Source organism: Brevibacillus sp. FSL K6-6036 (assembly GCF_037964015.1).
Lineage (GTDB): Bacteria > Bacillota > Bacilli > Brevibacillales > Brevibacillaceae > Brevibacillus > Brevibacillus borstelensis.
Genome location: NZ_CP150173.1, coordinates 4,828,357 through 5,158,131, shown reverse-complemented (window position 1 = coordinate 5,158,131; position 329,775 = coordinate 4,828,357). Strand labels below are relative to the sequence as shown.

281 protein-coding genes, 4 pseudogenes and 4 riboswitches (1 of these 289 only partly in view) are annotated in these 329,775 nt (G+C 51.3%); of the genes and pseudogenes, 207 read left to right on the top strand and 78 right to left on the bottom strand.

What is annotated here, in order from left to right:
* Window positions 1-560 precede the first annotated feature (560 nt).
* From rpmH to NST37_RS24950, 17 genes and pseudogenes are all read left to right on the top strand, one after another.
* Window positions 561-695 (top strand): 50S ribosomal protein L34, encoded by a 135-nt coding sequence (rpmH, locus tag NST37_RS25030; protein ID WP_003388866.1) that lies wholly within the window; start codon window positions 561-563, stop codon window positions 693-695.
* Window positions 696-884: 189 nt separating this feature from the next.
* Window positions 885-1,694, top strand: a complete 810-nt coding sequence (locus NST37_RS25025) for a hypothetical protein (RefSeq protein ID WP_327956798.1) — start codon at window positions 885-887, stop codon at window positions 1,692-1,694.
* A 103-nt stretch (window positions 1,695-1,797) separates the two neighbouring features.
* The gene (gene rnpA / locus NST37_RS25020) at window positions 1,798-2,166 is read left to right on the top strand and encodes a ribonuclease P protein component (RefSeq protein WP_003388864.1); all 369 of its coding nucleotides are present in this window, start codon (window positions 1,798-1,800) and stop codon (window positions 2,164-2,166) included.
* A gap of 7 nt (window positions 2,167-2,173) precedes the next feature.
* Window positions 2,174-2,398 (top strand): membrane protein insertion efficiency factor YidD, encoded by a 225-nt coding sequence (gene yidD, locus NST37_RS25015; protein ID WP_003388863.1) that lies wholly within the window; start codon window positions 2,174-2,176, stop codon window positions 2,396-2,398.
* 54 nt (window positions 2,399-2,452) lie between these two features.
* On the top strand, window positions 2,453-3,211 hold the full coding sequence (yidC, locus tag NST37_RS25010; RefSeq protein ID WP_003388862.1) for a membrane protein insertase YidC: 759 nt from the start codon (window positions 2,453-2,455) through the stop codon (window positions 3,209-3,211).
* Window positions 3,208-3,837, top strand: a complete 630-nt coding sequence (jag, locus tag NST37_RS25005) for an RNA-binding cell elongation regulator Jag/EloR (RefSeq protein WP_003388860.1) — start codon at window positions 3,208-3,210, stop codon at window positions 3,835-3,837. Before yidC ends, jag begins: the two co-directional genes overlap by 4 nt.
* Window positions 3,838-4,310: 473 nt before the next feature.
* Complete coding sequence (gene mnmE / locus NST37_RS25000; protein WP_003388858.1) at window positions 4,311-5,687, top strand: tRNA uridine-5-carboxymethylaminomethyl(34) synthesis GTPase MnmE; 1,377 nt, start codon at window positions 4,311-4,313, stop codon at window positions 5,685-5,687.
* Between the two features lie 41 nt (window positions 5,688-5,728).
* Window positions 5,729-7,627 carry a tRNA uridine-5-carboxymethylaminomethyl(34) synthesis enzyme MnmG gene (mnmG, locus tag NST37_RS24995; RefSeq protein WP_003388856.1) on the top strand — a complete coding sequence of 633 codons (1,899 nt, stop codon included), beginning with the start codon at window positions 5,729-5,731 and terminating at the stop codon, window positions 7,625-7,627.
* 217 nt (window positions 7,628-7,844) lie between these two features.
* Window positions 7,845-8,561 carry a 16S rRNA (guanine(527)-N(7))-methyltransferase RsmG gene (gene rsmG, locus NST37_RS24990; protein ID WP_003388853.1) on the top strand — a complete coding sequence of 239 codons (717 nt, stop codon included), beginning with the start codon at window positions 7,845-7,847 and terminating at the stop codon, window positions 8,559-8,561.
* A 556-nt stretch (window positions 8,562-9,117) separates the two neighbouring features.
* Window positions 9,118-9,681, top strand: coding sequence for an MgtC/SapB family protein (locus tag NST37_RS24985; RefSeq protein WP_003388852.1), 564 nt, complete (start codon window positions 9,118-9,120; stop codon window positions 9,679-9,681).
* 1,056 nt (window positions 9,682-10,737) lie between these two features.
* A complete protein-coding gene (gene noc, locus NST37_RS24980) occupies window positions 10,738-11,589 on the top strand; it encodes a nucleoid occlusion protein (protein ID WP_003388850.1) in 852 nt (283 codons plus the stop codon).
* Between the two features lie 562 nt (window positions 11,590-12,151).
* Window positions 12,152-12,910 (top strand): AAA family ATPase, encoded by a 759-nt coding sequence (locus NST37_RS24975; RefSeq protein WP_003388847.1) that lies wholly within the window; start codon window positions 12,152-12,154, stop codon window positions 12,908-12,910.
* Window positions 12,907-13,749, top strand: coding sequence for a ParB/RepB/Spo0J family partition protein (locus NST37_RS24970; protein ID WP_339186058.1), 843 nt, complete (start codon window positions 12,907-12,909; stop codon window positions 13,747-13,749). Before NST37_RS24975 ends, NST37_RS24970 begins: the two co-directional genes overlap by 4 nt.
* A gap of 18 nt (window positions 13,750-13,767) precedes the next feature.
* Complete coding sequence (locus tag NST37_RS24965) at window positions 13,768-14,928, top strand: aminotransferase class V-fold PLP-dependent enzyme (protein ID WP_024983208.1); 1,161 nt, start codon at window positions 13,768-13,770, stop codon at window positions 14,926-14,928.
* Between the two features lie 20 nt (window positions 14,929-14,948).
* The gene (locus tag NST37_RS24960; RefSeq protein ID WP_003388844.1) at window positions 14,949-15,665 is read left to right on the top strand and encodes a DUF554 domain-containing protein; all 717 of its coding nucleotides are present in this window, start codon (window positions 14,949-14,951) and stop codon (window positions 15,663-15,665) included.
* A 163-nt stretch (window positions 15,666-15,828) separates the two neighbouring features.
* Window positions 15,829-16,035 carry a diacylglycerol kinase family protein gene (locus tag NST37_RS24955; protein WP_339186057.1) on the top strand — a complete coding sequence of 69 codons (207 nt, stop codon included), beginning with the start codon at window positions 15,829-15,831 and terminating at the stop codon, window positions 16,033-16,035.
* Window positions 16,029-16,727 (top strand): annotated as a pseudogene (locus NST37_RS24950) (diacylglycerol kinase family protein); the annotation flags it as partial. The gene NST37_RS24955 and the pseudogene NST37_RS24950, both read left to right, overlap by 7 nt.
* A gap of 164 nt (window positions 16,728-16,891) precedes the next feature.
* Here the strand turns inward: NST37_RS24950 and yyaC are convergent.
* Window positions 16,892-17,500: a spore protease YyaC gene (gene yyaC / locus NST37_RS24945; protein WP_339186056.1), complete on the bottom strand. Its 609-nt coding sequence runs from the start codon at window positions 17,498-17,500 to the stop codon at window positions 16,892-16,894.
* A gap of 377 nt (window positions 17,501-17,877) precedes the next feature.
* Here yyaC and NST37_RS24940 point away from each other — a divergent pair, with 377 nt between their 5' ends.
* The 3 genes from NST37_RS24940 (at window position 17,878) to NST37_RS24930 (ending at window position 19,355) form a co-directional block, all read left to right on the top strand.
* On the top strand, window positions 17,878-18,159 hold the full coding sequence (locus NST37_RS24940; RefSeq protein ID WP_003388840.1) for a DUF3343 domain-containing protein: 282 nt from the start codon (window positions 17,878-17,880) through the stop codon (window positions 18,157-18,159).
* Window positions 18,156-19,073, top strand: a complete 918-nt coding sequence (locus tag NST37_RS24935; RefSeq protein WP_003388839.1) for a mechanosensitive ion channel family protein — start codon at window positions 18,156-18,158, stop codon at window positions 19,071-19,073. Before NST37_RS24940 ends, NST37_RS24935 begins: the two co-directional genes overlap by 4 nt.
* A gap of 72 nt (window positions 19,074-19,145) precedes the next feature.
* Window positions 19,146-19,355 carry a DUF951 domain-containing protein gene (locus NST37_RS24930; protein ID WP_003388838.1) on the top strand — a complete coding sequence of 70 codons (210 nt, stop codon included), beginning with the start codon at window positions 19,146-19,148 and terminating at the stop codon, window positions 19,353-19,355.
* A 125-nt stretch (window positions 19,356-19,480) separates the two neighbouring features.
* On the opposite strand, the gene NST37_RS24925 is transcribed toward NST37_RS24930, so the two are convergent.
* Window positions 19,481-19,570 carry a YjcZ family sporulation protein gene (locus NST37_RS24925; protein ID WP_031932431.1) on the bottom strand — a complete coding sequence of 30 codons (90 nt, stop codon included), beginning with the start codon at window positions 19,568-19,570 and terminating at the stop codon, window positions 19,481-19,483.
* Window positions 19,571-19,920: 350 nt separating this feature from the next.
* On the opposite strand from NST37_RS24925, the gene pepF reads away from it, so the two are divergent.
* Window positions 19,921-21,831: an oligoendopeptidase F gene (gene pepF / locus NST37_RS24920; protein ID WP_003388837.1), complete on the top strand. Its 1,911-nt coding sequence runs from the start codon at window positions 19,921-19,923 to the stop codon at window positions 21,829-21,831.
* A 53-nt stretch (window positions 21,832-21,884) separates the two neighbouring features.
* On the opposite strand, the gene NST37_RS24915 is transcribed toward pepF, so the two are convergent.
* The gene (locus tag NST37_RS24915; RefSeq protein WP_024983209.1) at window positions 21,885-22,421 is read right to left on the bottom strand and encodes a GNAT family protein; all 537 of its coding nucleotides are present in this window, start codon (window positions 22,419-22,421) and stop codon (window positions 21,885-21,887) included.
* 387 nt (window positions 22,422-22,808) lie between these two features.
* On the opposite strand from NST37_RS24915, the gene ychF reads away from it, so the two are divergent.
* The 3 genes from ychF to ssb all read left to right on the top strand — a co-directional run bounded on the left by ychF (window position 22,809) and on the right by ssb (window position 24,824).
* A complete protein-coding gene (ychF, locus tag NST37_RS24910) occupies window positions 22,809-23,909 on the top strand; it encodes a redox-regulated ATPase YchF (RefSeq protein WP_003388835.1) in 1,101 nt (366 codons plus the stop codon).
* A gap of 139 nt (window positions 23,910-24,048) precedes the next feature.
* On the top strand, window positions 24,049-24,336 hold the full coding sequence (gene rpsF / locus NST37_RS24905; protein ID WP_003388833.1) for a 30S ribosomal protein S6: 288 nt from the start codon (window positions 24,049-24,051) through the stop codon (window positions 24,334-24,336).
* Between the two features lie 29 nt (window positions 24,337-24,365).
* Window positions 24,366-24,824 (top strand): single-stranded DNA-binding protein, encoded by a 459-nt coding sequence (gene ssb / locus NST37_RS24900; protein WP_003388831.1) that lies wholly within the window; start codon window positions 24,366-24,368, stop codon window positions 24,822-24,824.
* Between the two features lie 134 nt (window positions 24,825-24,958).
* Here the strand turns inward: ssb and NST37_RS24895 are convergent, their stop codons facing one another.
* Entirely contained in the window at window positions 24,959-26,464 is a 1,506-nt protein-coding gene (locus NST37_RS24895; RefSeq protein ID WP_203237022.1) for a transposase, read from the bottom strand.
* A 287-nt stretch (window positions 26,465-26,751) separates the two neighbouring features.
* Between NST37_RS24895 and NST37_RS24890 the strand changes: the two genes are divergently transcribed.
* From NST37_RS24890 to NST37_RS24865, 6 genes and pseudogenes are all read left to right on the top strand, one after another.
* Window positions 26,752-27,864, top strand: a complete 1,113-nt coding sequence (locus NST37_RS24890) for a tyrosine-type recombinase/integrase (protein ID WP_339186053.1) — start codon at window positions 26,752-26,754, stop codon at window positions 27,862-27,864.
* Window positions 27,861-29,246, top strand: coding sequence for a tyrosine-type recombinase/integrase (locus tag NST37_RS24885; protein WP_339186051.1), 1,386 nt, complete (start codon window positions 27,861-27,863; stop codon window positions 29,244-29,246). The genes NST37_RS24890 and NST37_RS24885 overlap by 4 nt, the downstream gene beginning before the upstream one ends.
* Before the next feature lie 2 nt (window positions 29,247-29,248).
* A complete protein-coding gene (locus NST37_RS24880) occupies window positions 29,249-30,886 on the top strand; it encodes a site-specific integrase (RefSeq protein ID WP_339186049.1) in 1,638 nt (545 codons plus the stop codon).
* The gene (locus NST37_RS24875; protein WP_339186047.1) at window positions 30,883-31,338 is read left to right on the top strand and encodes a hypothetical protein; all 456 of its coding nucleotides are present in this window, start codon (window positions 30,883-30,885) and stop codon (window positions 31,336-31,338) included. Before NST37_RS24880 ends, NST37_RS24875 begins: the two co-directional genes overlap by 4 nt.
* Window positions 31,339-31,380: 42 nt before the next feature.
* On the top strand, window positions 31,381-31,584 hold the full coding sequence (locus NST37_RS24870; RefSeq protein ID WP_339186045.1) for a hypothetical protein: 204 nt from the start codon (window positions 31,381-31,383) through the stop codon (window positions 31,582-31,584).
* Window positions 31,585-32,209: 625 nt separating this feature from the next.
* Window positions 32,210-32,498: pseudogene (locus NST37_RS24865) on the top strand (transposase); the annotation flags it as partial.
* On the opposite strand, the gene NST37_RS24860 reads toward NST37_RS24865, so the two are convergent.
* Window positions 32,476-33,589 (bottom strand): IS3 family transposase gene (locus NST37_RS24860; protein ID WP_339186043.1). Its coding sequence is split into 2 segments (ribosomal slippage): window positions 32,476-33,318 and window positions 33,320-33,589, totalling 1,113 coding nucleotides; the frame shifts between segments, so codons are not numbered across the junction. The pseudogene NST37_RS24865 and the gene NST37_RS24860 sit on opposite strands and share 23 nt — an antisense overlap.
* A gap of 57 nt (window positions 33,590-33,646) precedes the next feature.
* On the opposite strand from NST37_RS24860, the pseudogene NST37_RS24855 reads away from it, so the two are divergent.
* From NST37_RS24855 to NST37_RS24830, 6 genes and pseudogenes are all read left to right on the top strand, one after another.
* Window positions 33,647-33,901: pseudogene (locus tag NST37_RS24855) on the top strand (transposase); the annotation flags it as partial.
* A gap of 552 nt (window positions 33,902-34,453) precedes the next feature.
* On the top strand, window positions 34,454-36,013 hold the full coding sequence (locus NST37_RS24850) for a class I SAM-dependent DNA methyltransferase (RefSeq protein ID WP_339186041.1): 1,560 nt from the start codon (window positions 34,454-34,456) through the stop codon (window positions 36,011-36,013).
* Between the two features lies 1 nt (window position 36,014).
* Window positions 36,015-37,235, top strand: coding sequence for a restriction endonuclease subunit S (locus tag NST37_RS24845; RefSeq protein ID WP_339186039.1), 1,221 nt, complete (start codon window positions 36,015-36,017; stop codon window positions 37,233-37,235).
* Window positions 37,228-40,278, top strand: a complete 3,051-nt coding sequence (locus NST37_RS24840; RefSeq protein WP_339186037.1) for a type I restriction endonuclease subunit R — start codon at window positions 37,228-37,230, stop codon at window positions 40,276-40,278. Before NST37_RS24845 ends, NST37_RS24840 begins: the two co-directional genes overlap by 8 nt.
* A 117-nt stretch (window positions 40,279-40,395) precedes the next feature.
* Window positions 40,396-41,412: a hypothetical protein gene (locus NST37_RS24835; protein ID WP_339186036.1), complete on the top strand. Its 1,017-nt coding sequence runs from the start codon at window positions 40,396-40,398 to the stop codon at window positions 41,410-41,412.
* 49 nt (window positions 41,413-41,461) lie between these two features.
* Window positions 41,462-41,818, top strand: a complete 357-nt coding sequence (locus NST37_RS24830) for a hypothetical protein (protein WP_339186034.1) — start codon at window positions 41,462-41,464, stop codon at window positions 41,816-41,818.
* A 139-nt stretch (window positions 41,819-41,957) separates the two neighbouring features.
* On the opposite strand, the gene NST37_RS24825 is transcribed toward NST37_RS24830, so the two are convergent.
* On the bottom strand, window positions 41,958-43,172 hold the full coding sequence (locus NST37_RS24825) for an IS256 family transposase (protein ID WP_127607660.1): 1,215 nt from the start codon (window positions 43,170-43,172) through the stop codon (window positions 41,958-41,960).
* Window positions 43,173-43,748: 576 nt separating this feature from the next.
* Between NST37_RS24825 and NST37_RS24820 the strand changes: the two genes are divergently transcribed.
* The 5 genes from NST37_RS24820 to NST37_RS24800 all read left to right on the top strand — a co-directional run bounded on the left by NST37_RS24820 (window position 43,749) and on the right by NST37_RS24800 (window position 48,682).
* The gene (locus NST37_RS24820; RefSeq protein WP_339186032.1) at window positions 43,749-44,981 is read left to right on the top strand and encodes a nucleotidyltransferase; all 1,233 of its coding nucleotides are present in this window, start codon (window positions 43,749-43,751) and stop codon (window positions 44,979-44,981) included.
* 2 nt (window positions 44,982-44,983) lie between these two features.
* Window positions 44,984-45,649 carry a hypothetical protein gene (locus NST37_RS24815; protein ID WP_339186031.1) on the top strand — a complete coding sequence of 222 codons (666 nt, stop codon included), beginning with the start codon at window positions 44,984-44,986 and terminating at the stop codon, window positions 45,647-45,649.
* A 2-nt stretch (window positions 45,650-45,651) separates the two neighbouring features.
* Window positions 45,652-46,815 (top strand): SAVED domain-containing protein, encoded by a 1,164-nt coding sequence (locus NST37_RS24810; protein ID WP_339186029.1) that lies wholly within the window; start codon window positions 45,652-45,654, stop codon window positions 46,813-46,815.
* 328 nt (window positions 46,816-47,143) lie between these two features.
* On the top strand, window positions 47,144-47,908 hold the full coding sequence (locus NST37_RS24805) for a phospholipase D-like domain-containing protein (protein WP_339186027.1): 765 nt from the start codon (window positions 47,144-47,146) through the stop codon (window positions 47,906-47,908).
* A gap of 120 nt (window positions 47,909-48,028) precedes the next feature.
* Window positions 48,029-48,682: a hypothetical protein gene (locus NST37_RS24800; protein ID WP_339186025.1), complete on the top strand. Its 654-nt coding sequence runs from the start codon at window positions 48,029-48,031 to the stop codon at window positions 48,680-48,682.
* Window positions 48,683-48,820: 138 nt separating this feature from the next.
* On the opposite strand, the gene NST37_RS24795 is transcribed toward NST37_RS24800, so the two are convergent.
* Window positions 48,821-49,186, bottom strand: coding sequence for a helix-turn-helix transcriptional regulator (locus NST37_RS24795; RefSeq protein WP_339186023.1), 366 nt, complete (start codon window positions 49,184-49,186; stop codon window positions 48,821-48,823).
* 134 nt (window positions 49,187-49,320) lie between these two features.
* Here NST37_RS24795 and NST37_RS24790 point away from each other — a divergent pair, with 134 nt between their 5' ends.
* From NST37_RS24790 to NST37_RS24735, 12 genes are all read left to right on the top strand, one after another.
* The gene (locus NST37_RS24790; RefSeq protein ID WP_339186021.1) at window positions 49,321-49,734 is read left to right on the top strand and encodes a hypothetical protein; all 414 of its coding nucleotides are present in this window, start codon (window positions 49,321-49,323) and stop codon (window positions 49,732-49,734) included.
* The gene (locus tag NST37_RS24785; RefSeq protein WP_339186019.1) at window positions 49,715-50,224 is read left to right on the top strand and encodes a DUF6042 family protein; all 510 of its coding nucleotides are present in this window, start codon (window positions 49,715-49,717) and stop codon (window positions 50,222-50,224) included. Before NST37_RS24790 ends, NST37_RS24785 begins: the two co-directional genes overlap by 20 nt.
* 88 nt (window positions 50,225-50,312) lie before the next feature.
* Window positions 50,313-50,705, top strand: a complete 393-nt coding sequence (locus tag NST37_RS24780) for a hypothetical protein (protein ID WP_339186017.1) — start codon at window positions 50,313-50,315, stop codon at window positions 50,703-50,705.
* A 25-nt stretch (window positions 50,706-50,730) separates the two neighbouring features.
* Complete coding sequence (locus tag NST37_RS24775; RefSeq protein WP_339186015.1) at window positions 50,731-50,916, top strand: hypothetical protein; 186 nt, start codon at window positions 50,731-50,733, stop codon at window positions 50,914-50,916.
* Window positions 50,917-51,041: 125 nt separating this feature from the next.
* A complete protein-coding gene (csaA, locus tag NST37_RS24770) occupies window positions 51,042-51,371 on the top strand; it encodes a chaperone CsaA (RefSeq protein ID WP_339186014.1) in 330 nt (109 codons plus the stop codon).
* 441 nt (window positions 51,372-51,812) lie between these two features.
* Window positions 51,813-52,043 carry a 30S ribosomal protein S18 gene (gene rpsR / locus NST37_RS24765; protein ID WP_003388829.1) on the top strand — a complete coding sequence of 77 codons (231 nt, stop codon included), beginning with the start codon at window positions 51,813-51,815 and terminating at the stop codon, window positions 52,041-52,043.
* A gap of 106 nt (window positions 52,044-52,149) precedes the next feature.
* Entirely contained in the window at window positions 52,150-53,058 is a 909-nt protein-coding gene (locus tag NST37_RS24760; protein WP_003388828.1) for a DUF2232 domain-containing protein, read from the top strand.
* A 4-nt stretch (window positions 53,059-53,062) separates the two neighbouring features.
* Window positions 53,063-55,000, top strand: coding sequence for a DHH family phosphoesterase (locus NST37_RS24755; protein WP_003388827.1), 1,938 nt, complete (start codon window positions 53,063-53,065; stop codon window positions 54,998-55,000).
* A 30-nt stretch (window positions 55,001-55,030) separates the two neighbouring features.
* A complete protein-coding gene (gene rplI / locus NST37_RS24750; RefSeq protein ID WP_003388826.1) occupies window positions 55,031-55,474 on the top strand; it encodes a 50S ribosomal protein L9 in 444 nt (147 codons plus the stop codon).
* Between the two features lie 45 nt (window positions 55,475-55,519).
* A complete protein-coding gene (dnaB, locus tag NST37_RS24745) occupies window positions 55,520-56,869 on the top strand; it encodes a replicative DNA helicase (RefSeq protein WP_003388825.1) in 1,350 nt (449 codons plus the stop codon).
* A gap of 220 nt (window positions 56,870-57,089) precedes the next feature.
* Entirely contained in the window at window positions 57,090-58,376 is a 1,287-nt protein-coding gene (locus NST37_RS24740) for an adenylosuccinate synthase (protein ID WP_003388824.1), read from the top strand.
* A gap of 232 nt (window positions 58,377-58,608) precedes the next feature.
* Window positions 58,609-58,815: a hypothetical protein gene (locus tag NST37_RS24735; protein WP_031932433.1), complete on the top strand. Its 207-nt coding sequence runs from the start codon at window positions 58,609-58,611 to the stop codon at window positions 58,813-58,815.
* A gap of 96 nt (window positions 58,816-58,911) precedes the next feature.
* Here the strand turns inward: NST37_RS24735 and NST37_RS24730 are convergent, their stop codons facing one another.
* Entirely contained in the window at window positions 58,912-59,280 is a 369-nt protein-coding gene (locus tag NST37_RS24730) for a hypothetical protein (RefSeq protein WP_003388822.1), read from the bottom strand.
* Between the two features lie 270 nt (window positions 59,281-59,550).
* Here NST37_RS24730 and NST37_RS24725 point away from each other — a divergent pair, with 270 nt between their 5' ends.
* The 7 genes from NST37_RS24725 (at window position 59,551) to NST37_RS24695 (ending at window position 68,359) form a co-directional block, all read left to right on the top strand.
* Entirely contained in the window at window positions 59,551-61,047 is a 1,497-nt protein-coding gene (locus NST37_RS24725) for a M23 family metallopeptidase (RefSeq protein ID WP_003388821.1), read from the top strand.
* 229 nt (window positions 61,048-61,276) lie between these two features.
* Window positions 61,277-61,984 carry a response regulator YycF gene (gene yycF / locus NST37_RS24720; RefSeq protein WP_003388820.1) on the top strand — a complete coding sequence of 236 codons (708 nt, stop codon included), beginning with the start codon at window positions 61,277-61,279 and terminating at the stop codon, window positions 61,982-61,984.
* On the top strand, window positions 61,981-63,828 hold the full coding sequence (gene walK / locus NST37_RS24715; protein ID WP_174768867.1) for a cell wall metabolism sensor histidine kinase WalK: 1,848 nt from the start codon (window positions 61,981-61,983) through the stop codon (window positions 63,826-63,828). Before yycF ends, walK begins: the two co-directional genes overlap by 4 nt.
* Window positions 63,825-65,204: a two-component system activity regulator YycH gene (gene yycH / locus NST37_RS24710; RefSeq protein WP_003388817.1), complete on the top strand. Its 1,380-nt coding sequence runs from the start codon at window positions 63,825-63,827 to the stop codon at window positions 65,202-65,204. The genes walK and yycH overlap by 4 nt, the downstream gene beginning before the upstream one ends.
* Window positions 65,191-65,976 (top strand): two-component system regulatory protein YycI, encoded by a 786-nt coding sequence (gene yycI / locus NST37_RS24705; protein WP_024984460.1) that lies wholly within the window; start codon window positions 65,191-65,193, stop codon window positions 65,974-65,976. The genes yycH and yycI overlap by 14 nt, the downstream gene beginning before the upstream one ends.
* A 217-nt stretch (window positions 65,977-66,193) precedes the next feature.
* Window positions 66,194-66,982, top strand: coding sequence for an MBL fold metallo-hydrolase (locus tag NST37_RS24700; RefSeq protein ID WP_172920127.1), 789 nt, complete (start codon window positions 66,194-66,196; stop codon window positions 66,980-66,982).
* 156 nt (window positions 66,983-67,138) lie between these two features.
* A complete protein-coding gene (locus tag NST37_RS24695; protein ID WP_003388812.1) occupies window positions 67,139-68,359 on the top strand; it encodes a trypsin-like peptidase domain-containing protein in 1,221 nt (406 codons plus the stop codon).
* 91 nt (window positions 68,360-68,450) lie between these two features.
* On the opposite strand, the gene NST37_RS24690 is transcribed toward NST37_RS24695, so the two are convergent.
* Window positions 68,451-69,875: a methyl-accepting chemotaxis protein gene (locus NST37_RS24690; RefSeq protein WP_024984316.1), complete on the bottom strand. Its 1,425-nt coding sequence runs from the start codon at window positions 69,873-69,875 to the stop codon at window positions 68,451-68,453.
* Between the two features lie 226 nt (window positions 69,876-70,101).
* On the opposite strand from NST37_RS24690, the gene cls reads away from it, so the two are divergent.
* The 4 genes from cls (at window position 70,102) to NST37_RS24670 (ending at window position 74,833) form a co-directional block, all read left to right on the top strand.
* Complete coding sequence (cls, locus tag NST37_RS24685) at window positions 70,102-71,553, top strand: cardiolipin synthase (RefSeq protein ID WP_031932438.1); 1,452 nt, start codon at window positions 70,102-70,104, stop codon at window positions 71,551-71,553.
* A gap of 405 nt (window positions 71,554-71,958) precedes the next feature.
* Window positions 71,959-72,534 carry a sigma-70 family RNA polymerase sigma factor gene (locus NST37_RS24680; RefSeq protein WP_031932439.1) on the top strand — a complete coding sequence of 192 codons (576 nt, stop codon included), beginning with the start codon at window positions 71,959-71,961 and terminating at the stop codon, window positions 72,532-72,534.
* Entirely contained in the window at window positions 72,500-73,660 is a 1,161-nt protein-coding gene (locus tag NST37_RS24675; protein ID WP_339186010.1) for a DUF4179 domain-containing protein, read from the top strand. The genes NST37_RS24680 and NST37_RS24675 overlap by 35 nt, the downstream gene beginning before the upstream one ends.
* An 18-nt stretch (window positions 73,661-73,678) precedes the next feature.
* Window positions 73,679-74,833: a DUF4179 domain-containing protein gene (locus NST37_RS24670; RefSeq protein WP_339186008.1), complete on the top strand. Its 1,155-nt coding sequence runs from the start codon at window positions 73,679-73,681 to the stop codon at window positions 74,831-74,833.
* 67 nt (window positions 74,834-74,900) lie between these two features.
* Here the strand turns inward: NST37_RS24670 and NST37_RS24665 are convergent, their stop codons facing one another.
* Window positions 74,901-75,083, bottom strand: coding sequence for a small acid-soluble spore protein H (locus NST37_RS24665; protein ID WP_243015077.1), 183 nt, complete (start codon window positions 75,081-75,083; stop codon window positions 74,901-74,903).
* A gap of 229 nt (window positions 75,084-75,312) precedes the next feature.
* Between NST37_RS24665 and NST37_RS24660 the strand changes: the two genes are divergently transcribed.
* The 6 genes from NST37_RS24660 (at window position 75,313) to NST37_RS24635 (ending at window position 83,412) form a co-directional block, all read left to right on the top strand.
* Window positions 75,313-75,555 (top strand): CxxH/CxxC protein, encoded by a 243-nt coding sequence (locus tag NST37_RS24660; RefSeq protein WP_003388805.1) that lies wholly within the window; start codon window positions 75,313-75,315, stop codon window positions 75,553-75,555.
* A 4-nt stretch (window positions 75,556-75,559) separates the two neighbouring features.
* The gene (rlmH, locus tag NST37_RS24655) at window positions 75,560-76,039 is read left to right on the top strand and encodes a 23S rRNA (pseudouridine(1915)-N(3))-methyltransferase RlmH (protein ID WP_003388804.1); all 480 of its coding nucleotides are present in this window, start codon (window positions 75,560-75,562) and stop codon (window positions 76,037-76,039) included.
* Window positions 76,039-77,880 carry a DUF262 domain-containing protein gene (locus tag NST37_RS24650; protein WP_339186823.1) on the top strand — a complete coding sequence of 614 codons (1,842 nt, stop codon included), beginning with the start codon at window positions 76,039-76,041 and terminating at the stop codon, window positions 77,878-77,880. Before rlmH ends, NST37_RS24650 begins: the two co-directional genes overlap by 1 nt.
* A gap of 330 nt (window positions 77,881-78,210) precedes the next feature.
* The gene (locus NST37_RS24645; RefSeq protein ID WP_339186006.1) at window positions 78,211-79,461 is read left to right on the top strand and encodes a DNA methyltransferase; all 1,251 of its coding nucleotides are present in this window, start codon (window positions 78,211-78,213) and stop codon (window positions 79,459-79,461) included.
* Window positions 79,462-79,477: 16 nt separating this feature from the next.
* On the top strand, window positions 79,478-81,472 hold the full coding sequence (locus NST37_RS24640; protein WP_339186005.1) for an ATP-binding protein: 1,995 nt from the start codon (window positions 79,478-79,480) through the stop codon (window positions 81,470-81,472).
* Between the two features lie 725 nt (window positions 81,473-82,197).
* A complete protein-coding gene (locus NST37_RS24635) occupies window positions 82,198-83,412 on the top strand; it encodes an IS256 family transposase (protein ID WP_251247396.1) in 1,215 nt (404 codons plus the stop codon).
* A gap of 1,303 nt (window positions 83,413-84,715) precedes the next feature.
* Here NST37_RS24635 and NST37_RS24630 read toward each other — a convergent pair.
* Window positions 84,716-84,946: a helix-turn-helix transcriptional regulator gene (locus tag NST37_RS24630; RefSeq protein WP_339186004.1), complete on the bottom strand. Its 231-nt coding sequence runs from the start codon at window positions 84,944-84,946 to the stop codon at window positions 84,716-84,718.
* A 231-nt stretch (window positions 84,947-85,177) separates the two neighbouring features.
* On the opposite strand from NST37_RS24630, the gene NST37_RS24625 reads away from it, so the two are divergent.
* The 3 genes from NST37_RS24625 to NST37_RS24615 all read left to right on the top strand — a co-directional run bounded on the left by NST37_RS24625 (window position 85,178) and on the right by NST37_RS24615 (window position 87,685).
* The gene (locus tag NST37_RS24625) at window positions 85,178-86,446 is read left to right on the top strand and encodes a helix-turn-helix transcriptional regulator (RefSeq protein ID WP_339186002.1); all 1,269 of its coding nucleotides are present in this window, start codon (window positions 85,178-85,180) and stop codon (window positions 86,444-86,446) included.
* Window positions 86,447-86,833: 387 nt separating this feature from the next.
* Window positions 86,834-87,133, top strand: a complete 300-nt coding sequence (locus tag NST37_RS24620) for an aspartyl-phosphate phosphatase Spo0E family protein (RefSeq protein ID WP_003388790.1) — start codon at window positions 86,834-86,836, stop codon at window positions 87,131-87,133.
* Between the two features lie 156 nt (window positions 87,134-87,289).
* On the top strand, window positions 87,290-87,685 hold the full coding sequence (locus tag NST37_RS24615) for a hypothetical protein (protein WP_003388789.1): 396 nt from the start codon (window positions 87,290-87,292) through the stop codon (window positions 87,683-87,685).
* Between the two features lie 655 nt (window positions 87,686-88,340).
* On the opposite strand, the gene NST37_RS24610 is transcribed toward NST37_RS24615, so the two are convergent.
* Both NST37_RS24610 and NST37_RS24605 read right to left on the bottom strand, forming a co-directional pair.
* On the bottom strand, window positions 88,341-88,718 hold the full coding sequence (locus NST37_RS24610) for a hypothetical protein (protein WP_003388788.1): 378 nt from the start codon (window positions 88,716-88,718) through the stop codon (window positions 88,341-88,343).
* 326 nt (window positions 88,719-89,044) lie between these two features.
* A complete protein-coding gene (locus NST37_RS24605; RefSeq protein ID WP_251237886.1) occupies window positions 89,045-89,806 on the bottom strand; it encodes an NADPH-dependent oxidoreductase in 762 nt (253 codons plus the stop codon).
* A 159-nt stretch (window positions 89,807-89,965) separates the two neighbouring features.
* Between NST37_RS24605 and NST37_RS24600 the strand changes: the two genes are divergently transcribed.
* The 5 genes and pseudogenes from NST37_RS24600 to NST37_RS24580 form a co-directional block, all read left to right on the top strand.
* A complete protein-coding gene (locus NST37_RS24600) occupies window positions 89,966-90,493 on the top strand; it encodes a MarR family transcriptional regulator (RefSeq protein ID WP_024983656.1) in 528 nt (175 codons plus the stop codon).
* The gene (locus NST37_RS24595; RefSeq protein ID WP_081924337.1) at window positions 90,490-90,792 is read left to right on the top strand and encodes a VOC family protein; all 303 of its coding nucleotides are present in this window, start codon (window positions 90,490-90,492) and stop codon (window positions 90,790-90,792) included. The genes NST37_RS24600 and NST37_RS24595 overlap by 4 nt, the downstream gene beginning before the upstream one ends.
* A gap of 620 nt (window positions 90,793-91,412) precedes the next feature.
* Window positions 91,413-93,521 (top strand): TerD family protein, encoded by a 2,109-nt coding sequence (locus NST37_RS24590; RefSeq protein WP_339185999.1) that lies wholly within the window; start codon window positions 91,413-91,415, stop codon window positions 93,519-93,521.
* Between the two features lie 469 nt (window positions 93,522-93,990).
* Window positions 93,991-95,379 (top strand): amino acid permease, encoded by a 1,389-nt coding sequence (locus NST37_RS24585; protein WP_039070591.1) that lies wholly within the window; start codon window positions 93,991-93,993, stop codon window positions 95,377-95,379.
* 192 nt (window positions 95,380-95,571) lie between these two features.
* Window positions 95,572-95,688: pseudogene (locus tag NST37_RS24580) on the top strand (HTH domain-containing protein); the annotation flags it as partial.
* A gap of 81 nt (window positions 95,689-95,769) precedes the next feature.
* Here NST37_RS24580 and NST37_RS24575 read toward each other — a convergent pair.
* From NST37_RS24575 to NST37_RS24565, 3 genes are read right to left on the bottom strand one after another with little or no spacing between them, the layout of a single operon-like run.
* On the bottom strand, window positions 95,770-96,375 hold the full coding sequence (locus NST37_RS24575) for a response regulator transcription factor (protein WP_003388779.1): 606 nt from the start codon (window positions 96,373-96,375) through the stop codon (window positions 95,770-95,772).
* The gene (locus tag NST37_RS24570) at window positions 96,372-97,493 is read right to left on the bottom strand and encodes a sensor histidine kinase (RefSeq protein WP_003388778.1); all 1,122 of its coding nucleotides are present in this window, start codon (window positions 97,491-97,493) and stop codon (window positions 96,372-96,374) included. The genes NST37_RS24575 and NST37_RS24570 overlap by 4 nt, the downstream gene beginning before the upstream one ends.
* An 18-nt stretch (window positions 97,494-97,511) precedes the next feature.
* Entirely contained in the window at window positions 97,512-98,645 is a 1,134-nt protein-coding gene (locus NST37_RS24565; RefSeq protein WP_003388777.1) for a DUF418 domain-containing protein, read from the bottom strand.
* 471 nt (window positions 98,646-99,116) lie between these two features.
* Between NST37_RS24565 and NST37_RS24560 the strand changes: the two genes are divergently transcribed.
* The 4 genes from NST37_RS24560 to NST37_RS24545 all read left to right on the top strand — a co-directional run bounded on the left by NST37_RS24560 (window position 99,117) and on the right by NST37_RS24545 (window position 102,258).
* Window positions 99,117-99,395, top strand: a complete 279-nt coding sequence (locus NST37_RS24560; protein WP_152562218.1) for a hypothetical protein — start codon at window positions 99,117-99,119, stop codon at window positions 99,393-99,395.
* Window positions 99,396-99,535: 140 nt separating this feature from the next.
* Window positions 99,536-99,721: riboswitch (Lysine riboswitch) on the top strand.
* A 113-nt stretch (window positions 99,722-99,834) separates the two neighbouring features.
* Entirely contained in the window at window positions 99,835-100,671 is an 837-nt protein-coding gene (locus tag NST37_RS24555; protein WP_327970280.1) for a transporter substrate-binding domain-containing protein, read from the top strand.
* 85 nt (window positions 100,672-100,756) lie between these two features.
* A complete protein-coding gene (locus tag NST37_RS24550; protein WP_003388773.1) occupies window positions 100,757-101,497 on the top strand; it encodes an amino acid ABC transporter permease in 741 nt (246 codons plus the stop codon).
* Between the two features lie 20 nt (window positions 101,498-101,517).
* The gene (locus NST37_RS24545) at window positions 101,518-102,258 is read left to right on the top strand and encodes an amino acid ABC transporter ATP-binding protein (RefSeq protein ID WP_024983661.1); all 741 of its coding nucleotides are present in this window, start codon (window positions 101,518-101,520) and stop codon (window positions 102,256-102,258) included.
* A 254-nt stretch (window positions 102,259-102,512) separates the two neighbouring features.
* On the opposite strand, the gene NST37_RS24540 is transcribed toward NST37_RS24545, so the two are convergent.
* Complete coding sequence (locus tag NST37_RS24540; RefSeq protein ID WP_339185996.1) at window positions 102,513-103,508, bottom strand: DUF4367 domain-containing protein; 996 nt, start codon at window positions 103,506-103,508, stop codon at window positions 102,513-102,515.
* Between the two features lie 183 nt (window positions 103,509-103,691).
* Between NST37_RS24540 and NST37_RS24535 the strand changes: the two genes are divergently transcribed.
* The 3 genes from NST37_RS24535 to NST37_RS24525 are packed head-to-tail and all read left to right on the top strand — an operon-like array spanning window position 103,692 to window position 106,585.
* Window positions 103,692-104,249 (top strand): sigma-70 family RNA polymerase sigma factor, encoded by a 558-nt coding sequence (locus tag NST37_RS24535; protein ID WP_327926974.1) that lies wholly within the window; start codon window positions 103,692-103,694, stop codon window positions 104,247-104,249.
* Window positions 104,246-105,895, top strand: a complete 1,650-nt coding sequence (locus NST37_RS24530) for a DUF4179 domain-containing protein (RefSeq protein ID WP_339185994.1) — start codon at window positions 104,246-104,248, stop codon at window positions 105,893-105,895. The genes NST37_RS24535 and NST37_RS24530 overlap by 4 nt, the downstream gene beginning before the upstream one ends.
* A gap of 48 nt (window positions 105,896-105,943) precedes the next feature.
* A complete protein-coding gene (locus NST37_RS24525) occupies window positions 105,944-106,585 on the top strand; it encodes an SDR family oxidoreductase (RefSeq protein ID WP_339185992.1) in 642 nt (213 codons plus the stop codon).
* A gap of 162 nt (window positions 106,586-106,747) precedes the next feature.
* Here the strand turns inward: NST37_RS24525 and NST37_RS24520 are convergent, their stop codons facing one another.
* From NST37_RS24520 to NST37_RS24505, 4 genes are all read right to left on the bottom strand, one after another.
* Window positions 106,748-107,755, bottom strand: a complete 1,008-nt coding sequence (locus NST37_RS24520; protein WP_339185990.1) for an iron ABC transporter permease — start codon at window positions 107,753-107,755, stop codon at window positions 106,748-106,750.
* Window positions 107,752-108,762 (bottom strand): iron ABC transporter permease, encoded by a 1,011-nt coding sequence (locus tag NST37_RS24515; RefSeq protein ID WP_003388766.1) that lies wholly within the window; start codon window positions 108,760-108,762, stop codon window positions 107,752-107,754. Before NST37_RS24515 ends, NST37_RS24520 begins: the two co-directional genes overlap by 4 nt.
* A gap of 106 nt (window positions 108,763-108,868) precedes the next feature.
* Entirely contained in the window at window positions 108,869-109,792 is a 924-nt protein-coding gene (locus NST37_RS24510; RefSeq protein WP_003388765.1) for an iron-hydroxamate ABC transporter substrate-binding protein, read from the bottom strand.
* A gap of 4 nt (window positions 109,793-109,796) precedes the next feature.
* The gene (locus NST37_RS24505) at window positions 109,797-110,588 is read right to left on the bottom strand and encodes an ABC transporter ATP-binding protein (RefSeq protein ID WP_003388764.1); all 792 of its coding nucleotides are present in this window, start codon (window positions 110,586-110,588) and stop codon (window positions 109,797-109,799) included.
* A 190-nt stretch (window positions 110,589-110,778) separates the two neighbouring features.
* Between NST37_RS24505 and NST37_RS24500 the strand changes: the two genes are divergently transcribed.
* The gene (locus NST37_RS24500; protein WP_172920902.1) at window positions 110,779-111,831 is read left to right on the top strand and encodes an NAD(P)/FAD-dependent oxidoreductase; all 1,053 of its coding nucleotides are present in this window, start codon (window positions 110,779-110,781) and stop codon (window positions 111,829-111,831) included.
* A 196-nt stretch (window positions 111,832-112,027) separates the two neighbouring features.
* Here NST37_RS24500 and glpT read toward each other — a convergent pair whose 3' ends face one another.
* From glpT to NST37_RS24480, 4 genes are all read right to left on the bottom strand, one after another.
* The gene (gene glpT, locus NST37_RS24495; RefSeq protein WP_003388760.1) at window positions 112,028-113,392 is read right to left on the bottom strand and encodes a glycerol-3-phosphate transporter; all 1,365 of its coding nucleotides are present in this window, start codon (window positions 113,390-113,392) and stop codon (window positions 112,028-112,030) included.
* 291 nt (window positions 113,393-113,683) lie between these two features.
* The gene (locus NST37_RS24490) at window positions 113,684-116,809 is read right to left on the bottom strand and encodes an ATP-binding protein (protein ID WP_031932462.1); all 3,126 of its coding nucleotides are present in this window, start codon (window positions 116,807-116,809) and stop codon (window positions 113,684-113,686) included.
* A 358-nt stretch (window positions 116,810-117,167) separates the two neighbouring features.
* Window positions 117,168-117,854 carry a CidB/LrgB family autolysis modulator gene (locus tag NST37_RS24485; protein ID WP_031932463.1) on the bottom strand — a complete coding sequence of 229 codons (687 nt, stop codon included), beginning with the start codon at window positions 117,852-117,854 and terminating at the stop codon, window positions 117,168-117,170.
* Window positions 117,851-118,225, bottom strand: coding sequence for a CidA/LrgA family holin-like protein (locus NST37_RS24480; RefSeq protein ID WP_024983668.1), 375 nt, complete (start codon window positions 118,223-118,225; stop codon window positions 117,851-117,853). Before NST37_RS24480 ends, NST37_RS24485 begins: the two co-directional genes overlap by 4 nt.
* A gap of 109 nt (window positions 118,226-118,334) precedes the next feature.
* Between NST37_RS24480 and NST37_RS24475 the strand changes: the two genes are divergently transcribed.
* On the top strand, window positions 118,335-119,255 hold the full coding sequence (locus tag NST37_RS24475; RefSeq protein ID WP_003388756.1) for a LysR family transcriptional regulator: 921 nt from the start codon (window positions 118,335-118,337) through the stop codon (window positions 119,253-119,255).
* A 518-nt stretch (window positions 119,256-119,773) separates the two neighbouring features.
* Window positions 119,774-122,215, top strand: a complete 2,442-nt coding sequence (locus tag NST37_RS24470; protein ID WP_039070583.1) for an EAL domain-containing protein — start codon at window positions 119,774-119,776, stop codon at window positions 122,213-122,215.
* Window positions 122,216-122,362: 147 nt separating this feature from the next.
* Here the strand turns inward: NST37_RS24470 and lhgO are convergent, their stop codons facing one another.
* Window positions 122,363-123,559 carry an L-2-hydroxyglutarate oxidase gene (gene lhgO / locus NST37_RS24465; RefSeq protein WP_339185987.1) on the bottom strand — a complete coding sequence of 399 codons (1,197 nt, stop codon included), beginning with the start codon at window positions 123,557-123,559 and terminating at the stop codon, window positions 122,363-122,365.
* A 488-nt stretch (window positions 123,560-124,047) separates the two neighbouring features.
* Here lhgO and NST37_RS24460 point away from each other — a divergent pair, with 488 nt between their 5' ends.
* From NST37_RS24460 to NST37_RS24435, 6 genes are all read left to right on the top strand, one after another.
* A complete protein-coding gene (locus NST37_RS24460; protein ID WP_157211815.1) occupies window positions 124,048-124,698 on the top strand; it encodes an MBL fold metallo-hydrolase in 651 nt (216 codons plus the stop codon).
* A gap of 20 nt (window positions 124,699-124,718) precedes the next feature.
* Complete coding sequence (locus NST37_RS24455) at window positions 124,719-125,588, top strand: DUF6282 family protein (RefSeq protein WP_003388752.1); 870 nt, start codon at window positions 124,719-124,721, stop codon at window positions 125,586-125,588.
* 28 nt (window positions 125,589-125,616) lie between these two features.
* Window positions 125,617-126,876, top strand: coding sequence for an MFS transporter (locus NST37_RS24450; RefSeq protein ID WP_003388751.1), 1,260 nt, complete (start codon window positions 125,617-125,619; stop codon window positions 126,874-126,876).
* 259 nt (window positions 126,877-127,135) lie between these two features.
* Window positions 127,136-127,825 carry a FadR/GntR family transcriptional regulator gene (locus NST37_RS24445; RefSeq protein WP_003388750.1) on the top strand — a complete coding sequence of 230 codons (690 nt, stop codon included), beginning with the start codon at window positions 127,136-127,138 and terminating at the stop codon, window positions 127,823-127,825.
* Window positions 127,826-127,863: 38 nt separating this feature from the next.
* Window positions 127,864-129,258, top strand: coding sequence for an FAD-linked oxidase C-terminal domain-containing protein (locus NST37_RS24440; protein ID WP_035979411.1), 1,395 nt, complete (start codon window positions 127,864-127,866; stop codon window positions 129,256-129,258).
* Window positions 129,255-130,559, top strand: a complete 1,305-nt coding sequence (locus tag NST37_RS24435; protein ID WP_003388748.1) for a (Fe-S)-binding protein — start codon at window positions 129,255-129,257, stop codon at window positions 130,557-130,559. Before NST37_RS24440 ends, NST37_RS24435 begins: the two co-directional genes overlap by 4 nt.
* A 186-nt stretch (window positions 130,560-130,745) precedes the next feature.
* On the opposite strand, the gene NST37_RS24430 is transcribed toward NST37_RS24435, so the two are convergent.
* From NST37_RS24430 to NST37_RS24395, 8 genes are all read right to left on the bottom strand, one after another.
* A complete protein-coding gene (locus NST37_RS24430; protein WP_003388746.1) occupies window positions 130,746-131,510 on the bottom strand; it encodes a ParB N-terminal domain-containing protein in 765 nt (254 codons plus the stop codon).
* Between the two features lie 34 nt (window positions 131,511-131,544).
* A complete protein-coding gene (locus tag NST37_RS24425) occupies window positions 131,545-132,786 on the bottom strand; it encodes a type III PLP-dependent enzyme (RefSeq protein ID WP_339185985.1) in 1,242 nt (413 codons plus the stop codon).
* Window positions 132,783-134,621 carry an IucA/IucC family protein gene (locus NST37_RS24420; RefSeq protein WP_339185983.1) on the bottom strand — a complete coding sequence of 613 codons (1,839 nt, stop codon included), beginning with the start codon at window positions 134,619-134,621 and terminating at the stop codon, window positions 132,783-132,785. Before NST37_RS24420 ends, NST37_RS24425 begins: the two co-directional genes overlap by 4 nt.
* 61 nt (window positions 134,622-134,682) lie before the next feature.
* Window positions 134,683-136,503, bottom strand: coding sequence for an IucA/IucC family protein (locus NST37_RS24415; RefSeq protein ID WP_339185981.1), 1,821 nt, complete (start codon window positions 136,501-136,503; stop codon window positions 134,683-134,685).
* Window positions 136,504-136,564: 61 nt separating this feature from the next.
* Window positions 136,565-137,563 (bottom strand): 2,3-diaminopropionate biosynthesis protein SbnB, encoded by a 999-nt coding sequence (gene sbnB / locus NST37_RS24410; protein ID WP_031932471.1) that lies wholly within the window; start codon window positions 137,561-137,563, stop codon window positions 136,565-136,567.
* A gap of 93 nt (window positions 137,564-137,656) precedes the next feature.
* A complete protein-coding gene (gene sbnA / locus NST37_RS24405; protein WP_003388741.1) occupies window positions 137,657-138,631 on the bottom strand; it encodes a 2,3-diaminopropionate biosynthesis protein SbnA in 975 nt (324 codons plus the stop codon).
* A gap of 346 nt (window positions 138,632-138,977) precedes the next feature.
* On the bottom strand, window positions 138,978-139,991 hold the full coding sequence (locus tag NST37_RS24400) for an iron ABC transporter permease (protein WP_003388740.1): 1,014 nt from the start codon (window positions 139,989-139,991) through the stop codon (window positions 138,978-138,980).
* Window positions 139,988-140,950: an iron ABC transporter permease gene (locus tag NST37_RS24395; RefSeq protein ID WP_081607767.1), complete on the bottom strand. Its 963-nt coding sequence runs from the start codon at window positions 140,948-140,950 to the stop codon at window positions 139,988-139,990. Before NST37_RS24395 ends, NST37_RS24400 begins: the two co-directional genes overlap by 4 nt.
* A gap of 178 nt (window positions 140,951-141,128) precedes the next feature.
* On the opposite strand from NST37_RS24395, the gene NST37_RS24390 reads away from it, so the two are divergent.
* From NST37_RS24390 to kduD, 8 genes are all read left to right on the top strand, one after another.
* A complete protein-coding gene (locus NST37_RS24390; protein ID WP_039070768.1) occupies window positions 141,129-142,133 on the top strand; it encodes an iron-siderophore ABC transporter substrate-binding protein in 1,005 nt (334 codons plus the stop codon).
* Between the two features lie 207 nt (window positions 142,134-142,340).
* Window positions 142,341-144,662, top strand: a complete 2,322-nt coding sequence (locus NST37_RS24385; protein WP_339185979.1) for a M56 family metallopeptidase — start codon at window positions 142,341-142,343, stop codon at window positions 144,660-144,662.
* Between the two features lie 97 nt (window positions 144,663-144,759).
* Complete coding sequence (locus NST37_RS24380; protein WP_003388735.1) at window positions 144,760-145,149, top strand: BlaI/MecI/CopY family transcriptional regulator; 390 nt, start codon at window positions 144,760-144,762, stop codon at window positions 145,147-145,149.
* A gap of 249 nt (window positions 145,150-145,398) precedes the next feature.
* Window positions 145,399-146,226: an undecaprenyl-diphosphate phosphatase gene (locus NST37_RS24375; protein ID WP_024983682.1), complete on the top strand. Its 828-nt coding sequence runs from the start codon at window positions 145,399-145,401 to the stop codon at window positions 146,224-146,226.
* A gap of 198 nt (window positions 146,227-146,424) precedes the next feature.
* A complete protein-coding gene (locus tag NST37_RS24370; protein WP_003388733.1) occupies window positions 146,425-146,667 on the top strand; it encodes a helix-turn-helix transcriptional regulator in 243 nt (80 codons plus the stop codon).
* A 2-nt stretch (window positions 146,668-146,669) separates the two neighbouring features.
* Window positions 146,670-147,188 (top strand): peptide deformylase, encoded by a 519-nt coding sequence (gene def, locus NST37_RS24365; protein ID WP_227277648.1) that lies wholly within the window; start codon window positions 146,670-146,672, stop codon window positions 147,186-147,188.
* Window positions 147,189-147,236: 48 nt separating this feature from the next.
* Entirely contained in the window at window positions 147,237-147,944 is a 708-nt protein-coding gene (locus NST37_RS24360; RefSeq protein WP_024983684.1) for a sulfite exporter TauE/SafE family protein, read from the top strand.
* A gap of 31 nt (window positions 147,945-147,975) precedes the next feature.
* The gene (gene kduD, locus NST37_RS24355) at window positions 147,976-148,740 is read left to right on the top strand and encodes a 2-dehydro-3-deoxy-D-gluconate 5-dehydrogenase KduD (RefSeq protein ID WP_031932474.1); all 765 of its coding nucleotides are present in this window, start codon (window positions 147,976-147,978) and stop codon (window positions 148,738-148,740) included.
* A gap of 109 nt (window positions 148,741-148,849) precedes the next feature.
* Here the strand turns inward: kduD and NST37_RS24350 are convergent, their stop codons facing one another.
* Genes NST37_RS24350 through NST37_RS24330 form a run of 5 tightly spaced genes read right to left on the bottom strand, consistent with a single transcriptional unit; the run spans window position 148,850 to window position 156,437 of the window.
* Window positions 148,850-149,905 carry a glycosyl hydrolase family 18 protein gene (locus NST37_RS24350; protein ID WP_031932475.1) on the bottom strand — a complete coding sequence of 352 codons (1,056 nt, stop codon included), beginning with the start codon at window positions 149,903-149,905 and terminating at the stop codon, window positions 148,850-148,852.
* Window positions 149,906-149,944: 39 nt separating this feature from the next.
* Window positions 149,945-151,711, bottom strand: a complete 1,767-nt coding sequence (locus NST37_RS24345; RefSeq protein WP_031932476.1) for a polysaccharide deacetylase family protein — start codon at window positions 151,709-151,711, stop codon at window positions 149,945-149,947.
* Window positions 151,712-151,750: 39 nt separating this feature from the next.
* Entirely contained in the window at window positions 151,751-153,607 is a 1,857-nt protein-coding gene (locus tag NST37_RS24340) for a glycosyltransferase (RefSeq protein WP_003388727.1), read from the bottom strand.
* Between the two features lie 26 nt (window positions 153,608-153,633).
* The gene (locus tag NST37_RS24335; protein WP_039070766.1) at window positions 153,634-154,962 is read right to left on the bottom strand and encodes a nucleotide sugar dehydrogenase; all 1,329 of its coding nucleotides are present in this window, start codon (window positions 154,960-154,962) and stop codon (window positions 153,634-153,636) included.
* Between the two features lie 14 nt (window positions 154,963-154,976).
* Complete coding sequence (locus NST37_RS24330; protein WP_024983689.1) at window positions 154,977-156,437, bottom strand: polysaccharide deacetylase family protein; 1,461 nt, start codon at window positions 156,435-156,437, stop codon at window positions 154,977-154,979.
* A 492-nt stretch (window positions 156,438-156,929) separates the two neighbouring features.
* Between NST37_RS24330 and NST37_RS24325 the strand changes: the two genes are divergently transcribed.
* The 4 genes from NST37_RS24325 (at window position 156,930) to NST37_RS24310 (ending at window position 164,699) form a co-directional block, all read left to right on the top strand.
* Complete coding sequence (locus tag NST37_RS24325) at window positions 156,930-158,060, top strand: response regulator (protein WP_031932477.1); 1,131 nt, start codon at window positions 156,930-156,932, stop codon at window positions 158,058-158,060.
* Window positions 158,061-158,248: 188 nt separating this feature from the next.
* A complete protein-coding gene (locus NST37_RS24320; protein WP_003388720.1) occupies window positions 158,249-158,611 on the top strand; it encodes a response regulator in 363 nt (120 codons plus the stop codon).
* A gap of 259 nt (window positions 158,612-158,870) precedes the next feature.
* Window positions 158,871-159,473 carry a class D sortase gene (locus NST37_RS24315; RefSeq protein ID WP_339185975.1) on the top strand — a complete coding sequence of 201 codons (603 nt, stop codon included), beginning with the start codon at window positions 158,871-158,873 and terminating at the stop codon, window positions 159,471-159,473.
* Window positions 159,474-159,479: 6 nt separating this feature from the next.
* On the top strand, window positions 159,480-164,699 hold the full coding sequence (locus NST37_RS24310; RefSeq protein WP_339185973.1) for an SdrD B-like domain-containing protein: 5,220 nt from the start codon (window positions 159,480-159,482) through the stop codon (window positions 164,697-164,699).
* Window positions 164,700-164,810: 111 nt separating this feature from the next.
* Here NST37_RS24310 and NST37_RS24305 read toward each other — a convergent pair whose 3' ends face one another.
* Window positions 164,811-167,819: an ATP-binding protein gene (locus NST37_RS24305; protein ID WP_339185971.1), complete on the bottom strand. Its 3,009-nt coding sequence runs from the start codon at window positions 167,817-167,819 to the stop codon at window positions 164,811-164,813.
* Between the two features lie 294 nt (window positions 167,820-168,113).
* Here NST37_RS24305 and NST37_RS24300 point away from each other — a divergent pair, with 294 nt between their 5' ends.
* From NST37_RS24300 to NST37_RS24260, 9 genes are all read left to right on the top strand, one after another.
* Window positions 168,114-170,312, top strand: coding sequence for a DNA topoisomerase III (locus tag NST37_RS24300; RefSeq protein WP_039070763.1), 2,199 nt, complete (start codon window positions 168,114-168,116; stop codon window positions 170,310-170,312).
* Window positions 170,313-170,653: 341 nt separating this feature from the next.
* The gene (locus NST37_RS24295) at window positions 170,654-171,466 is read left to right on the top strand and encodes an HAD-IIA family hydrolase (protein ID WP_031932481.1); all 813 of its coding nucleotides are present in this window, start codon (window positions 170,654-170,656) and stop codon (window positions 171,464-171,466) included.
* A 114-nt stretch (window positions 171,467-171,580) separates the two neighbouring features.
* Entirely contained in the window at window positions 171,581-172,864 is a 1,284-nt protein-coding gene (locus tag NST37_RS24290) for an ABC transporter ATP-binding protein (RefSeq protein ID WP_339185969.1), read from the top strand.
* Window positions 172,865-172,891: 27 nt separating this feature from the next.
* A complete protein-coding gene (locus NST37_RS24285) occupies window positions 172,892-174,247 on the top strand; it encodes an ABC transporter substrate-binding protein (protein ID WP_003388712.1) in 1,356 nt (451 codons plus the stop codon).
* A 28-nt stretch (window positions 174,248-174,275) separates the two neighbouring features.
* Window positions 174,276-175,166, top strand: a complete 891-nt coding sequence (locus NST37_RS24280; RefSeq protein WP_024983036.1) for a sugar ABC transporter permease — start codon at window positions 174,276-174,278, stop codon at window positions 175,164-175,166.
* An 11-nt stretch (window positions 175,167-175,177) separates the two neighbouring features.
* Window positions 175,178-175,981: a carbohydrate ABC transporter permease gene (locus tag NST37_RS24275; RefSeq protein WP_024983035.1), complete on the top strand. Its 804-nt coding sequence runs from the start codon at window positions 175,178-175,180 to the stop codon at window positions 175,979-175,981.
* Window positions 175,982-175,996: 15 nt separating this feature from the next.
* Window positions 175,997-176,806, top strand: a complete 810-nt coding sequence (locus NST37_RS24270) for a sugar phosphate isomerase/epimerase family protein (protein ID WP_171506150.1) — start codon at window positions 175,997-175,999, stop codon at window positions 176,804-176,806.
* Window positions 176,807-176,849: 43 nt separating this feature from the next.
* On the top strand, window positions 176,850-177,404 hold the full coding sequence (locus NST37_RS24265) for a glycerol-3-phosphate responsive antiterminator (protein WP_024983034.1): 555 nt from the start codon (window positions 176,850-176,852) through the stop codon (window positions 177,402-177,404).
* 239 nt (window positions 177,405-177,643) lie between these two features.
* Window positions 177,644-178,387: an MBL fold metallo-hydrolase gene (locus NST37_RS24260; RefSeq protein WP_003388706.1), complete on the top strand. Its 744-nt coding sequence runs from the start codon at window positions 177,644-177,646 to the stop codon at window positions 178,385-178,387.
* A gap of 142 nt (window positions 178,388-178,529) precedes the next feature.
* Here the strand turns inward: NST37_RS24260 and NST37_RS24255 are convergent, their stop codons facing one another.
* From NST37_RS24255 to NST37_RS24240, 4 genes are read right to left on the bottom strand one after another with little or no spacing between them, the layout of a single operon-like run.
* Window positions 178,530-180,221 carry a hypothetical protein gene (locus NST37_RS24255; protein WP_339185967.1) on the bottom strand — a complete coding sequence of 564 codons (1,692 nt, stop codon included), beginning with the start codon at window positions 180,219-180,221 and terminating at the stop codon, window positions 178,530-178,532.
* 22 nt (window positions 180,222-180,243) lie between these two features.
* Window positions 180,244-180,723 (bottom strand): divergent PAP2 family protein, encoded by a 480-nt coding sequence (locus NST37_RS24250; RefSeq protein WP_003388704.1) that lies wholly within the window; start codon window positions 180,721-180,723, stop codon window positions 180,244-180,246.
* Between the two features lie 43 nt (window positions 180,724-180,766).
* A complete protein-coding gene (locus tag NST37_RS24245; protein ID WP_024983032.1) occupies window positions 180,767-181,123 on the bottom strand; it encodes an SMR family transporter in 357 nt (118 codons plus the stop codon).
* Window positions 181,124-181,148: 25 nt separating this feature from the next.
* A complete protein-coding gene (locus tag NST37_RS24240; protein WP_024983031.1) occupies window positions 181,149-182,063 on the bottom strand; it encodes a decaprenyl-phosphate phosphoribosyltransferase in 915 nt (304 codons plus the stop codon).
* A 324-nt stretch (window positions 182,064-182,387) separates the two neighbouring features.
* On the opposite strand from NST37_RS24240, the gene NST37_RS24235 reads away from it, so the two are divergent.
* From NST37_RS24235 to lpdA, 8 genes are all read left to right on the top strand, one after another.
* Window positions 182,388-183,413 (top strand): DctP family TRAP transporter solute-binding subunit, encoded by a 1,026-nt coding sequence (locus tag NST37_RS24235; protein WP_122958007.1) that lies wholly within the window; start codon window positions 182,388-182,390, stop codon window positions 183,411-183,413.
* 82 nt (window positions 183,414-183,495) lie between these two features.
* On the top strand, window positions 183,496-183,975 hold the full coding sequence (locus NST37_RS24230) for a TRAP transporter small permease (RefSeq protein WP_003388700.1): 480 nt from the start codon (window positions 183,496-183,498) through the stop codon (window positions 183,973-183,975).
* Entirely contained in the window at window positions 183,972-185,258 is a 1,287-nt protein-coding gene (locus NST37_RS24225; RefSeq protein WP_003388699.1) for a TRAP transporter large permease, read from the top strand. The genes NST37_RS24230 and NST37_RS24225 overlap by 4 nt, the downstream gene beginning before the upstream one ends.
* A 13-nt stretch (window positions 185,259-185,271) precedes the next feature.
* Complete coding sequence (locus NST37_RS24220) at window positions 185,272-186,729, top strand: PLP-dependent aminotransferase family protein (protein ID WP_031932487.1); 1,458 nt, start codon at window positions 185,272-185,274, stop codon at window positions 186,727-186,729.
* Between the two features lie 93 nt (window positions 186,730-186,822).
* Complete coding sequence (locus tag NST37_RS24215) at window positions 186,823-187,815, top strand: thiamine pyrophosphate-dependent dehydrogenase E1 component subunit alpha (RefSeq protein WP_238986212.1); 993 nt, start codon at window positions 186,823-186,825, stop codon at window positions 187,813-187,815.
* A complete protein-coding gene (locus NST37_RS24210) occupies window positions 187,808-188,785 on the top strand; it encodes an alpha-ketoacid dehydrogenase subunit beta (RefSeq protein ID WP_003388696.1) in 978 nt (325 codons plus the stop codon). Before NST37_RS24215 ends, NST37_RS24210 begins: the two co-directional genes overlap by 8 nt.
* A 26-nt stretch (window positions 188,786-188,811) precedes the next feature.
* Entirely contained in the window at window positions 188,812-190,179 is a 1,368-nt protein-coding gene (locus tag NST37_RS24205; RefSeq protein WP_003388693.1) for a dihydrolipoamide acetyltransferase family protein, read from the top strand.
* Between the two features lies 1 nt (window position 190,180).
* On the top strand, window positions 190,181-191,551 hold the full coding sequence (gene lpdA / locus NST37_RS24200; protein ID WP_327956212.1) for a dihydrolipoyl dehydrogenase: 1,371 nt from the start codon (window positions 190,181-190,183) through the stop codon (window positions 191,549-191,551).
* A gap of 124 nt (window positions 191,552-191,675) precedes the next feature.
* On the opposite strand, the gene NST37_RS24195 is transcribed toward lpdA, so the two are convergent.
* On the bottom strand, window positions 191,676-192,665 hold the full coding sequence (locus NST37_RS24195) for a bile acid:sodium symporter family protein (RefSeq protein ID WP_031932491.1): 990 nt from the start codon (window positions 192,663-192,665) through the stop codon (window positions 191,676-191,678).
* A gap of 15 nt (window positions 192,666-192,680) precedes the next feature.
* Window positions 192,681-193,451, bottom strand: a complete 771-nt coding sequence (locus tag NST37_RS24190) for an SDR family NAD(P)-dependent oxidoreductase (protein ID WP_003388690.1) — start codon at window positions 193,449-193,451, stop codon at window positions 192,681-192,683.
* Between the two features lie 198 nt (window positions 193,452-193,649).
* Here NST37_RS24190 and NST37_RS24185 point away from each other — a divergent pair, with 198 nt between their 5' ends.
* From NST37_RS24185 to NST37_RS24165, 5 genes are all read left to right on the top strand, one after another.
* Window positions 193,650-196,253, top strand: coding sequence for a TPM domain-containing protein (locus NST37_RS24185; RefSeq protein ID WP_339185965.1), 2,604 nt, complete (start codon window positions 193,650-193,652; stop codon window positions 196,251-196,253).
* Between the two features lie 133 nt (window positions 196,254-196,386).
* Window positions 196,387-196,974, top strand: coding sequence for a DinB family protein (locus tag NST37_RS24180; RefSeq protein ID WP_339186821.1), 588 nt, complete (start codon window positions 196,387-196,389; stop codon window positions 196,972-196,974).
* A gap of 84 nt (window positions 196,975-197,058) precedes the next feature.
* The gene (locus tag NST37_RS24175; RefSeq protein ID WP_003388687.1) at window positions 197,059-198,120 is read left to right on the top strand and encodes an ABC transporter substrate-binding protein; all 1,062 of its coding nucleotides are present in this window, start codon (window positions 197,059-197,061) and stop codon (window positions 198,118-198,120) included.
* Between the two features lie 4 nt (window positions 198,121-198,124).
* Window positions 198,125-198,898 carry an ABC transporter ATP-binding protein gene (locus NST37_RS24170; RefSeq protein WP_024983022.1) on the top strand — a complete coding sequence of 258 codons (774 nt, stop codon included), beginning with the start codon at window positions 198,125-198,127 and terminating at the stop codon, window positions 198,896-198,898.
* A gap of 5 nt (window positions 198,899-198,903) precedes the next feature.
* Entirely contained in the window at window positions 198,904-199,695 is a 792-nt protein-coding gene (locus tag NST37_RS24165; RefSeq protein ID WP_339185963.1) for an ABC transporter permease, read from the top strand.
* Between the two features lie 277 nt (window positions 199,696-199,972).
* Here NST37_RS24165 and NST37_RS24160 read toward each other — a convergent pair whose 3' ends face one another.
* From NST37_RS24160 to NST37_RS24140, 5 genes are all read right to left on the bottom strand, one after another.
* Window positions 199,973-200,803, bottom strand: a complete 831-nt coding sequence (locus NST37_RS24160) for an alpha/beta hydrolase (RefSeq protein WP_339186819.1) — start codon at window positions 200,801-200,803, stop codon at window positions 199,973-199,975.
* A 65-nt stretch (window positions 200,804-200,868) separates the two neighbouring features.
* Window positions 200,869-201,894, bottom strand: a complete 1,026-nt coding sequence (locus NST37_RS24155; protein WP_024983019.1) for an iron ABC transporter permease — start codon at window positions 201,892-201,894, stop codon at window positions 200,869-200,871.
* Entirely contained in the window at window positions 201,887-202,894 is a 1,008-nt protein-coding gene (locus NST37_RS24150; RefSeq protein WP_003388681.1) for an iron ABC transporter permease, read from the bottom strand. Before NST37_RS24150 ends, NST37_RS24155 begins: the two co-directional genes overlap by 8 nt.
* A 10-nt stretch (window positions 202,895-202,904) precedes the next feature.
* On the bottom strand, window positions 202,905-203,924 hold the full coding sequence (locus NST37_RS24145) for an ABC transporter substrate-binding protein (protein WP_003388680.1): 1,020 nt from the start codon (window positions 203,922-203,924) through the stop codon (window positions 202,905-202,907).
* Between the two features lie 85 nt (window positions 203,925-204,009).
* A complete protein-coding gene (locus tag NST37_RS24140; RefSeq protein WP_339185962.1) occupies window positions 204,010-205,635 on the bottom strand; it encodes an AraC family transcriptional regulator in 1,626 nt (541 codons plus the stop codon).
* A gap of 178 nt (window positions 205,636-205,813) precedes the next feature.
* Here NST37_RS24140 and NST37_RS24135 point away from each other — a divergent pair, with 178 nt between their 5' ends.
* Window positions 205,814-206,398, top strand: coding sequence for an RNA polymerase sigma factor (locus tag NST37_RS24135; protein ID WP_122958014.1), 585 nt, complete (start codon window positions 205,814-205,816; stop codon window positions 206,396-206,398).
* Window positions 206,373-207,290, top strand: a complete 918-nt coding sequence (locus NST37_RS24130; protein WP_003388676.1) for a hypothetical protein — start codon at window positions 206,373-206,375, stop codon at window positions 207,288-207,290. Before NST37_RS24135 ends, NST37_RS24130 begins: the two co-directional genes overlap by 26 nt.
* A gap of 229 nt (window positions 207,291-207,519) precedes the next feature.
* On the opposite strand, the gene NST37_RS24125 is transcribed toward NST37_RS24130, so the two are convergent.
* Window positions 207,520-207,999, bottom strand: a complete 480-nt coding sequence (locus NST37_RS24125) for a CarD family transcriptional regulator (RefSeq protein WP_003388675.1) — start codon at window positions 207,997-207,999, stop codon at window positions 207,520-207,522.
* Between the two features lie 188 nt (window positions 208,000-208,187).
* Here NST37_RS24125 and NST37_RS24120 point away from each other — a divergent pair, with 188 nt between their 5' ends.
* The 3 genes from NST37_RS24120 (at window position 208,188) to NST37_RS24110 (ending at window position 210,334) form a co-directional block, all read left to right on the top strand.
* Entirely contained in the window at window positions 208,188-208,799 is a 612-nt protein-coding gene (locus NST37_RS24120; protein WP_024983015.1) for a class I SAM-dependent methyltransferase, read from the top strand.
* 125 nt (window positions 208,800-208,924) lie between these two features.
* A complete protein-coding gene (locus NST37_RS24115; protein ID WP_024983014.1) occupies window positions 208,925-209,131 on the top strand; it encodes a YwbE family protein in 207 nt (68 codons plus the stop codon).
* A 216-nt stretch (window positions 209,132-209,347) separates the two neighbouring features.
* Window positions 209,348-210,334, top strand: coding sequence for a lipoate--protein ligase (locus NST37_RS24110; RefSeq protein ID WP_338463130.1), 987 nt, complete (start codon window positions 209,348-209,350; stop codon window positions 210,332-210,334).
* Between the two features lie 210 nt (window positions 210,335-210,544).
* Here NST37_RS24110 and NST37_RS24105 read toward each other — a convergent pair whose 3' ends face one another.
* Both NST37_RS24105 and NST37_RS24100 read right to left on the bottom strand, forming a co-directional pair.
* Complete coding sequence (locus tag NST37_RS24105) at window positions 210,545-211,123, bottom strand: DinB family protein (protein WP_122958018.1); 579 nt, start codon at window positions 211,121-211,123, stop codon at window positions 210,545-210,547.
* A 76-nt stretch (window positions 211,124-211,199) separates the two neighbouring features.
* A complete protein-coding gene (locus NST37_RS24100; protein WP_339185960.1) occupies window positions 211,200-212,144 on the bottom strand; it encodes a YafY family protein in 945 nt (314 codons plus the stop codon).
* Window positions 212,145-213,180: 1,036 nt separating this feature from the next.
* Between NST37_RS24100 and NST37_RS24095 the strand changes: the two genes are divergently transcribed.
* From NST37_RS24095 to NST37_RS24065, 7 genes are all read left to right on the top strand, one after another.
* Window positions 213,181-213,528, top strand: coding sequence for a hypothetical protein (locus NST37_RS24095; protein WP_003388668.1), 348 nt, complete (start codon window positions 213,181-213,183; stop codon window positions 213,526-213,528).
* A 412-nt stretch (window positions 213,529-213,940) separates the two neighbouring features.
* Window positions 213,941-215,023, top strand: a complete 1,083-nt coding sequence (locus NST37_RS24090; protein ID WP_003388667.1) for an ABC transporter substrate-binding protein — start codon at window positions 213,941-213,943, stop codon at window positions 215,021-215,023.
* A 106-nt stretch (window positions 215,024-215,129) separates the two neighbouring features.
* Window positions 215,130-216,062: a nucleoside hydrolase gene (locus NST37_RS24085; RefSeq protein WP_227278293.1), complete on the top strand. Its 933-nt coding sequence runs from the start codon at window positions 215,130-215,132 to the stop codon at window positions 216,060-216,062.
* 26 nt (window positions 216,063-216,088) lie between these two features.
* Window positions 216,089-216,910, top strand: a complete 822-nt coding sequence (locus tag NST37_RS24080; RefSeq protein WP_003388663.1) for an ABC transporter permease — start codon at window positions 216,089-216,091, stop codon at window positions 216,908-216,910.
* Between the two features lie 5 nt (window positions 216,911-216,915).
* Complete coding sequence (locus NST37_RS24075; RefSeq protein WP_003388662.1) at window positions 216,916-217,704, top strand: ABC transporter permease; 789 nt, start codon at window positions 216,916-216,918, stop codon at window positions 217,702-217,704.
* Window positions 217,705-217,719: 15 nt separating this feature from the next.
* Window positions 217,720-218,781: an ABC transporter ATP-binding protein gene (locus NST37_RS24070; RefSeq protein WP_024983008.1), complete on the top strand. Its 1,062-nt coding sequence runs from the start codon at window positions 217,720-217,722 to the stop codon at window positions 218,779-218,781.
* A 25-nt stretch (window positions 218,782-218,806) separates the two neighbouring features.
* Complete coding sequence (locus NST37_RS24065; RefSeq protein ID WP_003388660.1) at window positions 218,807-220,522, top strand: adenine deaminase C-terminal domain-containing protein; 1,716 nt, start codon at window positions 218,807-218,809, stop codon at window positions 220,520-220,522.
* A gap of 212 nt (window positions 220,523-220,734) precedes the next feature.
* Here NST37_RS24065 and NST37_RS24060 read toward each other — a convergent pair whose 3' ends face one another.
* A complete protein-coding gene (locus tag NST37_RS24060) occupies window positions 220,735-220,872 on the bottom strand; it encodes an aspartyl-phosphate phosphatase Spo0E family protein (protein WP_122958019.1) in 138 nt (45 codons plus the stop codon).
* 376 nt (window positions 220,873-221,248) lie between these two features.
* The gene (locus NST37_RS24055) at window positions 221,249-222,619 is read right to left on the bottom strand and encodes a helix-turn-helix transcriptional regulator (protein ID WP_003388658.1); all 1,371 of its coding nucleotides are present in this window, start codon (window positions 222,617-222,619) and stop codon (window positions 221,249-221,251) included.
* A gap of 454 nt (window positions 222,620-223,073) precedes the next feature.
* Here NST37_RS24055 and NST37_RS24050 point away from each other — a divergent pair, with 454 nt between their 5' ends.
* From NST37_RS24050 to recQ, 4 genes are all read left to right on the top strand, one after another.
* Window positions 223,074-224,765, top strand: a complete 1,692-nt coding sequence (locus NST37_RS24050) for a HAMP domain-containing methyl-accepting chemotaxis protein (protein WP_003388657.1) — start codon at window positions 223,074-223,076, stop codon at window positions 224,763-224,765.
* A gap of 157 nt (window positions 224,766-224,922) precedes the next feature.
* Window positions 224,923-226,275: an MATE family efflux transporter gene (locus tag NST37_RS24045; protein WP_339185958.1), complete on the top strand. Its 1,353-nt coding sequence runs from the start codon at window positions 224,923-224,925 to the stop codon at window positions 226,273-226,275.
* A gap of 205 nt (window positions 226,276-226,480) precedes the next feature.
* Window positions 226,481-227,161, top strand: a complete 681-nt coding sequence (locus NST37_RS24040) for an MgtC/SapB family protein (protein WP_003388655.1) — start codon at window positions 226,481-226,483, stop codon at window positions 227,159-227,161.
* A gap of 207 nt (window positions 227,162-227,368) precedes the next feature.
* Window positions 227,369-229,159, top strand: a complete 1,791-nt coding sequence (gene recQ, locus NST37_RS24035; RefSeq protein WP_024983003.1) for a DNA helicase RecQ — start codon at window positions 227,369-227,371, stop codon at window positions 229,157-229,159.
* 430 nt (window positions 229,160-229,589) lie between these two features.
* Here recQ and NST37_RS24030 read toward each other — a convergent pair whose 3' ends face one another.
* From NST37_RS24030 to NST37_RS24020, 3 genes are read right to left on the bottom strand one after another with little or no spacing between them, the layout of a single operon-like run.
* Entirely contained in the window at window positions 229,590-231,449 is a 1,860-nt protein-coding gene (locus tag NST37_RS24030) for an SH3 domain-containing protein (protein WP_339185957.1), read from the bottom strand.
* 14 nt (window positions 231,450-231,463) lie between these two features.
* The gene (locus tag NST37_RS24025; RefSeq protein WP_327985678.1) at window positions 231,464-232,405 is read right to left on the bottom strand and encodes a hypothetical protein; all 942 of its coding nucleotides are present in this window, start codon (window positions 232,403-232,405) and stop codon (window positions 231,464-231,466) included.
* On the bottom strand, window positions 232,347-232,550 hold the full coding sequence (locus tag NST37_RS24020) for a hypothetical protein (RefSeq protein ID WP_035991295.1): 204 nt from the start codon (window positions 232,548-232,550) through the stop codon (window positions 232,347-232,349). Before NST37_RS24020 ends, NST37_RS24025 begins: the two co-directional genes overlap by 59 nt.
* 210 nt (window positions 232,551-232,760) lie before the next feature.
* Here NST37_RS24020 and NST37_RS24015 point away from each other — a divergent pair, with 210 nt between their 5' ends.
* Genes NST37_RS24015 through NST37_RS23985 form a run of 7 tightly spaced genes read left to right on the top strand, consistent with a single transcriptional unit; the run spans window position 232,761 to window position 246,302 of the window.
* Window positions 232,761-234,545 (top strand): vWA domain-containing protein, encoded by a 1,785-nt coding sequence (locus tag NST37_RS24015; protein WP_339185954.1) that lies wholly within the window; start codon window positions 232,761-232,763, stop codon window positions 234,543-234,545.
* Between the two features lie 12 nt (window positions 234,546-234,557).
* Window positions 234,558-237,947: a tubulin-like doman-containing protein gene (locus NST37_RS24010; RefSeq protein ID WP_243015012.1), complete on the top strand. Its 3,390-nt coding sequence runs from the start codon at window positions 234,558-234,560 to the stop codon at window positions 237,945-237,947.
* 19 nt (window positions 237,948-237,966) lie between these two features.
* On the top strand, window positions 237,967-240,324 hold the full coding sequence (locus NST37_RS24005; RefSeq protein WP_327969830.1) for a hypothetical protein: 2,358 nt from the start codon (window positions 237,967-237,969) through the stop codon (window positions 240,322-240,324).
* Window positions 240,321-241,604 (top strand): vWA domain-containing protein, encoded by a 1,284-nt coding sequence (locus tag NST37_RS24000; protein WP_003388645.1) that lies wholly within the window; start codon window positions 240,321-240,323, stop codon window positions 241,602-241,604. Before NST37_RS24005 ends, NST37_RS24000 begins: the two co-directional genes overlap by 4 nt.
* A 22-nt stretch (window positions 241,605-241,626) precedes the next feature.
* Window positions 241,627-242,262, top strand: coding sequence for a hypothetical protein (locus tag NST37_RS23995; RefSeq protein ID WP_003388644.1), 636 nt, complete (start codon window positions 241,627-241,629; stop codon window positions 242,260-242,262).
* Window positions 242,263-242,274: 12 nt separating this feature from the next.
* Complete coding sequence (locus tag NST37_RS23990) at window positions 242,275-243,537, top strand: hypothetical protein (RefSeq protein ID WP_003388642.1); 1,263 nt, start codon at window positions 242,275-242,277, stop codon at window positions 243,535-243,537.
* 2 nt (window positions 243,538-243,539) lie between these two features.
* Entirely contained in the window at window positions 243,540-246,302 is a 2,763-nt protein-coding gene (locus NST37_RS23985) for a hypothetical protein (protein ID WP_339185952.1), read from the top strand.
* A 258-nt stretch (window positions 246,303-246,560) separates the two neighbouring features.
* Here the strand turns inward: NST37_RS23985 and lplT are convergent, their stop codons facing one another.
* The 5 genes from lplT to NST37_RS23960 form a co-directional block, all read right to left on the bottom strand.
* Entirely contained in the window at window positions 246,561-247,760 is a 1,200-nt protein-coding gene (lplT, locus tag NST37_RS23980) for a lysophospholipid transporter LplT (RefSeq protein ID WP_031932516.1), read from the bottom strand.
* Window positions 247,760-249,871: an AMP-binding protein gene (locus NST37_RS23975; protein WP_003388637.1), complete on the bottom strand. Its 2,112-nt coding sequence runs from the start codon at window positions 249,869-249,871 to the stop codon at window positions 247,760-247,762. Before NST37_RS23975 ends, lplT begins: the two co-directional genes overlap by 1 nt.
* Before the next feature lie 142 nt (window positions 249,872-250,013).
* A complete protein-coding gene (locus NST37_RS23970; protein WP_031932518.1) occupies window positions 250,014-250,655 on the bottom strand; it encodes a response regulator transcription factor in 642 nt (213 codons plus the stop codon).
* Window positions 250,656-250,685: 30 nt separating this feature from the next.
* A complete protein-coding gene (locus NST37_RS23965; protein ID WP_024984501.1) occupies window positions 250,686-252,059 on the bottom strand; it encodes a HAMP domain-containing sensor histidine kinase in 1,374 nt (457 codons plus the stop codon).
* Window positions 252,060-252,314: 255 nt separating this feature from the next.
* Window positions 252,315-252,863, bottom strand: coding sequence for a hypothetical protein (locus NST37_RS23960; RefSeq protein ID WP_003388634.1), 549 nt, complete (start codon window positions 252,861-252,863; stop codon window positions 252,315-252,317).
* A gap of 251 nt (window positions 252,864-253,114) precedes the next feature.
* Here NST37_RS23960 and proV point away from each other — a divergent pair, with 251 nt between their 5' ends.
* The 3 genes from proV to NST37_RS23945 are packed head-to-tail and all read left to right on the top strand — an operon-like array spanning window position 253,115 to window position 256,306.
* Window positions 253,115-254,515, top strand: coding sequence for a glycine betaine/L-proline ABC transporter ATP-binding protein ProV (proV, locus tag NST37_RS23955; RefSeq protein WP_031932519.1), 1,401 nt, complete (start codon window positions 253,115-253,117; stop codon window positions 254,513-254,515).
* 1 nt (window position 254,516) lies between these two features.
* Entirely contained in the window at window positions 254,517-255,356 is an 840-nt protein-coding gene (locus NST37_RS23950; RefSeq protein ID WP_024984499.1) for a proline/glycine betaine ABC transporter permease, read from the top strand.
* An 11-nt stretch (window positions 255,357-255,367) separates the two neighbouring features.
* Window positions 255,368-256,306: a glycine betaine ABC transporter substrate-binding protein gene (locus NST37_RS23945; RefSeq protein ID WP_003388631.1), complete on the top strand. Its 939-nt coding sequence runs from the start codon at window positions 255,368-255,370 to the stop codon at window positions 256,304-256,306.
* Between the two features lie 255 nt (window positions 256,307-256,561).
* On the opposite strand, the gene NST37_RS23940 is transcribed toward NST37_RS23945, so the two are convergent.
* The 4 genes from NST37_RS23940 to NST37_RS23925 all read right to left on the bottom strand — a co-directional run bounded on the left by NST37_RS23940 (window position 256,562) and on the right by NST37_RS23925 (window position 260,419).
* Window positions 256,562-258,742: a sensor histidine kinase gene (locus NST37_RS23940; protein ID WP_339185949.1), complete on the bottom strand. Its 2,181-nt coding sequence runs from the start codon at window positions 258,740-258,742 to the stop codon at window positions 256,562-256,564.
* Window positions 258,720-259,412, bottom strand: coding sequence for a response regulator transcription factor (locus NST37_RS23935; protein WP_122957994.1), 693 nt, complete (start codon window positions 259,410-259,412; stop codon window positions 258,720-258,722). Before NST37_RS23935 ends, NST37_RS23940 begins: the two co-directional genes overlap by 23 nt.
* 288 nt (window positions 259,413-259,700) lie before the next feature.
* Window positions 259,701-259,997, bottom strand: coding sequence for a YxcD family protein (locus NST37_RS23930; protein WP_003388627.1), 297 nt, complete (start codon window positions 259,995-259,997; stop codon window positions 259,701-259,703).
* Window positions 259,985-260,419, bottom strand: coding sequence for a hypothetical protein (locus tag NST37_RS23925; protein WP_003388625.1), 435 nt, complete (start codon window positions 260,417-260,419; stop codon window positions 259,985-259,987). The genes NST37_RS23930 and NST37_RS23925 overlap by 13 nt, the downstream gene beginning before the upstream one ends.
* 211 nt (window positions 260,420-260,630) lie before the next feature.
* Window positions 260,631-260,723: riboswitch (cyclic di-GMP riboswitch) on the top strand.
* Window positions 260,724-260,822: 99 nt separating this feature from the next.
* Here NST37_RS23925 and NST37_RS23920 point away from each other — a divergent pair.
* The 4 genes from NST37_RS23920 to NST37_RS23905 all read left to right on the top strand — a co-directional run bounded on the left by NST37_RS23920 (window position 260,823) and on the right by NST37_RS23905 (window position 265,830).
* Window positions 260,823-262,796: a methyl-accepting chemotaxis protein gene (locus NST37_RS23920; RefSeq protein ID WP_003388623.1), complete on the top strand. Its 1,974-nt coding sequence runs from the start codon at window positions 260,823-260,825 to the stop codon at window positions 262,794-262,796.
* Window positions 262,797-262,936: 140 nt separating this feature from the next.
* On the top strand, window positions 262,937-263,806 hold the full coding sequence (locus tag NST37_RS23915) for a transporter substrate-binding domain-containing protein (RefSeq protein WP_339185948.1): 870 nt from the start codon (window positions 262,937-262,939) through the stop codon (window positions 263,804-263,806).
* Window positions 263,807-264,009: 203 nt separating this feature from the next.
* Window positions 264,010-264,210 carry a cold-shock protein CspD gene (gene cspD / locus NST37_RS23910; protein ID WP_171505950.1) on the top strand — a complete coding sequence of 67 codons (201 nt, stop codon included), beginning with the start codon at window positions 264,010-264,012 and terminating at the stop codon, window positions 264,208-264,210.
* A 174-nt stretch (window positions 264,211-264,384) separates the two neighbouring features.
* The gene (locus NST37_RS23905) at window positions 264,385-265,830 is read left to right on the top strand and encodes a DEAD/DEAH box helicase (protein ID WP_338059233.1); all 1,446 of its coding nucleotides are present in this window, start codon (window positions 264,385-264,387) and stop codon (window positions 265,828-265,830) included.
* 104 nt (window positions 265,831-265,934) lie between these two features.
* On the opposite strand, the gene NST37_RS23900 is transcribed toward NST37_RS23905, so the two are convergent.
* Complete coding sequence (locus NST37_RS23900; RefSeq protein ID WP_031932523.1) at window positions 265,935-267,212, bottom strand: Glu/Leu/Phe/Val dehydrogenase; 1,278 nt, start codon at window positions 267,210-267,212, stop codon at window positions 265,935-265,937.
* A gap of 189 nt (window positions 267,213-267,401) precedes the next feature.
* On the opposite strand from NST37_RS23900, the gene NST37_RS23895 reads away from it, so the two are divergent.
* A complete protein-coding gene (locus NST37_RS23895; protein ID WP_003388614.1) occupies window positions 267,402-268,307 on the top strand; it encodes a LysR family transcriptional regulator in 906 nt (301 codons plus the stop codon).
* Here the strand turns inward: NST37_RS23895 and NST37_RS23890 are convergent.
* Both NST37_RS23890 and NST37_RS23885 read right to left on the bottom strand, forming a co-directional pair.
* A complete protein-coding gene (locus NST37_RS23890; protein WP_031932524.1) occupies window positions 268,279-269,505 on the bottom strand; it encodes an ABC transporter permease in 1,227 nt (408 codons plus the stop codon). The two genes, NST37_RS23895 and NST37_RS23890, sit on opposite strands and share 29 nt — an antisense overlap.
* Window positions 269,506-269,511: 6 nt before the next feature.
* On the bottom strand, window positions 269,512-270,210 hold the full coding sequence (locus NST37_RS23885) for an ABC transporter ATP-binding protein (RefSeq protein WP_003388609.1): 699 nt from the start codon (window positions 270,208-270,210) through the stop codon (window positions 269,512-269,514).
* A 111-nt stretch (window positions 270,211-270,321) separates the two neighbouring features.
* On the opposite strand from NST37_RS23885, the gene NST37_RS23880 reads away from it, so the two are divergent.
* Window positions 270,322-271,368 carry a Gfo/Idh/MocA family oxidoreductase gene (locus NST37_RS23880; protein WP_024984495.1) on the top strand — a complete coding sequence of 349 codons (1,047 nt, stop codon included), beginning with the start codon at window positions 270,322-270,324 and terminating at the stop codon, window positions 271,366-271,368.
* A gap of 97 nt (window positions 271,369-271,465) precedes the next feature.
* On the top strand, window positions 271,466-271,798 hold the full coding sequence (locus NST37_RS23875) for a PepSY domain-containing protein (protein WP_024984494.1): 333 nt from the start codon (window positions 271,466-271,468) through the stop codon (window positions 271,796-271,798).
* Between the two features lie 127 nt (window positions 271,799-271,925).
* On the opposite strand, the gene NST37_RS23870 is transcribed toward NST37_RS23875, so the two are convergent.
* Entirely contained in the window at window positions 271,926-272,993 is a 1,068-nt protein-coding gene (locus tag NST37_RS23870; RefSeq protein WP_039071561.1) for a putative sulfate exporter family transporter, read from the bottom strand.
* Window positions 272,994-273,200: 207 nt separating this feature from the next.
* Here NST37_RS23870 and NST37_RS23865 point away from each other — a divergent pair, with 207 nt between their 5' ends.
* From NST37_RS23865 to mdh, 16 genes are all read left to right on the top strand, one after another.
* Window positions 273,201-274,106, top strand: coding sequence for a LysR family transcriptional regulator (locus NST37_RS23865; protein WP_003388602.1), 906 nt, complete (start codon window positions 273,201-273,203; stop codon window positions 274,104-274,106).
* A gap of 331 nt (window positions 274,107-274,437) precedes the next feature.
* Window positions 274,438-275,088, top strand: a complete 651-nt coding sequence (gene eutL, locus NST37_RS23860; RefSeq protein ID WP_003388600.1) for an ethanolamine utilization microcompartment protein EutL — start codon at window positions 274,438-274,440, stop codon at window positions 275,086-275,088.
* 16 nt (window positions 275,089-275,104) lie between these two features.
* A complete protein-coding gene (locus tag NST37_RS23855) occupies window positions 275,105-275,623 on the top strand; it encodes a BMC domain-containing protein (protein ID WP_003388599.1) in 519 nt (172 codons plus the stop codon).
* The gene (locus NST37_RS23850) at window positions 275,620-277,113 is read left to right on the top strand and encodes an acetaldehyde dehydrogenase (acetylating) (protein WP_024984492.1); all 1,494 of its coding nucleotides are present in this window, start codon (window positions 275,620-275,622) and stop codon (window positions 277,111-277,113) included. The genes NST37_RS23855 and NST37_RS23850 overlap by 4 nt, the downstream gene beginning before the upstream one ends.
* A 62-nt stretch (window positions 277,114-277,175) precedes the next feature.
* The gene (gene eutM / locus NST37_RS23845) at window positions 277,176-277,463 is read left to right on the top strand and encodes an ethanolamine utilization microcompartment protein EutM (protein WP_003388597.1); all 288 of its coding nucleotides are present in this window, start codon (window positions 277,176-277,178) and stop codon (window positions 277,461-277,463) included.
* Between the two features lie 6 nt (window positions 277,464-277,469).
* The gene (pduL, locus tag NST37_RS23840) at window positions 277,470-278,249 is read left to right on the top strand and encodes a phosphate propanoyltransferase (RefSeq protein WP_003388596.1); all 780 of its coding nucleotides are present in this window, start codon (window positions 277,470-277,472) and stop codon (window positions 278,247-278,249) included.
* A gap of 6 nt (window positions 278,250-278,255) precedes the next feature.
* Window positions 278,256-279,074 carry a hypothetical protein gene (locus NST37_RS23835; protein ID WP_003388595.1) on the top strand — a complete coding sequence of 273 codons (819 nt, stop codon included), beginning with the start codon at window positions 278,256-278,258 and terminating at the stop codon, window positions 279,072-279,074.
* A 4-nt stretch (window positions 279,075-279,078) separates the two neighbouring features.
* On the top strand, window positions 279,079-279,366 hold the full coding sequence (locus tag NST37_RS23830) for a EutN/CcmL family microcompartment protein (protein WP_003388594.1): 288 nt from the start codon (window positions 279,079-279,081) through the stop codon (window positions 279,364-279,366).
* Between the two features lie 3 nt (window positions 279,367-279,369).
* The gene (locus tag NST37_RS23825; RefSeq protein ID WP_003388593.1) at window positions 279,370-279,711 is read left to right on the top strand and encodes a BMC domain-containing protein; all 342 of its coding nucleotides are present in this window, start codon (window positions 279,370-279,372) and stop codon (window positions 279,709-279,711) included.
* Window positions 279,708-280,151 carry a EutP/PduV family microcompartment system protein gene (locus NST37_RS23820; RefSeq protein WP_003388592.1) on the top strand — a complete coding sequence of 148 codons (444 nt, stop codon included), beginning with the start codon at window positions 279,708-279,710 and terminating at the stop codon, window positions 280,149-280,151. Before NST37_RS23825 ends, NST37_RS23820 begins: the two co-directional genes overlap by 4 nt.
* A gap of 87 nt (window positions 280,152-280,238) precedes the next feature.
* A complete protein-coding gene (locus tag NST37_RS23815; RefSeq protein ID WP_003388590.1) occupies window positions 280,239-281,702 on the top strand; it encodes a sensor histidine kinase in 1,464 nt (487 codons plus the stop codon).
* On the top strand, window positions 281,674-282,264 hold the full coding sequence (locus NST37_RS23810; protein WP_024984491.1) for a response regulator: 591 nt from the start codon (window positions 281,674-281,676) through the stop codon (window positions 282,262-282,264). The genes NST37_RS23815 and NST37_RS23810 overlap by 29 nt, the downstream gene beginning before the upstream one ends.
* A gap of 176 nt (window positions 282,265-282,440) precedes the next feature.
* Entirely contained in the window at window positions 282,441-283,913 is a 1,473-nt protein-coding gene (locus NST37_RS23805; RefSeq protein ID WP_003388587.1) for an ethanolamine ammonia-lyase reactivating factor EutA, read from the top strand.
* 2 nt (window positions 283,914-283,915) lie between these two features.
* Window positions 283,916-285,277: an ethanolamine ammonia-lyase subunit EutB gene (locus NST37_RS23800; protein ID WP_003388586.1), complete on the top strand. Its 1,362-nt coding sequence runs from the start codon at window positions 283,916-283,918 to the stop codon at window positions 285,275-285,277.
* 19 nt (window positions 285,278-285,296) lie between these two features.
* Complete coding sequence (gene eutC, locus NST37_RS23795; protein ID WP_311067950.1) at window positions 285,297-286,310, top strand: ethanolamine ammonia-lyase subunit EutC; 1,014 nt, start codon at window positions 285,297-285,299, stop codon at window positions 286,308-286,310.
* A 129-nt stretch (window positions 286,311-286,439) separates the two neighbouring features.
* Window positions 286,440-287,378: a malate dehydrogenase gene (gene mdh, locus NST37_RS23790; RefSeq protein WP_003388584.1), complete on the top strand. Its 939-nt coding sequence runs from the start codon at window positions 286,440-286,442 to the stop codon at window positions 287,376-287,378.
* Window positions 287,379-287,857: 479 nt separating this feature from the next.
* Here the strand turns inward: mdh and NST37_RS23785 are convergent, their stop codons facing one another.
* Window positions 287,858-289,150, bottom strand: coding sequence for a haloacid dehalogenase-like hydrolase (locus NST37_RS23785; RefSeq protein WP_122957985.1), 1,293 nt, complete (start codon window positions 289,148-289,150; stop codon window positions 287,858-287,860).
* A gap of 279 nt (window positions 289,151-289,429) precedes the next feature.
* Between NST37_RS23785 and NST37_RS23780 the strand changes: the two genes are divergently transcribed.
* From NST37_RS23780 to NST37_RS23745, 8 genes are all read left to right on the top strand, one after another.
* Window positions 289,430-290,983: a PucR family transcriptional regulator gene (locus NST37_RS23780; protein ID WP_243014108.1), complete on the top strand. Its 1,554-nt coding sequence runs from the start codon at window positions 289,430-289,432 to the stop codon at window positions 290,981-290,983.
* Window positions 290,984-291,286: 303 nt separating this feature from the next.
* Window positions 291,287-292,036: an IclR family transcriptional regulator gene (locus tag NST37_RS23775; RefSeq protein ID WP_003388580.1), complete on the top strand. Its 750-nt coding sequence runs from the start codon at window positions 291,287-291,289 to the stop codon at window positions 292,034-292,036.
* Between the two features lie 19 nt (window positions 292,037-292,055).
* On the top strand, window positions 292,056-293,669 hold the full coding sequence (locus NST37_RS23770; protein WP_339185945.1) for an OPT/YSL family transporter: 1,614 nt from the start codon (window positions 292,056-292,058) through the stop codon (window positions 293,667-293,669).
* A gap of 11 nt (window positions 293,670-293,680) precedes the next feature.
* Window positions 293,681-294,736, top strand: a complete 1,056-nt coding sequence (locus tag NST37_RS23765; RefSeq protein WP_024984486.1) for a DUF917 family protein — start codon at window positions 293,681-293,683, stop codon at window positions 294,734-294,736.
* A 39-nt stretch (window positions 294,737-294,775) separates the two neighbouring features.
* A complete protein-coding gene (locus NST37_RS23760) occupies window positions 294,776-295,708 on the top strand; it encodes a DUF1177 domain-containing protein (protein ID WP_031932535.1) in 933 nt (310 codons plus the stop codon).
* Between the two features lie 56 nt (window positions 295,709-295,764).
* Entirely contained in the window at window positions 295,765-296,442 is a 678-nt protein-coding gene (locus NST37_RS23755) for an AroM family protein (protein ID WP_031932536.1), read from the top strand.
* 16 nt (window positions 296,443-296,458) lie between these two features.
* Window positions 296,459-297,400 (top strand): aminopeptidase, encoded by a 942-nt coding sequence (locus NST37_RS23750; protein WP_024984484.1) that lies wholly within the window; start codon window positions 296,459-296,461, stop codon window positions 297,398-297,400.
* 643 nt (window positions 297,401-298,043) lie between these two features.
* Window positions 298,044-298,472 carry a hypothetical protein gene (locus NST37_RS23745; RefSeq protein WP_003388573.1) on the top strand — a complete coding sequence of 143 codons (429 nt, stop codon included), beginning with the start codon at window positions 298,044-298,046 and terminating at the stop codon, window positions 298,470-298,472.
* A gap of 174 nt (window positions 298,473-298,646) precedes the next feature.
* Here NST37_RS23745 and NST37_RS23740 read toward each other — a convergent pair whose 3' ends face one another.
* Window positions 298,647-299,621 (bottom strand): aromatic ring-hydroxylating dioxygenase subunit alpha, encoded by a 975-nt coding sequence (locus NST37_RS23740; RefSeq protein ID WP_003388572.1) that lies wholly within the window; start codon window positions 299,619-299,621, stop codon window positions 298,647-298,649.
* A 220-nt stretch (window positions 299,622-299,841) separates the two neighbouring features.
* On the opposite strand from NST37_RS23740, the gene NST37_RS23735 reads away from it, so the two are divergent.
* Window positions 299,842-301,188, top strand: coding sequence for a nucleobase:cation symporter-2 family protein (locus NST37_RS23735; protein WP_003388571.1), 1,347 nt, complete (start codon window positions 299,842-299,844; stop codon window positions 301,186-301,188).
* Between the two features lie 527 nt (window positions 301,189-301,715).
* On the opposite strand, the gene NST37_RS23730 is transcribed toward NST37_RS23735, so the two are convergent.
* The 3 genes from NST37_RS23730 to NST37_RS23720 all read right to left on the bottom strand — a co-directional run bounded on the left by NST37_RS23730 (window position 301,716) and on the right by NST37_RS23720 (window position 304,777).
* A complete protein-coding gene (locus NST37_RS23730) occupies window positions 301,716-302,099 on the bottom strand; it encodes an OsmC family protein (RefSeq protein ID WP_031932537.1) in 384 nt (127 codons plus the stop codon).
* A gap of 174 nt (window positions 302,100-302,273) precedes the next feature.
* Window positions 302,274-303,602, bottom strand: coding sequence for a D-arabinono-1,4-lactone oxidase (locus NST37_RS23725; protein WP_031932538.1), 1,329 nt, complete (start codon window positions 303,600-303,602; stop codon window positions 302,274-302,276).
* Window positions 303,590-304,777: an amino acid deaminase/aldolase gene (locus NST37_RS23720; RefSeq protein ID WP_003388567.1), complete on the bottom strand. Its 1,188-nt coding sequence runs from the start codon at window positions 304,775-304,777 to the stop codon at window positions 303,590-303,592. Before NST37_RS23720 ends, NST37_RS23725 begins: the two co-directional genes overlap by 13 nt.
* 195 nt (window positions 304,778-304,972) lie before the next feature.
* Between NST37_RS23720 and NST37_RS23715 the strand changes: the two genes are divergently transcribed.
* A complete protein-coding gene (locus NST37_RS23715) occupies window positions 304,973-306,400 on the top strand; it encodes an alanine/glycine:cation symporter family protein (RefSeq protein WP_339186817.1) in 1,428 nt (475 codons plus the stop codon).
* Window positions 306,401-306,475: 75 nt separating this feature from the next.
* On the opposite strand, the gene NST37_RS23710 is transcribed toward NST37_RS23715, so the two are convergent.
* Window positions 306,476-307,297, bottom strand: a complete 822-nt coding sequence (locus tag NST37_RS23710) for a DUF6492 family protein (protein ID WP_031932540.1) — start codon at window positions 307,295-307,297, stop codon at window positions 306,476-306,478.
* Between the two features lie 739 nt (window positions 307,298-308,036).
* Window positions 308,037-308,136, top strand: a riboswitch (purine riboswitch).
* Window positions 308,137-308,189: 53 nt separating this feature from the next.
* Here NST37_RS23710 and NST37_RS23705 point away from each other — a divergent pair.
* The 20 genes from NST37_RS23705 to NST37_RS23610 all read left to right on the top strand — a co-directional run.
* Window positions 308,190-309,629 carry an NAD(P)/FAD-dependent oxidoreductase gene (locus tag NST37_RS23705; RefSeq protein ID WP_024983705.1) on the top strand — a complete coding sequence of 480 codons (1,440 nt, stop codon included), beginning with the start codon at window positions 308,190-308,192 and terminating at the stop codon, window positions 309,627-309,629.
* A gap of 289 nt (window positions 309,630-309,918) precedes the next feature.
* Window positions 309,919-311,391 (top strand): methyl-accepting chemotaxis protein, encoded by a 1,473-nt coding sequence (locus NST37_RS23700; protein ID WP_003388562.1) that lies wholly within the window; start codon window positions 309,919-309,921, stop codon window positions 311,389-311,391.
* An 89-nt stretch (window positions 311,392-311,480) separates the two neighbouring features.
* Window positions 311,481-311,595: riboswitch (SAM riboswitch) on the top strand.
* A 203-nt stretch (window positions 311,596-311,798) separates the two neighbouring features.
* Complete coding sequence (locus NST37_RS23695; protein ID WP_003388561.1) at window positions 311,799-312,830, top strand: BMP family protein; 1,032 nt, start codon at window positions 311,799-311,801, stop codon at window positions 312,828-312,830.
* Between the two features lie 84 nt (window positions 312,831-312,914).
* Complete coding sequence (locus NST37_RS23690; RefSeq protein WP_003388560.1) at window positions 312,915-314,444, top strand: ABC transporter ATP-binding protein; 1,530 nt, start codon at window positions 312,915-312,917, stop codon at window positions 314,442-314,444.
* Entirely contained in the window at window positions 314,419-315,489 is a 1,071-nt protein-coding gene (locus NST37_RS23685; protein WP_339185941.1) for an ABC transporter permease, read from the top strand. Before NST37_RS23690 ends, NST37_RS23685 begins: the two co-directional genes overlap by 26 nt.
* On the top strand, window positions 315,476-316,393 hold the full coding sequence (locus NST37_RS23680) for an ABC transporter permease (protein WP_031932543.1): 918 nt from the start codon (window positions 315,476-315,478) through the stop codon (window positions 316,391-316,393). The genes NST37_RS23685 and NST37_RS23680 overlap by 14 nt, the downstream gene beginning before the upstream one ends.
* Before the next feature lie 58 nt (window positions 316,394-316,451).
* Entirely contained in the window at window positions 316,452-317,114 is a 663-nt protein-coding gene (locus tag NST37_RS23675) for a sulfite oxidase-like oxidoreductase (RefSeq protein ID WP_003388557.1), read from the top strand.
* A gap of 1 nt (window position 317,115) precedes the next feature.
* Window positions 317,116-317,838: a nucleoside phosphorylase gene (locus NST37_RS23670; RefSeq protein WP_024983709.1), complete on the top strand. Its 723-nt coding sequence runs from the start codon at window positions 317,116-317,118 to the stop codon at window positions 317,836-317,838.
* Window positions 317,839-318,679: 841 nt separating this feature from the next.
* On the top strand, window positions 318,680-319,282 hold the full coding sequence (locus NST37_RS23665; RefSeq protein ID WP_003388555.1) for a glycerol-3-phosphate responsive antiterminator: 603 nt from the start codon (window positions 318,680-318,682) through the stop codon (window positions 319,280-319,282).
* Complete coding sequence (locus NST37_RS23660; protein WP_031932544.1) at window positions 319,260-319,916, top strand: HAD-IA family hydrolase; 657 nt, start codon at window positions 319,260-319,262, stop codon at window positions 319,914-319,916. Before NST37_RS23665 ends, NST37_RS23660 begins: the two co-directional genes overlap by 23 nt.
* Window positions 319,917-319,919: 3 nt before the next feature.
* On the top strand, window positions 319,920-320,987 hold the full coding sequence (locus tag NST37_RS23655; RefSeq protein WP_003388553.1) for an ABC transporter ATP-binding protein: 1,068 nt from the start codon (window positions 319,920-319,922) through the stop codon (window positions 320,985-320,987).
* A complete protein-coding gene (locus tag NST37_RS23650) occupies window positions 320,987-321,940 on the top strand; it encodes a sugar ABC transporter permease (protein ID WP_003388551.1) in 954 nt (317 codons plus the stop codon). Before NST37_RS23655 ends, NST37_RS23650 begins: the two co-directional genes overlap by 1 nt.
* A 60-nt stretch (window positions 321,941-322,000) precedes the next feature.
* Entirely contained in the window at window positions 322,001-322,828 is an 828-nt protein-coding gene (locus NST37_RS23645) for a carbohydrate ABC transporter permease (RefSeq protein ID WP_003388550.1), read from the top strand.
* Window positions 322,829-323,023: 195 nt separating this feature from the next.
* Window positions 323,024-324,325, top strand: coding sequence for an ABC transporter substrate-binding protein (locus tag NST37_RS23640; RefSeq protein WP_051567360.1), 1,302 nt, complete (start codon window positions 323,024-323,026; stop codon window positions 324,323-324,325).
* 76 nt (window positions 324,326-324,401) lie between these two features.
* Window positions 324,402-325,121 carry a glycerophosphodiester phosphodiesterase family protein gene (locus NST37_RS23635; RefSeq protein ID WP_003388548.1) on the top strand — a complete coding sequence of 240 codons (720 nt, stop codon included), beginning with the start codon at window positions 324,402-324,404 and terminating at the stop codon, window positions 325,119-325,121.
* Between the two features lie 310 nt (window positions 325,122-325,431).
* Window positions 325,432-326,427 carry a beta-ketoacyl-ACP synthase III gene (locus NST37_RS23630; RefSeq protein ID WP_339186815.1) on the top strand — a complete coding sequence of 332 codons (996 nt, stop codon included), beginning with the start codon at window positions 325,432-325,434 and terminating at the stop codon, window positions 326,425-326,427.
* Window positions 326,417-327,694 (top strand): carbamoylphosphate synthase large subunit, encoded by a 1,278-nt coding sequence (locus NST37_RS23625; protein WP_339185938.1) that lies wholly within the window; start codon window positions 326,417-326,419, stop codon window positions 327,692-327,694. The genes NST37_RS23630 and NST37_RS23625 overlap by 11 nt, the downstream gene beginning before the upstream one ends.
* Entirely contained in the window at window positions 327,691-328,710 is a 1,020-nt protein-coding gene (locus tag NST37_RS23620; protein ID WP_003388544.1) for an SDR family NAD(P)-dependent oxidoreductase, read from the top strand. Before NST37_RS23625 ends, NST37_RS23620 begins: the two co-directional genes overlap by 4 nt.
* Window positions 328,685-329,533: an MBL fold metallo-hydrolase gene (locus tag NST37_RS23615; RefSeq protein ID WP_122957974.1), complete on the top strand. Its 849-nt coding sequence runs from the start codon at window positions 328,685-328,687 to the stop codon at window positions 329,531-329,533. The genes NST37_RS23620 and NST37_RS23615 overlap by 26 nt, the downstream gene beginning before the upstream one ends.
* Window positions 329,524-329,775: the 5' end (the start) of a F390 synthetase-related protein gene (locus NST37_RS23610; protein ID WP_003388540.1), read on the top strand. It continues 1,101 nt past the right edge of the window; 252 of the gene's 1,353 nt are visible here — the first part of the coding sequence; its start codon is at window positions 329,524-329,526; its stop codon lies beyond the right edge, outside the window. The genes NST37_RS23615 and NST37_RS23610 overlap by 10 nt, the downstream gene beginning before the upstream one ends.

Below are 329,775 nucleotides of genomic sequence, written 5' to 3'. Positions count from 1 at the left end.
CCAGAATCCCTCCTTTCGGGAACATATAGAGAAATGATAATAAGAGCCAACGATCAAAAGAAAACGTGTATGAAATCAGCTGTTAATGAAAGAATCGACTGTGGATAAAAAAAGTCGAAAAAAAGGGATTCCGCTCGGATAAGCGAAAAAAAGTAGACGTTATCCGCACCTTTGTGAATAAAATGATTCACAGATGAGGAAATCTGTCCACAAACTTATCCACACGCTGTGGAAAAGTAAAATGTTCGGCTGAAGTTATTCACGTTCCAAAACAAAAACATAATAACAGATAAAAGGCATGACAGCAATGGTTTTTTCATACTTATCCACAAACACAACTGATTGTATACTACACATATTCACACCCCAATATTTTGTGTACAAGCTGTAGATAATCTTGTCGAAAGATGGAAATGTGGATAATAGGATATCCACAGTCTTGGGAAATATCTCTTTGGGGATATTTACCGAGATCCCTGATTTCCAGCCTTTCTTGACTTTTTAGGCGAATCTCCTTATAATGCGTAGGTAATGGTTTTTGAGGACGGAGGTGTATAGAAATGAAACCATCGTTTAACCCAAATAATCGCAAACGTAAAAAGGACCACGGGTTCCGCAAGCGTATGAGCACGAAAAACGGCCGTAAAGTCTTGGCTGCCCGCCGTCGTAAAGGTAGAAAGGTACTTTCCGCATAGGCCACAACTTCAGTGGCCTTTTTTGCTGCATATCGGTCGGGAAAATCTCCTTGTGCGCAGGCTCCCTGGGGGGAGAGACATGTGCTTCTTTATCATTCAGATTTGTGAAACTTTCAGGCGTTGGAATCGTTTTATAGATCGATGCCCGGATTGTTTCGCAGAAAAAGAGGGTTTGATGAGGAGGCTAGCATGGAGCGCCAAGGGGATTTCACCGACTTTTTTCTTACATTGGCTGATGTATATCTGAAGCAAAACCCGTTTCCGGGAATGATCTGTGCGTATGCAGGGGCGTACCGGTACGTGTACGAAGCCCGTTGCGTTTATGATCCAGATGGCTGCTACCGGGCGTGGAAAGAAGAAGCGATTCGTTTCTTGGAGTCGGAGGAAGGAAAAAGCAAAATGCTGGTTCAAGCCCGCACGGTCGTGGACGAGAGGAAGCGATGGGCGGAGGAAGCGCTGCTTGGCGGACTTGCCAAGACAGCATGGCTGGCCGGTGTTTCGGCATGGCTGGATGCAGTCATCATGTACGCCTGGTTCGAGAAGCGTACGCTTGCAACGGGGAAGCTCGTCCCGGCGATGAGGGAGCTGGCGGCCTACGGTGAATTCGTTTCACTGTTTCCGGCCATGTACCGAGATGATCATGATCTGTGGGAGCGCTTTCATTCCGTCGCGGCTTATCGTCGCTACTTCAGGGAGGCAGGAGGGGACGAATTTGCTTGCTCCGAGCTGCAGGATCTGCTGATGGAGCGAAAACTCGAGCGCCTTGTCCGGCAACGAGACGAAGAATCGGCCCGCTGGCTTTTGCTGACCGAAGCAGCCTGGCTGTATCTGTCCTGTTCCGAAGAGGAGAGCCTTGATGAGCATGTCGCCGCACTGCCGCTGCCTTTGCAAGAAAAGCTGGGGAAAATCGGGTTTTCCGAAGCAAATGCAGACATGATCCGGCACGTCGGCAGGTTGTCCGATCAGGTTGTCGAAGCTGTTTTCCAAAGAAGGAATTGAAGAATAGATGCCGTTTTTGGGAAAAAAGTGGTCGAAACAAGGATATACTGGTAGATGCTGCATACGTTTTCTACTATAATTATGATGTTAGGGGTTGTTTACCTTGCATCGTTCCCATCGGCTCAGAAAGAATGAGCAATTTCAGGAAGTGTTTCAAAAAGGAAACTCAGCAGCCAACAAGCAGTTTGTTCTCTATTCTGCCAAACAGGAGGGACAAGCCGCTTTTCGCGCCGGGATTTCTGTCAGTAAAAAAATAGGTAACGCGGTTATCCGCAATCGGGTCAAACGGTTGATTCGCGAGGCGCTCTCCCGTTTGGAAAGCAAGATCCCATCCGGACTTGACTTGATCATTATCGCCCGTCCTGGTGTGGAAGCGATGTCATTGGATGCCATCGAGCAATCTTTGGTCCATGTCATGAAGCGGGCCAAGGTAATCAGGCAGGTACCGGTACAAAACCACAAAAGAGGGTGAGGCGGTCATGGGGCGCGTATTCATATGGCTGATACGAGGATACCAGTTGTTCATCTCGCCGTATAAGCCGCCATCCTGCCGTTTCGCTCCTACGTGTTCCCATTATGCGATAGAGGCTATTCGCCGTTTTGGGGCATGGAAAGGAAGCTGGCTGGCCATTCGCCGCATACTGAAGTGCCATCCCTTTCATCCGGGTGGATTCGATCCTGTACCCGAACGCCGCAATCATTAGCAGTTTTGATGAAATATAACCGATAACCGTTACAGGGAAAAGGAGGACCATCCCTTGAGCAGACGCATCCTCAGCATATCCATGCTGGCCCTGCTGGTTTTGATCCTGTCGGGCTGTAATCCTCAAGCGGCAGCACCTATTGGGCCGGACGCAGAAGGAATTTGGGACAAGTATTTTGTCTACCCGCTGTCCTGGCTGATCCAAGAGAGTGCCATGCTGCTCGGAGGCAGCTACGGCTTGGGAATTTTGGTAGCGACCATCATCATCCGGCTGATCGTGCTTCCGCTGATGGTGAAACAGATCAAAAGTTCCAAGAAGATGCAGGAGCTGCAGCCTGAGCTGCAGAAAATCCGCGAAAAACACAAGAACGATCCGCAAAAGGCCCAACAGGAAACGATGCTTTTGTTCCAGAAAAATCAAGTGAATCCATTGGCCGGTTGTTTGCCGCTGCTCGTGCAAATGCCGATCCTCATTGCGTTCTATCACGCGATTATCCGGACAGAAGATATCAAGACACATACGTTCCTGTGGATGTCCTTGGGCGAGAAGGACCCGTATTACATCTTGCCGATCATCGCCGGGATTACCACGTATTTGCAGTCCAAAATGATGGGTTCGGTCACTCAAGGCAACCCGCAAATGCAAATGATGCTGGTAATCATGCCGCTGATGATTCTGGCGATCGCCGTCACCTTGCCGTCCGCTCTGTCTCTCTACTGGGTATACGGCAACCTGTTTACCATTGTGCAAACATATTTCTTGTATCGCGATACCAATAAAGCGCCCCGTCCGAAGGAGGGAACCTCCAAGTGAAAAAGGTGGTAGCTACGGCTAAAACGATTGACGATGCTGTGCAAAAGGCCTTGGAAGAGCTGAGTGTGCCTCGTGAAAAAGTTAGCGTTCGCATCCTGGAAGAACCGAGCCGCGGTTTGTTCGGTCTGATCGGTTCCCGCGATGCCAAAGTGGAAGTAGAAGTTCAATTCGATCCGGTTGATCAAGGGCTTGCTTTCCTTCAGGACGTACTTGCCAACATGAACGTGGACGCCAGAGTAGAAATGCGCCGTGGAGAAGAAGGCATGCTGTTTGACATTCAAGGTGCCAACCTGGGAATTATCATTGGCCGCAGGGGACAGACGCTGGATTCGCTGCAGTATCTCGTAAACGTCGTAGCAAACCGCCATGCGGACAAGCATGTACGAATCGTACTCGATGCCGAAAACTACAGGCAGCGCCGCAAAGAAACACTGGAGCAGCTTGCCGAGCGCGTAAGCAGAAAGGCGCTGGCGATGAAACGAAGCGTCCGTCTGGAGCCAATGTCTGCAGCCGAACGAAAAGTCATCCATTCGTTTTTGCAAAAGCGTACGGATGTGGTAACGTACAGCGAGGGTGAAGAGCCCAACCGCTATATTGTCATCGCACCGAAAGAAGCCTCGTCGTAGGCTTCTTTTTTTGCCCATTTGCTCATAAAACGCCAGAGACCGGCGGAATGGAATGGACAGTCTACCGAGTAAAAGGCAATGGGAATAGGCGTCAACGCACAAAAGACATGGATCTATATCTGTCTCTATTCAGGGGACTATAGTCAGGAAGGGAGCACGCTTATCGTGCTTCCTTTTTCTTATCAACTGGTAGAGGTCAACCCGCCGGGTCGAGGCAACGAACAACAATGATAAAAGAATCGAATCATTGAAGAGCTAGTAAATGTGGATAACCAAAGTATAATGGGTTGGAGTCAAATCAAATCGAACATACTGTGGATAACGCTAAAAACAGGGCAATCAGTCGAGCTTGTGGATAAATTCCGGGAAAAGTGCATCAGGATTGTTTCTTTTCTTGGAATTTTTCTAGGTGTTCTGTTATGCTAATAAGTTAGTGGCTGACTCGTTTGTTTGGAAAGCTAGAGGTGAACAACATGAATTTTGATACGATCGCAGCAGTTGCGACTCCGATGGGAGAAGGTGGGGTCGCGATTATCCGGGTCAGTGGACCGGAGGCGATTGAAGTTGTGGATAAAATTTATCGAGGGAAAAAAACGCTGTCCACTGTGGATAGCCATACGATAAACTACGGACATTTGCGAAATCCACAGACAGGGGATTTGGTGGAAGAGGTGCTGGTGTCGGTCATGCGGGCGCCGCGTACGTTTACACGAGAAGATGTGGTAGAGGTCAACTGTCATGGTGGAATTGTTTCTGTAGAGCGGGTGCTCGAGCTGATTCTGGAAAACGGTGCAAGGCTGGCCGAGCCGGGCGAGTTTACGAAGCGTGCGTTTTTGAACGGACGCGTCGATCTGTCTCAGGCGGAGGCGGTCATCGATTTGATCCGGGCAAAGACGGACAGGGCGATGAAGGTAGCGTTGAACCAGGTGGAAGGTAAGCTGTCCAGACTGATTCGGAGCCTGCGACAAAATCTGATCGAAGCAATGGCCCATATTGAAGTTACGCTGGACTATCCGGAGCATGATGTAGAGGATGTTACCCAGAAGCTGCTTCGAGACAAGTGCCTGGAGGTAAAAGCGGAGATCGGCCGCTTGCTGCAGACGGCAAGACAGGGGAAAATTTTGCGGGAAGGGCTCTCCACAGCGATTATTGGGCGTCCTAACGTAGGGAAATCATCGCTGTTGAACAGCCTCGTTCAAGAGGAAAAAGCGATTGTCACAGACGTGGCGGGAACTACGAGGGATGTCATCGAGGAATTCGTAAATGTCCGTGGCGTGCCGCTTCGCTTGATCGATACTGCCGGGATCAGGGAAACAGAGGACATCGTCGAGAAAATCGGCGTGGAAAAATCTCGTCAGCTTTTGCAAAAAGCCGACCTCGTCCTGCTTGTACTCAATTATAATGAACAATTGACAGAGGATGACTATCGGATTTTTGAAGCCGCCAAAGGCTTTGAAGTGATCCTGATCATCAATAAATTCGATTTGCCACAGCGCATCGATCTGGAGGAGGTTAAGCGTCATTTCCCCAACCAGCCGTTAATCATGACGTCTGCCAAGGAGGAAACCGGCATTGACCTGTTGGAGAAGGCGATCGCCGATCTGTTTTTCTCCGGTCGCGTTCAGCAGGATGATCTGACCTATGTGAGCAATGCGAGACATATCCAGCTGCTGCGGCAAGCGGAGCAGGCCATTGATGATGCGGTAAACGGGATTGAAGACAGAATGCCTGTCGATATGGTCCAGATCGATATCAAGAAAGCCTGGGAATTGCTCGGTGAAGTGATCGGAGAGAGCGTAGGAGAGGATTTGATTGACCAGATTTTCTCTCAATTTTGTCTTGGCAAGTAAACAGCTTTAGAGAATTGACTCACCCAAGAGGAGGAGAATTCATGATCCCAACCTATGAAGCGGAATCGTATGACGTCATCGTCATTGGAGCAGGGCATGCCGGAAGCGAGGCGGCTCTGGCAACTGCGCGAATGGGGTGCAGCACGCTGCTGTTGACCATTAATCTCGATTCCGTTGCGTATATGCCCTGCAACCCGTCCGTCGGCGGTCCGGCGAAAGGACATGTAGTCCGGGAGATCGACGCCCTGGGCGGTGAGATGGGGAAAAATACAGACAAAACGCATATTCAAATGCGTTTGCTCAATACCGGTAAAGGACCGGCTGTACATGCTCTGCGAGCGCAAGCGGACAAAATTGCCTACCAGCACGAGATGAAAAAGACGATTGAAAACACGCCAAATCTGATTCTTCGCCAAGCGATGGTAGAAGAGCTGATCATTAATAACGGCGTCTGCGAAGGAGTTATTACCCAGACTGGGGCTCGTTACAAGGCAAAGGCTGTCGTTCTGACGACCGGGACTTATTTGCGCGGAAAAATCATTTTGGGTGATTTGCAGTACGAAAGCGGCCCGAATAACATGCGCCCCTCTGTCCGGCTCGCTTACCACTTGAAAGAGCTCGGCTTTGACATGGTGCGATTCAAGACGGGAACGCCGCCCCGCGTCCACAAGAGCAGCGTTGACTTTTCCAAAATGGAAATTCAGCCCGGGGACGATGTTCCGCGTGCGTTTTCCTATGAAACAACCGAGTTCATCATGGACCAGCTCCCTTGCTGGCTGACGTATACGAACGAAGAAACGCACCATCTGATTAACGACAACCTGCACCGCGCGCCGATGTATTCCGGCACGATTGAAGGGACAGGGCCGCGTTACTGTCCGTCCATTGAAGACAAGATCGTTCGCTTCAACGACAAGCCGCGCCATCAGATCTTCCTGGAACCGGAAGGCCGCAATACGGAAGAGATGTACGTTCAGGGCTTGTCTACCAGCTTGCCGGAGGAAGTGCAGGTTCAAATGCTGCGCTCTTTGTCTGGGATGGAGAACGTCCGCATGATGCGTCCGGGATATGCCATCGAGTACGATGCGATCATTCCGACACAGCTTTGGCCGACTTTAGAGACAAAGAAAATTGAAGGATTGTTTACAGCAGGCCAGATCAACGGCACCTCGGGGTATGAAGAGGCTGCCGCACAAGGCTTGATGGCGGGGATCAACGCTGCCCGCAAGATCCAGGGCAAGACTCCTGTCATCCTCGGCCGCGAGCAAGCGTATATCGGCGTTCTGATTGACGATCTGGTCACAAAAGGCACCAGTGAGCCTTATCGTCTGCTCACTTCCCGGGCGGAATACCGTCTGCTGTTGCGTCACGACAACGCAGATTTGCGTCTGACCGATATTGGCCATGAGATCGGCTTGATCAGCGAAGAGCGGTACCAGAAGTTCTGTGCAAAACGCGAGCTGATCGAAAAGGAGAAGGAGCGGATCACCAATACCCGTGTTCGCCCAGACATGGCGGAAGTGCAGGAAGTCCTGCGTCAGGCAGGTTCTCCGGAACTGACAGAGGTAATCGAGCTGGCGCAGCTTTTGCGTCGTCCAGAGATCACGTATCAGCATATCGCCCAAATGGCGCCGTCGCCGGAGCCTCTGCCGGAGGATGTGACAGAACAAGTTGAAATCCAGATCAAGTACGACGGCTATATCCGCAAGTCATTGCAGCAAGTCGAGCGGATGAAGAAGATGGAGGAGCGGCGCATACCGGAATCGCTCGACTATCACCAGATTTCCGGCATGTCCAAGGAATCTCGCGAAAACCTGAGCAAAATCCGACCGCTCAACATCGGCCAGGCTTCTCGTATCTCGGGCGTAAACCCGGCAGACATTTCCGTTCTGATGGTCTATCTGGAGCAATACAATCGTGCAGGGACGGCAGCGGAGTAAGCCGCAGGCTGGGTCTGATTTGGCCAGATTGGGCCTCATTTGGTCAATTTGGACCAGCTTGGATCAGATTGGATCCGTTTTGTTCAGTTTGAACCAGGCTGGACCAACTTGGAACAGCTTGAACCAGTCTGAACCAGTCTGAACCAGTCTGAACCAGTCAAAACGTGCTTAGCCGTATAAACCTGCGAGTAAGCCAGTGGGTAAGGGAGTATAGCGTATGAACAAGGAGCAATTTGCCGAAGCTTTGTCTGCCAGGGGAATCGAGCTTTCTGAACGCCAACGGGAGCAATTTGATGGATACTACCGTTTGTTGGTGGAATGGAATGAGAAGATGAACCTGACGGCGATCACCGAAGAAGAACAGGTGTACAACAAGCATTTTTACGATTCGATCACACCGGCTTTCTACTTTCCCTTTGATCAGGTAGAAAAGGTGGCAGATATCGGGGGAGGAGCGGGCTTTCCCAGCATTCCGCTGAAGATTGTCTTTCCCCACCTGCATATGACCATCATTGACTCCCTGAACAAGCGGATGAACTTTTTGCAGCATGTAGCGGACGAACTGGGATTGGAAAACCTCTACCCCGTACACGGAAGGGCCGAGGATCGGGGACAGGAGCCCCAGTACCGGCAGGCGTTCGACTTGGTCGTTGCCCGTGCGGTCGCCAGGTTAAACGTATTGTCCGAATACTGCCTTCCTTTTGCCCGTGTCGGAGGGCACTTCATCGCTTTGAAAGGAGCGGACATTTCCCCAGAGCTAAATGAAGCCAAAAAAGCGATCAAAACGCTCGGAGGCAAGACCAAGCAGGTAGAGACATTCCAGCTTATGGAGGATGCGGGAGAGAGGAACATTGTCATCATGGAAAAGGTAGAGAATACGCCAAAGGGATATCCGCGCAAAGCCGGGACCCCGGCAAAAAAACCTCTGATTTGATTGGTGACAGGGATACGCCATCTTGTAAGGGCTGATCCCGTTATATATGTACGTTCAAGGGCTGTGGCATTTTTGCCGCAGCTCTTTTTTGTATGGAAATGCTGGTCTTTTGTACGGAAATAGTGGCCTTTTGGGCAAATGTCTGATGCAGCCAACTGCAGAATGAATGTGGGCTGAACCGCCTCAGAGCACCGGAACGCGTGGTTCTTCAGGCGAAAGGCATCGTTCAAAAGGCCGTATGCCCAATTTTTTAAGTTGAACAAGTGATCCTTTAACAAAATGGAGGAAATACTGCAAGCAAATCGAATAAGCTGTCGCTTTGCAAACTGGGAGGTAAGCTCAGGTAAATCAAACGGCTGTCCGTTGGCAAAATGGAAGTAAGCCGCAGGCAAATCGAGCAAAACGTCCCCTTTGTAAACCGGAAGGAAAGCTGTGGGCAAACGCTTGTTTTATTCGGAGAACTGATAAATGGAGTCTTGTCTGCATACATGTAACTAAGGCAGGATTCGTAATGGAGCATACAGGAATGAAGGAATGTTGGAGAGGGGGAATAGGAATGAATACTGCCTTGACGACATTTTTTCCACCGGAATTGCCGACCATACTATTGCGACTGTTTCTGGCTTTTATTGCCGGTGCTGTAATGGGATTGGAGCGGGAGCGTTTTATGAAAGGGGTCAACAGGCAACGCGGGGCTGGCTTTCGGACGTATAGTCTGGTCTGTTTCGGCTCCTGCCTGTTCGGTTTGGCATCCATCTACGGATTTTCGTCAAGCGGAGTAAATAACGATCCGGGACGTGTAGCAGCCCAAGTGGTCACTGGAATGGGCTTTCTGGGAGCGGGGGCCATTATCAAGCTAAATGGAAATGTAAAAGGGCTGACAACGGCCGCCGGCATGTGGGTCGCTTCTGCGATTGGCTTGCTGTTCAGCGCTGGAATGTACATTACGGCTATCGTCGCTGCTTTTTTTGCTTACCTCACACTGGACTTTCATCGTCTGTTCCCGCATCTGTTTCTTTTTTCAAATGATGCGCATGACGCTGATGATGATGTTTTTTCGGAAGATGAACGAAGGCATAAAGGAGAGGATCGAGCCAGGCATCCGGATGAGGATAGTTGATATGCGATTTGTTTCACGTGAAACATAGGAACTCATTCTCTTGTGCTATTTTCGATTTAGCTGGAGAAATTGGAGCATGTAAAAAAGGCTAGGAGGCTGCTGATTCGGGGATACCGATATGGGAATGCAAGAGATAAGCCACAAAGGGAGAAAGGTGTTTCCGTACAAATGTACGTTGAAGGGGCTATGGTGTTATCATCATGGCCCATTTCTTTTTAAAAGGCCGATTTCGGGAGGATGACAGATGATTTTGTTAATGGCGGTGAATTTCCAAGTGCCGTTCCGTCTCTATCCAGAATGATGGAATAACCGACAGGTCTTGGGGAGACTACCTTTTTTGGTGGATGGAGATTTTCCTATGATACATCTATCATTAGTCTCTTTCTATTGTATCGTATGCGACTTTGCGACAAGTCTATAGCCAAGGCTTGGCTGAGAGACGGAAGGCAGGGGACAGAAGACAGAAGACAGAAGACAGAGACATTGATAGTAATAAAGACAGTGAAAGTGAAAGAGGTAGGGGCGGAGAATTGTAAGAATAAGAGACAGTCACAGAAATAGAAGCAGACACAGAGGCAGAGGCAAAGACAAAGACAAAGACAAAGACAAAGACAAAGACAAAGACAAAGACAAAGACAAAGACAAAGACAGTAACTCATAGACAGTAGCCATAGCTAAGCTATACCCAACTATAGCAGTAACAGGGCAGATTCCTACTTCTATAATTGACTGTGTCATATATTTTCTCCCAAACCAGTGGCCATTCCAAAACTCCCTATCAGCAACTTCTCGGTAAAAAATGATCGCCTAAAAAGGATCTCCGTACTGGTGACGTTACTTTCAACTGACTTCCAAATCCAACCATCCCCGCAATTGTGGCACTAGGGTGAAAGTAGCACATGTTTCACGTGAAACACGCTTTTCACAGCAGGAATTGGCCCTTTGATGCAGAAGTATTTCATTACGAATATAAACAGAAAAGTTGTCGCGATTTTTGCCATAGAAAGCTAATGAACGCAACGGCTGATGGAACGGTTGGAAGTGGGGGATTTTACCATGGCAGTAAAGGATTCGTTTTCTCGTATCTTCGGGTTGACGGACAAGACAGAAAATGAGGAGATCAGGCAAATACCGGTAGATGAGATTGTTCCCAATCCGTATCAGCCTCGTACGGTGTTTGACGATGAAAAGCTTGATGAGCTTTGCCAGACGATTCGGACGCACGGCTTAATTCAACCTATCGTTGTACGGATGAGAGATAACCGATACGAGTTGATAGCCGGTGAACGTCGCTGGCGTGCGACAAAGAAGCTGGGATTGGAACGAATACCTGCGATTGTTAAAGAGTTTAACGATACGCAAACAGCTTCGATCGCGCTGATCGAGAACCTGCAGCGGGAAGGATTAACGGCGATTGAAGAAGCGGTAGCTTACCAGAAGTTGATCGATTTGCATGATCTGACCCAGGAAAGCCTGGCACAGCGTTTGGGAAAAGGGCAATCCACGATTGCCAACAAGCTTCGTTTGCTTAACCTCCCTCAGGAAATTCAGGATGCGCTGTTGGCTCGACATGTGACGGAGAGGCATGCTCGCGCGTTAATCCCATTGAAGGACAGCGAGCTTCAGTTGAAAGTTCTGCAAGAGATTCTGGAGCGGGATTGGAACGTTAAGCAGACTGAGACGAGAGTGAAGCAGCTGTTGGAAGCATCGGAAAACCCGAAGCCGGAAAAAGAACCGAAACCAAAGTGGAAAGCTTTTTCCAGAGATACGCGGATTGCAATCAATACGGTGAGACAGTCGATCGATATGGTCATGCAAACGGGTCTTCCTGTAGAAACAGACGAGGAAGACCACGAGGAGTTTTACCAATTTACGATCCGCATTCCCAAACGCAGGGACGGCAAGTAACGATTGTTTTGATCCGGAATGACAAGACAATCAACCATTGGCATAGCAGCAAGCTGGAAAATGATTGATAGGAAGCAGGACCAAAAAAAGGAGCTATAGTGGGGAGCAGGGGCTGTAAAAAAGGAGAAGATGGTGGCACAGCAGGCCGCCTTTCTTTTTGGCCGAGCTTTCGCGGAAGCCTTCTTCAAGCGTCAGCCGAAGCTCGCAGGGAGTGTTTCTATCTGGCGGGACATTTGTCCAAGAGGTTTGCTGTCATGAGGAAAAATGCTCAATTCAAGAGAAGTAAGTGGGATGGATAGAGAAAAGAGGCGCTGGGAGAGGTGCCTTTTTTCCGCTTTAATCAACAGGCTGACTCACATGAAAAAACGTTTGTACAAACGATACGTTTCAAGCATCGTCTACCGCAGATGCAGTGTTTTTTGGCAACCTGCAGCCAGCCTGAGTCCCGATTGGATGACGATAGAAGCACTTTGGGAAATATTTCTCTTCCAAAAAACAGGGTATGTCAACAATAAATCTGGTAACATGTTTAGTAGATTGGTGTAAAAATGAGGTGGAGAAGTTGGGTAAAATCATTGCGGTAGCAAACCAGAAAGGTGGCGTAGGAAAGACAACCACATCTGTCAATCTGAGCGCATGTTTGGCCTCCCTGGGGAAAAAGGTACTGCTGGTGGATATAGACCCCCAGGGAAATGCTACAAGCGGAGTTGGCGTGAACAAAGCAGACGTGCGTTATTGCATCTACGACGTGCTGATTAACGACATCAGTCCTGTGGATGCTACTTTGCCTACTGAAATCGATGGTCTCAAGATCATTCCTGCTACCATTCAATTGGCCGGTGCGGAAATCGAGTTAGTCCCAACCATCTCGCGTGAGGTTCGCTTGAAAAAAGCACTGGAAGTTGTAAAAGATAAATACGACTATATTATTATTGATTGTCCGCCTTCATTGGGGATTTTAACGGTAAACTCTCTAACCGCATCCGACTCGGTACTGATCCCGATTCAATGTGAATACTATGCGTTGGAGGGCTTGAGCCAACTGCTCAATACGATTCGTCTGGTTCAAAAACATCTGAATTCTCAGTTGGCTATTGAAGGTGTCGTTTTGACCATGCTGGACGCACGGACCAATCTCGGATTGCAGGTCATCGAGGAAGTGAAAAAGTACTTTCAAGACAAGGTATACAAGACAATCATCCCTCGCAATGTACGGTTAAGTGAAGCTCCTTCGCATGGACAGGCCATTATTACGTACGATCCGCGTTCCAGAGGGGCGGAGGTATATACTGACTTGGCGAAGGAAGTGGTAGGTGTATGAGCAGAGGGCTTGGAAAAGGTCTGAATGCACTGATTACGTCCAACATGATTGAAGAAGAAGAGCATGTTTTGGAAATTCTTGTCGCAGATATTCGGCCCAATCCGTATCAGCCTCGAAAGGAGTTCGAATCGTCGGCGATCGAGGAATTGGCTCAATCGATCAAGGAGCATGGCATCATTCAGCCGCTAATCGTCAGAAAGAGCATAAAAGGATATGAATTGGTTGCAGGGGAAAGACGGCTTCGTGCAGCCAAATCACTAGGGCTGAAGAAGGTTGCGGCTGTTGTAAAGGATTACTCTGACCAGCAGTTGATGGAAATTGCGCTGATTGAAAACCTGCAGCGTGAAAATCTGAATCCGCTGGAAGAAGCGGAAGCCTATGAGAAATTGATCAGCCATCACTCTTATACGCAGGAGCAGCTGGCCAAAAAAATCGGCAAAAGCAGACCGCATGTCGCCAATATGCTTCGTTTGCTGCAGCTGCCCGAGCAAATCAGGAAGATGGTCTCGGCATCAGACTTAAGCATGGGACACGCGCGTGCTTTGCTTGGGGTAGAAAAGGAAGAGCTTCAGCTTCAACTCGCCAAAGAGGCAGTAAAGAAGGGGCTCAGCGTACGGCAACTGGAAGAGCTGGTGAAACAGGCAAATGTTTCACGTGAAACATCGAAAAAGAAGCCGCTGAAAAAGGAGCCCCAGCTCATTCAATTGGAAGAAAGATTAAGAAGCAGACTGGGTACCTCGGTAAAAATCAAAAAAGGGACCAAAAGAGGAAAAATCGAAATCGACTTTTACTCCCAAGAAGATTTGCAGAGGATCCTGGAAATATTGGAGCAGGAGTAAGATCACAAGGAGGAAGCCATGCGAGTGATTTACTTGGACAATGCTGCATCAACGTGGCCTAAACCGCCGGCAGTAAAGGAAAACATGGCAGAGGTAATCGAGCATTTTGCAGCCAATCCGGGACGGGGCGGTCATGCGTTGGCAATGAAAGCGAGCAAGGCTGTGTTCCGAACGCGGGTCGAGCTTTCACGGTTGTTTGGGATTCAAAACCCGAATGACCTCTTTTTTTATATGAACGCAACCCAAGCCCTAAATCAGGCGATCAAAGGGCTGCTGAAAGAGGGAGACCATGTCGTTTCCTCTTCAATCGAGCATAACTCGGTGCGGCGTCCATTGGAATATATGGCACGTACAAAAAAGGTCGAGATTACGTTTGTAGAACCGCGTGAAGATCAACTGTATTACACAGAAGACTTTGAACGGGCGATGAAGCCGAATACGAGACTGTTGGCAGTCAGTCACGCATCGAATCTGACCGGAGTTATTCTTCCGATTGCAGAGCTGGGAGAACTGGCAAAACGGCATCAGGCTTTGTTTCTCGTGGATGCTTCGCAGACGGCAGGCGTTTTGCCCATTCATGTAGGAGAGATGAAGATTGACATGCTTGCTTTCCCCGGGCACAAAGGACTGTATGGGCCGCAGGGAACTGGCGGACTGTACGTCCATCCTTCTGTCGATTTGGAACCGTTGATTCACGGCGGCACCGGGAGTCAGTCAGAGGCCATCGATCAACCGACGACCAGACCGGATCGCTATGAGAGCGGTACAGCGAATACAGTGGGACTGGCCGGATTGCAAGCAGGTGTATCGTTTGTCCTGGAAAAAGGGGTAGAGAACATCCATGCCCATGAATGGAAGCTGACAAAACAAACAATCAAAGGCTTGCGCCAAATAAAAGGCGTAGAAGTTTACGGACCGGGAGAAGAGGTCGAAAGAGTCGGTGTGATTTCGTTTAACATCGAGGGTGTCGATGCGTCAGAAGCATCGTTTATCCTCGATCAGCAGTACGGAATTGCGACTCGTGCAGGATATCATTGCACACCTCTGGGACATCGGACAGCCGGAACAGAGCAACGTGGAGCAGTGCGGGCCAGCTTTGGCGTATTTAACACTGAACAGGACGTGGAAGCACTGTTGAACGCGGTACGGGAAATCGCATCCGCCTTTCAGTCTTCATGATTCGCAGGGGAGTGGAGTAAGTGATTTTGTTGGGGACTCTGGTTAATGCGATTGCCATTATCGCAGGAGCGTTGTTGGGACGCTTGCTGTCAGGCATACCAGAATCAATTCGGAAAACCGTTATGCAAGGAATTGGGCTTGCGATTGTCTTGCTGGGAATCAAAATGAGTCTGGAAACACAAAATTTCTTGCTCGTTATCCTGAGTATCGTGATCGGTTCGATCCTGGGAGAACTCATTGGCATTGAGTCAGGCTTAAACAAGCTGGGACAGTGGCTGGAGAGCAAAATGGGGGGAAGGAGCCAGGGAAGCATTGCGACTGGCTTTGTCACTACGACACTGGTTTATTGCATTGGCGCCATGGCGGTGCTTGGGGCGATGGACAGCGGACTCAGAAACAACCACGAAATATTGTACACAAAGGCAATGCTGGACGGCTTCTCTGCGATTATTTTTTCATCGACGCTTGGAATTGGCGTTTTGTTCTCTGCAGTGCCCGTTTTCTTGTACCAGGGCGCGATTGCGCTTTTATCCACACAGATTTATAACTTTGTCAGTCAGGAAACACTCGATGCCATGCTGGTTGAAGTGACAGCCGTTGGGGGCTTGATGATCATCGCGATCGGCATCAATATTTTGGAGCTGAAAAAAATCAATGTAGCCAATATGCTGCCGGCTTTGGTTATTGCAGCAATAGGAGTGCCCATCGTACGTTGGTTGGCAGTGTGGTTTGGGTGAGGGGCAGAGAGAAAGAAATTCCTTAAAAGAAAAGGCGTGAAGCCAAAAGCAGACGGATTCCCTGAAAAAGGAGTCCGTTTTTATTAGAAGGATTTTGCTAGGCAAAGAAAAAGCAGCATGTAATAATACAGAAAAAACAGCACAGATCGCGGGGAGAGTGCAGATGCTCGGATTTATCGTAAATCCAGTGTCGGGAAATGGAAGAGGGCTGCTGGTGTGGAAGCGCCTTGAGAAGGAACTGGAGAGGCGCAGAGCCATTTTTCGAGTAAAAATGACAACAAAGCAGGGGGAAGCCAAAAAGTTGGCTGTCGAGCTGCTGCAAAAAGAGGAAGTAAGCAAAATTATTGCGGTCGGGGGGACGGCACAGTAAACGAAGTCATCAGCGGGATGAAAAAAGCCAACATTCCTTGCATATTTGGTCATATTCCGGCTGGCTCGGGAAACGATTTTGCCCGCGGACATTCGTTGCCGGGTGACCCGGTTGCCGCACTTGAACATATCTTGTCCGGCATGGAGGGCAAAGCGATTGACCTGTTCCGGGTAAACGGAGAAATCGCCGTAAACGCGGTAGGAGCCGGTTTCGACGGAGAGGTAGCCCGGGTAACCAATGAAGCTGCTTATAAAAACTGGTTGAATCGTTGGCGGCTTGGAAGGATGTCCTACATCATTTCTGTAATTCGGGTATTTTTGTCTTATCGGACGAGTCGGGTAAAGCTGACGGTTGACGGAAAAGAGACAAGATTGGAGAAGGTCTGGCTGGTGGCAGTGGCAAACATTCCGAATTACGGCGGGGGGATGCTGATTTGCCCGAAAGCTGTGCCTGATGACGGGATGGCAGAAGTATGTGTAGTGAGCAATGTATCAAAATGGTCACTGATTAGGGCCTTTCCGATGATTTTTAACGGTTCCCATGTACGCCACCCTGGCGTTCGGTTTTTCCGGGGAAAACAGATTGTGATAGAGGCGGATAGAGAATTGAAGGTGCACGTAGACGGAGAAGTATCGGCATCAACGCCGATTACGGTAGAAGTAGAGCCAAGAAGCCAGTTGATATGTGGATAGAGCTCCAAGTCACCCGTTCAATTTTATAAGCGCAAAAAGAAGAAAGACTTGGAAATCCCGCGGTACGGGAGGCAAGTCTTCTTTGATCGCCATGATTTCATTTCGGTTTGATCATAATTTTGCAAGCACCGTTAAAAGACGTGGCGGAGCTGTCGTTCTGTGCCTTACTCAGGAAAAGCGCTCACCCGCTGGGAGTCGCCCGACGAGTGAAGCAAGGAAGCTTTAAACAGACCGTCCGCAATGATTTCAGCCATCCGCATGACCACGTACAACCGGGTATTTTGCAGGACAAAGTATTCCATAAACCCGCCGACATTGACGATTCCTGTGATGTGAAAGGTCCCGACGGCAGGAAGCTCTTTTTTGACACCGGCACCGGGCTTGAGCGGGCCATCGATCACGTTGATATTTCCGACATTGCTGAATTGCCCGAGACAGGCATCGATGGCAATGATCAAGGAGTGCGGATGCTCCTGGCGGATTGCCTCCAGCTTCTCGCTCAGATTCATGGCATGCACGGGATCCTCCAGGGTACCGTAGACATGCAACGGAAGGGGCTTGTATGACAACAGCTTGCTGCCCACGAGGGGGCCGAGCGCGTCTCCGGTCGAACGGTCGGTACCTATACAAACAATGACAATCTCATCGCTGTACGTATGCGAATGAAATCGCTGGACAAGATGTTGAGCCAGTTGGTCGACAGCAGTCTCATTGCGATAATCCACTTTCAGCGGCGGAAGCAATTGTTCCTTGCAGTTATCAGAGAGATTCATGACTACCCCCAATCCTGGCCACGGCCGAAATCAAAAGAGTATTCACAGTATAGTACCGAGAGAGCTTTTTTATACCCGCAAATGCCAACGTTGGGCAGGTTTCGAACAGTTTGCCAACTATCGCGACTCTCATTAGCATGAACAATGGAAACAGAACGGATGATGCAGAGGGGAAGAGAACTGGCGCGAACAGGGCTGAACAAGTAAAATAAGGAGTAGCACATGCGGGCTCCACAGAGCTTTTTTGGCGCGGGCTTGGTAACCGAGGACAGAAGTCTCGCTTGCTCACTTTGCGATCAAAGTCTCGCAGCGGTACCCTATTGCCGATATCACATCGTGTTTTCCTGTCGGCCAAGCAAAAAGAGGGAGGGAAAGGCGTGGAGCAGGATACGGTCTTGATCGCATTTGATTCGACTCAGCAGGCTTTGCGGGCGGAAATGCTGCTGGAGTATGCCGATATCGACATTGATACCCGTCCGACCCCGAAAGAGATCACGGCCGGTTGTGCCCTTTCCATCGAATTTCCCGTGGACAATTACCAACAGGCCCGGGAAATTATTTCTGAGCAGCATGTTGAGATACGCGGCTACTTTCGCTTGTTTTCCGACTGCTACCATGAAATTGACGAATGCGGAAACAGGAAGGAGCAGGATAGATGAACGAAGAAATCGCAAAACAGGGAAGCTGGTTGGAATCGGTATATGAGAAAACCGTGGCCTATGTGACGGACCCGGAGATGTGGGTTCGGATCGGGCTGATCTTGTTGAAAATATTGCTGATTGTGGTTGTATCAAGGATTGTTGTGTCGATCGTCAATGCGGCGGTCAACAAAGTGTTTCAGCACCGGCAGGGAAGCAAGCTCCAGATGGAGCAGCGCCGTGTGGATACTTTGCGTGTACTGGTAAACAATGTTGTACGCTACGGGATTTACTTTTTGGCGATACTGCTTGTCCTTCAGCAGCTAGGAGTGGATCTGAGGCCAGTATTGGTCAGCGCGGGCGTGCTGGGGCTGGCGGTAGGCTTTGGTGCACAGAGCCTGGTGAGGGATGTCATTACCGGATTTTTCATTATTTTTGAAGACCAGTTTGCGGTCGGTGACGTGGTGACTATTAACAATATGACGGGAACCGTTCAGGAGATCGGATTGCGCATTACGCGGATTCGAAGCTGGACAGGCGAGGTGCATATTTTCCCCAACGGTACCATCAATCAGGTCACAAACTTTTCCCTGCAGAACACGTTGTCTGTGGTCGATGTGTCTGTCGCTTATGAGGAAGACCTGAATCGGGTGGAAGAAATCATCAAGGGGACATTGAAAAAGGCACAGGAGGAATTGGAAGACATCGTGGCCGAACCACAGTTTTTGGGCGTTCACGCATTGGGTCCGTCCGAGGTTACGATGCGGATTACCGCCGAATGCAAACCAAATACGCATCACGGCGTAAACCGGAAGCTGCGAGCGATGATTAGACAGGACCTGAGCAAGCAGGGAATAGAGATTCCTTATCCGCGTGTGGTGACCATGCCGGGGAGAGGATTTGAACAGGGGCAACAAAAGCAGTCGCAGTCGTAAAAAACAAGGAAAGAACAAGCGGGCGGCGAGGCAGCTGGAGCGGCAGATATAGAGAAACAAGGGGGCACCAACATGCAGAGAAAGCAATTTACATTGGGGGATGTGGTCCAGATGAAAAAGGCCCATCCCTGTGGCACGAACGCCTGGAAGGTAATCCGGATGGGGATGGACGTCCGGATCAAATGTACAGGATGTGAGCACAGTGTAATGATTCCGCGGCTGGAATTTGAGCGCAAGATGAAAAAAGTGCTGATCCACGCCGAAGGGACCCCGGAAGAGTAAAGAGAACCGAATAGCGAGACGAAAAGAGGATGCAGCCACTATACTGGGCGTGCATCCTTTTTCATCTAGTCGGTGATGAAAGGTAACCTTACACCCCTTCGACTGGCTGGATGGCAGAGGGATGGTTAGTCGCAATCACAACCAACGATAACAAGCAGGATAAAGAGAACCAGCACGAGCGCGAAATCGTCGAAGTTGCCGTTGAAGAGACCCACTAGCTGACACCTCCTACCATGGATTCAATACCTATGCTATGTCGCAGAGGCAAAAGCGGTATGGGCGTTTGTCACGGGTCTGGGTAAAAATAAGTTATGCACATGCTATCCACAGAAAATGTGGACAACTTGATGCTGAATTGGGCTAATCCAACAATCAACTGTGGATAATAGTTTGTTCGATGAAAAGTTATCCACAAAATTATTCACAAAACAGAAAATTCTTTGGATAAATCAACCCCTTTTCCGTAATATTTAAAAAATTTTTATTAATAAGAAGGGATTTTTGGAGATGGATATAATTAGACTATATAGCAAACGGTAGAAAAGAGAGTAAAGGGGCGATTTTGTTGAAAAAGCAAGCATTTATCACACTGACAGCGATGGCAATTGCGCTGTCAACCGTCAGCACACCGTTTATCCCTTACAGTACACAAGTGGTTGCGGCAGCAGAGAAAGCACCCGTCTACAAAGACCGCTCCGAAATACCGGACGCCTACAAGTGGAAGCTCGACCACATTTATGCGAATGTGAAGGATTGGGAAAATGATGTGAAGAAAGCGGAAGACCTCGCAAATGCCTTTACCAAGCATCAAGGCAAGCTGGGCCAGTCTGCCGATTCTTTGAAAAAGGCGCTCGACGACTACAGCGATCTCATGCGTGTCACTGAGAAGGCCTATGTATACGCCAATATGGCGCTGGATGTAAACTCCGCGAATGCCGATCTGCAAAAGCTGGCTGACCGCGCAGAAAAAATGTACACTCTGGTCTCGGAAAAGACAGCCTGGATGCAGCCGGAAATTGTCGCGATACCGGACGGCAAAATGAAGAACCTGCTTGAGGCAAAGGATCTTGCTGCTTACAAAATGATGTTGGAGGATATGATTCGTACAAAGCCGCACTCCTTGTCAAAAGAAATCGAAGAGCTGCTGGCCAAATCGTCGCCACTGGGCAGCTCGCCGACCAACATTTACGGCATGCTTTCCAAGGACGTCCGTTTTCCGAAAATCAAGGATGAAAACGGAAAAGAAGTGCAGCTGACGAGAGCCAATTTCGTTTCGTATCTGGAAAGCAAGGACCAGCGGGTGCGCAGGGATGCGTATCAGGCTTACTACAAGTCCTTGATCGATTTTCAGGACTCGTTCGCTCAGACGCTGGCAGCCAAGGTAAAGGCGGACAATTTTTACGCGGATGTCCGCAATTACGACTCGGCTCTGGAGGCGAGCCTGAATCCGAACAATATCCCGACCAAGGTGTACGATGAACTGATCGAGACTGTCAATGACAATTTGCCGCTTCTGCACCGCTATATTTCCTTGAAAAAGAAAATGCTTGGCGTTCCCGAATTGCACATGTACGACATCTATGTGCCGATCGTACCGTCCGACGACAAGTACATCCCGTATGAGGAAGGCAAGAAAATGGTCGTGGATGGCCTCAAAGCAATGGGGGACGAATACGTCAAAGTGCTGGCCGAGGGATTGGAGAGCGGCTGGGTGGATGTCTATTCCACAGATGACAAGCGGAACGGCGCGTATCAGTGGGGAACGTACGATACTCATCCTTACGTGCTGTTGAACTACCAGGGCACGCTCGACGATGTTTACACCATCGCTCATGAGATGGGGCATGCCATGCAGTCTTATTACACGAACAAAAACCAACCGTATATTACGTCCAACTATCCGACATTTACCGCGGAAGTCGCTTCCACGATGAATGAGACGCTTTTGTTCAAGAGCATGTACGCTCAGGCCAAAACGAAGGAAGAAAAAATGTATCTCTTGAATCACTATCTGGAAAACTTCCGTTCGACCCTGTTCCGACAAACGCAGTTTGCCGAATTCGAGCGGGCGATCCACGAGAAGGAGCAGGCGGGAGAGTCCCTCAACGCGGAAGCGATCAAGAAGATCTACCTGGACATCAACAAAAAGTACTATGGCAAGGATATGGTTTCTGACGAAGAAATCTCGATGGAGTGGGCACGCGTTTCTCATTTCTTCAATTACAAATACTACGTCTATCAATACGCGACCAGCTTTGCCGCATCACAGGCGCTGGCCAAGCAAGTGATGGACGAGGGAGAAACAGCCGTAGAGCGCATTCAGAAAAACTTCCTCGAAGCAGGCAACTCCGCGCCGCCGATCGAAGTGTTGAAAGCAGCGGGCGTAGATATGTCTACCTCTCAGCCGATCGAACAGGCTATGCAAATCTTTGAAGAGACATTGAACGAGCTGGAAAAACTGGTGAATGAGAAGTAGAGAGCGGGCAAAAGCAGGAAAGCAGGAGAGTAATCTCTCCTGCTTTTTTGTATTCACCCGTGCCATTCGCTCCTCAGCAGGGAGAACATGATGACATCAACGAGTTTTCCTTTCGACATTTCGTATTCCCGCAGTCGTCCTTCTTCCGTAAACTGCAGCCGCTTCAACAGCTTGATCGAAGAGACGTTCTCCGGTTCGACCTTGGCCTCGATCCGGTTCAAACCCAACTGTTCAAACCCAAAGCCGAGCATAGCGCGGATGGCCTCCGAGGCATAGCCGCTGCCCCAAAAGAAACGTCCGAGGTCATAGCCGATTTCCGCCCGTTTATTTTCGTGATCCAGGTAATTGAATCCGCAAGAGCCGATAATTTCAAATGGCTGCCGCAGCGTAATCGTCCACCTGCACGCTTTTCCTTCCTGACTGAGTTCTTGCAGAAGCGAAATCATCTGTTCCGCTTGCGCCACATCTGTAAAAGCTTCAATGTTCATGTGCTTTGTCACAGCAGGATCAGACCAAAACGAAAACAGCGCGGGAGCATCCGTCAGCTCCATTGGCTTCAATTCCAGGCGGTCGGTTGTTACCTTATTCATATTCATTGCGTGTCCTCCCATCTATTGATGCAACTAAATTGAAAAACTGCAGTCTCTACCTGGGCATAATTCAGTCCTTTCAAAAAGAGGGATGACAAGCAATTCCCATAATATCACAAATAAACCGCCAATGCCCTCTCGTAAATAAGGAGAAGGTGCAACTCGTTTGCGTACATGCCTTTCATTGCCGGAAAAATCAAGCGGGAGCACGAATTTTGGCGGAGCCGAGAAATTTTTGACAAGAGCTCTGTCTTTCGAAAAGATATAAATAATAGAAGAAAGAGGAAAGAAGAACGAGTTTCCACATGGATTCGATTGTAATCCGCGTCGCAAGTTTTTATACTAGAAAGGATGTGAATGAAAAAAGGTACAAGGAGTTGTATATAGATGGGTGCATCTTGTGGCATTGTAGGACTTCCCAACGTAGGCAAGTCGACTCTGTTTAACGCGATTACGCAGGCGGGCGCAGAATCGGCCAACTATCCGTTCTGTACCATCGATCCCAACGTGGGGATTGTCGAGGTGCCGGACCCGCGCCTGAACAAACTGACGGAGATCGTCGTTCCGAATAAAGTGGTTCCGACGGCGTTTGAGTTCGTGGATATTGCCGGTCTCGTAAAAGGAGCCAGCAAAGGAGAGGGCTTGGGCAACCAGTTTCTCGGACACATCCGGGAAGTGGACGCAATTGCTCACGTCGTTCGCTGCTTTGAGGATGAAAACATCACACACGTAGCGGGACGGGTAGATCCGTTAAGCGATATTGAAACGATTAATCTGGAGCTGATCTTTGCCGACCTGGACTCGGTAGAGCGCCGGATCGACCGGATTGGCCGCAAGGTAAAAGCGGGAGACAAGGAAGCCAAGCTGGAGCTTGACGTGCTGGAGCGGCTGAAGGCTGCGTTTGAAGCGGGACAGTCCGCGCGCAGCGTCGAGATCAGTGATGACGAATTCAAGCTGATCCGCGAGCTTCACCTGCTCACAATCAAGCCGGTACTTTACGTTTGCAACGTGGCCGAGGACGGGATTCACGATGCCGACAACAATCCTCATGTACAGGCTGTCCGCAAGCACGCTGCGGAAGAAGGCGCACAGGTAGTCGTCATCAGCGCCAAGGTCGAAGCCGAGATCGCCGAGCTGGAGGGCGAGGACAAGCAGATGTTTTTGGAAGAGCTGGGACTGCAGGAATCCGGTCTCGACCGCCTCATCCGGGCTGCGTATGAACTGCTTGGCCTGATCACTTACTTTACGGCTGGCGTGCAAGAGGTGCGTGCGTGGACCATCCGTCAGGGAACGAAGGCTCCCCAGGCTGCAGGCGTTATCCACACCGACTTTGAGCGCGGCTTTATCCGTGCCGAGGTGATCGCTTACGACGACCTGGTTGAGGCCGGATCTGTAGCAGCAGCGAGGGAAAAAGGAAAATACCGTCTGGAGGGCAAGGAATACCTCGTCAAAGACGGAGATGTCATGCATTTCCGGTTCAACGTATAGAACTCAACCTTGCTTCGAACTAGGCATTTTGCTATAATACGATAATGCGAGTATTTATGGAGTGCATGTTTCATGCGTTTCGCAGCACTCGCTCCTTGCCCGCTTGCGGGCCGCTAAGTCCATAAGGAGGTGAAAAGGTATGCGTCAATACGAAGTGATGTACGTATTGCGTCCAGACCTTGAAGAGGAGAAAATCAAAGCTAACGTTGCACGTTACAGCGAAGTTGTAACCAGCTTTGGCGGAGAAGTAACCAAGCTTCAAGAAATGGGCAAGCGTCGTCTTGCGTATGAGATTCAAAAGTTCCGTGAAGGTTACTACGTTTTGATGAACTTCAAAGCGAATGCTGACGCTGTTGCGGAAGCAGATCGTCTCATGAAAATCAACGACGACATTATCCGCTTCTTGTTCGTACGTGAAGAGAAGTAATTGTCGTCTCGGGCAGAGGGGGACCCAAGATGAATAAAGTCATTCTCATCGGCAACCTGACAAAAGATCCGGAGCTGCGCTATACGCCAAACGGCGTGGCCGTTACTACCTTTACCCTGGCGATCAACCGTCCGCGTACCAACCAGGCAGGCGAACGCGAAGCCGACTTTATTAACATCGTCGCATGGCAGAAGCTGGCTGACTTGTGCGCTACCTATCTGCGCAAAGGCAGACAAGCGGCTGTGGAGGGCCGTATTCAAACGCGCTCTTATGATAATAAAGAAGGAAAAAAGGTTTACGTAACGGAAGTCGTCGCTGAAAACGTCCAGTTCTTGGGCGGAAAAGGCGGAGAAGGCGGCGGTTACGATCCAGGCTTTGGCGGCATGAAGCCGTCGGGCGGTCAGAGAGATGAGATGGATGCGTTTGGGGATCCCTTTGCGAATACAGGCAAGCCGATCAACATCTCGGATGATGACTTGCCGTTCTGACAGGTGACATGACCAAATTGTTTTTTGAATACTGTTAAAGTCGCTTAAACCCTTGAGAAATCAAGGGTTCTTTTTATTTTTCTAGGATATAATTTTGTGCCAGTCATTTACAGAGGAAAAATAAATTACATGACCTATGCAGTTCGTGGTAAGACCTGGTAAAGTTCTGGTCTGGGTGTAACCCAAAGAAGCATTAAATAATGCTCTGGCCAAAACAATTCAATTAGTCTTGCAAATTGCCGCACTTGTATGTCACAATCAATAGAGATTCGCTGAATGCCCTTGTGGTTTTTCACGCGAACCTGACAACGAGTGTGGAAGAGGCCACGAACCATTTCGCCGTGGGTGTAGCCTTCATCACTCGTTTTTTCTTTGTTCAGTTCGAAAAGCGCAACGGCTAATAATGTCTCAGCGGCGAACAATAGCTCGAAATGAGCATGGTGATGCGCTTCGGATTGGGCATGGCACTTTTCAAAAGCCAGTTCCTGCTTGGCTGCACGAAAGAACACTTCGATCCGCCAGCGTTTTACGTAGGTCTGCAATGCTTGCTCCGGCGCATCAAAGCGGTTACTGATGAGCAAGTACGCGCCTCTGTAAGTGGCAGGGGACTCTTCCTCTTCTGTCTGGACGGGATTCGAATCGGGTTGTTCATCTTCCTTTAATCGCATGGCGACAACAGCGGCGATCGGTACAAATCGTTGTTTGGTCACTTGCTTTCCTTTTCGATTTATAGTGGTGTAAGGGCGCTTCATGTAAATACCCGGAATGGAAATGGAACTCAATCCGGATGTCGCTTGACGAGTCAAATCCTTGAACACTTCGCGGATGAGCATGACCGGAGTCAGCGGCACGAAGCGTTCTCGACGGGTACCGGGTTCAATGACTTTACGGAATAAAGCGGTGTTGCGCTTGGCCTTGGTTACCCAATCAAAGTTGTTTTCTTCTAGGAATACGAAAAATTTCTTGCACAGATACCACCGGTCCATCGCCACCCACAGTCGGCATGTGACGGATTCACGCAGCATCAAAAGCATCTGTCTGGCCAGATCCAGCTTCGTAAGACCCTCACCCTTCGTTTCCGGCTTATGCCACACGCGGTAAAACAACGGATATTCTAATCCGCTTTTTAGGACAGCTTGCAGGACCACAAGATTCATCGCCCATGCATATGTTTTTGTGGAATGGTCGTAGAGCCAGCTGAGAAACGGAAGTTGTTTGGCGTAGGGATGCGCACTATGCGTATCATCGAGATTGACCACATCCCCATCGGAGAGTCGGGTCAGGGTATCTTGCTGCAATCGCTCGACACGCTTTTTTCCAAAGGTCATCCAGGCAAAGCTAGTCGTGAAGAAGCGGCTCAACGTATACTGAGTGAGCTTCCAGGGCTGGAACATGACTTTCAGCAAGGCATCCTTGTCGGCTAACTGTGCCATTTGAACAACGGATGAACAATTGGAAACGAGACCGACGACATAAAGGAAGCAAAGGAGCCAAGACGGTGTTCCACTACGCTTCATCATGCCGGATTGGGAGAGCAGCAGAGAGAAGTCAAAACGATCCCACAAACTTTTTAGGACGGGGGCTCCCGCGCATTCACTATGATTGAGCTCAGTAAATCTCGGTTTTTGTAACGCTGACATTGGCAAACCACCTATAATCTAGAAGATATACCCTGCAAATAGAGGTATCCTTCGCGATTATGGGGGTGTTTCCAAAATGTCAAGTGGTTTTTCGTCCTAATTTCGAGAAATTAGTGACATTTGTGCAGCAAAAACCACCGTTTACCAGTTAATGACACGAACTGCATAGATCATAATAAATTATTGGAAGTGAGGTGTGACTGTGCCAAAAAAATTTTAAGAAAAAATGGGGGAATTGAAACGAAAACTGGAAAGTTGATGTACTTATCAATAGAGGTGATAACAAAGTGCCTTTAAAAGTTGAGAAGACTCAGAGTGATAATGGGGTAGAGAATTTCGTTATAGTTGATGAAAACTACAACATTATTGAAGAAGTGGTCTTGTTCTTAAATTGGCTTGAAAAGAAAGGTATGTCTGCCGGAACACTTGAAACATATTGCAATGACCTCAAGGAGTTTTTTAGCTGGTTGGAATTCAGAGAGATGAAGTTTTATGAAGTAAGGAAAAGGGACATGCTTTCTTGGCTGGATTACCTTGAAAATAACGTTGGAAAGAGGAAGCCAAAGTCGGCGAGAACAAAAAACAGATATTTAGCCACTATCGCATCGTTTTATCGTTACTATGAGGGATTAGGGGGATGGATTGAATCAAATCCATTAATAATCAAAGATAATATAAAACATAATCATTATTTAAATCATCCCGTAAGCAGGAAATCCCTTGACTTCTCCTTTTTCAGGGTGAAGGAGCCAAAGTTAAAGAATACAAGGCGATTAGCACGATCCCACATTGAGGCGTTGTATGAGGGAATTGAACAAGTGCAAAGTGAAGCTGATCTTGTTTTCAGGAATAAGCTTATATTTCGAATTCTGTATGAGACCGGATGTAGAATCGGGGAGTGTCTAGGATTACGGCTGAATGATTATGAATACCCCAAAGCCGGGAAAAATTATGGACTTCTGTGGTTTAGAACACATAGCCCGCTTTACCACAAGGATCACAAATTAAAAACATTAGAACGCCAAATACCGGTCAGTGCCGATTTAATATATAGCATTGACGAGTATGTATGTAATATAAGACCCGATTCTGGTCAATTTCAGACAATATTAGTGAATCATCGCCGACCGAATGAAGGTAAATATATGACTAGAGGTCCTGTGAATACATTTTTCAATGACTTATCACGATTAGTGGAGATTGAGTGTACTCCTCATTGGTTACGGCACACGCATGGCACTGAATTGAAGGAAGCAGGGTTTGACAATGTGTATATTCAGCATCGTCTTGGGCATAGCTCGATAAATTCAACAGCGAAATACATGCATCCTGATTTGGAAACACAAGGAATAGCGTATGAGAAATTCCAAAAACAAAGAAGGAGTGCTTTGTTACAATGAATGCCGCAAGTGTTAAATCGATAAACCCAAAAACTGATAAATGGGTATTATCAAAAAAATCTTCACTTGGAGACACAATGACATTTGATTTCACTTACTTGCCAAATCGCTGGTTTAAAAGGACGTTAAAAGAAATTACTATTGATAGTTTTACGCTAGGAAAGCCATCTTTTGAAACTTTAAATAGATATAATTATTCATTAAAACACTTCTTTAATTTCTATAAAGAGATGGATTTGAATCTAAAAACATTTGAGGAATTGACACACCAACATACACAGATGTTCGTTTTTTATCTTCAAAACCAAAAGATGTCCAACGCAACAAGGAACGTAATAATGGCCGCGTTAAAGTGGTTTGTCGAATACGGGCAATTTTTTGAATATGATGGGTTTCCAACAAAACAGGTTTTCGATGGCGAGGAGTATAAAGCATTAAAAACGGAGGATGTATTAAAAACTAGGTATATACCAGATACCGTAATGCGGCAAATTGAGAAAGCACTCCCTAAAGAAAAAAATACCCTCTTAAGGTGTTTAATTGAGATAGGTATTGATACAGGTGTACGTTTATCTGAAGCATTGGATTTAGAGGAAGGTTGCATTACAGAAGACTTTACAGGAAAACCAGTTCTTTACGTTAAATCTAAAAAGAATAATTCTGAGCGCTATATTCCTGTTTCAATTCGAGTAAAAAGAGCGGTAGAAACATTAACAGCAATCTCAATAAAAGCACGAGTAAGCTTAGGAACTAAATTGATTTCAACCCGTTGGATGCCAAATAGTAAGCGCTTTGATAGGTTAAATCAATATCAATTTAGAAGATGGCTTTCTACCTTTGTTAAAAAACATGATATTAGAGATACCGACGGCGAACTATACCCATTAACTTTTCACGCATTTCGACATACGTTAGGAACGGACATGCTCAATAGAGGAATGACAATATTCGAAATACAAGATTATCTTGGGCATGACTCCCTACACAGCACCGCGGGATATGCGAAGGTTCAGAATCCAAAAATTCAAAAGGAATATAAGAAGCTTGGGTTCGTCGGTGTAATTACAAAAGAGATCAATAAAGAAAGCTTAGGTAACGGAAGATATGATACTAAAACGTTAAAGGCATCAGCTCTTCCCGACGGCGTGTGCAGAAAACCGATAAATAACGAAGGAAGGGTATGTGCAAAATTCAATTTATGCATAATATGCCCTAAATTTATTACAACACCTCAACATCTCTCGATTCACAAGCAACATTTAGAACGACTTAGGGCCGATAAAGAGGCGTATATGGCCTCAGAGTTTATTGGGTCAGTAAATCATCTAGAAACCATCGAGTACGCCTTAGAAACGATTATAGAGCGGCTGGAGGCGTTGTGAGCATGGAAATGGATAAAGCAAAGGATCTTAAGCTTATAGATTTCGATGGCAGTAATAAGGAACAAAATTTTCGTTGTGGGAATAACTATTTTTCAGATAATGTTTGGGATTTTAACGGGTACGTGAGAATTGGGCATATGTCTGGTTCAAGGTTAAAGTTAAAATTCAACTTTGTTGAAAACAAGCCTAGAATGTTGCATGTGGTGAAATGGTTTATGGTTCATGAACTATTAACAGGTAAATTTCTTACAGCGAAACGAAGTTTAGATGGTGTAGTACGGTTTGTAAAATTTATTGAGGAAGCTGCGCCTGAAATTGAGGGTTTTTCCGAAATAACCTATGACTTGTTGAAATCATACTTTACGTATTTGCTGGATGCAAAAAGCGAAACAACGGGGAAGCCCTTAGGTGGTGTTGCAATAAAAAAGTGTGCATTTGCGATTAAAGAGATATTACTGAAGGGTAATGTAAAGGGTTGGGGAGTCCCTGAGGATGTTCGATATGTTCAAAATTTGTATGATGAAATGATTACCTTTAACAAAAGTATCAAAAGGGATAGCAAGAAAGCAGAAGAAATTGTGAAAGAAAAAATTGAAGATGAGGATCTGATTGACCGGATTGTAAAAGTTGCTATGGAGGATCTGGATAAGAGTGAAAATATACTTACGGCTTCGAGTGTTGTTCTTTCAACTCAATTGGGGCTGCGTATTAGTGAGCTCATCACTATTTATAGCGCCTCAATTAAGGAAATAGGTGGGGACACGATGCTGATATATTCAACTGGAAAGTTGAGCCCCGAACCAGTAGAGGTTTATAAACCAGCGAATCAATTAGTGGTGTATGCGATGGATAAAATCAAAGAATTTGCAGCGCCATTACAAAAGGAATCTGGGCTTCCATATTTGTTCCTGTCCAGAAATAGAAACAAAAAGGGATACCCTGTTGGATTGGCATCGCATGCAAATTGGAATAAGAATTACTTGCGCCCATGGATTAAACAACATAATATCCGAGATAAGAACGATGAATTAATTGACTTCACTAGCCATACATTCCGTCATGCATTTGCAAGCTACGCATTAAAGGGTGGAGCATCGATAGAGGTAATTAGCCAACTCATGAATCATAAATCAATTCGGGGAACAACTCATTATACTCATTTATTTAAAAAAGATGTTGAGAGTAAGTTTTCTTCCGTTCTCCATGAGAATGCTGTTATTACAGGGGTTAAAGCGTTAGAAATAAAAGAGAAACTAAAACAACACAATCCATTCAAAGGGAAAACTATAGATCAAGTGAATAAAATACGCAGAGCAATGAAAATCCAAGTGCTTTCTCACGGATTATGTCTGCACCACCCAATGCGAAACGAAGCTTGTGCAGGCGACGGTGTATGCCTTGGTTGCCAAAACTTTTTAACAACTCCTGAATTCCTAGAAGTTCATAAGGGACGACTGGAGAAGGTACAGAATGAATTATCTACGGCATCTAGTAATGGCCCTTATGAGGCGAAATTAAAAACAATTGAGAATTATTTGCTTGGAATTATACGAGATTTAGAATTACAAATGAACTATCAAGGGAATAACGATAATTCTGAATATGTTTCACAGGATGAATTGGGGGTTAGGATAGTATGACCCAAGCGAAGCTAAGTGAAAATCTAGAAAAAATCGAAAAAGCGATAGCGAACCTCCGTCGAGGGAAGAAGAAACTGACAATCTCGAATATAGCCGAAAAGTCAGGAGTGCCAAGAAGAACGATCTATAATAGGCCTGAACTAAAAGAACGTTGCGACCAGGCAATATTGATTCAGGAGGAATTGGAACAAGCGTCTAAGGAAGCAGCGGCTGGTACCGAACCAATAACTAAATTATACGGCAGCAAATTACTCCAATTTAGATATGAAAAAGTGAAGAACGAGCTAAAGGAGCAGAAAATTATTAATGCAAAGATTTTGGAAAACAATAGAAAACTGGTTATTGAAAAAGATGAAATGAAAGGAACGATCCAAAGGCTTCAAGAGGATAATGAACGGTTGAGGGAGCAATTGCGGCAAAATCAAAATAATAAGGTGAGGAAAATAAAATAATGCGGCCACGTAATTAAGAAAAACGAAGGGGAGGTGTCTGATTTGATAAGATGGCTAAACCAAAATGAAGGAGCCTTGCTCAAAATAGTAAGTGTTTTATTTTTAGGGTTTGGGACAGGACTGTTTCTCGTTAGCGAATATGTATGGGCGTTGGAAAGTGGGTTGATTGGAGTTTTGATTTATGGAATATATCGATTTGGATCTAAGCTAGAAAAACATTTAAACGATGATAACGATCTCAATTGAATTTAGGTTGGTGTATTCGTGAAGATTAAGTGGCTAAAATTACACCGATATATTGAAGATAACATTAAGGGCGGTCTTGCAGATTTGACGGAATTTGAATGCTTTAATGATGAATTCAATGGTTTTCAATACAGATCATACGTCTTGAAAGATGTTTTTGACGAAGGAGAGCCTGATTTAATAACTGTTATTTTAGGGATATACGATATTGAGTCTGAATTCGAGTATGAACCTTCCATATTTCAGATACCGAGCACTATAATAAACAGATTACATTGTTTTGTTAATCGGGGATACACTTAGGCTGATGCATAGGCATGTGATACGAATATTACAGATATTTGAGTAGACCCAAGTAGACCATTAAATAACAGGGTAAACTTCGGTAAACCGGAGTTTGTGTAAAGTTTACTCGGTAGACTACTTTGTAATGTTGGAGCATCCAAAGCATTATGAGATACCAACCAATTAGCATCGTAGATGCGCTTGGGGCAGAACATCAATTTCATATTGCCCACAGACGGTTTCGATTAGTCTGTTGGAATCGTCTTACAGCAGGTTTAATTCGAGGACGTAAAAAGTTTTGTGTAAATGGTTAAACTTCCCATTAAGGAGATGATCATTTATGCAAGACATGAAAGACAAGACGATCAAGGAATTGGCGAAAGATTGCCGAACGGTCGAAGATGTTCACGAGATGCTGAAGAATCTGTTTAAGGATACGATTCAGCAACTGTTTGAAGCGGAGATGGATGAACACTTAGGTTACAGCAAGCATAGTTCTGACGGTGACAACACGGGAAATAGCCGCAATGGTTACAGCAAGAAAATTTGGTAACACCGAACTGAACGTTCCGCGTGATCGAAACAGTGAGTTTGAGCCTCAAGTCGTTAAAAAGCACGAAACGAGTAACCCAACGACTGGTGCGGACGCTGGGTATGGTAAAAGCGTAGATAGGCCGTAATGGCTTTACGAAGCGCCCGAGGGTCTTCGTACTCGTTCAAATAGATCTCCTCGTATTTGAGCGAACGAAAGAAGCGTTCCGTACGGCTGTTGTCTCGCGCTCGGCCCTTACCATCCATAGACACTTTTACCTGGTGCTTCACCAATAAATCCAAGTAATTCGGATTCGTAAAATGACTGCCCTGATCGCTGTTTATGATCTCGGGCTGACAGCGCCCCAGCGCCCGTTTCAGGCACGTCAGGACGAAAGCCTTCTCCAATGTGCTGGAGAGCTCGTAATCGATGATTTTGCGGCTGTACCAGTCGATAATCACAAAGAGATACATAAAGCCTTTGCCCATCCGCAAATACGTAATATCAATTCCCCAGACCTGGTTCGGACGATCAATGGCCAAGCCGCGCAGAAGGTAGGGCCGAATATACTGGGCATGATATCGTTTGCTTAAGTTCGGTCCCGGATAGATCACTTCAATTCCCATCAGGCGCATCAGCCGCTGGATGCGTTTGCGGTTCACGGCCCATCCCTGTTCCCGCAATTTGCTTGTCATCCGCCGATAGCCGAAATACGGATGCTTCGTGTACAACTTGTCGATCTCATGCATCAGTTGTACGTTCTCCGGCGCTTCCTGCCGCACATCCCGCCGCCGATACACGTTCGTACGATGGATCCCCAGCAACTCTGCTTGGCGCTTGATGATGATCTCCCGGTTATCCCGTTCCACCATGGCTTGCCGATCTCTTGTCGATGTCTTAGAGACCAGATTTTTTTTTGAGCCAATTGACTTCTAGCGTCAGTTGGCCGACCAGTTTCTCCAGTTGCTCTTGCTTGTCCTCATAGTTCCTTTTGATCTTCTCGGCTTCCTTTGTTTCCCGGCCGAACACCATGGAGGCTCGCTCCAGAAACTCTGCCTTCCACCGGCTCAACATGACTGGGCTGAGTTCGTACTTCCCTGCGATCTCATTCACCGTCTGCTCTTCTCTCAGCACTTCCAGGACGACCTTCGTCTTAAACTCTGCGGTATATCGGTTTCGTTTCTCCATGGCTTCAGTATAACTTATTTATCGCCTCCCTGTGTCTCACCCTATGGGTTCATTGTATACTTCAGCTATCCGGCGGAAATACGCAGAATGATCTATACGACCAATATCATCGAGGGGTATCACCGCCAACTTCGAAAAGTAACGAAAACAAAAACGGCTTATCCATCGGATGATGCCTTGCGGAAGATTATCTATCTTGCCACGATAGACGCATCCAAAAAATGGACTATGCCGCTTCGAAGTTGGAAAGAATGTATATCGCAGCTTGCCATCCATTTCGGAGACCGGCTGCAGGTGGAACTATCTGCATAACGCCTACCATGCGAGCCAGGCTTGACTTGGAGCCTCTACGGGCATGATTCCTTGCGATCGGGCGATAACTCGTAAACTCGTATCGCCAAGGCAATTTAGCCTATCATGCCCGCCCCTCCATGTAAAGCCTTCCCGAGTTACTTTGGCTTTTTGGTTCAAATTCATTTACACAAAATAATTTACATACCCTTTAATTCCTCTTTATCTGCTTGAATCTGGTGAAGTCACCCCCTGCACCATATGATATTTCGCATTACTTGCTCTGGCCGTATACGGCCCTACACTTCATTTTCTTAATCCCACACTTCAACTAATTATCTGCAGACACAGCAAGACTGCCAGCTCTTTAATGTAGGGCGCACAAGCTGGTCGACCGATAAAAGCGACAACAAGTTTCCTTCTATGGTTCCTCCAAGTAGCAGGATTGATGTCGTATTTCGTAGAATTATTAATATAGGACTATATGCTCAAACATCTGTTCTATGACATCGTGTTGTCAGTGAAACGTTATTAAAATAAAGGCATTACTGCACATAGGAAAGGATAATTGATATGGCATCAGCAAAAGCAGATATAAACTTTGAAAAGGATCTTTTTGAAGCCGCGAACCGGATGCGTGCAACGGTCGCTCCAGCTGATTATAAGCATATTGTTCTACCGCTCATTTTCTTGCGCTACCTTTCTTTGCGCTACGACAAACGTCGCAAGGAATTGGAGAAGCAATTGAGTGACCCCAACAGCCCAATGTATTTCAGTGATGCGGAAATCGTTCGTGAAATTCTGGAAGACCGCGACCAATATATTGCTGAGCGCGTTTACGTGTTGCCTGAGGAAGCGCATTGGTCTTACATAGTGAAAAACGCCAAGCAGCCCAACATCAAAGAGATTCTTGATAACGCCATGAAACTGATTGAAACAGAGAACGAGGATTTGGTTGGCGTACTGCCGCGTATCTATCGGAGCACGAACCTTCCAGTTGAAAACCTTGCTTCGCTTATTGAAATTTTTTCGCGCGATTCATTCAGTTCGTCCAGTGACGATGCTGTGGATGTATTGGGACGCGTATTCGAATATTTTATCGGGAATTTTGCTTCGAGCGAAGGCAGCCGCGGTGGCCAGTTCTTTACGCCGAGTTCCATTGTTGAACTGTTAGTTACAATGCTAGAGCCAGAATCGGGCACCATTTTGGACCCTGCCTGTGGATCAGGTGGCATGTTTGTCCAATCCCAACGTTATGCCAAAAACAAATACGCACTCTCGTTTTATGGTCAGGAAAGTGTGGATCTTACCGTGCGATTAGGGAAAATGAACGTACTAATGCACGGTATTAACGCCGATATCCGGCTCGGAGATTCGCTCCTCAACGATCAGTATAAGGATCAGCAATTCGATTTTGTGATAGCAAATCCGCCTTTCAATCAAAAATTGTGGGGGGCCGAGAAGATCCTAAAGAACGATCCGAGGCTCATTACGGACTATGACAAGGCCGTAACGGACGGCAACGCGAACTACATGTGGATGCAGCACTTCCTTTATCACCTGAAAGATGGAGGGACGGCTGGTTTCGTCATGGCGAACGGAGCAATGACGACAAATAACTCTGGTGAAAAAGATGTCCGTCAAAAGTTGGTGGATGAGGGATATATCGATTGCATCGTACAGTTACCGGAGAAGTTATTCTTTACGACGGGTATTCCTTGTTGTTTATTTTTCTTGAGCAAAAATCGTAATGGAGAGAAAGGTTACCGGGAGCGAAAGAACGAGGTGTTGTTCATTGATGCTCGGAAGAAAGGTGTAATGGTAAGTCGGAAGCAGAAGGCGTTAACGGAGGAGGATGTTGCGGAGATTGCGGCGACTTACCATACATTCCGTAGAGTGGAAGGTAAATTTGATGGTATTGACGGCTTTTGTAAGGCGGCGACCGTAGAAGAGATTCAGCGTAACGACTACAGGTTGACGCCAGGGATTTATGTGGGGACAGGAGAGACAGAAACCGATGATTCGCCATTTGAGGAAAAAATGACGGAACTGATGGGGCGTTTGCAGGAGCAATTCGCTGAATCGAATAAGTTGCAAGAACGAATTATCAGGAATTTAGAGGGGTTGCTGTAGAATGTCGTTAACCCGATTCAATATTTTGGATCTAGCTGATGTAATAATGGGCCAAAGTCCTCCCGGTCAGGATTGTAACGAATTAGGTCTTGGGATTCCTTTACTTAATGGCCCTACAGAATTTGGTAATAAATATCCGAAGCCTGTCCAATTTACAACGAATCCGAAGAAAGTCGCAGAACCTGGGGATTTGCTGTTTTGCGTGAGAGGTTCAACTGTTGGTCGGATGAACTACGCAAATCAAAAAACTGCAATCGGGCGAGGTTTAGCAAGTTTTCGGAGTAAGTTCAGCTATAATCATACTCGCTTCATTGAGTATCTGATTTACAACTCCCTTGGCACAATATTGCAATCCGCAACAGGGTCAACGTTCCCAAACGTTTCTAAGGAGCAGATACATGGTTGGACATGGAATTTGCCTCCGATTGAACAGCAAAACAGAATTGTTGAAATACTTGGTTCCCTTGATGATAAAATTGAACTTAACCGCCGAACGAACGAAACGCTTGAACAGATGGCAATGGCTTTATATAAGCATTGGTTTGTGGATTTTGGTCCGTTCCAAGATAGACAATTTATTGAGTCGGGGGAAGGGACCATTCCAGAAGGCTGGAGTTTCAAACGTCTGGACGAGCTAGTCGCCATAAATGAACAAAGCGTTGGCAAAAATTATCCCTTCGATCAGATCGAATACATCGATATTTCTTCAGTTGCAACAGGTGTACTTGAAGGTACGACTACTTATATGCTTGATGAAGCACCTTCAAGGGCGAAGAGGTTGGTTTTCTCTGGGGACATTATTTGGTCAACCGTAAGGCCAAACAGAAAGTCTTACTTATATATTCATAGACCGGCAGAGAATACAGTCGTTTCTACGGGATTCGCTGTAATAACTCCAAAGACAGTACCTTCATCATTCCTGTATTGTCACGTTACGACAGATGAATTTGTTGACTATCTGGTAAGCAACGCGGAGGGAAGTGCATATCCAGCTGTTCGCCCAGATGTTTTTGCGAGAGCGATGGTTTGTGTTCCGACTGAAGATGTACTGGCTTCTTTCGATGAAAAAGTTGGTCCGTTAATTCTTCACATGCAAGAGAACATGATAGAAAATAAAGAACTTCAAAAAACACGAGATTATCTACTCCCCCGTCTTCTCTCCGGAGAAATCGAGGTGAAAACAGCCGAAGAACAAGTCGAGGAGGTGTTAGCCGGTGGCTAACGGACTGTACGAAACGGATTTTGAAGAAGCGACGATCGGCCGTCTACAGGCCATTGGCTACGAATATACCCATGCGATGAACCTGTTCAGTCGTATGTCGCTTAATGAGGTTGTGCTTCGGGACCGCCTTGAAGCATTTCTCAAGAAAACTTACCCCGGGATCCCGGCGCAGCATATCCCTGCGTTAGTTTCGCGTTTTGCTGATCCTGACGGGGTGACATTGCTTCAGCGCAACCAGAGGTTTCACGAGATGCTAGTGAAGGGCATTGACTTTTCCTACGAGGAGAAAGGCGAGCATGTGTTTCACCATGTATACCCGGTGAACTGGGACGAGCCGCTTACGAATAATTTTCTCGTCGTAAACCAACTTTCGATCGAAGGGAAGATGGCGCGGCGGCCAGACCTTATCATATACGTGAATGGGCTGCCGCTGGTGGTGTTCGAACTGAAAAGTCCGTATAGCGAGCAGGCAACGATCGAATATGCCTACAATCAAATCACGAACTACACCTATGACATCGCACAACTATTTAATTACAACGCATTTGCGGTCATCTCCGACGGCATCCTGACGCTCCATGGCATTCCCGGGGCACCGTATGAGTTTTATGCAGCTTGGAAATCCACCGACGGTAAGGAAGTCGACAACAACATCACGAACTCGATGCGGACGCTCATCCAGGGTATGTTCCCAAAGGAACGACTGCTCGATTATATCCGCAACTTCATCGTGTTTATGAAAGATGGTAACAAGGAAGCAATCAAGATTGGCGCTAAATATCACCAATATTTCGGCGTTCGGTTTGCTGTCGAACACGCTGTTCGCGCAACTCGACCGGAAGGAGACCGGAAGATTGGGGTCCTATGGCATGCCACTGGCTCGGGGAAATCGCTTTCTATGTTGTTTTTCTCTGGAATTCTGTCGCGGCATCCAGAGATGGATAACCCGACAATCGTCATCCAAGTGGATCGCTCGGATCTCGACGGTCAGTTGCACGAGACATTCGTTCAAGGGACGTCACTGGTCGGTAACGTTCATCATGCAGAGAATGCCAATGAATTGCGAGAACTTTTGCGCAACGAAGCCGGCCAAATTATATTTTCGACGATCGAGAAATTCCGTTTGAAAGATGGAGAAGGTGAGTTCCCAGTATGCTCAGAGCGTCGGAATATTATCGTCATTTCCGACGAAGCGCATCGTACCCAGTACAGTTTTGACGGCTTTGCCGGCAATCTTCGTCGTGCCTTGCCGAATGCTTCACACGTCGGATTTACTGGTACGCCGATAACATTTGCGGACCGTAATACGTTTGAATTGTTCGGGAACGTCATTCACATCTACGACATGCAGCAGGCCACGCTAGACGGTGCAACGCTTAGGATCTACTATGAATCCCGTCTCATACCGCTTGATCTCGAGAACGCAGGTCTTGACGAGGAATTTAAGCAAATTGTCAGCCAGGTTGGGGATGGAAAATGGGATGAACAGCGCGCTAAATGGGCGGCGCTAGAAAAGGTTGTCGGTACGTCCGAGAGATTGGAGACGCTCGCCAAGGATATTGTAGAGCACTTCCAAAAGGCGGCTTCCCCTGAGGCAAAGGGCATGATCGTTTGCATGAGCCGGGAAATATGCGTTCGGCTCTACGAGAAAATGCGTAAAATAGACGGCTGTCCGCCGATTGAAATTGTCATGACCGGTGACATCGACAAAGACCCGCCAAGTTGGCGCCAAAAGCAGCCAGGTAGTGAGTTCGCCCATATCAAATCCAAGGAAGAGCAGGAGAGCGTAAAAGCAAAGCTACGAGATCCGAATGACCCTCTCAAGTTCGTAATCGTACGGGATATGTGGCTCACGGGTACCGACATCCCGCCGCTAACCTATCTGTACGTCGATAAACCAATTAAGGGTCACGGCCTAATCCAGGCTATTGCACGCGTCAACCGCGTCTACCCCGGCAAAACAGGCGGCGTTGTTGTCGATTACATCGGTATCGCTGAAGCACTGAAAGAGGCGACACATCGCTATACGCAAGGTGGCGGTAAAGGAAAGCCAGCCGGGGATATCGAGGAAGAGGCAGTACCAATTTTCTTTGAAGCGCTTGAAGCGGTTCGTGCCTTCATCCCGTCAGGCATCGACATTACCGATTGGCGGGCAAAACCGAAGGTTGAGCGTGAGGATTGGATTGCGGACTTCGTAGGCTTTTTGATGGGGTCAGACGAGGACACTTACCTGAATGCGCAGGCCAAATTGGATAAAGCATATCAACTTGTGAAGCACTTGCCAGCTGTAATCCCCCACGCGAATGAGGTGCTGCTCTATGAGATTGCTGCAATTCAGATCAAGAAGTTTAAAATCGCTGGCGACCCGGATGACAAGCCTAAGAACATCGAGGAAGAACTGAAGAAATTGATCGACCGTAGCATAGGCGCTCGTAAAGAGGCCGTTGATTTGTTCGAGAAAGCTGGATTGGAGAAGCCGGACATCTCGATCCTAGACGAAGCATTCCTTGCCGATTTCGAGCAAAAACCGCACGTCGATCTGCGTCTGAAATTGCTTCAGAAGTTACTAGAGGAAGAAATCTTTTACTTGGTAAAGCAAAAAAATGCGCTCGGCAAAGAATTAAGCAAACTGCTGGAGAAGACGATAAACGATTACCATAATCGAGTTATTACGGCAACCGCAGTGGCCCAAATGATGGTCGAGGCAAAGAAGAAAATGGACGAAGAGCGCAAAAAGAAAGAGGCGCTGGGGCTGTCTGATGAGGAAATGGCCTTTTATTACATTATTGAGAATATGGGTAATGATGCCTTCTCCAATGAGTTTATTTCAGGTTTGATTCGTAAAGTGGTCGCAGCAATGAAAAAGGAATTCCAAATCGACTGGACGAATCCGCATCGTGCTGACGTCTTGGCAAAGGTCAGCAATGCCGTGAAAATGGTGCTTATTCGAGAGAAGATAAAAGGCGAGCAATTGCGGTTCCTAACGAATGCGATCATTGATCAGGCAAAAGAAAAATATAAAGATTGGCCAATAGAGGCATAGAGGGAAATACCTGGGGGTTCTTACCTTTAGGTTTTCTACGAGGGCAATAATGGTCGGCAAAGGGGCAGTTATAAAACTCTGCTCCTTTTATTTTTCCAAGAATCGGGGGTTTTAAGGATGACCGAGGAGCAATCTCTGGTGCTGTCTCGCAAGCAGATCTATAACGAGGTGTGGGAGTTGTCGCTTGCCGGTGTTGCTAGGAAATATAGCATATCGTACAGCCTTATATATAATCTTTGTAAAGAAGCTAACGTACCCATACCTCCTTCGGGGTATTGGACGAAGTTAAATTTCGGAAAGCCGGTATCGAAGCCACCTCTTCCAGACTCAACAATAAATGAAGTTGCTATTCCTCGTGCGAAAACGCCGCGGATAAGAGTACAGAAAATTGAAAACGGTATGTCAACCATTCCAGAAGCAAAAATTGAGGTCACGCAGCAGGATGAAAAAGTGGTAAACAATGCTAATACCAGTCCTGATGATGTCTTAGAAGCAGGATTAGATACTGACGCATTGTCACTATCCAAATCTAGTAAAAACGCAAAATATATCGACAATCAATCCAATTCTAAAGCCGCTCACAATAGTTTTTTAGATAAATTGGCATTCCTCGTCGAGGCTGAAAGGAACAAGGTTCTTGATATAGCGAATCGGATACAGATACCGCATGAAAAGGCCAGGCTACATCCTAAGATTGCTGCACATAAAAATGTTGTCATTGAATGGAACAAGAACGATAAAAAAGAATTGGGCGCTCAAAGAAGCCCTCAAAACTACAGTTCGTATAGGTTCCGTCCTCCATTTTTAGCAGGCGTGATTTCGAAAGAGACGCTTCCGCGTGTTTACCGAATCCTTGGGGCACTTATTCATGCTATAGAACGGTTGGGAGGCTCAGTGACGGATTCTCTCACTTTTATTGTTCGGAATGAGTCGGTATCTCTAGAAATATATGAAATGCAGGACAAAGTCGATCATGTTATTACGAAGTCAGAGGAAAATCAGCTCCGTAAATATGAGGAAGATAAGAAACGGTACTCTTGGGCTTCGAAACCGAATTTACGCAAATATGATTATGTCTTTAACGGCCAACTGTGCATCAACATAAATCAGAATCGAAATAAAAGGTTTTTGTGATACCAAATCTTCTATTCTGGAAAACCAATTAGGATATCTTCTGATCGAGATGTACGAAGCATCTGAAATAATACGAAAAGAGCGAGAAGCACGCGAAGAAGAGCGTCGTAGACGTGAAGAAGAAGAGAGATTGAGAGAAGAACGCCGAAAACGCCATATGATTGAAGTTGAGCGCACGGTTGCATTGACAAATATGGCTCAGGATTACGCGATGGCGTGCAAGATAAGAGAATATGTTTCAGCTTTGGAATTGTCCCGTAACTTGGCAGAGGAAGATATACAATGGATCGATTGGGCAAAGAAGAAAGCCGATTGGTATGATCCGATAATTGCTAGAGAAGATGAGATTCTTGGGAAACGCGAGCACCAGAAAGGAAAGGAAGAGTCTGTCAAGAATTTTGTGTAAACTCGGTTATGCCAAAGTTTGGTGCCGGACTTGACATGGAGCCTCCAGCGGGCATGACTTTTCGCGATTGGGCGATACTGGAAAGTCGGTATCGCGTGGCTAACCAGCCTATCATGCCCGCCTCTCCATGTAAAGTCCTTTAGCGGACATGTACGCGGTCAGGGAAGTGCACCGTGAGTTGCAGCAAGATTTGTCCCCAGTTTTGAACACGACCTGTCCACTTGCGAAGAACGTCCATTGTCGCAAGATACAGCATCTTGAGCAGCGATTCATCGTTCGGAAAAATACTTTTTCCTTTTGTGACTTTACGAAGCTGGCGGTGGTAGCTTTCAATCATATTCGTCGTGTAGATTAATTTACGCAGTTCTGGCGAGTATTTAAAAAACGTTGCGAGTTCATCCCAATTGTTTCGCCATGAACGTATGATCAGTGGATATTGCTTGCCCCAAACCGCCTCAAATTGTTCCAATTCCTGCAAAGCAGCTTCCTCCGTTGGAGCGGTATAAATCGGGCGTAGCGCGGCAGTAACCTTCTTCAAATCTTTGTAGGATACGTATTTGATTGAATTGCGGATTTGATGGATGATACACTTCTGAATCTCTGTCTGCGGGTAGCATGCGGCAATGGCATCGCTAAATCCTTTCAGATTATCGACGCAGATGATGAGAATGTCTTGGACGCCGCGATTCCTCAGATCGGTTAGAACACTCAGCCAGAACTTCGCGGACTCGTTCTCGCCAATCCAAATGCCTAGTACATCCTTGTAACCCTCTAAATCAATGCCTACGACCATGTAAGCGGCTTTGTTGATAATTTGCCCGTCCTGCTTCACTTTGAAGTGAATGGCGTCCATGAAGACGACGGAATAGACATTTTGTAAAGGGCGATTCTGCCATTCTTTGATAAGCGGCATAATTTTAGCCGTTACATTGGAAATGAGTGTTGGGGAGACGTCGATGCCGTACAACTGGTTTAGATGATCCTGGATATCTCTTGTGCTCATTCCTTTGGAGTACATGGATATGATCTGATCCTCGATGCCGGTGACCTGTGTCTGATGCTTCTTGACAACCATCGGTTCAAATTCGCCGAGTCGATCACGTGGGACTTCAATTTCGACCTCACCATACTCCGACGTTACTGTTTTCTTGCTATGTCCGTTGCGGCTATTGCGAGTCTCCTTATTCTTTATATCATGCTTGGCGTAGCCGAGTTCCGTTTCCAGTTCGGCTTCCAACATTTCCTGAAGTGTCTCCGCAAAGAGTTCCTTCAACGTTTTCTGTACGTCTTCGACGGTTTTCAAGTTATTGTCTTTGATGAATTGGCGCAGTTGATCTTTTGGTAGTAATTTCATGATGTGTTCTCCCTCAACCTTTCGTTAATCTCCATTGTAATAGATTTAGGTTTGAGAGTTTACACAAAATATTTTACAGTCCCGAAAGGAATTAAAAACCGGATATTCATGAAGGAATGGCGGTAAAGGTTGTTCTTCATTTAAAAGGTCACCTTAAGGTTACTTTGAAGTAAACCACAGTTCACCTTAGGGTCACCCAAAAGTCACCCTAAGTCCAACGGGAACAAATGATCGCAATTATGCTTGTATAGGAGTTTGGCGCTACTGTATAATAGAAATTGCTAGAACACCATTATTTTCTTATTGCTAGAATAAATAGTTAAGAGGTGATGACTATTAAAGGTAAGCATAACAAAAAACAAGCGTAAGTGGTGGCACACCTCGCTTGTTTTCCAGTACTGCGTTTCGTCTGAGAAGTGGCATTCTCAAAACTGGTGATGAAGAAGGTATCGAGTGTAAATTGATCATGTACTTTACACTCAACATATGTATAGTCAGACTATATTTATGTATTACGTCATGAATGACGGATATCCTTCTAAATTTCAAAAAAAATGAAAGAAGGATGAATATTTTATGACAATTGAACTTGAGTCAAAGGTTTCCGTATTGTTGGAAGGTATTGCTTCACGACTAGATATATCACCAACAAAGTATAAACAAGCTGTTGACAGATACACTGCTGTTAGCAATTGGATAGCAGAAGGCCAATTTGAAGGTGTAGAAGAAATACATTTCTACCCACAGGGTTCATTTCGTCTTGGGACAGTTGTTAGACCTATTCGAAATGGGCAAGATGCCGATTATGACATCGATTTGGTTAGTGAATTTCAGATCTTAAAAAACAAGACTACTCCAAAAACATTAAAAGAGGCAGTTGGTAACCGCATAGCTGAAAATGAAACTTATAAAAAAATGCTTGATGAAGAAGGACGGCGTTGTTGGACAATAAATTACGCTGAGCAAGACGGAATTGGATTCCATATTGACGTGTTACCGGCAACACCAGAAGATGTAAAAGTAAGAAACAACCTGGTTGATTCCAGGATCGCCGAAAAGGCTATTGCGATTACTCACAAAAATAAGGACAAAACTTATGAGTGGTATTCTAGTAATCCGAGTGGCTATGCTGATTGGTTTGAAAACATTAACCAACCCGTATTTAATTTAGTCAAAGCCACTCAACAACGTAGTCTTTTCGAGAACAACAGAGACATTTATGCAAGTATCGATGAGGTGCCGGAGGCATTAATCAAGACACCTTTACAACGAGCAATCCAGATCCTGAAGCGACATCGGGATGTTCGCTTCACAAACCACCCAATGGCAGATGACAAACCGATTTCGATGATTATAACGACTTTGGCAGCCAAACTGTACAATGGAGAACCGAATGTGTTCTTAACACTTCGCAATATTGTGAATCGGCTTGATGTTCTATCGGATCTACTGAAGCCGGAGTTTAGCAATAATAAAGTTCTTCAGGAACAATCGCTAATTACAAGGAATGCTGATGGAACATGGGTAATTGAAAACCCAGTAAATCCGGAGGAGAATTTCGCGGATAGATGGCATGAGAATAACAATCAGAAGGCAAGAGCTTTTTTCCAATGGACCAAATGGATTAAAGAAGACGTTATCGAAATAATTGGCTCAAATGATATAGGGAAAATCGTTAAATCATTCGAATCAACTTTTGGACAAGTCTCAATAACTACGGCAAAGGCTCTTGGTTTACCGACGAGTGCAGCAGTGATTTCAACGCCAATTATTCAAATTTCAAATCCGAATAAACCTTGGGGCCGGTAACAATGAACGGGGAAATTGTTTGGGATCATTTCAAAGAATTACAGGGTGAGTTTCCGAATGTAACTTTAGCATTTGAGAACGACAGGTTTTATGTTCGAGGAAAGATTCAATTTCGTGCTCAATATCAAGATCGTGAATTGGTTGACGAAGCATATATGATCGAGATCGAGCTACCGACGAATTATCCAAATGCCCCTCCAAATGCAAGAGAATTGGAGGGGAGGGTACCATACACGTTTCATACGTTTCCAGATGGTACTTTATGTCTGGGAGCGCCGCTAGCAGTTAAAATGACTTTTTCTAAAGATTCGACGTTATTGGGATTTGTCAAAACACTGTTAATTCCTTATCTCTATTCATTTTCTTATGCTGCAACTAACGAAGAACTACCTTATGGAGAACTAGACCATGGAGCTAAGGGGATTTTGAACTTTTACAAAGAATTGTTCCGAGTTGATTCAGAAGAGTGTTGCATAGATTTTCTCTACATTTTGGCTTCCCAAAAATATCGCGGCCATTTGTTATGCCCTTGTAATAGCGGAAATATCTTAAGGAAATGTCATGGACCAATGCTTCTAGAGCTTCAAAAATACCAGACGCAAAGAGAATTCGGTATCGAATTTATCGATTGCGTTGAGTTTATTAAGAAAAATAGGAGGAAGGTGTAAGATTGTCTGAAACAGTTGTACCAACGCATATACGTTGTATGCTCTGGGGTAAGGCAGCAGGTCGCTGTCAATATAGAGGGTGTAACGAGATTTTACATATTGATCCCAATACAAAGTCATTAATGAATCGCTCATACATAGCCCATATCGTTGCCGATAGTCCCGGGGGTCCGAGAGGAGACAAGGTACTCTCCCCCAAATTAGCAAAAGATATTTCGAATTTAATGTTACTTTGCGATACACATCATCGTTTAATTGATGTTAATGATGTGGCAGGACACCCAGTTGAGTTACTACAAGCTATGAAGCAAGAGCACGAACAAAGAATAGAACTGGTGACTCAAATACAGGAAGATAGACAAAGTCAAATTGTATTGTACGGGTCTAACATCGGCGACCATAGTTATCCAATATCTTATGAACGTGCTGTGGTTGCGTTATTACCAGAGAGGTATCCGGCTGACAGCCGAGCGATTGAATTGGGTTGGAAAAATAGTTTGTATAACGATCATGAAGAGGATTATTGGAAGATCGAAAATGAAAATCTCAAGAGGCAAGTTCAATCAAAGCTTATGCCACTATTAACTTCGGGTGCAAGAAGGCACATTTCGTTATTCGCACTTGCACCGCAGCCATTGTTGATTTCCTTAGGGACTATGCTTTCTGATATTTTTCCTGTTGATGTTTATCAACTGCAAAGAGAGCCCGTCCAAAAATGGGGATGGGATAATGAGTCTGACGATATTGAATTCCATATTCAATCCCCTGAGAAGATACACCGAACTGTCGCATTAAATATATCCCTTAGCGCAACGATAGAAAATAATAGAATAACAGAAGTACTTGGTGAGAATGTGTCAGTCTGGACACTCACAATTAAAAACCCAAATAATGATTTTATGAAAAGCAAAAGTCATCTTTCGGCATTTAGACAAACAATACGGAAATTAATGGACGGAATTAAGTCGGTTCATGGACAAGATAATCGATTGAATATCTTTCCTGCAATGGCAGTTTCAACTGCAGTTGAGTTAGGGCGAGTATGGATGCCAAAGGCAGATCTACCCTTAGTAATATATGACCAAAATAAGAAAACAAACAAATTCGAACTAGCGTTAGAAATTTATAAAAACAATGAAGTTGTTCTGCAAGGTAATGCTGTATAACCGGCAAGTTTGCTTTGGGAAATGTAGTAACTAAAACGCGTGCTTCTCGGGACAGCGGTTTGACTGCTGTCCCTTCGATTTTTCAGTGAAAAAAAGGTCAATCCGACTTATGTAACGAATTTGTAACAACAAAGAAATTGTCTTGGGTGAGTGAATGCTTACAGAAAATGATGTAGTCGCCGCTGTCTGTAACAAGCTCGGGGAAATGAAAATTGAACTTCAACAAGTCCTGCATACTTTAGAAAATGGTAAGATAGGCTGAAACTAAGTCGGGATAGTCAATAATTTATGGTATATTATGGGTATCGTCGATTGAGGGGGAACATGAATGAAAGAAGAACAATTTTTGAAAACAATGATAGAAACAATAAAGTATGACAAAAAGTATAAAAATAAAAGTGAGTTACTTGGCATATTAAGGTATTCTATGCTTACTTACGAAAGAACTGGTACTTATGGTCGTAAACATGATCATTTTCGTGAATATGTCTGTTTAAGAGTACCCATTCCAATGTTGGAAACGGCGAGATTCCTAGAAGATGATCTCGAAAGAGTTGCATCTGAAGTATATATGAAGCCGACGGATACTATGATCGACTATGAGTATGCAGGAGTCCAAATAAAGCCAAAACCTGTAGATCTTGAAGAAGATTTACACAAAGAACATGATGTGGTTTTTGACGAAATAAAAGAAGTAATCATTCAAGGTATCCGAGGTGCGAAATATACTATATGGATAGCGGTTGCTTGGTTTACGGATAGAGACATTTTCAAAGAATTGCTGTTAAGAAAACAAGCAGGGGTTAACATCCGTATTATCACATCAGCTGAAGACTCAAATAAATATTTACTTCCCGATTTAGAACGGAATTTTGAAGTAATGAAAGTAAAACTTTGGGGTAAGAATTTATCCAATCGAGTTCATGATAAATTTTGCATTATTGATTTTGAATATGTCATGCACGGTACCTATAATTGGAGCAATAATGCGATAAATAATAATGAAACTTGGGCCACTGCACTGGATAGAGATTTCGTAAGAAAATTTGCTGATGAATTTATGAGGTTGTTTGAAGAACATCATAACAAATAAGAAGGCACTGAATCTGTACGATGAGCACCAAAGCGGTGGTATGAGCTTCAAATCCAGTCTAAAACTGCAACTTCTCTGGATATTCGGTGAGAAAGTTTTTGTTTGGAGGGGATTCAATCAGTGGCCAAGCAGAATGATTTACTTAGTGAGAATGACACGAAGGAATTGTCAAAGCTGTTAAAGGGATTATTTGGTTCTGACGACCTGTTTACTGATTTCAAGAGGAAGTATAAACCTATCCCTTTGAAGAAAAAGGGCGATGTCGAATACGAAGTTCAGTGGCATACTACTGCTATTGAAAAGGATGGACATAAGATAGTTCATCTAGCTCAGAACCGGTTTGATGAGAGAGTTATGATTTATCAACTATTTTACAATGATGGTATGGACGATCAGAATGTTCATTTGCGTGTGAAGGTAATATCCAAATCTGGGGTAAGAGTCCCTGATTCAAACGTTCATCTACATGTTTTTACTGAAAGTAAGCATATGAAGATTGCTGACATTAAAATTGAAGGTGATCGGGTAAATCGGGGTTATGGTTCTATTTTAATGGAAGGTATTATGAAGCTCGTTGATCAAATGAGTATCCGTTTTATAACTGGCTGGATTTCCGCTGTGGATTGGGATCACATTGATAGATTAGAGCACTTCTATCGAAAGTTCGGTTTCGAATGTAATCTTGATCATGAATCTAAATATGGAACCATTTCATGGATAAACAGAGCCCTTGGTGTTACCCGCGAAGACCTAAATCAATTATTAGGGCGTTGATAACCGGTGGCGAGTATAAGGACGATCAAAAAGAATCAAAAAGCACTGCAATATTCTATATTGATCTAAAAGCAGCGAATTCCTACTTCCCAGGTGAAGAGGAATCGCTCTTTTTGTGTTAATGGGGATAAAGAATGGCTATTCAGACTTAGCGGCGGCATCTATTGATTTGAAAATCTCCGTTGTTATCTTATGGATCATCTTTACGTCTTCGCTTTTCTTACCTAATAGAAATTGGTAGTGGACCTCAAGGATAGTTCTGGTCTCAAACTCCTGGGAATCTGGATCGATTTCTCGAAAATCAAAAAGATCTCCTGGCTTTATGTTTAGAGCGTCCATGATTTTTTCCAATGAATCAATGGATAGATTTCTTTTTCCAAGTTCAACTTCGGTTAGATATGAGGTTTGTTGCCCTGTTATTTGGCTTAATTGAAGTAAGGTCAGATTTTTTTTATTACGTATGCTACGAATTTTTTCACCGATCAGTTTTTTTAAATCAGACATCGATTTACAACCTCCCTGCTTATCCTAAGGGTAAGTGTTTCAATCGAAAAAATACATAACAATATAAGTGATATATATTGTTATAATCACTTATAAGTGATATTATTTTGTTAATATAACCAGGGGTGAACAAAATGATTCCAAAAGTCAGATCAGTGGAGTCACTGATTCTCACGAATCAATCGTCTGAACAATTTACAGTTCGATTTCGGAAAATTATATTTCATAAAGACGCTCAATTCTTGATCCTTCAGCGGGCAGAAGAACACTACATCATGAAAATAAAAAGTTGCAATGGTACAGTTAAACTAATTGAATCAACTAAGGAAGAGTTCGATGAATTAGTAGGTTTTTTACGTGAGGGGTATGAAAAGTCTTCGTCAGCCCCTGACTTGGTAGAAGAATTCTGGGTTGTGGGGATAAGCTTCAATAGAGTTGAGAATAATAACGGTTGTTCTTCTGAATTTATAATTTCCGGCGAGAAGCCAATTGATATTCTCCCTTATATTGTCCAGACGGGTGCAGAACATGTATTCTTTTCAGAATGATGCTTTGAATTTTATAATGAATGGCAGGGTTACTGTAAGGGGGCTCTCGCAATTAGGGCTTATCCCAAAAGGGCAATGTGTGATTCCTAACCGGTTTTATGAGGGAGGCTGGGGGAGATGGCTTCCTATGCCGAATATTACGTTATTGCCCTACTTTAGTGTGGCTATAGCAAGCGGTTTTAACTGGGAAGAAACAGTCGCTTTAATGGAAAGAAGGGTAAAGGAGAATACGTTTATTAACCTAGATGATAATGGAGTAGATAGAAGGAATCATGAGGATGATGAAGTCCAGTCTTTATATGAGAGGGAGGCTGAAATCAAGCGAAAATTACAGGCCAATGGATTTCTGTATCCAAAATCGATACTTGATGTTATTGATCTCTACGTGGCTTTGGGACTGGCGTTCAAGACCGAGGATCAGCAGGGAAAATGGTGTCTAGACATGATTATACGTCCACTTCGTAATATCGATGAGGTACTAATCAATTAACTTCAGATGAAATGACCGGACTGTTTCCTGGGTGAGGACAGTCCATTTCTATATCTATAGGAAATCCAATGCAAAAAGGGGTGAAAACATGACATTATTGAATGATACAGAAAAAGTGCAGTTTTTGATTTCTTTATTTGACAATCACATAGAAAAACTTCCGACCGAGGGCACATTTAGAAACTACATCGAATCAATTCAATACTTCTTAAAAAGCGATGATTCAATCATTCAGAAAGCGGCAATTTCTAATTGCAATCTGTTCTTCGAAAATCTAGAGCACAGTATTTCCGAAATTGACTCTTTAATTAGCTATTTCGAGAGGTACTCGGAAGAACTCAAAGTCGAACTACAAGGTGATCTGCAAAATGAATTCTTGAAAGGGAAAATCAAAGGTATTAAGCATGCATTAGTGATCATCAGAATGATGAGACATGGCCGCAGTTACCAAGGAAAAGGAGTAAATATAATAATCGATTGATGCTACCCGGGGGAAGGATGATTAGATGAAAATAACTCATACCCAAGCAATTGGTTATTTAATCGCGGCAGTCAACAAAGTTCAATTCCCGGACGCAATGGATGCTGCATATCTCGTCCTGACATTTGAAGAGCTACTTAACGAACTAAGCAGTGAAGAAGCGGAAAGGATCTATGGGGAAGTGTGGCTAACAAAAAATCAAGAAAATTGAAGTGGTGATCAATTAGGGGAAGAATCGTAGTGCCATGCAGGATACTTGAAGAATATTAGTGGCTGAGATACCATGCAATTATTGGAGTGGAAAATTTAGTAATGCAGAAAGGTGGCTGTGTCGTTGTGGCAACTGTTGAGGATTTTTTAAAGTTAGATATTCGAGTAGGTACTGTTATTAAGGCAGAAGCTTTTCCAGAAGCACGAAAACCAGCAATAAAATTAGAAATTGATTTTGGTGAATTAGGTATTAAACGCTCTTCTGCCCAAATAACAAGAAGATACGAACCAAATAAACTTATTGGTAATCAAGTGGTCGCAATCGTAAATTTTCCTGTAAGGCGCATTGCTGGTTTTGAATCTGAGGTTTTGGTAATTGGCAGTGTTCCGGAGGAGGGCGATGTTGTATTATTAAAACCGGATCAACCGGTTAAAAATGGTACACCAGTTGCTTAGGGTACTAAGCACAATGGTGTTGCTAAGAAATCGGCAACTGACCTTAGGCAACCATAAAGGTTCCCTTACAGTTTAAAGTTTATTCATTGATGTTTGTTTTTCCTGATTATGAAACCACTCATTTTATATGAGTCCCAATTGTGTTAATCAACTTTGAGGGATTATTAAATGAAGGGACACAAAATTTTAGGCATAGGAGACACCTTAAAATCGAATCGCGGAAAAAGAATTTGATTTTCGCTTTGGATTGAGTTATATTATTACAAGCGACTTTAACAGGTGGCACAAAAAAATGTGCCAATCGAAAAATATAGAGAAAAATGCAGTTAAATCAAGGGAAACGGTATTTTGGCACAAGTGTCAGAGTGCAGAACTACCGTTTTGATTGAAGGACACTCGATCGTATAACGTTCACATTTCCTGATAAAAGGAGGGACTTTCATGGCACGTAAAGGACGTCCAAATAAACGCCGCAAGGTATGTTTCTTTAAGGTTAATAAAATCAAGCATATCGATTACAAAGATACCGATCTGCTGAAGAAATTTATCAGCGAGCGCGGCAAAATCCTGCCTCGTCGTGTAACTGGTACTTCTGCGAAGTATCAACGTGCTTTGACAGTAGCGATCAAACGCGCTCGTCAAGTAGCACTGCTGCCGTACACCACTGAATAATTGTTACAAGCAAAAAAAGGGGGACACAATCGCGTGGCCCTCTTTTTTCCATATTTTTTATTGGTCGTATTGCTTTTACTTTGAAGATACACGATGAGGTGTCGCCATGCCTTCAAAAACAAAACAATTGGCGGAAAACGCCCTTTTGCTGGGAATTGCACTAGTGCTGCTGTTTATCAGTACATACACAATTGCAGGGATGGTCACCAGCCTGCTTTTGCCGTTGCCGTTTGTCATCCTCGGGATGCGGCGGCCGATTTCATCCTCCATATGGATTGTCGCCGTGTTCACGTTTTTAGCTGGAGTGCTAACCGGGATATTCTCGGCTATGATGGCTTTGATGATCGCGCTCTGGGGAACAGTAATGGGTCACATGTACGCCAAAAGAGGGACAGCTATGTCCGCGATTGTCGCGGGAGCTGCAGTCGTTTTCCTCGGGTATGTGGCGATGCTCGCTCTCTCCACGTACGTCATCGGGATGGGCTTGAATGAAATGATTCAGGAGGCAACGAAGCTAAGGCCTGATTTCGTGCCCAAAGAGCAATTTGAACAGGGAATGCAGCTCATTAAAATGGTCATGCCGGCCTTTTTAGTCATGATGAGTTTTATACAAAGCGGGATTACGCACTGGATAGCCCGACTGGTGGGCAAACGGATGAGATTGTCGGTTCCGGCCTTGCCTCCTGCCAGAGAGTGGTCTTTTCCGCGTTCGATCCTCTACTACTATTTTATTTCCATGGTAAGTATTCTTTTGATGGGAGAAGAATTGCAGGGAACATTTTGGACAAGCGCCGTACTCAACGTAAAGGTGATCCTGGATGTGATCCTGACGTTGCAGGGCCTTGCTTTCTGTCTGTTTGCCATTCATTTGTACAACAGGAAGGGATTGGCCCCCGTGCTTATTGTCTCTCTATTTATTTTTCCCCCGCTAACCACTATACTTAGTTTATTAGGCATCTTTGATTTGGGTTTAGGCTTGCGAAAGAGACTGGAAACAAGAGTGAAGAGGGGCTGAGGAAATGCCCAAATTCCTGTTAAAGCGTTGGTACGGGCTACACATGGTCTTGGCTCTAAGCTTTAGCTTGTTGCTGTTGGGAATTTTGACGCTTCATCACTGGATGTACGGGGCGATCGGGATCATCTGCCTGATCGGGCTCGTGGTTTACGCGCTGCAGGCCGAAAAAGGCTTCCAGCGGGATCTTCGTCTGTACTTGGCTACGGTTACCCACCGGGTGAAGAAGGCGGGCGAAGGCGTCATCCAGGAAATGCCGATCGGGATTTTGTTGTTCAACGAAGAAAAGACCATCGAATGGGTAAATCCCTTTATGACCAATATGTCCGGTGATGAAATGTTGATCGGGAAAACACTGCCTGATGTATTCCCGCAGCTCGTTCTGAAACCGGACCAGAAACGGCTGGAGTTTGTTTACAACGAGCGGACCTATGAAGTGCTTGTCCGAGCAGAGGAGCGTCTGCTTTACTTTACGGACATCACGAATTTCAAAGAATTGACGCTTCGCTACCACCGTGAAAAGGCTGTGCTTGCCATCATCCACCTCGACAACCTGGACGAGGTCGGACAAGTGATGGACGATCAAAGCCGGACACTGCTTTCTACGAGTGTGGCAGGGGTCATTACCGAATGGGCAAACAGGCACGGCATCTATCTGCGCCGCATTTCCGCAGATAAATTCCTGGCGTTGATGGAGCGGGAGACGCTGGACAAACTGGAAGAAAGCCGCTTTGACATTCTGGATGTGGTCAGGGAGATGACTGCAGACAACAAGATACCGATCACGCTTAGCATCGGAGCCGGAGCTGCAGCCAATTCCTATATCGAGCTGGGACAAATGGCCCAATCGAGTTTGGACATTGCTTTGGGCCGCGGCGGAGACCAGGCAGCGGTCAAGATCGGAAACAAGCTGACGTTTTTCGGCGGCAAGTCCAATGCCGTGGAAAAGCGGACTCGTGTACGTGCCCGCGTGATCGCCCATGCGCTGCGCGATCTGATTCACGAAGCGGAGCACGTCATCGTCATGGGACACAAGCAGCCTGACATGGATTCGATCGGCGCCTCCCTGGGCGTACTGAAAGCCGTACAGCTTCATAAAAAAGACGCATATATCGTGATGGATGAAGGCAATTCGTCTGTGGAGCGTCTGATGAAGGAAATTTACGCGCATGAGGAACTGGCCGAGGCTTTCATAACACCGGAGCAAGCGATACGTCTGATTACCGGGCGGACGCTCTTGGTAATCGTCGACACGCATCGCCCGTCGCTGGTAATCGAGCCGCGCCTGCTCAGCGAAACAAGCCGGATTGTGGTGATTGACCACCACAGGCGCTCGGAAGAATTTATCGAGCCGGTGCTTTTGTATCTGGAGCCGTATGCTTCTTCTACAAGCGAGCTGGTTACAGAGCTTCTGCAATATCAAAGCGACCGTCTGAACATCGACAATCTGATCGCTACGGCCTTGTTGGCGGGGATTGTGGTCGATACGAAAAGCTTTGCTTTCCGCACAGGCTCGCGAACCTTTGAGGCAGCTTCGTTTCTTCGCCGGAATGGCGCGGATACTGCGGCTGTCCAGCGCTTGCTGAAAGAGGATTTGACGCAATATGTAAAACGTGCTCGGGTGATCATGAATACCGAGACCTATCGGGATAACATGGCGATTGCCGTGGGCGACCCCAGTGAGGAGTACACGCAGGTACAGGTGGCCCAGGCAGCCGAGCAGCTGTTGACGCTCTCGGGCATTCAGGCGTCCTTTGTCGTTGCCAGAAGAGCTGACGATACGGTGCTGATCAGTGCCCGCTCACTGGGCGACATCAATGTCCAGTCGATCATGGAACACATGGGCGGAGGCGGCCATTTGACCGCAGCAGCCAACCAGATCGAAGGAATTTCCTTAAAAGAGGCCGTCAGACGTCTGAAGGAAGCTATCGATGCAGTCGTCTAGAACAGCCGTCTAGAGGAGGAGGAAGCACAGATGAAAGTTATTTTTCTGAAAGACGTAAAGGGTCAAGGGAAAAAAGGCGAAGTCAAGGATTTGTCGGAAGGCTACGTACGCAACTTCCTGCTGCCGCGGGGATTGGTCAAGGAAGCCACCGAAGCCAATATGAAGACGCTGGACGCGCAGCAGCGCAGCGAAGCCAAGCGTAAAGAGCAGGAAAAGATTGAAGCTCAGCAGCTAGCTGAAAAGATGAACGAGATCACCGTAAAGGTATCGGGAAAAGCAGGGGAAGGCGGCCGCTTGTTCGGGGCTATTTCCAGCAAGCAGGTCGCGCAGGCTTTGGAAGACCAGTTCCAAATCAAACTGGACAAACGCAAGCTGGAAATGGAAGCGATCCGCGCACTGGGCGTTACCCAGGTGAAAGTGAAGCTGCATAATGAAGTGACGGCAACGCTCAAGGTTCATGTAGTGGAAGAATAATGAAGCAGTAATTCATGCTAATACGGGATAAGCGAGGGGTGTGACGTGAGCGACCTGTTTTTGGACCGTGTGCCGCCGCAAAACAACGAAGCGGAACAGTCAGTTCTGGGGGCCGTGTTCTTATCGAAGGAAGCTCTCATCACGGCAATTGAAATTCTTCGACCTGAAGATTTTTATAAAACCGCCCATCAGCGCATCTTTAAAACGATGCAGGACCTCTACGACAAGGGGGAGCCGGTCGACCTCGTAACGGTGACGGCAGAGCTGCAGGACCACAAGCTGCTGGATGAGGTGGGCGGCGTTCCCTATCTCACGGAGATTGCCAGCTCGGTTCCGACTGCGGCCAACATTGAGTATTACGCGAAGATCGTCGAGGAAAAGTCGCTCTTGCGGCGGTTGATCCTGACGGCGACGAAAATTGCCAATGAAGGGTACTCCCGTGAAGACGAGGTCGGGGAGATCATCGCGGATGCAGAGAAATACATCCTCGAAATTGCCCAGAACCGGAACAGCGGCGGCTTTACGCCGATCCGCGACGTACTGCTGGAGACGTATGAACGGATTGAGTTTCTCAGTCAGCGGCGCGGGGATGTGACGGGGATTCCTTCGGGATACCCGGATTTGGACAAGATGACAGCCGGCTTCCAACGAAGCGACCTGATTATCCTGGCAGCCCGTCCGTCTGTAGGGAAAACGGCCTTTGCCTTGAATGTAGCCCAGAACGTAGCTGCTCGCGCCGGCGAGACAGTGGCCATCTTCTCGCTGGAGATGGCCGCTTCTCAGTTGGTACAGCGGATGATTTGTGCGGAGGGCAATTTGGATGCCTCCCGCATGCGTTCGGGTTGGCTGGAAGAGGATGACTGGCAAAAGCTGACGATGGCCATCGGGACATTGGCGAAAGCGCCGATCTACATCGACGATACGCCGGGTGTGACGGTACAGGACATCAGGGCGAAATGCCGCCGTCTGCAAGCGGAGCGCGGTTTGGGCATGATCCTGATCGACTACCTGCAGTTGATTCACGGACGGGGAAAAGGCGACAACCGCCAACAGGAGGTATCGGAAATTTCCCGGACCTTGAAGGGGATCGCCAGGGAATTGAACGTGCCTGTAATCGCCTTGTCCCAGCTAAGCCGTTCGGTGGAGCAGCGTCAGGACAAGCGGCCGATGATGTCGGACATCCGTGAATCCGGTTCGATCGAGCAGGACGCCGATATTGTTGCGTTCCTTTATCGCGATGACTACTACGACAAAGAAACAGAGAACAAAAACGTCATCGAAATCATCATTGCCAAGCAGCGTAACGGCCCGACCGGGACGGTGGAGCTGGCATTTTTGAAGGAATACAACAAGTTTGTCAGCCTGGACAATCGCTATCGCGATGCAGCGGGGTAAATAGTAATAATAAAAATAAGTTCTACCTAGGTAAAAATCGCCTGTTTTTACGGAAAAGCCGGAACATACTCCGGCTTTTTTTCTATTATGAAAATACCGAACGTATAAACTTTCTAAATTGTTAACGTTCGTATTTTCATTGACAGCAACAAAATCGTTTAGTACACTTAGATTGTTTCAGGCCCAGTAAGGCAATGATGAAATCAGGAGGTGTTTTTCGATGTCAACTGTAGTTGTCGTCGGAACCCAATGGGGCGATGAAGGTAAAGGGAAAATTACCGATTATCTGGCGGAAAGCGCCGAAGTGGTGGCCAGATATCAGGGTGGCAACAATGCTGGACACACGATTATTTTTGGTGGCAACAAATACAAGCTGCACTTGATTCCATCCGGAATTTTTTATACAGATAAAACTTGCGTCATCGGCAACGGCATGGTTATCGATCCGAAAGCGCTGGTAGCGGAGCTGGATTACATTCACAGCTTTGGTTTCAAGACGCACAACTTGAAAATCAGCGATCGCGCGCATGTGATTCTGCCTTACCACATCAAGCTGGATGCTGTGGAAGAAGACAGCCGCGGCGCAAACAAGATCGGTACGACCCGCAAAGGGATCGGACCGGCTTATATGGACAAAGCTGCCCGTATCGGTATTCGCATTGCCGATCTGATGGACAAAGAAGAGTTCGCCCGCAAGCTTGAGCGCAACCTCGCTGAGAAAAATCTTCTGCTGGAGAAAATGTACAATACCAGCGGCTTTGAACTGAACGAAGTGCTGGAAGAATACCTGGGCTATGCCGAGATCATTCGCCCTTATGTCACCGATACGTCTGTCGTCTTGAACGATGCCATCGATCAGGGCAGCCGCGTGCTGTTTGAAGGCGCCCAAGGCGTTCTGCTGGACATCGATCAAGGTACGTATCCGTTCGTGACTTCTTCCAACCCGATTGCCGGTGGGGTCACTATCGGTTCCGGTGTAGGACCGACCAAGATCAACCAGGTTATCGGTGTGGCAAAATCGTACACCACTCGCGTAGGGGATGGTCCGTTCCTGACCGAATTGACTGATGCGACAGGCGATCATATCCGCGAAGTAGGATTTGAGTACGGTACGACGACAGGCCGTCCGCGCCGTGTCGGCTGGTTTGACAGCGTAGTTGTCCGCCATGCACGCCGTGTGAGCGGCATTACGGGACTGGCGATCACCAAGCTGGACACGCTGAGCGGCATTGACACGCTGCGCATTTGCACAGCCTACAAATACAACGGCGAAGTGATCGAGTCCTTCCCTGCGAATCTGAACCAGCTCGCCAAGTGCGAGCCGGTATACGAGGAGCTCCCAGGCTGGAAGGAAGACATCACTGGCGTTCGCAGCCTTCACGAGCTGCCTGAAAACGCACGTCACTACATCGAGCGCATCACGCAACTGACCGGCATTCCGCTCTCCATCTTCTCGGTTGGACCGGATCGCGAACAAACCGTGGTTGTTCGCGGTATCTACGGATAAACAATTGGCTCTATGCGAAAAAGCTGTCGAACCTGGTTCGGCAGCTTTTTTATTGAAAGTAGGAAGGATGCACCTCTCCCGGCGCACGTTGCGGCGCTGCATGGCAGTGGTCGAAAACGATCAGGAAGCAAAAATGGACGACAGGGCTTCTTCTTTTTTTTCAAGGACAGACACGAAATGCAGACTTCTGGGCATATGGTAAGGCATATCAAGGAAAAATGAGGTGGTCACGATGATGGGATTTGATCAGAAGGCGATGAAGCTTCTGGGCAAGAATGTTCAGGTTAAGATGTTTAACGGCGTCGTCATCAAAGGAACCATGACTCATTTTAACAACGGCTATCTTTGTTTTATTACCACGTACAAACAGCGGGACGACCAAAAAACGACGATTCGCCGTTTGGCGGTCAAAGACATCACGTCGATGGTAGAGGTGTAGATGTGTAACGGCATATAGCCACCTGTCCCGAAAGAGGGGAGGTGGCTCTGTTGTTGTGTTTGGTTTCCTTTGCTGCTGCCTGCAGGAAGCAATCGTTTAGATGGTGCCTCCGAACGATTCGATGATCTGTACGGCTTCATCGCCTCGTTCTTCCGGTACGACTGCTGTCAGTAGAATGTTTCCGATGTTTTCTACTCCGCGATCAGCCATCCCGCTGGCATCCGGACCTGCGGCTGCCAGGACGCTGGCATCCCGGCCATTCGGAAAGTCACCGGCCTGGGTCAGTGTGGCCAGGCTGGGGAAATCGCTTGTAATCGGATTTGTGATCTCTTCCAGTCCGTCGCCCGGGTATTGTCCAATATGGGCGATCTGAATGGTTTCAAAGCCTGCCTGACGAAGGGATTGTGCCGCTTTCTCTGCCGCTTCAATCGTTTTAAAACCAGCCAAAATGTTGCGTTCCTTCACTGCCTGCCGCTCCTCTCGTACCCTTTTGTTAATAACCGTCAAATATGGTGTACCTATTATGAGCAAGAAACCAAAAATCCATTCGACAGCATTTTACACTTGATGTTGTCGTTATTTTTGTGGTAAAGTCGACATAGTTGGTTTCTTTAGGCAATTTGGCAGATAATTGAAACTGAATATCCGGGTTATTAGACCTAGTACATATCGCAAAAAAATTCAAAATAGTTACGTTCATGAAGGAGATGTATCTGTTTTCAGGAGGGACAAGGTATGCAATGGGCCGAATGGATGGCCAAGCTGCAAAACAAGACGAAGCACATCGTCGAGAATAGCAGCCGAGCTACACAGCGGGCGGTCGAGAGAGCAAGCACGTTTGTCCGCACTCACAAAAAGCAAACGGCAACGATCACAGCAGGACTCGTACTCACAACAGCAATCGGGGCATCCGCCTACTTCTATTACAAGAGCAACATTATTTCGATTTATCATGTAGCAGTGAATGGACAGGAGATTGGTGTCGTCAACAATCCGGAGGTTGTCCATTCGTGGACAAAGGCCAAGCTGGACGAGGAAAAGGCAAAGCACGGCTTGAACCTGACGTTGTCCGACTATATCACATTTACTGAAGAAAAACTGTATAAGGGACACTACGATAACGAGGCAGCCATCAAAGCTCTGTCGGATATTGCCGACATCAAGGTAGAGGCTGTCAAATTGGTCGTTGACGGAAAAGTGGTCGGTTATGCCGAGAATGCAGAGGCAGCCGAGAAAGCGTTGGAATCTGTGAAGGAGAAGTTCTCCGGAATACCCGCGAACAACGTGAAGAAACAGGCGGTAGCAGCCGCATCCATAGACCAGCCGAAAGCTCCTCCTGCGGTGCAAGTGTCGATCAAGGAAGACGTGAAGCTGGAAAGCGATTCGGTAACCGCTGCTCAGGTTCTTCCGGTGGACAAGCTGGAGGAACTCTTAGCCAAGGGTACGTTCAAGCAAGTAACCCATACCGTAGTCGAGGGCGACTGCGTAGGCTGCATCGCCAAAAAGTACGGCATTACGTCGAAAGATATTTATGCCAATAACCCTGGCATAACGGAAAATACATTGCTGCAATTGGGACAAAAGATTAATGTAACGGCGCTTCGCCCGTTGGTGACTGTACAGGTGAAGGAAGAGGTCAGTCAAAAAGAAACCATTCCGTTTGCCACGCAGGTAAGGAATAACGACAAGCTGCCAAAAGGCGAAACAAAGGTTGTCCAGGAAGGAAAAGAGGGCAGCAAAACCGTCCGTTATCTCGTTGTGAAAGAAAATGGACAAGTTGTCGACAAAAGCATCCTGGATCAGCAAGTCATTGACCAGCCGCTGGTCAAAATCGTCGAGCGCGGAACCAAAGTCATTCCGTCTCGCGGGACAGGCCGTCTTTCGTGGCCGGCCAGAGGCTCTATCAGCAGCGGTTTTGGCATGCGCTGGGGCCGTTTGCACAAAGGAATCGACATTGCCGGTTCCGGATCTGTTCGTGCTGCCGACAACGGCCGCGTCGTACAAGCTGGATGGGATGGCGATTACGGAAATTCCATTTTGATCGACCATGGAAACGGCATGAAGACCCGTTATGGGCATCTTCGCTCCATCAGCGTCAAAGTAGGAGATGTCGTCTCCCAAGGAAAAGCAATTGGGGTCATGGGTTCTACCGGAGACTCTACCGGTGTCCACCTGCATTTTGAGGTTATACAAAATGGACGACTGCAAAACCCGGTTCGTTTCCTAAAATAAGCAGGAAAGTATAGGAAAATCAAAATAATGATTTTCTTTGATTCTTACAATAAAGGGTTCTCTCAAATGAGGGGGCCCTTTTCCTATTGGATCGAGGGAAGCGTCCAAGGCGGCTGTCTGATACAATAAGAGCATGTGACAGATGGCAGGAAACATTACCAAGCATCAGATGTGGAGGAAAACACGGACGTTTCGTGGAATCCATTACGTACAGAAGGGGGAGAGCGCTATGGCAAAACTCCTGGTTGTGGACGATGAAAAACCAATTGCCGATATCTTGAAGTTTACCTTTGAAAAGGAAGGGTACCAGGTAGTCTGCGCCTATGACGGAGAGGAAGCTCTTCTTCTCGTGCAGAATGAAAAACCGGACCTTATTTTATTGGATGTGATGCTTCCGGGCCGGGATGGCATGGATGTCTGCCGCTCCGTTCGGAAAAGCTGCGATGTGCCGATCATCATGCTGACGGCCAAGGATTCCGAGGTGGACAAGGTGCTCGGCCTGGAGCTGGGTGCGGATGATTACGTGACCAAGCCATTCAGCGCACGGGAGCTGGTGGCCAGAGTCAAAGCGCAGCTCCGCCGCCAGCAGCCCAAGAGCGAAGAGCAGGACAATCATCTGCTGCGGATTCATGAACTGGAGATCGATCTGAATTCCTATACCGTCGAGAAGATCGGGGAGCAGCTTGAGCTGACCCATCGGGAATTTGAGCTGCTTGTCTATCTGGCTCGCCACCAGGGACAGGTCATGACGAGGGAGCATCTGCTCCAATCCGTCTGGGGATTTGATTACTTCGGGGATGTGCGGACAGTCGATGTGACGATCCGCCGGTTGCGTGAAAAAATCGAAGACGATCCGAGCCAGCCGAAGTATATCATCACGAGGCGCGGACTTGGCTATACCATGCGTAATCCGGGAGCGGGAGGAACTCCCGGATGAGTCCGTTTCGCCTTTTTCGTCTGTTTCGCCTGTTCAAGACGGTCCAGTGGAAAATGGTCGTCATTTACATGCTCCTGATCCTGATGGCGATGCAGTTTATCGGGGCGTACTTTGCCCGGGAAGTGGAAAGCTACTACATCAATAACTTCTCGGAGACGTTGAATGCGCAGGCGAGCCTTTTGGCGACGCTTTCCCAAGGATACCTGCGGCCAAACGAAGGCAAGGAGCAAAGCCAGGATGAGGTCCGGCAGGGAATCGACAATCTGATCACCCATCTGGTGAAGCTGAACGGGGCCAATGTCCGCGTCATCGACTCGAACGGGACGGTTATCAGCACGACGGAAGACAAGCGTACGATCGGGCAGCGAAACACTCAGCCAGAGGTAACGATTGCGCTTTTGGGGACACGCAGCGAGTCGACCCGGATCGATCCGCGGACAGGCGATCGGGTCAAGGTGCTCGTGCTGCCGGTGAAAGGAGACAACATCGTCTACGGGGCAGTATACATGGCTGCTTCCATGGAGGCGACCTATACGACGATCCGCAAGATGAACGGGATTCTCGCTTCCGGGACGATGATCGCACTGCTTTTCACCGCAGCCTTGGGTGTCGTGCTGGCCCGGACGATTACGACGCCGGTGAAGGAAATGACTCGTCAGGCCCGGGCGGTTGCCGATGGAGATTTTAATAGAAATGTACGTGTGTATAGTGATGATGAAATTGGGCAGCTCGGGATGGCCTTCAACCATATGACTTTCAGGCTGCAAGAGGCGATCATGCAGCAGGAGGAAGAGCGGGAGAAGCTGGCCGGTATCCTGCGCAACATGTCTGATGGGGTAGTCGCCTCCAACCGCAACGGTCAGATCATTTTGATGAACCGGTCGGCGGAAGAGATGCTGCAGGTCACCATGGACGACTGCATGGCCAAAGGATTGACGCTGTACGATCTCTTGAAGCTGCCGCCGGAGGAAGAAATGCCGCTGTATTCGCAGGTGGAGCCGTTGATCATTGAAATGCTGCTGCCGAACCGCGAAGTCCTGATCCTTCGTGTGACATTTACACCGCTTCAGCATGACAGCGGGAAGCGGGGCGGCATTATTACGGTGCTGCAGGACGTGACGGAGCAGCAGCGGCTCGACCAGCAGCGCAAGGAGTTCGTCGCCAACGTATCGCATGAGCTGCGGACGCCGTTGACGACGATCAAAAGCTATGTGGAAGCGCTGTTGGACGGCGCAGTAGAGGAACCGGAGCTGTCCAACCGCTTTTTAAAGGTGACCATGTCAGAGACAGAGCGGATGATCCGTCTCGTAAACGACCTGCTTCAGTTGTCCCGTTTTGACTCGCAGGGCATTCACCTCCACTACAAAGAGGTAGACGCCGATCAGCTGCTTCGTTATGCGGCAGACCGCTTTTCCATGTTCGGGGAACAGCAGGGCGTCCAGCTAAAGCTGGAGGTGCCGGAAAATCTGCCTCCTATATACGTGGACAAGGATGCGATCAACCAGGTGCTGGACAATCTGCTGTCCAATGCAGTCAAGTATACGCCCGAGGGAGGCACGGTCGTCCTCATGGCACAGGTCAACCGGCACCAAAAGCGTCTCCACATCTCCATTTCCGATACCGGGATCGGGATTCCCAGCCGGGATTTAAAGCGCATCTTTGAACGCTTTTACCGGGTGGACAAGGCTCGTTCGCGCGGGCAAGGCGGAACCGGTCTCGGCCTCGCCATCGCCCGGGAATTGGTACAGGCTCACGGCGCGGAAATCGAGATCTCCAGCGAATTGAATGTGGGCACGACGGTCACCTTTTGGGTGCCATTTGCAAAAGGAGGGACGGCGGGATGATACGGTGGAAGGAGCCGGCCAAAACCTTGCTGCTCACCTTGCTGGTTCTGTCCAGCTTTCTGTTGACCGCGCTTTTGTGGACAAACCAGCCCCAATTTCAACTGATCGAGCCTGCTCAGTACAAGGAATCAAAGCCGGTACAGGAAAGGCAACTGGAGGACTTGATCGCACCGGAATCGGTCATCTTTCACTACGGGGAGGACCGGCATACAAAGGCGACAGCGACAGACGGCCAGTATCGCATCGTCAAAGAAGAGATGAAGAAATGGATCTTCCTCGATTTCGCGCCATTTTCCTTGCCGATTGAGAAGTGGGAGAAAATCTCCCGGGAGAAGCAAGGAATTGAAATACGCTTTCGCAACAGCGTCCCTCTTTCTGTCGTTGGACGGCTTGTGACATTTCGCGATGAGGTCAGCGACAAAGGAAAGGGAATCGACCGCCTGGTGCTTTATTACGAGGAAGAGGAAGACGTGGTCTATGCCTTGTTTATCCTCTCCGGCGAGGAAATGGTGCTTCGCAGCCGTACCTCGATCAGTCCAAAGGATTTGCGGCAGTCTTATCTGCCGACGGGCAACCTGATGCCGGAACAAATCATGAAGGTCGTCAAACCGAATCCTGTCCCCCCGATCATAGAGCAGGGGAGGGCGGCAGGGACGATTTACTATTTGCCGAAAAACCCGGTGAAAATGCAGGCCTTTCGCTTTACATTCCGGACGATCGACAACGATCAGCTACTGGATGCGTATTTTCTCGATCGGACACTGGTCCGCCAAATCGTGGAGCGGGACAAGACGATCATCTACACCGATGGCAGCCGCTCCATCCAGTTGCGTTCGGATCAGCAGGCCATTACGTTTACGGACCCGGCCATCCTGTCAGTCGCACCGGAGCTGACGGATGAGGAGAAGGTAAAGGCAGCCATTTCATTTATTAACAAACATTTGGGATGGACGGATGATTTTCATTTCGAGACAATCAGAAAAAGCTATAACGACAAAGATGTTGTTACCTTCCGCCAGTACGTCGGAGCGTATCCGCTCTACAGCAAGGAAGGCTATCCGATCGACACCATCCGGGTGACGATGGAGGCGGGCCAGGTAGTGACGATGGACCGCTCACTGATCGATCTGGACCGCTACATCCAGAACAAAGGGTGGACGGCGATGTCGGGACCGGAATTGTTTCAATACATCCGCGAAAAGGGATTGGCGAATACAGAGCAGATCAGAAACGCATATCTGTCGTATCAGACGGTTACACACGAGGATTATGTGGAGCTGATCCCGATCTGGGTAGTGGAAGTGAACAATTATCCCAACCTGTACATTCCTGCCCAATTGAATCAGGGAGGAGGGCCGGAGCATGGATTGGAGTAAAACGAAAACGATCTTGATCTGGGCCTTTCTCCTGCTGGACGTGTTTCTCGGCTATCAGGTATACGCGACGAGGGGCGGCTACTGGCAAAATCCCGAGGCGTCCCAGAGCGAAAAGTGGGAAATGGATGACTATCTCAGACAGCACAACGTCACACTTGACGCAGAGGTGCCATCGGACACGCCGGACATGACCTATCTCAATGCAGAGTATGTAGGGATCGGAGCGTTGGAGCTGCAGGGGATGGCAGGCATTGACGCTACCCTGGAAAAAATGGCCCTGGCGGCCAGACTGAAGCCGCCGATCGCCATAAATGGCCAGATCACCCCCAACGAGCTGTTGCGCCAAATCGGACCGCGCATGATGTATTCCGATCAGTACACGGCTGACCTGTACCAATCGAATCAGGGAAGACTTTTGTATTGGCAGGTGTACGATAAGGTGCCGATATTCATCGCGCCGCTCGAAGTCTACTTGGCCGATGGCTCGATTCTCGGGTATCGGCAAACCTATCTGAATATACGCAGCCAGGGTACGAGCCGCCCGATCATTTCTGCATATAAAGCGATCCGTTCGCTGGTGGAAAAACAGGTGATCCATCAGGGCGAGCGTATCGAAAATGTAACGCTGGGCTACTACGGTTCCTATGACGCGGAAATTCAGGGGCTGGCTCCGGTATGGCGGATCATTCACGATGGGAAGCAGCATTTTGTCAACGGATTTACAGGAGCCCAGGAACGCCCTTTGGTCACGAATTATTTCCCGGGGAAATAGGGATGGCGAAAGTAGCGGACAAGCAGGTGTTGGAAGACAGACCGAAAAGCCATCGTTAAAAGGGCAGCAGTTTCACAGCTATAGACAGCATGTTCGATATAGACAACATTTTGCAAGGGAAGCAGGTACACGGCCGCGGTGTGGGGAGATGGAAGGGACAAAACTGCTCCACTGCGGCTCCCTTGTGTGCGTGCAAGCGAGAGAAGAGGGATTTGTAGTGAGATTTAGTGTATTGGCGAGCGGGAGTACCGGCAATGCGATCTACGTGGCAACGGATCGCATCTCGGTGTTGATCGATGTGGGGATTACCGGCAAACAGGCAGAGGCGGCTCTGCGCGAGATCGGCGTGGACCCGACAGAGCTGAGCGCCATTTTGGTAACGCACGAGCACGTCGACCATATTAAAGGAATTGGCGTCATGGCCCGCAGGTACAATCTCCCAATTTATGCCAATCAAAAAACGTGGTCTGAATTGGATGGCCAGATCGGTACGATTCGGGAGGACCAGAAGCGGCTGTTTGAGGTAGGCGAGAAAAAAGAGCTGGAGGATTTGGGAATCGAGTCTTTTGGCATTTCTCACGACGCCGTCGAGCCGATGGGCTTTTGCTTTTACCACAATAACAAGAAGCTGAGTGTGGCGACCGACCTCGGCTACGTCAGCGACCGGATCAAGGAGACGATTCGCGGTGCGGATGCCTATGTGTTTGAATCCAATCACGATGTCGAATTGCTTCGCATGTCGCAGTATCCGTGGAGCATCAAGCGGCGTATTTTGAGCGACGTCGGCCATCTGTCGAACGAAGCGGCTGGCGAAGCGATGATTGACGTTTTAGGCGGACGGGCAGAGAGGGTATACCTCGCGCATCTGAGCAAAGAGAATAACATGATCGATCTGGCGCGTCTGACCGTAAAAGGGATTTTGGAGGAGAGCGGTCTCAAGGTCGGAGATGACGTCCATCTGCGGGAAACGTACCCGGACCGCCCGACCAAGCTGGAGTTTTTATAGACGGCACCCGTATGGATTTCCTGCCGCCAGTTCCACAACCTTTCCATAATTCTCACGCCATTTTGCCGAAAACAGGTCGTATACTGAAGGTGTGAAATGGTATACGCGATAGCAAAATCTGCAAAGCTAGGTAATAGAGAAAGGAGAGCGTGAACCATGGGTTTTTACGATGACATGGCACAAGTGGAACGGAAAAAGCGTTCGAATGGAATCGGGCGCTTGGTGATGACCTCCATTACTTCCGCGGTGATTGGAGGGATGGTAGTTCTCTTGATGCTGCCGTCTCTCTCCAAATCAGGATACATTTCCATGGTAGAGCCAGGTACGGCCAACGCTATGAGCAATCCGGCCGCCAATCTGTTCGCCCAGCCTGTATCGGTCGAGGTTACTTCGGCTACGGTGGATGCGGTGGAAAAAACGGAAGATGCGGTCGTGGGGATCATCAATACGCGCCGGGTCGTGAACTGGTTTAATGAAGAACAGGTTCAGCGCGGCGAGGGTTCTGGCGTCATCTTTGAAAACAAAAACGGCAAAGCGCACATTATTACCAATAATCACGTTATTTCCGGAGGAAGCAAGATCCAGGTAGCACTGCCAAACGGCGACACTGTCGACGCCAAAGTACTGGGAGCCGATCCGTTTACCGATCTGGCCGTTCTGGAAATCGACGGCAGCAAGGTGAAAAAGGTAGCCGAGCTGGGCGACTCCGGTACGCTGAAGGTAGGAGAGCCGGCGATCGCCATCGGCAACCCGCTCGGACTGGAATTTTCCCGTACGGTAACGCAAGGGATCATCAGCTCGCTGAATCGTTCGATGCCGGTGGATATCAACGAAGACGGCCAGGATGACTGGGAGCTGGACGTGCTGCAAACGGATGCGGCGATCAACCCGGGGAATAGCGGGGGCGCTCTGGTCAATATCAAGGGACAGGTAATCGGCATCAATACGATGAAAATCTCCAAGACAGGTGTGGAAGGGCTCGGCTTTGCCATTCCGATCAACGACGTGAAAAAAATCGTCGGCGACCTGATGCAGTATGGAGAGCTGAAACGGGCTTATCTGGGCATCGAGCCGTACAATTTGACCAGTGTGCCGCGCTACCACTGGAAAGAGACGCTGAACCTGCCAAACGATGTGAAAGCGGGCGTCGTGATCAGCAAACAGCCGGGCAGATTTTCGCCAGCGGGCAAGGCTGATCTGAGGCAATACGACGTCATCGTCAAGCTGGATGGCAAAGACATCGACAACGGCGCGCAATTGCGCAAATACTTGACGCTGAACAAAAAGCCGGGAGAAAAAATGGAAGTTACCTTCTACCGCGATGGATTTATGAAAACCACGACGGTGACACTGGAAAATCAACCTTCCAGCAATTAAAGCGGGAACACCGGTTATCCATACTGGCAAGAGCAAAAGCAAATGAAAGACGGAGGCACCCTTTGCGGGACCTCCGTTTTTTGTTTCGGCTTTAAATTTTGACAACAAGCTGATTGAGGTTTTCCGCCATTCTAGCCAGATCAACGACGGCATTGGAGGTTTCTTCGGTGCTTGCTGACGTTTCCTCGGTCACGGCCGCGATGTTTTGCGCGGCCTTGAGAACTTCCGAGGTCTGGGCGCTTTGCTCCTCGCAGCTCGCGGCTATTTCCGCAATCCGGGTCGACGTCTCTCTTACGTAGCTGACGATTTCATCAAAGGATTGATACGCTTGCGATACGAGGGCGCTGCCGTTGTTGACCGTATCGACTGTTTTTTGTGTGCTCGTCTGCATTTGGCCGATCAGTTCGATGATTTCTTTCGTGGCGATACTGCTTTGCTTAGCCAGTTTGCCTACTTCACTGGCTACGACGGCAAAGCCGCGGCCGTGCTCGCCGGCCCGTGCCGCCTCGATCGAAGCGTTAAGGGCCAGCAGGTTGGTTTGGTTGGCGATATCCTGGATCGAGCTGATGATGCTGTCGATCTTTTGGGAGTTCGCCAGCAGCTCGTCTACCTTGAGCGTGATGTCTTTCATGCCCTCGATAGAGTTTGCCATCATCTGTCCGCCGCTGTGCGCGACATCGACCGTTTTGTTGACGAACTCATTGGTTTGCTCGATGTTAACGGCAACCTGGGTAATTGCCTGATTCATCTGCTCGATCATTTCCGAGACATTCGTTACGGTGCTGGCCTGGAATTGGCTGCCGGAAGCGATTTCTTCGACGCTCGCCGAGATTTCTTCCGAGGAGCTGGCAACGCTCTCGGAGGATTGCTGGATCTGCTGCGTGACCTTTTGAATGTCACGCATAATGATGAGGATCAGGAGAATGCCGATGACGATTGCAATCACGCTGATCGCGATCACCGTAATAAATCCGGTGTTATTGAGCGAGACAGCATTCGATGTCGCTGCATTGGCACCATTTCCGTTTAATTCGACGAGCGATGAGATAACCTTTTTCGCATCAGTCCATTGAGCTTGCGTGCGGTTAATGGCCGCTACGGTTTTTGCTGTATCCGTGTTTCTGGCTACTTGCAGTACGGCCGGAATTTGCTGGGCATAGGCTTCCCAGTGGGTTGAAAAACTGCTGTAGATTTCTTTTTCTTCATCGGAAGAAATGAGCTTTTCGTATTCCGCCCGTTTTTGCTCGATGTCCTTCAGAGCATTGTTTACCTGTACTTCAAGGGCATTGATTTTATCGAGATCGGTTTCAAGGCCGATCTGTGAGATAATCATCGGCAGGTTGGTGATGTCTTCATCCAGATCGCCGAGCACCAAAACGCTTGGCATCCAGTTTGTATTTATCTCTTCTGCCTTATTTCCGATTTTTCCCATCAGAAATAACGATATTGTGGAAGCGAGCAGCAATAAACATAATAACACGATAAAACCGACTAAAACCTTTTTCCGTATGGTCATCGTTGTTCCCCTCTCCATCTGCGGTGTCATACATAGTAAGTACCCACTGGATAACGGGATTGAAACATGCCTGGATGAGATGTCGCCGATTTTTACTTTTACAAAGGATTAGGTAAGTGCTGCGGCATCGTGTACAATGAGATCAAACGGGATAAGGAGAAACTCTGTGACGGGACGTCAACATACAGGAGAGATCAACGCTCAGGGGCAGGGGTGGTTCAGCGAAATGGAGCTGTTTCAACAAATCTATACCGGCCTGTCGATAGTCAATTTGCTGTTGGCAGCGGTTTTAATATTCATGGAGAGGCGAAACATCGCTTCTACCTGGGCGTGGCTCATGGTCTTGCTGTTTTTGCCGGGGATTGGCTTTGTCATCTACCTGGTGTTTGGCCAAAGGCTGTCGCGCCGCAAGCTCTACAAGCTGAGGGAAGGGGAATTTTCCCGTTATCAGGTGGTGCTGGAGGAGCAAATCAGGAAGATGGAAAGCGGGACCATCCGCTTCAACGATCCAGCCATCGTCGACCACCGCGATATGATCCACATGAATCTCGTCAGTGATGCCGCGCTGTATACGCAGGATAATCACATTGACATATATACCGAGGGGCAGGCAAAATTTGAAGCGCTGTTTGCCGATATTGCCAAGGCAGAAGACCATGTCCACCTGCTCTATTACATCATCCGCAAAGACGAGCTGGGAGAGAGGCTGATCCGCGCTTTGACCGAGCGGGCGGCGGCGGGCGTAAAGGTGAGGCTGCTGTACGACGCGATCGGTTCGTCCGAGCTGACGCCGCGCTTTTTCCGCCCGCTGGTGGAAGCGGGGGGAGAAGTGGCCGCGTTTTTCTCATCGCCGATTCCATATGTAAACATGTGGGTCAACTTCCGCAATCACCGCAAGCTGGTGATCATCGACGGCGAGGTCGGCTATATCGGCGGCTTTAACATCGGAAACGAGTATTTGGGGATGGATCGGAAGCTAGGGTACTGGCGGGACACCCATCTGCGGATTACCGGCAGCGCCGTCCATCTGCTGCAGGCGCGCTTTTACCTGGACTGGAATCTGTCGGCCCAGGTACAGCGGAGGATGGAGGACGAGCCGCGCTATTTCCCGCCGAGTCAGAGGACCGGAAACGTCGGCATCCAGATCGTTTCCAGCGGCCCCAACTCCGAGAAGCAGCAGATCAAGCACGGCTATTTGAAAATGATTTACAAGGCAAAAGAGCGCATTTATTTGCAGTCGCCTTATCTAATCCCCGACGACAGCCTGCTGACGGCACTGAAAATGGCCGCCATGTCCGGCGTCGATGTCCGGGTCATGATACCCGGCCGGGCCGATCACAAGCTCGTCTACTGGGCGTCCCAGTCGTATCTGGGCGAGCTGTTGAAGAGCGGCGTGCGCTGCTTCCGCTACGAGAAAGGATTCCTGCACGCCAAAACGATGGTCGTGGACGGGCAGATCGCTTCCGTGGGCACGGCCAATCTGGATATACGGAGTTTCAAGATCAACTTTGAGACGAACGCCTTTTTGTTTGACTCGGCTACGGCGGAGCGGCTGGAGCAGATTTTCCTTGAGGATTTGGCTGAGTGTCATGAGGTGACACGGGAGGAGTATGAGAGCAGGCCGCTGAAGGCGCGGTTGCAGGAGTCGCTGACGAGGCTGTTGTCGCCGATTTTGTAGGGCACAAATGGATGGGGCGTTGAAGGGGGAAAGCAAAGCGGCTGGCTGTGGTGGATCGGACTGCATGTCGGGGCAGCCGGTGTGTTGGTGAGCCGGTATGAGGGACTGTAATGTCAGATAGCAGATAAACGGAGCTGACCGCATGCCATAGAGAGCAGGCGAGCAGCAGCTGGTAGGCAGAGAAAATAAGCAGAGCCTGCGAGCAGTAGCAGGTAGACAGAGAAGATAGGCAGAGCGGGCGAACAGTAGCAGGCAGCAAAGTACACAACAGGAATTGACAGGAAAAAGCGACCGTTTCATCGGCCGCTTTTTTTGTTTTCAGCATTCTTTTCGATTTTCAAAAAATGATGTGTCGATCCCCGAAAGGATGGCGTCTAATTCATGTGAAGGGAGTGAGGGAGGGAAGTGGAAGAATCGACGCCTTTTGATCCGGCCTACTGGGTTTCGCGAGCCAAACGGAAGCGCGAGGATTTTGCTCCGCTGTACGATTTTTATTTTGAGCGAATTTACCGCTATTTTGCATTCAAGGTGGGGAGGTCGCATGCAGAAGATTTGACACAGCTCACTTTTATGAAAGCCCTGAATGGACTGTCGAGCTACCGGGAAGAATCGCTTTTTTCCACCTGGCTGTTTCAGATTGCAAAGCGTGTGCTGCTGGACGAAAACCGGAGGGTTCGACGGCGGCCGAAGGAGACGGAGCTGGATATTATACAGACCGAGCTAACGGAGGGGCACGCCGAGCGGACAGCGATTCAGCTTGATCTGTTATCCGCTTTGCAGCAGTTGCCCGAGACTGAGCGGGAGATCATCATGCTGAGATTTTTCGCGGACTGTACGCTCGTCGAGGTTGCACAAATTCTGGAGATGGGCGAAAGCGCAGTGAAAAACCGGCTCTACCGGGCTCTGGAAAAGCTGAAAGGCAAATTACGCGGATGGGGGGATATGAATGAACGGCGACAGGAGAAAAACAGCTTCGTTTGAGCAGACGGAGCAGCTTGCCAAGCAGATGATGAAACCCCGGACGGATTTGCAAAGCGATGATCTTGAACGAGAATTTCCCGGCTTCATCGAGGTCGTACAGGGGCTTGAACGAGAGAGAGGGGCGCTTTCCCCCGGTTCAGGCACGCGAGAGAGAATTAGACAAACATTGTTTGAAACGGCAGGGACCACGAAAGCTCCCGTTCGCCAGCGAAGGGTCGCGAGAAAATGGATGTTTGCAGCAACCGCTGCATGCTTTTTCTTTGTCATCTTGATTGCTGCCGGTTTCTCATCGCCGACGATGGCCGAAAAGCTGAAAAGCATTCCGCTAATCCGATCCGTGTTTTCCCTGTTCAAGGATGAAACCTTGCATATCGCCAGGGAAAAGGGGCTTGTCACACCGGCCAGTCAAAGCGTGACGGTGAACGGAATTACCGTGACAGTGAACGAAGTCTTCTATGACGGCTCGCGTATCGATATCGGGTATGCCATCCAGATACCCGAAGCCGCAAGCGAAACAAAAGCCCTTGAAATCGCCCGCAATATCAAGATATGGGAATTTACCGTGGACGATTCCGACAAGCCTGTTCCTTACAAAGGCAGTCAAGATGTGGAGCGGGTGGACAAAAACCTGTTTGCAGGGATGAAGCATATGGAAGTGACAGTGCCGTTGCCTGACAAGTTTACTTTTCATGCAAAGGTATCGGTTGGTGACGACTTGTCAGATCCGAAGACAACGGGGCAGCTGGACATTCCGGTGGTAAAACAGATGAAGCCGGGAGACGGCGCAAAGCTGTCCCCGGACATTTCCCAGACCATGCAAAGCGGCTATGTGTTTGAAGTGGAATCCGTAACGCTTACTCCGGCGTCGACGACCATTTTGCTGAAAGAGATTCCGCCGGACGATAAACCGTATGACCCTGCGTACAGGCTGCTGAACGACAAGGGAGAAGCCATCGAAGAGGCGGAAGAAACCCTCACTTGGGACGAAAAGGGAATCTGGAGAAGGTTTGTCATTCCACTCCGGGAAAGACCGGAGTCCGTGAAGCTCATCCCGAGCATGAACGGCGTCGAGGAAACGAATAAGGCCGTAGTCATTCCGCTCAAAACGGACAGTCAAAACAAATAAATGAAAAGAGGAGAGATCATGATGGGAAACAAACGGACACCGCAAACAATCGGCGGTCTAGTTTTGGCCGGCGTGGTCACAGTCGCGGGCATAACGGCAGCGCTTCCGGGGGAGACATCAACCGTGCAAGCGGCGCCTGTGAAAACCGCAACCGGCGCACAGACAAAAGCCGCACAGGCCAGTCCAAGTGTGACGGTGAACGGAATGACAGTGACGGTGAACGAAGTCTTCTATGACGGCTCGCGTATGGATATCGGTTATGCCATCCAGATGCCCAAAACCCAGAATGAAGCAGAAGCTCTCAAAATGGCCCAAACAATCAAGCTTTGGCAATTTACCGTGGACAATTCCGACAAGCCCGTTCCTTACAAAGGCAGTCAAGAAGTGGAGCGGGTAAACGGAAACCAGTTTAAAGGGATCAGGAATATCGAAATCACGGAGCCGTTGCCAGACAAGTTTACCTTGCATGCGAAGGTGGCATTTGGCAATGATGTGACAGATCCAAAGACAACAGGCCAGCTGGACATTCCGGTGGCAAAACAGCAGAAGCCAGGAGATGGCGCAGGGCTGTCTCCAAAAGTATCCCCGTCCACGCAAAGCGGTGCAGGTGGCTCCGCAACGCCTGCTCCTGACAAAGCAGAGGAACCATTGCCCAAGCATGTTCAGCAAAACTATCAAAAATTATTGGAGACCGAACCGTTGCTGAAAGGCCTGAAAATGACGGGGTATTCCAAAAGCCCAATGACAGACAACGGGCAAATTCGCGGAGTATGGGGGATCGTGCTCCATGAAACCGGAAATTTTGACGACAAGGGGAAAATGTTTGCCTCGATGCAGTTTGACAGTACGACCGGAGAGCTGCTGGATTATGGCTCCTTTGGTTCTCCCACTTTCAGGGAAGAGCCGAAAAAAAGCACGCAAACGGAGGCTTTTTACAGACAAAAAGCAGCCGATTTCATCCAGAAGCTGCTCGGCGATGAACATGTGAAGCAGTATCAGAAGACCGGAACAGTGGAAATAAGCATGAGAACCTACAATAAGACCGTGGAAAGACAAACGGGCACTGCCGAATTTGATTACAATGGCGAACGTTTTCAGATCGTTGTGGATGTCAACGGCTACCTGCACACGTACAATCGCATACCGCTGTCCCACTTGCTGAAACAGCGGTAATGGACAAAAAGAATAACAACGTAAAAAACATCCCGACCCACTATTTTGCAGTGGAACGGGATGTTTTTTAGTGATGCTCTACCAGGCTGTCTACGGGCACGCTTTGTTCGCGCTCTGGCTCGTCCAGCGGATAGACTCTGGCCATCTCGGTATCGTCATCGACGTGCTGGATATAGACCGGCACTTTATTCAAGGTAACATTCGCCATGACGGGGGAAGCCGCGATTTCCTTGGCGCGCTGCTTGTTCATTTTACAGACCTCCTCGTGATGTTGTCCCCACTAGTATTTGCTGGAGGGGTGGGAGAGCATTCCGAGACGTGTTTTTATGGGGATGAGATTCTCGGGTAGCATATGCCGGGGAACGCTCTTTTTTCCAATGCGGAAAGACATGTGAGGCCGCAGACCCGCACCATTTGAAAATGGGGCATTCTGGGGTAGAATAAGGACGACAAACAGGAACGGAAAGGACGATTTACGAATGGACAAGAAAGAAAAAACGATTCGCATCGAGGGCAAGGACGTAGCGCTGCACCCGGAGCATCCGGTGCGCTTTGCCTGCATGGAGCATGCGGATACGCAGATAGACGAGTATGTGGATGAGTTCGAGGCTGCGCCGGATACGTACCGCGCCGCTTCTATTGAAGACGACAAGCTGGACAAGCGCTGCCGCGAGTGCGGAGCTCCGGCTGAGATTGCGTTGTTGCGCGAGAAGGGAATGTAAGGGCGTGCAGATTACGATCGTAACGGTAGGCAAGCTGAAGGAGAAATACTTGCGGGAAGGGATCGCGGAGTACACCAAGCGCCTGTCGGCGTATTGCAAGCTGCAGATCGTGGAGGTCAGCGACGAGAAAGCACCGGAAGAGCTGAGTGCAAGCGAAATGGAGCAGGTCAAGCGCAAGGAGGGCGAGCGCATCCTGGCCCAGATCAAGCCGGATCATTACGTGATCGCGCTCGCCATCGACGGGCAGATGTGGTCGTCGGAGAAGCTGTCCAGCGAGCTGGACAAGCTGGCTTTGCACGGGCGCAGCCAGGTGGCGTTTGTCATCGGAGGGTCGCTGGGGCTGTCGGCTGAGGTGCTGAAGCGGGCGGATGTGCAGTTGTCGTTTTCCAAGATGACGTTTCCGCATCAGTTGGTGAGGCTGGTGTTGGTGGAGCAGGTTTATCGGGCGTTTCGGATTGGGCGGGGGGAGCCTTATCATAAGTGATGGAAAGTTTTTCGATTAACGGGCAAATACGGTATAATGATATAAAAATTTGTGGAGTGATTAACTTGAATATAACTCCAAGAGGTATGAGTGTTATGAACTTATACCAACTTTATAGAAATAAAAGCCTTCTCGTAAATAGGAAATATCAAAGAAAATTAGTTTGGACTAAGGAAGAGAAAGAATCATTGATAGATAGTGTTCTATCACAATATCCAATTCCTCTTATTCTTCTCGCCGAAAAAGGTATAAATCAAATTGGTGAGACTACATATGAGATTATTGACGGTATGCAGAGACTAAATGCATTATTTAGTTTTATTGAAAATCAGTTTTCGGTTAATGGGTCTTTTTTTGACGTATCTCAACATCCGACGGCAAATACTCTCGCTAAAGAAGGAGTGTTTACCCCTGTTCACGGTGATGAAATTAAGCGTCTTAATCAAAAACAATGTGCTGCATTTCTTGAATATCAATTACCAATCTCTACATTCCAAGGAACTGAAAGAGAAGTAATAGAGGTATTTGGACGGATAAACTCTAATGGCAAGCATTTATCGCCACAAGAAGTCAGACAAGCTGGAACTACAACCGTTTTTTCAGAATTAGTTAGAGAATTAAGTTCTGAGATTCGTGGAGATGTCTCAAGGGAAATATTGCCATTGACTGAGATGCCGGAGATTAGTATTGATTCTAAAAACATAGCGTTAGGGTACGGGGTAGCTGCAGAAGACACTTTTTGGTGTAATCAAGGTATTCTTAGGGTCTCCCAGTTACGAGATAGTGAAGATGAGCAATTGATAGCCGATATAATATTATCCATAGCACTAAAGGAACCGTTTCAAGCAAGCAAGGATAATTTTGACGATTATTACCTAAATGATAGGAAAAAACTTGAGATTGAAACCGCCATCGCCACATATGGTAAAGAAAATTTGCGAAATGATATCAAACTTGTCTTTGACACTATCCAAGGAATGGTTATTTCAAAATCATTAGAGAAAAATTATTTAAAAAATATACTTAATCCTTCTGCCGGAAGCAATGCAGTAAAAGAACCTTATTATTCATTGTTTATGGCAACGTACCAGTTGATTATTGTTGATCAAAAAGAACCATTTAATATTGATCAAATTTTTGTATCTCTAAGTAATTTGGCCTCAAGACTAGCATCTGCGAAAAGCATTGTAACATCTAACAGAATTGCAAATATAAATCTAACTGTTGGATTAATTCAGCCGTATTTTAAAGATGCAATACATTCAAGTCGGAGTGCTGGTGTTTTAGCTATTGATTTTGAGAATTTTCTTCGTTTATCCAAAGTAGAACCACCTCATTATGACTTTAAACAAGGGTTTTATACTTTAGATAACAAAAGTCGAAGGTTTGATGAAGATAGCTTTGAAAAAATCCTTCATAACATTTGTGCAATGGCCAATCTAGGGAAAGGCAGGAGGGGTTGGATTTTTATCGGGGTGTCAGACAGAGAAGCACACACTCTAAGAATTGAGCAAATTGATAATGTTGTAGCACCACGAGTTGGTGATTTTGGGGTTGTTGGATTAGAAAGGGAGGCAAAATTAAAAGGTGTAAGTCTGGACCAGTACTTTTCGTTTATTACTACAAAATTGACAAACTCAGATTTGCCCGATAGCCTTAAGGCTAACATTACTTCGCGGTTAAGTCCAATCAATTACAGAGGCAGCATGGTAATCATGATTGAAGTTTTATGTGGGGATGAACCTAGTTGGTATAAAGATGAGATGTATGTAAGAGACGGGGCACAGTGCAAGAAAGTTCAAGGTGCAGATGTTGCATCGGTTTTCTCAAGGTTTAAATAAATTCAAAGGGCACCTATGCAGGTGCCCTTTCAACTTACCGTTACAGACAGCGCGCTGAGCCTTATCATAAGTGATGGTCAGTGATTCGGTCAGGGAGTGCTTAGCCTGAAATATATCTAATCACCTGAAGGAAAGCCACCGCAGACTGAAGAATATAGATAAAAAGACCCATATTTGTCGCTTCTACTCAAAAAATGTTGAAAAGATGTTTATTCTTGTGTAAGTAGTACTTCGAGCATGGTCAAAATTAGATTAATTTGTCGTGTTTTTTTCATACGGAGGCTCTCAATAAAATTCATTGTTTTAACAATCGATGGGAGTGCAATAATAGTGAAAACTTTAGTAGAGAAACTAAGTAGTTATGAAAACGATTATTGGGATTTTACGGAATACAGAGAAAAAAAAGCGCTTATAAAATACCCAGCCATGATGGTTGCACCAATGCAAGAACAATTGCTTTTGGATATTTTAGAATTTGATCCGCATGTCACAAATATTCTTGATCCATTTGTAGGTTCGGGTACTGTTCTAGCAGCAGGAAACAAGCTTAATTTAAAAGCTTATGGTATAGATATTAATCCTCTTGCTATTCTTATAACACGTGTAAGATTAGAAGGAATCCCTTTAGTAAATATCCGAGAGAGCATTGCTAAACTGAAAACATATATTACTTTATTTATAGGAAATACTAATTCTTTTGAGTTTAAGAATATAAATAAATGGTTTCGAGAGGACATAATAGTTGATCTAAGTATTATAAGGAGAGCAATAAAATGTGAGAAAAATATACAAATAAGACGCTTTTTTTGGGTTTGTTTCGCAGATACCATTAGAAAATACAGTAATACTCGTTCTACTACATTTAAGTTACATGTGAAAGAACAAGAAAAAATAAACGCAATGGAGAATAACTGCATCCAATATTTTATAAACAAGGTATCTTCATCATATACCGATTATGTAAAAGAGGCTAATGATAATAAGATAAATCTATATACAGGGAATTCAACTGATATCCTCAAAAGCTTTAGTAATAATAGCATTGATTTAATATGTACTTCGCCACCATATGGCGATAATCATACTACCGTAACGTATGGGCAGTATTCCATATTACCCCTTTTATGGATAGATCTTGACGACCTTGATGAATTTGATTTAACTGTGCTTGAGAACTTTACTGCAATTGATAGAGAGAGTTTGGGTGGACGTTATAACTTAAGTCAGTTTGAGGTAGATGTTGAATACGAGGATTTAATCACTGGTATTAGTGACCAAAAGGTAAAGAAGGTTAAGTTTTTTATTAATGATTATTGCAAGGCCTTTGCCGAAATGGCTAGAGTTTTGAAGTCCGGAAAAAGATTAGTATTAACATTAGGAAACCGTAGAGTAGATAACAAAGAGTTTCCGTTTGATATTCTAAATGATAGGCTAGCAGTAAGGTATGGTTTAGTAGTTGAAGCCATGTTAACTAGAAATATCCAAGGGAAAAGAATGCCGAAAAAAGTATCAAATATCCCTAACCTTGGCTCAGTAAAATCAATGAGCAAAGAATATATAAAAATATATAAAAAATTATAGAGGGAGTAGTTATCGTATGAAGGAAACTTTGCATATCGATTCTTCGTCTATTGCAAGTATTCTGGGGACAGTTGGAAGTCCTTTAGTTGTAATATCAGAATTGATAAAGAACGCAATTGATGCTTCAGCAGATAAAATCAGAATCGCATATAGTAGAGAGTTACAGTCAATAACAGTTGTTGATGATGGACTTGGGTTCTCTTTGGAAGACATTCGGCAACTTTCGCAACCAGGTTTTTCTAAAAAGAAGAGTAATGGAAATTTAACTAATGCTAAGGGGTCTTTTTATACTGGTAGCAAAGGATTAGGTCTTCTTTCAGTGTTTTCTTTATGTAATCATTTAACAATTCAAACAAAGAGTGATACCGATGGCGAATATTTGATTAATTGGTCAAAAGATGATGGTAGCTATTCTTATGAGCAAATTGTTGATTCCCAAATGGTCCGGGGAACGATAATTACTTTAAACAATATATTTCCTGAAGTGATGACTTTATTAACATCGGAATCTGAAGTAAAGAAGCTTCGCCATATATCTACTTATTTATATAAACATGCAAGTCTTCCTTTTCCTGAAATCACTCTTTCAATAGATGGAAGTGAACCTAATTCTTTATTGTTTACAACTGAACTAAAAGATATGTTATACGACGTCATTTTTAATTATGATAGTAGTACGGAAACATTATCATTTCAGTGTTTTTCAGAAAGATTCCAAATTAACAGTTCTAAAATATTTATTAATTCTTTTGATACAGCGGACATTGAACTAATCTTGAATAAATATTTTAACATAAAAGAAACAATAAAAACTCGTACAAATGACAATATTAGTTTTAAAGAGTTGGAGAGTATTGAAGGGGTACCCACTTTTGAGGGACGTTTATTAGTTTACGAAAGAAAAACAGCAGGTAAGCTTAAAGACTTTGGAGCAGGTGTAAATATCTATGCCAATGATTTTGCTTTATATAATTATTTATCTGAAGAAAATGATTGGCTAGGTTTAGCTGATTTCTCTCAAAGGAAAAAAAATACTCGACTTAGACCACACAATGCTTTTGGGTTTGTAAACTTGCCATACTTTGATGAATCCAAAGAGCAACTCAAGATATCCAATGAAAGAGCAGATTTTATTCAAGATGCAGTATTTGTGAAGTTAATGTATCTTTTAAAAGGTGTAGTAATGTTCATGATTTTTAATATAGACATAGCAAAATATCAAAAACCAGCTAAAGGCAGATTTGTTGATGGAGACATTAAAAGTGTTCCCGAAACAAGCAAAGGGGAACATTTACAACAAGAAGCAACTATTCATATGGGGGAAACTGCCAATAACCCTTCACAAAATAATACTAGTGGAAACAAAGAGTATCCTAAATTTTCTGGCGAGGGAGCACTGGATGAAGGAAAAAAGGATACTGATAGTGTTATAAAAGAAAACGATACTTATCAGGGAGAACCGGATAGTCAGAAAAAAGAAGAGGAACTTGTCAACGATGAGGGGGAGGAAGAACAAGAAGAAAATTATGAGCCAGAAGTTGGATTTAAACCAACTCATAGAAAAAGGTACAATTTAACCTTCACAGCAGCAGAGGGTCTCTTAATTGATAAGTTGAAAAACACAGATGATTTAGGTAATAAAATATATCAAACTATTTATGAGTTAAGTAAACTAAATGTGTTATATTACCCATATGCAACGGTATGTCTATACAGAACACTAATTGAATCTGCTACACAGTATGCTTCAAGAAGTATAGGATCTGAGTATCTAGAATCAGCTCTTCCGAATTCAATTGGAAATGTACTGAACAAATGGAGTAATAATCCACCAGACTCTTCAAAAGAATTTAGATCAAATGTCGGCTTATGGAGAGACTTGATAAAGAAGAGGAATCTTCTCGAAAAGTTAAACTTATATATTCATAATACAACGCCAGTCGATGTTGATTTGATTTTAGATACATGGAAATCAATGAAGGGCTACATTCGAGAATGCATTAAATCATAGAGGTACAATTAAAATTTATTCTGGTGATAAAGTATACTTGAAGACGAAGTGTCACATTTTACCGACTTGGTCGGTTCTGTTTATAACTTTGTGTAAACTCAATTAACCAGTATATGAGAGGTTTCATCCCCTGATAGAAACTTCTTTCTCTCCGCAAATTGAGTCAAGGCGTAGGCGAAGGGAACCCTCGACCCTATCGATGGAGAGAAAGAGAATTTTTTTGGAGGATGAATCCTTTCATTTTAACGGATATAAAATCCCTGCCAAATATTTTACAGGAGTCTGGCTAATGAAGAGGTTTTAAATGAAATTTTAGAACACTATAATTTTTTGCATCAATACTGTAAGCAAATATTAAAATTATTGAAACTAAACTTATTGTGGCTTTAAGAGTAAGTGTCGGGTTAAGAGTAAATATGGTTTGATTGAAACCAACTGCCCTGTTTTTTTATGGTTGTAACCAAATTATTATTTTAATCATTATTATGATAAGAGTGTTTAAATCAATGAAAGTTGTCTTTGGAAAGTTTAGTGTAATAACTCAGTTGTGGTGAATTTAGAAGATCGACACACATTTATTAAAGAAAGCTATGAACAATAAAATTATATTAAGTAATAGTTATATTTTTATAAACACCAGTCACTTTCTTGGAGTCTGTAAAATATTTTGTGTAAACTCTCAACCTCTAAACTACAATTAGGAGTAGAAAGGTTGGGAGATTTTTATGATGTCAAAAGAGCAGATCAAGCAGTGGATCAAAGAGAAAAACATGAAGTCAGTGGACGACGTACAGTCAGCGTTAAAGGATCTATTCGCAGACACAATCCAAGAAATGCTGGAAGCTGAAATCGAGTCCTCTCTTGGATACGCCAAGCATGACATGAAAAACAAGCGGACAACCAACAGCCGCAATGGGTATAGCAAGAAAACCGTCCGTTCTGAGTACGGGGATGTTGACATCCAAGTCCCTCGGGATCGAGAGGGTGATTTTGAGCCAAACATTGTAAAGAAACATCAGTCCAACGTGACAGGGATCGAAGATCAAATTCTTGCCCTCTATGCCAAAGGCGTATCCACACGCGATATCCAAGACCATCTGCAGCAGCTCTATGGCATCGAAGTCTCACCAACGCTCATATCGAATGTAACCAATAAGATTGTACCGATGATCAAAGAGTGGCAAAATCGCCCCTTGCAAGCGGTTTATGCTGTTGTTTTCCTTGACGCCATTCACTTTAAGGTAAAACAGGACGGAGCTATCGTCAATAAAGCCGCCTATATGGTCATTGGTATTGACCTTGACGGTCATAAAGATGTGCTTGGGATCTGGATTGGGGAGAATGAATCGGCAAAATTCTGGCTGCATGTCCTCAACGAACTGAAAAATCGTGGAGTCCAGGATATTCTCATTACAAGCGTCGATAATCTTCGTGGCTTTACAGAAGCCATCTCTGCATGTTATCCGAAGACGGAGATTCAGAAATGTGTTATCCATCAAATCCGAAATTCCATCAAGTATGTTTCCTATAAGGATCTCAAAAAGATCACGTCCGAGCTAAAACCTATCTATAAGGCTCCAACGGAGCAAGCCGCGTTGGAAGAACTCGATCAGTTTGAACAAACCTGGGGCAGTAGATATCCCTTGATGGTTCGTTCCTGGCGGAATAACTGGGACGAGATTGCCACTTTCTTTAAATATCCTCCAGAGATTCGAAAGCTGATTTATACAACTAACGTGATCGAGAGTTATCATCGACAGCTTCGAAAGGTGACAAAAGGAAAAGCCATGTTTCCCACAGATGATGCCCTTTTGAAGATGTTATATCTCGTAACCATGGATGTTCTACGAAAGTGGACGGGACGAGTTCAGAACTGGGGCCAGATTCTCTTACAGCTATCCGTTTTCTTTGAAGATCGGGTACAGCCGTACATCCGTTAACAAATGAAAGGCTTCATCCCCGAAGGGATTATCTTTTTCTCCACCAACGCGTCAAGGGTTCGCTTCGCCTTTCGCCCTTGACTCTATTGGTTTCGAAAAATGGCCCAATTAGGGGGATGAAACCTTTTCATATATTGGTTGATTGAGTTTACACAAAAATCTTGACAGACCCCTTTCTTGGCACGACGATATCATTTAATCTAAACCATTCACCAAGTCGTGCCACACCCAAGTATAAGTCATAAAGATATCTTAATGAACATTGTCGCCGTTTCCGTTTTTCAAAATTTGGTAAACCTTATCACAAGTAAGAGTAACCAGGAGATTGTATTAGATTAATATGAGATAAAACAAACTTACAAAAAGTGCAAAAGGGAGAATATATGGGATATTAGAGAGGAACTGATCTTTCAATTCGGAATAAATATTATCCAATTGAACAACATATTCGAGTCAAACAAAAAAGTTAAGTTTTTATCCAAACATGGAAGCAACGTTCGCTCCATCTGACTTGAAAGCTCGAAAGCGATCGTTTCTGTTTGCGGAAGTTCTCATTCATTTGCCTTCCTTCCCTCGATTACGCACAATCAGGGTAACAGAAGCGAGTAGAAGCAAAGGAAATAAACCAATGAAATCCAAGGGATTGGATAAACGTGGATAAATGAATAATGGAGATGACAAAATTACCGAAATACCATCAAAAACGGAATTCTTGTCAATGAGACTATAATTGCGACTATGATGGCCGGAACCGTAAAAAAAGCCAATGGAACCGTTTTCTGAATCGATCACCTTATTTGTTAGCATTATGATACTGTAGACGACAGCGAAATATCCGAGATAGCCCCTAACATTCCCAGACTTTTATTGTTTGGTGGAAAATTTCAAAGACACTTTGCATCACCTTTTTAAGAAATAAACGGAGGGACAGGGGATGGCATTCTCCCATTTGAACTTTGAATATATCAAACTTGGTCAACATAGTCCTCTCGTCTAACTCGTTGATCTATCAGCCCAAACTCGTCAAACTGTTTGTATTTTTTCATCCAACTTTAGGTTGATGTCGATCTGCAATCCCGGATGCTCCATGATTTGACGATACGTCCATCTTTCTTCAATATGCGTCGTTTGGCTTCTACTTTTAATTCACATAGATAATTTCAAAATGTGTGCCTTTTTCGCCTTAATAAATACACCCCATAGAATAGACATTGGATATACCGGCGGTTTCATCCAATGTTTATTCTATGGGGTGCACTTTCATTTGTAACCAATTAAGAAATAACACCTTTATAAAATGCGTTTAACTTTTTTCTTCCTTCGTATCGACAAGATCAATGATTTCACGAATATCATCAATTTTAAAGGTATCAGCGATCCGTTCAATATGCTGAAAGTTAATATTCTGTCGCTTTTGATTAGCGAGTTCACTTAGTGCTGCGTGGCGAATATCTGTTAAACGAGATAACTCCCGTAGCGAGATGCCTTTTTTCCTTAGTAGCTCTGGAATTTTCACAATTACTTTCTTCCCCATGTTTGTCCCCACAATTTGGAAAAAATGATTGACTATACGCAAAAGCGTACCATATAATAAAAATCAATCTGGTACGCAAATGAGTAACAATACAATTTAAAAGTAACTACATACAAATAACCCGTCGAAACACCAAAAGAAACTTTTATCGATCAAAGAAAACTTGAATTACCCAGTTTGTTGTTGTAATATCTGTAAAATATAGGATAGTCTTTCCGGGGGCGATTTATTTTGAGTTCAACGATTGGAACATATACAACGATAGGCGACCTCATAAAGAAATACAGGGGCGGCTTATCTTGGGGGGAGTTGTCAAAGCTAACAGGCATTGAAAAAAGCATCATCAGAAAGATTGAAAACGGCGACACAAAGAGACCCGAGTTAAAAACAATTATACCTATATTCAAAGCGCTAAACGCTCCACGCGAAGAAGTAATCGAAACTTGCATCATGACGGAGAATCGGTTGTCCGTTTTGCGTGAATTATTGTCGGAAGCGATTCATTTAGTAAACGCAAACCTCATCGAGAAAGCAACCGTTCGTTTGCTGGAATGCCCCCAAGCGAAAAGCGAGGAGATCGTCGAAGAGTTGTACCATACTGCACTTTCAGTTGAGGATACAGATGTGAAATGCCTGCTTTTCAACAATATCGTACAGTATTGCAGGCTGCGCGGTATTCAACCTTATACAGCGAAGGCTTTATATCAAAAATACCGCATTGATCGGACAGAGGTCAGTCAACTGGAGGAAGCTTATCGTCTTGGAAAAGAGGTTCTATACTACACAGACTTTTTAAGCCAGGAAGAGAAGATCACGCTCTACTATCTGATGGCGTATGATGCCCACGATATGGAAAAATACGAGGAATGTATTGCGTACGGAAAAACGGGACATGCCGAGGACCCAACAAACAATGAGGTGAAAGAGCGGGTCGCTCTGGCTATATGCAACTCTTACTTTCATTTAGGCCGATATGATGAGATGGAAGAGCATATTCAACAGTATGAGAGCTTGGGCTATGAATTTATCAAGGTACGTTCCAAATACCTCCGGGCTATCATTTTATCAAAAAAAGGGTACTACAACGAGGCTATACCGTTATTGCGCGAGTGTGTAACAGAGGCAACCAAGAACAATCGGATCCATCGGGTGAATCAGCTGCTAGAGGCATTGCTAGGCATAAACGATACAGACTCGATTCAACAGATCATCGACACCGAGGAGAAACATTTTGCGTTTGATTTTCAGAATACATACACATTTTCAGAGCTAGGCAAATTTTTTCGCTATAAGGGTTCCTTTCTGGTCTCGCGTGGTTTGTTTGATGAGGGGATGGAGGCCTATTTGCAAAGTATTATGTACTTTGGGAAAATAAATGATCGCGACAAAATCTTGTCTTGCGCGGTAGAAATCAATAAGCATCACTGTGAGTTCGGTAAAGAACATTTGGGACTTCTGAAAAGGCTTAATGAGGTATATAATATAGTAAATATAAATTGAAGAAAAAGGAAGGGATGTAAAATGAAGAAATTCTTCCATATTTTTTCCTCGGTCACATTGGTAATTGCCTGCGCCTTTTTTATCGGTTCTATTGATGCCGGAAAGAATGTCGGAAAAGACAAACCTGTTGTTGTATACACTGACAATCCACAGGGATAATAAACCAGTCATGATTCCTACTTTATGATCTATATGATCAAAACTCGGTTCAAAGGAACGCTCTTTTCAAGGGCGTTCCTTTTTATTTTCAAAGAGAAACGGGTGGGTCAAAGGCATTTTTTTCCAAGGTTTTCTTGCCCCTTCTTGTAAACTACAGTTGGAGATGATCCAGATAACCGGATTGCTTGGTGTACAACATATTCTGGCGACTCGAAGGAGGTTGACAACATGGGAGCTGTTGAACGTAAAAAGGACGTTCCTCTATGCTGCCAAGCAAAAGGAACGCCTTCACCACGAGCGACAACATATATCGTTTCTATACATTGCAACCCTTTGTGTTTCGTAGAGGAAAGAGACTTGTACCAGACGATAGAAGATTTACGGCGCGAACTTGTTCGACTGGTGCAGGAGAAGGGAAGCTTTACGGATGAAGTTGTGGTAGAGCTGAGTCAGCGTTTGGACGGTTACATTTACGCTATTCAATCAGATAGACATAAACGGTCAAACATTACTACAGAGGAAGGCTAAGGCAGGGGTAAAGGGATTGTAGATGGATTTGCACGTTTTGTGATATTACGGAAAAAATATCAAAAACAGATAATTGGTGAAAAATCACGAAAGTAAAAAGCTGAATAAAATTGTGATACTTACTAATAAAACTAAGGTAAGGGGGAGGGGATTAAAGTGACCAAGAAATCAGTATTACTCATTTTTGGGTTAGCGGTGGTCTTTATGACTATTTGGGTTTATGCCACTCAAAATAGTAGCTTGACTTTCAATGGGGAAAGTGACCACTGGAAAGGGAATCTTAAGATTACAGGAGACCGACAACAACTTGATCAAGAACTGACTTTGACATTTAAAGATGCTAATGCACCCGATACTCCCATAAATTTTTCTTTTAAAACTACCTTTGGTGGCGGAGAGGTAGCCGGAGCTAGACTTAGAAAAGATCAATCAATTACGTTTATAAGTGGTGGATCAGGGGGTGATCTCACTCAAGTCCCAGACGAAGAAATTACGGTAAATATTTATTGGGGAAGTTTCCATGAAGAACTGGTTCTAGGAAAAACTAAATAAGAAAGTGAGGAGATTCTACCCTCACTTTTTAAAATCCTGTTGGTTCAGTTCTTGTATTTATAGTCTTTTGAAAAGAGCCGTCGTAATAGATATCCGCTTTTACATACGCCTGAATCCAAGTGGTTCCAGTTGAGTTAACTGGAGGAACATTGATAATTGATGAATTCCAGATCCAAGAATATGATGTTGTGCTTGTCTCCCATCCGGGGGAGTCCCATGGATTATCACTGTTCGGGTAATTTTTGGATATTGTACCACCGCACCAGCTCGTTTATCGGGCGTTTCGGATTGGGCGGGGGGAACCGTATCATAAGTGACGGCAAGTTTTTTCGGAAAATCTCGCAGCGGTCTTGGAAAAGCGCATTGCCGGGCATGGGTTTGGGAAGGGCCACGCACGGCTGAAAAGTCGGCGCAAACGGGTTTCTGCAAGCGTTTTGGGGTCCACCGAACGATGCGGTACCTGGAGGGGGACTTTCGCTTGCGGAAAGCGAAAGTCCCCCTCCGCTGTCTTGGCGGAAGGGCCAGTTCAAAAAATGCTTTTGGACAGTCGGGTCAAACTCAAGCTTGATTACGCTACGTCACTTATCGGCAGTTTACCATCCGACGCTTCGCAGTAGGAAAGGAACGTGGGTCCGGGCATAGCCCGCAAACCGCCTCACGGCCAGGCTTCGTCGACCCCTTCGAGCTCGGGGAGCCCTGCCTTGCGCCGCTGCTCGATGATATATTGGACGTACCACTCCGGGTTCTCGGTATTTTTCCGGATCGAGCGAATCGTACCCAGCCAGCGGTCGTTCCAGCTCATGCCGTCGGAGTTCACGTGTCCCCGCTTCTCCATCTCGATCGTCTGGTCGTACGAGGAGGCGGCAAAGATGCGCATCCTGGGCGTATCGAGCAGGATCACGTTGCCGTTCTCGTCCCGCCTGGTGTCGAATTCGTTGCTTCTTCCCTTGAGCACCGCGTAAGTTCCCGCCGCCGCCACGAATAGAATTGCGACTGCGGCGAGCGAACCGAATATCCACAGCATGACGTTCATCTTCCGGCCTCCCGAATCAAGGTATAGGCGGAACCCGAATGACCGAATCGGTCCGATATCTCGATCATAACACAAGGCGACCTTCCGACAGGGAAGTTTTTTTGTTATGGCTGCAGCGCATCGAAAGGGCGACACAGTGCAGGTCAAGGGCGGTTGAAAAGCCTTGCTGGTCTTGGAAAGTGCAGCAGGAATTAGTCAAAGAAAGTCAAGGTCATAACGGAGAAAACTTGCCGTTACAGGCAGCACGGAGAGCCGTACCATCAGTAGGGCAAAATATTCCCCCCACAATACCCATGCTATATCCACAGTACCCATGCTATATCTCTTCAGGTTACATTTAAACCCTTGCCATGCAAATACTCCGTCATGCCGCTGAGCGGCAATTGCAATTTGAGCAGGTCGATGTGACTTCGCGACCAGCCGGCGTCGCGGTTATTCTCGCTACGGGTTTGGTAGTAGTGTCTCATGTCATGATCGTACGCTTCGATTCGTTCCTTCAAATCGCTTTCGGATGGGTACCTATTTTCGAAGTAAACGGCTTCTAGCGGAAGGCGGGGCTTAATCTCAGGCTGCTGGTCGGGTACGCCGACAGCGATGCCGAAGAGCGGGACGACATATTCCGGCAGTGCAAGCATCTGGTCAAGCCGCCGAATATCTTTGGAGACTGATCCTATAATAACGGCGCCAAGCCCTAAAGATTCTGCAGCCAGTACGGCGTTCTGAGCGGCGAGCGCTGTGTCGGTGACAGCGATTTGATAAAAAACAGAGCTTTCCAGCATCATTCGCATATCCTGCTTCTCTTGCTCGGTACCCATAACCGTGAGTCGTTTTAAATCCGCGCAGAAAATGAACAGGTGTCCGTTCTCCTCAATATACGGCGTCTTTGTGATTTCGCTTAACTCCCGCTTCAGGGCGGGATCGGTAAGCCCGATAATCGAGTAGGCTTGCATGAATCTGGATGACGAGGCCATCTGGGCGGCCCGAACGATAGTTTCGATCTGGGATGGTGTCAGCTTTTCGTTTTTGAATTTGCGGATCGAGCGATGACTCATAATAGCTGCCAGCACTTCATTAAAGGTTTTATTCATGGCAAGGCACTCCTTATTCACTTTTGTTTCCTGGAAACAATATAACAGAAGGGATTTCGGGTGTCAATATTGTTTCCAGGAAACATTATTTACGAATCTTGATTTAATTTGTTATACTGAGGACAATGCTACGGTGAAAAGGAAAGGAACAAAGGGAACATGAATCAGCCTCACGATGAACGGTTGCTCCGGGAAGTGTTTGAGGTATTTACACGATTTGCAAAAAAAATACAGGAAGAGGACGATGAGGAAAAGGCTTGGATGTTGGCGCAAACCTCGGATGAGCAAGTGCAGGCCATATTGAGCGAGATGACATTTATGATGCTTCATGTGTTGGATGGAATCGGCAAGCTCGGCCGGACGAATGGAAGCACGCTGTCTAGCCAATTCGGCATTCCTAAGGGAACCATTTCTAAACTAACGAAACGTCTTAAGGTGCTCGGCTTGATCGCGTTCGAGACTATTCCGGGCAATAAAAAGGAACTGTATTTTACGCTTACACCGCAGGGAGAGACGATCTATAAGCTACATGAGCGGCTGGAAGAACGCATCCAGGCCGCTGCGGCCCACTTTATGGCCGGGTATACAAGGGAACAACTGGAGTTCATCAGGGATTTCATGAACAAGCTGACGTCCCACTCTTTTCTTCAGCTTGACGAAGAACAAGCACGAGAGTCAAATTCTTGACGCTGCTTGGCGGTCCGCAATTCAAATTCACAGAGGCTATATCTTTTATTGTCCATTGTGATCATCAAGAAGAATTGGATTACTTCTGGGACAAGCTCTCCGAGGGTGGAGACGAGAAGGCACAGGTGTGCGGGTGGTTGAAACACAAGTTCGGAGTATCGTGGCAAATTGTCCTAAGCAATTTAACCGAAATGATATGCAGCCCCGATCCGGAAAGATCAGAAGGAGTGATGAAGGCATTACTTCAAACGAAAGCGAAAATCGATATGAGATCATTAGAGCAAGCATACGAGGGGTAATGTATATCCCGTGATGAAAAGGCCGTCCCGCAAGGATGGCCTTTTCAACTGGCCGTTACGAGGCATGGCTATGAAGCGCGCTCGCGGGAGAAAGATTATGATTCCGATTTCTGTCCATGAAACGCAGCAGTCGGTTGAAGACGATGGAGTCGGAATGGACGACGTTTTCTTGCAACGAATATTGGACAGAAAAGCAGATGGCAGGTCAGGGGTTGGATTGATATATACAGATCGGCGATGAAAACGGTCACTCCGGGACGGGGCTTCTGTTTAAAAGTGCGGTAGGTACAGGGGCAACGGTAACTTTTCGTGTCCACAGCAGGATGAATAACAAGTAGTTGGGATAATGGAGGTGTCGTAATACATTCACCCTGTTCGCACCTCCAGAAGTCTGCGATGATGAATCCATCAAGGGTTCGATGTCACCGGGCTTCGCGCTTTGACCTCGGCCTTTGGCCTTCAGGCTATTGCGATCCTTCCTTCTATGACAAAATTGGAAAAGTAGGGTCGCAGCTTTCCTGAAGGATCATCAGGAGAGGAGGCATCCGGGCTTTCATATCCACCTTATCCTTCATTCTCTAACACGGAGTACGGATATAAAATTGCCTGGAGTCTTTGCGATGATCAATACCATCTATTTGCGGCGAGCAAACAAACTGATTGTGAACACGGAAAACGCGGTGCAAGGGTCTCCCCGACTTTCGGAAGCTTATTTGGCTACGGCCATGAAAAATATCGAACATCTCGGGTTTACGTTCTCGCCTCAATTCATGTACACCGTTCGTAGCTTGTCCAAAGAGCAGTTCGAAGCGTTCTATCATCAATTGGTAGCCGATCTAAAGCTGCTGGTTGGCGCTCACGTGGAGTACAAGCCGATGTACCCGGGCTTCCCGATGCAAGTGATGGAGTATCACGATGCCGAGCTTTACCTGAATGCCATCTATCACTATCTGACTCTGGATTTGCCTGAGTACGAGACGGTGCACATACAGCCTTTATTGGATAAAGGAAACCTGAAAGTGATCGATCTTGGAACCAAAGCGGAGTTTCATGCCATGATCCGCCGGCTGATTCAAGCCAAGGTGTCGATCTCCGAGACAGACAGAGAAGACATCGATGCGGCGATCGGGTGGGCGGATTCGGCTGACTTGGATGAGATTCTCCCTTCGGAGATTCCGTTCAAGGAGAATGTCGGATTCGTGGTCGGTTCCCTATTAAAGCATGACAAGGCAGATATAAAGCTTATCGGGCGTTACATAAAGACCGCAACAGATGTCCTTCGTCTGGCTGTAGCCTGGTCACAAGGCGATCTCAGTCTAGCCGAGGCTGCGCGTTTCCGCAAATTCAAGCGCTCAGAGAGACGGCTGCTGCTTGGCTTGCTGGAACAATGCCACCCGATAACAGAGGATATGCTGAGATATAAACAGCGCTGGATTCGATTGGGCGAAATCCTGCATCCATCGGAATACAAGCATCAGTTTCCGCGATGTCAGGAAGCCTTCGATATTTTGCGCAATAACAAGTCATTTGCGACCTTCAACGCAAGCGTTGAACTGGCCTTCCAATCTCGTGATGTGTGGTCACTGATCGATCTATTGATGCAGCGTCCGGGCGAGTTTGCAAGAAGATTGGATCAGTTGCTAAGATCAACCGATGAGACGCAGTATGTAGTGCTGGCATTCGGCGAGGTCGCGAGCCAAGTATCGACGCCTGTGCTCTTGCAAGTGAAGTCTCATTTTGCACATCGCCATGAGCCTCACGATCTGCGAATCTTTTTCCCAAAAGGAATTGTGGCCAAAGCGTTTGCGATCCCCAATGCTCTCCCCGAGATAGATGCAGCGGTATGCCAAGACATCGTGCAGTTGTGCGATCAGGTGCTCATCCAGCGGTTTTCGGCGCTGGCTCCGCTCGGGAAGACGTATATCGATGAACGCTTGAAGCGGTACCATGTCCCGTTCTCCCAAAGATCGGCAAGCAAAGCCTTGCGTACGATTGTCCGGGGAAGCCGTTTGCCGATGCCAGAGGGGGATACGATTCGTTTCTTCAACTGGTGGAAGGAGGGCATGGTTGACGGCAAGCCTACGGATCGTGTAGATATTGATTTGTCCGCTGTCATGTATGATCGAAACTGGGAGTATGTCGAGCATATTTCCTATACCAATCTCCGATCCTCCAAGTATCGGGCCGTGCACAGCGGTGATATCGTGGCAGCTCCCCAGGGAGCGTGCGAGTTCATTGATCTGCATATTCCGTCCATTGTCGATTATGGCGGTCGTTATATTGTGGCTGCGCTTCATTCTTTTACCGATCAGCCTTATTGCGACTTGCCGGAGTGTTTCGTGGGCTGGATGATGAGAAAGAAACCGGGGTCTGGCGAGATCTTCGAGCCAGCGACGGTGGAAAATAAAATCGATGTCGCAGCCGATACGCAGATTGCGATCCCCGTCATTTTCGATCTGGTGGAACGCACAATCATCTGGGCCGACTTGGCGCTGACGAGAAATCCCGGCTACTACAACAACGTAGAGGGGAACCAAAAAGGGATGGTCTTGATGGGGAAAGCCATGACTGCATTGCGGAAGCCAGACCTGTACGATTTATTTACGCTCCATGCCCAGGCAAGAGGGGAGCAAGTGAATACTCCGGAGCTGGCAGATTCGATTTTTTCCGTGGAAAACGGAGTAACTCCGTTTGATATTGAGCAGATTATGGCTGGGTTTCTTGTTTGAGTGAGAGTTTTATGCCTATCTCGGGTTGAGAGGAGCAGCATTGTGCTGCTCTTTTTTTCATGGGGCTGTACAGTCTTAAAGGATAAACGTAAGCGTATGACTAGGCTGACTTTTGTTAGCTTCAATCAAAAAACGATTGATCAATAACATATTTTTTACTTTATATTTACACGAGACACATTGATTTACCAAATGTTTTTCCACCGAATATAATTGTGTTCACCAAAAAAACATATTACAATAAAAGTAATTCAGCAACGAACCCAAGGGGAATAGATGTTCCAGTTTTCTTACTATTGGGAATGCTGAGTAAAAAATGCGCAATCATGGAGTAGAACGGTTTCTTTCTATTACGTACAAACTATATGTACAAACACGGATACCCGCCTCTTCACTGCGGATCGGACCCAGGGTATCGAGAGCTTTCCCGAGAATTCAGCCAGAGGCAGCAGAAAGGAAGAGAACCGGAGTGGCAAACAAAGAATTGAACAGGGGCCTGCAAGCGCGTCACATCCAGATGATCGCTTTGGGCGGGACAATTGGTGTCGGTTTGTTTATGGGGTCGGCAAGCACGATCAAATGGACTGGTCCGTCCGTTATGCTTGCGTATGCAATTGTTGGGATTTTCATCTTTTTCATCATGCGTGCGATGGGAGAAATGCTGTATCTGGAGCCAAGCACAGGTTCGTTTGCGACCTTTGGCCACAAGTACATCCATCCCTTGGCCGGATATTTGACGGCTTGGAGCAACTGGTTCCAGTGGGTCATTGTCGGGATGTCGGAGATTATCGCGGTCGGGACGTATATGAAGTACTGGTTCCCGGATTTGCCCGCCTGGATACCGGGTTTGATCGCGATGGTGATTCTCGGTGCAGCGAACTTGTTCTCGGTGAAATCATTTGGCGAATTCGAGTTTTGGTTTGCGATGATCAAAATCGTCACCATCGTCTTGATGATCGTTGCCGGGTTTGGCTTGATTTTCTTTGGTATCGGCAACGGAGGAGACGCGATCGGATTATCGAACCTGTGGGAGCACGGTGGCTTCTTTACTGGCGGTTGGACAGGCTTTTTCTTTGCGCTCTCGTTGGTGATCGGGGCCTATCAGGGTGTCGAGCTCATCGGGATTACAGCAGGGGAAGCCAAGGACCCGCGCAAAACGTTGACGAGCGCGATTCAAACTATCATTTGGCGCATTTTGATCTTCTATATTGGCGCGATCTTTGTTATTGTAACCGTTTACCCGTGGGATCAATTGGACGCGATCGGCAGTCCGTTCGTGGCAACCTTTGCGAAAGTGGGGATTACGGCTGCGGCGGGGCTTATTAACTTCGTCGTCATTACGGCTGCGATGTCTGGCTGCAACAGCGGCATTTACAGTGCGGGACGCATGCTGTATACGCTCGGTGTAAACGGACAGGCTCCCAAAATATTTACGAAGCTGTCCGGCAACGGCGTGCCTTTGCTCGGAACGATCGGCGTTCTGGTCGGCTTGTTCGTAGGCGTTGTTCTGAGCTACATTGCGCCGGAAAATCTGTTTGTGTATGTGTACAGCGCAAGCGTGCTTCCCGGTATGGTTCCATGGTTTGTCATCCTGATCAGTCAAATCCGTTTCAGAAAAGCAAAAGGAGCGGAAATGGCCAACCATCCATTCAAAATGCCGTTTGCTCCGGTGACAAACTACGCGACGATCGCATTTTTGATCATGGTACTGATCGGCATGTGGATTAACGATGAAACACGGGTCTCCCTGATTGCGGGTATTGTTTTCCTGGGTATTGTCGTGATCAGCTATTACGCTTTTGGCGTCAGCAAGGCCGCTCCATTGGCTGCGGACACGGATGATGAACACACGAACTGATAGAGTATCGGGCAAAAATAGAATAATCACGATAATCGGGACATTGGTAAGCGATGTCCCGATTTTATTTTCTCAATCGAAGGCAGAAGCGGTGCTTTTGGCGAAAAAGTATTCTCAAAAGCTTTCCAAACAAGCGCGCAGGCCGCACAAAAACAAGGGAGGAAGCGTTGGCAACCAACGTGATACATAACAATGCGGGTAGATCGATTACTTTCCATGGTCCTGATCATCTCCAAAAAAGGGACGGTTACAGGCAAAGAGCTTGCAGAGCATTTTGAGGTATCGTTGCGAACCATTTACAGAGATATTTGTCCCATTTCAGCATGGAAAAAGAACTGCGGGAGTACTTGTTTCTGATCAACAAGGCGCTTAAGTTCTCGGTATAGGGATTTAAAGCCACCCTTTCTCATCGGCAATTTGCACGGCCTGCTGTCTCGATTCGGCTTCCAGCTTTTGTATCGCGGAAGATAAATAGTTTCGCACGGTTCCTTTTGTTAAGTACAGGGCCTTGCTGATGTCATCTGTCGTCATTCCTATTTTGGTCAGGCGCAGCATTTCGATTTCCCGTTCGCTTAACGGATTTTCCTCTTTCATAAAGAGTGTTGCCGCCAAATCCGTGCTGACCACGCGTTCTCCCTTCATCACTTTGCGGATGGATTCAATCAGAAAATCAATCGGTTCATCTTTTAGCAAGTAGCCATCCACCTGGGCATCGATCGCTTTCTTTAAATAGCCGGGACGGGCAAAGGTCGTGACAATCATGATTTTACAGGGCAGGTTGGCTCTTCTTATCAGCTCGGCCAACTCAAGACCGCTGATAAGAGGCATTTCGATGTCAAGCACGCACACGTCAGGCTGGTGCTTTTGTATTGCCTCCCAGGCTTGCTTCCCATCCGAAGCTTCTGCCAGCACCTCAATATCGGTTTCAAATTTTAACAAAGAGGCGAAGGCGCCGCGAAGCATTTGTTGATCTTCTGCAATGACGACGCGAATCATAGCGCAGGGTCCTCCTTTCCTTGCCGACGGAGCGGAAGCTTCATGGAAACAACGGTTCCGCCCGTAGGCGAATCAGTTACGATGAAGGTTCCGTGAAGAGCTTGCATCCGCTCGTTCATCGACTGAATTCCATTTCCGCTTTTTTGGTTTACAAGCCCGACTCCGTCATCGGTAATCGTTACCCAATAATGATTGTCCATGGTTTCCAATTGTAGCGTACACCGCTTGGCCCGGCTGTGCTTGACGATATTCGTCATGGCTTCGCGGATAGAGAGAGCGACCATCGTCTCCTCCACACTGGATAACAGCGGAGGCTTCCCCTTTTCCACGACTTCAAATTCGATACCCGCTGTGTGCAGCAGCTCTCGGGAATGCTCTATTTCATTTGCCAGAGAGGTGAATTTCATATCAGAGACCAGTTCTCTGACTTGTTTCAAAGCGATTCTCGATGTGGCCAGGATATCCTTCAGCTCTTCCTTGGCCTGCGAGGGATCTTTGTCTATCCATTTTGTAGCCAGCTCGCTTTTCAATTTGATCATGGTCAGGGTTTGCCCCAGTGTATCATGCAGATCTCTCGCGATACGCTGCCTTTCCTCCTGTTGGATAAATTTTCCGAGCTGTTTATTTGCGGCATCCAACTCACCTTGCAGGGTCTTCGCTTTTTCTTTGATATAAATCACAATCGGAAAAAACATTTGAATAATCATAAACGGGAGAAGGATCGAATTCTCATCGAGAAGGTTGCCCGTTCTCTTCCAGAAAACAGCCATAAACATGAGGGCGATGGCTGCAATCCCTACACCAATATGCCATTTGGACTTTGATCTTCCCAGAAGATCAGCAAAGATGAACCCATAAAACAGGAGATTCGGACCGACATACATACCGAGCAGAGCAAGCGTAACAAAGCCGGTGAGAACGGCCGCCAAAAGGTATAGATTCCGATACCAAAGCCCCATGTAAAATGAAACGAGGAATGCCAGCAGAAGAATGAAGCTTCCCGAGAGACCAAGCGTTGAATTCGAACGTAGAACATAATAAAACAAAAACACAACCGATATGACATCTAAGAGCAGATAGTTTTTGATTTGTTCTCTCGGGTAGAGCTTCCTTATCATTGATAGCCTCCAGAGCGGTTATCTCGTATCGAAAATCCCTATTGCACGTCTACGGAGCGTTTCCATAGGTCCAAACCTGAAACCTTGAAGCCATGCCGTTGCAAACAGTATTTGGAATACGGATATTCCGATCCAAACTACGATAATTGTCACGGAATCCAGCTTTCCGCCAAGAGCAAAACCCCAACCGTAGAAAAGAATGGAACAAATGATATTTTGCATGACATAGCAGCTTAAAGACATTTTTCCGGCATTTTCAAGAAGGCCCCAAAGCCAATTCAACTTCGTATATTGTATCATTCTTCCAATAATCGCCAAATACCCTACGGAAAGAAGGGGCGCGAATAAATAGCGAACAGGGAGATCAAAAACGCCTCCAGGGATAAAAATCAACAGGTTTAAAGGCAAGCCGATAAACATTCCCAGTTTGAAAAGCTTGTCGCGCTGTTTTTTGCCGTTCTCATCTTGAGAAAAGACCCCCGCACGCATGAAGCGAACACCAAGCAAAAATAAAAAGACATTCATGGGAATCGTGAAGATCGCTTCCAATCTAAGCGGGACGAAATGAGACAGGCGATAATGGACTTGCTGCAGCCAAGAGCCGTCTCTATAAAGAGCGATGACTTCGTCAGAACCGCGCAGTGTCATATTGGCATCAATCAGACTAATCACCAGGATCCCCAGGATGGCAGTTGCATGCAGGCTTCCAAGCACTTTCATCGTTATGGATATCAAGCGGTCGCCGCCTTTGACGATGTAGGCGACGATCATTGCAGTTATGCCATAGCTCATTAAGATGTCATACTCCATGACCAGGGTAAAATGCAGCAAGCCTTCCAGGAATAAAAGCGAGGATACCCAAATATAGATTCCAGGCCAAGCGTTCCCTTTGCGAATGGCTTGCTGATATTTTAGCTCAAGTCCAACTCCAAACATGATTGTCAACAATCCCAGCAGCTTCCCGTTGACGAGAAATAACACGATCATCCTGATGAGATCGTCTTTTGCCCACCACCCAGAATAATCATATGTCGTAAGGTAGGTAAGATCCCCCAAATGGGCGAAAATCCATATGTTTGTCCCTAACGTCCCGAGGATTGCAAAGCCTCGCAGAATATCAAGAAGACGGATTCTTTCTTTGCGTTGTTCCATATCCCTCACCCTTTTGCGTATGAATTTCATGTAGTCTTAGTGTAGCCATGAAAAGAGCGAGGGAACATTCACACCTGTAAAGAGATGTTTATGACTCGTGTCATAAAGTTTGTAACAAGCAATCAAATCAAGCCGTTTGCTGGTCGGCCTCAGCTGGTGGAATTGGCTCAAGGCTGTTTTCCAAGGGACAGGAAGAGGATGGGAGTCCCCGCTATGGTAAGTAACAAATGATAAAATACGGGTGATGCTATGTTTATAAGGAGATTGGTACCGTTCGTCGTCTGTTTCCTGCTGGCTGCTTGTGCGAGCTCTACTGTAAGCATTGATAAAATAAAAAAACTGAGCTTTCAAGTATTCTTACCGGAGTCTCTGCCGGATGGTTATACTGAACAAAAAACGCTCTTGGATCTAAATGAAGGGTCTCTCTTAATCTCGTACGTAAACAGCGATACGTACATTGAACTTCTGCAAATGAAGAAATCAACATACGACTACCATCCGATGATCGAGTGGTACGCAAATAAAGGCAACAGTCAGAAATCCGATGATCGGTTTGAGATAGTCGGCAATTATGTGGTCGATATGGATAATTCGTTAAACAAACAAGGTGTGTGGGAAGCAGTATTTCTGCCGAAACAAGACTTGGACAGTCAGACGAAATACAACGAGCTTCGCTATTATCATCTGCAGTCAAACAGCAACGAAGAAGAGCGGAAAACATTCATGGAGAGCCTCGCCCCCATACATTGATGAGAGGAATAAGTCTTTTTGCGCATACAGGAACGCAAAAAATAGTCTGCCAGCATCATTTGGAGAAAAGACCCAGGTTGACAGAATTAACATAACATTGTAAACTCAAAAACATAATTGAATATGGACCTCACTTAAAACAGTGAGGTAGAGGTTGCGATATTTAACAGTCCTTGGCGGAGTTCGAGAAAGCGTTGATGCCAGGGAGAAGGAAATGTCGCCGAAGCTTGCAATATTTCTCGGTATTGCATTGCTGGGTCTGCAGTTAAGAGCTGCAGGACTGTCTCAATAAATGACCCGATTTATTGAGTTGTGCTATCTCATCTGGGAAAAGAGAGGTATTTGGGCAACTATGTTTGTAGTGCGACCTGAGTCTATCTCAGGTCGCTTTTTGCATTTTTTCAGCCAAAAAACCAGAAGCCAAAGGAGAAAATGAACCATGAAAAAACAGTCATCATTCATAGCTATGTTTCTATCCGCTGTACTTTTGCTCGCAGGATGTGGGGCAGGCGGAGGCAGCTCGCAATCTGCCTCAACCGATGAGGGAACATTCAAGGTAGGGATGGAAGCGGGATACGCTCCGTTCAACTGGACCCAAATGGACGATTCCAACGGTGCTGTGAAAATCGACGGCAATGCGGAGTACGCAGGCGGATACGATGTAGAAATTGCGAAAAAGATTGCGGATGGCCTGGGCAAAAAATTGGTCATCGTGAAAACGGAGTGGGATGGCCTTGTTCCTGCATTAACCTCCGGCAAAATCGATGCGATCATTGCAGGGATGTCTCCAACTGCAGAGCGCAAACAAACGATCGATTTCTCGGACAACTACTATAAATCCAATTTGGTCATGGTCGTGAAAAAAGGCGGAAAATACGAGAACGCTACTTCCATCCAGGATTTCAAAGGGGCAAAAGTGACTGCCCAATTGAATACATTCCACTATTCCGTGATCAATCAAATCGAGGGCGTCGTTCAAGAGCCTGCGATGGACAACTTCCCGGCGATGCGCGTAGCGCTTGAATCCGGAATGATCGACGGTTACGTCTCTGAGCGTCCGGAAGCCGTCAGTGCCTCCACGGCCAACCCGAACTTTGCCATGGTCGAGTTTACGGATGGATTTACGACCTCGGAAGATGATACGGCCATCGCTGTCGGCGTGAAAAAAGACAGTGAATGGACGAAAAAAATCAATGAGATTTTATCCGGCATTTCGGAGGAAGAGCGTACCAGGATCATGGATACAGCCATCAAAAATCAACCAGCAGCACAATAATCGCTTGCGAACCGGCTGCATCTCCATGCAGTCGGTTTTATGCGCATAGGGCAGGGGAGCTTCCCTGCATGAACGGAGGAGAACGATGAGCTTCGAGTGGATTGTAAAAATCATTTCCGAAAACTGGCCCATGTTCCTTCGCGGAGCGGGAATGACCCTATTCATCGCTTTGCTCGGAACGATTTTGGGAGCCATCATTGGCCTATTGATCGGGCTTATCCGGACGATCCCCGTTCCGGAGCGGGGAGCCAAAAGGGCGATTTTGAAAGCAGTCAATGCCATTCTAGCTACGTATATCGAATTTTTCCGGGGAACACCGATGATTGTGCAGGCGATGGTCATCTACTACGGTTCCGCCTTGGCGTTCGGGGTTGATATGGACCGGATTCTGGCCGCCGTTTTCGTCGTGTCGATTAATACGGGAGCGTACATGGCCGAGATTGTTCGCGGCGGGATTATTTCGATTGACAAGGGACAGTTTGAAGCAGCCCATGCGATTGGGATGAATCACGTGCAAACGATGATGAATGTCGTGCTGCCGCAAGTGATTCGCAATATCCTGCCGGCAACGGGGAACCAGTTTGTCATCAATATCAAGGATACTTCCGTACTCAATGTCATTTCGGTCACCGAATTGTATTTCACGACCAAATCGATTGCCGGGAATAACTTCAGATATTTCGAGTCCTTTTTTGTTGCGTGTGTGATGTATTTCATCATGACCCTGATCGTCACGAAAATTTTGCGCTATTTCGAAAGAAAGCTGGAAGGCCCGGACAATTACGCCGTAATGGCGAATCCCGTGCAGGCAGAAGGCAAGAAATAATCGAGGAAGGAGGCGAGCATATGGAGGCCATCATAGAAATTAAACACGTCAACAAATACTTTGGCAGTCACGAGGTATTAAAGGACATCGATTTTTCGGTCAAAAAAGGAGAAGTCGTTACGATTATCGGTTCCTCCGGATCGGGCAAATCAACGCTGCTTCGATGCATCAATCTATTGGAAAAGCCGAGCGGCGGGGAAATTATGTATAAGGGTGAAAACATTTTAGACGAGAAGCACGACATTTTCACCTACCGCCGAAAGCTGGGCATGGTATTCCAGCAGTTTAACCTGTTCAATAATCACAATGTGCTGAGCAATTGCGTGGTCGGGCAAGTAAAGGTGTTAAAGCGATCCAAGGATGAAGCTGAAAAAGTCGCGATGAAGTATCTCAAAATTGTCGGGATGGACAAGTATGTGAACGCCAGGCCGAATCAATTGTCGGGCGGGCAAAAGCAGCGCGTGGCCATTGCGCGGGCTCTTTCCATGGAGCCGGATGTGATGCTGTTCGATGAACCGACATCGGCGCTTGACCCGGAAATGGTGGGCGAGGTGCTGAAGGTGATGAAGCAGCTTGCCGAATCCGGTCTGACGATGTTGATCGTCACGCATGAAATGGAGTTCGCAAAGGAAGTCTCCGATCGCGTGGTCTTTATGGACAAGGGAGTCATCGCAGAGGAAGGAAGTCCCGAGCAAATTTTCAACCATCCGACTCAAGAGCGGACGAGAGAATTCTTGAAGCGGACGTTGCGCAGCTCCTGAGTGTCCGATACGTTTCGGAATGTTGATACGTTCCAGAGTGTCTGATACGTTGCTGAGCGGTGAGCGTCTCCTGCACGCGCATCATTATAAAAAGAACGCAGTGAAGGCAGTTTTTACGCCAAAAGCCAGGTTCCTCCGGTGAGGGAGCCTGGCTTTTCGTATTTGTTATCACATTTGGCAAGTTCATGTAAAGAAAACACTTATCGCGCCCGTTCTCCGGGGACATTGATTACGCACAAGACCAGGAGGCAAGTTTACAGCGACTCGGCCATCTTCTTTAGCTCATCAATGGGGGCGTTCGCTTTCAGGCTATACACAACGCCGTCTTTTTCCCATACCAATACCGGGAGCTGTTTTAATTCAGGATGCATAAAGCTTGTCAGGGGTGCCGTTCCGACGAAGGCAGTTCCTTGGCCAAGTTGAACAGGCTTCATGTCTGCGGTATCCTCTTTCGAGAGAGCTCTCTTTTCGTGCACCAGAGAGAAGTAGCTTCCTGTGATCCCTGCTGCCCCGTCGTAAATCGTGATGGTCGAGCTGCCTTTGTAGATGTTGGCGCTAATTTTGACGTTCTCTTTTTTCACGTTGCCGGGTAGATAGGCCGGCAATTTGACAGCCGCGCCAAACAATTCCGAGGCTTTGGCGGTATCAAGCTCATGTACCAGTACTTGCTCCTCGTCCGAATCCTCAATGACGTTTACTTTGTTGCCTTTTTCCACAGACTCGGCAATTTTGACCAATTCCTCGGGCGAAAGCCTGCTGGTCAAACGATAAAGAATGCCGTTTTCCTCTTCCCAGATCAACACATGTACATCGCCGTGCGCTTCCTTTTGCACTCCCTGGTAGGCTGGCCCCTTCTTGGTTGCAATCCTGGTCAAGCCTTTGCTTTCTGCGGCGATATCGCCTTTCCACATTTCCAGGTAGAACGGCAATTCTGTTTGACTGAAAAAAGAACCTGCGACATGTTTGGTTTTCTCCGAGAAACGCAGAGTAACGGATGTCCTGTCTCCCGGAATGTAGCTGGGAAAGTGCAGCTCGAATCCGGCTTGCCTGGAAATGACGGTAGCCTTGTCTTCCGCTTTGGAAGAGGCAGGTTGTTTCGGCAACTGCGTTTGGTTTAGGGATGGTGCTGAAGATGGCGGGAGCGGTGATTTTGCATCACTCGCCGCACTTGCCGGAGAAATCGACACGATCAACATCGCTCCAAGTGCATACGCAGAAATTTGTTTTTTGAGATTCGTTTTCTTTTCCATTTCAGAATTCCTCCTGTTTTTTACATGATTTGGCATACACTCCTCATTACTGAATTGCGCTTGTGAATCTTACAGTAAAAATGATTGATTGGCTCATTCGACGGTTTTGTGGAAAAAAGGTGTAAGTTTTTGTTTGGTTTTTCAGTATTGGTTGGGTAGGGAGCGTGAAAAGGAGGAACATCGATGGATGAAGACCGGAACTGGGTCCTTCAGGTGTTGGACGGCAACAAACAGGCGTATGCGCATCTCATTACCAAATATAAAGACAGAATATACAACGTCCTGTACCGCATGGTTCACTCAAGAGAAGAGGCAAAAGACCTGACGCAGGAATGCTTTATAAAAGCGTTTCAAAAGCTCGCCAGCTATGATCTGAACAGAAAGTTTTACCCGTGGCTCTGTCGGATCGCGATCAACCATTGCATTGATATGCAGAAAAGTCAAAGGCTTCAGACTGTAGATTTTCATGAGATCGATCAGCTTTCGATGGCGAATGAACAAACGCCGGAAAGCGCCTATATTCAAAAGGAGTTTGCTTCCGAAATGCGGGAAATGCTAGACGCGTTGCCAGAGAGCTATCGGCTTGTCTTGCTTCTCCGCTATAGCAATGACCTTTCTTACCAGGAAATCAGCGACATCCTTGGCATCCCCGTCAGTACAATCCAGGTAAAGCTGTATCGCGCCAAACAAAAATTACGAGCGAATACCATGCGCTGCTCGCCAAAGGGGTGGTCCGTATGAAATGTCAGGAATGCCAAGCGCTTTTGCCCACCTATGCAGACCGGGAAACAAACGCTGCCGATGCTCTTCGGGTGCAGGCTCACTTGCGCCATTGCAGGAAATGCCAGGCTGTCTATGCGAGGGTGAATGAAGAGGTTGAATTGATCCGGGACGGATGGATGATGGAGATGCTCCCTGACGATTTTGCAAACGAGGTGATGCAGCAAATCCAAGACGAAGGAATAGAAGTAGAAAAATCTGATCCAGTGCTGAAGAAGGGCGGGGGGCCAGCCAAAAGGAGAGGACTGCTAGTCTCATCTGTTGTCGCGGCGGCTGTGCTGGTTATGGCGATCGGTACCCAGGTTTCTCCTGCGTTTGCTGCTTTTCTGTCTTCCTTTTTCCAGACGATCACAGGCGAGGCAGGCTTGAGACAAGCGGCAAAACAAGGCTTCTCCACCGAGCTGAATCAAGCGGTGTCGGACAACGGAATAACGCTGCGGGTAAAGGAAGTCATAGCCGATCCCACCAGGATTGTGCTGTCGTATGTCCTGGAGGATGCGCAAGGACGGATACTCCCGGACCAGTTTTTTCCTGCCTATGGAGCAAACAACGTATATGTTGTGGACGCAAATGACAAGGTAATCCGGCGAAGCCCGCTGTTTCGTAGGACAGATAAGTATGCAGACCTGGTGTTTCCTCTCGAAAATCCCCCTGAGCAGGTCACAGTCCATCTGGAGATTAAGGGCATCGGTTCCAAGGAGCTGCATAAGACCCATCTGAATATGGAGATTCCTGTTGATTTGCGCAAAGGTATTGCTGCAACCAAAAAGCTGAAGGTTGAAGAGCAGTACACAAGCCCAAAGGGAATGACCGTCAAGTTGGGACAAATCACATATGCGCCAAGTGCGACCGCATTGGAAGTAGAGACGGAGTGGACCTTGGAAGCAAGGGAGAAAATAGTGCGGCAAGTGGAAGAGTTGAAAGCAAAGGGCGCAAGGGAAGAGGTGGCCACTCGACTGCTCTCATCCCATCACCCGGAATTTACGATCCGTGATAAAGAAGGCAACATACTCGCAGATTCCCGCCAAAACAGCAATTATCAATTCGAGTCGGGGTTGATTTATACACTTCCCGGCTCAAACGAGCAGCAAGCGGGCAGCAACAAAATGACCTATTACTTCGCACCGTTTGAAGAACCGGCAGAAGACGTGTTTTTCCATTTGGAAGACGTCTTCATTACCGAAAGGGCAGATTTCTCGCTGGTTGTTCCTCTTCATGGCGAAGGCTTACGGGGAGGGGAATACGAAGGGAATCACTACGAGGTACTAGACGTTCGGGAAGAAAAAGCAACGGAGTCTGCCTTCTCTACCTACAGGATTACGGTTGATTCTATCCAGAAATCTATTGGCAACGATCCTCCAGAATGGCTGGTCACGGATAAAGAGGGAAACGTGTATAAAGCGGAGTTTGATGTAGAGAAAACAAGAAGCTATTCGGATCAGAAGGGAAGTCATACGGTGACGACCCTGATCGTCAAAGAAGTGCCCAAAGAGGCAAAAGAAGTAACGCTATCGCTTGTCCTTGTAGAAAGGCAGCTTCCCGGTGGAGAGTGGAAGATAAAGCTGCCTGATAAAAATGCACATTTTCTTTGGCAGATCAGGCAATAATCGGTATAGCCAAAAGTAATCCGCATACGCCCAAAGGGGGAATCCAATATGAATGTGTTAGTGGTAGGTTCGCACGGAAAAATAGGAAAGCAGGTCGTGTCTTTGCTTGGCCAAAAAGGCTTCCATCCCGTAGCGATGATTCGCGATAAAAATCAAACAGAAGAAATGGAAGCGTTGGGTGGCGAAGTGGTCGTCGCCGATCTAGAAGAAGATTTCAGCCATGCACTGGAAAATGTCGATGCTATTGTCTTTACAGCCGGTTCGGGAGGGCATACGGGCAGCGATAAAACGGAGCTCGTCGATCGCCTGGGAGCAATCAAAATGATTGAAGCGGCGGAGCGGAAAGGCATTGACCGATTCATCATGGTAAGCTCGATGAACGCCGATACGCCCGAAAAGGGGCCGGAATCGATGAGACATTACTATCAGGCAAAAGGAGACGCCGATGAAAAGCTGGCATCAACCAGGCTCAGCTATACAATCATCCGGCCTGGCAGGCTGCTGGACGTTCCGGGAACGGGGAAAATCCAAGCGGCCGAGCGGATAACGGGAGATCGAACGGTCGGCATCCCCCGTGCTGATGTGGCCCAAGCAATAGTTGCAGTCATCAATGCGGAAAACACATACCGTAAAACCTTTGAACTTCTGTCGGGAGAAACACCTGTTGAAGAGGCTGTTGGTTCCTTGTAAAGCGCGTGGCGGGAGTAGGGGAGTATGTGCGGGCTGTTTGCTTGCCTGGGCAAGGAAAACGAACGGGGTACAGGTTGGGCAGGAAAAGGCTCATCCGCCATTTTTCAGGTAAGGGGGATGAGCCTTTGGTGGCAACAAAACGGTTGACTGAACGGTTTTGCGTCATTTTCTCAGCAACAGGTAAATAAAGTACGGCGCTCCGATCAGAGCAACCATGATCCCTGCCGGAATGCCTTCGGGGTCCACGAGATTGTGCCCGATGGTATCTGCGAATAACAGCAGCCATCCGCCGATCAGAATCGCGATGGGGAGCGACAGCTGGTGTCTCGGGCCGACGAGAGCCTTCGCGATGTGGGGGGCCATCAGTCCGATAAACGCGATCCCTCCCGTAATTGAAACAGCCGCAGCAGCCAGCGCGACAGCCGTCACCAGCAACACGAGACGTTCTTTTTCAATCTCCAGCCCGACGCCGATCACCACAGGCTCGTTTAACGAAAGGAGATTCAATCGCTGGCTTTTGTAGAACGCAAACGGAACCAGGATCACCAGCCACGGGAGAATGGCCCAAATGAAAGGCCAGTCCGAGCCCCAAATATTCCCCGCCAGCCATTTGGCGATAAAATCCACCTTCTCGCGTTCGGCAGATGAGATGAGCACGATCATGACGCCTGACAATGCCATCGAAAAGCCAACCCCGGTCAGCACGAGCCGCACGGACTGCAGACCGGATTTTTTGCTGTAGGAAAACAGGTAGATCAGGCAGGCCGTGACGATAGCCCCGGCAAACGCGACCAGCGGAAGCAAATAGACAAAAGCGCCGGCCTTCACCGGGAAAAACAAAAAGAAAACGGCCAGGGCGACGCCTGCTCCCGAGTTGATGCCGATGACTCCGGGATCAGCCAGGTCATTTCGGGCGATGCCCTGCAAAATGGAGCCCGACAACGCGAGCGCCATCCCCGCAAGCAGGGTGACGATCATGCGCGGCAAACGGATGGAAAACAACACGAATTCCTCTTTGAACGTGCCTTGGCCGAGAAGCGTCGGGATCAGCCGGTCATAAGACAGGGAGGAGTACCCGATACCCATGGCGATGGCAAAGGTCGCGGTAATCAGAGCGAGCAGAACAGCCAGCACGACGCGCTGTTTTCGGAGCAAAGCGGGATGAATCATGAGAATGCTTTCCCTCCCTTGCGCACGACGAACAGGAAAAACGGAAGCCCCATCATCGCAACGATAGCCGCCACTGGCGTTTCATACGGGGCGTTCATGGTCCGTCCGAGCATATCGGCAAACAGCATGAATGAGCCCCCGGCTATCGCCGACATCGGAATGATAAAGCGGTAATCCGTTCCTACAATGGCCCGGACGATATGGGGAACCATCAGTCCGATGAAGGTCATGTTTCCGACCAGGGCCACAGATGCGCCTGTAAGCAGAATGATGACAACAAACAGAACCGTCTTGATCTGCATCGTCTTTTGACCCAATCCGACGGCCACTTCTTCGCTCAGGCTGAGAATCGTCAGCTGCCGGGAAAGGAAAACCGCAAGAAGAATGCCGAGTACAATAAACGGAACAATGATTTCGAGCTGGCTCCACGACGTGCCGATCAATCCGCCAGCGGTCCACATGGAAACGTCTTTGGAAATTTTAAAGTAAATGCCGACACCTTCCGCGACTGCGTACAGGAACGCGGACACGGCAGCACCGGCCAGGACGATGCGCAGTGGAGAAAAGCCGCCTTTTTTCATCGCACCCATCCCGAAAACCAGTATCGCTCCGATCGCTGCGCCAATAAAGCAGGCGATCATCAGATGAAAGGAATTGGCGGACGGGAGCAGGGCAATCGCGACGGCCAGAGCCGCGTTGGCGCCAGCCGTCAAACCGAGCAGACCCGGGTCAGCGAGCGGGTTTTTCGTCATCCCTTGCATGATGGCACCGGCCACCGCCAGTGCAGAGCCGACGAAAATGGCGCCAATCTCGCGCGGAAGACGAATTTCCCGAATCATCGAGAGCGTATCGCCAGTCGCATCGGAAGCAATGGCCAGCCATACGTCGCCGATAGTCGTGTCAGCGGCCCCGAATACCATGGCGATCACAAACATGGCGGCAAATGAAAGCAAGCCCGCGATCAATTTGTATCCAAATGGGATCGAGCGTTGGTTTTCTTTCGTCATCTGTCTACCATCTTTTCTTTGTTTGGATTAAAGGGGGCCTGACAGGAGACAGGCGATCAGGGAAAACCCCCTTGATAGGAACCTTCAGCACGATAAGCAGGATCAATCAGCGGCCAAGAAAGCTTTTTGTAAAGAACTCCAGTTGATACTCCAGTGTTAGAGGATCGTTAAAATAAAACTCCATCATAGGCGCTTCAAAAACGCGATTGTTTTTAACCGCCGGAATGTTTTTATACGTTTCGGTCTCCTGGAATGAATTATCTGTATCCTTGTTCTTGCTGAGAATCAGGTAATCGCCGACGAACTCGGGGAGAACTTCCAATGAAACCGCATAGTAGCCGCTTTTGAGAGCTGTTTCCTTGATCTTTTCGGGCATGTTCAGCTTCATTTCCTGATAAAGAATCTCTGTGCCGCGGCCCCAGTTGTTGCCGTATACATATAGCTGCTTGTCGAATTTTTCAAGCACGGAAACGGTTTTGTCCTCACCGATTTTCGCTCTGATCTCGGCTCCGACCTTTTGGGTCCGCTGCTTGAAGTCATCGATCCACGCTTGCGCCTCTTTTTCCTTGTTCAACAGCTTGCCGATCTCCAGGAACTGCGTCAGGTAATCCACCTTTCCGTACGTGTAGATAACCGTAGGCGCGATTTTGTTCAGTTTGTCCACGTTATTGACGTTTGACAGGCCAATGATCAGATCGGGCTGCAGCTCAATAATTTTTTCCAGCGTCTCATCGGACACTTCTTGAGCGTCTTTCAGTTTTTCCGCAAAACGAGGGTTTTTTAACGACCATGAATCGGTGCCTACGACGTTCACCCCAAGAGACAGCACGTGTCCGGTGAAGTTGGACAGCACAATCACCCGCTGGGGGTGGGCAGGCACCTGAACAGGCCCGTTTTCCGACTGGTAGGTAATCGTTTCCGAAGCGGTTTCCGCGGGGGATGCGGCTCCCTTTTGCTCAGTCGGCTGCCCGCTGCAGGCACTGACGATGAGGGAGAGCAGCAGAAAGAAGGGGAACAAAAACTTTTTCATCGCGTTAATCTCCTTTGATCAGGTTGTAGGTGACGCAAACCGGTTTGTTCGTACGCGGGTCGCGCCCGATTTCCGCATCGATGCGAAACACTTTTTTAAGGACCTCGGGTGTCATCACTTCTTCGCAATCTCCCGCCTTCACGACTTCCCCGTCCTTCAAGGCGATGATGAAGTCGGCAAAGCGGGCGGCCTGGTTCAAATCATGCAGTACCATCACAATCGTGCGCTCCTGTTCCGCATTCAGTCTCTGCAGCAGCTCCAGAACCTCTAGCTGGTGGGCCATATCCAGATAGGTTGTCGGCTCATCGAGAAAAATAATTTCCGTTTCCTGTGCGAGGGCCATGGCGATCCACACCCTTTGGCGCTGGCCGCCTGACAAGGCGTCGACAGGACGGAACTTGAACTCTTTTGTTCCAGTCACCTCGAGTGCCCAGTCAATAACTTCATAATCTCTTTTGCTCAAGCGCCCAAAGCCTTTTTGATAGGGAAAGCGGCCATAGGAGACCAGTTCGCCGACCGTAAGTCCGCTGGCGCTCTCCGGCGTTTGCGGAAGAATGGCCATTTTTTTCGCCAACAGCTTGGTGTTTTCTTTGGCGATGCTTTCTCCGTCCAGAATGACTGCGCCGGACTGATGTGAAATAATGCGCGTGATTGCTTTTAGCAGCGTAGATTTTCCACAGCCGTTTGAACCGATGATGGTGGTGATTTTTTTGTCGGGAATCTGAACGCTGAGGTTTTTCACAATCAAGCGCTCTCCGTAGCCAATGCTTACATTATCCGTATACAGCCGAACCATGTGTCACACCCCGTTTACAGGAATATGGAAATAGGTGATAATGATTATCAGTATCGCTTCCAAAAATAATATAGTATCCGCCTTTTTTGTTGTCAATAGCTGCACTGGATTGTAAAAACAAAGAAATGCGTGTATACTTCGTTGATAATGATAATCAATTGCATGTTATTGGTCAAGGAGTGAATCGGACATGGAGCGTCAGGAACTATTCGATGTGACAGTGATTGGCGGGGGACCGGCAGGGCTTTACTCCACTTTTTACAGCGGGCTGCGGGAGATGAAAACAAAGCTGATCGAATACCAGCCGCATTTGGGCGGCAAAATTCACGTCTATCCGGAAAAAATGATTTGGGACGTGGGAGGGCTGACTCCGATAACCGGAGAGAAATTGATCGAGCAGTTGGTCAAGCAAGGATTGACGTTTCATCCGGAGGTTGTGTTGAACGAGAAAATAGAGTCAATCACCCGAGACGAGGAAGGGATTTTTGTCCTGCATGCGGCCTCTGGCCGAAAGCACTACTCAAAAACAGTGATCGTCGCTGTCGGAAGCGGGATATTGACTCCGCAAAAGCTGGAGATCGAAGGTGCCGAGAGATTTGAGGTAGCCAACTTGCACTACACGGTAAAGTCTTTGAAGTATTTCCGGGATAAGACCGTCATCATTTCCGGCGGAGGGAATTCTGCGATCGATTGGGCCAACGAATTGGAGCCGATCGCGAAAAAAGTGTACCTGACGTACCGAAAGGACGCGCTAAAGGGCCATGAAGCGCAGGTCACGCAGCTTTTGAACAGCTCTGCTGTCTGCTTTTTTCATACGTCGATTACGAAGCTGGTCGCATCGGCGAATCACGAAGAAATCGAGAGTGTTGAGCTGACGAACCATGAAACGGGAGAGGTTTCGTATTTGCCCGTCGATGAAGTCATTATCAATCACGGCTATGAACGAGATTCGGGCCTATTGAAAAACAGCACGCTAAACATCGACTTGGTCGATGACTTCTATGTCTCCGGCAATGCCAACTCCGAATCCTCGGTAGCCGGACTTTACGCTGCCGGAGATATTTTGCACTACGACGGGAAGCTGCACTTGATCGCGGGGGCTTTCCAGGATGCTGCGAACGCTGTAAACAAAGCAAAGCAATTTATCCAGCCGGATGCCGGCAAAAGCGCAATGGTCTCCTCCCACAATGAGGTGTTTAAACAGCGCAATCGTGAATTGGTGAGACAAATGATGAGATCGTAAAACGAAAACATACGCAGCCTGGCTGTACGTCCGCACATAAAAAAGGCTTCATCCCTGAGAAGCGTCTGTTTCTCTTTGCCATCGCGTCAAGGGCGCTCATTTGTCCCTGCGCCCTTGACTATGCTGGCTTTGAGCTTTGAAAAGACGTCTTGCTTCAAGGAGTGAAGCCTTTTATTTATTGGTTATTGCTTGTTTTTTACTGATTTTTTACAACCTCTTGTCCGCGTACATTCCATGTAAGCGCAAATACGAGAGCTGCCAAAGCGCACGAAACCGTGAGCAAAATAAACCCTGCATCCCAGCCGGACGCGTCAACGATGACACCCATCAAGGCGTTGGCTGTAACCGTACCGCCCAGGTAACCAAACAGACCCGTAAGGCCGGCAGCGGTTCCGGCAGCTTTTTTCGGAACAAAATCAAGCGCTTGCAAACCGATCAACATGACTGGACCGTAAATCAGGAAACCGATTGCAATCAAGCAGATCATATCGATTACGGAATGTCCAGGCGGGTTGAACCAGTAAACAAGAACAGCGATCAATACGCCCAGCATGAAGACAAACCCTGCAGGTCCCCGGCGTCCTTTAAACAGCTTGTCGGAGATCCAGCCGCACAAGAGCGTTCCCGGGATGCCTGCCCACTCGTACAGGAAGTAGGCGACGCTGGACTTGCTCATGTCAAAACCTTTTTCCTCGCTCAAGTAGGTCGGTGCCCAGTCCAGAACGCCGTAACGTACGAAGTAGACAAAAATGTTGGCAATCGCGATTGCCCAGACCCATTTATTATTCAGTACATATTTGAACAGGATTTCCTTTGTAGACAATTCCGTTTCAAACGTTTTCTTTTCTTTGGTCGGATAGTCATTGCGATATTCTTCGATCGGCGGCAGACCTACCGACTGCGGAGTATCGCGCACCAGCGCATACGTGACAAAAGCCATGACAACTGCTACGAGAGCAGGCAGGATAAACACGCCTTCATACCCGGAGGAGGAGCCTCCCGAAAGCCCGGCGAACAGGGCCACACCCGCAACAGCAATCGGCGCCATCAACCCTCCGCCGACGTTGTGGGCTACGTTCCAGATGGCGGTCTTGTTTCCGCGTTCGCTAATGCTGAACCAGTGGACAAGGACACGCCCGGATGGAGGCCATCCCATACCCTGGAACCAACCGTTCAGGAACAGCATGACAAACATGATCGTCACAGAAGAAGTGAAGAAAGGGACGAATCCCATCAGTAAACTGATGATGGCAGAAAGAATCAAACCGGCTGGCAGGAACATTCGCGGGTTGCTTCGGTCCGATATGATAGCCATGACAAATTTGCTGATCCCGTAGGCGATCGAAATGGCTGACAGGGCGAAGCCAAGCTCGGATTTTGAAAACCCTTCCTCGGTCAGATACGGCATGGCAAGCGAGAAGTTTTTGCGAAGAAGATAATACGCTGCATAACCGATGAAGATTCCCAGAAAAACTTTCAGCCTGTACTTTTTATACTCAGAATCAATTTTCTCGTCAGGCAGTCTTTCGATAGGTGGCGCAGGCCGAAATAGTGATAGCATTTTTTCTCCTCCTCTAAAAAAATTTAACAAAGATAAACCATGCACAGCAAAAAACTCATACTTTAAAAGCCCTTTCATAACTGAAAGTGCCAAAAAGTATGAGTCTCCGAATCTCCATCATAGTTAACTTGTCATTACGTGTATTTTATTATTCGTTGTAAACGTTGTCAATGAGGTGTTGCGTGTTTTCGCCTCGTCTCTGCATTGGAAAACCATGGGGGTTTTTCTCCCTACAACCCCCATGGCTGAGAGGAATCTCTTTTCTCATTCTTTTCTCATTCCGAATCACCTTCATTGGCGATTGCGATCCGGAATGACGAAAGACACAGAGGTGCCTTCGCCTGCCTTGCTTTGAATAGAGAGTCCTTGTCCATACAATTGGGTTAACCGGCGATTCGTGTTGGAGAGTCCGATGCCGCCTTTGGAATTTTGGACCGGGTCCAAAATGTGGCGGATTTTTTCTTGCTCCATCCCGACGCCGTCATCTCTTACCTCAATGAGCGTAGAATCTGTTTGGCGAACAATCCGGATCAGTACGTTCCCGCCCTTGGCCCGTCTCAGGACACCATGTCTGACCGCATTTTCGACCAGTGGCTGAATCGAAAGGGGAGGAAGAAGCAAATCCAGGTGGGGATCAACTTCCCACTGGACGGACAGCCTTTCTTCAAACCGCTCTTTCTCGATGTAGAGATAGGCATGCACCAGCTCCAGTTCATGAGAAAGCGCCACTAGCTTTCCTGTGCTGAGGAAGTCAAAGCTGATCCGCAAGTAGGACGTAAAGGCCTCTCCGAGTTTGCGCATCCGCTCTATATCCAGGTCGCTCAGCGCCATGATCGAATTCAGCGTATTGAACAGGAAATGCGGGTGGATCTGGGCCTGCAAATAGGCAGCCTCCATCCGCAGCCGTTCATTGACGGACTGCTTTAATGCGATAAGAGACCAGATCCGGTATTTGAGCTCCAGAGCGTCGACCGGCTTGGTGACGTAATCATTGGCCCCAGACATAAATCCGGTATAGATGTCTTCCGGCTCGCTGCGGGCCGTCAGCAGCAAAACGGGGAGCTCGGCGGCAGTGAAGCGCTCCCGTACCTTTTGTGTCAATTCATAGCCGGACATTTGCGGCATCATGACATCCGTGACCAGCAAATCCCACTGCTGCGTAGACAGGATTTCCAGCGCTTCGCGAGCCGAAGTAGCCGACCTGACGTGGTACGCCTCTGCAGAGAGGATGCCAGCGAGCACCTTCAAATTGACGGGATCGTCATCGACAATGAGTATGTTTGCTTTTTCCTCCCCGAAAGACGGCAAGGCAAGCGGCTCGGAGGTTCGTTCGTTGGGCGCAGCTTCCGTAGAAAAACGGGAGACTGCAGTTTCCTCAAAAGCTTCTGTCCGGGGAGGAGGAGAGCTTTTCACAGCGGGCAAACTTTGCGAGTCGGCCAAAGGGAGCGAGAAGCTGAACACGGAGCCTTTGCCGATCTCCGAGCGAACCGTGAATTCACCCTCGTGGAGCTCCACCAGCTGTTTGCAAATGCTGAGGCCGAGCCCGATTCCGCGGCTATCGCCTTTTCCGCGGGCTCCCTGCTCGTAAGGCAGAAAAACCCGTGCCTGCGTTTCTTCGTCCATACCCGCACCCGTGTCGGACACGTGAATAACGGCACGCCCATTCAGAACCTTGGCTGAAACGGAAATGGTCCCTTCTTCGGTAAATTTGAGCGCGTTATGCAGCAAATTGAACAAGATCTGAACGAGTCGCTTTTCATCCGCCAAAACGGGGGGCATCGACTCGTCAATGTCCATTTTTAGCTGAACGGGCTTGCCTTCCGCCATAAATCTCAGCATCCCGAACACGCCGGAGACAACAGATTGAACAGGCAACGGCTCCTTTTGCAGCAAGATGCGGTTTTCCTTAATCCGTACGATGTCGAGCAGATCGTCCAGCAGATGGGACATTCGACGGCTGACTGTGATCAGCAGCTCCAAATCCTCCAGGGCTTCGTTGTCCATCGCGTGCTTCTGCTTGGTTGCGATGTTCCGTGCGATATTCATGATTCCGTGCAGCGGTGTCCTCAGCTCATGCGATGTGTTGGCCAAAAACTGGTCCTTCATTTTGTCCGCTCTGGTCAGCTGTTCGTTCAGCTTGATGTTTTCCTCGGAGTTGCGAAAGTACTTTTTAAACCAGTAAGCGGAGAATCCGACAATGGCTGCGAACACATCGATGGGATAGTAGACGCTGGTTATTTCCATATAAAAATTAAACGCACCCCACACAGCGCTCGATATGATGCTGGTGGCGGTGAGTTGCAGAAAAATAGCATCCTGCTGGTTTTGGATGATCATTTTCGCGATGATAAAGATAAACCAGATCAATGGAAACAAATAAAGAACGGTGAACACTTTGGCTTCGAACGTATAGTAAATGAGCGCTGGAGACCCAGCCAGCACAACAGTTGAATACAGGACGAGAATAGCGGTATACGTCCGAAACAGTTTGGCGAAACCTGCGTGACCGGAAAATATTCTGGCCAGCAGCAGGATGAAAAAGGACATCCACATATAGGAAAGAAGTCTGGCTTTCAGCACCCCGGCATAATCCAGCGGCAGCCACAGCGTCAGCAACTGGTCGTGATCCGAAACAACCGAAATAGAGGATGCTACCAGCAGAAAGAAGAAAACCAGGAACGCCTTTTGCCGTCTTGGATTGAACAGGAACAGGATGCAGGCGTACATGCTATGCAGAATCAAGACGATGAACGTAACAAGCTGAAAGCCGATGGAATACCAGCGTTCGGTATCCAGTGCCGCCTGTGATCCAAAGCGGATGGATTTGGCGATACCTCCTTCAATTGGGTTGTCAAAATTAGCCACACGAATAAGCAGCTCGATTTCTTTTTCTCCTTCTGACGTGTAGGAAGCTGTATAGGAGACATTCCTTGGCCAATACCCCTCCGCCTTCTCCGCAGGCTGGCCTATGGCAGCTCCTATCTTACCGTTGATTTCAACGGCGGATGAGGCCTCGAGATCGCGAAACCAAAAGGCATAAGGCTGATCCAAAGGCTTATCGATCAGGATGCGGAGCCGGTACGTCCCGTAACCAAACGACGATTCCGAACCTGCCGGGAAAGCGCTTCGCCAATCTCCGGGAACCTGGATAAAATGCGGTCGCTTCGTTGACATCCGTGCTATATCTTCATGCGAGACAAGTTCCCCGGGGTAAAACTCCCATTCCCCATTCAGCGCGATGGTGGGAGATTCCTCGAAAGGCCAGCCGCGCATGTCAAGCACGCCTTGTACTGCATCGGGATGCTCTGCGGTACGAAACACTTCGGACCAGAGCGACCGCAGGCTTAGGAGGACAGAGATAAAAAAGAGAGTTGTCAAAACGTATTTGAATATGGGTTTTTTGAGAATTTGCATCATGTGCCAATAGATTCGCTTTACTTCACATGTTTCCCTTTTTCCAAATGCTTACCAGGGGGCTTGAGGAAAGGAGCAGGCACATGACTACCGTGCTTTGCCTCTTGGTTTGTTAAACGGGATTGGCGCTATATTCCTGAAGCCGTTTTTGTTACAATGGGGGCTATAAACCAAGGGAGAATGGAAAACATGTCGACATTGCCGAATTGCCCGAAATGCAGCTCTTCGTACACCTACGAGGATGGGGTTTTTTTGATTCGGTTTTGGAGCGATGCAGTTGAAATCGGAATTTGTGAAGAAGATCTAAAGGTCTGCACGAAAAACAAGAAAGCCGCTTCGACATCGAAGCGGCTTTTGTCGTTCAAAATACGCCGGCCAAAACGGGCACGAGCCACGGGGCCACGCCCAGCGTCATCAGCGCTGCTAAAATCATCGACAAGCTGGAAATCGTGCCAGTGATCGGGCTAAACTCGAACGCCTTGGACGTACCGGCTCCATGGGCCGCTGTGCCGAGAAGCACGCCGCGGGCAATGTCGTTTTCGATCCGCAGCCAGCGGATGACCATCGGTCCGATAACAGACCCGAGAAGGCCCGTCATGATCACAAATACCGCAGTGATCGCCGGAACTCCGCCGATGCTCGCCGATACGCCCATCGCGATGGGGGTGGTGACGGAGCGCGGAATGAGACTGTCGACAATTTGCATGTTGAGATGGAGCAGCCGGGCGATGAACAGCGAAGAAACAATCGCTGCAACCGAACCGGACAGCACGCTGACGATGATCTCGGCCGCATGTTTTTTCAGAATGTGAAAATATTTGTACAGCGGGACGGCAAAAGCGATCGTAGCCGGCTCAAGCATGTCGCTCAGCCATTTCGCCCCCGCCTGATAAGAGTCATAGGGTGTATCTGTCCATACTAGTAACGCGACGATCAATAGCGGTGCCGTCAGCAGTGGAGACAGGTAAACCTTTGGCTTGAGGCGGTAGCACCGCTTTGCGCCCCAGTACAGGATGATGGTGAGGATGAGACTCAGAAAAGCAATCATGGCAGCGGAGTCCTCTCCTTTTTCTCGCCAATTTTTTTCGCGACCAGTCCTGCGCTGGCCATGACGATGACGGTGCTGACGACAATCACCAACGTGACGTAGACGCCGTCACTGAGCAAGACGCTTTTGTATTTCATGATGCCCACAGCGGAGGGAATGAAGAAGAGCAAAAGCTCCGCCAGCAGCCATTGGGCGCCTGCTTCGATCCAGTCCAGGCGAATCCATTTTGCTTGCAGAAGGATGAAGACAATCAAAATGCCCAAAATGCTGGCCGGAATTTTCAGTTGAAAGAAATCGACCAGCTTGTGCAGGAGCAGGGAAAATGCGCAAAGCAGAATCACTTGTCCCGCGCTTTTCAGCAGGGTTGCCACATCGCTCCCTCCTTTCTGTGAAAAGTTTACATGATCTGTTTGCATAGGTAAAATGAATAGATAGAATGACTGTCATTCATTTTATCTATGCATAATGAGGAGACCGTACATGGATATTCGCCATTTGCAATATTTTTTAAAGGTGGCTCAATACAAGAGCTTTACGAAAGCAGCGCGGGCACTGTATATCACACAGCCGACCATCAGCAAAATGGTCAAAAACCTGGAGGAGGATCTGGGGGTTGTGCTGTTTCACCGCCTGGGCAAGCAGTTGGAATTGACGGATGCCGGGGAAATCCTGTTCGTTCAGGCGCAGGATATTGTGCATTCCTTCCAAAACCTGTCAGCCGAACTCGGGGACTTGATGAACCTGAAAAAGGGGCACATTCGCATCGGATTGCCGCCGATGATCGGGTCGAGCTTTTTCCCCAATGTGCTGGGGAAGTTCCGGGAGCACTATCCCGCTATCACGATTCAGCTCGTGGAAGACGGGGCAAAGAAAGTGGAAGCGGATGTGGAAACCGGCGTGTTGGATATAGGGGTCGTGCTGTCGCCGACAAATGAGGAGCTGTTTCATTCCTTTTCGCTTGTAAAGGAGAAGCTGATGCTGCTCGTCCATCCCTCTCATCGGTTGGCCGACAGAAAAGCGGTGTCGTTATCCGAACTGGCTGAAGAGGATTTCGTTTTCTTTCGCGAGGATTTTGCCCTCCATGACCGGATTACGGCAGAGTGCGTACAAGCGGGATTTCAACCGAAGGTCATCTATGAAAGCTCCCAGTGGGATTTTATCAGCGAGATGGTGGCGGCCAATTTCGGCATTGCTTTGCTCCCCGAACCGATCTGTCGCGAGCTTGATGAGGAGCGGATTCGGGTTTTGCCTCTCGATCAGCCCGTGATCCCCTGGCACCTGGTCATCATTTGGCGCAAGGATCGGTACCTTTCGTTTGCCGCACGGGAATGGATCCGGTTTACCCAGAATCTTTTCGAGGAGTGGAGGGGCAAAAACAAACACCCGCGCGAGCATGGCTGATCGGGCTTTTCCATGGGAACAGGTCTGGCGGGAAACCGTTCCGGGGGCTCAGAAGCGCCATGCAGCGCCGGTACGTTTGCCGGGAGAGGAAACGTCCGAAAGCAGCGAAAAAGATGGGAACATACACGAACCTCGTCTGTAAAGCAGTCGGGGTCTTTTTCATTCTGCTGTGACTTTCATAAAAGTTTCAGAACGGTGTTGTATGATAAGTCCGCAACCAGTCATCAGTGAAAAAAACGTCTTTTTCAGAAAAGCGTTTTGAACGGGAAAAGGAGTTGGTAAAATAAATGGGAACCTGTCCATTTTCAAGCCTTATACATGTCTTTGGAGGAAAGAAAAGGTCTGCTAGCCATTTCAAATGGCTGAAGAGATTGGAATGGCAACCGACCAAGTGGTTGCCTCCGCAGGTATGTTACAAAGGGCGGCGGCAAGCGTCTAATTGTGTGAGTCCGATCCGTATACTCGAGAGTGGTTTTCTGCCTGATGGTCAGCTGAACAAAGAAAGCAGGTGAGAAGTTATGGATCATCAGATACATGGGACGTACGACACGTTTTTGGTTATCCTCTCCTATTTAATTGCGGTCACAGCCTCGTATTCCGCGCTTGATCTGGCCGGAAGGGTGAATGTAAGCCGCGGGAAGCATAGATTGCTTTGGCTGGTTTTTGGCGCCATGTCGATGGGGCTGGGCATCTGGTCCATGCATTTTGTCGGGATGCTAGCCCTTGCCCTGCCCGTCAAAGTGCTCTACGACCTTTCGCTTGTCATCCTATCTGTTCTCTTCGCCATTTTTGTCTCAGGCATTGCCCTTTTGACCGTATCGAGAAACAAGCTGGAGGTCAAGGAGCTTGCCATCGCCGGCGTATTGATGGCCGGCGGCATATCCGGGATGCACTACACCGGGATGGCAGCGATGATGATCGGCATTACCTATGACAAGGGGCTCGTTATCCTTTCTGTTGTCATTGCCGCTACGGCCTCGTTTGCGGCCTTGTGGCTCCTGTTTTATTTCCGCAAGGACCAATCCCGATTTGCCTACTTGTACAAGCTCGGCAGCTCGCTCATTATGGGGGCGGCGATTGCGGGGATGCACTATACGGGCATGGTTGCGGCCCATTTCCATGCGAGCGAGCACCAGTATGGTGTCGAGGTGCAAATCGAAACGGAAACGCTTGCCTACATCATTGTCCTTGCTACCTTCCTGCTATTGGGCATTACACTGGCAGGCGTATTCATCAACAAACGGCTGTCGCAAAAGGACCTGGTCATCCAGGAAAATGAAAGCTGGTATCGCTCGCTATATAAAAATAACGAATACGGCATTATTTCTCTGGATAAGGCCGGGACCATCATTAATATGAACCCTGCTGTCCCCAAAATGATCGGCATTCAGGCAGAAGATTACCTCAACAAGCACTTTTCTGCGATCGGGTTGGACATGAGCGCCAAAGATAAGACGAAAACAGACGCAGTGGATGAGCAATCATCCAGGCTGCTGCCCAAAGACTTTGAGACCTCTTTTGTTCAACCGAACGGTAATTTGGTCGAGCTGAGCGTAATGAATATCCCTGTGGAGATAGATGGCAAAATAGTCGGAAATCATATTTTCATAAAGGATATAACGGAAGAAAGCAAAGCCAAAAAGAAAATCAAACATTTGGCTTATCACGATGAATTGACGGGCTTGCCCAATCGGAGGAAGCTCAATGAGCGCTTGGATCAGTCCATTGAGCAAAGCAATCGGGACTCATCCACCTTTGCCGTGATGGTTCTGGATATTGACCGTTTTAAAATGATCAACGATTCACTTGGACATACGTATGGCGATATCTTTTTGCAGGGCGTAAGCGACAGAATCGTCAAGAGCGCCGAGGGGTTCGAGACAACAATTGCGCGCATGGGGGGAGATGAGTTTACCATCCTCTGCAATACCGGCCCGGAAGGCGAGGAAGCGGCAGAGCTGGCGGAACGGATCATCGAAGCGCTGAAGAAGCCTTTCCATTTGAAAGACAACGACTTCTACATATCTGCAAGCATCGGAACCGCACTGTTTCCGGTTCATGGCAGGGATGCCGTCGAGCTTCTGAAAAAAGCGGATACGGCGATGTACAAGGTGAAAAAGCAGGGTAAGAACGGACACCAATTTTACTCGCCGGATCTCGACGTTCAACTGCTGGAGAATATCGGCCTGGAGAGCGATCTTCGAAAAGCGATTGAACGCAACGAGCTGGTCGTGTACTACCAGCCGCAATTCCATGCCCAAAGCAACCGAATGATCGGAGTGGAGGCGCTGGTCAGATGGAATCATCCCACCAGAGGGATGCTGTCTCCCGGCGTATTTATTCCAATCGCAGAGGAGACCGGCTTGATTTACGAAATCGGTACATGGGTTCTGAGCGAAGCATGCCGGCAAATGAAAAAATGGCATGATGAAGGCGGTCCTTTGATACCTGTCTCCGTCAATCTCTCCTCTCATCAATTCCATCAGCCGAACCTGGTCGAGTACATCGTCAAAATCCTCGAGGAAACAAAGCTGGAGCCCCAATACCTGGAGCTGGAAATTACCGAGAGCATGATGATGGACCCGGCCGTATCGATCAGCATTCTGGAGGAGCTGAACAAGATCGGGACGAGGATCAGTCTCGACGACTTTGGAACGGGCTACAGCTCGCTTAGCTATTTGAAAAAGTTCCCGATCCACAAATTGAAAATCGACCGTTCCTTCATCACCGATATATCCGAAAACCACAACGACAAAGCAATCGTCGCGACGATCATTTCCATGGCACAGCATCTGAAGCTGGATGTGATCGCGGAAGGAATCGAAACCAAGGATCAGCTCGACATTCTCACGGAAAATGACTGCCACGAAATTCAAGGGTATTATTTCAGCAGCCCATTGTCTGCCAGTGAGGTGGAAAAAACGTTTTTTGTCCCCAACCGTTTGCCCAGCTATCAATAGTGGACAAGCTGGCAATCAGCCAGGATCGATGTTCGCATAGGCCTGCCAAAAAGAAATCCCGTCTCATCAGCAAAGTGAGACGGGATTTTTCTGTATGGTGACTGGACTCGCTTTCTGTGATCTGAAAGCCCGGTCAGAGGCATGCGGTTAAATCTGTGCCGGCTCCGGAATTCTCTCCCCGATGTTGCGCCCAATCGCAATCGAGGCTGTCGCCGCAGGTGAGGGCGCATTCAAAATATGGGTGGAGCGCTGATTGGTGACGATCAGGAAGTCATCGACCAATTTCCCGTCCTTTGTAAGCGCTTGGGCCCTGACGCCATTCTGGGACTCGACCAGATCCTCGGCGCGAACTTCCGGTATCAAGCGCTGAAGGCTCTGGACGAACACCTTTTTGCTGAATGAGCGGACCATTTCCTTCCAGCCCTCGCCCAGGTTCTTGTAGGCAATTTTCCAAAAGGCGGGATAGGTCAGGACTTCGGTTATATCCTTGAGATCAAAGTCTGTCTTGCGGTAGCCTTCCCGTTTAAAGCTCAGCACCGCATTCGGCCCGGCGTGCACGTGGCCATCCATCATCCGGGTGAAGTGGACGCCGAGGAAGGGAAAGTTCGGATTCGGAACCGGATAGATCAAATTTTTCACTAGATAGTGCTTTTCCGGTTTCAATTCGTAGTATTCGCCGCGGAAAGGGACGATTTTCATATCGGTTTTCAATCCTTGAAGCGCTGCGATGCGGTCGCAATGGAGGCCGGCGCAATTGATCAGATAGCGGGCTTGGATCGTCTTGTTGGTGCATTCGATCTCGACTCCGGAGCTGCTTTCCTTTATATTTTCGACTTTTGTCCCCAGAAGAATATCGCCGCCTTTTTCCTGGATGACCTTGGCAAGTGACTCGGCGACGCGCTTGTAATTGACGATTCCGGCTTCCTTGACCCGGATGGCTTTGAGGCCATATGCATGGGGCTCGATCTCTGCAAGCTGATCCGCATCAATGATGGATACGTCGAGCTGGTTTTCAAGACCGCGTTTATATAGATTCTCAAGCAGGGGCAGCTCATGCTGGTCGGTTGCCACAATCACTTTTCCGCACATATCGTAAGGAATTTCGTGCTGGTTGCAAAATGCGCGCAGCAAGTCGCCGCCTTCCCTGGAAAGCTTTGCTTTCAGGCTGCCCGGCTTGTAATAAATGCCGGAATGGATTACTCCGCTATTATGGCCGGTTTGGTGAAAAGCAAGGGTGCGTTCCTTTTCGACGACGGCAATTTTGGCTTGTGGGTACTTTTCGACAAGCGCATAACCGGTAGAGAGACCTACGATACCGCCCCCGATAATGACATAGTCATACATGATATCACCTTTCTCCGCTAAGCATTCCTGAATATCTCTGCAATGTACAAGCATGAATGAGAAGTTGTATTACAATTATAATACACATGTAATACAAATCAACCTAAATGAGTTCAAAAGAAATAAATTATTTGGAATATAGACAAACTTATAATCGTGTTGTATTCTTTATATCACCATATATAACGTATCAAATCGGGTTTTGTACAAAAGGGAGTGATGAAAAAAGCTTGTATTTTTGTAGTACAAGTTGTTATAACAACTTATCGGTCATTCTGGCAAAAACAGAATGTTGAGAAACAAATGCTTGCGCAATCGGGTTGAGCATGCGGACAAGAGACTCCCTTTGAATCCAAACCCGTGAGCAGGGCGTATACAGCAAACAAAATGCGACGCAGAAAAGGCAGGAAACCAACATGGAAATTACCGTCTTGTATCAAGGCTTTCCGGGAAGATCAAGCCGTGGTTTTCTTGGATGGAGCAGTTGCGTGTTGATTCGCCGAGAAGGAAAAGCGCCGATTTTGTATGACACCGTGGGTTTTCATGAGCGATATTCGCTGCTGGCCAAACTGAAGGAGCTGGGGGTTGGCCCCGAAGATGTCGGTACGGTCCTGTTAAGTCACTTTCATTTTGATCACGCTGTCAACTATCCGCTGTTTCCGAACGCTACGTTTTACCTGCACGAAGAGGAAGTCAAACATATAGAAGAGAACGGGACAAAGGACCTCGCCGTCCCTCGCGAGATGTTTCCGGCTTTGCGCGATTCCGGGAAGCTGTCGCTACTGTCCGGAGAGTCCGGCGTCGTCGAAGGACTTCCGTGGCTGCTTACACCGGGGCATACGCCGGGCTTGTATTCCATTCTGACTGAATACCAGGGGAGAAAGTGGGCGTTGGTGTCAGACGCGGTGAAAAACATCCTGGAGCTGACCAGTGGCGACGCAGTGATGACATGGGATGACGCCAAAAGCAAAGAGAGTATCCGGGCGATCGCCCAGTGGGCAGATGTTGTCGTCCCCGGCCATGATCGATTGCTGGAGATCGAGAGAACCGGCCAGGGAATCGTCGTCAACCCGTTGCATGAAAGCGCTGTACAAATTATCGTACCTTGGAAGGACGAGACATTCTCGCTCAAAATCTGAAATGACAGAAGGTGGTTGAAATGAACGATCTAAAAGGTGCCATTGATATACACGTCCACTCCAGTCCCAGCATTTTTCCCCGTTCGGTAAATGATCTGGAGCTGGCGGAGCAAGCCAAGCAAGCGGGGATGCGGGCTATCGTCCTCAAGGCGCACGAAGAATCGACCGTTTCCAGAGCGAAGCTGGTCAGCAAAGTGGTGGAAGGAATCGAGGTCTACGGCTCGCTGGTGCTCAATGAGTACGTCGGCGGTCTCAATCCTTACGCCGTAGACATGGCGATTCAGCAGGGGGCAAAGCTGATCTGGATGCCTACCGGCTCAGCCAAGCATCATCTGGATCATTACGGCGGAAAGAGCGACTACAAGGAACAAAAATCGACCATTCGCCTCCTGCCCCAGAAAGGGATCACGATCCTTTCGGAGGACGGCGAGCTGCTGCCCGTCGTCTATGACATCATCGATTTGATCAAGGGCACCGGAGCCGTATTGGCAACGGGTCATCTCTCTCCGCTGGAAACCCGGAAGCTCGTGGAAGTCGCGACGAAGCGCGGGGTGGAAAAGGTGCTTGTCGCCCATCCTGATTTGAAAATCAACAAAATGGACCTTTCGCTGCAAATCGAACTCGTCAAAATGGGCGCGTACGTCGAGAAGTCGATGCTGACGCTGATGCCGCTGTGGAAGTCGATCGAGCCGGACGAGCTGGTGCGGGGCATCCGCCAGATCGGCATTGAAAAGTGCATTTTGCAAACCGATTTCGGACAGGCCAACCATCCGGTGCCGACGGAAGGGTACAACCAGTTTATTCAAATCTTATTGGAGCAGGGCATGACAGAGAAAGAGGTTGAGCAAATGGCTTGTTTCAACCCGGCGGAATTAATCGGGCTTACGTAAAGACTAGAGAAAAAGGGGTTGAAAAAGTATGGCGCAAGCACAGTTGTCAAACAAGCCATGGTATAAAGAGGTTACGCAAAACCAATGGCGGGCGTTAATCGCTGCCGGGTCCGGATGGGCTCTGGATGCGATGGATGTAATGCTGTACTCCATGGTTCTGGTGCAAGTGATGCAGGAGTTGCAGATGGACAAGACGGCCGGCGGATTTTTGGCAACGCTTACCCTGCTCAGTTCTGCCTTCGGCGGACTATTGTTCGGGATGGTTGCTGACCGGTATGGCCGCACGAAATCATTGATGATCAGTATTATCGTGTACTCATTGTTTACATTCCTCTGTGGATTCTCGCAAACGGTTACACAATTGGCCGTATTCCGTTTGCTGCTCGGGCTCGGAATGGGTGGAGAGTGGGTTGCGGGCGCAGCCCTGATTACGGAAACCTGGGACGCAAAGCATCGCGGAAAAGCGATGGGTCTCGTACAAAGTGCTTGGGCAATTGGTTACGCGCTGGCTGCGATTGTGGCCGGTCTGGTCATTCCGCTGTGGGGCTGGCGCGGAGTGTTTTTCTTCGGAATTGTTCCGGCTTTGGTCGCCATTTGGATCCGCAAAGGCACAAAAGAGCCTGAGATCTGGGAAAAAATGAAGCAGGAGGCCACCACGCAGAAAAAGAAAAGCAAGCCTAAGCTGGTTGAGCTGTTTTCCGGGAAGGTACTCCGTTGGACCATACTCGGTGCGGCATTGAGTGTTTGCGCGCAATTTGGCTACTGGGGCCTGTTCACCTGGATTCCGTCCTACCTCGGCACTCCAGTCGATCAAGGCGGGGCCGGTCTGGATATTATGAAATCGACGACCTGGATTGTCATCATGCAGGCAGGTGCCTGGTTGGGTTACGTCTCCTTCGGCTTTTTGGCGGACAAGATCGGACGGAAAAAGACCTTTATCCTGTTCTTCGCGCTGGCGGCGCTGCTTGTTCCGTTTTACGGCATGTCCAGCGACGCGACCAGACTGCTGATCCTCGGTCCGTTTGTCGCCTTCTTTGGATCGGGCTACTTCAGCGGCTTTGGAGCGGTTCTGGCCGAGCTGTTCCCGACTGAGATTCGCGCGACCGGACAAGGGTTCTGTTACAACTTTGGACGCGGAATCGCTGCAACTGCACCGACTGTAGTCGGATTTATGGCAACCGGCATGGGGCTCGGTGCGGCATTCGGGTTCCTGGCCATCTCGTTTGCGCTGGCGGCAATCCTCGTACTGCTGTTCTTGCCGGAAACGATGGGCAAGCAATTAAATTAGCATACAGTTGCACATAGACAATCGATTGTCGACAAGAAAAGTTCATTGTGGATGAGGAGTCCATCATGAACTTTTCTTTTTCCTTGTTATTTGTATTACAATTATTGCGAGAGTGAACAAGTGCTCTCCTTTTCCTGTCCTTCTTTTGCTCAGTTTGTCTGCAAAACAATGGTAAAGAGTCGACCGGAATTGACTTTGCCATCTGAATAATTTACAATTTGTATTACAAATAAATCAAAATGAGAATCGGAGATGTACGATGTCCAAAGAAAAACTGTCGCAAATCATTTCACGTGAGTTGTTAAAGTTGATCGAGGCGGGCAAATATCCCCCAGGTTCGAAATTGCCGACGGAAATGGAGCTGGCTGCCCAGTTTGGCGTAAGCCGAATCCCGATCCGGGAAGCGCTCAGCGTATTGCGGGCAGCCGGTGTCATCAACTCTCGCCAGGGGGGCGGGAGCTTTGTCGAAGAGCGAAACGGTTCCAGCATATTCAGCAACATCCAGATTGAAAATGACGATGCCGAGCTGATCAGACACCTTTTTGAGATGAGGAAGATTCTTGAGCCTGAGGCCGCCTATCTGGCTGCCCTGAGGCGAACGCCTGAACAACTGGAACGAATGAGAGAGGCGCTCCAGTGGCTGGAGGCAGAATTGGCCGACGACAGCAAGATTGGCATGGAAGCGGATATGGAGTTCCACCGGTCGATGTTTTTGGCCACGCATAACCCGGTCATGATCCAGGCGATGGAAAACCTGTCTTCTCTCTACGAGCGTGCCCTGCAGATCACTCTTCAGTCCAACCTGGGCTTGAAACAGAAGCGCAAAGCGGTCTATCAGGAGCACCTGAACATCCTGTCGGCCATTGAGATGGAGGAACCGGAACTGGCGAAAATCCAATGCGCCATTCACCTCAAAAATGCGGAGAAAAAGCTGGACCTGTTCTCTTAGTCCAACAACAAGAGGAGAAAAATGAGACGATGACGGACATGCAAATCAAACAGATTGTTGACATTGTCAAAACAGGCAGAGTGCTTACCGATGAAAGCGACCGGTTCAGCTACTCCTTTGACGCCTCTTTTGGAACCTTTCTTCCCGATGCAGTCATTCAGACGAAGAGCGTCGAGGAAGTAGCCGAGCTGGTGAAATTCGCCAACCGCGAGAAAATCCCTGTTTATCCGCGCGGCCAATCGACCAGTTTGAGCGGTGGTCCTCTCCCGGTCAAGGGAGGCATGGTCATCGATTTATCGGTCATGAACGATTTGCTCGAAATCGACGAAGAAGATTTGGTCGCGGTCGTCTCTCCGGGTGTACTGACTGCCGACATACACAAAGCGGCGGAGGCAAAGGGACTCATGTATCCGCCTGACCCGAGCAGCTCCCATGTGTCTACCATCGGCGGAAATCTGGCGGAGAACTCAGGCGGACCGCGCGGCTTGAAGTACGGCGTGACAAAAGATTACGTCATCGGCCTGGAAGTCATCACCCCGGAGGGCGAGATCATCCGCACGGGCGGGAGAACGGTCAAAAACGTGACCGGTTACGACCTGACCAAGCTGATCGTCGGCTCGGAAGGCACGCTTGGCATTATTACAAAAGCAATCCTGCGGCTGATCCCGAAGCCTCCCGCTTCGGAAACAGTGATGGCGGTCTTTGACAGCCTCGTTGACGCGGGGAGAGCAATTTCCCAGATCCTCACCTCAGGCATCCTGCCGTCCAAAATGGAGCTGATGGATCAGGCCTCCATGGTGGCAGTGGAAAACTATCAGCCGTCAGGATTGCCGACAGATGCAGAGGCACTGATCCTGATCGAGCTGGACGGCCACCCGATGGCGGTACGAGATGAAGCCGAGCAGGTCTCGCAGGTATGCAAGCAAATTGGCGCGAGGGAAGTGCGCGTGCCGCAAACAAAGGCGGAAAAGGAAGATGTCTGGAAGGCGAGAAAGCTGGTTTCTCCGGCCATCGTCAGGGTGAAGCCGACGAAGATTTCCGAGGATGCCACTGTGCCGCGCAGCAAAATTCCCGAGATGTGCCGACGCCTGCAGGAGATCAAGGAGAAGTACAATATCCATCTCGTTGTATTCGGCCACGTGGGCGACGGAAATCTCCACCCGAACATCATCGCGGACAAAGCGGACAAGGAAGAAATGGCCCGCGTGGAAAAGGCCGTTGCGGAAATTTTCGAAGCCGCTGTGCAGCTAGGGGGCACGCTGTCCGGAGAGCATGGCATCGGAACGATGAAGGCGCCGTTTATGGAAATGGAATTGGGAGCCGCGGGCCTGGATATGATGAAGCGCATCAAGCAAGCCTGGGATCCTCATAACATTATGAATCCCGGCAAGATTTTTCCGGAGCCCGGACAAAAGTTGGTGTTGAGCGAATGAGTGAGAATCTTGCAGCATTGCGTGCGGAACTGAATTACGACAAAACCAGCAAATGCGTGCAGTGCGGCTACTGTCTGCCCGCCTGTCCGACTTATTTGACAATGGGCAAGGAAACGCATTCCCCGCGCGGCCGGATCAACCTGGTCAAGATGGCCGGCGAGGGGAAAATCAAGGATCTTTCGGTACTGGAGGAGCCGCTGGATCTGTGCCTCGGCTGCCGGGCCTGCGAAACGGTCTGTCCGACAGGTGTGGAATACGGCGCGATCCTGGAATCGGCTCGTGCAGCCGTGACGCGGCGCAAGAAGTTTTCCGTACCGGTAAAAGCGCTCAGAAACACGCTGTTCAAAAAGGTTTTCCCCAGCCGCAGGGCGATGAAGCTGATCGGCAACGCCATGTGGCTGTATGAAAAAACAGGTGTCCAAAAGCTCGCGAGAAAAAGCGGGCTGATGGAGAAGCTGCCTGCTCATCTGGGTGAATTTGAAAAAATCATGCCGGCTCCGGTATCGCCGGGCGAGCGCTCCAGCTTGCCTGCGGTAACGAGAGCCAAGGGTGAAAAGAAATACACGGTCGCCTTCTTTGTCGGCTGCGTCATGGACGCCATGTTCAGAAGGATCAATCATCTGTCCGTCCAGCTTCTGGCCGAGGTCGGCTGCGATGTGATCGTAGTCGAGAAGCAGACGTGCTGCGGCGCGCTGCATGCCCACACGGGGGAATTGGACGAAAGCAGAAAGCTGGCGAAGCAAAATATTGTCGCTTTTGAACAGGCGGAAGTCGATTTCATCGTGAACAACGCCGGCGGCTGCGGCGCGATGATGGTGGAATACGACCACCTGCTCGCGGGCGAACCGGAATGGGCTGAGCGGGCCCGCCAATTTGCCGGGAAAACGAAAGACATTTCCCAGGTGCTCGCCCTGTGCGGCGGGATCAAGGGACAGGAGAGACCGGCAGAGAGAGTCACGTACCAGCGTTCTTGTCATATGACAAACGTCCAAAAAGTGACCGAAGACCCGCTGGGGCTGATCAAAGGCCTGCCAAACGTGGAGCTGGTCGAGATGAAAGAGGCCAATATGTGCTGCGGTTCGGCGGGGATCTACAACATCGTGCAGTACGATGCCTCGATGGAAATCCTCGACTACAAAATGAAGCACGTCAAAGATACGCAGACCACCACGATTGTCACGACAAACCCGGGCTGCCTTTTGCAAATGAAGCTCGGCATCGAGCGGGAAAACTTGAACGACCGGATGCGGGCCGTCCACCTGGTGGAATATTTGGCCGAAAGGTGCGGCATCAACTTATAGGTACAAGCATGTGATACATGCAAGCATGAACTGTTCGGCCGGTACTAGCATAAACTACCCGGAAAAGCGCTGCCCGGTACAAGCACCAACTGTTCGGGACAGACAGAAAAAAGCGGATCATCAAGGACGTCAAGCGCCTGATGATCCGTTTCTATTTTGTCGTCTGTGGCTGTAGCGGCATGTTATTTATATTTCACATAAATAAACTTGTTCAGTATATAAACGCAGAGAGCGACGCCAAACATGCCGCAGCCTCTCCCACTCCGAAACGTCGGAATCTCTGTGCAGCAGGTGAAGAGGGATTTTCAGGTTCAGCAAGCGACCGTTGATCTGGAAGCGGGTGACCCCTGCCGGGAGCACCCGCCCTGCTTCCATCACGCGTTCCAGCTCCGCGTACGAGAGCGGCTTGAATCTGATCAATAGCATCCCGCTGTCCGGCAGAAGGCAGGTTCTGGCAGGGACCCGTTTGACCGCTCCGCGGGCGTTGTATGCGGAAACGACCTTGTGCCAAGCCTCCAGAAAGTCGTGGCAAACTCCGCAATCCAGGGCCCGCACATTGCCGTGCTCATCCACGATCTCCAGCCAGCCTTGTCGCTGTGCAGCAGCTCCGCTCCCCGCCGTCCAGTGGAGGGAAGGGTCCTCAAAAAGCTGCTGTACCCCCGCGTCTGCAGGAACGAGATGATGCCACGCCTCGATGGAGAAATCGTCCTGCCTCGCTACCTGTACAGGCACCTTGCAATACCCCAGCAGCCGAAGAGCGCCGATGCGGTGGGCTCCATCCAGCACCAGATAGCGGCCGTCTCTCATTTCCGTCGCCAGGATCGGATGGCGCAAAAACCCATCCTCCCGCATCGACTGGCTGACACGTTCAAGCCTCGACGGTTCATGCTCTTCGTGTAGCGACATTTTGTCCAGCTCGATCAATTGCAGTGACAGCAAAACCTCTGACATGAGTGCCTCCTTTTTACCTTGCCACTCGGGATGGCTATGTGAGAACAGATGTGTTTGTCAAATACATATGCTCGGGATGAGGGTGGCTGAGGAAATCGTGGTGTGAAATCGCCCACCCGTACGCCCCGGCGTACAAAAAGAGAACCACGTCACCGATACGGATGCGGTCGATGGGCACATCCCTGGCAAATGCGTCTTTCGGCGTGCAAAGCTGGCCGACGATGGTCACATCGCTGTCCTTGATTTCCTTCCGCTCGAACGGATAGTTCCAGATGTCCAGCGGCACGACGGCGAATGGATGGTTGTGCTGCCAGGACACCGGCAGACGGAAATGGTGCGTCCCTCCCCTGACGATGACAAAATGCTTGCCGTGGTTTTTCTTGATGTCGATCACTTCCGCGGCATAGTAGCCGCAGGCTGCTGTCAAAAACCTCCCGCATTCAAACAGAATCGAGGTCCCCTCTTTGTTCCGCTCGCTGATGAGACGGGAAAGGCCGTCGGCAAACTCGCTCCATCCAAACTGGCTGCCGATGTCAGCGTAATTGATCCCGATCCCGCCCCCGACGTTGATCGTAGAGATGTTGATATCGTATTGCCCGGACCAGCCATCCACCTTGTCAAAATAATAGGCGAGCAGCGCCAGATGGCTGCGCCAGTCGAGCTGGTTGGACAGCGAGTGCAGATGGAAGCCCTCCAGCGAAATGTGCGGGCAGGACAACGCCAGTTGGATCGCTTCTCCGACGAGCGATTCGTCGATGCCAAACTGCGTCGGCGTCCCTGCCATGGCGAGAGTCGCTTGCGGGAAGGGTCCGCTCAGATTGATGCGGAGGAGGATGGAGACGGTCCTGTTCATGGCTGCGGCAATGTGTTCGACTCTTTTCAGCTCGTGCATGCTCTCCACATGCAAGAGCGTGACCCGCTGCTCAATCGCTCCCCTGATTTCCTCATCCGTCTTCCCTGGCCCGCCGAAGATGACAGGGATCCGTTCACTTGCGGCCCGCGCCTTCATCACTTCGCCGAGGGAAGCCACCTCAAAGCCGTGCACACGCCCGCTGAGCGTTTTCAGAATCTCCGGGTCGGAGTTGGCCTTCATCGCGTAAAACAGCCGGCAGGAAGGAGGAAGTGCGCGTGTCACTTCCTCGACATGCCGGGAAAGTCCCTCCAGATCGTACAAATAGGCACATATCGGCTGGTCTTGGGTGCGCTTTTTTTCCTCGATGATCCGAGCCAGTTGATTTAACTGGTTCAGGGGACCTGGTGGATACGGCAGATTCATACCATCAGCTCCTTCAAGGCGCTGTGCAGCGGATTGGAAACCGCATGCTCCCGGTACAGGGTTTCTCCGCATAAACGGCGGATCGTCAATTGCCCGACCAGCACGTTCTCCTGGAACAGATCGAGCTTGGCGAACAGTTCGCGAAGCTGAGGGAATTGCTTTTGGTAAGCAAGAATAATCTCGGCAGCCATCGCCCAAAAGGTGTGCTCGGAAAAACCATACTGGTCCTCCAGGAACATGGCAAACTCCGACAGGTTGATATGGAAAAACGCATCGTGCAAAAAGTCGGTGACCTCGGAAGCCTGCTCGGTGGCCATGGACGAAATCACATTGGAATGGAAGGCAGGCGGAGCCTTCAGATGGGGCTGGGACGCTTTATCGGCCAATTCCCCTGTGTAGTAGCGGATGCCTCCGGGAAAATCGCGCAGAGCGACCCGCGTGGGCATTCCGTTGCGGTGGAGCAGCACCATGTTTTGGGCATGCGATTCCAGGGCGATGCCGTGGGCATACATGAAATGCACGAGCGGGAGAATGGAGGCTTCCAGCACGCGCTTCAGCCATGCAGGCAAGCCGTATGTCTGGACCCATGCATCAATGAAAGGAATGCCGTCCGCACCGATGTGGCACAGCGCCGTAAAGGGAACGGCGCTTTCGTCCGAGTCCAGATAAAGGGACACATTTTCCCGCCAAATCGCGCCCAATGAACCGTACATCTCCCTTTGAACGGCTTCGGGCAGATCCGGATCGGAAAAGTGGACGCCCAGCACCTCCTGCAGCAAGACCACACGGAGTTCGTCCCGCAAGTAAGGATCGCTTTTGCGGATCGACTCCAGCCAATCGGAGACAATCGCGGCGTTTTCCACATGATGATGGCCGAGAATGCGGCTTGCCGACGTATTCTGGATGCCCAGCGAAACCTTGACGTACGCCTTCCCGGGAGACGTCCGGTTGGTCAGTGTGCGGATGGACTGCTGGGGGCTGTAAGCATCGGTACCCTCCCCCAAAAGAAGAAGCTGTCCGCTGCCGATCTGCTCGAAAAAGGCGTCCGCAACTTTCCTCTCCCACTGCCACGGGTGAACAGGCACGAGCGCGTACTCCTTTGGATCGTATCCCCGGCTTCGGATTTGCTCGGAGAACGTGCGGTACAAAGCTTCTCCCAGCTCGCTTCTCAGAAATTCCTCAACATCCAGTCCCGCCGAGGAGGAGACGACGGCGCGCTGCTTGTGCACGGCTACCCAGAAGAGCTTGAACAACGGCTTGAAGTCGGGGCCATAGGCCGCATTGTCCGCCGGGCTGAAGCCGATCCTTGACTTGTAGCAAGGGTGGTACGGATGGCCGTCCAGAATGTCTCCTTCCAGCTCGGCATAGCTGTGGGCCGGGGAAGCGGGCGGACGCTTCGTCTGCAGAAACTTGGCGTGCGTGTCATGAAGCAGCGTTTGGCGGATTTCCTTGAGAAAGCCTTCCAACTGCTTCGGCTCCTCTTTGGCGGTCGGGCCGATTTCTTCGAGAAAGGTTGCCAGGCAAACGGCTTCCGTCTCGTTGCCGTCTACCCTTCTCATGATGGGTGCGGCCGTCAAACGGACCCTCGCGTAGCTCAGCTTCCTTTGGCCGCGGCAAAGATATTGCACCGGTTTTCCTGTCCGGGTGCGGCCCTCCAGCACGAATCCCCTCTCGCCGTCAGGAAGCGCCAGCGATTTTTCCTCGACCAGCTCTTCGTAGATCAGGGATTCCACGATCTGCCGGAAAATCCGTCTGCGTACCTTGGCGTATTCGGGACTGCGCAAGGCGGCCTCCCAATCCTGCATCGGGAGAGCGGGATCAAAAGATTTGCTCATAACGTTCTCCATGGTTTCACCCCTTCGTGGTAAAGGCAATTGGTGTACGGTTTGTCGCTCTTCAGCAGCGTATCGGATTGGGAATGTCGACATAGAGCGGCGATTCGCCTCTCCGCTGAAAGATGCTGACCAGATTGGCTTTTGCCGGCAAGGTTTGGTCATGCAGCAAAGCATCGATGCAGTCTGCCATTCGCTTGGACAAGAGGCGCTGGCGCTGCTCCAGCAGGGTATTTCTGACTATGCTCCAGAACGTGGACTCGTCCTGCCCGCCGTATTTGGCAAGGGTACGGACGACATAGCCGAGGTGGTTGACAAAAAAGTAGTATTGCAAACGGAGCCACGCCTGCTCCCGCGTATAGAGAACCGGGCTGTCCGCATCTACCAGTCCTCCGACCCAGCCCTTGCCAATGGCGACTTGCCGGTCTACGCTGATGCCCTCCAGATCGCGCACGTACAGCTTGACGGGCCAGCCGTTCTCCAGCTTGACCAGCGAATTTTGGGCGTGTGCTTCCAGACTCACTCCCATTTCCGCAAAAAGCGAGAGGATTGGCAGCATGCTGATCGCAAGGTACTGCCGGAACCAATCGCCCAGATCGGGCAAACGGCTCTCTTCGTGGTCCCGCATGGCACGGAATAAAGCGGGTTCGGTCTCGCCGGGCGGCGTTTCCATCAAGGAGCCGACGACGAAGGCAGGACTTTCCTTGCCCATCAGCTCGGGCGGATTTTCCCGAAAGACAACGGCGCATTCCTGCATGAACAGGTCGTTTTCCTGAGGGGGAACATCCGGCAGGGAGATGCTCCGATACCCGTATTCCATCAATACCTGCAAGCGCTCGGTATAAAAGGCTTCCTGTTCGTGCCGGACGATTTTCGCCGCATCCATCGTCCGCTTGATTTGCTCCTGCGTGTTTACTCTGACAAAGTTCGTGATGCGCACATGGAGCGGCAGCTTGTATTGGCAGCAGTGTCCAGGCTCCCAGACGGTCCTCACCGACGAAGTGGGATATGTGCGCTCTCCCAGCGGCCCCAGATCGGTGATTTTTCCCGCAAGAAAAAGGCTCCGGAATGGCTCGCGCGAGGACAGGTAGTGTGCCTGCCACGGGTGGCAAGGAAGCAGCTTGTAATGTTCTCTTCCCCTCTCCGCTTTTGATGCCGCCGCTTTCCGAACACCTTGCGGGATGCAAGCTTCCTGGCTGTCCCCTTCAGGGGCTTGAATCCACTCCTCCACGATCAGCTCAGGGGAAACAGCCAAATAGTGCAGCTGAAATGACGCCCCCAGCTCCGGTGCGAACCTGTGCAGCTCCCCTTTGGCGAATCCTTCCGAGCTCTTCGGGGTCGGGTGAAACGGATGGCCGCGAAAGAGCGATTGTTCCGACGGAAGAAAGCCGTGGGACGGATGCCGAGTCTTTTGCTGGAGCAGGAAATGCCGAAGGTAGCTTTCTGTTTTTTGCACGCTGTTTTGGATGTTCAGAAGCAGTTCGCCTTTCTTTTGGAGGCGAATGTCTTCGTTCTTTTCCAGGCAGGAAAGCTCATCGAGGATAAAATGAATCAGCTGCCAGCCTTCCACCTTTTGATAGGAAGACCCCGTTGTTTGATAGAAAGAGGTGCCATACGCGTGTTGCCCCCCTCTGGACCAAAAGCTCATCTCCCCCGCGAGTGAAACGCCGGTGTTGGGCAAGTCAAGGCGAAACATCGCCCCGTCCGTGAGCGGAATGGATAGCTGTTTTTGATCAGGCTGGACTCTCGGGTCAAAAATGCCGTTTTCGCGAAGATAGGCGTTCAAAATCCGCTCGATTGCCGCATGTTCGGCCAGCCGCGCCTCCAGTGGCTTGTGCGCCTCCAGCGGACGCTTTTGGTGAACGGTCCCCTCTGCATGTTTCATTGCCGGATCCCCTGCCTTTCGTTTTCAAAAATTCCGAAAAGGTTGCTCGGAAAGCAAAGCGTCAATACAAGGAAAGCGGAAGGCCGACCCCGAGCTCTACTGCCCTCTGATACATTTTTTGGGCGCAGGCGATGTCCTCGACAGCCATGCCCATCGGGTTGAGGATAATGATTTCTTCGTCTGTCTCCCGGCCGCATTTTTCGCCGATGACGATTTCGCCCAGCTCCGCATGCAGCCGCTCGCGCGAGAATTTTCCTTCCAACACGAGCTGGTTGATCACTTTTTTCTCCCGGTTGCACTGCTCCCAGTCGTCGACAACCACCTTGTCGGCGCGGATAAACACTTCTTTATGCAAGTCCATAATCGAGACATTGCTGACAAAGGCCCCTTTTTGCAGCCATTCAAACGGAATGTAGGGCTGGTCCGCGACGGTGCACGTCACGACGACTTCTCCCTGGCGAATCGCTTGCTCGGCTGATCGGTCCACGGCAAAAGCGACAGCCGGGAAGGCTTCAGCCATATCCTGGGCGAGCTGCCGGGCCGCCTTTTCGTGCAGGTCGAACAAATGGACGGATTGAATCTGGGGGAATTGTTCCAGCAGGGATTGGAGCTGCCGTCTGGCGATGAGTCCGCAGCCGATGCACGATACGGTGGCAAACCCTTGCTTGGCCAAGTGGCGGGCAGCCACGACCGTGACCGCCGCCGTTCTCATGCTGCTGATCATGCCCGCCTCCATCACCGCGATCGGATAGCGTGAGACAGGATCGTTCAAAATAATCAGACCGCTCGCTCTCTCCAGCCCTCTTTTTTCCGGATTGTCATGCTTGCTGCCGATCCATTTGATGCCGGAGACGGAATCCTCCCCGCCGACATGCGCAGGCATGGCAATAATCCGGTCGGCGATATGGCCGTCTTTTTCGTCTGTCCGCAGGTACGGCTTCAACGGCTGGACGTATTGGCCGCGGGCGTGCTTGGCGAGCACCTCGGCGATGGCTTCGACATAGAGGGCGGACGTGTTCCCGCCCAGTGAAGCGATGGCCTCCCTGTTGAGATAAAGCAGGGAGGGAGCATGGGAAGCAGCATGGTTCGTGAGCGCGTTTTGCTGATTGGTTGCGTGGATCACGGGACACACCTCTTTCGTTTTGCGTAGTGTTTAAAGCGAAGGCAAACCGGATGCCCAATCGTCATCGTAAACCGTGTCGAGGTAACGGTCCCCTCTGTCCGGCAGGATGACGGCGATGCGATAGGAGGGAGGAAAGGAGGGAAGCAGCTTCCGAACAGCGGCGATGACCGAACCGGAAGAACCTCCGGCGAAAATCCCCTCGTGGAACAGCAGGTCCCTGCAGCCCTGCACGGATTCGCGATCGCTCACGTGCACGACCTCGTCAATTTCGTCCGGGTTCAACAGCTCGGGGACGCGGCTGGAGCCGATGCCCGGCAGTTCCCGGGGAGCGGAGGGTGAACCGAAGATGACCGAGCCGACTGCATCCACTGCCACGATTTTGATGCTCGGAAAAGCTTCCCGCAGGCGACGGGCGTTGCCCATGATGCTGCCTGTCGTGCTCACGGCGGCAAACAGGCAATCTACCGGCCCGTCCAGTTGTTCCACGATCTCGCTGCCGGTCCCGTGATAATGGGCCTTCCAGTTCAGCTCGTTGGCGTACTGGTTGATCCAGAAGCTGTCGGGGAGTATGGTCAACAGCTCCTTTACTCTGCGGATACGGGTCTGCAAATATCCGCCCTGGTCGTCAGGCTGATCCACCATGTCAATATTTGCGCCGAGCTGGTGCAGGATTTGGAGATTTGCCTTCGTAATTTTCGGATCGACGACGCATGTAAACGATAAGCCGTAGACTCTGGCAACCATTGCAAGCGCGACGCCGAGGTTGCCGGATGTGCTCTCGATGATGTGGGTGCCGGGACGAATCGTCCCATCCCGCAGCCCCTGTTCGACGATGTAGCGGGCGGGACGGTCCTTCATGCTGCCGCCCGGGTTCATAAACTCAAGCTTCGCCAGCACGCTCAGCCCTGGACGCGCAAAAAGCCGTTTGAGCTGAACGAGAGGAGTGTGTCCGACGCAATCGACGATGGAGGATGCGATAGTGGGTCGTGTTCCTGCAAAAGGCATACGGTTGCCCTCCCTCAAATAAAAATGATAATCATTATCATTTTCGTTCAAAAAAATGAGGATTTGCCTGATAGGAAGATCCCTTTGCGTTTACATCCATGCTTGATTTTGCTACATTCAGAAAAGGCGCCCTACTTTGCCCAGCAAAAAACGGGGTGCGAAAACGAACGCCGTGACCAGGCTGTACCGGCCAAAGTCTGTCTGGTTGACGGCTTTTCGTGTTTTTGCGAAAACAGTTTCACTTCACCCTCACCGATCAGAAAATCACCTCCTTTCCCGTCCAATTCTCCCGTGGGCAACCCCATTTTAGATGATATTGATAATCATTGTCAATAATGTCTTTTCCTTACATTTTTCCTGATTTTTTATTTTCCGTCAGAAGCAGATAAATAAAATATGGGGCCCCGATCATCGCTGTAATCAATCCGCAGGGAAGCTCTACCGGAGCAGCGATCGTCCGGCCTACAAAATCGGAAGCAAGAACAAGGAGCCCGCCGGTCAGTGCAGAGGCCGGAAGCAGCGTCGTATGGGAGGGACCGAACAACCGTCTGGCGATATGGGGAGCCATCAAGCCGACAAAATACACGGTTCCGGCGGTCGCCACGGAAGCTGCTGCCAAAGCGACGCTGACCAGAATCAGCCCGCCCCGCACCCACTCGATTTTGCTGCCGAGCCCTTTGGAGACGTCGTCGCCGAGCTGCAGCAGGTTCAGTTGGCGGGAAAGCAGAAACGCCAGCGGGAGAAACAGGATCATCCAGGGAAGGAGGGCATAGAAGTGCTCCCAGCCTCTGCCGTAGACGCTTCCCGTCATCCAGATCAGGGCCTGCGTCACGAGCATGATCTTTCCCGACATCATGATGATCGTAATAAAGGCTTGCGCGATTGCGGAGACGCCCACTCCGACCAAAATGATCCGGTACATCGAGCTCCCCTCCTTCCAGCCGAGCCAGTAGGTGAGAATCGCCGCGAGCAGCGCTCCTGCAAAGGCGGCAGGCGGCAAAAAGCCGAGCGGAACCGCCGGCAGAGCGACAATGACGAGAACAGCGGCGAGAGATGCCCCTGCATTCAGTCCGATGACGCCGGGAGAAGCGAGAGGATTGGAGGTAATCCCTTGCAAAATCGCTCCCGAAACAGCCAGTCCCGCCCCTACCAGAAAAGCAATCAAAGCACGCGGAAGACGCAGCGTATTGACGATAAACGAATGTTCCCCGCTCCCCAGTCCGAACAGCGTCTGAACCACTTCCCACAAAGACAGCTCGTATTCGCCCGCCCCTATATTGGCCATAAAAAAAGCGATGGCAAGCAGGATGAGCAGGGCAAAAAGCGTTGTCGGGCGCCTATTCATCATTTCCCCTCTCATAGCTTGTGCACCCTCCTCCGCGCCAGGTAGATAAAGAATGGAGCCCCGATGATAGCTGTCATCACGCCGACAGGCAGCTCCTGGTTGTCCAAAATGAAGCGCGCCGCCACGTCAGCAAGCAGCAGCAACGCAGCTCCCGCTACCGCCGAGTAGGAAAAAATCCAGCGGTGGTCTTTGCCGACGATGGACCTGACCAGATGCGGAACAGCGAGCCCGACAAATCCGATGGGACCGGCCACCGCCACGCTGCTGCCAGAGAGCAGCACCACAGAAATGAAGGCGAGCGTTCGCACCATTTTCGTTGGCTGTCCCAGGCTTTTGGCTACATCGTCTCCGAGCTGCAGCGTATCGACTTCCCTGCTCAGGAAAAAGGCAAGCAACAGCCCGGCTGTCATAAAGGGAAGCACCTGAACGAGAAGCGCAAGATCCCGCCCTACGACCGACCCTGCCAGCCAAAAGCGCATTTCGTCAAGGGAGCGCTCGTGAAAGATCAGGATCGATTGGGTGGACGCGGACAAGAGGGTCGTGACAGAGACGCCGGCCAGCGTCAGCTTCAGAGGAGTCATGCCGCCGCGCCCGGCAGAACCGAGCAGAAAGACGAGGATGGACACCGCCCCCGCCCCGAGAAAGGCTGCCCATGCATAAAGGGTGAGATTATGCCCGCCGACGAGAAACAGGGACAGGACAACCAACAGCGCGGCTCCGTGATTGATGCCCAGCAGATCGGGAGCAGCCAATGGGTTTCGGGTCAGAGCCTGTGTCATAGCCCCCGCTACGGCGAGGCACGCTCCTACCGCCGCGGCAATCAACGCCCGGGGAAGACGGGTGGTAGAAATGATCAGATGTTCCCTGGACCCGTCAAATTCCAGGAATGCTTCGACAACCGTCAGCATACTGATGTCCACAATCCCAAATGAAATGCTGATCCCGATGAAGAGAAGGACTGCAACAAGTCCCATGATCAGCCCGGCAAGCAGCCGGAGATGTTTCCGCGATTTGCCCACAACGTTCACTCGCAATCCGGATGTGATTTACACAAATATCCTTGACAACCTTATTTATCAAGTATATGATTCGTAATTGTGAGAATAGTTATCATTCTCATGAAAAATATACAAAGCAAGGGGGAATCTGTCAATGTATTCCATGTCAAGACATGCCCTTTTCTTTTTTCTACTGATACTGTCGCTCTCTCTTTTCCTGGTTGGATGCGGCAATTCGGCTGCGCCATCCGCTCAGGGAGCACCGGCGTCCAACGCTGCGAACTCCAGTACCTCGCCCCAGGAGAATGCGCCAAGCCAGGAAGGTACGCAAGCGCATGCCGTAAAGGACGCGATGGGAGAAGTAAAGGTGCCGGCCGAACCCAAGCGCATCGTCGTTCTGGACAATGGCGCTCTGGATAATCTTCTGGCACTCGGCGTAACACCTGTTGGCGCTGCCACAGTGTCTCTCGACAAACCGTTTTTCTCGTATCTGGGCGACAAAACGAGCGGAATCGAAAAGGTGGGAACGATCGACCAGCCGAATCTGGAGGCCATCGCGGCATTAAAGCCGGATTTGATTCTGGGAACCAAAGACCAGCACGAAGCGATTCATTCCAAGCTGATGCAAATGGCCCCCACTGTTTTTGTTGAGACGATGGGGCTGGATTGGAAGGGAAACCTGAAGCTGCATGCCGAGGCTGTGGGGAAAGCACAGGAAGCGGAAAAGCTGATAGCCGATTATGAAAAGCGGGTGGCTGACTTTCAAGCAAAGATGGGCGATAAGATCGGGAAAACAGAAGTTTCCGTGTTGCGGATGAATGCGGACCACGTTCGCATTTACCTGTCGGAATCGTACAGCGGGAAATTTATCGAGGAGCTTGGATTTCCTCGCCCGAAGGCCCAGTCGGAGAAAGACTTTGCCAAGAAAGCAACCGAGGAGCAAATCGCCGATATGGACGGAGACGTCATTTTCTGGTTCAGCCGCGACCAGGAAAACATCATGACAACCAAACTGAAGGGAAATCCCCTTTGGGCGACATTAAAGGCAGTTCAGGCCGGGAATGTGTATGAGGTATCGACTGACCCGTGGCTGAGCGGGATGGGGATTTTGTCGCGAAACCTGATGCTGGATGAAGTGATCAAGCATCTGGACAAGTAGAGTGGGCATTAATAATGGAGCCAGTGTGTTTCGGGGTTCGACCGGAGCATGCTGGCTTTTATTTTTTCTGAGAACGTCCACGGGCAAAAAATAAAATTCCACAGAAACCAGCTATTGACAGTTTGTATTTACAAATGTAATATCAAAGGCAGTCAGTTTCTTTTACAAATGTAAATGGTAAACCCAAATTGCCGGAGAGGGGAAAACATGGATATTTTGATTCGCGCTTTTCTTTGGTTCCTGGATGCTACCGCAGCGGCGAGCGTCGTCCTGCTGCTGGTGCTGGCTGTGCAAAGACTGCTGCGCCGCAGGCTGAGTCCCCGTCTTGTGCATGCTTTGTGGCTGCTGGTGCTGTTAAGGCTGCTAGTCCCTGTTTTTCCGGACAGTCCGGTGAGCATTTTCCACCTCTTGCAGCTGGGCAAGGCAAGCAAACAGACCGTCGTGTTGGAACCGCTGGCTGAGAACCGGCTGCCTTCGGAGATGGTTGAAAATCTCCACTATGCTGCATTTCCAAAGACTCAGATGCATCCGCCGCTTATGGAAGGCTCGCAGCAGCCAGCGAACGTCCCTGCCCGTCAAGCAGATGAAGGGACGGAACAAGCGGGCTTATCCTATTCACTCGCTTTGCGACTCGCCGCTGTCGCGTGGCTGGCCGGAGCGGCGGCCCTGATTCTGTATGTGGCCGCATTTTCAGTGAAAATGGGTCGCCAGCGCAGACGGCTGGAGCTGCTGACAGATCCCCAAATCGTGTCAATCATAGAGGATTGCCGACTGCGCCTGGGGATCAGGGAACCTGTTCCTGTCTATACCGGACGACAGGGGAAAAGCCCGTACCTCTCCGGACTTTTCCGCCCGTGGATCTATTTGCCTCAGGAAATGGCCAGGGAGCTGAGCGCTTCCCAGCTTGCCCACATCCTTTTGCACGAGCTGGCCCATCACAAGAGAAAAGACATCATGTGGAATGCGATAGGGAGCTTGGCGCTGGCGATCCATTGGATGAATCCGCTGGTGTGGATTGGCATGAAGCGGATGAAAGCAGACAGGGAGCTAGCCTGCGACGCCTGTGTTCTGGAGGTGCTCGGCGAAGCGGAGGCGGTGCCATATGGGATGACGATCATCGAATGCCTGAAGCGCTTTTCGCCCGCTGGCCGCCAGTCTGAGCTGCTGTATTTTTTCGGACCCAATCAACAAATGGAAATGAAGAGGAGGATTCACATGATCAAGTCGTTTAAAAAGGGATCGTATAAACTGTCTGTCGCTGCCGTTTTATGCGTAGGGATGCTGGGGGCAGCCACATTGACCAACGCCAGCAGTCCGGTGCCTTCGACTGGCCCGGTGCCCGCCAGCGCTCCTCAAACTCCCGGGAGCCAGTCCGCAAGCACGGAGTCGGTTGAGAAGGAACGAATTCTGTTCGATTATGATTTTCAGCGGCCTTATGCCAGTCTGGAAAAGGTCGTCAAGATTTCCGGCTTCAAATTTAAGGTTCCGGCAGCCTTGCCTGACGGGTACCGTTTTACAGTCATCCACTTTGCCCCGAAGGAAAAAGCAGGCACAAGCTTGGCGTCATTGCGCTTTGCCAAAACTGTCGAGGGCATCAACCACGGCAGCTTTCGGTTAAAGGCACAGCCTGCCGAGGCTGATCTGGAAGCCGTGACCGACGATTTCGATCAAAACGACTTTACAACGATAACGATTATGGATGGCGATAAAAAGACCGAAGAAAAATTGGAGAAGAAGAAAGAGACCTTCAACGTTAACGGGCAGAAAATCGTAAAATTCACCATACAGCACGGGGACGAAAAGGACTTTCAGCGGCATTATTTTTGGCAGGACCAAGGCGTCCAGTATGAGATCACAAATTCCGGATCAAACTTCAAGTTCAAGGATGACGAGATTATCAGCATCATCGGCTCGATGAAATATCCTGATGAGGAGCTGTACAAGCGATTTATCAGCGAAGAACAGTTGAACGAAGGCATTTACGACACAGGAGATGTAAAGCGGCTGCCTGAAGCGATTGGCTTTGTGCCCAAGTTTCCCTTTGAGCTCCCGGGAGCGATTCAAGCCGACCGTGCCTGGATTGGCGACAAGATGAACTTCAGTTTTCCAGAAAATGAGGCAGACAAAAAGAACAGGGATCTCACCATTTTCTATAAACCGAAGGATGAGACCAAGGCGGGAGTCAAAAGGGTAAAGCTTCAGCAAATCAAAAACAACAGCATGTACGAAACGATGAAGAAGAACGGTACCGTCGCTTTTGAGCGGATCGACGGCGAAAAAAATGAAGTGAAGCTGCAGCCGGTCAGCATAGCGGGAAAAGAGCTGCTCAAGACGGTCAGCCATAAAACAGACGGACCATTGAGCAGCGCGAGGGAGGCGGAGCTGGTCGTCTACTTCTGGAAAGAAGACGATGTATGCTTGAAGGTCACCTTTTGGAATGACGGCCCAGCCGATGACAGTCCCGAGCGGAACAGGATTTTGCAATTCCTGATGAATGAAAAGCCCATCGATTTGGTCAATTTCAAATAACATTGACAGCTTGCGTTTACGCCTGTACGATTATGACTCACAATTTCTTTTGTTTACGAGTGTAAATGGGAATTATAAAGGGAAGCAGGGTGACCATATGGCCAATACGCCGAAAATATCGGAATCCGAGTGGGAAATCATGAAGATAATCTGGAAGGACAACCCGATAACGGCCGACCAAATTACTCTGCAGCTGCCGAAAGAGATCGAGTGGAGCGATCAGACAGTCCGCACATTTATAAATCGACTATTGAAGAAAAAAGCCATCGGGTTCGAGAAAGAAGGAAGAAGCTACAAATACTACCCTTTGGTATCGGAAAAAGAATGTATCCGAGCCGAAAGCCAGTCTTTTCTCAAAAGAGTGTTCGGCGGAGCAGCTCATCTCATGGTGAGCAACTTTCTGGAAGATGCCCATCTATCCGAAAAGGAGATTGAGCAGCTGCAGAAAATTTTGCTGGAGAAGCAGGATTCCAACAAAAGGACATAACCTTTTCCATCGCAGCCTCGCTATTTTCTTGTACACAAGCAAACCAGAAAGAAGCTGTACCGCACAAGTACAGCTTCTTTTTTGCAATTCGTTTTGATAGGAATTTGCTATCTTTTCTCCTATAATCCTTGGATTCACAGCCGCAATCGTGTACCTTAATAAAGGAGTTATTCATCGAGGCAACGATTATGTCCCCAGATACAGAGCAGTAGGGTCTAATAGTTTTCATCTAGTAGGAGTGTGAATCCATTGAGCTTATGGGAAGCGTTTGTCGCCCTGATCCTCGGACTGGTTGAGGGACTTACCGAGTTTGCGCCGGTCTCTTCTACCGGCCACATGATTATCGTCGACGATTTCTTGTTCCAGACCAAAGAACTGTATTCCCCGGAAGTCGCCAATACGTTTAAAATCGTGATCCAATTGGGGTCGATCCTCGCAGTCGTCGTTCTGATGTGGGACCGCTTCATGAACCTGCTCGGGCTCAAAAAGATGCCGGGCCAGTCCACCTCCGGACCGCGCCTGAATCTTTTGACCGTGCTGATCGGTCTCATTCCAGCCGGGATTTTTGGCGTTCTCTTTGACGATTACATCGATGAATACCTGTTCTCGACAAAGACGGTCGTCATCGGCCTCGTCATCGGTGCGCTGCTGATGATTGCGGCGGACTGGTTCCGTCCGGGCCGACCGAAAGTAGTGACAGTCGACCAAATCACCTATAAACAGGCGCTGATGGTCGGACTGATACAATGCTTGTCGCTGTGGCCGGGCTTTTCTCGCTCCGGGTCCACGATCTCTGGCGGTGTCCTTCTCGGGATGAGCCACCGGGCGGCTGCCGATTTTACGTTTATCATGGCAGTGCCGATCATGGCGGGAGCAAGCTTCCTGTCGCTTTTGAAAAGATGGGAATACATCACCTTCGATGCCGTTCCTTTTTTCATCGTCGGGTTTATCAGCGCGTTTGTCTTTGCGCTTATTTCGATCCGCTTCTTCCTGAAGCTGATCAACCGCGTCAAGCTGGTTCCGTTTGCGATTTACCGCTTGGTGCTCGCGGCTGTGATTTACTTTGTGTTCCTGTAAGACGGCTTGATTTAACAGCCATGTACAGATTGACACGTCTCCTTGCCGAATGGAGACGTGTTTTTTTATGTGAAAAAGCGAAAGGGTTTGATTCAGCATTGCTTTGTGATATAGTAGGTTACACCTTAATTATTTAGGTAATACCTTAATTTATTAACTGCCGGTTCATAACGGATATTCCAATAAGGAGCGATCAAGATGCTTGTATGGATGCTACGCAAAGTAATGGCGGAGAGAGGAATCTGGACAGGCGCAGCTTTGGCGAGGCTTTTGAAAGAAAAAGCGGGGTACAGTCTGTCGGCTGCCTCCATCAGCGCCTTGCTGACCGGTCAACCCAAACAGATGAAAGCGGACACGCTTGACGCATTGTGCACAGCTTTGGAATGCACACCAAGCGATTTATGGGTACATACACCACCCAAACAGAAAGAAGGCGCATAACGATGGCCAGCAAACAGATTTTGCCGTTCGGAGAACCGATTTTGCGGAAAAAGGCTAAGCCGGTCGATTCCGTTACTCCCGCTACGATCAAGCTTTTGGATGATATGGTGGAAACGTTGTACGCCACTGACGGCCGAGCCGGTCTGGCTGCGCCGCAGATCGGGATATTGCGAAGAGTGGTCGTCATGGACTGCGGCGATGGATTGATTGAACTGATCAATCCCGAGATCGTCTCCATGAGCGGAGAACAGCTCGGACCGGAAGCCTGTTTATCCTTCCCCGGCTATTGGGGATATGTGAAAAGGGCCAATCACGTAACAGTAAAGAGCCTGAACAGGCAGGGAGAGGAATTCACGCTTGAGGCCGAAGGGTATCTTGCCCGCTGTATCCAGCATGAAGTGGACCACTTGGATGGAATCCTGTTTGTAGACCATGTCCGGGACCAGTGGCTGTACCACGAGGCGACCAAGCGGAAGGTCGCTGTCATGGACGTGATTCGCTTGACCAATCAGGGAATGTAGCGGGGAGGTGAGACTGTCACGGGTACGGTACTGCTGTTTATTGCGATCATGTTGGTAGCCTCTGTCCTGCAAACGAGCACAGGCTTTGGCTTTTCGCTTATGGCGACACCGTTTCTGCTCCTTCTGTTTGAGCCAAAAGAAGCGGTTCAAATCAATCTGCTCTTGTCGCTTGTTATCTCCGTCGCGCTTATCACGAAGATAAAAAAGGACATTGATAAAGGAATCCTAAAAAGATTTGTGGTCGGCAGTGCGGTCGGACTGCCGATAGGGATCACCGTCTTTTTAACGGCAGACATCAGCATGCTGAAGCTTGGCATTGGCATCATCATCCTGCTTTTAACCGTCTTGTTGATTCTAAAACTTCGCATGGACCAGACCAAGGCGAGGGATTACGCCGTTGGAGGATTGTCGGGGATACTCACCACTAGCATAGGCATGCCTGGACCGCCGCTGCTTTTATACTTTTCCGGGACAGACACGCAAAAAGAAAAACTGAGGGGCACGACGTTAGCCTTCTATTTGTTCATCTATTCGATGAGCCTGCTCGTCCAAATCCTCTTTGCCGGAACGACAGACACGATCTGGATTTCCAGCGGTTATGCGCTGCCGCTCGTTTTTCTGGGACTATTTCTCGGCCAGATCTTGTTCAAGAGGATTAACCAGCAGCTCTTTCGTATTTTTACATATGTCATCTTGCTGTTCACCGGGGTTTATATGCTGCTGGAGGGCTTGAGCAGTATTGCGGCGAGCCACTGAGGAAATCGAGTCATAGAAGGGGAGAAGCGGTATGGACATGATTCAGAATCTGTTTTCGTTAAAAGGAAAGACAGCCCTGGTGACGGGGGCGCGGACGGGGATCGGCCAAGCCATCTCGGTAGGACTGGCATCTGCGGGGGCGCATGTGCTGCTGCTGGGCCATCGCGACAATCTCGATGAAACAAAAGCCAAGATCGACGAGGCGGGCGGCAGCTGCGAAACGGTGTTGGTTGATTTGGGCGAAGTGCCGCAGATTCGGGAAAAAATCAAGCCGGTGCTCGAAAAGCACAGTATCGACATCCTGGTCAACAACGCGGGTATTATTTACCGTGAACCGGCAGTCGATTACGACGAACAGGAATGGATGCGTGTCATCGATGTGAATCTGAACGCTGTGTTTATCCTCTCGCAGGAAATCGGCAGAGGGATGGTCGAGCGGGGATCGGGCAAGATCATCAATATCGCTTCTCTGCTTTCCTTTCAGGGCGGCGTATTTGTTCCGGCGTATACGGCGAGCAAGCACGCGGTAGCCGGTTTGACCAAATCCCTTGCCAATGAATGGGCAGGGTATGGCGTACAGGTGAACGCGATTGCCCCGGGCTATATCGAGACGAATAACACCGAAGCCATTCGAAATGACAACAAACGCCAGCAGTCCATTTTGGAGCGGATTCCGGCAGGACGATGGGGAAGGCCTGACGATATGGTCGGAGCGGCTTTGTTCCTGGCTTCGAAAGCATCCGACTATGTCAACGGTCATGTGCTCGTTGTCGATGGCGGCTGGATGGCCAGATAGAACGACAGAAGCAACGATTTCTGCCCTATGAAAAAACCAGACGGCCCGAACAGCAGGCCGTCTGGTTTTTTGTGGTCAATGGGAGAGTCTGATTTGCAATGGTTGATACCTAATAGCGATTCAATTCCTTCAGCGTTTCCTGCCCCAGGCCTCCGAGCTTCCACAGGGCGATCTTCTCATATCCGGCCTGACGCGCATCGTCGATCCACTGGGCCAGGGTGACATGGTCGGCATACCAGACCGTGTGCTTTACGTTGTTATCATCGGTGTAGTGGAAGTAGAGACTTCCGCTGCCGGCGTCGCGCCTGGGAGCCTCTTGGCTTAGCTGCGACAGCTCTGCTGCCTGTTCTTCTGTTACCGAAGCGACCTTGCCCGATTCCGCCCAGTCAAATCCTCCGGCAGCAAACGCGATGAAGGGTTCGCCGGGCAGCTTGTCCATCCTGCGGGCCAGATCGGCGATAAAGGCGTGATCGGCTTTCGGTCCGGGTCCGCTGTGATTGCCGAAAAGGTTGTATGCCATCATGACGTAGACGGGGCCTTCCGGCAGCTTGAGCTTATCGATAGGGGCCCGTGGCTCCAGCACGATTCGCAGCGATTTTTCCAAAGGGCGGAGTCTTTCATAAAGCTCTCTATAAAACGCGAGCACATGGTCCCAATCCTCGCTGCGGATATTTTCGTAATCGATCTCCACTCCGCGAACATCGTACTTGGTGACGGCAGCCAGGATGTTGTCGATATGCTTTTTGCGGCTCTGCTCTGTGGCCATCAGCCTGGTCACAAGCGCAGGGTCTTTTTGAACTGATGTGCCATCCCCTAAAATTACATCGTTTACGATGGTCAGGTCCACATACACCAGGCTGCTTTGCTTGGACGCCTCTACGATTTGCGGCAAGGCTTCGCGAAGCTCCTCGGTGAGGTGAAGGTTGTCCTTGTCGTCAAAGTACACGGCGAAGGCCTGCAAGCTGGTGAGGCCCTCTGTAATTTGTCTGAATTCGTCCAGGCCGTCCCCCCACTGCCAGTCGGCGAGCCAAGCCGATAGCTCCACATGAGGCTGGTTTGGGTCGGGCTTCTTTGAACCGGTACTTTTCATCACAAAGATGAGGACGGCCAAGAGGGCAATCATGAATACAGCGATGGCGATTGCATGCTTGCTTGTCAAATTCACTTGTGCTCCCCCTCGGCGCTCGTCCCCGCCTCTGCGAGATCAGAAAGTATCAATAGCCCAATCGATAGATGCGTTAATCGCTTTTTCAACATGGTGAACGACTCCTTGGAAACCGGTATGCTTGTTGCTGAACAAAACAGCCGGAGAGCTGTTTTCTTTCTCGAGGGAAACGATCTGCACGTCGTCGAACACGCCGTCGTAGATGTCGTCCTTTTTATTTTGCTTGCTGTATTCCGAAGCGAGCGCCACACCGCCGTTTCCGATGGCGCTGTCCACCTCCTGATTGTCCAGCAGCGTTTGCCCGTCGATGGCGAGCTTCCATTTGTTTTCTTGCACTACAATCTCAACGTCCCTGGTATGTTTGATGTTGACAGGGTATTTTCCTTCGTCGGATGGTGCGCCGGCGGCCGTTTGCTCTTTGGAGTAGACGGTAGCTTTGTCAAAGGACAGGTCTTCCGGTTTCCATTGGATTTCGCTCAATGGCTGGGTGAAAACCTGCTGGGCGGCTTGGCCCGGTTTTTTCTGCTCGACACGTACTTCGTTATTTTCAAATGTGACGCGGATAAACGAATCCTTCTCGCGGTCATAGCGAACGTAGAACATCTGCTTTCCGACCACATTCCCCGCGATCTTGGCGGTCAGCCCGACATTCTTGAGGCCGTTGCTGTCATGCAGGTAGAGCATGCCAGCTCCGGCAGGCGGTGAGGTAAGGGCAATCCGGTTGTCGATAAACTCAGCCGCGCCGCTGATTCGACGCCACTGGTCCGCATGCTGTTCGTCACCTGAGACAAATTTCATTTTCTGTCCGGTGTCCTTCTGAATTTTCATTAACAAATGATTCGTGTACCAATATGGTGCGGGCTGGACCCTCGTCAGGTCGTACAAGCTTCGTTCACTATCGTTGAATGCATTTCCTTCACGATTGAAATGCATCTTGAAAAGCTGCTTGATGTTTTCCGAGTTCGCATTGGACACGAGCGGATTCATTCCCTCGTACAGAACATTCGCATGCATGATCATGTAGACCTGCGGGACAAAACCGAGACTGCCCGTATAAATGTCTTTCATTGCCTTGTAGTCGTGATTGATCCGCTCCTCCATAACGGTGCGGTTTTCCACCGGGATCATGTTTTCGTCCCGGATGAAGTCCATCAAGTAGTGATTGTAATACTCGACATGTTCCTTGCTTACAAGTTCGGTCTCGTCTTTCATTCCGATGAACCGGCCCTGTTTGTCAAAAATGTTGATGTAGGTCAGCCGGTAGCCGTTCGTGCCCAGCTCCCAATAGCCGGTTTTCATCATCTTCAGCATGTCTTTGGGCTGGAGAAATTTATGATCGCTGTTGCCCATCTTGTTTGCGTAAGAAAGAAAGGTTGCCTTGTAATTGTACTTTTCGAGGAGCGGCTGGGCAAACAGGCTGGAATCGTTCCGTCCATCCTCAAAAGAGAGGAACAGCGCTTTCTCCGGCAACGGCTTCCCTTTTTCATAGAAGTCGAGAATATCCTGCTGCGAGATGGTGACATATCCCTGATCGTAGAGTGCCTTCAGGTGCTCGTCCAATTGCTTTTTGGCGACCAGTTTGGGCGTGCCCGACCGGCCGACGCCAAAGTAAGACAGGGCGATAAAACCGTCATGATTGCTCCATGCCGTCTTGTCCGGTTCGGCGTATTTTCGGACGTCAAACACTGTCTGGTAAAGTAAAATGGCTACCGCCAGCAGCAGGATGAGCTGCACGATCGTTTTCATCCTTTTCGCGCGATTTTTCTTGCGATAATCAAGGACTACGTTCTGTTTTCCTTGCGTCATTTCAGCTAGCCTCACTCTAAGAATCATGTGGCGATTGCATCAAAATGGCAACCAGATTCTCTTTTTATTCTTCTTACGCATTTCTTTTTTCAGTCTCGCTTCGACGTCCTGTGGCGTTTCCCGCGTGCCCCAAGTCGATTTCCAGAAGGTTACCCAGGCGACAGGCATTTGCCAGAGCAGCACAAATTCGTAATACAGGCAAAAGACAAATCCGAACACCCACAGCTTGCTCTTGCGGAACATCAGATGGGCAAGACTCATGAGCATCGCCATCAGCAGCAGCCCCATCAAAAATGTTCCCGGGAAGATCTGATAGACGAGAGGGACATATACCAGGTTGTACAGCACGACAATCGGAGCGGCGATCGGAACGATCAGGCCGATGTAAAAGAACAGCGCCATAAACGGTTCCTTTCGCCAAATGAACGTGGCCGCCCGAAGCGACTCGCGCAGCCAAGATCGCTTCCAACGCATCTGCTGCTTCAGAAAGACGTTCATTTTCGAGGGCACGATCGTCGAGCAGATGGCTGCGTCCTGATAGCCTGTCCGATGGGTTTTCAAGATGAAGTTCGTCATGCTTCGGTCATCGCCGAACGTAGCCGGCTGGCCGAGGAACTTCTGATTCAGCCACGCTTCGGCATGCTGGAGCACCAAATCCTTTCGGTAGCAGGACAGCGGGCCTGACAGGCAAGTGACACTGTCAAACCAGGACTCGGCTGCTTTGATGACACGAAAAGCAATGTAGTATCGGACACTTTGGAGTTTGGTGATGGAGTTGGTGAATTTGTTTTCGACATCTGTGCGGCCGGCGACACCGCCCATTTGCGGGTCCTGGAAGGGTTGTACAAGATGCTTGATCGCCGTAGGCTCAAGGAAGCTGTCGGAATCTACGAAAACGACCAAATCGTGCTTGGCCATCTCCACGCCTTTTACCAAGGCCTCCCGTTTGCCGCGGTTTTCGGGCAAAACAACCATTTTCAGCCGCTCGCGGGTCCCAAAACGTTCGGCCATGCTGTGAATCATATCAATTGCCTTTTGGATTTCCTCGACGGATCTGTCTGTTGAGCGGTCGTCGACGACGATGACCTCGAGCTTGTCGATCGGGTAATCCTGGTTCATACAGCTGATAATCGTCCGGCGGATCCACTCTTCCTCGTTGAAGCAGGGGATGATAATGGATACGCCTGGCGTATAGTCGGGATTGATGGGCACATCCCGGTAGAGCGCGCCGAATAGATAGCGGGTCAGCAAAAATACGGCCGCAGCAAGGCTGTACAAATACAAGAACATGTTGTATTTGAAGTAAATAAAGCTTTCCATGCGCATGAGCATGATGAAGGCCACTGTGACAAACAGCATGCTGCTGCCCATGTAAACGGAATACCCCCACCTTTTTTTCTGGAAGTACTCTGTCAGGGGCTTGGCAAATTGAAAGGCCACCATCCGCTTTTCGCGGTCTTCCTGCTGTTCGGTCTCTGACCTGACTGCTACGGCATCGATCTTGACTGTCGACTCAAAGCCCTCCGGCATCGTGCCCGCCGGTATTTCAAAACGCATTCTGACCGTATCGCCGACCTTTACGCTGTTGCCGGCGCCAGCATCCAGCTTCACCAGCAAGCCTGTAGCGGAGATGTCGACAGCCCGGGCTTTGACGATTGTTTTCCCGGCTTCGCTCCGAGCCTGGATCAACACGTCAAAATCGGCCAAATAGCGCAAGCCCAGCACCCGCAGCTTGTCCAAATAATCCTGGTCCCTGTTTTCGCCAGGCGAATCCGAGAGCCCCCTGCGATCGGCAGTGACGCGGATTTGATCCGGGTCCGGGACATTGTTGAGCGTCCGCCGGTCTGCTTTCGGAACAGAAAGTTTTTCAACGATTTCTTTTTTCTTTCTTATCATCACTGTTGCCGTCTCCAATCCTTTGTTTACAAGCTCCAGTAATAAAACCCGCTGTTTTCAAAGTCTGATCGATTGTATATGCCTTTTATGTCGACCATGATCTTCGGTCCTTGATCAGGAGCAAAAAGGTTTGCAAAATCACTGCTGTTCATATTTATGAAGTCGCTATGCGGTACCGCGACGATGATCATATTCAAGTCTGTGAGAGCAGACATGCTGGACAGCTCAATTCCGTATTCCTCGTAAACCTGCTCGGGGTTCGCCCACGGATCAACGACGAGCGGCGTGATGCCGTACTCGCTCAGCTCTTCGATCATATCGGTGACCTTGGTGTTGCGGATATCCGGGCAATCTTCCTTGTAGGTCAAGCCGAGCAGCCCGATTCTTGCATTTTTGATATCCAGCTTCATCCGAACCAGTATTTTGATGATCTGCTGGGCCACGTATGTCCCCATTCCATCGTTAATGTGCCGCGCCGCCAGAATGATTTTCGAATGATACCCGGTGTCCTCGGCCTTGTAGGTTAAATAGTACGGATCGATGCCGATGCAGTGTCCGCCCACCAGTCCGGGGGTAAACTTCAAAAAGTTCCATTTGGTAGCGGCAGCCTGCAGTACGGCTTTCGTATCGATGCCCATTTGGTTGAACAGCATGGACAGTTCGTTCATGAACGCAATGTTCACATCCCTTTGGGCGTTCTCGATTACTTTTGCGGCCTCGGCAACCTTGATGCTTTCGGCTTTGTACACCCCTGCTTCGATAATCAGCTCGTAGACCTTGGCGACCGTTTCGGCAGTTTCTTCATCGATTCCGGAGACGATCTTGACGATGTTTTCGAGCCGGTGGACCTTGTCTCCCGGGTTGATCCGCTCCGGGGAATACCCGACCTTGAAGTCTGTTCCGCAGCGCAATCCCGATTCGGCTTCCAGGATCGGAATGCACACGTCCTCCGTCACCCCCGGATAAACTGTCGATTCGAATACGACAATGGCGCCTCGCGAGAGCTTCTTCGCGATCAGGCGGCTGGCGCTTTTGACATAGGCGAGATCCGGGACATTGCCGCTCTTGATCGGAGTAGGGACCGCCACGATGAAGAAGCGTACCCCGTCCAGCTTGTCCGGGTCGGATGTGAAATCGACGCTGCAGCTGCGCAGGGCCGCATCTCCGATATCTCCGGTTACATCAATGCCCCGGCGATAGCTTTCAATTTTTTGCGTGTTAACATCGAATCCGATGACGTCTGCCCGTTTGGAAAAGGCGACCGCGATCGGCAAGCCGACGTAGCCGAGGCCGACGACAGCGAGTTTTCCTTGCCGGTCGGCGATTTCCTCATAAACTCTGAATGCTTCTTCCATTTCGTCCATCTCCATTATTTTGAATTCATGCCGATCATGTCCGCCATTTTGACAAAGGTATAGCCTTTTTTCTTCAGGCCTTCGATCGCGGTCGGCAGCGCCTCAATCGTATGGATGTCGTCCAGCATGTGCAGCAGGATGACGCTTCCGGGTTTTGTCTTGCTCATAATGCCGTTCACGATATCCTGCGCGCTGTTGTTTGCATCCCAGTCCAGCGTTGTGACGTCGTACATGGCGATGATGGGATAACCGGCCGAGGCCACCGCCTTGCCTGCCTGGTCGTTGATTTCTCCTGTCGGGGGGCGAAACAGCATGGTAGGCTGCTGCTGAATCGCTTCCGTAATGGCTTTATGGGCTTCCACGACCTCCTGCTGCAGCTTCTCCGGAGGGATATCGGTAATGACGGGATGGCTGTACGTGTGATTAGCCACATCGTGTCCGTCTTCCAGGATCGCTCTGGCCAGGTTCGGATTGTTCTTGACGCCGTTGGCCCGCAGGAAAAATGTTGCGGGAACCTGGTGCTCCTTCAAAATGTCCAATATTTTGGAGACAGTCTTGTCGCTTCCCCAATCATCGAAGGTCAGAGCCACCTGCTTTTTGTTTGTGTCGACGTTGTAAACGAGCTTGTATGCCGGATTTTTCGCATTCAGGTTGATTTGGGCTTTGTCATAACCGGGTATTTGCTCCAGCGGCTTCCTCTCTCCGCCATTTTTCATCAGTTCGTCAAGGGTAATCAGCTTGTAGTCGATTTCCTTCGCTGCTTTGGCGATGAGAGCAATGGCGGCAATCACTTCCGGATTTTTGTCTGTATTTAATGAAATAATGCCGCCCCGGGAAATGTACCGTTCCACATAGTGGCCAATCGCCTGGGCATCCTTCATGTCCCAATCCTTCGGGTTGATGTTGTATTGGATGACGGCATCCATGCCCAGGTGGGCAGCCGCCAGCCGAACATCGTCATTGTAATCGCCCGATTTTGTCCTTACGTAGCGAGGCTTTACGCCTGTTTCTTTCTGAATAACTTCATTGGCCAGGTGAATTTCCTTGTAGATTTGTTCGTAGCTGAGCTTGGTCAAATCCAATCGGTTCAATGTGTTATTCTCGATCTCATGGCCCCGGGCCAAAATGTCTCTGGCGATGTCCGGCTCCTCGGCCACCCTCATGCCAGGCAGAAAAAACGTGGCCTTGATTTGGAACTTGTCCAATTCATCCAGCAGGCGGCGCATCGTTTGGGAGTCGCCCATCCCGTTAAAGGTCAGGGCCAGCTCCTTTCTCGCTGTATACACATACGAAACGGCTCTGCTCTTTTCACCATGATAGGGAACAATTTTCTGATCGAGCGAGCCGGTCTCGGGACCACTTTCGACGGTATCGCTTGAAGTTGGCTGGCAACCCGACATCACTGTCAGTGCCGCTAGCAGAGCGAGTATGCCGGCAAACATTTTGCATCCCGCAAAAATGCGATGCTTTCCCATATTTGTACTCCTTTCGAGAGAGTTATTGTCTGTATGGGTTGGTAAATTTGGGCTGCTATAAGAGACAACGCCCCATTCTAACGAGCGGGTCTGTACAAATTCTAAACAACGGTTCTGCAGCAGATGACGCGACGATCGGCGAGAGTGCTTTATAATAAAGGGAATTGCTGAAAAGAGAGAGAATACAACAAGACATAGAAAGCTTGCTTGTTATAGAAAGAAAATCGGGATCGAGCCAAGGGTTGGACTCGGCTCCATCTTTTTGTATGAATAACCATGCCGCTAAGGACTTTCTTCTTCCGCCTGGAAGGCAGACCAAGATCTTCAGACAGAGGGCAACCAAGTGTTGACCTGAGGAATATAGAGCGTCGAATGAAGCAGCTCTACGGACGGGGAATGTCCAATCAAAGCGATCCACATAGGGGACTACCATAGAACTGCGCTTTCCTAAATGAGAGGAGAAGAATTAGAGTAGGAGGGGGAGTGGGGAACGTGAGAGTGTTGCTGATCGATGATGAACGGATGGCGCTCCGGTACTTGGAAAAATTGCTGCAAAATATAGAAGGCCTGCAGCTTGTAGGCAAGTTCCAAGACCCTCGGGAGGCTCTTGAAGTGATTCAAAAAAAAAGGCCAGACCTTGTGTTTCTGGATGTAGAGATGCCGGAGATGAACGGTATCGAGACGGCGGAGCAAATTCTTCTGCGCTCGCCTGAGACCGACATTGTTTTTGTAACTGCTTTTGGCGATTATGCCGTCAAAGCATTTGAATTGAATGCGCTCGATTATCTATTGAAGCCAGTCCAGAAAGAGCGATTGCAAAAAACGTTGATGAGGATACAAAAGGAGAAGGAGTCCAGGGATGACAATAGCCCGGCAACTGGCTCTACACAGTGTATCCGTTGTTTTCAGTCTCTTCAGGTAGAACTGTCGGAAAGTCGTGGTCCAGAAACCATCCGCTGGCGGACGAACAAGGCTCAGGAACTGTTTTCCTACTTTCTCCATCGCCGGGGCCAGCCAGTCCGCAAAGACCTGCTGCTGGATTTGTTCTGGGAAGAGGTGGATTGGAAGAAGGGGTATGCCCAGCTGTACACAACGGTATATCAAATACGGAAGACGTTGGATCAGCTCAGGATTGGCGTCAAGATTATAAACTGTGACGATGGTTATTTGTTAGAGATGAACAACGTCAGTCTCGACGTGGATGAATGGGAAAATGGCCTTCGCAGCCTGCCTCCGCTCACAGAAGAGAGCGTTGGCGATTATACGCGGCTGCTTGAGCTATACAGAGGAGACTACTTTGCAGAATACGACTACTTGTGGGCAGAAAGTGAACGCCAACGGCTCCGAATGGATTGGTATAATCTCGCCAGCCAGGTCGGAAACTTTCTCGTCGCGAATGGCGAATATTCCAAAGCAATCGTCCTCTATCTCCGGATTCAGCGGTTCTATCCCCATGTGGAGGAGCTGTACTTTTCATTGATGAAGCTCTACGATGTGCTGGGAGACCGTGAAGCGGTGGCAGGACAGTATAACAGTATGAGGGAGATGCTCCGGGAAGAATTTGAAGCGGAAGCGCCCCCGCATATAAAAGAATGGTATCAGCAATGGAAAAATCGAAAGTAAATGCATCGGCGAAAGCAAGCTGGGAAGGGGAGTGTGCCTTTCTCAGTTTTTTTTTGCCCTAGCCGGACTTGTTCAGAATTTGTTTAGGCCGGTTCTGTAGTATCCAGAATGGACTACAAAAGGAGCGGGCTTTTTTGTTTTGAAAATAGAAGAGGCGCGCAAATACGTATAGGAGAACCAGGTATGGAATGAAAAGTATCATGATTGTCGATGATATAGTGTTAATGAGGTTTATGATGTGGAATATATTTGAGTCGTTGGGCTTTGATGTAGTGGCGGAAGCGGCGACAGGTCAAGAAGCTGTGCAAAAGTACCGCATGTATCGGCCGTCGCTGGTGGTGATGGACATCTCCATGCCTGAGATGGATGGGCTGAGTGCGGTTAAAAAAATCATGGAGATCGACCGAAATGCCAAGATCATCATTTGTTCAGCATTAATGCAACGCGATATAGTCTTGGAAGCCATCCAGGCGGGAGCCCGGGATTTCATCGCAAAGCCGGTGCAGAGAGAACGAATGGAGTGGTCCGTCCGAAATGTGATGGGATTGTAAATTCAGATAGAGCTTCAGGAAGAATAGGAGAGAATCCCTCTAGCAATTTGAGGGATTCTTTTATATTGGAATTATATCCATTTTTGGTAGAAATAGGTTCAGAAATTGTTCAGAACGTTTTTTTATACTCAAATCTACGCGAAATTCGACTGTCCAAAATGCTGATCGCAAATTCGAATGTCGCGGCAAAGAATCTCAAGGTAGCAGGAGAGGAAAGGAGGGCAGTGTTATTGGATTGCCGGTTGCAAGGAAAGCCGTTGTGACTGTCTTGATTTGGCTGCTGCTGTGTGCAGGCATTGTTTTGGTTCTCTACCCTTACGTGGACAGGTGGATGCAGGAGAAGCAACAAACGCGGCTATTGAACGAATGGAAGCAGTATAAGAACCAGCTCGCGACCCAGACCGGATCGCCTCCCCCCATTTCCCAAGCTCCTGTCTCGGTTGAGAAACCGGGTGATGACGGGGTGCTTGGCATGATCAGCATTGACAAAATTGGTTTGGAAGAGCCGATCCTGCCGGGTTCCGAAGAAGAGCAGCTTCGGATTGGCATCGGCGTAGTGGAACCGGACCGGAAACCGGGAGAAGCGAACAACTATGTGCTTGCCGGTCACAGGAGCTGGACGTACGGGAAGCAGTTCAGTCGGCTGAATGAGCTTGCAGAGGGCGATATTATCCGTATCGAATCTGGCAATGGCAACTTCGAGTATTATGTCACCGACACTTTTCTCGTAAAACCGGAGGATATCCAGGTGCTTGACAATAGCCGGGGAAAATCGGAAATCACCTTGATCACTTGTGATCCTCCACGCAATCCGACTCATCGTTTGATTGTCAAAGGAACTTTGAGGAATGGAGGGAAATAGCAGTACATGAAGATTGGAAACAAGCTGCACCTGATTCTGTTGGCTTTTTTGCTTCTTGTGCAAATGACCCTGCCACATGCGGTTGTCCATGCAGAAACGGTGCGAGTATTGCAGGCGGAGACAGGTGACCCGGTAGTCGTGACAGCGGATGAGGATAGCCCTAAAATCCCGCCAGCGAACGGAGAGACACCAGAGACTCCGCCAGCGAACGGAGAAACGCCAGAGACTCCGCCAGCGAACGGAGAGACACCAGAGACTCCGCCAGCGAACGGAGAGACACCAGAGACTCCGCCAGCGAACGGAGAGACACCAGAGACTCCGCCGACGAACGGAGAAACGCCCGGTACCCCGCCAACAGGGGAACCTCTTCCGGGAACACCGCCAGTTACACCGACACCGCCACCAGTTACACCACCAGTCACACCAACCCCGGAGGAACTTGACGAACTGATTGTACTCGATCTTAAGGCCAGCAAGGATCATGTGAAGTCGGGAGAAACGTTTGAGTATACGATCAGATACAGCGTGTCCAGTACGTCAAAGCTTGAGTTTGAATCTCCGAAAATCGTATTTCCGCTGCCAGATGGCGTCGAGTTTGTCGATCTGGTCGATAGCGAAATTTCGGAGGGCAGCTTTGACAAAGACAAAAACACAGTAACCTTTACCTTTCTCGATGACCCGCTCCCGGCTGGTTCCACTGGCTCGCTGAAGGTCCAGGCCAGATATCCCAACTACAAAACGCCGGACGGGACGTCTACAACAGCGCAATGCACGTTTGAAACGACGGTTGATGCGGAACCGAAAGAATTGCCTTCCAACGAAGCTGTGGTTACTGCCGAAGCCAAAGCAGAGTGGGAGCTGACCAAAAAGAAGATAAGGCCCCTGCCTGATCCGCTGAAAGGCTCGGAAGTCGAGTATCAAATCGATTTCACTGAAAAAGGTTCGACTTCTACCGGCAGACTCGATATCAAGAACATTACGATCGTAGATACACTGCCGCCGGAGGCGGTGTATGACGACTCTGATCCCTCGGCCTCCTCTCCGAAAGGGGAGTACGATCCGGAAACGCACACCATAAGCTGGAAACTGGAGGATGACACCAGAGGGAAGAAGATCTTCAAAGTGAAGGTGAAATACCCGGAAGACCTTGACAAAGACACGGTGAAAAACACAGTAACTGCAAAGTTTACCCCGTTGGAGCAGGAAGAAGTCACCCTCGATGCCTTCGTCGAGCACAAATTCCACACAAATCCGGACGACTTCGGAGCTTCCATTCGCAAGCAGCCTTTTTGGTACAACAAGGAAGTATCCCCAAACCAAACCGTTTCTTTTACAATCGAAGGCTTTGAAAACAGGTCAAACAAGACCATACCAAAAGCGCTCATCACCGATATGACCCCGACAAAGGCCGGATCTTCGATACCTGGAACCGAGGATATCGATATCGAGTTTGTTCTTGAAGAACTGGAAACCGCCACCTTCTCCGGCATTGAAAAGTATGACATCTACTACACGGAGACAGAAAACCCAACAGACGCTGACTGGGTGCCTTTGAAGCAGGACATTTCGGCTTCCAAGTCGCAGAAGCTGGTAGTGAGCGACGTGGTGCCGGGCAAGGTCATCATGGGAATTCAATATCGTTTCGAAAACCTCCCCATCAATTTTGTTCAGGGAAAAGCATTCGTCCTGACCTACCGCGTACCAGAGAACCTTCCGCTAGCTGATGATGAGGCCAAAAAAATTACCAATACGGCTCTGTTGCAGTATGAATTCGAAGGCAAGCCAAGAGAGGAAACAAGTTCGGCCACTATTGACGTCGTCAAGCCCCGGCCGTTGGTGAACCTGGAAAAGAAGGCGAACCGAACCTCTTTGCAGCCTACAGAGGAAGTTGCATTCACCCTGACGATGCAAAACACCAAATACGGCAGCGCAAACCTGACTAACCCAAAGTTGACAGATATCTTGCCAGCCGATCTTGTATTTGACGAATGGAAAATGACCAAAGCTCCTGCGGGCCTCCCGGAACCATCGTTTCATGAGGATACTCAAGGTGACGGCACGAAGCAGCTCGTATGGCATTGGGAGAACAGCAGCTTGAAGCCTGGGGAAACGGTTGAGATCGTCCTGCGTACCCATGTCAAGGCGGGTGCAAAGCCGGGCGAGATTGAAAACAAGCTGCAGCTTACCTCGGATGACGATTATCTCAACGATGTCTCCTTTACGTACAAAAAATGTCCGGACTGCAAGCCGACAGACGGTATGTATGTTATCGAGCGGTCTGCGAAAGTCGCGGTCGTGGTCAGTGCTACCGTTCAATCGATCATGTGGATACGAGGCGAGCTGGATGGAGACTGGTCCCGCTATCCGGACAAAGGAAGGACAACGCCGGGCGGCACCGCCGACTACCGGTTGAAGATTTCCAATGTTGGAAATCAAACACTGCAAAATCTCGTCATGATCAACACATTGCCGAGAATTGGCGACACGGGAGTCGTCTCCACAAACGGCAAGCGGAAAAGCCAGTGGGGCCCTATTCTGATGGGGGAAGTCAGCGTTTCCGAACACATAACGGTGTACTATTCCACTACGCCCAATATCACGATGCACCCGGTAACGGGCGTTGATAACGGTCATTGGGAAGCAAGTCCGCCTTCTGACATTACAAAGGTGACAGCGCTGAAATTCGTCCTTGACCCGGGTATTTATCTTGAGCCTGAGGATGAACTGGAAATCCAGTGGCCGATGAGGGCGCCGGTCGGTGCACCTACGAACGGGGAAGTAGCCTGGAACTCCTTTGGATACATGGCGGAGACAAAAGCTGGAGAACCGCTTCTGCCTGCCGAGCCTCCCAAGGTCGGAATGACCATTTACGAGAGCAACAAAGCGGAAATCGGTGACTATGTATGGTCTGACAAAAATGAGAACGGCATTCAGGACGACGGCGAAGAGGGAATCAACGGAATTGTCGTGGAACTGTTGAACGCGCAAGGAACAACGCTGGAGAAGACGGTGACGGGCGACGATTTCAATGGAAATCCGGGTTATTACCTGTTCCCCAACCTGGAGCCGGGCTCATACATGGTCCGTTTTGGAAGCTCCCTCCATCATGAGAAGCTGACAGTGAAAAAGGCGGGCCAGGATGCGGCAAAGGATTCGGATGCCGATCCCGCTACCGGCAGAACCGACCTGATTACGCTGTCGGAGAACGAGAAGAACCACACCATTGACGCCGGCTATATTCCAAACAAAGGCGCGATCGGCGACTACGTCTGGCTCGATGCCAACGACAACGGAATACAGGATGACGACGAGTCCGGAGTCGATGGAGTTGTTGTCGAGCTGTATAGCGGTGAAAACAGTCCGCCAATCAAGACGACAACAAGAACCAAGGACGGCAAGCCAGGGTATTACCTGTTTGATCAGCTGCCGCCAGGCGACTACAAGGTAAAGGTAATCGCTCCGTCCATCGCCTATGGCTTTGGCAAGCAGGAGCAGGGCTCCGACCGTGGAAAAGATTCCGACGTGGACAGAGAAGGCTGGTCAAAAGTGATCAAGCTGGGCCAAGGCGAGCTGAACCTGACGATTGACGCCGGATTGGTTAAACTGCCGCCAGCCGCTTTGGGTGACTATGTATGGGTCGACAGCAACCGAAACGGCCTTCAGGATGCTGGTGAAGCGGGCCTGGACGGTATGACCGTCGAGCTCTACAACAGTAAAAACGAACGGGTAGCGACGACGAAGACACAAACCAAGGACGGCAAAAAGGGCTACTATCTGTTCGATTCACTGGATGCGGGCACGTACAAAGTCCGGTTTGTTCCGCTTTCAGCGTATGTGTTCACGACAACCGGCGCGGGCTCCGACAGGGCTGCCGATTCCAACGCAAAATCGACGGGCTGGACCGATGAGATTACTCTTCAGCCGGGCGAGACCAACCTGACGATTGATGCGGGAGTCTATTCGGCTCCGGTAGGTCCTGTACTGAAGGCAAAGCTGGGTGATACAGTATGGATCGACGAGAACAAAAACGGTCTTCAGGACGAAGCCGAAAGCGGTCTTGACGGTGTAAACGTCCAGCTCTTTGACGAAACGGCGTCACTGATCGCGACCACGGAAACGGCGACAGTCAACGGGAAAGCCGGCTACTATGAGTTTAACCAGTTGACGGGCGGTACCTATCTGATTCGCTTCCTTCTTCCTGACGGGTACGAGTTTACCTTGACGGAGGAGGGCGAAGACTGGAGCAAAGATTCAAACGCAAACGAAGAAGGCTGGACCAAGCCGATCATCCTCGGAGCCGGAGAGACGAATCTGACCATTGATGCCGGAGTCTACGCGTCCACTGGCAACAGCGGAAAAGCGAAACTGGGCGATACGGTCTGGATCGACAAAAATAAAAACGGCCTTCAGGATGAGGATGAGCCCGGTATAAACGGCGTCAAGGTCGAGCTGTATGATGACAACGGAAAACAGCTTGATCATACGGTGACAGCAACCGTCAACGACAAAAAGGGGTATTACGAGTTTGCCCGTCTGGATGCGGGTACCTACCAGGTCCGTTTTATCTTGCCGGAAGGATACTCCTTTACCGAAAGGCTAGTCGGTTCTGACGAAAATATTGACTCAGATCCTGACAAGGACGGCTGGACCAAGCGGATCAAGCTGGAGCAGGAAGAGGAAAATCTGAGCATCGATGCAGGTCTGGTGTCTAAACCAGACAAACCGGAGAAGCCGGAAAAACCGGAGAAACCGGAGAAACCTGAGAAACCGGATAGGCCGGATAAACCAGATAAGCCAGATAAGCCAGATAAGCCAGATAAGCCAGATAAACCGGATACCCCGGATAACCCAGGAACCCCTGATAATCCAGGCAGTCCGGGCAATCCAAGTAATCCAGGCAATCCGAGCAACCCTGGCACTCCGGTACAACCGGGTACGGGCAATCCCGGTGGAGGAAACGTCACTCCGACTCCGGGCACGGGCCAACCTGGCGCTGCAACACCAAACACTCCGCCAACCGAAAATCTGGAAACCATTGACCCTGACGATATCCCGGCAGGGGCAGGGTCCCTGGAGCCAGACAACCAAGCTCCTCCTGCATCCGAGGACGGAACACCGGGCAAGACTCTTCCCCAAACAGGCGAGTCGATGTCGTACTTGCCGTTTATAGGAGTTGCCTTCTTCCTGATAGCAGGGGTCTTGTACCGGTTGCGACAAAAAATCTAAACGGTGCAGTTGCATCTCCGAATGCGACAGGCAACAAATGAAGCAAGGCTAGCCGCGGCACAGAATGCCGCTGGCTAGCCTTTTTCTCATTATCAGGGGGAGGACAGATTCCTACTTTTTAACGGAAAAAGTAATGGCGGTGCCCTGACCAGGAATGCTCTCGATATGCAGACCTTTCCCGTAGATCTGTTTCAATCGCCGGTTCGTATTGATGAGTCCAATGCCCCGGGGTTTCTCCAAGGTACCCTCGAGGACGTTTTTCAGCGTGTAGTCATCCATGCCTACGCCGTCATCGACTACAGAAATTTCCACATACTCCTTGCAATTGGTCACACGTATGTGGATTTTTCCTCCTCTTGCCCGTTTCATGAGGCCATGTCTGATCGCATTTTCGACGAGAGGCTGGATGGAAAGAGGCGGAATTTGCACCTCGATGTGGTCGTCCACTTCCCAGACGACGTCCAGCCTGTCGTCATGCCGCTGCTTTTCGATGAACAGGTACGAGCGGACAAAGGCAAGCTCATGCTCAATCGGCACCAGCTTCTTGGAATTGTTGAAATCAAAGCTGGCCCGCAAATATTTACCAAGCTCCTCAAGCAGGGCTGTCATTCGGGCTGAATCGATATCGCTGAGTGCGGCAATGGTGTTCAAGGTATTAAATAAAAAGTGAGGTTGAATCTGTGCCTGGAGCCATGCAGCTTCCAGACGCAGTCGTTCGCCGACGGAGTTTTTCAGCTCGGTCAAGGCCCGTACCCGGGATCTCAATTCCATCGCATCGACCGGTTTTGTGACATAATCGTTGGCGCCGGAGTGGAAGCCCGCTTCTATATCCTCGGGGCGATTGCGTGCGGTCAAAAGCAGGATGGGCAGCTCAGAAATGGAAAACCGCTCACGAATTGCCGCCGTCAACTCATACCCCGACATCTGCGGCATCATCACGTCCGTAATAACCAGGTCCCACTCGTTTTCGCTCAAAATGGCCAGCGCTTCCTTTCCGCTCGAAGCGGTGACGATTTCGTAGTGATCCAACGACAAAATGTTTACGAGTACGTTGACGTTTACCGGATCATCGTCGACGGCCAGGATGCGTGCTCCTTCCGTTGCCGGGACGTCCGCTTTTGGCTTCGCCGCGACCGCGGGCAGCTCGGAAACGGATACGGCAGTTTCCAGACGGGTAACCGAATCGGATGAGGCCAGAACGGAAACATTGCCAGATGGAAGACGAGATGGATCAGTAAGCGGCAGGCTGAAGGTAAAAGTAGTGCCCTTTCCAGGCGTCGAGCTTACCTCAATGGTGCCGCCATGCAGCTCAACCAATTGCTTGCATATGCTCAGGCCCAATCCGAACCCGCCGCCTTCCATCCCGGCGCTTCCCTGTTCGTAAGGCTGGAAAATCCTTAGCTGTGTCTCTTTGTCCATCCCGACTCCGGTATCGGAGACCATGATAAAGACTTTCCCCGCTTTTGCCTGTGCTTTGACGACGATGTCTCCTTCGGGCGTATATTTCACCGCATTGTGAAGCAGATTGAACAAAATCTGGATCAGGCGGTGTTCGTCGGCCATGACGCCGGGCAGGTTGTCGGGGATCTGATTGACGAGCCGCACAGGTTTTCCTTCCGTAAGAAAACGAATCATATCCAGCACGCCCGAGGCAACGGTTTGCACTTGCACGTTTGCTACCTGAAGCTGAATCCGCCCCTCCTTGAGACGATTCAAATCAATCAGGTCATTGAGCATCAGGGACATTCGTCTGCCGACGGAAATGAGCAGCTTCATGTTTTCCCTGCTGTTGTTGTCAGAAATGCTTCCGCTATCAAGTACCGACTGTGCAATCGACAAAATGCCGTGCAGCGGATTTCGCAGTTCATGCGAGGTGTTCACCAGGAAGTCGTCCTTCAGCTTGTCTGTCTTTTTCAGCTTCTCGGCAAGCAAGGCCGTCTGGGTGGAAGCCCTGAAATAGCGCCGGAACCAGTAGGAGGCGAGAGCGATGACCGTTGCGATCATATCAAGCGGGTAATAACCCATCTCCATCGAGCTGTTGCCTTTGATAATCCCCCATAGCATGTTGAGCATGATGCTGATGGCGCCGAGACACAAGAAAACGACATCCGGGTCATCCTTCAAGGTCTTTTGGAAAAAGAGCCCGGGGATGATCAAAAAAGGAAAGAGGACGACAAGCACCTTAAAGAGATTGATGGCAGGGTACAGGGCAGACGTCGACAAATTCAGGATCAAACTGATGCAAGCAGCGACGAGGTACCAACGGGAAGCTCGAAAGACCACAAAATCCGGAAAGAGGTGCCTGACATATTGAAAGAGAAACACGGAAGCCCCCAGAAAGGAAATGGAGACCAGCTTCCGGTGCCATTCGTATTCGAGCGGCATCCATTGCAGGAGGAGCCGATCATCATCCAGCACAATCGTGAAAATGGCCGACATCATCAACAAAGCAAAATAGATGAGCGACTTTTGCCGTACCCCGAGAAAAAAGAAGATCAAGGCATAAATAATGTGCAGGCTCAAAATCAGGATGACAACGACTTGGGTTCCGACGGAAAATTCCACGGCCCGATTCACCGCTTGCTGGGACCCGAACTTGACGGGGTCCACCATTCCCGCGGAAACGCCGTTGTAGTAATTGGCGGCGTGAATGACGATGTCTAACTCCCCGCTGTCCGCCGTAAAAACAGCAGAATAAGGGACACTGATCGCTTTGGTTTGTTCAGCGTTTACATCCGGATAGCCGGCTTGCCCCATCAGACGGCCGTTTACGTACAGTTCAGAGGCGGAGACGATGCGGTGGACACGTATTTCGTACGGTTGATGGCGGTCAGGATTCACCAGTACGCGCAAGCGATATGTACCGTACCCGAATGATGAGTTCTTTTCGGAAGTAAGATAAGATTTCCAGTGGCCGGGTACTTGAACGATTTTCTTGGATGTCTCCGTTTGCCCTTGCAAACCTGTATCCGTGCCTGAGTGCCTTGCGAGAAACTGACTGGGATAAAACTCCCACTCGCCCTTCAAAGAAATCGGACGCTCAGACGCAAAGTCCCAATCACGCAAGTCCAGTACGCCCTGGACAGCGCGTGGCTGATCCGGAGGGAAGTTCAGGTACATCCATAAAATCCGGATACTTGTCAAAGTCAGTATAAAGATAATAGCAATTAGGAAAAGTTTTCTTTTCGTCATAGTTTCAATAATTCTATTTAGGCGATACAATCCCTTTTATTCAGGGGGGGAATAAAATGCCTTTCGAGCATTGGCGGGCGCAAAATGGACATGGATCCCTCACAAACATTGTTCAAGAGACAGAGAATTGATTATGATGGGGGAAGGATTCTCTGAAGAGGAAAGAACATCACGGCAAACAAACACCGGTCCCTCTTCACTTCTCAAGAAAGGATGTCATCAATGAGCAAAACGTTGGTACTGGCTGAAAAGCCTTCCGTTGGTCGGGATATAGCAAGAGTGCTGCATTGCCATAAAAAAGGAAACGGCTTTTTCGAGGGAGACAAGTATATCGTAACGTGGGCCTTGGGCCATCTTGTTACCCTAGCTGATCCGGAAGCGTACGGCGAGCAGTTCAGTTCGTGGAAGATCGAGGACTTGCCGATCCTGCCGCCTTCCTTCCGGCTGGTGGTGATCAGGGAGAGCAGCAAGCAATTTCATGCGGTGAAACAGCAAATGCTCCGCAAAGACGTAAAAGACATCGTCATCGCCACAGACGCGGGCCGCGAGGGAGAGCTGGTGGCCAGGTGGATCATCGAAATGGTCCGGACAAACAAGCCGCTCAAACGCCTCTGGATTTCGTCCGTGACCGATAAAGCGATCAAAGAGGGCTTCCAACGGTTAAAAGACGGCAAGGAATTCGAGCATCTATACGCCTCTGCGGCTGCCCGCGCGGAAGCGGACTGGGTAGTAGGCATCAACGCGACGCGGGCTTTGACCTGCAAGCACAATGCCCAGCTTTCCTGCGGACGGGTACAGACGCCCACGCTCGCCATCATTGCCAAAAGAGAGGAAGAAATTCGCCGGTTTGTGCCAAAGCCTTATTACGGCATTGCCGCTGTCGCTGAAAACAACCTGCGGCTGATTTGGCAGGACCCGAAAACAAAGGAAACGAGAACCTTTTCCAAGGATGCCAGCGATCAGATCCTGAAGGACATCAAGGGGAAGGAGGCCGAAATCGTCGAAGTCGCGAAAACGCTGAAAAAGAGCTATGCTCCGCAGCTCTACGACTTGACCGAATTGCAGCGGGATGCCAACAAGCTGTTCGGCTATTCGGCCAAAGAGACGCTTTCCATCATGCAGAGCCTGTATGAAAACCACAAGGTGCTGACCTATCCGCGAACCGATTCCCGTTACCTGTCCTCTGACATCGTTGAGACGCTGGCGGACCGGATCAAAGCGGTACAAATCAAGCCGTATGCCCTGCTGGCTGCGAAGGTGCTGCGGTCCGGAATCAGGGCAAACAAGTCCTTTGTCGATGACAGCAAGGTATCCGACCACCATGCGATTATTCCGACCGAGCAGAAGGTCTTTTTGGGAGACTTGAGCGACAGGGAGCGAAAGATTTTTGACCTGGTGGTAAAACGCTTTCTGGCGGTGTTGTTCCCGCCGTTTGAATACGAGCAGACGACGATCCAGGCGAAAATCGGCGTTCATTTGTTTACAGCCAAAGGAAAAAGGGTCACGGCTTCCGGCTGGAAAGAAGTGTACGATCACGATTACGAGGAAGAGGAGTCAAAAGAAGGTGTAGCCGATCAACTGCTGCCAAGCATCTCCAAGGGAGACCGGCTGCGCATCAGTTCAGCGACGCAGACAACCGGGGAGACGAAGCCGCCGGAGCCGTTTACCGAAGCGAGCCTCTTGTCCGCGATGGAAAATCCGGCAAAATATATGGCGCACGAAAAGAAAGAGCTGATCCAGACCATCGGCGAGACGGGCGGGCTCGGAACGGTCGCGACGCGCGCCGACATTATCGAAAAGCTGTTCAACAGCTTCCTGATCGAGAAAAGGGGCAAGCACATCCACATTACGTCTAAAGGAAAACAGCTGTTGGAGCTCGTCCCGGAAGATCTGCAATCGCCGACGCTGACAGCCCAGTGGGAGCTGAAGCTGGGGTCGATCGCCAAAGGCAAGCTGAACAAGCAAGCGTTTATCGGCGAGATGAAAAGCTATGCCAAAACCGTCGTTCAGGAAATCAAAAACAGCGAGAAGAAATTCCGCCACGACAACCTGACCCGCAGCAAATGTCCGGAGTGCGGAAAGTTCATGCTGGAGGTAAACGGGAAAAAAGGCAAGATGCTCGTCTGTCAGGACCGGGAATGCGGCCACCGGAAAACAATCGCCAAGGTGACGAATGCGAGATGCCCGCAATGCCACAAAAGGCTGGAGCTGCGGGGCGAGGGAGAAGGCCAGACGTTCGTCTGCGTCTGCGGCCACCGGGAGAAGCTGTCGACCTTTAACGAGCGGCGGAGCAAGGAAAAGAACACCAAGGTGTCCAAGCGGGAGGTAGCGAAGTTTTTGAAGGAGCAGGAAAAGGAAGCCGACGGCATGATGAATACGGCACTCAAAGACGCGCTTGCCAAGCTGAAGCTGGACAATTAATGATTCATTCGCAACGATCGCGATCAGTAATCGTTTGCTATCGGTGATAATGGAGTGGCCTTATGTATTTGTGAGGCCACTTTTTCTGTTTTTTGACGCGGCTTAACAAAACTGAGACGATTCTTCAACACCAGCTTAACAATCGGTTGGTACGATCATCTTGCAACCAATCATTTGATACCGACTGTACGCGGGTTGAGACGAGGAGAAAGCCCCCATACAGGAATAGCGTGGAGAAAAGACAGACCTGGCTTTTGCAGGGATGTTTATCTGTGCTATTGCTGCATGGGGGCATTTTGCGTACAGCCGATGCTGTCACGGAAAGGAGCAGGCGGGAGGCTTTGCTGGACACAACGTTGTTTGATGCGTATTTCTTTGACCTGGATGGGACGGTCTTTCTCGGAGACCGGCTGCTTCCCGGAGCGGCAGAGACACTCGCGGGGCTGCGCGTAAGCGGCAAAAAAGTGATGTTTCTGACCAACACCTCCGTCCAGACGCGGGAGGGCTGTCAGGTGCGCCTGCACAAGCTGGGCGTAGACGCGGAGCTGGAGGAAATCATGACGGCCGCCTATGCCGCAGGCCTGTACTTGAGAGAACAGGAAGCCCGGCCGCGCGTGCTGATCATCGGAGAGTCTGCGCTGAAAGAGGAAGTGGATGGCTTTCAAATTGAGCAGGTGCAAAATCCAGCGGAGGCGACGCATGTACTGGTCGGCATGGACCGCGCGTTTACATATGCGAAGCTGCAGGCCGCGATGGAAGCCGTCAGCAGCGGCGCCCGGCTGATCGTCACCAATCCCGACCCGGTCTGTCCCGTTCCCGGCGGCTCCATTCCCGATACAGGAGCGCTGGCAAAAGCAATTGAGACCGCCAGCGGCAAGAGCGCCTGGGCGATGATCGGCAAGCCTTCCGCCTTTTACGCCGAGAAGGTGCTGGCGAAAGCAGGGCTGTCAGCGGAACGGTGCCTGATGGTAGGGGACCGGCTGGAAACGGACATCCTCCTCGGACGAAAAAGCGGCATGAAAACGGCCCTCGTCTTGACGGGGGTAACGGACAGATGCGCTGCTGAATCCTCAGAAATTGTTCCGGACTACATCCTGCCGACGATTGGGCAGTTGTTTTCGATTGCGGGAACCGGAACGGGAGCCGTTTCATGACGGCTTAACAGGACCTTTACACAAACCAAATTATTCCTTCGCAAGCGATTGCTATGATGGGAGGGGCATGCAGAGAACGATGGAGCACAAGAGCAGAGATAAGGGGGGAGAGACATGGCCGAAGTAGAATTGCGGCGCATTTGCAAAACGTTTGACCGGCAAACGGTTGTCCACGAGGTGAGCGCCCTGATTGAGCCGGGCGAGTTTTTCGTCCTGGTGGGTCCCTCGGGATGCGGCAAGTCGACCACACTGCGCATGATTGCCGGATTGGAGGATATCAGCTCCGGGGAGCTGCTGATCGGGGGAAAGCAGATGAATCACGTTCCGCCGAGCGGCCGGAGCATCTCGATGGTGTTTCAAAACTACGCCTTGTACCCGCATTTGACGGTGAAAGAAAATATTTTGTTCGGCCTGAAGGTGCGCAAGGTGGACAAGCAGGAGCAGGCCAAAAGGCTTGCGCATGCAGCAGAAATGCTGGGGATCTCTCAGTTGCTGCAGCGAAAGCCGCGCGAGCTGTCCGGCGGGCAGCGCCAGCGTGTAGCGCTCGGGAGGGCGATCGTCAGCCAGCATCCGATTTGCCTGATGGACGAGCCGCTGTCCAATCTCGATGCCAAGCTGCGGGGCCACATGCGCACGGAAATTCGCCAGTTGCAGCAGGAGCTGGGGATCACGATGATCTACGTTACGCACGACCAGGTGGAGGCAATGACGATGGGGGACCGGATGATGGTGCTCCGCGACGGGCAAGTCCAGCAAATCGGCCGGCCTTTGGACGTGTACAACCAGCCGGCCAATTTATTCGTCGCCGAATTCACCGGCTCCCCTCCGATGAACACAGTTAGCGGAACGTGGGCGAGCGACGGTTCTTGCCAGGGCGTGGTGATCGGGACAGGCAATGAAAAAGCATTTCTCCCGATTGGCTATCGCGAGGGGATCAGGGAGGGCGCTCCGGTGGTCTTGGGCATCCGTCCTGAGGCGCTACAGCCCTACGCAGCGGAACCGACCGTCGGCATCCCGGACCATGCGGCGAGCGAGAGAGCCGGTCAGGGCAAAGCGGAGCGGGCGGTCCAGGGCATAAGCCAGTTGGCAAGCCTGGCTGCAAATCCGGTTGCAAGCCTGGCGGCAGGCTCGGATGCGAGTGCCGGAGCCATCATTTTGCCCGTCAGGGTGGAGGCTGTCGAGATTCTCGGCTCGGAGACGATCGTCGAGTTCGCTTTGGCAAGCGCCCGCTGGAAGGCCAAATGGAACGGGCAATGGCCTTGCCGGAGGGGAGAAATGGTCCGAGTCGGGTTCTACCCGGGCCAAATTTGCCTGTTTGACCCGCAGTCGGGCAAAAATCTGACTGCTTCGGAGTCAAAGACCATCCACCAAAACGTTTTGCAAATAAACGCCATCTAAAAGACGCGAAAAGGGAGAGAGTAACCGATGCGTACAGTTGTGAAAGGGTTGTTTTCCGTACTGATGAGCATGGCATTGATCACGGGCTGCTCGAGCGGGAATGCCCCGGCGACGGGCAGTCAGGCTGGAGCAGGAGCAGGATCGGAAGCCGCGGCCGGATCGGGAGCGGGCAAGGCAAGCGGGGAAAAAACAGAGCTTACCTTCTTCTATCCGGTAGCGGTCGGCGGTCCGCTGACGAAGATCGTCGACGGCATGGCGGAGGAATTCAACAAGGCGAATCCCGATATTGCCGTGAAACCGGTCTACACCGGAAGCTACCAGGATACGACGACGAAAATCCAGGCCGCCGTCCAAGGGAAGACGCCGCCTGACGTTGCGGTCATGCTCTCGACGGAGCTGTACACGATGCTGGACATGGACGCGATCCTTCCGTTGGACGATTTTATCGCCAAGGATGGCGGCAGCGAGTACGTAAACGACTTTTATCCGGGCTTCATGGCCAACTCGCAAGTAGACGGCAAGACGTACAGCATCCCGTTCCAGCGCAGCACCATCGTGCTCTACTACAACAAGGAAGCGTTCAAAGAAGTCGGCCTTGACCCGGAAAAGCCGCCGCAAAACTGGGATGAGCTGGTGGAGTATGCGACAAAGCTGAAAAAAGACGGGCGCTGGGGTGTCGAAATCCCGACATCCGGGTTTCCGTATTGGATGTTCCAGTCCTTTGCTCTGCAAAACGGCAAAAACCTGATGACCGAAGACGGGAAAAAGGTCTTCTTCGATACGCCGGAAAACGTCGAAGCGCTGCAACTGTGGGTCGATTTGGCGAAAAAGCATCAGGTCATGCCGGAGGGCGTGATTGAGTGGGCGACGGTGCCGTCCGATTTTCTCGAGGGCAAGACGGCGATGATGTACCATACGACCGGAAACCTGACGAACGTGAAAAACAACGCGAAGTTTGACTTTGGGGTAGCGTTTTTGCCCGCGAAAAAGACCTTTGGCAGCCCGACAGGCGGAGGAAACTTCTATATGTTCAAAGGCATCGACGAGAAGAAGCAGGAAGCGGCGTGGAAGTTCATCCGTTTCATGACTGAGCCGGAGAGGGCCGCGCAATGGAGCATCGATACAGGGTACGTAGCCACGCGCAAATCGGCCTACGAAACCGAGAGCATGAAAGAGTACGTCAAAACATTCCCGGTGGCGGCAGTCGCCCGCGACCAGCTGGCATACGGACACGCCGAGCTGTCTACACATAACAACGGGAAGGTGACCAAAGCGCTGAACGACAGTCTGCAAGCCGTGATTACCGGTCAGGCGGAGCCTGCCGCGGCATTGAAAAAAGCGCAGGAGGAAGCGGACAAAATCCTCGCGCCGTTCAACAAATAAAAGCAGCAGATGAATTGGGGGAGCGACAATGGGGTTGGAACATCGCGCAAAATGGAGGATCAACATCTACGCCTGGCTTCTGCTCCTTCCCTCCCTCATCTTCCTTGTTCTGTTTACCTTTTATCCCGTTCTTCAAACGGTTATCCTGAGCTTTTACCAAGCGGATCTGGGTTCCCCGGAGCCGTTTTTTAACGGGGGAGACAACTACAGAATCATGCTGGAAGATGACGTGTTCTGGAAGGTGCTGACCAACAACTTGTGGTTTGCTCTGGGGACGGTGCCGACGAGTATCGCCCTGGGACTTGCGATGGCTTTGTTTGCAAACAAGGCGCTGCGCGGCAAAGGGTTTGTCCGCACTGCCTACTTTTATCCGACGGTCGTCCCGATGATTGCCGTCGCGAATATATGGCTGTTCATTTACACGCCGGAGTACGGGGCTTTGAGCCATGTCATGGAATGGTTCGGCCACGGCGGGATGAACTGGCTGGGAGATCGGACGAACGTCATGTTTGCGATGATCTTCATGGTGATCTGGAAGGAAGCGGGCTACTTCATGATTTTTTATCTGGCCGGCTTGCAAAATATTTCCAAGGAACTGTACGAATCCGCCTCGATGGACGGAGCCAAGCCGTGGACGGTGTTCAGGCGAGTGACGTTTCCGCTGTTGATGCCCACCACGATGTTCGTCTTGATCATTGCGTTTACCAACTCGTTCAAGCTGGTCGACCATCTTGTCATCATGACCAAGGGCGGTCCGGACAACGCCAGCAACCTGTTGCTTTACTACATTTACGAGACGGCGTTTTCCTTCTGGGATCAGGGCATGGCTTCCGCTTTGACAGTCGTCATGGTGGTCATCCTGCTGCTCGTTGCCGCGATTCAATTTTTTGGTCTGGATAAAAAGATTCATTACAACTGAGGGGGAGTCAGATGTTTCGCAAAATAACGGGGGTGGCGATGTACGGGCTGGCCGCCCTCTGGCTGTTTCCGCTTGTGTGGGCCTTCTGGACGGCATTCCGGCCGCGAGAGCTGGCGATCTCCTGGACGCTCAGTCCCGATTTCACGCTGGATAACGTGATCAAGGTATGGAATGCGGCTCCCTTTGCCCAGTATTATCTCAACACATTTCTGATCGTAACGGGCGTGCTCGCCGTGCAAATCGTGACCGCCACGCTGGCTGCCTACGCCTTTGCGAAGCTCCGGTTTTGGGGGCGGGACGCGCTGTTCATCCTGTTTTTGGTGCAACTGATGGTGCCGGCAGACATCCTCATCTTTCCCAATTACAACGTGCTGCGGGACCTGTCCTTGCTGGATACGAAGCTGGGCATCATGATGCCGTATTTCGCCTCGGCGTTCGGCGTTTTTCTCTTACGGCAGACATTCAAGACGATCCCGCATGAGCTTGAGGAAGCCGCACGTATGGAGGGCTGCTCGTGGTGGCAGATTTTGTGGCGGGTGTACGTTCCGCTGGCCCGGCCGACCTACATCGCGTTTGGACTGGTGTCGGTCAGCTACCACTGGAACAATTTCATGTGGCCGCTCATCGTCACCAATTCGGTGGAAAACCGTCCGTTGACCGTCGGACTCGCCATTTTTGCCCAGTCGTTCGAGACAGGGGCGCAGTGGGCCGAGGTGAGCGCCGCCACAGTGATGGTCATTTTCCCGCTGCTGCTTGCCTTTTTGCTGTTTCAGCGGCAGTTTATCAACAGCTTCATCCATTCCGGTGTGAAATGACGAGGGGGGAAAGCGATGAGTGCAAAAGCTTCTTATGCCATCTCAACGTACGCGCTGTTTGACCAGCCGCTCAGGGAAGCGATCCAGCGGCTTGCCGACGGCGGCTGGACGTTGATCGAAATCATGTGCGAAGCAGGACACAGGGAGCTTCTCGAGTGGTCGGCTGGCGAGCTGAACGATCTGCGGGCGCTGGGCAGCGAAAAGGGGATCGTCTGGTCGATCCACGCGCCTATCGACGGATGCAACCCGGCGGCAGCAGGCGGGCTGAGGGAGCAGACGTCAGATGCGATGAAGCGCTGTCTGGAGGTGGCTGCATTTTTGGATTGCACGCATGTGGTGATGCACGCCGGAGAGGTAGAGGATCGCCTGGATGGGGCGGAGCGCGAGCGGGGAGTGGAGCGGGTCGCGCAGTTTATCGAACCGCTTCTGCCACATATCGGGGATTCGCGTACACGGCTTCTTCTGGAAAACGTGCCTCCCTACCCCAAGGTGCTCGGCTGGACTGTCTCCGATCTGATCGCCATCTGCAAACAAGTGGCTTCGCCATCGGTGGGCATTGTCTACGACATCGGTCACGCTCATCTGATCCGCAAAGGCTACGCTCTGGATGGTCTCCGGGAGGTCTTTCCGTATATGCAGGCCCTTCACCTGAGCGACAACCGGGGGATCAAGGACGATCATCTGGCTGTAGGCGAAGGAACGGTTCCTTTTGCCGCGATATTGTCTCTACTCAAGGAAAAGGGGTTTGCCGGCAGCTGGGTCATTGAGACGACATGCGTCGCGGATGCCGAGCTGAGTATCTCGCGGTTGAGCCAGCAGCGATGAGGGAGGTTGCGAGGGAACAATGTCAGAAGGCGAGGGGATACCGATGGACATAAGGACGTTACTGAAGGCAAATCCGGTCATTGCCGCCACGGAGCAGGACCAGCTTGCAGCGGCGATGGCATCTCCGGTCAGCGCCATTTTGCTGATGTACGCAAAGCTGACCCGGCTGATGGAGGAGACGGAGACTTTCACGCAAGCGGGCAAGCCGATTTTCGTTCACACGGATCTGATGAACGGTCTTTCCAATGACAAGGAATCCTGCCGTTTTTTATCCCGGCACATCCGCCCGGCAGGCATTGTCACAACCAAAGGACCGATGATCCGCGTGGCGAAAAAGGAGGGGCTTTTGACGATTCAGCGCGTCTTCTTGATCGACTCCAGCTCTTTGCAGAATACGATCAGAAATGTGCAGGAAAACCAGCCCGATGCCATCGAAATCATGCCGGGCATCGCGCCTTCGATCATTCCGTATATCAAAGAACAGCTCTCCCAGCCGATTATTTTGGGCGGGTTGATCTGGACCCGGAAGCAGGTGCAGGAAGCGCTTGCCCACGGAGCGGATGCGGTATCGCTCAGCAGGTCGGAGCTGTGGAATTGATTGCAAAAGGACTAACGAATATGCAAATCTTGACGGATCTCAAGTGGATGAATGAACGGAGAATGTTGGCATGATTACCGGAAAAATATCTGTTGACAAAAATAAATATTTGTGTTATCATTATAATTTATGGAATTGACCTCAGCTTTGAAAGTGTGATACATAATATTGTGTAGCTTATAGGAGAATCCATACTTTGACAATCTCCTGCATCCACTTTTACATTGGGGGAATCTTTTTTGAGCAAACAGACTGGTGTAAACATGCTTCATTTGCATGAGAATTCTGTCGGTGGCAGTACCGCATTGCACCCGACCCTGATCTGGGATGACGAGGCAGCTGTCCTGATCGATACCGGTATGCCCGGATCATGGGAGCGAATCCGCACAGCCATGCTGGAGGCGGGTGTTTCTCCTGCCATATTGAAAGCAGTAATTCTGACGCATCAGGATTTCGACCACATCGGCAGCGTACCCGAGATCATCGCTGAGGCGGAGCAAGCAAAAGTGTATGCACACAAGCTCGATCAGCCTTACATCGAGGGGACGCTGCCTCTCATAAAAACGAGTCCCGAAGCAATGGCTCCTTTGCTGGAGATGCTCCCGGAAGAAGAACGCCAGAAGGCGATAGACTTTTTTGGCAATCCGCCGAAGGCCAAGGTGGACCATACTCTTGATGACGGCGACGAATTGCCCTATGGCGGCGGGATTCGCGTCATTCACACACCGGGGCATACCGATGGGCACATCAGCCTTTATCTCGTCCAAAGCAAGACGCTGGTTGCAGGCGATGCCTTGATCTGTGTGAACGGCACTTTGCAAGGTCCTGTAGCCCGGACAACCCTGGACATGGAAGAAGCCCGGCGCTCACTTGCAAAGCTTCTCGATTATGAGATCGAGTCGGTCATTTGCTACCACGGCGGGCGCAGCGATCAAAATGTGAAAGGGCAGTTGGAGCAGCTTGCACAGAGAGACCCTGCCTAGCAGACAGGGGAAGAACAACGGGCTTTCCTAACAGCAAAGATCCGGTAGAAACCTCGACAATATAGAAAATCGCAGCCAATTAAACAAACGAAGCGCCTCCTGATGACAGGAAGGCGCTTTTGTTTCGAGATTCCCTTATTACTTACGGAATAATGTACAGCGTCCGGGAAGAAGACAAACCTTTCGCCTGCTTTTCGTCGATTTTGGTCTCAACAAACGGGATTCCCTCCTCCTGCAGCCGGACGCGGTTGGCATTGAAGTGCCGGAAATCGACCAGCACTGGCTGAGTGCTCTGCTTCATCGCCTGCAGCTGCTGTTTGAGCAGCAGATGCGAATAGCTCTGTCCGATAAAATGACCGAAGCCGACCAAAAACGCGTTTGCTATAAGAGCGCAGAGCAAAAGCCTGCTTCCATTTTGAATCCACGCTTTTCCGCTTTCCAGTCCCATCACGGCAATCAGGACGGGAATGATCCAAAGCTGGGGGACATACCGGGCCCACCACGACTCCGGATTGATCAAAACCGTAAACAGCAGGATAGCCATGACGAGGAAAACTGGCCGATGCGCCCGTCTCTTTTGCAGCAGCAGGCCAAAAATGACCAGGCAGCCGAGCAGCACGGCTCCCCCGAACATGGGACCGAATCCGGCTACCCGCACATCGGGAGAGATGAACGCCGTTATCTCGTACGGCGTGACCGAAAACGGCCATTTGAGCTGGCTTTCTCCGTCGTTTCCGACGTTGGCGGTCGTCGCAAACAGAGAAACAAAGAACTTTTCAAACCGGTTTTTGTCCAGAAAATCATGCGGGCTGTTGGTTTTCATGATGTCGACCGCATTTTCGCCAGCCAGCGGGTAAAACGGATGGCCCTTCGTCAGCGTATTCGTTACGTATGGATTGTAGCCGACGAGCGCCACACAGATGAGCAAGCTGGCCGTGAATGCGGCAAGCAGGCTTTTCCACCGCCCCTCGCTGTCGTAGAGGAAAAAGAGCAGCAGCAGCCCGCAGCCGAGCAGGACGGCGTAAACAAGGGCGGTAAATTTCACCTCGCCGAGCAGAATGAGCGCCGAGCAAAGCCCGGCAAGCGTCCACGGGTGATACCGTTTGTACAAAAGATAGCCGAGCGCACAGATGCACAAAATGAGCGATGCCAGCTGTCCGTCAATGTAAAAGGTGATCAGCTGCGTTACCACCACAGGATTGCAGGCCAACAGGAGCGAGAGAATAACCGCTCTTTTCGGCTTCGCTGGAAAAGCTGTCAGCATGGCGGCTGCAGACAGAAAAAAAGACGCAAACAGCAGGATGAAGTTGAAGATCTTGCTCACTTCAATCTGATCGGTCACTTTGTAAAGCAGAGAATCGAGGAGCCAAGGGCCTTTGCTGTAGTGGTTGATCCACAGCTCGAACACCGTCAGCAGCTCGCGTCCCTGCAGCTTCGCAAGCTCTGCATCTGTGGGCGCCTCCAGCTGTTCATAGACCGGATTCCATCCATCCTTCAGAAGGATAATCGCTTCCTGGTGATACGTTTGCCCATCCCATGACAGGTCGTAGGTGTGGGCGCTCACATACAAGCTGATTCCCAAAACGAGCGCAAGCCCCGCGAGAGTGGAGAGAAACGCGGCCACTGTGCGGGCAGGAAAGAATGAGCGCGTCATGCCCCACATGCTAAGAAGGCCGAGAGCCAGGGACAGCCAGAGGCTGATGCCGGTAATCGGTATTCCGCATAACAACAGGACCGAAGTGAAAAACAGCATAAAGGCTAAAAAGAGGATCAACGCAATCCCCAGAATAAAGGAATAGTTCCCCAGCTTGTTCATATTTGTTGATTCGTTCATACTTTCTCTTTCTCTCCCATTCCTAGCCAAATAGACTCGGGCTTGCTTGTGAAAGCACGTGCAAAAGCTTCGCAAGCAGCACGCCGAGAACAATCCCTCCTACAATCTCACCTTTGGTATGCCCCATGCTTTCGCGCAGCGGCTTTGCGACGGAAGCAGGCGAATCCGCTGTGACACTCGACTCTGCAGAGACCGACTGGTACGGCGCTGTCGCCATCCGGTTCAGCGCTTCCGCATGCTTGCCGACGGCCCTGCGCAATCCCATCGCGTCAATGATGACGATAAACGTAACCGCAACTCCCAGCCCGAATACAGGATGGTCAAAGCCTTCGCGCAGGCCGATCAGGGCAATGCTGGTGACCATCACAGTCGTATGGGTGCTGGGGAATCCGCCGTTTCCTATTTTTGACCGGGCTTCCTTCCCAAAGCGAAGGTAGTTGATAAAAAATTTGACCGTTCCCGAGACGAGCCATCCGATAAACGGTGCCAACGCGTACAACATGTGAATTCCTCCGATAAGATAAACTGCCAAGCTGCGGGATGTGTCAGGACTGTGCCAGCACAATGACGCCGATGATGATGATCGCAAGGCCCGCCATCCGCGTGGCAGACATCGGCTCCTGAAACAGAAAAACCGACAGGATCGCTACGAGGACATAGCCCAAGGCGGCCATAGGGTAGGCGTAGGAGAGCTGTACCCTTTCGATGGCCGCTATCCAGACAAATGCGGAGATTCCGTACAGGGAAAGTCCGACGACGATCGGTACGTTGGTGATGTACTGCAAGATTTTCAGCAAAAACAGATCGCTCTTTCCCGCCAGAGACGAGGCTCCCAGCTTCATGGCGACCTGCCCGCATGCGCTGAGCAGGATCGAAACAAAAATCAGGACGTGCGCCTGCATACCCTTCATCCACCTATCTGTGCTGTTATTCAAAAAAATACAGGATGCCGGCCACCGTAACCACATACAAGAGCACCGTGATCAGGATCGGCTTGTCCTCCAGCAGCACTTTTTCCGGACTGCCTCCCTTGCCGCTCATCGCAATCAAATAGAGGTAGCGGAAAATGCCAAAAATCACGAACGGAATCGTCCACATCAACTGGATCGTCCGCCCGGATGTGAAGGTGAACAACGAGTAGCTGATGATCGTTGCCGTTGTCACGATCGTATTGAATTGATTCAACAATTCTGTCGAGTAGAACTCCAGTACTTTCCGGTGGGAACCTTTTTCCGCTTGCAGCAGTTGAAGCTCGTGCCGCCGCTTGCTGATGGCCAAGAAGAGAGCCAGCAGCATGGTGCAAAGCAAAAACCACGGGGTCAGCGGGGTTCCGATCGCGAGGCCGCCTCCGATCGCACGGAGGACAAAACCGGCAGAGATAATCATCACATCGAGAATGACTACATGCTTCAGCTTGAGTGAATACGCGCAGTTCAGCAAAAAGTAAACCAGCAGCACAAAACCGAGGAGCGTATTGACAGAGAAGGCGACAGAAAGGGAAACAATCAGCAGCAAAGCACCGAAAGTCAGTGCCAAAAACGGGTTTAATGCCCCCGAAGCCATGGGCCGGAACCGCTTTTCGGGATGGTTCCGGTCGTTTTTGATGTCTACAAAATCATTCAATATATAGACACAGCCGGATACGAAGCAAAAAAGGAAAAAGGCGAGAATAGCTTTGCCGCCAACATCCATATCCACTCGGCGGAAAGAAAACAAAAGGGCAGCAAAAACAAGCAGGTTTTTTGTCCATTGCTGAGGCCGCAGCTGACGAATCAACAAAACCAAAACATTTTGGACAGGTGCTGTTTGCGCTTTTACTTTCACAGAATTCGGCAATCCCATATGACTCTCCAATCTATTTACTATGTAGCATGTTACCAAAGGTAAGACGACAATTACCAACAAATAGTAACATAATTGATCGATTTTTGCTGTTTCGTTCCGAATCCAGTTCACAAAAAAGGAGATAAAGGCAAGGGGCAAATCTTGAAAGTGGATATATGGAATCAAGGAATTGCAAGGAAAATCGCTATCCAAATAAAGGGATGTTTGCAAATAACACCCAAAATATAAGGCCAATTTGATTATTGGATATATACCCTTAACACAATTGTCACTATTCTAAAAATTAAAAATTGAAAGCGTATACAACGCGGGGGAGGACATATGAAAAGGCTCGTAAGTTTTGGACTCTCTGTATTGATGGCGGCAGCGCTGGCAGCCTGCGGTTCCCAGCAATCGAACGGAAGCTCTCAAGTTCAGGGGGCAGGCGCGTCGCAGGAATTAAAGCTCAAAGTGAGCATTACGGTCTCGGAGAAAGACACCTGGGGAGTTGCGGTGAAGAAGTGGATGGAGGACGTCGAGCAAAAGTCAAATGGCCGGATCAAAATGAAAATGTATGCAAATGAATCTCTCTCCAACGGCAACCAGCCAAAAGGTCTGGAGGCAGTCCAAAACGGGTCGACGGACATTTCTCTCCACTCTACGATTATCTACAACGTACTCGACCCGAAGTTTGCCGCGCCTTCTCTTCCCTGGCTCATACCAAGCTACGAACAGGCTGACAAAGCGATGAACGGAGAAGCCGGGCAAAAATTGATGGAGCTCGTTCGCAGCAAAGGGATCGAGCCTCTCGCATTCGGGGAAAGCGGCTACCGTCAAATTACAAACAGCAAGAGGCCGATTCTCACCCCGGAAGACTTGAACGGACTGAAGATCAGAACGCCTTCCATGGAAGCGATGGTGGCTACGTATAAGGAGTTTGGCGGTGATCCGACGGTTATGAACTTCTCGGAGGTGTTTACCTCCTTGCAGCAAGGTGTGATCGACGGACAGGAAAATCCGCTTCCGATCATTCTCAACTCCAAACTGTACGAGGTGCAAAAGTACTTGACTGTATGGAACTACATGTACGATCCGATCGTTTTTGGCGTCAATAAAAAGCTGTATGACAGTCTGGACGCGGACACGCAAAAGCTGCTGAGAGAAACGGCCCAAGAAGCCGCCAAATACCAGATCGAGCTGAATCGCAAAGAGAACGAAGAAGTGCTGGCGCAGCTCAAGGAAAAAGGGATGGAAGTCGTCGAGCTGACACCTGAGCAGATCAAGGCATTCCAGGAAAAAGTCCAACCGGTTATCGACAAATATGAGGGCATCATCGGCAAGGATCTTTTGGATGCATTCCGCAAGTAAACACGACAGGTGGAAAAAGGGGCGATAAAGCCCCCTTTTTCATCCCAATCGCAGGGCAATTGCTTTTTACGGGGGGATCGTCATGAAATTCTGGGTTCGGCTGGAAGAGTGGATTCTGGCAGTCTTAATGGGCATCATCTGCGTTTTGACAATGGTCAACGTATTATCGAGATATTTTTTCAACAGCTCGCTTTCCATGACGGAAGAACTGACCACCAACATCTTCGCTTTCATCATTTTTATCGGAGCGGCCTTGCTTGCCAGGGAAAACGGGCACCTCGGCTTTGCGCTTTTGACCGATCAGCTTCCCGCCCGCTTCCGGATCGTTTGTACCGTGATTGTCGGCTGTTTGACGACGGTGTTTTTCGTCATTCTGCTTTGGTACGGTTGGGAAATGGTCATGCAGCAGTATCAGTACAACCAGAAGACGCCGGCCATGGGCCTGCCGGAGTGGCTGATGGGTCTGTCGGTGCCGCTCGGTGCGCTGCTGTGCATGTTTCGTTTCTGGGAAGGGTACGTCCTGGAGATACGAAGGCATAAAAGAGAGGAGGCAAACCAATGAGCGCAACAGCGATTTGTCTATTCGGGTCCTTCTTTCTGCTGCTGTTTTTAAACATGCCTATCGCCGTAGCCCTCGGCCTCTCTACCGCGATCACGCTGCTGCTGTTTGATCTGCCCATCCAGTCGCTGCCGCCGACCTTGTATTCATCGTTGACCAAATTTACGCTGCTCGCGATTCCGTTCTTTTTCCTCGCCGGGCTGATCATGGAGAGGGCGGGCATCTCCAAAAGGCTGATCCAGCTAGCTCAGACGCTTACCGGCCATTTCACGGGCGGGCTTGCCATCGTGTCAGTCGTGGCAGCGTGCTTCTTCGCGGCGATTTCCGGTTCCGGTCCCGCTACGATGGCCGCCGTGGGCGCGATTATCATACCGGCCATGGTCAAGCAAGGCTATCGCAAGGATATGTCGGCAGGGCTTCTCGCGACGGCAGGCGGCATCGGCATCATCATTCCGCCCAGCATCGCCTATATCATCTACGGTGTAATCGCGGAGGTTTCCATTGGTAAAATCTTTATGGCGGGGATTGTCCCCGGCCTCTTGATGGGTGCCATACTGGCGCTGACGGGATACATGATCGCCAGGAAAGAAAAGATCCCTACGCTTCCGAAAGCGAGCGCCAGGGACATTGTGGCTGCTCTGAAGGATGCCTCGTGGGGCTTGATGGCCCCTGTGATCATCCTGGGGGGAATCTACACGGGGATTTTCACGCCGACAGAGTCTGCCGTTGTGGCAGTATTCTACGGTTTGTTTGTCGGAATTTTTATCTACAAGGAAATCAAAATCAAACATTTGCCAAGCCTCTTGGTGGAATCTGCGAAAACGACAGCGATGATCATGCTTATCGTCGCCTCGGCCTCCACCTTTGCCTGGCTGATCACGGTTGAGGGGATTGCGGAGGATTTGGCCAATTCCTTGATGAGCATCGCCCCCAACACGATTACGATGCTGCTGATGATCAACCTGGTCCTGCTGATCGCGGGGATGTTTGTGGATGCCATATCCGCATTTTATATTTTCTTGCCGATCTTTTTGCCGATTCTCACCATGATGGACATTGACCCTGTCCATTTTGGCGTCATGATGACGATGAACCTCGCCATTGGTCTGGTCACACCGCCCGTTGGCCTCGATCTTTACGTTGCTTGCGGACTGGCGAAAATTTCGTTGAAGGAGATATCGAAAGGGGTTATTCCGTTTATTGTCGCATCCATACTCGCGTTGCTCGTGATCACTTACATTCCGTCTATTACACTGTGGCTTCCTGAACTGTTGAACATGAAATAAGGAGTGATCTCTTTTGTCAGCGACCCATTGGGATCAAATTGTTCTGGATGCGGTGGAAAAAGAGCCCTTGTACAAGCAAATCTCGCGGCAGATAGAACAAATGGTGCACGAAGGGAAGTTGAAGCCCGGGACGCGGCTGCCTTCCGAGCGGCGGATGGCTGAGCTGTTGAAGGTGAGCAGGATGACGATCACGCTTGCCAATGAAGACATGAAAGCAAGAGGGATCGTCCGCAGCCAGCAGGGGAGCGGCACATATATCATGCGCGGACCGCAGATGGAGCGGACAGAGCAGGTTGTCACCTGGCATGCCGACTTCGCCTATCAGACGGGGAATGTCAATCATGCGATGGAAGAGATCATGCGTTTTGGCCGAGACCCGCGCCTGATCAATTTCGCGGGTGTCGGCACGGCCCCCGAGGTTCACCCGGGAATCGAGCTGAGCCAATACTTTGCCGAGCATTTGCGGAAAAACCCGATCCTGCTCCAGTTGCCCGCACCGACGCAGGGCTATGAGCCTCTGCGGATAGACGCTTGCAAATGGCTGGAGGAGAGCGGCATTCACGTCGACCCGAAAGAGATCATGATCGTCTCCGGAGCGATGCAAGGACTGGATCTCATCAGCAGGCTGTTCCTGGCTCCGGGCGATTACGTCATCATGGAGGACCCCGGATTTCTCGCCGCCTCTGACGCGTTTACGGCGACCGGCGCCAAAATATTGCGCATCACCCTGGATCAGGAAGGGATTCGCATCGACAATCTGGAGAATCTCCTGATGCAGTTTCCGGTGAAGTTTATTTACGTAAACCCGACGTTTCACAATCCGACTGGCGTGACCATGTCCCTGAAACGGAGAAAGGACCTGCTCGTCCTCGCGAAAAAATACAGGGTTCCCATCGTCGAGGACGATCCGTTCAGCTTGATTTATTTCGGCAAAAAACCGGTGCCGCCGCTCAAAGCGCTGGATCAGGACAATTATGTCATCCACCTCCAGTCGTTCTCGAAGTATTTGTTTCCGAGCCTGCGGGTAGCTCTCCTGGTAGCCCCGGAAGGAATCATCTCCAATTTATCCACGATCAAGCAGCGGATCGATCTGCACAGCAACAACCTGACGCAGATTGCCGTGCATGCCTATTTGACGGAAGGACGCCTGTCGGTCCACGCAGCCAGGCTCCGTCAGGCCTACAGCGCGCGTCTGTCCCTCATCAGGGAAATCGTAAAGGACATGCCTGAAATCCGCTGCAGCATGCCGGAGGGCGGTGTCTTTTTGTGGTGCAGGATCCCCAGCCAGGTCCGGGCGGAGAGACTGCTGCAGACAGCCCTGCGCAAAGGCGTATCGTTTGTGCCGGGGAACTGGATGAGCGGCGTGGGCTTGGGAGAAAATTATCTCCGCCTGGCCTATACACAGCCCTCGCTGGACTTGTTGAAAACCGGATTCGAAATGATTCGTGAGGCCATTTCCGAATATCAGTAAGACCAATCACGAGAATGGTTATATGAAAACGTTTGCACACCCCTTATGCTGATGGTGGGAATTCTCACATCTTACCAGAAGGGGTGTTTTTTGGTGGGTAATAAAGCGATATCGACGGACCTCTTGCAGGATTGGTATTACCACATGCTCTTGATCAGACGCTTTGAAGAGGCGATCAACGAGAAGTTTTTAGCCGGGGACATTCCGGGTTTTGTTCACTTGTACATTGGCGAGGAAGCGACCGGAGTCGGCGTTTGCTCCGCCTTGAACCGCACCGATTACATTACCAGCACACATCGGGGGCACGGCCACACCTTGGCAAAAGGCGCCGAAGCAAAACGGTGCATGGCCGAATTGTACGGGCGCAAGACAGGCTACTGCAAGGGAAAGGGCGGATCGATGCATATTGCTGACTTTGGCATTGGCATGCTCGGGGCAAACGGCGTCGTGGGCGGCGGGTTTAATTTGGCCGTCGGAGCCGCGCTGGCAGTCCAATTGCGCAAAGGCTCAGAGGTAGCCGTCTGCTTTTTCGGCGATGGGGCGAGCAACCGGGGTACCTTTCACGAGGGGCTGAATATGGCAGCCGTCTGGAAGCTGCCCGTCGTATTTGTCTGCGAAAACAACCAGTGGGCATCGACGACGCCGATTCACGAAGCGACGGCCGTCACGGATATTTCCGTAAGAGCGTCGTCCTATGCCATGCCAAGCGCGATGGTGGATGGCAATGATGTTTTTGCCGTGTATGAAGCCGCAGTAGAAGCCGTAGAACGAGCCAGGCGAGGCGAGGGCCCTACACTTGTCGAGTGCAAAACGTACCGGATCAAAGGCCATTTCGTAGGCGATCCGGAGCAGTACCGGACGCGGGAAGAAGTGATGAGCCAGATGGAGAGCAACGACCCGATCAAGAAATTCCTCGAGCGGGTTCTCCCGGAAAAGCTTCTGACCGAAGAGCAGCTCCAAGCAATCGAGCAGCGGGTCGCGGAAGAAATCGAAGAGGCGATCCGCTTTGCGGAGGAGAGCCCTTATCCTGATCCGGAGGAAGCATTTGATGATCTGTACGTAGAGGAGGAGACCAGCCATGCGTAACATATCCTTTTCTCAGGCAACATTGGAAGCGATGCAGGAAGAAATGCGCCGGGACGAGCGAGTTTTCATCATGGGAGAAGACATCGCAAGCCAGGGCGGCATTTTTGGACAGTTCAAGGGCTTGCCAAAGGAATTCGGCCTGGAGCGTGTACGCGATACGCCGATTTCGGAAACTGCGCTGGTGGGAGCGGGAATTGGCGCCGCTCTTGCGGGAGCTGTGCCGGTCGTCGATATGCACTTTGCCGATTTTATCGGGGTGACGATGGACGAGGTGCTCAACCAGATGGCCAAAATACGCTACATGTTCGGGGGCCAGGCGACCCTGCCGCTCGTGCTGCGGGCACCTGACGGCGTGACACGCTCAGCGGCGGCGCAGCACTCGCAATCGCTGGAAGCATGGTTTTTGCATATTCCGGGCCTCAAGGTCGTCATTCCGTCCAATCCCGCGGATGCCAAGGGGCTTCTGAAAGCGGCGATTCGCGACCAAAACCCGGTGATCTATTTTGAACACAAAGACTTGTTCAGCAAAAAAGGACCTGTTCCGGACGGCGACTACCTCACCCCGATCGGCAAAGCGGCGGTCGTGCGCGAAGGGAAGGACGTGACCATCGTGTCGTACTCGGCCATGCTGGGGAAATGTCTGGAGGCCGCCGATCAGCTTGGCAGCCTGCACGGACTCGAGGCGGAGGTGATCGATTTGCGGACGATTGTTCCAATGGACATGGAGACGATCTACGAGTCTGTCAAAAAGACACATCGTCTGGTCGTAGCTCATGAGGCGGTCAAAACAGGCGGTGTCGGGGGAGAAATTGCCGCCTCGGTCAGCGAAAACATCCTCGAGTACCTGGACGCCCCCATCATCCGCGTAGGTGCCGCCTTTACCCCGATTCCTTTCAGCCCGCCTCTGGAAAAGCGGGTGATTCCACAAGTGGAATCAATCGTAGAAGCTGTTCTGCGGGCACGCTGGTAAACAAATTGAAGGAAGGGGGAAATAACATGGCATTCGTAATCACCATGCCCAAGTTCGGTTTGACGATGACAGAGGGGACCGTTTCCGTCTGGTGCAAAGCTGTAGGCGAGCGTGTCGAGAGCGGCGAAGTGCTGTTCGAGGTGGAGACAGACAAGATCACCAATGAAGTGACGGCACCAGGGACCGGGGTTTTGCGCCATATTTTTACGCCCGCAGGCGCAGCGGCACAGGTCGGGGCAGCGCTTGCGATCGTGGCGGAAGAGTCCGAGGATATTAGCGGGTTGCTGGGAGCAGACGGTCAGCAGGGGGCAGGCGAGGGTTCACATCACAAATCCAACGATGCTGTTAGCCGTGATTCGAACGATGCTTCGAGTCTCGAATCAGGCGATCACACCCTTTCAGAGGGGTTTCGCCTCGCGACTCCGCTCGCTCGCAAGCTCGCCAGGGAGAAGGGAATCGATATAGGCCAAGTCAGTGCATCCGGCCCGAGAAGCATCGTTGTCTCCCGCGATGTCGGGGATACTGGGGCAAAGCAGCCGGCTATCTCGCCAGCAGCCAAAAAATATGCGGAGGAGCAAGGTGTGGCCTGGGAGAGGATCGACCAGCGGGGGCGGATCATGCTGCCTGACGTGATTGCCGAACAACTGAAGCAAGCGGGAGGTCAGTGGACGCATCCGCCACGGGAAGCGGAGTCGGCAGCCGCAACCCGCCCGATGACAGGCGCACGCAAGGTGATCGCGGAGCGGATGACCCGAAGCTGGCAGCAGATCCCCCACGTTACACTCACCAGGGAAGTCGATGTAACTCCGCTGCTGGCCGCACATGCCATTCTTTCCGCAGATTTGGCGAGTACGGGGACCAAGCTGACCGTTACCCATTTTCTGGTCAAAATCGTTGCCATGGCTCTGCAAAAGCACCCCAGTCTGAACGCCTGGTGCCAAAATCAGGCGATCACTATCCACCCGGACGTCCATCTCGGCGTGGCCGTCTCTGTCGAAGACGGGCTGCTCGTTCCGGTCATTCCTCACGCGTGCAAACAAGATTTGGGCGAGATAGCGGAAGCCTTGCATAATCTGACGACGCGCGCCCGCGAGCAGCGCCTGACGGTCGATGAAATGCGCGGGGGCACGTTTACGATCAGCAATCTCGGCATGATGGGTGTCGACGGTTTTACGCCGATCATCAATCCGCCAGAAACCGGGATATTGGGGATCGGCAGGATCGTCGAAAAGCCCGTATGGATCGGTGATGACCTCGCTCGACGTTCCATGCTGACGCTGTCCCTCTCTTTTGACCATCGGGCACTCGACGGGGCGGAGGCAGCCGGGTTCCTCCAGACGGTGCATGACTACATCCAGCAGCCGCTGCGGCTGCTTGTAAAGGGGAGGCGGTAGGATGAAAAAAAGGCTGATCGTCATCGGTGGAGGGCCGGGAGGATATACGGCAGCTTTGCGTGCGGGCCAGCTGGGGGCGGACGTCACCCTGATTGAAAAAGGACAGCTCGGCGGCACCTGCCTGAATGTCGGCTGCATCCCGACAAAAAGCCTGCTGGAGTCCTCCCACATATGGGCGAAAAGCAGTCAGTGGTTCCCGGAGAACAAAGCTGGTGAAGTTCCATGGCCGTCCATTCTGGAGCGGAAAGAAAAAGCGGTCATGCAGCTTCGAAAAGGCGTAGAAGGGTTGCTTCGGAAGGGGCAGATCAGGGTCGTAAAAGGGACAGCTTCGCTTGCCGGAGAGAAAAGGGTGACTGTTGCGGGAGAAGAGCAGTTGTTGCTGGAGGCGGATGCCATTATCCTGGCGACAGGCAGCCGTCCGGTCGTTCCGCCGATTGAAGGCATTGACCTGCCGGGAGTAGTCACAAGCGATGAGCTGCTCTCCGTTGCCGAGCTGCCCAAACGCCTTGCCATCATCGGAGGCGGGGTCATCGGCGTGGAATTTGCGACCGCTTTTTCCGAGCTGGGCGTGGATGTGCATGTCATCGAAGCGGCAGAGCGCATCCTGCCGAATATGGACCCGCAACTGTCCCGGCAGTTGAAAGAGCTGCTGGAAAGACAAGGCATTGCCTTTTGCCTTGGCCAAAAGGTCGTAAAAATCATCAAGAAGGAAACGGAAGGGCTGGAGCTGCAATTGTCGGAAGGCAAATCGGTACAGGCCGACCTGGTGCTGGCGGCGGTGGGCAGAGCAGCCGTTCTGGAACCGCTCGGGCTGGATAAGGCGGGGATTCGGGTAGTGAACGGCAAAATAAAGGCAGATGCGTATCAACAGACGAATCAGCCGGGCATCTACGCCATCGGGGATTGCGCAAGTCCGATCATGCTGGCGCATGTCGCGATGGCAGAAGGCAGGGTAGCGGCTGAACATGCCCTGGGCTTCCCCACACAGCCAGTCAACTTCGACCTCGTCCCTCACTGCGTCTACTCTCATCCGGAAGCGGCTATGGCAGGCCTAACGGCAGAAGAGGCGAGAAACAGGGGATTCGACGTTCAGGAAGGGGTCTTTCCGCTGATGGCAAGCGGCAAAGCCCTGGTTGGGGGAGAGACGGACGGGTTTTTAAAGGTGGTAGCGGACAGAAAGTACGGGCGGCTTCTCGGCATTCATCTGCTGGCTCCGCACGCGACCGAAATGATTGCGGAAGCGTCGCTCGGTCTGACGCTCGAGGCTACGCTCGACGAGCTGGTCAAAACGATCCATCCCCATCCTACGGTCGCGGAAGGCATCCAGGAAGCCGCGATGAGCATCATGGGGCAAGCAATTCACCTCCCCTAGTCCAGGGAGGCTGCGGCTTGCATGCCTGCCAAGAGGCACTGCCGTACACGCCAGGGAAAAGGCTGGTTTGCAGAAACCTAAACAGACAAAAAAAGGCTCCCTTGTCTCGCAGACAAAAGGGGCCTTACTGCGTTGACTGATGTTGTGCCGCAGAGCTTGAGCTCGATCTGTATCGCTGCCAGCGGGTGCGGGCCGGTTCCCACAAAACGGCGATGAAAGCGCCGAGGGACGTATTGGTGATCATATTCGCTACAGCAGGGACCGCAGCGATCGGGCTGATGTGCTCCATGGCAAGAAGCGCAGCCAGGGCCGTATTGCAAATCCCGAATTCATAGACGACGGACCGTCGATCCGCTTCCGGCATCCGGAAACCGGCGCCAAAGCAGTACCCGAGCACCATGGGAACGGTTATTTGCAGAAATACGCAGAGAAACAGCCAGGGGAGCAGGACCAGATTCTCCTGAAGCATAGTCTGCGCACCAGAAACGACAGCGAGATCAACAACGATGAGGGCGGCAGCAGAGAGCAGGGGAATGACTTTCTTGACAGGGGCCAGCCGCGACTCCCATTTCCACTGGATCGCCAGGCCCGCCAAAATCGGCAGGAGGACGACGTACACCATTTGCAAAAACAGCGGCAGAAAAGCTACGGGGACAACGCTGCCGACCGTCGCTTTCATGATCAGCGGGGTCAAAACGGGGCCCACCAGCGTATCCACAGCGGACATCATGATGCTCAAAGCGAGCGTTCCTCCTGCCATAAAGGTGTACAGATTGGCTGATGTCCCGCTGGGCACCGCCCCTGCGAGGATTGTCCCCGCCAAGAGATCAGGCTGATCCCGGAAGAACAGAAACGCGAGCCCGATGGAAATGCCCAGCGAGATCGTCCATTTGCCGGCTACGCCAAGCAAGGCGTTCTTTGGCTGCCGAATGACCCGTCTCAAGCTCTCCTGCGACAAGGTAAGTCCCATGTTAAACAAAATAAAAGCGAGCGCAGGGGCGGTCCAATTTTTCAAGAACAGAAAGTGGCCGGGAAAGTGGTAGGCGAGAAGCGCACAACAGACGATCCACAAGGGCAACAATTTGGTGACGGCGGCTTGGAAAAAGCGAAGCATAGGCGGTCCTCCCGGCTATGTAACTGTCCACCCGCCGCAGACGTTTACGGATTGGCCTGTTATATAGGCAGCGGCGTCGGATGCCAGGAATGAAACGGTTTTTGCTACATCATGCGCGGAGCTGATTCGCCCGAGCGGGATGTTACCGATGTAATTTTGCAGGGACCTTTCGCTGCTTTGGCCAAAGAGAGCGCTCATGTCGTCAGCCATTTTCGCCAACAGCTCTGTTTCCATGGCACCGGGACAAACGGCGTTTACGCGAATGCGTCTTGGGGCAAGGACAATCGATGCAGTTTTTGTCACGCTCAAAACCCCCGCTTTTGAAGCCGCGTAGGCTGCGGAGAGCGGGCGCGGGCTGTTTGCCGCAACCGAGGCGATATTGACGATGGAGCCGCCGTCATGCAGGAATGGAGCGGCGGCTTGTATCATGAAAAAGACAGCCTTCAGGTTGATATTCATCACCAGGTCCCAGTCGGAGCTTGTGACCTGATCCATCGGCTTGACGATATTGACGCCAGCGTTGTTGACCAAAACGTGGAAGGCCCCGTGCTCCTGAACGATCTGGGAGAGCAGGCCTTGGATCGCATCTGTTTCCGCCAGATCGATTTGTTTCCCATCTGCTGTATGACCTTTGGAGCGGAGCGTTTCGACGGCGGCAAGCAGTTTATCCGGATTGCGGTCCAGCAAAACAACGCGGTGACCAGAAGCAGCGAGGTCCTCTGCAATCGCGTAGCCAAGTCCCTGAGCCGCACCGGTAATAACCGCCAGCTTTTTTTCTGAACACATGGGTATCGCCTCCTTCATGATCTTCCTCTCGTCAATACCCACAGTATTGCTTGCAGCCGACGAGCGAGTCTAGAGCCACTTCCACAATTGGCCTTTCGATTGCGGAGGAGAAAAATGGAAAAGCAAGCCGGGCAAGCGCGACAGCTCTCGTTACTGTATAATTTGGAAATGAACGACATATCAGGAAAGGATTAAAGAATGAAGAGAATCAGTTTGTTTATGTTGGCGATCCTGTGGCTTGTCTCGGGCTCCATCGCCTCCGCGGCCGCTCTCCCGGAGCGGAATGGAGTCGTGACCGACCCCGTCGGGTTGTTTTCATCCGATGAAGCCGAGCAGATCAAAGAGAGTACGAAGGACAAAAAGTACGAGCTGCTGCTCCTTACCGCCAGCGGGCTGGATGAGGCGGAAGGGGAGCGCTTGGCCAACGAGGCCTACGACGGCTGGAAGCTCGGAAAAAATCAACTGATGCTGGTCGTGACGGTGAATCCGAATCACGTGCATCTCGTATTCGAAAACAAGGAGCTGGCAAGTCAAGTCGCCCAAAGCGATGCGGGGGATGTAAAGGGGATTCTCGACCTGCAATTCGTACCGCTGGCGCGAGAGGGAAATGTCGCTGCAGGAGTGATTGCGGTCAGCGACTACGTCAATGAGATTTCCGAGTCGGCGTCTGCGGGGAATGCGGGAGTCACTGCGACGACCCCGGCATCGTCTCCGGCAAATGCGACGACGGCACCGTCAGCATCGCCCGCGGCCTCAGGCGCTTCAAAGGCACCCTCCGGCAATGCGGCAACATCGAAGCACGCTGCGACTCCGCCGCCATCATCCGCTCCATCCGGTTCGGCTCCTGCACAGGCCAAATCGGCGACATCGGCTCATTCCCAGAACTCCATCGTCTGGGTTCTGCTCTTTCTATGCATCGGAGCGGCTCTGTTTTTCACGATCAGACAGCTTGTCTATCGCTCCCGTCTAAAGAAAATGCTGGACCGGGCTGTAAAGAGCCATGCGGAAGCGACGCCTGCCGTCGACCAGATGATCGTCTCCGGGCTGTTCCGCGAGCTGGAGGTCGGCCTCATCGAGGGGGAAACGAAAAAGCAGGTTGCACAGCTTGAACAAGCCGCCCTTCAGCTGCACAAAGAGTCGCAGCAGCTGCAGGAGCAGCTGGCGGGACAAAAGGTTTCCTTTTTCTCCGGGGCCAAAACGGAACAAGCCATACAGGGCCTTCTGGATGCAGTGGAGGCGTATTGTAACAAAATTGAACAAAATCAAGCAAGATTGAAAGAAATTGAAAGGCTGTCCGTCGAGGTAAGGCGTCTCGTCGAAGAGGCTAAAGAAAGAGCAAAAGAGACGTCGGCAATCATCGAGGCGCTCGCCAGGGAAACGTCCTTCTCCTTGACCGTCATGAGGAAGCAGCTGGAACAGGCTGGAGCCATTTTGAACAAAGCGGACAGCATGGATGAATTTGATTACTTGCAAGCCGAAGGACCTGCCAAAGAGGTACATCAGATGTTTGACGGCTTGCGGGCTGCTGTCGATGAGATCAGAGCCCAGATCGAAAAGCACAAGGAGTTTCCTCCCCGGATCAAGCTGAGAGAGGAGGAGCTTCGCCAAGTGGTGGGACGTGAACAGCTGCTGCTTGTCGATGCCGACCCTTTTGCCATTTTGAAAGCGGCGGAAGCGGAAGTGCCGCGCCTCGGAGCGCTGATCGAAGCAGGTGACAGCAACGAAGCAAAGGCATGTATCGATGGCATGGAGAATGGTTTGCAACAGGCGAGCGACGTCGTAGCGGAAATGATTCGGCACCGAGATAGCGCAAGAGCGACAGTACGCAACACGGAACAGCTTCTGGCTGAACTGAGGGAATTCGATTCCGCGTACAATCAGGAGTTTGCGAGACTGCGCGAACGCTTTGCCGAAGTTCATCTCCGTGAGCAGGAAGAGCGTTACGGACAAATCATGGGGGACAAGGAAGAGCTTGAACGGCTTTTGATCGAAATAAAGTCGGCGCTTGACGAGCGCGTGCAAAAATACAGGCTGGCCCACGAACGGAGCGAGCTGTCAGAGCACCTGCTTTCACAGATAAAAAATGTCCGGGAGCAGAGCCTTGGCTATCGCATGGCTCTGGAGGAGCGGGTACAGACGGCAGGCGACCGTTTTCAGCAGTTCCAAAGCCGTTTCTATCAATCAGCGTCTGCTTTTGAGCAGCTTTATGTCAGAATTCCCGAGATTGCCAGGATGATCGCCGAGATAGACAAGGAGATCAACGGGCTGGAGAGCCTGATGAACGGTCAATTGCTCGACGTCTATCAGATCGAGGAGGCGCTGACTTCATTTGAAATGCTTGTCGATCAGCTTGCTCACCGGGTGGAGCTGGTCAAGCAGAAAAAGGAAGAGACGGTGCGCGCTTTCCGGAGGTTCGAGGACGCCTATTCGAGCAGACGCAATCGATACGGCAGAAGAATCCGCCTTTCCCGCTATTCCTCCCAGTACGATCGCTTAAAAGAACAGGTGGAGCTGGCGATCAGGGAGGGGTCCTTTGCCGAGGCCATGCAGGAAATCTCCCGAGGAGAAACGATCCTCAGCGAAATGGATCGGGAGTACCGGCGAGCTTTGGATGAGGAGCGCCGACGAAACAATTCTGGCGGATTTGGAGGCGGCTTCGGAGGAGGTTTTGGCGGCGGCTCGGGAGGAGGACGCTCTTCGGGAAGCTCGAGCTGGGGCGGAGGCGGCCATTCGTCAGGCAGCTCAAGCTGGGGCGGAGGGTCGTCGAACAGCGGGAGATCCTCCGGGTCGTCGCAATGGTAGACAATGTGGTCCGACTACTGCCATACAGCACCGCAAGGAGAAAAAACGGCTGGCTTCCGGCCGTTTTTTCTTTGGCCAACAAAGTTTCGCGAAGCCCATTTTCATAAAGGCAAAAGGGGGCGTCAGGCGCTTGATGCCGACATTGCGCCAGTTCCCGGAAGACCTGTGGTATCCTATGGAGTATGAATCAAAATACATAGGGAAGAGGGGAGAAGCCAACATGCACCGGTTTTACAGCCAAACGCTAAAGCTCCTGGACACGGAGCTGGAACGGATCAAAAAAGCATTGGACCGATTGCCGGAGGAGCGGGTGTGGAAAAAAGTGCGCGGGAGCACCAACAGCGTCGGCAATCTCTGCTTGCATCTGGCCGGAAACGAATATCAAAACATCGTCAGCGGGATCGGCCAAAAGCCGTTCATCCGGGAAAGATCGGCAGAATTTCTCGCGGAAGGCGGCGTCAGTCCGGACGAGCTTTTGGCGCAGCTGACAGGCGTGCGCCAGCAGACGCGGGCGATACTGGAATCGCTCTCGCCAGAAGATATGGAAAGAGAAGTGACGATTGTCTATCCGCCGGACGCGGGAATCGCCTCGTACACCCGTCATTTGCTGGAAATCCTGTACCATACGACTGCCCATTATTCGTATCATACAGGTCAAATTGTCTACATGACCAAGCTTTTACAGGACGGCGATGAGCATTTATTGAGCTGGAAGCATTGATCTATGTCACTTTTTGTGTTACTTTGTCGAAATATAATGGTAATTTTACGACGATCAAAAGATCACGACATGGAGGGGCGTTACGTGAAGAAATCAGCAATGCTAGTTGCAAGCACTCTATTGACTCTATCCCTGGCTCTCGCTGGCTGTGGAAAGCAGGAAGGGGAAAGCGCAGCCGGAGGATCAAACGGGCAGCAGAAGGCGGAAGCCGCTACTGTCCAAATCGGGATGCTCAAGCTGACAAGCTCTGCACCGTTGTTTATCGGGATTGAGAAAGGCTTTTTCAAAGAAGAAAACATTGATGCGCAGGCAAAGTGGTTTGAAGCTGCTCAGCCGATCGCGGTAGCGACAGCTGCGGGAAGCGTGGATGTCGGAGCGACCGGGATTACGGCGAGCCTGTACAATATGGTGTCTGGCGGACAAAAACTGGTAATTGTGGCCGATAAAGGAAGGGAACAGCAGGGCTACTCCTCCTCTGCTTTATTAGTACCTGGCGATTCACCACTTAAAAGCATCGAAGAATTAAAGGGCAAGAAAATCGGCATCACACAGACCGGATCGACCTATCATTACATGGCCGGCAGAATGCTCGAAAAGCACGGCCTCGGGCTTGGCGACGTGGAGCTCGTCCCGCTCAACAGCATCAAAGGATTGATGGAAGCCCTCAAGAGCAAACAAGTGGATGCTGTTCTTTTGAACGAGCCGAATATCTCGACCGTTGTAGACGAGGGCTACGGCAAGGTAATCGCCCAGGTAGGCGACGAGATCGAGTACCAGACTTCGGGCATCTTCTTCTCTCCGAAGCTGGCTGAGAACAAGGATGTGGCCGAACGCTTCCTGAAGGCATACGCAAAAGCGACCCGTTACTACTACGATGCCGTTCTCACAAAGAAAGACGGACAGATCGTTCCTGGCGAGCATTACGATGAAGTCGTCCAAATCATCGCCAAGTACACCGATCAAGAGCCGGACATGATCAAAAAAGGATTGCCTTACATTGACCGCGACGGCAAGCTGCTGGAGTCCGACATCAAGACCCAGGTAGAGTGGTATGCCAAGGAAAAGCTGATCGACAAAGCGATCGATACGAGCGAAATCGTGAATACGCAGCTGTTGGAAGATGCTTTGCAAAAGTTAGGGAAGTGATCGCATGAGAATTGTCATCGAAGATGTCGGCAAGACGTTTCTTGATTCAAAAAAACGAGAAGTGACCGCGCTTACGAACATCAATTTTTCCATTGAAGAGCAGGAGTTCGTCGTGCTGGTCGGACCGAGCGGCTGCGGCAAGTCCACGCTGCTCAACATCGTCGGAGGCTTGATGTCGCCCAGCAGCGGGACGGTCTATTTTGAAGGAACCCAGGGGAAAAAGCCCAAACTGGGCATTGTCTTTCAGGAAATTGCCCTGTTTCCGTGGCGGACGGTCTATGAAAATGTCATCTACGGACTGGAAGAGAGCGGCGCCAGCAAACAGGAGCAGCAGGAAAAGGGCAAGCACTACATCGACATGGTCGGCTTGCAGGGCTTTGAAGGGGCGTACCCGAAACAGCTCTCAGGCGGGATGAGGCAGCGGGCCGGGATCGCCAGAGCGCTGGCGGTCGAGCCGGATCTGCTGTTGATGGACGAGCCTTTCTCCGCGCTGGATGCCCAGACCCGCACACTCATGCAGGAGGAGCTGCTGACGATCTGGGACCGGACCAGACTGAGCACGCTGTATGTAACGCACAACATTCAAGAGGCCGTCTACCTGGCTGACCGGGTGATTGTCCTGTCCAGACATCCGGGCCAGATCAAGGAGATTATCCGCATTGACCTTCCGAAAATAGGAAGGGACAAAGAGGAGTACCGCAGCCAGTTCGAGCAATACGCCGACCAAATCTGGCAGCTAATCAAACACGATGCCCAGGAAGCGCTGAAGGAGGGGTGAGCAGGATGAACGAGCAAAGACAAGTCATTACCAACCGCGTCGCCTTTCTGGAGCAAAAAATTCCGGGCTATGCCGCCGCACTGGGGATTGCCGGACTGGTGGTACTGTGGGAAATCGTCTGCCGGATGAACATCGTACCCCCGCTCTTTTTGCCTGCTCCCTCCGCTATTTTGACAGCAGCATGGGACATGCTCGTGAACGGCGAGCTGATCGAGAATCTGCTGGCCAGTATGTACCGGATCGGAGCGGGATACGCCATCGGAGCGATCTGTGGAATCGCGATTGGCCTGATCCTCGGGTTCTCCCGGTGGGCCGATGCCATTTTGACTCCTATCGTTTATTCGATTTATCCGATTCCGAAAATTGCCCTGCTGCCGCTGATCATACTCTGGTTCGGGATTGGCGAGATGCCCAAGGTCGCAATCATCGCGCTCGGGGTGTTCTTCCCGGTCGTGATCAATACGTATTCGGGCGTGAAAACGGTCGATCCCATTTTGATCAAGGCTGCTGTCACCTTTGGCTCCAACCATCTCAATGTCATCCGAAATGTGATCCTGCCAGGGGCGCTGCCGATGATCTTTGCCGGTCTGAAGCTGGCGGCCGGAACCTCGCTGCTCCTGTTGGTGTCTGCGGAAATGATCGCGGCCCAGCAAGGGATTGGTTCGATGGTACTGCATTACGGAAACCTGATGATTACGACCAAGCTGATGGTGGGCGTGCTGTTCCTGTCCCTGCTCGGTCTAATTTTCAACCGCACGCTGCAGTGGCTGGAGCGAAAGCTGATTCCGTGGAAGTAATGTGAGGGATGCGGCTTTGGCGAAGGGGCCGGACTCAAAGCAAAAGCGTAAGTCAGGCTGTCAGGAAAGTGAGTCCCCGCCTCCATGCTGCTTGAGAGGAAAACAAAAGCTGACGTTTGCAAGCTAGTTTGCATACGTCAGCTTTTTCCTTTTCCGCTGCAAATGGTTGTACCTGTATAGCAGAAGCTGGACTGGCTGTAGCGGTGTTGTCCAGGTAAGTTGGCTTCGGCGTTATGCTTATAAAGAAAAGTGGCTCCCTTTTATGAAGCGGCCCCATTTATAAAGGGCGGGATACAAACCGCACGGCGCGGCTGATCAAGCCCGGCAGCACCGAAACATGGCCTTCTCCCTCATACTCCTTGTACTCGGTGCGAACCCCGTAGCTTGCCAGGGCGGAAAGACGCTCTGCAAGCTCCTTTGCATTCTCGTTCATGCGGCTCTGGTGGCCCTTCTCCAGCTCCCCTACCGCGATCATGATGCCGATGTCGCCGACCGTCTGCTGCTTTACCAGGGAAGAGAACTGCTCCTCGGCTTTCAGCAGAAAGACCTTGTTCCAATGGATGGACGGACTGCCGGCGATATAAGTCTGGAAGGCGTGCGGACGGGTGAACAGGACTTGCAGGACAAAAAGACCGCCAAGAGAGTGCCCAAAGATGGCCTGTCTGCTTTTATCGACAGGGCAGCAGCTTTCAATCCTCGGCTTGAGCTCCTCCTCGATGAATGTCAAAAAGGCTTCGGCGCCGCCGTGCTCCGGCCACGCGGTCCCATCAGGCCGAGGAGGGAGCTCGGCAAGGGGGCTTGGCATCGTAAAATCATAAAAGCGGGCGGGCGGAAACGGCGCTTCCTCTGGATAGCCGATCCCGACAATAACCGCCGGAAAAACGCCCGTCTTCTCGGAGCGGCGGGACTGAATGCGTACGGCCTCCGCCATCGTGGCGAACAAGGCGTTGGCGTCGAGCAAATAGATCACCGGATACCCCGAGGGTGGCGGAGCCTCGCTTGGCCTGTAAATGAGAATGCGATACTCCCGGCTGCTGACGCTGGAGCGCATGGCGTACTGTTCGGTTTGGGGAAGAAAGACCCCGCCTCCGCCTTCCCACACGTTCACTTCTTCAAGCTCCTTTTGCTGGCTCTCCACTGTATCTACTTCCTCTCGCAGTATTTTTTTCGGACTCAACGGCTTTTTTTTCTGGAAAGCAAAAAGATGAAATAGGGAACACCGATGATCGCAATGACGATTCCGACCGGCAATTCGGCCGGGGCAAAGAGGAGCTTGCCAATCGTGTCGGAGACCAGCACCAGCGCCGCTCCGACCAGTCCGCAAACAGGAATCATGTACCGGTGGAAATGGCCGACCAGTCGCTTCGCGATGTGGGGAGCCATCAGTCCGATAAAACCGATGCCACCCGACACCGAAACACAGGCGCTCACGATGCCGATGCTGCACAGGATGAGCATTGCCTTTTCTTTTTCCGACGAAACACCGATGCCGATGACGATGTCTTCGTCCAATTTGAACACATCGAGGATGGCCGACTTGCTGACAATGACGGGAATCAGACAGACAAGCCACGGGAGGATGGAGGCGATATATTTCCAGTTGGCGTTGTAAATGCTGCCCGAATTCCAGACGACTGCCATCTCAAAATCGCTCGCGTTCATCTTCAAGGTCAGAAAAAGGGTGAGCGCACCGAGCCCGGAACCGATCGCAATCCCGGTCAAAAGCAGGCGCTGCGGCTCCAGCCGCCCGTCTTTCCAGGCAAAAAGGTAGATCAGGAGGGCCGCTAGAAGACCGCCAGCCAACCCGAAAAGCGGCATGGTCAAAATCGCCGTCCACCCGGTTCCCTTTACCTGTCCCTGATAAAAAAACAGAAAGATCACCATGGCCGCGCTTGCCCCCGCATTGATTCCCAAAATGCCGGGATCTGCCAGGCCGTTTCGCGTAATTCCCTGAATGACCGCTCCGGCAATGCCAAGCCCGATTCCGACCAGCACGGCGATGACGATGCGCGGCAGACGAAACTCAAGGATGACCAAATCATGTTCCGGCTGCGGGTCGATACGCAAAAGCGTCCGAACAATATCCATCACAGTCATATCGAAAGAGCCGTTCGTCAGGCTGATATAAGCAGCGGCCAGAATCACGCCGATCCCGGCGGCCAATACGGCAGCGTAACGGCCTTTGGAAGCATTATGCACGCTTTTCGCCCCCTCTTGTCCGGATCAGATAGAGAAAGAAAGGGACGCCAAGCAAGGAAGTGACCACGCCAATCGGCATCTCGTACGGATAGTTGACAAACCGGCTGAGCACATCGCATAGCGCCAGAAAGATGCCGCCAAGCACCCCGGAGCACGGGATGATCCATCTGTAGTCGGCACCGGCCAAAAAGCGGGCGATATGGGGAACGATGAGTCCCACAAAGCCGATTTTTCCTGCCAGCGCTACGGATATGCCGGTCAGGATGACCACGCTTCCGGTAGCCATAAACTTGATAGCGGTCGTTTTTTGCCCGAGGTTGACGGCGATCTCCTCTCCGAGAGACAGGACCGAGATGGACTTGGAGAGCCAGATCGCTGCCAGTATGCCGACCACCGCAAACGGGACTGCCAGCTTGACCAGCGTCGGGTCCAACTGGTGAAGCCGGGCGTTGTACCAGAAGCTGATGCTTTGCGACACCTGAAAGTAGGTCGCCACAGCGGTAGCCACGCTGCTCAAAAACGTGCCGATAATCGTCCCCAGAATCGCCATGCGCACCGGGGAGAGCCCCCCCGGCAGCAGGGTGGACAGTGTGTAAACAAGAAAGATGCTGAGGGCCGATCCTATAAAGGAAAAGAGAATCATCTCCATCGAGGACGAGTTGGGCATAAACACCATGCAGATCGTGATGGCAAAAGCCGAACCGTCGGTCACCCCCATAATGGAAGGCGACGCCAGATAATTTCGTGTAATCCCCTGCATGATCGCCCCTGAAATAGCCAGGAAGGCCCCGATCAACAGGGCCCCGATTGCTCTCGGAAATCTGGAGTGCATGATAATCTGGTGATTGACATTGCCCGGATCAAAATGGAACAGCGCATCGCGAATCGTATCCACATCAATCTCCTTGGCCCCATAAAGGACTGACAGCAGGATCGCAAGGACGATGAGAACCGGCGAGCTCCCCAGGATCAGGGCAGATGCAAGCTTGTTTGAACGCATCGTATTCTGCTCACTTTGTCTGCTGGATGCCACTGTCTTTTACCGCCTTGAGGAAGGCCACTTTGCTGTAGGCTGTGCCGCCCTGGGCAACCGGGTCTACGATATTCACGAAGAGATTGCCGTTTTTAACGGCGTTGATGCTCTTCCAGATCGGGTTGTTTTGCAACTCCTCGAAAACCCGGGGGGTGTCTTTGTTTTCGCTCTCGGCAAATTGGACGAACAGATAATCCGGATTCATCTCGGAAAGCTTTTCAAGGGAAATGAGATGCTGCGCCTTCGCCTGCTTGACCTCCGCAGGAGCTTCCGCACCGAGGTCGGCGTAAAGGGACGGGTTGAAGAATACGGATTCCGGATAAATAAACGTGCTGCCTGCCCGGACGCGAATGGCCAAAACCTTTTTGTCTTTAAAGATCGGCCCGATTTTTTCCTTGAGCTCCTGCACTTGTTCCTTGTAGGTTTGCAGCACCTGCTTGGCCTTGTCTTGCTTTCCGGCAAGCTCTGCCAAGAGGTTCAGATTGGCTTCCCAGTCTGTCGATATATGGGAGACCGGAATGGTAGTAGCGACTTTGTTCAATTTCTCGATGGTTTCTGCCGGGAATTTGGTGCTGGCTAGAATCACATCCGGCTTCAGCTTCAAGATCGCCTCGATATCCGGCTGTGTTTTCTCCCCGATCCCTACGGTTCCTTCGGTAATCTCGGCGAACATCGGAGCGAACTTGCCTCCGGTCGTCATCGCCCCAACCGGCTTCACGCCAAGCACGAGAGCATCCTCCATTGACTCGACCGATCCGGTGATCACAATCCGGTCGGCGACAGCCGGAACCGTGTAGTCTTTCCCGAGATATTGGATTGTCCTTGATTCGGCGGTAGCGTTTGCCGGATTGGCAGCAGGCTTGCCGCCAGCTTCCTGGGCCACGGCAGGGCTTGTCGATGAACCGTTTGCCGTTGTCGCCGCCTTGTCGGCTCCGCATGCCGCAAGCGCCGCTGCCATCAGGGAAACGAACAGTACCGCACAATATTTTTTGAGCATCGTTGCTTTTCTCCTCTCCAGGAAATGCGTTTGATAATCATTCTCAACAATGAGTATAAACCAGCTCCCGCGAACGGAACATGGACTATATCCGGAAATCATTTGGACGATCTCCATGCAGCCGCATCAAAAGGTCGTCCACCATTCGGTCGCAGGCATAGGCGGAGTATTCTCGCCACGGGTCGGAGGAGATGAGATGCACCCGGTTCTTGCGGACGGCCTTCAAATCCCGCCAAACTGCGGACGATTGCAAATGGTGCCATTCCCCAAGCGATTCCGGCTCCTGGCAAACGTTGACCAAAATATGATCGGGGTCCAGATCGGCCAATTGCTCCACGGAAATGGCTTGCCGGTGTTCGTCAGGAGGCGGGCCGGGAATGACGTTCAGCATCAAATCGCGGCGGAGGACATCCATCATCCCGCGAGCCGGAGATACGTAGAAGCTTTTTTTGTAGATACTCATGGCGAGCACTTTGTCATCCTTCAGTTCCCGATGTAGCCGCTCCCTGGCGGACTTTGTCTTTTGGTCGTAGCTGCGCAGCCAGCAGTCGGCTTCATGCTCCGCCCCCAACAACTGGGCCGTCAGCTTCAGTTGATCCCGCCAGTGCATCCCCGCTCCGGGTATGTAGAGGATCTGCGCGATTTGCTCCAGCTCTTCCCGCTCCCTGGTGTGCAGGCTGTCCTTGTCGCAAACGATGATATCCGGCTTGGCATGGGCGAGCATTTCCACATTGGATTCCCAGTCCCGGTTGAACCGATAGGCGCTCAGGTGCAGCGGAATATCCGCCCGATACCGCCGATGGTAGTAATGCGTCCATTTCGGGTGGAGGGGTGCGGCGTAGGGCGTGATCTGCAGCGCGAGCAAATGTCCGAGAATGGACGGAGTATAGGCAACGATTTTCCGGCGGCGGTTTTTTATGTAAATGCTGGGGGAAACTCCTACCACTTTCTTGAACTTTCGGCTAAAGTAGAACTCGTCGCTATAGCCTACCTGGTGGGCAAGATCGCGAAGGCGAATATCGGATTGCAGCATGAGCCGTTTGGCGTTGTTGATCCTCACCTCTGTCAGGTAGTCGATGCAGCTTTTTCCGTACGTCTTTTTAAACAGGTCGACAAAGTACTTCGGACTGATGTCGGCCATGCGGGCCAACTGTTCAATCGTCAGATTCTGCTGGTAGTGAGCTTCGATATACGTCTTGATGCTGTCCAGCGTTGTTCGCGGGTCCCGCTCGGGGAGAAGCCGGATCTTTTTCAGCAGCACATACATCAGCTCCAAAAACGCCGATTGCCCGCGAAAATGTTCCAACGGTTGGTCGCTGCGAAAACAAGCGGTAACCAGATCGCACAGCAGCAAAGCCTTGGGCTCGGGGTAAACCGGCACCTCGCCCGCCAAGGGGAAGACACTAGCGGTCTTTGTGTCTTCCAAAACCGCGAATCTGACCGCATATAGCTCGACTTCCTTTTCAGACTCGGCAAACACCCCGATGGTTTGACCGGGATAAGCGAAATGAATCGCATCCGGACGCAATCGGTAATCGTGAAAATCGATCATCAAACGCCCCTCTCCGGCTTTGGAGACGAAGAGAATATGGGACTCGATGAGCTGTTGTTCCATCTTGCCGACGCGAATCAGTTCGGCGCTCTGCAGCTTCAGCCACAGGTCGTTTAAAATGTTTTGGACAGATTGTGTATGGTCAGGGGTATATTCCAAGCTGGAAACCTCCAAATTTCAATAATGATAATCATTATCACTACCTTACGTTAGCATAGACGCACTTTTATGGTCAATTGCCAGTAGACAGTTTTTGCAAACGAAAAAAATTTTTCGGATACGGTCACAAAGTGCGATCGTTGATTGTTATAGAAGGGCAAAAGGGGGTGAAAAGCTCTTGGATAAAGAGCAAATCGAGCGGCTTGTCGTGGAGATCAAGGCCTCCGGTTCGCTTGAAGGGTTCGGAATGGTCATTGAGCAATTGCAGCAGCCTATTTTCACCTACTGCTACCACATGCTCGGGCATCGGCAGGAGGCGGAGGACGCGGTTCAGGAGGTTTTCATTAAAGCCTATGAAAACCTGGAAAAGTACACGGAAGTGGTTTCCTTTTCCGCATGGGTTTACAAGATTGCCTATCATCACTGTCTTAACTTGATCAAGCGAAAGCGGATTTACCGCCTGGTTCCCTTTTTGAACAATCGGGTGCCGGCGGATGACCGAGAGGAAGGAGCAGCCCGGGTGGAACAGGGCCAGTTGAGCGCTCCCCTCCATCGGGCGTTATCGACTCTATCCCCGGAGGAACGAAATTTGATCCTTTTACGGGTAATCGAAGAAAAAGGCTATGAGGAGTTATCTGTTCTTTTCCAAGAAAAGCCGGCAACCTTGAGAAAACGATACGAGCGGGCAATGAAAAAGTGCAAAAACCAACTAATTTCGCAGAAAGGTGGGGAAATGAGTGAAGCGTTCAGACTCATTCGATGAAGTCAAACAGCTGATAACGGATACACCAGTTCCCCAGATTGATGTCAAGGATCAGGTGCTGGATCGTTTGCGCGAGCGGCAAAATAAAAAGGAGGAATTTCGAGTGAAAAAAAGAATGGGATTGATCATTGCGGCGTGTATGGTATTCAGTGTGACAACAGCGTATGGGGCGGTAAAAGTGTACGAGTTGAAAAATGAAAAAGGCGAAGTCGTATCGCAGATCACCCACACGACAGCAGAACCGGGAGAGGGTCAGCATAAAACCTACAGCCAATTGTTCAATGAAGTCCGTGAATCTGTCAAACCGGGCAATGCTGCTGCGGTCTATATCGTCCCGGACAATCCGAATAAGATCGTGAGCTTCTTCCAGATCCCGATTACCTCGACTGACCGGGCAGTAATACAGAAGGAGGCGGGAGACAAGTTTACTTTCCCGGCCGAATTGGCAGGCGGTTTCACGTTTAAAGATGGTTCGGTTCAACACGAAGTCATTCGTGACTACAACAAGGAAGACTTTTATAAAGAGGCAGAGGAAACAAAGAAGGATGTCATCGTAAAAGAACTGAAGGTGGAACCGACATTCCAGCTGATAGCAGGTACCTATTCCAATAGCAAAGGTGACGTTACGGTAAGAATCGAGAACTTTGAAAAAGTCAAGTATTCTGCCGCGGAAGCAGGCCCGGACGATACTGTGGAAAATGTAAAAGTAGGCGGCCAGGAGGCCCTTTACCAACTGACTAATCTCAAGGGAGAAAACGGAAGTGTAGTAAGGGTTGACAAGTCCATTCAATTTTACAAGGAAGATAAAAAATTGATGGTCTTTGTATCGACTTCTTCCCCGGACATTGCTAAGGAAGACTTGCTCGCCATCGCGGAAAAGCTCGTGAAATAATCTCTCCTGACCCAAAATTTTTACAAAACCAGTTCGCGATCGTGGACATCATCAAATGGCCAAACAGCGATCTGGAACAATACTGCATGGTCTATCAAAAAACATAGAAAAAAGGGGCTTTCCCTCATGTCTGAAAAGACGAGGGGAGCCCCTGTTTGCGTATCGCATAAAAAAACTGCCTCACAGGTTCGTTGAGGTAGTGGAGGGTATTGCTATAGCCAGTGATAAATTACCGATGAATGGCCTGCATCAATAGGGCGGATGCTTCTTCTGTTGCAATCCCTTTGACGAGTTCTACTTCGCTGATGAATAATTGCTGTGCCTGATCGAGCATAAGCTTGTCTCCTGTGCCGAGCACCTTTGTTCTCGAGATCCAGGTCAGATCGCGGATGACTTCGGCCTCCTCGTAAATATCCCCGCGTTTGATCTTCTCCATATTGATGCGGTGTCTCTGGGCAGCGGTGACGCTCAAGTCAGGCTCTCCCTCGTTCAGGGCGACAAAAGCAGCTTCCAGTGTATGCTCTTCTACAATCGGGCGAATGTTCAGATCGTCCATCTTGTGCAGCGGGACCATGATTTGCAGTTCTCGAAGCAACATGTCCAAAACAAAGTATGGCTGTTTTTCGCCGAGAAATTCTTTCTCAACAATGGCTTCGATCACTCCGGCTCCGTGGATCGGATAAAAAATCTTGTCGCCAATGTGAAACATAACCCCACCCCCGATCTTGTAATACATCTAGTATAACACAAATTTGATATTCGGTGAAAATAAATAATCTTACCACATGAAAATATTTTATGTCAATAATGACTTTGGGTGCTTTCCGAGCCGTTTCTATGAATTTGCCTGTGAATGCGGTAAGATGGGAGAAAATCATGCAGGAAGGGGTGACGGGTATGCTTTCATGGACAGGAGAAAGGATTATCCCCAAGCTGCTAAAGCCGACAAATGGCATGCTGCTGGAGCACATCGCCCGCTATTATTTCGCCACTCCGTACATCCGCGGAAGGGTGTTGGATTTGGCATGCGGCACTGGATATGGCTGTCATATGGTGGCCAAGGACCGAAAGCGCGAAGTCACCGAGATTGTCGGGGTGGATATTGATCCGGAAACGGTCGAGTATGCCAATCGGGAGTACAATCACCAAAAGGTTGTCTATCAGCAGGGCGATGCGCTTGACCCGCACCTGCCGGAAAAGCTCGGGATGTTTGATACGATCCTCAGTTTCGAAACGATTGAGCATGTAGCGGATGACGTTCGGTTCATGGACCAGCTTTATCGTCTGCTGAAGCCGGGCGGGACGCTTGTTTTGTCCAGTCCGTTCGGACGGGGGAGAGGCATGCCGACCAGCGAGCCTTTTCATGTCCATCAGCTGACGCCGGAAGAGTTCCAGGAGCTGTTTGTCCGTTTCTCAGATGTAGACATCTACTATCAGCGGGGTGTTACCTTTGAGAAGCCGAGAAACGGCGTTCGTTATTTTATCGGAGTGGCGGTTTGCACGAAGTGAGGATGTTGGGTTGAGCTTGTCGACAGAGCAGGTTCAAAAGAAGGCTGTAAGACAAGGAAGGATACAGACAACTGGAGGTTTTGCGAACAATGGCAGACAAAGCGAATCAACCGCTGCCAACCAGCCTGGCGGGGCAGCAGCGAAAAAACATATATCCGGGACTTGAGGTCGAGATCGTTCTCAAACAGGATCAACGCACCGGAAAGACGACGCGGGGGATCGTCAAAGATCTTCTGACCAATTCTCCGGCTCACCCGCACGGGATAAAGGTTCGCTTGCAGGATGGGCAGGTCGGCAGAGTGAAGACGATCGTGTCCTCTGAAAAACAATGACAAACGGACGCGGAGGGGCGTTCGTTTTAAAGAGAGGCCGGACGCTTCTCTTTTTTTTTGCCTGGAAGTGACAGAGAGTGTGCCATACAGAGAGCAGACTCATAGGAAAAAAGGGCCGGATCGGTTATAGTACAAGAGAGTGCATCCGTTTTCCCGGCCTTCGACAGAGGCAGAAATAAAAGCAAAAGACAAAAGAGTGACAGGAGGACAAGCCTGATGCTTTTCATCGACAATCAAAACATAACCGACCCCAGGATCAATCTGGCCATCGAAGAATACGCATTGAAATATCTCCCCGCCGATCACGACTACCTGCTTTTCTACATAAATGAACCGTCTATTATCATCGGCAAGAACCAGAATACGGCCGAAGAGATCAATGCCGACTATGTAGCCAAGAACGGCATTCACGTCGTCCGCCGCCTGTCCGGTGGAGGGGCTGTCTACCACGATCTGGGCAATCTCAATTTCAGCTTTATCACCAATGACGACGGGAACTCCTTTCACAACTACCGCAAGTTCACGGAGCCGGTCGTAAAAGCGCTGAACGAGCTGGGCGTCGAAGCTGAACTGACGGGACGCAACGACATTCAGGTAGGGGAGCGGAAAATTTCCGGCAACGCCCAGTTTTCCACCAAAGGGCGCATGTTTACGCACGGGACCCTGCTGTTTGACTCCCAGATGGAAAATGTAGCCTCAGCCTTGAATGTGAACCCGGAAAAGTTCAAATCCAAAGGGGTAAAATCGGTTCGCAGCCGCGTGGCCAACATTTCCGAGTTTTTGCGTGAGCCGATGAGCATCGAACAATTTCGGCAGCACATTCTCAACTCGATTTTTGCCGGATCACAAGTGCAGCAGTATGTACTGACTGAAGCAGACTGGAAACGCATCGACCAGATCTCGGCGGAGCGCTACCGGAACTGGGACTGGAACTACGGCAAGTCGCCGGCTTTCAACGTCAAGCGGGTGAAGCGGCTTGGCTCAGGGACCTTCGATGTCCGTCTGTACGTGGAAAAGGGATTGATCAAATCTGCCTCCGTCTATGGAGACTTCTTTGGCTTGGGCGAAACTTCGGAGTTTACGGACAAGCTGGTGGGTGTAAGGTATGACCGGGAAGCACTGGAGCAGGTGCTGGATACGTTGGATCTCGCGTATTATTTCGGGCCGGTCACCAAAAAGGAATGGCTGGAGATGGTGCTGTAGCGAGGAGGGGCGGCAATAGCCCGAGTCCTGCCGCATGGGTGCTGTATCATACTCGAAGCAAGTGAACGTCTTAAAAAAGCGGAAGGCTCTTTCCCGGCGAAACGTGTGTCGAGGAAAGAGCCTTTTTTGCTTATTGGGCACTTGGAGTTGGTCCCATGCCTTCGGACCGTGTGCCTCAGTTTCTTCCGGCCGGTCTCTCGCAGCAGTCGGTCATACCTGCATCAGCAGAGCATCCAGACGTTCTTTTTGCCGCAGGTGGTGGCGGTAGTGCATCTCTACGATGGCGAACCACTCCGTCGCATTCAAGTGGCCAAAGGCTGGATGGGGAGCCGTAAAGACGGGAGAAATGTCAGCCAACACCGGCTCCAGCTCGCGCATCTTGCTTAAAACCTGGCGCAATCCTTCTGCAAGCTGCTCCTTGCTCTCCGGCTGCGGAGGCGTATATTCCGGGGAGGCCGGGACACGAATGCGCACAGGAGGGAGGCTGCCTTGGGCAAATACCGCTTGCCCTGCTTCCGTTTTTTCTCCTGGCGTATCTCCGCCTGACAAGGACTCGCTGCCAGCTTCGCCGTTTGCGGCTTCAATCTGCTCGCTCTGCGCTTTGAAGGTATCCACGTGGCGAAGCTGCATGAACAGGGCGGCGCGGATCAAATGCATATACATTTGTCCGAGCGACCATTCGTCTTCACTTGGTTTGCGGGTGAGCTGCTCCATATCATAGCGGTCCAGTTCCCTCACGTACAGCTCCGTGATTTCCTCCATTTTTTTCAACGTCTCTTTCGTATTCATAAGCATATCAGACAGCTCCTCTCGTTTTCTCGATCTACTCTCCTTACTATACGAGAGCGCTCCTGACAGCAGTATGTCAGTAGTGTTTCAGCATGTTTTCGATTTCTTTACGCACTTGCAGCCGAAACGATTCCGGCTCGACGACCACCGCTTTGCTTCCCCAGCCGAGCACCCATGGCAGCACTTCCTCGGGCTGCCGGACCCGGAGCGTGACGAGCAGGCCGTCCGGATGGTCTTGAATAGCGTCTATATAATAGAAACGCGATTCCCTTGCCTTGTCGGAAATGTCATGTGCAATGCGGACAGTGATTGTCATAGTTCGGTCATCTGCCGGGGTATAGTCCTGCAGATTGAAATCGGGAGGCCGCACCGCTTTTTCATCCAACAGGGTAAGATCACGCATTCGCTTTACGAGAAAACGGCGGATGTCCGCCCGCAGCTCACAGTACCCGAGCAGTCCCCATGAGCCGTTTACGAATACCAAGCCATAAGGAGCGACGGTACGGAGGTTTTGGCGATTTCCATCTGCTTCAGGTAGCTTTTTCGTATAGAGAAACCGCACTTTCCTTTCCTCTTGTATTGCTTGACGGAGCAATTGCAGCATCGTCCGGGAATCGGCATCTGCTGCCGATTGGGCGGTGAGCAGTTTCATGCCGGATCGCGTCTTCTCCACTTCCCGCTGTACAGCTTGGGGCAGGATCGCTTCGATTTTTTTGCGCGAGGCTTTCGCTTTGGCGAGATAGAGCGGATCGAGCTGCTGTTCGACGAAGTCGAGTCCGAGCAGCAGGGTTACCGCTTCGTCCGCCGAAAAATGAAGCGGCGGCAAAAAGTAGCCCTCCATCAAGGAATATCCCTGCCCGGGAGCGCCGACAATCGGAACGCCAGCCTCTGACAGCGCCTGGACATCGCGGTAGATGGTTCTTACGCTTGTTTCGAAAATGGCTGCCAGATCTTCGGCACGCAATGTTCCTTTACGCTGCAATTCGAGTACGATGGCGAGCAGGCGGTCCGTCTTGTTCATCGTGTTCAGCTTCCCTCCGCAGGTGATTTTCCTTCACTGTAATCGGTTGGTCGGCGTCTGGCAACTGGGGCTCTTTTTCTTTCCAATGGGTACAGCCCGAAAGGCCGCTGATCGGGCTTTGGTGGAGGAGATGAAAAAGCAGAAAAACGCTCAAGGTTCGGTGGGACACTGCTTGAAAGATTCACTGTCCGGCTCCACTCCAAAAGCGGAACCGCGTCCAAAAGCAGCGACTCAGGGAGCTTCTCAGAGTTGGACGCTAAAAGCGTGTTCCGCACTCTTCGCTCTGCCTGGGAGGTGTCCCAAAGACCTTCGCGTTTTTCTGCTTTTTCATCTCTACAGCTTTGGGGTTCGTTCAGACATTTTTTCCGGGTAAATCAAAGAGGGAAGGATAAAGGACAGAGGAATAAGAAATGAAATCCGAGTCTGAATCAGAATTGCAACCTTATTCTTATTATGCAAGCGTCCACCTTCTTCGCCATCAGATCATATCTCAACCATCGGATAAGCCGTCATCCTTGAACACTTCAGACTCCCTTTCATCCTGAGTTTCCTACAAAATCCGTTACCTCCCTTAAGACTCCCCCAGCAAAAACCCGAAGCAAACCCCCTGCTCGTCAAAGAAGCATGTTCCCAGACGAACGCCTGTGGAGCCCTGCCCAGCTTCGCAAGCAATCGCGGGGAAACAAAGCGCAACCTATGAATAAGCTTCGAAGCTGCGCGTCGTTTTGCGCTTTCCCGCGATTGCTTGCGAAGCGGACAGTTTAGCTTCCTCGCAGGGCGGAGCCGAAGTGAGTCTGGGAACATGCTTCTTTCCCTGCAGTCCCGTTGCTTATACAGGTTTTCACGACAGCAACGGCTATCCTCATAAAGCAGGTACACACCAGGATAAAGCCAGGATAAAGCCCATTCCGAATGATAAAGCTTCGCATCGTCTATTATTTGTGCGAAAATACGAATGTTTACTTGCCCGAAGACAAGATCATATGTATAATGAGGACAATGAATATACCTGAACATCGCTCTAGCAGGTGATATCATGAGCCTACTGGACTCGAATGAGAGTAAAAAAAAGCTGAGCCATATCTACAACGAGATCTCCAAGGAATTATTCGGATTTGGCACAACGCTCTTGCGAGTGGAGATTGACAAGCAGATCATTACCTTTCAAGCCAAGCATCGCAGGTCGCCTCGTTCAGCAGCGTTGGAAGGTGAAGCCCCAACGCTCAAGCTGGAAGTCGATTTCCGGATGTCGCTTTTGTACAAAAAGAGACTCCGCGAGCGGCTGGAGGAAGAGATGGGTCTGCGCATTGAGGCAGTCTTGCGGGATTATGATGCACCGACGTTGTGGGCGATCACCAATGTGATTTTGTTGGAGTCGCCATAATCGAATACGTGAAACCGCCAGTGAACGGATTATCCCTTTTGATCTATCTTAAGAGATGACCGGAGCGTGGCTGAAACGGGCGTCACTGTTCTTTGTTTACAAAGAAAAGTGCTCTTGTTAGAAAGCAAGTTTTCTACCAAGGGTACTTTTCTTTTTCTATTTGGCAAAAAAATACAAATGGCAAGGCGGTGAGACTGCAGCGCAAGATAAACAAGCGAAATGAAGCAAAACAAAACGTAGAAAAACGCAGCCGAGCGAACCCAAACACAACTGAAGATTAGCAAACAGGACAATGATAAGCATTATTTTGTTTTTTTTTACTAAAAAACAATTAAAAAAACGAACGTATTTTGATGTTATTATATTAATGTTCGATTTTAGTGAATAACGCAATGGGTGGAGGAATATAGCGATGAAGAAAACGAAACTGTTTGGTGGCTTTCTGACCATTTCCCTGTTGTCCGCGGCTTTGGCCGGATGCGGCGGAGGAAACGGACAAGCGGAAAACGGAGCAGCAGGCGGTTCAAACAAAGGCGAACCGAAAAAGCTGGTTATCTCTACGTGGGGCTTCTCCGAGGACTTTTTCCGCAAAGAAGTGTACGAGCCGTTTGAAAAAGAACACAACGTAAAAATCGTCGTGGAAATCGGAAACAATGCGGAACGACTCAATAAAATCCGCCAGGGCAGCTCGCAAGTAGACGTCATCTACCTCTCCGACTACTATGCTCAGCAGGGCATCGATGCCGGTCTGTTTGAAAAAATCGACCGCAGCAAGATCCCGAACATTGACCAAATCTACGACATCGCCAAAGCGCCGCTGGGCGAGGACTACGGCCCAGCCTATACCATCGGCCAATTTGGCATTGCCTATAATCCGACCGTCATCAAGACCGAGGTGAAATCCTGGAAAGACCTGTGGAATCCGGAGATGGCCGGCAAACTGACACTGCCGAACATCACGTCGACCACCGGTCCAATGCTGCTGGACGCTGCTTCAATTGTAGCGGGCAGCGAAGCATTCGATGAAGACAAGGCGTTTGCCAAGGTAAAAGAAGTGAACCCGGGCGTCGTAAAATACTACGACAAAACTTCCGAATATGTGAACATGTTTAGCCAAGGCGAAATCGCAATCGGTCCGATCATGGAAATGTACTTCAAGGACATCCAGGCTGCCGTACCGGAAGCAAAATTCGTATCCCCTGAGGAAGGCGGCTACGCGGTCATGAACACCGTGAACGTCGTCAAGGGAAGCAAGAACAAAGAGCTGGCCGAAGCGTTCATCAACTGGCAGCTGAGCAAGGAAGTCCAGGAAAAATCGGCGAAAGCCAAAGTCGATTCTCCTGTAAATACGAACGTACAGCTTTCCGACGAGGAAGCAAAAGGCGTCACCTACGGTGCAGAGGTCATCGGCAAGCTGCGCAAGCTGGACATGAAGGCCGTAAACGAGCAATCCAAAGCATGGATTGACCGCTGGAACCGGGAAATCGCCCAATAGATCGCTAAGACGAAAACAAGGGTATATCACACACATATGCCCTTGTTTTTCTGTCAAAAGGACAAGTAAACGCTGGCAATTGTTCATGCCAAAGGAGGACCCTGCCGTGAAAGAAAAAGTCATCCTCGATGTCGATACCGGAATTGACGATGCCCTGGGCATCATGCTGGCAATCAAAAGCAAACGCTTCGATATTCTCGGGATCACGACGGTGAACGGAAATGTGTCGCTGGCAAAAGCGACGGAGAACACCTTGAAGGTACTGGAGTTTTTGGGCGTGGAGAAGGAAATTCCGGTGATCCGTGGAGCAGACCGTCCTGTACTCAGACCGACCTTTTTTGAACACCGGGTCCATGGAGAGGACGGGCTTGGCGGAGCGCTGCAGGACGTTTCCGTGAAGACACAAGCAGCAGTCGGCTTTGCCCCTGACTTCCTGATCGAGAACGTGCTGCGCCATGACGGAGAAATCACCTTGATCATGACGGCGCCGCTGACCAATCTCGCATTGGCGGTGCGGAAATGTCCGGAGATCGTCCGCCATGTAAAAGAAGTGATTGTGATGGGCGGCGTGGTCAAGGATTTCGGAAACGTTACCCCGACGGCGGAGTACAACATCTACGTCGACCCCGAAGCGGCCAAGATCGTCTTTCACGCCGGATTCCAAAGGCTCACACTCGTCGGTCTGGACGTGACGCGCAAAGCGTTGTTGACGGAGGAGCATATCCGCCAGCTTGGAGACACTCCTGTCGGCCAATACGTGAAGACAAGCACGGCTGATTACATGCAGCGCTACTTTGAGAGGAATGGCGTACGTGCATGTGCCCTGCACGACCCGCTCGCAGTCGGGGTCGCGCTGCAAAAAGACCTGGTAGGGACCCGGAAGCTTTTTGTGGACGTGGAGACCCGGAGCGAGCTGTGCGACGGCCAGACAGTATGCGATTTCCAAAACCGCTTGTCCAAAGCGCCGAACATGGACGTTTGCCTTGAGGTAGATTCCAAAGCGTTTCTCGACCTATTTATCCGCACGCTGCAGTCGTAGCGAAATCAGGAACAGGAGTACATGTGATGAAAAAACTGGGTTTGTATTTGTTGCTGCTGCCTGGACTGCTGTTTTTAACGCTGTTTATGGTCATTCCCATTGCAATGACGATACTGTCTACGTTTTTCCAGGAAGGAAGCTTTACGCTTGAGGGCTATCTGCACTTTCTCGCCGACCCGTACTTCCTGAAGATCTTGTGGACAACCTTGCAGGTAAGCGTGGTAACGACGATTGCATGCATTCTGCTGGGCTTCCCGGCAGCCTACTATATCTCCAAGCTCGGACCGCGGAAAAAGGGAGTTCTGCTCGCGCTGGCGATCTTCCCGCTGCTGACCAGCTCTGTCGTCCGTTCGTTCAGTTGGATGATCATCCTTGGGAAAAAGGGGCTGTTGAACAGCTCGCTGCTTTCGCTGGGGCTGATCGAAAAGCCGCTGGAAATCCTCTATACGCCGAGCGCCATGATGATCGGCCTGATTCACCTGTTTCTCCCGCTGATCATCATCACACTGGTAGGGGTCATGGAAAATATCGATCCAGACCTGCTGAAAGCGGCAGAAAGCCTGGGTGCATCCAAGTTTACGGCGTTTCGCCAGGTGATCGTTCCTTTGAGTGTGCCGGGCTTGATCATCGGCAGCATTCTGGTCTTTGTGGGCAGCCTGACCGCCTACACGACACCGGCGCTTCTCGGAGGGAAGCAGCGGGTGATCTCGACGTTCCTTTATCAAAACGCGATTACCTTGAATGACTGGCATATGGCCTCCGTGATCGCCACGATCATGATTGCAATCACCTTTATCGTGATCGGGCTGATGAACAAACTGGCTACGAAACTAAATCCGAAGGGGTAAGAGGCATGCGGGAGAAAAATCGAGGGCTCGCCCTGTTTACGTTTTTAATCTTTCTCTTTTTGCTCGGGCCGTTGCTGATTATTTCGGTTACCTCATTCGAGCCCGGCACGGTGTTGAAATTTCCGCCTCAGGGCTTCTCGCTGAGATGGTATGAAAACATTTTTGAGGTAGAAATGTTCATGGAGACATTCAAAACCTCCATGATTGTGTCGCTGGCGGGAAATTTGCTGGCTCTGGCTTTGGGCATCCCGGCCGCTTATGCGCTGAGCCGCTTTCAGTTCAAGGGGAAGTCGCTTCTAAACGGCGTCTTCATCTCTCCCGTTCTGATTCCGGGAATCGTCATGGGATTTGCCATGCTCAAATACGTCATCATCACGTACCAACTGCCGATTTACGCGGGCCTTTTGGTCGGGCACACCGTATTGATGCTCCCGTTTATCATCCGGGTTATCGCATCCAGCCTGTCCAACTTTGATTTTGCCATCGAAGAGGCCTCGCTCAGTCTGGGGGCCGGACGGCTGGAAACCTTCTTCAAAGTCGTACTCCCCAACATTCGGTCGGGGATTATCGCGGCGGTCCTGATCGCTTTTCTCGAATCGTTCAACAATGTCGACATTTCCGTGTTCATGACGGGGCCAGGGGTCAGCACACTGCCGATCCAGATGCTGACGTACGTGGAGAACTACTTCGATCCGACGATCGCCGCCATCTCGGTATTGCTCATGATCATTACGGCTATCTTCATGTTCATCATTGAACGTCTCATGGGTTTGTCCTACTTTACCAAACGATAATGGAGGCATCAATTCATGGCATTGCTCACGCTGGAAAACGTATCGGTCGCCTATGAAAATCAGAACATCCTGGACAATTTCAGTTTGAATATCGAAAAGGGCCAGCTCATTTCACTCCTTGGTCCGAGCGGCTGCGGGAAAACGACGACACTGCGGCTGATCGCCGGGTTCCTGGAGGCCAAAGCGGGACGATTCCTGTTCGACGGCAAGGATTATACCCGTGTGCCGGTAAACAAGCGCAACTTCGGCTTTGTCTTCCAGAGCTACGCGCTGTTTCCGCACCTGTCCGTGTTTGACAATGTCGCGTTTGGACTTCGGCTGCGAAAGGTCAATCAAGCCGAAATCGACCAGCGCGTCCGCCACATTCTCGATGTTGTCAGCCTGAACGGTTTTGAAAAGCGCTTCCCCAAGGAGCTTTCCGGGGGGCAAAGGCAGCGTGTGGCGATTGCCCGCGCACTGGTCATACAGCCCGATCTGCTCCTGTTTGACGAGCCGCTGAGCAATCTGGACGCCAATCTGCGGGTAAACATGCGGGTGGAAATCCGCCGCATCCAGCAGGAGCTGGGCATTACAACGGTTTATGTGTCCCATGACCAGGAGGAGTGCTTCTCCATCTCCGACCAGGTGGCGATCATGAACAAGGGGATTATCGAACAGCTTGACGATCCGGCGACTATTTTCAAGTATCCGCGGACGGAGTTCGTCGCCCGGTTCATCGGCTTCAACAACTTCATCGACTTTGGCGAAAGAACGGAGCAGGACGGGGAGATCCATTTGACTGCAGGCAGCCATACGTTCCGGGCTGCCAAAAATCCGGGTACAGCCAACCATTCCGGGAAAAAAGGGGCGATCCGTCCGGACGACCTGGTGGTCAGCGCGGAAGAACCGGCCGATTCGGTACGAAATGTGTTGAAGGGCAAGGTGAAAGTAAGCACGTTTTTGGGCAGAAGCTATCAGTATGTCGTGGAGACCGACCTGGGCGATTTTACGGTCAATCAGGAAATGGATTCCCCTTATAAAGCAGGCCAGCCGGTCTATCTGATGTTTCCCAAAGAAAAGCTGGTTTTGGTCGACTAATCGTCAGCAGACAGGAGGGGTATCCATGCAGGTTGATCTGCTCATCTTGCAGGCAAACGTATACAACAGTTATTTCAAACGGTTCACGAAAGGCAATGTCGCCGTTCTGGACGGACGGTTTCTCTATATCGGGCAGCGCGGCGCGGAAAGCTTTGAAGCCAGGGAAGTGATCGACGCAAAAGGGCGCTACATGATTCCCGGCTTGGTCGATATCCATCTGCATATTGAGAGCACGATGGTGACGCCGGAGACCTTTTCGTTTGGGCTGATTCAAAACGGAGTGACGACGATCGTTCCCGAGCCGCATGAGATGGCCAATGTGTTTGGCATCTCTGGCATCCGGGAGATGATCCGGGCAAGTCAGAACTGTATCGTCGATATGTTTTACGCGATTCCCAGCTCGGTGCCGGCGACATCGATGGAGACGACCGGAGGGGCTGTGGAGATCGAGGACATCGACGAGCTGCTTCGTTCCGAGCGGATTATTTGCCTCGGCGAAATCATGAACTACGTCGACGTGATCACCGATCCGGATTGCAAGACCAATCGCATCCTGGAGCATATCCGCAGCCATTACCCGGATCTCGTCATCGAAGGCCACTGTCCGAAGCTGCTCGATCTCGACCTGCACCGCGTCATTTTCGCCGGTGTGGATTCCGATCACACCCACCAGACATTGGAGGGGATGGAGGCCAGAATGGCAGCGGGCATGTTCATCGAGATTCAGGAAAAGTCGATGACGGAGGAAGTAATGAGCTACCTCGTCACAAACGACGTATCCGAGCTGTTTTGCTTCGTCACGGACGATGTGATGACTGATTCGCTCTACCATCGCGGACATCTTAACCACATCGTCAAAAAGGCGATCCAGATGGGGATGGAGCCGGAGAAGGCGATCTATGCCGCCACGTTTACCCCGGCGAGAAGGATGAAGCTGCTCGACCGCGGAGCCATTGCGCCAAACAAGGTAGCCGATTTCATGCTGCTGTCCGATCTGCGCGAGCTGGCGATTGATGAGGTCTACAAGAATGGGAAAAAGGTATACGACAAAAATGAAGCATATCGCCAGCAGGTAGTGCCCAATCAGTTCCCGGCCCATTTTTATCAAAGTGTGCAGCTTTCGCCACTCACCGAGGAAGACTTCAAGGTGCGCATGGATGCGGATGCGGCCGATGGACGATACACCGCCCGGGTCATGCTGGTAAAAGACGGCTCCACCTTCACCGAGGAGCATCACGCCCCGGTCGACATCCGCGGGGGAGAGCTCTGCTGGCAGGAGAGCGGCTACGGTCTGATCGCCGTATTCGAGCGCTACGGCAGGAACGGCAACCGGGGCTACGGCCTGATCGGCGGCGACACCATCAAGCGGGGAGCTGTGGCCACTACCTACTCCCACGACAATCACAATTTGCTCGTAGTTGGGCACAATCCGCAAGACATGGTGATGGCAGCCAATCAAGTCATCCGCAACCAGGGCGGCTTCTGTGTGGTCGACAACGGAGAGGTGCTGGCCAATCTGCATTTGCCTGTAGGCGGGATTTTGACCGAGGAACCGCTGGAGAAGACGGCCAAAGAAGTGGAGGAGCTGCGCAAAGCGATGCTGTCGCTCGGCTATCGACACTACAACCCGATCATGTCCATCAGCACGCATTCCTTGCCGGTCAGTCCGGCCCTCAAGCTTACGGACCTCGGATTGATCGATGTAAACCAGGGCAAGGTTGTTCCGCTGCTGGTCCAGTAAGATTGTCAATACGGAACGAGAACGAATATAAACGGTATAACAAAAAACGGCCGCTGTATAGAAGACAGGGCCGTTTTTTCATGACCAGCTTTCCTTCTTTATATAAAACAACTGGCCAGCTCGTTCCAGTTCCTTGATTTGGACAAAAAAAGAACCGGCAGCGCTCAGATTGCGCCCGGTTCCGACAGGAAGGTGTATACTGCTGCTCGATCTCAGTTTATCGATTTCTTCACATTCATTCTGCTTTGCAACTGGACAATATACTTGTCCAGGCGCTGGCTCAGCTCTATTACTTCCCTATGTGAAAATCCCTTTTCGCAAGCCAGTTCGACCAATTGCCTTCGCAGCATTTCTGTGACCTCTATTAACTCTTTATCTTCTTCCTGGAACCCCTTCTCTTTTGGCTCGATCACCCTGAATATATACTTATCTGAATGGGGTTCAAATGTACTGCTTGTGTACGCTCTCTTGCTTGCAGCTACAGCTATACCAATACCCCCTTTTTTTGTAAGAACAATTATTTTAAATATAATCTGTTATGCGAAAAATGAGGGACTGACAAAAATTGTATAAAAGAAAAAAGCATCCGATTTGGATGCTTTTATTTTCCTACCCCATGATCGTATTGGATTACTGTTGGAGGTTTTTTTATGGTGACTTCTCCAGATACTCCATTGATGCCGATCCCTAACCCCAATACCAAACATACCGACAAAATAAAGCTCTTCATACCTTCCTGCTCCTTTCGTCTACAAGGGTTTGAAATGTTTTCTTTTGCTTGTCCGATGCGTGCTGAAGATGTGTCCAAAACAACCCAATGCATCGTTTGAAATAGTCGAAGTCTTTGGATGCATCGGACAAAACAAGGCAACGTAAGGTTTCGTCCAGGCCTGTGGAGTAATCGCCTTTTTTAAACAAGTATACCACTAATTGGTACAGAAAGTGAAGATGGAGAATTTTATCAACAGCATCTTGGTACTCTTCAAAACGTTTTATGTCTTCTGAAAACCGCTCCAACACAGATTCAACGGGAAAGCCGAACTCATTCGCAGATTTCATGATCGTTACCAGGCCAGGAAGCACCTCACTTGGATGTTCAGACAGGAAATCCAAATAATCGGGCAGCACTTCTATACTTCCTGTACTCATGGACAAGGTGTACGAATTAGCCAATGCCCATAATCGCAGTTTTTCAACCTCTGCTTCAGCTTCTTCATCAAGAAGCTCGAACCAGCTCAAATCGGCATAGCCGTTCGTATAATGCTTCGATTCCTCGTACCTTCCCATATTTTTTAATGCTACCGCTTTTAACAGAAAACCTTGTCCATAGTAAACAATCAAAGGGCGTTCCGTTTTTGGCAATTCGCTGGGCCTGTTGTTTTTTCGTCGGCGAAGCTCGTCCTCATAGACGATCATTGCCAGCTCCCTTAGTTCGTCAGCGTACTTCTCAACATCTTTCCACCTTCGTAGGGTGTAACATACATTTGCTAAATGCAGGAGAGCATCCAACTGGTAATCTTCAGCTAACCGCTTGCGATAAGGCTCAAAACGAATGACAGCTTTAAAATCTTCCTCAGAGTTCGTTCCTTCCACCGCTCGGAACAGTCGATATTGGCTGATGACAAACTGATTTGAGTAGCTGTCCTTCTCGTTATCGATGACGAACTCGTAAAAAGGAACGGATTCTCTCCGTTTTCCACTCTCAAATAGCTGCTCTGCTACGGTAAATAGAATCGAAATGTTCTTAGGGTTATCCAGCAGCCGGGAAACGGCAGCATCGATACAATCTTGTCTGCCGATCTCCGCACAACGAACCAGATACGGAATCAAGCGCGGCCGTGAAATTTTCCCTTCGCCCAAACATTCTTCTGGATACAATTCGTACAACCATCCAGGAGGGTAACCAAAAGCCTCAGCCATCTTGTCGAGATGGCATATCGTTAAAGCACGCGGCGGATTGCCGTTTAAAATTTCGCTCAAACTTCCAGGGTTAATACCGGTCAATTCACTGAATTTACTTAGTGTATAGCCATTTTCCTTTAAGTTTTTTTCGATTTCTGACCGCAACGACCGTTTCAATGTCTCTTGCAGCCTCATGAGAAAATACCCCCTACTCCCCAATGGACAGATACTAGGTCCCCTCGCTCCGGTATGGAAAATCTCAATTTTCTAATATCCTTTATATTAACACACTACCCATAAAAAGGTAAAAATTTAAGCTGCAAAAAAAGTGTTAGGCAGCAAGCGATACTTTGGTATATATTGGTGAAGCAAGCCTTTTTACTTACATGGAAAAAATTTCAATAGGGTAAAAGCTCTGGAATTATTGAAGGGCTTGCCATCAGGCGATAAGTCTACGTACTCATAAATTGGGTCTATTTTTTAACAGGAGTAAGACGATCGTTTCGCTGAGGGGAAAGTCATGTTTTCGCTCTACCTTCCAATAGGAGTAAGTAAACGGGTAAACCATCAGTGGGAAAGAAGAGGTGGAAGCAAAAGATAGGAGTGCAGCTATACGGAACCAACTACAGAAAGAGAGAGTGAAACCGCTGTGAAGATAGCCAAAGCCATAAAGGTGGCCATTGTTTTTTTCCTGTTGTTTTCTGTTCTGACCATAGGCAGCCTGTATATGCTGGCCGAATCGATTCAAAAACAGGATCGGGCAGTCGAAATGCAAATGGAAGCAAAGCAGCTCGGTGACGAATTGCTCGACTCCAGCGAATACTTGACCAATGAACTCAGGAACTACGTCCAATCCCGCGATAAAGAAAATTATGATAACTACTGGCGGGAGGTTAACGAGGCCAAGACTCGGGAAAGAGTCCTCGAACGAATGACGGAAATGCACGTTCCGGAATACCTGGTGGACAAGGTAGAACAAGCCAAGCAAAGCTCCGATGTTTTGGTCGGGCTTGAAAAAAGGATATTCCAGCTGACAGAAGCCGGAGAGTATGAGCTGGCACTCAAGGTTTCGTTCGGTGAAGAATACAAACAAAAGAAGCAAATGGTCATCGAGAAGCTGGAGGAATTCCAGCAGGAGCTGGATGCATGGGCCACGGATCTGGCGGACAGCATGACCAATCAAATGTATTTGTTCATGTGGGTAACGATTGCCCTGGTGGTCATTATGGCACTCAACTCGATAGGAACGATTCTCTATTTGTATCGGAAGGTAAAACCTCTATCGGTCGTAACGGAGACAGCCGATCTCATCGCATCCGGCAACCTTCGCGTACCGGATTTGTCTATTAGCGGAAAAGACGAGGTTGCTCAACTGAGCCAGTCCGTAGGGAAGATGGCGAAAAGCCTGCGGGAAGTCATCAGCGTTGTCAGTGACTCCAGCGATAAAATCGCTTCCTCCTCCAATGACTTGCTGATGAGCTCGGAGCAAACCGCTCAAGTGGCCAACCAGGTAGCGAGCGCCATGCAGGAGATGGCGACCGGTGCCGAGCGTCAAGCGATCGGGGCGCAGACGAGCAGCCAATCGATCTCCGAAATGGCGGAGGGGATCAGACGGATTGCCGAGTCGTCCAACTTCGTATCGGTCTCGTCCCAAGAAGCTTCGGAGCAGGCCGTCGAAGGCAGCAGCTCCGTCGAGAACGTAGTCAACCAGATGAAGCTGATCGATTCGAGTGTGGCTCAGACGGCAGAAATCGTCAAAGAACTGGGTGAGCAGTCCAAGGAAGTCGGGCAAATCGTCGAGGTGATCACGGCGATCTCGACGCAGACCAATCTGTTGGCGCTGAACGCAGCGATTGAGGCGGCCCGCGCAGGCGAGCATGGAAAAGGATTTGCGGTTGTAGCCGATGAGGTACGCAAGCTGGCCGAGGACTCCAAGCAGTCGGCGGAACAGATCGCCATGCTGATCAGCAACATTCAGGCCAGCACGGAACAAGCCGTCCAGCAGATGCAAAAGGTAGCCCGGGTCGTAGAAGACGGTACACTTGTCGCCAATGTCGCGGGAGAGTCCTTTGAGCGCATCCAACGCTCCATTCAAAAGGTGTACGAAGAAATCCACGAGGTATCCAGCTCTGCGGAGCAGCTTTCCGCCAGCTCGGAGCAAGTGGACGAGGCCGTAAAAGAAGTGCTGAATCTGGCAGTCGAAGCGTCGTCTCAAGCCCAAAGCGTAGCCAGCTCCTCTCAGGAGCAATTGGCGACAAATGAGGAGATTGCCGCTTCCACGGCGTCCTTGCATCAGTTGGCCGATGAGCTGAAAAGGACAATGCAAAAATTTGCTTTATAGAAAATAAATGTATGATAAAAGGTGCCCCCAAGCGGTGCACCTTTTTTATCAGCCGGGAGCTGGCGTGCACTTCTTTTCTTTACTATTCCTTACAGCTGTCTCTATAATAACAGTCAGTACGTTTTAAAAATCTGTACTACAAGGATGTTAGACAACCATGCAACAAACGAATACGTTTCAGGAAAAACTCCGTCAGCTTTTCGTAGTGCTGCTGCCGATTCTGGTTACGCAGCTGGCTTTGTTCAGCATGACGTTTTTTGATACGGTCATGTCCGGAAAGGCAAGCCCGGTTGACCTCGCGGGGGTTGCGATCGGCTCCAGCCTGTGGACGCCTGTACAGGCCGGTCTGACAGGAATTTTGCTGGCCGTCACGCCGATGGTGGCGCAGATGGCGGGAGCGATGCGAAAGGATCAAGTGCCGTTTACCGTCATGCAGGCGCTGTATTTGTCTGTTGTCATCGCGATTGGGGTCGTCATACTCGGCGCGCTGCTGCTCGGTCCCATACTGGACGGGATGAGTCTGGAGACGGAAGTTCGCCATATTGCCTACTACTATCTTGTGACAATCTCGTTTGGCATTATTCCTTTGTTTGTCTATACCGTTCTCAGATGCTATATAGATGCACTGGGCATGACCAGAGTGACCATGGTCATTACACTGATGTCGCTGCCGATCAACGTCGCGCTCAACTACGTCATGATTTTCGGTTACTTCGGTTTTCCGCGGCTGGGCGGTATCGGTGCCGGATTGGCCTCGGCCATTACTTACTGGATCATCGTCTTGATCAGTCTGTACGTGGTGCACCGGGTAGAACCGTTTGTGGAATACGGCATGTTCAGCAAGTTTTACCGCGTCTCGATGGCTGCCTGGAAGGAGCTTCTCAAGCTCGGCGTTCCGATCGGGTTTTCTATCTTCTTCGAGGTCAGCATTTTCGCCGCCGTTACGCTTTTGATGAGCGAATACAGCACGATCACCATTGCCGCCCACCAGGCAGCGATGAACTTTGCCTCCTTCATTTATATGGTGCCGCTCAGCATCTCCATGGCACTGACGATTGTGGTCGGTTTTGAAGTGGGGGCAGAGCGGTTTCGGGATGCGCGTCAGTACAGCTACATGGGCATCACTACAGCCGTGGGAATGGCCTCGCTGTTCGCTGTAGGCCTCTATTTCTTCAGTGAACAAGTGGCAGGGTTCTACACCAATGACCCGAGCGTTCTGGAGCTGGCCCAGCATTTCCTGATGTATTCCATCCTCTTCTTGCTGTCCGATGCGGTAGCCGCACCGATTCAGGGAGTGCTCAGGGGGTACAAGGATGTGACGGTGACGTTTATCGTGGCCCTTGTATCGTATTGGGTAATTGGTCTGCCGCTCGGGTTTGCGCTGGCCCAGCTGACGTCGCTGGGAGCCTTCGGATACTGGATCGGACTCATTACAGGCCTGGCGGCGGGAGCGATCTTCCTGTTTGGCCGTCTCCTGTCATTGCAGAAGCAGAAAATCAGAGGAACCTAGCGAGCTTCATACCGATTTTCGCTTCGGCGGGATGCCTTCTACAAGGCGTTCCGCTTTTTGTATGAAGAAACCGGGGCGCGTTTACAATAGGGAAGGAAGATGTCCCGAAATTTTTCTCCAATTTTTACGAAAAAACGTTTATACTTTCTACAAGGCTTTTCATGTTAGAAAACCTTACATTGACATAGAGAGGAGGAGAATGATGATGGCTTATGATTTTTTGGTGAAACTGGGCATCGCCATGTTTTTAGGCCTGCTGATCGGTGTGGACAGACAGCTCAAGCACAAGCCTCTGGGGGTAAAAACCAGCATGGTTATCTCGGTAGCCAGTTGTCTGATCACGATTGTGTCGATCGAATCCGTTCACCGATTCTCCTTGCCCGGACACACCAATATGGACCCGATGCGCTTGGCTGCACAAATCGTCAGCGGGGTCGGTTTCTTGGGCGCGGGGGTGATTCTGCGGAGAAGCAACGATGTGATCTCCGGCCTCACGACAGCGTCCATGGTATGGGCAGCCTCTGCCCTTGGGATCGCAGTTGGCTCGGGCTTTTACTTTGAAGCCGTTTCGGCCACGATCCTGATCATTTTGGCGATTAATCTGTTTCCGCTCATCTTGAAATGGGTAGGCCCGAGCACGTTGCGGCAAAGGGATCTGGCCGTCAAGATCATCGTTGAGGGGGAAGGAGACCTCGATACGATTTTCAAACAAATCAAGCGTATGAACATGAGTGTGAAGCGGGTAAAGGTCAAGGATGTGGAGCAGGGCCACCAAAAGCTCGAAATGGTGATTTCTGCCGAGGATGATACGTACACGACAGATATTTACCGCTCCCTGAAAGAAGTCGACCATATTGTGTCGGTAGAAGTGGAAAGCAGGGAGTAAAGTGGAAAGCACGAAGTAGAGAAAAAAGTGGACTTTTAAAAACGGCGCGGCTCCTCCAACGAGATGGAGCGAGCAGAACATTTTTAAGCACCCAATGCGGTGCTTTTTTTTCTGGAAGTTCCGACCTTCTCTTGTTTTGTCTCAAACACTTTCTATACACTAATAGAAATAACAGGATAAAAACTCAGAAGAGAAGGTGAATTCTCTTTGTTGCACCAAGCTGAAGAAGTCTTGCAAAACTATTTTGGATACACTGCCTTTCGCGAAGGACAAAAAACGATTGTCGCGAGTCTTCTTTCCGGCCACGACACTTTGGGCATCATGCCGACCGGGGGCGGAAAGTCGATCTGTTATCAGGTGCCGGCCCTCTTGTTTGACGGAGTCACGATTGTCATTTCCCCGTTGATTTCTTTGATGAAGGACCAGGTGGACGCGCTGGTCAGCATGGGGATCGCGGCTGCGGAGATCAACAGCACGCTGGATTCCTCAGAGGTGCGGGACAGGATGAGAAAAGCCCGGGAAGGGACGTACAGGCTGCTGTACGTAGCCCCGGAGCGTTTGGAAACGGAGAGCTTTTTATCCCTTGCAAGCGAGCTGCCCATCTCCATGGTAGCGGTCGATGAGGCGCATTGCGTCTCCCAATGGGGGCATGATTTTCGCCCGAGCTATCTCGCGATTTCCCGCTTCATCCAAGCGCTGCCCGTCCGGCCTGTAGTCGCTGCCCTGACGGCTACGGCTACGCCCGAGGTCACCGAGGACATCAAAAGACTGCTCACGCTGCAGGATGAGCGCGTCTACATCAGCGGGTTTGGCCGGGACAACCTCCACCTTTCCGTGCGAAAGGGGGAAGACAGGCGCCGGTTTATCCTCGATTACCTGGAGGCAAACCGGCAGCAATCCGGGATCGTCTACGCATCTACGCGCAAAGACGTCGATGCGCTGTATGAATTCCTCGATGGGCGGGGCTTTTCCGTCACCAGGTACCACGCCGGTCTGTCCGAGGCGGAAAGGGCCCGCAATCAGGACGCGTTTCTCTTCGACGACGCCAAGGTCATGATCGCCACCAACGCATTTGGCATGGGCATCGACAAGTCCAATGTCCGGTACGTCATTCACTACAGCATGCCGAAAAACCTGGAGGCCTACTACCAGGAGGCGGGCCGCGCCGGACGGGACGGAGAGCCGAGCGAATGCATCCTGCTCTTTCATTCGCAGGATATCCAGACGCAGATGTTCTTCATCGAGCAGAATCCGCTCGGGGAAGAGAGAAAAGAGCACGAATACAAAAAGCTGTACGCCATGATCGATTACTGCCGGACGCCGCGCTGCCTGCAGCAGTACATCGTAAGGTACTTCGGCGACCACTCGGCGCCGGAGTGCGGCAAATGCGGCAACTGCACCAATGACGCTGAGCTGGCCGACGTCACGCTGGAGGCCCAGAAGGTCTTTTCCTGCGTCAAGCGGATGCGCGAGCGTTTCGGGGCTTCACTCGTCGCCCAGGTACTGAAGGGCTCCCGCAACAAAAAGGTGCTGCAATTCGGCTTTGAAAAGCTGCCGACCTACGGCCTGATGAGCGATTACACGGAAAAGCAGATCGTCGACCTGATCGAGCTGTTTATCGCCGAGGGCTACCTGCGCGTGACGGAAAGCAAGTACCCGACCCTCGCCCTGGGCGACAGGGCACTGCCTGTGCTCAGAGGGGAAGAGCAGGTGTGGCAAAAGGTGCTCATCCGTCCGGTCAAGCGTGAGGAGGACGACGAGCTGTTCGAGCGCCTGCGACAGCTTCGCAAAGAAATCTCGCAGAAGGAAGGCGTGCCGCCGTATGTCATTTTCCACGACAGCACCTTAAAGGAGCTGAGCCAGCTTTGTCCGACTGATAGAGAGACGATGCTGACCGTGAAAGGGGTTGGGGCGGCCAAGTTTGAGAAGTACGGCCAAGCTTTTTTGGATTGTCTGCAGGATTATGCGCAAGCAAAGGCGGGAGTAGGTTCGCAATAATTTATTCGCAACAGGCGGGATTGACGGCTATAAGGATATTTTGACTATGAAACTTCAGTAAGAAACAGTGTTAAACATCGTTTCATACTGATCTTTCAATTACAGGATAAAAAACTGCCGTGCAAACGGTAGTTTTTTGTTTTTTAGCGCAGTGAGCCGGAGCAAACCGTGCCGCCTCCAGGCATTCCGGCTTTTCCAAAACCCCGGGTGTCCAGTACTAATCGCAGAGCGAGTTAAGCCATATTTGACAGAGCAAGAGCACGCAAACTTTGTAAAGAACAGGGAAGCCGGTACCATTATAAATTAAAGGATGGAGGGACAGATCAAGCGATAAGGGGAAATATGCCGATAGGGCCGGAGCCAAGCGACCGAGCAAAAAAAGAACGCAGAATAATCTCTGCGTTCTTCCATGCCAAGCAAGAAGGCGTCCCTACGGAACCGTGTTGATCCACCCTTTTTTCCCTTCAAACGACACCTGGTACCAGCCATCCGCTTCCGTGAGAATCGTGACCGACCCGTTCGCGGGAATCTGGCCGACCTGCTCATACTGTTCGCCAGGACCTGCGTACATCTTGATCGCATTTCCGGCATTTGCGATATCGGGCGGGGCTTCTTCGGCGGCCGGAGAGCCGTCTGATGTTTTGCCGGGCGTCGGCGTTCTGTCTCCCCGGCCCTGATTTTGCGGGTCGTGCCGGGAATCTTGAGGTGTATCTTGCCGCGACTCATCCTGAGCATCGTCTCCGGTTTCCCCCGATGCATTGTCCTCGCCTTCCGCCGTCTCCGACAGGTAATCATCCTTCTTGCCTTCGTACACGAGGCCCTTTTCTTCCAGCTTGAAAAAGGCAATCTGGCCTTCCCCTTCGCCTGTCGGGTTGTCAACGATGATCAGCTCCGGGCTTTCTGCGGCAAAGCCTTCTCCTTCGATTTCAAAGACTTTGGCAAGTCGCGAGCTGAACAAGTCTGGGGCGAACCCTGTGTAAAGGTAGGTGCGCTCCTTCCCTTGGGCCTCCAAAAAGATAAGCGGAGCTTCCTTTTCGCCAAGCGCTTCGGACAGGCTCAGCTTGGATGGCGCAACGCCCGAGCCAACCGATTTCTCCAGATACAGCACATTCCCATCCGGCATTTTGGCCGCGAGGTAAAGCTGCGGATCGTCGTCTTCAGTGAGTCCGACTGCGTAAACCTGCGAACCCCAGAGGCTTTCTCCAGACATGACGAACCGATAGGCCTTGTCCGGGTATTTTTCCCTCAAGAGCCGTACGGGCTCATTGTCCACCCAGCGGCTTTCCGCCTCAGCGATCAGAGTGGAGGTGTCTTCGAGCGCATTCAGCTCCCGATACAGCTCGATCGCTTTCTCGTATTGTCGAGCGTCGACATAGCGCTCCGCCTGACGAAGCTTGCTGCTGATGTAACGGTCGATCTGGTCGAGGGCTTCGGAGCGGGAAGGAAGTACGTCCCGGATCTCTCGATATGCCTTGGCCAGCGCAATGAAGGCAAGCAAATCGTCCTGACGGATGGCCGAGCGTATTTCCTCCTTTGCGTACCGTTCCAGAAGTGCGACCAGCCAATCTGCCTGGATGCTTGCCTGCTTGTAGGCACGCAAGCTGTTCGCCGCGCTTGCCGTCACTTCGGGAAAGCTGCCGGCAGCGGTCAAATGAGCAAACTTCGCTTCATCATAGGAGCGGAACAAGCGGGTCAACTCCCGCTTTTTTTTGTCCGTACCGCCGTAGTATTCGTCGGGGATGGCGGCGAGCGAGGCGATAAACTCCTCGTTGCGGTAACGCTTCTGCGCTAGATTGTTCTCCAGTGCGCCCTTTGCCAGCTCCATGGCTTGCAAAAAGTAGCTGTTTATATTCGATTCCAGCGAAAGACGGTTGGATATTGCCTTGAAAAAGGAGACAGTCTGAGGCTCCTGCTGCTTCACATATTTGCTTTTCATGCCATGGTAACCGTCGTATATCGCAAGCATCCGCGCGTCATCCCGTTCCTTTATGGCAGCATCTGCCTGACGGGCAAGCGATTCCAGCTCCAGCCTGATCGTGGTCAGTCCCGACAACGACCGGCTCCAAGCTTCATCTCCGTACCGGATGGAGGTGATGCCATTGGCTTTGGAGAACGTCTCTTCCGCGAGGAGCAGATTGTTTTCCTCGTAGTAGCCCCGCGCCTTTTCATACAGGCTGACTTTGTACAGGCTGAACCCGATTTTCCAGACGACCCCGACCGCGGCGATGATGAAAAGAACCAAGAGGGCATTGCGGACCCAGAGCGACTTTCGATAGGAAGAGACAAACATGCCACCAAACTCCTTCACAGCACACCTTTAAAGTCGGGATCAAATGAATAGCGCGTTTCGATCAGGCTGGAGGCGGCTTCGCGCAGACTGCCCCAATTCTCGTCCGGATTCGCTTTGAGCAGCTTGGCCAGACGCAGCAGGCGCTCCCGAGGGATGTACTCCAGCGACTCGGAAATGAAATCCTGGTACATGACGACATAGGATTTCATCCGCAGCGCGGCGCCCGCCACCTGTCCGATCACACGCGTGCCGTTTTCTTCAAGGAAGATGTTCCCCTTGTAGCGGATGACGTAGTCGATGACGGACTTCTTCAACAGCCACGGCTGCACCTTGAGGACCTCGCCGAGATACTCGATGAAATCTCTGTCATACGTAGACGGAATCAGCGTCTCCAGCTCCAGCTCCATGTCCTTGCGCAGGACGAAGCGATTGAGGAGCATGATTTTGCACACCTTGACGGCATCGGAGTGAAACAGACAGCCGACCTCCCTGATCTTTTCGTAGGCGTCCTTGAAACGCTCCGCTTCGACGTCCTCGTTCACTTCGACCAGATTCCGGGTCAGACCGCTCTTGATTTTGTCGTGTTCCTTGCTGATCAACCTCATAAAATGGTTTGTTTTTTCGTAAATGGAATATTTTTTCTGAAGAAGCGCATACAACAGCAGGGATACGACTCCGCCAACGGCTGCGGCTGCGAGCTGCCAAAGCGTGTCTGCACTCAGAATGGCCAGACAGATCAGGAGGCCCAGGATCAACAGCTGCTTCTGAAAATGGCGGCGGCTGAGGATGTGCGAGAGCTGACGCAGGGAAAGGAAGCTGTTTTTCCTGCCGCAGACATCGCACTCCTCATGCTCCAGCACGGTGTACGATTCGCAGTGCTTGCAGTACTTCAAGCGCTCAAAGGCGTGTGTGGTTTTCCGGCTTTTCCTGAACTGGACGCCCAGCTTTTTTTTCATAGGATTCCCTCTCGTCATTCAACAAGGTAAGCAGATGTTGGTCGACTTCCGCTTCAGACAGGTTTTTTCGTTTGTGCAAAAGGAGCACGACGTATCGCGCTGCCAAAACCAGCAGGATCACGGCAAGGATATAATAGGTAAGCATTCTATCATTCTCCCAACTTGGTTTGTCGAGTTATGTAACAAAAAATGAAGTAGCCCGTATAACGTTATATAGGCCGAAGGATTCTTTTTCATCCAAGTTAGTGTAGAATATAGTGGTAATCTTGTCATAATATTGCTTCATTTGCAATACTTCCAAATTCGTTCGGTCTATGAATTCGACAAAAATCTACATAAGCGGAGGTTCTAACAGATGATACGTATGACAGCACTCTTTCGATACATCCTGTGTCTGTGGCTTCTGCTGGGACTGGTGACCTCGGGAGGAACCACGGGATTCGCGCAAGCGGGTACGGACAAAATGGACGCCGTGCTGGTGGTGGACGTCAGCAACTCCATGTCGGAAAGCGACAAAAACGGCGTCAGCCTGGAAGCGATGAAAATGTTCGTGGACATGACCTCGGCCCAGGGGAACAAGATCGGGGTCGTCGCCTACACGGACAAGATCGAGCGGGAAAAAGCGCTGGTCAACGTCAATTCCGAGCAGGACAAAAAGGACATCAAGTCATTCATCGACAGCTTGCAAAAAGGGGCGTACACCGATATCGCGGTCGGAGTGGGCGAAGCGGTAAAAATTTTGGAGGACGGGCACGACCAGGCCCACTCTCCGATCATCGTGCTGCTGGCCGACGGCAACAACTATTTGAATACGGCCAGCAGCCGTACCCAGCAGAAATCCGACCAGGAGCTGGCGGCGGCGGTCAAGACCGCAAAGGACAAAGGCTATCCCATCTATACGATCGGGCTGAATGCGGACGGCAAGCTGAACCGTGCTCCGCTGCAGCAAATTTCCGCGGAGACAGGCGGCGCGTTTTTTGAAACGAGCACAGCAGACAGTCTGCCGCAAATACTAAGCGAAATTTTTGCCAAACACGCGAAGGTAAAAGTCGTTCCGGTCCAAAACTTCACCTCCAACGGACAGTTCCAGGAGGTACCTATTTCCATTCCGAATGGAAGCGTGCTGGAGGCAAACATCTCGATCACGTCCGGGAAAGCGGTCGAGCTGAAGCTATTCGACCCCACAGGAAAAGAATTGACGATTCCGTCCAATGACATCCTGCTCTCCCGCTCCCGCACGTATTCGCTGCTCAAGCTCGTGCAGCCTGCCCAAGGGGAATGGAAGCTGCAAGTAAAGGGTGCCGACCGGGACAAAATCAACGTCAATCTGATCTTCAACTACGACGTGGGGCTGGAGATGGAGCCGCTCCCGTCCAAGACGTACAAGGCGGGCGATGTGATTCCGATCAAGGCGGCGCTGTCGACCAACGGCCAGCCGGTCAGCCCTGAGCTTTACAAAAAAATGAAGGCCAAGCTGATCGTCCAGGATATGAGCAGCAAGCAGACCAGCGAGATCGATCTGACGAACACCGGCAGCGGGTTTGAAGGCAGCTACACCATCCCGGCCGCAAGCCGGTACGAGATCAAGGTAAGGGCGGAGGAGACCAGCTTTTACCGGGAAACGAAGCCGGTTACCGTAGATGCGTCGCAGGGTGGAGGAAAAGCAACGAGTCCGCAGCCGCCAGCGTCTTCACATACAGAGGAGTCAAGCCCATTTCCGTGGACGGCGGTGATCGTGGGGGCTGTCGGATTGATACTCGTGGCTGCCGGAGCGATCTATCTGCTGTCTGCCTGGAAAAAGGCGAACAAAGGCTTTACGGGCCAGGTCGCCATTGAGATTGTCGATGAGGATACGGGCGAGAAGTCGAGCCCGCAGTACAAAAAACTGAGTGCATTTAAAGGAAAGGTCAAGCTCCACCAGCTCTTGCAGCTCGCACCGGAGTTCCAGGAGACCGAGAAGGTGGTTTTCCTGCCGGGCAAAAACGATACGCTGCTGATTGAGAACCGCTCCGGCTGCCGGATCGAGAAGGCAGGACGCGTCCTCGATGCCAGCAAGGGCAAAGAGCTGAAAAAGAACGACCGCATCAAAATATCACTGACAAGCGTGAACAAGTCCGTTTATGTAGATTACATCGTGTAGGAGTGATCGAAGATGAAAGCAGTAGTGAGAGAACATATCCAACAGTTGGACGTATCGCTTGGCGGAGGAATTGTCAGCGACAAGATTCGTGTCGATACCATCGACAACCCGATGCTCGTCATCGGGATCGGCGGGACGGGGATCGACGCGCTGCTCCGCCTGAAATACCAGGTAAACCGCCGCTTCAAGCTGCCGGTAGACCCGCTCTCCAAGAAGCGGAAGGAAAAGCCGGACAATATCGAGTTCATCGCGTTTGAGACAAACGAGCACGACCGCAACAAGAAGTACAAGGGCATCGGCCTCGATCCGGTCACGGAATTCGTCCTGCTGTCCAATCCGGAGATCGGCGGCGTCCTGCAAAACAGGAGCATTCTGGAGCCGTACATCACAGACTGGCTCTCGCCCGAGCTGACGATCACCGACGGGATCAGCGGCGCGTCCGGGGTCCGTCAGGCTGGCCGCCTGCTTCTGTTTACCAAGATCACGCAGGTCGTGCAGACGATCGAGAAAAAGATCAAAATGCTGTCCGAAGGCACCAACAAAAAGCTGATGGTTTTTCTTTTGACCGGTATTTCCGGCGGAACAGGCAGCGGCTGCTTCCTCGACATCGCCTATATCGTTCGCGGAATTATGGAGCGAGACTTCGGCAGCGCGGGCGTCGACAAGGTCAACACGCTCGGCTATCTGTTCACGCCGGACGTCAACCTGTCCAACAAGAGCCTCAGCTCGCACACCCGCGACTACATCATGAAGAACGGCTACGCCGCCTTGAAAGAGCTGGATTACTGGATGAACGCGGACGAGCGGAATGAGCGCTTCCGCCAGCAGTACGGCAATGTGCTGACCGTCCAGTCGCCAATGCCGCCGTTTAACCTGTGCCATCTGATTTCCGCCACCAACCTGGAAGGCAAGGCGCTGGAAAACGCCTACGACTACTGCATGAACGTGACGGCGGAGAACATCACCAACTTCATGGCCAGCGAGGAAAAACGGTCTGGCGAGGAATTCGCCATTCACGACTATATCAGCAACATTCGCACCAATATCAACCAGATGCCAAAAGCATACGCGGCCAACTACCAGTACAACGTCATCGGCGCATCATCGGCTGTGCTGCCGATCGAAGAGATGACGACCTATCTGGCGTACCGCCTGTTCAAGAAAATGGAGAACATGTTTACCGTCGCTCCGACTCAGGAGGACGCCGAGAAGTTTGCGCGCAAGCTGGGCATTGACGTCGACTCCATTTCCCGCAAGTTCGAGGAGCGCGTGCCCGATCCGCTGCCCGGCTATGAAAACAGCGAACGGCTGAACTATAGCAACGTGATCAGCCAGCAGGTCGTCAGCATCGACCACGAGCTGGAGCAGGGCTATCTGGCCAAAGCGCGCGAGGAGTACATCAAGAGCAAGAAGCAGCTTCCAGGAGAGCTGACCGCCACCTTCGGCGAAATGATCACCCGCGTCTTCCTGCACCCGCAGCAGGGACCGTTTTACGCATCCCGGCTGATCCATTCGGACAAAGGCTACTGCCTTTTGAAAATGATCCAGTCTTACATTGAGACACTGAAGGCAAATCTGGAAAGCTATCCGCGCGAGATCGAGGGCGCCCGAGAGAACGCCAACGAAAAGCTGGGCGACGCCCGCAGCGCCTTTATCTCCAAGGAAAAGAAAAAGAACGCCTACATCGAAGCCAAGATCAATGAATACCAGCTTCTGGCCGACCAGGAAAAGCTGGAGCAAATGATCGAGTTCTACGAAGAGCTGTACCGCCTGCTCAACGACGAGAACAACCGGATTTACAACGTGTTTACGGAAATTCTCAACACGCTGAACCAAATTTTCGAGAAGAACGGCGACATCCTGATCAACGGCAGCGAAGAGGTCGACCGCACCGGCAACAAAACGTACTACTGGAATGTCGTCGGCGTTCCCGACATCGCCAAGGTGATCAACAAGATCATGGAGGAGAAAGAGGCGGAGGATTTGATCCGCGACTTCACCAGCGAGCTTTTGAAGCGCTCCGATCAGTGGGTGAAGGAGCAGGAGCTGGACATCGTCAGCGCGATCAGCGAGTTTTTGTCGGAGAAGTTCGGCGACCTGATCACCAAGTCGATGGAAGACTTCCTCGTGATCAAGTACGGCCAGGACGAGACGCTGGACCGCATCGTCGAGCGCAAGATTGCCGGCAAGCTGGATGAAGAGGCGATCCCGGTGTTCCACCTGAGCAACAATCTGGGCAACCTGCACTTCCCGTCCTGGGGCTTCGTGTCGGTGCCGGTGAAGGCTCCGGGCATCCTGAAGGGGATCAAGAACTACCAGAACACCTCGATCAGCGGCTCCCGCTTTACGGTAAAGGAAAGCGAGGTCAAAAACCGGATTTTCTGGCTCAACACGAAGAACGGGATTCCGCTGTTTGTCTACACGCCGCTGAAGGTGTACGAGGAAAGCTACGAGCGCACCATTCTGGAAAAAGAGGGCATCGGCCGCCACCTCGTGCAGACGGAGAAAAACAACTGGACCTACCTCCCGTCCCCGATTCCGGAAAAATCCTGGGGAGACGTCTACGTCAACAATCGCGTGCGGGAGTACAACGCGCGAGTGCGGCAGTTGTTCGACCATGCAGTGCGCTACGGCTGCATCCGCGAAAAGGGAACGGGCAGCCAAACAAGCAGCCGATACGAGTGCGTCATCACGAAGCCGTTTGAGCTGAAAGCATTCCTCGCCGGCTGCGGAATGGACGGGGAAGCCAAAAAGGCAAGCCCGGGCGAGATCAAGCGCTGCCTGGCCGAGCTGAAAGGCTTTATGAAGGACGGACTGGAGAAAGAGTACACCAAAGACATCTTCGGCAGCACCAATGAAGAGATGGCGAAGGAAAACTTCATCCGCTACCCGGAATTGATCCGCCTGATGCAGGAGGAAGTCCGCAAATACGAAGAGATCGAGGGGAAAATCGGCGAGCTGGAGAGCATCGTCAGCGCGATGCAGGGCGAAGAAGAGCTGCTCAACCTGTTCATCGAAGCGATGTACACCAGCACGATCTGCAAAAAGGGAGCCTTGTACGTCTACGACAAGGACGAGGAAGAAGAGGCGTGGGAGCCTTTCGTCAATCTGATGAAGGTGAACAAGCACGTGGAGTACGCGATCTACGAGCAGCTCCGCAGTCTGGAGCCGAAACGCCTGACCAGCCTGCAGCGGAAGGCGAGCAAGCGAAGCGACGCCATGACGCTCTCCGAGGATACGCAGGCCCTGATCGGCAAGCTGGATGAGATCGCCGCCACCTTCCAGGAAGTGAAGAACGATCTGGAATACGACCGGGATGAGTACGTCAATGGCGAGGAGCTCTACGATTTTTACAAAAAAGTGTGGGCAAAAGTAAACGACATGCGCAAAACACTGCAATAGCCGGACATGAGGAGGAAGCATGAGGGATTTGATCGAACAGCTCGCAACGCAGTACGCCTCGGACCTCGACACACAACTGGATAGCGGAAACGGACAGCGAAGCATACAAAACCCCGTGCTGTTCCTCTTCATCGGGGATAACAGCCTGGAAGCGCTCCAGGCTGTTTATTCCTTGAATGAACGGCAGTGGAAAAACCACGCAGGGGCGCTCTATTTACACGCGAGCTCAGGCAAAACGCTGTCCGAACCCCGTGTGTACGGTTGCCGGCTGCCCGAGCCGCTCGCAGGCAGGCAAACCTTGCGAAGCGACATATACAGCCAGTTTTACCAGCAGGAGCCGCTGCGCGTCGAGATCAACAAGGTCATGAAGAAAGTCAGCATTCATCTCGCCGAGGCGGGAGGGCATTGCCCATCCGTCCAGCACGTAAACATTGCGGTCGTGACGCGGGCCGATGACCCGGCCAACGTGCTGGTGCCGGAGCTTGTCCTGCTGATGAAAAGCTATTTGTCCGAGGTGTTCAAATACGTCTCTATCGATCTCTACGCCTTGATCCAGGAGAAGAGCAGCGGCGACGATTTCGGATTTTCCGCATCGCTTTCGGTCAGCTTTCTGGAGGAGCTGACGAATTATCAGCGGAGCGATTACCGGTTCAAAGAATCGCTGCAGGTGACGGAGGATCACGTGACCCTTGAGGTGGCTCACGCTGGAAGCCCGCTGTTTTCGCTGATTTATTTGCTCAGCGACAAAAATGAGCGGGGCCTGTTTGCCGAGAACGGCCAAAAGGACAACTACGAAATCATCAGCCGTCTCGTGCTTTTGAACAACAAACCCGCAGAGCCGGAGCTGGGCGAAGGCAACGAGAGCTACAACAAGCACCAGTTTACCCGCAGCATCACCGTGGACAACGTGCAGACAGCCTTTGCCACGGCCGGTTTTTCCAAGGTCAAGCAGCCAAAGGATGCGATCGCCTTGACGGTGCTGTCGCACGTGTACGACGACCTTCTGGAAAGAATGAAGACGTCTCCCCTGCCCGATCCGGCCGGGCTGATGGAACGGCTGGAGCTGGCACCCCGCCACATCCTTCGCAGCGTTCAGTCGATTTTGCCGGACGGCGGCAAGCTTGACGAAATGACGGGCCTGATGGCGACGGGAGTCAGCTACGCCGAGCTTAGGAGCATGACGCTCAGAGAAGCGGAGCATGCCTTGTTTCAAGGGAGCAGCCAAGCGTTTTTCGAGACGCATTTTGAGCAGCGTGCCCGCAAACAGCTGGAGAGCCTGCAAATCAAGGAGAAATTCGCCAGACTGTTTTGGGAAAACGTCGCGGAAGATCCGCGCTGCGGCCCGTATGCGGCCTGTCAGCTCACTTCGGGAAACGAGATGCTCCCCACCATTCGCGGCGAGCTTTTGGCAAGAATCAGGGAGACGGCCCGCCTGCTGGAAGAAACGAGAGCCGAATGGGAGGATTTGTACCGGCAGCGAGTCGAGGAGCAGGATTTTAAAAAGGGCGGGTTTTTCACAAGGGAAAAAGACCGGGTCAGAAATTTCATCCGCCACCTGCTGCCGCTCGTCTACGGAAAACGGTACGAAATGCTCGGACTGGAAATGGAGCTTCGGCTGCTGCGGGACTGCGAGCAGCAGGCAGAAGAGCTGCACCGCCAGCTTGCGGAGGAATGGGGACAGCTCGAAAGACTGCAGAAGCAGCTCCGCGAGCTCGCGCAAAAAAGCGTCAAGGAAGCGACCGACTACCTCGGGAAAAACATCGACCAGTATTACGGCACACTTGTCCGGGAGGCGATCCGCTCTCTCGAAGCAAAGAAAGGGCCCTTGTTTTACTGGGAGGATCGCTATCTTGGACAAAAGGCGAGCATCTTAAACGGCGGACAAACGGAATCGTCGGCTCTGATCGAACGGCTCTCCGCGCTGTGCCGCCAGGAGATTTTAAGCAGCCCGCTGTTTGCCCTGGCGTTCGAAGACGAGCTGTTGGCCCGGGCCAATGTGGCGGTTGCCTACGAGAACAGAGACGTTCTGACCAAGGAAGAGCTGTTCGAGGATCTCGACCGCGCGCTGGAGGAGAGAGCATCGGTGCATGTAGAGGTCTTCCACTTTTCGCAAAAGCACCGCTACGAAGAAAAGTACTTTTTCGCGGACATCGACAGCGACTTTATCCAATACGTGATGCAGAAGGGTCAGGGACTGCGGACCTGCAAGCAGGGGTGTATACACGAAGCGGGCACAAGCGGCATCGAAAAGCTGCACCTGATGGGCGGCTTCGGACTGGGTGACCTGATGTACTACCGCAACAACAAGAAATATTACGACTCCTATGTGGCGAACGGCTTTGTTTTTCACCGCCGGGAAAAGGGGGTATCCATATGAGTCAAAAAAGAATCAGCATGCTGATGGTCTTGCTCAGTACGATTGGCGGTCTCATCGGGTTTGGTGTGGGGGAAATCATTCTGCACCAGCTGTCCGGCGAGATGCCGCAATGGCTGCTGATGGGCCTGTATATCGGACAGTTCGCCTTCTTCGTCGGACTGTTTTGTCTGATTGCTGAAATGATTTCACCCAGAGTGAACGGTACGGGCTGGAGGCAGCGCTATGCCGGTTTTTCCTGGAAAATGCTCGTACCGGCAACATTTATCATGCTGGGCGTGGCCGGTCTGCTGTTCCAACTGCTGTACGGCTCCAACATCCAGCGCTCCAGCGGCGCGGACAGCATCGTCATGGTGCTGGACACCTCGGGAAGCATGCGGGAGACCGACCCCGACGGCCAGCTTTTCAAGGCGGCAGCCGATGTCGTAAACCGGATGGACAACGATATGCAGGTCGCCATCATCGGCTTTAACGACGAGGCCAGCGTCCTGCAGCCGATGGTTTCGCTCGGAGACAGCAAGGTTAGGCAAGGCGTGATCGACAAGCTTGAAAATCACGATGGACCAGGCGGCGGCACCAACATTGACGCGGCTCTGGAAACGGCGCTGAATTTGATCCGGGACCCTGCTTCGGGAGCGGGCAACAGCACCGTTGTACTGATGTCGGACGGGTTTAGCAGAGTAGATACGGACAAAACGCTTCCTCCGTTCCGCGACCAGCACATTCCCATCCATACGGTAGGGATGAGTGCGGTCAGCGCTGACGGAACCGGGCTTTTGAAACAGATTGCGACAGAGACCGGCGGTACGTATACCGATGTGCAAAACGCCGAGCAGCTGACTTCGGCTTTCGGCCAGATTTACGAGCTGAACAGGCAGGACCGCAACCTGATGGGTGAGCGGAACGGAAGCGACAGCGGCCGTCTCCTGTACGCGGTAGAACGGGTTCTGCTGTTGACCGCGACTGGCGCGCTGCTCGGGCTCGCACTTGGACTCATATTCGATAACAAGCACATCGCCAAAAGCTTTTCCATCGGCGGCGCGGTCGCCGGACTTTTGGCCGGTCTGGTGCTGGAAATGGGCTTTGCCTCCACCGGCCTGCCTGGTCCGGTGCTGCGGTTGGTTGCAGATATTTTGCTGGCGCTCGTATTGACGCTGTTCACCATAAACATTCCGGCGCCCGTAAGCGGCCAGCTTTCTGACGCGGGAAGCTTTTCGAGGCGGAGGTATTCGCCAAATAGCAGCCTCGATGCGAAAACGCCAGGCCTGAAGCGGTTTGACTAGTAGAGTGGGAGCATGATGCCTGATGATACAAATGGAAGAAACGGATAACCGGCTGATCAAGTCCGTCTCCTGCCAGGTGCAGGGGAGCGAATGCGTCATCAACTGGCATTGGCCAGAGTCGGTTCCCTGTGTCTACGTGCATAAATCGCGGCTGGATGAACCGTTCGATCCCTTTTTGCTCACGCAACGGGATGTAAAGCTGTACACCCGGGAGGAATACAAGGCAAACAGGGGCTACCGGGAGCCAGTCGAAGGAATCGGACGCTACGCCTATCGGATTTTCCCCTGCGAGCTGAGAGATGGCAAGCCGGTCATGCTCATTCCCGCAGGGGAGGATCATATCGGCCGCGTCAGCACGGGAAAGGCGAAAATCTATTATTCCGTAAAGCGCAGGAAGAGCTGGTTTCGCCCGTATCAATCGATTCAGATCCGGATTTTTTCCGAGCTGCCGATCTCCAGGGACGTGCTTTGCTACGTCAAAAAAGAAGGCTCCTACCCGGCAAACAAGGAAGACGGGACGCAGTACGCGTTCATTTCCGACCTGGAGCCCGGAGAGAACCTGATGCCGGAGATCGAAATCGGAAAAAACGACTACATCCGGCTGTTTTTTACCGACGGAAAAAAATACGGGGAACTCTACGAACTGATTCCCGAATAGGAGGGAACGGAGATGCTTACGTTTCTCAAAAACATGTTTGACAAAAAGCCGCCCCAGAAGGAAAGGCTTCCGTTTTACGATATCGTCTGCCCGTACTGCTTTTCCAAGTATTCTCCGGAAGAGGTGGTCTTTCGCGCGGCTCACCACCGCGAGGACGACGAGGACTACGCCCTGCAGGAGGACGTGATCCTCAACCAGTACCGAAACAAGTTCGGTCTCGATGACATCGAGGAGATCGAGGCTGTGATCGATCCCGTAACAATTCCCGAGGAAAACCGGATCGTCGTCGACAACGTGCTGGTCGGCCTGACGGACAAGTACGGTGTCGTCACCAAGCGGAGGCTTTGCCCCAAATGCCACAACGAGCTGCCGATCACGGCCGGCAAAGCCCCCAGCAACATCATCTCCATCGTGGGTGCCTCCCAGGTGGGCAAATCCGTCTACATGACGTCATTGATCCATACCTTGCAAAACACGACGGCCAATCACTTTAACGCCGCCTGCATGCCGCTGAATGCCCAAATCAGCCGGAAGTTCCGGGAAAACTACGAGGCACCGTTGTTCGAACGCGGGCAGCTTCTTGACTCAACGCAAAAAGAGAAGCGGCAGGAGCCGTTTATATTCCAGTTCATCTTCAAGGACAATGAGCGCGCACCGCTGATTCTCGTCTTTTTTGACGTCGCAGGCGAGGGCATGGTCGACCGGGAGTATCTGGAGATTTATGCGGCCCACGTGAAAAATTCCTCGGGCATCCTGTTCCTCGTAGACCCGCTGCAGATCCGGAAGATTCGCGACAAAATCCAGTTGAATGCAGGGGATGAGCCCGGAGAGTTTACCGCCAAGTACGACGAGCCGCGCGAGGTTGTCATCACCATGTTTGAAAACTTCATCGGGTACGAGCAGGAAAGCAAGACGCACATCCCGACGGCAGTCGTGCTGACCAAAAGCGACATGCTGCACCTCCTGAAGGAAGAGGACGGGGAGTACATCAAATCCAACAGCAATGTGTTCCGCAACTATGTTCATGAGAAGCATTTGAATCTGACCGAGTTTGAAAATATCAACGGGGAGATTCGCCGGTTCATCGAAAAAGTGGATCGGCCGTTCAAGGACGCGCTGGATGTCTACTTCACCAATACCGCCTTTTTTGCCGTATCCGCATTGGGAAGCAATCCGGTCAATCAGAAGGTGAGCGGAGTCGTCACGCCTGTCCGGGTAGATGAGCCGTTTATCTGGCTCCTGCACCAACTGGACTACATCGAGGGGAGAGAGTGATTGTGACGCGGCATTTGATCGAGCAGCAATACTACACGCGCGGGCGCCAAGGCATTTTCCGCTCCAACGAGGGGTACGATACCGTCGCCAAATCCCCGAGGCTGGACAATTCGTTTATCAAGAAGGCGCTCCACCCGTTCTGCGTATACGACGCCCCGCGGGAGCTCCAGGAGAGAGAAGCGGACCCGCGGGAGTACCCAGATGCGCTGATCTGCTTCCGGGCCGAGACGGGGGAGCTGGTGATCGGTCAAAGCGTGTATGCCGGCGCCGATTTTACCGGACAGCGCAATACGTTTTTTTCCCACAACTACGTGATCCCGGCCCTTCGCCGGGACGAATTTTGCCTGCGCCCCCGCAAAATCTTCGGAATCGAAGGCTTTGACCGCAAGCATGACGAGACAGCGGGGAAGGACTTGCCATCGCTTGAGGACATCCCGTACCGGGAGGGCGATCCGGGAGACAGGAAACGGGCACTGGCCCGGCTCGGCGTAGATGAACGGACCTTCAAGCAATTGCTGTACGCCGTCATGATGTCGCTCTCGGCGAAGAAAAAGGTGTTTGTCAGCCTGGACGGCGAGGTTGGAACAGCAGCCGCATCCGCGAGGGAGCTGATGGAAATCCTCTACGGCTGCCTGCCTTACGAGATGCGCAGGCACATCGGCTTTCTGACCTACAGCAACGAACCGCAAAGCAAGAAGCACATCAACGTCATGTTTGTGCAAAAAGGCAGCATCCGTCCCGGAGCCGGCCACATCGACAAGGAATTTTTGTTCGATCTGCCAAACAAGCGCATCTGGAATGCCGATTTGCAGGAGGGCGAACACGAATATCTCGATTTTGCCTGGACGTATCTGAATGAGCCGCATGTGCTGGCGGATTTTTATCAGTTCGCGGAAGAGGTGCTGGCCGGCGACGAGAGCGGAGCTGGCTTGCGGCTGGCTGCGTATTACGAGCTGTGCCCGCTGTTTCTGATCGAAAAGGGCAGAATGGCCGTATACGAAAAGAACCGCGCAGCTGTATGGCAGGTCATCCTGAATTATGTGGAGAATGGCCAACTGAAAAACAAAAAGCGGCTGCAAGAGCTGCTCGTCGGCCTGTTTCGCGAAGAAAAAGCGGCTGTCGCGGCCCGCGTGCTGCCTGCTGGCGAGCTCGTGCGGCTGATCATCCAATCCGGCCGCGTCGTCGAGCCCCGCAGCAAGCAAAAAGAGATGGTATTGTACCTCATGGACGTGCTGCTGAAAGGCAGGCTGATGCAGCCCGGGAAGTACTTAGGCGAGGTGTACAAGCATCTGGCCGCCGAACCGGAGATGTTTTCGCTGGTCATGAGTACGGCGTTGCGGCATGAGCAATTCGTGAAGCCGCTGTTTGAGGAGTATCTGGCCAAACGGCTGGAGGCTGCGCTCCGCATCGAGGACGTATTGAAGGAAATCGGCTTCTGGGCTGAACATGCGCCGGAGGCATTGCGAAACCCGTTCTTCAAGGAGGCGACGCGCAACAAGCTGCTCGCGCAGTTTCGCGGAAGCGGGCAAAAAACTGATGCAGCATCCCAGATCCACCGATTTTTCCGGAAGTCGCGGGAGAGCAGCGACTACGCCCGGGAAACGCTGGACGAGATCGACCGCTGCCTGTTGAAATACGTCAACCTGGAGACGCTGTCCCGCGAAGACTTTGAGGGGATCGTCGAACTGTTGGAGGATAAGCCGCAAACGTTTGCCAGAGAGCTCGATCTGGAAAGCAGGGAAACGTACGATCTGCTGATGAATCTGGCTGCGCTGGAGCAGGCCGAGGTGATTCCGCCCCCCGAGGAGTTTTTCCGCTCCTTTGACCCGGACGAGATCGACAAACAGCAGCGCCTCTTGAGAAGGCTCCTGGGGGAAAAGCTGGACCAACGGAGCTTTCCGATGGTATGGCTTGCGTTTTATCAGGCAGACTCCCAGCCGATCCACGATACGCCGTATGACAGAATGCTTTCCTTTGTCCATGAAAAGGGCGGGGAAGAAAGCGTGTATCCGTTTGTCCAGTGGACGATTACGGAACGCAGCTTCTTCCACGGGAAAGCCCTCGCGCCCGGTTACCGAGCGGCGCTAAAGCGGTATTTCCTCGAAGACAAGGGACAAAGGCTGCGCGACAAGGCTTGGCGGAAGAAATGGTACGCCGTTCGAAACGCCGACTTTCGGAGGGTGCTGGACGAGGTGCGAAACGAGAGCTCGAATGGATTGGTGCGCCTCTTCCGGCGGCATACAGGCGTCATGGTCATCGGCACGGCCCTGCTTGTAGCCGGAGGCTCTGTCGGCGGTGTTATGCTCTATACGTCAAAACAAACGACGCCAGCCACCGGAGAAGCAGGCCACCCTGCATCTGGAGGCGGGACCGGCAACCCCGGTACAGGCGTGTCCGTGCCGGGCAGCGGTGAGGCAAGCAATCCGCCTGTTCGGATCTACGGACCGATGCTGCCTGCTGGAAATGGTACCCCAGCGGGAGATGCCGGGAATGCTGGAAATACCGGGGATGCCGGAAATGGTGGAAGTACCACCGGAAATTCTGGAAGTACCGGAAATGCTGGAAATAGCGGAAACGCTGAAAACACGGGAAATACCGGTAATACCGAAAATACGAACAGTCCCGGGGATACTGGCAAAACCGGAAGTGCCGGTACTACCAAGGATGAGTCAAATGCCGGAAGCTCCGGCACCGGGGAAAACGGTCCAAATACAAGCCCGACGCCAAAAACAGGCGATGGGCAGTCCTCGCCGTCGCCCCCTTAGGCACTGCCTACAGGCTCCGGATAGCGGTAAACAAACGTACGAACAATCCGTCACGAACCGCCGGTACAGCAAATTATACGCAAAAAGACGCACCAGCAAACATACCGTACACAAACCAAAGCTGCCCATTTTGACGTGCAAGCTCGAATGGAAGCAGCACTACGTCATCGCAAAACCAAATAAACAGCAAGCCAAAAGCCGTGACCAGAACAGTCACGGCTTTCTTTTTTTGTAAAACAGGGATGCACGCTGGCGGCCCTACATCCGCGTTGCCGCCAGCCGTTTGGTCTGCCCGGCCAGATACAGCAGGAACACCAGCAGAACAAGACCCTGGGCAATGATCGCGCCGCTGACGGTTGTGCCGAGATAGATGATGACGTAGTAGATACCCGATCCAACCAGCATGAGCGCGTTCTCGACAAAGTTCTGAATGGCAATCGTTTTTCCCGTACCGACCATCTTCTTTCCTTCCTCCTGCAGGACGGTGTTCATCGGGACGATAAACACGCCGCCCATAAAGCCAACCAGGAGCAAAAACAGGATGGCAACCGCCGTGATATGGAACAGCGGGAACAGCAGGATCAGCACAAACATCAGAAAGCCGTACATGATCGAGCGGTAAAACCGCTGCAGCGGAATCAGCTTGGGAGCGAGAAACGCACCGGCGATAATCCCGATGGATGTCGTTGCCAAAATCAGCGAGACCGCAGAGCTTTTCGGATCGATCCCGAGCGCGATCGGAATCCAGGCGATAACCGCTACGCGAAGGACCGAGGAGCTCATCCAAAAGGCGCCTGTTCCGATAATGGCGAATCCGGTCTCCGGCTTTCTGAGCAGCTGCCGGAAGTGTGCAAAGAACAAACGGGTTTCCGTGCCGTAGCGAATCATTGCGTTTCCGTTGATCCTCGGGATGTTGAACGTCATCAACACGGACAAGCCGTACAGAACCAGACAAATGGCGGACGATACGAGGGTGGGGGTCATGGCGGCAATCGCGCCGCCGCCCCCGATCCCGGTCAAAATGGCGATGATCGTATACGCTTCGATGCGGGCGTTGGCATGGAAGAGCTGGTCTTCATTTTGCGTCAGCTCCGGCAGGATGCCGTACTTGGCGGGAGAGTAGACGACCGCCCCCACCCCGACGGTAAAGTAAGCGAGCATCAGCATCAGGATACTGCTTTGGTCAATAACCAGAAGAATCAGGACACCCAGCACCTTGATCAGATTGCCAACCACCAGCACGAGCGACTTCGGATGCTTGTCGGCGAAAGGCCCCACGAGCGGGGCCAAAGCGATATAAGGAAGAAAGAAGGCCATCGAAACAAGCGCCAGCATCACGGGTGAAAAGCCGTTGTCCTGCAGCAAATTGGCGATGACAAACAGGATCATGTTGTCGGCAAAGGCAGACAGGAACTGGGTAAAGTAGAGGGCCTGCAGCGGTCGCATTCGATTTTTCATCATGCGGGTTCTCCTTTTTCAGCCATTTGTTTCAGCGTGACGTAGTCCGTTTTTCCGCTGCCAAGCAAGGGCAGCGCTTTGGTCCAGCGGATGGAGGACGGGAGCAGCAGGGGAGAGAATTGCTTCTCCGCCAGGTAAGCCCGCAGCCGATCCAGCTTTGCCGTTTCATCTGTCGTGTAGAGGAGAATGCGCTCTCCTTTGCGAGCGTCGCTGATCGTGACGGTGGCAAAATCGGAATGGCCAAAGCACTGGGCAGCCAGCTCCTCCACGAGATTGAGCGAAACCATCTCTCCGCCGATTTTGGCGAAGCGCTTCAGACGCGACTGAATGGTCAAATATCCGTCGGCATCGGCTTCCACGAGGTCGCCTGTGTGGTACCATTCCTCGCAGGGAATAAACCCTTTGCCGTGAATCAGGTAGCCCTTCATGACGTTCGGGCCTTTGACGAGCAGCTCGCCGCCTTGGGTGATGCCTTCTACCTGCTCTAGCTGGTATTCCATGCCGGGCAAGAGACGCCCGACCGTACCCGGCTTGTTGGCCAGCGGCGTGTTCAGCGAGAGGATCGGGGATGTCTCTGTCGCACCGTAGCCTTCGAAAATGCGTACCCCGAATTTGTCCATCCACATCTGCCGTACATCAGGCTTCAGCTTTTCCGCTCCGGCGAAAATATAGCGGAGCGAGTAGAAGTTGTACGGATGAGCATATTTGCCGTAGCCGGCGAGGAATGTCGATGTCCCGAACATGAGCGTGATGTTCTGGTCGTAGCACAGCTCAGAGATGACCTTGTAATGAAGCGGACTCGGATACAGATAGGCCGGAATGCCCGCGATGACTGGCAGCATCGAACCCGCCGTCAGGCCAAAGCTGTGGAACATCGGCAGCGCGTTTAAAATCTTGTCCTGGTTCGTCAGATCGATCACGCTTTTTACCTGCATGATGTTGGCGTACAGGTTGGTATGCGTCAGGACGACGCCCTTCGGCTTGCTTTCGCTGCCGGAGGTAAACAGGATCAGCTCGTTTGTCTCAGCCTTTGACCGCTTGCCGGTCAGGTAGGAGACCAGGGCGGAAAGCTTGTTGCCTGTCGTAGCGGACGCCTTGACATCCTCCAGGTAAACGATGTGTACGCGCCCTTCCAGTCCGTCAATCAGATGCTGCAGCTTTCCTTTTTCAATAAACACGCGGGAGGTCAATACTGTTTTGATCCCGGCCGTTTCGCAGCAATCCAGAAGCGAGCGGATGCCGAGCGAGAAATTCAGGATCGCCGGGGTCACGCCGATCCGGAACAGGGCAAACAGTGTAACCAGATGCCCGACGGATGTCGGCAGGAGCACACCTACCGTCCGCTCGCCTTTCAACAGGTTCTGCATTTTGTCGCCGAGCAGATAGCTGCCGATGAAAAGCGTCCGGTAGTTGATGGATGATGTCATGTCTTTGGCGATGACGAGCTTTTTGCCGTGAATCCTGGAAGCCTCCAGTGCTTCGTTGAACATGTTTACATTCTGTTTCATCCGAGCCTGGAACAGCTCGCGCTGCATCGTGCGCAGGATCAGGTCGCTTCCGGCTGCCTTTTGCTCCCGCATCGAGACGTTTTCCTTTTTATGCATCGTAAATGGAGTGCCGACCGTGATGTCTACCTTCGGGAACCAGACGATGCGCAGCTTGCCTTTCAGATACGAGAATACGGAGCGCTCGAGGCCCTGGATGATGACCGGGTAAACGGTAGCGCCGGTTCGCATCGCCAGATAGCCTACGCCGCTGTAGATCTTCATCAGGCCGCCGGTTGTCGTGATGCGGCCTTCCGGGAAGATTACCAGCGAATCGCCGTTTTTGACGACGCGGATCATATGGCGAATGGAATAAGGATTCATCGGGTCAACGGTGATATGTTTTCGGAAACGCAGGAAAAGTGAAAACTTTTTTGCGATCTCTGTATTGGCTACAAAGGTCGTGTTGGATGGAAGGCAGAAGGACAGGAGCACCGCATCCAACAAAGAGACGTGATTGGGAATGATGATGCCCGGCTGGGAGAGATCCAGCTTGCCAAGGCCATGGACACGCGGGCGAAACCAGAGCATCAGAAGCCATTTGATAAAGGTATAAATGAGAACCATCTGAACCACACCTTTTCTTGTGATAAGGACCGGTCTTGTTAGTTCTCATTCTACGCGGCGCCAGAAGTAAAAAAAGTACCAACTTTCATTGGTACCTGGTCATAAGACTACCGGATAAGGCTGTGAGGAGCTGGAAAGCCGCTCAAAACAGCTTTTTTTGTTTGGCCTTGGCCGCCGCTTCCTTGCTCGTTTTGACGCCCATTTTTTTCAGGATGCGGTTGATGTGGTTTTTGATCGTGCGCTTGGTGATGTGCAGGGTCTGCTCAATCTGGGATTGCGTCTGGCCCTGGTGGATGAGCTGCAGGATGTCCTTTTCCGCCGGGGACAGCAGCTTCTGGTCCTCGCCGCTTTTCAGCCGCATGAATTCGTTTCGAAGCGCGGCGGCGGCGGTGGGATGGATGGCGGACTGGCGCTGATAGGCGGCGCGGATCGCATCGGGTATTTCCTTGAAATTGGACTTGCTGATGTAATTGACGACCGCCGCGGCGGAGAAGGATTCGACGATGACCTCCTCTGCCGTCAGCGAGGTGAGCATGATGATGGCCAGCTCGCGGCCCATCTCCGTCAGCGCCAGCGCGGTTTCGATCCCGTCGAGATTGTTCTCGGTCAGGTTGATGTCCATCAGCACGACGTCGGCTTCGCCGTCCTGAAACCAGGCGAGCGCATCGTTCTTGGCGGCGGCCTCGCCGACGATGGAGAGATCGGCCTCCTTGCTGATGAAATCAATCAATCCCTTTCGCCACACAGGGTCGTCCTCCACGATATAGACGCGGATTTGTTCCATGGGTCTCCCTCCTTTTCACAGGTGCTTTCTTTATTCGACTGACTCCACCCGCTGGTGCGGGAAGTACAAGAAGACATTTGTTCCCTCGTCCTTGACGCTGTAAATTTCCAGGGTGCCCTGGTGTTTTTGCATCACGTTGTAGCAGTAGGAAAGCCCGAGCCCGAAGTTTGTCCCCGTCTTCTTGGTCGAGAAGAAGGGATCGAGTACATGCGGAAGGTTTTCCTTGGCGATCCCTACGCCGGTGTCGGCTACGGCGATGACGAGGTGTTTCTTGGATAAAAACAGGTGCAGCGTTAGCGTGCCGCCCTGCTTCATCGCCTCCAGGGCGTTCATGGTCAGGTTGATCAAAATCTCGCGTACCTGCACAGGATCGCAGCGAAGCAGCCACTGGTCGTCCAGCTCTGTCCGGATATCCACCTGCTGTTGTTCCGCGAGGGGGCGCAAATTTTGCAGGACGTGCTCGATCAAGGCGGCGGGCTGAATCGTTTCCTCGCGCAGGGCAATGTCCCGAAGCTGCCCTTGGATGCGATTGACCATATCGAGCAGGTGAGAAGTGGACTGCTTGATCACTTGTATATCTTCCTGCAGGGCAGGCTGGTTGGTTTTCTCCGCATAATCCTGCATCCGTTCCGTGTAGAGCGAGATTTTTCCCACTTCGTTTTTGATGGTGTGGTTAATGATTTGCGCCCCTGACGTCATCGCCCGGAGTGTGCTGTCCAGACGACGTTTTTCCACGCGCCATTTGACTCCGAGAAAGCCGTACTTGACACTGATCACCAAAATCAGAAGAAACTGAATTCCGACGATCAGACTGTTGTACCTCCAGGCTTCATAGTGGTTTTGCGTCCGCATCACGTAAATGGTAATAAACACCAGAAGCACCGGGAAAATGACGAGAATATTGGTAAACAGCCTGCTCTGTTTCACGAGCGGGTCTTTTTCCTTTTTGTACAGCAAGATGAGGATCAGACTGGCGGCGATAAAATACGGAATCACCCATGCCACCATCAGCCAGTAGTCAAACTGCAGCACCGGGTAGATCGGTGTGATGAGCAGCATGATCAGGGGCGGGAGCAGAGCCGCATACTGGAGAATGGTCTTGGTCTTTTGCCGCAGAAAATCTCCGGAGTGTACGGCGAACATGAGAAACGCGTAAGGCAAGCCCACCTGACAGATAAAGGACGAGACCCTGCTGGCCATGAGCAGCGCGGCGGACAGGGCAGCGGAAAGCGGAAACGAGTCCTTTACGAGCGGCAGGAGCGTCTCGTCGAATACGGCGGACAAGAACCCGCATCCTCCGACGAATGCGGTGGCGCTGGCCCAGCGTGTAGACGTGTTTTTCGGATCCGTGTACAAGACAAAGGCCCCGAAGGCCCATATGGCCAATAAGATGAGAACCATCATGGCGGCTTTTCTCCTGTCATTTGTATAGATTCCATTATACCGTACCGGAGCGGCAGGCGCCTTATTGGCAAGGTTCTCTTTTGCGGAAACTTTTGCTTCGCCCCGTCCAAAATCAAGCGGAAACAAGCATGGCTGACAGAGAAAAGGAAAAGCGCCGGCAAAACGCTTCAAGCTTTCTGATGGACAAATAAAAACAGGCCCCTTTTTCTACATGATAAGTAGAGAAAGGAGCCTTTTCCTTTGCTTCGTGCTTCTCTATTTTTTTACCGGATCTTTCGGAACAAGCTCAAAAATCTCATGCGACTCCATCGTGTCGATGAACCGGGAAAGCCAGTCGTAGTAAGCCAGTGCGTTGTCTATGCGGGTGATGCTTCTCTCCACGCGCGCCTTTAAATCTTCGGAAAGCTCTTCGTTCTGGAGCAGGGATTGGAGCTCCAGCCGGGACTTTTTCATCGCATGCACATTTTGCTCGGAAGCAGCTCTCCATTTCAAGGAGAAGAAATCAATAAAGGTCTGGTGCCAATCCAGATTGACCTCGTAGTGATCCTTCCGTGTGCCTTTTTTCCAGATTTTGTCCACCATCTGCAAATCCATCAAGGTGCGGACACCTGTGCTCATGCTCGTTTTGCTCATGCCGAGCGCTTCGCCCATCTCGTCCAAGGTCATGGCTTTATCCTGAAACAGCATTGTGCCATACAACAGACCAGTAGACATCGTAATCCCATACAGCTCCATGTTCTTGGCTAGTGTCTCGATGACCCGTTCCTGGGCCTTATTCAATTTTTCTTCATGTTTGTCTTCCATTTTGAAAAGAGCAGCTCCTCTGGTCAATTTACCTGTTAACGATTGTACTAATGAAGTTTACGAAAGTAAATAAACGAATCTTACCGTATATGCTAGATATACTGAGAATACGGAACAAAAAGTACGTAAAGTTTTTTCTGAACAAAGATTACGCTCGAATATGGCCCCTTACCAAATTTGTGGAAACAAAGGGCCGACCGATACAATAAGAGGGTCAGATTCGTGCGAACAATTTATTCGGAGGTGACGTTATGCCAAAAATCAAGGTAGAGCAGTTGACGAAAGTATTCGGGCGTCAGCCGCAGCGCGCCCTTCCTCTTGTAAAGCAGGGTAAAACCAAGCAGGAGATTTTGAAGGAAACCGGTCTGACCGTCGGGGTCAACCAGGCCAGCTTTGAAGTAGAGGCGGGCGAAATCTTTGTCATTATGGGATTGTCCGGGAGCGGGAAGTCGACGCTGGTGCGGCTGTTGAACCGGCTGATTGAGCCTACAGAGGGAAAAGTTCTGATTGACCATGCGGATATCGTGCAGATGAACGAACAGCAGCTGCAAGAGGTCAGAAGAAAAAAACTGGGTATGGTCTTTCAAAAGTTTGCCCTTTTCCCCCACCGGACCGTATTGGAGAACGTAGAGTTCGGTTTGGAAATACAGAATATTCCAAAATCTGAGCGCGAGCCGAAAGCGCGTGAAGCTCTGTCGCTTGTCGGGCTGGCCGGCTGGGAAGACAGCTACCCGGATCAGTTGAGCGGCGGGATGCAGCAGCGGGTGGGACTCGCCAGAGCGCTGGCAAACGATCCGGATGTGCTGTTGATGGACGAAGCGTTCAGTGCGCTTGATCCGCTCATTCGCAAAGACATGCAGGATGAGCTTCTGGAATTGCAGGCGACGATGCAAAAGACGATTATCTTTATTACGCACGATCTGGATGAGGCGCTGAAGATCGGGGACCGGATCGCGCTGATGAAGGACGGGGCGATCGTTCAGATCGGAACGCCGGAAGAAATTCTGACCAATCCGGCCAATGAGTACGTGGAGAAATTCGTGGAAGACGTGGACCGCTCCAAGGTTCTTTCTGCCGAGCACGTGATGAAGCGGGCCCAAACGATTACGCTAGACAAGGGGCCGCGGGTCGCCCTGCAGCTTATGAGAGACAGCGGCGTCTCCAGCCTGTATGTGGTGGACCGCAAAAAAACGCTGCTTGGCGTAGTGACGGCCGATGCGGTGAATACGGCCAAGCAGGAGTCCTTGACGTTGGAGTCTGTGATGCGAAAAGAGATTCCGACGGTCTCGCCAAAGACATTGCTTCACGAGCTGTTTGACCTGGTCGCTTTTTCAGACATTCCGGTAGCAGTAGTCGGGGAACAAAACCGCCTGCTCGGTGTTGTCGTGAAGGGCAGCGTGTTGGGAGGTCTGGCAGGGAAGGTAAATCCGGAAGTGGGCAGCACTCCCCATGCCGATCAGACTGCCGCTGCGATGGAAGGTGCGAATAGCGGTGAGAATGCAGGGACGAATGCGATGAATCCTGCAAGCTTGAATGCAAGCGCGAATACGCGTGTGAATATCGGTGTGAACAAAAGCGAAAACAAGCAGGCTGCCGCGGACGTGAAAACGGATGAGGAGCATGCTTTCGCGGAAGAAAGGCAGGTGAAGTAGGATGGGAGAGCTTTTTCCTAAGTTGCCGGTAGACCGTTGGATAGAAAATGTGGTTGATTTTTTGGATGATCATCTGGGCATCGTCTTTGACATGATTACGACAGTGATCGGCGGTCTTGTCGATTTGTTTGCCCTGTTGTTTTCGGGGTTGCCGTCGTGGCTTTTGATCATCGTCCTGGTGCTGCTCGCTTATCGTGCAGGAAAATGGCCAATCGCCCTGTTCTCGTTTATCGGACTTCTTCTGATCGAAAATCTGGGGTATTGGGAGCACGCCATGGATACCCTGGCATTGGTTATGACTGCTGGTCTTATCTCTGTCATTATCGGTATTCCTGTCGGGATTTGGTGTGCGCGAACGGATAGCGTCCGCAATGTTGTGACGCCTGTTCTGGATTTCATGCAAACGATGCCGGCGTTTGTCTACCTGATTCCGGCGATCTTCTTCTTTGGTCTGGGCAAAGTGCCCGGGGTCATCGCCTCCGTTATTTTTGCGATGCCGCCGACGATCCGGCTGACCAATCTGGGGATCAGACAAGTGCCAGCCGAGCTGATCGAGGCTTCGGATGCATTCGGCTCCACGGCGTGGCAAAAGCTGGTGAAAGTACAGATGCCGCTTGCCAGACCAACCGTTATGGCAGGTATCAACCAAAGCATCATGCTCGCGCTGTCCATGGTCGTGATCGCGTCGATGATTGGTGCCAAAGGACTCGGGGCGGACGTGTACCGCGCCGTTACCCAGATCAAGATCGGTGCAGGCTTCGAAGCCGGTCTGGCAATCGTCATCATGGCCATTTTATTGGATAGGATCACCCAAAGCATGGGGAAAAAGAAAAACGCCTAGGAGGGGTCTTCATGAAAAAGAGATGGAGCACAGGAATCGCAGCCGTATTGGGAATTAGCTTGCTGATGGCAGGCTGCTCGGGAGCGCCATCCGCGGAGCTGCCAAAAGATAGCCAGGGCGGCCAGTCCGCAGAAGGTTCAACCGGCGGTTCCGGCGGTGTCGGAGCCCAGGTCGACTACAAAATCATCGGGATCGATCCGGGTGCTGGCATTATGAAAGCGGCAGAAAAAGCCATCGAGGAATACGACCTGAAGGATTGGGAGCTGGTCGAGGGCTCCGGTGCCGCGATGACCGCCGCTTTGACACAGGCGTACAAGGACAAAAAGCCAATCATCATCACAGGCTGGACACCGCACTGGAAGTTCTCCAAGTATGAGCTGAAATACTTGAAGGACCCGAAAGGCGTGTTCGGAGCAGGTGAAGAGATCCATACGGTTGTGCGTAAAGGGTTGAAGGAGGATCAGCCAAGCGCGTATGCTTTCCTCGACAATTTCCATTGGACGACCGAGGACATGGAAAAAGTGATGCTGGACATTGCAGACGGGAAAAAGCCCGAGGAAGCAGCAGCCGAATGGGTGAAAAACAACGAAGAAAAGGTAAACAAGTGGGTTGAGGGCATTCAGCCTGCGGACGGCAAGAAGATTTCCCTGGCGTATGTAGCGTGGGATTCGGAAATTGCCAGCACGAATGTCGTCAAGACCGTTCTGGAACAAAAGCTGAAGTACCAGGTCGAGCTGAGCCAGGTGGAAGCAGGTCCGATGTGGGCTGGCGTAGCCAATGGCGATGTGGACGGAATGGTAGCGGCATGGCTGCCGACCACTCACGCCGATTACTATGAAAAGCTGGGTAAAGACGTCGAAGACCTGGGCGCGAATCTGGAAGGAACCAAGGTTGGACTCGTCGTTCCTGCTTATATGGACATCGACTCGATTGAGGATTTGAAGAAGTAAGGACAAATCCGGTGAGAAAAGGCTAGGTAAGCGAGCAAGTAGGGAAGCGGATAAGCAAATAAGTTAGCGGGTAAGCAAGTAAGAGTGAGCAAGTAAGTGAGTAAGTAAGCAAACAAAGATGCAAGCAAGGTATCTAAAAGAAAGACAGCCCTGTTCCCGATTCATTCGGGTGCAGGGCTGTACTTTTTTGTATTTATAGACCTGGAAGCTGCAGAGGTGAGGAAGCTAAGGAACACGGAACACGACCTACCCGGGTTACTTCGGAAACGCGACCGTGACCTTGAAGTAGTCTCCGTCGATCTCAATCTCGAGACGTCCTCTCTGGAGCTCTACGATGCTTTTGGCAATCGCCAGACCGAGGCCGGAGCCTTCGGTATGCCGTGATTTGTCACCCCGTTTGAACCTCTCGAACAGTTCTTCGGCATCGAAGTCGATCTCGTAGGCGGAGACGTTTTTCATGGTGAGGATGACTTCTGCGTTTTGCTCGGACAGGGAGACGTACACGCGCGTATTCGGCATGGAATACTTCAGCGCATTGACGATCAGGTTTTCCAGTACTCTCCACGTTTTGTTGCCATCCAGCTTGGCAAACATCTGCTGCTGCTCGACCTGCACGCGGAAGGTGAGCGAGGACTCCTCGATCTTGTCACTGAACTCCGCCAGGGCCTGATTCAAAAGCGAAGCCACGTTGACGTTCTCCACCTGCAGCTCTACCGCTCCGCTGGCCATCTTGGATGCCTCGAACAGATCGTCGATCAGCACCTTCAGCCGCTGGGTCTTTCTGTCCAGCACCTCGATATAGCTTGCGACCTCTTCAGGCTTCAGATTTTCCCCTTTTAAGAGATTGACATAGTTGACGATAGAGGTGAGCGGCGTTTTCAAGTCGTGGGAGACGTTGGTGATCAGCTCCGACTTGAGCCGTTCGCTTTTTATCTGGCCTTCGACGGATTCCTTGAAGCCTTGCTTGATATTGTTCAGGTTGTCGGCCAGGCGGGACAGGTTTCCTTTTCCTTTGCCTGTCGCGATGATCTGGTGGTCCAGATTTCCGGCTGCCATCTCTTCGGCACCGCGGAAGATTTTGTTCATCAGGCTGATTCTCCTGAGAATGTACGGAAGCACGATAGTGAGGTAAAACAGGCAGTAAGCTCCTGAAACCAACAGGAAGAGCTCTTCGCGACGATCAAGGGAAATGAGAGCGACCAATGCGCTCACGGGAAAGGCAAGCGACAGGCCAACCATCAGGATGAGCTTGACCAAGATGTTTCGATTGGCCAATACATCCGTGAGCAGTTCACGGTATTTGACAAACCAGCTTTTCTGCCATTGCCGCTGCCACAGCTCTCGGTCCCGTAGCATCCGAGCGGCCTCTATCAAGCAGAGCGTAACGTAGGCTGCGGCGAACGATTCCAGCCCGAGGATAATGAGCTGCTCGGGACGAAGAGGCAGCGAAAAAAACGAGACGGAGATGGCCAGCACAACCGCGCAGAAGACGGCAAAGAACAGCACGAAGATTCGCAGGTCAACGGGAATGCGCCGCAGCAAGAAGAGCGAGCCTTCGACAAAGGAGAGCTCGGCTGCGCGCTTGCGCAAATACAGGAACAGTCCGACCGCAGCTACAGCGGTGATGACGAGCAGGGCGCATTCCTTGAACAGCCTTTCGCGGATCGCCGCATAATACTGCGCGTTGGAGTGGATCAGGCTGTATCCTTCCACATTTTTCGGGACGTAGATGATCCCTTCCCAGTGATTGGTTTGAAAAAAGTGATTGATCCAACGGAAGCTGTTATCCGTTTCGTTGTCGCTGTTAGGAAAGCGGATGGAATAGACAGAGTTGGATTTCAGTTCTTCCACCGAAGGAGGGGTCGGTACATTGGTGTACACCTCGTCCCTGTTCTTGTTCACGATGTAGTAGCGGAATGACCCGCTCCGCAAAGCGATGCTATCCTCCAGATCCCTGTATTCCTGGTCCTTTGCGGCAACGGCTTGCTTCACCGCTTGCCGGAACGATTCTTCCTGAGACTGGCGTATCTTTTGCAGTTCCTGGTCTCTTGCCTGTTCCAGCTTGGGGACATTCGCCGCTTTTCCGGAAGCCTCGGCTTCCGCGATCAGTGAAGCGTAATGCTGGTTGATTTCTTCCATTTGCCCCGCAGAGCTGCTCGCGAAATCGCTCTTGAGCTGCTCGTATTGATCTTCTCCGAGCTTCTCCATATCTGTTTTGTCGGGATACCCCCGGTAGTTGAAATGAAGCCTTTTGACCATGTCGATAAACTGGCTGAGCTCCTCCTGGAAGCCATTTGTCTTGTAGTAGCGGTCCTGTTGAAGGTAATCGGTCCGCAAAGCGATGTCCGCCGACGCCAGGAAAGAAAGAGAGGTCATACACAGGAACAGCAGGGAAACCAGAATCAGCCCCAGCTTATTTTTCGATTTTGTATCCAATTCCCCATACCACCTTTAAATATTTCGGTTCCTTCGGGTTGATCTCGATCTTTTCCCTGATTCTTCTCACATGTACAGCCACCGTATTTTCGGCGTTCATGTACGGTTCCTTCCAGACCAGCTCGTATATTTCTTCAATGGAGAAGACACGGCCCTTGTTTTTCATCAGCAGCTCGAGGATTTTGTACTCCGTAGGGGTCAGGCGAACCTCCTCGTCATCGACAAAAACCGTCTTGGAGGTCGTGTTGAGGACTAGCCCCCTGACGTGAATTTCGTCTTCGCCCGCAACATACGTCCCCAGATGGGTATAGCGCCGCAGCTGCGATTTGACCCGCGCTACCAGCTCCATCGGGTTAAACGGCTTCGTTACATAGTCGTCCGCTCCGACGTTAAGCCCGAGGATTTTGTCCGTATCCTCCGATTTTGCCGACAGCATGATGATCGGAATGTTTCGGCTTTCCCGGATGGCAAAGGTCGCTTTGATCCCGTCCATCTGCGGCATCATAATATCCATGATAATGAGGTGCAAATCCTCGCTGTTTAACACTTCCAAAGCTTGAAGTCCGTTCTCCGCTTTGAATACCTTGATGTTTTCGTTCTTGAGATAAATTTCGATCGCGTCGCGGATTTCTGCTTCATCGTCCACGACAAGCACATTATACTTGGACACGCCAGCTTCCCACCTTACGAATCTTTCTTGTGTCTGTTCATTTCCCGAACCGAGGAGATATTTCTATCATACCGGGTACTTTTTACAAAAGGGCTTTGAAAATCCTTACAAAATTCTTACGAAAAGAAATGATAGGCGAAAAAGAAAACAATGACCCGCAAGACAGGGCACCTGGTAAAGTGTCCGGCTTGCGGGTCAAAGCTCAGCATTCGGATCAAAGCTCAGCAATTTTCCGATGATGCTTTTTTATGGCAAACAATGATCGTGCAGAATTGTGCTGCGTTTTTATCAGCCGTAGCTCGCATAGGCGATAATGCCTTCTTCTTCGTCTAGAACGAGTTCCAGTCTGGCCGAATAAGGATCGCGGTGCATGTACGTCTGCAGCCAATAACGGATCGCTTCAATAATGTTGATTTTGATAAAGATCTGCTTGCGGTCGTTGGCGTACACTTCAGCGGAAAAACCGTAGTCCTCGTCCCACATCAGCTCGACGGCAACCTCTTGCGGCTGAATCTGCTTTTTGCTCGCCACATGCATGCAAATGGCGTTTATAATGTCCTGCTCAAGAATTTTTATCGTTTCCATGTATCCCATTCCTGCTTTTTACGCTGGTTTTTAAAGAGCAAGTAAACCTTCCGGATCACAGCGATCAACACGATGACCGCGAGGATGTTGATCATGAATCCGAGGATGGAGCCGAGTACGCCCAAATCGCTGAACAGGCTGCCAAACAGCAATCCTGCCAGACCGCCGACGAGCAGGCCTTTCATGAAACCGCCTTTGCTCGGTGCAGCAGTAGATGTATTTTTTACCGGTGTTGTGGAATTCGTGGTGTTGTTGTTCGTCGTCGCATTTACATTGGAATCCGCTTTGTTCGGCGTCGTTTTTGTAGGAGCGATAGACTTTTTGCCGGATTTGTAGCCTTTGGCATCGGCGTGATCGGTTACAAAGCCAGTTGGAGCCAGTACAAGGACAAACGCAATGACCAACATCAGTAATTTTTTCATTATAGGAAAAGTCATCTCCTTTTTATTTTCCGTCTATATATAAGTCTATGATTATTTTCCGGCTTATTCAACCGGTATTGATAGTAAATGATGATTTGTCACAGATTGTATGATATTTTTTTGTTCGCAAAATAGTCCTCATTTACTACGCTCAATAGGTTATGAGTATGTTATTATAATTTTGCTATAGTATTTTTAACCTAATTAAAAATTCTGAAAAAGGCAAACCCACTGAAAGGCGGGGACGCAAAGCCACGGGTCTAAGGCTGCATAAAAATGCGGCTACGACAGCCGGGTTGCCAGACCGAAGCAAAGAAGCTGTCGGAATGGCAGTCTTCTTTTTTTTGTGCCCAAAAAAGAAGGCAGGTCGTCGCGTGTAGGGGGATAGGGAGGGATCATATCCATGGGAAACAGTCTCAAGCAAAAACTGATTGTGGTGATGAGCATCCTGCTAATTATCAGTTTGATTTCTGTATCTGTTGCGAGTTACTGGAGCTCCTCGAGTATTCTGGAAACGAGCCTTGACAAGGAAGCCGAGCTGAGCGCAAAAAATCTGTCTGAACAGATTGAAACGTTTTTTAACAGCAAAATTATCATTCTCGAAACGATTTCCAAAATGATCTCGGAAGACAACGATCAGGCAAAGGACCTGAAGCTGATTCAGGACGCCCAGAAGCAACACCCGGAGTTTGAAACCTTCTTCTTTTCCTACGACCTGACCGGAAACCGTGTCATCAACTTCAAAGGCGAAGTGACACAGGTTTCCGACAGGGAGCACTTTCAGGCTGCGGGAAAAGGCGAAGGGAAAGTGATCATCTCGGAGCCGGTCGTCTCCAAGCGTACCGGCAACAATATCGTGACGATCATCGTACCGCTGATGAAAAACAACAAGCAGTACGGGTACATGGGGTCTACCATCCCGATCAACGAAATTCAGACAACCGTTTCCGAGGAAACCTTTGGGCAGACAGGCTACGCTTTCCTCGTCAGTCAAAAAGGAACCTATGTCTGGAATCCAAATGAAGAGTTGATCCTGAAGGAGTCTCTGGCTACTACCGATATTCCGCAGCTGCAGGAGGCTTTCCAAGCGATCCAAAGCGGCGGAGAGGGAACGGTTCAGTACGAGGCGGATGGCAAGGAAATGTTCGCATCCTACGCGTCTACTGACCAACACTGGGGGGTATTTATTGCCGCTCCATCTGAAGAGCTGCATGCCCCTATCGCTGAATTGATGGTGAAGCTGTTGATCATCTCCGGTGTCGCTATCGTTCTCGCTATCGCCGTCGTTTATGCCGTGGCAGTCAGCATGGTCCGGCCTATTCAGCGTCTGAACCAGGTGGTGCAGGTGGTGGCGAAGGGCGACTTGACCAATAGCGTGACCGTGCAAGGAAAAGACGAGATCGCCGTGTTGTCCCGCGATTTCAACCAAACGGTGAATCATTTGAAGGACTTGATCCAGGGTGTCTCCCTGTCTTCGGATGAGGTGCTCTCCTTTACCAAGGAAGTATCTGCCGGGATAGATCAAGCGACCCAGGCAGTAAACCGGATCAGCAGCTCTGTTCAACAAATTGCTGACGGCGCCGCAGCGCAGGCTGGCAGTGCGCAGGAAGTCGCGCTTTCGATGAATGATATGGCCGTCGGCATCGTGAAGATTGCGGAGACATCCTCGCGGGTATCGGAATCTGCGCAGGAGGCGGCCAAACAGGCTGAGCAGGGCGCTACGGTGGTAGATCACGCCGTGCAGCAAATGACGAGTATCGGAGAGGGCACTGCCAAGGTGTCGACAGCCATCGAAAAACTGCATGCGCGGTCCCAGGAAATCGAAAGCATTCTTGACACGATCAGCGGGCTGACCTCACAGATCAATCTCCTCGCCTTGAACGCATCGATTGAAGCGGCACGGGCAGGCGAGCATGGCCGCGGCTTCGCGGTTGTAGCGGGTGAAGTGAAGAGTCTGGCGCATCAGTCTGAAGAATCGGCGGCGAAAATCGCTCAGCTGATCCAGGAAATCCAGCAGGATACCGCGGAAGCAGTCGAGGCGATGGATGCCGGGAATAAAAACGTGAAAGACGGTGTTGAGCTGATCGAGGAAGTGCGAGCCATTTTTGATCGCATCATGAGCGCATCGCGCAATGTAGCAGACCACATCCTCGAAGTCTCCGCCGCTTCGGAAGAAATGTCGGCCGGTTCGGAAGAGGTAAGCGCATCGGTGGCAGAAATGCACGCCATCGCCAACCATGCATCCGAGGATGCAAAAAATGTGGCGGAAGCGACACATCAACAACTGCGTACGATTGAAGATATTGCCGAATCCGTCGGCAAGCTGCAAGATGTGGTGGATGAAATGCAGAAGAGGCTTGGGAAATTTACGCTGTAGCCATACGCTGTGGCCATTTTGGATATCAGTAGGAAAAGCCTCCTGCGAAAGGGGGGATGCCTCTGGGAGATAGCAGGAAACATCTGGAAAGTGTTGAGGCAGAAACAAAGACAAAAGCATTGGATCTGGAGGAGAAGAAGATGAAAAACTGGAAAAAACTCATGATGGCAAGTACTGTAGCCGCTGCTTTGCTTGCGACAGGCACAGTCGGCAATGCTTCGGCGATGAGCTCTGTCGCGGCGGCCAATCAAAATGCTGTATACGCGAAAAATACCGATCTGAAACAGGAAAATAAAAAGTTTGAGTCCCGCCTCGATGCGATCATTAAGCGGGGGTACATCCTCATCGGCACACCGGGTGACTACAAACCTTTCACATATTTGAATCCGAAGACTGGCGAGTTTGAAGGTTACGATATCGACGCCATGAAAGAGTTTGCGAAAAGTCTGGGCGTAGAAGCCCGCTTCGTCCAAACCTCCTGGCCGACATTGATGGATGACCTTTTGGCTGACAAATTCGATATCGCTGTTGGCGGCGTTACCCGCAATACCGAAAGACAGAAAAAGGCCCACATGAGCGAAGGCTACATCCAATTCGGAAAGGCTCCGCTGATCCGCAAAGAGGATAAAGACAAGTACAAAACCGTTGAAGACATCAACAAGCCGACTGTCCGCATTGGCGTGAATCCAGGCGGAACCAACGAAAAATTTGTTCGCGAGCACCTGACAAACGCGAAGGTGACAGTAGTGGAAAACAACCTCGACATTCCGGGCCTCGTAGCCAACGGCACTTATGATGTGATGATTACGGACACGCTGGAAGCCATGGTTTACCAAAAGGCAGACCCGCGCTTGTATGCGGCTTTGACTTCCAATCCTTTCACCAAAAGCGAAAAAGCGTACATGATCCACCGCGGAGATTTTATCTTTGCCAGCTATCTGGATGTATGGATGGATGAAATGAAGCTGCAAGGCAAATTTGATGAGCTGTACAAAAAGTGGCTCCAATAGCCAAATATTGCTATAGTGGAAATATCGCTGCGTGTAGGCACGCAGCGATGTTTGCTAATTGACGAAAATGATGGTATGATATTATCTATGTTAAAAAGACATGAATACCCGGGAACGATTTTGCGGCCTCTCATGAGGTTTCAAGCGGAAACGGTTTTGAGGTTTTCTTGCTTTTTATCAATTGTTTACATGAGGAGGCCACAATCGTGATCGGAAAAGTAAAATGGTTTAATGCTGAAAAGGGCTTTGGTTTCATTGAGCGTGAAGATGGTGACGACGTATTCGTTCACTTCTCCGCGATCCAAGGAAATGGTTTCAAAAGCCTGGAAGAAGGACAAAATGTTGAATTTGACATCGTGGAAGGCAATCGCGGTCCACAAGCTGCAAACGTAAACAAACTGTAAATCCTTCTGATATAGACGCGAAAAGAGGGCTTATTCCATCAACAGGAATACAGCCCTCTTTTTCGGTCATTTTAAGTGGTAGGACATTTAGATTTAAGCAAAGGAGATTGACGCGCATTGGCAACATTTTATGATTTTGGGCTCCATCATCTGGTAGCCCGCGCCCTTAGTGACATGGGGTTTGAAGAGGCGACACCGATTCAGGAGGAGACGATCCCCACCGTCCTGCAGGGACAGGATTTAATCGGGCAGGCACAAACCGGCACAGGGAAAACCGCTGCTTTCGGCATCCCGCTCGTGGAAAGAGTGGATAGCGAAAAGGAACAGATCCAGGCGGTTGTCCTCACTCCCACCCGGGAACTGGCTGTTCAGGTAGCCGAAGAACTGAACAAGATTGCCCAGCACAAAAAAGTGACTGCTCTGCCGATCTACGGCGGACAGGATATCCAGCGCCAGATCAGGGCATTGAAAAAGCGCCCTGAAATTATCGTTGCGACTCCGGGCCGGTTCATGGACCATATGAACCGCAAGACGATTCGTCTGCACGGTGTGGAAATGGTCGTACTGGATGAAGCGGATGAAATGCTCAACATGGGCTTTGTCGACGACATCAAGGCGATTCTGCAAGAGATGCCGGAAGAGCGGCAAACCTTGCTGTTCTCGGCGACGATGCCGCGCCCGATCCAGGAAATTGCCCGCAATTTCATGAAAAACCCTGTTACCATCTCGATCAAGGCGAAGGAACTGACCGTTCCCAATATCCAGCAGCAGTATATGGAAGTGCCGGAGAAGCAGAAATTTGATGTTCTGTGCCGTCTCCTGGACATCCATTCACCTGAGCTGGCGATTATCTTCGGACGGACCAAACGCCGCGTAGACGAGCTGGCAGAGGCTCTGAACAAGCGCGGATACGGTGCGGAAGGTATCCACGGAGACTTGAATCAGGCAAAACGCGACAGCGTGCTGCGCAAATTCAAGGAAGGCACGATCGAAGTGCTGGTCGCTACTGATGTGGCCGCTCGCGGATTGGATATCAGCGGTGTTACTCACGTGTACAACTTTGACATTCCGCAGGATTCAGAGAGCTATGTCCACCGCATCGGCAGAACCGGGCGTGCGGGTAAAACAGGCTTGGCGATTACGCTGGTCACTCCGAGAGAAACCGACCACCTGCGTTATATCGAGAAGGCTACCAACCGCAAGATGGAAAGAAAGCCTGTTCCGACGCTTGCAGAAGCGATCGAGGGACAACAGCGTCTGACAGTGGACAAACTGATGGAGACGACAGGCAGCGATGAGCTGAGCATGTACAAGTCGTTGGCTGAGCAGCTGTTGGATGAGGTCGATTCCGTAACGCTGGTCGCAGCTGCGTTGAAGCTGCTTACCAAGGAACCGGACACCACTCCTGTCCGTTTGACAGAGGAAGCTCCTCTGCGAGTAGGCAAGAGAAAAACGATGGATCAGTCCAGAGGCAGAGGCCCGCGTACCGGAGCCAAGCGGAGCGGTGGAGGCGGAGGCGGCTTCTCGCGAGCGGGGCATGGAAAAGGAAGACCGGCCCAACACAACAGAAACAGAAGAGACTGGGATCGGGATCGCGACCGTGACCGCAATAGAGACTAGAGCAGCGCCAGAGCAACCTCTGCGCCGGATCTAGGCCACAAAAAGAGCCGCCAAGCGCTGATGCCGGGCGGCTTTGATTATTTTATCCGGGATGTGCAGGAGCTCTACACCCAGCCTCTTGCTCTCATCGCTTCTGCGATGCGTTTGAGAGAGATCATGTAAGCGGCTGTGCGGAAATCCGTTTTGTACTCCTGCGCGATTGAACGAACGGCCCAGTAAGACTGGGTCATGACGTCGCGCAGCTTCTGGTTTACTTCGGCTTCGCTCCAATAGTAATTCATCAGGTTTTGCACCCACTCAAAGTACGAGACGGTCACGCCGCCTGCATTGGCGAGAATGTCGGGGATGACCAAGACGCCGTTTTGGTGCAGCACTTTGTCTGCTTCGGGCGTAGTCGGGCCGTTGGCCGCTTCGGCGATGATGCGGGCTTTTACTTTATGGGCATTTTTCAATGTGATCACGTTTTCCAGTGCAGCGGGGACCAAAATGTCTACATCGAGCTCTAACAGCTCCCCTGGCTGCTGGAGGTGGAAACGGGCGTCGTAATCCAAAATGGTGGACGAATCCTTCAATTTTTCCACTTGGGACAAATCCAGCCCGGCCGGGTCGTAGAGAGCGCCTTTGGAGTCGCTGACAGCCACGATCTTGCAGCCGAGCCCGGACAGCAGGTCAGCTGCGATGCGCCCTGCATTGCCAAAGCCCTGGATGGCGACAGTCGCTCCTTGCAGCGATTTGCCCATATCCTTCATCGCTTCTTCGATGGTGTACACACAACCGCGTGCGGTCGCCTCGCTGCGTCCTTTCGAACCGCCGATGATCAGGGGCTTCCCGGTAATGACGCCGGGGCTGTAAGAACCTTTGATGCGGCTGTACGTGTCCATCATCCAACCCATAATTTGCGGGTTCGTGTAAACGTCCGGGGCTGGAATGTCTTTTTCCGGACCGACGATGTCCGCGATCGCTTCCATAAAGCCACGGCTGATTCGTTCGATTTCCGCTTTGCTGAACTCGTGGGGATCGCAAATAACCCCGCCTTTGCCGCCGCCGTACGGCAGGCTGACGACGCCGCATTTGAACGTCATCCACATCGACAGCGCCTTTACCTCATCCAAGGTCACATCCGGGTGAAAGCGGATGCCCCCTTTTGTCGGTCCGATCGCATCGTTGTGTTGGGAGCGAAAGCCTTCGAACACGCGGATACTGCCGTCGTCAAGCTTGACCGGGAAAGAAACGTACAACACCCGCTTCGGTTTTTTCAGTATTTCTACCACGCCGCGCTCCAACCCGAGCAGGGATGCTGCAGTTTCAATCTGGGTCTGCACAATTTCATACGGATTGAGGACTTCTCCCACCGATTGTTGAACCTCCTGGAAAATCGCCATAGTTCTCTCCCTCTTTTTTCTTTATTTTTAAACAATTTTAAATAGAGCAGTAATAGTAGTCGAAAAAATTCCAAAAATTGTTGAACGGAATACAAAAGTATTTTATCTGTAAGGATTAATCGAAACAATATAGAATATAGATGAGATTAATGCCGAAATGAGATGAATATAAATAGAGGGGGGAGAACTGTGGAGCTGAGGCAGATTCAGTACTTTATCGAGGTAGCCAAACGGGAGCATGTGACGGAAGCCTCCCATGCCCTCCATATCGCGCAATCGGCGGTCAGCAGGCAGATCGTCAATCTGGAGGCAGAATTGGGCGTCAATCTGTTTATCCGCGATGGACGCAACGTACGGCTGACCCCGATCGGAAAAGTGTTTCTGGAGCATATGGAGCAGGCGATGAAGGTGATTGACAAAGCCAAACGGGAGATCGAGGAATTTTTGGACCCGGAGCGCGGGACGATCCGCATCGGATTTCCCAGCAGCTTGGCGGCCTACACATTGCCCACCGTCATTTCCGCTTTTCGCGAACAGCATCCGCATGTGCAGTTTCACCTGCGCCAGGGATCGTACCGGCAATTGATCGATGCGGTGATCAAGGGAGAAATCGATCTGGCTCTCCTTGGACCGGTTCCCAAGGATGAAAAGCAGGTGATTGGCCATACGCTGTTTTTGGAGAAGATCGTGGCGCTGCTTCCTTCCCACCATCGATTGGCAGGGGAGGCTAGGCTGCAGCTCAGTCAGCTTCGCGAGGAAGGGTTCGTCTTGTTCCCGGAGGGGTTCATTTTGCGAGAGCTGGTCGTACAGGCGTGCGGTCAGCTCGGCTTTCGGCCGACCATCTCGTTTGAAGGGGAGGACATTGACGCGATCAAAGGGCTGGTGGCGGCCGGACTGGGGGTCACGCTGCTGCCTGAAATCACGCTGACAGACAATCGGCCCCGCAGCACCGTCATGATCCCGGTGACGGAGCCGACCGTTACCCGCACCGTGGGCGTCATTATCCCGGCTGACCGGGAGCTGCCGCCCACGGAGAAATTGTTCTGTGACTTTCTCAAGCAGTTCTTCAGCGTTTTAGAGGGATTTGATAGTTAGCCGCCGTTTTCTTGCGACGGAAAAAATACGCCGTCAGCAAATACGTCCATATCCAGCAGATCGCAATCAGCGCGAGCTTGTCCAAAAGCGGCGCCGTCTTGCTCAAAATAACGACGGTCATTCCGGCGGTCATCAGCCCGAGCATGGCCAGGCAAAGCCGGAAAGCTGCCCGCTTCCGCTCTTCCGATGCGATCGGCAAAAGCCGGATGGACGGAGGATGCACGATGGTGCGGATATGCTGTGTTACCTGTTTTCCGGCAGCAGCGAGGCCAAGCAGGCAAAGCGCGTACAGCAAAAGAGGCGCTTTTGCCCATGCGATCAGGGCGAGCGTCAAGAATGCCAAACGCAGATAAATCGCAAATGTCTCTCCGGTCCGAATGACGTGGCGGACGAGCACATAGAGATACGCATCGCCCTTGTCTCCGGTCAACCGATCAAAAAGGCGGATGGCCCACGTTCTGGGGCGCACCTTTTTCCGCTTGTGGGGGACATCGATAAACATATTCAGGATGGTGTAGTACAGGTCGATACGCTTGTTTTCCTTTTCGATCAGGAAAAGCCACGGCAGGTGGTATCGAGCGGCCTTGCTCATCGCCATGGCGGTCAGGATCACCATGAGCACAAGCGCAGCGGCCGCGTACACCCTATTGCTTGTCCAGAAGCCGTACAGAAACAGGGCGGCAATCCCCCATCTGGCGACAAGGAGCAGAAAAGAATCGCGCTCCAGTCGCACGTGCCGCCAGTACAGGTCGCTGCACCACATTTTCAGCAGGATGAGGCTGCCGGCGAGCAGCGCCCATGAGCCCGGAGACAAGGCTGTCCTTTTATACACCGGATAGACGATCACGGCCAAAAGCAGCATGCCGGCAGCTTGCACCAGCAGACTGTAGACAAACGCGGACCGCAAATAGTGTTTCATAGGGTAAGGAGAAGGCGCCAGCATGGCCAGATCGGCTTTTCGCAAAAAAGTGCGAACGGAGGCCGGAGCCACAAACACAGCGGTCAACAGGCAGGCGGCCAACTGGGTCCAGAAGGTGCCGGTCAGGGACTCGGCAACCCTCATGTACAGGAAAGCGGCCAGAAAATAAAGCACCACCAGGCCGAGCGAGTTGCTTCCGGCTACTGCTCTCTTGGCGTACCTCTGCCCTGTTTGCCAGGCGGCCTGCAGCCTTGTCGCGTAGAGTGGATCAAACGCCATGGCACATCACCCCCGCACCGCAGCCAAAAACAACTGTTCAAGCGTAGCATCCGGCAGCCCCGCCTGCTGGCGCATCTGCTCAAGCGTGCCGTGAAGCGACATATTCCCGCCGTGGACGATGACGAAGCGGTCCACATACGTCTCCGCAAGGCTCAGCACATGTGTCGACAGCAAGATCGCCGTCCCTTCCTGCTTGATTTCTGTAAGCTGGTTCAGCAGTGTCTCGGTTGCAAGCGGGTCCAGGCCGACGAACGGCTCATCCACGACAAGGACATCCGGCTTTACGAGAAAGGCGCAGAGGATCATCACCTTTTGCCGCATGCCTTTGGAAAAGGAGCCGGGAAAATGATGCGCCCTTTTGTCCAGTCTGAATAGCTCCAGCAGCCGTTTGGCCCGTTCCTGAAACTGCTGTTCCTCTAGCCCGTACGCTTTAGCCATGAACTGCAGATGCTCCCACAGAGTCAGCTCTTCGTACAATTCCGGCATTTCCGGTACATAGGCGAGCAGCGGCTGATCTGTGGAGAAGGCGATCGTCCCGGAAGACGGCTGCAAAAACCCGAGGACGTGCTTCAAAATGGTGCTTTTCCCTGCTCCGTTCAAGCCGATCAGTCCGACGATTTCACCGGATTGGACGGAAAAGGAAATATCGTGAATGGCGGGCTTTCCCGTCGAGTAGCCCCCTGTGACTCTCTCCAATGTAAGCATTTGGTTTCACCTCAAAGGCCGTGCTTTTTTCCAATATACGGATAAGGCCCTCTTTATCATATCACGAATGCGGGGGACAAGCAGAATGCCAAAAGAAGGAGGGGATTGCATATGGAAGCCTCTGAATCCGAACAGATTTCGGACAAGGAAGACAGAATCGTAAAGATAGGACTGGTCGGAGCCGGAAATATCGGCCAGACGCATTTGAACGCCTACCGGCAAGTCAGGAGCGCCCGGGTGGTGGCAATCGCGGGGCGCAATCGGGAAAGAGGGGAGCAGATGGCTGAAGAATACGCCTGCCGTTATTATCCTGCTCTGGAGGCTATGCTGGAGCAGGAGGAGATCGACATCATCGACATTTGCCTGCCTACGGATTTGCATGAACAGCATGTCGTACAGGCTGCCCGGGCCGGCAAGCATGTCCTGTGTGAAAAGCCGATCGCTCTCACGCCCGCTGCGGCTGAACGGATGCTGGAGGAGGTCCGGCAGGCAAATGTACTCTTTATGGTCGCGCAGGTATTGCGCTTTTGGCCGGAGTACGTCGCGATCAAGCAGTGGATCGATACGGGGCGGCTCGGTCGGCCAGAGATGATCTATGCCCAGCGGCTTTCGCAGCCGCCTGACTGGAGTTCGTGGTTTCAGGACCCGGCGAAGAGCGGCGGGGCTTTATTTGACCTGCATCTGCACGATATCGACTTTTTGATCCACCTGCTGGGGCCGGTCGCTTCGGTATACGCTGTCGGCAAGCAAAGCGAAAATGGAGCCTGGAATCACGTGGTGACCAATCTCGTGTTTGCAAGCGGAAGCAAGGCAGTCGTCGAAGGCTCGCACCTGATGGGGAAGGACTTCCCGTTTTCCGTCGCGATGAGGGTGAATGGACCAGTGGGAACGCTCGACTTTTCCTATACGTCTGACAGAGCTTCCGGGAAAAAACAGAGCCATTTTTTCTGGTATGGCGAGGGGAGCAGACAGCCTGTTGCAATCGAGCCGGGTGACCCCTTTGTCAATCAGCTGCAGTACTTCGTGGACTGTGTCAAAACCGGGGAAAGACCCCAGGTTGTCACTCCCGAGGAGAGTGTTCAGGTTCTCCGGGTCATGACGGCGATCCAGCGGTCGCTGGAGACGGGGGAGGTGCAGCGGATAGACTGGATGCGGTGATTTGGGACGATAAGCAAGAAAAGGGATTTGGAGGAATAAAGGCGCGGGCCGGAGACAAACTATGTGCGTAACAAGCCGTGGAAAGGGGGTAGGAAACATGAAGAAGACGACGACCAGAAGGATGTTGGGCGTGTTGGGGTTGTGCTGCATGATTGCTTTGGCAGGCCAACCAGCTTTCGCGGCGAATGACTCCGGTCGTGTGGACCAGCCTGCCAACCTGTCTCCGGCGCGGCAGCTTATCACCGTAGAGCAGGCCAAGACAATCGCATTGCAGCAGGTAAAGGGACGAGTCGTCCATGTAGAGCTGGAAACGGAAGATGGCGTGCCCGTCTATGAGGTCATCGTGATCAACGAGCAAAATCAGCCGTATGAAGTGGAAATCGATGCGGTGACAGGGAAAGTGCGCAAGGTCGAAAGAGAAGACGTGTGATCGAAAAAGACGGCTTAGGCGAGGGGTTCGCAGCAAGCCGTCTTTTCCGTTTTTGCTCTAAAGCTGCGCCAGGACGTGCCCGCTGATTGCCATCAAGTCACCATGCTCCTTTAGGCGACATCCACATCTACACGAGTACAAACGTCAACACGGAAAGCAAAACGGACGTAATCGCCATGGCGATGAGCGGGCGGGATGCTTTGGTCCGCAGATCGCGCAGGTTGACATTGAGGCCGAGGCCGACCATGGCCATCGTCAAAACAAAAGTAGTGAGGCTGGCGATTCCGCTGCTGAAACCGTCGGAAACGGGAATCTGCTTGCCCAGTACATAGCTGCCAAAGATACTCATGGCGATAAAGCCAATCAGGAACCAGGGAAACTCGATCTTGGCGTTTCCATCTGCTTTGCCTGTCCGCTTCATCCAGTACATGAGGATGAAACAGAGCGGAACAAGCAGGAGAACGCGGCCCAACTTCGCCAAAAGCCCGATCGCCAGACCGTCCTGTCCGGCTGGAGCCGCTGCGAGTGCGACGTGTGCGATTTCATGCAGGCTGACCCCTGACCAGGTGCCGTATTCGATTGGCGACAAAGGCAGAATCGGCCTCAGGATGGTGTAGGTGATAGCGAAAATGGTACCGACGAGTGCGATAATTCCTACACCGATCGCCGTATCCTCGTCCTTAGCCTTGATGATGGGGGACACCGCTGCAATGGCTGCCGCTCCGCACACACCGGTACCCACTCCGAGCATGAGCGACAACGAGGTGTCCGCTTTCAGCCATTTGGCGATCAGCAGGGTGAGGAAGATGGAAAATGCGATAACGCCCGCATCGTATACGAGCAACCCCAAGCCATCCGACATAACGACATCGATATTCAGCTTCAGGCCGTACAAAATGATGGCGAGACGCAGCAGCCGTTTGGCGGAAAATTGAATACCGGGCCGGATCGCTTCGGGGTATCCCCAGATTTGGCGGTAAGCCACCGCAATCAGGATCGCACATGCCAGTTGGCCCACGCGGTCAAAGCCGGGAACCTGTGCAAGGCCGTATCCGAGCAGGGCCACGATAAAGGTAAACCCCACCCCCGCCAGCCACAGCCAGGCTGCCGGCGCTTTTTTTGCCGCGCCGGGCCTGCCTTTTGCCAAAGCGGCTTCGTCATCCGTGGGCATGCTGTTTTTCAATTGAGTAGACATTGCATCATCTCCGTTACTTTTTTGCAGAAGGAAAAGACAATGACCCTCGTGCCGCACTCTCCAAAAGAGAGGCTTCCTCCGAACTGTTTTACAACCAACTCCAGCATACGGCAAACCGGTGAATAAGAAAAATAAATCATTATGATAATGATGATAAGCAAAATAGTATAATGGGGCCAAGACACACGAAAACGGGTGGGGGGCAGAATGGATCAGCAGTTGCTTGTTTTTGTAACAGTGGCGGAAAAAGAAAGCTTTTCCCGCGCGGCCGAGCAGCTTCACATGACACAGCCTGCAGTCAGCCAGCATATTCAAGCGCTGGAACGCGAATTCGGCACTCGCTTGCTGGAGCGAAGCAACAAATATGTACGCCTGAACAAAGCGGGAGAGATCGTGTATCACCATGCCAAGGAGATTCTCGGACTTCACACGCGCATGCGCGATCTGGTGGACGATCTGATGAATACGCCAAGCGGCAATTTGATCATCGGTGCGAGCTATACGTTTGGCGAGTATGTGCTTCCCCACGTGGTTGCCCGCCTGCGCGACCGGTACCCCAAAATCAAGCCGACGATCACGATCCACAATACAAAAGAGATTGTCGAGCTCATCGCCGGACGACAGCTCGATGCGGGCATCGTGGAAGGAGAGTGCCGGCATGAAAAGCTGAGCATTGAGCCGTTTGCCGACGACGAAATGCAGATCATCGTCTCGTCCAGCCACAGGCTGGCCAAAAAAGTAAAGGTGACGGTAGAGGAGCTGGAGGAAGAAACGTGGATCGTGCGGGAAGAGGGCTCAGGGACGAGGGAAGCCGCCGAAAAAATGTTTGCCAGACTCGGTCTGTCTCCGGCAAACCTGATGGAATTTGGCAGCACGCAGATCATCAAGGAATCGGTAGAGGCGGGAATGGGCGTCAGCTTGCTTTCCTCCTGGGCGATTCGCAAAGAGCTTACCTTGGGGTCGCTGAGCACCGTAAAGCTATCTGAAACGCCGATCATGCGGAAATTTTCCCTGGTGACGCAAGCGAATCCGTTTCGGACGAAAGCACTCGATATTTTTCTCGATTTGCTGCGGAAAAATGATGTGCTCCCCGATTCTCTGGAGCGGAAGTGATCAGTGTTCCTTCTCCTGCGGTTTGAGTAAGGCGTTATTTTGGGGCAAAAAAAGACCGCTGCTCTCTGAAAAGGCAAACGGTCTGTAAAGCCGTTACGTACGGAAATCACAGGAAAAACGGAAGAAAACGCTTGCATTTTCGGGTGGGCTATAATAAAGTGAAAACACGGGGAGTAAACAGAATTTCCCCACTTCTTTCTTTTTTATGACAAGTGAACAATCAAAGGCAAAGGTGCCAAGAACACGAGGGTTACACCCATGTGTTTCGGCACCTTTTTTGCGTTTTTTGGCAAAGGGTTGGTGCCTTTACCGGAAAGGAGCGTGACTGGCATTGGAAAAACCGATCAGAGCAACGCCACTGGCCGTACGGATGATCCCCAATGTGGATCCCCGGCTGGCCGAGAAGCTGAATGTGGCTCCCCACATCCGAAGCTTGGGGCTGCTTACCTCAACGATCGATGATGTAGGCTACACAGCCATTGATGAAGCGACAAAGAAAGCGGCAGTGGAAGTGGTCTATGCCCGTTCGTTTTACGCGGGTTCGGCCCACGCCTCGGGTCCGTTGTCGGGTGAGTTTATCGGAGTGATCGGAGGCGCTACTCCCTCCGAAGTGGAAAGCGGCCTCGATGCGGCGATTGCTTTCATGGCGAACGGGGCTTGCTTTTATTCGCTCAATGAGGAAGGAACGCACGCATACTACGCTCACGTCGTATCGCGGACAGGAAGCTATCTGTCCCAGGTGGCGGGTATTCCCGAGGGCGAACCGCTGGCCTATCTGATCGCCCCTCCCCTCGAAGCCATGTACGGCATCGACGCCGCACTCAAGGCGGCGGATGTGGAGCTCAAGCAATTCTTTGGCCCGCCTACAGAAACCAACTTCGGGGGAGCGCTCCTGACCGGCAGCCAGTCGGCGTGCAGCGCTGCGGCAGAGGCATTTGCCGAAGCGGTGCGAAGTGTCGCTGCAACGCCAGTAAAACGATAAGCGGGAGGAAACGTAAATGCGTGCTCATGCATATGCGCTCGGCATGATCGAGACGCTGGGCTTTCCGGCACTAGTCGCTGCCGCAGATGCCGCGGCCAAAGCGGCAGATGTCCAGGTAGTAACTTATGAAGGAGCAGATGCCGGAATCGTCACCGTCTACGTCATCGGCGATGTCTCGTCGGTGCAGGCCGCAGTCGACGCGGGTTCGGACGCAGCAAAGCGGGTTGGACGCCTGCTGCATTCCCACGTCATACCGCGCCCGGACGAGTCTGTGCCCCAGATGATCAAAAAGATGTTTAGTCAAAAGGAATCCGCTCCGCAGGCTGCTGCCCAGGAGCAATCGGCTGCAGAAAAGGCGGCGGTCGACAATACCGAAGCTGCAGAGCTTGACGCCATGTCGATCAACGATCTGAGAAAGCTGGCCCGCTCGTATGCGGAATTCCCGCTTTCCCAGCAAGAGATCAACACGGCGAAAAAAGAAGACCTGATTCGCCATCTGGAAGCCAAGCGGAAAGATGGAGGTGAAGACAAATGATGCTGGATGCTGATTTGTACTCGGTGCAGGAAGTAAGGACTTTCCTCGCCAAAGCCAAAGAAGCGCAGGCCAAGCTGGAGAGCTTCAGCCAGGAACAGGTGGATGCCATCGTTGCGGCGATGTCCAAGGCAGGCGAGGAAGCTGCTGAGCGATTGGCTGCGATGGCTGTGGAGGAGACCGGCTTTGGGAATGTGCCGGACAAACGGATGAAAAACCTGTTTGCCGCACAGCGCGTCTACGAAGCGATCAAGGACCGCAAAACGGTAGGGATCATTCGCAAGGACGAGGAGAACAAGGTCTGGGAGGTAGCGCAGCCCGTAGGGATTGTAGCGGGAATCGTTCCTTCCACAAACCCGACCTCGACGGTGATCTTCAAGTCGATGATCGCGCTCAAAGCGCGCAATGCGATCATCTTCAGCCCGCATCCGTCTGCGGCAAAATGCACGCTGGAAGCGGCAAGGCTGATGGCCGAGGCAGCTGTACGCGCAGGGGCCCCAGAAGGGCTGATCCACTGCATTACCAAACCGACTCTGCAGGCGACGAATGAATTGATCAAGCACAAGCTGACTGACGTCATTCTGGCTACAGGCGGAACGGCGATGGTAAAAGCGGCTTACAGCTCGGGCAAGCCCGCCTTTGGCGTCGGACCGGGAAACGTGCCGGTCTACATTCACCACACGGCAGACGTGGCTGCAGCAGCGAAGCATATCGTACAAAGCAAAACGTTTGACTACGGCACGATCTGCGCCTCCGAGCAGGCACTGGTCGTAGACGAGTCGATCAAGCGGCAGGTCATTGCCGCACTGCAGCGGGAAGGCGCCTATTTCCTCAATGAACAGGAAAAAGAAAGAGTGGCCGCTGTCATTATGATCAACGGCTCGCTCAACGCCAAGGTCGTGGGCCGCTCCCCGCAAGCCATCGCAGAGCTGGCGGGAATCTCCATTCCGACGGGCACCCGCGTGCTGATCGGAGAAGAAACACAGGTGGGCAAGGCGTTCCCGCTGTCGGTGGAAAAGCTCTCTCCGATCCTCGGATTTTATACGGTCCAGGACTGGAAAGAAGGGGCGAAGCGCTGCCGGGAGCTGCTGGATTTGGGCGGACTCGGCCATACGCTGGGGATTCACGCCCAAGATGAAGCCGTCATCACGGCATTTGGCCTCGCCCAGCCGGCATCGCGGATCGCGGTCAATACCGGCACCACCTTTGGCGGCATCGGCGCGACGACCGGAATCCAGCCGTCGCTGACGCTCGGATGCGGTTCGTTTGGGAACAACATCACGTCCGACAACATCGGGCCGCAGCATTTGCTCAACGTCAAGCGCGTCGCCTTTGGCATCCGCGAGATGCCCCCGTCCCAGCCAGTAGCGGCAACTGCCGCGACGGAAGCAGCGGCTCTTGAGGCGGTATCGTCTCTCAACGTCGGCCTCAGCCGGGATGAGATCAAAGACATCATCAAGTCGGTGCTGGCGGAAATGACCGCAAAGGCATAAGCGAAGTTAACAAAATTAATATCCATATAAATCCAAAGACAATATCCAAGGAGGAATAGAAAATGGCAGGAGAAATGGCAGCATTGGGCATGGTGGAAACAAAAGGTCTGGTAGGTGCAGTGGAAGCTGCAGACGCAATGGTAAAAGCAGCGAACGTGAAGCTCATCGGCAAGGTGCATGTCGGCGGCGGTCTGGTAACCGTTATGGTCCGCGGCGATGTAGGCGCAGTAAAGGCATCCACTGACGCAGGCGCAGCAGCAGCAGAAAAAGTAGGCGAACTCGTATCCGTTCACGTCATCCCGCGTCCGCACGGCGACATTGAACTGATTCTGCCGAAGCTCGAAGGGTAATGCCGTATGGCGGTCATTACAGAAACATCCTTGCGAGCTATGCATAAAAGCGGTATTCCCAACCCCTTTCTCCTGGAGAAAGGGGACAAATTAACCCCGGCAGCGGCCGATTTTTTAAAGGGAAGAGGGATTGAAGTGAAATCGTCTGAAGAACATCTGCAGCCTGCCGTCCAAAGTCAGCCGGAACGATATATCCCGGTCGGTGTATCCAACCGGCACGTGCATTTGTCGCCGGAAGATGTGGAGGCACTCTTTGGTCCCGGTTATCAGCTGACCCCTCTTCGCGAGCTGTCGCAGCCCGGCCAGTTTGCCTGCCAGGAAACGGTCACGATCGTCGGCCCCAAAGGCTCCATTCACGGCGTCCGCATCCTGGGACCGGCCCGTGGCGCGACCCAGGTGGAAATCTCCCGCACGGATGGTTTTCAATTGGGCGTTCACGCACCTGTAAGGATGTCAGGCGACATCGAAGGGACACCCGGCCTGGTGCTGGTGACGGCCAAGGGCTCGCGGATTCTGGAAAAAGGCGTGATCGTAGCCAAGCGGCATGTGCACATGTCCGAAGCCGAGGCGCAGGAGTATCAGGTACAGGATGGCGACACGCTGATTCTGGAGACGACCGGCGAGCGTCCCATCATCTATCCGGATGTGGTGGTTCGCGTGAATCCGCGCTTTGCGCTTGATTTTCACGTCGATCTGGACGAAGGCAACGCAGCCAACCTGAAAACGGGCGACCGGGTCAAGGTCATCGGCAAGAACGGCCAGCTCTACACCCGTCAAGGGAGGTAATACACCATGGATATCAGGGAAATGGTGGCATCCATCACCAAGGAAATCCTGCAATCGATGAACCAAGAGAAGAAGCCGCCAGCTCCGCGCGTCCTGTACGTCTTTTGCGACAGCCAGGCGCACGAAGCGTTTGCGGATCATTTTATTCAGTTGAAAAATCACGGCATTTGCCACGATATTCTCTTCCTGGACGGCGAGACGTCAAGCTGGCTGGGCATGCACAAGATCGAGTGCGGCGGAGCCGGAAAGATTTTGACGGCGGATGAATACGCGCCGATCCCGCTTGAAGTCCCCAAGGAATACGCGGGGATTGTCATTCCGGAAATTGATTTGGACAACGCCGCCCGCGTGGCGAACGGTCTGAAGGGAACGATCAAGGCCGAGCTGGTTTTCTCGGCGCTGGTGACGGGCAAGTTCGTGCTGGTCGGCTCCGATGTTCCCGGTATCAAGCGGGCGGACCGCCGTACGCTGGCTACGCTCACATTGCCGCCTGCGTACGAAAAGCTGTTTCACCGCCACGTGCAGGAGATGAAGGAGCTCGGTGTGGAGTTTGCCGAACAAAAGCGGCTGGCCGACAAAGTCATCGCCAAGCTGAACGCAGGAAAGAAAAAAGAGGAAGCGGCCCCGGGGCAGCCAGTACTGACAGCGTTGGACGAGACCGAAGCGGTATTTTCGGGACGCTTGCTGACGGCTGACTGGATTCGCTCGCAGCCGCAGCTCCGCAATACCACGCTGTACGTCAAGCAGGGATCGATTGTTTCTCCCCTGGCTTACGACAGTCTAAGAGAACGCGGGGTAACAGTCTCCTATCTGGGAAAAGGGTGATCGCATGTTTTTGGGAAAAGTGATCGGCAGCGTATGGGCCACCCAAAAAGAAAGCGGGATGGAAAATCTGAAGCTGATGGTCGTTCAGCCTGTTGATTGGAACGGGCGGGAAAACGGCCAAACCGTGATTGCCGCAGACCGGATCGGAGCAGGAATCGGCGAGCAGGTGATTGTCTCCAGAGGCACGCCTGCCCGCATCCTGTTTGGCTCCAACAGCGTACCGATCGATGCCGCTATCGTGGGCATCGTCGATTCGTTTGAGGTGCCGGGAGCGACCGAAGGGGAGGGATAGGGTATGGAACAGGAACGTTCGCGCGTCATACAGGAATTTGTGCCGGGGAAACAGGTAACGCTGGCCCACGTGATCGCCAATCCAGACAAAATGCTGTACACCAAGCTCGGTATCAACGAAGCGGGTGCCATCGGCATTTTGACCCTCACTCCGACGGAGACCGCGATCATCGCGGCCGACATCGCCACCAAGGCAGCCAATGTGGAGCTCGGCTTTCTCGACCGCTTTACCGGCTCGCTGATCGTCGTCGGCGACGTCTCTGCGGTGGAAATGGCGGTAGACGCCGTCAATCGCGTACTGAGCGAAAAACTGCGCTTTACCCCTGCGCTGGTGACGAAGTCATGAAAAAGCGGGTCATGATCATCGGTGCGATCGAGGCGGGCAAGTCTTCTCTGGTCAAAGCGCTGTTCAACGACGAGCAGCCTGCCAGGAAAACGCAAGCATTGGAGTTTCGCGACTGGCTGATCGACACGCCTGGTGAGTACAGCGAAAATCCGATGTACTACCGGACGCTGATGGCGACGTCTCTGGAAGCGGGAGCAATCCTGATGGTACAGGACGCGACGCGTGAGCGAAACTACTTTCCGCCGGGTTTTTCATCCGGTTTTCCTCAGCCGTGCATCGGTGTCATCACGAAAATCGACCATCCCGCTGCCAACGTGGCCCGGGCGGAAGCGTTTCTCCGTCAATCCATCGGAAATGCCGTCATTTTTCCCACTTCCGCCTATACGAAGGAAGGCATTCCCGAGCTGATGGAGCATTTGAAAAGCTTGGAAACTCGCTAGTTTTCCTTTTCGTCCGAGTTGTTATGTGAGAAAATTTAATTGATTTCATCGAATTATGGGTATTATCGGACGGTAAAGAGGGATCAGATGCAAACCTTACGAGAGCTTTGCCAATCACAAACAACGCTGCGCGAAGAGGATATTCGGGTTTTGGAGGATTTGGCTGACAAGCTGCAAATTTTCTCGGACTTGTACCAAGCGGACATGTTTATCGACTGTTTGACGGCAGATCGAAGTTCCGCGCTGGTAGTGGCCGAAGCATCTCCCCGTACGGCCAAATCGCTGTACAAAGGATCGGTCGTCGGACAATTGGCCACCGCAATCAATGAGCCGGCTGTGATGTACTGCCTGACTACTGGCAAACCGGTCATCGGCTCGCGAGGAGTTTCCCAGGAGCAGGTCGTGATGAGACAGAGCGTCACCCCGATCTGCAATGCCCAGGGAGAGACGATCGGGACGCTCATTACCGAACAGGATATCTCTGAGCAAGTGGAGCAGGAGCGGAGCGTCGAGCTTTTGAGAGAGACTACGGAGCATCTCAGCGAAACGCTGATGCAGTTTGCTGAACCGGAGATGCCGATCTCCTCGCTTTTGCACGAGGGGATGATCCTGTTTGATTACCAGGGAAATATTTCCTACGCCAACCGGCGGGCGCATGAGCTGCTGGCTTCCATCGGGTATCCCCAGCCGGAAAAAGGGGAGAGCGTCGAGCGCATCTTTTCCTGGCTGCTTTCTCCGGAAAGCTTCGTCAGGAGCGGCGGCTTTATCCAGAAAGAGCTGTCGCGAGGAAAAACCTTTCTGTTGCTGAAAGCGGTTTCGGTTGCCCGCAAGCCAGACGACAGGGGAGGGATTGTACTCCTGCGAGACATATCCGACATCCGCGAAAAAGAAAAGCAGTTGATGATCAAATCGGCTGTGATCAAAGAAATTCACCATCGGGTGAAAAACAACCTGCAGACGATATCCAGTCTGCTGCGGCTGCAAATGCGCCGCTCGCAATCGCAAGAAATTGAAAAAGTATACCGGGAGAGCATCAACCGGATCAACAGCATTGCCATCATTCATGAATATCTGGCCCAGGATGGGCTGGAGCAAATCGATTTCAAAGACATTTTGACCAAAATATCGAAAATAATCGTCTCTTCCATGAGGCGTTCAGAGCAGAGTATACAAGTAACGATTACGGGTGAATCCGTATGTTTGCCGTCCAGCAAGGCGACCTCCTTCGCCCTGATCGTGACGGAGCTGATACAGAACTGCATGATCCACGGCTTTCGGGATCGGCAGGAAGGAACCATCACTGTCTCGCTTGTTCCCAAGGACGATTTTGTCAGCCTGTCCGTAACCGATGACGGTGTCGGCATGGGCGATACAGAACAACTGTTGAAAAAAGGGCATCTGGGGTTGAAGATCGTGGACACTCTGGTCAAGGAAGACCTGGAGGGAACGATTCATTTCAGGAACACGGGCAATGGAACAGAGGTAACGATCCTCTATCCGCTGCATAAGGGAGATGAACAGGATGACACAGCCGAAAATTATGGTGGTTGATGACGAACCGATTATCCGCATGGACTTGCGCGAGATGCTGGAGGCGGAAGGGTACCTCGTGGTGGCCGAAGCGAAAAACGGCGAAGAGGCCGTAGCCCAGGCTCACCGCCACAAGCCGGATTTGATCATTATGGACGTGAAAATGCCGGTCATGAACGGCATCAAGGCTAGCAACATCATTCGTTCCTTTTCTGATTGTTCCATTCTTCTTCTTACTGCGTACAGCCAGAGGGAGCTGGTGCAGGATGCCCGCAAGGCTGGAGTAACCGCCTATTTGGTAAAGCCGGTGTCAGAGGATGACCTGATCCCTGCCGTCGAGATCGCTTTGAGCCAGAAAGAAAAGGTAGTCTCTCTGAAAAAGGACATCAAGGATATTCAGCAAAAGATGGAGGACCGCAAGAAGATCGAGAAGGCAAAAGGGCTGATCATGACCCAACACGCCTTGGAAGAGGATGTCGCCTACAAATGGATGCAGAAAGTCAGCATGCAACGGCGCATGCCCCTGGTGAAGCTGGCGGAAGAAATTCTCGCAGGAGAACAGGTGTATTCTGCTTCCGTGTAGAAGAAACAGGGATGGATGGAGACGGTACGATCTCCGAACTTCTGCACCAGAAATATCCGCAAATGAATAGAAAAGCAATGGCGCTTTGACAATCGGCCGGTTCCATATTCGATCCGGCGGTTTTCAGGCGCCTTTTTGTTTTTGTTTGGAATGCCACTGCTTCAAGGAGGTTCATGATGGATGAACAATGGATCCAAAGCGTGGGTATAGATGTGGGGACGAGCACGACGAAGATGATCGTCAGCCGGCTGCGGCTCGGGAGGATGTCGAGTACATTCTCCCTTCCGCGTTATCAAATCGTGGAACGCCAGTTGCTGTATGCGAGCAAGGTTCACACGACTCCCCTGCACGGCTTTGACGAGATCGACGCGGACGCGATTGGAGCGATTTTGCAAAAGGAATACGAGCAGGCACAAATCAGCCTCGGCGACATCAAGTCGGGTGCCGTCATCATCACCGGAGAAACGGCCAGCAAGAAAAACGCGCAGCATATCTTGCACTTGCTCGCGGAAAGATCGGGTGATTTCGTGGTGGCGACGGCAGGGGCCGATCTGGAAGGCGTGCTCGCGGGGAAAGGCTCGGGCGCGGAAAGGCGTTCGGTCGCCATCCAGGGAACGATTGTCAACGTCGACATCGGGGGAGGCACGGCGAATGCCGCTTGCTTTCACCGGGGGAAGGCGATCGCGACGGTGACGTTTCACGTAGGCGGACGCTTGCTGCGTCTCGGCCCGCAAGGAGAGGTGCAATACGTCTCTCCAAACATCCAGGCGTGGCTGAATGCCAAGGGCCTGTCAATTACCGTCGGAGAAGTGCTGACGTACGAGCGGATCAAGGACTTTTCCATACAGATGGCCAGAGGCATGCTCGACTATTTGAGCGGGCGGGAACGACAAGTTTCCGGTCTGCTTGTGCTGGGCCAGCCTTTGAAGGAAAACGTGTCAGTCGACGAGCTCTCGATCTCTGGCGGAGTCGGACAGCTGATGTCGGCCCCCACACCGGAGACGATTTCCGATGTCAGCCGATACGGCGATTTCGGCCCGATGCTTGCCTGGGCCTTGCGGCAGGAGAGGGAAGCGGGGACGTATCCGATGCAGTGGATCGACCCGGAACAAACAGTTCGGGCTACGGTCATCGGGGCAGGCATGCAAAGCACGGAGATCAGCGGTTCGACGGTGCATATCAAGGCGGAGCTGCTGCCGATCCGGAATGTGCCGATCGTCAAGCTGGAATTGACCGAGGGGCATCTGGGCGACCCGCAGCAGCTTCGCCGGGAAGTTTCGGATGTGTACGACCTGGCTCTGCGCCTGTTTGAAAAGACGACGGGAAGCCCGTTTGCTCTTGCCATTTCCGGCATCACGTATTGCTCGTACTCCCTGCTGCAGACGATCGCAGAAGAGCTTTCCCAGCAATACAGGCAGAAATTCGCGGAGAGCCGGACCATGATCGTGGTGTGCGAGACGGATATGGCCAAGGCCTTGGGCCAGGCGCTGGCGCTCAGGTGCAAGGGCCAGCCGGAAATCATCTGCATCGATCAGGTGCGGGTCGAGTACGGGGATTACATCGACTTGGGAGAGCCGATCTCGGGAAGCATCATCCCGGTCATCGTCAAAACGCTGGCATTTGATGAAGCGCCGCAAAAAGGGGTGTAACAATGAATACGAAGACGACTGTTCTGGGGCAAACCTACCAGTTTCGCAATTTAAAAGAGATTTTCGCAAAAGCAAACGAGGAAAAATCGGGCGACCAGCTGGCGGGAATCGCCGCCCAGGACTCCCGGGAGCGGGTGGCGGCCAAGCAGGTGCTGGCTGATCTCACGTTGGCCGATATACGCAACAATCCGATGCTGCCGCCCGAGGAAGACGAAGTATCCCGGGTGATTGAGGAAGGCATCAATGAAAAAATTTATAGTGAAATTAAAAACTGGAGCGTTGCCGAACTGCGCGAATATATCCTGAGCCATCAGACGGGGGACAGCGAAATCAAGCGGATCAGCCGCGGACTGACGAGCGAAATGATCGCCGCGACCGCCAAGCTGATGTCCAATCTGGACCTGATCACGGCTGCGGCCAAGATCAAAAATATCACGCACTGCAATATCGCCATTGGTCAACCAGGCGTACTTGCTGCCCGGGTCCAGCCGAACCATCCCTCCGACAACGTGCAGGGAATCAAGGCCGCTTTGTATGAGGGTCTCAGCTACGGGATCGGCGATGCAGTGATCGGCATCAATCCGGTTATCGATACGTCCGACAGCGTGAAGGACATCCTGGAGATGACCAAGGATGTCATGACCAAATGGAGCATCCCGACACAAAACTGCGTATTGGCTCACGTCACGACGCAAATGCGGGCGATCCGCCAGGGGGCTCCGGCCGACCTGATGTTCCAGAGCCTGGCCGGATCGGAAAAGGGCAACCGGGCTTTCGGGATCGACGTCGCTTTGCTCGATGAAGCAGATGATCTGATGCGAAAAGAAGGCACGTCTACAGGTCCAAACTTCTGGTATTTCGAGACCGGGCAGGGCTCGGAGCTCTCCTCGGAGGCGCATTTTGACATCGACCAGGTGACGATGGAGGCCCGCTGCTACGGTTTGGCCCGGAAGTACAATCCGTTTATCGTAAATACGGTCGTTGGCTTCATCGGACCGGAATACCTCTACGACAGCAAGCAGGTGATCCGCGCCGGTCTGGAAGACCACTACATGGGCAAACTGCACGGCTTGCCGATGGGCTGCGACGTCTGCTATACGAACCATATGAAGGTAGACCAGAACGACATGGACAATCTCGGCATTCTGCTCGCGGCAGCCGGCGTCAACTTCGTGATCGGCGTGGCCATGGCCGACGACGTCATGCTCAACTACCAGTCGACCAGCTTTCACGATATCGCGGCTTTCCGCGAGGTGCTCGGTCTGCGGCCAGCCCCGGAATTTGAAAAGTGGCTGGAAAAAATGGGCATCATGGAAAATGGCAAGCTGACCCCGATTGCGGGCGATCCGACGATTTTTATGTAAGGAATGGAGGTGAGGACGGATGGAACGACAGCTAGACTTTTTAGTCGACAAGGTTCTTGAGCAATTGGAAAAGAAGCTGGGCGAGATGGGATCGGGCAGCGCGAAGTCGCAAGCTTCGGGGGCAAGTCATGCAGGGATTGCGGCGGCAGGAGAGCAAACGGCGGCTCAGGAAGCAGGCAGCTTGCAAACGGCAGATCAGCCAGCAGCAACAGGGGGATCTGCGTCCGCTTCAGCAGCAATTTCCACAGGCTTTTCCCAAGCGAATTCCGGCGAAAGCGCTGCTCCCCAAGCGTCAGCAGAGCCAGAACGAGTCTCTCATGTGCCCAATCCGAAATACAGGGAAGGCATGCAGGAGCTTCTGGCCAGCACACCGGCCCGGATCGGGGTATGGAGAGCAGGCGTCAGGCCGTTGACCAAGACGATGCTCCAGCTGCGCCGCGACCATGCCGCTGCGGTGGATGCCGTATACGGAGAGGTAAGCGAGGAGACACTCAAGGAGTTTTCCTTGTTTACGGTGGAGACGAAATACGACAATACGGAAAACTACTTGAAGCGTCCCGACATGGGGCGGATCATCAATGACGAAGGCGTACGGCTGCTGGAGGAGCGCTGCCAGAAGAAGCCGCAGGTGCAAATCGTCGTCTCTGACGGCCTGAGCGCCAGCGCTGTCGACGCCAACCTGCGAGATGTGCTGCCGTCCCTCTACGATTCCCTGCAAAGCTACGGCCTTAGCTGGGGAACCCCTTTCTTTGTAAAGGGGGGACGTGTGGCCAGCATGGACCACATCGGGGAGATTTTGCAGCCAGAGGTATTGGTGATGCTGATCGGGGAACGTCCGGGACTGGTCACGGCCAACTCCATGAGCGCCTACATGTGCTATCGCCCGCGCAAAGGGATGGTCGAGTCCGAGCGCACCGTGATCTCCAACATTCATCGTCAGGGTACGTCTCCTGTAGAGGCGGGGGCTCATATCGGAACGATTTTGAGCAAGATGCTGGAGCAGAAGGCGAGCGGCGTGAAGCTGGTCTTGTAGTCGAAGGACGATGAACAGCGAGCAAAGAACAAAGAACAAAGAACAGTGAACTATAAACGAACAAACTACAAACTATAAGGCGTTAACGATCAACTCTAAACTATGAACAGGATTGGAGGAGGATTCAACATGACATTCAAAAGGAAAAAAATCGCTGTGATCGGCAGCGGTTTTACCGGGGCCACGACCGCGTTTATTTTGGCGCAAAAGGAACTCGGTGATATCGTATTGGTCGACATCCCTCAGTTGGAAAACCCGACAAAGGGAAAAGCGCTGGATATGATGGAATCTTCCCCTGTGCTAGGCTTTGATGCCGCGATTACCGGAACCTCCGACTACAAGGATATCGCCGGAGCGGATCTGGTCATCGTCACAGCGGGTATCGCCCGCAAACCGGGCATGTCCCGTGACGATCTGGTCAACACCAATGCGGCCATCATGCGCTCTGTAGCGGAACAAGTAAAGCAGCACGCGCCGCATTCGACCGTGATCATTTTGTCCAACCCGGTAGATGCGATGACCTATACCTTCTACAAAACATCCGGTTTCCCGAAAAACCGCGTTATCGGCCAGTCTGGCGTCCTTGATACCGCCCGCTTCCGCACCTTCGTGGCGATGGAGCTGAACGTGTCCGTAGAAGACGTCAGCGGATTCGTGCTTGGCGGACACGGAGACGATATGGTTCCGCTGCTCCGTTATTCCTACGCTGGCGGCATTCCACTCGACAAGCTGATCCCGGCCGACCGTCTGGAAGCTATCGTGGAAAGAACCCGCAAAGGCGGCGGCGAGATCGTCGCTCTGCTCGGCAACGGTTCGGCCTACTACGCTCCGGCTGCATCTATCGTCCAAATGGCGGAGGCGATTTTGAAAGACAAGAAGCGCATTCTCCCGTCGATTGCATATCTAGAGGGCGAATACGGCTACCATGACCTGTATCTCGGCGTGCCTACCCTGCTCGGCGGCAACGGCATTGAAAAAGTCATCGAGCTTGACCTGACAGCCGATGAAAAAGCGGCACTGGACAAGTCGGTTGCTTCCGTCCGCAATGTGATGGCTGCGCTGAATTAAAGCGAAGGGCTTGGACTTGGAGATTCTAAAGCGACTGCATGGTTAGTCGGTCTGCCCGTAAAGCGGCTGCAGTGGAGAGAAGCCTGTTTCCATTCTGCGCTCCGGTCTGCGTCCTGCAAGGGAGAGTGGACTGTCCGCTCCGCAATGATCCCGAGGGAATCGCAAAACGGCGCGCAGCTCCGAAGCGTAATCATAGGTTGCGATTCTGTTTCCTCGGGATCATCGCTCCGCTGGGCCGGACTCCGCTAGTCGCTCCGAATGGAAACAGGCTTCTCTGGCGAGCAGAACGGCTTCGACGGGCTTTGAAAAGCAGTGTCCCACCGAACCTGCAGCCGTTTTCTCCTTTTTCATCTCCTCCACCAAAGCCCGTCCAACCGAAACAAACAAAATAACGTTCTTCCGAACGAGACAAACAAAAAAGCGGGAACCATGCATGCAGCCAATAGCATGCATGCATAGCCCCGCATTCCAGAAATGCCTTAATCCGCCAGCAGTTGCGCTTCCTTTTTCCCCAGCTTGACCGTAGACTCCGAAGGAATCCACATGCCTGTATTTTCATCCCGCCCCTGCAGAACAAATGCCGGATTGTTCTTGCCCATTTGCGACGCAGCCTTGGCGGCAGCTTGTCCGATCGTTCCCCCCTTGACCCGGTTCACGACCAGCACCAGCTTCACGCTGTCAAGCTCCGTCATCATTTCATAGTCCCCGATGCTGTCACCCGCGATAAAGATCGGACCATGACCGTATTTTTTGACCAGCACCGATTCGATCACTTCTGTTTTCCCATGATGAACGGTGAAAGGATAGTTTTTCTCGTACACGGGCTTGATCTTCCCGTTCTCTACCTGCAGACGCATGCCAATGACGTTTTCGGCAGGCAGGTTGTATCCGTATTTGGGCAGGGTGGCAAATACCCGCACGACCTCTTCCAGAGAAGCGGAGACGACGTACACATCGATTCCGTTGGAGCGGAAGGTGTTCATCAAATTGGCGACCTCAGAAGTCAAACGCAGTCCGGTCGTATGCGACACCGTGATCACTCCCGCTTTTCCTGAAAGCGCTTTCGGACTTGTCCACGAAACTTTCTCGATCGCCATCCCAAGGCTGGCATCGTTCGACGCTTCGGCCAATGCATGCACTTCGTCGATTGTCATGTTGGCAAACAGGTAGAGAACCCACGGATAGCCGATACTGCTGCCGTGCGTGCCATTGATCGCTTCATAGAGGAAATAGAGCTTGGCGCGAAAATCGGCAAACTGCTCGGTCGCTTTGACCTCATCGAGGGATTTGGTTCCCTTCATGCCTTTATACTGATTGTAGAGGAAGGTATAGTCCGCTGCCAGATCGGCGGCGATGTCATCGAGTGTAACCGGCTGGCCGTCGTCGTTTTTGTAATCGTCGGAGAAAGGACCTGCGGGTACACCGGTACGGATGACGCCGGCAAACTCCTCCGGGGTCATTTTAAATGCGAGATGATTGATTTGATAGACAAACAAAGCCTCTTCGGTATCGTGCATGATGCTGGTGTTGTCCCAGTCAAACACGGCGTAAGGCTTTTTTGCCGGATTATAGGAAGGGCTTTTCACCCCGTGCTTATCAATTAAATCTTGCACAGCCTGGTACGTTCCCGGCGCCCATTTCCCCTTGTCGAGCACCTGCAGCTGTTGGAGCGGTTCTGCGGCCCACGCCGGGGCTTGTACGCTCACCAGGGCCAAACAGAGAAACAGTGCAAAGAAGCCCCATTTCATGCTTTTTGTGTGTTTGATCGACATTCGTCCTCATCCTCTCTCTGCTCACGTTCTCAAATGTCACGAAATGCAATACGGCAGTTTCCCTTGTCTCTCCACCTCCTCAAAAAAATAAGCCGCCTACCCGTGGACGGATTCTTCCACAGGTAAACGACTATCATCGTCTGAAAATATTGACTTTTATAAAGAATACATAATTATTCGTTTGATTTCAATGGCATTCTTTATTCTCATTTGACTTTTTTCATCGTGCTCCAAAAAGGGTATCATGATAGCAAGAGCGTAAAAAGGGAGCAAAAGCGTGTGGCAAAAGATCCGTTTACCGTAGAACAGTTGATGCAGCTGCCTGCTTTTCAAGGGGCAAAAATCATGGCGGGCATAGAAGGCCTGAAAAATGAAATCTATTATGTGGACAGCATGGAAATTCCCGATCTGACCGGCTGGCTGCGGCCAAACGAGCTGATTATTTCAACCGGTTATGCCCTGCGGAACGAACCGTACCGGCTGAGCCGTCTGCTGGAAGAGATGCACCGGGTGGGAGGCGCGGCTGTCGCGATCAAGACCAAACGGTTTTTGCAGGAAATTCCGGAAGAAGCATTGCGAAAAAGTGATTTGTATCGCATCCCTTTGATTGATGTCCCGGCGGAAACTCCTTATATAGACCTGACGCACTCGGTCATGGAGAATATTTTAAACCGCCAAGTCGTCGTCATGAGAGGAATGCAGGAGGTCAATCAGCAGTTCACGCAGTTGGTGCTGAACAGGCGGACGCCCGAGCTGGTGGTGATGGTCGGGCAATTGCTTCATTGCGACGTAGCTGTGCTGAACCAGCAGGGAGAGGTTGAAAGCAGCACCGTCCATTTTACGAAAGAGCTTATCGCGGAAAAGCGGAGCATCCTGGTCAGCAACAGAGTCGTCGGCTACCTGGCGATTACAAAAAAAATCGAGGAAGACGATCGCTTTGGGCAGCAGTGTCTGGATCAGGCCGTTACCGTTCTGGCGATCGAATTTACGATCCGGCAGTCTCTGCAGATTCAGCGGGAGCGGGAACAGGAGTCGTTTCTGATAGAGCTGTTGTCAGGTACAGCCGGTGAGGAAGAATTGCTGCGCCACCGGGCCAAGCAGGTAGGAATATCGCATAGCGGTCATCTGTACGTGATGGTTCTCAAGCCGAGTGAAACAGGGAAAGCGAACCCCAGGAAGGAAGAAGCTTTGCTCCGGCTTTTGCAGGAAATGAATCAAGGCGACCAACATGCCAGAAAAGGCGTCCTGATCAATGATCAAATCGCAGTGATTTGTTATACCGACAAGCAGGAGATTTCCAAACAGCGAGAGGAAGCGGTACACTATCTCCAGGAATTGGCCGGCTGGGGAGCCGGGAAGGAGGAGCGAGGCGGCTGGATTTGCGGCATCGGCTGTATCCGCGAGCACATGAAGGATCTTCGCTACAGCTACCGCGAAGCAAAACGGGCCATGCGAATCGGCCGCCTTGTCCGTCCGGGACAATCGGTGATCCACTTCGAGGACATTTTGGTCGAGGACCTGCTCAAAGATGCAGCGGGCCATCCGTCGCTGACTGCTCTGTCGGGCATGTTTATCGAGCCGCTTGCCAAATACGACGCCGAATACGGGACCGAGCTGCTGTCTACGCTCGATTCCTTTTTGCGAACAGGCGGACAAACGAAAAAGGTAGGAGAAGAGATGTTTATCCACCGGAATTCTGTCTTGTATCGATTAGAGAGAATACAGGAAATTTTGGGGGTGGATTTGCACGATGCGGAAACGCGGTTCCGTCTCGATCTGGTAATGAGGGTTTGGAAAATGAGAGATTTGCCAGCGAATCCTGAGGATTTGTGAGGCTGCCAAAAAATAAACGCATTCTTTTGGGTCGTTTCCCATAGGGGGAAAAGACCCATTTTTGTTATAGTTGCAATTAACGCAATAATAAAAAATTGTTTGACAACGGGGGTGGAAAATCTTCAGTGATCGGAACGTCAGCAATCTTGCTCCCTGCGTTTTTTTCGGACTATGAGAGAACCAGTGGTTCGCTATTAGAAACAAAAAGGTCGTCACCGTTTTCTCCTCTTGGGAAAACAAAGTGCTGACCGCAAACGGTTGCATTCCATTTTATGAAAACCTTGAGACGATAGGTGGCCAAGCATGCTAAAAACACTGGATAACGCTCTGGATTTGCTCAAACACTTTACCCGGGAAAAACCGCAATGGGGAGTTCGTGAACTGGCCAAGGAAATGAATATTAGCCACACTGTTGTGTATCGGATGCTGGCTACGTTTGAACGATACGGATTTGTCAAACAGGAACCTAAAACAAAGAAGTACGAACTGGGGTTTAGCTTTTTGGAGTACGCATCCACTGTCAAGGACAATCTGGACATAACCGAGCTGATTTACCCGGTCATGAAACGGGTTGCCGAAGCAACAAATGAATCCGTTTTCTTGACTTGGCTGGATGGCTTGGAGGGCATTTGTCTGGAGATCGCCGAAAGCAGGCAGCAAGTGAAGTACGCGATGTCTATCGGCAGCAGGACGCTTTTGTACGCTGGGGCCTCCAACAAAGTGATTATGGCTTACTTGCCGGCCAGCACCCAATCAGCCATCATCGAAAAGGGGCTGCGGCCAAGAACAGAACATACGATTCATGACAAGGAGAAGCTGTTGCAGGACCTGGCACGGATCAGAGAAGACGGATGGGCTTACTCCGTAGGTGAATACACCGATACGGTGTTTGGCATCGCGGTGCCGCTGTTTTCCGGGGACAGGCAGGTCGTGGCATCGCTGACCATTGCCGGGCCGGACTATCGCATGCCGGAGCAAAAAGTACCGGAAGCCTTGAGGGAGCTGCGGACTGCACAGCAAGAAGTACAGGCCATACTGCAACGCATTTTCTAGCACAAAGGAGGGGACTTGCATGAACAACATAAACAACGGAAAGAGTGAAAAGGAAAAACACCCTTCCATTTTTGAACCTTTTGCGTTGATTCTGAATATTGTTACCGCTGTTATCGGGGCGGTCATCGGGATGCAGCTGGTGGCCTCGCTCGGAATTACTCCAAATACGGCCATTATCGGTGCGCTTATCGCCATGCTGATCGCGCGTCTGCCGATCACCATCTTTTCCAAGTACAAGTCGGTCCATCGCCAAAATCTGGTGCAAACCTCGATTTCTTCCGCGACATTCGGGGCGGCCAACAGCTTGCTGATTCCGATCGGCATTCCGTTTGTGATGGGAAAACCAGAATTGATCATGCCGATGCTGATCGGTGCGGCTCTGGCGATGTTTGTCGATGCTGCTCTTCTTTATAAATTGTTTGACTCTCGCGTCTTCCCTGCGTCCGGTACATGGCCGGCAGGTGTAGCTACTGCGGAAGCCATTATCTCCGGGGACAAAGGGGGCAAACGTGCCGCTCTGCTCGGTGTCGGTGCGGCGGGCGGTTTGCTCGGCTCCTGGCTCGGCATTTCGATGTCGGCGTTTGGTGTTGCTTTCATCGGAAACATTTGGGCGCTGTCCATGTTCGGGATCGGGCTCTTGCTTCGCCAGTATTCGATACCAATGTTTGGAATGGATGTAAACCAGATGTTCATCCCGCACGGCTTCATGATCGGTGCCGGTGTTGTGGCGCTGATCCAGGTCACGATGATTATTTTGAAGCGCAAGAAGACAGATAGTGGAAATGGCAGTGAAGCAGCTGCGGAAACGTACACGCGCAGCGACAAGCAGACGACACGTGTACTCGGAATCGGATTTGTGGCCTATTTGATCATTTCTCTGGTCCTCGCGATTTTGGGTGGACTGATGACAGAAATGTCGACAGGCATGTTTATCGGCTTTCTGATCTTCGCCGCTTTTGCCGCTTATTTGCACGAGCTGATTGTAGGGATTGCCGCGATGCACTCCGGTTGGTTCCCGGCGTTTGCGGTGGCGTTGATCACCTTGATCATCGGGCTGCTGGCAGGGTTTCCGCCGGTAGCGCTTGCCCTGCTGGTCGGCTTTAGTGCAGCGACCGGTCCTGCCTTTGCCGATATGGGGTACGACCTCAAGACAGGCTATATTCTTCGCGGCAACGGACAGGACAAGGAATTTGAACTTCACGGCCGCAAGCAGCAGTACATCACGGGCATGATTGCATTCGGCGTTGCTTTGATCACGGTCATGTTCACCTATAAAGGCTTCTTTGCCAGTGGGCTTGTCCCGCCAGTGGACGCCGTCTATGTGAAGACGATCGAAGCGGGAGCGTCCGCTGAAGTCGCGAAACAACTGCTTCTCTGGGCTATTCCGGGCGCCATCCTGCAGTTTATAGGCGGTCCGAGCCGTCAGCTTGGCGTCTTGTTTGCAACAGGTTTGCTTATCCTGAATCCGGGTGCCGGTTGGGCGGTTCTGGTCGGGATTCTGATCCGTGTCATCGTGCTCAAGCTGAAAGGCAAAGAGGCAGAAAGCTCGATGAGCATTCTCGCAGCCGGCTTTATCGCCGGTGACGCGATCTACAGCTTCTTTAGCTCCATTTTCAAATTCAGTCAAAAATAGGAGGGTGTACAATGACGAAGATCCTGCTCAACGAACGCATGATGGAAGCAGCCGTGTACGGTGGAGCCGTACTCGGCGGAGGTGGTGGAGGCTGGATCGAGGAGGGGCTGCAAATCGGGCGGCTTGCTCTGGAGGTAGGCCAACCGGTGCTGGTTTCCGACGACGAAATGGCGGACGACGATTTGCTCGTCACCGTTTCGCTGGTCGGAGCTCCGGCAGCAAAGGATAAATTCCTCAAGCCGATCCACTATGTTCGGGCACTGGAGCTTTTGTCGGAGAAGGTAAAAACACCGCTCAGAGGGATTCATACGAACGAAAACGGAGCAGGGACAAGCGTGAACGGCTGGTTCCAGGCGGCAGTCACCGGTCTTCCGATCGTCGATTTGCCTTGCAACGGCCGGGCGCATCCGACAGGAACGATGGGGTCGCTGAATCTGCATGAGCTGCCGGATTACGTTTCCCATCAGGCTGCTGCTGGCGGGAAGGGAGACCGTTATGTGGAAATGAGCATTTCTTCTTCTATTGAAAAAGCGGCGTCCATGATCAGAAAGGTGTCCGTGGAAGCAGGCGGCCTGGTGGCTGTTGCCCGGAATCCGGTAACCGTTGCGTATGCCAGAGCAAACGGCGCGCCCGGCGGCATCTCCCAGGCGATCAAGGTAGGCGAGGCGCTTCTCGGGAGCAAAGGAGAAGCGGCGATTGAAGCGGTATGCGCCGCACTTGGCGGCCGTGTCGTCATCGAAGGGGAAGTGAGCGAGTTCTCGCTGGAGACAACAGGCGGCTTTGACGTTGGCCGGGTCACCGTTGGCAGTACGGAGATGACGTTCTGGAATGAGTACATGACGCTGGAGCAAGACGGCAAGCGCCTGGCGACGTTCCCCGACCTGATCATGACCTTGGATGCCCGGACTGCACGCCCGATTGTCACGGCGGCGATGGAAAAAGGGCAGCATGTAGCGGTGATTCACGTGCCTGCCGAAAAGCTGATCCTGAGCACTACAATGCGCAATGAGGGGCTGCTCAAGCCGATTGAAGGCGTGATCGGCAAAGAAATCGTGTCCTACCTGTAAACAAAACGCTCACCAACAACCAAGACGGAGGGATCTTTCATGTCGTTGAAACAAACCATTACTGTATTTGAAGCTATGGACAGTGCCTATGTAAGTGGAGAAACGATCAAAAACCTGTTTGCCAATTATTCCGATGTGCAAGTAACCGTTGAGACCGTTACCGGGCAAAAGGGCAGCACAGACTTCGTGAAGATCGTCATTCCCGGCAAGGAAGGGAAATCCAAGGGCGGGATGGCGCCAACCTTTGGAATCATCGGACGACTTGGCGGTATCGGCGCGCGCCCGAGCCGTATCGGTCTCGTATCCGATGCCGATGGTGCCATTGCAGCCGTAGCGAGTGCGCTAAAGCTGGCGGAAATGCAAAAACAAGGTGATGTGCTGAAAGGCGACGTGGTGATCACCACTCATATTTGCCCAAATGCACCTACCCGTCCGCATGAGCCGGTCGATTTCATGGATTCGCCAGTCGACATTTTGACCATGAACAAGTATGAGGTTACACCTGAGATGGAAGCGATCCTGTCCATTGACACGACCAAAGGAAACAAAGTGATCAATCACAGAGGGATTGCGATCTCGGCAACCGTAAAAGAAGGCTACATCCTGCGCATCAGCGACGACCTGCTGCGGATTATGGAAATGACGACTGGTCAGCTTCCGGTTACCTTCCCGATCACGATGCAAGACATTACTCCATACGGAAACGATCTCTACCATATCAACAGCATCCTGCAGCCATGCGTAGCGACCGATGCCCCTGTAGTCGGGGTGGCGGTGACGGCTCAGTCCGCTGTCCCAGGCTGCGGAACCGGCGCCAGCCACGAGGTGGACATCGCACTCGCAGTGAAATACGCTGTCGAGGTGGCAAAAGAATACACCAATGGTACTTGCCGTTTTTACGACACCGATGAATTTGCCCGAATCACATCGCTGTACGGCTCCATGAAAGTGCTGCAAACATTGGGCAAATAAGCAAGGCGAGGGGAGCTTTCCCCTTGCTTTTTTTCACACGCGAAAAGAAGGAGAGGATGACCGTGAAACGCATTGGGATGATTACGATCGGGCAAGCGCCACGGCCGGATGTCGCGCCAATCGTAGAGAAGTATCTCGCAGGAAGAGCCGAGCTCGTCCAGGCAGGAGTATTGGACGGAATGACGAAGCAAGAAGTGGAAGAACGCCTGTCTCCCGGACCGGGCGAATACGTGCTGACGTCCCGGATGGTTAACGGAGATGCGGCGGTCATGTCGCGTGAGAAAATCCAGCCGATCCTGCAGCGGAAGATCGAGGATATGGAGAATAGCGGCATCCAGACGATCCTACTCCTGTGTACAGGTGTTTTCCCGGGGTTGTCCGCCAAAAAAGCGTTCCTGATCGAACCGGATCACGTCATTCCTCCGACGGTGGCCGCGATGGTCAAGGGAAGCCGTCTCGGGGTGCTCGTACCGCTCGTGGAGCAAAAGGAAGCACTGAAGGACAAATATCATCCGCACGGATTGTTCCCCGTCTTTGCCGCGGCATCGCCGTATAAAAATGATGTGGAAAGCTTCCGGGAGGCTTGCGCGGAATTAAAGGAAAAAGCGGACATCGTACTGCTGGACTGTATGGGATACACAGAGGAAGCCCGCGAGCTGGTCTCCGACTTGACTGGATTGCCGGTCATCCTGTCCAATGCGATGATGGCGAAACTGGTGTCTGAAATGATTTAGGAAGGGTTGAACAAAGATGAAGCTGATCGAAATCAGTAAAGGAATTTTGACCAATTGCATGGCACTGAAAGCCGGGGAGTCCTTTTTGGTGGTAGCCGACGACGCCAAGCGGGAGCTGGGCGAAGCGCTGTGGGAAGCAGGCCGTCAGCTCGGCGCCGAAGCGATGTTCGTCGTCATGAATCAACGCGAAAAATCCGGACAGGAGCCGCCGGCAGCCATCAGCGAAGCGATGAAACGCTCCGATGTGGTCGTCTGCGTGACCCAGCATTCGCTGACCCATACCAAAGCCCGCAAGGAAGCAGCCGCAAACGGCACACGGCTTGCCACCATGCCTGCCATCACCGAGGACATGTTCCTGGAGGGAGCGATCACTGCCGACTACTCCCAGGTAAAAGCATTGACTGAAAAGGTGACCGAGCTGTTGACCAGGGCAAACACGATCCGCATCGAAAAGGAAGGAAAAGCGTTGACCTTCTCGATCAACGGACGCAACGGCGTACCGAGCACAGGCGTTTACGTCAATCCGGGTGAATCGGGCAACCTGCCATCCGGCGAAGCATATATCGCCCCAGTGGAAGGAACAGCCGAGGGCCAGATCGTCGTAGACGGCTCGATCGCCGGAATCGGCAAGATCGACAGTCCGCTGCTCCTGACTGTAAAAGACGGGCGCATTGTCGAGGCAGAGGGGGCCGAGGCTGACCGGCTGTTGAAAACGCTTGGCGACGGAGACGGTCGCTTGCTGGGCGAATTCGGGATCGGCACGAATGACAAAGCGCGGATCACTGGCGTGGTGCTGGAGGACGAAAAAGTGTACGGCACGATCCACGTCGCCTTTGGCAGCAACAACACCTTCGGCGGAACCATTGCAGCGGGGGTTCATATCGATTTGGTCGTCAAAGCGCCGGATGTGTACGCTGACGATGAGTTGATCATGAAGGACGGCAAGCTTTTGGTATAAGCGGCTATCGAAGCGATTTTCAGTATGTCAAATTACGATAACAGTAGTGGAGAGGAAAAAGGATCGAACAGCGTTGCAATGCTGCTCGATCCTTTTTTGCGAATGAGGGTTAGCGCTTCTGTACGGAAGATTTTCGGCAGCAACAACCTTTCTTCTTTAAAAAACCTTAAGAAAGTTCGACAAACACAAAAGCTGTAGAGATGAAACAGAAGTAAAATGCGAAGGCCTTTTGGACACCTCCCAGGCGGAATGGTAAAAGCGGGACACGCTTTTAGCGTCCAACCTCTGAGATGCTTTCCACGAGTCATCGATTTTTAGACGGGGTCCCGCTTTTGGAATGGCAGCTGGACAGTAAAGCCCCCAAGCAGTGTCCCACCGAGCCTGGAGGACTAAATAGTAAATATTTACCAATTGCGGTGTGGGTGATATCATAAAATCACCCGCATTCTACTTTTTTACAGGTAAGTGGTACCGCCAACATTTTGACAAAAACGTACGCTTAGCATTAGAGGAGATGATTTTCAGCCCATCTCAGCTACATTAGCGGTCATCAAACGTGTATGTGGTCATGTCTTAGCGATCGCCGAACCTATGATTTTCAATGGTTTGAGTCATTTAGCGTACGAAGTAAGGAGGGCTCAGAATGAGAAGAATTCTGCTCACAGTCAAGTTGATCCTTTCCGTTTTACTGCTTTCATCATGTGCTAACAACTCCCTATCCACAGATACACAAAAAACAACAAATGAAATCGCAAGCTGGCCGTACCCTTATGTGAAAGTTGAAAACCGTGTTTATGTAATTGAGAGCGATGAAAACAAAGTCGAACTTGTAGAGAAAGAAAATATCGGAGAACAAATTGGAACAGTAGAAGAGAAATACGATTTTGAAGGGGACGAACAAACATCGCAAGCAACTATTGCCTCTAATTACCTGGAGAAAGGGACTAAGCTTTTCACGATCAAGAACGTTGATCCGAGTGATCATATTGCATTTGAAAAAAGCGAGGGTGTATTCGTCAAGGTTACAGAGGAAAGTGCAGTTGCAAAAAAGCCAACTGATAAAACGAACTAAAGGCCATGGGGATACGCTTTTATTATGACTTTTTGCAAAATAAAATGGGACTTCGTGAAGAGTCCCCTTTTTTCATCTCCGCCATTAAAGCCCGAACTTCAGCAAACAAAAGATCGGCCAGATCCCCATCTAGCCGACCTCACAAACCTCTATAGCTATCTCGAGCGTATGCTTCTACGCAGTCCCCAATGTCACGCCCAACTCCTGCAAATACTGCCGATACGCGATACTGACCCGGTCGCATTTCAGGGACAGCTCCATCTGCAAATCGAGCGGCAAATCCTCCGGCTTTTGATTTTCCACAATCGGCTTGTCCTGGGCAAAAATCATGTTTTGGAATTCGACGATTTCCTCGTCGGTGGTACCAGTCTCGTAGTTAAAAGAAAGGACACCGTAGGCGACTGTTTTCCCTTCCTCCGTTGGTGCGACTGTCAGGAGAATGGACATCAGATGACCCGTTTCCCGGTCGCGTTTCGTAAACTTTACAGACAGCGGACGAAGAATTTCATATGTGTAGTAGACGTGCTTGGCTTGTCCGCTCCCGTCCGGGTCAGGCTGAAAGACAGCGATCTCGTCCGAGTAGATGGATGTTTCCGTCCGGTGAACGCGGTAATCGCCGATCTCCCTGTGCTCGGCCACGCCCAGGTAGCCTTCATGAACGACAGCCAAATGCCCGACATCGAGGAAATTCTCTACGACGCGCGGCGGTTTTGCATGGACGCTCTGGGGGCCCCAGATGACGTTGCGAAAACCGGGCTCGCCAAACTCCGGGAGCGGGAACATCTCGGGCTGATTGTTCCCCAGGTTGACCCAAATAAAGCCGTAGCGCTCCGTACAGCCGTAGGACAGGGCACGCGCTTTTCCGGGGATGGCTTGATCCTCGGGAAGCTGAGGAATCTTGACGCAGGCCCCTGTGGACTCGTACTCCCAGCCGTGATAAGGACAGACGAGCTTGCCGTCCCGGACACAGCCGAGGGAAAGGGCCGCACCGCGGTGGATGCACAAATCCTTGAAGGCATGAACACCTTCATCGTTTCGAAATAGGACGATTCGCTCGCCCATGATCACGATCTGCTTCGGCTGATCCTGCAAATCGGTGGAGCGGCAAGCGACGATCCAGTCATTTTTCAGTACAGTATCTTGAACCATTGTCAGGGACACCCTTCCTTCTCAACTTCCGTGCAACGTTTATTTGCGGACATTTTCTTCATATTTTAGCCCCTGTAGATAAAGAGAGTCAACAAAAACACGAACAATATTTTTAGTTAGGAGAAAGTCATTCGATTTTTGTGTACAAAACAATTCGATTATCCTATAATCTGGCGTATAACATTCGTTAATAACTGAGAAAACATAGGGAGGCATAAGGGTGGAACAACAGCGGGATGACGTTCGCCTTGTCGTGGGCGTCGATGACAAGATTAGTGTGGGAAAGGCTTTTTTGCTCGGTTTGCAGCATGTATTGGCCATGGACTTGTACATTGCCCCGATTATCATTGCAGGACTTTTGACATTGGATACTTCCAGTACGTCCTTCTTTATTCAAATGTGCTTTTTGGCTACCGGTATCGGCACATTGATCCAGACTGGCTTCGGAATTCGACTGCCGGTTGTGCAGGGCCCCTCTTACGTTCCGATTGGCGCTTTGGCAGCGATCGGCAGCAAACTGGGTATGGCAGCGATGATCGGAAGCATCATCCCCGGCGCATTGCTGATGGCTTTTGTCGGCTATCCGCTGAAGTGGTTTGCGAAAGCCGTACGCAGGTTCATTCCCCCGTTGGTAGGCGGGACGGTCATTGTCATCGTCGGGATTGCACTGATGCCTACGGCGATGGCCAATATTTACAATTCGCCGGGAAGCATCGGGACAAACAGCCTGATTGCAGCCGTTTCGGCGGCAGTATTGGTCGCTTGTATGCTGCTGGGACAAAAGGCAGGGAAAGCAGGAACGTTTTTCCGCCTCGTATCCGTGTTGATCGCGATCTTCGTCGGAACGGTGACGGCAGCGTTCTTTGGAGGAGTTGACTTCAGCTCGGTCAAAAGCGCCGCCTGGCTTTCTTTGCCCAAGTTTTTCCCGTACGGTGCCCCCGTGTTCGACATCAGCGCGATTCTCACCATGGTGTTCGTTTATTTGATCATCATGATCGAAACGACGGGTACATGGTTTGTCGTTTCCTCTGTCACGGGCAAGGAGCTGACGGAAGAGAGGCTGAACCGCGCTTCTTTGGGCGAAGGTCTCGGCTGCTTTGTAGGCGCGTTGTTTGGCGGAACGCCGATGACCGGGTATTCCTCCAATGCCGGGCTGCTCGCGGTAACCGGAGTAGCCAGCCGAATGGCAATCATGGCCGGAGGCATCATCCTCATCGCGCTGGGCCTGGTGCCAAAGCTGTCCGCAGCGATTACCTGCATCCCCGAGCCCGTAATCAACGGCATTTTCGGCATCGTCTGCGTAGCGATTGTGACCAACGGATTAAAAGTCATTCAGCATATCACCATCGACGAGCGCAACATGATGGTCATCGGCCTGCCCATTTTGCTGACCATCGCTGTCACAGTGCTGCCAAAGGACGCACTCCAGGGCGCCCCTGACTTCGTCAATTACATCCTGTCCTCCAACATTACCGTAGGCGCATTGGCAACCTTGATCCTAAACCAAGTCATCCCGGACAAAAAAAGCTGGGCCAAGCAAGGTGTCACAGCTGAGAGCAGATCATAAAAAAACGCTTTGCCTTTAAAGAAAGGCAAATATGTGAAAGGGTGCCCCCAAAAACGCGGGCACCCTAATTTTGTAGCCGAGGAAAATTTGATTAGCAGAAATTCAATTTGATACAAGTTTTGAAAAACGAGGGGTGAAGATAGGAGTACAGAGAACAACGAACAAAGAACAACAAAGAAACTAAGAAAGGGGACGAAACAAAGAAGGAACTCTTTTAAGCCTTCTTCTCTGATTGACCTGCCAAAAGACAGTAAAGGACAAAGCTGTAGAGATGAAACAGAAGAAAAATGCGAAGGCCTTTGGGACACCTCCCAGGCTTCATTTCAAAAGCGGGACACGCTTTCAGCGTCCAACCTCTGAAAACGCACCCTCGAACCATCTGCTTTTGGACGCGGTCCCGCTTTTGAAATGAAGCCGGCCAGTCAATCCCCCAAGCAGTGTCCCACCGAGCCTTGAGCCTTTTTCTTCTGTTTCATATCCTCCCCCAAAGCCCGTCCTACCCCTTATAGAGCTTTTAATCTTTTATTTCAGGAAACCAGTTCAAACGTCTCCGTAATCAAAATGCTTCCTTCGACCGATTGCGCCATCGGGCAGTTTTTCCTAGCCAGATCAATCGCTTTCTTCACCTTGTCCGCCTGAAGCTGCTCCCCCGTGATGACATAATGAAGATGGATTTTTTCCACCCGGTTTGCCTTGTCCTCGTTGCGCTCCACGTCCGCAGTCACTTTCATGTCGCTGCAGGGCATCCTCATTTTTTCCAGCACCTTCCGCAATACGCCCGCGCTGCAGACCGCAATGGAGGAAACGAGCAATTGAAACGGGCGAAACCCGTACTGTTCGTCACCGGAAACGTGAAGATCTCCATAAGACAGATGTGCTACAAAACCGTGTTCCTTGGCCGTGAATTCCATGAAAGGGAAGCCTCCTCGCTTTGATTTGTCTGCTCCCATTATAAAGAAAGAGCTGTCCGGGATGAACAGAAGAAGTACAAATGGAGTAAAGGTCACTGATGGAACCGGGGGCCTTGCCCCAATGGCGGACAAAGAAGCAATAAAGCAATAGGCCGAAACATGCGTAATAGACGGTCACGGATAGCCGGATGCTATGCCCAGGAGATGCGACAGATAGTCATTGGCAAATCGGGCCTGCGGATCCCACTCTTCTCTGACAGCCAGAAAGTCCTTCAAGCGAGGGAAAGCCTTGTGCAATCCTGCGGTGTCCATCCTGTGCATTTTTCCCCAGTGAGGACGGCCTCCGTATTTCCAAAAAATTTCTTCGACGCAAGAAAAGTAGGCTTGGTAAGGCATGCCTTTGTACATGTGGACGGCAATGTAGGCTGAATCTCGTTCGTAGGCGGGACTGAGCCAGATGTCGTCCTTTTTTACATAACGGCACTCGATGGGAAAATGGACGGCGAAACGGTGCCGCTCGATCGCTGTCTGGATCTCCTCAATTACTTCCTTCATCCGGTCGGCGGGTACACTGTACTCCATCTCGTGGAAGCGCACCAGACGAGGGGTGGCAAAGAGACGGTGGCTCAAACCCGTTCCCGAGACGGAAGGCACAGCTTTGGCGGATAGCTGACTTGCGGACGGGCACAGGGGCGGGAATAGGCGGCAGCTCTCGGAGAGGAGCCAGAAAAAGCCGTTTTCCAAAATGAGTTGTTTGAAATGATTCCAGCGCAGATATGGACTAGGGGGGTCAGCCGTTTCATTCATGCGTTTGGCCTGGACGAGCTGTGAGTAGGGGAACAGGAAAAATTCAAAATGACGGTTTTCTGCGGTCCATTTGTCCAGTTGGTCCAGACATGTTTCCACGGGAAGCCGCATGCTCTCGTATCGGAGCTGCAGCTTCGGGATGACGCGAAGGCGTACCTTGACGATCACTCCGAGCAGACCGAGCGATACCTGCAGGGCGGGAAACAAGGAAGGATGGCTCTCAGCCGAGCAATCCACCACCTCACCTGCTGCAGTTACGATGGTCAGGCCGACAACCTGCGTGGACAGGCTGCCAAACCGGATGCCCGTGCCGTGTGTTCCTGTACTGACTGCTCCAGCGATGGATTGGGCATTGATATCCCCCAGATTTTCTTGAGAGAGGCCGTGGGAGTGAAGCAGTTCGCCGAGCGCTTTCAGCTTGGTCCCTGCCCATACCTCGGCGACTCCTTTTTCGGCATCTACGCTTGCCAGACCTTGCAGACGGTCAAGAGACAACAGGCATTCATCGGTCTGGACCAGACCTGTAAACGAGTGGCCGGAACCGACTACACGGATGCGCAGCCCCTGCCCGGCACATTGCTTCACGATGGCGACGACATCGGCAATGCTTCCCGGAAAAACGATCTGGTCAGGCCGGCTCTGCACATTGCCGGCCCAGTTTCTCCACAGCTTTCCGGACTTGCTCACGATTGGCATAAGCCATCCCCCCTGTAAGTCGTCACTTCTTTGACGATACGTCCATCTGACACACAGTAGAGCCGGGTGAAGTGTTCGCACAGCTCGCCCGCTTTGGCGTGGCGGAAAAAGATCGGATCGCCGAGCTGCAAAGTCTCCCCTCCGCGGTAGCGAACCGGTGTCTGTACCTCGCCAGCCCCTTCGTTTGGAAGCAGAGAAGCACCTTTCGGCAGGTAAGGCTTGGGGAGTTTGTCTCTCCCGGCTGAGCCCGAAGCGATGAAGCCACCTCCAGCGCAGGTAAAAATACCAGCAGCAGGCTTGCGAACGATCTCGACTGCATAACCGGCCGCCGGCTGGCAGCGAAAATCGATATAGTGGTCAAAAAGGCCGGGAGCAAAGAATCCGGAACCGGCTGTCACTTCAGTAATTGCGTCTTCTTTTCCCGTCCAATGAAGGCTTCCGGTGCCGCCGCCGTTAAAAAAGCGGAGGGAAATTCCCATCTGTCGGACGGTTTCCAGGAGCAAGGCGCGGCGGTCGCGAATTTCACGTCGAGACACATGCTTGAGCATACGGACGGCGATATTTTTGAAAATGCTTCCTGGCGCGCGGTCGCCTACCCCGGCTATCTGCGCTTCGTACCCCATCAAGCCTGCTGCCTCCAGGTGATCGGACGCGACAATGCGGCGCAGGACATAGAGGGCTTGTTCGATGGACCGCACAGAAGAACGCCAGACACCGAAGTGGAGTCCGAAAAAGTCGGTGGACATGTCGGCATCCAGACATACAGGCAGTCTTACCTTGAACTGACGAGCGAACTTTTCCAGGTGTTCTGCATGCTCGACCGAGTCGACCATGAATGTGATGGCGTGTCCGTCCCTGACGGCTATAGCCAGCTTCTCCAGCCAAACCGGCTCCCATATCGGGTATCCCAGCAACAGGTCATCCAGACCGTGGTTAGCCAGATGAAGAGCTTCCGGGGCCGAATAACACATGATTCCCCGAAAGCAGTCATCCATCTCCAGCAAATGCTTCAAAAGCTCGACGCTGCGAATCGATTTACTGGCAATGCGAATCATTTTTCCCTGGCTGCGGAGGCGGATCTGCTGGGCATTGATCCCGAGTAGATCCAGATCGACAAAGGCAAAAGGCTTGGGGATTCCAGCAAATATCGTTTGATAGTAGCGGTAATCGCGCACGGAACAGCCACCTTCCCGCAATGCACTGCTAACACTCATAATAGTACAAATATTCCGTTTATTCATGAAATATTTGTGTTTTGCCAGGGAAGCACAAAATAGAAAATTTGGCACACTTCTTTTTGAACGTTTTGTGATAAACTAACTGACGTATAATTTGTTGATATATAGACAACTGGGGGTGCTCGTGCATTGATGGCGTTTTTAGAGAATCTTGTTGGGATTTTCAATGATTTCCTGTGGTCGAAAATCCTCATTGCAGTGCTCATTATTTTAGGTATTTATTTTACTTTTCAAACAAAATTCGTGCAATTTCGAATGGCAGGAGAAATGTTCCGCCTCCTGGGCGAAGGAGCAAAAGGGGCAGGAAAGAAGAAAGAGAGCATTTCCTCCTTCCAGGCTTTTTGCATCAGTACCGCGTCACGGGTCGGAACAGGGAATTTGGCCGGTGTAGCCATGGCGATCTCTGTGGGAGGACCCGGGGCTGTCTTCTGGATGTGGCTGATCGCCCTGATCGGTTCCGCTTCTGCGTTCGTGGAAAGCACACTGGCGCAGATCTATAAGGTGAAGGATGCGAGCGGCTTTCGCGGCGGCCCTGCCTACTACATGGAGCAAGGGCTGAAAAAGCGTTGGATGGGTGTGCTGTTCGCCATCCTGATTACGCTCTGTTTCGGGTTTGTGTTCAACGCCGTACAGGCGAATACGATCACCCAGGCGTTTCAGACTGCCTATGGCGTCAACCGTACTCTGATGGGAGTAATTCTTTCGGTTGTAACTGGTATTATCATTTTTGGTGGTGTCAAACGGATTGCGAAGGTAGCTGAATTCCTCGTGCCGTTCATGGCTGGGGCCTACGTACTCGTTGCGCTCTTCGTCGTCGTGACCAACATCGGACAGCTTCCGGGCGTGCTGGCCCTGATCGTCAAGTCGGCGTTCGGCATGGAGCAGGTGGTCGGCGGCGGTCTTGGCGCTGCGATCATGCAGGGCATCAAGCGAGGACTGTTTTCCAACGAAGCGGGTATGGGGAGCGCAGCCAACGCTGCAGCTACAGCTGATGTGACGCACCCTGTGAAGCAAGGGCTCATTCAGGCGCTTGGTGTCTTCGTCGATACCCTGCTTGTCTGCAGTGCTACTGCATTTATCGTGCTGCTTTCCGGCATGTATACGACAGAAGGACTGGACGGAATCGCCCTCACCCAGGCCGCGCTCAGCTCGCATGTAGGCGGCTGGGCAAGCTCGTTTGTCGCTTTGATCGTCCTCTTGTTTGCCTTCAGCTCGGTGGTAGGCAACTACTACTACGGGGAAACCAACATCGAGTTTATCAAGTCGGACAAGAAGTGGCTGACGATTTACCGCCTGCTGGTAGTGGGCATGGTCATGTTCGGATCGGTAGCCAAAATCAGCATTGTCTGGGATCTCGCCGATCTCTTCATGGCTTTGATGGCGCTCCTCAACCTGTTTGCAATCGCCGTGCTGGGGAAAGTCGCATTTGCCGCTCTGAAGGATTATACAAAGCAAAAGAAAGCCGGCAAGAATCCGGTATTTCACGCAAGCTCCATCCCAGGCCTCCCGAAGGTCGAGTGCTGGTCAGAGGAAGCGAGCGAGAAAAAAGCAGTATCATAACGTTGGCAACGGATATGGAAGAGTGGTCCTTAAACAGGGGACCGCTCTTTTTTTGTTGATAAAAAACCGGGCTCTTCATTTTCTCAAGCCGGTCTTCCGGATATACCAGCGGCGTTTATGAAAGGAGATAGACCTGTATTTCTGGGCCATTCTGAAGAGTTGCTCACGAGTAAGTGATGCTGGTGTTGAGGAGCAGCTTTTGTTAAGGGCACTTCTTGCAACCAGATGACCGGGGTAGTGAGCTTTCACGAAGTTACCGTAGGTTTCGAACTCGGAGAAGCCGGCATAACTCTGTTTGTTGGTCTTCTTGATAATCGCCCAGTACCACCTAGTCTTATGCCTGGCCTCAATTTTCCACTTCAGTCGGGAGAGCTTCGATTTGTCGAACAGCATATAGTGGGCAACGAAAGAGCGCGAGGCGGTTGGCTTGGTCCCCAGCAATTTCTTATAGGTGCGAAAATACTCGGGACGACTCCAGTTACGGCAGTAAAAAACGGTTTTCCCGTTGACGAGAAAGACATGAGGGCGGATGAGAATGGTGTCGGCGTCGATCACAAGATAATACTTTCGCTTGGTCAGGTTTCCTCCCGCCAGCTTCAACAATTGTTGAAGCAGCCAGCCTGAGCGATTGGTGCGTTTGGTTTGGTAGCGAATGTCTTTTTTTGTAATCGGAAGGACGCGTTTTTCATTGATGAAGGTGCAGTTTTTACGCCGGCAAAGGGCTTGGATTCGCTTGCTTGGTGGCGATACAACCATGATCTTGCCGATCGGATGCTTTACTTGTGTACGGATACTGTCAATGACATAGGGAAGAGTGCCAAGGTCTTTCTCGATAGCCGGGATCAGGACATCAATTTTGGTAGAGCTGTTGAAGGTCCTGTTTGCTGAATGTGTCAACTTCTCAACTCCTTTTCGCTTAGCACTTTCAAGCATATGTGTCTGAACAGGTCGGCTAGTGTGTCCGAACGTTCCAGATAGGATATGATTTTTTTCCTTAGGGTGAATACGACAGATATGGAAAACCTGCAAAATGGGGGTCTGTCTGCCTTCTTGAGTCAATGAGTTAAGTATGTATTGTTCAAATTATGTAAAACCCTGAAACCCTCCTCACTTTGTCTCGTCGAAATCAGAGAAATTGTAATGAATGATGCGTGGTCTTGTATAATTGTGGGAAAAAAGGGAAGGTGATCATGTGATTTTAGGTATATTTATCCTCAGTATGCTGAGTTTTGCTTGTTTACTCTCTATCGCAATGAACTCAAAAGAACTCGTAAAACAAAACAAACAGATTATTGAATTGCTTCAGGCAAATCAAAAGGACAAAAAAGATATTTAACATACCAGAACATGCAGGGCTTTCACGAGGACTGTTGATCGTGTACGAGGCGTCCGGAGCAGCCGGTCCTATTTTGGAGAATTCTTGGCACGCTGTCCGGTGAAGGAAATAAGCTGCTGATGTACGAAAATCCCACAGTTAAATCACGAATGTTCGGTTTTAATGTTCGTATTTAGGTTGTCAGACGACTGATCTTTCGATGGTTTTATGCCAAAACCAATAAAAAGACGAATAAAAATTATCCAATTGATTGACATAATTCATTATCTGCGTTATCATGCAAATTGTTGCGAGTTTCAAAAACGAAAAATCCGATAGATTCGTATATCCTCAGAAATAAGGTTTGAGGGTCTCTACAAGGAACCGTAAATTCCTAACTACGAATGGGTGTATCGCTATACCCGTTCGCTTGTTGGGTTTTTTTATTGCGAGGAGGATATGAACATGAGTAATATGAACAACAAATATGACGTGATTGTGGTAGGTGCCGGACCGGCAGGAATCTTCGCTGCCTATGAATTGACACTGAAAGCGCCGAAGGCAAAAGTCCTGTTGATTGATAAAGGCCATGACATTTACTCGCGCCGCTGCCCGATTTTGGAGGAGAAAATCAAGCTTTGCCCGCCCCCGGCAGGAAAGAAGGATTTCGCAGGCTGTCTGCCGGCCTGTTCGATCACAGCCGGATTTGGCGGAGCCGGCGCGTACAGCGACGGGAAATTCAACATTACCACCGAATTCGGCGGCTGGATGACCGATTATTTGGCTCCATCCCAGGTGCTGGATCTGATTAAATACGTCGACTCCATCAACCTGGAGCACGGTGCGACGACAGCAATTACCGATCCGACGACCGAAACGATCAAAAGCATCGAGCAGCGCGGATATGCAGCAGGGCTGAAGCTCCTGAGAGCTGAGGTGCGCCACCTGGGCACGGAGCAAAACCTGGAGATTCTCAAGTCGATTTATGAATACTTGAAAACGCGCATCGACATGATGTTCAAGACCGAGGTCGAAGATATCCTGACGGTCAAGGAAGCGGACGGTCACCGCGTTCGAGGCGTGGTGCTGAAAAACGGCGAGGAATATTTGAGCGACAACGTGATGATCGGGCCCGGCCGTGACGGTTCCGCCTGGCTGACGGGGATTTTGAAAAAGCGCCGTCTGAAAATGTACAACAACCAGGTAGACGTAGGCGTGCGGGTCGAGACGTCCGACGTGGTGATGCGCGAGATCAATGAGCATCTGTACGAAGGAAAATTCATCTTCAACACATCGGTCGGGACGAGGGTGCGCACCTTCTGCAGCAACCCGTCCGGTCACGTCGTCGTGGAAAACCACAGCGGCGTCATGGCGGCAAACGGCCACTCTTACAAGGACCCTGCGCTGGGCTCCCAGAATACAAACTTTGCTCTGCTCGTTTCGCACAAATTTACCGAGCCGTTTGACAAGCCGAACGAATACGCTCGCGAAATTTGCAAACGCGCCAACGATCTTTCCAATGGCGGCGTCATCGTCCAGAAATACGGAGACATTTTGCGCGGACGCCGCTCTACCGAGTCCCGCATCCGCGAAGGGTTTTTGGAGCCGACGCTCAAGGAAGCCGTTCCCGGCGATTTGGGCCTGGTTCTGCCGTACAATACGATGAAAAGCTTGATCGAAATGGTCGAGGCGCTGGACAAGGTGACACCGGGAATCGCTTCCGAGCACACACTGTTCTATGGCGTAGAGGCCAAATTTTACTCTGCCCGTCCAAAGCTGACCGAGGAGTTCGAGACGGAAATCAAAGGGCTGTACTGCGGCGGCGACGGTGCGGGCATTACGCGCGGACTGGCACAGGCCGGGGCTGCAGGCGTATGGATCGCCCGTAATATCATCAAAAAATCGTTGCAGTAGCATAGTCTATAAATCGGAAAAAGCAGGTGCTCCAAAGTCTCAAGCAGACAGCGGGGCACCTGCTTTTGCATTGCATATAGGGGAGTGGCGGGCATGGGTACGAAATTCGACAGCAGATTGTTTGGCCAGCATGCGAGGCCGAAAACGACCAGTTGTGCATCTTCAGAACCAGTCGAATGATGGAACTTTTTTCACACATTCTTACATTATTCGTAGTCGCTGGGACTTTTCTCAGTCTATAATGGCATCAAGAGCATTTCGCAAGTACGACAGGCAAGAGGGGGTACATATGTTTCAGTTGGTCCGCAACACCTTGACGAACAAAGAAGGCTTTATGATCTTTATTTTATGGAATCATCTCTGGGTTGCAGGCTGGATCGCGTATCAGATGGATGTGAACTTCTGGAAGGTCACCTCCGCAGGCTTGCTGGCAACACTGATCGTTTCTCCGTTGTACTTCATTCGCAAGGACAGCTACTTGATCCGGTATCTGGTCGGAATTGGTCTTCTCTATTACTCGATTGCATTTGACCACTATACACCGTTTCAGGAAATCTCGTTTCTCGCGTTCATCGTCCTGGGCTTTTTGGCAGCCTATCTGGACTGGAAGCTGATTGTATCGGCGGGGGCGATGCAGGTTGCGGCGACATTAATCGGATTTTACACCGGTTCTTACCAGTTGTTTGACGGCCATTTTTCGGAAGTCAATTTGCTGCTTCGCATTGTCGCTTTCGTGCTGATGATCGCGGGGCTCACCTATCTCTGTCTGGCTGGACAAGCGTCGCTTGCAAAAGCGGACAGCGCGAGACGGGAAGCCGAAGACAAAGAGCAGCGCCTGGAAGAGCTGCTGCGGAATATCAAGATGGTAACAGAGCAGGTGGAGCGCACATCCGTGCATGTCCATGAGCATGCCGAGACGACAAGGCGCAACACGGACGAGATGATGGTCGCCTTCAAGGAAGTGGCGACCGGAATGGAATCCCAAGCCAATTCCACTGTCAAAATCGAGGAAGAAGTGCAATCGATCGACCAGGAAATTGTGACTGTCAACGAGCAAGCGGCCGTCATGAAGGCGGAAGCGGATCAGAACAGCCGCCGCTTGGCAGGAAGCATCAGCATGATGAGCGAGCTTTCCGAGCAAATGGAGCAAATCGTTCAGGCGGTCAATGTGGCGTCTTCGACGATCCGCGAGCTGAACAAGCAAGCCAACAAGGTCGAGGAAATCGTCCAGACGATCAACCAGATCGCGACACAGACGAACCTGCTCGCGCTCAATGCCGCGATCGAATCGGCTCGTGCGGGTGAGCACGGCCGGGGCTTCGCCGTCGTGGCGGACGAGGTGCGCAAGCTGGCTGAGCAAAGCGCGACGGCTACGCAGGAGATCGCCGGAATTTTGCAGTCGCTGCATCAAGAAAGTGAAAATGCGGTGAAGCATATGAGCACGGGCGAAGTGTCGGTAGCAAAGGGGCAGGAGCTGGCGGTAGAGACAGTGGCGTCTATCGAGACGGTTCGTGCAGGCATGGAAGCGTTCCTCGAGGCCGTAGAGCATGTGCGGACGAGCATGGATCGCGTGAAAATGCGCTCCGGGGAAGTGGCGGCCGAGATGTCTACGATTACAGCGGTCACCGAGGAGTCTGTTGCCAACCTGGAGGAATTGTTTGCGACGGCGGAGAACCAGCATCAAAAGGTGCGGGAGATTACCGAGGAGCTCGGCGAGCTGAACGCCTTGTCGACAAAGCTGCAGCAATCATTTCAGCGATAATCGTAATGTTTGAAATTGCAGAAAAAAGAATTGCATTTTTCAATTGATCTGCTAGAATGAATTCAATATCAATTAAATAGTTTCACCTTACCTTATCAAGAGCGGCGGAGGGACTGGCCCGATGAAGCCCGGCAACCACTGTGCACACGTGCACAGAAAGGTGCCAATTCCTACAAAATCCATTTGGATTTTGAGAGATGAGGAAGAGGTTGGCGATATACCGCAAACTCTTCCTCCGGGAAGAGTTTTTTCTTTGTACAAAGGAGGTTATTGACGAATATTAATTTTAAATAATATAATATTATTCGTGTTTTAATTATTTTATGCTCATAAAAAAACGCACTTCTTTCGTGTGTATATAATAAAAACGAATATTGTTGTGCGGACTAGTGATAGGAGAGGACACCATGAAAAAATTGCTTTTGGCATTAACAACGTTTGCTGTACTGGCAGCCGGATGCTCGACAAACAGCAGCGCCCCCGAAGACAAGGGACAAGCCCAGACAGGCGGACAAGAAACAGCGAAAAAGCGGATCGCGCTGGTGCTGCCCGAGAAAATCGGGGTTAACCCGTTCTTCCAGCAGATGGACGATGGAGCGAAGAAAGCCGCCCAAGAATTCGGGGTGGATGTCAAGACGATTGAATCCACAGACCACGGGGCTATCGAGGAAAATATCCGCGTGGCAGTGGCCGAGCAATACGATTTGATCATCACGTCTTCCTTTGAAGCCGAGGATGCGCTGAAAAAGGTAGCGACAGAAAATCCTGACCGCACCTTCGCCATCATCGATACGCAAGTTGATTTGCCCAACGTCCGCAGTGTCATGTTCCGCGAGCAAGAGGCTGCATACCTGGTCGGAGCGGCTGCCGGTTTGGCAACCAAAAGCAACAAGGTAGGGATCGTCGCAGCAATGGACATTCCGATCCTGAAAAAATGGACAGTCGGGTTTCAGGAAGGGCTCAAGGCGACCAACCCGAACGCGGAAGTGCAGATCAACTACGTCGGCAGCTTCAGCGACCCGGCAAAAGCGAAGGAGCTGGCGCTGCTGCAGGCTTCCAAAGGAGCGGACTTTATTTACGGCGCAGCGGCTGTAGGAGATCTTGGCGTGTTTGAAGCAGCCAAGGAAAAAGGCTTCTACACCTCCGGACAAGACGTTGACCGGACCAGCATCGACCCTGAGCATATCGTCCTGTCCCAGTTGAAAGGAACGGACTCCGCTGTGTATGAAACGGTGAAGGCATTTGTGGACGGCAGCTTGAAGCCGGGTGTCGTCGCCTACGGACTGAAGGAGAACGGCGTCGGCGTGACCTATGTTACGCATGACAGCCCGACTCCGTTGAACCCGTTCATTGGAGAAGAAGTCGTCAGCAAGGTAAAGGCGATCAAGGATGAGATCGTCGCGGGGACGAGAACCGTGACAGACCCGCTGAAACAATAGCAAGAGCGCTGATTCGGAAACCGGCTACATGAGCGTAGTCGGTTTCCTGCTCTACCGGGAAGACAAAAGAGGGAGGGGAAAAAGGTGGCGAACCGACTGGAAATGCGAGGCATGACCAAGCGCTACGGCGATTTTACCGCCAATGACAACGTTTCGTTTACGTTGAAAGAGGGGGAGGTCCATGCGATCGTCGGCGAGAACGGAGCGGGCAAAACCACGCTGATGCGCATGCTGTACGGTATGGAGCAGCCCACTGCCGGAGAGATCGCAGTAAATGGCAAGCCCGTCGTCTTTCGCGGCCCGGAGGATGCGATCCGCCACGGGATTGGCATGGTTCACCAGCACTTCATGCTGTTTCCCGACTTTACCGTTGCGGAAAATATCGTGATCGGCTACGAACCGCAGCGCAAAGGGCTGTTTCAGCGAAAAGAAGCGGCGAGTGCAGTCCGCTCGCTCAGTGAGCGATACCGGATACCGATCAACGAGAACGCCAAGGTATCCAGCTGCTCCGTAGGGGAGCAGCAGCGGGTAGAAATCCTGAAGGTGCTCTACCAGGGTGCAGATATTATCGTGCTGGACGAGCCGACTGCGGTGCTCACGCCGCTGGAGGTAAAGGAGCTGCTGCAGACGATCCGCCATTTGGCCGAAAGCGGCAAAAGCGTCATTTTGATTACCCACAAGCTCCAGGAGGTCATGGAGGTGGCAGACCGGGTCACTGTCCTGCGCGGGGGGCGCGTGACCGGAACCGTTTCCCGAAGCGAAACCAATGCGGACGACCTCGCCCGTATGATGGTAGGCCGCGAGCTTCAGCAGCTCAGTGACCGGGTCCGCCTGGAAGGAAAGCCGCTTTTGCGGGTGCAGGGCCTGAGCGTCCGGGAAAAACAAACGCTCGTAGACGACGTGACGTTTTCCGTACACCACGGGGAGATCGTCGGGATCGCCGGGGTTTCCGGCAACGGGCAATCCGAGCTTTTGGAGGCATTGACCGGCCTGCGGGCTGTTTCGGAAGGGAAAGTCTATCTCGGAGAAAAGGATGTGACTGGCCAGTCGGTGGCAGCGATTCGCGAGGCAGGATTGGCCCACATTCCCGAAGACCGCTACCTGTGGGGGACAGCAAAGCGGGAAAGCGTCGAGGAAAACGCGCTGATGGGCTATCAGCGCAAGCCGGAGTACATGCGCCGCGGTGTCGTTTTGCGCAGCAAATTCCGCCGTGTCGTGGAAGAGTGGGTCGAGCGGTTTGCGATCAAGACAGGCTCTCTTCATTTGAAAGAGCAGGCAGGCAACCTCTCCGGGGGCAATTTGCAAAAGCTGATTGTCGCCCGCGAGCTGGGACAGAATACACCACTGTTGATCGCGGCCGAGCCTACTCGCGGCGTTGACATCGGCGCGATGGAATACATCCATCAGGCTCTGCTGGAAAAGCGGAACAATGGAGACGGCATTTTGCTCGTCTCGTCTGAATTGACAGAAATACTGGCGCTGTCCGACCGGATTTTGGTGATGTACAAAGGGAGGATCGCCGGGGAGCTGACACGCTCGGAAGCGACAGAGGAGAAAATCAGCGTATTGATGGCGGGAGGAAGCGTGTATGGCAGCAGTCAAGCAGCTATGTAAGTCATTGGTTCAGCCGCTGCTGGCAGTGATCATCGGCCTGTTGACAGGTGCGCTGGTCATTGCCGCCGTGGGCGAATCGATTATCGGTACGTATCAAGAGATGTGGAAGGGAGCCTTTGGCAGCTTCTACTTCCTGACCTCCACGCTGGCCCGGGCCACGCCGATCATGCTGATCGGACTGGGGCTGTCGCTCGCTTTTCGCGCCGGGGTATTCAATCTGGGGGCCGAGGGACAGATGGTAACGGGAGCGATCAGTGCGACGTTGGTGGCCCTTTATCTGCCCGCGCCCGGCTTCGTCAAAATGGTGGCCGCTCTGGTAACGGGCGTGCTTGCCGGAGGGTTGTGGTCGCTTTTTGCCGGGTATTTGGAGGTGCGCTTTCGGATTCAATTGCTGATTTCCTCGCTGCTGCTCAATTATGTCGCCGTTTTGTTCGCAGGGTATCTCGTCAGCGAGCCGTTCCAGGACAAAACCGGGTCCGCTGCCATGGCCCAGACCCCGATGCTGGAAAAAAGCGTCTGGCTGCCAAAGCTGTTCGCCGGGATGAGCGTCCATGCAGGCTTTTTGTTTGCCTTGGCTGCTGCTCTTCTGATCTTTTTCGTCATTCGCTATACTCCGTTCGGGTACGAAGTGAAAATGCTCGGGCAAAACCCGTTCTTTTCCCGCTATGGCGGAGTGAACAGAGTTCGGGTGATGCTGACCGGCATGTTTTTCAGCGGCGGACTGGCCGGATTGGCCGGGACTGTCGAGGTATTGGGCTCGCATTATCGGTATGTGGAAGGCGCCCTGACGCTTCCGAACTTCGCCTGGACCGGGCTGATGGCGACCCTGCTGGCCAACTCTCACCCGATTGGCGTTGTGTTTACTTCCTTGCTGCTCGCGGCTCTGCAGACAGGTGCCATGGGAGTGGAGCGGAATACGGATGTGCCGCTTGAACTGGCCAGTGTGATTCAAGCTGTTTTAATTTTGTTTATATCAGCTAAATTCAGTTACGACTGGTGGAAAAATCGCAACAACAAGAGGAGGGAATCTCATGGAGCTGTTTGATTGGTCCCTCGTCAGTTCCACCATCCGCATGGTGACGCCTATTTTGCTCGCAGCCCTGGGCGGTGCGCTCTGTTCGCGCGTCGGCATTTTCAACGTCGGTCTGGAGGGGTTGATCCTGGTTGGCGCCTTTTCCGCCATCGTCGGCAATCACTTTACCGGGAGCCTGCTGCTGGCGCTGCTGTTTGCAGCTCTCGTAACCGTTCTGTTCTCGCTGCTGTTTGCCTACATGACGATCGGTCTACGGGCCAATGAGATCGTCGTCGGCGTCGCGATCAACTTTCTCGGGCTGGGGCTGACCACGTTTGCCCTGCGTGCCGTTTTTGACGTAAAGGGCGCGTTTTACGACAAGGACATGGCCGGACTGCCGCAGTGGCAAATCCCGCTAATCAAAGACATTCCAGTGCTGGGAGACATCATTTCCGGGCATTCGCCGCTCGTGTACTTCGCCTTTTTGGCCGCAGTTCTGCTGCATTTTTTCTTTACCAGGACCGTTACCGGCTTTCGCGTGCTGGCTGTCGGCATGAACGCGACTGCGGCCCGCAGCCTTGGGTTGAAAGCGACTCGCCTGCAGGTGCTGGCGATCGTCATGTGCGGCGTGCTGTGCGGGATGGCCGGAGCCCAGCTATCGCTCGGCCAGGTGACGATGTTTACGGAAGGCATGACAGCCGGACGCGGCTTTATCGCACTGGTGGCGATGATGCTGGGGCAAGCCCATCCGCTCGGCATCCTCGCGTCCAGCTTCCTGTTTGGCTTGATGGACGCGCTGAGCATTCGTCTGCAAGGCTTTTCGCTGCCGACGCAGTTTACCGCCATGCTGCCGTATGTGCTGACGATCGCGGCGATGTTCTTTTTAAAGGACAAGGGCGCTTCGTCAGCCGGCTCCAGCCAGCAAAGCACGCGATAGCTGATAATAAAGCGGAGTATGAACATTTTCATTTACGACATAAAGGGGAGAGGCTCGGATGAACAAGGCTGATCGTATCAAACGGATGAAGGTGCCGGCTGTAGACCCTGCTCTGGCAAAAAGGCTGCCGCCGGGCCAGGTGCTGACGGAGAGATTTCCGATCCTGCACGAGGGAGAGGTCCCGGTCTACGATTTGCAAACATGGACGCTTCGGGTGTTTGGAGAAGTGGAGCGGGAAGTGACGCTTGGCTACGAGGAAATCCGGGCCATGCCGCAGAGTGTACTGACGTGCGACATTCATTGCGTGACCCGGTGGTCCCGGTTTGACAACCGCTTTGAAGGAGTCCGGTTCCGCGACTTTCTAAAAGCAGCGGGCATCGTGCCGAAGAGCGATTACGTCATGCTGCACGGCGACCACGGGTATACGGCCAATTTGGCTCTGTCCGATCTGGACCGGGATGACGTTCTGCTGGCCCATTCCTTCGACGGGGAGCCGCTGACGGACAAGCACGGATGGCCGCTGCGCATGATCGTGCCTCACCTCTATTTTTGGAAAAGCGTGAAATGGCTGCGGGGAATCGAATTTACCAACGAAAACAAGCCCGGCTTTTGGGAGCAGAACGGCTTTCATCTGAACGGAGACCCGTTCCGCGAAGAGCGGTTCTCCGGCGAAGCGCTGCCGATCCCGGAAGACGAGTGGGAGAAAAAGGAGTTTGATTGAGATGCTGCCCAATCTGAAAATTGATCCGGAGCAACTGCCAAAGCGAGCGATTGTGTGCGGAGACCCGAAGCGGGCTGCCCGCATCGCCGAGCTGCTGGAAGAGAGCACTCTGATCGCGGAAAACCGCGAGTACCACAGCTACAAAGGGAAGTGGAACGGAACAGAAGTAGCGGTCGTCAGCCACGGCGTAGGCTCGCCGGGAGCGGCGGTCTGCTTTGAGGAGCTGGCCAAGGGCGGGGTGAAAACGATCATCCGCGTCGGCACCGCCGGCTCTTATCAAAAGGAGGTCGAGCCGGGCAGTCTGGTGATCAGCTCGGCAGCCGTACGCCAGGACGGACTGACCAGTCAGCTCGTTCCTCCCGGCTTTCCTGCGGTAGCCAATCGTCGTGTGGTAGACGCCCTGGTCACAGCCGCAGAAAAGCAAAATACCGGTCTTCATGTCGCCGAAGGCATCACGCTGACGCTTGATGTGTTTTACAGCGGCGTGGTGGATTTCCCGCACAAGCTCTATCAAAAGGCGGGCGTGCTAGCCGTCGAAATGGAGAACACCGCGCTGTTTGTCATCTCTTCGCTGCGCGGCATGAAGGCCGGCTCGATCCTGGCGATCGACGGGTACGCTGACGCCGACCTGCTGGAGACGTACGACCCGCACACAGACTTTACCCGGAAAGCCATCGAAGCCGAGGCCCGGATCGCGCTGGATGCGATTGTGGCGGTCGAGTAGGCAGTTAGGTAATGAAATAAAAGACCGTCGGTGCTGCAATACCGACGGCAGTACATTAGTCGTCCTCTTTTCAGGAGCGGCTCAAACCTGCGGGAAGTAGATCACCAGGTTGCCAAACTCAGGGGTGATCTACTTCTTTTTGTGGAAGGACAGTACGGCTACGATTAATAAGCCGACCACCCTTAACACCCGTGCATCCGATGTGGATGCACTTTTTTATTGACAGCTTGAAGGATCAACGGCCGTTGTTGGAAGTCACCTGGAGTGTAAATAGCGTAGTACCATCGTTTGTTCTAGCAGGAGGGCTTCATTTATATGTTTTTTATTGGTCTTAGGGGAAAATCTGAGAATCTATTCTCAGATTCACTCAAAAAAGAACGTAAAAAACAAAAGCTTGAGAGATGAAACAGAAGAAAAAAGCGAAGGCCTTTGGGACACATCCCAGGCTCCATTTCAAAAGCGGGACACGCATTTAGCGTCCAACCTCTGAGATCCCCCCTTGTATAGTCTGCTTTTGGACGCGGTCCCGCTTTTGAAATGGAGCCGGACAGTGAATCCCCCACGCAGTGTCCCACCGAGCCTGGAGCTTTTTTCTTCTGTTTCATCTCCTCCCCCAAAGCCAGACCTACCACTTTTCTTAACAGACTCCTTTCACAACATTAACCCTGCATTCACGTTCTCTTAACGAAACCCCGGTATCATTCTAACTAACAAGTGAATAGATCGTTCGGTTGGAGCCCTGGAGAAACCCCCGACATTCATTACCAAGCACTTTCACATAAAGTCTTTGGCAATTGTCTTGTCGCGGGGTTTTTTGTTTTGCAAAAGGAGGAGAACCGAGATGAACCAGGCGGAATTTTTCGAGCGGCTGACCCGGCAGAAAATGATCGCGTCAGTCAAAGAACCCAAATATCTGGAAAAAGCGGCTGAAGCCAAGGTAGGCGCGGTGGTCCTGTCTACGGGAAACATCGGTGTCATCAAGCGCTATGTCGACTTTTTCAAAAGTCACGATGTTCCGGTCTTTCTCCATCTGGAGCGGATCGGGGGAATCAGCTACGACCGGGAAGGAGTCGCGTTTGTCGCTCATTACGTCAAGCCGGACGGGATCGTGACCACGCGCAATACGCTGATCAAGCTGGCGAAAAAAGAGAAGCTTTTGACCATCCAGCGGCTCTTCCTGGTAGACAGCGACGCGCTCAAGTCCGGCCTTTTATCAGTTAAGGAAACGCAGCCCGATGCCGTAGAGCTCATGCCGGCGCTATTGCCGGAATTCATCGCGGAGTACGCGCAGGAGCTGAAGGGCACGCCGATCATCGCGGGCGGGCTGATCCGCAAACGTGAACAAATGGAGACAGCCTTGCAATACGGGGCCGCAGCCGTTTCTGTGGGCAGCTATTCACTATGGAAGGAGTGTCTTGCCGATGTATCCATGCCTGTTGTTTGATCTGGACGGTACCTTGCTGGACAGCAGAGAAGCGGTCATTGACGCGGTCGCGCACACGGCGGAACGCTTTGCCCCGGGCGTTTTTACGAGGAGAGATCTGGTGGGGCGGTTCGGAGAGTCCTTTGATGATTTTCTGGCCGCCGCAGTTGGGGAGGAGTACGACCGCAAAGCAGTGATGGACAGCTACTTCTCGTATGTCCGCGCTCACCATGCAGAGCATGTCCGACTGTTTCCCCATGTTCGCGAAGATTTGGAACGGTTGAAACAAGCGGGCTTCCGTCTCGCTGTCGTGACGAATAAACAGCGCGAGTTTGCGGTTGCCGGGCTGGAGCTGGCGGGCTTATCCGAGCTGTTCGAGGCTGTTGTCAGCGTGGACGATGTTTCGCGTGGCAAGCCGTCCGCCGAGCCGATTGAAAAAGCGCTGTCCTTGCTGGGAATGGAGCCGGAGCAGGCGCTGATGATTGGCGACAGCCGGTATGATGTCCTGGCTGCTGTAGGGGCGGGCGTCAAATCAGTGGTGCTGGAATGGTACGGTGCGGAGGAATGGAACTACGTTTCTCCGGACTTTCGATATGCGGATTTTCGCAGCTTTGCCGAGGAAATGCTGGCTGTGAAGGCACAGGGAGGGGAATGACAGGTGGCAAAAGTGGTGTTGAAACAGGTGACGAAGGAGTTCAACGGCCAGCAAGTGGTCAAGGGCCTTGATCTGGTGATCCCGGATGGCTCCTTTACCGTACTGGTCGGGCCGTCAGGGTGCGGAAAGTCGACGACGCTGCGGATGATCGCCGGCTTGGAGCAGGCGACGGGCGGAGAGATTTTGATCGGGGAACAGCCGGTCAACGATCTGCCGCCGGGAAAACGGGACGTCGCCATGGTGTTCCAAAACTACGCACTCTATCCGACGATGAGCGTCTATGACAACATCTCGTATGGTCTGCGAAACCGCGGCTATTCCAAGAAGGAATGCCAGGTGCTGGTAGAGGAAATCGCCGAGGTCGTGGGACTGGCTCCTTATTTGAAGCGGAAGCCTTCGCAGCTCTCCGGCGGCCAGCGTCAGCGGGTCGCACTGGCCAGGGCCATGGTCAAAAAACCGCAGGTCTTCCTGATGGACGAACCGCTGTCCAATCTCGACGCCAAGCTGCGCAACCAGATGCGGGTAGAGCTGACAAGCCTTCACAAGCAGCTTGGCAGCACCTTCATTTACGTAACGCACGATCAGGTGGAAGCGATGACGATGGGCGACCAGATCGTCGTGATGAACGAAGGGCAGATCATGCAGGTGGCGGCGCCGATGGATTTGTATCAGGAGCCGGACAATCTGTTCGTTGCCCAGTTTATCGGCTCTCCTGCTATGAACATCGTCCCGGCGGCAGAGCGCGAGGACCAGGTCTGGGGGTTCCGCCCGGAAAAAGCGCTGCTCCGCCACGCAGGAGTCTCCTCTGTCGGTCACGCTGACGCAATGGATATGCACGGACATATCGTCTCCAGGGAGATTCTCGGATCGGATACGCTGTATCACGTCGAGACGGACAAAGGACGGGTCGTGGTCAAGACGGACACCGAATCTCTTCTGGATGCAGGATCGGCCGTACACGTAACGGTGCCGCTTTCGAGCATCTACGTGTTTGACCGCGCGACCGGGAAGCGGATAGCACGGGCAGAAAACGGTGTCAGGCAGCAAATCCTGGCAGGTGGGGTGGTCTGATGCGAAAGGCAGCGGCCGCACACGAAATGACGGCTTCCGGTCATGCTCTTGGGAGAACGGAGGCGACAAAAGTCAGGCTGAATCTGTTTGAGACGATCCGTCCCTATTTGTATGTCACACCGGCATTGGCCTTCTTCGGCGTCTTTTTCTTCTTTCCGATCGCCTATGTGATCTACCTCTCGTTTCACGACTGGTCTCTGCTGAATTTGGACGAGATCGAGTGGGTGGGACTGGCCAACTTTACTGCGCTTTTCGAGGACGCGGATTTTCGCCAGGTGCTGGGGACGACTCTCATCTATACACTTAGTACCGTTGCACTGGGAATCGGGATCGCCTTTTTCCTGGCGCTCTGGCTAAACCGCAAAGCCAAGATTTTTGGGCTCGTGCAAGCGGCGGTCTTCAGCCCGCATATCATCTCGCTGGTGTCGGTGGCGATGCTCTGGATGTGGCTGATGGACCCGCAATACGGCCTGCTCAATGCGCTGCTGGAATTTATCGGCTTGCCCGGCTACACCTGGCTGTCTGATACAAAAAGCGCCTTGCTTTCACTGATCATCGTCAGCGTCTGGAAAGGAGTCGGCTACAATACGCTCGTCTTTATCGCCGGGCTGCAAAGCATTCCCCGGGACATATACGAGGCGGCTTCCCTGGATCGTTCGCCGTGGTGGCGGACACTGACCCGCATCACGATCCCGATGCTTTCGCCCACGCTGTTCTTTTTGCTGGTGATCAATACGATCTCCTCGTTCCAGGTGTTTGATACGATCTACATCATGACGCAGGGCGGACCGGTCAACAGCACCAATATGCTCGTCTTCTACATCTACGAGCAAGGCATGGACTTTTACAACGGCGGCATCGCCTCGGCAGCCTCTGTCATCCTGCTTGGTATCGTTGGACTGCTGACGCTGCTGCACTTCCGGGTGATGGAAAAGCGTGTTCACTACCGCTAAAAAATGCAAGTGATGAACGAAGAAAAGCAGAGAAGATAGTGGAAGAGAGGAGGAGACAACATGCGACAAGCCGGTTTGACGGCGTGGAAAACGGTGGAGTGGCTGCTGCTTGCGGCTGTGGGCCTGATCTTCGTGTTTCCGTTTCTCTGGATGTTCTTGACGGCTTTCAAGACGATGCCGGAGGTATACCAATTTCCGCCGACCTGGTGGCCGGAATCGTGGCAGTTTCAAAACTTTGAAATTGCCTGGAGCTCCGGGCCATTCCTGACCTACGTCTGGAACAGCTTTCTCGTGGCAGCCGGGATTCTGGTGCTGCAGCTTTTGACAGGGGTACCGGCCGCATACGCGTTTGCCCGTTATCGCTTTCGCGGGAGAGAAGCCTTGTTCGGGCTGACGCTGATCGCGCTGATGATTCCGGCGCAGGTCATTTTCCTGCCGGTCTATGTGGAGATGAGCCACTGGGGATTGGTGAACACTTTGTGGGCGTTGATCCTTCCCTACGGGGCGAGCGCTTTCGGCATCTTCCTGCTGCGCCAGTCCTTCATGCAGGTGCCGGATGAAGTGATCGAAGCGGCGCGGCTCGACAACGCATCCGAGTGGAAAATCATGTGGACGATCATGGTGCCGATGGCAAAGCCGGTACTCGTTACCTTTGGCCTGTTCAGCTTCATTTACCACTGGAACGACTATTTCTGGCCGCTGATCATGACCAACAGCAATGAAGTCCGGACGCTTCCCATCGGGATCTCCATGCTGAAGGCGGCGGAGGGCGGCAAGCTGTGGAATGTGATTATGGCCGGAAATATGATTCTCGTCCTCCCGATTCTGGCGATCTTCTTCTTCGCCCAGCGGCACATCATCAGCGCGTTTGTCTATCAGTCCAAGTAACAAGGGACAATGAAAAGGGAACAAGGAACCTTGACCAGAAAAAACCTGCTTTGACAGAAGCTTTGCCCATTTCGGCAAAAGGGCAGGACAGCATTTCATGGAACCCTACCTATCCGGGAAACAGGGGGAAAACCCCTTACTTTAAAGGAGGCAATTGTGGTGAAAAAAGTTCGTGTATCTTTACTGGCATGCGCAATGAGCATAACGGCTATCCTGGCAGGCTGTGGCGGCGGCAATCAGCAGGCGGCCACAGAGCAGACAAGCGGGACGAGCGGTGCGGCATCCGGAGCGCAGCAGCAGACGGCAGATGCGGGCAAGCCAATCGAGATCGACTTCTGGTACGCGCTCGGCGGCCGCAACGGGGAAATGATCGAAAGCATGGTAAAACAATTCAACGAATCCCACAAGCACATTGTGGTGAAGCCGTCCTACCAGGGCAGCTACTATGAGAACCACGCCAAGGTGCTGGCCTCTGTGTCTGCCGGAAACCAGCCTGACGTGACGATGGTCGAGGTAGGCTCCATCGGGGCGTTTGCGGACGCGAAAGTGCTGCAGGAATTGACGCCTTACACGAACGGAGCCGAAGAGAAGTACATTCCCGGACTGATGGGCAACTCGTACTGGAAAGACAAGCTGTACGCGATCCCATTCAACCGCTCCACTCCGCTGTTGTACCTCAACCGCGACATGCTGAAGGCGGCCGGACTCGATCCGAACGGTCCGAAAAGCTGGGAGGAGCTGCGTGAATTCTCCAAGGCTCTGACCAAAAAAGAGGGTGACAAGACCAAAACATACGGCTTCTCCACCCCGATCGACATCTGGTTCTACGAAGCGCTGGTGTTCCAGAGCGGAGGCAACATCTTGAGTGAAGACGGCAAAAGCCTGCTGATCAATGAAGAAGCCGGAGTGGCACCACTCGAATTCTGGACGAGCATGTTGAAAGAAGGCGTGATGAAGGCGCCTCCGGGTGAAAAATACAATGCATGGGATGTAGCCAAGCAAGACTTCCTCAACCAGCAGGTGGGCATGATCTTTACCTCTACCGGGGATTTGCGCGGACTGAAGGAAGCAGCCAAATTCGACCTGGGCGCCGCGTTCCTGCCGGCCAACAAGAGCTACGGCGCTCCTACGGGCGGAGCCAATCTGGTGATGCTGGCGAAGTCCTCCGAAGAGGAGAAAAAGGCCGCTTGGGAGTTCATCGAGTGGATGACCGATACGAAGCAAACGATTCCGTGGTCGCTGGAAACCGGGTACATGCCAGTGACAAAAGAAGCAGTCGAGTCGGAAGAAATGAAAAAAGCGTACGAGAAGGAGCCGAACTTCCAGGTGGCAGTGAAGCAGTTGGAGTACGCAAAGCCGCGCCCGATGGTGCCAGGCTACAAGGAGCTGCAGGAAGTGATCATGACCGAAATCCAGCGTGCGGTATTGGGGCAGGCGTCCGTGGACGAGGCGATCGGCAAAGCGATGGAAAAAGGGCAGAAGCTGTTGAAAAAGTAACCGCAGCATTTTCGTGAAAAAGGAATTTGGCCTGGGCTGAGAGCAAGCAGCGACCGGGAAAAACGGAGGGAACATGATGAACGTCTGTATGGCACACCGCGGCTGGTCCGGAAAAGCGCCGGAAAACACGATGACAGCGATCCGCCTGGCGCTGGCAGAACCGGCAATCAAGGCGATGGAGATTGACGTGCAACTGTCCAAGGATGGCGTACCTGTACTTTGCCACGACTTTACGCTGGAGCGCACGACAAACGGAAGCGGACTCGTTCGGGACCACACCTTTGAGGAGTTGCGGACACTCGATGCGGGCAGATGGTTTGACGCGCGGTTCGCGGGTGAGAGAATCCCGTCGCTGGATGAGGTTTTGCAAGCAGTAAAGGGGCGATGCACGCTGAATATTGAATTGAAGACAGCGCCCGGCATGTACCCCGGTTTGGCGGAAAGTGTACTGGCTTTGCTGGAGAAGCATGACATGAAGCGGGACGTGTACGTGACGTCGTTTGACCATGAAGAGATCCGCCATGTCCGCCAGCTCGATGCCGAAGTGAAGACCGGCCTGATCGTCCTCGGAAATCCCGTACTGATGCTGGAGCAGCTTCGCGAAGCAGGAGTCCATATTTTGTCGATGGCCTATCCGTACCTGACGCCAGAGCTCGCTGCGGCTGCGATTGAGCAGGGCTATGAGGTAATCGCCTGGACAGTCGATGATCCCCAAACAATTCGCCATATTGTAAAGAACTATCCACGTGTGCAGATTTGTACCAACCACCCGGATCGAATGTTGGCTGTTTGCTAAGGACAGGCAAAAAGTTCAGAAGAACCTTATAAAAGGCTGCGGCTATATGGATGGACCGGAAGGGAGAGCCCCTTCCGGTTTTCATGTTTGGGGCAATCGTCTGTATGTCTGGGGGGAATGAAACAAAAGCTGCCCGGAAACGTAAATACATAGAAGGATACATCTGGAAGCTCCAAGAGGCAAAGCGAGGCCGCATCATCCCTTTCTTTGCCGTTTGGCGGTGTAATTTTGTTCGGAGGGTTTGCAATCATCTGGTAAAATGATGATGCGAATGCAAAAAGAGGCAGCATCAAGGGGAGACAAACGAATGATGGAGAGACCGGTTAGAATACTGGGGACAGGCAAATATTTGCCCAAGCGACAAGTGACGGCGGAGCAACTGGACCAAAAGCTGGGATTGCCGGCTGGATGGGTGGAAAAGAAATCGGGGGTGCGGGTTCGGCATTTTGTAACAGATGAAACAGCCACGCAAATGGGAGCCGCCGCAGCTACCCAAGCGCTTCAGAATGCAGGCCTTACGTTTGCTGACATCGATTGTCTGGTTTGCGCCAGCGGGACGGCTCAGCAGGAGATTCCTTGCACGGCAGCGCTTCTTCAGGAAGAACTGGGGGAGTCGGACTCCGGCGTCCCTTGCTTTGATATCAATTCCACATGCCTCAGCTTTGTCACAGCGCTGGATGTGATGTCGGCTGCGATGGCTGCTGGCGTGTATAAGCGGGTTTTGATAGTCTCTACTGAAATTTCTTCAGTAGGGTTGAACTGGGAGCAAAAGGAGAGCAGTATCCTGTTTGGAGACGGGGCAGCGGCGGCTGTCATCGGACTTGCGCCGGACGGTTCTTCTTCCCGGATTCTCTGCTCCCGGATGGAGACGTACAGCAAAGGAGCGCATTACTCCGAGATTCGCGGCGGCGGGACCTTGATTCATCCCAGCGAGTACGGAAATGGAAATGAGAGCGACTTTATGTTTGACATGGATGGACGCAAGCTGTTTCGGATGACCTCCCAGCTTCTTGAGGGCTTTATCGAGAGGTTGTTGTCCAACACGACTATCTCCCTTTCCGAAATCAAGGCGGTCGTCCCTCATCAGGCCAGCGGTATGGCGATGCGCATCATGGCACAAAAGCTGGGGCTTGCGCCGGGCCAGATGATCAATATTATTGAAAATCACGGAAATGTGATCGCTGCCTCTATTCCTATGGCATTGCACGAAGCGATCCAGGAGAAAAAAGTGGCCCGCGGGGACTTGCTGCTTCTGCTAGGAACATCAGCAGGGCTGTCCCTGGGAGGGGTTTTGCTTGAATACTGAGAGGAAGACGATCCTGCTGACAGGGGGAAGAGCACCGGCTACCCTGGAGCTGGCTCGGCTGTTTGACGAGGCGGGACACTGCGTTGTGGTGGCGGAGAGCTTGCCCGCTCACCTGTGCCGGGTATCCCGAGCGGTTGCCCGTTCTTACCTCGTGCCCCCTCCCCGACAGCAGGAAAAAGAATATATCGAAGAGCTTTGCCGCATTGCAGAAAGGGAAAAAGCAGACCTGCTCGTCCCGACATGCGAGGAAGTTTTTTTCGTCGCAAAGGGCAGAGAGCGTCTCCGTCATTATGTGGAACCGTTTGTGGAAAGCCTTGAAGAACTGCGCATCTGGCATGATAAAGCAGCGTTTGTCAGGCTGGCGGAGCAAGCCGGTTTTTCCGTCCCGCAGACGAGATCGGTTATATCGGCTGCCGGGCTGCTGGAAGCTCTCCAAGATGTCGAACCGGGAAAAAGCGTCGTGTTGAAGCCTGCTTTTTCCCGGTTTTCTTCCCGTGTCCATATCTTGCGCCGCTCTTCGCCAAGAAAGGATTGGTATACAGCGAGCGAACTCCCTGCTATAAGAGAGGGAGAAACATGGCTCGCGCAGGAGTTCATCGCGGGCAGGCAGCTGTGCAGCTATGCGGTAGCCAGGGAAGGCCGCCTTGCCTTGTACGCCGATTATGCCACGACGTTCACGGCCGGGCAGGGGGCGTCTATTTCTTTCAGCTTTGCGGACCATCCCGGAGTGCGAACGTTTGTCGAAAAGATGGTCGGGCTCCGCCGTTTTACCGGGCAGATCGCCTTTGATTTTATCGAGACACGCACAGGGGAGCTGTACCCAATCGAATGCAACCCGCGCCTGACCAGCGGTATCCACCTCTTCAGGGGAAAAAGGGAGGCGGCAGAGGCGTTTTTTGGTGGTCGCGGAGCTGGCGGGGAACATGACGGAAACGACAATAACGAGGCTTTGGAAAAGCCGGAACGAGCGACTCTCCCGGTGCAAGCGGAGAAACAGCCTGTAGTTGTGCCTTCCGCGAATGCATCGGCAGCGTTGTCGATGGCTATGCTCTTCTACGGACTGCCTTCCCTTCGCAGTTGGAGAGAAGGAAGGCGCTGGCTGGGGGAGTTCCTGAAGTCGCGGGATGTTGTGTTTCGCTGGAGCGACCCCCTCCCCGCCTTTGAGCAGCTGCGTTTGCTGTGGATATTGGCAGATATGAAAAGAAAGACCGGGATGAGCATGATCGAGTGCTCCACAAGCGATATTGAATGGAATGGTGACGAATGAAAAACAGACGTGTACTGGTGACGGGCGGCACCGGTTTTTTGGGACAGAAGCTGGCGCGAAGGCTTCATGAGCAGGGCGCAGAGGTAACGGTGCTGGGCCGGAACAAACGGGTGGGCGAGGCATTGCAAAAGGAAGGAATCCGCTTTGTCTGCACCGACATCACGGATCAAAAGGCCGTTCGGGACGTCTGCTACGGGAAGCAGATTGTGATCCATGCGGCGGCGTTTTCTTCACCGTGGGGAAGGTACCGCGATATGTACGCCGCCAATGTGGAAGGCACACGCCATGTGATCGAAGGCTGCCGGCAGCACAATGTAGAGCGATTGATACACGTTTCGACTCCGAGCTTGTATTTCGCTTTTGAAGACAGGCTGGGCATTAAGGAATCGGATCCGCTGCCGCAGCGCTTTGCCAATGAGTATGCCGAGACGAAGTTCCTCGCCGAGCGGGAAGTCGACAACGCCTTTGAAAATGGCCTGGCGACGATTACGATCCGCCCGAGGGCATTGTTTGGACCCGGGGACAATGCAATCCTGCCCAGACTGATCCGGGCCAACAAAAATCGGTTTGTGCCCATTATTGAGGGAGGCCGGGCCGTCATCGACCTGACGTATGTGGACAACGTGGTGGATGCGCTTCTTTTGTGCATGGATTCTTCCGAAAAAACGCTGGGAAAGGTGTACAACATCACGAATGGAGAGCCGGTCATGCTCATCGATGTCCTGAAGTCGGTCTTTGCCAAGCTGGACATGCCGCTTAATAGCAAGGAGGTCTCCTATAGGCAAGCGTACGGCATTGCGTCCGTACTGGAGCTGCTGTCCCGCACGCTGCTCGCCTACAGAGAGCCGATGCTGACTCGTTACACGGTGGGTGTCTTGGCGAAAAGTCAGACGCTGGATATTACCCGAGCCCGGGAAGAGCTGGGGTACGAGCCGCGGGTCGGCTTGCAAGAAGGAATCGAAATCTTTGCGAATTGGTGGCGACAAGAGCATGAACGTAACACTGACCCTGCTTGATACGGGCTTTTGCCGGCAGTTGGAGGCCATCTCGCTTGGCGGAGGGCGATTCCAATCGATCCGGTTTCACGCTGTGGCAGGGTGCATGCATCATCCGGACCACGGCTTGCTGTTGTTTGACACCGGGTACGCCCCTCATTTTTTTACAGCAGCCGCACGTTTTCCCTATTCTCTTTACGCCAAAGCGACTCCGGTCTTTACTGAGCGGAGCCAGTGTGTGAAGGAACAGCTGGCAAGCAAAGGGATTGGACCGGAACAGGTCACTGGCATCTTCATTTCGCATTTCCATGCGGATCATATTGCCGGCTTGCACGATTTTCCGGGGGCCCGGCTGTACTGTTTCCGTTCGGCTTATGAGGAGGTCAAGGGACTTAAAGGAATCGCCGCCGTCAGAAGGGGATTTTTGCCGGAGCTGATGCCGGAAGACTTTGAGGAGCGTGCCATTTTCATTGACGATGGTCCAAAGATACGCTTGTCCGGGGAGTACCATCCGTTTGAGGAAGCGTACGATCCGTTTGCAGACAAAAGCCTGCTGGCAATCGATTTGAGCGGACACGCCAAAGGACAGTTCGGCCTTTTCCTGCGCGACACGCAGGACCGCGACATCTTTCTTTGCGCGGATGCGGCCTGGTCCAGCGAGGCGTACCGGAAGCATCGGCCACCACATCCTGTTGCACACCTGATCAAGGCGGACGCTGCTTCCTATTTGCGGAATCTGAGGCGCCTCCATGAGCTTCACCGGAGCTGGCCGGAGCTGTACATCCTGCCTACGCATTGTCCAGAAGTACATGAGCTGAGCAAGGGGGAATTTGCATGGAGCTGATCGGTACCCTCTGGCAGTACATCCAGACCAGGCGGCTGGCCAAGCGGTTTCACACCCGCCAGGAGCTTGCCTGCTGGCAGGAGAAGCAGGTCCAGAAGCTGCTCCGCTACGTTTTGCCCCGTTCGCCTTTTTACCGCGAGCGAATCGGGAGCGATCCTTTGCACGGTTGGAAAACGATCTCTCCGATTGAAAAGCGGGAGATGATGGAGCATTTTGATCTTCTGAACACGGCTGGAATCAAG

Excerpts from the sequence above, each read along its gene's own strand:
- NST37_RS24390 (WP_039070768.1), top strand. The coding sequence starts at position 141,129 with ATGTATTCCATGTCAAGACATGCCCTTTTCTTTTTTCTACTGATACTG.
- NST37_RS24675 (WP_339186010.1), top strand. The coding sequence starts at position 72,500 with ATGAACGGCGACAGGAGAAAAACAGCTTCGTTTGAGCAGACGGAGCAG.
- NST37_RS23675 (WP_003388557.1), top strand. The coding sequence starts at position 316,452 with ATGAACAAGGCTGATCGTATCAAACGGATGAAGGTGCCGGCTGTAGAC.
- NST37_RS24930 (WP_003388838.1), top strand. The coding sequence starts at position 19,146 with ATGCAGAGAAAGCAATTTACATTGGGGGATGTGGTCCAGATGAAAAAG.
- NST37_RS24335 (WP_039070766.1), bottom strand. The coding sequence starts at position 154,962 with ATGGAAGAAGCATTCAGAGTTTATGAGGAAATCGCCGACCGGCAAGGA.
- NST37_RS24600 (WP_024983656.1), top strand. The coding sequence starts at position 89,966 with ATGAATCAGCCTCACGATGAACGGTTGCTCCGGGAAGTGTTTGAGGTA.
- NST37_RS24450 (WP_003388751.1), top strand. The coding sequence starts at position 125,617 with ATGGCGCAAGCACAGTTGTCAAACAAGCCATGGTATAAAGAGGTTACG.
- NST37_RS23620 (WP_003388544.1), top strand. The coding sequence starts at position 327,691 with ATGAAAAACAGACGTGTACTGGTGACGGGCGGCACCGGTTTTTTGGGA.
- NST37_RS24725 (WP_003388821.1), top strand. The coding sequence starts at position 59,551 with ATGCAATGGGCCGAATGGATGGCCAAGCTGCAAAACAAGACGAAGCAC.
- NST37_RS24120 (WP_024983015.1), top strand. The coding sequence starts at position 208,188 with ATGCTTTCATGGACAGGAGAAAGGATTATCCCCAAGCTGCTAAAGCCG.
- NST37_RS23975 (WP_003388637.1), bottom strand. The coding sequence starts at position 249,871 with ATGGTTCTCATTTATACCTTTATCAAATGGCTTCTGATGCTCTGGTTT.
- NST37_RS23875 (WP_024984494.1), top strand. The coding sequence starts at position 271,466 with ATGAAGAAGACGACGACCAGAAGGATGTTGGGCGTGTTGGGGTTGTGC.
- NST37_RS23855 (WP_003388599.1), top strand. The coding sequence starts at position 275,105 with ATGCGTGCTCATGCATATGCGCTCGGCATGATCGAGACGCTGGGCTTT.
- NST37_RS24665 (WP_243015077.1), bottom strand. The coding sequence starts at position 75,083 with ATGAACAAGCAGCGCGCCAAGGAAATCGCGGCTTCCCCCGTCATGGCG.
- NST37_RS24610 (WP_003388788.1), bottom strand. The coding sequence starts at position 88,718 with ATGAACGTCATGCTGTGGATATTCGGTTCGCTCGCCGCAGTCGCAATT.
- NST37_RS23665 (WP_003388555.1), top strand. The coding sequence starts at position 318,680 with ATGAACCAGGCGGAATTTTTCGAGCGGCTGACCCGGCAGAAAATGATC.
- NST37_RS24500 (WP_172920902.1), top strand. The coding sequence starts at position 110,779 with ATGGAGCGTCAGGAACTATTCGATGTGACAGTGATTGGCGGGGGACCG.
- NST37_RS24985 (WP_003388852.1), top strand. The coding sequence starts at position 9,118 with ATGAATACTGCCTTGACGACATTTTTTCCACCGGAATTGCCGACCATA.
- NST37_RS24105 (WP_122958018.1), bottom strand. The coding sequence starts at position 211,123 with ATGAATACGAAAGAGACGTTGAAAAAAATGGAGGAAATCACGGAGCTG.
- NST37_RS24125 (WP_003388675.1), bottom strand. The coding sequence starts at position 207,999 with ATGTTTCACATTGGCGACAAGATTTTTTATCCGATCCACGGAGCCGGA.
- NST37_RS24660 (WP_003388805.1), top strand. The coding sequence starts at position 75,313 with ATGGACAAGAAAGAAAAAACGATTCGCATCGAGGGCAAGGACGTAGCG.
- def (WP_227277648.1), top strand. The coding sequence starts at position 146,670 with ATGGCCAGCAAACAGATTTTGCCGTTCGGAGAACCGATTTTGCGGAAA.
- NST37_RS24560 (WP_152562218.1), top strand. The coding sequence starts at position 99,117 with ATGAAGAAATCAACATACGACTACCATCCGATGATCGAGTGGTACGCA.
- NST37_RS23995 (WP_003388644.1), top strand. The coding sequence starts at position 241,627 with ATGATACAAATGGAAGAAACGGATAACCGGCTGATCAAGTCCGTCTCC.
- NST37_RS23660 (WP_031932544.1), top strand. The coding sequence starts at position 319,260 with ATGTATCCATGCCTGTTGTTTGATCTGGACGGTACCTTGCTGGACAGC.
- NST37_RS24775 (WP_339186015.1), top strand. The coding sequence starts at position 50,731 with ATGAAAATAACTCATACCCAAGCAATTGGTTATTTAATCGCGGCAGTC.
- NST37_RS24025 (WP_327985678.1), bottom strand. The coding sequence starts at position 232,405 with ATGAAAAAAAAGCTGGGCGTCCAGTTCAGGAAAAGCCGGAAAACCACA.
- lplT (WP_031932516.1), bottom strand. The coding sequence starts at position 247,760 with ATGAAAAATCGAATGCGACCGCTGCAGGCCCTCTACTTTACCCAGTTC.
- NST37_RS24010 (WP_243015012.1), top strand. The coding sequence starts at position 234,558 with ATGAAAGCAGTAGTGAGAGAACATATCCAACAGTTGGACGTATCGCTT.
- NST37_RS23870 (WP_039071561.1), bottom strand. The coding sequence starts at position 272,993 with ATGTCTACTCAATTGAAAAACAGCATGCCCACGGATGACGAAGCCGCT.
- NST37_RS24245 (WP_024983032.1), bottom strand. The coding sequence starts at position 181,123 with ATGCAGGCGCACGTCCTGATTTTTGTTTCGATCCTGCTCAGCGCATGC.
- NST37_RS24885 (WP_339186051.1), top strand. The coding sequence starts at position 27,861 with ATGAATGCCGCAAGTGTTAAATCGATAAACCCAAAAACTGATAAATGG.
- NST37_RS24190 (WP_003388690.1), bottom strand. The coding sequence starts at position 193,451 with ATGTGTTCAGAAAAAAAGCTGGCGGTTATTACCGGTGCGGCTCAGGGA.
- NST37_RS23965 (WP_024984501.1), bottom strand. The coding sequence starts at position 252,059 with ATGATGGTTCTCATCTTATTGGCCATATGGGCCTTCGGGGCCTTTGTC.
- NST37_RS24230 (WP_003388700.1), top strand. The coding sequence starts at position 183,496 with ATGAAATTCTGGGTTCGGCTGGAAGAGTGGATTCTGGCAGTCTTAATG.
- NST37_RS24290 (WP_339185969.1), top strand. The coding sequence starts at position 171,581 with ATGGCCGAAGTAGAATTGCGGCGCATTTGCAAAACGTTTGACCGGCAA.
- NST37_RS23765 (WP_024984486.1), top strand. The coding sequence starts at position 293,681 with ATGACGAAGATCCTGCTCAACGAACGCATGATGGAAGCAGCCGTGTAC.
- NST37_RS24650 (WP_339186823.1), top strand. The coding sequence starts at position 76,039 with ATGGAAAGTTTTTCGATTAACGGGCAAATACGGTATAATGATATAAAA.
- NST37_RS24040 (WP_003388655.1), top strand. The coding sequence starts at position 226,481 with ATGGCTTATGATTTTTTGGTGAAACTGGGCATCGCCATGTTTTTAGGC.
- NST37_RS23885 (WP_003388609.1), bottom strand. The coding sequence starts at position 270,210 with ATGCTTACATTGGAGAGAGTCACAGGGGGCTACTCGACGGGAAAGCCC.
- NST37_RS24505 (WP_003388764.1), bottom strand. The coding sequence starts at position 110,588 with ATGGTTCGGCTGTATACGGATAATGTAAGCATTGGCTACGGAGAGCGC.
- NST37_RS23850 (WP_024984492.1), top strand. The coding sequence starts at position 275,620 with ATGATGCTGGATGCTGATTTGTACTCGGTGCAGGAAGTAAGGACTTTC.
- yycI (WP_024984460.1), top strand. The coding sequence starts at position 65,191 with ATGGATTGGAGTAAAACGAAAACGATCTTGATCTGGGCCTTTCTCCTG.
- cls (WP_031932438.1), top strand. The coding sequence starts at position 70,102 with ATGGAGCTGTTTCAACAAATCTATACCGGCCTGTCGATAGTCAATTTG.
- NST37_RS24425 (WP_339185985.1), bottom strand. The coding sequence starts at position 132,786 with ATGAATCTGCCGTATCCACCAGGTCCCCTGAACCAGTTAAATCAACTG.
- NST37_RS24110 (WP_338463130.1), top strand. The coding sequence starts at position 209,348 with ATGCTTTTCATCGACAATCAAAACATAACCGACCCCAGGATCAATCTG.
- NST37_RS23970 (WP_031932518.1), bottom strand. The coding sequence starts at position 250,655 with ATGGAACAAATCCGCGTCTATATCGTGGAGGACGACCCTGTGTGGCGA.
- NST37_RS23915 (WP_339185948.1), top strand. The coding sequence starts at position 262,937 with ATGAAAAACTGGAAAAAACTCATGATGGCAAGTACTGTAGCCGCTGCT.
- rpsR (WP_003388829.1), top strand. The coding sequence starts at position 51,813 with ATGGCACGTAAAGGACGTCCAAATAAACGCCGCAAGGTATGTTTCTTT.
- mnmE (WP_003388858.1), top strand. The coding sequence starts at position 4,311 with ATGAATTTTGATACGATCGCAGCAGTTGCGACTCCGATGGGAGAAGGT.
- NST37_RS24385 (WP_339185979.1), top strand. The coding sequence starts at position 142,341 with ATGGATATTTTGATTCGCGCTTTTCTTTGGTTCCTGGATGCTACCGCA.
- NST37_RS24330 (WP_024983689.1), bottom strand. The coding sequence starts at position 156,437 with ATGGGAAAGCATCGCATTTTTGCGGGATGCAAAATGTTTGCCGGCATA.
- NST37_RS24695 (WP_003388812.1), top strand. The coding sequence starts at position 67,139 with ATGGGTTTTTACGATGACATGGCACAAGTGGAACGGAAAAAGCGTTCG.
- NST37_RS23830 (WP_003388594.1), top strand. The coding sequence starts at position 279,079 with ATGTTTTTGGGAAAAGTGATCGGCAGCGTATGGGCCACCCAAAAAGAA.
- ssb (WP_003388831.1), top strand. The coding sequence starts at position 24,366 with ATGAATAAAGTCATTCTCATCGGCAACCTGACAAAAGATCCGGAGCTG.
- NST37_RS23635 (WP_003388548.1), top strand. The coding sequence starts at position 324,402 with ATGAACGTCTGTATGGCACACCGCGGCTGGTCCGGAAAAGCGCCGGAA.
- NST37_RS24755 (WP_003388827.1), top strand. The coding sequence starts at position 53,063 with ATGCCCAAATTCCTGTTAAAGCGTTGGTACGGGCTACACATGGTCTTG.
- NST37_RS24835 (WP_339186036.1), top strand. The coding sequence starts at position 40,396 with ATGACCGAGGAGCAATCTCTGGTGCTGTCTCGCAAGCAGATCTATAAC.
- NST37_RS24470 (WP_039070583.1), top strand. The coding sequence starts at position 119,774 with ATGGATCATCAGATACATGGGACGTACGACACGTTTTTGGTTATCCTC.
- NST37_RS24815 (WP_339186031.1), top strand. The coding sequence starts at position 44,984 with ATGAACGGGGAAATTGTTTGGGATCATTTCAAAGAATTACAGGGTGAG.
- NST37_RS24535 (WP_327926974.1), top strand. The coding sequence starts at position 103,692 with ATGGATGAAGACCGGAACTGGGTCCTTCAGGTGTTGGACGGCAACAAA.
- NST37_RS24440 (WP_035979411.1), top strand. The coding sequence starts at position 127,864 with ATGCAAATCAAACAGATTGTTGACATTGTCAAAACAGGCAGAGTGCTT.
- NST37_RS23890 (WP_031932524.1), bottom strand. The coding sequence starts at position 269,505 with ATGGCGTTTGATCCACTCTACGCGACAAGGCTGCAGGCCGCCTGGCAA.
- NST37_RS24370 (WP_003388733.1), top strand. The coding sequence starts at position 146,425 with ATGCTTGTATGGATGCTACGCAAAGTAATGGCGGAGAGAGGAATCTGG.
- NST37_RS24170 (WP_024983022.1), top strand. The coding sequence starts at position 198,125 with ATGAGAATTGTCATCGAAGATGTCGGCAAGACGTTTCTTGATTCAAAA.
- NST37_RS23705 (WP_024983705.1), top strand. The coding sequence starts at position 308,190 with ATGAACAACAAATATGACGTGATTGTGGTAGGTGCCGGACCGGCAGGA.
- NST37_RS23770 (WP_339185945.1), top strand. The coding sequence starts at position 292,056 with ATGAACAACATAAACAACGGAAAGAGTGAAAAGGAAAAACACCCTTCC.
- NST37_RS23650 (WP_003388551.1), top strand. The coding sequence starts at position 320,987 with ATGCGAAAGGCAGCGGCCGCACACGAAATGACGGCTTCCGGTCATGCT.
- NST37_RS23905 (WP_338059233.1), top strand. The coding sequence starts at position 264,385 with ATGGGGTTTGAAGAGGCGACACCGATTCAGGAGGAGACGATCCCCACC.
- NST37_RS23925 (WP_003388625.1), bottom strand. The coding sequence starts at position 260,419 with ATGAAAAAATTACTGATGTTGGTCATTGCGTTTGTCCTTGTACTGGCT.
- lpdA (WP_327956212.1), top strand. The coding sequence starts at position 190,181 with ATGAAAAAAAGGCTGATCGTCATCGGTGGAGGGCCGGGAGGATATACG.
- NST37_RS24045 (WP_339185958.1), top strand. The coding sequence starts at position 224,923 with ATGCAACAAACGAATACGTTTCAGGAAAAACTCCGTCAGCTTTTCGTA.
- yycH (WP_003388817.1), top strand. The coding sequence starts at position 63,825 with ATGATACGGTGGAAGGAGCCGGCCAAAACCTTGCTGCTCACCTTGCTG.
- NST37_RS24070 (WP_024983008.1), top strand. The coding sequence starts at position 217,720 with ATGGCATTGCTCACGCTGGAAAACGTATCGGTCGCCTATGAAAATCAG.
- NST37_RS23670 (WP_024983709.1), top strand. The coding sequence starts at position 317,116 with ATGCTGCCCAATCTGAAAATTGATCCGGAGCAACTGCCAAAGCGAGCG.
- NST37_RS24205 (WP_003388693.1), top strand. The coding sequence starts at position 188,812 with ATGGCATTCGTAATCACCATGCCCAAGTTCGGTTTGACGATGACAGAG.
- NST37_RS24515 (WP_003388766.1), bottom strand. The coding sequence starts at position 108,762 with ATGACGAAAGAAAACCAACGCTCGATCCCATTTGGATACAAATTGATC.
- NST37_RS24090 (WP_003388667.1), top strand. The coding sequence starts at position 213,941 with ATGAAGAAAACGAAACTGTTTGGTGGCTTTCTGACCATTTCCCTGTTG.
- NST37_RS23865 (WP_003388602.1), top strand. The coding sequence starts at position 273,201 with ATGGATCAGCAGTTGCTTGTTTTTGTAACAGTGGCGGAAAAAGAAAGC.
- yyaC (WP_339186056.1), bottom strand. The coding sequence starts at position 17,500 with ATGAATCTCTCTGATAACTGCAAGGAACAATTGCTTCCGCCGCTGAAA.
- NST37_RS23640 (WP_051567360.1), top strand. The coding sequence starts at position 323,024 with ATGAGCATAACGGCTATCCTGGCAGGCTGTGGCGGCGGCAATCAGCAG.
- NST37_RS24225 (WP_003388699.1), top strand. The coding sequence starts at position 183,972 with ATGAGCGCAACAGCGATTTGTCTATTCGGGTCCTTCTTTCTGCTGCTG.
- NST37_RS24670 (WP_339186008.1), top strand. The coding sequence starts at position 73,679 with ATGATGGGAAACAAACGGACACCGCAAACAATCGGCGGTCTAGTTTTG.
- NST37_RS24360 (WP_024983684.1), top strand. The coding sequence starts at position 147,237 with ATGTTGGTAGCCTCTGTCCTGCAAACGAGCACAGGCTTTGGCTTTTCG.
- NST37_RS23740 (WP_003388572.1), bottom strand. The coding sequence starts at position 299,621 with ATGGTTCAAGATACTGTACTGAAAAATGACTGGATCGTCGCTTGCCGC.
- NST37_RS23700 (WP_003388562.1), top strand. The coding sequence starts at position 309,919 with ATGTTTCAGTTGGTCCGCAACACCTTGACGAACAAAGAAGGCTTTATG.
- NST37_RS24270 (WP_171506150.1), top strand. The coding sequence starts at position 175,997 with ATGAGTGCAAAAGCTTCTTATGCCATCTCAACGTACGCGCTGTTTGAC.
- mnmG (WP_003388856.1), top strand. The coding sequence starts at position 5,729 with ATGATCCCAACCTATGAAGCGGAATCGTATGACGTCATCGTCATTGGA.
- NST37_RS24240 (WP_024983031.1), bottom strand. The coding sequence starts at position 182,063 with ATGGGATTGCCGAATTCTGTGAAAGTAAAAGCGCAAACAGCACCTGTC.
- NST37_RS24320 (WP_003388720.1), top strand. The coding sequence starts at position 158,249 with ATGAAAAGTATCATGATTGTCGATGATATAGTGTTAATGAGGTTTATG.
- NST37_RS24525 (WP_339185992.1), top strand. The coding sequence starts at position 105,944 with ATGAATGTGTTAGTGGTAGGTTCGCACGGAAAAATAGGAAAGCAGGTC.
- NST37_RS24530 (WP_339185994.1), top strand. The coding sequence starts at position 104,246 with ATGAAATGTCAGGAATGCCAAGCGCTTTTGCCCACCTATGCAGACCGG.
- NST37_RS24445 (WP_003388750.1), top strand. The coding sequence starts at position 127,136 with ATGTCCAAAGAAAAACTGTCGCAAATCATTTCACGTGAGTTGTTAAAG.
- NST37_RS24895 (WP_203237022.1), bottom strand. The coding sequence starts at position 26,464 with ATGTCAGCGTTACAAAAACCGAGATTTACTGAGCTCAATCATAGTGAA.
- NST37_RS24400 (WP_003388740.1), bottom strand. The coding sequence starts at position 139,991 with ATGAGAGGGGAAATGATGAATAGGCGCCCGACAACGCTTTTTGCCCTG.
- NST37_RS23820 (WP_003388592.1), top strand. The coding sequence starts at position 279,708 with ATGAAAAAGCGGGTCATGATCATCGGTGCGATCGAGGCGGGCAAGTCT.
- NST37_RS24305 (WP_339185971.1), bottom strand. The coding sequence starts at position 167,819 with ATGTACCTGAACTTCCCTCCGGATCAGCCACGCGCTGTCCAGGGCGTA.
- NST37_RS24830 (WP_339186034.1), top strand. The coding sequence starts at position 41,462 with ATGTACGAAGCATCTGAAATAATACGAAAAGAGCGAGAAGCACGCGAA.
- NST37_RS24965 (WP_024983208.1), top strand. The coding sequence starts at position 13,768 with ATGCGAGTGATTTACTTGGACAATGCTGCATCAACGTGGCCTAAACCG.
- NST37_RS23730 (WP_031932537.1), bottom strand. The coding sequence starts at position 302,099 with ATGGAATTCACGGCCAAGGAACACGGTTTTGTAGCACATCTGTCTTAT.
- NST37_RS23960 (WP_003388634.1), bottom strand. The coding sequence starts at position 252,863 with ATGGAAGACAAACATGAAGAAAAATTGAATAAGGCCCAGGAACGGGTC.
- NST37_RS23950 (WP_024984499.1), top strand. The coding sequence starts at position 254,517 with ATGGGAGAGCTTTTTCCTAAGTTGCCGGTAGACCGTTGGATAGAAAAT.
- NST37_RS23695 (WP_003388561.1), top strand. The coding sequence starts at position 311,799 with ATGAAAAAATTGCTTTTGGCATTAACAACGTTTGCTGTACTGGCAGCC.
- NST37_RS24620 (WP_003388790.1), top strand. The coding sequence starts at position 86,834 with ATGGGAGCTGTTGAACGTAAAAAGGACGTTCCTCTATGCTGCCAAGCA.
- NST37_RS23835 (WP_003388595.1), top strand. The coding sequence starts at position 278,256 with ATGGATATCAGGGAAATGGTGGCATCCATCACCAAGGAAATCCTGCAA.
- NST37_RS24570 (WP_003388778.1), bottom strand. The coding sequence starts at position 97,493 with ATGATAAGGAAGCTCTACCCGAGAGAACAAATCAAAAACTATCTGCTC.
- NST37_RS24150 (WP_003388681.1), bottom strand. The coding sequence starts at position 202,894 with ATGCGTTCAAACAAGCTTGCATCTGCCCTGATCCTGGGGAGCTCGCCG.
- NST37_RS24055 (WP_003388658.1), bottom strand. The coding sequence starts at position 222,619 with ATGAGGCTGCAAGAGACATTGAAACGGTCGTTGCGGTCAGAAATCGAA.
- NST37_RS23805 (WP_003388587.1), top strand. The coding sequence starts at position 282,441 with ATGGATGAACAATGGATCCAAAGCGTGGGTATAGATGTGGGGACGAGC.
- NST37_RS24185 (WP_339185965.1), top strand. The coding sequence starts at position 193,650 with ATGAAGAGAATCAGTTTGTTTATGTTGGCGATCCTGTGGCTTGTCTCG.
- NST37_RS24740 (WP_003388824.1), top strand. The coding sequence starts at position 57,090 with ATGTCAACTGTAGTTGTCGTCGGAACCCAATGGGGCGATGAAGGTAAA.
- walK (WP_174768867.1), top strand. The coding sequence starts at position 61,981 with ATGAGTCCGTTTCGCCTTTTTCGTCTGTTTCGCCTGTTCAAGACGGTC.
- NST37_RS24065 (WP_003388660.1), top strand. The coding sequence starts at position 218,807 with ATGCAGGTTGATCTGCTCATCTTGCAGGCAAACGTATACAACAGTTAT.
- NST37_RS24875 (WP_339186047.1), top strand. The coding sequence starts at position 30,883 with ATGACCCAAGCGAAGCTAAGTGAAAATCTAGAAAAAATCGAAAAAGCG.
- NST37_RS24310 (WP_339185973.1), top strand. The coding sequence starts at position 159,480 with ATGAAGATTGGAAACAAGCTGCACCTGATTCTGTTGGCTTTTTTGCTT.
- NST37_RS24825 (WP_127607660.1), bottom strand. The coding sequence starts at position 43,172 with ATGAAATTACTACCAAAAGATCAACTGCGCCAATTCATCAAAGACAAT.
- NST37_RS23755 (WP_031932536.1), top strand. The coding sequence starts at position 295,765 with ATGACCGTGAAACGCATTGGGATGATTACGATCGGGCAAGCGCCACGG.
- NST37_RS23930 (WP_003388627.1), bottom strand. The coding sequence starts at position 259,997 with ATGGAAACGATAAAAATTCTTGAGCAGGACATTATAAACGCCATTTGC.
- NST37_RS23815 (WP_003388590.1), top strand. The coding sequence starts at position 280,239 with ATGCAAACCTTACGAGAGCTTTGCCAATCACAAACAACGCTGCGCGAA.
- NST37_RS24760 (WP_003388828.1), top strand. The coding sequence starts at position 52,150 with ATGCCTTCAAAAACAAAACAATTGGCGGAAAACGCCCTTTTGCTGGGA.
- NST37_RS24430 (WP_003388746.1), bottom strand. The coding sequence starts at position 131,510 with ATGTCAGAGGTTTTGCTGTCACTGCAATTGATCGAGCTGGACAAAATG.
- NST37_RS24380 (WP_003388735.1), top strand. The coding sequence starts at position 144,760 with ATGGCCAATACGCCGAAAATATCGGAATCCGAGTGGGAAATCATGAAG.
- rplI (WP_003388826.1), top strand. The coding sequence starts at position 55,031 with ATGAAAGTTATTTTTCTGAAAGACGTAAAGGGTCAAGGGAAAAAAGGC.
- kduD (WP_031932474.1), top strand. The coding sequence starts at position 147,976 with ATGGACATGATTCAGAATCTGTTTTCGTTAAAAGGAAAGACAGCCCTG.
- NST37_RS24095 (WP_003388668.1), top strand. The coding sequence starts at position 213,181 with ATGAGCCTACTGGACTCGAATGAGAGTAAAAAAAAGCTGAGCCATATC.
- NST37_RS23920 (WP_003388623.1), top strand. The coding sequence starts at position 260,823 with ATGGGAAACAGTCTCAAGCAAAAACTGATTGTGGTGATGAGCATCCTG.
- NST37_RS24550 (WP_003388773.1), top strand. The coding sequence starts at position 100,757 with ATGAGCTTCGAGTGGATTGTAAAAATCATTTCCGAAAACTGGCCCATG.
- NST37_RS23760 (WP_031932535.1), top strand. The coding sequence starts at position 294,776 with ATGTCGTTGAAACAAACCATTACTGTATTTGAAGCTATGGACAGTGCC.
- NST37_RS24540 (WP_339185996.1), bottom strand. The coding sequence starts at position 103,508 with ATGGAAAAGAAAACGAATCTCAAAAAACAAATTTCTGCGTATGCACTT.
- NST37_RS24955 (WP_339186057.1), top strand. The coding sequence starts at position 15,829 with ATGCTCGGATTTATCGTAAATCCAGTGTCGGGAAATGGAAGAGGGCTG.
- NST37_RS24545 (WP_024983661.1), top strand. The coding sequence starts at position 101,518 with ATGGAGGCCATCATAGAAATTAAACACGTCAACAAATACTTTGGCAGT.
- NST37_RS23725 (WP_031932538.1), bottom strand. The coding sequence starts at position 303,602 with ATGCCAATCGTGAGCAAGTCCGGAAAGCTGTGGAGAAACTGGGCCGGC.
- NST37_RS24275 (WP_024983035.1), top strand. The coding sequence starts at position 175,178 with ATGTTTCGCAAAATAACGGGGGTGGCGATGTACGGGCTGGCCGCCCTC.
- NST37_RS24210 (WP_003388696.1), top strand. The coding sequence starts at position 187,808 with ATGCGTAACATATCCTTTTCTCAGGCAACATTGGAAGCGATGCAGGAA.
- NST37_RS23615 (WP_122957974.1), top strand. The coding sequence starts at position 328,685 with ATGAACGTAACACTGACCCTGCTTGATACGGGCTTTTGCCGGCAGTTG.
- NST37_RS23680 (WP_031932543.1), top strand. The coding sequence starts at position 315,476 with ATGGAGCTGTTTGATTGGTCCCTCGTCAGTTCCACCATCCGCATGGTG.
- NST37_RS24075 (WP_003388662.1), top strand. The coding sequence starts at position 216,916 with ATGCGGGAGAAAAATCGAGGGCTCGCCCTGTTTACGTTTTTAATCTTT.
- NST37_RS24555 (WP_327970280.1), top strand. The coding sequence starts at position 99,835 with ATGAAAAAACAGTCATCATTCATAGCTATGTTTCTATCCGCTGTACTT.
- rpmH (WP_003388866.1), top strand. The coding sequence starts at position 561 with ATGAAACCATCGTTTAACCCAAATAATCGCAAACGTAAAAAGGACCAC.
- NST37_RS24850 (WP_339186041.1), top strand. The coding sequence starts at position 34,454 with ATGGCATCAGCAAAAGCAGATATAAACTTTGAAAAGGATCTTTTTGAA.
- NST37_RS24340 (WP_003388727.1), bottom strand. The coding sequence starts at position 153,607 with ATGATAAGAAAGAAAAAAGAAATCGTTGAAAAACTTTCTGTTCCGAAA.
- NST37_RS24790 (WP_339186021.1), top strand. The coding sequence starts at position 49,321 with ATGATTCCAAAAGTCAGATCAGTGGAGTCACTGATTCTCACGAATCAA.
- rsmG (WP_003388853.1), top strand. The coding sequence starts at position 7,845 with ATGAACAAGGAGCAATTTGCCGAAGCTTTGTCTGCCAGGGGAATCGAG.
- NST37_RS23645 (WP_003388550.1), top strand. The coding sequence starts at position 322,001 with ATGCGACAAGCCGGTTTGACGGCGTGGAAAACGGTGGAGTGGCTGCTG.
- NST37_RS24880 (WP_339186049.1), top strand. The coding sequence starts at position 29,249 with ATGGAAATGGATAAAGCAAAGGATCTTAAGCTTATAGATTTCGATGGC.
- NST37_RS24915 (WP_024983209.1), bottom strand. The coding sequence starts at position 22,421 with ATGAATAAGGTAACAACCGACCGCCTGGAATTGAAGCCAATGGAGCTG.
- NST37_RS24795 (WP_339186023.1), bottom strand. The coding sequence starts at position 49,186 with ATGTCTGATTTAAAAAAACTGATCGGTGAAAAAATTCGTAGCATACGT.
- NST37_RS24805 (WP_339186027.1), top strand. The coding sequence starts at position 47,144 with ATGAAAGAAGAACAATTTTTGAAAACAATGATAGAAACAATAAAGTAT.
- NST37_RS24565 (WP_003388777.1), bottom strand. The coding sequence starts at position 98,645 with ATGGAACAACGCAAAGAAAGAATCCGTCTTCTTGATATTCTGCGAGGC.
- NST37_RS23685 (WP_339185941.1), top strand. The coding sequence starts at position 314,419 with ATGGCAGCAGTCAAGCAGCTATGTAAGTCATTGGTTCAGCCGCTGCTG.
- NST37_RS24435 (WP_003388748.1), top strand. The coding sequence starts at position 129,255 with ATGAGTGAGAATCTTGCAGCATTGCGTGCGGAACTGAATTACGACAAA.
- eutM (WP_003388597.1), top strand. The coding sequence starts at position 277,176 with ATGGCAGGAGAAATGGCAGCATTGGGCATGGTGGAAACAAAAGGTCTG.
- yycF (WP_003388820.1), top strand. The coding sequence starts at position 61,277 with ATGGCAAAACTCCTGGTTGTGGACGATGAAAAACCAATTGCCGATATC.
- NST37_RS24575 (WP_003388779.1), bottom strand. The coding sequence starts at position 96,375 with ATGATTCGCGTCGTCATTGCAGAAGATCAACAAATGCTTCGCGGCGCC.
- NST37_RS25025 (WP_327956798.1), top strand. The coding sequence starts at position 885 with ATGGAGCGCCAAGGGGATTTCACCGACTTTTTTCTTACATTGGCTGAT.
- NST37_RS23745 (WP_003388573.1), top strand. The coding sequence starts at position 298,044 with ATGAGAAGAATTCTGCTCACAGTCAAGTTGATCCTTTCCGTTTTACTG.
- NST37_RS24345 (WP_031932476.1), bottom strand. The coding sequence starts at position 151,711 with ATGACGCAAGGAAAACAGAACGTAGTCCTTGATTATCGCAAGAAAAAT.
- NST37_RS24100 (WP_339185960.1), bottom strand. The coding sequence starts at position 212,144 with ATGAACAAGACGGACCGCCTGCTCGCCATCGTACTCGAATTGCAGCGT.
- lhgO (WP_339185987.1), bottom strand. The coding sequence starts at position 123,559 with ATGTATGACTATGTCATTATCGGGGGCGGTATCGTAGGTCTCTCTACC.
- eutC (WP_311067950.1), top strand. The coding sequence starts at position 285,297 with ATGGAACGACAGCTAGACTTTTTAGTCGACAAGGTTCTTGAGCAATTG.
- NST37_RS24415 (WP_339185981.1), bottom strand. The coding sequence starts at position 136,503 with ATGAAACATGCAGAGGGGACCGTTCACCAAAAGCGTCCGCTGGAGGCG.
- NST37_RS24180 (WP_339186821.1), top strand. The coding sequence starts at position 196,387 with ATGCCGACATTGCGCCAGTTCCCGGAAGACCTGTGGTATCCTATGGAG.
- NST37_RS23945 (WP_003388631.1), top strand. The coding sequence starts at position 255,368 with ATGAAAAAGAGATGGAGCACAGGAATCGCAGCCGTATTGGGAATTAGC.
- NST37_RS23630 (WP_339186815.1), top strand. The coding sequence starts at position 325,432 with ATGGAGAGACCGGTTAGAATACTGGGGACAGGCAAATATTTGCCCAAG.
- NST37_RS23775 (WP_003388580.1), top strand. The coding sequence starts at position 291,287 with ATGCTAAAAACACTGGATAACGCTCTGGATTTGCTCAAACACTTTACC.
- NST37_RS24235 (WP_122958007.1), top strand. The coding sequence starts at position 182,388 with ATGAAAAGGCTCGTAAGTTTTGGACTCTCTGTATTGATGGCGGCAGCG.
- yidD (WP_003388863.1), top strand. The coding sequence starts at position 2,174 with ATGGGGCGCGTATTCATATGGCTGATACGAGGATACCAGTTGTTCATC.
- NST37_RS24475 (WP_003388756.1), top strand. The coding sequence starts at position 118,335 with ATGGATATTCGCCATTTGCAATATTTTTTAAAGGTGGCTCAATACAAG.
- NST37_RS24300 (WP_039070763.1), top strand. The coding sequence starts at position 168,114 with ATGAGCAAAACGTTGGTACTGGCTGAAAAGCCTTCCGTTGGTCGGGAT.
- NST37_RS23990 (WP_003388642.1), top strand. The coding sequence starts at position 242,275 with ATGCTTACGTTTCTCAAAAACATGTTTGACAAAAAGCCGCCCCAGAAG.
- mdh (WP_003388584.1), top strand. The coding sequence starts at position 286,440 with ATGACATTCAAAAGGAAAAAAATCGCTGTGATCGGCAGCGGTTTTACC.
- NST37_RS24280 (WP_024983036.1), top strand. The coding sequence starts at position 174,276 with ATGGGGTTGGAACATCGCGCAAAATGGAGGATCAACATCTACGCCTGG.
- NST37_RS24285 (WP_003388712.1), top strand. The coding sequence starts at position 172,892 with ATGCGTACAGTTGTGAAAGGGTTGTTTTCCGTACTGATGAGCATGGCA.
- NST37_RS24630 (WP_339186004.1), bottom strand. The coding sequence starts at position 84,946 with ATGGGGAAGAAAGTAATTGTGAAAATTCCAGAGCTACTAAGGAAAAAA.
- NST37_RS24970 (WP_339186058.1), top strand. The coding sequence starts at position 12,907 with ATGAGCAGAGGGCTTGGAAAAGGTCTGAATGCACTGATTACGTCCAAC.
- noc (WP_003388850.1), top strand. The coding sequence starts at position 10,738 with ATGGCAGTAAAGGATTCGTTTTCTCGTATCTTCGGGTTGACGGACAAG.
- NST37_RS24605 (WP_251237886.1), bottom strand. The coding sequence starts at position 89,806 with ATGAATAAAACCTTTAATGAAGTGCTGGCAGCTATTATGAGTCATCGC.
- NST37_RS24195 (WP_031932491.1), bottom strand. The coding sequence starts at position 192,665 with ATGCTTCGCTTTTTCCAAGCCGCCGTCACCAAATTGTTGCCCTTGTGG.
- rpsF (WP_003388833.1), top strand. The coding sequence starts at position 24,049 with ATGCGTCAATACGAAGTGATGTACGTATTGCGTCCAGACCTTGAAGAG.
- NST37_RS24005 (WP_327969830.1), top strand. The coding sequence starts at position 237,967 with ATGAGGGATTTGATCGAACAGCTCGCAACGCAGTACGCCTCGGACCTC.
- NST37_RS24030 (WP_339185957.1), bottom strand. The coding sequence starts at position 231,449 with ATGTTTGTCTCTTCCTATCGAAAGTCGCTCTGGGTCCGCAATGCCCTC.
- NST37_RS24735 (WP_031932433.1), top strand. The coding sequence starts at position 58,609 with ATGATGGGATTTGATCAGAAGGCGATGAAGCTTCTGGGCAAGAATGTT.
- NST37_RS24935 (WP_003388839.1), top strand. The coding sequence starts at position 18,156 with ATGAACGAAGAAATCGCAAAACAGGGAAGCTGGTTGGAATCGGTATAT.
- NST37_RS24455 (WP_003388752.1), top strand. The coding sequence starts at position 124,719 with ATGAACGATCTAAAAGGTGCCATTGATATACACGTCCACTCCAGTCCC.
- NST37_RS24845 (WP_339186039.1), top strand. The coding sequence starts at position 36,015 with ATGTCGTTAACCCGATTCAATATTTTGGATCTAGCTGATGTAATAATG.
- glpT (WP_003388760.1), bottom strand. The coding sequence starts at position 113,392 with ATGCTATCACTATTTCGGCCTGCGCCACCTATCGAAAGACTGCCTGAC.
- NST37_RS23810 (WP_024984491.1), top strand. The coding sequence starts at position 281,674 with ATGACACAGCCGAAAATTATGGTGGTTGATGACGAACCGATTATCCGC.
- sbnA (WP_003388741.1), bottom strand. The coding sequence starts at position 138,631 with ATGCCTTTTGCAGGAACACGACCCACTATCGCATCCTCCATCGTCGAT.
- NST37_RS24265 (WP_024983034.1), top strand. The coding sequence starts at position 176,850 with ATGGACATAAGGACGTTACTGAAGGCAAATCCGGTCATTGCCGCCACG.
- NST37_RS24485 (WP_031932463.1), bottom strand. The coding sequence starts at position 117,854 with ATGATTGCTTTTCTGAGTCTCATCCTCACCATCATCCTGTACTGGGGC.
- NST37_RS24785 (WP_339186019.1), top strand. The coding sequence starts at position 49,715 with ATGTATTCTTTTCAGAATGATGCTTTGAATTTTATAATGAATGGCAGG.
- pduL (WP_003388596.1), top strand. The coding sequence starts at position 277,470 with ATGGCGGTCATTACAGAAACATCCTTGCGAGCTATGCATAAAAGCGGT.
- NST37_RS23750 (WP_024984484.1), top strand. The coding sequence starts at position 296,459 with ATGAAGCTGATCGAAATCAGTAAAGGAATTTTGACCAATTGCATGGCA.
- NST37_RS24165 (WP_339185963.1), top strand. The coding sequence starts at position 198,904 with ATGAACGAGCAAAGACAAGTCATTACCAACCGCGTCGCCTTTCTGGAG.
- NST37_RS24420 (WP_339185983.1), bottom strand. The coding sequence starts at position 134,621 with ATGAGCAAATCTTTTGATCCCGCTCTCCCGATGCAGGATTGGGAGGCC.
- NST37_RS24490 (WP_031932462.1), bottom strand. The coding sequence starts at position 116,809 with ATGATGCAAATTCTCAAAAAACCCATATTCAAATACGTTTTGACAACT.
- NST37_RS23715 (WP_339186817.1), top strand. The coding sequence starts at position 304,973 with ATGGCGTTTTTAGAGAATCTTGTTGGGATTTTCAATGATTTCCTGTGG.
- NST37_RS24635 (WP_251247396.1), top strand. The coding sequence starts at position 82,198 with ATGATGTCAAAAGAGCAGATCAAGCAGTGGATCAAAGAGAAAAACATG.
- NST37_RS24250 (WP_003388704.1), bottom strand. The coding sequence starts at position 180,723 with ATGTTGTACGCGTTGGCACCGTTTATCGGATGGCTCGTCTCGGGAACG.
- NST37_RS24145 (WP_003388680.1), bottom strand. The coding sequence starts at position 203,924 with ATGCTCAAAAAATATTGTGCGGTACTGTTCGTTTCCCTGATGGCAGCG.
- NST37_RS23785 (WP_122957985.1), bottom strand. The coding sequence starts at position 289,150 with ATGTCGATCAAACACACAAAAAGCATGAAATGGGGCTTCTTTGCACTG.
- NST37_RS23900 (WP_031932523.1), bottom strand. The coding sequence starts at position 267,212 with ATGGCGATTTTCCAGGAGGTTCAACAATCGGTGGGAGAAGTCCTCAAT.
- proV (WP_031932519.1), top strand. The coding sequence starts at position 253,115 with ATGCCAAAAATCAAGGTAGAGCAGTTGACGAAAGTATTCGGGCGTCAG.
- NST37_RS24590 (WP_339185999.1), top strand. The coding sequence starts at position 91,413 with ATGATCAATACCATCTATTTGCGGCGAGCAAACAAACTGATTGTGAAC.
- NST37_RS24015 (WP_339185954.1), top strand. The coding sequence starts at position 232,761 with ATGATACGTATGACAGCACTCTTTCGATACATCCTGTGTCTGTGGCTT.
- NST37_RS23825 (WP_003388593.1), top strand. The coding sequence starts at position 279,370 with ATGGAACAGGAACGTTCGCGCGTCATACAGGAATTTGTGCCGGGGAAA.
- NST37_RS24820 (WP_339186032.1), top strand. The coding sequence starts at position 43,749 with ATGACAATTGAACTTGAGTCAAAGGTTTCCGTATTGTTGGAAGGTATT.
- NST37_RS24520 (WP_339185990.1), bottom strand. The coding sequence starts at position 107,755 with ATGATTCATCCCGCTTTGCTCCGAAAACAGCGCGTCGTGCTGGCTGTT.
- NST37_RS24000 (WP_003388645.1), top strand. The coding sequence starts at position 240,321 with ATGAGTCAAAAAAGAATCAGCATGCTGATGGTCTTGCTCAGTACGATT.
- NST37_RS24690 (WP_024984316.1), bottom strand. The coding sequence starts at position 69,875 with ATGACCATACGGAAAAAGGTTTTAGTCGGTTTTATCGTGTTATTATGT.
- NST37_RS24020 (WP_035991295.1), bottom strand. The coding sequence starts at position 232,550 with ATGCTTACCTATTATATCCTTGCCGTGATCCTGCTGGTTTTGGCAGCG.
- NST37_RS24510 (WP_003388765.1), bottom strand. The coding sequence starts at position 109,792 with ATGAAAAAGTTTTTGTTCCCCTTCTTTCTGCTGCTCTCCCTCATCGTC.
- NST37_RS23800 (WP_003388586.1), top strand. The coding sequence starts at position 283,916 with ATGAATACGAAGACGACTGTTCTGGGGCAAACCTACCAGTTTCGCAAT.
- NST37_RS24640 (WP_339186005.1), top strand. The coding sequence starts at position 79,478 with ATGAAGGAAACTTTGCATATCGATTCTTCGTCTATTGCAAGTATTCTG.
- NST37_RS24060 (WP_122958019.1), bottom strand. The coding sequence starts at position 220,872 with ATGCTGCGAAGGCAATTGGTCGAACTGGCTTGCGAAAAGGGATTTTCA.
- NST37_RS24780 (WP_339186017.1), top strand. The coding sequence starts at position 50,313 with ATGACATTATTGAATGATACAGAAAAAGTGCAGTTTTTGATTTCTTTA.
- NST37_RS24080 (WP_003388663.1), top strand. The coding sequence starts at position 216,089 with ATGAAAAAACTGGGTTTGTATTTGTTGCTGCTGCCTGGACTGCTGTTT.
- NST37_RS23880 (WP_024984495.1), top strand. The coding sequence starts at position 270,322 with ATGGAAGCCTCTGAATCCGAACAGATTTCGGACAAGGAAGACAGAATC.
- NST37_RS24255 (WP_339185967.1), bottom strand. The coding sequence starts at position 180,221 with ATGAACGAATCAACAAATATGAACAAGCTGGGGAACTATTCCTTTATT.
- ychF (WP_003388835.1), top strand. The coding sequence starts at position 22,809 with ATGGGTGCATCTTGTGGCATTGTAGGACTTCCCAACGTAGGCAAGTCG.
- NST37_RS24395 (WP_081607767.1), bottom strand. The coding sequence starts at position 140,950 with ATGGGACTTGTTGCAGTCCTTCTCTTCATCGGGATCAGCATTTCATTT.